The sequence below is a fragment of the Clostridium sp. KNHs214 genome, assembly GCF_000744935.1.
Classification (GTDB): Bacteria; Bacillota; Clostridia; order Clostridiales; family Clostridiaceae; genus Haloimpatiens.
The window spans coordinates 170,858-632,230 of sequence record NZ_JQMW01000013.1 but is presented as its reverse complement, the minus strand read 5'-3'; the positions used below and the strand labels follow the sequence as shown (position 1 = coordinate 632,230).

393 protein-coding genes, 9 pseudogenes, 5 riboswitches and 2 other annotated features (2 of these 409 only partly in view) are annotated in these 461,373 nt (G+C 29.9%); of the genes and pseudogenes, 325 read left to right on the top strand and 77 right to left on the bottom strand.

Going from position 1 to position 461,373, the window contains the following annotated elements:
* The 12 genes from CC89_RS18275 to CC89_RS18215 all read left to right on the top strand — a co-directional run.
* Positions 1 to 299, top strand: the 3' portion of a protein-coding gene (locus tag CC89_RS18275; RefSeq protein ID WP_035294594.1) for a GNAT family N-acetyltransferase. The gene continues 454 nt to the left of window position 1, outside the view; the window shows 299 of its 753 coding nt (coding positions 455-753); its start codon lies off the left edge, out of view; it ends in the stop codon at positions 297 to 299.
* Positions 300 to 366: 67 nt separating this feature from the next.
* The gene (locus tag CC89_RS18270) at positions 367 to 660 is read left to right on the top strand and encodes a hypothetical protein (RefSeq protein WP_051931988.1); all 294 of its coding nucleotides are present in this window, start codon (positions 367 to 369) and stop codon (positions 658 to 660) included.
* A 71-nt stretch (positions 661 to 731) separates the two neighbouring features.
* Positions 732 to 1,316 carry a sugar O-acetyltransferase gene (locus CC89_RS18265; RefSeq protein ID WP_035294592.1) on the top strand — a complete coding sequence of 195 codons (585 nt, stop codon included), beginning with the start codon at positions 732 to 734 and terminating at the stop codon, positions 1,314 to 1,316.
* Between the two features lie 98 nt (positions 1,317 to 1,414).
* Positions 1,415 to 1,987, top strand: coding sequence for a histidine phosphatase family protein (locus tag CC89_RS18260; protein ID WP_035294590.1), 573 nt, complete (start codon positions 1,415 to 1,417; stop codon positions 1,985 to 1,987).
* Between the two features lie 259 nt (positions 1,988 to 2,246).
* Entirely contained in the window at positions 2,247 to 2,996 is a 750-nt protein-coding gene (locus tag CC89_RS18255) for a collagenase (RefSeq protein WP_035294589.1), read from the top strand.
* 328 nt (positions 2,997 to 3,324) lie between these two features.
* Positions 3,325 to 3,606 carry a DUF3781 domain-containing protein gene (locus CC89_RS18250; protein ID WP_035294588.1) on the top strand — a complete coding sequence of 94 codons (282 nt, stop codon included), beginning with the start codon at positions 3,325 to 3,327 and terminating at the stop codon, positions 3,604 to 3,606.
* 77 nt (positions 3,607 to 3,683) lie between these two features.
* Positions 3,684 to 3,947, top strand: coding sequence for a hypothetical protein (locus CC89_RS18245; protein WP_035294587.1), 264 nt, complete (start codon positions 3,684 to 3,686; stop codon positions 3,945 to 3,947).
* Positions 3,948 to 3,975: 28 nt separating this feature from the next.
* A complete protein-coding gene (locus tag CC89_RS18240) occupies positions 3,976 to 4,830 on the top strand; it encodes an N-acetyltransferase (protein ID WP_035294585.1) in 855 nt (284 codons plus the stop codon).
* A 299-nt stretch (positions 4,831 to 5,129) separates the two neighbouring features.
* Positions 5,130 to 6,311, top strand: a complete 1,182-nt coding sequence (locus CC89_RS21295) for a GNAT family N-acetyltransferase (protein ID WP_286161394.1) — start codon at positions 5,130 to 5,132, stop codon at positions 6,309 to 6,311.
* Between the two features lie 337 nt (positions 6,312 to 6,648).
* On the top strand, positions 6,649 to 7,047 hold the full coding sequence (locus CC89_RS18225; protein ID WP_051931987.1) for a tetratricopeptide repeat protein: 399 nt from the start codon (positions 6,649 to 6,651) through the stop codon (positions 7,045 to 7,047).
* A gap of 405 nt (positions 7,048 to 7,452) precedes the next feature.
* Positions 7,453 to 9,015, top strand: coding sequence for an AAA-like domain-containing protein (locus CC89_RS18220; RefSeq protein ID WP_035294583.1), 1,563 nt, complete (start codon positions 7,453 to 7,455; stop codon positions 9,013 to 9,015).
* Positions 9,016 to 9,053: 38 nt separating this feature from the next.
* Positions 9,054 to 9,605 carry a Uma2 family endonuclease gene (locus CC89_RS18215; protein ID WP_035294581.1) on the top strand — a complete coding sequence of 184 codons (552 nt, stop codon included), beginning with the start codon at positions 9,054 to 9,056 and terminating at the stop codon, positions 9,603 to 9,605.
* Between the two features lie 247 nt (positions 9,606 to 9,852).
* Here CC89_RS18215 and CC89_RS18210 read toward each other — a convergent pair whose 3' ends face one another.
* Positions 9,853 to 9,936 carry a putative holin-like toxin gene (locus CC89_RS18210; RefSeq protein WP_185750817.1) on the bottom strand — a complete coding sequence of 28 codons (84 nt, stop codon included), beginning with the start codon at positions 9,934 to 9,936 and terminating at the stop codon, positions 9,853 to 9,855.
* 383 nt (positions 9,937 to 10,319) lie between these two features.
* Here CC89_RS18210 and CC89_RS18205 point away from each other — a divergent pair, with 383 nt between their 5' ends.
* The 21 genes and pseudogenes from CC89_RS18205 to CC89_RS18115 all read left to right on the top strand — a co-directional run bounded on the left by CC89_RS18205 (position 10,320) and on the right by CC89_RS18115 (position 24,326).
* Positions 10,320 to 10,691, top strand: coding sequence for a DUF5412 domain-containing protein (locus CC89_RS18205; RefSeq protein WP_185750812.1), 372 nt, complete (start codon positions 10,320 to 10,322; stop codon positions 10,689 to 10,691).
* Between the two features lie 121 nt (positions 10,692 to 10,812).
* Positions 10,813 to 11,139 (top strand): YjcN family protein, encoded by a 327-nt coding sequence (locus CC89_RS18200; RefSeq protein WP_035294580.1) that lies wholly within the window; start codon positions 10,813 to 10,815, stop codon positions 11,137 to 11,139.
* Positions 11,126 to 11,263 carry a hypothetical protein gene (locus tag CC89_RS20745; protein ID WP_185750811.1) on the top strand — a complete coding sequence of 46 codons (138 nt, stop codon included), beginning with the start codon at positions 11,126 to 11,128 and terminating at the stop codon, positions 11,261 to 11,263. The genes CC89_RS18200 and CC89_RS20745 overlap by 14 nt, the downstream gene beginning before the upstream one ends.
* A 31-nt stretch (positions 11,264 to 11,294) precedes the next feature.
* Positions 11,295 to 11,807, top strand: coding sequence for a GNAT family N-acetyltransferase (locus CC89_RS18195; protein WP_035294577.1), 513 nt, complete (start codon positions 11,295 to 11,297; stop codon positions 11,805 to 11,807).
* Between the two features lie 196 nt (positions 11,808 to 12,003).
* Positions 12,004 to 12,885 carry an aminoglycoside 6-adenylyltransferase gene (locus CC89_RS18190; protein WP_035294576.1) on the top strand — a complete coding sequence of 294 codons (882 nt, stop codon included), beginning with the start codon at positions 12,004 to 12,006 and terminating at the stop codon, positions 12,883 to 12,885.
* Between the two features lie 141 nt (positions 12,886 to 13,026).
* Complete coding sequence (locus CC89_RS18185) at positions 13,027 to 13,653, top strand: CPBP family intramembrane glutamic endopeptidase (RefSeq protein WP_035294573.1); 627 nt, start codon at positions 13,027 to 13,029, stop codon at positions 13,651 to 13,653.
* Positions 13,654 to 14,068: 415 nt separating this feature from the next.
* Entirely contained in the window at positions 14,069 to 14,677 is a 609-nt protein-coding gene (locus CC89_RS18180) for a Type 1 glutamine amidotransferase-like domain-containing protein (RefSeq protein WP_051931985.1), read from the top strand.
* 181 nt (positions 14,678 to 14,858) lie between these two features.
* A pseudogene (locus CC89_RS18175) lies at positions 14,859 to 15,302 on the top strand (LytTR family DNA-binding domain-containing protein).
* A gap of 1 nt (position 15,303) precedes the next feature.
* Positions 15,304 to 16,002, top strand: a complete 699-nt coding sequence (locus tag CC89_RS18170) for a LiaF transmembrane domain-containing protein (RefSeq protein ID WP_035294571.1) — start codon at positions 15,304 to 15,306, stop codon at positions 16,000 to 16,002.
* Positions 16,003 to 16,364: 362 nt separating this feature from the next.
* The gene (locus CC89_RS18165; RefSeq protein WP_035294570.1) at positions 16,365 to 17,345 is read left to right on the top strand and encodes a hypothetical protein; all 981 of its coding nucleotides are present in this window, start codon (positions 16,365 to 16,367) and stop codon (positions 17,343 to 17,345) included.
* 70 nt (positions 17,346 to 17,415) lie between these two features.
* Positions 17,416 to 17,841: a hypothetical protein gene (locus CC89_RS18160; RefSeq protein WP_035294568.1), complete on the top strand. Its 426-nt coding sequence runs from the start codon at positions 17,416 to 17,418 to the stop codon at positions 17,839 to 17,841.
* 104 nt (positions 17,842 to 17,945) lie between these two features.
* Entirely contained in the window at positions 17,946 to 18,392 is a 447-nt protein-coding gene (locus tag CC89_RS18155; protein ID WP_035294567.1) for a GNAT family N-acetyltransferase, read from the top strand.
* A 96-nt stretch (positions 18,393 to 18,488) separates the two neighbouring features.
* Complete coding sequence (locus CC89_RS20740) at positions 18,489 to 18,638, top strand: hypothetical protein (protein ID WP_185750810.1); 150 nt, start codon at positions 18,489 to 18,491, stop codon at positions 18,636 to 18,638.
* Positions 18,639 to 18,689: 51 nt separating this feature from the next.
* Positions 18,690 to 18,872, top strand: a complete 183-nt coding sequence (locus CC89_RS18150) for a hypothetical protein (RefSeq protein ID WP_035294566.1) — start codon at positions 18,690 to 18,692, stop codon at positions 18,870 to 18,872.
* A gap of 250 nt (positions 18,873 to 19,122) precedes the next feature.
* A complete protein-coding gene (locus CC89_RS18145) occupies positions 19,123 to 19,602 on the top strand; it encodes an ASCH domain-containing protein (RefSeq protein ID WP_353601595.1) in 480 nt (159 codons plus the stop codon).
* A gap of 27 nt (positions 19,603 to 19,629) precedes the next feature.
* The gene (locus tag CC89_RS18140; RefSeq protein ID WP_051931983.1) at positions 19,630 to 20,082 is read left to right on the top strand and encodes a GNAT family N-acetyltransferase; all 453 of its coding nucleotides are present in this window, start codon (positions 19,630 to 19,632) and stop codon (positions 20,080 to 20,082) included.
* Between the two features lie 131 nt (positions 20,083 to 20,213).
* The gene (locus CC89_RS18135; RefSeq protein ID WP_035294563.1) at positions 20,214 to 20,765 is read left to right on the top strand and encodes a GNAT family N-acetyltransferase; all 552 of its coding nucleotides are present in this window, start codon (positions 20,214 to 20,216) and stop codon (positions 20,763 to 20,765) included.
* 159 nt (positions 20,766 to 20,924) lie between these two features.
* Positions 20,925 to 21,917 (top strand): alpha/beta hydrolase, encoded by a 993-nt coding sequence (locus CC89_RS18130; RefSeq protein WP_035294561.1) that lies wholly within the window; start codon positions 20,925 to 20,927, stop codon positions 21,915 to 21,917.
* Positions 21,907 to 22,287: a nuclear transport factor 2 family protein gene (locus CC89_RS18125; RefSeq protein ID WP_035294559.1), complete on the top strand. Its 381-nt coding sequence runs from the start codon at positions 21,907 to 21,909 to the stop codon at positions 22,285 to 22,287. The genes CC89_RS18130 and CC89_RS18125 overlap by 11 nt, the downstream gene beginning before the upstream one ends.
* 267 nt (positions 22,288 to 22,554) lie before the next feature.
* A complete protein-coding gene (locus CC89_RS18120; protein WP_035294557.1) occupies positions 22,555 to 23,217 on the top strand; it encodes a Type 1 glutamine amidotransferase-like domain-containing protein in 663 nt (220 codons plus the stop codon).
* Between the two features lie 113 nt (positions 23,218 to 23,330).
* Positions 23,331 to 24,326 (top strand): patatin-like phospholipase family protein, encoded by a 996-nt coding sequence (locus tag CC89_RS18115; RefSeq protein ID WP_051931981.1) that lies wholly within the window; start codon positions 23,331 to 23,333, stop codon positions 24,324 to 24,326.
* A gap of 164 nt (positions 24,327 to 24,490) precedes the next feature.
* On the opposite strand, the gene CC89_RS18110 is transcribed toward CC89_RS18115, so the two are convergent.
* The gene (locus tag CC89_RS18110; RefSeq protein WP_035294555.1) at positions 24,491 to 25,351 is read right to left on the bottom strand and encodes a tetratricopeptide repeat protein; all 861 of its coding nucleotides are present in this window, start codon (positions 25,349 to 25,351) and stop codon (positions 24,491 to 24,493) included.
* A gap of 451 nt (positions 25,352 to 25,802) precedes the next feature.
* Here CC89_RS18110 and CC89_RS18105 point away from each other — a divergent pair, with 451 nt between their 5' ends.
* Positions 25,803 to 27,299 (top strand): cobyric acid synthase, encoded by a 1,497-nt coding sequence (locus tag CC89_RS18105; protein WP_035294553.1) that lies wholly within the window; start codon positions 25,803 to 25,805, stop codon positions 27,297 to 27,299.
* Positions 27,300 to 27,524: 225 nt separating this feature from the next.
* On the opposite strand, the gene CC89_RS18100 is transcribed toward CC89_RS18105, so the two are convergent.
* The 3 genes from CC89_RS18100 to CC89_RS18090 are packed head-to-tail and all read right to left on the bottom strand — an operon-like array spanning position 27,525 to position 31,131.
* Positions 27,525 to 29,018, bottom strand: a complete 1,494-nt coding sequence (locus CC89_RS18100; RefSeq protein ID WP_035294551.1) for a hypothetical protein — start codon at positions 29,016 to 29,018, stop codon at positions 27,525 to 27,527.
* A 33-nt stretch (positions 29,019 to 29,051) separates the two neighbouring features.
* Positions 29,052 to 30,446, bottom strand: coding sequence for a sensor histidine kinase (locus CC89_RS18095; RefSeq protein WP_185750816.1), 1,395 nt, complete (start codon positions 30,444 to 30,446; stop codon positions 29,052 to 29,054).
* On the bottom strand, positions 30,427 to 31,131 hold the full coding sequence (locus tag CC89_RS18090) for a response regulator transcription factor (protein WP_035294548.1): 705 nt from the start codon (positions 31,129 to 31,131) through the stop codon (positions 30,427 to 30,429). Before CC89_RS18090 ends, CC89_RS18095 begins: the two co-directional genes overlap by 20 nt.
* Before the next feature lie 1,150 nt (positions 31,132 to 32,281).
* Here CC89_RS18090 and CC89_RS20735 point away from each other — a divergent pair.
* The 6 genes from CC89_RS20735 (at position 32,282) to CC89_RS18065 (ending at position 44,151) form a co-directional block, all read left to right on the top strand.
* Entirely contained in the window at positions 32,282 to 32,440 is a 159-nt protein-coding gene (locus CC89_RS20735) for a hypothetical protein (RefSeq protein ID WP_185750809.1), read from the top strand.
* A gap of 385 nt (positions 32,441 to 32,825) precedes the next feature.
* Positions 32,826 to 34,067, top strand: coding sequence for an MFS transporter (locus CC89_RS18085; protein WP_035294546.1), 1,242 nt, complete (start codon positions 32,826 to 32,828; stop codon positions 34,065 to 34,067).
* Positions 34,068 to 34,922: 855 nt separating this feature from the next.
* On the top strand, positions 34,923 to 35,483 hold the full coding sequence (locus CC89_RS18080; protein WP_035294544.1) for a sigma-70 family RNA polymerase sigma factor: 561 nt from the start codon (positions 34,923 to 34,925) through the stop codon (positions 35,481 to 35,483).
* Positions 35,484 to 35,485: 2 nt separating this feature from the next.
* A complete protein-coding gene (locus tag CC89_RS18075; protein WP_035294543.1) occupies positions 35,486 to 36,931 on the top strand; it encodes a DUF4179 domain-containing protein in 1,446 nt (481 codons plus the stop codon).
* Between the two features lie 522 nt (positions 36,932 to 37,453).
* Complete coding sequence (gene rsgA / locus CC89_RS18070) at positions 37,454 to 38,527, top strand: ribosome small subunit-dependent GTPase A (RefSeq protein ID WP_035294542.1); 1,074 nt, start codon at positions 37,454 to 37,456, stop codon at positions 38,525 to 38,527.
* A gap of 854 nt (positions 38,528 to 39,381) precedes the next feature.
* Positions 39,382 to 44,151: a S8 family serine peptidase gene (locus CC89_RS18065; protein ID WP_051931979.1), complete on the top strand. Its 4,770-nt coding sequence runs from the start codon at positions 39,382 to 39,384 to the stop codon at positions 44,149 to 44,151.
* A 149-nt stretch (positions 44,152 to 44,300) separates the two neighbouring features.
* Here the strand turns inward: CC89_RS18065 and CC89_RS18060 are convergent, their stop codons facing one another.
* Positions 44,301 to 47,744: a pyruvate carboxylase gene (locus CC89_RS18060; protein WP_035294541.1), complete on the bottom strand. Its 3,444-nt coding sequence runs from the start codon at positions 47,742 to 47,744 to the stop codon at positions 44,301 to 44,303.
* Between the two features lie 326 nt (positions 47,745 to 48,070).
* Between CC89_RS18060 and CC89_RS18055 the strand changes: the two genes are divergently transcribed.
* From CC89_RS18055 to CC89_RS18040, 4 genes are all read left to right on the top strand, one after another.
* Positions 48,071 to 48,637, top strand: a complete 567-nt coding sequence (locus CC89_RS18055) for an amidase domain-containing protein (protein ID WP_035294540.1) — start codon at positions 48,071 to 48,073, stop codon at positions 48,635 to 48,637.
* Between the two features lie 1,304 nt (positions 48,638 to 49,941).
* Positions 49,942 to 51,402 carry a GGDEF domain-containing protein gene (locus CC89_RS18050; protein WP_185750808.1) on the top strand — a complete coding sequence of 487 codons (1,461 nt, stop codon included), beginning with the start codon at positions 49,942 to 49,944 and terminating at the stop codon, positions 51,400 to 51,402.
* A 133-nt stretch (positions 51,403 to 51,535) separates the two neighbouring features.
* Positions 51,536 to 52,474: a dipeptidase gene (locus tag CC89_RS18045; protein WP_035294537.1), complete on the top strand. Its 939-nt coding sequence runs from the start codon at positions 51,536 to 51,538 to the stop codon at positions 52,472 to 52,474.
* 210 nt (positions 52,475 to 52,684) lie between these two features.
* A riboswitch (THF riboswitch) is annotated at positions 52,685 to 52,793 on the top strand.
* 51 nt (positions 52,794 to 52,844) lie between these two features.
* Positions 52,845 to 53,396, top strand: coding sequence for a folate family ECF transporter S component (locus CC89_RS18040; RefSeq protein ID WP_035294536.1), 552 nt, complete (start codon positions 52,845 to 52,847; stop codon positions 53,394 to 53,396).
* Between the two features lie 591 nt (positions 53,397 to 53,987).
* Here the strand turns inward: CC89_RS18040 and CC89_RS18035 are convergent.
* The 3 genes from CC89_RS18035 to CC89_RS18025 all read right to left on the bottom strand — a co-directional run bounded on the left by CC89_RS18035 (position 53,988) and on the right by CC89_RS18025 (position 56,281).
* Complete coding sequence (locus tag CC89_RS18035) at positions 53,988 to 54,710, bottom strand: amino acid ABC transporter ATP-binding protein (protein ID WP_035294533.1); 723 nt, start codon at positions 54,708 to 54,710, stop codon at positions 53,988 to 53,990.
* On the bottom strand, positions 54,703 to 55,383 hold the full coding sequence (locus tag CC89_RS18030) for an amino acid ABC transporter permease (protein ID WP_035294531.1): 681 nt from the start codon (positions 55,381 to 55,383) through the stop codon (positions 54,703 to 54,705). The genes CC89_RS18035 and CC89_RS18030 overlap by 8 nt, the downstream gene beginning before the upstream one ends.
* Before the next feature lie 85 nt (positions 55,384 to 55,468).
* Positions 55,469 to 56,281, bottom strand: a complete 813-nt coding sequence (locus CC89_RS18025; RefSeq protein WP_035294529.1) for an ABC transporter substrate-binding protein — start codon at positions 56,279 to 56,281, stop codon at positions 55,469 to 55,471.
* A 508-nt stretch (positions 56,282 to 56,789) separates the two neighbouring features.
* On the opposite strand from CC89_RS18025, the gene CC89_RS18020 reads away from it, so the two are divergent.
* The 22 genes from CC89_RS18020 (at position 56,790) to CC89_RS17920 (ending at position 89,748) form a co-directional block, all read left to right on the top strand.
* The gene (locus CC89_RS18020) at positions 56,790 to 59,282 is read left to right on the top strand and encodes a DUF8725 domain-containing protein (protein WP_035294527.1); all 2,493 of its coding nucleotides are present in this window, start codon (positions 56,790 to 56,792) and stop codon (positions 59,280 to 59,282) included.
* Entirely contained in the window at positions 59,282 to 60,208 is a 927-nt protein-coding gene (locus tag CC89_RS18015) for an ABC transporter ATP-binding protein (RefSeq protein WP_035294525.1), read from the top strand. The genes CC89_RS18020 and CC89_RS18015 overlap by 1 nt, the downstream gene beginning before the upstream one ends.
* On the top strand, positions 60,208 to 61,065 hold the full coding sequence (locus CC89_RS18010; RefSeq protein ID WP_051931977.1) for an ABC transporter permease: 858 nt from the start codon (positions 60,208 to 60,210) through the stop codon (positions 61,063 to 61,065). The genes CC89_RS18015 and CC89_RS18010 overlap by 1 nt, the downstream gene beginning before the upstream one ends.
* Positions 61,066 to 61,136: 71 nt before the next feature.
* A complete protein-coding gene (locus CC89_RS18005; protein WP_035294523.1) occupies positions 61,137 to 62,780 on the top strand; it encodes a DUF8809 domain-containing protein in 1,644 nt (547 codons plus the stop codon).
* A 197-nt stretch (positions 62,781 to 62,977) separates the two neighbouring features.
* Complete coding sequence (locus tag CC89_RS18000; RefSeq protein ID WP_035294518.1) at positions 62,978 to 63,964, top strand: AAA family ATPase; 987 nt, start codon at positions 62,978 to 62,980, stop codon at positions 63,962 to 63,964.
* Positions 63,965 to 64,021: 57 nt separating this feature from the next.
* Positions 64,022 to 64,900 (top strand): DUF58 domain-containing protein, encoded by an 879-nt coding sequence (locus tag CC89_RS17995; RefSeq protein ID WP_035294516.1) that lies wholly within the window; start codon positions 64,022 to 64,024, stop codon positions 64,898 to 64,900.
* 199 nt (positions 64,901 to 65,099) lie between these two features.
* Positions 65,100 to 66,908 carry a vWA domain-containing protein gene (locus tag CC89_RS17990; RefSeq protein WP_035294515.1) on the top strand — a complete coding sequence of 603 codons (1,809 nt, stop codon included), beginning with the start codon at positions 65,100 to 65,102 and terminating at the stop codon, positions 66,906 to 66,908.
* 495 nt (positions 66,909 to 67,403) lie between these two features.
* The gene (locus CC89_RS17985; RefSeq protein WP_035294513.1) at positions 67,404 to 69,458 is read left to right on the top strand and encodes a methyl-accepting chemotaxis protein; all 2,055 of its coding nucleotides are present in this window, start codon (positions 67,404 to 67,406) and stop codon (positions 69,456 to 69,458) included.
* Positions 69,459 to 69,808: 350 nt separating this feature from the next.
* Positions 69,809 to 70,396, top strand: a complete 588-nt coding sequence (locus tag CC89_RS17980; RefSeq protein ID WP_035294510.1) for a TetR/AcrR family transcriptional regulator — start codon at positions 69,809 to 69,811, stop codon at positions 70,394 to 70,396.
* 163 nt (positions 70,397 to 70,559) lie between these two features.
* Entirely contained in the window at positions 70,560 to 72,335 is a 1,776-nt protein-coding gene (locus CC89_RS17975) for an aminopeptidase P family protein (protein ID WP_035294508.1), read from the top strand.
* 558 nt (positions 72,336 to 72,893) lie between these two features.
* The gene (locus CC89_RS17970; RefSeq protein ID WP_035294507.1) at positions 72,894 to 74,582 is read left to right on the top strand and encodes a peptide ABC transporter substrate-binding protein; all 1,689 of its coding nucleotides are present in this window, start codon (positions 72,894 to 72,896) and stop codon (positions 74,580 to 74,582) included.
* Positions 74,583 to 74,820: 238 nt separating this feature from the next.
* On the top strand, positions 74,821 to 75,882 hold the full coding sequence (locus tag CC89_RS17965; protein ID WP_051931974.1) for an RNA-guided endonuclease TnpB family protein: 1,062 nt from the start codon (positions 74,821 to 74,823) through the stop codon (positions 75,880 to 75,882).
* Positions 75,883 to 75,940: 58 nt separating this feature from the next.
* Entirely contained in the window at positions 75,941 to 76,150 is a 210-nt protein-coding gene (locus CC89_RS17960) for a hypothetical protein (RefSeq protein WP_035294506.1), read from the top strand.
* Between the two features lie 197 nt (positions 76,151 to 76,347).
* Entirely contained in the window at positions 76,348 to 76,473 is a 126-nt protein-coding gene (locus tag CC89_RS21290) for a hypothetical protein (protein WP_286161393.1), read from the top strand.
* 72 nt (positions 76,474 to 76,545) lie between these two features.
* Positions 76,546 to 77,589: a glutamine-hydrolyzing carbamoyl-phosphate synthase small subunit gene (gene carA / locus CC89_RS17955; RefSeq protein WP_035294505.1), complete on the top strand. Its 1,044-nt coding sequence runs from the start codon at positions 76,546 to 76,548 to the stop codon at positions 77,587 to 77,589.
* Between the two features lie 153 nt (positions 77,590 to 77,742).
* Positions 77,743 to 80,946: a carbamoyl-phosphate synthase large subunit gene (carB, locus tag CC89_RS17950; RefSeq protein ID WP_035294504.1), complete on the top strand. Its 3,204-nt coding sequence runs from the start codon at positions 77,743 to 77,745 to the stop codon at positions 80,944 to 80,946.
* A gap of 557 nt (positions 80,947 to 81,503) precedes the next feature.
* Complete coding sequence (locus CC89_RS17945) at positions 81,504 to 82,082, top strand: flavodoxin family protein (protein ID WP_035294503.1); 579 nt, start codon at positions 81,504 to 81,506, stop codon at positions 82,080 to 82,082.
* 335 nt (positions 82,083 to 82,417) lie between these two features.
* Positions 82,418 to 83,266 carry a GGDEF domain-containing protein gene (locus CC89_RS17940; protein WP_035294502.1) on the top strand — a complete coding sequence of 283 codons (849 nt, stop codon included), beginning with the start codon at positions 82,418 to 82,420 and terminating at the stop codon, positions 83,264 to 83,266.
* Positions 83,253 to 84,944 carry a DUF2334 domain-containing protein gene (locus CC89_RS17935; protein ID WP_286161392.1) on the top strand — a complete coding sequence of 564 codons (1,692 nt, stop codon included), beginning with the start codon at positions 83,253 to 83,255 and terminating at the stop codon, positions 84,942 to 84,944. Before CC89_RS17940 ends, CC89_RS17935 begins: the two co-directional genes overlap by 14 nt.
* Before the next feature lie 5 nt (positions 84,945 to 84,949).
* Positions 84,950 to 86,206: a glycosyltransferase family 2 protein gene (locus tag CC89_RS17930; protein WP_035294500.1), complete on the top strand. Its 1,257-nt coding sequence runs from the start codon at positions 84,950 to 84,952 to the stop codon at positions 86,204 to 86,206.
* 209 nt (positions 86,207 to 86,415) lie between these two features.
* Complete coding sequence (locus CC89_RS17925) at positions 86,416 to 88,518, top strand: cellulose biosynthesis cyclic di-GMP-binding regulatory protein BcsB (RefSeq protein ID WP_035294498.1); 2,103 nt, start codon at positions 86,416 to 86,418, stop codon at positions 88,516 to 88,518.
* 126 nt (positions 88,519 to 88,644) lie between these two features.
* The gene (locus tag CC89_RS17920) at positions 88,645 to 89,748 is read left to right on the top strand and encodes a glycoside hydrolase family 113 (protein WP_035294496.1); all 1,104 of its coding nucleotides are present in this window, start codon (positions 88,645 to 88,647) and stop codon (positions 89,746 to 89,748) included.
* Positions 89,749 to 90,056: 308 nt separating this feature from the next.
* Here the strand turns inward: CC89_RS17920 and CC89_RS17915 are convergent, their stop codons facing one another.
* Positions 90,057 to 90,938, bottom strand: coding sequence for a YitT family protein (locus CC89_RS17915; RefSeq protein WP_185750807.1), 882 nt, complete (start codon positions 90,936 to 90,938; stop codon positions 90,057 to 90,059).
* Between the two features lie 509 nt (positions 90,939 to 91,447).
* Between CC89_RS17915 and CC89_RS17910 the strand changes: the two genes are divergently transcribed.
* Complete coding sequence (locus CC89_RS17910; RefSeq protein ID WP_035294492.1) at positions 91,448 to 92,140, top strand: response regulator transcription factor; 693 nt, start codon at positions 91,448 to 91,450, stop codon at positions 92,138 to 92,140.
* On the top strand, positions 92,118 to 94,262 hold the full coding sequence (locus CC89_RS17905) for a histidine kinase dimerization/phospho-acceptor domain-containing protein (RefSeq protein ID WP_035294490.1): 2,145 nt from the start codon (positions 92,118 to 92,120) through the stop codon (positions 94,260 to 94,262). Before CC89_RS17910 ends, CC89_RS17905 begins: the two co-directional genes overlap by 23 nt.
* Before the next feature lie 167 nt (positions 94,263 to 94,429).
* Here the strand turns inward: CC89_RS17905 and CC89_RS17900 are convergent, their stop codons facing one another.
* Positions 94,430 to 95,239, bottom strand: a complete 810-nt coding sequence (locus CC89_RS17900; RefSeq protein ID WP_035294488.1) for a DUF166 domain-containing protein — start codon at positions 95,237 to 95,239, stop codon at positions 94,430 to 94,432.
* 162 nt (positions 95,240 to 95,401) lie between these two features.
* Between CC89_RS17900 and CC89_RS21530 the strand changes: the two are divergent.
* The 3 genes and pseudogenes from CC89_RS21530 to hgcB form a co-directional block, all read left to right on the top strand.
* Positions 95,402 to 95,755, top strand: a pseudogene (locus CC89_RS21530) (mercury methylation corrinoid protein HgcA); the annotation flags it as partial.
* A gap of 3 nt (positions 95,756 to 95,758) precedes the next feature.
* Positions 95,759 to 96,366 (top strand): annotated as a pseudogene (locus CC89_RS21525) (mercury methylation corrinoid protein HgcA); the annotation flags it as partial.
* 165 nt (positions 96,367 to 96,531) lie between these two features.
* Positions 96,532 to 96,810: a mercury methylation ferredoxin HgcB gene (gene hgcB, locus CC89_RS17885; RefSeq protein ID WP_409072336.1), complete on the top strand. Its 279-nt coding sequence runs from the start codon at positions 96,532 to 96,534 to the stop codon at positions 96,808 to 96,810.
* Here hgcB and CC89_RS17880 read toward each other — a convergent pair.
* A complete protein-coding gene (locus CC89_RS17880; protein WP_035294479.1) occupies positions 96,754 to 97,968 on the bottom strand; it encodes an MFS transporter in 1,215 nt (404 codons plus the stop codon). The two genes, hgcB and CC89_RS17880, sit on opposite strands and share 57 nt — an antisense overlap.
* A gap of 3 nt (positions 97,969 to 97,971) precedes the next feature.
* Positions 97,972 to 98,712: a glycerophosphodiester phosphodiesterase gene (locus CC89_RS17875; protein WP_035294478.1), complete on the bottom strand. Its 741-nt coding sequence runs from the start codon at positions 98,710 to 98,712 to the stop codon at positions 97,972 to 97,974.
* Between the two features lie 648 nt (positions 98,713 to 99,360).
* Between CC89_RS17875 and CC89_RS17870 the strand changes: the two genes are divergently transcribed.
* The 24 genes from CC89_RS17870 to CC89_RS17775 all read left to right on the top strand — a co-directional run bounded on the left by CC89_RS17870 (position 99,361) and on the right by CC89_RS17775 (position 126,806).
* Complete coding sequence (locus tag CC89_RS17870; RefSeq protein ID WP_035294476.1) at positions 99,361 to 101,127, top strand: B12-binding domain-containing radical SAM protein; 1,767 nt, start codon at positions 99,361 to 99,363, stop codon at positions 101,125 to 101,127.
* A gap of 19 nt (positions 101,128 to 101,146) precedes the next feature.
* Positions 101,147 to 102,397, top strand: a complete 1,251-nt coding sequence (locus CC89_RS17865; protein WP_035294474.1) for an MFS transporter — start codon at positions 101,147 to 101,149, stop codon at positions 102,395 to 102,397.
* An 18-nt stretch (positions 102,398 to 102,415) separates the two neighbouring features.
* Positions 102,416 to 104,173, top strand: coding sequence for a B12-binding domain-containing radical SAM protein (locus CC89_RS17860; protein WP_035294473.1), 1,758 nt, complete (start codon positions 102,416 to 102,418; stop codon positions 104,171 to 104,173).
* 25 nt (positions 104,174 to 104,198) lie between these two features.
* Positions 104,199 to 105,467, top strand: coding sequence for a M16 family metallopeptidase (locus CC89_RS17855; protein ID WP_035294471.1), 1,269 nt, complete (start codon positions 104,199 to 104,201; stop codon positions 105,465 to 105,467).
* A 17-nt stretch (positions 105,468 to 105,484) separates the two neighbouring features.
* On the top strand, positions 105,485 to 106,036 hold the full coding sequence (locus CC89_RS17850) for a hypothetical protein (RefSeq protein WP_035294469.1): 552 nt from the start codon (positions 105,485 to 105,487) through the stop codon (positions 106,034 to 106,036).
* 67 nt (positions 106,037 to 106,103) lie between these two features.
* Complete coding sequence (locus CC89_RS20730) at positions 106,104 to 106,277, top strand: hypothetical protein (RefSeq protein ID WP_185750805.1); 174 nt, start codon at positions 106,104 to 106,106, stop codon at positions 106,275 to 106,277.
* 88 nt (positions 106,278 to 106,365) lie between these two features.
* Positions 106,366 to 106,539, top strand: coding sequence for a hypothetical protein (locus CC89_RS20725; protein WP_185750805.1), 174 nt, complete (start codon positions 106,366 to 106,368; stop codon positions 106,537 to 106,539).
* Between the two features lie 111 nt (positions 106,540 to 106,650).
* Positions 106,651 to 106,824, top strand: coding sequence for a hypothetical protein (locus CC89_RS20720; RefSeq protein ID WP_185750804.1), 174 nt, complete (start codon positions 106,651 to 106,653; stop codon positions 106,822 to 106,824).
* A gap of 416 nt (positions 106,825 to 107,240) precedes the next feature.
* Entirely contained in the window at positions 107,241 to 107,405 is a 165-nt protein-coding gene (locus CC89_RS20715) for a hypothetical protein (protein WP_185750803.1), read from the top strand.
* Between the two features lie 39 nt (positions 107,406 to 107,444).
* Positions 107,445 to 107,678 (top strand): hypothetical protein, encoded by a 234-nt coding sequence (locus tag CC89_RS17845; RefSeq protein ID WP_185750802.1) that lies wholly within the window; start codon positions 107,445 to 107,447, stop codon positions 107,676 to 107,678.
* 322 nt (positions 107,679 to 108,000) lie between these two features.
* On the top strand, positions 108,001 to 108,525 hold the full coding sequence (locus tag CC89_RS17840) for an FmdE family protein (protein ID WP_035294466.1): 525 nt from the start codon (positions 108,001 to 108,003) through the stop codon (positions 108,523 to 108,525).
* Between the two features lie 108 nt (positions 108,526 to 108,633).
* On the top strand, positions 108,634 to 110,250 hold the full coding sequence (locus tag CC89_RS17835; protein ID WP_035294465.1) for an ABC transporter substrate-binding protein: 1,617 nt from the start codon (positions 108,634 to 108,636) through the stop codon (positions 110,248 to 110,250).
* An 87-nt stretch (positions 110,251 to 110,337) separates the two neighbouring features.
* Complete coding sequence (locus CC89_RS17830; protein WP_081897109.1) at positions 110,338 to 111,324, top strand: ABC transporter permease; 987 nt, start codon at positions 110,338 to 110,340, stop codon at positions 111,322 to 111,324.
* Positions 111,325 to 111,444: 120 nt separating this feature from the next.
* Positions 111,445 to 112,236: an ABC transporter permease gene (locus CC89_RS17825; protein ID WP_035294710.1), complete on the top strand. Its 792-nt coding sequence runs from the start codon at positions 111,445 to 111,447 to the stop codon at positions 112,234 to 112,236.
* Between the two features lie 12 nt (positions 112,237 to 112,248).
* Positions 112,249 to 113,937 carry an ABC transporter ATP-binding protein gene (locus CC89_RS17820; protein ID WP_035294463.1) on the top strand — a complete coding sequence of 563 codons (1,689 nt, stop codon included), beginning with the start codon at positions 112,249 to 112,251 and terminating at the stop codon, positions 113,935 to 113,937.
* Positions 113,938 to 114,452: 515 nt separating this feature from the next.
* Positions 114,453 to 116,003, top strand: a complete 1,551-nt coding sequence (gene abc-f / locus CC89_RS17815) for a ribosomal protection-like ABC-F family protein (RefSeq protein ID WP_035294462.1) — start codon at positions 114,453 to 114,455, stop codon at positions 116,001 to 116,003.
* Between the two features lie 174 nt (positions 116,004 to 116,177).
* Positions 116,178 to 116,714 carry an RNA polymerase sigma factor gene (locus tag CC89_RS17810; protein ID WP_035294460.1) on the top strand — a complete coding sequence of 179 codons (537 nt, stop codon included), beginning with the start codon at positions 116,178 to 116,180 and terminating at the stop codon, positions 116,712 to 116,714.
* 11 nt (positions 116,715 to 116,725) lie between these two features.
* The gene (locus tag CC89_RS17805) at positions 116,726 to 117,013 is read left to right on the top strand and encodes a hypothetical protein (protein ID WP_185750801.1); all 288 of its coding nucleotides are present in this window, start codon (positions 116,726 to 116,728) and stop codon (positions 117,011 to 117,013) included.
* Positions 116,994 to 117,857 (top strand): ABC transporter ATP-binding protein, encoded by an 864-nt coding sequence (locus CC89_RS17800; RefSeq protein ID WP_035294456.1) that lies wholly within the window; start codon positions 116,994 to 116,996, stop codon positions 117,855 to 117,857. Before CC89_RS17805 ends, CC89_RS17800 begins: the two co-directional genes overlap by 20 nt.
* 3 nt (positions 117,858 to 117,860) lie before the next feature.
* A complete protein-coding gene (locus CC89_RS17795; RefSeq protein ID WP_035294455.1) occupies positions 117,861 to 119,030 on the top strand; it encodes an ABC transporter permease in 1,170 nt (389 codons plus the stop codon).
* Between the two features lie 91 nt (positions 119,031 to 119,121).
* Positions 119,122 to 119,673 (top strand): hypothetical protein, encoded by a 552-nt coding sequence (locus tag CC89_RS17790; RefSeq protein ID WP_185750800.1) that lies wholly within the window; start codon positions 119,122 to 119,124, stop codon positions 119,671 to 119,673.
* 332 nt (positions 119,674 to 120,005) lie between these two features.
* A complete protein-coding gene (locus tag CC89_RS17785; RefSeq protein WP_051931968.1) occupies positions 120,006 to 124,595 on the top strand; it encodes a S8 family serine peptidase in 4,590 nt (1,529 codons plus the stop codon).
* Positions 124,596 to 124,661: 66 nt separating this feature from the next.
* Positions 124,662 to 125,273 carry a hypothetical protein gene (locus CC89_RS17780; RefSeq protein ID WP_035294452.1) on the top strand — a complete coding sequence of 204 codons (612 nt, stop codon included), beginning with the start codon at positions 124,662 to 124,664 and terminating at the stop codon, positions 125,271 to 125,273.
* A gap of 56 nt (positions 125,274 to 125,329) precedes the next feature.
* Positions 125,330 to 125,390, top strand: a riboswitch (Fluoride riboswitch).
* 186 nt (positions 125,391 to 125,576) lie between these two features.
* Positions 125,577 to 126,806: a cation:proton antiporter gene (locus CC89_RS17775; RefSeq protein WP_035294450.1), complete on the top strand. Its 1,230-nt coding sequence runs from the start codon at positions 125,577 to 125,579 to the stop codon at positions 126,804 to 126,806.
* 363 nt (positions 126,807 to 127,169) lie between these two features.
* Here CC89_RS17775 and CC89_RS17770 read toward each other — a convergent pair whose 3' ends face one another.
* Positions 127,170 to 127,580 carry a C-GCAxxG-C-C family (seleno)protein gene (locus CC89_RS17770; RefSeq protein ID WP_035294448.1) on the bottom strand — a complete coding sequence of 137 codons (411 nt, stop codon included), beginning with the start codon at positions 127,578 to 127,580 and terminating at the stop codon, positions 127,170 to 127,172.
* 700 nt (positions 127,581 to 128,280) lie between these two features.
* Between CC89_RS17770 and rbsK the strand changes: the two genes are divergently transcribed.
* The 6 genes from rbsK to CC89_RS17740 all read left to right on the top strand — a co-directional run bounded on the left by rbsK (position 128,281) and on the right by CC89_RS17740 (position 134,735).
* A complete protein-coding gene (gene rbsK, locus CC89_RS17765; RefSeq protein WP_035294447.1) occupies positions 128,281 to 129,210 on the top strand; it encodes a ribokinase in 930 nt (309 codons plus the stop codon).
* A 2-nt stretch (positions 129,211 to 129,212) separates the two neighbouring features.
* Positions 129,213 to 129,608: a D-ribose pyranase gene (gene rbsD / locus CC89_RS17760; protein WP_035294445.1), complete on the top strand. Its 396-nt coding sequence runs from the start codon at positions 129,213 to 129,215 to the stop codon at positions 129,606 to 129,608.
* A 32-nt stretch (positions 129,609 to 129,640) separates the two neighbouring features.
* Positions 129,641 to 131,143, top strand: coding sequence for a sugar ABC transporter ATP-binding protein (locus CC89_RS17755; protein ID WP_035294443.1), 1,503 nt, complete (start codon positions 129,641 to 129,643; stop codon positions 131,141 to 131,143).
* A gap of 48 nt (positions 131,144 to 131,191) precedes the next feature.
* Positions 131,192 to 132,136, top strand: coding sequence for an ABC transporter permease subunit (locus CC89_RS17750; protein WP_035294441.1), 945 nt, complete (start codon positions 131,192 to 131,194; stop codon positions 132,134 to 132,136).
* Positions 132,137 to 132,385: 249 nt separating this feature from the next.
* A complete protein-coding gene (rbsB, locus tag CC89_RS17745; RefSeq protein ID WP_035294440.1) occupies positions 132,386 to 133,318 on the top strand; it encodes a ribose ABC transporter substrate-binding protein RbsB in 933 nt (310 codons plus the stop codon).
* A 421-nt stretch (positions 133,319 to 133,739) separates the two neighbouring features.
* Positions 133,740 to 134,735, top strand: coding sequence for a LacI family DNA-binding transcriptional regulator (locus tag CC89_RS17740; protein WP_035294438.1), 996 nt, complete (start codon positions 133,740 to 133,742; stop codon positions 134,733 to 134,735).
* Positions 134,736 to 135,784: 1,049 nt separating this feature from the next.
* On the opposite strand, the gene CC89_RS17735 is transcribed toward CC89_RS17740, so the two are convergent.
* Positions 135,785 to 136,408: a TrkA C-terminal domain-containing protein gene (locus tag CC89_RS17735; RefSeq protein WP_035294435.1), complete on the bottom strand. Its 624-nt coding sequence runs from the start codon at positions 136,406 to 136,408 to the stop codon at positions 135,785 to 135,787.
* Positions 136,409 to 136,607: 199 nt separating this feature from the next.
* Between CC89_RS17735 and CC89_RS17730 the strand changes: the two genes are divergently transcribed.
* The gene (locus tag CC89_RS17730; RefSeq protein WP_035294433.1) at positions 136,608 to 138,128 is read left to right on the top strand and encodes a BCCT family transporter; all 1,521 of its coding nucleotides are present in this window, start codon (positions 136,608 to 136,610) and stop codon (positions 138,126 to 138,128) included.
* 954 nt (positions 138,129 to 139,082) lie between these two features.
* Here CC89_RS17730 and CC89_RS17725 read toward each other — a convergent pair.
* A complete protein-coding gene (locus CC89_RS17725) occupies positions 139,083 to 139,928 on the bottom strand; it encodes a YitT family protein (RefSeq protein ID WP_035294431.1) in 846 nt (281 codons plus the stop codon).
* Between the two features lie 194 nt (positions 139,929 to 140,122).
* Positions 140,123 to 140,300, bottom strand: a riboswitch (cobalamin riboswitch).
* Between the two features lie 305 nt (positions 140,301 to 140,605).
* Between CC89_RS17725 and CC89_RS17720 the strand changes: the two genes are divergently transcribed.
* The 4 genes from CC89_RS17720 (at position 140,606) to CC89_RS17705 (ending at position 144,800) form a co-directional block, all read left to right on the top strand.
* Positions 140,606 to 142,303 carry a M3 family oligoendopeptidase gene (locus CC89_RS17720; RefSeq protein ID WP_035294429.1) on the top strand — a complete coding sequence of 566 codons (1,698 nt, stop codon included), beginning with the start codon at positions 140,606 to 140,608 and terminating at the stop codon, positions 142,301 to 142,303.
* A gap of 118 nt (positions 142,304 to 142,421) precedes the next feature.
* Positions 142,422 to 142,640 carry a hypothetical protein gene (locus CC89_RS17715; protein ID WP_035294427.1) on the top strand — a complete coding sequence of 73 codons (219 nt, stop codon included), beginning with the start codon at positions 142,422 to 142,424 and terminating at the stop codon, positions 142,638 to 142,640.
* A gap of 270 nt (positions 142,641 to 142,910) precedes the next feature.
* Positions 142,911 to 143,450 carry a sigma-70 family RNA polymerase sigma factor gene (locus CC89_RS17710; RefSeq protein ID WP_051931965.1) on the top strand — a complete coding sequence of 180 codons (540 nt, stop codon included), beginning with the start codon at positions 142,911 to 142,913 and terminating at the stop codon, positions 143,448 to 143,450.
* The gene (locus CC89_RS17705) at positions 143,451 to 144,800 is read left to right on the top strand and encodes a DUF4179 domain-containing protein (protein ID WP_035294425.1); all 1,350 of its coding nucleotides are present in this window, start codon (positions 143,451 to 143,453) and stop codon (positions 144,798 to 144,800) included.
* Between the two features lie 132 nt (positions 144,801 to 144,932).
* On the opposite strand, the gene CC89_RS21280 is transcribed toward CC89_RS17705, so the two are convergent.
* The gene (locus CC89_RS21280) at positions 144,933 to 145,832 is read right to left on the bottom strand and encodes a methyl-accepting chemotaxis protein (RefSeq protein WP_286161391.1); all 900 of its coding nucleotides are present in this window, start codon (positions 145,830 to 145,832) and stop codon (positions 144,933 to 144,935) included.
* A 212-nt stretch (positions 145,833 to 146,044) separates the two neighbouring features.
* Positions 146,045 to 146,482, bottom strand: a complete 438-nt coding sequence (locus CC89_RS21275; RefSeq protein WP_286161390.1) for an MCP four helix bundle domain-containing protein — start codon at positions 146,480 to 146,482, stop codon at positions 146,045 to 146,047.
* Positions 146,483 to 146,847: 365 nt separating this feature from the next.
* On the opposite strand from CC89_RS21275, the gene CC89_RS17695 reads away from it, so the two are divergent.
* From CC89_RS17695 to CC89_RS17680, 4 genes are all read left to right on the top strand, one after another.
* Positions 146,848 to 147,342: a DUF2975 domain-containing protein gene (locus tag CC89_RS17695; protein WP_035294423.1), complete on the top strand. Its 495-nt coding sequence runs from the start codon at positions 146,848 to 146,850 to the stop codon at positions 147,340 to 147,342.
* An 11-nt stretch (positions 147,343 to 147,353) separates the two neighbouring features.
* A complete protein-coding gene (locus CC89_RS17690; protein ID WP_035294422.1) occupies positions 147,354 to 147,563 on the top strand; it encodes a helix-turn-helix domain-containing protein in 210 nt (69 codons plus the stop codon).
* 93 nt (positions 147,564 to 147,656) lie between these two features.
* Positions 147,657 to 149,342, top strand: a complete 1,686-nt coding sequence (locus CC89_RS17685) for a DUF4153 domain-containing protein (RefSeq protein WP_035294421.1) — start codon at positions 147,657 to 147,659, stop codon at positions 149,340 to 149,342.
* A gap of 215 nt (positions 149,343 to 149,557) precedes the next feature.
* Positions 149,558 to 150,148, top strand: a complete 591-nt coding sequence (locus CC89_RS17680; RefSeq protein WP_035294419.1) for an NUDIX hydrolase — start codon at positions 149,558 to 149,560, stop codon at positions 150,146 to 150,148.
* A gap of 377 nt (positions 150,149 to 150,525) precedes the next feature.
* Here the strand turns inward: CC89_RS17680 and CC89_RS17675 are convergent, their stop codons facing one another.
* Positions 150,526 to 151,932 carry an alanine/glycine:cation symporter family protein gene (locus CC89_RS17675; RefSeq protein WP_185750815.1) on the bottom strand — a complete coding sequence of 469 codons (1,407 nt, stop codon included), beginning with the start codon at positions 151,930 to 151,932 and terminating at the stop codon, positions 150,526 to 150,528.
* Between the two features lie 554 nt (positions 151,933 to 152,486).
* Between CC89_RS17675 and CC89_RS17670 the strand changes: the two genes are divergently transcribed.
* The 14 genes from CC89_RS17670 to CC89_RS17605 all read left to right on the top strand — a co-directional run bounded on the left by CC89_RS17670 (position 152,487) and on the right by CC89_RS17605 (position 172,877).
* Complete coding sequence (locus tag CC89_RS17670; RefSeq protein WP_035294413.1) at positions 152,487 to 153,059, top strand: helix-turn-helix domain-containing protein; 573 nt, start codon at positions 152,487 to 152,489, stop codon at positions 153,057 to 153,059.
* Between the two features lie 72 nt (positions 153,060 to 153,131).
* Positions 153,132 to 154,031: a trans-4-hydroxy-L-proline dehydratase activase gene (locus tag CC89_RS17665; protein WP_035294411.1), complete on the top strand. Its 900-nt coding sequence runs from the start codon at positions 153,132 to 153,134 to the stop codon at positions 154,029 to 154,031.
* 8 nt (positions 154,032 to 154,039) lie between these two features.
* A complete protein-coding gene (gene hypD, locus CC89_RS17660) occupies positions 154,040 to 156,397 on the top strand; it encodes a trans-4-hydroxy-L-proline dehydratase (protein ID WP_035294410.1) in 2,358 nt (785 codons plus the stop codon).
* Between the two features lie 159 nt (positions 156,398 to 156,556).
* Positions 156,557 to 157,363, top strand: coding sequence for a pyrroline-5-carboxylate reductase (proC, locus tag CC89_RS17655; protein ID WP_035294408.1), 807 nt, complete (start codon positions 156,557 to 156,559; stop codon positions 157,361 to 157,363).
* Between the two features lie 479 nt (positions 157,364 to 157,842).
* Positions 157,843 to 158,922 carry a M24 family metallopeptidase gene (locus CC89_RS17650; RefSeq protein WP_035294407.1) on the top strand — a complete coding sequence of 360 codons (1,080 nt, stop codon included), beginning with the start codon at positions 157,843 to 157,845 and terminating at the stop codon, positions 158,920 to 158,922.
* 716 nt (positions 158,923 to 159,638) lie between these two features.
* Complete coding sequence (locus tag CC89_RS17645) at positions 159,639 to 160,418, top strand: SDR family NAD(P)-dependent oxidoreductase (RefSeq protein WP_035294405.1); 780 nt, start codon at positions 159,639 to 159,641, stop codon at positions 160,416 to 160,418.
* Positions 160,419 to 160,447: 29 nt separating this feature from the next.
* A complete protein-coding gene (gene gcvPA / locus CC89_RS17640; RefSeq protein ID WP_185750799.1) occupies positions 160,448 to 161,848 on the top strand; it encodes an aminomethyl-transferring glycine dehydrogenase subunit GcvPA in 1,401 nt (466 codons plus the stop codon).
* 20 nt (positions 161,849 to 161,868) lie between these two features.
* Complete coding sequence (gene gcvPB, locus CC89_RS17635) at positions 161,869 to 163,440, top strand: aminomethyl-transferring glycine dehydrogenase subunit GcvPB (protein WP_035294404.1); 1,572 nt, start codon at positions 161,869 to 161,871, stop codon at positions 163,438 to 163,440.
* Positions 163,441 to 163,457: 17 nt separating this feature from the next.
* Positions 163,458 to 164,570, top strand: a complete 1,113-nt coding sequence (locus tag CC89_RS17630) for an ATP-NAD kinase family protein (protein ID WP_035294403.1) — start codon at positions 163,458 to 163,460, stop codon at positions 164,568 to 164,570.
* A 122-nt stretch (positions 164,571 to 164,692) separates the two neighbouring features.
* On the top strand, positions 164,693 to 166,258 hold the full coding sequence (locus CC89_RS17625; protein ID WP_035294402.1) for a Na+/H+ antiporter NhaC family protein: 1,566 nt from the start codon (positions 164,693 to 164,695) through the stop codon (positions 166,256 to 166,258).
* Between the two features lie 563 nt (positions 166,259 to 166,821).
* On the top strand, positions 166,822 to 167,739 hold the full coding sequence (locus tag CC89_RS17620; protein ID WP_035294401.1) for a DMT family transporter: 918 nt from the start codon (positions 166,822 to 166,824) through the stop codon (positions 167,737 to 167,739).
* 123 nt (positions 167,740 to 167,862) lie between these two features.
* A complete protein-coding gene (locus tag CC89_RS17615) occupies positions 167,863 to 169,230 on the top strand; it encodes an MATE family efflux transporter (RefSeq protein WP_035294400.1) in 1,368 nt (455 codons plus the stop codon).
* A gap of 388 nt (positions 169,231 to 169,618) precedes the next feature.
* Positions 169,619 to 171,220 (top strand): DEAD/DEAH box helicase, encoded by a 1,602-nt coding sequence (locus tag CC89_RS17610; RefSeq protein ID WP_035294399.1) that lies wholly within the window; start codon positions 169,619 to 169,621, stop codon positions 171,218 to 171,220.
* Between the two features lie 148 nt (positions 171,221 to 171,368).
* Positions 171,369 to 172,877 (top strand): LysM peptidoglycan-binding domain-containing protein, encoded by a 1,509-nt coding sequence (locus CC89_RS17605; protein ID WP_035294398.1) that lies wholly within the window; start codon positions 171,369 to 171,371, stop codon positions 172,875 to 172,877.
* Between the two features lie 1,135 nt (positions 172,878 to 174,012).
* On the opposite strand, the gene CC89_RS17600 is transcribed toward CC89_RS17605, so the two are convergent.
* Entirely contained in the window at positions 174,013 to 175,161 is a 1,149-nt protein-coding gene (locus CC89_RS17600; protein ID WP_035294396.1) for a double-cubane-cluster-containing anaerobic reductase, read from the bottom strand.
* Between the two features lie 475 nt (positions 175,162 to 175,636).
* Here CC89_RS17600 and CC89_RS17595 point away from each other — a divergent pair, with 475 nt between their 5' ends.
* Entirely contained in the window at positions 175,637 to 175,837 is a 201-nt protein-coding gene (locus CC89_RS17595) for a cold-shock protein (RefSeq protein WP_035294394.1), read from the top strand.
* Between the two features lie 367 nt (positions 175,838 to 176,204).
* Positions 176,205 to 179,024 carry a VWA domain-containing protein gene (locus tag CC89_RS17590; RefSeq protein ID WP_035294392.1) on the top strand — a complete coding sequence of 940 codons (2,820 nt, stop codon included), beginning with the start codon at positions 176,205 to 176,207 and terminating at the stop codon, positions 179,022 to 179,024.
* 226 nt (positions 179,025 to 179,250) lie between these two features.
* Here the strand turns inward: CC89_RS17590 and ispF are convergent, their stop codons facing one another.
* Positions 179,251 to 179,718 (bottom strand): 2-C-methyl-D-erythritol 2,4-cyclodiphosphate synthase, encoded by a 468-nt coding sequence (gene ispF / locus CC89_RS17585; RefSeq protein WP_035294391.1) that lies wholly within the window; start codon positions 179,716 to 179,718, stop codon positions 179,251 to 179,253.
* 834 nt (positions 179,719 to 180,552) lie between these two features.
* Here ispF and CC89_RS17580 point away from each other — a divergent pair.
* Positions 180,553 to 181,356 (top strand): polysaccharide deacetylase family protein, encoded by an 804-nt coding sequence (locus CC89_RS17580; protein WP_051931963.1) that lies wholly within the window; start codon positions 180,553 to 180,555, stop codon positions 181,354 to 181,356.
* A 1,198-nt stretch (positions 181,357 to 182,554) separates the two neighbouring features.
* Here CC89_RS17580 and CC89_RS17575 read toward each other — a convergent pair.
* Together CC89_RS17575 and CC89_RS17570 are read right to left on the bottom strand one after the other, a co-directional pair.
* A complete protein-coding gene (locus tag CC89_RS17575) occupies positions 182,555 to 183,856 on the bottom strand; it encodes a sensor histidine kinase (RefSeq protein WP_035294389.1) in 1,302 nt (433 codons plus the stop codon).
* 61 nt (positions 183,857 to 183,917) lie between these two features.
* Positions 183,918 to 184,592, bottom strand: a complete 675-nt coding sequence (locus tag CC89_RS17570) for a response regulator transcription factor (RefSeq protein WP_035294387.1) — start codon at positions 184,590 to 184,592, stop codon at positions 183,918 to 183,920.
* Positions 184,593 to 185,384: 792 nt separating this feature from the next.
* Here CC89_RS17570 and CC89_RS19675 point away from each other — a divergent pair.
* Positions 185,385 to 186,365, top strand: a complete 981-nt coding sequence (locus tag CC89_RS19675) for a LiaI-LiaF-like domain-containing protein (RefSeq protein WP_051931961.1) — start codon at positions 185,385 to 185,387, stop codon at positions 186,363 to 186,365.
* A gap of 5 nt (positions 186,366 to 186,370) precedes the next feature.
* Positions 186,371 to 186,880, top strand: a complete 510-nt coding sequence (locus CC89_RS17560; RefSeq protein ID WP_035294386.1) for a hypothetical protein — start codon at positions 186,371 to 186,373, stop codon at positions 186,878 to 186,880.
* A gap of 6 nt (positions 186,881 to 186,886) precedes the next feature.
* On the opposite strand, the gene CC89_RS17555 is transcribed toward CC89_RS17560, so the two are convergent.
* Positions 186,887 to 187,135 carry a hypothetical protein gene (locus tag CC89_RS17555; RefSeq protein WP_035294384.1) on the bottom strand — a complete coding sequence of 83 codons (249 nt, stop codon included), beginning with the start codon at positions 187,133 to 187,135 and terminating at the stop codon, positions 186,887 to 186,889.
* Positions 187,136 to 187,650: 515 nt separating this feature from the next.
* On the opposite strand from CC89_RS17555, the gene gap reads away from it, so the two are divergent.
* The 18 genes and pseudogenes from gap (at position 187,651) to CC89_RS17470 (ending at position 202,160) form a co-directional block, all read left to right on the top strand.
* Complete coding sequence (gene gap / locus CC89_RS17550; protein ID WP_035294382.1) at positions 187,651 to 188,703, top strand: type I glyceraldehyde-3-phosphate dehydrogenase; 1,053 nt, start codon at positions 187,651 to 187,653, stop codon at positions 188,701 to 188,703.
* Between the two features lie 350 nt (positions 188,704 to 189,053).
* Positions 189,054 to 189,911: an AraC family transcriptional regulator gene (locus tag CC89_RS17545; protein WP_035294380.1), complete on the top strand. Its 858-nt coding sequence runs from the start codon at positions 189,054 to 189,056 to the stop codon at positions 189,909 to 189,911.
* Between the two features lie 578 nt (positions 189,912 to 190,489).
* Positions 190,490 to 190,822 (top strand): divalent cation tolerance protein CutA, encoded by a 333-nt coding sequence (cutA, locus tag CC89_RS17540; protein WP_035294378.1) that lies wholly within the window; start codon positions 190,490 to 190,492, stop codon positions 190,820 to 190,822.
* A 208-nt stretch (positions 190,823 to 191,030) separates the two neighbouring features.
* Positions 191,031 to 191,384, top strand: a complete 354-nt coding sequence (locus CC89_RS17535) for a GNAT family N-acetyltransferase (protein ID WP_081897117.1) — start codon at positions 191,031 to 191,033, stop codon at positions 191,382 to 191,384.
* Between the two features lie 35 nt (positions 191,385 to 191,419).
* A pseudogene (locus CC89_RS20140) lies at positions 191,420 to 191,518 on the top strand (cysteine hydrolase); the annotation flags it as partial.
* The gene (locus CC89_RS17530) at positions 191,508 to 191,828 is read left to right on the top strand and encodes a GNAT family N-acetyltransferase (RefSeq protein ID WP_081897107.1); all 321 of its coding nucleotides are present in this window, start codon (positions 191,508 to 191,510) and stop codon (positions 191,826 to 191,828) included. The pseudogene CC89_RS20140 and the gene CC89_RS17530, both read left to right, overlap by 11 nt.
* A 107-nt stretch (positions 191,829 to 191,935) precedes the next feature.
* The gene (locus tag CC89_RS19670; protein ID WP_051931957.1) at positions 191,936 to 192,385 is read left to right on the top strand and encodes a GNAT family N-acetyltransferase; all 450 of its coding nucleotides are present in this window, start codon (positions 191,936 to 191,938) and stop codon (positions 192,383 to 192,385) included.
* A gap of 67 nt (positions 192,386 to 192,452) precedes the next feature.
* Positions 192,453 to 192,947 carry a GNAT family N-acetyltransferase gene (locus CC89_RS17520; RefSeq protein WP_035294373.1) on the top strand — a complete coding sequence of 165 codons (495 nt, stop codon included), beginning with the start codon at positions 192,453 to 192,455 and terminating at the stop codon, positions 192,945 to 192,947.
* A complete protein-coding gene (locus CC89_RS21470; RefSeq protein ID WP_502685635.1) occupies positions 192,898 to 193,569 on the top strand; it encodes a YdcF family protein in 672 nt (223 codons plus the stop codon). The genes CC89_RS17520 and CC89_RS21470 overlap by 50 nt, the downstream gene beginning before the upstream one ends.
* Before the next feature lie 325 nt (positions 193,570 to 193,894).
* Entirely contained in the window at positions 193,895 to 194,590 is a 696-nt protein-coding gene (locus tag CC89_RS17510; protein ID WP_035294370.1) for a flavodoxin family protein, read from the top strand.
* 604 nt (positions 194,591 to 195,194) lie between these two features.
* Positions 195,195 to 195,467 carry a hypothetical protein gene (locus CC89_RS17505; RefSeq protein ID WP_286161389.1) on the top strand — a complete coding sequence of 91 codons (273 nt, stop codon included), beginning with the start codon at positions 195,195 to 195,197 and terminating at the stop codon, positions 195,465 to 195,467.
* A gap of 2 nt (positions 195,468 to 195,469) precedes the next feature.
* Positions 195,470 to 195,673 (top strand): helix-turn-helix transcriptional regulator, encoded by a 204-nt coding sequence (locus CC89_RS17500; RefSeq protein WP_035294368.1) that lies wholly within the window; start codon positions 195,470 to 195,472, stop codon positions 195,671 to 195,673.
* A gap of 21 nt (positions 195,674 to 195,694) precedes the next feature.
* Entirely contained in the window at positions 195,695 to 196,540 is an 846-nt protein-coding gene (locus CC89_RS17495) for a CPBP family intramembrane glutamic endopeptidase (protein ID WP_035294366.1), read from the top strand.
* A 175-nt stretch (positions 196,541 to 196,715) separates the two neighbouring features.
* Entirely contained in the window at positions 196,716 to 197,222 is a 507-nt protein-coding gene (locus tag CC89_RS17490) for a DUF8052 family protein (RefSeq protein WP_035294364.1), read from the top strand.
* A 20-nt stretch (positions 197,223 to 197,242) separates the two neighbouring features.
* Positions 197,243 to 198,892: a carbon starvation CstA family protein gene (locus CC89_RS17485; RefSeq protein WP_035294361.1), complete on the top strand. Its 1,650-nt coding sequence runs from the start codon at positions 197,243 to 197,245 to the stop codon at positions 198,890 to 198,892.
* Positions 198,893 to 199,259: 367 nt separating this feature from the next.
* Complete coding sequence (locus CC89_RS17480) at positions 199,260 to 199,802, top strand: NADH peroxidase (protein ID WP_035294359.1); 543 nt, start codon at positions 199,260 to 199,262, stop codon at positions 199,800 to 199,802.
* A gap of 191 nt (positions 199,803 to 199,993) precedes the next feature.
* The gene (locus tag CC89_RS17475) at positions 199,994 to 201,130 is read left to right on the top strand and encodes an ISAs1 family transposase (RefSeq protein WP_035289540.1); all 1,137 of its coding nucleotides are present in this window, start codon (positions 199,994 to 199,996) and stop codon (positions 201,128 to 201,130) included.
* 364 nt (positions 201,131 to 201,494) lie between these two features.
* Complete coding sequence (locus CC89_RS17470; RefSeq protein WP_035294357.1) at positions 201,495 to 202,160, top strand: HAD family hydrolase; 666 nt, start codon at positions 201,495 to 201,497, stop codon at positions 202,158 to 202,160.
* Between the two features lie 154 nt (positions 202,161 to 202,314).
* Here the strand turns inward: CC89_RS17470 and CC89_RS17465 are convergent, their stop codons facing one another.
* Positions 202,315 to 202,500 (bottom strand): H-type small acid-soluble spore protein, encoded by a 186-nt coding sequence (locus tag CC89_RS17465; RefSeq protein ID WP_035294355.1) that lies wholly within the window; start codon positions 202,498 to 202,500, stop codon positions 202,315 to 202,317.
* A 200-nt stretch (positions 202,501 to 202,700) separates the two neighbouring features.
* On the opposite strand from CC89_RS17465, the gene CC89_RS17460 reads away from it, so the two are divergent.
* Entirely contained in the window at positions 202,701 to 203,798 is a 1,098-nt protein-coding gene (locus tag CC89_RS17460) for an iron-containing alcohol dehydrogenase family protein (protein ID WP_035294353.1), read from the top strand.
* Between the two features lie 821 nt (positions 203,799 to 204,619).
* Here the strand turns inward: CC89_RS17460 and CC89_RS21270 are convergent.
* Positions 204,620 to 204,895, bottom strand: a complete 276-nt coding sequence (locus CC89_RS21270; protein ID WP_035294351.1) for a hypothetical protein — start codon at positions 204,893 to 204,895, stop codon at positions 204,620 to 204,622.
* A gap of 696 nt (positions 204,896 to 205,591) precedes the next feature.
* The gene (locus CC89_RS17450) at positions 205,592 to 206,248 is read right to left on the bottom strand and encodes a class I SAM-dependent methyltransferase (RefSeq protein ID WP_035294350.1); all 657 of its coding nucleotides are present in this window, start codon (positions 206,246 to 206,248) and stop codon (positions 205,592 to 205,594) included.
* A 704-nt stretch (positions 206,249 to 206,952) separates the two neighbouring features.
* Here CC89_RS17450 and CC89_RS17440 point away from each other — a divergent pair.
* The 5 genes from CC89_RS17440 to CC89_RS17420 all read left to right on the top strand — a co-directional run bounded on the left by CC89_RS17440 (position 206,953) and on the right by CC89_RS17420 (position 211,657).
* Positions 206,953 to 207,528 carry a nucleoside recognition domain-containing protein gene (locus tag CC89_RS17440; protein ID WP_035294347.1) on the top strand — a complete coding sequence of 192 codons (576 nt, stop codon included), beginning with the start codon at positions 206,953 to 206,955 and terminating at the stop codon, positions 207,526 to 207,528.
* 109 nt (positions 207,529 to 207,637) lie between these two features.
* Entirely contained in the window at positions 207,638 to 208,156 is a 519-nt protein-coding gene (locus CC89_RS17435; RefSeq protein ID WP_035294344.1) for a spore maturation protein, read from the top strand.
* A 212-nt stretch (positions 208,157 to 208,368) separates the two neighbouring features.
* Positions 208,369 to 209,094 (top strand): ABC transporter ATP-binding protein, encoded by a 726-nt coding sequence (locus tag CC89_RS17430; RefSeq protein ID WP_035294342.1) that lies wholly within the window; start codon positions 208,369 to 208,371, stop codon positions 209,092 to 209,094.
* Positions 209,087 to 210,763 carry a putative ABC transporter permease subunit gene (locus tag CC89_RS17425; protein WP_035294340.1) on the top strand — a complete coding sequence of 559 codons (1,677 nt, stop codon included), beginning with the start codon at positions 209,087 to 209,089 and terminating at the stop codon, positions 210,761 to 210,763. Before CC89_RS17430 ends, CC89_RS17425 begins: the two co-directional genes overlap by 8 nt.
* Positions 210,764 to 211,009: 246 nt before the next feature.
* Entirely contained in the window at positions 211,010 to 211,657 is a 648-nt protein-coding gene (locus CC89_RS17420) for a lactate utilization protein (protein ID WP_035294338.1), read from the top strand.
* Between the two features lie 1,170 nt (positions 211,658 to 212,827).
* Here CC89_RS17420 and CC89_RS17415 read toward each other — a convergent pair.
* On the bottom strand, positions 212,828 to 214,177 hold the full coding sequence (locus tag CC89_RS17415; protein WP_035294336.1) for an MATE family efflux transporter: 1,350 nt from the start codon (positions 214,175 to 214,177) through the stop codon (positions 212,828 to 212,830).
* Between the two features lie 464 nt (positions 214,178 to 214,641).
* On the opposite strand from CC89_RS17415, the gene CC89_RS17410 reads away from it, so the two are divergent.
* A complete protein-coding gene (locus CC89_RS17410) occupies positions 214,642 to 215,265 on the top strand; it encodes a hypothetical protein (RefSeq protein ID WP_051931952.1) in 624 nt (207 codons plus the stop codon).
* A gap of 157 nt (positions 215,266 to 215,422) precedes the next feature.
* Positions 215,423 to 215,659 (top strand) — a binding site (T-box leader).
* A 91-nt stretch (positions 215,660 to 215,750) separates the two neighbouring features.
* The gene (gene metG / locus CC89_RS17405; protein ID WP_035294334.1) at positions 215,751 to 217,700 is read left to right on the top strand and encodes a methionine--tRNA ligase; all 1,950 of its coding nucleotides are present in this window, start codon (positions 215,751 to 215,753) and stop codon (positions 217,698 to 217,700) included.
* A gap of 356 nt (positions 217,701 to 218,056) precedes the next feature.
* Here the strand turns inward: metG and CC89_RS17400 are convergent, their stop codons facing one another.
* Complete coding sequence (locus CC89_RS17400) at positions 218,057 to 219,211, bottom strand: aminotransferase class V-fold PLP-dependent enzyme (protein ID WP_035294332.1); 1,155 nt, start codon at positions 219,209 to 219,211, stop codon at positions 218,057 to 218,059.
* A gap of 374 nt (positions 219,212 to 219,585) precedes the next feature.
* On the opposite strand from CC89_RS17400, the gene yedE reads away from it, so the two are divergent.
* The 4 genes from yedE to CC89_RS17380 all read left to right on the top strand — a co-directional run bounded on the left by yedE (position 219,586) and on the right by CC89_RS17380 (position 222,923).
* A complete protein-coding gene (yedE, locus tag CC89_RS17395; protein WP_035294330.1) occupies positions 219,586 to 220,674 on the top strand; it encodes a YedE family putative selenium transporter in 1,089 nt (362 codons plus the stop codon).
* Positions 220,664 to 220,867 carry a sulfurtransferase TusA family protein gene (locus CC89_RS17390; protein ID WP_035294328.1) on the top strand — a complete coding sequence of 68 codons (204 nt, stop codon included), beginning with the start codon at positions 220,664 to 220,666 and terminating at the stop codon, positions 220,865 to 220,867. The genes yedE and CC89_RS17390 overlap by 11 nt, the downstream gene beginning before the upstream one ends.
* Positions 220,868 to 220,870: 3 nt before the next feature.
* The gene (locus tag CC89_RS17385) at positions 220,871 to 221,107 is read left to right on the top strand and encodes a putative Se/S carrier protein (RefSeq protein ID WP_035294326.1); all 237 of its coding nucleotides are present in this window, start codon (positions 220,871 to 220,873) and stop codon (positions 221,105 to 221,107) included.
* Between the two features lie 298 nt (positions 221,108 to 221,405).
* A complete protein-coding gene (locus CC89_RS17380) occupies positions 221,406 to 222,923 on the top strand; it encodes a DUF445 family protein (RefSeq protein WP_035294323.1) in 1,518 nt (505 codons plus the stop codon).
* Positions 222,924 to 223,589: 666 nt separating this feature from the next.
* On the opposite strand, the pseudogene CC89_RS21465 reads toward CC89_RS17380, so the two are convergent.
* The 3 genes and pseudogenes from CC89_RS21465 to CC89_RS17365 all read right to left on the bottom strand — a co-directional run bounded on the left by CC89_RS21465 (position 223,590) and on the right by CC89_RS17365 (position 224,949).
* Positions 223,590 to 223,864, bottom strand: a pseudogene (locus tag CC89_RS21465) (GNAT family N-acetyltransferase).
* 96 nt (positions 223,865 to 223,960) lie between these two features.
* Positions 223,961 to 224,377, bottom strand: a complete 417-nt coding sequence (locus CC89_RS17370; RefSeq protein ID WP_035294321.1) for an NUDIX hydrolase — start codon at positions 224,375 to 224,377, stop codon at positions 223,961 to 223,963.
* A gap of 83 nt (positions 224,378 to 224,460) precedes the next feature.
* Complete coding sequence (locus CC89_RS17365; RefSeq protein ID WP_035294319.1) at positions 224,461 to 224,949, bottom strand: hypothetical protein; 489 nt, start codon at positions 224,947 to 224,949, stop codon at positions 224,461 to 224,463.
* A 730-nt stretch (positions 224,950 to 225,679) separates the two neighbouring features.
* Between CC89_RS17365 and CC89_RS17360 the strand changes: the two genes are divergently transcribed.
* From CC89_RS17360 to CC89_RS17295, 14 genes are all read left to right on the top strand, one after another.
* Positions 225,680 to 226,792: a DUF362 domain-containing protein gene (locus tag CC89_RS17360; RefSeq protein WP_035294317.1), complete on the top strand. Its 1,113-nt coding sequence runs from the start codon at positions 225,680 to 225,682 to the stop codon at positions 226,790 to 226,792.
* A gap of 289 nt (positions 226,793 to 227,081) precedes the next feature.
* Entirely contained in the window at positions 227,082 to 227,843 is a 762-nt protein-coding gene (locus CC89_RS17355; protein ID WP_035294316.1) for a TatD family hydrolase, read from the top strand.
* 206 nt (positions 227,844 to 228,049) lie between these two features.
* The gene (locus CC89_RS17350) at positions 228,050 to 229,105 is read left to right on the top strand and encodes a resuscitation-promoting factor (RefSeq protein WP_035294314.1); all 1,056 of its coding nucleotides are present in this window, start codon (positions 228,050 to 228,052) and stop codon (positions 229,103 to 229,105) included.
* Positions 229,106 to 229,207: 102 nt separating this feature from the next.
* A complete protein-coding gene (rnmV, locus tag CC89_RS17345; protein ID WP_035294312.1) occupies positions 229,208 to 229,765 on the top strand; it encodes a ribonuclease M5 in 558 nt (185 codons plus the stop codon).
* A complete protein-coding gene (rsmA, locus tag CC89_RS17340; protein ID WP_035294310.1) occupies positions 229,752 to 230,591 on the top strand; it encodes a 16S rRNA (adenine(1518)-N(6)/adenine(1519)-N(6))-dimethyltransferase RsmA in 840 nt (279 codons plus the stop codon). Before rnmV ends, rsmA begins: the two co-directional genes overlap by 14 nt.
* Positions 230,592 to 230,664: 73 nt before the next feature.
* On the top strand, positions 230,665 to 231,987 hold the full coding sequence (locus CC89_RS17335) for a hypothetical protein (RefSeq protein WP_035294308.1): 1,323 nt from the start codon (positions 230,665 to 230,667) through the stop codon (positions 231,985 to 231,987).
* Between the two features lie 59 nt (positions 231,988 to 232,046).
* Positions 232,047 to 232,655: a hypothetical protein gene (locus CC89_RS17330; RefSeq protein ID WP_051931950.1), complete on the top strand. Its 609-nt coding sequence runs from the start codon at positions 232,047 to 232,049 to the stop codon at positions 232,653 to 232,655.
* 111 nt (positions 232,656 to 232,766) lie between these two features.
* Positions 232,767 to 233,534 (top strand): prolipoprotein diacylglyceryl transferase, encoded by a 768-nt coding sequence (locus CC89_RS17325; protein ID WP_035294307.1) that lies wholly within the window; start codon positions 232,767 to 232,769, stop codon positions 233,532 to 233,534.
* Positions 233,535 to 233,536: 2 nt separating this feature from the next.
* Positions 233,537 to 234,391 (top strand): YhfM domain-containing protein, encoded by an 855-nt coding sequence (locus CC89_RS17320; RefSeq protein WP_035294305.1) that lies wholly within the window; start codon positions 233,537 to 233,539, stop codon positions 234,389 to 234,391.
* Between the two features lie 213 nt (positions 234,392 to 234,604).
* Positions 234,605 to 235,759: an efflux RND transporter periplasmic adaptor subunit gene (locus CC89_RS17315; RefSeq protein WP_035294303.1), complete on the top strand. Its 1,155-nt coding sequence runs from the start codon at positions 234,605 to 234,607 to the stop codon at positions 235,757 to 235,759.
* 10 nt (positions 235,760 to 235,769) lie between these two features.
* The gene (locus tag CC89_RS17310; protein WP_035294302.1) at positions 235,770 to 236,462 is read left to right on the top strand and encodes an ABC transporter ATP-binding protein; all 693 of its coding nucleotides are present in this window, start codon (positions 235,770 to 235,772) and stop codon (positions 236,460 to 236,462) included.
* 64 nt (positions 236,463 to 236,526) lie between these two features.
* Entirely contained in the window at positions 236,527 to 237,717 is a 1,191-nt protein-coding gene (locus CC89_RS17305) for an ABC transporter permease (protein WP_035294697.1), read from the top strand.
* Between the two features lie 280 nt (positions 237,718 to 237,997).
* Entirely contained in the window at positions 237,998 to 238,849 is an 852-nt protein-coding gene (locus CC89_RS17300) for an Mrp/NBP35 family ATP-binding protein (protein ID WP_035294299.1), read from the top strand.
* A 243-nt stretch (positions 238,850 to 239,092) separates the two neighbouring features.
* Complete coding sequence (locus CC89_RS17295; protein WP_051931949.1) at positions 239,093 to 240,469, top strand: chloride channel protein; 1,377 nt, start codon at positions 239,093 to 239,095, stop codon at positions 240,467 to 240,469.
* Between the two features lie 65 nt (positions 240,470 to 240,534).
* Here the strand turns inward: CC89_RS17295 and CC89_RS17290 are convergent, their stop codons facing one another.
* The 3 genes from CC89_RS17290 to CC89_RS17280 form a co-directional block, all read right to left on the bottom strand.
* A complete protein-coding gene (locus CC89_RS17290) occupies positions 240,535 to 240,723 on the bottom strand; it encodes a hypothetical protein (RefSeq protein WP_035294296.1) in 189 nt (62 codons plus the stop codon).
* Between the two features lie 55 nt (positions 240,724 to 240,778).
* Positions 240,779 to 241,621, bottom strand: a complete 843-nt coding sequence (locus CC89_RS17285) for a DegV family protein (protein WP_035294294.1) — start codon at positions 241,619 to 241,621, stop codon at positions 240,779 to 240,781.
* Positions 241,622 to 241,803: 182 nt separating this feature from the next.
* Positions 241,804 to 242,838 carry a DUF3048 domain-containing protein gene (locus CC89_RS17280; protein WP_051931948.1) on the bottom strand — a complete coding sequence of 345 codons (1,035 nt, stop codon included), beginning with the start codon at positions 242,836 to 242,838 and terminating at the stop codon, positions 241,804 to 241,806.
* A gap of 288 nt (positions 242,839 to 243,126) precedes the next feature.
* Here CC89_RS17280 and CC89_RS17275 point away from each other — a divergent pair, with 288 nt between their 5' ends.
* The 6 genes from CC89_RS17275 (at position 243,127) to CC89_RS17255 (ending at position 251,202) form a co-directional block, all read left to right on the top strand.
* On the top strand, positions 243,127 to 245,283 hold the full coding sequence (locus tag CC89_RS17275; protein WP_035294292.1) for an anaerobic ribonucleoside triphosphate reductase: 2,157 nt from the start codon (positions 243,127 to 243,129) through the stop codon (positions 245,281 to 245,283).
* A gap of 71 nt (positions 245,284 to 245,354) precedes the next feature.
* A complete protein-coding gene (gene nrdG, locus CC89_RS17270; protein ID WP_035294691.1) occupies positions 245,355 to 245,861 on the top strand; it encodes an anaerobic ribonucleoside-triphosphate reductase activating protein in 507 nt (168 codons plus the stop codon).
* Positions 245,862 to 246,505: 644 nt separating this feature from the next.
* Positions 246,506 to 246,730 (top strand): hypothetical protein, encoded by a 225-nt coding sequence (locus CC89_RS17265; RefSeq protein ID WP_035294289.1) that lies wholly within the window; start codon positions 246,506 to 246,508, stop codon positions 246,728 to 246,730.
* Between the two features lie 752 nt (positions 246,731 to 247,482).
* Positions 247,483 to 247,668, top strand: coding sequence for a hypothetical protein (locus CC89_RS20710; RefSeq protein WP_185750798.1), 186 nt, complete (start codon positions 247,483 to 247,485; stop codon positions 247,666 to 247,668).
* Positions 247,669 to 248,730: 1,062 nt separating this feature from the next.
* Positions 248,731 to 250,644 carry an OPT family oligopeptide transporter gene (locus tag CC89_RS17260; RefSeq protein WP_051931947.1) on the top strand — a complete coding sequence of 638 codons (1,914 nt, stop codon included), beginning with the start codon at positions 248,731 to 248,733 and terminating at the stop codon, positions 250,642 to 250,644.
* A 216-nt stretch (positions 250,645 to 250,860) separates the two neighbouring features.
* A complete protein-coding gene (locus tag CC89_RS17255) occupies positions 250,861 to 251,202 on the top strand; it encodes a PqqD family protein (protein WP_051931945.1) in 342 nt (113 codons plus the stop codon).
* 320 nt (positions 251,203 to 251,522) lie between these two features.
* On the opposite strand, the gene CC89_RS17245 is transcribed toward CC89_RS17255, so the two are convergent.
* Positions 251,523 to 252,017, bottom strand: a complete 495-nt coding sequence (locus CC89_RS17245) for a spore coat protein (RefSeq protein WP_035294286.1) — start codon at positions 252,015 to 252,017, stop codon at positions 251,523 to 251,525.
* Positions 252,018 to 252,420: 403 nt separating this feature from the next.
* Between CC89_RS17245 and CC89_RS17240 the strand changes: the two genes are divergently transcribed.
* From CC89_RS17240 to CC89_RS17210, 8 genes are all read left to right on the top strand, one after another.
* On the top strand, positions 252,421 to 253,326 hold the full coding sequence (locus CC89_RS17240) for a CPBP family intramembrane glutamic endopeptidase (RefSeq protein ID WP_185750797.1): 906 nt from the start codon (positions 252,421 to 252,423) through the stop codon (positions 253,324 to 253,326).
* A gap of 95 nt (positions 253,327 to 253,421) precedes the next feature.
* Positions 253,422 to 253,677: a binding site (T-box leader), on the top strand.
* Positions 253,678 to 254,027: 350 nt separating this feature from the next.
* Positions 254,028 to 257,141, top strand: coding sequence for an isoleucine--tRNA ligase (gene ileS / locus CC89_RS17235; RefSeq protein WP_035294282.1), 3,114 nt, complete (start codon positions 254,028 to 254,030; stop codon positions 257,139 to 257,141).
* A gap of 107 nt (positions 257,142 to 257,248) precedes the next feature.
* Entirely contained in the window at positions 257,249 to 261,268 is a 4,020-nt protein-coding gene (locus CC89_RS20125; protein ID WP_502685636.1) for an RHS repeat-associated core domain-containing protein, read from the top strand.
* Positions 261,258 to 261,611, top strand: a complete 354-nt coding sequence (locus CC89_RS17225; protein WP_185750796.1) for a hypothetical protein — start codon at positions 261,258 to 261,260, stop codon at positions 261,609 to 261,611. The genes CC89_RS20125 and CC89_RS17225 overlap by 11 nt, the downstream gene beginning before the upstream one ends.
* 251 nt (positions 261,612 to 261,862) lie before the next feature.
* Positions 261,863 to 261,988 carry a hypothetical protein gene (locus CC89_RS21265; RefSeq protein WP_286161388.1) on the top strand — a complete coding sequence of 42 codons (126 nt, stop codon included), beginning with the start codon at positions 261,863 to 261,865 and terminating at the stop codon, positions 261,986 to 261,988.
* A 6-nt stretch (positions 261,989 to 261,994) separates the two neighbouring features.
* The gene (locus tag CC89_RS17220) at positions 261,995 to 262,423 is read left to right on the top strand and encodes a hypothetical protein (protein WP_035294279.1); all 429 of its coding nucleotides are present in this window, start codon (positions 261,995 to 261,997) and stop codon (positions 262,421 to 262,423) included.
* 468 nt (positions 262,424 to 262,891) lie between these two features.
* Entirely contained in the window at positions 262,892 to 263,539 is a 648-nt protein-coding gene (gene uppS, locus CC89_RS17215) for a polyprenyl diphosphate synthase (RefSeq protein WP_035294278.1), read from the top strand.
* Between the two features lie 45 nt (positions 263,540 to 263,584).
* Positions 263,585 to 264,001, top strand: coding sequence for a biotin transporter BioY (locus tag CC89_RS17210; RefSeq protein ID WP_286161387.1), 417 nt, complete (start codon positions 263,585 to 263,587; stop codon positions 263,999 to 264,001).
* Positions 264,002 to 264,558: 557 nt separating this feature from the next.
* On the opposite strand, the gene CC89_RS17205 is transcribed toward CC89_RS17210, so the two are convergent.
* Positions 264,559 to 266,229, bottom strand: coding sequence for an outer membrane protein assembly factor BamB family protein (locus CC89_RS17205; protein ID WP_051931941.1), 1,671 nt, complete (start codon positions 266,227 to 266,229; stop codon positions 264,559 to 264,561).
* Positions 266,230 to 266,665: 436 nt separating this feature from the next.
* On the opposite strand from CC89_RS17205, the gene CC89_RS17200 reads away from it, so the two are divergent.
* The 4 genes from CC89_RS17200 to CC89_RS17190 all read left to right on the top strand — a co-directional run bounded on the left by CC89_RS17200 (position 266,666) and on the right by CC89_RS17190 (position 271,450).
* Complete coding sequence (locus CC89_RS17200; RefSeq protein WP_185750795.1) at positions 266,666 to 267,460, top strand: Cof-type HAD-IIB family hydrolase; 795 nt, start codon at positions 266,666 to 266,668, stop codon at positions 267,458 to 267,460.
* A gap of 1,003 nt (positions 267,461 to 268,463) precedes the next feature.
* A complete protein-coding gene (locus tag CC89_RS20705) occupies positions 268,464 to 268,730 on the top strand; it encodes a hypothetical protein (protein ID WP_185750794.1) in 267 nt (88 codons plus the stop codon).
* Positions 268,731 to 269,170: 440 nt separating this feature from the next.
* Complete coding sequence (locus tag CC89_RS17195) at positions 269,171 to 270,340, top strand: phosphopentomutase (protein ID WP_051931939.1); 1,170 nt, start codon at positions 269,171 to 269,173, stop codon at positions 270,338 to 270,340.
* Positions 270,341 to 270,445: 105 nt separating this feature from the next.
* Entirely contained in the window at positions 270,446 to 271,450 is a 1,005-nt protein-coding gene (locus CC89_RS17190; protein ID WP_035294277.1) for a LacI family DNA-binding transcriptional regulator, read from the top strand.
* 543 nt (positions 271,451 to 271,993) lie between these two features.
* On the opposite strand, the gene CC89_RS17185 is transcribed toward CC89_RS17190, so the two are convergent.
* Both CC89_RS17185 and galE read right to left on the bottom strand, forming a co-directional pair.
* Complete coding sequence (locus CC89_RS17185) at positions 271,994 to 272,923, bottom strand: DUF5107 domain-containing protein (protein WP_035294276.1); 930 nt, start codon at positions 272,921 to 272,923, stop codon at positions 271,994 to 271,996.
* A 280-nt stretch (positions 272,924 to 273,203) separates the two neighbouring features.
* Positions 273,204 to 274,190 (bottom strand): UDP-glucose 4-epimerase GalE, encoded by a 987-nt coding sequence (gene galE / locus CC89_RS17180; RefSeq protein WP_035294275.1) that lies wholly within the window; start codon positions 274,188 to 274,190, stop codon positions 273,204 to 273,206.
* Positions 274,191 to 275,324: 1,134 nt separating this feature from the next.
* On the opposite strand from galE, the gene CC89_RS17175 reads away from it, so the two are divergent.
* The 4 genes from CC89_RS17175 to CC89_RS17160 all read left to right on the top strand — a co-directional run bounded on the left by CC89_RS17175 (position 275,325) and on the right by CC89_RS17160 (position 279,790).
* Positions 275,325 to 276,344, top strand: coding sequence for a LacI family DNA-binding transcriptional regulator (locus tag CC89_RS17175; protein WP_286161386.1), 1,020 nt, complete (start codon positions 275,325 to 275,327; stop codon positions 276,342 to 276,344).
* A gap of 189 nt (positions 276,345 to 276,533) precedes the next feature.
* Positions 276,534 to 277,586, top strand: a complete 1,053-nt coding sequence (gene galT / locus CC89_RS17170; RefSeq protein ID WP_035294273.1) for a galactose-1-phosphate uridylyltransferase — start codon at positions 276,534 to 276,536, stop codon at positions 277,584 to 277,586.
* A 54-nt stretch (positions 277,587 to 277,640) separates the two neighbouring features.
* Positions 277,641 to 278,798 (top strand): galactokinase, encoded by a 1,158-nt coding sequence (locus CC89_RS17165; RefSeq protein WP_035294271.1) that lies wholly within the window; start codon positions 277,641 to 277,643, stop codon positions 278,796 to 278,798.
* A gap of 296 nt (positions 278,799 to 279,094) precedes the next feature.
* The gene (locus tag CC89_RS17160) at positions 279,095 to 279,790 is read left to right on the top strand and encodes a cyclic nucleotide-binding domain-containing protein (protein ID WP_035294269.1); all 696 of its coding nucleotides are present in this window, start codon (positions 279,095 to 279,097) and stop codon (positions 279,788 to 279,790) included.
* A 103-nt stretch (positions 279,791 to 279,893) separates the two neighbouring features.
* On the opposite strand, the gene CC89_RS17155 is transcribed toward CC89_RS17160, so the two are convergent.
* Together CC89_RS17155 and CC89_RS17150 are read right to left on the bottom strand one after the other, a co-directional pair.
* On the bottom strand, positions 279,894 to 281,192 hold the full coding sequence (locus CC89_RS17155) for a metallopeptidase TldD-related protein (RefSeq protein ID WP_035294268.1): 1,299 nt from the start codon (positions 281,190 to 281,192) through the stop codon (positions 279,894 to 279,896).
* Entirely contained in the window at positions 281,192 to 282,619 is a 1,428-nt protein-coding gene (locus CC89_RS17150) for a TldD/PmbA family protein (protein WP_035294267.1), read from the bottom strand. Before CC89_RS17150 ends, CC89_RS17155 begins: the two co-directional genes overlap by 1 nt.
* Positions 282,620 to 283,233: 614 nt before the next feature.
* Here CC89_RS17150 and CC89_RS17145 point away from each other — a divergent pair.
* The 16 genes and pseudogenes from CC89_RS17145 to CC89_RS17075 all read left to right on the top strand — a co-directional run bounded on the left by CC89_RS17145 (position 283,234) and on the right by CC89_RS17075 (position 298,018).
* Positions 283,234 to 284,304: a pyridoxal phosphate-dependent aminotransferase gene (locus tag CC89_RS17145; protein ID WP_035294266.1), complete on the top strand. Its 1,071-nt coding sequence runs from the start codon at positions 283,234 to 283,236 to the stop codon at positions 284,302 to 284,304.
* Between the two features lie 54 nt (positions 284,305 to 284,358).
* Positions 284,359 to 284,543, top strand: a riboswitch (cobalamin riboswitch).
* 615 nt (positions 284,544 to 285,158) lie between these two features.
* The gene (gene cbiB / locus CC89_RS17140) at positions 285,159 to 286,112 is read left to right on the top strand and encodes an adenosylcobinamide-phosphate synthase CbiB (RefSeq protein ID WP_035294264.1); all 954 of its coding nucleotides are present in this window, start codon (positions 285,159 to 285,161) and stop codon (positions 286,110 to 286,112) included.
* 197 nt (positions 286,113 to 286,309) lie between these two features.
* Positions 286,310 to 286,939: a precorrin-8X methylmutase gene (locus tag CC89_RS17135; RefSeq protein ID WP_035294261.1), complete on the top strand. Its 630-nt coding sequence runs from the start codon at positions 286,310 to 286,312 to the stop codon at positions 286,937 to 286,939.
* 29 nt (positions 286,940 to 286,968) lie between these two features.
* A pseudogene (gene cbiD, locus CC89_RS17130) lies at positions 286,969 to 287,976 on the top strand (cobalt-precorrin-5B (C(1))-methyltransferase CbiD); the annotation flags it as partial.
* 295 nt (positions 287,977 to 288,271) lie between these two features.
* Positions 288,272 to 289,015: a precorrin-6y C5,15-methyltransferase (decarboxylating) subunit CbiE gene (gene cbiE / locus CC89_RS17125; RefSeq protein WP_035294257.1), complete on the top strand. Its 744-nt coding sequence runs from the start codon at positions 288,272 to 288,274 to the stop codon at positions 289,013 to 289,015.
* Positions 289,003 to 289,566 carry a precorrin-6Y C5,15-methyltransferase (decarboxylating) subunit CbiT gene (gene cbiT, locus CC89_RS17120; RefSeq protein ID WP_035294255.1) on the top strand — a complete coding sequence of 188 codons (564 nt, stop codon included), beginning with the start codon at positions 289,003 to 289,005 and terminating at the stop codon, positions 289,564 to 289,566. Before cbiE ends, cbiT begins: the two co-directional genes overlap by 13 nt.
* 171 nt (positions 289,567 to 289,737) lie before the next feature.
* Positions 289,738 to 290,403 carry a cobalt-factor II C(20)-methyltransferase gene (locus CC89_RS17115; protein ID WP_035294253.1) on the top strand — a complete coding sequence of 222 codons (666 nt, stop codon included), beginning with the start codon at positions 289,738 to 289,740 and terminating at the stop codon, positions 290,401 to 290,403.
* Positions 290,404 to 290,449: 46 nt separating this feature from the next.
* Positions 290,450 to 291,193, top strand: coding sequence for a precorrin-4 C(11)-methyltransferase (gene cobM / locus CC89_RS17110; protein ID WP_035294250.1), 744 nt, complete (start codon positions 290,450 to 290,452; stop codon positions 291,191 to 291,193).
* A 184-nt stretch (positions 291,194 to 291,377) separates the two neighbouring features.
* Complete coding sequence (cbiG, locus tag CC89_RS17105; protein ID WP_035294248.1) at positions 291,378 to 292,469, top strand: cobalt-precorrin 5A hydrolase; 1,092 nt, start codon at positions 291,378 to 291,380, stop codon at positions 292,467 to 292,469.
* Positions 292,470 to 292,567: 98 nt separating this feature from the next.
* Positions 292,568 to 293,302, top strand: coding sequence for a precorrin-3B C(17)-methyltransferase (gene cobJ, locus CC89_RS17100; RefSeq protein WP_035294246.1), 735 nt, complete (start codon positions 292,568 to 292,570; stop codon positions 293,300 to 293,302).
* A 23-nt stretch (positions 293,303 to 293,325) separates the two neighbouring features.
* Positions 293,326 to 294,108, top strand: coding sequence for a cobalt-precorrin-6A reductase (locus CC89_RS17095; protein WP_035294245.1), 783 nt, complete (start codon positions 293,326 to 293,328; stop codon positions 294,106 to 294,108).
* Positions 294,109 to 294,407: 299 nt separating this feature from the next.
* Complete coding sequence (locus CC89_RS17090) at positions 294,408 to 295,202, top strand: sirohydrochlorin cobaltochelatase (RefSeq protein WP_035294243.1); 795 nt, start codon at positions 294,408 to 294,410, stop codon at positions 295,200 to 295,202.
* A gap of 165 nt (positions 295,203 to 295,367) precedes the next feature.
* The gene (locus CC89_RS17085) at positions 295,368 to 296,720 is read left to right on the top strand and encodes a cobyrinic acid a,c-diamide synthase CobB (RefSeq protein ID WP_035294241.1); all 1,353 of its coding nucleotides are present in this window, start codon (positions 295,368 to 295,370) and stop codon (positions 296,718 to 296,720) included.
* 160 nt (positions 296,721 to 296,880) lie between these two features.
* Complete coding sequence (locus CC89_RS17080; RefSeq protein ID WP_185750793.1) at positions 296,881 to 297,174, top strand: hypothetical protein; 294 nt, start codon at positions 296,881 to 296,883, stop codon at positions 297,172 to 297,174.
* Between the two features lie 135 nt (positions 297,175 to 297,309).
* Positions 297,310 to 297,474 (top strand): DUF1540 domain-containing protein, encoded by a 165-nt coding sequence (locus CC89_RS20120; protein ID WP_081897100.1) that lies wholly within the window; start codon positions 297,310 to 297,312, stop codon positions 297,472 to 297,474.
* A gap of 337 nt (positions 297,475 to 297,811) precedes the next feature.
* Complete coding sequence (locus CC89_RS17075) at positions 297,812 to 298,018, top strand: DUF1540 domain-containing protein (RefSeq protein WP_035294238.1); 207 nt, start codon at positions 297,812 to 297,814, stop codon at positions 298,016 to 298,018.
* 109 nt (positions 298,019 to 298,127) lie between these two features.
* Here the strand turns inward: CC89_RS17075 and CC89_RS17070 are convergent, their stop codons facing one another.
* The 6 genes from CC89_RS17070 to CC89_RS17045 form a co-directional block, all read right to left on the bottom strand.
* Entirely contained in the window at positions 298,128 to 299,063 is a 936-nt protein-coding gene (locus tag CC89_RS17070) for a transposase (RefSeq protein WP_035294235.1), read from the bottom strand.
* Positions 299,064 to 299,279: 216 nt separating this feature from the next.
* Complete coding sequence (locus CC89_RS17065) at positions 299,280 to 299,936, bottom strand: DUF4397 domain-containing protein (RefSeq protein WP_035294232.1); 657 nt, start codon at positions 299,934 to 299,936, stop codon at positions 299,280 to 299,282.
* 185 nt (positions 299,937 to 300,121) lie between these two features.
* A complete protein-coding gene (locus CC89_RS17060) occupies positions 300,122 to 301,360 on the bottom strand; it encodes an MFS transporter (RefSeq protein ID WP_035294231.1) in 1,239 nt (412 codons plus the stop codon).
* Positions 301,361 to 301,559: 199 nt separating this feature from the next.
* Positions 301,560 to 302,312: a SagB/ThcOx family dehydrogenase gene (locus CC89_RS17055; RefSeq protein ID WP_035294228.1), complete on the bottom strand. Its 753-nt coding sequence runs from the start codon at positions 302,310 to 302,312 to the stop codon at positions 301,560 to 301,562.
* Positions 302,313 to 302,488: 176 nt separating this feature from the next.
* On the bottom strand, positions 302,489 to 303,097 hold the full coding sequence (locus CC89_RS17050; protein WP_286161385.1) for a 2'-5' RNA ligase family protein: 609 nt from the start codon (positions 303,095 to 303,097) through the stop codon (positions 302,489 to 302,491).
* A 33-nt stretch (positions 303,098 to 303,130) separates the two neighbouring features.
* Positions 303,131 to 303,676, bottom strand: coding sequence for a 5-formyltetrahydrofolate cyclo-ligase (locus CC89_RS17045; RefSeq protein WP_353601548.1), 546 nt, complete (start codon positions 303,674 to 303,676; stop codon positions 303,131 to 303,133).
* Positions 303,677 to 303,939: 263 nt separating this feature from the next.
* On the opposite strand from CC89_RS17045, the gene CC89_RS17040 reads away from it, so the two are divergent.
* From CC89_RS17040 to CC89_RS17025, 5 genes are all read left to right on the top strand, one after another.
* A complete protein-coding gene (locus CC89_RS17040; protein ID WP_035294223.1) occupies positions 303,940 to 304,734 on the top strand; it encodes a class I SAM-dependent methyltransferase in 795 nt (264 codons plus the stop codon).
* A 431-nt stretch (positions 304,735 to 305,165) separates the two neighbouring features.
* Positions 305,166 to 306,461: a uracil-xanthine permease family protein gene (locus tag CC89_RS17035; protein WP_035294220.1), complete on the top strand. Its 1,296-nt coding sequence runs from the start codon at positions 305,166 to 305,168 to the stop codon at positions 306,459 to 306,461.
* Between the two features lie 486 nt (positions 306,462 to 306,947).
* Positions 306,948 to 307,787: a hypothetical protein gene (locus CC89_RS19665; RefSeq protein ID WP_051931937.1), complete on the top strand. Its 840-nt coding sequence runs from the start codon at positions 306,948 to 306,950 to the stop codon at positions 307,785 to 307,787.
* A 560-nt stretch (positions 307,788 to 308,347) separates the two neighbouring features.
* Complete coding sequence (locus CC89_RS20115; protein ID WP_286161399.1) at positions 308,348 to 308,590, top strand: DUF1904 family protein; 243 nt, start codon at positions 308,348 to 308,350, stop codon at positions 308,588 to 308,590.
* A gap of 248 nt (positions 308,591 to 308,838) precedes the next feature.
* The gene (locus tag CC89_RS17025) at positions 308,839 to 309,972 is read left to right on the top strand and encodes an SEC-C metal-binding domain-containing protein (RefSeq protein WP_035294218.1); all 1,134 of its coding nucleotides are present in this window, start codon (positions 308,839 to 308,841) and stop codon (positions 309,970 to 309,972) included.
* 28 nt (positions 309,973 to 310,000) lie between these two features.
* On the opposite strand, the gene CC89_RS17020 is transcribed toward CC89_RS17025, so the two are convergent.
* Together CC89_RS17020 and CC89_RS17015 are read right to left on the bottom strand one after the other, a co-directional pair.
* A complete protein-coding gene (locus CC89_RS17020; protein WP_035294215.1) occupies positions 310,001 to 310,552 on the bottom strand; it encodes an MEDS domain-containing protein in 552 nt (183 codons plus the stop codon).
* On the bottom strand, positions 310,543 to 310,752 hold the full coding sequence (locus tag CC89_RS17015; RefSeq protein ID WP_035294213.1) for an aspartyl-phosphate phosphatase Spo0E family protein: 210 nt from the start codon (positions 310,750 to 310,752) through the stop codon (positions 310,543 to 310,545). The genes CC89_RS17020 and CC89_RS17015 overlap by 10 nt, the downstream gene beginning before the upstream one ends.
* Positions 310,753 to 311,043: 291 nt before the next feature.
* On the opposite strand from CC89_RS17015, the gene CC89_RS17010 reads away from it, so the two are divergent.
* Positions 311,044 to 312,027 carry a helix-turn-helix transcriptional regulator gene (locus CC89_RS17010; protein WP_035294211.1) on the top strand — a complete coding sequence of 328 codons (984 nt, stop codon included), beginning with the start codon at positions 311,044 to 311,046 and terminating at the stop codon, positions 312,025 to 312,027.
* A gap of 300 nt (positions 312,028 to 312,327) precedes the next feature.
* On the opposite strand, the gene CC89_RS17005 is transcribed toward CC89_RS17010, so the two are convergent.
* A complete protein-coding gene (locus tag CC89_RS17005; protein ID WP_185750792.1) occupies positions 312,328 to 312,867 on the bottom strand; it encodes a biotin transporter BioY in 540 nt (179 codons plus the stop codon).
* 398 nt (positions 312,868 to 313,265) lie between these two features.
* On the opposite strand from CC89_RS17005, the gene CC89_RS17000 reads away from it, so the two are divergent.
* The 6 genes and pseudogenes from CC89_RS17000 to CC89_RS16980 all read left to right on the top strand — a co-directional run bounded on the left by CC89_RS17000 (position 313,266) and on the right by CC89_RS16980 (position 316,707).
* Positions 313,266 to 313,961, top strand: a complete 696-nt coding sequence (locus CC89_RS17000) for a cytochrome c biogenesis CcdA family protein (protein WP_035294207.1) — start codon at positions 313,266 to 313,268, stop codon at positions 313,959 to 313,961.
* A 90-nt stretch (positions 313,962 to 314,051) separates the two neighbouring features.
* Positions 314,052 to 314,248, top strand: a pseudogene (locus tag CC89_RS19660) (MerR family DNA-binding transcriptional regulator); the annotation flags it as partial.
* Positions 314,235 to 315,091 (top strand): annotated as a pseudogene (locus CC89_RS16995) (RNA-guided endonuclease InsQ/TnpB family protein); the annotation flags it as partial. The pseudogenes CC89_RS19660 and CC89_RS16995, both read left to right, overlap by 14 nt.
* Before the next feature lie 128 nt (positions 315,092 to 315,219).
* A pseudogene (locus CC89_RS16990) lies at positions 315,220 to 315,525 on the top strand (RNA-guided endonuclease InsQ/TnpB family protein); the annotation flags it as partial.
* Between the two features lie 186 nt (positions 315,526 to 315,711).
* Positions 315,712 to 316,302, top strand: a complete 591-nt coding sequence (locus CC89_RS16985; RefSeq protein WP_035294679.1) for a peroxiredoxin family protein — start codon at positions 315,712 to 315,714, stop codon at positions 316,300 to 316,302.
* Positions 316,303 to 316,497: 195 nt separating this feature from the next.
* Positions 316,498 to 316,707 carry a heavy-metal-associated domain-containing protein gene (locus tag CC89_RS16980; protein ID WP_035294201.1) on the top strand — a complete coding sequence of 70 codons (210 nt, stop codon included), beginning with the start codon at positions 316,498 to 316,500 and terminating at the stop codon, positions 316,705 to 316,707.
* Between the two features lie 318 nt (positions 316,708 to 317,025).
* Here CC89_RS16980 and CC89_RS16975 read toward each other — a convergent pair whose 3' ends face one another.
* On the bottom strand, positions 317,026 to 317,550 hold the full coding sequence (locus CC89_RS16975) for a GNAT family N-acetyltransferase (protein WP_035294198.1): 525 nt from the start codon (positions 317,548 to 317,550) through the stop codon (positions 317,026 to 317,028).
* A 436-nt stretch (positions 317,551 to 317,986) separates the two neighbouring features.
* A complete protein-coding gene (locus tag CC89_RS16970; RefSeq protein WP_035294195.1) occupies positions 317,987 to 318,193 on the bottom strand; it encodes a hypothetical protein in 207 nt (68 codons plus the stop codon).
* Between the two features lie 368 nt (positions 318,194 to 318,561).
* On the opposite strand from CC89_RS16970, the gene glyA reads away from it, so the two are divergent.
* The 4 genes from glyA to CC89_RS16950 all read left to right on the top strand — a co-directional run bounded on the left by glyA (position 318,562) and on the right by CC89_RS16950 (position 323,280).
* Positions 318,562 to 319,803: a serine hydroxymethyltransferase gene (gene glyA, locus CC89_RS16965; RefSeq protein WP_035294194.1), complete on the top strand. Its 1,242-nt coding sequence runs from the start codon at positions 318,562 to 318,564 to the stop codon at positions 319,801 to 319,803.
* A 611-nt stretch (positions 319,804 to 320,414) separates the two neighbouring features.
* A complete protein-coding gene (locus CC89_RS16960) occupies positions 320,415 to 321,608 on the top strand; it encodes a glycine C-acetyltransferase (protein WP_035294193.1) in 1,194 nt (397 codons plus the stop codon).
* 128 nt (positions 321,609 to 321,736) lie between these two features.
* Positions 321,737 to 322,693, top strand: a complete 957-nt coding sequence (locus CC89_RS16955) for an L-threonine 3-dehydrogenase (RefSeq protein WP_035294192.1) — start codon at positions 321,737 to 321,739, stop codon at positions 322,691 to 322,693.
* A 149-nt stretch (positions 322,694 to 322,842) separates the two neighbouring features.
* Positions 322,843 to 323,280: an ACT domain-containing protein gene (locus CC89_RS16950; protein ID WP_035294190.1), complete on the top strand. Its 438-nt coding sequence runs from the start codon at positions 322,843 to 322,845 to the stop codon at positions 323,278 to 323,280.
* A gap of 193 nt (positions 323,281 to 323,473) precedes the next feature.
* Here the strand turns inward: CC89_RS16950 and CC89_RS16945 are convergent, their stop codons facing one another.
* On the bottom strand, positions 323,474 to 324,034 hold the full coding sequence (locus CC89_RS16945) for a peptidylprolyl isomerase PrsA family protein (protein ID WP_051931935.1): 561 nt from the start codon (positions 324,032 to 324,034) through the stop codon (positions 323,474 to 323,476).
* A 639-nt stretch (positions 324,035 to 324,673) separates the two neighbouring features.
* Between CC89_RS16945 and CC89_RS16940 the strand changes: the two genes are divergently transcribed.
* The 5 genes from CC89_RS16940 (at position 324,674) to CC89_RS16920 (ending at position 331,057) form a co-directional block, all read left to right on the top strand.
* Positions 324,674 to 325,846 carry a MalY/PatB family protein gene (locus CC89_RS16940; protein WP_035294188.1) on the top strand — a complete coding sequence of 391 codons (1,173 nt, stop codon included), beginning with the start codon at positions 324,674 to 324,676 and terminating at the stop codon, positions 325,844 to 325,846.
* A gap of 200 nt (positions 325,847 to 326,046) precedes the next feature.
* Entirely contained in the window at positions 326,047 to 327,063 is a 1,017-nt protein-coding gene (locus CC89_RS16935; RefSeq protein WP_035294186.1) for a LacI family DNA-binding transcriptional regulator, read from the top strand.
* Between the two features lie 46 nt (positions 327,064 to 327,109).
* Positions 327,110 to 328,843: a phospho-sugar mutase gene (locus CC89_RS16930; protein ID WP_035294677.1), complete on the top strand. Its 1,734-nt coding sequence runs from the start codon at positions 327,110 to 327,112 to the stop codon at positions 328,841 to 328,843.
* A 155-nt stretch (positions 328,844 to 328,998) separates the two neighbouring features.
* A complete protein-coding gene (gene deoC / locus CC89_RS16925) occupies positions 328,999 to 329,688 on the top strand; it encodes a deoxyribose-phosphate aldolase (protein WP_035294184.1) in 690 nt (229 codons plus the stop codon).
* A 64-nt stretch (positions 329,689 to 329,752) separates the two neighbouring features.
* The gene (locus CC89_RS16920; RefSeq protein WP_035294182.1) at positions 329,753 to 331,057 is read left to right on the top strand and encodes a pyrimidine-nucleoside phosphorylase; all 1,305 of its coding nucleotides are present in this window, start codon (positions 329,753 to 329,755) and stop codon (positions 331,055 to 331,057) included.
* Between the two features lie 815 nt (positions 331,058 to 331,872).
* On the opposite strand, the gene CC89_RS16915 is transcribed toward CC89_RS16920, so the two are convergent.
* On the bottom strand, positions 331,873 to 332,079 hold the full coding sequence (locus CC89_RS16915) for a hypothetical protein (protein ID WP_035294179.1): 207 nt from the start codon (positions 332,077 to 332,079) through the stop codon (positions 331,873 to 331,875).
* A 776-nt stretch (positions 332,080 to 332,855) separates the two neighbouring features.
* Between CC89_RS16915 and CC89_RS16910 the strand changes: the two genes are divergently transcribed.
* The 3 genes from CC89_RS16910 (at position 332,856) to CC89_RS16900 (ending at position 335,435) form a co-directional block, all read left to right on the top strand.
* Positions 332,856 to 333,122, top strand: a complete 267-nt coding sequence (locus tag CC89_RS16910) for a hypothetical protein (protein WP_035294177.1) — start codon at positions 332,856 to 332,858, stop codon at positions 333,120 to 333,122.
* A gap of 325 nt (positions 333,123 to 333,447) precedes the next feature.
* Positions 333,448 to 334,593, top strand: coding sequence for an amidohydrolase (locus CC89_RS16905; RefSeq protein WP_035294175.1), 1,146 nt, complete (start codon positions 333,448 to 333,450; stop codon positions 334,591 to 334,593).
* A 482-nt stretch (positions 334,594 to 335,075) separates the two neighbouring features.
* Complete coding sequence (locus CC89_RS16900) at positions 335,076 to 335,435, top strand: hypothetical protein (RefSeq protein WP_035294172.1); 360 nt, start codon at positions 335,076 to 335,078, stop codon at positions 335,433 to 335,435.
* Between the two features lie 201 nt (positions 335,436 to 335,636).
* Here CC89_RS16900 and gcvPB (CC89_RS16895) read toward each other — a convergent pair whose 3' ends face one another.
* The 5 genes from gcvPB (CC89_RS16895) to CC89_RS16875 all read right to left on the bottom strand — a co-directional run bounded on the left by gcvPB (CC89_RS16895) (position 335,637) and on the right by CC89_RS16875 (position 342,020).
* The gene (gene gcvPB, locus CC89_RS16895) at positions 335,637 to 337,091 is read right to left on the bottom strand and encodes an aminomethyl-transferring glycine dehydrogenase subunit GcvPB (RefSeq protein ID WP_035294170.1); all 1,455 of its coding nucleotides are present in this window, start codon (positions 337,089 to 337,091) and stop codon (positions 335,637 to 335,639) included.
* 69 nt (positions 337,092 to 337,160) lie between these two features.
* Entirely contained in the window at positions 337,161 to 338,510 is a 1,350-nt protein-coding gene (gene gcvPA / locus CC89_RS16890; RefSeq protein WP_035294169.1) for an aminomethyl-transferring glycine dehydrogenase subunit GcvPA, read from the bottom strand.
* A 2-nt stretch (positions 338,511 to 338,512) separates the two neighbouring features.
* Positions 338,513 to 338,896 (bottom strand): glycine cleavage system protein GcvH, encoded by a 384-nt coding sequence (gene gcvH / locus CC89_RS16885; protein ID WP_035294167.1) that lies wholly within the window; start codon positions 338,894 to 338,896, stop codon positions 338,513 to 338,515.
* 242 nt (positions 338,897 to 339,138) lie between these two features.
* Positions 339,139 to 340,242: a glycine cleavage system aminomethyltransferase GcvT gene (gcvT, locus tag CC89_RS16880; RefSeq protein WP_035294166.1), complete on the bottom strand. Its 1,104-nt coding sequence runs from the start codon at positions 340,240 to 340,242 to the stop codon at positions 339,139 to 339,141.
* Between the two features lie 146 nt (positions 340,243 to 340,388).
* Positions 340,389 to 340,486: riboswitch (glycine riboswitch) on the bottom strand.
* 259 nt (positions 340,487 to 340,745) lie between these two features.
* Entirely contained in the window at positions 340,746 to 342,020 is a 1,275-nt protein-coding gene (locus tag CC89_RS16875) for an MFS transporter (RefSeq protein ID WP_035294165.1), read from the bottom strand.
* 324 nt (positions 342,021 to 342,344) lie between these two features.
* Between CC89_RS16875 and CC89_RS16870 the strand changes: the two genes are divergently transcribed.
* The 4 genes from CC89_RS16870 (at position 342,345) to CC89_RS16855 (ending at position 347,134) form a co-directional block, all read left to right on the top strand.
* A complete protein-coding gene (locus CC89_RS16870; protein ID WP_035294162.1) occupies positions 342,345 to 343,127 on the top strand; it encodes a YdcF family protein in 783 nt (260 codons plus the stop codon).
* A 24-nt stretch (positions 343,128 to 343,151) separates the two neighbouring features.
* Positions 343,152 to 343,799: a response regulator transcription factor gene (locus CC89_RS16865; RefSeq protein ID WP_035294160.1), complete on the top strand. Its 648-nt coding sequence runs from the start codon at positions 343,152 to 343,154 to the stop codon at positions 343,797 to 343,799.
* Between the two features lie 25 nt (positions 343,800 to 343,824).
* Positions 343,825 to 345,222, top strand: a complete 1,398-nt coding sequence (locus CC89_RS16860; protein WP_035294159.1) for a sensor histidine kinase — start codon at positions 343,825 to 343,827, stop codon at positions 345,220 to 345,222.
* A gap of 76 nt (positions 345,223 to 345,298) precedes the next feature.
* On the top strand, positions 345,299 to 347,134 hold the full coding sequence (locus tag CC89_RS16855; RefSeq protein WP_035294158.1) for a beta-propeller domain-containing protein: 1,836 nt from the start codon (positions 345,299 to 345,301) through the stop codon (positions 347,132 to 347,134).
* 146 nt (positions 347,135 to 347,280) lie between these two features.
* On the opposite strand, the gene CC89_RS16850 is transcribed toward CC89_RS16855, so the two are convergent.
* Complete coding sequence (locus CC89_RS16850; protein ID WP_035294157.1) at positions 347,281 to 347,616, bottom strand: HesB-like protein; 336 nt, start codon at positions 347,614 to 347,616, stop codon at positions 347,281 to 347,283.
* A gap of 764 nt (positions 347,617 to 348,380) precedes the next feature.
* Positions 348,381 to 349,316: a 3-hydroxyacyl-CoA dehydrogenase family protein gene (locus CC89_RS16845; RefSeq protein WP_035294156.1), complete on the bottom strand. Its 936-nt coding sequence runs from the start codon at positions 349,314 to 349,316 to the stop codon at positions 348,381 to 348,383.
* Positions 349,317 to 349,696: 380 nt separating this feature from the next.
* On the opposite strand from CC89_RS16845, the gene CC89_RS16840 reads away from it, so the two are divergent.
* Positions 349,697 to 350,332 (top strand): epoxyqueuosine reductase QueH, encoded by a 636-nt coding sequence (locus CC89_RS16840; RefSeq protein WP_286161384.1) that lies wholly within the window; start codon positions 349,697 to 349,699, stop codon positions 350,330 to 350,332.
* A gap of 143 nt (positions 350,333 to 350,475) precedes the next feature.
* On the opposite strand, the gene CC89_RS16835 is transcribed toward CC89_RS16840, so the two are convergent.
* The gene (locus CC89_RS16835) at positions 350,476 to 350,958 is read right to left on the bottom strand and encodes a YhcN/YlaJ family sporulation lipoprotein (RefSeq protein WP_051931934.1); all 483 of its coding nucleotides are present in this window, start codon (positions 350,956 to 350,958) and stop codon (positions 350,476 to 350,478) included.
* Positions 350,959 to 351,255: 297 nt separating this feature from the next.
* Here CC89_RS16835 and CC89_RS16830 point away from each other — a divergent pair, with 297 nt between their 5' ends.
* The 13 genes from CC89_RS16830 to CC89_RS16775 all read left to right on the top strand — a co-directional run bounded on the left by CC89_RS16830 (position 351,256) and on the right by CC89_RS16775 (position 371,085).
* Complete coding sequence (locus tag CC89_RS16830; protein WP_035294155.1) at positions 351,256 to 352,020, top strand: DeoR/GlpR family DNA-binding transcription regulator; 765 nt, start codon at positions 351,256 to 351,258, stop codon at positions 352,018 to 352,020.
* Between the two features lie 262 nt (positions 352,021 to 352,282).
* Positions 352,283 to 353,638, top strand: a complete 1,356-nt coding sequence (locus CC89_RS16825) for an alanine/glycine:cation symporter family protein (protein ID WP_035294154.1) — start codon at positions 352,283 to 352,285, stop codon at positions 353,636 to 353,638.
* A 168-nt stretch (positions 353,639 to 353,806) separates the two neighbouring features.
* On the top strand, positions 353,807 to 355,072 hold the full coding sequence (locus tag CC89_RS16820; RefSeq protein WP_035294153.1) for an MFS transporter: 1,266 nt from the start codon (positions 353,807 to 353,809) through the stop codon (positions 355,070 to 355,072).
* A gap of 566 nt (positions 355,073 to 355,638) precedes the next feature.
* Positions 355,639 to 356,592, top strand: a complete 954-nt coding sequence (locus tag CC89_RS16815) for a sugar phosphate isomerase/epimerase family protein (protein ID WP_035294152.1) — start codon at positions 355,639 to 355,641, stop codon at positions 356,590 to 356,592.
* Between the two features lie 574 nt (positions 356,593 to 357,166).
* Positions 357,167 to 357,763, top strand: a complete 597-nt coding sequence (locus CC89_RS16810) for a DUF1819 family protein (protein ID WP_035294151.1) — start codon at positions 357,167 to 357,169, stop codon at positions 357,761 to 357,763.
* A 58-nt stretch (positions 357,764 to 357,821) separates the two neighbouring features.
* Positions 357,822 to 358,403, top strand: a complete 582-nt coding sequence (locus CC89_RS16805) for a DUF1788 domain-containing protein (RefSeq protein ID WP_035294150.1) — start codon at positions 357,822 to 357,824, stop codon at positions 358,401 to 358,403.
* Between the two features lie 104 nt (positions 358,404 to 358,507).
* Positions 358,508 to 362,155, top strand: coding sequence for a BREX system P-loop protein BrxC (brxC, locus tag CC89_RS16800; RefSeq protein ID WP_035294149.1), 3,648 nt, complete (start codon positions 358,508 to 358,510; stop codon positions 362,153 to 362,155).
* 49 nt (positions 362,156 to 362,204) lie between these two features.
* Positions 362,205 to 365,882 carry a BREX-1 system adenine-specific DNA-methyltransferase PglX gene (pglX, locus tag CC89_RS16795; protein WP_035294148.1) on the top strand — a complete coding sequence of 1,226 codons (3,678 nt, stop codon included), beginning with the start codon at positions 362,205 to 362,207 and terminating at the stop codon, positions 365,880 to 365,882.
* Between the two features lie 77 nt (positions 365,883 to 365,959).
* Positions 365,960 to 366,856 (top strand): HipA domain-containing protein, encoded by an 897-nt coding sequence (locus tag CC89_RS16790; RefSeq protein ID WP_035294146.1) that lies wholly within the window; start codon positions 365,960 to 365,962, stop codon positions 366,854 to 366,856.
* On the top strand, positions 366,856 to 367,548 hold the full coding sequence (locus CC89_RS16785; protein WP_035294144.1) for an HIRAN domain-containing protein: 693 nt from the start codon (positions 366,856 to 366,858) through the stop codon (positions 367,546 to 367,548). The genes CC89_RS16790 and CC89_RS16785 overlap by 1 nt, the downstream gene beginning before the upstream one ends.
* Positions 367,549 to 367,567: 19 nt before the next feature.
* A complete protein-coding gene (pglZ, locus tag CC89_RS16780; RefSeq protein ID WP_035294142.1) occupies positions 367,568 to 370,111 on the top strand; it encodes a BREX-1 system phosphatase PglZ type A in 2,544 nt (847 codons plus the stop codon).
* Between the two features lie 87 nt (positions 370,112 to 370,198).
* The gene (locus CC89_RS20110; protein WP_081897095.1) at positions 370,199 to 370,393 is read left to right on the top strand and encodes an ATP-binding protein; all 195 of its coding nucleotides are present in this window, start codon (positions 370,199 to 370,201) and stop codon (positions 370,391 to 370,393) included.
* A 140-nt stretch (positions 370,394 to 370,533) separates the two neighbouring features.
* Complete coding sequence (locus CC89_RS16775) at positions 370,534 to 371,085, top strand: Uma2 family endonuclease (RefSeq protein ID WP_035294141.1); 552 nt, start codon at positions 370,534 to 370,536, stop codon at positions 371,083 to 371,085.
* 76 nt (positions 371,086 to 371,161) lie between these two features.
* On the opposite strand, the gene CC89_RS16770 is transcribed toward CC89_RS16775, so the two are convergent.
* Together CC89_RS16770 and CC89_RS16765 are read right to left on the bottom strand one after the other, a co-directional pair.
* Entirely contained in the window at positions 371,162 to 371,416 is a 255-nt protein-coding gene (locus CC89_RS16770; RefSeq protein WP_035294139.1) for a hypothetical protein, read from the bottom strand.
* On the bottom strand, positions 371,400 to 371,684 hold the full coding sequence (locus tag CC89_RS16765) for a helix-turn-helix domain-containing protein (RefSeq protein ID WP_035294137.1): 285 nt from the start codon (positions 371,682 to 371,684) through the stop codon (positions 371,400 to 371,402). Before CC89_RS16765 ends, CC89_RS16770 begins: the two co-directional genes overlap by 17 nt.
* Before the next feature lie 653 nt (positions 371,685 to 372,337).
* On the opposite strand from CC89_RS16765, the gene CC89_RS16760 reads away from it, so the two are divergent.
* Positions 372,338 to 372,529 (top strand): hypothetical protein, encoded by a 192-nt coding sequence (locus CC89_RS16760; protein ID WP_035294673.1) that lies wholly within the window; start codon positions 372,338 to 372,340, stop codon positions 372,527 to 372,529.
* An 84-nt stretch (positions 372,530 to 372,613) separates the two neighbouring features.
* Here the strand turns inward: CC89_RS16760 and CC89_RS16755 are convergent, their stop codons facing one another.
* From CC89_RS16755 to CC89_RS16745, 3 genes are all read right to left on the bottom strand, one after another.
* On the bottom strand, positions 372,614 to 373,180 hold the full coding sequence (locus tag CC89_RS16755) for a DcrB-related protein (protein WP_035294134.1): 567 nt from the start codon (positions 373,178 to 373,180) through the stop codon (positions 372,614 to 372,616).
* Between the two features lie 405 nt (positions 373,181 to 373,585).
* Entirely contained in the window at positions 373,586 to 374,314 is a 729-nt protein-coding gene (locus CC89_RS16750) for a class I SAM-dependent methyltransferase (RefSeq protein WP_035294132.1), read from the bottom strand.
* A gap of 2 nt (positions 374,315 to 374,316) precedes the next feature.
* Positions 374,317 to 374,757, bottom strand: coding sequence for a MarR family winged helix-turn-helix transcriptional regulator (locus tag CC89_RS16745; protein WP_035294130.1), 441 nt, complete (start codon positions 374,755 to 374,757; stop codon positions 374,317 to 374,319).
* 462 nt (positions 374,758 to 375,219) lie between these two features.
* Here CC89_RS16745 and CC89_RS16740 point away from each other — a divergent pair, with 462 nt between their 5' ends.
* Both CC89_RS16740 and CC89_RS16735 read left to right on the top strand, forming a co-directional pair.
* Positions 375,220 to 376,698, top strand: coding sequence for a WD40/YVTN/BNR-like repeat-containing protein (locus tag CC89_RS16740; protein ID WP_035294128.1), 1,479 nt, complete (start codon positions 375,220 to 375,222; stop codon positions 376,696 to 376,698).
* Positions 376,699 to 376,762: 64 nt separating this feature from the next.
* Entirely contained in the window at positions 376,763 to 377,830 is a 1,068-nt protein-coding gene (locus tag CC89_RS16735) for a mannose-1-phosphate guanylyltransferase (RefSeq protein WP_035294126.1), read from the top strand.
* 55 nt (positions 377,831 to 377,885) lie between these two features.
* Here CC89_RS16735 and CC89_RS16730 read toward each other — a convergent pair whose 3' ends face one another.
* Positions 377,886 to 378,206 carry a hypothetical protein gene (locus tag CC89_RS16730; RefSeq protein WP_035294124.1) on the bottom strand — a complete coding sequence of 107 codons (321 nt, stop codon included), beginning with the start codon at positions 378,204 to 378,206 and terminating at the stop codon, positions 377,886 to 377,888.
* Between the two features lie 300 nt (positions 378,207 to 378,506).
* Between CC89_RS16730 and CC89_RS16725 the strand changes: the two genes are divergently transcribed.
* Positions 378,507 to 379,115, top strand: a complete 609-nt coding sequence (locus CC89_RS16725) for a class D sortase (protein ID WP_035294122.1) — start codon at positions 378,507 to 378,509, stop codon at positions 379,113 to 379,115.
* Between the two features lie 156 nt (positions 379,116 to 379,271).
* Here the strand turns inward: CC89_RS16725 and CC89_RS16720 are convergent, their stop codons facing one another.
* Complete coding sequence (locus CC89_RS16720; RefSeq protein WP_035294119.1) at positions 379,272 to 383,960, bottom strand: S8 family serine peptidase; 4,689 nt, start codon at positions 383,958 to 383,960, stop codon at positions 379,272 to 379,274.
* A 484-nt stretch (positions 383,961 to 384,444) separates the two neighbouring features.
* Between CC89_RS16720 and CC89_RS16715 the strand changes: the two genes are divergently transcribed.
* Positions 384,445 to 384,612, top strand: coding sequence for a zinc-ribbon domain-containing protein (locus tag CC89_RS16715; protein WP_035294116.1), 168 nt, complete (start codon positions 384,445 to 384,447; stop codon positions 384,610 to 384,612).
* A gap of 53 nt (positions 384,613 to 384,665) precedes the next feature.
* On the opposite strand, the gene CC89_RS16710 is transcribed toward CC89_RS16715, so the two are convergent.
* Entirely contained in the window at positions 384,666 to 385,610 is a 945-nt protein-coding gene (locus tag CC89_RS16710; RefSeq protein ID WP_051931932.1) for a L,D-transpeptidase family protein, read from the bottom strand.
* Positions 385,611 to 386,229: 619 nt separating this feature from the next.
* On the opposite strand from CC89_RS16710, the gene CC89_RS21260 reads away from it, so the two are divergent.
* Entirely contained in the window at positions 386,230 to 386,490 is a 261-nt protein-coding gene (locus CC89_RS21260) for a transporter substrate-binding domain-containing protein (protein WP_051931931.1), read from the top strand.
* Between the two features lie 57 nt (positions 386,491 to 386,547).
* On the top strand, positions 386,548 to 386,670 hold the full coding sequence (locus CC89_RS21520; RefSeq protein ID WP_286161382.1) for a hypothetical protein: 123 nt from the start codon (positions 386,548 to 386,550) through the stop codon (positions 386,668 to 386,670).
* Between the two features lie 324 nt (positions 386,671 to 386,994).
* On the opposite strand, the gene CC89_RS16700 is transcribed toward CC89_RS21520, so the two are convergent.
* Positions 386,995 to 387,321 carry a hypothetical protein gene (locus CC89_RS16700; RefSeq protein WP_035294113.1) on the bottom strand — a complete coding sequence of 109 codons (327 nt, stop codon included), beginning with the start codon at positions 387,319 to 387,321 and terminating at the stop codon, positions 386,995 to 386,997.
* Positions 387,322 to 388,054: 733 nt separating this feature from the next.
* On the opposite strand from CC89_RS16700, the gene CC89_RS16695 reads away from it, so the two are divergent.
* The 12 genes from CC89_RS16695 to CC89_RS16645 all read left to right on the top strand — a co-directional run bounded on the left by CC89_RS16695 (position 388,055) and on the right by CC89_RS16645 (position 405,465).
* A complete protein-coding gene (locus CC89_RS16695) occupies positions 388,055 to 390,259 on the top strand; it encodes a DNA topoisomerase III (RefSeq protein WP_035294111.1) in 2,205 nt (734 codons plus the stop codon).
* A 257-nt stretch (positions 390,260 to 390,516) separates the two neighbouring features.
* Complete coding sequence (gene mntA, locus CC89_RS16690; protein WP_035294108.1) at positions 390,517 to 390,954, top strand: type VII toxin-antitoxin system MntA family adenylyltransferase antitoxin; 438 nt, start codon at positions 390,517 to 390,519, stop codon at positions 390,952 to 390,954.
* Positions 390,955 to 391,389: a type VII toxin-antitoxin system HepT family RNase toxin gene (gene hepT / locus CC89_RS16685; RefSeq protein ID WP_035294106.1), complete on the top strand. Its 435-nt coding sequence runs from the start codon at positions 390,955 to 390,957 to the stop codon at positions 391,387 to 391,389.
* A 152-nt stretch (positions 391,390 to 391,541) separates the two neighbouring features.
* Positions 391,542 to 391,700 carry a hypothetical protein gene (locus CC89_RS20700; RefSeq protein WP_185750791.1) on the top strand — a complete coding sequence of 53 codons (159 nt, stop codon included), beginning with the start codon at positions 391,542 to 391,544 and terminating at the stop codon, positions 391,698 to 391,700.
* Between the two features lie 207 nt (positions 391,701 to 391,907).
* Complete coding sequence (locus CC89_RS16680; RefSeq protein WP_035294104.1) at positions 391,908 to 393,959, top strand: putative cobaltochelatase; 2,052 nt, start codon at positions 391,908 to 391,910, stop codon at positions 393,957 to 393,959.
* A gap of 17 nt (positions 393,960 to 393,976) precedes the next feature.
* On the top strand, positions 393,977 to 395,020 hold the full coding sequence (locus tag CC89_RS16675) for a magnesium chelatase ATPase subunit I (protein ID WP_051931929.1): 1,044 nt from the start codon (positions 393,977 to 393,979) through the stop codon (positions 395,018 to 395,020).
* Positions 395,021 to 395,208: 188 nt separating this feature from the next.
* The gene (cobN, locus tag CC89_RS16670) at positions 395,209 to 399,063 is read left to right on the top strand and encodes a cobaltochelatase subunit CobN (RefSeq protein WP_035294102.1); all 3,855 of its coding nucleotides are present in this window, start codon (positions 395,209 to 395,211) and stop codon (positions 399,061 to 399,063) included.
* Between the two features lie 230 nt (positions 399,064 to 399,293).
* Positions 399,294 to 400,388, top strand: coding sequence for a FecCD family ABC transporter permease (locus CC89_RS16665; RefSeq protein WP_051931927.1), 1,095 nt, complete (start codon positions 399,294 to 399,296; stop codon positions 400,386 to 400,388).
* A gap of 5 nt (positions 400,389 to 400,393) precedes the next feature.
* On the top strand, positions 400,394 to 401,182 hold the full coding sequence (locus tag CC89_RS16660) for an ABC transporter ATP-binding protein (RefSeq protein WP_035294100.1): 789 nt from the start codon (positions 400,394 to 400,396) through the stop codon (positions 401,180 to 401,182).
* A gap of 175 nt (positions 401,183 to 401,357) precedes the next feature.
* Positions 401,358 to 402,359, top strand: coding sequence for an ABC transporter substrate-binding protein (locus tag CC89_RS16655; RefSeq protein WP_051931925.1), 1,002 nt, complete (start codon positions 401,358 to 401,360; stop codon positions 402,357 to 402,359).
* 663 nt (positions 402,360 to 403,022) lie between these two features.
* The gene (locus CC89_RS16650) at positions 403,023 to 403,511 is read left to right on the top strand and encodes a LiaI-LiaF-like domain-containing protein (RefSeq protein WP_035294097.1); all 489 of its coding nucleotides are present in this window, start codon (positions 403,023 to 403,025) and stop codon (positions 403,509 to 403,511) included.
* Positions 403,512 to 404,085: 574 nt separating this feature from the next.
* Positions 404,086 to 405,465, top strand: coding sequence for a radical SAM/SPASM domain-containing protein (locus CC89_RS16645; RefSeq protein WP_035294095.1), 1,380 nt, complete (start codon positions 404,086 to 404,088; stop codon positions 405,463 to 405,465).
* Positions 405,466 to 405,583: 118 nt separating this feature from the next.
* On the opposite strand, the gene CC89_RS16640 is transcribed toward CC89_RS16645, so the two are convergent.
* Positions 405,584 to 406,705 (bottom strand): glycosyltransferase family 4 protein, encoded by a 1,122-nt coding sequence (locus tag CC89_RS16640; RefSeq protein ID WP_035294094.1) that lies wholly within the window; start codon positions 406,703 to 406,705, stop codon positions 405,584 to 405,586.
* Positions 406,706 to 406,850: 145 nt separating this feature from the next.
* Here CC89_RS16640 and CC89_RS16635 point away from each other — a divergent pair, with 145 nt between their 5' ends.
* Genes CC89_RS16635 through CC89_RS16620 form a run of 4 tightly spaced genes read left to right on the top strand, consistent with a single transcriptional unit; the run spans position 406,851 to position 409,894 of the window.
* Entirely contained in the window at positions 406,851 to 407,864 is a 1,014-nt protein-coding gene (locus CC89_RS16635; RefSeq protein ID WP_035294092.1) for a CotS family spore coat protein, read from the top strand.
* A 20-nt stretch (positions 407,865 to 407,884) separates the two neighbouring features.
* Positions 407,885 to 408,082 carry a hypothetical protein gene (locus CC89_RS16630; protein ID WP_035294090.1) on the top strand — a complete coding sequence of 66 codons (198 nt, stop codon included), beginning with the start codon at positions 407,885 to 407,887 and terminating at the stop codon, positions 408,080 to 408,082.
* 12 nt (positions 408,083 to 408,094) lie between these two features.
* On the top strand, positions 408,095 to 408,856 hold the full coding sequence (locus CC89_RS16625) for a hypothetical protein (protein WP_035294088.1): 762 nt from the start codon (positions 408,095 to 408,097) through the stop codon (positions 408,854 to 408,856).
* A gap of 12 nt (positions 408,857 to 408,868) precedes the next feature.
* The gene (locus CC89_RS16620; RefSeq protein ID WP_035294085.1) at positions 408,869 to 409,894 is read left to right on the top strand and encodes a CotS family spore coat protein; all 1,026 of its coding nucleotides are present in this window, start codon (positions 408,869 to 408,871) and stop codon (positions 409,892 to 409,894) included.
* Positions 409,895 to 409,945: 51 nt separating this feature from the next.
* On the opposite strand, the gene CC89_RS16615 is transcribed toward CC89_RS16620, so the two are convergent.
* The gene (locus tag CC89_RS16615; RefSeq protein ID WP_035294082.1) at positions 409,946 to 411,064 is read right to left on the bottom strand and encodes a glycosyltransferase family 4 protein; all 1,119 of its coding nucleotides are present in this window, start codon (positions 411,062 to 411,064) and stop codon (positions 409,946 to 409,948) included.
* Positions 411,065 to 411,188: 124 nt separating this feature from the next.
* Here CC89_RS16615 and CC89_RS16610 point away from each other — a divergent pair, with 124 nt between their 5' ends.
* The 10 genes from CC89_RS16610 to spoIIR all read left to right on the top strand — a co-directional run bounded on the left by CC89_RS16610 (position 411,189) and on the right by spoIIR (position 422,190).
* Positions 411,189 to 412,196, top strand: coding sequence for a CotS family spore coat protein (locus CC89_RS16610; RefSeq protein WP_035294078.1), 1,008 nt, complete (start codon positions 411,189 to 411,191; stop codon positions 412,194 to 412,196).
* A gap of 127 nt (positions 412,197 to 412,323) precedes the next feature.
* Positions 412,324 to 413,196 (top strand): sporulation peptidase YabG, encoded by an 873-nt coding sequence (gene yabG, locus CC89_RS16605; protein WP_035294075.1) that lies wholly within the window; start codon positions 412,324 to 412,326, stop codon positions 413,194 to 413,196.
* Positions 413,197 to 413,435: 239 nt separating this feature from the next.
* Positions 413,436 to 413,672, top strand: coding sequence for a Veg family protein (locus CC89_RS16600; RefSeq protein WP_035294073.1), 237 nt, complete (start codon positions 413,436 to 413,438; stop codon positions 413,670 to 413,672).
* Between the two features lie 295 nt (positions 413,673 to 413,967).
* Positions 413,968 to 415,524, top strand: coding sequence for a DUF3794 and LysM peptidoglycan-binding domain-containing protein (locus tag CC89_RS16595; protein ID WP_035294071.1), 1,557 nt, complete (start codon positions 413,968 to 413,970; stop codon positions 415,522 to 415,524).
* Positions 415,525 to 415,940: 416 nt separating this feature from the next.
* The gene (ispE, locus tag CC89_RS16590; protein WP_035294068.1) at positions 415,941 to 416,783 is read left to right on the top strand and encodes a 4-(cytidine 5'-diphospho)-2-C-methyl-D-erythritol kinase; all 843 of its coding nucleotides are present in this window, start codon (positions 415,941 to 415,943) and stop codon (positions 416,781 to 416,783) included.
* A gap of 518 nt (positions 416,784 to 417,301) precedes the next feature.
* On the top strand, positions 417,302 to 417,508 hold the full coding sequence (locus tag CC89_RS16585; protein WP_035294064.1) for a CLC_0170 family protein: 207 nt from the start codon (positions 417,302 to 417,304) through the stop codon (positions 417,506 to 417,508).
* A 23-nt stretch (positions 417,509 to 417,531) separates the two neighbouring features.
* A complete protein-coding gene (locus CC89_RS16580; protein ID WP_035294062.1) occupies positions 417,532 to 418,995 on the top strand; it encodes a spore germination protein in 1,464 nt (487 codons plus the stop codon).
* A gap of 31 nt (positions 418,996 to 419,026) precedes the next feature.
* Complete coding sequence (locus CC89_RS16575) at positions 419,027 to 420,121, top strand: GerAB/ArcD/ProY family transporter (protein ID WP_035294060.1); 1,095 nt, start codon at positions 419,027 to 419,029, stop codon at positions 420,119 to 420,121.
* Entirely contained in the window at positions 420,118 to 421,293 is a 1,176-nt protein-coding gene (locus CC89_RS16570) for a Ger(x)C family spore germination protein (RefSeq protein ID WP_035294057.1), read from the top strand. The genes CC89_RS16575 and CC89_RS16570 overlap by 4 nt, the downstream gene beginning before the upstream one ends.
* A 282-nt stretch (positions 421,294 to 421,575) precedes the next feature.
* Positions 421,576 to 422,190, top strand: coding sequence for a stage II sporulation protein R (gene spoIIR / locus CC89_RS16565; RefSeq protein ID WP_035294054.1), 615 nt, complete (start codon positions 421,576 to 421,578; stop codon positions 422,188 to 422,190).
* Here the strand turns inward: spoIIR and CC89_RS16560 are convergent.
* Complete coding sequence (locus tag CC89_RS16560) at positions 422,171 to 423,304, bottom strand: MGDG synthase family glycosyltransferase (protein WP_035294052.1); 1,134 nt, start codon at positions 423,302 to 423,304, stop codon at positions 422,171 to 422,173. The two genes, spoIIR and CC89_RS16560, sit on opposite strands and share 20 nt — an antisense overlap.
* A 309-nt stretch (positions 423,305 to 423,613) precedes the next feature.
* Between CC89_RS16560 and ypeB the strand changes: the two genes are divergently transcribed.
* The 10 genes from ypeB to rho all read left to right on the top strand — a co-directional run bounded on the left by ypeB (position 423,614) and on the right by rho (position 433,635).
* Positions 423,614 to 424,981: a germination protein YpeB gene (gene ypeB / locus CC89_RS16555; RefSeq protein ID WP_035294666.1), complete on the top strand. Its 1,368-nt coding sequence runs from the start codon at positions 423,614 to 423,616 to the stop codon at positions 424,979 to 424,981.
* Between the two features lie 359 nt (positions 424,982 to 425,340).
* Positions 425,341 to 426,372 (top strand): D-alanine--D-alanine ligase family protein, encoded by a 1,032-nt coding sequence (locus tag CC89_RS16550; RefSeq protein WP_035294050.1) that lies wholly within the window; start codon positions 425,341 to 425,343, stop codon positions 426,370 to 426,372.
* A 27-nt stretch (positions 426,373 to 426,399) separates the two neighbouring features.
* Positions 426,400 to 427,383: a DUF814 domain-containing protein gene (locus tag CC89_RS16545; RefSeq protein ID WP_035294048.1), complete on the top strand. Its 984-nt coding sequence runs from the start codon at positions 426,400 to 426,402 to the stop codon at positions 427,381 to 427,383.
* Between the two features lie 17 nt (positions 427,384 to 427,400).
* A complete protein-coding gene (locus tag CC89_RS16540; RefSeq protein ID WP_035294046.1) occupies positions 427,401 to 427,817 on the top strand; it encodes a YwiB family protein in 417 nt (138 codons plus the stop codon).
* Positions 427,818 to 427,838: 21 nt separating this feature from the next.
* The gene (locus CC89_RS16535) at positions 427,839 to 429,173 is read left to right on the top strand and encodes a sigma-54 interaction domain-containing protein (RefSeq protein ID WP_035294045.1); all 1,335 of its coding nucleotides are present in this window, start codon (positions 427,839 to 427,841) and stop codon (positions 429,171 to 429,173) included.
* 81 nt (positions 429,174 to 429,254) lie between these two features.
* On the top strand, positions 429,255 to 429,572 hold the full coding sequence (locus tag CC89_RS16530) for a hypothetical protein (RefSeq protein WP_035294043.1): 318 nt from the start codon (positions 429,255 to 429,257) through the stop codon (positions 429,570 to 429,572).
* A 168-nt stretch (positions 429,573 to 429,740) separates the two neighbouring features.
* Positions 429,741 to 431,339 carry a CTP synthase gene (gene pyrG / locus CC89_RS16525; RefSeq protein ID WP_035294041.1) on the top strand — a complete coding sequence of 533 codons (1,599 nt, stop codon included), beginning with the start codon at positions 429,741 to 429,743 and terminating at the stop codon, positions 431,337 to 431,339.
* A 173-nt stretch (positions 431,340 to 431,512) separates the two neighbouring features.
* Positions 431,513 to 431,860, top strand: coding sequence for a hypothetical protein (locus CC89_RS20695; RefSeq protein ID WP_035294038.1), 348 nt, complete (start codon positions 431,513 to 431,515; stop codon positions 431,858 to 431,860).
* A 64-nt stretch (positions 431,861 to 431,924) separates the two neighbouring features.
* Positions 431,925 to 432,113, top strand: a complete 189-nt coding sequence (locus CC89_RS20690; RefSeq protein WP_035294036.1) for a hypothetical protein — start codon at positions 431,925 to 431,927, stop codon at positions 432,111 to 432,113.
* A 79-nt stretch (positions 432,114 to 432,192) separates the two neighbouring features.
* Complete coding sequence (rho, locus tag CC89_RS16510; protein WP_051931923.1) at positions 432,193 to 433,635, top strand: transcription termination factor Rho; 1,443 nt, start codon at positions 432,193 to 432,195, stop codon at positions 433,633 to 433,635.
* Between the two features lie 22 nt (positions 433,636 to 433,657).
* On the opposite strand, the gene rpmE is transcribed toward rho, so the two are convergent.
* A complete protein-coding gene (gene rpmE / locus CC89_RS16505) occupies positions 433,658 to 433,870 on the bottom strand; it encodes a 50S ribosomal protein L31 (RefSeq protein ID WP_035294033.1) in 213 nt (70 codons plus the stop codon).
* A gap of 238 nt (positions 433,871 to 434,108) precedes the next feature.
* Here rpmE and CC89_RS16500 point away from each other — a divergent pair, with 238 nt between their 5' ends.
* The 29 genes from CC89_RS16500 to CC89_RS16360 all read left to right on the top strand — a co-directional run bounded on the left by CC89_RS16500 (position 434,109) and on the right by CC89_RS16360 (position 460,133).
* Entirely contained in the window at positions 434,109 to 434,729 is a 621-nt protein-coding gene (locus CC89_RS16500; protein ID WP_035294031.1) for a thymidine kinase, read from the top strand.
* 21 nt (positions 434,730 to 434,750) lie between these two features.
* Complete coding sequence (locus CC89_RS16495; RefSeq protein ID WP_035294028.1) at positions 434,751 to 435,659, top strand: DUF1385 domain-containing protein; 909 nt, start codon at positions 434,751 to 434,753, stop codon at positions 435,657 to 435,659.
* 242 nt (positions 435,660 to 435,901) lie between these two features.
* Positions 435,902 to 436,750, top strand: a complete 849-nt coding sequence (gene prmC, locus CC89_RS16490; RefSeq protein ID WP_035294026.1) for a peptide chain release factor N(5)-glutamine methyltransferase — start codon at positions 435,902 to 435,904, stop codon at positions 436,748 to 436,750.
* A 68-nt stretch (positions 436,751 to 436,818) separates the two neighbouring features.
* The gene (gene prfA / locus CC89_RS16485; RefSeq protein WP_035294023.1) at positions 436,819 to 437,889 is read left to right on the top strand and encodes a peptide chain release factor 1; all 1,071 of its coding nucleotides are present in this window, start codon (positions 436,819 to 436,821) and stop codon (positions 437,887 to 437,889) included.
* Positions 437,890 to 437,917: 28 nt separating this feature from the next.
* Positions 437,918 to 438,499, top strand: a complete 582-nt coding sequence (locus tag CC89_RS16480; RefSeq protein WP_035294022.1) for a hypothetical protein — start codon at positions 437,918 to 437,920, stop codon at positions 438,497 to 438,499.
* A gap of 45 nt (positions 438,500 to 438,544) precedes the next feature.
* Positions 438,545 to 439,270 carry a ZIP family metal transporter gene (locus tag CC89_RS16475; protein ID WP_035294020.1) on the top strand — a complete coding sequence of 242 codons (726 nt, stop codon included), beginning with the start codon at positions 438,545 to 438,547 and terminating at the stop codon, positions 439,268 to 439,270.
* 205 nt (positions 439,271 to 439,475) lie between these two features.
* A complete protein-coding gene (locus CC89_RS16470) occupies positions 439,476 to 440,519 on the top strand; it encodes an L-threonylcarbamoyladenylate synthase (RefSeq protein ID WP_035294018.1) in 1,044 nt (347 codons plus the stop codon).
* 26 nt (positions 440,520 to 440,545) lie between these two features.
* Positions 440,546 to 441,004 carry a low molecular weight protein arginine phosphatase gene (locus CC89_RS16465; protein WP_035294017.1) on the top strand — a complete coding sequence of 153 codons (459 nt, stop codon included), beginning with the start codon at positions 440,546 to 440,548 and terminating at the stop codon, positions 441,002 to 441,004.
* A 51-nt stretch (positions 441,005 to 441,055) separates the two neighbouring features.
* Positions 441,056 to 441,505 (top strand): ribose 5-phosphate isomerase B, encoded by a 450-nt coding sequence (gene rpiB / locus CC89_RS16460; RefSeq protein ID WP_035294015.1) that lies wholly within the window; start codon positions 441,056 to 441,058, stop codon positions 441,503 to 441,505.
* Between the two features lie 94 nt (positions 441,506 to 441,599).
* Positions 441,600 to 442,229: a uracil phosphoribosyltransferase gene (upp, locus tag CC89_RS16455; RefSeq protein WP_035294014.1), complete on the top strand. Its 630-nt coding sequence runs from the start codon at positions 441,600 to 441,602 to the stop codon at positions 442,227 to 442,229.
* A 403-nt stretch (positions 442,230 to 442,632) separates the two neighbouring features.
* Positions 442,633 to 443,121: a deoxycytidylate deaminase gene (locus tag CC89_RS16450; protein WP_035294012.1), complete on the top strand. Its 489-nt coding sequence runs from the start codon at positions 442,633 to 442,635 to the stop codon at positions 443,119 to 443,121.
* 28 nt (positions 443,122 to 443,149) lie between these two features.
* Entirely contained in the window at positions 443,150 to 444,175 is a 1,026-nt protein-coding gene (locus CC89_RS16445; protein WP_035294010.1) for a glycosyltransferase family 4 protein, read from the top strand.
* 29 nt (positions 444,176 to 444,204) lie between these two features.
* A complete protein-coding gene (gene wecB / locus CC89_RS16440) occupies positions 444,205 to 445,359 on the top strand; it encodes a non-hydrolyzing UDP-N-acetylglucosamine 2-epimerase (protein ID WP_035294009.1) in 1,155 nt (384 codons plus the stop codon).
* A 128-nt stretch (positions 445,360 to 445,487) separates the two neighbouring features.
* Positions 445,488 to 446,663 (top strand): acetyl-CoA C-acetyltransferase, encoded by a 1,176-nt coding sequence (locus tag CC89_RS16435; RefSeq protein WP_035294007.1) that lies wholly within the window; start codon positions 445,488 to 445,490, stop codon positions 446,661 to 446,663.
* 543 nt (positions 446,664 to 447,206) lie between these two features.
* On the top strand, positions 447,207 to 447,560 hold the full coding sequence (locus tag CC89_RS16430) for a hypothetical protein (protein WP_035294005.1): 354 nt from the start codon (positions 447,207 to 447,209) through the stop codon (positions 447,558 to 447,560).
* A 21-nt stretch (positions 447,561 to 447,581) separates the two neighbouring features.
* Positions 447,582 to 448,229, top strand: a complete 648-nt coding sequence (locus tag CC89_RS16425) for a F0F1 ATP synthase subunit A (protein WP_035294003.1) — start codon at positions 447,582 to 447,584, stop codon at positions 448,227 to 448,229.
* Positions 448,230 to 448,301: 72 nt separating this feature from the next.
* Positions 448,302 to 448,544 carry an ATP synthase F0 subunit C gene (atpE, locus tag CC89_RS16420; RefSeq protein ID WP_035294001.1) on the top strand — a complete coding sequence of 81 codons (243 nt, stop codon included), beginning with the start codon at positions 448,302 to 448,304 and terminating at the stop codon, positions 448,542 to 448,544.
* Between the two features lie 46 nt (positions 448,545 to 448,590).
* Complete coding sequence (locus tag CC89_RS16415) at positions 448,591 to 449,076, top strand: F0F1 ATP synthase subunit B (RefSeq protein ID WP_051931920.1); 486 nt, start codon at positions 448,591 to 448,593, stop codon at positions 449,074 to 449,076.
* Between the two features lie 3 nt (positions 449,077 to 449,079).
* The gene (locus tag CC89_RS16410) at positions 449,080 to 449,613 is read left to right on the top strand and encodes a F0F1 ATP synthase subunit delta (protein ID WP_035293999.1); all 534 of its coding nucleotides are present in this window, start codon (positions 449,080 to 449,082) and stop codon (positions 449,611 to 449,613) included.
* A 17-nt stretch (positions 449,614 to 449,630) separates the two neighbouring features.
* Positions 449,631 to 451,145, top strand: coding sequence for a F0F1 ATP synthase subunit alpha (gene atpA, locus CC89_RS16405; protein ID WP_035293997.1), 1,515 nt, complete (start codon positions 449,631 to 449,633; stop codon positions 451,143 to 451,145).
* A gap of 21 nt (positions 451,146 to 451,166) precedes the next feature.
* Positions 451,167 to 452,033 carry an ATP synthase F1 subunit gamma gene (atpG, locus tag CC89_RS16400; protein WP_035293995.1) on the top strand — a complete coding sequence of 289 codons (867 nt, stop codon included), beginning with the start codon at positions 451,167 to 451,169 and terminating at the stop codon, positions 452,031 to 452,033.
* Between the two features lie 20 nt (positions 452,034 to 452,053).
* Complete coding sequence (gene atpD, locus CC89_RS16395; protein WP_035293994.1) at positions 452,054 to 453,451, top strand: F0F1 ATP synthase subunit beta; 1,398 nt, start codon at positions 452,054 to 452,056, stop codon at positions 453,449 to 453,451.
* A gap of 15 nt (positions 453,452 to 453,466) precedes the next feature.
* On the top strand, positions 453,467 to 453,871 hold the full coding sequence (locus CC89_RS16390) for a F0F1 ATP synthase subunit epsilon (RefSeq protein ID WP_035293991.1): 405 nt from the start codon (positions 453,467 to 453,469) through the stop codon (positions 453,869 to 453,871).
* Positions 453,872 to 454,179: 308 nt separating this feature from the next.
* Complete coding sequence (locus CC89_RS16385; RefSeq protein WP_035293989.1) at positions 454,180 to 454,890, top strand: YwmB family TATA-box binding protein; 711 nt, start codon at positions 454,180 to 454,182, stop codon at positions 454,888 to 454,890.
* A 20-nt stretch (positions 454,891 to 454,910) separates the two neighbouring features.
* Positions 454,911 to 456,164: a UDP-N-acetylglucosamine 1-carboxyvinyltransferase gene (gene murA / locus CC89_RS16380; RefSeq protein ID WP_035293987.1), complete on the top strand. Its 1,254-nt coding sequence runs from the start codon at positions 454,911 to 454,913 to the stop codon at positions 456,162 to 456,164.
* 373 nt (positions 456,165 to 456,537) lie between these two features.
* Complete coding sequence (spoIID, locus tag CC89_RS16375) at positions 456,538 to 457,644, top strand: stage II sporulation protein D (RefSeq protein WP_286161381.1); 1,107 nt, start codon at positions 456,538 to 456,540, stop codon at positions 457,642 to 457,644.
* Positions 457,645 to 457,840: 196 nt separating this feature from the next.
* Positions 457,841 to 458,593 (top strand): M23 family metallopeptidase, encoded by a 753-nt coding sequence (locus CC89_RS16370; RefSeq protein ID WP_035293986.1) that lies wholly within the window; start codon positions 457,841 to 457,843, stop codon positions 458,591 to 458,593.
* Positions 458,594 to 458,719: 126 nt separating this feature from the next.
* Positions 458,720 to 458,974 carry a sporulation transcriptional regulator SpoIIID gene (gene spoIIID, locus CC89_RS16365; RefSeq protein ID WP_035294661.1) on the top strand — a complete coding sequence of 85 codons (255 nt, stop codon included), beginning with the start codon at positions 458,720 to 458,722 and terminating at the stop codon, positions 458,972 to 458,974.
* 127 nt (positions 458,975 to 459,101) lie between these two features.
* Positions 459,102 to 460,133, top strand: a complete 1,032-nt coding sequence (locus tag CC89_RS16360) for a rod shape-determining protein (protein ID WP_035293985.1) — start codon at positions 459,102 to 459,104, stop codon at positions 460,131 to 460,133.
* Positions 460,134 to 460,317: 184 nt separating this feature from the next.
* On the opposite strand, the gene yyaC is transcribed toward CC89_RS16360, so the two are convergent.
* A complete protein-coding gene (gene yyaC / locus CC89_RS16355) occupies positions 460,318 to 460,860 on the bottom strand; it encodes a spore protease YyaC (protein WP_035293984.1) in 543 nt (180 codons plus the stop codon).
* Between the two features lie 88 nt (positions 460,861 to 460,948).
* Positions 460,949 to 461,373 carry the 3' portion of a tRNA 2-thiocytidine biosynthesis TtcA family protein gene (locus CC89_RS16350; RefSeq protein ID WP_035293983.1) on the bottom strand. Its footprint extends 292 nt past the window's final position, so the window shows 425 of its 717 coding nt (coding positions 293-717); the start codon falls outside the window, past its right edge — the gene reads right to left on this strand; it ends in the stop codon at positions 460,949 to 460,951.

The following is a 461,373-nucleotide window of genomic DNA, read 5'->3' as shown; positions in this document are numbered from 1 at the left end:
AGGTGAATGAGGGAAGACAATATGTAATTTTAGATGAACATAAAATTATTTCATACTGTAAGGTTTCTAACATAGATTTTGCTGGAGGAAATCTTACGGTTTTTACAAATGAAAAATATAGAAATAAAGGTTATGGGAAATTTGTAACAATTGGATCATTGAAATGGTGTTATGAAAATGATATTATTCCAATTTATTGGGTAGATGCAAAAAATACGTATTCAGTTGCTTTAGCAAAGAGTTTAGGTTTTAAGGTGAAATCTGAAGAAATAGTAGTAGGAACGTATCTTAATGAATAGTTTTAATTTGATAATAGTAAAAAATACTTCATAAGATTAGAATACATATTGCAAGGAGTGGCGTGAAATGAAATTTAATAAGTTGGATTTAATATTATATATAAAGAATGGAAATTTAAATTGGATATTATATTTAATAGCTTCATTAGTCATCTTAATTCCAATAGCTATAGTTTTTATTACTGACAATCCCTTTAGTTCATCTTTTAGTAAAATATCCATAGGCATAGCATTTATTTTTGTCATATTAGGAAAATTATTTGCACTACTTAAAAAGGAAAAAGGCGATAAAAGTATTCCTATAGATATTGGAATTATCATTGGTATTTTAATTGCATTTATATCTCACGTTTTGAAGTAAATACAATGAGATAATTTATAATTAAGCTGGGTAGACAATTCAATAAATAATAACTTGAAAAGGAGATTGTTATGACAGAAAGAGAAAAAATGTTAGCAGGTCAGCTTTATGATTGTGGAGATGTAGAATTGATTACACAATGGCATAAAGCAAAAAACTTGATTAGGGAATACAATAATACTATGTCTGAGGATGCAGATACAAAAAACAATATCCTTGATCAATTGCTTGGCAGTAGAGGAAAAAATCTTTGGATTACTGCGCCTTTTTTTGTTGACTATGGAAATAATATTTATTTTGGGAATAATTGCGAAGTGAATATGAATTGTACTTTTTTAGATGATAATAAAATTATCATCGGAGACAACGCATTGATTGGGCCAAGTGTTCAGATATATACGGCATTTCATCCTCTAAATGCAAGGGAACGTTTTGGTAAGCCTAAAGAAGATGGGTCTTTTGAATTTTGTAAAACGCAAACAGCACCTGTCACTATAGGCAATAATGTTTGGATTGGCGGTGGGGCAATCATAATGCCTGGAGTAAAAATTGGAGATAATGTTGTAATAGGTGCAGGAAGTGTTGTTACAAAAGATATTCCATCTAATAAGATTGCATATGGTAATCCATGCAGAGTGGTTAGAGAAAATATTTAGAAAGACAAATAATTTTATGGATAAAAAATTAGATTGGTGAGGGAGATCCACTATCTATAAATAACATATAGTTCTTTTAAAAGTTAGGAGGATGTATGATGAAGACAGTAGTTTATTTTATTAGGCATGCTGAACCAGATTATTCTGTTCATGATGATGCTATTAGACCTTTAACAGATAAGGGTAAAAAGGATGCTTTAAAGGTTGCAGCTTATCTTAAGGATAAAGGTATAGAAGTTGCATTGTCAAGTCCATATAAAAGAGCAATAGATACAATAAAACCATTTGTTGATACAAATAATATAAATGTTGAATTAGTTGATAATTTTAGAGAAAGAAAAGTTGATAGTTGTTGGATAGAAGATTTTCATGGATTTTCTCAAAAGCAATGGGAGGACTTTAATTACAAACTATCAGATGGAGAATGTTTGCATGAGGTACAAGAACGAAACATAAAAGCATTGGAAAAGGTTTTAAAGAGGTTTTATGGGAAAAATATAGTTATAGGAACACATGGAACTGCACTGAGTACAATTATAAACTATTATGAATCTTCATATGGATATAAAGATTTTGATGAAATAAGGTTACTTACGCCGTGGGTAGTGAAATTTACTTTTGATGAAATGATATGTGTTAAAATTGAGAAGATAGATATATTAAAAGTATAATAATGTATTTTATGTGTGCGACTTCCAATTTTAAAGTTAAGTATTAAAAATGAAGCTCTAAAGTTAGTCCAATAGTGCAAAATCTCAATTTTATCAGTCAGTTAAAGGTAGTTTTTTCAGTTATAGCGTGCTTGCTTCGTAGGCGTAGCCTTTCGTTTAAGCCCTAATTCTCGATTACCGTAAGGTCTAAAAAATAAAAGAATAATTTAAAACATAGGGAATTTTTAAAATTAGATAAGTAAAAGGGGGTAATAACTGTATGTTTAAAAATATTTATGCTGTTGAATCGGAAGAAGAACTTAAAGAGCAAATGAAGATTAAAGAAAAATATATGGTAAAACTTTTGGATTATGTAGAACTTCTCAAAAGAAAATATAGGTTAATTGATTTACCAGAAGCAATTTTATGGACAAAAAATGAGATTGCAACTGAAATTATATCTAATATAAAGTATCCTGCTTATACAAATGATATCCGAATTGTTTTTGATGGTAATCCTAAAATATGGAGTAAAATTTTGTTAGATTGTTTTAAAGATATAGATATTACATTTGTTCAAACTTATTTTAGAAACCTTCCAGAAGATTATGTTTTGAGCATTTTAGGCCATGAAATAACACATCATCTTGATTTATTTGATGGGGATTTTTCAGACGAAGAGTATTCTGAAATATGGTTTGAAGAGGGCATGTGTCATTATTTAAGCCGCAGATACTTGATGAATGAGACAGCTTTTCAGAAATTACTTGAAGTTGATAAGGAGATTTATCTTTTTTATAAAAAAACACATACACTTTCACCTTTATATGAATTTGATATTAATACTTATGAAGATGAAGAAGCAGATATCATTGAACTTTTTTATATAAGAAGCTTCTTAATGATTAATAAATTAGTTGATGATATTGGTGAGGGAGATCCACTATCCGTATTTTCTTTATATAAAAAATGGATTGATGCAGGCAAAAAAGAAACACTATTCTCTTTTCTTGGAAAAGAGGAATACTAAAGTGGAAGAAAAATGCTATTCAGATTGCGAAATAATAGCCATGACTGAAAAAGAAAATATTCCCTCGAAAAATTTGTTACTTAAATTGGGTTTCGTATATGATGGATAGAAAAGTTCCAATCACAAGTTTATGTTTATTCAAAATGAAATGAGTATAGCTTTTGTAAATAAGATTATTATGCTTTTTTCTTTAAGCTGATGATCAAGAAACCCCTAACTTTAAGTGTAATTCGTAATCTTTTCATGTTGCTATACATTAAAGGAAGAATTGTAATACATAAGACGAGGTAAAATAATTCACTAAATAGTAAATTGTGAGGGATAATACATGGTGACAAAAGTAAATTACAATAAATGCGAATTAATACAAAACTTAGATAAGTTGCGCACAACGGAGTTGGGAGTGGGACGAATTAAAAAGAATCTTTCTTTAGATGTGGACGATGTAGTAAAATGGTGTAGTGACAAAATACTAAAATCCAATGCTATAATAACTAGAAGGGGTAAGAACTGGTATATAGACATAGATAATTGTGAAATAACAGTTAATGCATATAGTTATACTATTATTACTGCTCATAAGATAAAAAATAGATTGGAATTCTCATAAAAGATTAAAAAAACAAATTTCAATTTATCAAGTTAATTTCCAAACCGATTATTTATATAGTAAGAGGTAAAAATCTAATGAAAGAAATTCAAGATTTACTTATGTGTCCTGTATGCAAATGTGATTTGTCTGAAAATTTGGAATACAATAAGTGGGGAAATAAATTCTCATATGAACACGGCGTTTTTGATGTTGTTTTTCCAAAATTGTCAAGTAATCAGGAGATATTGTGGCGGATAACTGATGATATGATTGAAAACGATATCGAAGCCACAAAACAGGAAGATAATGATAATGCCTGTATTAAAGATTATAATGCACATAAAAACAAAGAAGTTTAAAATATTAATGATAAATGAGGTGTAAACAATGATAAAAAAAATTTATAGGGTTGAGGAAGTAATGGATTTTGCATGGGAATTGAGTCAGAATGATTTGTATGCCAGTTATCCAAGGAGAAACTCAATAGAGGAGATTAAAAAAGAACTTGAAAGGGCCATTAATTTGGAGGAACGTAATATAATAGCCTATTATCACCAGAATGTACTATGCGGGGTTTGCGCTTATTTTTGGGAGTGTGATGAAAAATATGTACAAACAGTAGTATTCTTAATAAGAGGAGATTATGACCAAATTGCAGATGAATTTATTAGTCATATAAGTAAACAGTTGCCAGGATATGAACTATTCATAGGGGTACCCTTTACTAATAAAAATGCAAATGAATATTTTATGAGAAAGAATGTTGAACTAGTTGAATCCAGCATTGTTGCAGCACTATATAATTTAGAGTCACATGGAAATGAAAGCCATAATAAGGTAGAAAGGATTACAAATAGCAATTTTGAAGAATATGCTGCGTTCCATGATAAATATGCAATGCCATCAGGAATGTACTATAACAGCAAAAATCTTCAAAAGGATATAGATTACTTTCGTATATTTGCTTTCAGACAGGATGAAGAGGTACGTGGAAGTATTTTCACAAAGGCTTCAAAAGATGGAGCAAGTGTTGTTGGTTTATTTGTTGATAAGGAATATAAAAATAAGGGTATTGAGAGCATTTTAATTAATGAAACGCTGATGCAATTGTATAATGAATTTGGCTCATTAAGGGAATTTTTATATTTTATTGATGAGGACTCCCTGGATGAATTAAATGCAGCCTTGAATGCAGGCTTTGAAATTAAAGAAAAGTATAGATGTTATAAATGTATACTTTAGTTCGTTGATTTCTTATATTTTGATACATGAGAAGGGTAAAACAATTCACTAAATAGTAAATTGTTTTTTAAGTAAGAACTAATAGATAAAAAGTAAGAGTTCTTGAAAAAATTCAGCAAGGCTGAATTTTCGCCACAACTATTACTTCTTAGCTATTACCTATTAATTATCTACAAGTTTCCAATTTTAAAGTTAAGTATTAAAAATAGGAATTTGTTGAGGGAAGTATAGTAACTATAAAATGAGCGGAACTATAGTATGCTAAGGCAATAACTATATAGAAAGAGAGGATAAAGACTATGGAATATGAAATTATACATTTACCAAAAGAGAAATGGAAGGGAACTATAATTCCAATAAAGTATAAAACGGATAAATACTATGATGTTATAGTAAATAAAACAGATAAAGGATTTGCTATTGAGATAGAAAAGAAAGACTTTACAGAGCCAGTAACTCATACACCAGAAGAATATGACTTCCCAGATAAGTTATATGAAGATCACTGGGAGAATGCTTATGCCTGGGGAGTGTTAGTTAATGATAAATTAGTTGCTGCAATTGAAACTGATCAAGAATTATGGTCTAATCGTCTAAGAATTACAGAACTTTGGGTATCAGAAAAATATCAAAAGCAAGGAATAGGACATGCATTAATTGAAATAGCAAAGGAGCAAGCAAGAAGAGAACGTCGTCGAGCTATTATACTAGAAACACAATCGTGTAATGTTAATGCAGTGGATTTTTATCAGCATGAGGATTTTACCTTGATTGGTATGGACACTTGTTGCTATAAGAACAATGATTTACAAAGAAAAGAAGTGAGGTTAGAATTTGGATGGTTTCCAGAGGAAAAGAAAAGATTAAATCGTGAAGAAATAGAAATAAGAATGGAAACAAAGGATGATTGGTACAATGTAGAGCTAATGACACAGCATGCATTTTGGAATAAACATCATCTTGGATGTGACGAACATTACCTCGTGCACAAATTACGTCAAGATAAAGACTATCTTCCAGAGCTAAGCAGAATAGCAGTAAAGGATGGAGAGGTAATAGGATGTATAATGTATTCTAAGGCACGAGTTGTTGATGGTACAGATACACATGAAATTATAACCTTTGGACCTCTTTGCGTAGAGCCTAAATGGCAAGGTTGTGGAGTTGGTGAACTGCTATTAAGGGAAACAATGAACTTAGCTGCAAATAAAGGGTATAAAGGTATTGTAATTTTTGGAGAACCAGATTACTATCCTCGAATAGGATTTAAAACATGTGACAACTTTAATATTACCACTGCAGATGGTAAAAACTTTGATGCATTTATGGGAATTGAATTGGCAGAAGATAGTATGAAATGCATAAAAGGAAAATTCTACGAATCTGAAGTTTTCGAAAATCTTCCAAAAGAAGAAGTGGAAAAATGTAATAAAAAGTTTCCACGACTACAAAAATTAAGATTTCCAGGGCAATGGGATTAATTAACTATTAAAAAGAATTTTTTTCTGTAGGCAATTATTATAATAATTTATGTGACTATATAAGATTACAGGAGAAAAATGAGTGTGTTTTAATATGATTTAAAATTAATATTTCATGAAGAATATGAAATAAAATGGAATAAGTTTTGTAATGATTTTTTTAAAGAGAGGAAATAAAAAACTGAAGGTTATATTTGGGTTGAATAGCTTTAAAAAATAAAATATTGATTTTGTAATCCTTTTACTATTGTGATGCATGCAAGATGTGAAATAATTCAGTAAATAGTAATTTTGTAGAGAAGATTATTTATAAACAGAAATTGAGAGGAGAAATAATATGTCACAAAATTATTACAAACCATGTAAAGAATTTGATGAGTGCAATGAACTGATTGAGAAATACTTCTTGACTAAACAGTATGGAAAATGCTTTGAAGGTCATCTGAAAATTGCTGAAAAGGGCTATCCATTGGCTGAATGTCAAGTTGGATATTTCTATTATGATGGACTTGGTGTTGATAAGGACTTAGAAAAATCTTTTTATTGGACAGAACGTGCTGCAAAACACGGAGATAGAGACGCTCAGAATAATCTTGCAGAGTTATTTTATGCGGAAGGCGTTGTTGTGGAAAAGGACACTGCGAAAGCCAAAGAATGGTATAAAAAGGCTGCAATTAATGGACACCCAGAAGCCTTGGAGAAGTGCCGAGCATTAGGGGTTGAAGTAGACATATAAATTTCAGTTTATTAATGAGATTATGAGCATAACACGAAGTTGATAAATTCCCAATTTGTAGGATTAAAGTAACATAATTATAGGTTAATGGATAGCGTATCCTTCTTAAGATATAACATAATATAAGGGTCTCATTGTGAATGCATTTAAATTTTGTGTAAGAAACCAATAGGTAGAAAAGCCAATGATATTAAAAGTATCATTGGCTTATGTTATAATGGGTTAAAGGATAAAATAGATATATAAACTATACTGATCCTAGAACCTAGAAAAAAATTAGCATGGCTACGAAATTTTTTAGGGACTAGAGATTGGGGATTAGGTATTAAAATAAATTTACAGGTATAACTTGAAAATTATGTGTGGAAGTTAAGTAACTAAATTATAGGTGGTGAAAATTCATTTATGAAAAAAAGATTTAATACTACAGGAGTGTGTGTTAGTAGAAAACATTACATGGTTGATATAAGTAGTAAGGTTAAGGAAATAGAAAAATTAATAGAAAATGAATTTTACTTTACTATAAACAGACCAAGACAGTATGGTAAAACCACTACTTTAAATGTAATAGCTAACTATTTAAGAGAAAAATATTTAGTTATAGATATTAGCTTTGAAGGTATTGGAGATTCTGTTTTTGAAGAAGAAAAGATTTTTTGTAATAAATTCTTAAAGTTAATGATTAATTCTTTAAGGTTTAGTGATAAAAAAGAGAGTGATAGATTATCTAATATAACAGGGGAAATTAATGATATTGCAGAACTGTCAGAAGTAATAACGAGCTTCGTAGAAAATGGAGAAAAAGAAGTTATTTTAATTATAGATGAAGTAGATAAAAGCTCGAACAATCAATTGTTTTTAAGTTTTATAGGAATGCTTAGAAATAAATATTTATCAAGGGAAATGGGCAAAGATTATACCTTTAAATCTGTTATATTAGCTGGGGTATACGATGTAAAAAGTTTGAAACTAAAATTGGGATCAGAACAGGAATCTAAATACAATTCTCCTTGGAACATAGCAGCAGATTTTAATGTGGATATGAGCTTTTCACCAGCTGAAATTAGCACAATGCTAAGAGAATATTGTGATGAGAATAATATTTCTATGGATATAAAAGAACTTAGTGAAGAAATATACTTCTTTACAGAAGGCTACCCATTTTTAGTTAGTAGGATATGTCAAATTATAGATGAAAGAATTAATGAATTGGATAAAAAGCCTTGGAGTATATGGGATGTTCAAAAGGCTGTAAAAATAATTTTAGATGAAAAGAATACTTTATTTGATACTATGATAAAGAACTTAGAAAATAACGAAGAACTTTATGATTATATAGAAGATATAATCATAAGAGGAGTGCAGAAGACTTTTAACAAAGATAATCCACTTATAGATTTAGGAATAACTTATGGATATTTTAAAAATAGCCATGGAAAAGTTGCTATAGCTAATAAGATATTTTCAGAAAGAATGTATAATTACATGGTATCAAAGCTTGAAAATATATATAGTAAAATGGATGATTATAATTTTAAAGGTGCATTTATAGAACCAAATGGAGGACTTAATGTAGAAAAAATACTCCAAAGATTTATGCAGTTTATGAAAGAACAATATTCCTCTAAAGATCAAGAATTTATAGAACACCACGGAAGGTTATTATTTTTAGCATTTATTAAGCCAATAATAAATGGAGTTGGATTTGATTTTAAGGAAGTTCAAATTTCCGAAGAAAAGAGATTAGATGTGGTTATAACCTATAATAAGTTTAAATATATCATAGAAATGAAGATATGGAGAGGGCAGAAATATCATCAAGATGGAGTAAATCAGCTTTGTGATTACTTGGACATTAACTCTTTGGATAAGGGATACTTAGTTATATTTAATTTTAATAAAAATAAAGAGTTTAAAGAAGAGAGAATAAGAGTACAAGGGAAAGATATATTTGGGGTTTATGTTTAGAAATAGTTAAAAGCATTAAAGTAAGGGAGTGACGAGGTATGTACGCTAAGAATATACACTACACAGAAGATGATTTTGAAAATATTCAGGCTAATTATAATGGTAAGGCTGAATATAGTAACGGATATATTATATTATCATCTAATACTTCCATTCAACATAATAAAATAATATCAAGATTAAATTTTAAATTAATGACGTTTCTTGATAAAAGTAAATGCGATGTATATACGGAATCTATTGAAGTAATTTTTAGAAATAATGAAGAAGTGTATAAGTATAAACCAGATGTATTTGTAATGTGTGAAAAATTTACTAGGCAAGGTGAAAGTTTCACATCAGCGCCAAGGATTGTGTTTGAAGTTATTTCAAAAAGTACCGCAACTCATGACTATATAACAAAGTTAGATGTTTATCAAAGATTTGGTGTTCTTGAATATAATATAGTTGAACAAGAAGGGTATATAGTACAATATTCATTAATAGATAATCAGTATAAAATAACAAATGTTTTTAAGAATAATGATAACTATATAAGCACGGTTTTTCCAGATATGTCTATAAACCTAGAAGATATATTTAAGTTTTGACATTACCTTAGGTGATTATAGAAGATTATTTTGGAAATGCCTAATTTATTAAGTTGAAAATTAAAAAATAAAAAACATGAGGTTTATTTTTTATAAAAATTTGATATAATATAAATAAGAAATCCAGAAAATAAAAATAGGGTGCTACTAACACCCTATAGTATATAATTCTAGTTGCTTAGGCAACTGGCATCACTATAATATATATAATAAAAAATTAGTAGCTAACCAATTGGACTTGGGGCTACTATTTTTTTGACATTTTATCAATAAGTAACACTATAAATGTTAATAGTGCTAATAAAAATAATCCTGCCTGAAATAGTAACATTAAAGTATCGTTACTTATATGTATCACCTCCTTTCACAAGAAAGGTGAGTGATACCAGTAGCCCACATTCAACTATAAGTGAAACTCTGAATCTCTGATTTGGTGAGTTGAACTTATTCATTCAAACAAATGTGAGGAGAAGTTTTCTTGAATTGTACTTTAGAATTATACCATAATTATGTAGAATATATGCAGAAGAATAAAATGGAAAAACGTATTTCTTAATTTCTAGCTTTTGTGTAAGAGTAAAAGAGGTAGAAAAGCCAATAATATTAAAAATAGTATAAAATAATTAATACTATTTAAGTAAATACATGGAATTATTTTATATATTATAGTATAAATGTTATAATTAATATAAATGTAAAATTATTCATGGGAGGGTGGTTTATGCAACAAAAAATAGGCTTATAAAGATAGGTATCATTATGGCCATTTTGGTTGGTGGAGCAGCTTATGCTATCAATTGGGTATTTTTTGATATTCAGAGAATTAAAGGTCAAGAATATCTTAGTGAATCAACTTCACCTAATGGAACATATACTGTAACCGCTTATTTGAATAATGGTGGAGCCACAACAGGTTTTGCAGTTTTAGGTACATTAAAGAATAATAAAACAAGGAAAACGAAAAATATTTATTGGCAGTACCACTGTGAAAAAGTTCATATGGAAGGGATAAATGATGAGACAATAAAAATAAATGGTGTAGAATTAAGAGTTAAAAATGAAATTTATGATTATAGAAGAGAATAAATGATAGGCAATTTTTTCTCTTTATTCTAAATATGAAAAAGGTGCATTGATAGATACAATTAAAATTACAGTATTTATAGTAGCTGAATAGGTACTGATAAAGTTAGAAAGGAGAAAGAACATGAAATTTTCAAAAAAAATTATAGTAACATTATGTATTTTTACAATAGTTATATGTGGATTTATCATAGCTCATATAAATCCTTCAATGTCCATTAGAGCACATTTATTTATAGATGGACATCCAATAGGGGCATTTAGAGGAAATATAAGAACTATGGATTCTTTATATAAAGCAGATAAAGATATGCTTGATAAGGAAAATGCTATGGTTTACACTATTGAGGGTTATAAGGTATATGATAGATTAACAGGTAATGTGATAAGTAATTATAAGGTTAAAAAAATAGGATTTTTATATTTCACTGAAACATATGGAGAGGGATAAATTATTAAGTTTAATATATTCAATGTTTTTATCTAATTGGCTTGATGAAACAAATCCGTATACACTTAAAGAATGTGAAGACGGTAGATTTGAGTTTTTTGGATATAAGCAGAAAGATGAATAATTTTTGAAAGAATAAATAGGAGGGTACAAGCATGGATATAAAAGTAATATCCTCTCAAAATAGAAAACAAATTAATGGTTTTATTATTTCACATTGGTTTACTACTGATATGGCTGTCAGAGGAGAAATAGTTGATATGACAAAATTGGATGGTTTTGTTGTATATGATAAAGAAACGATTAATGGATTAATTACATATAAAATTAAGGGTAATGAATGTGAAATTATGTCTTTAGACAGTTTAAAGAAAAATCAAGGAATTGGAACTGCTCTTGTAAATAAAGTTATTGAAATAGCAAGAGAGAAGAAGTGTAGGGAAATAAAATTGATTACAACAAATGATAATATCAATTCCATAGGATTTTACCAAAAACGAGGATTTGAGATGTCAAATCTATACTGCAATGCATTGGACATTTCTAGAAAGCTAAAACCATCAATTCCATTAATAGGAGATTTTAATATACCTTTAAAACATGAGATTGAGTTTAAAATGGATTTAGCTAGTACAAGGCTTGAAAATCACCAGATAAAAAGCCTATAGTAATTGTAGTTGCTGCTGTATCTGGTGGTGGAAAAACAACTATTATAAATGAATTAAATAGAATATTACCTTTGTCAAAGTGTATTTATTTTGATGATTATGATTTTGAAGAATGTCCTAAAGACTTTTTTGAATGGGTGCAAAGTGGGGCATAAAAGCATTCATATTTAATAAAGTAATGAAAAGGAGTGTTATTATGAGGAACGAGCAGGAAATGTTCGATTTAATATTAGGTGTTGCAAATAGAGAGGAACGAATAAGAGCTGTTTATATGAATGGTTCTAGGGCAAATTCTAATGTGAAAAAGGATATTTTTCAAGACTATGACATTGTTTATGTAGTTACTGAAACAGAGTCATTTATTCAAGATAAGGATTGGATAAATGTATTTGGGGAGCAGCTTATTTTTCAATTCCCTGATGAACTGGATAGAATGCAAGGAAAAGATATTGATTTTAAGAAGGGTTATACATATTTAATGCAGTTTACAGATGGAAATAGAATTGACTTGCATATTCAGCCTATGGAAGTATTAATAAAAGAATATGGAACGGACAAGCTCACTGTTCCTTTGCTTGATAAAGATAATTGTTTGCCACAAATTCCAGTAGCATCTGATGAAGATTATTGGGTTAAAAAGCCTACATACGGACAATATTTTAGCCGCTGCAATAACTTTTGGTGGGTGGCCCCATATTGTGCAAAGGGACTTTGGAGAGAGGAGATTCTTTTTACAATAGAAGTAATGAATAATTATGTACGACAAGAGTTACTAACCATGTTAGATTGGTACGTTGGTACTGAAACGAAATTTAAGGTAAGTATGGGAAAAGCAAGTAAAAATTTAAAAGAATATCTAGATTTAGACTTGTGGACGAAATTCATGAGTACCTTTAATATGGGGGATTATAATTCTGCGTGGAATGCATTGATTGCAACATGTGAGTTATTTATGGAGGTTGCACCTAAAGTAGGTAAGATGCTTGGGTATGAATATAATTATGATGAAGCCAAAAGAAGCTTTGCATTCATAAAACACATTAAAGAATTGCCAAGGGATGCAACAAAAATTTATTAATTAAAATACAAATTTAGTATTATCTATAGTAATTTATATGAAGGGCAAAGGCTTTCCATAGAAAATGAGATTATGAAATTAGAATTTAGTAAACATAAAACTTTATGTATATAATATGAAAATTAAAGAGGGGATGTATAAATGAGTAAAATAGCTTATTTAATAATAATATTCATAATATTATTTTCGTATAAAGCATTGGAAAAGTTTTTTAAAAAAAAGTTTCCTATGCTAATAAAATATCAACTATGGGATAGCGTATTCTATTACTTTTGGGGATTAATACTATTAGTTGTATATTTAATTGTCAAACCTATTGACTATATAATTAAATATCCTGTAAATAATGAATTTGGAATTAGGTGTATATTGTATATTGCAATAAGCACGGTTTTTGTTTGTATATATAATGAAAATGCTTATTATCCACCAATAAATGGTAAATTAAGATGTTTTCATTATGGAGTAGTACAACCCATATTTGAGGAAGTAGCGTTTCGGGGGTTAATTTTGCCTATAACGGTTTATCTATTAGGGAATCATGCTAATATAATTATATTACTAAATGGAGTTATTTTTATGCTTTTTCATTTAAATTATTGGTCTATTGAAAAGAAAACTCTATTAATGTTTTTTGGTTTTTTAATATTCGGATTGTATTTTACTTATTTGACCCTTGTTACTCAATCTATTATTTATTCAATTTTGTGTCATATCATAGTTAATGGTGGTAATACATTATATAGAAATTGGAAGTACGAAATGTAATCAAATGAGTATAATTCTTATTTCTTATTTAAAATATAAAAGTATTGATTGTGAAAAGAAACATCCTTAGCGTAACAGTTGGAAACTTGGAAATACTTACAGAAATGGGGTGTGACTATATTGGAGTGGATACACTTGAATAGCTTAAAGACAACTTTTTAAAAGTTAAATGTTAATGCAAAAAAACTAAAATCTGATGTTATAGTTTTGTATATAGCGTATAAAAGATTTTTTTAAGGATGGAAAGCCACAGAATCGTATTGCAGGATTTATTATAGTTTTACTGCTCCTTTAATTATCTTAAAAATATTACATTAATGGTGTTTTTGAGGTATAACATTTTTTATTTGTGTAACAACAGTAAAAAATGGCTAATTAAGTACACATAGATAAATTAGTTAAGAGGTGATTGTGCATGTTGATATTATCAGGAGGAGGAGATGCAGAAAAAGTTAAGCCAATTGATAGTTTTTTTGCTAATAAAATAAATAAAGAAAAGGTGTTGATATATATTCCTGTTGCAATGGAGGAAGCATGCTTTACATATGAAGAGTGCTATAATTGGTTTTCAAAAACTTATAGCGAATATGGAATTTATAAAATTGAAATGTGGACTGATTTGCAAGAAAAGAAATTGTCCAATGAATATGCAGGCGTATTTATTGGAGGAGGAAATACTTATCGACTGCTAAAAACATTGAAAGATACTAAGTTTGATAAAGAATGCATTAAATTCTTAAATAATGGTGGTGTTATTTATGGAGGTTCTGCTGGAGCTATCATATTTGGAAAAACAATTGATTCTGCAAAACATGCAGATAAGAATATTGTTAATTTAAAAGACTCAAAAGGTTTAAATTTTTTAAACAATAAAGATGTTTGGTGTCATTATAAAGAAACAGATGATGAACTTATTGATTACTATAATAATGAATTATATATTCTATATGAGGAATCAGGAATTATTATTGATGGGAAAGATGTCAAAGAAATAGGAAAAAAATATAAAATAAAGTTGTTATGATTTTGAACACAATGATGATTGTTTGCTTCGTAATTTTCTTATTATATATATTTTAATACAATATCTGTATAAAAAGTATACCAGTTACAAGCAAAAACTAACCACTTACTGTTGTTATATTTACAAAGGGAAAAATAGTTAATATAATAAAAATATGGAGAGTGGAAATATGAAAATATAAATTGAGGTAGATAATAAAATTGAAGAAAATGAAGTTATTATTAAATGTAGTGAATTAAGCGAAGATGTTAAAAATATTCAAATTATGCTTGACCATATGCTATCATACAAAAAACGCATAACTTTTTACAAAGGTGATACTGAGTATTATATTTCCTTAGAAGAAATTTTATTTTTTGAAACTGAAAGAAATGGGATTTGCGCACATACCATTGATAATATATATAATGTGAAATATAAGCTTTATGAGCTTGAAGAATTTTTACCAGGATATTTTATGAGAGTTTCAAAATCAACTATTCTAAATACAAATCATATTTACTCCATTACACGTAGTATATCATCATAAAGTAAGGTTGAATTTCAAAATACTCATAAACAGGTGTATGTTTCAAGATATTATTATAAACCATTAAAAATTAAATTATTAGAAAAGAGGAAATGATATGAAAAAAGAGAAGATTTTTTGGGGATTTATACTTATATTAGGAGGGATTTTCTTAATTATAAATAAGCTTGGGTACTTTCCTGATGTAAATGTATTTAGCTTATTGTTAACAGTTTTTTTAGTGGTGGTTATTGTTAAAAGTTTATTTACTCTTAATTTTTCAGGTATTTTATTCCCTATTGCATTTATTTGTATAATATATGATAAACAATTAGGGATAACAAAGATTACACCTTGGACTGTATTACTTGCAGCAGCACTTGGTAGTATTGGTCTTTCTATGATTTTTCATAAACATACCAAAATGGTTAATTTCAAATGCGATTGTGAAGATGGCAAGTTTGAGAAAATTGATATAGAAGATGAAAGCTATGTTAGATTTAATAATTCGTTTAGTGGTACTATAAAATATATAAATACAGATAAGTTTGAGCAAGCGGATTTTAAGTGTTCTTTTGGGGCGATGAAGGTGTATTTTGATAACGCAGTCATGAGTAATAATAATGCTATAGTTAGGATTAATGCTTCTTTTTCAGGCGTAGAACTATATATACCTAAAAGTTGGAAGATTGAAAATAAAGCGGATGTATTTTTAGCTTCCATTGAAGAAAAGAATAAAAGAGATGAAATAACAACAAATACTTTAACATTGGTTGGTAATGTTAATTTTTCAGGAGTAGAAATAATTTACATCTAATTATAAACAGAGCTCTTAGCTTAAGATGGAGTTTTTACTCCAACTGAAGGTTAGAGATCGTTATCCAGGGACGTAGCTGCCGTTATCTCCCACTTTGTTAGAAGAGGGAGTGTTACGGCAGGTAGTCATCGGATAAATTATGAAGATGGAAGATTAGATTTTGAAACAGATATAGAGGCATTAGTAAATTGAGCAATGCTATATAATTAATGTATTAAAACTAGTAATACTTTTATATTAAAAAGTATTACTAGTTTTAAACATATTTTATTTGTAAAAACATATAATGAATGAATTTAGTAAAAGGCACAATATAGTAAGAAATTAGGAATGATTAATATACACTTAAGGGGGATATATTTATGGAATCATATACTATACCTTATTATCAAAAGGCAAAATTTAGTGTATTTTTAAATTTCATTTTTATATTTACTTCAATTATGTTTGGTATAGGTGCGGGGTTTTGTCTAATTGTTATGACTAAAGAGCAATTAATAGTAGGTTTACTTGCAGGTTTATTTTTATTGGGGTTAACTATTTTCTTTGGATATATGATTATATTTGTTTTGGTTTTAAAAAAGGGTTATATTGAAATCACATCAGAATATTTGGAAGCCTCAGTTCCTTTTAGGACTTTTAGAGCTTATTGGAAAGAAATTTACGAATTTGGAGTATTTGAATATAACAATAATACTATGTTAGGGATTCTGCTTGAAAAGGATAGATATAAAAAAAGAAAAAGAACCATAGGAAGTAATTTTAATTCACTTAATGGTATTCCAACTTGTTCTTTTCAAATTTCTCTGATGTTTTTTAAAGGTATAAATATTGAAAAGCTGTTATTGACCATGGAAGAACAAATAAATAAATTTCCATTAGATGATAATGTTACACTAGAAGAAATGATTGAAGATAATAAAGAAGTTGAAAATAATATATTTAAGGCAATTCTGGGTTCAGTTATACTCTGCATTTTCATAAGTATTGTTTACGGGTTTTCCATTCATAAACTTAATACAAATTATGTTGTAATTCCTATTTTTAGTTCAATGATTATTATTTCAGTGTTTAATAAGTACTACATAGAAAAAGTCTTTAGCCTAGGTGTAAGATTATTTTTAGGATTTTTATGCTTAGTTCAGATTCCTATCGCAGTAGTAGAACAGGTTATGTTAACAGCAAATATAGAATTTACAAGAAGTAATATATTAGATATTACAGTTGATTATTTTCAATATTTAATTGATTATCCTTCAGAGCAAATTGCTGTAATAATTGCCGCAATTATATGTTTTGGTATGGGATTATTAGCAGGACGTGTAGGTAGAGAAACAAGATAGTTTTAATAAACAAGAAAAGAGATATATAGTTTAAATTTAAAAAGATTATTTTTTATGGTTGAGGTGTAATATGAAAGATGTAAGATTCTATATAAATACAGGTATTATAGCTTTGGTACTAGCAATATTATGGTCTATTGTAGAAAAAAAAATTATTTTATCAAAAAAGATTCTTAAAATACAGTACATAATATTTATGCCCATACTTCTAATTCTTTCAGTAGTAAAGTGGATAAAGACTCATCAATTGTTAGGAGAACAAAATTGTTATTTTCTATTTTTTATGATTAACGTTTTTAATATTTTACTATTTTTTCTAGGCAAATTATCAGATAAATATTTCCTTCCCTACTTAGGATTAGGTAATGAATATATTAATCAAACAAAATATAAACGTGAATGGGCCATTTTAATGAGTAATGTATGTATAGTTTTTTCAGGGATAGCTGCAATTGTTTTTTTTATTAATGATTTTATAGTTAAGCTTAATTTATAAAATGGTAGGAGAAGAGTAGGGATAGTTAAGTAGAATCTATATAAATTTAAGGGGTAAAAATTATTAAATACCTCAAATTTATGTTGAAAATTTTGGAGGATATTATGAATAATTTAATCATTCGAGAATGTGTATATAAAGATTTAGATTATATAATAGCTTTACAACAGCAATGGGCTAAAGAAGATATAACTTATGGATTTGTTGCTGCTGATAAGGATTATTTAGAAAGTAAACTGGGTAAATATTTTCTTGTGGCTGAGTTAAATAAGAAGATTGTAGGATTTGTTTACGGTACAGTTCATAAATCGCGAAATATGGCTGTAATGGATAACGGACAACTTTATATTGAAATAGATGATATTTATGTGTGTATTGATAATAGAGGCTTTAATATAGGTACAATTTTATTAGATAAAATATTAGAAATTGCTAAAGAAAACGGAGTTAAAAGATCCTTAATTTATTCTTCTACAAAAGATATGGAAGGTATTATTAAATTTTATAAAAAACATGATTATAAAACTTGGTGTATTCAGATGTTTAGGTAGAGCAGTCATAATTGTAACGTATAGTGCTGTAATTATGTGCTTACAATAAATGGAGTTTTTAACTAAGCTAAAATAATTATAAAGAGGTAAATAAATATGAGAATCTTAATAGGACAACCAATACATGAAGAAGGAATAGAACAGTTAAAAAATGATATAGAAAACAATAAAGGAATTGATATTGTATTATACCCTGAAGGATATTTATCAAGCGAAGAAGCATTAGAAAGTGCTTGTAAAAATTAGAGACGATTAATTATTTTTAACAAAATACATACAAAGAAGGACGGAGAAAATATGAAAAAATCTAAAATATATAACCTTTTGTTCTGGGTCATTGGAATTATTTTCGCAGAGTTTTGGAGAAAGTTATTAAAAAATGTTCAAATACCAGAATTTTTTAAATGGCTAATGGGTATTGGAATAATAATTCTTGTGTTTTTTGTAATAGATAAGGTGACAGGTTTATTGAGAAAATAATTAGATTATTCAGGAAATTTAAAAGGAAATGAGAGCATGGATAATATTTGAGGGATTTTAGGGGGTTTGTTAACAGCTAAAGAAAGACTATAAAACTATATATTTATATAATCTTTTTATAAAGTTTTATAAGGTTTTGGTAATGGCATAAATTATGAATTTAGTTTATCATGGATCACCAATTGGAGGGGTAAAAGTAATTAAGCACATGTTTCTACAATATTAAATTATAAGATAAAGGGGAGTTTAAATGATGGAACAAGAGCATAAATCAGTGAAAAAAATGTGGGAAGATTATTTGACATCTATAGGGGAGAATATCACCACTACTAATAAAAATTACACTTCATGGTATTTTTGCAATAATGAAAAAAGTGCTAATAATTTAGCTGAATTAGTTAATAAGGGAATAAAAAGAGGAACCTCCTCACTTTATTGTCTTTATGAGTTAGAAAAAGAGGAATTGCCTAAGGAAGGGGAATATAGTGTTATTACTGATTGGAATGGAATAGCAAATTGCATTATAAGAAACAAAAATGTTGTTTTAGTTCCGTTTAGAGATGTAAATGAAGAATTGGCTGAAATAGAAGGTGAGGGAGATAAATCTTTAAAATATTGGCGAAAAGTGCATATAGACTTTTTCACTAAAGAATTAAGTGAGAAAGGAATGAATTTTTCAGAAGACATGTTGATAGTATTTGAAGAATTTCAGGTGGTGTATAAAAATTGATATTAAAATACTATTGGAGGTGAGACTATGGAAATAACCTTTAAAAATGCTACAGAGGAAGATAAAAACAAAATATTTGAGCTAAATAAAAATCTCATTGAAAAGTACGAAACTAATTTAGAGCTTGATTTTCAAAAGATATTTACTTGGATTAAGAAAAAGATACAAAATAATATAGAAAGTTATATGTGTATTTATATTAAGGGTGTTAAGGTAGGATATTTTTACTTGCACACTTATGGAGAAAAGCTTGAACTGGATGATTTATATATTTTTAAAGAATTTCAAGGAAGAGGCATAGGAACGGAAGTTTTGAAATATGTTGATTTAGTTTCAAAAGAGAAAAATAAGGATATATTTCTATATGTATTTGTTAAAAATAAGGGAGCTGTTAATTTGTATCTTAGAAATGGATATAAAATTGTACAGAATATCCATGATAGTAGATATATAATGGAAAAGTTTATAACTATTAAGTAAGTTTAGAACAAAACGAGGAAGAGTAAGAGAATTTAGGATTAAATTATATAAATACAAATGAACTTAAAAAATAAACTAAATAACATTAGATATAAAATAATATTATTTATGTTTAGAAATGGGGTGGAAGTATGTTCAAATATATAGTAGACAATGATATTGAGTTAAAGCTGCCTAATAAACAGGATGCTGAGCGTTTTTATAAATTAATTGATAACAGTAGAGAACATTTAAAAAGGTGGCTGCCTTGGGTGATAGAAACTAAATCAGTAGATGATATAATGTCTTTTATAGAAGAAGCTCAAAGGCAATATGTTTCAGATGAGGGATTTAAAGCAATAATTATTTTTAAAGGGAAGTTTGCAGGATTGATAGGTTACTATAATGTGGACAAGAGTAGAAGGTCTGCATCTATTGGATATTGGCTTGGACAGGAATACCAAGGGAAAGGAATAATGACAAAAGCTTTAAAAGTGTTTATTGACTATGGATTTAAAGAAATGGAATTAAATAAAATTGAAATCACTATTGCAGAAGAAAATTTAAAAAGCAGAGCACTTCCTAAAAAGTACGGTTTTGCAGAAGAAGGGATAATTAGAGATGCTGAATGGCTAAATGATAGATATGTGAACCATATACTATATGGATTATTAAAAAGAGAATGGATAGGAAAGGAGTTTTAAATTATAGTAGACCTTAGTAAAGCATTAAAATTAATAGGTGGTAAGTAAGTATTTGTTAAAAATATAAATGCAAAGCTTTGTTAAAATGTAGATGGTTATAGAATATGACGATATAAATATAATTTATAGTAAGTTTTACTGAGCGGAAAAGAGGAAATAATGAGGAATGTGGTAAAAAGGGTAGGAAAAGGAGCATTAATAATAATAAAAATATTAGTGGTAATTATTTTAATTAGCTTGATTAATCATAAAATCAAGTTGAATAAAGAGTCTAAATTGTTTCAGCCCTTAGGCAAAATGGTTAAAGTTAATAAACATGATATGCATGTTTATACTGAAGGTAAGGGTAAGATTACTTTAGTATTTATGTCAGGAGGCGGGACTTGCTCTCCAACCTTGGATTTTAAAAGCGTATATTCTCGGTTAAACGGTGATTATCGTATTGCAGTTATAGAGAAAGCAGGATATGGTTTTAGTGAAGTTGTGGATGCTCCAAGAGATATAGATACAGTTTTAGAAGAAACAAGAAAAGCATTAACTATAGCTGGAGAAAAAGCTCCATATGTATTAGTGCCGCATTCAATGTCTGGAATAGAGGCATTGTATTGGGCACAAAAGTATCCAGATGAAGTTGTAGCAATTGTGGGCTTAGATCCAGCTGTTCCGGAGGCATATGAAACCTATTCAATGCCAAACAAAGTGTTTTTAAACATGTCCTCATTTGCAGCTAAAATTGGCTTGACACGATTTATTCCATCAATTTGTAATAGCTCAGCAGCAATTAAATATGGAACTTTAACTGATGATGAAAAAGAAATTTATAAAGCAATTTTTTATAGAAGGACAGCTACAAAAACAATGTTACAGGAATTAGGACGTATTCAAGAAAGTGCAAAGAAAGTTAATAATATGGGTACACCAAAAGTTCCTATGCTGTTCTTCATTTCCAACGGCAAAGATACAGGATGGGATAAAAAACAATGGCAAAAATATTTAATGGGATATATTTCAGGAGTTCCTGAAAGCCAATATGTTTTATTAAATTGTGGCCACTATATTCATGATTACGAGTATGAAACAATTATGGTTGAAAGCAAAAAATTTTTAGACAACGTTATACTAGAAGGGAAAACGAAGGCATATGATAAATGATAATGATATGTTAAAACAAGTAATAGACCTTGAGAAAAAATCACTCAAGTCAGAAATACGAGCATCTAGAGAAGAGTTAGATAGATTGATAGCAGATGAATTTATTGAGTTTTGTTCATCAGGTTTTGTATGTGATAAAAAAGATGTTTTAGAAGGTATACCTAATTCAAAACCAATAGAAATAAATGCATATGACTTTAAGGGTAAGATTTTATCCAAGGAGGTTGCTTTAATTACTTATTATACAATTATAGGTACTGGGGATGGAGTGAAGGCCATGAGAAGTTCCATATGGAAACTTCTTGATAACAGGTGGCAGTTGATTTTTCACCAAGGAACAAAAGTTAAAAATAAATATGTTAACTTATAATAAGGTATAATGTGATGGAATTACGAAATTTCTCCTCCATGACTTGAATAAAAGCTCGGAACAATAAATTTAATTTAAACAGCTCCTGTGCTTCTTATGTAAGTCATTCCAGAGAAATTTCATAATCTGGGTAATGTAATGCTTTTTGTGGGATAATCATAAATATAGTTATTTGCAATAATCTTATGATTTTGCAAATATGAATTCAAGGATATGCAAAGGATATAAGGGTATATAATATAGGATTTTACTTAATGGGGGATTAAAATGGTAAATATATTATTAAGTGAGTATAATTTTAATGAAAAATGGGCTAGAGATAAAGTGAGAAAATATATAAAGTGTAATGATAAAGTTACGATTATTCCGTTTTCATTTGGTAAAGGAATAAGTAATGATATGAATTGGCAGAGTATGTACAACAAAAATAATGGTAAGTACTACAGAGAAACAGTCAGGCCTTTTGTAGATTTAGGAATTAGTGAAGAAAATATTATATGGATTAACTATTTTCAGCATACTATTGAGGAGATGAAAAAAATTATAGAAAGTAGTGATATTTTATTTTTAACAGGTGGTGACACTGAAAATGCAGTTGAACGTGTTTTAGAAAAGGACTTACTTCAAAGCATAGAGAAGGGTAAAGTAGTTATCGGATCAAGTGCAGGAGCTTTAATGCAACTTAAAAATTATTATATATCTCCAGATGAGGGTAATCCAGAATTTAAATATTGCGAAGGGCTAGGATTAATAAAAAAGAATTTTTACACTGAAGTACATTATGAAGATAATCATATACAAAACAAGTGCATCGAACTGGTATTAAAAGAAAAAACAGATAGGGTTTATGCTATTAAAAACACTGGAGGAATTGTAGTAGATGAGGATGAAATAACACTAATGGGTGATGTGGTTACGTTTAATAGATAGGGTTAGAGTCTTAAAAATAGTTCGACCAAATTATACCAATTCTATTTGACAGTTTGTACATTTTTACGAAAAGTGATGTATAATATAATAAAAAGCATAGGAGAGGGATTTAGATGAATAGCTTTGTAAAAGCAATGGCTGTTTTTGAAGGTGGAGGTATAAGAGGAATAGGCATCGTAGGAGCTCTTAAGAGCTTTGAGGAATATAACTATATATGGAAAAGGGCAGCAGGAACTTCTGTAGGAGCTATTATAGCAGCACTTGTAATAGCAGGATATAAAGCTGAGGAATTAGAGAAGATACTGTCTGAAATGGATTTTATAAAATTTCTAGATAAGGATTCTGTCAATAGGATTCCAGTATTTGGAATGGCATTAGGAATTTTTAGAGATAAGGGTATATATTCGGGGGATTATTTTGAAAACTGGATAAAAGAGCTTTTAGAGAAAAAAGGTATAGTTAAATTTAAAGATGTTATGGAAAACGGGGAGAGTAAGCTAAAGGTTATAACCTCGGATATAACATTAAAAAGGAAAGTGGTCCTTCCGGATGATTTGGTGGATTATGGAGAAAAACCAGGAGAATTTTCAGTGGCTAAGGCTGTTAGAATGAGCATAAGCATCCCACTTTACTTTAAGCCTGTGGAGTTTAAACATAAAGATGGAATTAGCTATATGGTAGACGGAGGAGTAACTTGTAATTATCCTATAGATATATTTGACACGGATAATATAAAAATACCTATAATAGGATTCAAATTTAAAGCAAAAGAGAAGGATGAAAGTTTGACTTCAAAAGGTAAAAATGATCCTATGTCTTTTTTATTTGATATAGCTAGTACTATGAGTGAATACTCTGTATACAAAGAGCTCAGTAAAAGAGATGCTACTAGAACCGTATTTATTCCTGTAGATGGTGTAAAATCAACAGAGTTCAATATTACTAAAGAAAAAACTGCAGCATTATATAAAGCAGGATATTATGCAGGAAAAGAATTTTTAGAGATTTGGGATTTTAAGGATTATCAGAAAAGGTTTATAATAAAAAATAATTTTAAATCTAATATATATAGTTTTATAAATAATTTATTTAGTAAGAAAAAACAGTAATTTTAACATTAATAAAATAGATTGCACAATAAGAACACCCTAAAAAAGGGTGTATTTTTTACAAGTTCACGAGCTTTAATAAGTCAATTTTGATTAAAATATTATAGATAGCTTATTATATATTTGAAAATTTGTTGATTTATGAATAAATTTATACTTGTCCATTATTTAGTTAGCTTTTGTTCGTGTACTTTATGATTATATGACATTTTGTTTAATCTTCTTTGAATTTTATATGTTATTTTATTATAATCTTTAGAATTAACACCATATTCTTTTGCAGCAAGAGATATAGCGGCTCTATAGTATTCTTTTTGAACTTCATCATAGCCAATAGAATCTAGAGTTTTTCCAATATAAAAATAAGTATTTATAATACTAGCATTGTCACTAAATTTAGATGATATAAGTGATTGCATGGCTTTATCTAGGGTTTTTAAAGCAGCTTCATAATCACCAAGGCGCCTTAAGGATTCTCCTTTAAGAGATAAAAGCATTCCGTATAAAGCGCTGTCATCGTTTTTAAGATTAGATATACCCTGTTCAATAGAAATAAGTGCCTCTTTTGGTTTGTTCATCTTTAGTTCAGCGTCACTTAGGTAATACCACATTATTGGGCTCTTGCTATTATAGGGTTTTTTAAGTTGTGTTTTATAGTAGTTAACTACATTTTGAAAATAGTAAGGATACATAAGAGGATCGTCCACATAATCAGAGTCATTTTTCCTTAAAACCTCTACTTTGTAGGCATCTCTAGTATCATGGTTCCATATAATAAGTTCTTTTTCTCCATCTCTATTTATATCTTCATTTATTGAATAAGAAGAATCTTTTTCACAAGAAGTTTTTTTGTTGTCATTGGAAGGGAAAGATGTATTTAAAAATTGTATTAAGTTTTCTATAGAAATTTTAGTTCCAAATGCATTTGCTGTTTTATAATTAGCAGGTATAAAAAGGCCTCTAATGGATAAAACAAAGCAAAAAGCTAAAGGAAGTGTTAACTTAGCTAATTTTTTACTATACATATGTTAATCACCTCGATAAAGTTTAATCTTAGGTACATGAAAAGAAATAACAATTCAAAGTTTCTAGTGTATTTTGTGTTAGACTAGGAAGCAGGTTCCGCCTTTGGTAGCACTATCGGCGGGTTTTGCTGATGCAGTATGATGCAAAATAGACTAGTATGATGCAAAATAGACTAGTATGATGATTTATTATTTATTTGAATGTGCCTTAATAACTATTTTAAAACAATTTATTAATAAATTCAAATTTTCTACATTAATTATACAATAAATAGCAAATATATGTATTACAAAAGATTTACAAAGTATTGCAATATTAAGGGTAAATTGTTAATATAAAAATTAAGAAGAAGATAGCTTATATGGGCAGTAGAAATGTAATGGTTTGATTAAACCACAAAAAGATACAATGCGATGGAATTATAAATAGACTAATAAAGGGGGAAAAAATATGGCTAAGATAATGATTCAGGGTACAGCATCTTCTGTAGGTAAGAGTATATTAGTGGCAGCTTTATGTAGGATATTTAAGCAAGATGGATATAAGGTATGTCCGTTTAAATCCCAAAACATGTCTTTAAATTCATACATAACATTAGACGGAAAGGAAATGGGTAGAGCACAGGTGCTTCAGGCCTATGCTGCAGGACTTGAGCCAGAGGTATATATGAATCCTATTCTTTTAAAACCTACTTCAGATAAAAAGTGCCAGATAATAGTCAATGGTAAGGTTTATGGAAACAGTACTGCTATGGAATACCATAACATGAAATTAGAATTTAAGGATATGCTAAAAGAGCATTTTGAAAAATTGGAACAAGAATTTGATATAGTGGTAATGGAAGGTGCTGGTAGCCCTGCTGAGATAAATTTAAGGGATAGGGATATAGTTAATATGGGTATGGCAGAGCTTATAGATGCTCCTGTACTTTTAGTAGGAGATATAGATAAAGGGGGAGTTTTTGCTTCTCTAGCAGGAACAATGCTTCTTCTTAATGATGAGGAAAAAAACAGAGTAAAAGGAACTATAATAAATAAATTTAGAGGAGACGTGGAAATATTAAAACCGGGTCTTACTATGTTAGAAGATATAATAAAAATACCATGCTTTGGGGTAGTCCCACATTTTAGATTAGCTCTGGAGGATGAGGATGGAGCTGTAAGTTTTAATAAAGAAATTAAAGGAGATATTGATGTTGCTGTAATTAAGCTTCCACACATATCAAACTTTACGGATCTAGATGCACTTAAAAATGAAGAGGATGTTTCAGTAAGATTTGTTGAGAAGGTAGAGGAATTTGGAAATCCAGATCTTTTAATAATACCAGGAAGTAAGAACACTATAGAAGACTTGATTTCTTTAAGAAAAAGTGGATTAGAAGACGAAATTAAAAGATATAGTGAAAAAGGAATGGTCATTGGAATATGTGGTGGATATCAAATGCTAGGAGCCATACTTAAGGATCCATATGAAGTGGAGACAGCGGTAAAAGAAGTAAAGGGCATAGGACTTTTAAATATGACTACTACTTTTGAGCAGGAGAAGGTTACCACTAGAGTAAATGCAGAGCTTCTACAGGAGTTAGAAGGACATCAAATTAGAGATAAAAAGGTCTATGGTTATGAAATACACATGGGCATAAGTTCCTATGGTGATGGATGCAAACCACTTTTCAAAATAGAGGACAGAAATGGAGAAAAGGTAAATGTATTTGACGGTGCTATAAATGAAAAGGGTAATGTAATGGGTACATACATACACGGAGTCTTTGATGGCTTAAGTTTTAGAGATTATGTAGTAAATACCTTGAGAATAAAAAAAGGATTACAACCCAAGGGAGTTAGCGAATATGAAAGTCTAAGGGAAAGGGAACTAGATAAATTAGCAGATATAGTTAGAGAAAATCTGGATATGGAACAGGTATACAAAATAGTAGGCATAAAATAAGGAAAAACCACACTTTAAGTCCGTAAAAAATTGTAATTGTTGAGTAATTACAATACGTTAAGAGTTTATAAATGTTTTAAGGTTTCAATCTCCTAAAACTTTAACTCGCTTCTTGTGATACTGGAGTAAGAAGGTTTCTTAACGGTATTGGTAGTTTTAGGAATTGGTGGCTGGGTATTAAGAAAGCTAGGGCTATTCCAATAAAGGGAATGCTCTAGCTTCTAATCATTTCTTATTTTTTTCACTTTTTATAAAGTTTTCAAAGCTTTCGGTCCATTTTTCTACGTAATCTCCAGTAGCCCATTCTGCCATAATTATTGATTCATTATCTTTTATAGGAATTTCTTTTAGAGGTTCTGAAGATAGAGTTTTGTTTTCTATAGAGTAAATGTAAAGGTTGTTTCTACAAACCACTAGTGCTATATCACCATTTGGTGAAGTAAATACATCTGTAGCACTAGGAATGTTGTTTTTTACATCACTCCAGGATAAAGACAATTCATCGTAGGTCAAAAGTTTCTTAGGAGGAAAAACATTTAAGTCAAAATCTATATAGTCATTTTGATTTTTAGGAGAATTTAATCTTCCTGCCATAACCCAATGACCATTTCTTCTGGATAATCTGAAGTTTTCTTCATCAACAGTCTGGTCTTGAAAAGCTTGCTTTTTGTCACTGCGTACAGATAAAAAAGAATTTATACTATCTTTTAAAATTCCAGAGCCTATATCTCCCACTAAATCAGATATTTTTAATCCTTTCTTATTTTCTAAGTTGTCTACTGGCAGTACTTGAAGTTTATTTAAAGTATTATCAGATACAGAATCCATTGAATATTCAGTACCGATGTAATCATTACATATAAATAAAATGTTTCTAAATAAGTTTTGTTTAGAACTTTTAAAAAGAGCTCTAACGGGTTTAGAATTTTTATTATCACTGCCATCTACTGGATGAGCTTCTATATTATCTTCCGTAATACCTGCATTTGAAATCCTATTAACATTTATAGACCAAAATCCAGTTTTTCTTGGGAAAAATATTCCTTTGTCTTCTAATGTGCTAACTGCTTTTTTATTTTTTGAGGAAATCCATATTGTCCTATAGGTGGAAGGAGAACTTAATATATCTGAGCTTTCAGAGCGAAGTGCGATGAAAACTCCTGAATTAAGCCGAGAAGCTTCACTAGTATTTTTGTTTTTATAACTAGTGTTATCCTGTATTTTTTCCACATTTTTAGTGTCGTCAGAAATTTTGTCTAGTATAAAAAATGTTTCATCCATATAAAGTAAAAGTTTGTTCTTTTCTATGAGTATAAAATCATAGAAAAGATTCTCATTACAGGTTACAGAAATAACCTCTATTTTATCTTTTTTTATACCTAAATCCTTTGGCACTACCTTATAGTTGTAAAATAAGTAGTCAACTGCGTTTACTACTTTAACCTTATATTTAGGATACTTACAAGCCTCATCCGAAAATATAGCTCCCTTTTGGTTGAACTCCGCTGTTTTGCCAATGATAGATTTATTGGGTTTAGAATTTTTATTAGGAGCTTTATAATCTACAACTTTCCAAGTCCCTTGTATAGGAATAAGTTTATTTCTAGGTGCAGATATTTTTTCCATAGGGTTAATCTCAGGAAATTTGCAGGCTTGTGTGAAAAATGCCAGTAATAATATGATTATTAAAATAGGTATAAATATTTCCTTTTTTTTCATTATATATTATCTCCCTGTGTATTTTTTCGAAAATTAAATTTCTATTGGAATTTTAACAGAAATATTTGTTCCAATATTAAGTTCACTGGTTATGATGAAAAATCCATTATGTAATTTTATTATTTCATCGCATATTGATAATCCTATTCCATTTTTAGATTTGCTGCTTTTACCTTTGTAAAATTTTTCTTTGATTTTTGGAAGGTCATCTTCACTTATGCCACAACCAGTGTCGTCCACATGAAGTATTAGATATTTATTTTGAATTTCTGTCCAAACAGTTACGGTACCACCTTCGGGTGTAAAATTAAAAGCATTATCTACGAGATTTAAGAGTACTTGCTTTATTCTATTAGGATCCATAGCGACAGTTGGGATGTTTTCTGTTTTTTTAACTACAAAATTTATATTATCTCTATTAGCACGAGGACTCAGTTGCTTTCTAATGTACTCTAGTAATATGTTGATGTCTACCATTTCCTTATTTAAAGTAATTTTACCAGATACAAATTTTGAGAAATCTAAAAGTTCTTCTACCATGCCAGTAAGGCGTTCACTTTCTTGTTCTATTATTTGAAGTCCATCTCTTATAAGGTCTTTATCATTTAATTCATCAGTTTTTAAAGTTATAGCCCATCCCTTTATGGAGGTTAATGGGGTTCTCAGTTCGTGGGAAACTGAAGATATAAATTCATTCTTTAGCTGTTCCTTTTTTAGAATTTCATCTGCCATGTAATTCAAGGTATCGGAGAGTTTTCCAACTTCATCATCAAGTGTCTTAGTATTACGTACGTTTAAATCCCCGGCAGCCATTTTCTGTGCTACTGCTGTTAAATTTTTTATAGGACCAACTATTGTATTAGACATAAATATACTTACCACCAGAGCTGTAAACAAAGTGATAAACCCAATAGCTGATAGTATCATCGATATAGCAAAAATTTCTCTGTCTACAGGAGCTAAAGAAGTTATAAATCTAAGGGCACCCACTATTTTATTATTAGATTTTAAAGGATATGTTACAGAGAATACTTTATGTTTAGAATAGGATACATTGCCATGCCATTTTCCTAATTTACCATCCATGGCATTTTTAAAGGAGTCATCTTTAATTATTTCAGAAGGAATTACACCTATAGAATCCATTAGTATATTGCCTTTTTCATCTATTATCTGAACTTGGGCTGAAGTTTGTTTCCAAAAAACATCTACATTTTCTTGGACGTTCTCCTTTAAAGATGAATTTGAAAAATACTTTGTATAAAATTCAGAGGACATTTTTACCTGATTAGTAAGTGAGTCCTCTATATTTTTATAATAATATTGTTTAGTACCACTTATAATAAGGGTTTCAAATATAGCTACAGTTATAAATATTACCGTTAGAAAATTTAAACTCAGACGTTTTTTAATGCTGTTCATTTTTATTCCACCTGTAGCCTGTTCCCCAGACGGTTTCTATATATTTAGGACTTGAGGAACATTCTTCTATTTTTGTTCTAAGACGTCTTATATTTACATCTACTATTTTTGTATCTCCTATAAAATCCAATCCCCAAATTGTGTTTAATAATTCATCTCGACTAAATGCTTTGCCAGGGTTTTCAATAAATATTTTTAGAATCAAGTATTCTTTAGGAGTTAAATCTAGTTCTAATCCATTTTTATACGCCTTTTGAGAATAAGTATCTAATTTAAAAGGATAAAACTCTATTATGGTGTTGTCTTTAACATCCCCATCTTTTTCTTCAATTCTTCTTAAAAGAGCTTTTATTCTTAAAACTAATTCCAATGGATTAAAAGGCTTAACAATATAATCATCAGCACCAAACTCTAGCCCCATTATTTTATCCATATCTTGGCTTTTTGCTGTTAACATTATTATACCCATATGAGGAAATTTTTCTCTAAGTTTTTTGCAAACTTCAAAGCCATTTATTCCAGGAAGCATTACATCTAATAAAGCAACCTGAGGTTTTTCTATAAAGGCTTTTTGTATGCCTTGTTCACCAGTTTCAGCTTCTATAACCTGAAAATTATTTCTCTGTAAATTTATTTTTAGGAATCCTCTTATGGAGCTCTCGTCTTCTACTACTAATATTTTTTCTACCATATAAAACACCTCAAACTTATAATTTCATTTATATATTAATTATATACTCTCATAAAGATATAAGTAACCCCTAATAAGATTTCTGTGTATATTAAAAAGTACCTTATTATAATAATTTAATAAATATAAAGCTCTAATGAGTTACAAAATTATAAAAAAATATTACAAAAAGATTACAATAATTAAGGTAGCAGGAATCGATAGTTATATAAATACCTAATCTTTATTTTGTTTACGCATTTATTATCCAGATAGTGGGCATACCTTGATAAAAGTTTCTAATTTATAAGACCTAAAATATCACATTTTAAATTAGAAACTATATTTCCTTTATTCATCTAACATAGAGCTTGAAATTTATTTGAATGTGCCTTAAGTTAGTAATCAAACAAAGAACTTAAATATAGTGTTTAAGGGTTGAAGGTTAATGATTGGGGATTTATAAAAAATAAGAGATACTATAAAAAAGAGTATAAAAAAAAGGAAGCCCTACGCTCTGGCTTCCTAAGGGGGTTAAATTTCTAATAATTAGAAATTTGAGGGGAATAATTGTTAAGGAAAACAATTTTCAAGGGAAATGCTAAATGGAGAAACTAAACATTTCACACATTTATGAAAATAGCTTTACTGTAATTTAATTATACAAGAAAAATGAATTATTATCAATAGATAAATTCAAAAAATACAAAAAAATCAGGCTCAAAAAGTAAATAAATTATTAACAAAATCTATGTTTGGACTAATGATTATAGAGATTAACAAGATATGAATAATTTAAGTACAAAAAATCACTTTTTTAGACAAATGAAAGAAGTCAGGAATACGTTTTCAATGATATGTACTATATAAGTACATATTATTCCATTACATGGATGATAATGATAATATTTCATATAAGTAAATCGAATTTGAGTACTAGAAGTTAGAAAATAGCTAGGGTACATGAAAATAAATAACAATTCAAATATACTAGCATATTGACTTGTTATTTATTTGAAGGTGCTTAAATAAAGTATTTGAATAAAGTTTTTATTTGGGCCTTGGAGCTTGAAGAGCAGTGAGCGATAAAAAAGCTTTACTAATTTTATTTTAGGGAGTATAATAAATTTTGTAATATTTAAAAGTTTATGAATATCAAGGAGGTGTGAGTATGTTTTTACAATCTTTAGTATATGAAAATGATAATATTATAGAAAACCTTAATTTAAAAGCAAATTTTAATTTTAAGGGGAGAAGTGCGTCAAAAATTAAATATAGTAGTATGCTGAAAGAGAGTAAAGATGTATTTGCTGAAATTCATGATTCATAAATTAATTTGAAATTATATAGTTTATATAAAATATATGAATTTATTACCGCTGACATTTTTGCTTAGCGGTTTTTTATTTTTATAGAATTAGTTTTTTTCTAAATGCTAAGGTAATGAAATTGTATTAGAATTCATTAAGGTTTTATAATATTAGTGTTAATGAGCGTTTAGGAATAAGAAGAATTTTACGATATTAAACCCTTCAGTATAGCAACGTTGTACTGAGGGGTTTTTTATATATTAATATTATTTTAGATTTTGTAATTTATAGAGTTAGAGAGAAGAGGTGGATATCAAAATTTATCATGGGGATAGATTTATTACAATAAAAATTATGACAATTAAGATTATTAAAACTTTATATGCACAAAAGGGGGAATTTATAATGAATTATTTAAAGAAACTTTTAGAACCGTACAGGGGACTGCCCAGCGAGATATATGTAATATTTGCATCTAAAATTATAAATGCTATGGGATGTTTTGTAGGACCATTGATGACACTTATCTTAACTAAGAAGATAGGACTTTCAACAGAAGCAGCAGGTTTTTATATGAGTATATCAGGAATGTTATTTATGCCAACGGGTGTAATTGGGGGAAAACTTGCAGACACCATTGGAAGAAAGAAAATGATAATTATATTTGAAAGTTTAGCTTGTTTTCTATATATAGTATGTGGATTTATGAAACCTAATATATATATGATATATGTGCTTATGATAGCAGGTGCTGTCATGGGATTTGCAGGGCCTGCACATGATTCTATTATAGCAGACTTGACAGAACCAAAGAATAGAAATGCAGCTTATGCTCTTGATTATATGGGATGGAATATTGGATTTGCTGTAGGTCCTGTAATTGGAGGACTTTTGTTTGAAAATCATCTTAAATGGGTATTTATAGGGGACGCTTTAACAGCACTTATTGGTTTAGGACTTATATTTTTCTTTGTTAAGGAAACCATTCATCTTACAAAGGAAGATATAGCTGATGAGAGTAGAAAACTTGAAAAGAAAGAGGAAGGTTCTATATTTAAAGTTTTATGGAATAGAAAAATTTTATTGTATTTTGCTATTATAACATTTGGATACAATTTTGTTTATAACCAATGGGGATTTATGTTTCCTCTTCAAGTTTCACAGACTTATGGAGCCCTAGGATCAAAATATTATGGATACTTAGCCAGTTTTAACGGAATTGTAGTTATGATTATGACGCCATTAATTACAAAGCTTTTAAATAAAACAGAAAACTTAACTAGTATAGTATATGGAGGCATATTTTATACTGTAGGTTTTGGAATGCTTGGGTTGGTAAACAGCATGACATTTTTCTTCATATCTGTTTTTGTGTTTACTGTAGGAGAAATAATTTTATCTATAAGTGTTATGCCATTTATAGCTAATCACACTCCTATTTCTCATAGAGGAAGAATGAGTGGAGTACTTCCACTTATAATGGGCTTAGGATATATAGTAAGTCCTGTGGTTATGGGAAAGGTTTTGATGTATATAAGTGTCCAAAAGTCCTGGTTTATATTGGGGGCAGTGGCTCTTATATCCTCCATGTTTATGAAGGTGCTTAAGAAGTTAGAAGACAACAGTGTGGAAGTGGAAGAGGCATAGAATAAGAAAATTTTGATGTAAGTGCCGTAAGAAAAACCACACTTTAAGTCCGTGAAAAAAATTGTAATTTGGGACTAATCACAATACGCTAAGAACTTCTAAAGCTAGTTTCGTAGTCCCCAATTCCAATTTTTTCACTCCCTTAAAGTATGGTTTTTGGTTCATGCATAAGCTAAAATTATTTCATTCAATGAAATAGTTTTAGCTTTTCTCTTTATCGCTTTAAAAATCTTTTATTGGCGGAAGCCAGCATAAATACGAAGATATGGTTAAGAACTCGGATTTAGCATATGAATTTCAAGAGTTACATTATTTTTTAAATTAAAATTACTACTAATCCATTTGTAGCCCGGTGATTAGAGACTAGGTGCTAAACGAAAGGCTACGCCTAAAAAATATTATGAGCGCTTTCTCATTTATAAATTAAAGATTTTCCATAGCGAAGCGGAGGAAAATAATCCTTTAGTCGGCTACTCTTTCCCTTTGATAGCTTATGCATGAACCGAAAAATATGTCTTTAAGGTAACAATGAATATATTTTTTAGACTATTGAGCTAGCTTTAGAAATTCTTTGTTTTCAAATTTCAATACCCGTTAAGAAGCTTTCATGTTTGAGCGCCGTTAGAAACGAGTTTGAAAGCTTTAGGGTATTGAAATTTAAAAACATTAGAATTTCTTGGCGTATTGCGAATAGTCTAAGAAAATATATTTATTGTGGACTTAAAGACATATTTTTCTTATTGCACTTGCTTTAAAATATATTCTAAGTATTTTAATTTTTTTGATATACTAATGTCAGAAAAGCATAAGTCCCTTCGTATTATGTTATGAGAAGCTTCTCAAGGAGGTACAGACATGATTGTAGATGAGAAAAACTTTATAAAGCAAATGAGAAATAGAAACCCAAAGGCTTTGGATTATGTTGTGGATAATTATAGTAATTTGGCATTCAAGGTTGTGCGTAGTGTTTTGAATTCAAGTTTTCATTCACAATATGTGGAGGAATGCGTGAATGATATATTTTGGTCTATGTGGAGTAATATCCAAAGCTTTGATGAGGAGAAGGGAAATTTTAAGTATTGGATAACAGCTATATCAAAATATAAGGCTATAGACTATAAGAGAAAATTATTTAAGCATAGTATTGTTGAATGTATAGATGATTATTCACTAAGTGATGATGGAAATACAGAGGAAACCATAATATTAAAAGAGGATAAAGAAGAACTTATGAAAGCAATAAATAGTATGAAGAAAGAAGATAAGGAGATATTCATAAGAAGGTACTTTCTTTGTGAGAAAATAGAGGATATAGCAAAAGATTTTGGAGTAAATAGAAATTTAATAGATAAAAGACTTTCAAGAGGACGAAATTTCTTAAAAGAAAAGATTGTATGTTTGGAAGGAGAGGTATAGTTATGGATAAAAATGATTTAATACTACAAGAAAAAGATTTATATAAATTGTTTAATGAAATAGAAATAGACGAAAGTGAGTTTGAGGATAAGTCTGAAGAGGTAGGTACTATTCAAAAGGAGAGAATAAAGAAAAGTCTTCGCAAAAAAATGAGAAATAAAAAGAAAAAATCCATATTAAAGTATGGTTCTGCAGTAGCAGCTATAAGTTTGGTATGTTTAATAGGTGTAGGAAAGGCGGCGCCATCTTTTGCTAAGGATGTACCAATTCTTAATTCTATTATACAAGCACTTAATGCAAATATGGGTGTTTATGAAGAAAATAGTAAATATTCTGAGGTAATAAATAAGAGTATTAAGGATAATGGAGTGACATTTACGTTAAACGATATAATAGCTGATGATTCAAAAATGATATTAAGTTATACTATAAAAAGTGATAAAAAAATTAAAGATTTACATGGAGTTGGTTTGGGAAGATTTTTAGAAATAAATAATAAATATTTCTCATCAAGTGGAAGTAGTGTGGGACAGTATATAGATAATAATACTTATGTTGGTAGGGAAGAGCTTAGTATTAGCCCATTTCAAATTCCTAAAAAATGCAAAATTAATCTTAATATAGATGAAATAGGCGATGTAAAGGGAAAGTGGAATTTAGCTTTTACCACTTCAAAGGATGAAATATATAAAGAAAGTGTTACGTTTAAACCAAATACTAAAGTGGATTTTCCACAGAGTACAGTAAATGTAAATAAGGTTACTGTTTCTCCAATGGGAACTTATATTTCAGTAAATGGAAATTATAAAGATGAAAGTTTTAAAAATCCATTTAATGTTGGGGTGTTTGATTATTTTTATTGGATTGTTTATGATGACAAGGGAGAGCAAATTGTATCAAAGAGTATGGGCGGTGGAAACATTGATATGAATAAGGCAACTTTTGAATCTCAAATGCAATATAATAGATTGAATCATATTCCTAAGTATTTGACTGTTGTACCATGTAAAATTAATCCTTATAAAGGCAGTGTAATAGGTTCTTATAAAAATGGTAAAGAAATTACAAAGATAAATAAGGAGGGGTATGAATTTAAAGAGGTTAGTAGCATTATAGATGGAGCATATCCTAAAGAACTTTCTCAAGGTAAAATGGGAAAAGTTGTAGTGAATAATATAAAGGTAGAAGATGATAAGACTATAGTTAATTTTACAGTAAAGGGAAAAGCACCATATCTTCAATCCTCTGAAGTTTATATAAAGGATCAGCGCGGAGAAAGAGTTGAGGTAAAAATACCTTTAGCAGCAATGAACCCAGAAAAGCCTAATGAATATACTGTAGTATATGAAGCTTTAAAGCCTGAACAAAAATATAGCATTTGTACAAGTGATCTTTCTAATGTGGAAGTGAGAGAAGATTTGAAGTTTAAAATTGAACTTAATAAATAATAAGGGACATGAAAAGAAATAACAGGTCAAAGATGCTGGTATATTTTGTGTCATATAAGGAAACAGGTTCCGCCTTTGGTAGGAATATGGACGTGTTCTGATGGCGCAGTATGACGCAAAACAGACTAGCATACTGACTTGTTATTTATTTGAATGTGCCTAACTATGTAAGGTGATGAAAATCATTTCATGCAATATGATGAAAATGAATTTCATGTTGTTTTTTACTTATATTGGTGATATAATAGATTTGTGATATTTTTATAATTTTTGAAAGGAGTGATGTCTTATGAAAAAAATGAGAGAGTTTTTATTAATGAAAAATTTCATAGGGGCTGCTCCTTGGGTAAATTATGTTTTATCCATTAATGATTAAATTATGTTTGGATTATTAAGAGGTATAAAATCTTATTCAGATAATTCTCATATTATTATTGTGTATATTACCCTGGAGTAGCAGAAGCAAGACTTCAGGGTATTTTTATGCCCAAAATACACTATTTTAATATGGAGGAATGGAATTTGAATAAATTTAATTTAAAAGAATTGGGATTAAAGGATAATACAATAAAAGAATTTAAAAATTTATATGAGGGTATGTATTTAGGTAGAGTGGCTTGTGAGCAAAAAAATTATTATAAAGTCATTACAGAAAAAGGAGTTATAAGTGCTAGAGTTTCAGGTAAAATAATGTATAATGCCTGTAGTATAGCGTCTTATCCAGCAGTAGGAGATTGGGTAGCTATGGATAGAGATGAGGATTCTCAAGGAGAGGCTATAATTCAAGGGATACTCAAAAGATGCAGTAAATTTTCAAGAAAAGTTGCTGGAATTAAATATGAAGAACAGATCATAGCTGTAAATATAGATACTGCATTAATAACTATGTCTCTTAATGATAATTTTAATTTAAGAAGACTTGAAAGATATATAAGTACTGCATGGGATAGTGGCGCAAAGCCCATTGTACTGCTTACAAAGTCTGATTTATGTGAGGATTTAGATGAAAAACTACTAGAGGTTTCAAAGGTAGCAATTGGTGTAGATATATTAGTGGTAAGTAGCTTGACTAATGAAGGTATAGATAAAGTTAAGGAATATATTACTAAGGGGAAAACAGTGGCGTTTATAGGTTCATCTGGTGTTGGAAAGTCTACTCTTATAAATAAACTTCTGGGATATGAAAAGATGAAGGTTTCAGAAATTAGAGAAAGTGATGGAAGGGGAAGACATACCACTACTTATAGGGAATTGATAGTGATTCCTGAGGGAGGAGTAGTTATAGATACTCCTGGTATGAGAGAACTTTCTATTATGGATATAGAGGATGGAATAGAAAGTGCTTTTAAGGATATAGAACAATTAACGATTAATTGTAAGTTTGGAAACTGCACTCATAATGAAGAGCCTGGCTGTGCTGTAAAAGAAGCTATTAGTACAGGGATAATATCTGAAGAGAGATATAAAAGTTATATTAAATTAAAAAAAGAAGCGGAGTTCATGGCTAAAAAGGAAAAGATAAGAAAGCTTAAGGAATCTAAAAAGGGTAGGACAAAGAAAAACAATTATAAAAAGGATTTTGTAGAAATAATATGAGTCAGCAGCTCTTTAGATTTATGGTAATTATCAATATATAATTTGATTAACCCACAATAAGGTAGAATGTAATGGAATTATGAAATTTCTCCTCCATGAGTTGCATAAGAGCTTGGAACAATAAATTTAATTTAAGAAATTCTAATCTTTTAGCCATATAAAATTATCTAACGCTCACATTCAGCGTCCTGCCTCAGGTTCGCTAGCCTGGCGTCCTTTTAAGGGTTACGATAATTTTATCTGTCTAAAAGAAGAATTTCTAAAATTAAATTTAAATAGTTCCTTCGCTTCTTATGCAACTCATTCCAGAGAAATTTCATAATTCAAGCAATGTAATACTTATTGTGGGTTAATCATAATTTAATTAAATAACATGGTAATATGGGGACAGTTAAGTATTTTTGGTTAATAGATAACCAAAAATACTTAACTGTCCCTTATTTATATACTTACTTATATCAATACTCTAAGTTTATTTATCCAATTGACGTTTGATTTTAAATTATTTATTTTAATGTGCCTTAATATTCTATTAAAAGTTGGAATGCTGTAGTAGATGCTTCTATAAATATAAGTTCTAAATTTAATATGTATTGAAAAATTCATATTAAATTTAGAACTTTGCTATGTTTATACAATATTTAACATGTAAATAAAATTAATATTATCTAGGTATTGATAAACTATGTGTTATATGGTAGAATTTACATAGAAATAAATGGAATTGATATAAGTATATGTAATTTTATTCATTTCTATATAGTTCATTGGGGCGTTATTAGAACTATGATTAACTTTTTTAGTAAAGTTAATAAGCTTTATTAAAAATTTTAAAATATAAAAGGGGGGTTATTATGAAAAGAAGGAATCAAAAATTATTGTCATTGTTTGTTACAACAATGATGATAATGTCTTTTGTGTCTGGATTTGGGAGCAAGGAAGTAAAAGCTCAAGAGAATACAAATACAGCACAAATGTCAGCTGACAATACGTTAAGGATTAAGTATTCAGAAAAAGACATTGAAACCTTTCTGAAGGCTAAATACGGAAAAGGCTTTGTTTTAAATGAAAACAAACCACTAAGTATAAAGCCTGAGGAGACAGTTAGAGTTATTGTACAGCTAAAGGACAAGCCTTTATTGGAAAAAGGTAGTAAGGGGCTAAACTTTATACAAAATGCACAAAAGTCTGTAAAGTCAAAAGTTGCAGATTTAGAAGGTGCTAAAATTAGGAATTCTTATACTAAAGTTTTAAATGGCTTTAGCATGATGGTAAAGAAGAGTGAAATTTATAAAATTAAAGCTTTACCAGAAGTAAAAAGTGTAACTTTAGTTAATAAGTATTATCCTGATATGACATCTGCTAAAGTTTTAACTCAAGCTTATGAGGCTCAAAGTTCTTCTTATGGATATAAAGGACAAGGCATGGTAGTATCTATTATAGATACTGGTATAGACTATAGACATAAGGATATGAAACTTTCAGATGCTTCACAGGCAAAAATAAAATCAAAAAATTCACAAGGACCTGGAAAATATTTTACAGATAAAGTACCTTATGGTTACAATTATGCTGAACAAAATTATAACGTAATAGATACTGGAAATATGCATGGAATGCATGTTGCTGGTATAGTAGGTGCTAATGGAAACCAGACAGAAGTAGATAAAAACGAAGCTATACAAGGTGTAGCTCCAGAATGTCAATTACTTGCAATGAAAGTATTTGCTAATGATCCTGAAATAGGCGGGGCATATTCTGATGATATAGTGGCAGCTATTGAAGACTCAGTTAAGCATGGGGCAGACGTTATAAACATGAGTCTTGGTTCTAATTCAGGATTTCAAGAATCAGATGAGCCGGAACAAAAGGCAATAAAAAATGCTACTGAAAGTGGAGTTGCTGTAGTAGTATCTGCAGGAAACTATCAATACAATACAGCTCCATATAAATTTGGTGATTTATATGATACAGGAATAACAGGATCACCAGGTATTGCTAAAGAAGCCATACAAGTAGCTTCTTATGAAAATAGTAACATTATGTTATTTAGTATGGAGTATACTTGCACAAGTGGTAATGGAAGTTGTACCTATGAAGTAAATAATGTAAACCCATCAGAGGTTTTTAAATCAGAGCTTGAATTGGTAGATTGTGGTTCAGGACAAGAATCTGATTTTCAAGGTAAAGATCTCAATGGAAAGATTGCTTTAGTACAAAGAGGTTCGAATACTTTTGGAGAAAAAGAAATTAATGCTCAAAAAGCAGGCGCAAAGGCTATAATTATTTACAACAATAGAGAAGGCTATATTGGAGGTATGTTTGTAGATCCAACAGTTAATATTCCAGTTATAGGCATGACAACAGCTGATGGTTTAGTTCTTAAGGAAAAAGTTTCTTCAGGATTAAAGGTTAAATTTCCTGGAACCTTGACTTCATTAGAAAATACGGATAAAAATGATATGTCTGATTTTACTTCTTGGGGTCCAGCTCCAAATCTAGAATTTAAACCTGAAATATCGGCTCCAGGCGGAAATATATGGTCAACTGTTAATAAGGATAAATATGAGAATATGTCTGGTACATCTATGTCTGCACCTCACACATCAGGAGCTGAAGCTTTAATATTACAAGGAGTAAAGAAAAATTATCCAAGCTTAACAGGAAAGGAATCGGTGGATTTTGCAAAAGCTACATCCATTAATACGGCAAAAACTCTTATGGATAAGTCTCACACTGCAGTGCCTTATTCTCCAAGAAGACAAGGTGCAGGATTAGTTCAAATAGTAGATGCTGTAAACAATGGTGTAACAGTAAAAGACGATAGGGGCAATGCAGCAGTAGCTTTAAAGGAAATAGGGAAAACTAAAACTTTTGCTTTGAATTTAAAGAATTATAAGGATAAACCTATTACTTTTAATTTAAGTGATATGGGTGGAGTTTTAACTGAACAAAAAGTTCCATTTACAAGTAACATGTCTTATGACGTAAAAATAAAGGACGCTAAAGTTACTTTTGATAATTCTACAATAACGGTACCAGCTAATGGAGCTTTAAAAGTAAACGTAACAATTAATTTACCAGATAACTTGCCAGAAGAAAGTTTTGTGGAAGGTTTTATTAAATTAAAATCTAACGAACCTAAAGACAATCCAGATTTAGTAGTACCATATATAGGTTTCTATGGAGATTGGTCTAAACAAGATATAATAGATAAACCTATTTGGGATAAAGATAACTATTTGGGTGGAACAAGAATGTTGACTTTGGGAGAAGATGGCAATACATTATATTATTTAGGAGTTACAGGAAAAGATGAAGAAGGAAATCCAATTATAGAAGAAGATAAAATTGCTATTTCCCCTAATGGTGATAATCAAAATGATAATATATATCCATTCTTAACATTCTTAAGAAATGCTAAGTCTATGGAAATTAAGCTATTAGATAAGGATAAAAAGCTAGTAAGGCAATTGGCAACTTCTAATCATATTAGAAAGAATGTTATTTCAGATCCAAATGACTCAGGATATAGAGAGGACATGGATTGGATGTGGGATGGAAAGATTTATGATCCATCTACAGGTAAAATGGGTGTAGTTAAAGATGGTCAGTACTATATTGACTATGTAACAAAGGTAGATATAGATAATGCCAAAGAAAAACATTTTCAAATTCCATTAAAGATAGACACAGTAGCTCCAACTATAGAAGTGATATCAGCAACAAAATCCAATGATTCTAGTTATAAGTTACAGTGGAAAGTATCTGATGAGTTATCTGGAGATGGAAAATTTGGTTTGGTTTATTTGAATGGAAAGCAACAAGATGTTTCAAAAATAACCATAGATCAAAATGGAGTATATAGTTGCGATTTAATACTACAAGAAAATGCAAATAACTTTATATCTATAGGTGCTATAGATTATGCATCTAATGTTGGGGTTAAAGACGTAACAGTTGTACAAGGTAATCCATCATTTGATCTAAAATTTGATAACTTATCCTCTAGAATGTCTGTAGATTATAAAGATTTAACTATAACTGGTTCTGTAGGATATGTTCCAAAGGTATTTAAGATAAATGATAAGGATGTTAAGATAAACAAAGATTTAACTTTCTCGATGGATGTTACATTTGAGGAGGGAAGAAATTTAGTGAAGATATATGCTGAGGACTTTGATGGTACAGTCCTAAAGGATTTTGCATATAAAGTAGACTGTGATATTACCGCTCCTATTATAGAACTTGAAGCTCCTAAGATTGCAGAGGATGGAAAGGTATATGTTAACAATGACACCGTTAATGTTAAAGGAAAAGTATCTGATAATACTTTTGGATACAAGCTATATGTTAATGGAGAACAAAAACTAAATATATTTGTAGACGGTGAAATGGGTAACGATGTAACAGAAAGGACTTTTGATTATGAAGTTCCTGTTACTAATAACTCTTTCTTAGAAATAAAAGCTGTAGATGTATTTGGTCATGAAACTGTTAAAAATGTTAATGTAGTAGTGGATAAAGAAAAGCCAGTTATTACAGTAGCAGGTGTAGAAGATGGCAAAGTTTATAATAATAATATTACACCAAAGATTACCTCTAATAAAACTGCTGCTATAACTTCTACTCTTGACAAGAAGCCATACAATGGAGAAGAAATTACTGCAGAAGGTGCTCATGAATTAGTAGTAAAAGCTGTGGACTTAGCTGGAAATACTTCAGAGTATAAGGTTAACTTTACAATTGACAAGACAAAACCTGTAATAACAGTTACTGGTGTAGAAAATGGAAAGGCATATAGCAGCAATGTTATAGCAAAAGTGTCTTGTAATGAAAATGCAAAAGTTACTACGGCTCTTGATGGTAAAGCATACAATGGAGAAGAGATTACTGCAGAGGGAATTCACGAATTAGTAGTAACTGCTGTAGATTTAGCAGGAAATACTTCTGAATATAAAGTTAAATTTACAATTGATAAGACAAAACCTGTAATAACAGTAACAGATGTAGAAGAAGGAAAATTATATAATAAAGATGTTATGCCAAAAATAACATCAAGTGAAAAAGCAACAATAACATCAACTCTTGATGGTAAAGCATATAAAGGAGAGAAAATTACTACAGAAGGTATACATCAGTTAGTAGTAAAAGCTGTAGATTTAGCAGGAAATACTTCTGAATACAAGGTTAACTTTATTATAGATAAGACTTTCCCAGTGATAACAGTAACTGGTGTAGAAGACGGCAAGGTTTATAATAATAAAGTAACTCCTGTAATTAAATGTGATGACAACACAGCTAAAGTTACAGTAACACTTAATGGAAAGAATTATGATGGCAAAGAAATAGCTTCAGTAGGAGATTACACTTTAATAGTAACTGCAAAAGATTTAGCAGGAAACACTTCTTCTAAAACTATTAAGTTTAGTTTAAAAGGTACAGCAGCTAGTGGCTCGAACAGTGCTTCAAATAATAATAATGTAAATGGACAAGGTAGTCAAACTTCTAATAATAAATTAGTTCAAACAGGTGGCAGAATGAACGCGCCTCTATTAATAGCTATAGGTGGAGTTTTAATAGCTTGCGGATGCGTATTTATTAGGAGAAGAAAAAGGGCATAGATAAAAATAAAAAGGGGCAGCTAGTTAAATTAGCTGTCCTTTTTTAATAGAGAAATGTATAGTCCATATGATTTTTTTAATGAGATAAATTAAATTTTAAACTATAAAAGTTTAAAAAGCTTTGTGTATATCTTATGAAGATAATTAAGTTAATTTTTAAGTTTTAACTTTATTAGCATTTCACCAGATTTAACTTGTTGGCCTTTAGCCACGTGGATGGATTCCACTATGCCTGAAACAGGGGAGGTAATTATAGTTTCCATTTTCATGGCTTCAATAACTACTAAGTTTCCGTTTTCCTTTATTTCCTCCCCTTCTTTAACAAGTATATCTAAAATAGTTCCAGGTATGCTGGCACCTATTTCGTTTTTGTTTTCTGGGTTAGCCATTAAAATATCAGAAGTTTGCTTTAATTCTGATCTTGTTTTATCCTTTATCTTAATTTCACGTCTATTGCCGTTTACTTCAAATATTAAGGTTCTAAAACCTTCTTTGTTTAGTTTTGTAATTTCTAAGAGTTTTACTACTAATATTTTGCCTTCAGCTAATTTGATTTCACAAGTTTCACCTTCACCTAACCCGTGGAAGTATATATCACTACCTACACTGCTTAAGTCACCATTTTCTTTTATATATTTTACATAGGCTTCAAATACATCTGGATATAAGGCGTAGCTTAGGATATCTTGTTTTGTTGGCTCTAATCCTAATTTTTCCTTAAGGTGTTTTTCTATTTTACTAAAGTCTTCAGGTTGCAAAAGTTCCCCTGGTCTGCAGGTTATAGGTTCTTCTCCTTTTAACACCATCTTTTGAAGTTCCTTTGGAAAACCATGCTCTGGTTGCCCCATCATCCCTTTAAAATAGGATACTGCTGAGTCTGGAAAAGATAAGTTTGAAGCTTTTTCTAAAATATTTTCAGGAGTTAAATTGTTTTGAACCATGAATATAGCAAGATCGCCTACCATTTTAGAGGAAGGAGTTACTTTAACTATATCACCTACCATAGAGTTAACTTTCTTATACATTTCTTTTACTTCTCCAAATCTATGGCCAAGTCCGAAACTTTCTACTTGAGGTTTTAAGTTAGAATATTGTCCACCTGGAATTTCATATTTATATATTTCTGTGGAGCCAGATTTTAGTCCAGATTCAAAAGAAGTATAAACAGGTCTTACAGCAGACCAGTAATTTGATATCTTTTGTATATCACCAAGGTTAATGCCCGTATCTCTCTTAGTGTTTTCAAGGGCAGCCACTATAGAATTTAGAGATGGCTGACTTGTAAGTCCTGCCATGCTATCAAAGGCTGTATCCACTATATCAACGCCCGCCTCTGCTGCTAGTAAGGCTGTAGCTACACCATTTCCAGTAGTGTCATGAGTGTGTAGATGAATAGGAATACTTATTTCCTGTTTAAGGGCTTTTATAAGTTTAAAGGCAGCATAAGGCTTCAATAGGGCAGACATATCCTTTATGCCCAGTATATGAGCTCCCATTTTTTCAATTTCTTTAGCTTTTTTAATGTAGTAGTCTAAAGTGTATTTATTTCTAGAATTGTCAAGTATATCTCCAGTATAGCAGATGCAGCATTCAGCTACCTTACCTTGCTTTAATACTTCATCTAAGGCTACTTCCATACCTTTAAGCCAGTTTAGAGAGTCAAATATTCTAAATACATCTATGCCTGCATTTGCAGATTCTTTTATAAATTCTCTTATAACATTGTCAGGATAGTTTTTGTATCCTACAGCATTGGCTCCCCTTACAAGCATTTGGAAAAGTAAATTAGGGCATTTTTCTCTTAATTTTTTTAGTCTTTCCCAAGGAGATTCTTTTAAAAATCTATAACATACATCGAAGGTAGCGCCTCCCCACATTTCCAGGGAAAATAAATCTTTGCCTAAATAGGAAGTGGCATCAGCTATTTTAACCATGTCTACTGTTCTCATTCTAGTGGCCATAAGTGACTGATGAGCATCTCTCATGGTAGTGTCTGTCAAAAGTAGTTTATCCTGTGCTTTTATCCACTTAACTAATCCTTCAGGACCTTTTTCTAAAAGTATATTTCTTGTGCCTCTTAAATCTTTAACTTCAGGTATTATAGGAACTACAGGTACATCAAAGGATTTTTTTACGCCATGGGTTTCATTAACCACTTTTTCTCCTATGAATTTTAGAAGGTTGTATTCCTCATCAGCTTTAGCGGTAGTTACAAATAAATCAGGATTTTCTCCTATGAAATTAGTAGTACAAAGACCCTTTTGGAAAGTAGGGTGATTTAGTACATTTATTAAAAAGTCCACATTGGTTTTTACTCCAGATATTTTAAGTTCTTTTACAGAACGAAGGGATTTTCTAACAGCATCCTTAAAGGTTCTGGAGAAAGCTGTAGTTTTAACTAGCAAACTATCATAATAGGGACTGATTACTGCTCCTGTAAAGCCATTACCGCCATCCAGCCTTATACCAAAGCCAGAACCGGTTCTGTATACATCAATTTTACCTGTATCTGGGGCAAAGTTGTTGGACGGATCTTCGGTAGTTATTCTGCATTGAATAGCATAGCTGTTAGTTTTTATAGAATCTTGAGAATATAATCCTATTTCTTCAGAAGCTAAAGCATGACCTTGAGCTATAAGTATTTGGCTTTGAACAATATCTACTCCTGTTATTACTTCTGTTACAGTATGCTCCACTTGGATTCTAGGGTTCATTTCTATAAAATAGTGATTTCCCTTGCTATCAAGAAGAAATTCTAGCGTGCCTGCTCCTCTGTAGTTGACACTTCTGGCTATTTTAAGAGCATCATCACAAATTTCTTTTCTCTTTTCTTCTGAAAGAGATAGTGATGGAGCAAATTCTATAACCTTTTGGTGACGTCTTTGAATAGAACAATCTCTTTCAAAAAGGTGAACAATGTTCCCGTATTTGTCTCCGAGAACCTGTACTTCAATATGTTTTGGATTTTCTAGATATTTTTCTATAAATATATCATCTATACCAAAAGCCTTTTTGGCTTCATTTTTGGCACTTTTGAAAGAGGAAACTAAGTCTTTTTCTTCCTTTACGATTCTCATACCTCTTCCTCCACCACCAGCTGCTGCTTTAAGCATAACTGGATATCCGCAGAAACTTGCAAATTCTAGTGCTTGTTCTTCAGTTTCTATAGGCTCTTCAACTCCAGGTATGGTAGGAACTCCAACCTTCTGAGCTACTAGTTTAGATTTTATTTTATCGCCAAGCTGCTCCATCATAGTGGCAGTTGGGCCTATAAACTCAATGCCAGCTTCTTCACACTTTCTAGCGAATTCTGGATTTTCTGAAAGAAATCCATAACCAGGGTGAATGGCATCCACACCTTTTTTTAGAGCTAGATTTATAATTTCATCTATATTTAAATATGCATCAACAGGATTGTTATTTTTACCTATTTGATAAGATTCGTCTGCTTTAGTTCTAAAAAGAGAACACTTATCTTCGTTTGAATAAATAGCTACAGTTCGAATGTTCAATTCATTACATGCTCTGAATATTCGTATAGCAATTTCCCCTCTATTTGCCACAAGAATTCTTTTAAAGTTTTTGATTGACATATTAACACCTCATTCATATATGAAATATTTATGTAATTACAAATTCATTTTTTACGTATGGTATCATTATATGACACATATATGTATAATGCAATGCAATTTATTAAAAAATATAATTCTTTTTAATGAAATTTAATGGATTTAATAGTAAGGACATAATAAAGAGGAAAAAAACAAATAGTGTAGCACATTACAAAAATATAAATATTGACTAAACATTGTAACTTAATTAGAGTATTTTAAATATAAATATAATATAACCAATAATAGGGTGAAAAATTAAACTATAAAATTAAAGAGCCAAATAAAAAAGGAGTGATTATATTATGTTAAGACCGCAATACGATAGATTAGCAGCTAAAAATTATGCAGAAGAATATGCTTTAAGTCCTAATGTTCAAGAATATCCTTATTACAAAAATGACGATTGTGCTAATTTTGTATCTCAGGTGTTAAAAGCTGGTGGAATGGAAGAAATGGGAAATAAATGGGATGATTTAAATTCTTGGTTTTGCAGAACTTCAGAGGAAAAAGCATTGAAAAAAGTTGCTATTACTTGGAGGGCTGCTAGATATTTTATGCGACATTGGGGTAACGAAAATGGTATGGGGGCTAACAGAGCACATAATTTTTATAAAATAACTCCAGAGGAGGCTATAGCAAATTTTTCATTTATTTATAATACACTTCAAGTTGGAGATGTGGTTCAATATGGAAAACCGTTTCCTTATCACACTCAAGTGATTCACAATAAAGTTTTTAATCCATTTATGGGTCAGTACGATCTTTTCATGGCGCAGCACACTGCCAATAGAATTAACGTCTCTCTTTATGGATATATACTAAAACTTTTAGGAAAAGGCAATATTTATATTTATTTATACAAACTATAAGAATATTGTGATGTAAGTGCAATAAGAAAAATCACACTTTAAGTCCGTGAAAAAATTGTAATTTGGGACTAATCACAATACGCTAAGAACTTCTAAATGTTTGCAGATTTCAATCCCCTAAAACCTTAACTCGCTCCTTGCGTCCCTCAAACAGGAAGGTTTCTTAACGGGAATTGAAATCTGCAAACATAAGAAGTTCTAAAGCTAGTTCCATAGTCCCAAATTCCAATTTTTTTCACTTCCTTAAAGTGTGATTTTTCGGTTCATGCATAGGCTATCTGGGGTGGGGAATACGGCTAACTAAAGGATGATTTTCCTCCACTACGCTATGGAAAATCTTTAATTTATAAATAGAAAGGCGCTCATAATATTTTTTAGGCGGAGCCTTTCGAAAAGTTATATGGTACCTATTAAAATAAAATAACAACTAAAATTCAATTCATTTTGCCGTAAGGCAGTTATTTGTATAAATGAAAATTTGTAAGTTAGAACAGGTAAGAGGTAAAAAGTAAGAAGTAAGAGTTAATGATAAAACTCAAGAAGTTTTTTTATGATTAATTTGTGAATAGTAAGAAGTAATAGTTGTGGTGAAAATTCAGATTTGCTGAACTTTTCAAGAACTCTTACTTATTACGTTCTTACCTATTACTTATTTACAAGTTCTTATTTATCCAACAATTAAAGTTATATATTCTTATATATAACTCCTAAACATGCCTACGTATTTACGCGGGCTACCGCCAATAAAGGATTTTCCATAACGTAGTGGAGGAAAATCATCCTTTAGTAGGCCGTCTCCCCAGAAGCAATGTACGCATGAACTGAAAAATCTGTCTTTAAGGTAACAATAAATATATTTTCTTAGACTATTGAGCTAGCCTTAGAAATTCTTTGTTTTCAAATTTCAATACCCGTTAAGAAGCTTTCATGTTTGAGCGCCGTAAGAAGCGAGTTTGAAAGCTTTAGGGTATTGAAATTTGAAAACATTAGAATTTCTTGGCGTATTGCGAACAGTCTAAAAAATATATTTATTGTGAACTTAAAGACAGATTTTTCTTATGGCACTTGCTTCACAATATATTCTTATTGGATTTATAATAAAAACTCTTAGGAACATATTGAGTTATAGTGTATTTAATATGTATAATATCTATGTATGGTGAATTTCATAAAGATATAAAGGGAAGTGGAGAATATTGGCTGGGGGCATAAAAAAAGAGAAATTAATACATATAATGTTTATCTATATATTTCTTTGGATTTTTTATATTTGTACATTTGGAGAGAATAATTTTTACAAAGTATTGGGAAATAACATATTCCTTATAATAGGCGAGTTTGTAGCTTGTAAAGTTATGTTTAATACTTACAAGAAAAGTTTTGGTGTAGAAAAACGATTTTGGCTTTTTATGAATTTGGCTATAATAAGCTATTTCATAGGGGATTTAATTTGGATAGTTATGGAGGTATATCTGGGAAATGTCTTAACTACCTGCTATATATCAGAAATTTTTTATCTAATTCAGTATCCTTTAAGTATAGTAGCAATATTGTATATAGTATATAAAAAGAAAAGCAGGTTTCTTACTTTTCAGATGGTTATGGATATTCTTATAACGGTTACTGCAATTGCATCTATAAGTTGGTTTTACATTATGGAACCTGTTTATTCAGAAATAGGATTAGAAATTTTAAGAAAAGTTGCACTATTGGCAAATCCTATATCGGACTTAGGGGTATTGCTTTCAGGATTATTTATGATACTATTAGCAAGAGATGCCTTTCCTAGTAAGGTGATTTTTCTCATTATGTCAGGATTGCTTTTAGAAAGTTTTGTAGATTTATTATATTGTTACATTACCTTTAACAACATTAATATTTCATTAGAAATTTTAGATCCATTTTGGGTCACAGCTTTATTGTTCATATCTTATTCAGCTATTGTTTATGATGAGATAGCAGAAAATGGGGAGGATGAAATAGAAAGCAGGATTTATAGTAAGGAAATAAATGCATTAAAAAGATTTATTCCCTATATAGGAGTTATAATTTTAGTAATTATAATTGCTCATAAAATTGAAAGATTTAATAGTATTATAATTGGTTTTGGTATTTGTTCATTGCTTATAATCACAAGACAATTCTTTACTTTGATGGAAAATGAAAAATTAATGAATTTGCTTATTAAATCCAATCAGCAACTGGATTATAAAAAGAATCAGCTAGAGATTATTAACGAAGAACTTCATGCATATAATTTGATGAAGGAACGGGAAGCTAAGACGGATTTCCTTACAGGATTATATAACAGGCGATACGTGGATGAAAAGCTAAAATTGCTTCAAAAACAGAAAAATCTAATTGAAAATTATGTTGTGTTAATGATAGATATAGATTATTTTAAAAAGATTAATGATACTTATGGGCATGAAGCTGGAGATAAAATTTTAAAGGAATTTTCCAATATAATGAAAAAATATAGCACAAAAGATGATATATTAGTAAGGTTTGGAGGAGAAGAGTTTATATTTGTTTTATTTAATGCAACTTTGGATAAAGGACAATTAGTGGCTAAAGAAATAATAAAGGAAGTAGAAAACAAAAGATTTGATATTCAAACTTGTGAAGTTACTATAACTATAAGTATTGGTGTAGCTGCTGGTGATGTAGGAAAAAGTGAGAATATCCAAAAAGTTATTGATAATGCAGATAAAGCACTATACAAGGCTAAAAATGATGGGAGAAATTGTGTAAGGGTTTATTAAGAAGTTATTTATAAAATTGTTATCCAAATAAATATGCACCTATTGTAATGTTATGTTTTCATAAAGATGATAGTATTATGGTAGGTAGAATTAGTTACAAGATAAATAAATTATTAGGTAGGGGGAATAACAAATGAATTTAATTGACATGCACTGTGATACTATACTTAAAATGATGGACAAGGATGAAAAATTTAATTTTAAAAACAACAATTATGGAATAGATTTAAGTAAGTTAAAAAGGTCTAATTCTATTGCTGAGTTTTTTGCTTGTTTTGTAGATTTAAAGGGAGACAAAGATCCTTTGGAAAGAGCATTAGATATGGTGGATAAGCTTTATTTAGAAATTAATAAATATAGAGAAACTATTGCTATTGCTAAAAGCTATCAGGATATAATGACAAATCAAAAAGAAGATAAAATATCAGCAATATTAACTATAGAAGGTGGAGAAGCCTTAAAAGGAAAACTTTCAAATTTGAGAAATTTTTATAAGTTAGGGGTAAGGTTAATAACTTTAACCTGGAATTATCAAAATGAAATAGGATGTCCGGGCTGTGTAGAAGAGTTTAGAGATAAAGGACTTACTGAATTTGGAAAGGAACTTATAGTTGAAATGAATAAGCTAGGTATGATAGTAGACGTGTCTCATCTTTCCGATGGTGGATTTTATGATGCTATAAAATATTCTAAAAAGCCAATAGTGGCATCCCATTCTAATGCAAGAGAAGTAAAGCATCATTCAAGGAATTTAACAGATCCTATGATAAAGCTTCTAGGAGAAAATGGGGGAGTTATGGGGCTTAATTTTTGTAATCCATTTTTATCTAAAGAAAAGGTAGCAACAGTTGAAGATATGGTTAGTCATATAAAACATATAGTAAATGTAGGTGGAATAGATGTAGCTGCAATAGGTACTGATTTTGATGGCATTGATAACCCGCCAGAAGTAAAACATATAGGGGAAATGCATAAATTAGTAGATGCACTACATAAGCATGGGTTTTCAGAATTGGATATAGAGAAAATTTTCTATAAGAATACTTTGAGAGTTATAAAGGAAAATCTCTAATTTTTTTATTATAACATACAAAAAGAAAACTACATCATTCACATGTTTCAAGGATATACCTTCTTCTATAAATGAATTTTAGAAATATTAGATATAGATATATTTAAGTTCAAAATGCAAGAAAAAATTCAAAAGTTAATAAAATTTTAAATATTGTATACAATTTTTTAAATAATTGTGTTATAATAATAACAAATAATAAAATATACGGGCAGAGTAGATGTAAGAGCGTCAAGTGCTAGGGGATGGGAGGTTGCCTCTAGACGAAAACCCTTTACCTGTGGTAGAGAGTTACGATTCTTAATTCGCTTCCGCTGTCATAGAAGGTATAACCTCTATGTGGCATGTCCTGTTGTAGGAGGTTTTTTTAATGCAAAAAAAACAAATATTTAACACAAAAACGCTAGTTTATCTAGCAATGTTAGGTGCTATACAAATAGTACTTACAAGATTTCTTTCAATCCAAACACCTATACTTAGAATTGGTTTTGGATTCATACCTTACATGCTTACAGCTATGTTATTTGGACCAATAGTTGGTGGAATCTATGGAGTTGTAACAGACTTTATAGGAGTAATGATAAATCCAGCTGGAGGGGCATATTTTCCAGGGTTTTCATTAAGTGCATTTTTAGGTGCATTTGTCTATGGAATAATCTTATACAAAAAGCCTAAAAACCTTTGGAGAATGGCTACATCAGTAATTATTGTAACTGTATTTGTGGATATGTGCTTAAATACTTTATGGCTAACAATGATAACAGGAAAGGCTGCTTATGCAATATTGGCTCCAAGAGCTGTAAAAAACGCTATAATGGCAGTTATAAAAATAGTCACCATGTTAGCAGTATGGAAATGTGTGGGCAATTATATAGAGCAAACATTTATACGAAAAAATGAAACAAAAATAACTCACGCTTAAAAATTCTATAATAAGGAACATTCAAATAAATAATAAGTCAGTATGCTAGTCTATTTTGCGTCATACTACGTCAGCAGAAGTTGCGATAGTACTACCAAAGGCGGAACCTGCTTCCTTGTATGACACAAAATATACCAGCATCTTTGACTTGTTATTTCTTTTATATATCTAAACTGATTTAAGTACAAGTGTTAAATAAAAAAATTAAAGCAAGCAGAACAAATAAATTAATTAAGGAGCATTCTTACATTCATGATTATCCCACAAAAAGCATTACATTACCTGAATTATGAAATTTCTCTGGAATGACTTGCATAAGAAGCAAAGGAACTATTTAAATTTAATTTTAGAAATTCTTCTTTTAGACAGATAAAATTATCGTAAGCCTGGCAAGGACGCCAGGCTAGGGAACCTGAGGCAGGACGCTGAATGTGAGCGTTAGATAATTTTATATGGCTAAAAGATTAGAATTTCTTAAATTAAATTTATTGTTCCGAGCTCTTATGCAAGTCATGGAGGAGAAATTGCATAATTCTATCACATTATACCTTTTTGTGGTTTAATCACATTCATTATTAAATTTTTCTAAAGTTATAAAACTTTGCTTAAGAAGTCTTTTGTTCTAGGGTTGGTTGGATTTGCAAAGATTTCTTTAGGGGTTCCGTCTTCTAAAATTTTTCCCTCGTCCATAAAGAATAAACGAGTACCCACCTCTTTGGCAAAGCCCATTTCATGTGTCACTACTATCATAGTCATGCCTTCTTTAGCTAAAGATTTCATTACGTTTAAAACCTCTCCCACCATTTCAGGATCTAGGGCAGAGGTGGGCTCATCGAATAGCATCACATCAGGGTTCATGGCTAGAGCACGAGCGATAGCTATTCTTTGTTTTTGTCCTCCAGATAATTTATTAGGATATACGTGAGCTTTGTCTTTAAGTCCTACCTTATTTAATAACTCAAAAGCCTTTTTTTCAGCAGCTTCTTTGGTTAGTTTTTTTACTTTTATTGGGGCTAAAGTTATATTCTCTAAAACAGTCATATTAGGAAAAAGATTAAACTGTTGAAAAACCATTCCCATTTTTTCACGCATTTTATTTATATTAATTTCCTTGGACAATATGGATTTTCCCTCAAATATGATATCACCAGAAGAGGGTACCTCTAGTAAATTAAGGCATCTTAAAAATGTACTTTTTCCAGAGCCAGAAGGACCTATTACCACAACTACTTCGCCCTTTTCTATGTGAGTATTTACCTCTTTTAACACTTCTAGTTTTCCAAAGTTCTTTTTTAGATTATCTACATTAATCACTGGTAGCCATCCTCCTTTCAAAGATTTTTAAAATTTTAGATAGTGTAAATGTAAGTAGGAAGTAAAGAACGGCTGCTACTAACAATGGTGCAAAAGCTTTAAAAGTATTTCCTCTTACAGTGTCAGCATTGTACATAAGTTCTGGAACTCCTATAATTGAAACTATGGAAGATTCCTTTATAACTGTTATAAATTCGTTACCAAGAGATGGTAATATATTTTTGAAGGCTTGGGGAATTATAACATTTTTCATAGCCATAGAATTAGTTAAGCCCAAAGAACGAGCTGCTTCCATTTGACCTTTATTTACAGAATTAATTCCACCTCTTATTATTTCAGCCACATATGCAGTACTGTTTATAGAAAGTGTTATTATACCAGCTAGAATATCAGAAGCCTCACTGCCCATGCCAGGTATTGTAGGAAGAGGAATTCCAATACTAGGAAGACCATAGTAAACTATAAACAGTTGAACCATAATAGGTGTACCTCTTACAAATTCTATATAAGCACCAGAAATTGCTTTGAGTATTTTATTGTTAGATAATCTCATCAAGGCAATAAAAATTCCAAATATGACTCCTAAAAATACAGTGAGAATAGAAATAAGCACTGTATTTTTTACTCCAGTTAGGAAAAAACCATAATATTGAGATAAAAATGATAAATCCAATGTGAAAACCCCCTTTTATAAAATTTTGGTACTATTTACAAAATAAAGGCTAAGGAATATCCTCAGCTTTTATTTTTAATATTAATTAATCTTGAAGTTTATTTGCATCTATAACAAATTGATCTATTTTATTTCCCTTTTGAAGTTTATCTATAGTTGTATTTAAAGCTTTTACAAAATCTGAGGAACCTTTTTTCACAGCTATAGCAGAGCCACCGTCCTTATCTACTACTTTGACATTTGCAAGACTAATGGAATTATCGTGAGCAACATAAGCTCTTGCCACAGGATCCTCCATAACTACTGCATCTACTTTGCCAGTGTTAAGAGCTAGAATAAGATCCGTAACCTTTGGAAGAGATTTAACTTTTGAATTTGGTATTTGAGTTTTAGCTATCTCTTCTTGAAGTGTACCTTTCTGAGCACCTATATTAAGACCTTTAAGAGATTCTAAAGAGTTAAACTTATTGGATTCTTTAGCCTTCACTACTATAGCTTGACTTGCTTTATAGTATATTTTTGAAAAGTCCACGCTTTTAGCTCTTTCAGCTGTAGGCGTCATGCTTGCCACTATAAAATCAATATTCCCAGAAGATAAAGCAGGTAAAAGTCCATCAAATTTCATATCTTTAATTTCTAATTCTACACCTAAATCTTTAGCAACTTCTTTAGCAATTTCTATATCGAAACCCACTATAGTATCTTTTCCATTTACTTCTTTATGAAATTCATAAGGTGGATAATCAGCACAAGTTCCAAGAACTATTTTTTTATTCTTTTTAATTTTATCTAAAGAAGAGTTAGTTTTTTCTGCTGATTTACCACAAGCCACTAGCGAAAAACTTAATAATGCAACAATTGATATTGATAATAATTTCTTTAATTTAAACTTTTTCATTTACAAATTCTCCCTTTAAAGTTATACATGATTCATATTTTCAAACATTTTAAATATTTTTTTAGAGTTTTCTTAATTCATTTGACAAAATAAAGTTTCAATAAAATGGTTTTGATAAAACATAATTTAAACTTCCTTAATAAATATTAATAAATAAACTTTAAATAATTATGTGTATAATTATACATTTATAATTATAATTATGCAATATGTTTTTTGAAATATAAAAAGAAAAATATAAAAATAAAATTCCAGTTAAATAAAAGAATTAACTGTCCCTCATTGAATTAATTGTATGATAATGGTAAAATCTTATTAAGTTACTCGAAAATAGTAATATAAATATCAATATAATATTAATAAAATAGCAAGAAAGCTATCAATTAAGAATACTAATGGAAATACTAAAGAACTATCAATAAGAGTACTAATGAGGATATCTGGAGAAATATTAATAAGAATATTAATTAAAACGAATAGAAATAAGCGGGAATAAGGAGGGGTAATTGTGAATTTTTTAAAGAAATCATTTTGGAGAACTATGCCTATGGCAAAGGTAATGGTGATGTTTCTCATGTTTTTTATGATGTCTACTATGGTTCTTAGTATTACTGGTAATAGTGGTAATACTGTGAGCAAGGGTAAAGTATTCAACAACAGAGTGTATGCAAAAGGAAATTTGAAAGTAGATATGGACGTTGGGTTTGATGGTTACTATAAATTAAATTGTTGGGTCCCATTTAGATTTAAGATAGAAAATAATCTAAAGGATATAAATGGAGAAGTTCAAATAGAAATTATAAATGAAAATAATCAATTAAGAGTATATTCTAAAGAAGTAAATCTTCCTTTGAATTCCACTAAAAATATAGATATATCTGGAGTTGTAGGTAAAGGTTCTAGATATGTAAATGTTAAAATATTAGAGGATAAAAAGGTAGTTTACCAGGAAAATAAAAATATAAAACAAGGAAGCACGGGACAAGAAGCGGTAGTTGGGATTTTAAGCAATGATATACAAAATTTAAACTACATAAAGGCAGTAAAATCTTTAAGCTTAGGTGGTAATTCAGCAATTATAAACTATATAAACTTAACTGAAAGGGATTTAATAGATGAAAATGAGGAGATGGATTTATTTAATATAATAATATTAAATGACTTTGATACTTCAAAACTTTCCAATGAGCAATATAAAGCTTTAAAGGATTGGGTAAAAAGAGGTGGAATTTTAATAATTGGCACAGGATCTTCTTATAATAAAACCTTGTCAATTTTTAAAGATGATTTTTTAACTGGCAGTATAGGAAATGTTAAAAAAATAAATTCTTCAGCGCTTTACAATATTCTTCCCGAAGAAAAGAGAAACGGAAATGCACTAAATATAAATTCATTAGAGCTTAATTTTAAATCTGGGGAAAAATTATTAGAAGAAGGCAAAAACCTGTTGACCATTAACATAAAAAAAGGTGATGGGGCTGTATGTTTGAACTCCTTTGATTTGGGAGAGGAGCCTTTAACTAGTTGGAATATGAGAGAAGATTTTATATCAGCACTTATGCAAGGGGCTATAAAAAATTCTCACTTTGAAAAATTTTATATTTCTCATGGAAATGTAGGAGAAGAATTATATTCCATCAGAAGTGCCCTTACTAATATACCAGAAATGCCTCTTCCAAAGGGCAATAATATATTAATTATAATATGTATATATATAATTTTAGTATCGCCCCTATCTTATATTATATTAAAGAAAAAAGACAAAAGAGAATATATGTGGGCAGTAGTACCGGTTTTAGCTTTAGTTTTTGTATTTATAATATATATTTCAGGTATGGGAACTAGAAATACCAAAAATATAGCAAATATAATAAACGTAATAAGAATAGATAAAAGTGGCCAAGGTGAAATTTTCAGTAATGGAAATATATTTTCTCCAAAAAAAGCAGATATAAAAGTGAAGGGTAATAAGGCACTGAAGATATATCCATATCAAACAGAAATTGTGAATAGAGCGTGGGTAGCTCAAGGTGGTAATCCCAATTTGTCAAAAAATAAAAAGGTTGAAATGAAAATTAACCAAGGACAGAATAATTATGTGGAGTTTTATGATTCACCAGTTTTCTCAAACAATACTATAAAACTTAAAATGCCTAGTATATCATTGGGTAAGATGGAGAGCAATTTAAGTTATTATGATGGAAAATATATAGGAAATATAAAGAATAATACTACATTGAATTTGGAAGATTGCTATATAGTTACTAAAGATAGTTATATAAAAATAGGAAGTTTTAAAAACTCACAGGAAAAGGTTATAAATACTGAAGGAAACATCTACGGTGAGATATACAACTTTGTAGAAGCACAATATCCTACTGGAGATATGTATAATTCTAGAAATAAAAATTCTTCAAAAGAAAATATGAGAAAAAATGCTCAAAAAAGAGATATAATTAGAGCTTATTTTGTGGAAAAAGGGATAAACATAGATGAGCCCGTATTAATTGGATGGAGTAACAGAGAGTTTATTAAGGGATTAGACATAAATGAGAAAAATTTTAAAAAAATTGAAAAGAGTTTAGTAGCTATGCCTATAAATATAAGTTATAAAAAGGGAAATAAAATAGAATACCCATTTGGTTATTTTAAGCCTGAACAAAATGGCAAAGATGGTGGATATAGTGAGAATGAAAAGATTTTTTATGGCAAGGAGTATGAAGCTACATTCCATATAAATGAAAAAGTAGATATTGAAAAAATAACTATGAAGTATACCTTAGATATATTAAAGGGGCAGGAGGAAATTGTAACGCAGTTTGTTTGGAATGTAAAGGATGGAAAGTGGCAACAGGGGGATTTTAGAGATTTTGTAATAGAAAAGAAGGATTTGAATAAATATTTATCTAAAACAGGTGATTTAAAAATAAAATTTCAAATGTCTCAAGAGAGGACAAAAGGAGAAATACCTAAAATTTCAGTGAAAGGGAGTGTTAAATAATGCTTAAGATAGATAATTTATGTAAGAAATTTGGAAGATTCACTGCTGTGGATAATTTAACACTTTATGTACCGAAGGGAGATATATTTGGATTTGTAGGGCCTAATGGAGCAGGAAAAACTACTACTATGAAAATAGTGGCGGGACTTTTAAGGGAAACTTCAGGAAAGGTGTATGTAGATGGGGTGGATGCATTAAGGGATTACAGGAAGGTGAAAGAGCATATAGGGTATATGCCAGATTTTTTTGGAGTATATGATAACTTAAAAGTAAGTGAATACCTGGATTTCTATGCATCTATATATGGTATATATGATGTTGAAAAGGATAAAATATGTGATGATCTTTTAGAATTAGTAGATTTGTCTAATAAGAAGGGGGAGTATGTAGATTCCCTTTCAAGAGGAATGAAGCAAAGACTTTGCCTTGCTAGAAGCTTAATACACAATCCTAAACTTTTAATATTAGATGAACCTGCCTCTGGAATGGATCCTAGAGCTAGATTTGAAATGAAGGAGATTCTAAAATCTTTAAAGGATATGGGAAAAACTGTAATAATAAGTTCGCATATATTGTCGGAGCTTTCAGAGATATGCACCAGTATAGGAATTATAGACAAGGGTAAAATAGTGGCTCAAGGAAAAGTTCAAGACATAATGATGAAGCTTGAAAGCAATAGAACTATTAAAATGACAGTGATAAATAAAGCTGAAGAGGCAGTTGTAATGCTAAAAGAAATACCTCAAGTTATAAGTGTGGTACGAAACGAAAATAATATAGAAATTGCTATTAAGGGTGGAGATGAGGAAATACAAAATGTACTTAAGAAACTTGTAATAAATGATATTCCAGTCATTTCTTTTGGAGAGGAAAATGGAAAATTGGAAGATATATTCATGAAAGTAACTGAAAGGAGCGAAGGGTAATGGAAAAAATAAAGATGAATCCCATACTTAGAAAAGAGGCTAAAGTAAGGATGAGAACTTGGAGAGCTCCTTTTCTCATAGCAATTTATATAGGAATACTAGCCTTTATAGCTGCTTTTGCGCTTTTCAATACTGTATTTGCTCCGTACAATCAGGGATTTAATTCTAATGATATAATAACGTCCTATGCGGTACTAGCTGGAATTCAGTTTTTACTTATAGCCTTTATAGTTCCGGCTTTTACTTCTAGCGCTATTTCCAATGAGAGAGAAAGGCAAACTTTGGATTTGCTGCTTTGTACTAAGTTAAAACCTTCCTCCATAGTAATAGGTAAACTAATAACATCCATAAGTCAAATTTTGATGCTTATAATATCTGCATTACCAGTATTCTCTATAATATTTTTATTTGGAGGAATTTCTATTAAAGAGATGATTCAACTATTTGTTTATTATATAATTCTTGCAGTGACTTTTGGAAGCATAGGAATGTTTTTTTCCACATACATTAAAAAAACCACCACGGCAACAGTGCTTACTTATGGTGCTATATTGTTTTTAATGTTAGGAACTCTTATAATAAGTGCATTTTATATGAGCATAAAGTATAGGTACAGTACAAATCCTATAAGCCAAAGGTTGCCTCTTATGTATTTTAACCCTGGGGCAGGATTTGTATCCTTGGTCATGGACCAGTTTGGAAAAAGCGTAAATATTGGTATACCTGGCATTGTAAAGCTTGGTTCTATTCCATTTTGGGGAGTAAATATGATAATAGACATAGTTATTTCAGGAATAATGCTATCCTTGTCCATATACAAATTAGATCCTATGAAGAAGAAAAGAGCCAATTATTAGAATCTAAATAAAGTGATTAAAAATAGTTTTTTTAGGGTAGTGGTAATAATTAAGGAGGTGTTTTTATTAATTTGAACTCTCTAGATAATTCAATAAGTAAAGAACTTAAAAAGTGGAGAAAGAGGATTTTTTTTAAGAAAGCAATAGATAATTTAATTAATTTCTCATTTTATGCTATTACTGCTGCAATAGGCTTGGTTGTATTGTCTAAATTTATACCAATTTACGCACCTTATATTAAAAGTTTGTGGTTAATATTAAGTGTCAGCGTTATATCTGTGATTTATTCTTTTATAAAATATCCCAAGGAGCAGGAAGCAGCCATGGTAGCAGATACCTTTGGGCTTAAAGAGAGGGTTATAACTGCTTTAGAACTTAGAGAAAAAAAGTCTGAAAGTAGTGAATTAGAGAAAAAATTTCAGGACATTTATGAAATTCAGAAGAGGGATGCTTTAAATTTGCTATGTAAGACAAATCATAAAAAGATAAAACTTAAAGGAAATAAGAAATATATAAAGAGACTTTCTATTATATCATTACTTATGATGAGCACGCTTATACTGCCAGAGCCCCTAAAGGATAAGGCGCAAAATATACATGAAATTAAGGTAGCTAAGAATGCTCAGGTGAAAAAAATAGAAAAGATTAAAAAAGATGTGAATAAAAATTCTGATCTCAAGGAGTGGGAGAAGAAAACTTTAAAACACAATCTTACAAAGCTTCAAGAAGAAATAAAAAAGTCTGAAGGTAAAAAGGAAATAAATAAATCTTTGCAAAAGACTTCAAAGAAACTGGAACTTTTAAGAGAAGAATATGAAAAAAATGATTTGCAAAAAATTGCAGAGGAGTTTATGAAAAATAATATCACTAAGGAACTAGGGCAAGCTTTAAAAAACAAGGATGCCCATGGGATTAAAAAGTTTATTGAGGAAAATACAGAAAAGCTTAAAAAAATTTCTCCAGAGGACAGAAAAAAGTTGGCAGAGTCCTATAAGAAACTAGCTAATGATTTAAAAGATAATCCTAAACTTGCCTCTGCAGTTAAAAAACTAGGAGAATCAATAGCTAAAGGAGATTTTGGAGATTTAACTAGTGAAATGCAGGAGCTAAATGATGTTTTAGGTGATCTGATGGAGGATACAGATTTTCAAAAGGCTGTAAGAGCAGTTGAGAACTCACTGGCATCTAATGCAGTGGCTTTGGGACAAAATGGGGAAAATTCAAGTGGAAACTCACAGGAACAATCTCCTAAAGGAAGCTCCGGCAATGCTGAAAGTGGTAATAGCAATGTTGGAAGTGGTGATGGCGCAAGCAGTGGAGAAAGCTCCAACGTAAATGGTTCTGGTAATGGTGCAGGTAATGGCAGTAGCCAAGGAAAGGAAGAAGAAAGTAATAAAGGTAATGGTCAAGAAGGTACGGGGATAAATAAAAAAGAAAATGGAGCTGAAAATAATGTTAAGGATTATCAAAGAATATTTACAACGAGAACTTTAGGGGGACAAGGAGAGACTTCTAATATAGAAGGAAAGAGAGGAGAAAGAGGAAAGGTAGAAGAAATAAGGACTTCAAATGGCGTTACTCTAAGAGGGCAATCTGTTCCTTACAATGAAGTGGTAGGAGAATATAAAAGCAGAGCTATGGACAATATAAATTCTTATAGCATACCAGATGGAATGAAGGAAATTATCAAAATCTACTTCTCCTCCTTGGAATAACAAACACACTACTAAACTGTGAAAGTTATTAATTTGATTAAACCACAATAAGGTACAATGCAGTGGAATTATGAAATTTCATAATTCAAGCAATGTAATACTTTTGTGGGATAATCATTAATTTAACTTTCACAGTTATGAAATAAAAAAATGAAATTTAGGTGCAAGAATTAGTTACCAACTAAGGGGGAGAAATTGTGGATATAAGTGAAGTTAAGTTAAAGGAAATTGTGGATAAAATAAATAAAGTAAAAGAAGAAATTTCTAAAGGCATAATAGGACAAAATTCCGTTATAGATCAGGTTATAATAGGAATATTAGCTGGGGGAAATATACTTTTAGAAGGGTTACCAGGCCTTGGTAAAACACAATTGGTAAAGACCATATCAAAGGTTATGAATCTTTCTTTTTCAAGAATTCAGTTTACTCCAGATCTTATGCCTAGTGATGTTACAGGAACAGATATTATTATTAAAGACCAAGAAGGCAGTAAGTTTCAATATAAGAAGGGACCTATATTTGCAAATTTAGTTTTGGCAGATGAAATCAATAGGGCTACACCAAAAACTCAGTCAGCATTATTAGAGGCTATGCAAGAGGGTACAGTGACTGTAGGAAGAAACAGTTATGAGTTGCCACAGCCCTTTATGGTTTTAGCTACACAAAACCCAATTGAGATGGAAGGCACGTACCCTTTACCAGAAGCTCAGTTAGATAGATTCCTGTTTAAAACAAATGTAGAGTTTCCAAATTTACAAGAGCTTAGCAGTATAGTTGATATAACTGTTACTAATGAAAAAATACACCTAGAACATGTAATTGATGGTGAGAAGATATTGGAAATAAGAAAGGTTGCAAGAGAAATACCTATAGCGTCGTCAGTTAAGGAATTTGCTTTAAAAATTATTCTTTACACCCATCCAGAAAGAGAAAATTCTCCTGAGGCAACAAGGAAATACATTAGGTACGGTTCAAGTCCTAGAGGAGCCCAAAGTTTAATCTCAACCGCAAAGGTGAGAGCACTAATGCAGGGAAGGTATAATGTAGCTTTTGAGGATATAGAATATGCAAGTTATCCAGCCTTAAGGCATAGAATTCTATTGAATTTTGAGGCTTTATCTGAAGGTGTAACCAGTGAACAAATTATAAAGGAAATTTTACAATATTGCCATAGGGAGATTTAAAAATTGCCATGACAAGGGGCATGCCTTGTAAAAAATATATAGAAAGCAGAGTTTTGTATGTATAGTGATGTATTTAACAGTGATTTTTTAAGAAAACTACAAAATATATCTTTAAAGATAAAAATGTCGGCCCACTCTGGAAACACAGGTATTAGGAAATCTAGAGATGAAGGAGGTTCACAGGAATTCTCGGATTTTAGAGAATATTCGCCTGGGGATGATTTAAGAAAAATCAATTGGAATGCTTATGGTAGATCTGATAGGTTGCTTTTGAAACTTTTTATGGAAGAAAGAGAATCTACAGTGAATATATTTTTAGATACAAGTAAATCTATGGATTTTGGAGAAGAAAAGAAGAGTATAAGGGGACTTCAACTAGCTGCAGCTTTGACTTTTATAAGTTTAAAGGATTCTGACAGAGTATGCATAAATACCTTGGGGGAAAATGGGCTCTATAGCTCTAAGGAATTAAATAGTAAAAATGGCTTTAAGTATTATACAGATTTTCTTCAAGGCATAGAGTTTAAGGGGAAAACAAATATAAATGGATGCATAAAAAAGAAAGATAAACTTTTAGGGGGACTTTCTATAATTATATCGGATTTTTTCACAGCGGACAATTTGGAAGAAAGCCTCAAATATCTAAAATATAAAAAGCAAGATTTTATGCTTATACACATACTATCTCCAGAGGAATTAAATCCTAAATTGAGAGGACATTTAAGGCTTAAAGACAGTGAAACAGAAATATATAGAGATATTACTGTAACTGATAATATTATAAAAAAATACGATAATGCTCTAAAAGAATTTACTATGAATTTAAATAATATTTCTCGAAAATTAGGTGGTAGGTATATAGTTGTTTCCAGTGATGAATCTTTAGAAGAAATTATATTTAAAAAACTTTGGAATTACATAACAGGTAAATTTTAACTAAGAAGCCCCACTTCAGCGTAAGCAAGTGTAAGAACAATTAAAAATTAAAAGTTAAGAAAACTAAATTAGAGGGCTAGAGTGTCAGAATTTAGTATGTAAACTTTTATATTTGTATGAAAGTAGAGAATAGAAATTGAAGTATGTGGACTGAATAGGAGTACAGGTACAAGTTTCTAGTAAGGAAGGATGTGGTGATATGTCCTTTGCATACCCATGGTTTTTCCTATTTTTATCAGTGATACCTATAGTGGTAATCATGTACATGTTAAAGGAAAAGCTCAAGGAAAAACAAGTCTCAAGTACATTTCTTTGGGAAAATGCACTGAAGGATGTGGAAGTAAATAAGCCTTGGCAAAAGCTAAAAAATAATTTTCTTTTGATTATTCAGCTTTTTATTATAACCTTGTTGGTATTGGCAGCAGCTAATCCTATTGTAAAGCTAAAGGGAAAAGCCTTTCAAAACTCAATAATAATAGTAGACAACAGTGGCAGTATGAATGCTTTATACAAGGAAAAAACTAGATTAGAGCAAGGAAAAGAGGAGGCTATAAAACTTATAAAGAAAATGCCCAGCAATGCTAAAATTACTGTAATATCCTCAGCTAAATATGCAAAAGTTCAAGTTAGTTCAGGGAGTAAAAGTGAAGCTATAGATAAAATAAAGAATATACCAGCTACAGATTCTTATGGGAATATGGATGATGCTATAGCTATGACAAAATCTATGGGAAAGGCACTCAAAAATTATATAGCTTATTTTTATACGGATAATCAGGTTGAATTAAAGGATATAAATGGACAAAGTATAAGTCTCAACTCTCAAGTTGATAATGTGAGTTTGGATTATATATGGCAAAAATCCCAAGGGAATTACTTAAAAGTTTTGATAAGAATAAATAATAGGACTGATTCTAAGTTAAGTAGAGAGGTATCTATTTATAGTGGTGAAAAGATACAGGGGGTAAAAACTGTTCAGTTAGAACCTAAAGAAATTAAGACCATATATTTTGAAAATGTAAATAAATTATCAGATTATATATATGCGGAAATAAGTGAAAAGGATGGTTTAGATAGGGATAATGTAATATATGATGTGGTAAAAGAAGAAAAAAAGCGTAAGGTTTTGCTTTTTTCAAAAGGGGATTTATTTATAGAAAAAGCATTGTCTACAGTAAAAGGAATACAAGTTTATAAAACTAGTGATTTAAATGCTTTAGATGAAAATTATGATGCTTATATATTTGCAGGAGAAACGCCAAAGAGATTGCCTAAGAAGGGAAATATTATATTTATAAATCCCACAAATAATGAATTCTTTTCTGTAGGAAAAGAAATAAAAGGGGGAGAAGTCAAAGTACAAAAAAGTCCATTAACTAATTACATGGAGAATTCCAGCTTTGTGATTTCTAAAATAAAGGATATAAATGTGCCTAGTTGGGGAGAAAATATATTTAAAATTGGGGATAAAATAGCGGCTTTTTATGGGGAGGTAAAGGGTAGAAAATTACTTGTATTGGGATTTGCAATGGAAAACAGTGATTTCCCATTGAATGTGGAGTTCCCTATATTTATAAATAATTTAATGAAATATCTTTTTAAGGGGGATATCAATTTAAAAAATGGTTATATATGTGGTGATGACATAGAGATAACGCCATTACCTAATAGCAGAGAAATGTGTATAAAAACTCCTGAAGGAACTAAGGAAAACATATCTGTTAGTTACCCTTTAAGACCTTATAGTAATTCAGTAAAAAGAGGGATTTATAGAATTACTGAGAAGGGGGGAAATGGAGAAAAGAGGGAAAAAACTATAGCAGTTAATTTCCCGGTAAATAATGAGTCTCAGATAAACAAAAATGTTAAAAATACATCCAATAGTTTATTTAATAGAGAACGGACTACTGTTATAAAAAATAGTGGACTTAGCTTTCAGTGGTTATTAGTTTCACTGGTCATATTACTTTTAATATTTGAATGGATTTATTATAAAAAAAATAAATAATAACTATATGATTAAACTACAAAAAGGTACAATGCGATGGAATTATGAAATTTCTCCTCTATGACTTGCATAAGAGCTTGGAACAATAAATTTAAATAGTTCCTTCGCTTCTTATGCAAGTCATTCCAGAGAAATTTCATAATTCAGGTAATGTAATGCTTATTGTAGGTTAATCACTATATTAAATAGCTGTTGCTCATTTCATAAATATATTTAGGTACATGAAAAGAAATAACAAGTCAAAGATGCTGATATATTTTGTGTCAGACAAGGAAGCAGGTTCTGTGGCATGACTAACGGCTGGTTCTGCTGACGTAGTATGATGCAAAATAGACTAACATATACTGACTTGTTATTTATTTGAATGTGACTTAAGTCATATAATCATGTTTAAGAATTTATGAATAAATACGATAATACTACTAATCATGTTTAAGAATTTATGAATAAATACGATAATACTACAGGAAGAAGTTTTTTACAGGGGGAATGGAAATGAGCAACAGCAAAAATAAAAATAGCATAAGGTACAAAATAGTCCCTATTATGGTCTTAGCAATGATAATACCTATAATAATAATGTCAACTGTAAGTTATACTAAGGCTAAAAGGGCACTAAAAGAATCTTTTGACCAAGCTTCAAAGGCTATGGTAAAAGAAGCTAATATGAATTTGGATGAATTTTTAAACAGTATGGAGAGAATGATAAATTCAAATTATGAAAATAAGAATTTTAAGGATTTCACTGATTTAGATGAAAAACTAAAGTCTTCAGCTGATCCAAAAGTTAGAGAGGATCTTGAAAGAACTAAGGTTTATATTAAAAATACTTTAGATAACATAGCTGAAAAAGATCCAGTAATAAAGTTTGCTTACATAGGTACTAGAAATAAAACAATACTTAGTAATTCATCATCTACTGTAGATAACGATAAAAGTTATGATCCTACTAGTAAAGAATGGTATAAAAAAGCAGTAGAACATAGTGAAGATTTAATATATACAGAGCCTTATAAAGATGCTGGAACGGGCAGTCAAGTAATTACTATTGCTAGAGCATTTATAGATGCCAAAGGTACGGTAGCTGGAGTATTTGCTATAGACGTAGACTTAGATGGTTTTGTAAAGAAATATAATGGAATAAATTTAGGTGAAACAGGAAATGTGTTTATAGTAGATGAAAAAGGTAAAGTTATAAGTCATAAAGATGTAAAACGCGTAGGAAAAGATGCCTCTAAAGAAGATTTTTATAAGAAAATGGGCAAGGAAAAGATGGGAAGCTTTGAGTATAAAAAAGACGGAGTTACAAATATAGCTTCTTTTGAAACTAATGGAAAAACAGCATGGAAAGTAATATTAGGGTTCCAAGAAAAAGAAATAGGCAGCTATATAAATTCTATAAGAGGAATAAGCATAATTCTTTCAGTTTTATGTGCTGTATTTGCAGTATTGTTTGCTTTGAGATTAACTGAATATATAATAAAACCTCTTAGAATATTAGAGAATGGCATTAAAAAGGCTGCTTCAGGCGATTTAACAGAAAATATAGATACAAAAGGAAGAAAAGATGAATTTGGATCTATTGGTAATGCATTTAATAAGATGGTAGTTAGTCTTAAGAGTTTATTAGAAAACATAAAGAACTCTTCCGATACTGTAAATGAGGGAGCAAAATCCTTAAATCAAATGTCAGAACAGGTAAGTGCAGCAACAGTAGAAGTAGCTAAAACTATAGATGAAATAGCAAAAACAGCTAATGAACAAGCTAAAGATACAGAGAATGGAGTTTCTAAAGCAGAAATACTATCTAACAGCATAGGAGAGATTTCTGAAAGAATACATGTAGTTACAGATTCTTCTCAGGAGGCGTCTGAACTTAATGAAAAGGGATTAGGTGTAGTATCAGAGCTTATTGATAAAACTAGAGATACTTCAGAAGGTGGAAGAAAACTAAAAATAGCAATAAATAAAATGGATGAGGGTTCAAAAGAGATAGGAAACATAGTGAATACTATATCAGCCATAGCAGAACAAACTAATTTGTTGGCTTTAAATGCATCTATAGAGGCTGCAAGAGCAGGAGAAGCAGGTAGGGGATTTGCAGTAGTAGCAGAGGAAATAAGAAAATTAGCAGAAGGTAGTCAAGAAGCTACAGAACAAATAAAGAATTTAATAATAGACATACAAGATAAGTCTAGCAACGCAGTGAAATCTTTAAATGATACTGAAGAAAATTTAAGTGCTCAAGAACAATCTGTAGGTGAAACAGGAGAAATATTTAAACAAATATCTAATATAATATCTAAACTAAATGATGAGGTAGAAAAAGTAAGAGAATTAAATAAAGATATGATAAGTGAAAAGGAGCAAATAGTAAATTCTATTACAAATATATCAGCAAGTTCAGAGGAAACTTCTGCAGCTACAGAAGAAGTTTCAGCTAGTACAGAGGAAATACTAGCCACTATAGAAGAATTAGCATCTAACACTGAAACTTTTGATGAACTAGCAGGAAAACTTTTAGAAGAAGTTAATAAGTTTAAAATATAAATTTTCAGACTATGCTGTTGAAATAAAAATATAGATTCAATGGTATAGTCTATTATATTTTAATAATTATCTAAGGTACATTTAAATAAATAACAAGTTAGTATGCTAGTCTATTTTGCGTCAGCAGAACCAGCCTATAGTGGTCACTAGTTACGGAAGCTACTTCCTTGTCTGACACAAAATATACTAGCATCTTTAACTTGTTATTTTTTTCATGCACTAAAAATAATTTTTGTTAAAGATTGAAGAATATATACTTTGTAAAAGTATTCCAAAAAAATTTTTCTAATGTATAGATAGTAACTAAAGGGTTGACTAAAATCTTTATATGAATTATAATTCATAAAGGGGTGGTTAAAATTCCAAAAATTATAAAAAACATAGAAGAAAATATATTTAATTCAGCACTAAAGTTATTTGGAGAAAATGGTTATGAAAAAGTTGATATGAAAATGATATCTAGAGAAGTGGGGATAGCTGTAGGAACTTTATATAATTACTACACAAATAAAAAAGATTTGTATAGTAATGTTTTTATAAATAGTTGGAGAAAAACTTTTTTAAAATTAGATTGTATTTTAGAAAATCAATTGAATATAGAGAATAAAACTAAACTTTTTATATGCACCTTATATGATGATATAAGTGAAAGAAAGGGACTTGGAGTAGAACTTTCAAGAGTTATTAAAGATTTTTCTGATGAAGAAATGGTGAAAATTAATGAGGTTAGAGAAGGAATACACAATAGAATCGGATTAATATTGCAAGGATGTAGGGAGAGGGATGATATGTATATAGATAATAATATGAAAGCAAGACTTATAGATTCAATATTAGCTGCAATTACTTCTACTATACGCAATTATCCTGAACAGCGGGATGAAAATATAAAATTTATAAGCAGACTTATGAATTTTAGAGAAGTATTTGAAAAATAATGATATGCAAGTTTATAAAAGTTATAATAAAAAATAATATAAAGTGTTGCTTATTATGTAGAATTTATGGAACAATTGGTATATAATTTTATGTAGATGAAAAAATATTTAAAAATTTTTATCAAAATGAATTTTGGGGATTACTTTGTAGGAGGCGAATAAAATGACGGTTAAAGAAAGAGTTGAAGCGTTGAGAAATCTTATGAAACAAAAGGGAATGGATGCTTACATAGTTCCAAGCTTTGACGCTCATCAAAGTGAATATGTCGCAAATCACTGGAAATCGAGAGAGTGGATATCCGGCTTTACTGGTTCGGCAGGAACAGCAGTTATAACTCATGGACAAAATGGTGTATGGACAGATGGAAGATATTTCATACAAGCAGCTAGACAGTTAGAAGGCTCAGGAATAGATTTATTTAAAATGGGGCAGCCTAATGTGCCTACTTATGAACAATGGCTTTGTGATACCTTACCAGAAGGGGCAGTAGTAGGCTTTGACGGAAGAGTATTTTCTGTGGCAGTTGTTAGAATTATGGAGAAAAAATTTGCTAAAAAAAATATCAAAATAATCTCTGACTATGATTTAATAGGAGAGATTTGGAATGAGAGACCAGAGATACCAAAAGAAGCTATTATATCTCATGCTGTAGAATTTGCAGGAAAATCAAGAGTAGATAAAATTAATGAAGTAAGAAAGCACATGGAAAAGTTAGGTGCTACAACATTTTTATTAACAAGTTTAGATGATATTGCTTGGCTTTTTAACATAAGAGGAAATGATGTTAATAATAATCCAGTGGTAACTTCTTATGCTTTAGTAACAAAAGAAAAAGCTTATATTTTTATAGATAAAGCAAAGGTTTCAAAAGAAATAGAAGAAGAATTAAAAAATGATTTTGTAGAAGTTTTAGAATATGAAGAGATACAAAATTATGTTAAATCGTTTAAAGAGGAAAGAGTTCTTTTTGATGGTAATAGAGTGAACTATTGGATATTCAATTCTATACCAGCAGGATGTAGAGCTATAGAGGAAGATAATATAACATCTATGATGAAGGCTGTTAAAAGCAAAGAGGAAGTAGAAAATTTAAAGAATTGTCATGTAAGAGATGGCGTTGCTATGGTTAAATTTATGCGTTGGCTAAAAGAAAACATAGGAAGAGAAGAAATCACAGAGATATCTGCTTCAGATAAGTTAGAAGGTTTTAGAAAACAACAGAAGTATTTTATGGGCATAAGCTTTGATACTATAGCTGGACATAAAGATCACGCAGCTATGATGCATTACAAAGCTACTCCAGAAATAACATATAAATTAGATACAAAGGGATTTTTACTTGTGGATTCTGGTGGACAATATTTAGATGGAACTACAGATATAACAAGAACTTTTGTACTTGGAGAATTAACTGAAGAAGAAAAAAGAGATTACACACTAGTTTTAAAAGGAAATATAGCATTATCAAGAACTAAGTTCTTATATGGATGTACTGGAACCCATTTAGATGCTATAGCTAGACAGCCAATTTGGGAATATGGCATAGACTATAAGTGTGGAACTGGTCATGGTGTTGGATATTTCTTAAACGTACATGAAGGACCTCACAGAATAAGTCCTGCTTTCAATTCTATAAAACTAGAAGAAGGCATGATAATAACCAACGAGCCAGGAATATATATAGAAGGCAAACATGGAATTAGAACAGAAAATGAACTTTTAGTTGTTAAGGATGAAAGCACTGAATTTGGACAATTTATGAAATTTGAGTCTGTGACTTATTGTCCAATAGATTTAGATGGAGTAGTAGTAGACATGCTTTCAAAAGAAGAAATAGCTTGGTTAAATTCTTATCATAAAATGGTTTTTGAAAAATTATCACCATATTTAGATGAAGAAGAAAAACAATGGTTAGCTAATGAAACAAGAGAAGTGTAATTTAAAATTAATAGTTAATAGGTAAGAATTAAGGATTAAAAATTAGTAGCGAATAATTAAAATATAAAATAATAAAGAGAAAAAATATATTTAGTTAGTGAGAAAAAGTATAGTTGAAAAAGTAGGATTTTTATCTTTTTAAGATAATATTCTACTTTTTTATTTTTATTTTTTAAAACAAAAATAAAAAAATGAATGTTAAAAATGAATAAATTTCATTCAGCAATAATAATGAAGTGAAAAGTAAGCATCGTTTTTACAAGATCTAGTGATAGATTTTTACAAATAGTATAATTGAATACAAAAATAAATATAAAATTAACACAAAATGGTATAAAAAGTAATGTAAAAATGACTAAAAGAACAAAAAAAACTTAAAATTATAAAGAAAAGCACATTTTAAAAATGTAAAAAAATATTTGACAAGTATATATGGATATGGTATATTATTTATAATAAAGAAAATTCTATATTTTAGCAGAATACTTTTGTTTTAATACTTCTACATTTATAAAAAGGATGTTATTAAGATAAAAATATAAAAGGGGGGCTTAAAAAATGAAAAGTAAAAAATTAATTGCAGTGGTATTAGGTTCAACATTGTTGATTACCTCAGGATTAGTAGGCTGTGGAAAGAAAGGTACAGACGATAAGCAAGCTGCAGGTGCAAAATTGGACAAGGAGCAATATTTAAATTTGATTTTAGGTGCTGAACCAAAATCATTAGATGCATCAAAATCAACAGATTTATATTCATCTCAAATACTTGCAGAAATAAATGAGGGACTTACAAGAATTGAACAGGATAAGGATGGAAAAGATGTAATTAAAGCTGCTGGAGCAGAAAAATGGGAGCATAACGAAGATGGTACTGTTTGGACATTCCATTTAAGAGATTATGAGTGGAGCGATGGAAAGAAAGTTACAGCTAAAGATTTTGAATATGGAATAAAAAGAACATTAGCACCAAAGACTGGTTCACAATATGCATTCCTATTATCACCAATTAAAAATGCAGATGAATATAATTCAGGAAAAACTACAGCAGATTCAGTAGGAGTTAAGGCAAAGGATGACAAAACATTAGAGATAACTCTTAAACAGCCATGTGCATACTTTTTGGATTTAACTTATTTTAAGGTAATGTTGCCTCAAAGACAAGATATAGTAGAAAAACATAGTGATAAGTATGGATCAGAGGCAAATACTATGGTATCTTCTGGACCATTTGTGTTAAAGGAATGGGTTCACAATAGTAAGGTTGTTCTTGAAAAGAATGATAAATACTGGGATAAAGATAGTGTTAAATTATCAAAGGTTACAATGAGTATTATTAAAGATGAAAATGCAAGATATAATTCACTATATAATGGTAATATAGACTCTTTAGCAGTTACTAAACCAGAGTGGATAAAGAAATTTGATAGCACAGGTAAATTTGACGTATTGAAGAGTTATGACCCATCAACAAACTACAATTTCTTTAATACTAAAAATAAATTATTTAGCAATGCAAATGTTAGAAAGGCATTTTCTATTGCTACAACTAGAGAAGATATAGCTGACGTAATATTTAAAGGTGTAAACGAAGCTGCTTATGGATGGGCACCACCATCACTACAATTAGGTGGAAAAGACTTTAGAGAGTTAGTTGGAGAAGAACCAATAAAGAAATTAGTTGAAGAAAATAAAGATGCAAAAGCTTTATTAGCTAAGGGATTAAAAGAGCTTGGCATGTCAGAGGATCCAGCTAAATTAGATGTTACAATGTTATTTGCTGGTACAGATCAGTGGTATAGAACATATGCAGAGTATATGCAACAAATGTATAAGAAGAGTTTAGGAGTAAATTTAAAAGCTGAGTATGTTGAATGGCCAGTATTCCAAAAGAGAACTGATGAAATGCAATATCAAGTAGCTGGTATGGCTTGGACAGGCGATTACAATGACCCTAACACATTCTTCGATATGTGGATGACAGATGCAGGTATAGTTCCAACAGGATGGTCAAACAAGAAATACGACGATTTAGTTAAAACTGGTATGAAATCTTTAGATGAAAAGGAAAGATTGGCAGCATATAAAGAAGCAGAAAAAATATTACTTTATGAAGATGCAGTTATAGCTCCAACAGTTTATAGAAAGAGAAATACTTATAGATACAAATATGTTAAGAATTTAATGAGTCCTTTATTTGGTAGTGGTGTAGAACTTAAGTATACGTACACTGAGGGAAGAGATAAATAATAAGTGTTAATGGTTAAATAAATTGAAAAATTAAAATATTTTGTTAAAAAATTAATTTTACTATAGACATACATTTATATTAGTGTTACAATCTAATTGTTAGATAAATTAAATATTTGGTTGAACACGAAGTTTTAACCAAGTGGAATAGTTTCCACATCACCGAATTTAGACCACGAAGGTAGAGATATTTCTCTACCTTTTTTATTATCATTTAGAGCAAGAGGAGGTGTTGTCTGTGAAAAATAGTTCTCTCTTAAACAAAGGTTACAAGTTCAGGATTTATCCAAACATTCATCAAATAGCTAAAATTGAAAAGAATTTTGGTTGTGTTAGGTTTGTATATAATTACTTTTTATCTCAGAGAATAAGAGCCTATGACTCTGCAGGTAAAACTATTGGATATCTGGAACAACAAAATCATCTTCCCTTATTAAAAAAACAGTATCCCTGGCTAAAAGTAGCGGACAGCACTTCTTTGCAAATATCAATTAGGAATTTAGATAAGGCCTTTCAAAATTTTTTTAAAAATAAGGCCTTTGGATTTCCTAATTTTAAAAGTAAAAAAAGTATTAGAAAGTGTTACACTGTAAATTGTGTTAATTCCAATATAGTAATTAAGGATGGAAAAATAAAGTTACCTAAACTTAAATGGGTAGACGCAAAAGTTCATAGAAAAGTTGAAGGAAGAATAATAAGTGCCACAGTTATCAAAAGTTCTAGTGGTAAGTATTACGTATCCGTAATAACAGAACAGAAAAAACGTCAAATTCCTTCTACAGAAGGTAAAAATATAATAAGTCTTCAGATGAAAGATTTTATTACCATAAGCAATGATAAAAGTATTTATTATTTTAAATATATAAAAAAAATAAAAAAATTAGAAAGAAAATTGCTTAGTAAAGAAAAAGAAAGCAATAATAGAAAAAAATTAGAGAAACAAATAGGAAAGCTCTATGAAAAAATTCAAAATAAAAGAGATGATTTTTTACATAAACTTTCAAAGAATATAGTTGATGAAAATCAAATCATATATATTCAGGAATGTAATGTGAAAAAAGGCACAGATTATATAGAAAATTGTGCACATCTAAAAAGTTTTTCTTGGAGCAAGTTCTGTAAGTTTTTAGAGTATAAGAGTTGCTGGTATAATAAAAGTCTTATTTACGTGGAAAATAGTGATAGTTATTTAAATTTAGAGTACAATTATAAATCATTAAATACAAATATTCCGCTTAATTTTGGGGAAAAAATAAATGTAACTCTTATGAAAAAAATTTTGCGCCCACATTCTTTTTAAATATACGGGGATTGTATAATCCCCAGTTCTACCGTAGGACCTACGGGATTTAAAGCCTATGGAGTTTCAAGACTATGAAGTAGGAAAAGTTCTTATGTTCATTATAAGATTTAATAGTCGATATTCTAACATTTGCATAAGCATTGTGTATAAAATAAAGACTACTAAAAATCTTTATGCTCATAAAGATGCCCTTGGAGAAGTAATTTCTACCTTAGGAAGGTCACTTATAGTAAAAATTTATCCATATAAAAAATATTCTATATAGAAATAAAATAGAGTATATGAGTTTTTTAAAACATCAGCATTCAAAAAAACATTTGACATAGTTAAAGTTTTGCATTAAAATAATAAAAAAAATAAATTTAAATACACTAAAATGTATAAACTTTAATTTAGTTATATACTAAACAACAGATGAATTGCTTTAAATTGGTCCTGTGAGGCCAGAAAGGAGGAAGGATTATGTTTTTTTGTGATGCATTTTTAAAAGAGAATACCAACACAATAAATTTAAAATTCATAATTAGTAAATTTCATGAAAAATCAAATAAGGATATGAATAGTAGTAGGATAGTAGGAAAATTTTAATATTTTCTTTACTATCCTTTTTGTTATTTTTTATACCAACTTAAGAAAAACTTACGTATTGGAGGAATGAAATTGAAAGCTAATTTGATTTTAGAAAATGGTGTGGTATTTTCAGGGGAAGCCTTTGGATATTTAGAAGATGCTGTAGGGGAAGTGGTTTTTAACACTGGAATAACAGGATATCAGGAGGTACTTACAGACCCTTCTTATTGGGGGCAGATAGTGACTATGACTTATCCTTTGATCGGAAATTATGGAGTAAATTTAGAGGATTTAGAATCTAAAAGTCCAAAGGTAAAAGGGTTTATAGTTAAAGAATATTGTAAAAATCCTAGTAATTTTAGAGCTGAAATGAATTTAGACAGTTACTTAAAACAGAATAAAGTAATAGGCCTTGAAAATGTAGATACGAGAGCTTTAACGAGAGTTTTAAGAAATAGTGGCACTATGAGAGGTGTAATATCCTTAGGGGAAATTAATAAGGAGGCAGTACAAGAGAAAATTAAAAGTTTTTCAAATGTCAATGCAGTTAGAGAAGTGACTACTAAGGGAAAATACACTATAGATGGAAGTGGTAAGCATATAGCTCTTATGGATTTTGGAGTAAAAGAAAATATAATAAGATGCTTTAAAGAAAGAAATTGTAAAATAACAGTACTTCCAGCTTATACAAAGCCACAAGAAGTGCTTAATTTAAACCCAGATTTAATATTCTTGTCCAATGGGCCTGGAGATCCAGAGGATTTGACAGAGATTATAGAAAATATAAAGGATTTAGTCGGCAAAAAACCTATAGGAGGAATATGCCTTGGTCATCAGCTTTTAGCATTAGCCCTAGGAGGAAGCACAGAAAAGCTGAAGTTTGGACATAGGGGGTGCAATCATCCAGTAAAAGATTTAGAGAGAAATAGAGTTTATATAACTTCTCAAAATCATGGCTATGTGGTGAAAGCAATGCCAGAGAATATGGTGGTTACCCATGTAAGCTTAAATGATGGATCTTTAGAAGGCATGAGAAACACAGAACAACGTATATTCAGTGTACAGTATCATCCAGAAGCAAGTCCTGGACCTATGGAAAATCAGTATTTATTTGATGAATTTTTAAAGTTATAGCTTAAGAAACTATAAATCAAAACTTTATATCTAAAAGTTAATGGTTAATTCAACTTTCGCCGTAATAGGTAGAAATTTAAAATTAATATTCTATATTTTTAATTAAAAGCAGTATACACAAATATGACGATTTTCAATAGGGAGGAATTAAATATGGGTTTAAATAAATATATAAAAAAAGTATTGGTAATAGGTTCAGGTCCAATAGTTATAGGACAAGCAGCAGAATTTGACTATTCAGGAACACAGGCTTGTGAGGCATTGAGAGAAGAAGAAGTAGAAGTGGTTTTGGTAAATAGTAACCCAGCTACCATAATGACAGATAGCCAAGTGGCAGACAAAGTTTATATAGAACCACTTACTGTGGAATTTTTAAAAAAAATTATAGAAAAAGAAAGACCAGATAGCTTATTAGCAGGTATGGGAGGACAAACAGCGTTAAATATGGCTGTAGCTCTTCATGAAGAAGGTATACTAGATAAGTATGGTGTTAAAGTAATAGGTACGTCTGTAAAAGCTATAAAAAGAGGGGAAGATAGGGAAAGCTTCAGAAGCATAATGCAAGAGATAAATGAGCCGGTTATAGAAAGCATCATAGTTAATGAAATGGATGAAGGGATAGAGTTTGCAGCTAAAATAGGATATCCACTAATAGTAAGACCGGCTTATACCTTGGGGGGAACTGGTGGGGGCATTGCGGAAGCTGAAGAAGAGTTAAGGGAAATGCTTAAAATGGGATTGGAATTAAGTCCTGTACACCAAGTGCTATTAGAAAAAAGCGTAAAGGGATGGAAAGAAGTAGAGTACGAGGTAATGAGGGATTCCTTTGGAAACTCTATATGCGTATGCAATATGGAGAATATAGATGCGGTAGGAGTACATACAGGAGACAGCATAGTAGTAGCACCAAGTCAAACACTTTCAGATAAGGAATATCAACTGCTTAGAACATCAGCTTTGAAAATATTAGATGCAGTAGGTATAGAAGGAGGATGTAATGTACAGTTTGCATTAAATCCTAAGAGCTTTCAATATGCAGTTATAGAGATAAATCCTAGAGTAAGTAGGTCTTCAGCGCTAGCTTCAAAAGCCACAGGATATCCTATAGCAAAAGTAGCTGCGAAAATAGCTTTAGGTTATGGACTTCATGAAATAAAAAATGCAGTTACAAAAAAGACCTATGCTTGCTTTGAACCTTCGCTGGATTATGTAGTTGTTAAAATACCAAAATGGCCTTTTGATAAGTTTAAAGATGCAGATAGAATATTGGGCACAAAGATGATGGCTACAGGAGAAATAATGGCTGTAGGTAGAAATTTTCAAGAGGCTTTCCTAAAGGGTATTCGTTCACTAGAAATAGGAGCATATTCACTGGCATACCAAGGAGTTGCTTCAATGAGCTTGAAGGAATTAAGAGAGAGCGTAAAGAATCCAGATGATGAGAGAATTTTTAAGCTTTCAGAAATGTTAAGAAGAGGATACAGTGTGGAAAAGGTCTGTGAAATAACAGGCATAGATAGATATTTTGTGGATAAAATAAAGGATATTGTGGAGGAAGAAGAAAAACTAAAAAATAGCACCATAGATGATTTAAATAAAGAATGGATGTATAGCTTAAAGAAAAAAGGATTTTCCGATAAGGGTATAGGAGATTTATTAAAGGCAAGTCCTAATACTATATTAGAGCTTAGAACTATATGGGGAATAAATCCAGTGTATAAGATGGTGGATACTTGCGCAGCAGAATTTGAAGCATTAACACCATATTATTACTCCACATATGAAATGGAAGATGAGGTAAAGGTAAGTAATAAAAGAAAAGTAGTAGTCATAGGCTCAGGACCTATAAGAATAGGGCAGGGCATAGAATTTGATTATGCATCAGTACACTGCATAAAAGCCTTAAAAAAATTAGGAATAGAGACCATAATAATTAATAATAATCCGGAAACTGTAAGCACAGACTTTGATATATCAGATAAATTGTATTTTGAACCTCTTACAGAGGAAGATGTTTTTAATATAATAGAAAAAGAAAAGCCAGAAGGAGTAGTGTTGCAGTTTGGAGGACAAACAGCTATTAAGCTAGCAGGGTTCCTAAAAGAAAAAAATATTAGGATATTAGGAACTAGTACAGAAAATATAGATTTAGCAGAGGATAGAGAAAAGTTTGATGAGGTATTAGAAAAACTAAACATAAAAAGACCTAAAGGAAAAGCTATATGGAATGTAGATGAGGGAATAGAACATGCAGAAGAAATAGGATATCCAGTGCTAGTAAGACCATCCTATGTGCTTGGAGGACAAGGCATGGAAATAACTCATAATAAAGAGGAGCTAGTACATTATTTAGAAAAGGCCTTTGAGCAGGATAAAAAGAATCCAGTATTAATAGATAGATACCTTATGGGAACAGAGATAGAAGTGGATGCTATATGTGATGGAAAGGATATATTAATACCTGGAATAATGGAGCATTTAGAAAGGGCTGGTGTGCACTCAGGGGATAGCATAACCATGTACCCAGGAAACAGTATAAAAGAAGGAGTAAAGGATAAAATTTTAGATTATACACGTAAGCTTGCCCTAGAAATGAATGTATTGGGTATGATAAATATTCAGTTCATAGAATTTAAAGGAGAGGTTTATGTAATAGAAGTAAATCCTAGAGCAAGTCGTACAGTGCCTTACATAAGCAAAATAAGCAAAATTCCAGTAGTGGAATTAGCTACAAGAGTAATAATGGGTGAAAAGCTAAAGAATTTAGAATATGGCACAGGAATATACAAGGAACCGGATTTAGTAGCAGTAAAAGTACCTGTGTTTTCCACTGAAAAGCTTCATAATGTTGAAGTGAGTTTAGGACCAGAAATGAAGTCCACAGGAGAAGTACTAGGTGTGGGTAAAAACTTTAAGGAAGCTCTATACAAAGGATTTATAGCAGCTAATAGAAATATAATCAAGGATAAAGGTGTAGTACTAGCTACCATAAAAGAGCAGGATAAAGAGGAGTTTCTACACATAGCTAAAAAACTACATAAACTAGGATTTACCTTCATATGTACTGAAGGAACTGCAAACCTTCTCCAAACTAACGGAATAAGTGTAGAGAAGGTAAATAAGATAAGCAGTGGAACTCCAAATATATTAGACTGTATAAGTAGCAAAAAAATAGACTTTGTAGTAAATACTCCAACTAAAGGGAATAACTCAGAGAGAGATGGATTTAGAATAAGAAGAAAAGCTGTAGAAAATTCCATAAAAATATTCACTTCCCTAGATACTTTAGATGCAGCAGTGGAATCTATGGAGAAATTTTCAGAGACAGAAATTGTAGAAGTGTATAATTTAGTTTAAAACAATAAAACAAGAGTTAAGTATAATATTCTTCAATTCGTAATATACAATTTATATACTAAATCTACATAGGTTTTTGGATAAATATTGATTGTAATAACACTCTAAAACCATATTATTTCGTTAAAAAATTTTGGGATGAGTTTCAAATTACGAATTGAAGTATAATATTGAGAGTTATTGAGAAAGAGAAGTAGAATTAAAAAATACAACCCTTATTTCAAAATATAAAGAATAATAATAAGAGATAATATTAAGGCTACTGAGAAACTTAAAAATTTCATAATTCCACCACATTGTACCTTTTGTGATTTAATCATAGAATATGTTATTATAAAATTAGCGAGAATTCATTTAAAATATAACCTAAGGTACATTCAAATAAATAACAAGGCAGTATGCTAATCTATTTTGCGTCATACTGCGTCACCAGAACCCAACGATAGTCCTACCAAAGTCGGAACTGTTTCCTTGTCTGACACAAAATATACCAGCATCTTTGACTTGTTATTTCTTTTCATGTACCTAATAAAAATCATGGCATTGGAGGAAATAAAATGAAGAAGGTTTTATCTATAGTAGGCAGTCCAAGAAAGGGTAAAAATACAGATTTTCTTTTGAATAAGGTTCTAAAAGGCATGGATAAAGAAGAAGTTCATATAGAAAAGATTTATTTGAGAGATTTAGACATTGCACCATGCACTTCATGCTATTATTGTTCAAGTACTGGAAAGTGCTGTATTAATGATGATATGCAAAAACTTTATAAGGCCTTTGATGAAAGTGATTGCACCATAATAGCTTCACCGCTTTATTTCAACACTGTTAGCAGTCTTACTAAAATAATGATAGACAGATGCCAGATGTTTTGGTCCAGTAAATATCAATTAAATAATCCTTCTATAGATAGAGATAAAAAAAGAATAGGAGTATTTCTATGTGTAGGTGGTGCAAAGGAGCACCAGGGACAATTTGATGCTTCCATACCAGTTGCAGATTTATTCTTAAAAGCTGTAAATGCAAAATGTAAATATAGTTTGTTCTGTGCCAATACAGATGAAGTACCTGTGTGGGAAAGACAGGATATATTAGATAAAGCATTTATTATGGGAAAGAATATATTGAAAGAGTTATAAAAGCATAATTATAAAAGATTATTGAAAATCTGCTTTAAGATAGATAAAACTTAAAGCAGATTTTATTTGTGTGTGGAAAACTTACCTTATTTTCAACTAATAATACATGCATATAATTGAAAAAAAACATATGACATTTTTAGTAAGTGTGGTAAAATAGATATGAATAATGATTATTAATAAATATATTAATAAATATAATAATAAGTAGTTATTAATACAAGTTACTAATCATTTCAAGTCATTGATAATTATTGAATATTATCATTGATTTGGTAGATTACAAGAAATATGAAAGGAAAGATAATTAATTATGTATAAAATGGAGGTAAATAATGAATAAGGAAGCTAAGAATATAGACATATTTTTTTTGATGTTGTTTTTAATAGTATTTCTAACTACTAGCTTTTTATATTTTAATTTTGCTAAAAGCACTTTACTGGACTTTATTATGCTAACGTTGATTTTTTTAGTAGTTATTATAGCTTATTTTAAAGGTGTTGTAGGAGGACTTTTATCCAGCATAGTGATTATATTTTTTTATGCTAGTTACATACTTTACAGCAGTATTATTTTAGGAAAAACTGTAGAAATTTTAACTTATTTTTGGATGATATCTATACCTTTAAGTGGATTTATAGCTGGAAAGTTATCGGTTAATATAAATGAGATGCAAAGTATTAATAATAAATTAAGAATGCAATATAAAGAACTTATAACTATAGATAAAAATACTGGATTAAGCAATTTAAAAGCTTTTTATATGGATTTAGATAGGGCTATAAGCAGAGTTAAAAGACATGATACTACTCTATCTTTAATGATTATAAAGGTTAATTATTTTCAACAGCTAAACAGTCTTCTAGGTGAAAGTAAAATGACGGTGCTTATGAAGGAAATAAGTAAGTGTGTAATGGATTCAACTAGAAATGAAGACATAAGATATAAATTATCTAAAGATACTTTAGCCATTTTAATGGAGGACACGGACATAAGAGGAGCAGAGGTTGTAAAAGAAAGAATTAAGGAAAAAGCAAGAGAATTAAATTTACAAGAAAAAGAAAAGAGCAGAAGTATAAATATAGAAGTTAAAATAGGAGCACATCAATATAATAAATCTATAGAAAACTCCTTTCAATTTAAAGAATTAACTGAAAGGGAATTGGAATATGATGTGGATTAGAAAAAATAAGAAAAGTCAAAAGGACACAAGAGTATTATTATTTGTTCTTGTGTTTCTAGAAGTGTTTAATTCCATAAGCTTTAAGGTTAGTGGCATTGAAAAAAGAAAAAAGGCCTTAGTAATATATGATAGATATAATTATTTTAGCTATAGTGATAATGTGGTCAATAGTATTAAAGAACTTTTTGGTGCTTATGATTTAGACGGGGAAGATATAAATGTAGAAAAATATAAATCAGGTTATTTGAATAAATATGATTATGTTTTTGTATTGGGAATTGATGGAGAATTAAATAATAAAGAACTTATAAAAGATTTAAAAGAATATAAAGGAAAAGTATGCTGGATTGGCAAGGGAATAGAGTATTTTGTTCAAAATAATTCAAAATATAATTTAGAATATGCAGGCAGAAAGATGGATATTACAGAGATATATTACGGTAATAGTCAAGAAAAAACCAAGTCTGTAAAAAGTATGGGAAAATTTATAATAGAATCCAAGGAACTATTTACTATACTTAAACCTTTAAATAAGCAGGTAGAGGTGTTAGCTTACATAAGTGATGGAAGGGAATTTTATCCCTATGCATTAAACAGTAGAAATTTATGGTATGTATCTAGAGTAGATGATAATTCAGTACTTTTTTACGTATTTTCAGATTTATTAAATCATATGTTTTCTTTTAAAAGAGATAATAAGGGCAACGTATATGTAAGAATAGAAGATGTACATCCCTTTAGGAACCAAAAAAAGCTTAGAGCCATAGCGGATTATCTTAGTGAAGAAGGAGTACCCTTCATGATAGCCTTAATACCAACTTATGTAGATACTAAAACAGGATATATAAATACTATTTCACATAAGAAGGATTTTGCCGAGACCATAAGGTATATGCAAGAAAGAGGAGGAAGTGTAATACTTCACGGATATACTCATCAAAACTCTAAGGAAGAAGCTTCTGGAGAGGGATTTGAATTTTGGGATGGTCAAAAAGATGAACCATTAAAAGATGATATGGAAAGATATGTATATAATAAAGTTGGAAATGGACTAAAGGAATGTGTGAAAAATGGCATATATCCTTTAGGTTTTGAAGCACCTCACTATGCCATGAATAATAAGGGATATAAGGAAATTAAAAAGTATTTTTCTACTTATGTGGGACAATATCAAAGTAGTAATGAAAAGTTTACTACTACACCTTTTCCATATAAGATTTATAATACAGATGCATTTAATAAATTGATTCCAGAGAATTTAGGATATGTGGAGACGGAAAATCCTCTATCTATCCCTAATATAAAGGAGAATTTTAAACAAGTTTCATTATCAAAGGGTTACACTGCAGGAGTCTTCTTTCATTGTTATTTAGATATTAAATATCTTAAAGAAATAGTCCAATTTTTTAAAAGTGAAAATGTAGATTTTTTGGATTTGAAAAGAGAAGATAATTGGGTTAAATGGGAAGACATAAGCATAAAGTCTACAGGTGGAAGAATTGATATAAATTATCCTAAGGAAAAGTATAAAGACACTAAACAAGAAAAGCCTAAAAAAGTGGGGTATATAGCAAATATAAATTTAGTTTTAACAATTATAGTATCTATATTTTGCATTGTATTCTTAGTTGTTTTTATAGTATTAAAAAAAATTGATAGAAAGAAATTTTTAAGGTGATAAATATGAAGGATTTAACTTTTGTAGATTATTTATTTATATATTCTTTAGTTTCTATATGGATGTTACTTCTTATGAATATTGTGCTATCTCTATCAGGATATAGATATTACAGAAAAAACATAAATAAAGAGCTAGGGGATTTAAAGGATTATCCAATAGTTTCAATACTGGTGCCTGCGCATAATGAAGAAAAGGTTATAGGGAGAACTGTGAAATCTTTGTTGCTTTTAAATTACCCCAAGGATAAAATGGAGCTTATTGTAATAAATGATAATTCCTCTGATAATACAAGAAAATTGATCCAAGAAATAAAAGAAGATTATGGTGAATATAATTTTACAGTTATAAATATAAATGACAAAATTGGTGGTAAAGGTAAGTCTAATGCACTTAATATAGGATTTGCAACATCTAAAGGAGAATATATAGCCGTATATGATGCAGATAATACTCCAGAGAGAAATGCACTTAGATATTTAGTGAATACTATACATAAGGATGAAAGTCTTGGAGCAGTTATAGGTAAATTTAGAACTAGAAATAAAGGCAGAAATTTATTGACGAAATTTATAAATATAGAAACCTTAAGTTTTCAGTGGATGGCTCAAGCGGGGAGATGGCAGCTTTTAAATCTTTGCACTATACCGGGCACTAATTTTATAGTTAGAAGAAGTATAATTGAGGAGCTTTCAGGTTGGGATATAAAGGCAATAGCAGAAGATACAGAGATAAGCTTTAGAATATATAAAATGGGGTACAAAATAAAATTTATGCCCAAGGCAGTAACTTGGGAGCAGGAGCCAGAAAATTTAAAAGTATGGTTTAAACAACGTACTAGATGGGCTAAGGGCAATATTTATGTTTTACTTAAGTACATAAGAGGAATATTTAATAACAATGTAAAAAGCGTTATATTTGATATGTTCTACTTTTTTACAGTGTATTTTTTATTCCTTTCATCTGTAATAATATCTGATAGTATTTTCTTATTAAGCTTATTCACAAAAATAGAAATACACGTTACAGGAAATTTTCTTGTGCTGTGGATTCTTGCATATATTCTTTTCATATTAGAAGTATTTTTAACTTTAAGTATGGAAAAGGGCGAAAGTAATTTAAAAAATTTGATTTTAGTTCCGCTAATGTATTTTACTTATTGTCAGCTTTGGATGGTAGTGGCTATAAAAGGTATAATTCAGTATTTTAAAGATCTTATATTTAAAAGAGAAGTAAAGTGGTATAAAACCGAAAGATTTTAGCAGGAATTAATAAAAATTCCACAAGGTACATGGAAAAAAAACAATGGAAGGAACAATAAATTATAATAAATTTATTAGCAAGGTTATTAAGGAATTATACACAATAGCAATAAATAATGGATTACATTAATTATGTAGTCTATGTATAAAATAAGTAAAATCAATCGATGTGCAAGCAAGTACACTAGATATTTAGGAAAGGAGTATCTATGAAAAAAATATTATGTATTTTATTAGTATTTATTTTAACTTTGTCTTTGATGATTTCTAGTAGTAATTTGGTCAAGGCAGATAATTTAAATAATTCTATAAATAAAAAATCAAAAAACTATAGGTTTGAAAAGGATTGGACGGGCAGTGGTGTTTTGGCCACTAAGGCTTTTTTCTTTGATGTTAGCAACAATTGGACTATTGAAGGTTCGTATATTAATTTAGTATTTACAGAAAGTGAACTACTAGAAAATAAAAATTCTACATTAACAGTTTTAATAAATGATACACCTATTGGCTCCATAAGGTTAGGAGATAAAAAAGAATATAAAAGAACTGTTAAAATACCAATTTCAAAAGATAAAATAAAAGAGGGATTCAATGAAATAAAAATTAAGACTTATAAGAGAATCTCGGAAAAACCATGTATTGATGATGTTAATACAGGAAATTGGATAGTGATACATAAAGAATCATATGTACATATAGATTTTAAAGATATAGAAGATTCTATAGCTTTAAAGGATTTTCCTTTTCCTTATATGAAGGAAAGTGATGAATTACCAGTAAATAGTATAATGGTAGTTCCAGATAACAGTTCTAGCTCAGAAATAACTACAGCTATGATGATTTGTGCCAATTTTGGATCTAAAAGAAAATATGAAAATATAAATACAAAAGTTTATAAGTTTTCTGACGCGGCAGAAAAATCTTCAACTAATATTGTGTTTGTAGGTCAGGAAAAAAAATGTCCTAAGGAAATAATAAATCTTTTAAGTTCAGAGGAACTACAAAATATTAAAAATAGTGCTGTGATTAAGGAAGTTCAGTCACCTTACAATAAAGAAAAGAAGATATTAATAGTGGTTTCTAAGGATGAAAGTAAACTTATAAAAGCGGGGGAACTATTGAGCAGTAAAGATTTAATGAAACAAATAAATGGAAATAGTATAATTGTAGATAAAGATTTAAACGTGAAAGATCCATCAAAAACTGAAGTGGAGAATATAAGCTTTTCAAGGTTAGGGTATAATAATGTGCTTTTACCAGGGGCTTTTAGACAGGAGTCAAATTTTACAGTAACTATCCCTAAAAATAGATTAGTGAATAAAGCAGCTAATATAGTATTAAAAACTAGGTATTCCAAAAATTTAGATTTTGATAGATCATTACTTACGGTATATGTAAATGATACACCTATAGCCAGTAAAAAATTGAGTGCTAATAGTGCTGATAATGATACTTTTCAAGTGAGTATACCTGAGGATGTAAGAAATTCCAGTTATTACGATATTAAAGTAGCTTTTGATTTGCAATTAAAGGATGTGTTCTGCAGCTTTAGGGAGGAGGACAATCCTTGGGCGTACATAAGCTCAGAATCTTATGTGCATTTGCCATATAAAGAAGGGAGAGATTTTATTTTTGAGAATTATCCTAATCCTTTTGTAGCGGAAGGAAAATTCAATGATTTCACTATGATTTTACCAGATAAATTTTCTTCTGAGCAATTAACATGGGCTGGAAGCATTGCAGCTCATATAGGTCATGATGTGGATTTGAATGGTGGAAGTTTTAAAGTTTTAGCAGCAAGTGAAGCATTGAAAAATCCTCCAAAGGGGAATTTATTAGTATTAGGCACTCCTAAAAATAATGAAGTAGTGGAAAAATTTAACAAAAATATGTATGTAAAGTTTAATAAAGATTTTACAGCTTTTCAGTCTAATGAAAAAGTGAATTTACTTCCAAGTTATGCTAGCCAAATAGCTACTATACAACTTATACAATCTCCTTTTAATAGTAATAGTAAAGTTATGCTAATAACTTCTGTAAATGAAAAAGACTTGGGGTTAGCGCAAAGATATCTTAAAGATTTAAATTTAATTAGGAGCTTAAAGGGGAACTCAGTGATAATAGATAGAATGGGAAATTTAAAAAATCTAACCTACGGAGAAAAAGAAGATAATGCAATAAATAAGTTTAGTCTTAGTAGAATTACTAATATAAGTGCTGGAACAAAGTCTCTAATAATATTTTTGGTTGTAGTTATGTTATTCACAGTAACTGCAGCAATAATGTATATAAAGAAATATAAAAAGCAATAAATTGATTAAATCACAAAAAGGTACAATGTGGTAGAATTATGAAATTTCATAATTCAAGCAATGTAATTCTTTTTGTGGGATAATCATAAATTTAATTTTATAAATAGGGGAGTAAAGTTATATAATATGAAGATTAAAAAAAGAAATAAAATAATTATAGGGATAGTAGTAGTTGCTTTTATAGCATATGTTATGCAACTGAACCCATCTATGAAGGGACGTATAAATAATTTAAAAAATAAGCTTTTAGGTAAAACTTTAAATAGAGAATTTAACGTTAAAATTAAATCGGCTAATCTTTCTACAGATTATGATATAGATAAAGTATTAGACGATATAGACAAATTGGGGTTAAACACTGTAAATATACCAGTGGCAATTAATATTGAGTCTTTGACTTCGGATAATATGCATGTAGATAAAAATAGTGAAAAGAAAGCCATTAAGCTTATAAAAAAATTAAGATGGAGAAAGATAAATATAATATTAGAACCCTATCCTTGGATAAAAAATGGAGAACTTTATGAAACTCAGTGGAAGCCAAGGAATATCGATAAATTCTTTTGGAATTGGAAAAACAATGTACTAAAAGTATTGATAGATGATGTGGCGGTGCCTTATCATGTGGATGCTTTGAATGTAGCTTCTAATTTTGTTCAAATGGAGTATGCAGAAGGTTATTGGTGCGATGCGGTAGATTTTGTGAGAAAATATTATAAGGGACTTATAACCTATAGGACTTGCTGGTGGTACACAGCTAGTTGGGATAAAAAAACTCAGGAAGATTATTTAAAGAAATTAAATAACAAAGTATTTTCTAAAGTGGATTTTATAAGTATAGCAGCTTATTTTGAACTTACGGACAAAGATGAAAATACTATTGAAAATTTAAAAAATGCTTTACTTAGCTCTCAAAGATATAACAGAGAGCAAAATATAAAGGATGAAATCCATAGTTTTAACTTAAAATGGAATAAGCCTATTTTTTTCGGCGAACTGGGATTTCCAAAGAGAAATAAGGCTTCTGTGGAACCATGGAATCCAGTGCCGTCTTCCATAGTGAACAATAAGGAACAGGCTAGATGCTTTAAGGCTTACAGAGGTGTTTTTGAAAAAGAAAATTGGTTTTTAGGGTTTTCTGTATTTGCAGTAGGTATGGATGGTGAGCATAAAAATTATTATCCATCAGAAGAAAGCATCAAGGTTATAAATGAATGGTATGAAAAATAATTAATTCCCTTTTAGCAGATGTAAAATTATAATTATATTTGATAGCTGATATTTATTATTTATTTTTCTATAAGTACATAATATGATTATCCCACAAAAAGCATTACATTACCTGAATTATGAAATTTTTCTGGAATGGCTTGCATAAGAAGCAAAGGAACTGTTTAAATTAAATTTATTGTTCCGAGCTCTTATGCAAGTCATGGAGGATAAATTTCATAATTCCACCACATTGTACCTTATTGTGGGTTAATCGTTTATATTAAATATGACACAAAATTTATTTTATATCAGTAAAGTGGTGTAGCTTATTCAATTTCTAAGTTGTCAAATCCATCTCCTTTACCCCAGGCAAATATTACGGGAACAAGATTTATAAATGCGTTCTTATCTATTTTAGCTGCAAAGTTTTTAACTAGCATAGATTCTTTTGTTGAGCAAATTAAAATAACTTTTCGTTTGTTTACATTTGAGTAGGCTCCAGTTATAGTTCCTATGCTAACACTTCTTCCCAGTTCTTTTAATATAAACTCTGCAATATCATCAGTTTTTTCACTTATAACTACCATTTTAACAAGAGAGGAACCAAAACCAAATAATACTGATTCCATGACCTTAGTATAAATCATTTCCATAACTATGGCATAAAGTACCGCGTTCTTACCAAAAACAAAGGCTGATAGTGCAAGAATTAATATGTCAATTATAAGTAAGATTTGGCTTATGCTCATAAAAGGAAGTAGCTTTTTGTTAAGTATTTTAGCTACAGTGTCTGAGCTTCCTTGGGAAAACCCCTTTTTTAATATGAGGCCTGTACCAATTCCTGAAAAAATACCGTAGTAAATACAAGAGAGTAAAATACCATTGCTACTAGATTCAATAAAATTAAAACTTATATTATCAAATAAAATCAATATTAAAGGATAAGTAGTAGATAGAAGCAAAATTTTAAGCACTTCCTTTTTACCAAGTAAAAACCAAGTTAATATTAATACTGATATACAAAGAGTATAGTATATAAATGTATATTTAATATTTACTAATTTTCCAAGGACTAGGGAAACTCCCGTAAATCCACCTACTACTAATCCATTAGGTTTTAGTATGCAGGTAACTGCGAAGGCTTGTATAGCACAGCCTAAGTAAACGGTCAAGTAATCTAAGAAACCTCTTTTAACTTTTTTTTTCAATATAAAAATACCCCCTATATAATAAATTTTTTATACCGTAGACATATATCTTAATATTTTCTTTTTATATTTCATATACAACTCTTCTAACATTTCAATCTTTATAATACAAAGATAGGAGTTGTAATCACTTTAGATAAGTTTTTGTAAATTTCGTTAGAATAGATAAGTTTTAAGCAAATCTTTGATGAAGATTAGAGCGTCTGATTTAAGTGTGAGATAATGGTAAGTATTATTGCAAAATGTAAATATTGAAACAGACTCTTTACTTCATATAATACCAATAACTCTGATAAAATACAAGCAAAACTAATAATGAATACACAATAAAACGATAAAATAACAATAAAGTGCACACAAATACAAAAGCGACCTAGTATATAAAATTTCTTAATAAATTTTTAAGACTTTTATATACTTATTTTTAAAACGAAATTTGTATAATTGAGTTATAGTAAAGGAAGGAAGTGAAAAGGATGGTATAATTTATGTGAAAGGATGGGGTACGGGTGAATAAATATAATGTTTTAATAGTGGATGATGAAGATGAAATAAGAGATGCAATAGAAATATATTTAAAAAACGAAGGCATAACTGTTTTTAAAGCTAAGGATGGGATAGATGCATTGATACTTTTAGAGGAGGAAGAAATTCATTTAATATTAATGGATATTATGATGCCAAGAATGGATGGAATCAAAGCAACCTTTAAAATCAGAGAAAAGAAGAATATCCCTATAATAATGCTTTCTGCTAAATCAGAAGATACAGATAAAATATTAGGACTTAATATGGGGGCAGATGATTATATCACAAAGCCGTTTAACCCACTAGAACTAGTAGCTAGGGTTAAGTCACAACTCAGAAGATATATGAATTTTGGAAATTATAAAAGTACAGGTGATAGATTAGTAGCTAGAGACTTAATTTTAGATAAAAATACTAAGATGGTAATAGTAGATGACAAGGAGGTAAGACTTACACCTACAGAATACAATATATTAGAACTTTTGATGGAAAATAAGGGAACAGTATTTTCTATTGAACAAATATATGAAAAAGCTTGGGGTGAACCGTACTATAATGGAGAAAATACCGTAGCAGTTCACATAAGAAGAATAAGAGAAAAAATCGAAGTTAATCCTAAAGAACCGAGATATTTAAAGGTGGTGTGGGGAATTGGATATAAAATTGAAAAATAGAAGATGTGTAAATATTTTAGCTTTTATATTGGCTTTGTATATGTTGGCTTTTTCAGTTGTATGCATTATTGACTGTGTAAAAAATAGAAGATATTTTGCAAAGAATTATTATTTTAAAAGTGGAATGTTTGCAGGTACTCTTATTAATTACTATACGGATATAATTGGATATCATGAGATATTTAGGGATTATGATAAAAAATCCTTTGATGAAAAGGTTGATAACAGTATGTTAGATGTTCAAATACAGATAAGGAGGAGTGAAATTGAAGAGAAATATAATGGTTTTATTACTGATGTAGAGGGTTCTGGAAACCAAGAAGAGGTAAAAAAATTAAATGAAGAAAAAGATAAAAAGCTTAAAAATTTAGAAAAAGATATTAAGGATAAGAATTCTAAAACACTGCAAGAGTTAAAAAAGATAGTAGTAGATAATAGGGATGAACATTATAATAACTTAAAGAGCTCTTTAGATTCAAAAAGAGAGATGAAATACTATATAAATAATGAGAAAAATGGAGAGATATATACTAATTTACAAGGAGAAAAGGAACTTCAGCTTTATTTAAAAGAGGCATTATTTTCCATAAAATTACCATTGATTAAACCTGATAATGATGCTCAGAAAGAAATGAACAGCTACTTTAAGCAGAAAAATTTAAGTGGATATTTCATAGTTTTAGACGATGGTACAAATAATTCAGAGATTATATCACAATATAATAGAAGTCAAGATACTAGAAATAGAATTATAAAAGAAACAGTTATGTGTAGTATAGCTTTAGTATTGATTTATTTTATATTGAGATATTTAAGGAAAATAAGTTTTTTAAAAGAAAACTTTTTAGGGATTAAGAGACTCTATAAGAAAATATCTTTAGATTTTAAGATATTATTATTTCTGATTTTTTCATTAATATTATATTATGGATATGACAACTATGTATTTTACGACAATAATATGCCAATGATATTAGATCTTTTTTTATTAGTTTTATATATTTTTTATTTGATTATTGCCTTAGGAGAACTAATGATTATTTTGAAAGATAAGAATGAATTAAAAAATCAATGGGAAATAAGCTTTATATATAAAATCTTAAATTCTATAAAAGATAGTTTTATGTTTAAAAATATAGGATTTAAAATGCTCATGATTATTTTTACTACCGTATTTTTGGGTATGATTTTATCAGCAGCAGTGGTAATACCAGCGGTATTTGTAATACCAGCAGCAATATATATGTTCTTTTATACAGTTTTTATAATGTACAATATATTTAAAAGGGTTGGATATTTCAATAAAATATTAAAAGGTACAGAGGAAATGGTATCAGGACATTTAAACTACGCCATAGATAAAAAAGGAACAGATTTTCTTTCTAAATTAGCTAGTAATATAAACAACATTAAAGAGGGATATAAAAAATCTTTAGATGGCAGTATAAAAAGTGAAAGATTAAAGTCAGAGCTTATAACTAATGTATCTCATGATTTGAAAACTCCCCTCACTTCTATAATAAATTATATAGATTTGTTAAAACAACAGGACTTATCTAAAGATGAAATAGAAGGATATGTGGCAGTTTTAGATAGAAAATCTAAAAGGTTAAAAGACTTAATAGAAGACTTATTTGAAGCATCCAAGGTAACTAGTGGAGCAATAGAGCTCAATATAGAAAGGGTAGACATAGTGGCGCTCATGAAACAGGCTCTTGGTGAGTATCATGAAAAAATTACAAATTCATCCTTAGATTTTAAAGTAAATCTTCCTAATAAAAATGTATTTTTAAATTTAGATGGAAAAAAGACCTGGAGAGTTTTTCATAATCTAATAAGTAATGCACTTAAATATTCACAATCAAATACAAGAGTTTATATTGATTTAGCGGAGGAGGAACAAGAAGTTACAGTTACTATAAAGAATATAGCTTGTTACGAAATGAATTTTGATCCAGATGAAATATTTGAAAGGTTCAAAAGAGGGGATGAATCAAGAAGCACAGAAGGTTCAGGATTAGGCCTTGCTATAGCTAAGAGTATTGTAGAACTACAGAATGGAAGTCTTAATATAGTTGTGGACGGAGACCTATTTAAAGCCATAATTAAATTCAATAAATAAAGGGCTGTCGCACTAAGAATAGATCCTACAACATATTGTGTTAATTTAAAATTTGCAAAACAATATATTGTATATAAATTTCTTAATGCGACGTCCCCAGTGTGCTTAGAGGGCTAGCAAAGGATGATTCTCTCTAGATAGCTTATGCATGAACCGAAAAATCACACTTAGTCGGTTCTTATGATTTCAGCATTTTCTAGGGCATTATAGTGGGTGTAGCCAGCGATATGAAGAGGGGTGTCTCCTAACTCTGGATCTATTTTCATTCCACCAAGGCAAGGATAACTGTGCCAGTATTTTGCTACGGCTTTTTTTGCTTCTTCACCAAGTTTTTTACCTACTAAATGTTTAGCTACATTGTAGCCATTGCCACAAGGAGCTGATATGACAGATTCTGCTTTTATAATTATATCTTCATTATTTACATATAATTTAAACTTAGGTTTGCCAAGTTTATACTCATCTATAAATTTATCAATAGTTTCTCCATTACCGTAATTTAGCGTGCAAAATGGCTTAGGAAAGGCATATTGTAAATCATATTTTCTACACTGATTAATGATTTCATCTCTTGTCCATCTTGAAACCCAATCTCCACTCTCACAAGGAATCAAAAGGGCTTTTCCACTGCTTTTTTTAACTAATTTAGGAATTTCCACTAATATATCTTCATGTATGCCTATAGCTATAGTTATATCATGGGTAGCTAATTTTCTTGGTAAATAGCTTAGTGGTTTATCTTCAAATTTTTTATATAAGTCAGGAAGCTTTATTATTTGAACTATATGCTCACTGTAATCTAGGTTGTAAGCAGCTCTGCATCTAAAACATTCCTTTCCGCAAAGGGTACAAACATCTTTTTCATCTTTCAGATTAGGTATAAACTTAAGGTTTGCAAATCTACTATCTAGTTTTATATAAAATTCATTTTCAGGATTTAAATTGCTTTTTTCACAGGAAATTATAACTATTTTCATAAAAACACCTCCAATGGATATCTAGTATGTTATCTTAATTATAAAATGGAAGTTTTAAAAAATCGGTAACTTTTGGTACGGTAGAAAAGACCATACACGATTTTATTTAAGTTTCTGTATATTAATGTGAATGATTAAAAATGATAAGAAGGTGGTGTTAGAATGGTCATGGACTTAAAGGAGTTAGACAAGAAAGCTTGTTGATGTGAAGAAAAAAGGGACTCTAGTTTAGAGTTGAATATATCTGAAAATCATGAAGAGAATGGAAAGGTTTATAGAAATTTAAATGAGGCAATTACAGGATATATAGATACTGAAATAGGATCAATACCGAAAATAAGGACAAAGCTTAATTATAAAGATGCATTAGGATGTATAGGCATAAGATTAGGTATAAATAAGAAAAATTATTGTATAAAGCCAGGTATATATGCTGTACGAAAACCAACCAAGGTATCACCAGTTTTAGTAACCGCTAATTATAAATTTACCTTTGACAAATTAAGAAAAGAATTAGATGTAACAAAAGCTACTGGATTTAGGATAATATATGGACCAATAAGGGCGGAAGATTTAAAGGAATTTATAATAAATAGATTTAAAGCGTCAGAAAAAATGAGAAAAGTTACATTTACTTTTAAAGAGAGGCTGGTACGTACACCCTTAGAAACAATATAAAATATTTGTTTTTAATCTTTCCATTGTTTTTGATCGTGAATTATTTACTTATAATAAGAGGAGATATGATAAATGGATTGGCATACACTAGTATAATTAATCTTTCAGCTTATTTCATTGCAATATTAATAGGTACAGTGATATTTCCAATTTTATTGCCATATTTACCTTTCAGAGCTTTTTCCTTAAAGGGACTTGTGCTTGGAGTGTTTTGGTCCATAGTGGTTATTATTTTTTCAGCTCTATTTATGATTTCACCTAATTTGCTATCATATTTAGGAAATGGGCTTTTACTTACTTCATTAATAGCATATTTAGCATTGAATTTTACAGGCTCTACACCATATACTTGTTTTTCAGGAGTTTTAAAAGAAACTTTATATGCAGTTCCTACAGTAATTATATGTTCACTGTTTGGATGTATACTTTTAATAATACAAGCTATATAAAATGTAATATGAATTATTATATACATTAATGTTAAATGAAAAAAGAAAAAATTACTGATAAAATGACGAGGTTAAGAATTAACATATTCATATTAAATTGAAAAACTAATGAATTTATTGGAACATAGAATGAAAATAATATTTATTTACAAGGAGAAAGATTTTATGCAATACTTGCAGAATGTGGTGTCCTTGAAGTTAAATAAAGAAGAATGTATCGGATGCAAAATGTGTATAAATGTATGTCCTCATGAGGTTTTTACTATAGAAGATAAAAAAGCTGTTATAATGAGAAAAGATAGTTGCATGGAATGTGGTGCTTGTGCACAAAATTGCCCTTCAGGAGCTATAGAAGTAAAAAAAGCAGTAGGATGAGTACTCGCAATTTTAAGGGCATTGTTTATGAGTATTTTGCATACAAACCCATGCAAAAGCGTAGGCTAGGGCTGTAAATAAAAACATGAATTTAAATCCTATTAAATCTATAAGGCCACCTAAAAATAATGGACCAAGTATTGCAGCTAAAGATGATGAAAAATAGTATAATCCTGTATAGGTTCCTATTTTTTCTTCTGTGGTCATCTCCACTACCATAGGATAAGAATTTATATTGATAAGAGCCCAGAAAAATCCACCTATGGCCATTAGAATCAGCATAAATAATTGATTCAATGGAAATAAAGTACCTATAAGTGACAAAAGAATAAATACAATCACGTCTCCAGAAATACCTATAAGTATAGTTTTTCTCTTACCAAGTTTTCCACCTATAAATCCAGCGGGAATAGCAAAAATTAAAAATGAAAGAGCAAAAAATCCAAGTATAAAAGAAGCTTTAGTAACAGGAAGTTTTAAGAATTGAACACAATAATTGCTAAAGGTAGCTTCCACACCTTGATAACCTACAAACCAGAAAAATACTGCAAGTAAAATATAAAGAGTAGTTTTATCCTCGTCTTTGCAAATATCTTTTAGGGAAGAAATTATGCTTATTTTTTCCTCCTTCTCTACCGCAATATTCTTAGGTTCTTTTATGAACTTCATTAGTATAAATAGGGCTAAAAACATTAGAATTGCTGTTCCAAGGAAGGGATAATTTTTGTTAGCTTTATATAAAAATGAGCCACCTATGAGTACAAATACAGAAGCAAGTCCACCCATAAAATTAATTATTCCATTGGCTTCACTTCTTAAATGTGATGGAGTTATATCGGGCATAAGTGCAACGGTGGGTGCTCTATATATGGCCATGGAAAAGTTTAATATGGTAATAATTATCATAAAATTCAGAAAACTTGAGTAATTAGGAAGCAAAATAAACATTAATGAGGAAATAGGAATGCCTAATATAAGATAAGGCATTCTTCTTCCAAATCTTGTGGTGGTTCTGTCGCTTAGGGAACCAATAATGGGTATGAGTGTTACTGCCAGTATGTTATCTAATGTCATAATAGAATTGATAGCAAATTGGCTGTTAAGAAAATCTCTTAAAAATATTGGCACATAAACATTGTAAAGAGGCCACACTAGGCTTATGGCAAAGAAGCCAAAGCCAAGTATGAAGGTCTTTTTATAGTTTAATTTAGAAACCTTATTATCCATTATTTAGCCCTCCCGAATCTCGCTTAATATTTTTTTAGCTTTGTCAGGGTAGTTTGTTATTATGCCGGATATTCTAGCTGCAGCAAGTTGTCGCATTACTTTTTCATCATTTACTGTATAGGTATTTATATCTAAATTATGTGCATATGCCTCCTCTATAAAATGTTTATCTAAAGTTAAATATAAAGGATGAAGGGCATTAACTTTTACAGATTTGGCATATTTCCAAGGTTCATATAATGAAGCACTATATAAAAGTCCAGTTTTTACATTAGGATTCAGTTCCTTTACTCTAACTAGTGAATAATGATCAAAGGAAGAAATTATGCACCTATCTAGCATATTATACTTTTGTAAACAAGCTAAAACTTTTTCCTCTATATTAGGATAGATTCTATAGCCAGCCTTAATTTCTATATTTATAAAAATTTCAGTTTTGAAGATAAATTCTAAAACTTCATGTAAAGTTGGAATTTTTTCACCTTTAAATTCTTTTTCAAACCAAGAGCCTGCATCTAATTTTTTTAATTCCTCTAAGGTATAACTTGCAATTAATCCTTTTCCATTTGAAGTCCTGTTTAAATATTCATCATGCATTACTATAAGATGACCATCTTTTGATAGGTGTACATCTAGCTCTATGCCGTCAGCTTTCATATCTATAGCTTTTTTAAAAGCAGCCATGGTGTTTTCAGGGGCATAGCCAGAGGCACCTCTGTGGGCTTGAATTTTTGTAAAACTCATATTAAAACCTCCTGTTTATATTAGTATAGCTTTTGGCTAAACAAATATATTTTACTATATAAGCTTAATTGAAATTCTACCTAAATATAAATACTGAGTAATTTAAAGTTTTTAAGTATATAAATATGGAAATGTATCTTAGAACTATAAAGTGGATGGATAAAAATACAAGAATATCAATATGTAGGAGAATTACCTTATATAAATAATATACCATAAAATAATGAGAATAAAAGTAATTTTATAAAATAGAGCATAAATTTCATGGTTGTTGACTTAATATTATTATAATAAAAAACTATAACGCTCTATATTAAACTAAAGTTTTATATAAAGTATACAAAGTCTATTGAAAGCTTATAAAATAATTTTAGATTAGTCTTAACAATTTATTTACATTTTGTTGTTTATTTATTTTAATTGTTATGATAATATATATATATCCAAATAGTTACAATAATATATTTTAATTGAAAATTTAAATATATAATACAATAGTAACTATTTAAAAGTATTATATATTTATTCATCATCTTCTATGATTTTATACCAAAAATGAATGATTTTAAATTATATTGCATTTATTTTATTTAAGAAGTTTAATATCTCATATATTAGCAGAAAATATAAAGTATAAGGAGACTTATTATGAAAAAGATAGTATTCATAAACTCTGTAAATGATATAAAGAAAAAAAATAATTTTTCAATTGGTTCATTTAGCTTAGGAACTATATTAAAAAAGCATGGATATTTTGTAAGAATAATTGACTTTGATTATTTAATGCATTCATCAATAATAAAAAGTAATTTTAATAATGCTACACAGAATATTCATATAATGTGTAATTATATATTAAACAATCAACCCAATGTTGTATGCTTTTATACTATGAGCAATTCTTATTATTTAACAATTAAGTTAGCCAAATTATTAAAAAGTAAGAGCCCAAATATAAAGATTGTGTTTGGTGGACCACAAGCAACCTTAACTGCTAGAAAAACATTAGAAATATGTGGTCAATGGATTGATGCAATAGGTCTTGGAGAAGGAGAAAGCAGTATAGTTAATATAATAGATAATTTGATTAATAATACAGAGTTTACAGATGAACTAGGTGTTGCATATTTAAAAAATGGTGAAATTATGCTTAATAAAACAGTATTAATAGATGATTTAGATGATTTAGAAATGATAGATTATTCTTTACTAGAAGGAACTTTTGAAGAAAGTATAGATTTAGACGTAGGTAGAGGGTGCCCCTTTGCATGCAAGTATTGTTCTACAAAAACTTTTTGGAAAAGAAATTTTAGGCTAAAAAGTTCAGAAAGAATTATAAAAGAAATAGAAGAGCTTAATCACCGTTTTAATATAAATAAATTTAATTTTGAACATGATTTATTTACTGCTAATAAGAAAAAAGTATTAGATTTTTGTGACAAGCTAATTAGTTCTAATATAAATATAAATTGGACATGCAGTTCTAGAGCAGACACATTGGATGAAGAATTAATTAGCAAAATGAGGGAAGCTGGATGTGAAGCTGTATTTTTAGGTATAGAAAGTGGATCTACGAAGATGCAAAAAATAATAAATAAGAATTTAAATTTAAATAAAGCTTTAGAAACAACTATTTTATTAAAAAAATATAATATGGAAATAGTTACTTCATTTATATATGGATTTCCTGAAGAAAATGAAAACGATGTCAACGATACAATTGAAATGATTTATAAAATGATAAGAATAGGGGTTCATAGAACCCAACTTCATTTATTTTCATTATTTCCAGGGACTCAATATTATGAGGAATTAAAAAATGACCTATATTTATCAAAGCAAATTCCTGATGGTTCATGCAGTATATACGTGGATAATGACAGTATGCATTTCATTGAAAAAAATAAAGAGGTATTTCCTCAATATTTAGATTTTAAGGTTAGTATTAGAGAAGATTTGAAATTTTTAGATATATATATATTAACTTATTCAAGAGTATTAATGAAATATATGAATACAACATATAAATTTCTAATTAAAAATGTATTTGGAAATCATTTGGAGTTTTTTAAAAAATTTAGAGAAGTAAATATTGAACAACTTAAATTGTATGAAAATCTAATTTATAAAATACAATTAAATCCTAAAAATTGTATAAGGGACTTGGGTAATTTAATTAATTCATGCGATTTTGAAAACAAAGACATTTTATATGAAACATATTTATTTGAATCAGATATTGTTAATTTTATTTATTATAGTCAGAATGATAAATTTTTAAATAGTTATAAATATGATGTATATACAATTAAAAGTTGTAATTTAGATTTAAAATTAGCTAAACATGAAAACACTAACATATGTTTTACACGATTAAATAATAAAAATGATTTAAATATTAAAAAAGTAGTATAAATTTAGGAGAAAAATATTTATGGGTAAAATAAGTAATAAATATAAAGCTTTATTAAAAGAGACTAATTATATTAAAGAAACTACTGCCACTTTAATTTCTAGATTTGGAGATGGTATTGATACCATTGCCTTTTCATGGCTTGTTTATTCAATTACGGGATCTACATTATTAGTTGCTACTTTATTTGCTGTTAATGGTTTTCCTAGTCTTATTTTTGGAATATGCTCAGGTGTAATATGTAAATATATTGCTGAGAAAAAAATAATGGCTATATGCGATTTTGGAAGAGGAATATGTGTAGCAATAATTGCGCTATTAAGTATATTAGGGAAATTGAAGGTTTGGCATCTATATGTAATCACTTTTATGAATTCATCTTTTGAAGCTTTTAGATCTCCAGCATCCACTAGTATATTTCCTGAAATAATAAGCAAGGAAAATATAGACAATGGTATAGCATTATGTACATCTTTAAATAGGATTTCTGAATTGTTAGGATATGCTATAGCTCCAATATTAATAACTACAGTTGGTTTAGGTGGAACAATAATGGTAGATTCAGTAACCTTTATAATATGTGGAATCATTATATTGACGTTAAAAATATCCAATAACATAAAAAAAGATAATAATATTACTATAAAGGGATGTTTTATGGATTTGAAAGAAGGGTTCAAATATATTGTAAAAGATAAATTTATTTTAAATGTGTGTTTATTTTCATGTGTTATAAATGCACTAATAGTACCATATAATGCTCTTTTAGCTCCTTATGCGGTTCAAGTATTGAAAAAAGGTAATGAGGTTATTTCTATAATGAGTATAACATTGGTACTAGGGATGTCTATTGGTTCACTTTTTGTACCAAAATTAAAAGAATTAATTGGAGGACACAAAGTATTTATATTAGGAGGATGGATTATAGGATTAACTTATTGTATTTTGTCCCTTTTGGGAAAAATACCCAGCAACTTAGTATATCTTTCTTCTGGTGCAAATACATTAATTATGGGATTTGGAATTGTATTCTTAAGTTTTGTTCTTCAGATAGCTATGTTTAAAAGAATATCAAAAGAATATCTAGCAAGAGTAGCTTCATTATTTAATGCATTGGCATTATGTGCTGCCCCTATTACATCCTGTATAGTAGGTTTGGTATCTAAAGCGATTACATTAGAGCAGATATTTCTCATATTTGGAATAATTATATTAATAATTTTTACTATACAAATATTTAATAAACACATCAAAGAGTTTAATAAATGTTAATTAGGGGATGATAAGCATATGTCAAAAATTATATTTGTAAAACCACCAGATGATATAAAAAAAACAAATAATTATTCTATTGGGCTATTCAGTTTGGGAACTATATTAAAAAAAAATGGATATTCTATAAGAATAATTGATTTTGATTATATAATAACAGAATCTTTAATTAAATGTTCTAATGATAATAATGAAAACATAGAATTTATGTGTGATTATATTTTAAAAGAAAATCCTGATATAGTTGATTTTTATACTATGGGAAATTCATATTATTTATCAGTGAGTTTAGCTAAAAAGTTAAAAAACAAAAATAAAAATCTAAAAATTATATTTGGAGGTCCCCAAGCTTCCTTAATAGCAGGTGAAACATTAAAAGCATGTCCATGGATTGATGTTATAGGCATTGGCGAAGGAGAACTTAGTATACTTAATATAGTAGATAACTTATTACTAAATAAAAAATTCACAACAGAATTAGGTGTTGCTTATTTACGAAATGGGAAAGTAATATGCAATGAATCCATATTAATAAAGGATTTAGATACTTTACCTAAATTAGATTATTCTTTATTAGAAGGTAACTTGGGCAAAAAGATACAGTTAGAGGTTGGAAGAGGTTGTCCTTTTGGCTGTAAATATTGTTCCACCAAAACATTTTGGAAGAGAAATTTCAGATTAAAAAGTTCAGAAAGAATAATTGATGAAATTAGTGAGCTAAAAAATAAATTTGATATAGATGAATTTGAATTTGAACATGATCTATTCACTGCTAATAGAAATAGAATACTAGATTTTTGTGATAACTTAATAAAAAACAATATAAAGATTACTTGGCGTTGTAGTTCAAGAGCAGATACTTTAGATGAAGAAATGATAAAGAAAATGAGCGAAGCAGGATGTACTTCTATGTATTTAGGAATAGAAAGTGGATCTAAAACCATTCAAAAAATTATAAATAAAAATTTAGATTTGGATAAAGCCTTAAATACTATGAAATTATTAAATAGATACAATATTCATACAACAGCTTCTTTTATTTATGGATTTCCAGAGGAATCAGAAGATGATGTTAATTTAACTATTCAATTAATTTACAAAATGTTTCGCATAGGAGTAAATGCTATTCAACTTCATCTATTTTCGTTATATCCAGGATCAGAATATTGGATGGAATTAAAAGATAAATTATATTTTTCAAATGTATTTTCAGACGGAGCATCTAGTAAATATATAGATTTAAATGCTATAGATTTTATAGAAAAGAACAAAAATATATTTCCAGAATATTTAGACTTTGATATAGGTATTAGAAAAAAATTAGAATTTTTAGATATGTATGTATATATATATTGTGTAACTTTCATGAAATATATGAATAAAACTTATGAACTTTTGGTTTCTACATTTGGAAGTCATTTAGAATTTTTCAAAAGGTTCCGAAAAGCTAATTACCAGGATTTTGAATTGCATAAAAATTTAATATATAAGATGCATATAAATCCACAAAAATCAGTAATTGCCCTTGGAAATCTAATTGATAATATACATTGTCCTAATAAAAATATTATAAGTGAAATGTATAAGTTTGAATCTGATATAGTTAAATTTATTTATTATAGTAACAAAGTGATGATTTTAAATAGATATAAATGCAATGTATATGAAATGAAAATGCATAATTTGGATTTTAAATCAGCTAATTATGTTGAAGATGAAATATGTTTTACTCGATTGAACAATAAAAACGATATAAACATTAAAAAGGTAATTTAAAAATACTCTAAGGAAGGGATAATATATGTATGAGGTATTATCATTTTATTTGAGCAATGGATTAAAAGTTATAGTTCATAAAATATCTAAAATTAAAACAATGTCTTGCGGCATATGGGTAAAGCAAGGGAGTAAGCATGAGGACAACGATATTAATGGTTTTTCTCATTTAATAGAACATTTATTAGTTAGTTCAGTAAACACAGAAAATAAGGCATATAAAGATATAATTGATAAATTATCTCTATATGGAGTGCAATATAATGCGACTACTACTAAGGAATATACAAATTATACTTTTACTGGACTAAATAATATGTTGGATTTAAGTTTAGATGCATTAGCTAATATAGTTATGTTAAATAAAAATATAACCAAAGAAAAGCTTAAAATCGAAAAGAATATAGTAAGGCAGGAATTAATATCTTTCTATTCCTCATTTAATCAAATTGTGGAAAGAACCAGTCAAGCTTTATGGGGAAATCTGGACATAGGTAGGATTATAGTTGGAAATATGAAAAATATTGAAAAATGCAATATGGAGAATATAAGGGAGATAATTGATTTTTCATATACACCAGAGAATTCTGTACTGGTAATAATTGGCGATATAGAGTATGAGGACGTCTTAAATATGGTAAATGAAAAATTTTCAATGTGGCAAGATATAAAGACTCGTGAATATAAAGAAATAGTAAGTTCATTACCAGGTATATATATAAATAATGAGAATAAAGGAAATACGTCTGTTTTATCCATAGGTTTTAGATTGAACTCTGAGTTTATTGAAAAAAACATTCCAGTTGAGATTATATCTACTATATTAGGACATCCAAGTCTAGATTCAAGAATTATGAAAAAGATAAGAGTGGAATGTGGATTAGCATATGAGTTGAGTTCGTTTATATCTAAATATAGCACCAAGGGAAGCTTGGCATTTACAGCTATAACATCCAATGAAAACGTAGAAAAAACTATAAAATTATTAATTGAAGAAATAAAAAAAGCAAAAAATAATTTTTTCACTGAAAATGAAATAAAAAAAGCAAAAAATATATTAGAAACAGAAGCTGTATTAAAAATGAATGATTTAACAAAACATCTTAAATTTTTAGGTAACTCAGCAATTAATAATGAAATATTTTCATTAGAAAATGAGGTTAGAAAGATACAAAATTGTACTAATGAAATGATAATGTCAGCTTTAAATGATATTTTTATTAATGAAAATATGGGGTTAGCAGCTATCGGAAGTTTTGATGCTGATAAAATTATTGGATTAATTAATATTTAAATTAGGGGGGGCTATCTATGGAAAATTTAAAAGAAATACTTGATGATGATTTAATTAACGAAAACAACTACAGTTCTAGTAACTCAAGTAATTCTTATGAAATTAATACAAAGATAATATTAGAATTACTAAATAAGCCTTGTTCTGAACGAATGCTAAGTTTTAATACAGATATTCCTATGCATTTAATTCAATTAAATGTTGATAGATTAATAAAAAAACAAATTATAGGAATCAAAGAAACAAGAATTAACGATGGAAAATTAGAAAATATATATGAGTTGAAATCTAAAGATATCAAATTTTTAGCCAACAATGCTAATTCACTAATAATATCTACTAATAATATTTGTAAGATAGTAAAAGATATTATTACCAACATTGCTACAGAAGATGATAAGCCAAGTAGCGTTAAGGCTGTTTTCATAAAAGTTAATCCTAGCAGAATGAGAGAATTTAAAGAAGACTTAAATAAACTAGTTGAAAAATATGAAAAACTGGAAGATTTAAACGAAAAAGAGGTTTATGGGTTTCTACATGTTTTAGGACCATATAATAATGAAGAATAACCATATTTCATAAAAAGTCCTATAACATATATAATAAAAAAATATAGCTTTAAAAGGAGGTGAAAATATGGACAAGAAAGAAGTGAAGATTTCATCAAAAGACATTCAAGTTGTTAACGGTAAAGTTATAATACAATCTGATAAATTAGCATCTGAAGTAGAGGGCATGAATATAGTTGGAGATTGTATAAATGGAGAAGAAGGATTAAATGCGGATTCAATAACACTTACTCATAGCTAAATAAGTTAGTTGTATTAATTTACGCTTAATTAAATTATTGCAAAAAAGATGTAATAAAAAAAATATAGGTCTAAAAGGAGGTGAAAATATGGACAAGAAAGAAGTAAAGATTTCATCAAAAGACATTCAAGTTGTTAATGGTAAAGTCATAATACAATCTGATAAATTAGCGTCTGAAGTAGAAGGCATGAATATAGTTGGAGATTGTATAAATGGAGAAGAAGGGTTAAATGCGGATTCAATAACACTTACTCATAGCTAACTTGTAATAATTTGTATTGAAATTAATAAATCTCATAATTCTAATAAAGTTAAAAATATAAAGAAATCTAATAATAAAGTTAAGAATATAGATTTCAAAGGAAGTGAAAATGTGGACAAGAAGGAAGTAAAGATTTCATCAGAAGATATTCAAGTTATTAATGGTAAAGTTATAATACAATCTGATAAATTAGCATCTGAAGTAGAAGGTATGAACATAGTTGGAGATTGTATAAATGGAGAAGAAGGATTAAATGCTAATTCAGTTACACTTACTCATAGTTAAATGACTTGTGTTAGGCACACTCAAAAAAATGACAAGTCAGTATGCTAGTCTATTTTGCGTCATATTGCGTCAGCAGAACCCGGTTATAGTCCTACCAAAGGCGGAACCTGCTTTCTTGCCTGACACAAAATATACTAGCATCTTTGACTTTTTATTTTTTTCGCGTACCTTAATTAATATTTTTAAATGTGAAAGGGATTTGTTGATATTTACTAAAAATTAGTTTAGGTCAACAAGTCTTTTTTATTCATTTGTTTTCGAATAACCTAATTTTATATTTGAGATTATGGGGAAGTACATATGTAAAAGACATGATTGAACGAAAAAATAGTATCTATAGATGGTAAAACATTAAGAGGATCATCTTGTAATAGTTCAAATCAAATTAAATCACAGTAATTTGCAAATTAGTTGAATTGTTAAAATTAAAAAATACTATTGTCACAACTTATCATGGCAATGTTGAATTATTTTTTCATTCTAGATTAAGATGCTATATTATAGATGTAGAAGTAGAAAAACCTATTACTGGGGATGACTATAAGACAAATTGCAAAGATATTAATATAATATGCAGTTAACGATTTTATGTAAAGTGTTTATATGGAGCTATTGAACAAATGTTTGGACGGAATTTAAGGGATAAAATTATGATGGTGAGTTTTGTTATAATATTTTTTACAGTATGTGGTGGTGCAGTAGGAGGACCACTTTTATTGGGTATAAGTTGTGTGGTTCTTTTAATATTCTTAATATGTAGTATTTTTAAATATCTACAATTAATTTTAGATGAGGTTAAAGAGTGCAGAAAATGTTTAGAAAGTAAGAAGGAGTTTGAAAATACCCAAGAATAAGTAATAGAAAAAAGTAACATATTATTAAATAAATATTGAAAAAATTCTGGCATATGCTATAATAATATTGTTAATAAATGAACAAGCATATCTACACGAAGTAGAATGCCATTATAAATGAAAAGATACCACGAAGGTAGAACTTAGGACAGTTCTGCCTTTTTTATGCAAACAAATAGATTTTTCTAAGTTAATTAGTGCATACAGTTATATGCTTTACTTATAATTTATAAGTTTTTATTGAATGAAGTTTTATATAAATGTTAATTATTAAGTAACTTAAAAATATAATAAAAAAATATGTTTAGGAGGAATTAAAATTATGGATAAGAAATTATGGGAAAAATCAGTGGAATTTCATGGACATCAATGCCCTGGATTAGCTATAGGATATAAAGCCAGTGAGGCAGCCATGAAAAAATTAGGAGTAAATTTTTCAAAGGATGAAGAAATTGTATGTGTTACGGAAAATGATGCTTGTGGGGTAGATGCGGTACAAGTTATTACAGGTTGTAGTATGGGAAAAGGAAATTTAATATACAGAGGTACTGGTAAAATGGCATTTAGCTTTTTTAATAGAAAAACTGGTGAAAGTATAAGAATGATCTTAAAACCATTTAAAGGAGAAATGGACAGAGAGAAGAGAATGAAGTATATATTAGAGGCTGATGTAGATGATATATTTGATTTTAAAAAACCAAGCTTTCAGTTGCCAATAAAGGCTAGATTATTTTCAAACATAGTATGTGAAAAATGTGGAGAATCAGCACCAGAACATAAAATAAGGATTATGAATGGTCAAAAGGTGTGTATAGATTGTTTCGAGGATTACAATAGAGGATTTTAATAAGAAAATACACAAAGGAAATATCATATGCAATTTGTTATTTAGATTTAGTATAAGTAATTTATGATGAAAATAAACGTCTAAATAATTTGAGGAAGGATGTAGGAGATGAATAAGAAGTTAAAAAGCAAGCTATTGACTTTAATATTATCTGGAACAGTTATCTTTACAGCAGCAGGATGTGGTTCTAATACAGCAAAAAAAGATAGTGGTTCTTCAAATAATACAATAGCTAGTGCAGATAAGGTTCAGGGGAAGAAAGAGGCTGAGGTAATAAAGCTTGAAGGAGGAGATTGGGGAGCACCTAATCCATACAAGCATTATCAAAGGGGACCAGGATCTTTTAAGATGAGATTAGTATTTGATGGTCTTATAGAAAAGGATGAAAAAGGTATAATACCATGGCTTGCTGAAAGCTGGGAAGTAAACAATGAGGGAAAAGAGTATATATTTAAAATAAGAAATGGAGTAAAGTGGCAGGATGGAAAGGAATTAACTCCAGAAGATGTTAAATTTTCCTTTGAATATTTTGAGAAAAATCCACCAGTAAGTTATTCTTTAGGTGGTAGAAAAGGAAAGGAAAAAGGGAAAGGAATAAACATAATAAAGAGTATAGATATAATAGAGGGGGATAGTGTAAAAATACTTGTGAATAAGCCTAATGTAACTCTATTAGAAAAATTAGGTGACGTAAGAATAATACCAAAACATATATGGGAAAATGTTAAAGATCCAAAGAATTTTAATGACAAGGAAGCATTTATAGGATGTGGACCTTACATATGTGAAGAATACAACAAGGAAGCAGGTTCATATAAATTTAAAGCATTTAAAGATTACTGGAGGGGGGAAGCGGTTGTAAAAGAGATTCAATTTGTTCCTGTAAGCGACCCAGTACTGGCATTTGAAAAAGGAGATATAGATATGTTTTCTCCATCTGCAGATGTAGTAAAGAGATATGAAAATAAGAAAGAATATAAAATGTTTAAAGCACCGGCTTTTTGGGGATATAAGTTGTCTTTAAATATGGAAAAGTGCCCAGAGCTAAAAGAAAAAGAAGTTAGACAAGCTATGGGGTATTCTATAGATAAGAAAGAATTAATCCAAAAGGTTGCCAGAGGAGCAGCTGTACCTGCCAGCGCAGGATATTTACCACAGGATCACATATGGTATAACAAAAATGTTAAAAATTATGACTTTAATACAAACAAGGCAAAAGAACTTTTAAAAGATAAAAAACTATCTTTTGAACTATTAATAGGAAATTCAAAACCTGAGATTAGAATAGCTGAACTTATGAAAATAAGTATGGAGAAATCAGGAATAGAGCTGAAGGTTAAAAGTGTAGATGGTAAAACTAGAGACGCAGCGGTTAAAAAAGGTGACTACCAATTATGTCTTATAGGTTATGGTGGTTGGGGAAGCGATGCAGACCAACTTAGAGGGATGTTTGCTTCAGGAAAAACCACGACTTTTTCAGGTATACCAGGATATTCAAATAAAGAAGTAAATGAGTTATGTGAAAAACAAGCAGTGCAATTTGATGAAAAAGAAAGAAAAGAAACTGTATTTAAATTACAAGAATTGATAAGCGAAGAAGTACCAGTTATACCTATATACAACACTACAGGTTATACTGTATACAAGCCAGAAAAATATAATGGATGGATGTGTACATTTGATCACCATTGTCTAAGTCACTGTAAATTATCCTACTTAAAATAGGTGACAGGCACCTACCGACTTTTGTCGAAAAAGGTGCCTGTCACCTGCCGATGTTTGTTGATATTTGCAGGAAAGAGTGAGGTTTTTATGTGGAAAAAATATTGCAATAAAAAAATAATGGGATATATATTTACATTCTTTTGTGTGTTGACCTTTAATTTCATGATCCCTAGGCTTATGCCTGGGGACCCATTCACTTTTTTGTCTTCAGATGAAGGAGATGTAAATATAACTTACACTGAGGAGCAAATAGAGAAATATAAGGCTTATTATGGATTGGATAAACCTTTGTCAGAGCAATATGATAAATATATTAAGGATACTTTTAAAGGAAATTTAGGATACAGCATTTATTATAATGATCAAGTTTTAAATATAATAAAAAGCAGAATAGGATGGACTGTGGGATTAGTTTTAATTTCTACATTTTTAAGTGCAGTTATTGGTTGCGTTTTGGGATGTATATCTGCTTGGTACAAAAATAAAAAGGGAGACGGAATCCTCTATTTTATTATGCTGGGATTTTCAGAAATACCTCCTTTTTTAGTGGGGACGCTTTTTCTTTTTATATTGGCAGCTAAATATGGTCTATTTCCTTTAGCTGGTGCAACAGAAAGTTTCGCTGAGTATTCAAATAAATATGCACAAATTAAGGATATAGTTCATCATGGATTTTTGCCAGTGTTAACTTTAACTATATCAAATCTAGGTGGATTTTATTTGCTATCTAGAAATTCCACTATATCAGTGCTTTCAAAGGATTATATACAAACAGCAAAGGGTAAAGGGCTTAAAAGGAGAACTATAGTTTTCCGACATGCCCTTAGAAATGCTATTTTCCCTATAATAACCAGAATATTTTTAAGTCTTGGAGCAATGATAGGAGGAGCTATTCTTGTGGAAAATGTATTTCAATATCCGGGTTTAGGAAAGCTTATGAAAGAGGCGGTTTTTGTGCGGGATTATCCATTAATTCAAGGAATATTTATATTGGTTACCCTATTGGTACTTATAAGTAATTTTCTTTCAGATATAGTTTGTAAAAAGTTAGACCCAAGAATGAATGTGGATTAGGTGAATAGCATGGAGAGTAATAAATTATCTGTAGTAAAAAGAAAGTGTATGGATATAAAAAGAAAATATATAGATACAAGTGGAAAAGCTTTAGGAATAAGAGGAAGTAAAAGGCTTAATATGTGTACTTCAGGAAAAATATCTTTAGGAATACTTATTTTATTATTAATAATAGGGATATTTGCACCGGTTTTAAGTAAACATCCTTATAATATTCCATCAGGGGCAGCTCTTGAAGCTCCTACCAAGGCACATATTTTGGGAACAGATGATTTGGGGATAGACCTATGGGCTCAAATATGTATTGGAACAAGGATAAGTATTATAGTTGGTTTTGGAACGGCACTATTGGCAGGAGTTGGTGGTGGAATAATAGGAATTGTATGCGGATATTATGGTGGCATAGCTGACAGAGTGCTTATGAGAATAACAGATATTATGATAATTCTTCCGGATCTTCCTTTGATGATAATAATAGGGGCATTTTTTGGCCCAAGTATATTCAATATTATCATAGTGCTTAGTTTATTTTCATGGACAACCCCTGCAAGAATAGTACGAGCTAAGGTTATGTCTATAGCTAAAGAAGACTATATAATTGCTGCTAAAAGTTATGGGGGAGGATTTCTTCATATAACTAAAAAGCACATATTAAGGGATGTATTTCCGGTGCTTATGGTTAGTATAATAAAATTAGTGAATAAAGCCATTATAGCAGAGGCTTCTCTTTCATTTTTAGGGCTAGGAGATCCTAACTCAAAAAGTTGGGGAATAATACTTAATCATGCCATGGGTTTCCAAGGTATATACTTCACTGAGTATTGGAAGTGGTGGATAGTAAGTCCTTTAGTGGCTATAACAGTTACAGTTATGAGCATAGCTTTTTTAGGCAGAGAAATAGAAAAAATTTAAGGTGGGGTTTTTATGGAAAATGTTTTAGAGGTAAAAGATTTATTTGTCACATATCATGGAGGCGTAGAGGCGGTTTCTAAGGTTAGTTTCCAGGTAAAAAAAGGTGAGACTTTGGGGATAATAGGTGAATCCGGTAGTGGCAAAAGTTCTATTGCTTTAGCTGTAATGGGGCTTTTAACGGATAAGGCAGATACTAAAGGTGAAATCTTATATGAAGGCACGGACTTAAATTCATTAAAGGATAGGGAACTTAATTTTTATAGATGGAATAAAGTATCTATGGTATTTCAAAATAGCTTGGATATACTGAATCCCGTTTTAGACATAAACACCCAAATTGCAGAGAGTATTATAGAACATAAAAATATAAGCAAATTAGAAGCCTACAGAAAGTCAGAGGAACTGTTAAAAATGGTTGGACTTCAGCCTCATTGGGGAAAGAAATATCCTCATATGCTTTCAGGAGGTATGCGTCAAAGAGTGCTTATAGCCATGGCCCTTGCTTGTGACCCTGAACTTTTATTAGTAGATGAGCCTACCACAGCTTTAGACCCTGTAAGTAAAAATGAAATAGTTAATTTAATAGGGAAGCTTCAAAAAGAAAAGAGATTTTCTATGATAGTAATATCTCATGATTTATCTGTAATTAACACCTTATGTAGTAAAATAGAGGTTTTGTATAGAGGAAATGTATTAGAAGAGGGAATAGCTAAAGAAATATTAGATGAGCCTGCTCATACCTACACTAGAGGCCTTATATATTCTTCTTTAGAGCTAAACGTCTATCAAGATTTATGGGGTATAAGAGGAGTTTGTGAAGAAGGAAAAGATTCAGCATGTGTATTTTACAGTAGATGTAATCAGAGGAAAGAGCAGTGTTCTAGCTGCAGACCTATTCTAAAAAATATAGGTGAAAATAGAAAAGTAGCTTGTAATAGAGGGGGAATAATAACTTTATTGGAAGCTAAAAATGTGAAGAAAACGTACATTCATAAAGATAATCCTGTAGAAGCTTGCAAAGGTTGTAGTGTTAAGATAAGAAGTGGAGAAATAGTTAGCTTAATAGGTCAGTCGGGTTCAGGTAAAACTACTTTTGGTAAGATATTGTGCGGACTTTTGAAAGGTGATTCAGGAAGTGTAATTTTTGAAGGAGAAGAAGTTAAGGAAAATAATGTAACTTGCAAGAAAAAAGGAATACAAATGGTATTTCAAGACCCGCTGTCTTCAACTAATGGAAAATTAACAGTAGAAGAAGTGATAAGGGAGCCTTTAGACATATTAAAAGATGGAGATAAGGAATATAGAAAGAGAAAAGTTATGGAGTTATTAGAAGAGGTTCAGCTTCCTAAAGAGGAATATTTTTTAAGTAAGAAATGTAATGAATTAAGCGGTGGTCAAAGGCAAAGAATAGCCATAGCTAGAAGCTTAATACTAGAGCCTAAAGTATTAATAGCAGATGAAATAAGTTCCATGCTAGATCCTTCCACCAAAGCTAATATAACAAGATTATTAAAAGAGCTTCAAAATAGAAAAGGATTTTCCATACTTTATATAACCCATGATTTGTATTTAGCTAGGAAAATATCTGATAGAGTACTAGTTATGACAGAGGGAAAAGTAGTGGAGCAGGGTAATGTGGTGAAAGTGTTTCAAAGCCCAAGGGAAGAATATACTAAAAAATTAATAGTAAATGCGTTTTAAAAGTAGTATTGGACATAAAAATCAGGCGTTGTAAATCATATACTATTTATGATAAAGGTTGAAAGTTATTTTGTAAAATGTGATACTGAGAAAATGTGAAGAGCACATAATGTCTATGACAAAAAAACTTAATACAAAATTTCAAGTTATATGAGTAATTACGGTTGACTTATTAAAGTATGTAATGTAGTATAAAATTAGTAAATTATTATTATTTTAATTATTAAGGGAGTTGAGAGTCTAGAATGTGTAATTGTGAAATTTTTGTAAACCGTTTAGCTTAAATACGGGAGAAGTGCGCCCTTTTTTAGCTAAATTAGGTTAATAAAATTTCACGAGACATATTAAAGACTCTTTTTTGGTACCCTTATTTTTTTATACAAAAATTGGTTTTCTATTTTATTATTTAAAGGGAAAGAGGAATTTTAATAGCCTCTTTCCCTTTTTGCATTTAAAAGTAATAAGGTACATTCAAATAATCAAATAATTTACAATATTTTTTAGGAGAGATAGAGATGAGTATATTAAGTATTGAAAATTTAAGTTTTGGCTTTGCAGATAAAATTTTATTTAAAGATATATCTTTAAACATTTTAAATGGAGAGCATGCAGGGTTAGTAGGAATTAATGGAGTTGGTAAAAGTACGCTATTTAATATAATAGTGGGTGAACTTATTCCTGACGAAGGAAGAGTGTATAAATCAGCTTCTACTAAAATAGGTTATTTAGATCAACATTCTGAGCTAGAGGATGGTAAAACCATAAGAGAAGTACTTAAGGAATCCTTTAGTGAATTATATGCTATGGAAGCAAAAATGTTGAAGGTGGGAGATAAGCTTTCAAGGGCTAGTGAAGTGGAAATGGAGAAGCTTCTTAAAGAATTTTCTAGGCTTCAAGATGCTTTAAGTGCTAGTGATTTTTATAATATTGATAGTTATATAGAAAATGTAGCTAATGGACTTGGATTATCCCATTTAGGCATGGAAACGCCTGTAGAAAAGTTAAGTGGAGGTCAGCGTACAAAAGTTAAACTTGCAAAGCTGCTTTTAACAAGTTATGATCTTTTGCTTTTGGATGAGCCTACTAATTATCTAGATAAGGAACATGTGGATTGGCTGGCTGGATATTTACAGAACTATGCTAAAAGTTTTGTGGTTATATCCCATGATACTGCATTTATAAACAATATAACTAATGTAATATATCATTTGCAATTTGCAGCTTTAAAGCGTTACCCAGGAAATTATGAAAAGTTTTTAAAGCTCAGTGAAGATGAAACTCAAAGGTATATGCAAGAGTATCAGAAGCAGCAAAAGGAAATTAAAAAACTTCAAGATTATATTGATAAAAATAAAGTTAGAGCTTCCACTAGTAAAATGGCTTTAAGCAGGCAGAAGAAGCTAGATAAGATAGAAAGAATTGAAAAACCTAAGACACCACCAAAGCCATATTTTTCATTTTTAGAAGCTAGAAAATCAGGAAAGCTTATATTTGAAAGTAATTCTATGGATATAGGTTATAGATATCCTATAATAAAAAATTTGAACTTAAAGCTTACAAGGGGAGAAAAAGTAGCTATTACAGGTTGTAATGGTATAGGAAAATCTACACTCTTAAAAACTTTAATGGGAGTTATATCTCCTTTGCATGGTGATATAAATTTTGGAGTTCATATTTACCCATCTTATTTTGAGCAGGAAGTGAAGCCTAAAGATATCACTCCTATAGATGAGGTGTGGAATGAATATCCTGAAAAAACGCAAGCGGAAATAAGAGAGGCTCTTGGAAAGTGTGGACTTAAGAGAGAGCATATAATGCAAAATATGTGTGCATTGAGTGGAGGAGAACAGGCTAAGGTAAGGCTTTGCAAGCTTATGATGAAGGAAAGCAACTGGCTTGTGTTAGATGAGCCTACCAATCACTTAGATGTAAGTGCCAAGGAAATTTTAAAAGAAGCACTTATAAATTTTGGGGGAACTGTACTTTTGGTTTGTCACGAAAGAGAATTTTACAAAGATTGGGTAACAGCAGAGTGGAATATGGAAGAGTATTGTTTAGGTAAATAATAGATTACTTTAAACATGTATTATACATTATTTGAGGGTTAATAAGAACTTTTAAATAATTAATATTTATGTGTAACTTTATTGAGGTTTATACGAATAAGTAGTGTAAGTATTTTAAATTAGACGTCTATATAAGATATTACGATCCATTGCAAAAGGCAAAGGGGGGAGAGCATGGAGGAAGATTTGCATCTTATGAGAAAATTCAAAGATGGAAACCTGGAGAGCTTTGAGAAAATTGTTATAAAATACAGAAAATCAGCAGTAGCTTTTTCTCAAAGCTATGTTCATGATTATTATATTGCAGAAGATATTGTACAGGAAAGCTTTGGATATATCTATGTTTATAAGGAAAAGTACAACGAGAAATATAAATTTAAAACTTATTTATTTACAATAATAAGAAATAAAAGCATTGATTATATTAGAAAAAAATCTACTGTACCTTTAACTGAGATACACAATGATATTTCTAAAGATGATACGGTTGAAAGTATATTAAATAAAGAAAAAAGAAAAATGCTTAAAGATAAAATCCATGAGCTGAAGGATGAATACAGAAATGTAATTTATTTAATAGATTTTGAGGGGTTTAGTTATAAAGAAGCAGCAGAAATTATGGGTAAAAACTTAATGCAGATAAAAATCTTGATTTATAGGGCAAGGAAAAAGTTAAGGGTGTCTATAGAAAAAGAGAGGTGTGGGTATTGAAAAATATGTCTATGGAAGATGAAAAATTTTTGCAGGGGGTCTTTGCAAAAGCAAGGTATTTAGAATATTTAAAAGCTGAAGAAGAAGCAGTAAAAGAAAACTCTAGAAGGCATAGAATGAAAACTATAAATATGGCTGCAAATTTATTAATGGTTTTAATAATAAGTTTCATTTTAATTAAAGTAACAAATTTCAATATAGCTGTTGAAATTTGTGCATCTTTAGGTATATTTTCGTTTATTAGTTTTTATGAGTATAGGGAGGAAAGAAGGACAATATATGAAAATTGTAATAAATAATTTAAAAAAATCCTATGGAAATAAACAAGTGCTTAAGGGCATTAATTTAGAGATTAATGAAGGAATGTTTGGGCTGTTAGGTCCTAATGGAGCTGGTAAAACTACACTAATGAGAATATTAACTACCCTTATACAGAAAACAGAAGGGGACATAAAAATAAATGATATAGAAATAAATAATAAAAAAAATATAAGAAGTATAGTAGGATATCTTCCACAGGAGTTTTCAATTTACCCTAATATGAATGTATATGAAGCCTTAGATTATTTAGCTATTTTATCAGGTATAAATAATAAAAAGTTTAGGAAGGAGAGAATAGAACAGCTACTTTATAAAGTTAATCTTCAAAATCACATGAAGACTAAGGTTAAAGCTTTATCAGGTGGTATGAAAAGAAGACTAGGTATTGCACAAGCCATACTTCATGAGCCTGAAGTTCTAATTGTGGATGAACCTACTGCAGGATTAGATCCAGAGGAAAGAATAAGATTTCGTAATCTTTTAAGAGACTTTTCTGAAGATAGAATAGTTATATTATCTACTCACATAGTAGAAGATGTTGAGTTTACCTGCGAAAATTTAGCTATATTGAATGAAGGAAGTATACTATATCAAGGTAAAGTTAAAAAATTACTAGAAAATGCTCAAGGATATGTTTGGATATCAAATATAGCAAGGGAAAGCTTAGATGAAGTAAGAAATAAATTTTCTATTATATCTACAGTTTCAGAAGGAGATAGTATAAAGCTTAAAATAATATCAAAGGAAAAGCCTTTTGAAGATGCAAAGAGTGTTAAACCTTCTATAGAAGATGCTTACATGAAGCTTATGAAGGAGGCGTAATATATGTTTTTGAATTTACTAAAAAAAGAATTTAAGTATTTATTTAAAAATATCACCTTTTGTATTTTGATAATAATTATAGGATTTTTCTACTTTAGTGAATTTTCACCTTCAGGTGTTCTAAAAAAATGCTCTAAGCCAAAGACACCAGAAGAATATAAAATAAATGGTATGCGTCCCTATTATGGAAATAAAAATATAACTGATCGCAATAAAGAAATTAAACAGATGTATATTCAAATGTGCAGAGATTATGAAGAGGGAAGTTTTACTAAGGTAAGAGTGATTTTAAATGTTCAAGAAAAATTAAACCTTAAGGAAAAAGAATATTTAAAAAAAGCTATGGAGGAAATAGCCCCAAAAGAATTCTTAGATAGTGAAGATAGCAGCTTAATAAAGGTATCTTATGATGAATATTTAAAAATAGTTAGAGATTTAGATAAAAAATTAGGTGGAAACACATATTACGGTGACAAGATGAGAAGTTATCTCCTATCAGAAGAAAAGACTTACAAAGAGGCTGTTAATGATTTTCAGGATATAATTTATAAGGATAAAATAACTAATGCTGGTGCCAGATATTTCTCTGACTACATGGGCATTACAGCAGGATTGTTTCCAGTATTCTTAGCGGCATTTATACTTATAAAAGATAGAAGAAGTAGAATGGAGGAATTAATTTGCAGCAGAAGTGTTTCAGGCGGTGTTTATATAATTTCTAAATATGCAGCTTTATGCCTTGGAATATTATTAATTTATATTTTGTATGCAAGTCATGCAACCTTTGTTTTTAAAAGTTTTGCTAAAGCAAATAATTATTCTATAGATATAATGGCTTTTTATAAATATACTTTATGTTGGATTTTGCCTACAATACTTTTTACGGTAGCTTTAGGTATGCTATTGTCAGTGATTTTTAACAATGGTATAGTGGCTATTTTTGCACAATTTATTTTATGGATATTATCCATAAGAACATTAGGTGGAGATTATGGATTAAGTAAGTTCATCATAAGATTTAATACATTTGGAGAACATTCACAGTATATAAAATTTCAAAATGCCATATGTGTAAATAGAATTTTTTACATTGTAGTGTCCATTTTATTGATTGTCATTACATCATTTATATGGTCTAAGAAAAGAGGTGCTGTAGGTGAACACATCCACTAAATGTAAGTCTATAAGCACATGTTTAAATATTTTCAAATATAATATTAAGATACTTTTTAGTTTAAATGTAATCATTGCGGGAGTTATGATTTTGTTAACTCCAGTTATATTTAGCCTTAAGCTTTTAGATTATATGAATATAGCAACCATAGGGGAACTATATCTTTCAATAATAGGTATAATACTTATACCCTATATGATAAATATAGAAAGCAAAACCAATATGGTAGAGATAGTATATTCAAAACGCACATCCCAGTGGAAAATTATATTAATTAGAACTTTTATAATGATGATTTTTATGTTTCTATGCATACTAGGTATTATGTGTTTGGCAAAAGTTAAAGGAAGTAGTTTTAATCTTTGGAAAGTTACTTTAGGTATATGGATATCAGCTAATTTTTTGGGAATGATAGGATTCACTGTTGTAAATATTACTAATAACTTATCCATGGGATATTTAGTATCCTTTGCATATTACTTTATAGAGTTTTTCACCAAAGGCAAATACACCAAAAAGTTATACCTTTTTAGTTTAACTAGAGGTGGTTTTGAAAAAGAAAAGTATTTAATATTATTAATTACTTTAATAATATTTATAGTTAATTTAGCTTTTATAAATAAGGCACATTCAAATAAATAACAAGTCAGTATGCTAGTCTATTTTGCGTCAGCAGAATCCATCGATAGTCCTACTAGTGGTGGAACCTTCTTCTTTGTTTGACACAAAGTATACTAGCATCTTTGACTTGTTATTTCTTTTCATCTACCAAAAGGATTGATTAAAGAATGAATTGTGGATTGTAAGGCGATTTATGGTTAAGGGATTTTTAGTAAATATATGTAAAAAATACATTTATTTATTTAATAGGAATAGAATAGAAATATATCCAAAAACATATTTACATTCGATTTATTAAACGGCAATACATGGTATAAGTGCGATGATATTTTAAATAATCAGGGGGCGAAAAAATGAATGGTAGATTAAGAAATGTACTGGCGAAATGCTTAACAGCAACTATGATGTTTGCTACTACACTAGGGGGCCAGTGTAGTAATGTACAGGCTATCGAGGGAGAAAAGACACCGTATAACACTATATCAAAGAAACAAAAGAATAAGCTTTTAGATCAACTACTAAGTAAGATTGATGGCAAGACAAAAAAGAGTAAAGTTTTAAAGAATATTGAGGGAGGAGAAAATCCAGAAAAAGTTGTTAGGGTGTTGGTAGAGCTAGAGCAAAAATCTGCCCTACAGATGGAAAAAAACAATAAGAAACCTACACTAAGAGCATTAAAAACAGTTAAGTTATCGCAAAAAACAGTTAAAGAAAAGGCTAAGAAGCTTGAAGGTGCCGAATTAAGGCATACCTATACTAATGTTCTTAATGGATTTAGTATGGATGTAAAGAAAAAAGAGATAGGTAAGATTCAAAAGATGCCAGGCGTTAAGAGGGTAAAGATAGCTAGAGTATATTATAAGGCAATGAACAATGCTACTAAATTGACACAGGCACAGAAAACATGGGAAAATTACAGTTTAAAGGGTCAAGGAATGGTTGTGTCAGTAGTAGATGGTGGAGTTGCTTACAATCACAAAGATTTCAAGGAACCTGACGTAAAAAATAAAAAATTGAGTAAGGAAGGCATAGAGAAAATAAAGAAGGATGGAGCTTTAAAGGCAGATACTAGTGCAAGTACGTACTTTACTGAAAAAGTTCCTTTTGGGTATAACTATGCAGATAGAAGTAATCAAATAATAGATACTAAGTCAGAAGATTCTCATGGTGCACATGTAGCTGGAATAATGGCAGCGGATGGAGATGAAGAAGAAGTAAAAAATGATTTAGCTATAAAGGGTGTTGCACCAAAGGCACAGGTTTTGGCAATGAAGGTATTTACAAATAACCCTAACATTAGGGGGGCATATTCAGATGATATCGTAGCTGCTATAGACGATTCAGTGGCTTTGGGCGCTGACGTTATAAATTTAAGTCTTGGTAGTGATGCAGGTTTCCAAGATGAGGAGGATCCAGAAGAAATAGCTATAAAAAATGCTGCAGAAAATGGAGTAATGGTGGTGGCAGCAGCAGGTAATGCTTATTACTCAACATATCCGCTATTGCTTCCTAATAAGAATGATTTAGCAACTACAGATTCTCCAGGAGTAGCTAAAGATGCTTTTATGGTTTCTAACTATGAAAATACAGTAATGAGAGCACTAGTAGCAGGATTTAAATTTTCAGATGGTAAGAGTGAAGAATTTAAGATGAGTACACATCAAGTATCTTCAGAGAAAATGCATGGATTAGAGCTTGTAGATTGTGGAATGGGAAAAAACACAGATTTTGAAGGAAAAGATGTAGAAAGTAAAGTAGCTTTTATTAAAAGAGGAGATAATACCTTTGTTGAAAAAATATTAAATGCTCAAAGCAACAATGCAGCGGGAGTTGTAATTTATAATAGTAAAAATGGAGATGATGAGCTTATAAATATGGCAACGGATCCAGAAATAAATATTCCAGCTGTATTTGTAACTCAAACTAGCGGAGAAAAAATATTAGAGCAATTGAAAAAAGGTAAAGTTACCATAGATACGAAGAAAGGTTTCAGAGATTTTGACAATCCATATAAAGATGGATATTCAGAAAGTACTTCTTGGGGACCATCACCAAATCTAGATTTTAAGCCTCAAATAGCAGGACCAGGAGGAAATATATACTCTACAATAAATAATAATAAATATGGTGTAATGACAGGTACTTCAATGGCTTCACCTCATGTAGCTGGTGGAATGACACTTATAATGCAATCTTTAAAAGACAAAGGCTTTAACAAAAGGGAGTTAATAGAACATGCTAAGATAAAAGCTATGAATACTGCTTCTGTAAAAATGAGTAAGGAACAAGATTTTAAAGTACCATATTCACCAAGAAGACAAGGTGCTGGATTAATTCAAATAGAGGATGCTATAAAGACAAATGTAACTGCAACCTATAAGGGAGAAGCAGCTGTAGCGTTAAAGCAAATAAGAGATAAGAAAGCAACCTTTACTGTTGACTTAAAAAATTCAGGGCATAAAGATATAGCATATGATATAGGTCTAATAAGTGGAGTTTTAACCCAAGAGGAAAAGAAAGACAGTTATAATGGGCAAGTAATGCTTAGGGATAGAATTTTACCTAAAGAAGATGCAAATGTTACTCATGTAGATAAGGTTACTATACCAGCTAATGGTAGTAAAACAGTGGAATTCACTTTAAATGTAGGAGACAAGTTACCTACAGAGAAATTCCTAGAAGGATATATTCAGTTTAAATCAAAAGATGAAAATATTCTTAATATAAATATTCCGTTTATGGGTTTCTATGGTGATTGGGGTAAGGAAGCCGTTGTTTCTAATAACATTTGGGATAAAAATAAATCTGAAGTAGTAGGTGTAGGTTTTGAAGGAATATTAGAAAATTTAGCTTTATGTTTAGATGGAAAATATAATGATAAACTTGGAATATTAGGTGACAATAATGATACAGGTGACATAGAAGGTAAACATATTGCTATAAATCCAAACAACGATATTACGCTTCGAAAGAGAAATATTTTTCCAGCAATATTTACACTTAGAAACATTAAGAATATAAATACAGAAATTGTAAATGATAAAAATCAAGTGATAAGAAAATTAGGTTCAAACAAAAATATTAGAAGAAATATATTAGAACTATCACAAAACAACATTCCAAATTTATTAGAAAATTTAATATGGGATGCAAAATCATATAATAAGAAATCTGGAAGTTATGAAAATGTTCCAGAAGGACAATATTACTATAGAATGCATATGAAGGTTGATGTACCTAACGCTTCTGAACAGGTAGTTGATATGCCTATTAAAGTTGACTATACAGAACCAGAAGTTAAGATAACTAAAGCAGAAAAAATAAAAGACGGAGAATACAAAGTTTATTTTGTGGCTAGTGACAATCTTTCAGAGGTAAATTCATCAGATTTAATTGGAATTTTTGTAAATGATGAATTAGATATAGACGCTACCTTATTATCTCCTTTAGTAAAAGAGGGTGTTGGTGAATTTGGAAAAGATCTATATAGCAAGGTTATAAAGAAACTTCCAGAAAATCAATTTAACAGAATAGATATATTGATGTTTGATTATGCTGGTAATGCAGGTGTAGCAACAAGAAATATAAATTGTGGTGTAGCACCAATTAAATTTAATCTAGAAAATCCAGAATTTAAATCATCAAATCAAATTAATACAATGAAAGATAAGTTCACATTCAAAGGAAAAATATCTAGGAAGCCAAATCTATTCACTATAGGTGGAAAAGATGTTAAATTAACTGCTATAGATGAAAAAGACAGTTCAAAAGGATATGGATTTGCTCATGAAGTGGATGTAAAAGAAGGATTGAATACATTTAATGTAAAAGTTGAAGATTTTGATGATATCAGCATTTGGGATTATGGATACAAGATATTTAAAGATACTACTGCACCAGAAATTACTTTTCCAGATGGAAATGTGGACAAAGATAATGTTATTCATATAAATAATAGAAGTAGAGAGATAAAATGTAATGTAAAAGATAATGTTTTTGATTTTGAATTTAGAGTTAATGGCATTATGATAAAAGAAATACAGAATGCTTTGGATGATAAATACGGCGAAAAGAAAAAGGAATTTGTTATAACTGAGGAAATGTTAGGTACTAAAATGGAGAATGATGATATTATAACTTTCACAGCTAAAGATTTACTTGGAAATGAAAGTTCAATAAAGTTAAAATTAGCTATAGAAGAAACCCCATTAGAAGTTAAAATTACAAATGTAGAAAATAATAAGATATATAATACTAATGTAATTCCTAAAATTGAAGTTAATGATGATACTGCAAAAATTCAAGCTACATTAAATAACAATAAATTTAATATGGGCGATACCATTAGTAAAGATGGTAAATATGAATTAAATATAAAAGTTATAACAGAGAATGGAGAGGAAAGAGAATTTAAATTTAATTTCCAAATTGACAAGACATATCCGCAAATTAAAGCTAAAAATCTTGAAGATGGTAAAGAGTATGAAGTTAAATTGTTACCAGAATTTGAAATTGAAGAGGGAGCAGTAGTTACTTACACATTAGATGGTAATGTATGGGATGGAAAAACTATTATAGACAAATTAGGAACCCATACATTAGTAGTAAAAGCTACTGACAAGGCTGGAAATGTATCAGAAAAGAAATTTGAATTTAAAATAGTAGAGCAAAAAGAAAAACCGGAAAAAGAAGAGACAAGTAAGGAGGACACAAACACGGAAAATCCAAGTAAGGAAGAGACAGGCAAGAAGGATACTGGTAAGGATAATAATACAACAAAAGCAAAAGATTCTGATTCAAAGGAAATATTAAAAGACACTAAAGCAACAACTAGTAAAATACCTCAAACAGGATCACCAATTACAATAGTTGGAACATTATCAATTGGAGGAGCAGTTGTATTATCAGGAATAGCTATAAGAAAAAGAAATAAGAAGAAATAGATGATTTTATAAAGAGTTTGAAAGTCTTCTTTCAAACTCTTTTAACAAAATTAAAGGGGGTTACATATGAAAGATAAATTAGGCAATAGAAAAATAATTCTAATAGTGTTGATATCAGTTATTATAATAATTTTTATATTCGTTTATATAAAAAATACTAGAAAAAATTTTAATAAAGCTATAAATACTATTGAAGGAGGAAATAAAATTAATAATATAGGAAATTCAAAAAAATCATCTTTAAAGGTAGATGAAGAGAAAATTCCTGAAAAATATAAATATAAAAAGGTATTAGAAGAAAATTATGTAGTTAAAATAGTTGAAGGAAATAGTACAGAGGTAATTGATATAAGTAAATTAAGTAATTTTATTAAAAACTTTAAAATTAAAAAGAATGATGAGATTTTTATTATTGAATACTTACAAAAGGGTGATATTAGAGTGATAAATTATGTAATAAATATGAAAATACAAGGCGATAAAGTTAAATTTACTAAATATGATGTGGACGAAAAAGGAATTCTTAAAGTTAATGTTCAAAAGAGTTTTGTTGAGATTGTTGAAACAGGAGATAATTATGGAGTAAAGGTAGTTGGAAGAGAAAATAAATTTCAAAAGTTGAAGGAAACTTATACTATATTGAATTATAGTAAGAGCCAAGCCACTGAATGGAAATAATAAAAATATTTTTAATTATATTGCCTTGGTAGTATTTATATGTTATAATCGTGTGGTAATTAATAGGCGATGGAGATCCGCCATAACCGCGATAATGCTGATGACTCCTACACTTTATAAAATTAAGGTGTAGGAGTTTTTATATTTTAATGATAAATTGAGAAACTATAAAGTAAAAGTAGCTTCGATTTATCAAAAATGAAAATCTAAGAATAAGTGAGTATGTTAAAGAAAATTAAAGATTATGCAGGGCGTATGTTATCTTAAAAAACAAATTAAAATCAAATATTAGGGGGAGAGCAAATGGCTCAGAGTATAGCAATTATAGTATTATTAGGTCTTTTAGTAAATTGGATTTTTGAAAAAATAAAATTGCCAGGATTATTAGGAATGATAATTCTAGGTATACTTATGGGACCACATGTATTTAATATTGTATCTCCAGATTTATTAAATATTTCTGGGGATTTAAGAAAAATAGCTTTGATAGTTATTTTACTTAGAGCAGGGCTGGGTATAACTAAAGAAGAACTTAGAAAAATAGGAGTTCCAGCAGCTAAACTAAGTTGTATTCCCGGAATTTTAGAAGGATTCACCATAGCTTTTGTAGCATGGAAATTATTAAAAATACCATTTATAGAGGCAGGAATGTTAGGGTTTATTATTGCAGCAGTTTCACCAGCGGTGGTGGTTCCGCAAATGATAGGTTTCATAGAGAGAAGAAAGGGAATGAAAAAAGGCATTCCAATTCTTATACTGGCAGGAGCCTCCATAGATGATGTATTTGCCATAACTATATTTTCAACCTTTGCAGGATTTTACGGAGGAAAAAGTGTAAATATAGCTTTAAAGATCTTTAAAATACCTGTTTCCATTATACTTGGAATAATTTTAGGAGTAATAACTGGCTTATTTTTATTAAGGTTATTTACAAAAAACAATATTAATCATACTAAAAAAACTCTTATTGTATTGGCATTTTCTATATTGATGGTGTCCCTTGAGGCCATTCTTAAAGGCAAAGTGGAAATAGCATCTCTTCTTGGAGTAATGGCATTGGGGTATATAATTAATAATAAGGACACTAGACTAGGGGATACTTTATCTAGGTGTTTCAGTTTTATATGGATTTTTGCTCAAATTTTATTATTTGTACTAGTTGGGGCAGAAGTAAATATATCTGTGGCTTTAAAAGCTGGTGCTATAGGAATTTTAATAATTGCACTTGGTCTTGTGGCAAGAAGCATGGGTGTTTGGATTTCACTTATGGGAACTGATTTAACTTTAAAGGAGAAGGTATTTTGCATCATATCTTATACACCTAAGGCTACAGTTCAAGCGGCCATGGGAGCAGTTCCTTTATCCATGGGAGTACCTTCAGGAGAGGTGATACTTGCCATAGCAGTTTTATCTATATTGATAACAGCACCTCTAGGAGCCATAGGTATAAAGGCTGCTGGTGAGAGATTTTTAGAGCAGGAAGAAGAAAATATGGGAGATGAAAAAGAGTTGAAAGAAAAAAGGGTTATATAATAAAAATTACATTATTGTATGAAGTTAAAAGATACCTATTATAAAACAAAAACGTATGTATATTATTTAGTAGAAAGGAAATTTAAAATTTAAGAAATAAAAGCTGCGGCAAAAAATTTGAGAATATTAATTTTTTGCCGCAGCTTTTATGGTTATTTATTTTACAAAATGATTATCTACAAAAGGTATTAAATTACTTGAATTATGAAATTTCTCTGTAATGACTTGCATAAGAAGCAAAGGAACCATCTAAATTTATTGTTCCGAGCACTTATGCAAGTCATGGAGGAGGAATTTCACAATTCCACCACATTGTACCTTTTTGAGGTTTAATCACCAAATATGATATGAACATAATTTCTATTATTTTTTCATTTCTCTAGTAACGATTTCATCTAATATATCTGCAGCTTCATACATTATAGAGTTGCAGCCGTCCACTTCTGTTCTATGTAAGGGCTTAAGGTCTACACACATTTTGCTTTTTAGTTTATCTTGAAATTTATCTTGAAACTCAATAACTAATTCTTTTAAATGTTCGCTGTTGTGAGCTACTTTGTCGGTAAATAAAATTCCTAAAACTGCTAGTGAACCAGTAAGAGCACCGCAGGCATTTTCTGTCCACATGCCGCCACTGAAAGGAGCCATAGTTCTTAAAGTTTTTTCATCTAAATTTAAATTGTAAGCTTCATTAGCAGCATAAATCATGGTTTCAGAACAGCTTAAGTCATAATTATTTTTGTCTCTGTACTTTTTCATAATTTCTCTTAACATTTTAATATTCACTCCTTTTGGGAATGCCGTATTAAGTAATTTATATACAATGTATTGTATAAATTATTCTTAGTGCCAAAGTCCCATAAAATATAAATTTAAGAAATTCTCTATGAATTTCAACCTTTTAGTTCTTCCCTCTTCCCTACTCTACAAATTCCTATTTTACATTTTAAATTAAAAACTATATTCGCATTTCCTTTATTCATGTGATGTAGCGCTTAAAATTTATGTGATAAACAGAGCTCTTAGCTTCAGATGGAGTTTTTACTCCAACTGAAGGTTAGAGATCGTTATCCAGGGACGTAGCTGCCGTTAACTCGCACTTTGTTAGAAGTGGGAGTGTTACGGCAGGTAGTCATCGGATAAAATTCAATTATAATATTATTATACATTTATACAAGAGAGTTAACAATTGGATACTCATCTATAATAGATATTTTTTTAACAAAATTTTCAGAAGATTATTATTTAAATGTTTACATTAACTTATTGACAGGTATAAATTTATAGTGTATTATTCAGTTAAACGGTTTACTAAACCGTTTAACTAAATAATACATTGAGTATAGTACAAGCATAAATTGCAAATAATCAAAATATGGAGACTTGAATTATAGATTTTAATTAAAAAATCTTCCACTTCAAAAGGAGCTAGTGGAAGGAAAGTTTGCACTTGGAAATAAAAGGAGGAAAGATTATGAATAAAGTGTGTGTGCTTGGAAGCATGAACATGGATATAGTTTTAAAAGTAAATAATATGCCTAAGGTAGGAGAAACTATATTTGCAAATAACCTTCAAAATGTTCCAGGAGGAAAAGGGGCCAATCAAGCAGTGGCAGCAAAGAGACTGGGATCTGAGGTTTATATGATATCAAAGGTTGGAAGTGACAGTACTGGTGAGGCGCTTACTAAGAGTTTAATACAGGATGATATAAATGTAGATTTTATATTTAAGGATGAAAAAAATCCTACAGGTACAGCAGTGATTTCTGTAGACCAGGAGGCAAATAATTCTATAATAGTTGCAGCCGGAGCAAATATGAGTATAAAAAAAGAAGAAATAGAGAAAGCTGAAAAAGTTATAAAGGAGTGTCAAATATTAATATCACAATTTGAGACACCAGTAGAAGCTACCATAGAGGCTTTTAAAATGGCTAAAGGTGCAGGAAAAGTTACAGTATTAAATCCAGCACCAGCTAAAGAAATTCCAGAGCAGCTTTTAAAATATACAGATATAGTTGTACCTAATGAAACAGAAGCTTATGAACTTACTGGTGTAAATGTGAAGGATTTAGACAGTGCTAAAGAGGCTGCAGAAAAGTTTATGGACAAAGGCGTTAAATATACAATAATAACTCTTGGAGCCAATGGTGCAGCTGTGATTTCAGGGGATAAATCAGAAATTGTAGAGGCTTATAAAGTTAAAGCAGTAGATACCACTGCAGCAGGAGACACATTCATTGGAGGCTTCTCAAGTAAATTAAATGCTGATAATTTATGTTTTGAAGAGATTAAAAGGGCAGTTAAGTTCGGAAATAAATGCTCTAGTATAGCAGTTCAGAGAGAAGGAGCTCAGCCTTCAATTCCATATTTAAAAGAAATAATAGAAGTTTACGGGGAGGACTAGCCATGAGAAAGACAACATTATTAAATAGCTCAATAAGTGAAGAAATATCAAAAATGGGACATACTGATTCCATAGCTATAGGGGATTGTGGACTCCCTATACCAAAGGAAACAAGAAGAATTGATTTAGCTTTAGTAAAGAATTTGCCAAGTTTTATGGATACACTTAAAGCTGTTTTGGCAGAATTAAAAGTAGAAGAAGTGGTAATAGCTAAAGAAACAAAGGAAGTGAGCCCAGAGATATTTGCAGAAATAAAGAAAGAAATAGGCCATGTAAAAATTACATTTGTAACTCATGAAGATTTGAAAAAAGAACTTAAAAATTGCAGGGCTGTAGTGAGAACAGGAGAACAAACGCCTTATGCAAATATAATATTAAAATCAGGAGTGGTTTTTTAGAAAAAGTTGCTAATTTTAAGGAGAGGATAATTATGAAGAGTAAAACACCTATACTCAAAATGGAAAATATATCAAAATCCTTCCCAGGGGTAAAGGCTTTAGATAATGTGCAACTTTCTGCTTATGGAGGAGAGGTTCTTGGACTTTTAGGTGAAAATGGAGCGGGTAAATCAACACTTATGAAGATATTAAGTGGAGTTTACAAAAAAGATGAAGGAAAGATACTTATAGAAGGACAAGAAACCGAAATAACTGGAATAAAAGACGCAGAGAGCAAAGGAATAACTATAATACATCAAGAGCTAAGTGTACTTCCTAACTTAACTGTTTGGGAAAATATATTCTTGGGAAATGAAAAATTCAATAAAGTTTCTAGGAGAATAAGTAAGAAATTATTAAAAGAAAGAAGTTTAGATTTCTTAAATCAAATAGGATGTAATATAGATCCAGATACTTTGGTAAGAGACATAAGCGTTGGAGAAATGCAGATGATAGAGATAGCAAAAGCTCTTACTAAAAATGCCAGCATAATCATAATGGACGAACCTACAACAGCCCTTACAGATGTAGAAACTAAGAATCTATTTACTGTTATAAAAAAACTAAGAGATAAGGGCATAGCTATAATTTATATATCTCACAGAATGGAAGAGATATTTAAGATGTGCGATAGAATTACAGTTTTAAGAGACGGTAAATATGTTGGAGATGCTATGGTAGCAGATGTATCTAATGATGATATTATATCAATGCTTGTAGGAAGAAAATTAGAGGAACAGTTTCCTTATAAAAAGGTAGATACTGGAGAAATACTATTAGAAGTTAAGGATTTAAACTATTCAAATAAGGTGAAAAATGCTTCCCTACAGGTTAAGGCAGGAGAAATATTAGGGATAGCAGGTTTAATGGGTTCTGGAAGAACAGAACTTGCTAAGACTATATTTGGAGAGTACAAAAAAATCAGTGGAGAAATATTTATAGATGGAGAAAAAAGGGAGATAAAATCTCCCAAGGATGCTATACACCATGGAATATGCTATCTATCAGAAGATAGAAAAAAGGAGGGTTTGGTTTTAGGAATGTCTGTTGGAGATAATATGACCCTTGCAAATCTTAAAAAATATGAAAACTCCTTTAAGGTTATAGATAGAAAAAAGGAAAAGAAGGACGTAGATGAATACATTAAAAAACTATCAGTAAAGACACCTAGCTCAGAGCAATTTATAAAGAATTTAAGTGGAGGTAATCAACAAAAGGCAATACTTGCTAAGTGGATTATGTTATCTCCAAAAGTGCTTATAATAGATGAGCCAACTAGAGGTATAGACGTAGGAGCTAAAAAGGAGATATATGATGTTTTAAATGCATTAAAAGAAAGTGGAAAGGCAGTAATAATGATATCTTCTGATATGCCTGAAGTTCTTGGAATAAGCGACAGAATACTTGTAATGCATGAAGGAAATATAACTGGTGAGCTAAATAGAGAAGAGGCAAGCCAAGAGTCTATAATGAAGTGTGCAGTAGGAATTAAATAATTGTAAAAATTGAACTCTATAAATGAAATATGAAAAGAGGAGAGAATTATGAAAAGTAATGTGAAAAATACATTAATTAAATATAAATCACTTGTTGTATTTTTAATATTGTGTGTAGCTATAGCTATAATTGAACCTAGATTTTTATCTGTAAGTAATATAAGAAATGTATTTACTCAAGTTTCAGTTAATGCAATTCTTGCTATAGGTATGACATTTGTAATTTTAACTGGTGGAATAGACTTATCTGTAGGATCCATATTGGCCATAAGTGGTGCTGTAGCGGCAGTAATTATAAAGAGTACTGGAAATGTATTTTTAGCAGTGGTTGCGGCACTAGCATTAGGTGCAGTAGTAGGATTAGTTAACGGAATAATTATTTCAAGAGGAAAAATACAAGCGTTTATAGCAACGCTTGCAACCATGACGATATTTAGAGGGGTAACGTATGTATTTACTAATGGAAAACCTATATCAGGTTTAGGGAAAAGCTTTGGTTTTATAGGTAATGGTAGATTGTTAGATCAAATTCCAGTGCCAGTAATATTTACTATAGTAGTATTTGTAATAGCATTCTATATTTTAAGCCAAACTAGATATGGAAGATATTTATATGCACTAGGTGGCAATGAAGATTCAGCAAGGCTATCAGGAATAAACACAATAAAAATTAAAAATATGGTTTATGTAATATCAGGTATAGCTGCAGCTTTAAGTGGAATTATAGTAACAAGCAGAATAGGTTCAGCTTCACCAAATGCAGGTTCAGGATTTGAATTAGATGCCATAGCAGCAGTAGTACTTGGTGGAACAAGTCTTGCAGGAGGAGAAGGAACAGTAACAGGAACCATAATAGGTGCTTTAATAATAGGAGTATTAAATAACGGATTAAACCTTATGAATGTTTCACCATTTTACCAATCTATTGTAAAGGGTATCGTAATATTATTAGCAGTACTTATGGACAGAAAAGTAAACAGCAGAAAGAAATAATAAGCTGAAATTTTATCCAATAAACATGAACAGACTTTATTTTGAAGTTTTAACGTAACTAGAAGAGGTTTCTATGTTCCATAAGTGAGGCAACTGCGTAAACACAATTTGTAAGATAATTGATTATAAAAAGAAATTAATAAGTATTAGTATGGAAAATCTATAATTTAGATGAATTGTAATTAATATAAAAAGAAGAAAGTAGTGTGAAAAATTTTAAATTAACAAGAAAAATAGGAGGTCTAAGGTATGAAAAGAAAAATGAGAGTTTTATCAATTTTAGCATCATTAGCTTTGACAACTGGGTTAATGGCAGGGTGCGGACAAAAAGCTGGAGAGACTAAGAAGGAAAATAAGAAAATAGGAATGGTGTTATCCACTTTAAATAATCCATTCTTTGTAAGCATGAAAGAAGGAGCAGAAGCCAAAGCTAAAGAATTAGGATATGAGATAGTAGTTTTAAATTCTCAGGATTCAGCTGATACAGAAAGATCAAATGTTGAGGATTTAGTTCAACAAGGGGTTTCTGCTATAATAATAAACCCTACAGATAGTGATGCTGTGGCAAATGCAGTTCAAGCAGCTAATGACCAAAAGATACCTGTTATAACAGTTGACAGAAAATCAAATGGTGGAGAAGTTGCATCTCACATAGAATCTGATAATATTAAAGGTGGAGAAATGGCAGCTAAATTTATAGTAGATAAGTTAAAGGATAAATCAGCAGTTAAAGCAGTAGAACTTGAAGGAATACCAGGAGCTTCAGCTACAAGAGATAGAGGTAAGGGATTCCACAATATAGCTGATAAAGATAATAAAATAAACTTAGTTGCAAAGCAAGCTGCAGATTTTGATAGACAAAAGGGTCTAGCTGTTATGGAAAACATAATTCAAGCTCAACCACAAATAGATGCTATATTTGCTCACAATGATGAAATGGCACTAGGTGCAGTAAAGGCTTTAAAAGCAGCTAAGAAAACAGCTATGGTTGTAGGATTTGATGGAAATCAAGATGCTATAAATTCAGTTAAAACTGGAGAGATGACAGCAACTGTAGCACAACAACCAAAATTAATGGGTTCAATAGCAATAGAAAATGCCGTTAAAGCTTCAAAAGGTGAAGAAGTTAAAAAATTAATACCAGTTGAACTCAAACTAGTAACTAAAGAAAACGCTAAATAATATAGGTAAGGCACATTCAAATAAATAACAAGTCAGTATGCTAGTCTATTTTGCGTCATACTGCGTCAGCAGAACCACCGATAGTTCTACTAGCGGCGGAACCTGTTTTCTTGTCTGACATAAAATATACCAGCATCTTTGACTTGTTATTTATTTTCATGTACCTAATTTAATTTTATAAAATTGGTACTTGCTCATAGGAAACAATATAAGTAAAATATAATTAAGAAATAGTTGCTATTTATGCTACTATAAATTCACAAGCAAAGAAATGTATTTAAAGTCCAGGGTTTATTTAATAAATCCTGGATTATTCATAGAATATCTAGCTGGTCATAGCACTTTGTTTTAGTAGGATGATGCTAGGAAATAGAAAGATCTAAGTAAAAAATATAACACCCTAGGGATTTGAGGAGATATTATGAAAAAAGCAACATTAAAAGATATAGCAGAAGCAGTAGGTGTATCTAAGGCAACTGTATCCATGGTCTTGAATAATAAAGAAATAAATGTATCAGAAAGTACTAGAGAAAAAATATTTAATTCAGCAAAAGAGTTAAATTATATACCTAATTCAGTGGCTAGAAGTTTAAGTACTAAAAAAACAGAAACCATAGGTATAATTCTTCCAGACATAGAGAATCCATTTTTTTCAGAAATAGCTAGAGCCATAGAGGATGTAGCTAATAAATTTAATTATAATGTGATACTTTGCAATACAGATAATAAAAACGATAAGGAAGAACAGTATATAAAGCTTTTAATAAGTAAATTAGTAGATGGCATAATATTTTTAACCGGAGTAGGCAAAGATGAAAGTATAGATATATTAAAAAATAATAATATACCTTTTGTATTAGTGGATAGATACATGGAAAATGTAGAAGAATTTAATGGAGTTTATTGCCTTAATGAAGAGGGAGTAGAACAAGGCGTAGATTATCTCTTACAAAATGGAAAAAAACATATAGCATTTGTAACAGGTCCTATGGAATTAAGTGTGTCAAAAAAAAGGTTAGATGGATATAAAAAATCAATGAATAATAGAAACATATATAAGGACGAGCTTATTTTTGAAGGAGATTTTACCACAGAAGGTGGAATTAAGGTTACACAAAATATATTAAAATCCAAAATAAGTGTAGATGCCATATTCTATGGAAATGATGCCATGGCTTTAGGAGGCATGAAAGTTCTATTAAGAGCAGGATATAGGATACCAGAGGATATTTCTATAATAGGATTTGATAATATAAGAATATCTAGCTTTGTGCAGCCAGAACTCACTACCATAGGTCAACCTATATACCATATGGGAAAGGAAGCATGTAAGCTTTTGATAAATACTATAGAGCATAAGGACGAGAAAAAGCAGATTTATTTTAAGCCAGAGCTGATAATCAGAGACACAGTGTAAAAATATTGTGAAGCAGGTGCAATAAGAAAAATCTGTCTTTAAGTTCACAATAAATATATTTTTTAGACTGTTCGCAATACGCCAAGAAATTCTAATGTTTTCAAATTTCAATACCCTAAAGCTTTCAAACTCGCTTCTTACGGCGCTCAAACATGAAAGCTTCTTAACGGGTATTGAAATTTGAAAACAAAGAATTTCTAAGGCTAGCTCAATAGTCTAAGAAAATATATTTATTGTTACCTTAAAGACAGATTTTTCGGTTCATGCATAAGCTATCAGAGGAGGAATATAGCTGACTAAAGGATAATTTTCCTCCGCTTCGCTATGGAAAATCTTTAATTTATAAATAGGAAGGCGCTCATAATATTTTTTAGGCGGAGCCTTTCGAAAAGTTATATGGTACCTATTAAAATAAAATAATAACTAAAATTCAATTCATTTTGCCGTAAGGCAGTTGTTTGTACAAATCAGAATTTGTAATTTAGACCAGGTAAGAGGTATTACTTCTTATCTATTACCTATTACTTATTACTTATCTACAAGTTCTTATTTATCTAACAATTAAAGTTATATATTTTTATATAAATCCTAATCATGCCTACGTATTTAGGCTGGCTATCGCCAATAAAAAATTTTTAAGCCCTTAAAGAAAAGCTATAACTACTCCATTTAATGAAACAGTTATAGCTTTTTGTTATCCCATTTATTTAATTAAAGATTTTCCGTAACATAGTGGAGGAAAATCATCCTTTAGTAGGCTTCTCTCTCCAACCATAAACATATTAAACTAAAAATCTGATTTTAATGTAGTAATAAATGTGTAATTGGGGACTATTGAACTAGCCTTAGAACTTCTTATGTCTCACAGTTAAAGAACCGTTAAGAAGCTTTCATTGTTTGAGCGCCGTAAGAAGCGAGTTTGAAAGCTTTAGGGGCTTTAACTGTGAGACATTTAGAAGTTCTTGGCGTATTGTGAACAGTCCCAAATTACACATTTATTACGGAATTAAAATCAGATTTTCTTCAATGTATTATGTCTCAATATATGCTTATTCAGTTACTTCAATGTAAGATCTTACTTTATTAATGTTAGCTTCATTACATATAAATTTAATTATGTCTCCTTCTTTAAAAATAAAATATGGGCCAGGAGATACATAGATTTCATTATTTCGTTCTATAGCTATTATAGTGGCATTAGTGTGTTTCCAAAATTCTGTATCACATATGGTTTTATTTATTATATGAGAATTGTTGCAAATTTCTACTTCATAGTGATTAGAGGAATCGGCTTTCTCAAGTTGAATTGAATATTCTAAAAGTAAATCTAGGTTCTTGTTAAGTTCTATTTCTATCTTATCTTTTTTTTCTTTAAGTTCTTTAATCTTTTGTCTTAATTGCTTTAGATTATTTTCATCATTAAATTTTTCAATGAATGAATATGCATTTTCGTAAGATTTTATGTATATTCCACTTTTCTCAGAAACAGTTACTACATTCATATCTTTTAGCAGAGAAATAGCACGTCTTATAGTTTCGGGTGATACACCGTATTTACTGGATAAAGTTGAACGCCCATGCACTTTTTCTCCAACTTTAAATTCTCCTGAATATATTTTGTAGGCTAGATCTAAGGCGATCCTAATATATCGTGGAGAGTCCATATTTGTCATTTAAATTCTCCTCACTTTACAAGGTATTTTGTGTATGAACAATATATATTATCAAGTATACTATATCAAAATTCATATGAAAAATAAAATAAATCGCGTAGATACTATAATTTTACAACTAGAACTTCTTATGATATAATAAAGTTGTCAAATCTAACACATCGATATATTATAGTAAGTTGTCAGAAAGGGGAATGATATGATTAAAAAAATAAAGGATGATAAAGTTTTTTATATTTCTTTAATTAGTTTAGTATGTTTACTGATTTATGCATTTTTTAATATACGGAGATTCGAAAATATTAATAATCATGTATTGGATTTCTTACTAAATAAATTTTCTTGGTTTTATATATTAGTAATGATATCCTTTTTTATATTCTGTATATGGGTTGGGCTTAGTAAATATGGAAAGATTAAATTAGGTAAAGATGAAGATGAACCTAAATATAGTTTAGCTTCTTGGTTTGCTATGTTGTTTAGTGCAGGAATGGGCATAGGCCTGATCTTCTGGGGTGTAGCAGAGCCATTGAATCACTATATTCATCCTCATAACATGCAAGGTTTTACAGAAGAGGCAAAGGTATTTGCTATGTCTAAGTCATTTTTACATTGGGGAATCTCAGCTTGGTCTTGTTATGCAGTTTTAGCTTTGGCATTAACATATATTCAGTTTAGAAAAGGTAAGCCAGCATTAATGAGTAGTTTGCTTATACCATTGATAGGAGAAGAAAAAGCTTCTGGATGGATAGGAAATGTCATTGATATATTTACTATATTTGCAACAGTCGCTGGAGTTATAACTTCTTTAGGGCTTGGTGCTCTTCAAATTAATTCAGGATTAAATTATCTCTTTAATGTGCCAGTGGGTATTAAGACTCAATTAATTATAATATGTATAGTGACAGTTTGCTTTATTATGTCCTCATGTTCAGGTTTAGATAAAGGAATACAAGGTTTGTCTAATTTAAATTTAACATTAGCACTTATACTTGTGTTATTAGTTATAATAATAGGACCTACATCAGAGATGTTTAAAAATTTATTCAAAGGCTTAGGAGTTTATGCAAAAGATCTTTTGATAAGCAATAATAATATATTTGTAAAGGGAGAATGGTATAAAAAGTGGACTATCTTTTACTGGGGTTGGTGGATAGCTTGGGCACCACCAGTAGGTATATTTATTGCTAGAATTTCTAAAGGAAGAACTATAAGAGAATTTTTATTGGGAGTACTTATTGTACCTTCTTTAGTTTGTTTTTTATGGTTTGCTATATTTGGAACTATGGGATTTCAGGTGGATAAAAGTATAGCTTTATCAGCTATAAAAAATGCAGAAACTGCATTTTTCGTTGTCATCAATACCTATCCTTTGGGAAAAATGCTTTCTATTATAGCCATATGTCTTTTAGGTACATTTTTTGTAACTTCAGCGGATTCGGCTACTTTTGTTTTAGGTATGTTAAGCTGTAAAGGAAGTTTAAATCCTAGTAATTTTAAAAAAATCCTTTGGGGAATATTACAAGCTACATTAACTATAGCATTTTTATCGGCTGGTGGACTTGAAATGATACAAACTGCTTCTATAGTAGCAGCCTTTCCATTTGCTTTTGTCATGATAATGTCTATGATATCTTTAAGAAAGAGTTTGTCGGAAGAGGTAATTGAAAGTAAAACTTATAAAAAATCAGTGAAGTCTAAGGCTGAATCACCATTATAAGAACATTGTGATGTAAGTGCAATAAGAAAAATCACACTTTAAGTCCGTGAAAAAATTGTAATTTGGGACTAATCACAGTACGCTAAGAACTTCTAAATGTTTGCAGATTTCAATCCCCTAAAACCTTAACTCGCTCCTTGCGTCCCTCAAACAGGAAGGTTTCTTAACGGGAATTGAAATCTGCAAACATAAGAAGTTCTAAAGCTAGTTCCATAGTCCCAAATTCCAATTTTTTTCACTTCCTTAAAGTGTGATTTTTCTCCGCTACGCTATGGAAAATCTTTTATTGGCGACAGCCAGCCTAAATACGTAGGCATGATTAGGATTTATATAAATCAATGCCACGGCAAAATATATTAGGCCTTATTTAGTGCTTTATTATGACAAGCAATTATTTATCAGTCAGAAGTTTAACACTTAAAAGTTTTTTTGGCGTGAGCCTGTTGATTTATAATGAATGATCGGCATATAGGTTAAGAAACATAAATATGTATTATAATAACAAAGTCTAACATCTAGAAACTAGAACCTAGTACTAAAAAACATTTGATGACTAAGGACTAAACGAAAGGCTCCGCCTAAAAAAATATTATGAGCGCTTTATCATTTATAAATTAAAGATTTTCAGTAGCGTAGCGGAGGAAAATCATCCTTTAGTAGGCCGTCTCCCCCAAAAGCAATGTACACATGAACTGAAAAATCTGTCTTTAAGGTAACAATAAATATAGTTTTTTAGACTATTGAGCTAGCCTTAGAAATTCTTTGTTTTCAAATTTTAATATCCGTTAAGAAGCTTTCATGTTTGAGCGCCGTTAGAAGCGAGTTTGAAAGCTTTAGGGTATTGAAATTTGAAAACATTAGAATTTCTTGGCGTATTGCGAACAGGCTAAAAAATATATTTATTGTGAACTTAAAGACAGATTTTTCTTATGGCACTTGCTTCACAATATATTCTTATAGGGCAGGTTTTAGGAAACCTCTTCCTTTGATTTCTTCTGCTTCTGATATTGATATTAAAGCTTCTTTATCTATTTCATCTACTAATCTTTTTACATTATTTAATTCTTTAGTTGTCAATAGACAATATATGATTTTTTTCTTTTCTCCAGTATAGGCACCTTCACCGTATAGATAAGTTGTACCTCTGCCTATTTGTGTCATAATTTTTTGGGACACTTGTTCTGCTTTAGAAGTAACTATCATGACTATTTTCTTTTGGTCGAAGCCCTCTATGACTTTATCAATTACTAGAGATTTTATATACATTAGGGATACTGTGTATAATGTTAATTTTAAATTTGTAGCAAATATGCCCATAACTACTATAAGACCATTTAGTATAAAATATAATGTAGACATTTTAGTACCATTTTTTTGTCTTATAATTACAGCTATTATATCTGTTCCACCTTGGGAAGCTCTATTTCTAAATATGATTCCCATACCTATTCCACTTAGTACGGCACCAAATACAGTTGACATTACTAGGTCGTCCATTGCCACTAAAGAAGATATATCTTTTGTTAGTACTAAGAAAAGAGACATGGTTAACATTCCTATTAAACTGAAAAATACAAAATCTTTATCTATCTTTTTAAGTCCTAATATAAATACAGGTATATTTAATATGAATACCCAATAGCCTGAGGGAATATTGCTCATGTATTGAGCTAGTAGTGATATACCAGCTATTCCTCCGCTTAATAATTTGTGTGGAGATATAAAAATATTTATAGCTAAAGCATATATTAAACTTCCAAAACTTATCCATATTAATCTTTTAAAATTTTTGATATTCATAAAAATTCCTTCCTTCTTTAATTTTATATGTTCTATTTTGATTAATTGAAAAATAAAAAGACTTCTAAGCGAAGTCATTACAGTAGATAACAGTTAGTTATTTAGGAGCTGATTTTATACAGCATAAAGTATTGCTCTATAAATTGGCTCATAACAGTACCATTATACTTCTGTAATTTTTCCCACCGAAAAATTCTAACAGTAAGTTCTCGGCAGGTATCCTGGCTTTAGCTTCTTCCGTCTCTTGCCTTCCCGGTTTTAACCAGTGGCTGTTAAGAGTTGTCCACTATTACAGTAGCGGGGGCTGCTGTGGTTCTTCACCACATTCCCTTTTAATTTCTCTAAAAGAAAACCAAAAACTTATTATTTAGTTTTATCTTTATTTCATCTTTATTGTACATCCCTACATAAGGGATGACAATGGTCATATTGCCTACATTTTAGGGATATACAGTGATAATAGTTTAGTATCTCCTTATTTATTATTTATTCTTAAAAATTCAGTCCATTTCATGCATTCCATTCAGGTCTTTATGGTTCCAATAAAAGTCCAATATGCGTGAATTGTGAAAATAATATGAATTTAGAAAAAATAACTAAGGATAGAAATTTAAAAAAAGATTTAAGTGTGGTAAAATGATATCATTGTAAAGTTTAATAAAGAGGGGGAATAATTTATGCTAAAATTCAAAGATCACCAATATGTAAGACCAGATATGAAAAAAGTAGAAGAGGATTTTACAAAACTAATTAATAGTTTTAGAGAGGCAGCATCTTTATCGGAGCAAGATAAAATAATGGAAGAAATAAACTCCCTAAGAAGTGAAGTAGAGTCTATGTCTGAATTAGTGGGCATAAGAAACTCTATAAACACAGTAGATGAATTCTATGAAAAAGAAAAAGAGTTTATGGATGAAAATATGCCAGAATATGAAGGATTAATATCTAAGTACTATGAAGCTTTAGTAAATTCAAAATTTAGAAAAGAATTGGAGGAAAAATGGGGAAAGCAACTCTTCACATTGGCAGAAATGCAGTTAAAATCTTTTGATCCAAAGATAATAGAGGATTTAAAAGAAGAAAATAAACTAACTACTGAATATGATAAACTTAAGGCTTCAGCTAAGATAATGTTTGAAGGAGAAGAGAGAAATTTATCCCAGCTTGAACCTTTTATGCAATCAAAAGATAGGGAAATGAGGAAAAGAGCGTATGAAGCTTCTACTAATTTCTATGTGCAAAATGAAAGTAAATTCGATGAAATATATGATAAATTAGTAAAAGTAAGACACAGAATGGCTAAAAAATTAGGTTATACTAATTTTGTGGAACTTGCATATATAAGAATGATGCGATCTGACTATAATGCAGAAATGGTAGCTAATTATAGAAAACAAGTATTAGACTATATAGTTCCTGTAGCAGAAGAATTGAAGGAAAGACAAGCTAAAAGATTAGGATTTAAAGATCTTAAATATTATGATGAGCCATTAAAATTCTTAACAGGTAATGCAGTGCCAAAGGGAGATCCTGATTGGATATTAAATAATGGAAAGCAAATGTACAAAGAATTGTCAGATGAAACTAATGAGTTCTTTACATTCATGGTAGAACATGAGCTTATGGATTTGGTAAGCAAGAAGGGAAAAGCTGGTGGAGGATATTGTACTTTCATAGGTAAATTCAAATCACCATTTATATTTTCTAACTTCAATGGAACTTCTGGAGATGTAGATGTGCTTACTCACGAGGCAGGACACGCATTCCAAGCGTATTCAAGTAGAAATTTTCAGGTGCCAGAATATGCATTTCCAACTTATGAAGCAGCAGAAATACACTCTATGAGTATGGAGTTCTTCACTTGGCCTTGGATGAAATTATTCTTTAAGGAAGATGAGTTAAAATATAAATTCTCTCATTTAGGAAGTGCTTTAACATTTATACCTTATGGGGTTACTGTAGATGAATTCCAACACTTCGTATACGAAAATCCAGAAGCTACTCCAGAGGAGAGAAAGAAAGCTTGGAGAGAAATTGAGAAAAAATACTTGCCAAGTAAAGATTATGAAGATAATGATTTTTTAAATAGAGGAGGATTTTGGTTTAGACAAAGCCATATATTCCAATCACCTTTCTATTATATAGATTATACATTAGCTCAAGTTTGTGCTCTACAATTCTGGGTTAAGGCTAATGAAAATAGAGAAAAGGCTTGGGAAGATTATTTAACATTATGTAAAGCTGGCGGAAGTAAGTCTTTCTTAGAACTTGTAGAACTTGCAAGCTTAAAGAATCCATTCCAAGATGGATGCATCCAAAGCGTTATAGGACCAGTTAAGAAATGGTTAAATAATGTGAATGATAATAATATGTAATATAGGATAATATAATTAAATATTGGCATAATAAATGTCAATAAATATACTAATAAAATAAGCACTATCGAAATTTTTAATATATTTTGGTAGTGCTTTTAGTTTAATTCAGCTTATATTGTGTGCAGAGGTGACAGATGGAGCTATTAAGACAGGGTATCTAGACGCACAAGGATTATTTGTAAGTATAATAGTTGGAATAATGGATTTCTTAGCATTTTCCAGTGTATTAATTGGTAAAACAACAAATCCATTAATTCCTTCAGTTCACATTGCTAAAAAAATACTAGATGATTATATAGAAGCGAATAAAGGATATTTCCCAGAATTAAAATAAATTTTGGGTGCTTTTAATGCATATCTTATAAATTAAAAAGTAAATAAAAAAATCAGCATATTTTTATAAAACATGCTGATTTTTTTATTTATAATTTAGTAATTGTATAAATGTTATAATATATCAGTCAAAAATCAAGCTTATAAAATACAAGATTTAGTATGATTTTTTATAAATTTTTAAATTTAGCGAGAGATGTTACTTTTTTATACGACTTAATTAGTGAAGAGCTTGAAAGTACTTTCAATATATTTAGGAGAGATAAAAATTATGAATGATAAGGAATTGATAAAAAGGCTTAAAAATAGCGACACAAAAGCATTGGATGTTTTAGTAGACAAATATGCTAATTTAATTTTTAAAATAGCGTATTCAGTGCTTAACGAAAGGTCACTAAGTGAAGAATGTACTAATGATGTACTGCTAAAGGTTTGGAATTCTATAGATAAATTTAATAAGAGTGAAGATAAATTTAAGAGCTGGATAATAGTTATATCTAAATATACTGCTGTAGATTTACTTAGAAAAGAGAAAAAGCACGGCCAAAATATTTTATTAGATGAGGAACTTTTAGTAGAAAATTCATTAGTGGAATCAGTTCTAGAGCAAAAGGAAACTAGAGATTTAATTATTGATGAAATTAATAAAATGGATGAAGTGAATAAGAAAATATGTATAAAAAGATTTTTTTTAATGGAGCCCATAAGGGAAATCGGAAAGGCTTTAGGATTAAGTGAAAGTGCTATAAATAATAGACTTTTTAGGGAAAGAAAAAAGCTTAAATGTGCACTTGAAAAGGAGGAATGTTAAATGAATATGGAAGAGAAAATACTAGATATAATTGATTTTGTAGACGTAAAGGAAGAAGATTTTAATAATATTAATGTAGACATAAGCGAAATAGAAAAGGAAAGAATAAAAAAGAATTTAAGAAAAAAAATTCGTAGTAAGAAGAGAAATAAAAGTAAGACTATTGCTGTAGCTGGTATTTTAGCAGCTGTGCTTTTATCGGGAACAATCTTATATAAACCAGCTTTTGCGGAAAGAAATCCTATTTTTGATGCTATTTATGATGGACTAGGGTATTACAAAGATTATAAAGATTATACTCAGTATATAGGAGAATCTAAAAGTAGTAACGGATATAATTTTACAATAGAGAAATTAGTAGGAACGCCAAATAAGATTATTATAGCAGTGAAGATTCACAGTGAAAAACCTTTTGGAAAAATAGAGGATGTGAAATCCATGTTTATGCCTTCATTTAAAATGAATGATATTATGATGTGGGATGGGGCATCTAGCGGATGCACTTTAATAGATAAAAATAATTTAATGATGGTTATAGAGGAGGACAGTATTAAAGGATTTCCTAAAAGAGGTAATATAAAAATGAGTATCCATTCTACTGTAGATGATAAAACTAATGTGGATTTTAGTTTTAAAACAGATTTTTCAAGTTCTTATAAAAAAACCGTTACTAAAAAGTTAAAGGGTACAGTTAAGGAAGGAAATATTAAAGTGGAAAGAATAAATTCATCTATTTTAGGAAGTGTGCTTATGGTAGATAACTATCATATAGACAAAGGAGATCTGCTTCTTAAATTAGATGACAATATATATACTTCAAATGAACGAGGTGCTAAAGATGGCAAGGGTCATATTTTCTTTCCAGCAGCTACTTATGAGAAAGTGAAGTCCGCAAACAAAATTAGCGTGATTCTTGTAAAGAATAATATGAAATTTAGTGATAAGGAACATGAAGATATTAATAAAAAAATACAAAAAAGTTTGGAAAATGAAAGCTTAGATAAAAACATTAAATATAATAAATATTTAACATTTACTGATGGCACTAAAGGAGAGTTTTATAATATAGAAAGAAGTAACAATAAAGTTAAGCTATATTTTAGAAGTGATAAATATGCAAAGGAATTTGCAACACATGTTAGATTACATGAGTATTTTGGAGACACGAGTACAGATAATTATGATGTAAAACAATATTTTTCATGTGCCTATAAAGATTCCAATGATGATAAGGGGTATGTAATAGAATTTGATAATGTGAATACGGATAAACAGTTGGAAGTTAGTTTCTACCTTGAGGAATTAATTCCTGAAAAAAATAAAATTGGTGAAGAGATTAGAGTTCGTTAAGTTTAACTATAAGAGAATAGATTATAGAATTTATGAAACAGGTAGGACCAGTATAGTTACCTAAGGTTAGTTTGGTATAAGTTATGAAAAGGCTCACTGTAGATGGATAAATGCTTACAGTGAGCCTTTTATTTATATTTTAAATTTTAAAATCATTTCATTAAGTTTTTGTGCAAGTTCCGCTTGGCTTTGAGCTGTAGAAGCTACTTGAGTCATAGCTTGAGTAGATTCATTTACACCTTCATGTATTTCATTTAAGTTTTCTGATGAGTTTTGAGCCATTTGTGCCATACTTTGAACTGACTCACTAACTTGATTTATTGTAGCTGTAATTTCTTCTGTCATAGAAGCCAATTCTTCAGATATATCTGTTACAAAGGCTCCATCCTTTTCATATTGTTCCCCGATGTATATAAATTGTTCAAATTCAGGGATAACTGTATCATTCATGAATGTTAATAATCCATTGCTGTTTTGAGATAAACTTTTAAAGGCTGAGTGTACTTTTTCTATTGTAGATTTAACATTTTTTACTGCAATAGAAGATTGTTCAGCAAGTTTTCTTACCTCTTCTGCAACTACTGCAAAGCCTTTTCCTTGTTCTCCTGCTCTTGCAGCTTCACTATTTTCTTTAACTTTAACAGCTCGTTCCTTCATTTGAAGTGCATTGCTACTTCCATCAACAGCCTTAGTTGATAATACAGTCACGCTTGAGTCTACTTCTTGTATAGATGCAGATACTTCTTCTGATGCAGCACTAGTTTCTTGTACTTCAGAATTGATTTGTTTTGTGGTTTCATTTATATTTTCAAATTTAGAAGTCATTTCTTCTACAGTTGCAGATAATTCTTCACTAGAGGCACTTATATCACTAGCATCATCTATAATATTTTTTACAAGAGTACTAACGTTTTCTTGGGCTTTATTTAAAGCAAGGGCTGTTTGTCCAAATTCATCCATACTAGATAAAGTTATAGAAGTTGAAAAATCGTAATTAGATAATCTATTTGCTAAGTCTTTTATTTTATTCAAAGGTGTTTTAATAGCTTTTATTATTAAAAATGCAAATATTGTTGAAAGTAAAAGTGCAAGAGTATTAATAAAAATGGTTAGTTTTAGAGAGCCTACAAATGTAGACTTACTATTTTCTAGGTTATCTTTTGCCCATCTGTTATTTAATTCTACTAAATTATCTATCTTAGTTCTAACATTTTTTCTTATTTCTGTAACATCAGAAAATTTGTTTATTGCTTCATTTTTTTGCCATCCATAATTAATTTAATATAATCTTCTCTAATAATTCTGTATTCTTTTAGGGTTTGTTCAAATTCACCAAAAAGCTTTCGGTCTTCGTCTCTAGTAAAGCTGGATTTGTATAATTCTAGCTTTTTATTATCTAGAGCAGTGAGTTTATTGATTTCATCTTCCATTTTCTTTATTTCATTTTTATCATTTGTGTACAGCATTAGTTTTAAATCTGAATAAATAGTCAATAAATTGTTATCCACGTAACTAATAGATGTAATTGCTATTACATTATCATTGTACAATGAATTTGAAGATTTATTGATTTTGTTCATACTTGCTGCACTTACTATACCAATGCATAGCATTAATATAGATATTATTGCAAAAGTTGATATGAGTTTTACAGATATTTTTAAATCCTTTAAAAATTTCATCAAGGTTCCCTCCTTATATTTATGATATTACCAATTAATTTCCTTATAATTGTTTTTAAACAATATTTTGTATAATAATTATAACAAAAAGTAGAAAAAAGTCAAATTTTATTAATCAATGTTAAAATATAAAGAAAAATGGTAAAAATGCTATAAGTATTGGCTTATTTAATATTTTTATTATGAATATAAATATGAATGTAAATATGTTACCGCATCCTTATAAACAGGAGATAAACAAATATATCTAAAATCAATATATATTTATTGATAATCAATAAATATATATTGATTTTTAAAGAAAATTGGTATATAATCACAATGGGTTTGAATATTATTAAATGTTAATTTAAAGGAGGTATAAAATGAAATATTACGGGAAGGAATCTCTATCAAGCTTTTTAAAAATAATAATAGATGCATTGTTGGTTGTAGGTATAGGTCTTTTTATATGGATATCCATTAACACTCTTGTGAAAGATTCTAATTCAATAGATTTAAGCAAAAAAATAGTTATATACTCTTTATTTTTAATTGGAGCTATTGCGCTTATGACTATTCTATATAATTTGAGAAAAATAATGGATTCAGTTATAAAGGTGGACCCTTTTGTAAGGCAAAATGTAAAAAGTTTGACAATTATATCTATAAGCTCTTTTATAATTGCTTTTTGTTATCTTATTAATTTTTTTATGAATATTAAATATGGTAACTATCATTTTATCTTTATAGATAAAGCAGGTATACACACAGATATGGAATTTTTAATTTTCTTCTTTGCAGGATGTTTTATTTTGGTTTTGGCTAAAGTTTTCCAGAAAGCTGTAGAAGTAAAAGAAGAAAATGATCTTACTATTTAAGGAGGAAGCATATGCCTATTGTTGTTAATTTAGATGTAATGATGGCTAAAAGAAAGATATCTTTGTCAGAGCTTTCAGATAAGGTTGGTATAACTAATGCTAACTTATCTATACTAAAAAATAGCAAAGCAAAGGCCATAAGATTTTCTACACTGGAAGCCATATGTAAGGTTCTTAATTGTCAGCCAGGAGATATTTTGGAATATTTAGAAGAAGATTAATGAGTAAGGACTAATAATTAATAGTTAAGTATATAGAAATAAGAAAAGAATAAAAAAGGGAAAATTAGTAATTGAGGGTTTGGAGGGGCAAGTTTGAGTAATAATATAAATAGCAATTTAGATGAAAATAAAAATAGCAAATGTGAGCAAGAACCATATAGAAACTCAACTAATGAATATGAACAAAATGTAGAGGCAAAGTTCAATATTGATGCTAGGCAAAAGAATGAAGAAAAAACTGAAAAGTCTAAGACGGAAATTTACAGATATTTTAGCGGCTTTGGAGATGAGTTTGATAAAGCTAATATAAAATACAAGGCTATAATTTGGTGCTTAGTGATAGGCGTTTTATATGATTACTTTTTTAAGGATTATTCTATTGGAATCTCTGTGTTCATATATAATATCATATTTTTAATAGCTGGTGTTAGATTATTGTATCCTAATGTTAATTTAAAAAGAAAGTTAAGTTCTGTGTTTTTAATTCCATATATAATGTTATCGTTCAGTTATATTATTTTTAATAATGGCGAAATGGCATTTCTGAATCTTTTTATAATTCCTGTATTAGCAGTTGGATATTTTATTTCTATAAGGTATAGTGAAAGTGATTTGAATGTCATTCTAATAAGCAATATGTTTGACAAGATATTTAAAACGGTTTTTCTATCTATAACGATTTTTTATAGATTTTGTGTAGAAAGTTTAAAAGATATAAATAAAAACGAAAATAGGAAAGACTGTAAAAATTCTAACTTAAAGTATGTTTTCAAAGGAATATTAGTTTCTATACCTATATTGTTTGTCATTATATTTTTATTGTCCTCTGCAGATATGATCTTTGCAGGATATTTTAGTAATATAGAGGATTTATTTTTAGATATAACGTTTAAAAATGCTATAGCTCATCTATGTGTAATAATTTTAATTACCATTTATGCATTTGGATTATTTTTAAGATTAAAATATGAGGAGAAACTTAAAAATGACAATAGTAGAAATAGAAAGATTAATTGGGAGGCCATAACTGTTGTAACTATTATGATAGCTATTAATTTTGTTTACTGCATATTTTCTTTAGTTCAATTTTCTTATTTGTATGCAGGAGGAAGAGGCATATTGCCAAAAGAAATTACTTATTCACAGTATGCTAGAAAGGGTTTTTTTGAATTAATACTTGTAACTCTTATTAATTTAACTATAGTTTTATTGAGTAAAAAATACGTTAAAAATAAAAATAGAAAGATAAGTATTTGTTGCAGTATTCTTTATAGTATATTAATAGCGTTTACTTATAATATGTTATTTTCAGCACATTATAGGATGAATCTTTATGAGGGAGCCTTCGGATATACTAAGCTTAGGGTATTTGTAGAATTGTTTATATTATTGCTTTCTTTAATATTTGCAGTGGTACTTTTAGGTATATGGAAGTGTGGTGTACCTGTACTAAAATACAGTTTTATAATAGCTATAATTATGTACTGTATCATGAATTTTGCTAATTTAGATAGAATGGTAGCTAAGAAAAATATAGAAAGGTATAAAAACACTGGAAAGATAGATGTAGAATATATAACTAGTCTTTCTTATGATGCAGCGCCAGAGATAGAAAGACTTTTAAAGGTAAAGGATACTACCATAAAGAAAGAGGTAAAGGATTACTTTAAGAGGCATAAGGAAGAGGTTAATATAAGAGATGTACACTGGCATCAATATAATTATTATAGAAACAAGGCTAAAAAATATAATATTAGTAAACTTGATATGTTTAACTAAGGCACATTCAAATAAATAACAAGCCAGTATGCTAGTATATTTGACTTGTTATTTTTTTATATATCTAATGAATATATTTGCTATAATAATATATAAGAATATGTGAATAATAATTGGAATAAAATGATTTAAATTTTAAATTAAAAACTATATAGGAAGGAAGTGAACATTTTAGCGACTTTGGTAGGTTAAATTCCTTTTCGCTAAATATAATTATGGCTAAACCAAGAGTAAAAGGTATTAAAATATTAGCAGATACAAAATATTTAAAACTATACGATGCAGAGTATGTAAATAAAAATGGTGATGATAGAAATTGGTCTATTGCATCTAGAAAAGATTTAAATGCAGTGAAAGATAGATTTTTTAATGGAAAAGAGGATAAAATAGATGCGGTAATAATAGTATCTACTCATGTAGAAGAAAATAAACTAGTTGTGATAAAACAATTCAGGATACCTCTTAATGATTATGTATATGAACTTCCTGCTGGACTTGTAGATAGTGGAGAAGGATTTGAGGACACTGTGAGAAGAGAATTAAAGGAAGAAACGGGACTTGATTTAGTTAAAATCGATTATAATAATACAAAGGATAAGGCATATGTATCTACAGGCATGACAGATGAATCTGTAGCAGTGGTTTATTGTACTTGCACAGGAAAAATGTCAAAGGATTATTTAGAAGCAGATGAGGATATAGAAGTTATGCTTTTATCTAAAGAAGAAGCTAAGGAACTTATTAAATCTGATAAAAAAATAGATGTGAAAACCTTACTTTCTATACAAAAGTTTATTAATGATTAATGTAAGATTTTGCGAAGCGATGGTTTGATACGAAAGAAGAATATTAATGTCAATATCAAGTTTACTGAATTTGGGAAGTCTGGTACTTGGACTTACTGCATGGATTGTTCCCATTTTAGCTATCAAACGCCCTATAAAGGGTGCGGTGAAAATATAATGGCTTTAGGCATATGCTACGAAGGCTGCCACCAATAAAATATTTTTAAAGCACTTAAAGAAAAGGGGCTGTTGCGTTAAGAAATTTACATGCAATATATTCTTTTGCAAGTTTAAAGCTAACAAAATATATTGTAGGATTTATTCTTAGTGCGACAGCTCCCTTTATTGTTTTACCTTAATTAAAGATTTTGCGCAACGTAGTGGAGAAAAATCATCCTTTATTCGTCCCAACATTCTACTCCTGTTAATCCTTTAATAGAATCTTTAGTAAACACAGGATCTTTTCCTTGCTTTTTCTGTTTAACATAATCTTTTAATGCTGCGGAAGCAATGCCACCTAGTTGAATTATGGCTATTAAATTTATAAGTGCCATTAAGCCCATAAAAAGATCTGCCATATCCCAAATTACCTGAATTTCTGTTAGTGATCCAAATATAACCATTAAGATTACACATATTCTATATAAAAATAACCAAGTTTTATTAGCTTTTATAAATTCTATATTAGTTTCTCCATAATAGTAATTTCCTATTATGGAACTATAGGCAAATAGTAAAATACATATAGCAATAAAAGTAGTTCCCCAAGAGCCTACCTGAGAAGTTAAGGCATTTTGTGTAAGTTGAATTCCTGTAAGTCCATTAGTATTATATACTCCTGATAGCAATATTATAAAAGCTGTACAGCTGCATATTATTATTGTATCTGTGAATACTCCTAAAGTTTGAATAAAGCCTTGTTTTACGGGATGAGTAACTTCTGCAGTAGCGGCAGCATTTGGTGCACTTCCCATACCAGCTTCATTAGAGAAAAGACCTCTCTTTATTCCCATCATCACAGAAGCACCTATTCCACCTCCAATTAAACCTTTAAAATCAAAAGCGTCGGTTATAATTAGTTTAAACATAGTAGGTATGTGAGCAGCATTTTTAAATAAAACAAATAATGCTACTAAAATATAGCCTATTGCCATGACAGGTACTAATATTTCTACCACTTTTGCTATTCTTTTTACTCCACCGAATATTATTATAGTTGTTATAGCTGCTAAAACTAATCCTACTATAATTTTATTAATACCAAAAGCACCTTCAAAAGCTAGTGAAATTGTGTTAGCTTGAACGGAGTTGAATACAAGGCCAAAGCTAATACATATAAGTATTGAGAAGATTACTCCCATCCATCTTTTGTTTAGGGCTTTCTCCATGTAGTAAGCAGGACCGCCTCTATATCCATCTTTATCCCTTACTTTATAAATTTGAGCCAAGGTGCTTTCTACGAAACTGGATGTGGCTCCTATTAATGCTATTAACCACATCCAAAATACTGCCCCAGGACCTCCCATAGATATGGCTATAGCAACACCCGCAAGATTACCAGTGCCCACTCTTGAAGCAGTGCTTATACAAAAGGCTTGAAATGAAGAAACGCCTTTTTTGTCTTTAGAAGATATAGATTTAGAAGCACCTTCTCCTAGTAATTTAAACATTTCACCTATAAATCTGAATTGAACAAAGTTACATTTAAAACTAAAATAAATTCCAACAGATATAAGTAGTATTATTAGAACGTAAGACCAAAGTATGTTGTTCCCAAAAGAAATAAAATTTTGTAAAGTAGTTATCATATTTATTATATTCTCCTTTCCTGGTTTGGATAATTTCATAAAGCTTATAAAAAACAGTAAAATGAATAAATTGGTAAATAAACATTCAGTAGTTAGAAGGGCAAAGTAAAAAATGTTCTAGAAAAAACTTAAATATGATTAAGATAATATATGAATAGAGTGTATATAATCAAATGTCATAATAATTATGTGAAAAAAATAATTATAATAAATTGTAACAGAAAATTATATTTAAATCAAATGTCAGAATATTCTTAAACAATTCAGGCTATATAGGAGCAATTAAGGTGATGTATATTGTGAATAAGGTATAAAGGGTTGTAGATTATTGAACTAGTAATTAGAAGCTATAAAATGCTACATAAAAATAAGGTGATTAATTATAGTATTTGTTGAGAAGTTAACACTATTTATTTCATCGTACTAAACTTTTTTTATATTTGTGAAAAAATAATAAAATATAGTGGTTATAATTACATTAATATAGTATAATTTAATTATAGATAAGATTAGTATTTCAGAAATGTGAAATATAAAAAGAGGTGGGTAAAATGGCAATTGATATAGGAGGAAAAATAAAGAAACTTAGAGTAAGCAAAAACTTAACTTTAAAAGAGCTAAGTGAAAAAGTGCAGCTCTCTATAGGATTTTTATCTCAATTAGAAAGAGGTCTTACAAATGTAGCAGTAGATTCTCTAGAAAAGATAGCAGAGGCTTTAGAGGTAGACTTGTCTTATTTCTTTTCTATACCAAAAAGCAATAATAAAAGTATTTTAAGAAGTTATGAACAGGAGATTTTTCAAGTTGTTAACTCTCAATTTATAAATTATCATTTGACCAATGATTTGGAAAATAAGGTTATGGTTCCAAGGCTTGTTCAAATACTTCCTAGTAATACAGAGGAAGATGTAACAAATTATAATCATGAGGGAGAGGAATTTGTATATGTGTTAGAGGGAATACTTACCCTTTATCTTGACAATGAAATATACGAACTCTACCCAGGAGATAGCATTCATATAAACTCTACTACTCCTCATAATTGGGCTAATTATACAAATAAGTTAGTAAAATTATTGGCAGTTAATACTCCGAATCATTTTAGAGAAGCTAAACATAAATAGGGCAAATTCAGAAGTAAACTTTAATTACTTGTTAAGGATTTTATTATGCAGTATAGAAAAGAGGGAAATTTGGTGTTTCAGGGGAAAATTATAAATATACAAAAATATTCTATACATGATGGCCCTGGTATAAGAACTACTGTGTTTTTAAAGGGATGTCCATTAAATTGTTGGTGGTGCCACAATCCAGAAAGTCAGTGTATGGAAAAAGAAATTTTGTACTGGGAAAATAAATGCACATCCTGTGGAATGTGTGTAAAGAAATGCTCTAATGGAGCTGTAGAGATAAAGGATGGCAAACTTATTAACCATAGGGAAAAATGTGCATTTTGCGGAAAGTGTATAGATTTTTGTATAAACAATGCTAGGGAGATAAGTGGCAAAGAATATACTGTGGAAGAAGTTATGAAAGAAGTGGAAAAAGACATAGTTTTTTATGATGAATCAAGTGGAGGAGTTACTTTTTCAGGGGGAGAACCTTTTTCACAAATGAATTTTTTAGAGGCTTTAGTGGATGCTAGTAAGAATAAAGGAATTCATGTAACTATTGATACCACTGGATTTACCACAGAGGAGAACCTTAGAAAAATAGCTTCTAAGGCGGACTTGTTTTTATATGATTTAAAATTTATGGATAGTGATGAACATAAAAAATATACAGGAGTTTCTAATGAGAATATAATAGAAAATTTAAAGATGCTTTCAAGCATGCACAAGGAGGTTTATGTTAGGATACCTGTAATACCAGGCATAAACGACGGAGAAAACTTAAGGAAGAGTGCAGAGTTTTTAAGAAATTTAAATATAAGTAAAGTTAATTTACTTCCATATCATAAGTATGGTATGGATAAATATAACAGGCTAGGATTAGAATACAAGCTTAAAGATACTCAGGAACCGACAAAGGATAAAATGGAAAGTATTTTAGAGATGTTTAAATCATATGGATTAAAGGCAAAGATAGGAGGGTAATTATAGACATGGAGGAAAGAGTTAAGAAATTAAGAGAGGAAAGTTTAAAGGCTATTCCATATATAACTATGGAAAGAGCCACCCTTGTAAATGAGGTTTATCAAAAATATCAGGGTAAAGTTTCAAATCCGGTACTTAGGGCTTTAAGTTTTAAAAATATAATGGAGAAAAAGACCCTTTGCATAAATGATGATGAAATTATAGTAGGAGAAAGAGGAGAAAAACCATCAGCTACTCCAACTTATCCAGAGCTTTGCTGTCACAGCTTAGAGGATTTGGACATTATGGATAAACGTGAAAAGATATCTTTTAAAGTAGATAAGAAAACTAGAAAGATACAAGAAGAGGTTATAATACCTTTCTGGGAAGAAAGATCTATGAGACATAAAATTTTTGAAAGAATGACTAAGCAGTGGCAAGATTGTTATAAAGCAGGTATATTCACTGAATTTATGGAGCAAAGGGCACCAGGTCATACAGTAGCAGATGAAAAAATATATCATAAAGGCTTTAGGGATTTCAAAAAAGACATAGAGGAAGCTTTGGATAATATAGATTATGTAAATGATATAGAAGCTATAGACAAAAGAGATGAACTAGAGGCTATGAAGATATGCTGTGATGCCATTATAACTTATGGAAAAAGATATGCTAAATTAGCTAAGGAACTGGCAGATAAAGAAAGTGATTTCAATAGAAAAGAAGAACTTTTAAAAATATCAGAAACTTGTAATTGGGTGCCAGAAAATGCTCCAAGAACATTCCATGAAGCACTACAAATGTATTGGTTTGTTCATCTAGGTGTAATTTCCGAATTAAATACTTGGGATTCTTTTAATCCAGGAAGATTAGACCAACATTTATATCCATTTTACAAAAAAGAATTGGAAGAAGGGACTATAGATAGAGAAAAAGCAAAAGAATTACTTCAACTTTTTTGGGTTAAGTTTAACAACCAACCAGCTCCTCCAAAGGTAGGAATAACTTTGGCTGAGAGTGGAACTTATACTGATTTTGCCAATATAAATAGTGGTGGATTAACTAGAGAAGGTAGAGATGGGGTTAATGATGTAACTTACATGGTATTAGAAGTTATAGACGAAATGAGACTTTTACAACCAAGCTCTAATATTCAATTAAGCAAAAAAAACCCAGACAAGTTCCTAAAGAAAGCTTGTGAAATAATTAGAAAAGGATGGGGACAACCATCTATATTTAATGCAGATGAAGTTATTTCTGAAATGTTAAGAGCAGGAAAAACATTGGAAGATGCCAGATGTGGTGGAACTAGCGGTTGTGTGGAAACAGGGGCCTTTGGTAAAGAGGCATATATATTGACAGGATATTTAAATCTTCCGAAGATATTGGAAGTAACTTTGATGAATGGAAGGGATTATTTAACTGGAGAACAAATAGGTTTGCAAACTGGAGAAGCATCAGAATTTAAGAGTTATGAAGAACTTTTTGAAGCATTTAAAAAGCAACTTCATCATTTTGCAGAAATTAAGATTAGAGGAAATAATGTTATAGAAAAATTGTATATGAAATATATGCCAGCTCCATTTTTATCAATAATAATAGATGATTGTATTAAAAAAGGAAAAGATTATAATGCAGGTGGAGCAAGATATAATACCAGCTATATTCAAGGTGTGGGCATAGGAACTATATCAGATAGTTTAGCAGCTATAAAATATCAAATATATGACAAAGAAAATATAACTATGCAGGAGCTTTTGAAAGCTTTAGAAGACAACTTTGAAGGGCATGAAGTTGTGCACAATTTGCTGTTTAATAAATCTCCTAAGTATGGAAATGATGATGATTATGCGGATGACATAATGAGGGAAATATTCGATGCTTATTATGAAGAGGTTACTGGAAGGAAAAGTATGAAAGGCGGCCACTACAGAATAGATATGCTGCCAACCACTTGTCACGTATACTTTGGTTCTGTTATGGGAGCGTCTGCAGATGGAAGAAAGGCAAGGGAGCCGCTTTCAGAAGGTATATCTCCATCTAAGGGTGCCGACAAATTAGGACCTACAGCTGTTATAAAATCAGCTGCTAAAATGGATCATATTAAGACTGGAGGAACATTATTAAATCAAAAGTTTACTCCTAAAGTTTTAGAGGGTGAAGAGGGAATAAATAGTTTATCAGGTCTTGTAAGAGCTTACTTTAAACTGGATGGCCACCATATTCAATTTAACGTGGTAGATAAGAGTACTTTAGTTGATGCTCAAAAACATCCAGAAAATTATAAGGATCTTATAGTTAGAGTTGCTGGTTATAGTGATTATTTTAATAATTTAAATAAGGACTTGCAGGATGAAATTATAAATAGAACGGAACAAAATATTTAATTATAGAAGAGCTGTGCCGCCTAATTGTAAGTGTAATTGGGTGGCAGTAGGTCTGAAAACTAAGAAATATTTAAAATGTAAATAAACATGAGTAATAAATGATTTTAATTTGCTAAGTTAAAATGATTTTAATTTATAATTTGAAAGGGGATTATTAGGATGAATAAGGTAATTGGATTTATAGGTTGCGGTAATATGGGTGGAGCTATGATGGCAGGCCTTATAAAGGCAGGTATAGCAGCTCCAGAAAATATTATAGTTGGGGATTTGAATGAAAAGAGACTAGAAGAAACTAAAAAAGAGTTTGGAGTTAGGATAACTACAGATAACAGAGAAGTAGCTAAAGAAGCAGACATGCTTATATTATCAATAAAACCAAACATATATAAAATAGTTATAGATGGTTTAAAGGATGTTGTTAAAGAAGACGTAGTTATAATAACTATAGCTGCTGGAAAGGGGATTAGGGAAACAGAAGAACTATTTGGAAGAGAAATTAAAGTTATAAAAGTAATGCCAAATACTCCTGCTCTTGTGGGAGAAGGTATGGCAGCTTTAGCTCCAAACAGTAAGGTTACAAAGGAAGAACTTCAAGAAGCTGTTAGCATGTTTGAAAGTTTTGGTAAGGCAGAAATATTGGATGAAAAATATATGGATGCTGTTACGGCAGTAAGTGGTTCATCACCAGCTTATGTATTTATGTTTATTGAAGCTATGGCAGATGCAGCAGTACTAGAGGGAATTCCAAGAGATAAAGCTTATAAAATGGCAGCTCAAGCAGTATTAGGTTCAGCTAAAATGGTTTTAGAAACAGGAAAACATCCAGCAGCGTTAAAAGATATGGTATGTTCTCCAGGTGGAACAACTATTGAAGCAGTGGCTGCTTTAGAAGAAAGAGGATTTAGAAGTGCAGTTATAGAAGCTATGAGGGTTTGTGCAGATAAATCTAGAGAAATGTCTAAATAGCTGTAACTTATAACCGGGAATTAATAATTGTAATAACAGAATGAAATTTGATATTGTATAAGGCACATTCAAATAAATAATAAGTCAGTATGCTAGTCTATTTTGCGTCATACTGCGTCAGTAGAACCCACCGATAGTCCCCACTAGCGGCGGAATCTGATTCCTTGTCTGACACAAAATATACCAGTATCTTTGACTTATTATTTCTTTTCATGTACCTAATTTATAAATAAGAATGGAGAGTGAAGATTTTGTGATGGTGGCATTAAAAAAATCTTCTTCTCCATTCGATTGTTTTTAGATGAAGTACTAAAAAATTAAATTTAAACGGTTCCTTTGCTTCTTAATATAAGTCATTCCAGAGAAATTTCATAATTCAAGAAATGTAAGGCTTTTGTGTGATAATCATGTATATGTATTAACCAGTAGAAATCAAAATTTAGCAGTGGGAATTGTACTAAAAAGGGGGAATAATCAATATGAAGATATGTAATAGAATAGAAAAACTTTTAACAGAAATGAAAAAACAGCATATAGAAGGACTTTTTTTAATGAGAGAAGCTAATGTTAGATATATAAGCGGATTTACTGATTCTGATTCCTATGTTTTTATAAGTGAAAAAAGGAATTTTTTCATAACAGATGGAAGGTATACGGAACAAGCCCAAAAGCAGTGCCCAGATTATAAAGTTATAAAATGGGGTAAACCTGTGGGAACTTTAGGTGATACTGTTAAACAGATAACTAAAGATTTGGGGTTGAAATCTATAGGATTTGAAAAGGATAAGATGACCTATGCACTTTATGAGGATTTTAAGGAAAAAATAGAGGAGGCAGAGTTAATCCCAACCAGTGGTTTGGTTGAAAGCTTAAGATATGTAAAGGATGAACAGGAAATAGCTAACACAAGAGAAGCTTGTAGAATTGCAGATGTGGCTTTTGAGAAAATATTGAATTTTATAAAGCCTGGTATGACGGAAAGTGATGTGGCACTAGAGTTGGAATATTATATGAGGAAAGAAGGCGCTTCAGGAGTTGGTTTTGACACTATTTTAATATCTGGTAAGAAGACATCACTTCTTCATGGAAAGCCAGATAACAAAGTTATTGAAGATGGAGATTTAATAACCTTAGATTATGGAGCTCTATATAATGGATATATTTCAGATATGACAAGGACTATAGGTGTGGGGCATTTGGATGATAAAAAAATAGAAATTTATAATTTAGTTATGCATGCACAAGAAGAAGGATTAAAGACTATTAAGGCTGGAGTGATTGGAAAAATTCCAGATGATAGAATAAGAGATATAATTAAAGATTATGAAGAGTATTATTATCCAGGTATAGGTCACGGAGTTGGAAGAGAGCTGCATGAGCAGCCTTTCTTGGGCAAGTATTGTAATATGACACTGAAAGAAAATTGTGTTATTACACTAGAACCAGGAATTTATATACCTGAATGGGGAGGTGTAAGAATAGAAGATACTATAGTAGTTAAAAATGATGGATATGAGATACTTACTAACTCTCCGAAAAAATTGATAATAGTAAAATAATAAAAAGGTTATTGCATTTTTATTTGGCAATAACCTTTTTTTATTATTTTATGATTAAACCATAAAAAGGTACAATGTGATGGAATTATGAAATTTATCCTCAATGACTTGCATAAGAGTTCGGAACAATAAATTTAAGTTAAATAGTTCCGTTGCTTTTTATGGAACTTATTCCAGAGAAATTTCATAATTCAAGTAATGTAATACTTTTATGGGATAACCATTTTATAGTTTATATAGAGAGTCTAAAAAAATAAAATACATCTACGAATTAAATTGTTATAAATTAGATTAATAGATGTTATAGAAAAAAACTATAGAAGCCTTAAATTAATTATTATTCAGAAAAATTTTAAAATAATGAAATACGTAATGTATACATTGGGAATACATAAGCCTTGATTTTTCTCTATCGATGTAAAGTAAATAAATATTTAAACAATTAGTAATTTCAATATATAATAATTATTTTTATATATACTTAAATAAATTTGTGATTATAGAAAAAACAAAATGAAGGCAATGAAAATAATACATGCACTAAACTAGAAAACCACGTATAAACGTGATATAATCAAGATAATAAAAGAAATATTTTATTTAAAGATTTCAGTATTCTAAAAATTCAAATTTCAATTGTGAAAAATGTTTACAAATACTTAAATTTCATAATTGGAATTACTTTCGAAAATTAATAAATTGGGGAGGCATGTTTTATGTTAGAAAAAAAAGATTTTTTAAATCTTCAAGGTAAGGTAGCTGTTATATCTGGGGCAGCATCAGGAATAGGTCTTGCAACAGCAGAACTTTTGTCCGCTTATGGTGCTAAGGTGGCTATGCTTGATGTAAGTGAAAAGGGAAATGAAGAAGCTGCAAAGTTATGTACAGCTGGAAGGAAAGCAAAATTTTACAAATGTAATGTTACAGCTATAGAAGATGCAGAAAAGGTAGTAGAACAGATAAAAAGTGACTTCGGTAGAATAGATATATTATTTAACAATGCAGGAGTTACTTTTAGAAAAACTGTAGTAGAGCTTGAAGAAAGAGAATGGGATAAGGTTATTGACGTAGGACTTAAGGGAACATATCTACTATCTAAATTTGCCATTCCGATAATGGCAGCAGGCGGCGGTGGAAGTATAATAAATACCGGTTCTGGCTGGGGATTAAAAGGTGGAGATAAAGCAGCAGCTTACTGTGCAGTAAAGGGTGGAATAGTAAACTTAACACGTGCCATGGCAATAGACCACGGATGTGAAAATATAAGAGTAAATTCAGTTAATCCAGGTGATACAGAAACAAATCTTTTAAAAGAAGAGGGACGTCAACTGGGGTGTGAAGAAAAAGCGTTTTTGAAGGATTCAGCAAAGGGAAGGCCACTTGAAAGATTAGGAATGCCAGAAGATATAGCTAGAGCAGTATTATTCTTAGCTAGTGATTTATCTTCATGGGTAACTGGCACAGCTTTAGTAGTAGATGGTGGGGGAATAGCTTAATATAAAACGTTTTATAAGGGGGAATACCAATGGCAATGAAAGAATTTAAGGCACATCCATACATTCCTAATTCATCTTTAGAAGTTCAGAATGAGATGTTAAGGGAAATAGGTTTAAATAGTCTTGAAGATTTACATGCAGAGGTGCCTGAAGAGATAAAGTTAAATAGAAAAATGAATTTACCAGAGCCTCTACATTCGGAATTTGAATTAAAAAAACATGTGGAAGGGCTTATTAAGAAGAATAAAACCTGTGAGGATAACATAAGTTTTTTAGGTTCAGGATGCTGGCAACACTATGTACCTGCTATTTGTGATGAAATAAATTCAAGAGCAGAATTTTTAACAGCTTATGGTGGAGAACCTTACAATGATCATGGTAGATTTCAAGCGTTGTTTGAATATGAAAGTCTTGTAGCTGAACTTGTGGATATGGATGTTGTAAACGTTCCAACCTTTGACTGGGCACAGGCAGCTGCTACTGGCATAAGGATGGCGTCAAGAATTACAGGAAGAAAAGAAGTCCTTATCGCTAAAACCGTAGATAGAGGAAGACTTTTAGTAATGAAAAATTATTGTAGTCCGGATATAAAGTTTACATTTGTAGAATATGACAAGGAAACTGGAAACTTAGATATAGACGATTTAAAGAAAAAAATTTCAGAAAATATATGTGCAGTTTATTTTGAAAATCCATCTTCTTTAGGATTTATAGAACTACATGGTGAAGAAATCTCTAAAATTGCCCATGAAAAAGGAGTTGTAAGTTTAGTAGGAGTTGACCCTATATCTCTTGGAGTTTTAGAAGCTCCGAGCAATTATGGTGCTGATATAGTTGTGGGGGATCTTCAGCCACTAGGAATTCACATGTACTATGGTGGAGGTCAATCAGGTTTTATAGCTACTAGAAATGAAGAAAAATATGTTATGGAATATCCATCAAGACTTTTTGGTATAGCGCCAACTTCTGTAGAAGGAGAGTATGGTTTTGGTGATGTGGCATATGATAGAACTTCCTTTGGACATTTAAGAGAGAAAGGAAAGGAATTCGTGGGAACTCAAACGGCTCTTTGGGGAATAACCGCAGGAGTTTATCTTGCATTAATGGGACCTGAAGGGATATTTGAAGTAGGTCAAAGCATAATGCAGAAATCTCAATACGCTGTAAAGCAACTTAGCAAAATTAAAGGCGTTAGAGGTTCATTATTTAAATCTCCTTTCTTTAAAGAGTTTGTGGTGGATTTCAATGGTACTGGAAAAACTGTAAAAGAAATCAATGAAGCTCTTTTAGAAAAAAATATATTTGGAGGAAAAGATTTATCCTGTGAGCATCCAGAACTAGGTCAATGTGCTCTTTATTGTGTCACTGAAGTTCATACAAAAGATGCTATTGACGAACTAGTTAGAGCTATAGGTGAGGTTATAAAATAGATATATTTCTAAAGAAAGGGATGGTGAAGGTGAAACTTATAAATAGAGATTGTAAAGTTAGAAAATTTCATCAGGCTAAATGGGATGAGCCCGTTATATTTGAACTTTCCAAAAATGGAGAGAGAGGTGTGTTACCTCCTAAGGCTGAAGAAGATATTGTAAAGATAGTAGGAGATGGAGTATCTGTTTTGCCAGAAGGTATAAAAAGAAAAGAAGCTCCAAAACTTCCAGAAATATCACAACACAGAGTTTTAAGACATTATTTAAGGTTGTCTCAAGAAACTTTAGGAGCGGATTTAAATGTTGAAATTGGACAGGGAACTTGTACTATGAAATATAGTCCTAAAATAAATGAGAAACTTTCTAGAATGCCAGAGATGACTGAATTGCATCCACTTCAACATGAGAGTACTGTTCAAGGAATACTAGAAGTGATTTACAAAACAGACTTATATATGAGAGAAATTTCAGGTATGGATAGATTCACTTTTCAACCTAGTGGAGGTAGTCAAGCAATAATGACTATGGCATCTCTAGTAGAAGCTTATCATAAATACAAGGGAGAAGGAGAAAAGAGAGATGAAATAATTACAACTATATACTCTCATCCTTCAGATGCTGCAGCTCCAGCGGTTAAAGGATACAAGATAATTAAGATATTCCCTGATGAAAATGGTTATCCAGATTTTGAGGCATTTAAAAATGCAGTATCAGATAGAACAGCAGCATTCATAGTGGCTAACCCAGAGGATACGGGAGTATTTAATACTAGAGTAAGAGAATTCACAGATCTTGTGCATAAGTTTGGAGGACTTTGTTGTTATGATCAAGCTAATGCCAATGGATTGTTAGGAGTTACTAGAGCTAAAGAAGCTGGATTTGATATGTGCTTTTTTAATCTACACAAGACTTTCTCAGCACCACACGGATGTGGAGGACCTGCTTCAGGAGCTGTGGGAGTTTTAAAAGAATTAGAACAATTTTTACCAGCACCATTAGTAGATTTTGATGGAAAAAAATATTGTTTAAAATATGAAATTGAAAACAGTATAGGAAAGGTGAGACAATTTGTAGGAGTGCCCCAAGTAATACTTAAAGCTTATGCATGGATAATGAGTTTAGGGGCAGAAGGGTTATATGAGGTAGCTAAAGTAGCGGTTCTTAATAATAACTATATGTTTAAAAAATTGATGCAGCATAAAGGAGTAGATGCAACTTATATAAAGGGAAAGCAAAGAGTTGAACAAGTAAGATATACTCTAGAAAAACTTACTAAGGAAACTGGAATTGGTACAGAAGACATTCAAAGAAGAATGATGGATTTTGGAATGCATTACTGGACTAGCCATCATCCATATTATATACCTGAACCAATGACACTTGAACCAACAGAAACTCCTTCAAAAGATGATATAGATGAATATATGAGAACATTAACGCATGTATTTGACGAAGCTTATGAGGAGCCGGAAAAAATTAAAGCTGCACCTCATGCAAGTACAATTCATAGATTAGATGAATCAAGTTTTGATGAACCTGAAAAATGGGCTATAACTTGGAGAAGTTATTTAAAGAAGGCTGAAAGAAAATAGCATGAAGGAGTGATACTTTGAAAAAAGTTGGACTCATTATAAATCCTATAGCTGGCATGGGTGGCAGAGTGGGACTCAAAGGAACTGATGGAGAAGATACTTTAGAAAAGGCAATAAAGTTAGGTGCATTACCTCAGGCACCTAAAAGAGCATTATCTGCTTTAAAAGAACTATTACTTTTAAAAGAACGCATAGAAATAATTACCTGTTCTGGAGATATGGGAGAAAATCAAGCTAGAGAATTAGGATTTAAAACTAGAGTGCTTTTAGAAGTAGAAAATAAAAATACTCAAAGTTCACATACTATAAAGGCGGCTAAAAGTATATTAAAAGAGTCTGCGGATTTACTTATATTTGCAGGGGGAGATGGAACTGCTAGAGATATATACAATGCCATAGGAGATAAAATGGTTGTAATAGGGATTCCAGCTGGTGTTAAGATACATTCACCAGTGTATGCTATAAATCCTAAAAATGCAGGAAAATTAGCTTTGGAATATGTAATGGGAAGAATTAGTTCTATTAAAGAAGTAGAGGTTATGGATATAGATGAAGAAGCTTTTAGGAAAAATAGAGTGAGCACTAGGCTTTATGGATATCTATATATACCTTTTGAAAAAAACTTACTTCAAGGGAAAAAAGCTCCTACTCCTTTAGGAGAGGAAATAGCGCAGAAGACTATAGGGCTTTATGTAGTAGATAATATGATTGATGATGTGTTTTATATAGTAGGTCCTGGTTCTACCACTAGACCTATTATGGAAACATTAAAGCTTCCTAATACTTTATTTGGTGTTGATATTGTTTATAACAAAAGGCTCATTAAAAAAGATGCTTGTGAAAAAGAAATTTTAAATACTATAGAAGGTAAAACATCTAAGCTTATAATTACTCCAATAGGTGGACAAGGATATTTGTTTGGTAGGGGAAACCAGCAGATAAGCTCGGAGGTAATTAAAAAAGTTGGAAAAGAAAACATAATGGTTGTATCTACAATTCATAAAATACAATCTTTAAATATGAAGCCTTTTTATGTGGATACTGGTACTGAAGAAATGGATAGATTTTTAAAAGGATATGTAAGGGTCATAACTGGATATAATGAAGAAATAATGTATTCAGTAAAATAATATAGGTATAACATAATTAGGTATGTTTATAATGTAAGGCATCCTGAAGGATGCCTTATGCAATAAAGTCATATGACAGAATATTATGTCATATGAAATTTATTAAAGTAGGGGGCTATTATATGAATGGTAATTTTGGATTTTGGGCACTTATACCACCACTAGTGGCAATAATTTTGTGCTTTAAAACTAAGATGGTATTAGTATCTTTGTTTGCAGGTGTATTTACAGGGGGACTTATTATATTTAAAGGAAATCCTATTTCTGCAACAACCTTTTCTATAGAGACTATAGTAAATGAACTTACGGATCCGGGCAACGCTAAGCTTATATTATTTACTATGTTTATGGGGGCAGGAATATCCTTCATATGGAAACTAGGAGGAAGCCGTGCATTATCAAATTGGGCAAGAAAAAAGATAAAAAACAGAAAATATGTAGGCATTGGGGCATGGATTTTAGGTATGCTTATAAGTGTAAATGATTGTTTAATAGCAGCTATAGATGGTAATGTATTTAGGGATATAGCAAAAGAGCAAAATGTATCATCGGAAAAACTTTCATACATACTAGATGCAACAGCGGCTCCAGCAGCTTCATTATTCATATCGGATTGGATTGCCTTCCAAATAGGAATGATAGGTCAAGGACTTAAGGCTGCTGGACTGAATAATGTAAGTCCTATGTATGCTTATATAAGAAGTATTCCTTATAATTTATATAGCATGTTTACATTAATATTTGTTGGAATAATAGTTATATCTGGACTAGATTATGGTCCAATGCTTAAAGCTGAAAAAAGAGCTTTGAAGGAAGGTAAATTCTGTAGAGATGGAGCACAGCCAATGATGGATGTGGGTACAGAATTAGGAGAACCTAAAGATGTAGAACCTAAAATAGGTACATTTATAATTCCATTTATAGCTATGATAGGAGTAACTATTATAGGCTTTGCATGGACAGGAAGAGAAGGAACTACATTTATGCAGATACTTGAAAAATCTGATGCAGTTACAGCATTGCTTTGGGGTTCTTTTGCAATGGCTATGAGTGGATTAGTTTTATCTATGGTTTATAGAATAATGGATCTTAAGGAAGCTATGGACACATTCATGGATGGATTTAAGCTGATGGTTCTTACAGCAGCTATACTTACTATGGCATGGTCACTAAGTACTGTAACTAAGGGAATGGGACTTGCTACTTTCCTTATATCAAATATAGGAGCTAATGTACCATTTGCAGTATTACCAATAATTATATTTGCACTTGGCATGATAGTTTCTTTTGCTACAGGAACATCTTGGGGAACTATGGCTATTATAACACCTATAGCAATTCCTTTGGTTTATTCAGTAACTAAGGATCCAGCTATAGCGATGGCTGTACCAGGTATTGCTATGTCAGGAGCTGTCTTTGGAGACCACTGCTCGCCAATTTCAGATACCACTGTTATGGCATCTATATTTGCAGGTGCAGACCATATAGATCACGTAAAAACCCAAGTACCCTATGGGCTTACAGTGGCTAGCGTAGTATTTTTAATGTTCCTTTTAATAGGAGTATTTAATATAAAACCTTATGTATTTATACCACTTGGGATAATATTAATGTTCTTTATATGCTTTATTTTAAATAAAATTAACAGCAAACAATTAGCTCATATTAATAACAAGGTTAATATGTAGTGCTGGATAGAACTAAAAATTAAACATGAATTTTATAAAAATAGCTCTCGTAATTTATTTTACGTGAGTTATTTTTTTATGAAATATCTTGTAAAATAAAATTATATTATTTATTAACCCACAATAAGGTACAATGTAGTGGAATTATGAAATTTCTCCTCCATGACTTGCAAAGAGCTCAGAACAATAAATTTAAACAGTTCCTTTGCTTCTTATTCAAGTCATTCCAGAGAAATTTCATAATTCAGGTAATGTAATGCTTTTGCAGAATAATTATATTAATGGGTTACTTATTTTAATATATAAGTGTAAAAGGTAAAATTTTATACTTTGAATAAAAAATTACATATAAATATATTAGTGAAAGAAATTACACAATTTTATGATAATTTTAATTGATTTTGCAGTGAGTTATCTGATAAGATTAGTATTGGATTAATAAATATACTATGTGGATGTATAACTATATCTTAGTATAATAAAAGAATACGAGTGATTTTATTTAAGGTTTAGGAAAGGTTTTCTAAGTTATAATTAACAAGAATTATTGGGGAGGGATTGTGATGGAAAATATAAAAAAAAGAAAAAATCTAATTGCAGATTTATCACTTCTTTTAGTGGCAATGTTATGGGGTGGGGGATTTGTAGTTATTAAGGATGCCCTTAACTCAGTAACTCCTTTTTATATAATGGCTATGAGATTTGGATTATCTTTTTTGCTTATGTGCTTAGTATTTTGGAAAAGGGTTAAGAGAATTGATAAAAAAAATATAATAGGTGGAAGTATAATAGGTATATTTTTATTTTTAGCTTTTGCATTTCAAACTATAGGACTTCAATATACTACAGCTGGAAAACAAGCTTTTCTTACAGCAATTTATGTGGTGGAGGTTCCTTTTTTGTGTTGGATTTTTATAAAGAAAAAACCAGATAATTATTCCATAGCTGCAGCTTTTTTAGCTTTTTTGGGAATCGGTATGTTAACTATGCAGGGAAGTATAAAAATTAATTTAGGAGATGCCCTTACGCTTATATGTTCAGTGTTCTTTGCTGCGCAAATAATATCTACAGGTTTTTATGCTGAAAAATTAGATCCGATAGTGCTTACAGTAGTTCAGTTTGGCGTAGCCGCAATTTTATCTTATATTTCTGCATTGATATTCGAACCGAAGTTACCTTATTTAAGTACTAGTGTTATGTTATCTGTAGCTTATTTAAGTGTATTTAGTACTTTGATAGCTTTTCTTGTGCAAAATATTGCTCAAAAGTACACATCTTCAACTCATGCTGCTATAATACTATCTTTAGAGTCATTTTTTGGATGTTTCTTTGCGGTGATATTTCTTGGAGAAAAGCTTACAACTAAGATAATAATAGGATGTGTATTTATATTCCTGTCAATAATAACAGCGGAGACTAAGTGGGATTTTTTAAAGAAAAGGCAAGAAAATGTAGAATTAAAAAAAGCAGCTAATGAATAGTAGGAGACGTTTTTAAACTACTATGATGTTAAAACGATAATCATAAAATGGGAAGCAAATTTATTTTACCGAAGGATTCTATTTTAAAATTTGATTTTATTTATGGAATGGAGGGGTTCAAGAATGGAAATGTGTAGGGAAAAGGAAGAATTAAAAGAAATAAGGAAAAAGATTTTTTATTTAATATTACCTATAACTTTAGAAAGTATATTAGAGATGTCTGTGGGACTTTTTTCTATGGCAATGGTAGGTAGATTGGGGGAGATCGCCATAGGTTCCATAGGTATAGGGTCTAGAATTGCTAATATTGTTTGGGCGATTTTTAAGGGTATAACCATAGGAGCTGGAGTTTTTGTAGCTCAGGCCTATGGGGCGAAAAAAATGGATAAATTGAGAAAAGTAATACAGCAAACGATACTTTCATCATTAATATTAGTTATAATAATACAGCAAATTATATTTTGGAATGCACCTAAGATTTTATCTATATTTAAGCCTGATGCTGTGCTTTTAAGTAATGCAGCACAGTATTTGAGGATAGTTTCTTTTGGGCTACCTTTTTTAGCCATAATGCTCATAGCTATTTCAGTGCTTCAAAGTATGGGAGATGCAAAAACACCATTTTATATGGCTTTAGTTATGAATATAGTTAATATTGGATTTGGATTTCTTTTTATATTTGGAAAACTAGGATTTCCAAAGCTTGGACTTAGAGGTGCAGCAGTAGCTACAGTCCTTGCACAATTTGTAGGATCTTGTATAGCCTTTTATGTGTTTTTTAGAAAAAAAGGAGTGTTAAATCCACTTTTAAATAAGAATTTTTTTCAACTTAATTTACAGGAAGTTAAAAGTATTTATAGAGTTGGAATTCCTTCTTCCATGGAATCATTGTTTTGGCAATTATCAGCTATAATTCTCACTAGGATAATGCTTAAATATGGAAATACTGTATTTGCCGCATATCAATTGGGGCTTCAAGCGGAATCCATATCTTTTATGCCAGCTGCGGGGTTTGGTATAGCAGCTACCACTTTTATAGGGCAGTGTGTAGGAGCTAGAGATGGAGAAAAAGGAAAAAAATATTTAAAAGAGATAATGAAGGGTTCCATGATGATAACTGTAGTAACTACTATTCTCTTAGTATTCTTCCCTCATGGAGTTTTGAGGATGCTTACGGATAAGGAAAATATAATAGTTTTAGGAGTTAAGTATTTAATAATAATGGGTGTAGTACAAATAGCTCAAAATGCTTCAGGAGTTTTAAATGGAGCTTTAAGAGGAGCTGGATATACAAAAGTTCCTATGATTGTATCAGGTATAGGACTTTGGTGCATAAGGATACCGGCTTCACTGTTTTTGGCTTATGCATTAAAGACTAATATAGTTATGGTATGGATAGCCATGGGAATTGATTTAGTAATAAGATTCTTTTTGAGTTTCTATTTATATAAGGCTAAAAATATATATGACACAGAAACAGTTTTAGATTAATACGATGCAGGGCATTAATAGATATTTATAGATTACACATGATGCAGAAACAGTCATAGATTAACATTGACATGATGCTTTCAATATGTTATTTTAAATTAGTATGCATTTAAAGTGAATATATTTGGTTTATTTATGTAAAATAAAAACGATGTTCATTTGAGTATCGTTTTTTAATTTTGTAAATTACAGATTTTTAGTAAATTTACTTAAATAATGGTGATCTTATTGGAGGTTAGTAGAAACGAAAAAGTATTTCCAGAGGCTTTTGAACAATGGAGCGTAGGGTATAGTTTACATCCAATAAGAGTTAATAGTGCTTAATAGCGGTGTTTATAGCTTAACCAAGCTCTAGTGTATGCAAATAAATTTGGAGAGGAAATATAGAATGAAAGAAAATACTAATTTTGAACAATTACAATTATCTAATGAAATGAAGAAAACCATAGAGGAAATGGGGTACAAAGAAGCAACACCTATTCAGTATAGAGCTATTCCATATGTATTAGGAGGAAACGATGTAATAGGTCAGGCACAAACCGGTACAGGAAAGACGGCAGCTATAGGAATTCCTATTATAGAAAAAATAGATGACGAAAGTAAAAAGCTTCAAAGTATAATACTTTGCCCCACTCGTGAGCTTGCAATACAATTTGCAAAGGAAATGAAAAAGCTTTCTGCTCATAAAAAAAGATTAAAAGTAACCCCTATATATGGTGGAGGATCAATAGATGCACAGATAAGAGAACTAAAAAGAGGAACTCAAGTGGTTGTAGGTACTCCAGGAAGAGTTATGGATCACATGAGAAGAGGAACTCTTAAGTTGAATGATATAAATATGGTAGCCTTAGATGAAGCAGATGAAATGCTTAATATGGGATTTGTAGAGGATATAGAGACAATACTTAAGGAAACACCTGAAGAAAGACAAACTTTATTATTCTCAGCTACTATGCCTAAAGCTATTTTAGATATAACTAAAAGATATCAAAGGGAGCCTAAGTTAATCAAAGTAGTAAAAAAACAACTCACAGTTTCTAATATAGAACAAAAGTATTTTGTAGTAAAACAAAAGGATAAATTAGAGCTTTTAAATAGATTAATGATTATATCTAATCCAAAACTTGCAGTTGTATTTTGTAATACTAAGAAAATGGTAGATGAATTAGTAGTTCAACTGCAGTCAAGAGGATTTTTTGCAGATGCCATTCATGGAGATTTAAGCCAAAATCAAAGAGATAAGGTAATGAACAAGTTTAGAAAAGGAATAATACAGATACTGGTAGCTACAGATGTGGTAGCAAGGGGTATAGATGTAGATGATGTGGAAGTAGTATTTAACTATGATTTACCACAATTTGAGGAGTATTATGTTCATAGAACGGGTAGAACTGGACGTGCAGGAAGAGAAGGGAAAGCCTTTAGTTTTGTATCTTCAAGAGAAATAAGAAAGTTAAAAGAAATAGAAAGATATACTAAAATGAAGATAACTGAAGCAAAAGCTCCTAATAAGGAAGAAGTGGAAGAAATAAAAGCTAAGCGTTTTCTTCAAGATGTAAAGGAAGTTGCGGAAGAACAAATTCCAAGCAAATATTACGATTATATTAAACAGCTAATTCAGGATGGTTTTAATGAAACAGTTTTAGCTGCAGGACTTTTAAAAATTTATATGGAGTCCAAAGATAGTAAAAGTGAGGAACTGGAAAACAATATTCAAGCTGAAGTAAAGCATACTGGTGCAGAAGAGGGTATGGTAAGATTATTTGTAAACTTAGGTAGAAAACAAAAGGTTACTACTGGAGATTTTGTAAATAACATAGCTAGAGAAGCTAGAATAAAGGGAAAAGAAATAGGAAAAATTGACATATATGAAAAGTATTCATTTATAGAAGTACCAGAAGAAGTAAGTGAAAAAGTTATTAAAAATGTTAGCGGAATAAAAATAAAAGGAAATAAAGTGAGACTTGAACCATCTAATTCAAGAAAATAACATTGTTTTGTTTCATGATTTATATACTGACAGTAATTTATCATCATAAATTTTTAATAAAATAATATTGTTTTTCTTCGTAACATAACTTATTTTGCAATAAAAGCATAGTATAGTAAGGAGTAATAATTTTTTTAGGAAGGATAACATGCTGCCAGTTATTTATTATGTTAAAACTAGGGATAGCCTTTATTCCATAGCTATAAAATTTAATATTACTCCGAGTAGAATAAGGGAGTACAACAATTTACAAAGTAATTTAATATATGTTGGGCAAAAAATTTATATACCTGCTAGTTTTTATATTGTTCAACCAGGAGATTCTTTATATACCATAGCTAGGACTTTAAATACTACTGTGGAGAGTATTGTAAAATTAAATAATTTAAAAAGTGTAAATCTTTATATTGGCCAATCATTGAAGATACCTTTTTATAGTGAGGTAGTAGTAAAAGTAGACAACGCAAGTATAAGAACAGGGCCAGGTGCCTCATATAGAGAATTACAAAAGATGGCGGTAAGTTCTAAAATGTCTATGGTAGAGTCTAGAGATAATTGGTACAGAGTAAAAATTCATAATGATGAGCTTGGATGGATACTTAAAGGGCAAGTAAATTTTAATGTATATTGGGTAGAAAAGCCTATAAGCACTATACTAGGCTATTACACTAGAGAAGAGGGGCCAGCACTTCCAAGCTCCTATCAATCCTTTGTGGATAATAAAAATAGTATTCCTGAACTGGGGCTATTTTTGTTTAGGATAAATCCTACAGACGCTACTAAGATAGAGAAGTTTGGAGATTTTACAGATGAGTATGTAAATAATATAGTATTAATAGCTCATAAAAGCAACGTTAAGGCATTGGCTACAGTCCATAATTTATTATACAAAGATGGAGAAACTAATTTAGCTAAGGAACTAGTTAGTAGAATGGTTTCAACACCTGAAACAAGAAGGGCCTTTATAGAAAATATATTAGCATTATTAAGAAAGTATAATTTTGATGGGGTTAATATTGATATAGAAGATGTGTATTTAAAGGATAGTGATAAGTTATCATTATTTTATGAGGAGCTTTATAGAAGGCTTAAAGCAGCGGGATTTTATGTGTCTGCAGCGCTTCCTGCTAGAGTAAGTGATGAACCCTTTAATCCTTTTTCAGATCCTTTTAACTATGGAAGAATAGGGAAAGCTTTGGATGAAGCAGTTATAATGCTTTATAATGAACACGGATGGCCAGGAAGCGGTCCAGGACCAGTAGTTTCTATAGGATGGATGGAAAGGGTAATAGGATACACTATAACCAAAATGCCTAGAGAAAATATAGCTGCAGCAGTTTCTGTATTTGGATTTGATTTTAACTTAACTACAGGAAGAAATACTTATGTTACTTATGATATGGCAGTAAATTTAGCTAAAAAATACAATAAGGACATAGTATTTGATGAAAGAACTCAAACTCCAACTTTCGCCTATACAGACGAGAATGGACAAAATCACGAAGTATGGTTTGAAGATACTAGGAGTATCAAGGCTAAAATAGATAAGGCTTATGAAATGGGTATTAAGGGTATCGCCCTTTGGAGATTAGGTATGGAAGACAAAGAAATTTGGAACATGCTAAAAAATCAAGTAGTAGTTAGATTTGGAAGCTAAGAATATTGTGAAGTAAGTACCGTAAGAAAAATCACACTTTAAGTCCGTGAAACAATTGGAATTGGGTACTAATCACAATACGCTAAGAACTTCTACATGTTTGCAGATTTCAATACCCTAAAACCTTAACTCGCTCCTTGCGTCCCTCAAACAACAAGGTTTCTTAACGGGAATTGAAATCTGCAAACATAAAGTTCTAAAGCTAGTTCCATAGTCCCCAATTCCAATTGTTTCACTCCCTTAAAGTGTGATTTTTCGGTTCATGCATAAGCTATCTATGGAGGAATACAGCTAACTATAAGGATGATTTTCCTCCACTACGTTGTGGAAAATCTTTAATTAGCGGCAGCCAGCCTAAATACGTAGGCATGATTAGGATTTATATATAAGAATATATAACTTTAATTGTTGGATAAATAAGAACTTGTAGATAAGTAATAGGTAATAGATAAGAAGTAAGAGCTCTTACCTGGTCTACCCTACAAATTTAAGATTTATATAAATCAATGCCTCACGGCAAAATATATTAGGCCTTATTTAGTGTTTTATTTTGACAAGCAATTATTTATCAGTCAGAAGTTTAACTCTTAAAAGTTTTTTTGGCGTGAGCCTGTTGATTTATAATGAATGATCCGCATATAGGTTAAGAAACATAAATATGTATTATAACAACAAATTCTAACATCTAGAAACTAGAACCTAGTACTAAAAAACATTTGATGACTAAGGACTAAACGAAAGGCTCCGCCTAAAAAAATATTATGAGCGCTTTCTCATTTATAAATTAAAGATTTTCAGTAGCGCAGCGGAGGAAAATCATCATTTAGTAGGCCGTCTCCCTCAGAAACAATGTATGCATGAACTGAAAAATCTGTCTTTAAGGTAACAATAAATATATTTTCTTAGACTATTGAGCTAGCCTTAGAAATTCTTTGTTTTCAAATTTTAATACTCGTTAAGAAGCTTTCATGTTTGAGCGCCGTAAGAAGCGAGTTTGAAAGCTTTAGGGTATTGGAATTTGAAAACATTAGAATTTCTTGGCGTATTGCGAGCAGTCTAAAAAATATATTTATTGTGAACTTAAAGACAGATTTTTCTTATGACACTTACTTCACAATATATTTTTTTAGTATTGTTAAAGCATTTCAATAAATGCTGATATCCTGGTTTTAAGTTGTCCGATATCAGATTGAGAATAATCTGTTTCTATATTTGTATAAGGGATGTCTTTTTCTTTTGTTACAAAATCTTTTATACGCTTAGTTTCTACGTTGTAAGTATGACATGCCTGTAAAATCATGTCTACCACCCCATCTATTTTATACTCATCTATTAAATTAGAAAGCAAATCTATTCTGTTGTCATTAGGGGCTATGCAGGAACAACCTATATTTAGATATCTTTCTGCTAAAGCATCATATACATCTTTTTCCTCATCTACAAGAGAGTATTTTGATTTTATGCCACTGCAGTTTTCAAAGCAAACCACAACTCCGCCACTTTCTTCAATTATTTTTATTATTTTTTCTGTAGCTCCACCCATAGGACATCCTGTTATAAGTATTCTAGGAGCTTTCTCTGATACTTTTCTGTCTCCCTTATTGTATTTATTTTTAATTTCTTCTATTAAAGCTTTTATGTCATTGTTTTGCTTATGTTTGTCCGTGCTAAAATCTGTTCCATATAGCACTTGTAGCATTTCAAGTCCAGTCATAGGTGGTGGACAAAGTTTTCCTAATTCGTAGAACTCTCGTAGAATTTTTCTTTCTTCATTTTTTAGTTTTATACTTTCTTTAATTCTTTCCTCAGGAATTTCTAAATTAAATTGATTTTCTAAGGCCTTTTTTAGGGCTACCATTTCTCCACGCCAAAGCTCCATAGATCTTTCATGATCTAAAGTTTGAGGAAGCTGCATTACGTGCATAGGCTTTATTTTACTTAAGTATTCATACATTTTCTTTTTGCCATCGCAAGTAGTTTCGCCAACTATGATATCCGAAAAATAAAAGTAAGGACATTTTTGTGTTATGGCAAAACCATAACTAGATTTTATTAAAGGACATAAATTCCTAGGTAAATCTCTTTCTGCATCAGAAACAGGTTCTTCACTCATTCCACAAAGAGAAATAGGAATGGCATCTGCAGCCATCATAATTTCACAAGGAGTAAAAGCACAAAAGGTGCCTACTATTTTTTTGCCTTCTTCTTTCAAGTTCTTAATCTTTATAAACCCTTCTCTTCTTGCTTCGCTAAATTCATTAAACATTTCAGGTAAATCGTTCATATATATGTACACTCCTTTCTTTAATAATTGTATTTGATTTTTTGAATTTAAGTTATCAATATATACAAAATCTATAAATGTAATAAAATATATTGCTTTTTTAAATATTGTTTTCAAAAGTGTATAACGCTAATAAAAATTTTATTTATTTGCTATTTCTTTTCATGTACCTAAATGAAAAAAATGATATTATTTCATAGAAATAAAGAAAGAAAGACTAAATAAATTAAAAAAACTAAGAATTTTATTTTTTTACTTGAAATTTCTTTTCTAAAGGTGTAGAATTAATAAGAACAAATTTATAGATGAAGATTAAGAAATTAGTTCCTATTTAGTATTTAATGGATATGTTTTCTATAATATTAAATTGACTCAGTTTCTCCATATGGCATTAATTCAGTATTAAGGTTATATGTGAAACACCCTTTATCTATAAAATTATTTAATTTATTTAAGGAATATGGAGGAATTTAAAATGAAAAAAGGTACAGTAAAATGGTTTAACAAAGAAAAAGGATTCGGATTTTTATCTGTAGAAGGAGAAAATGACGTATTTGTACATTTCTCAGCTATCCAAGGAGACGGATTCAAATCTTTAGAAGAAGGTCAAGAAGTTGAATTCGAAGTAGTTGAAGGACAAAAAGGACCTCAAGCTTCTAACGTAGTTAAACTATAGTAGATAGCAAATTAACGATAAGTTGATATATAAGGCGATATGATTTTAATCATATCGCTTTTTATATTTGTCTATAAATAAAGTCACCTGATATTCAGGTGGCTTTATTTATTATACGCTAAAGTACAGTTACTTACTTGTGAGTGAATCCTATAGAGTTATAGGATAGTTGTGCTAGCTTGTTACTGTAAGACAAGGGTGTTTACCGTAAAGTGGAATCATAAGAAAAATAATTATTTTCCTCCTACTGGATATTTAAATATATTTTATTATATGAAATATTCATTAAAGATTTATTATTCTTTACAAAAAAATGTTTTTCTGCCAAAATAGATATAAAGACTAGAGAAAAAAAGGGGGGCTAAGTTTGAAATTTCATTTTGAAAAACAGTTTATATTAGTTTTATTGCCTGTGCTATTGATATTTTTTTGGTATACAGGTAGAAAATTAGAAATGAATGGAATGAAAAAGAAACTATTGTTTTTAGTTAGAAGTTTGCTTATTATAGTTCTAGTTTTTTCTTTGAGTGGATTAAGCTTAGTGTGGAAGGCTAAAGATACAAGTACTATATTTTTAGTTGATTCTTCAGATAGTACTAGCAATAACAAAGAAAAAATAGAGGATTTCATAAAAGAGTCCATAGAAAATAAAGATAGAGATGATTTAATAGGTATAATGACTTTTGGACAAAATGCTATTATAGAAAATTTCGTTTCTAAAAAAACTATTTTTTCAGGAATTCAAACGGAGCCAATAAAAAGTTATACTAATATAGAAAATGCTGTAGTAAATGCTCTTTTAAATATTGGAGAAGGAAATAAAAAAAGAATTGTTCTTATAACCGATGGAAAAGAAAATCAAGGTAAAAGCTCTAAATTAATATCTACATTAAAAGAGCAAAAGGTGGATTTTAAGGTTTATAAAATAGGAAATGATGAAAAAAAGGATGTGGCAATACATAAGGTTGAAGTGCCAGAAAGCGTTAGAGTTGGAGAAGAATTTAATGTTGTAGTTAATATAAAAAGTAATATAAATACCAATTGCCAAGTTAATTTCTTTAGTGATAATGCTAAAAAAGGTGAATCTACAGTTAAGATAACCAAAGGTGACAATAGATTTATTTTTAAGGATAAAGCTGAGGAAGGAGGCTTTAAAACTTATAAAGTAGTCATAGAGCCAGAAGGTGATCAGGAGTTAAGAAATAATGAAGCAGCGGCTTTCACTAATATAAGGGATAAGGCTAAAGTTTTAGTAATTGAAGATGATAAAAAAGATTCGGGGGAAATGATTAATATATTAAAAGCATCTAATGTGGATTTTAAATTGGTAAAAGCAGGAGCAGAACCTTCGGATATAAAAACTCTTTCTAGATATAAAAGTGTAATAACTTGCAATGTATCCTCTGAAAATTTAAGCAGTGGTTTTTTAAGTTCATTGAACACATATGTAAGGGATTTAGGTGGCGGTGTTATAGCAGTAGGAGGGGATAATTCCTTTGCTCTAGGTGGATATGCTAAAACTCCACTAGAGGATGTTTTACCGGTATATATGGATATGAGGGGAAAAAAGGAAATACCCTCCATAGCTATGATACTTGTAATAGACAGATCTGGCAGCATGAGTGGGGAAAAAATGGAACTTGCTAAGGAAGCTGCGGCTAGAACTTCGGAATTTTTAAGGGACAAAGATGAAATTGGAGTAGTTGCCTTTGATGACGCACAATACTGGGTGGTTAAAAGGCAAAATGTAAAGGATAGAAAGGCCATAAGAGAATCTATAGGAACTATAAGGTCTGGTGGGGGAACTAGTATATTACCAGCGTTATATGAGGGATACAATTCATTAAAACACAGTAAGGCTGAAATAAAACATATGATTTTGTTAACTGATGGTCAAGCTGAGAGAGAAGGATATGATACTTTAATAGGAGATTTTAAAAATAAAAATATAACTGTATCTACAGTAGCTGTAGGTTCAGATTCTGATAGAATATTACTAGAAAGTATAGCAAAAGGTGCAAAAGGAAGATTTTATTATACAGATAATTCAGGCAGTATACCAAGAATATTTGCAAAAGAAACCTTTATGGCTGCTAGGAACTATTTGAATAATAAGAAATTTACTCCTGTAGTTCAATTTCCTCATACTGTAATTTCAGGAGTATACGAGAATGGTCTTCCAGATCTTTTAGGGTATATAGGAGCCACACCTAAAAAAGCTTCCAAAGTAGTACTTAAGACACCTGAGGATGACCCCATACTTACAATATGGCAATATGGACTAGGTAAGACTGTAGCTTGGAATTCAGATATGAATGGAAAATGGAGTAAAGAGTATATTTCATGGGATAAAAACTTAAAGCTTTGGCAGAACTTAGTGAATTGGAGTATAGAAAATTATAACAGTGAGTTTTTACAGCTAAGCACTAATGTAGACGGGCAGAAGGGTATTATAGAAGTTCAGGGAGAAAACCTAAATTCATCTTCTGTGGTTGAAGCTCAAATAATAACACCATCTATGAAAAATAAAAAAGTAAAATTATATCCAAAAGAAATAAATAAATTTTCTGGTGAATTTACAGTGGATGAAAAGGGTGTATACATTGTAAAAGTTAAAGATATAAAGAATGGGCAAATAGTAAATTCATCAATGGGAGGAATGAGTATAGATTATTCTCCAGAATACAGAATTGATGAGGAAAAAAGTTCTTTAGAGGAGCTGGTTAAAGAGGCAGAAGGAAGATATATAAAAAGTCCTAAAGAAGTTTTTCAAGGTAAATTAGATGATATATATACAAAGAGGGAACTTTCAAATTTTTTTATTGCCTTAGCCATAATACTATTTGTATTAGATATAGCCATAAGAAAATTAGAATTTCCTTATGAAAAATTAGAAAATAAAGTTAATGACATTTTATCTTGTGTAAGTTTATTCTTAAAACTTAATAAAAAAATAGCTCAAGAAAAAAACAATGGAGAAAGGGTAAAAGAAAGATTCAGTGAAAAAACTAAGGAAGAAAAGCTAGGAGAAGATTCTATTGAAGAAACTAAAGAAATATTAATAGATAAAAATAATACTTCTACAGAGAAAGAAAATAATAGATTATCAAAGGAAGACATTGAAGAAAAGGAGTCGTTAAATACATCAGAACTTTTAAAAATTAAAAAAAATAAGTATAAATTATAGTGGGATTTTTAGTGAAGATTAAAGAAATAAAGAATAAACAATCGGCAGGTTCTGCTGATAAAGTATGACGCAAAATAGACTAGAATACTGACTTGTTATTTATTTGAATGCGCTTAAGAATGTTAAGAATTGAGAATGGATAGTTAATAGCCTATAGGTTACAAACTATCCATTCTTAATTTTAAACTGACAAAAGGTTACAAATACTGGTTAACACTTTTCTCATTTACTGTATTAAACATATGCTCTGTGATGATATGCCTTCTTGGCGTCCAGTGAACCCAAGGCCCTCTTCTGTGGTAGCTTTTACATTTATTTGATCTATGGATATTTCTAGAGCATTGGAGATATTTATTCTCATAGATTCTATATGAGGAGCCATTTTAGGCTTCTGAGCTATTATAGTAGCATCTATATTTAATATGGTGTATCCTTTATGTTTTATAAGTTCACCAACTTTTTGTAGCAATAATATACTTGATATATCTTTAAAAGATTTATCAGTATCTGGAAAATGTTTTCCTATATCACCTAGTGCAGCAGCACCAAGCAAACTATCCATTATGGCGTGAAGTAGTACATCTGCGTCAGAGTGACCTAGTAAACCTTTTTCGTGAGGAATTTCCACCCCCCCCAATATAAGTTTTCTATTTTCAACTAGTTTATGCACATCATAACCTATACCTATTCTCATAATTATATAAAAGGGAAGAAGTCCCTTTTCCTCCTCTCTTGGAAAAAAGTAATATTTAACTATTATATTTTAGCATAAATAATAATGTAAACAAGAGTTGTATAGATATATGCAAAAAAATATAAACTCCCTTAACAGGGAGCAAGTGTTAATTTGAAAAAAGGAGATTAGCTGTTAATTTATATTTGTTATTTTTTTAGGGTAAGTATAATCACCTTTTTTATTGAACAACTTATCGAAATGTTTTTTTAAATTTCTAAAAAAGAAAAGTATGCGTTTTTTTCTTTTATAACGATTCTTATTCTTAAAATTTACAAAGATAACATTATTGTTTTGCATAAGCAACCCAACCTTTCATAGATAAATACCCCTTTTATATATTATAGCACATAATTATTGAAATATTAAGAAAATTTCAACTAATTTTTATTGAAATTTACATATAATTAAATGTAATGTAGAGTAAGTTGTAAGTAGATAATATAAAGGTTTTAATTTATTAACATGAAATTAACAACTTATCCACAAGACAAATGTGGATAATGTTAATAACTTTATGAATTTAAGCCTTTATATTAATTTTATGTATTTAAATGAAGAGTAATTAATAACAATTTATCAACATATATATAGTTTAGAACTGTGGATAAAGAAAGTTAGAAATTGTAATCAAGGAGCGTAGCTGCCGTTAATTTCTACTTTGATAAAAGATGCGAGACAGCTATGGGATATAAATAAAGTCATTAGTTTTAAATCTTTAAGTGTAATTTAATATGTTATAATATATTATATGCTTGTCTAAAAATAAATACATAAATACTAGGAGTAAATATTATGAAATTTAAAAATAAAAGTTTTGTATTTAAAACAACAGTAGTCATTTTACTGTTTATTCTATTTTTAAACGGAAGAATCGCGGAACCTTTTTTAAAAATAATAGGTAAGACAAGTAGAAGAAAGGGGGATGAAGCTTGTAAGTATTCAATACCTATATTAATGTATCATTCAATATCTGATAATAAAAATGGATTTTTTAAAGTAGACAAGAATAAATTTAGAAAACAAATGCAATACATAAAAGATAATGGTTATGAAACTTTAACATTGGATCAAGTGTACTATTATATTTCTAAAGATAAACAGTTTCCAGATAAGGCAGTAGTTATAACTTTTGATGATGGTTATAAGGACAATTACACTAATGCATACCCTATATTAAAGGAATTAGATTTAAAGGCTACTATATTTGTTGTGGCTGATTATATAACTGAAGGTAGTAGTACAATTTATTCTAGTTTGAAGGAACTTAGAGAGATGCGGGAAAATGGAATAGATATTCAATCTCATACATCTAAACATAGAAAGCTAGACAAGCTATCTTACGATGAACAATTGCAGGATTTAAGTTTATCTAAGGCAAAGATAGAAAAACTTATTAATAGTAATGTAAAATTTTTAACTTATCCTTATGGAAGATATAATAATGATACAATAAAGATAGCTAAAAAGTGTGGATATGAAATGGCTGTTACTACCCATATGGGTTATTGTAATATAGATAATGAAAGTTTTAAAGTCAGAAGGATTTGTGTCCCAGGTTTTACTAGTATGAATATTTTTAAGAGAATGATATATTAAAATTCATAAGATAAGAATATTGTGAAGCAAGTGCCGTAAGAAAAATCACACTTTAAGTCCGTGAAATAATTGTAATTTGGGACTAATCACAATACGCTAAGAACTTCTACATGTTTGCAGATTTCAATTCCCTAAAACCTTAACTCGCTCCTTGCGTCCCTCAAACAAGAAGGTTTCTTAACGGGAATTGAAATCTGCAAACATAAGAAGTTCTAAAGCTAGTTCCATAGTCCCCAATTCCAATTTTTTCACTCCCTTAAAGTGTGATTTTTCGGTTCATGCATAAGCTATCTATGGGGAAATACAGCTAACTAAAGGATGATTTTCCTCCACTACGTTACGGAAAATCTTTAATTTATAAAAAAGAAAGCACTCAGAATATTTTTTAGGCGTAGCCATTCGGTTACTTTTCAATCCTAGTTACTAGCCAATAAACAATTATTAAAATAAAATATTGGATAAAATTTATAAGGACATCATGAAACAAGTTGCTAAAAGCAGTATTCCAATACGACCTGATAGACAAAATGTACGTGTCAAAATAATTACAAGAGGAAAGTATAGAAAAAAATAAAAAACGTAGCTTATAAATCCTAAAATCAGGACTATATTTTTGATGTTGACACTATAAAAATCTTTTCAGATTTGTAGTGTCTATTTCTTGTGCAAAAAAATACAAATAACTAGCTTTACATTTATAAATTATTAATGTCATAATTAATTATCCATATTATTGAATATTAAATTGATGACATTGGGCTATCGCCAATAAAAGATTGTTAAGCCCTTAAAGAAAAGCTATAACTATTCTATTTAATGAAATTGTTATAGCTTTTTTTGCTATTCCATTTATTTAATTAAAGATTTTCCGTAACATAGTGGAGGAAAATCTTCCTTTAGTAGGCTTTCTCCCCCCATAAGTAATGTACGTATGAACCGAAAAATCTGTCTTTAAGGTAACAATAAATATATTTTTTTAGACTATTGAGCTAGCTTTAGAAATTCTTTGTTTTCAAATTTCAATATCCGTTAAGAAGCTTTCATGTTTGAGCGCCGTTAGAAGCGAGTTTGAAAGCTTTAGGGGATTGAAATTTGAAAACATTAGAATTCCTTGGCGTATTGCGAACAGTCTAATAAAATATATTTATTGTGGACTTAAAGACAGATTTTTCTTATGGCACTTGCTTCACAATATATTCTAGTTAGGGATTATGAAATAAAAGTTAGTGCCTTCATTTTCTTTACTTTCAACACCATACTTAAAGTTATGATGATCTAGTATTTCTTTGCATATGGGTAGTCCTAAGCCTATGCCGCCGCTTTTAGAATCTTTATAATATCTATACCAAATATCATTTATTATATTTTGAGGTATGCCAATGCCATGATCCTTTACGGAAACTTTAACACCTTCGATTATTTTTACAGAAGAAATTTCTATTACTGAATTTTTATTTGAAAACTTAATGGCGTTGTTTATAAAATTATACATTACTCGATACATATATTTTTCATCCATTAATACTTCTATAGGATAAGAAGTTAAAATAAGGTTTATGTTTTTTTCTTTACTTATAGCTGCAAAACTTTCTATGCATTGTTTTAAGAAAATGCTAATATCTATTTTATTTAAGGTTAATTTAAGTTTGCCTTCTTGGAGCTTAGATATTTCTAATAAATCTATTACCATAGCATTTAATTTATCTACTTCATTTATGATTTCTTTTGAATAGATGGCAGTTTCATCTTCTGAGAGTATTCCGTCAGAAATAGCCTCACTATAATTTCTTATTATGCTCAGAGGCGTTCTAAAATCATGTGAAATATTTGCTATAAACTTTTTTTGAAAGGAGTGCTTTTCTTTTAGGCTATTAGACATATTACTAATACTAGAATATAAGTCTTCTATTTCATCACCAGTATTTATGGTTTCCATTATTTCAAAATTACCTTTTGAAATTTCATTAGAGGTATTTTTCAATTGCAGTATGGGTTCTGTGAATTTTCTTCCCAAGAAATAAAAAATTGGTATGGAAATTATAATAGCTATAATAAATACTGAAATAAGTACTATATATATTATTTTTAAAAATTCTGCATAAGGTGCAGCGTTTTGAAATGTTATTATATGGCCTAGGGGTGTTTCTAATTTATACATTAAAAAAGATTCACCATTTTTGGTATTAAGTATGCCTTCCTCATGGAGAGTTTTAATATCTATGGATTTAATCATATTTACTACACCCATTTTAGATTTAGTAAGGGGAACAATTGAAGAGTTAGTAATTAGAACAGCATTATTTTGAAGCTCTTCAATAGGAGTATTGTTTTTTAAACTTTCATATATTTCTTCTCCGCTGGCCTTTAAGCTTTTGTATTGTTGTTTTCTATAGAGTTTTGATATAAAAGAGCTACTGATCAAAAAGCATATAAATATTACTAAGGTTATAGTAAACAAAAAATATTTTATTAATTTTTTAGTTATTTTACTATTTTTCATTTTTCATAATAGAAACTAAAATATTTCTATATATTCTCCTTTCATAAAATATGATTATAAACTATAAATCTAATTTATAACCTACACCCCAAACGGTTTTTAATTTTTCATCACAAAATATTAATTTTTCTCTTAATTTTTTAACGTGTGTATCTACAGTTCTTGTATCACCCATAAAATCATATCCCCATACTTTATCTAAAAGTTGTTCTCTTTTAAATACTTGATTTGGATTATTTATTAAAAATAAGAGAAGATCAAATTCCTTAGGTGTTAAAGTTATTACTTCATTATTTTGATATACAGTTCTATTTTCTACCTCTACTAGTAAATTATCTAAAGTTATTGTGGATAAGTTTGATGAATAGTTCTTAGGAGATTTTATTCTAAGATTTACTCTAAGTACAAGTTCTCGCATACTTAGCGGTTTTACCATGTAGTCATCAGCTCCTAGCTCAAAGCCAAATATTCTATCTTCTTCTTCCCCTCTGGCAGTAGTTAATATAACTGAAGGAGGATTTTCTTTGCCTTTAGCTTTTCTCAGTAGAGACCACCCATCTTTTTTTGGCATCATTATATCTAATATTATTAAATTGTAGTTTCCCTCTTGAATTTTTATTTCTCCCTCATGTCCATCATAAGCAAAATCTACTGAATAACCTTCCTTTTGAAGATATAGTCCCATTATATCTGATAACTTTTTTTCATCTTCTATTATAAGAATTTTATTATCCATAAAAAAATCTCCTTGCTATTAATTTGAACCATGTCTAGTAGCTCTAACATACCATTTTATATAAGCTGGAGGATAAGAGCAGACACGACTTTTGATAAAAGTTCTTCTAAGTTTCAGGTATATTGTACGATATTCTTTTTAAGTAAAAGTTAGCTGAAGCTAAGAAGACGTTTATTAATCTTTGTTACTTATAATTTTAGTATTTATATTAGTATTTATCAATAAAAGTTTTATTGTATACTCAATTAGTGTAATAATTAGAGTATTATAACTATGTTAAATGCCATATGATATTTACATCTCCGCTTAATATGTGTTAAACTAGTATTGCTCATTTTGGACAATATTTCCTTTGATTTTAGATTGCATGATGAAAGTATATGTATTTTATAAGGTATATGAAAATAAATAACAAGTCAAATATACCAGCATACTTACTTATTATTTATTTGAATGTGCCTAAATTAGGAGTATTTTTTTATAACGCTTAAGTTTTCCTGAACATACTAATATAGCGGGTGGTTTTAGTTATAGACAATAAAAAAAGGATAATTAGTGGGGGCTAATTATCCTTAAAATATAATGGGGGCATTTGGTTTAAATTTTGACTTCATAGGTAGTATTGACACATTTATTTATAATTATTCATTTTAGAGGAAAAAAGTTAATAATATAGAATAATAATATGAAATGCACGTTAAAAATAATAAGCTTCAGAATTTAGCATATTAATATTAATAGATATTAATATAAAATTGTTCTGATAAATATTTAAAGTGGAGGTAAGAATTAATGAGAAGGACAGGGACACTAACTATTGCACTAGCACTTATATTTTATGGTGTATGGCTAGCTATAAGTAATGTGAACTATGACCTAGCCATGCAGATATTTAAATGGTGGCCGCTATTATTCATACTATTAGGATTAGAAGTACTGTATGTAGGGAGAAAAGAAGTCAAAGACAATAAAAGAGCAGGATTTAACTATTTAATAATACCTATAATAATACTTTTTATAGCTACAAATGGTTTTAATTATATAAGGTATGGTAGTGGAAGTATTGGTCAAAGATTTAAGGAATATTTTAAAAATGATATAGGTATAAATGTAAATAGATTTAATATGGATAAAGATAAGTATAAAAGAATTAAGGTAAATAAATCTTTAGCAGACTATGGCAAAGAATTAAAGCTTGATTTACCTAACTCTAAACTTAAGATTAAAAATTCTAAGGCAAAGGAAGTGCTTTTAGATTTAGAGGTGTATGTAGATAAGTATAAGTCTATTAAAAAGTATGACATACATGCTGATAAAGAGAGTGAAGGATATAAGGTAAACTTTCCAGAGGCATTTGTAAATGAAGTGGAAGGAACCATATATGTGCCAGAAGGCATGTATGTAAAAGTAAATGGAACTAATTTAGACATTGAAGGCGATGACTTTAACGGGGATATTGATATAGATGGCTCAAACTGTGACATAAACTTAGAGGGAGATATTAAAAGAAGTGTGATTGATATTTCTAATGGAAAGGTAAATTTACAAAATAAAAAGTGTAATAATATAAAGATAGATGCATCTAATGCAACGGTTACAGTAAAAACAGAGGATAAAAACTTTAAAACGGATATGAATATAAATAATGGAGTTTGTAAATTTAATGATGAAAAGAAAGTGAACTCAGGTGTATCCAAGGTGTTAGGAAATGGTGAGGGAATTTTAAAGATTGATATAAATAATGGAATAATAAATGTTAAGAGTGAGGAGTGATATAAGTGGAGAGAAAGAATGATTTAGTGACCTTTATATGTGCATTAATACCTGGAGTTGGGTATATGTATTTAGGTTTAATGGAAAAAGGTATTGAAGCATTAGCTATATTTTTATTAATAGAACCAGTATTTAGATTTGTAGGGATGGGATCTTTAGCAGGTATAGTAAAGGTTATATTTTGGATATATACCTTTAGTGATACCTATAAAATTGCAAGTAAAATAAATAAGGGTGAGCCTATTCAGGATGGGTTTGTGTTCAGCAAAGGATTTAAAGAAAGTGCTTTTAATATGAATAATGAAAGCTATAATAATGAAACCACAGCAGCAGTTAGAAAAAATAAATTTAATATATTAGGATGGCTGCTTATAGTATTTGGAACCATAGCTGTATTAAATAAAGCTTTTGAAGGAACAGAAGTACATTATCTAATAAAATCCGCCGTGAGTGCGTATTTTTTACCAGCTGTTTTAATAGTAATTGGTGTGTATATATTAATAAAGAAAAATTAGCAACTATTAATTCATATCTCTTTTAAATGCATTTAAATTTTCTTCATCTGAAAAAGCAAAAGATGAGGAGAATTTAAATGTTTTTTTATGTCCACAATCTTCGCATACACATTGGCAAACATCAAAAGGAAAAGAATTTATTATATTTAATCCAATGGAATCTGCAATGAAATTTCCACCACATATTTCACAAGGAGTTGAGTTTATTATTTGATATTCGCTTTCAATATACTTCATCATTTCTCTTATAGTCATAATGAACCTCCAATTCGATTTCATAGCATAATATAAACAAAGTTTTTAGTTTTAGATATTTAGATAGTGCTTTTTATTTCAATTAAAATTTAAAAATCTATATCTAAAGGCTCAGCTAACGATGGTTCTTATTTTCATAAGAAACTAGAGCTGGAGTATTACATAGATATTTGCAGGATAAATGCACAAAAATAATAATAACACTATATAGATTTACTTGCAATAAATAAGAAGAAAGAAACTTAATAATACTATAATGTGATACTCTAATGATTATATATGATGGATATATAGACATTAATTTTAAATAGTATACAATTTTTATAGTAAAGAGAAGATAGAAAGATATAGATGCATGTAAATCAATTAGAGAAGGATATATATATAAATATAATCATTGACAAATAATTAGAAAATTAATATAAATAATATATAACATTTAGTTAAAAGTATACAACATTTAGAGCGTAAAGGAATATTGTATATTACATATAAAAGTATGGGGGGACATATAAATGAAAATAAGAGTAGGTATTAACGGATTTGGAAGAATAGGAAGAACAGTGCTTAGAATTGCAGAAGAGAAATTAAGTAATGACATAGAAATAGTAGCTGTAAATGCCAGAGCTAATACAGAAACTTTAGCTCACTTATTTAAATATGATTCATGCTTTGGAAGATTTAATGGAGACGTAGAGGTAAAAGAAAATTCAATAATAATAAACGGAAGAGAAATTAAGATATTACATGAAAATGAACCAAAGGACTTACCATGGAAAGAGTTAGATGTAGATATAGTTATAGAGTCTACTGGAAAGTTTAAAACAAGAGAACAACTTAATGGACATATAGAAGCGGGTGCTAAAAAAGTTATATTAACAGCACCAGCTAAGGACGGAGCAGAAGATGTAACTATAGTAATGGGAGTTAATGAAAAATCTTATGAAAATGATTCACACCATATAATATCTAATGCTTCTTGTACAACTAACTGCTTAGCACCAGTAGCAAAAATACTTGATGAAAAGTTCGGTATTGTAAAGGGTTTAATGACAACTATACATTCATATACTAACGATCAAAGAATATTAGATAAAACTCATAAAGATTTAAGACGGGCTAGAGCAGCGTCAGAATCTATTATACCTACAACTACAGGAGCAGCAAAAGCTGTAGCAAAAGTTTTACCACAATTAAAAGGTAAATTAAATGGTTTTGCTTTGAGAGTACCAACTCCAACAGTTTCAATTACAGATTTAGTTTGTGAAATTAAGAAAAATGCAACAGCTGAGGAGATAAATGCAGCATTTAAAGAAGCTTCTCAAAAAGAATTAAAAGGAATTCTTGGTTTCTCAGACGAGCCACTTGTTTCAGTTGACTATAAAGGCGATGACAGATCTACTATAGTAGATGCTCTATCCACTATGGTGATCGGAGAGAACATGGTAAAGGTAGCAGCATGGTATGACAATGAATGGGGATATTCAGCAAGAGTAGTTGATTTAACAAACTATGTTGCAAATGAAATTAAAAAGTCAGAAGCAAAAAATGAACAAATGGCAGGATAATATTAGTCTATATTGAATTAATATAGAGAAAGAACTTTTAATTGCAACTTTTTTTATTTGAGGTTATCTTGATGCATCCCTTGTGGTGTGCCCTGTGCGTGATACGCATGGGGATTTTTTTTAGGGAAAAGAAAATAAAAATATATCGTTTTTCCACCATTCTTCCACCATTTTTCCACCGAAAATTTAAATAGGTTAGAATTAATTTATTTTTACCTATTACTTACCATATTGGATCACTTTAAAAGGTTATTTAATAATCTTTCATACAAGACAAAATATAACACAAAAAGTCGGGAATAGCCGCATCAAAAAAGATAATATATATGTACAGACAGGGGGTAATGATTATGGGATGGATTGAAGGAATCCGTGAAGCTGTAAGCTATATTGAGGAGAATATAACTGAGGAAATCGTAATAGAGGACATTGCAAAAAAAATATTTATATCTCCCTTTTATTTCCAAAAAGGTTTTGCAATGCTCTGTGGTTTTACAGTGGGAGAGTATATAAGACAACGCAGGCTTACTCTTGCCGGCAGTGAGCTTGTTTCCACTGATGAAAAAATCATTGATATTGCAATGAAATATGGCTATGCATCACCGGATAGTTTTACAAAAGCTTTTACTCGATTCCATGGTGTCACACCTACTGCTGTTCGAAAGGATGGAGCAATGATTAAATCCTTTGCTCCGCTGAAAATCAAATTTTCATTGGAAGGTGGTTATATTATGGATTACAAAATTGTTAAGAAAGATTCATTTACTGTCATGGGTGTATCAAAGGTGTTTAAATATGATAGTGCAACTACAGAAGTTCCACAGTTTTGGAGAGAGCATTATGAAGCTGGAAAGGATAAATTTGTATGCGGAATGTATGGAGTAAATATAGATGAGAGCATGGGCTTAGATAAATTTGAATATTTAATTGCAGATAATTATAATCCAGCTATAGAAATACCTGATGGTTTTGTTACAAAGATTATTCCTAAACACATGTGGGCTGTTTTTGCCTGTAAGGGCGGAATGGCGAATTCCATGCAAGATACGAACAGAAAAATATTCTCAGAATGGCTACCTAATTGCAAGGAGTATGAAATTGCAGCAGGTTACAATATTGAAATGTACACAGATCCTGCTGATTATCCTAAGGGTAATCAAGATGAGAACTACTACAGCGAAATTTGGATTCCTGTTAAGAAAAAATAATTACGTAAGAGAGCATAATTAAGAGTTCATTAGATTAAAGTTTATAGGGTTGAGATAACAGAATTATAGCTTAGTGGAGAGCATATCCTCCTTAAGCTATAACAATTAATTTAAAGTAAAAGGGTCTCATACGGAGACTCTTTTGCTTTAGATTAATATTAATAGGAAGTCATTTATATTTCAATAAACTCAAATGTATATTACTAGCAATCTATAATACTTATTAATAAATCTATACCTACCACAATATTAAAGTATTCTAATCTATACATAAATATCCTCAAAGAATCCTATGAAATTTGTTGAAGGAACCAAATATTATGCAAATTTGGAAGAGATAAATATAATAGAAATGATTAAGAGGAGTATAAGTTAAGAATTTTTTTATCTACTGCATTTTATATTAGAGTTTCTTCAAAATGGCTCTCTCAATATTTCAGTTGGTTTATATAGGTTAGACTGTGTTAATAATGTTTGAAATATGTACAGTTATAGGAAATAATGGTATTATATTTATAAAAAGTACTACTTAGCAGTATAAAAATGTAAAAGAATAAAAGAAAAAGTGAGGGTATAGTATGGAATTTGAGGAAGTAAAAATTGAAATATATGTTCCTGAAGAATATATAATAAAATTACGAGATGAGCTCAATAAAATTAATGCATGTAAAATTGGAGATTATGATAATGTTATTTCAATAACAAATGTCAGAGGCTATTGGAGGCCTTTAGAAGGTTCGGATCCATTTAATGGTCAAATAGGTAAGGTGTGCGAAGGCATGGAATGCAAGATGGAGATAAGATGTAAAAGGGAATATGTTAAGAATGCAATGAAGGTTATTAGAGAAATTCATCCCTACGAAGAGCCATTAATAAATATTATTCCAATTGTAAATGAATTATTCCAATAAAAAGTTAGATGCTTTGCAGTTTTTATATATCATGGCATATGAGAGACGCAAAACAATTTGATAAATAGTAAATTTGTACTTAGACTAATTAAAGTGTTAAACAATTGTAATTTATTGTGACTTATAGATGATAATTTTGTAGTGAGGATTATATATTGATGAAGACTATCCACAAAGTCATGCTTTGTATGCACAGGCATTTCATGAAATGCGTATTAAAGTAGGAGATTTTCCAGATTCTATGGTTGAACAGCCAAGTGAAAAAAATCGGGAAGCTTGGAATGCAGATGCAGCTAATCGTTTTACATACGAAGAAAATGATGAAATTGCTGGACATGGACATTTAGAAGGAAATGAGATTGGCAGCGTATCAATAAGAACAGATTTGCAAGGGTATGGTATAGGAAAAAAATTTGTGATGTATTTATGTAACGAAATATATAATCGCGGATATAAAGAAGTAGTGTTATGGTGTGTTATTGGAAATAATGCCAGGAAATTATATGATAGTTTAGGTTTTAGAGAGCTGTATATAGCAGAATTTGATTACAAAAACATCTAGCACCAAAAGAACATGAATATCTAATATCAAAACTAGTATTGGAATATTTGGTAAATAACGGTGAAAAAGATATAATCATTGTAGGGTTTCAAATGGATTATTGCATTGATGCTACTATAAAATGTGGACTTGAAGAATGAATTACCTATAGGATGGGTTGGAATAAATGGATTACAGTCAAAAGATAGAAGTGCCTGGCTTAAAATGATAGCAATATTTCCAGAACACTGGGGGAAAGGCTATGGAAGCAGTACAATAAAAAAAATTAAGGATATTCTTAAAGAAATGGGATATAAGAAAGTTTTTCTTTGGACAGATGAATGTAATATAAGAGCACAACTATGTTATAAGGCTAATAATTTCAAGGTAATAAGTAAAAAGAAAGATACAGTTGGAAGTATAGGAATTATTAAAGATAGACTATTAATGGAGAGCTGTTTATAAAAGGTTATAACAAAATTGTATTTTTTACTTAGAGATTTTATTATATTATGATATATGAGAGGCGTAAAACAATTTGGTAAATAGTAAATTGGAAGGGGAAATAATTTATGGAAATAGTTAAGTTTAATTTAAAAGATAAAAATGAATTATTAGAGTTAGATAAAGAATGTTTTGGAGTAAATCACTGGGATAATGAATTATGGCAAGAAATTTTAGGTGATTTAGAACATAATATTATTTATTTGGTGAAACAAAATAATGAATTAATTGCATATTTAATGATATTCAATTGGGGAAAAGAAGAAAATTATGTTAAAATTACTAATATAGGAACTAAAAGTTGTTTTAGAGGACAAAAATTAGCTCATAAATTATTTGAAATAATGATAAATGAGATGAAAAAAGAAGGAATGAAAGATTTTAGAGGAGAGACAAGAGTTACAAACTACCCAATGCAAAAAGTATTTAGTGATTTTGGTTTCAGAAATGTAGAAACTTTTAAAGGGTATTATGATAACCCTACTGAAGATGCATTGAGATATCATTTAAATATATAAAAATGTAGATAGATTCCAATTTGTAGAGCTGTTTTACAGGAAGATTTTATTTAATGGAGGAAATAAAATGATAATACAAACTGAACGCTTGGAGATTATCCCTCTAACTCCTAATCAATTAAAACTATGGATTGAAGATATTCCTGAACTTGAAAAAGAATTGGACTGTTCCTATAAGGCAGAGCCAATGGAAGGATTTTTTCTTGAAATAGTAAAGGGACAATATGAAATAACTCAAAAAGACCCTAACAATTATTTATGGCATAGCTTTTTTTTCTTAATTCGCAAGGAGGATAGAGTTGTAGTTGGTTCAGCAGATTTTAAAGATATTCCTAATAAAAATGGTGAAGTTGAGATTGGTTATGGTCTAGGTAAGGAGTTTGAGCACAACGGATATATGACAGAAGCTACAAAAGCAATGTGTGAGTGGGCATTAAAACGAAATGGTGTTACAAGTGTAATTGCTGAAACTGATTTAGAAGGTTTGGCCTCCCAAAAGATTTTAGAGCGTTGTGGATTCAGAAAATATAAACGTGGAGAAACTCTTTGGTGGAGATTATAATGGAGTACAAAAGGAAATGGATGTTATTATTTTATTAAAATATATGGCAATAAGTGTTTTAATTTTTATTATTATAATCCTTGTATTAATCAACGTATATCCTCTTTTGTTTTATAAATCTCCTGCAACAAAATTAAAAAAGGATAGATTTGATGTGATAATTATTTTAGGATTTCCTGCATTACAGAATGGGAAGCCTTCTCCGATAATGAGGGAAAGAGTTATAAAGGCAGTTGAATTATTTAATAATGGATACGCTAATAACGTTATATGTTCGGGTGGAGGAGTCTATAATAAATATATAGAAGCAGATATTATGGCTAATTTCGCAGAATCATTAGGTATTCCAAATAGTTGTTTGATTAAAGAGAATAAATCAAGAAATACATATCAAAATATTCAAAATTCAATAAAGATAATGGTAGACAAAAATTGGTCATCAGCAATGGTAGTAACTTCTCCCTGGCATTTAAGACGTTCTAACTATTTTTTATCAAAATTTAACGTTACATATAAAATGGAGAAATCTAACTATCCAAGAGAATTCTCTTATCTTTATATTATTGCTATATATATGTGGGAGAATTATATAATGACCAAAACTAAAATAAAAAGACACTAATACTATACTGTTTCGTAATTTTAGTATACTATCATATAAAGAAGTACTAGCTAGCGGTCAATGTCATCAAGCCTATAATTAATATCGATAATCTTATCCATATTACAATATTCAAGATTCTAATCCAATATAAATATTTCAAAAGAATCTATCTCCAATATTCCAGTTGGATTATATGTACTTTATTGGGTAAGTTATGTTAGTGGTGCTTAAGATATGTACATTTAGGGTAAATTACGGTACTATGCTTATGAAGAGTACCATAAGATAGTAAAGATTGGTTATATAACATTATGATAAATTATATTTTAAGGAAGTTAATAATATGAAGATTCTTGTGATAAATGGAACAGAAATAAAAGGTTGTACCTATAATATAAAAGAAAGTTTTTTAGATAATTTGCGTGATGGAAATGAAATAACAGAATTTTATTTACCAAAGGATTTACCTCATTTTTGCTGCGGATGTAAAAATTGTTTTTTTAAAGGCGAGCAGTTTTGCCCTCATGCAGAGTATGTTATGCCTATTTGGAAGGCTATTTTAAATGCTGATTTGCTTATATTTGCTTCTCCTGTTTATGCCCTAAGAACTACTTCGCAGATGAAAGCTTTACTTGATCATTTGTGTGTGCATTGGATGGTACATAGACCTGATGAACGAATGTTTAAGAAAAGAGCTGTGATTTTGACAAATGCTATAGGTATATTTAATGGTGGAGCACAAAAAGACATTTCAACAAGTCTATCTTGGCTTGGAGTCTCTCACATTAAAAAGTTAGGTATAGGATTGCTTGAGGGTGTTATTTGGGATGAACTATCCAATAAGCGCAAAAGTATTATTATGAGAAAAACCAAAAACATTGCCCGAAAATATAAAAGAATGCATCCAGCACATAAAGGAATAAAAGTAAGTGTTAAATTCGCCATAACTAAAATGATGCATCAGGCTGTTGCCAAAAAAGAAAAGATATTATCTGTTGATAATCAGCACTGGGTTGATAAAGGATGGATAAAAGTATAAACGATCATTTTTAGATTGATTGTGAGCAAATCTGTTCTGGTGAAATTTGTAAAGCTATAGTAGCATAATATTAGTCTAGGGAATGTATTTTCTTTAAAATATAAGATGATTATCCCACAATAAGGTACAATGTAGTGGAATTATGAAATTTCTCCTCCATGACTTTCATAAGAGCTAGGAACAATAAATTTAATTTAAGAAATTCTAATCTTTTAGCCATATAAAATTATCTAACGCTCACATTCAGCGTCCTGCCTCAGGTTCGCTAGCCTGGCGTCATTGCCAGGCTTACGATAATTTTATCTGTCTAAAAGAAGAATTTCTAAAATTAAATTTAAACAGTTCCTTTGCTTCTTATGCAAGTCATTCCAGAGAAATTTCATAATTCAGGTAATATAATGCTTTTGTGGGATAATCATAAGATAATATTAATATAAAGCAAAAAGGTCTTATAACGAGACCTCTTAAGTTTTTATAATAGTATATTTTTTTAGATGTTTTATGGATTAAGCTGTTAGCAATTCTTGAAATATGCACAGTTATAGGAAATAACGGTATTGTATTCATGAAGAGTTTTACATAATAGCGTTTTAGAGCGAAATATTTGCAATATGCTATATTAGCATGTATGTTTGTAAGTTTGCATATAGTAAAAAGAAATCGAGATATATTTGATGAATATGCAAAAGAAATTCTTAGTAAAACAGATACTATCTGCTTTAAATTATCTTATGTTATTTTTGGTATTTTACTTTTGCCTTGCGTAATGATTAACACAAATTCAATAATTATAGGATATGGAATAGTTGGTGGTTTGTGTATACTTACTGTATTACGCAGTGTTATATTTTGTGTGCTTGATTCAAAGGGGATGTAATAATGTCCAAATTAGTAACTAAAGTTAAAGAATACAGAGAAAATGCAGGAATGAAACAAAGCGAATTATCTGAATTAATAGGAGTAAGGCGGGAAACCATTGTTCACTTGGAAAATGGTAGATATAATCCATCACCTAAAATGGCTATGGATATTGCAAAAGTATTTAATGTATCAGTAGAAAAATTATTTGAATTTAAAGATTGATATTAAAGGGAGTATATAAAAATGAAAGATAAGATTGACTTTTTAAAAGAAAAACACACATTAGTATTGTGTATATTGATACCTGCTATTTACCTAACTATACTTAAATGTACAAACTGGATAATTCCATTTTCAACAAAGTTTAAAGGCTATGGACTACAATTAATGGCAGAATGTATTGGAATAATTTTATCATTAATAATTATGCACTTAGTAGGAAAACAATATATTCTTAAAGAAAAAGGTACAGGTATATTGAAAGGGCTTTTTGTAGGAGGATTTCTAGTTGTTATATGTTTCTTAGGAACTATTTTTACATTGATGAATGTTATAGAAAATGGAGACGCTAATAAATTATTGCCTTTATCACAAATTGCAATATTTATTGCTACTATGATTGGAATAGGGATATCTGAAGAATTTATATTTAGAGGAACTATATTGAATTTGCTCTTAGATAAGTTTAATAAGACACCAAGGGGAATTTATGCTTCAATTATTATATCTAGTGTAATATTTGGTGCTGCACATATGACAAATGTTTTTTCTGGAGTTTCTATTAAAAGTTCATTCATACAAGCAGTGGGAGCTGCAGTTCTTGGAGCATTAATTGCTACTATTTACTTAAGAACAAGAAATATATGGGTAGTGGTTATTCTTCATGCTTTTATGGATTTCAGTTCTTTGATAGGATCTGGATTATTTGGAACTAATTCAGTTATCAATCAAATAAACAGTTACAGCTACGTAAATTTTATTAGTTATATTATATATTTAATACCAATATTGGTTTTGTTAAGAAAGGAAAAGTTATTAGAAATAATAGAGAATGAAAAACTGAATGAATATCATAAGAAAAATTCTTAGACAAATACGTCTAACTATTAGTGATAAGTTTTTATAGCTATACCTGTGTGTAAAACATGGGTATTTTTTATTTACGTTTCTTTATATGGTGGTAAACAAATATTATATTGAAATAAAATGTAATAATGGTATAATAATGTAAAATGGATTATGAATGTTTGAGAGGTATTAAGTTATGAAAGATATAGAATATATGAGGGAAATTTCAGAGAAGTTTAAAGCTTATTATGATATGAGTTTTAATATTAGAATGTTTAATAAGGATTTTGAAATGTTTGCAAAGTTCAATAATAGAACCGTTAAATACCTATTAACGAGAAAAAATGAAATTGATGCTTTTGAAAATAATGAGTATATATTTTATAAAAACATAAAATCGTTAAGTAGTGAATATATACATGGTATTAGAGAGTTTATAAATGAAAATGTAGAGGATATAGTGAATGTAAGTAATGAGCATATGAGTAGCATTATTACTTTTGTATTGTGTGGAGATATTCAATTAGATGAAGGTACAAAAAAGGCTATTAAGAAATTTAAATATTATAAAAGTTTTTTTTTAGGACTAAAAGGCTGGGTTAATGTGAAAATGGTATTCATAAACCCTATGACCCGGGAAATATACACTAATAAATTTGGAAAGGAGGATAGTAAAAGATTTATGCTAGAAAGTAAAAATTGAATAAAAAGGGGGCTTTATTAATGAATTCAGCTTTATTAATATTAGTGGCAATTATTCTTTTCTTAATAGCTTATACAGCTTATGGTGGATGGCTTGTGAAAAAATGGGGAATAGATGTAAATAAGCCTACACCAGCTCATACGCGAAATGATGGAATAGACTATGTTCCTACTAAAACTCCGGTGCTTCTAGGGCATCATTTTGCATCTATAGCAGGAGCAGGACCTATAGTAGGACCTATTGCAGCAGCTATATTTGGTTGGGTTCCAGTATTTTTATGGATAATTATAGGTAGTGTATTTTTTGGTGGAGTTCATGATATGGGATCACTATTTGCATCCGTAAGATATGATAGTAAATCTGTAGGTGAAGTTATAGAAAATAATATGGGAAGAAGAGGAAAAAGATTATTCTCAATATTTGCATGGCTTACTTTACTATTAGTTGTAGCAGCTTTTACAAATATATGCGCTAATACATTTGTAGCAGTTCCATCAGCAGCAACCTCTTCTTTATTATTTATGATTTTGGCAGTTGTATTTGGTGTTTGTGTTTATAGAAAAGGTTTTGGACTTGGTATAAGTACTGTTATAGGTGTAGTTTTGTTGTTTTTATGCATATGGCTTGGAATGAGATTTCCTCTTAGTCTATCCAAATCTACGTGGCTTATAATATTATTAGCATATATATTTATAGCATCTGTAACACCAGTTTGGATATTGTTACAGCCTAGAGATTATTTAAACTCTTTCTTATTATATGCTATGATGATTGGTGGATTTATTGGAATTATAGTGATGCATCCAGCTATTAAATTAGAGCCTGTAACATCTTTTAATGTAGGAGGACAATATTTATTTCCTATGTTGTTTGTAACTGTTGCATGTGGTGCTATTTCTGGCTTCCATTCATTAGTAGGTTCTGGAACATCATCTAAACAATTAGACAATGAAAAGGATATAAAACCAATAGGATATGGTGCAATGCTTATTGAAGGAGTTTTGGCTGTAGTAGCTATTATAACAGCAGCATATCTTACAAAAGGACAGCTTGGATCACTTCTTAAAGATGGAGGGCCAGTAAATGTATTTTCCACAGGACTTGGAACTTTTATGGATAGCTTTGGAATACCATTTAAAGTTGGAAAGAGTTTCACAGCTCTTGCAATTTCAGCTTTTGCACTAACTAGTTTAGATACGGCTACAAGAATTGGAAGATTTATATTCCAAGAGTTCTTTGAATCCTATAAGACTTCTGATAAAAAAGGTAATATATTAACTAATAGATTTGTTTCCACAGCTATAACAGTAGCTTTTGGAGGAATATTGACATTTAAGGGCTGGGAATTAATATGGCCATTATTTGGGGCAGCAAATCAATTATTGGCAGCACTAGCTTTGTTATCACTAGCTGTATGGCTAAAGAAATGTGGTAAAGAGCATAAAATGGCTACTATACCAATGATATTTATGTTTGCCGTAACTTTAGCTGCATTAGGATTGATGATAAAAGATAATATGAAGTTGGTAATAGGTGGTGAATTCAGCAAGTATGGTGTTTTGTTAATATTGTCAGTGTTATTAGCTATTTTATCAATAGTATTAATAGTAGAGGCTATAAAATCTTTGAAGAATAAAACTATAACGGCAGGAGAGAATTACAAGGCTTAGTAACAAATAAATATAAAATATAAAGCTAGTGCTTAGGCGCTAGCTTTATATTTGTGATTTTTTAGTATATTATGATTAACCCACAGTAACTCCCCGATAGTCCTACCAAAGGCGGAACCTTCTTCTTTGTTTGACACAAAATATATTAGCATAGCATCTTTGACTTGTTATTTCTTCTCATGTACCTAAGTAGAGGTAAAAACACATTGAATAATTGTTATTAATAAATATTAAAAAGTAGTTGACAAATAATATTTAACAATATATAATAGAGCCATAAGGTTGATTACAAGTTAAGAAAAAATTAAAACCTAACTGATTATTAAAATAATAATATTAAATGGAATTTGATAGGAGGAATTTTGTTATGAAAAAATTTGTTTGTACAGTATGTGGATATGTTTATGAAGGAGAAGAAGCTCCAGAAAAATGCCCTATATGTGGAGCACCAAAAGATAAATTTGTAGAGAAAAAGGATGAAATGTCTTGGGCAGATGAACATGTAATAGGAGTAGCTAAAGATGTAGATCCAGAAGTTATAGAAGGATTGAGAGCAAACTTTACTGGAGAATGTACAGAAGTTGGTATGTACCTTGCGATGAGTAGACAAGCTGATAGAGAAGGTTTCCCAGAAATAGCAGAAGCATATAAGAGAATAGCTTTTGAAGAAGCTGAACATGCTGCTAAATTTGCTGAATTACTTGGAGAAGTTGTAACAAATAGTACTAAGAAAAACTTACAAATGAGAGTAGATGCAGAGCATGGAGCATGTCAAGGTAAGAAAGATTTAGCAACACTTGCTAAAAAGTTAAACTACGATGCAATACATGATACAGTTCATGAAATGTGCAAAGATGAAGCTCGTCACGGTTGTGCATTCAAAGGTTTATTAAACAGATATTTCAAATAATAGTAATCCCCAAAATTAATATATAAGAACACATCCCAATAATCTTCCTCAATTTTTTAATAAAAGAGCTGGCCTTTAGGCCAGGGCAAACGCATATGATTTTTTGGCGCTAGCCCTTTTATTTTGTTGAAATAATGCTTATAATTTAAATTGTACAAAAGATAGAAAGGAAGATTATTATTAAACCAAACATGTTTGATATTGAAAGTATAATATTTGATGCATTTAATGAGGTCGAAGACCCACGAGGCGATAACAAGAGACATAAATTTATAGATATAATCGGTATAGCACTATGTGCTGTAACCAGTGGAATGGAATCTTATAATGAAATTGAAGAATTTGGAGAGTCAAGTGAAGAGTGGCTAAAGCAATATTTTGAGTTACCTAATGGAATTCCTTCACATGATACATTCAATAGGGTATTTTCCCAAATAAATCCTAAACAATTTCAAAAATGTTTTAATGAATTAATGAAGAATTTAGCTGAATTAGTAAATGGAGAAGTAGTATCTATAGATGGTAAAACAGTGAGAGGATCATCTTGTAATAGTTCAAATCAAAAATCAATTCATATGGTTAGTGCTTGGGCAAATCAGAATCAGGTAGTTTTAGGGCAAATCAAAACAGATGATAAATCAAATGAAATCACAGCAATTCCAAAATTAATTGAACTATTAGAATTAAAAGATACTATTGTTACAATTGATGCTATGGGAACTCAAAAGAAAATAGCAGAAGTTATTATAGAAAAAGAGGCTGACTATGTGTTGGCATTAAAAGAAAATCAGAAAACTCTTCATGACAATGTTGAATTATTTTTTGACTCTATATTGAGATATAAAAGTACAGATATAAAAGTACAAACCCATACTACTCATGATAAAGATCATGGGAGAATTGAAGCACGAAAATACTTTTTAGTTAATGAAATTTCATGGCTAGATAATAAAGAAGACTGGAGAAACATTCAATCTATAGGTATGGTTGAAAGAAAACGAATTGTAGGAGATAAAGAAACTTTTGAGCGAAGCTACTATATAACAAGTTTAGAGTCTATAGAGTTATTCTCAAATGCAGTTAGGCAACATTGGGGTATAGAAAATAAGCTCCATTGGGTTTTAGACGTATCTTTTAATGAGGATAAATGTAGAGCTAGAAAAGATAATTCAGCTGAAAATTTGGCTGTCTTACGACATTTAGCCTTAAATCTACTTAGACAAGAAAAAACTTTAAAGAAAAGTTTAAATATAAAAAAAGTTAAATGTGCATTAGATAAAAAATATCTAGAAAAAGTTATTTTCGACCCTCTACGAGGTAAAGAATAAAGAATATTAAAATACCACTAGGGAAAGTCTATGAATAGTTTTTTCAATATTCACTTTATTTATAGTAGCTCATTTATTTTACATATTTTATAAAAACGCATCTTTATATTGAAAGAAATACAATATAAAGATGCGTTTGCCCTGGCCTTTAGGCCGGCTTTTTTGTTGGGTAAATTTATGGTGTAATGCATATAGATGTACTATAATCATTAATAAACACAGGATTAAAATAATATACTCAACTTTCTCACATAATTCTTAAGTTCTTCATTAGATGAATAAAGGAAATATAATTTTATAAATGGGTAAGTTGAATAATATATTAATGTACTTGAGAAGAATAGTTAAATAAGGGGGTATCTTTTTGCTTAAATTAGTTATATGGGATATGGATGGAGTTGTAATAGACAGTGAACCTATACATAATAAAATATCTTTAGCTGCATACAAAAAATATGGAATAAATTTAACTGATGAAGAGGCTATGGATTTAATTGGAAAAAGTAATAAGGATATTTGGAGTGATTTTAAAGAGAAATATAGTTTAAAAGAAACAGTGGAAGATTTAACTAAAGAAGAATTGCTGCAAAACATAAAATATTATAATAAAAATCATGCAGAACCTATAAAGGGAGTAGTGGATTTATTAAAAGAATTAAAAGAAACTGGAATAAAAGTAGCATTAGCGTCTTCCTCACCAATGAGTTTTATAAATTTAATTTTAGATAAGCTACAAATTAAAGAATATTTTGGCTTGGTATTAAGTGGTGAGAACTTTACTAAGAGTAAGCCAGATCCACAATTATTTCTAGCAGCTTTAGATTATTTTAAGGTAAAACCAGAGGAAGCTGTTATTATAGAGGACTCAAATAAGGGAGTTATAGCAGCTAAAAGGGCAAATATAAATTGTGTGGGTTTTATAAATAAAAATTCTGGAAATCAAGATTTGAGTTTAGCAGATGTACAAGTAGAGGATTTACACAGTTTATGTCTTAAAGATTTAGAAGATATTTGTGCTAAAAGAGACTAGCATACTGATTTGTTATTTATTTGAATGTGCTTTAATATATAAAAAAGGTATTGAGAATTTTAAATCTCAATACCTTTTTTAATTTAGGAAATGTTATATATTAATATTATAGAAACATAGAGAAAAATTAACCCTACATCTCTGGAAGGACAAATTACTTTAAATTTAATTCGTTTAGAGTCTTTATAGGAACTACCATGTAATTATCTGTATTTAAATTTTTAACTTCTGCTGTGCCTTTATCTTTATCTAATTCCTCTATCCATATAGGTGTATTTTTATAATATACAGGTATATTGTTCCTAGTATCTATAATTTGTTTTGCTCTAGAGTAGTCCAAATCTTCCACCTCCCATGTTACTTCAATACTATTTTTAACGAAAATAATTATTTTATACCTATATTTTAAAAATTAATTACAAATGTTATAAAATATTTATAATCGAGACTGTAAAATCTTTTATCTTTGTGGCAGGTAATGTTTACAAATGTTATAATTTTCATACAGATTAAATTAATTATTACGAGGGGGTTAAAATGATGGAAGATTTTAATTATTCAATGCCTACAAAGATTTTTTATGGAGAAAATATAGTAGAAAAAAAGAAGGATATCTTTAAGGAGTTTGGTAAAAAAGCTCTTATTGTTACAGGAAAAAATTCTGCAAAGAAAAATGGCTCTTTAGATGATTTAACAAAGGTATTAAAAGAAGAAAATATAGAATACTCCATTTTTGATAAGATAGAAGAAAATCCACCTATGGAATTAGCTGAAGAAGGAGCAAAAATAGGAAAAGAGGAAAAGGTAGATTTTATAATAGGGATAGGAGGGGGATCTCCACTAGATTCAGCTAAGGGGATAGGAGTTTTAATAAACAATCCACAAGCTAAAAAGGAAGACTTGTACTCAAAAACACTAATGGAATCCATTCCCGTAATAGCTATACCAACTACTGCTGGGACAGGTTCAGAAGTTACTCAATATGCTATTTTTACAAATCACAAAGAAAAAACTAAGAAGGGCTTTTCGCACAAGGTGTTCCCTAAAATTGCTCTTTTAGACGCTAAGTATCTTATGGCAACCCCAGATAATGTAACTATAAATACTGGAATAGATGCTTTATCTCATATTATAGAAGGATATTTATCTGCTAATGCCAATATAATAAGCGATGCTTTAGCAAAACAGGGGCTTACATTATTTAAAGCTTGCAAAGATGCATTGTATAAAAAAGAGTTTGCCTATGAAATAAGAGAAAAACTTATGTTAATGTCTACTTTAGGCGGAATGGTTATAGCTCAATCAGGTACTTCTCTTCCTCATGGCATGGGATATGCACTTACATATTTCCACAAGATACCTCATGGTATGGCTAATGGACTTTTACTTAAAGAATATTTAGGTTTTTGTGAAGATAAAGAAAAAGTTGACACTATACTTAATTTAATGGGTATGAGAGATTTAAATGAATTGGGAGATTATTTAAGAACTCTTTTACCTTGTGAAATTTCTATAAGTAATGAGGAAATAAATAATTATACAGAGAGTATGATAAGTAATAAAGCTAAGCTTAAAAATCATCCTTATGAAGTTAAGAGAGAAGACGTATATAATATTTATAAAAATAGTCTTATATAGAATATATTGTGAAGCAAGTGCCATAAGAAAAATATGTCTTTAAGTCCACAATAAATATATTTTATTAGACTGTTCGCAATACGCCAAGGAATTCTAATGTTTTCAAATTTCAATCCCCTAAAGCTTTCAAACTCGCTTCTAACGGCGCTCAAACATGAAAGCTTCTTAACGGGTATTGAAATTTGAAAACAAAGAATTTCTAAAGCTAGCTCAATAGTCTAAGAAAATATATTTATTGTTACCTTAAAGACAGATTTTTCAGTTCATGCGTACATTGCTTCTAGGGGATATGGCCTACTAAAGGAAGATTTTCCTCCACTATGTTACGGAAAATCTTTAATTAAATAAATGGGATAACAAAAAGCTATAACTGTTTCATTAAATGGAGTAGTTATAGCTTTTCTTTAAAGGCTTAAAAATTTTTTTATTGGCGATAGCCAGGCTAAATAAACTCCGCCTGAGAATTAAGAACTGCCACTAAATCATTTTGGGACTAATATAAATCCTTAGTCATCAAATGTTTTTTAGTACTAGGACTAGTTTCTAGTTTCTAGATGTTAGAATTTGTTGTTATAATACATATATATGTTTCTTAACATATATGCCGATCATTCATTATAAATCAACAGGCTCACGCCCAATGTCATCAATTTAATATTCAATAATATGGATAATTAATTATGACATTAATAATTTATAAATGTAAAGCTAGTTATTTGTATTTTTTTGCACAAGAAATAGACACTACAAATCTGAAAAGATTTTTATAGTGTCAACATCAAAAATATAGTCCTGATTTTAGGATTTATAAGCTACGTTTTTTATTTTTTTCTATACTTTCCTCTTGTAATTATTTTGACACGTACATTTTGTCTATCAGGTCGTATTGGAATACTGCTTTTAGCAACTTGTTTCATGATGTCCTTATAAATTTTATTTCTTTTTCTTGGACTTGGTTCCAAAAGCATTATTATTAATTTGTCTTTTAAGCTGCCTATTAAAACATTTAAATTAGTTTTATATTCATGCTTATTAGCTTTATTTTTTCTTTCACTTTTTATAATATCATCACTATCTTTGCGAGCTAGCTCAATCATATTCGATAGATAAATTGATGCGTAAAAATCCTGCTCAATTGTTATTTTGGTTGTTCCTTAAAAATTCTCTATTTCAAGTCGATTTTTCAATTCATCATATTTTATTTCAACTCCCCATCTTTTGAAATATAGTTCCTTAAAATCTTGTATTTTCAGTTTAGCTTGATGACATTGGGCTCACGCCAAAATATATTAAATTTTATCCAATATTTTATTTTAATAATTGTTTATTGGCTAGTAACTAGGATTGAAAAGTAACCCAATGGCTACGCCTAAAAAATATTCTGAGTGCTTTCTTTTTTATAAATTAAAGATTTTCCGTAACGTAGTGGAGGAAAATCATCCTTTAGTTAGCTGCATTCCCCCATAGATAGCTTATGCATGAACCGAAAAATCACACTTTAAGGGAGTGAAACAATTGGAATTGGGGACTATGGAACTAGCTTTAGAACTTCTTATGTTTGCAGATTTCAATTCTCGTTAAGAAACCTTCTTGTTTGAGGGACGCAAGGAGCGAGTTAAGGTTTTAGGGAATTGAAATCTGCAAACATGTAGAAGTTCTTAGCGTATTGTGATTAGTCCCAAATTACAATTATTTCACGGACTTAAAGTGTGATTTTTCTTACGGCACTTGCTTCACAATATTTTTAAAGTGAGTACTAACTTAAAGGCTGATTTAATGTAACTAATTACTCACTATTTTTTACGTCCATTTATATAGTAATACTTGCAATCTATTTTTTCATGATTTAGGTAGCAATAATCTATATGACGTATCCTTTCTATATCAAAATTATGAAATATGCTTAAAATATCCTCACAATTAGCATAAAAATGTGGAACATCATTCTCAGGACCATCTTCTTTATTTAACACTGTATTTTCATCTATTTTAGGAAATCCAGACTTGCTAAAATCCCAAGATTCCTTAGAGCACATTGATGTATATATTTCTCCACCTTGCTTTAGAACTCGTTCTATTTCGTATATAACTTTCTTTATTCCTTCTATATCTGCATGTGAAATAGCATGATAAGCAAATACACAGTCAAAATAATTGTTCTCATATGGTAATGAAACCATATCCCCAAGTTTAGCGTCAATATCTAAACTTTCTTTTTTAGCCCATTCTTTTAAATGATTTACTCCGTAATCTGATATGTCTATAGCTGATACATCAAAACCTTGTTGCGCAAAAAATATTGAATGTCGTCCTAATCCGGCACCCAAATCTAAAACTTTTTTAAATCCTAACTCTGACCATTTGTTAGCAAGATAATAAACATCATCAGTTGGCTTTAACCACGGTGACTGGTTTGCTTTTTCCCATTCCCATCCTTTTGACTCTACCATTTAAATCTCCTCCAATTGAAATTAATAAAATAAGTGGCCATATAGTACGGTTCTCCGTAATTACTGCAAGTGAAGTTTCCCTAATTAATACCACTATATTTATTCTACATAATTATGGTATAATATCCAAGTTGCAATATGAAAATTCCGTAATAGGATGGCTACGGGGGTTTTGAATGTTTTATCCTCCTTATGGGCTATTGGTGAATTATTTCACTGTAGCTTATGAGGTGGTATTGGATATGTTTGATACTTTTATAAAGTGTATATCAGTTGTTTATGTGATTAGATTAATTCTGAAACATAATCTTTTTATACATCATTTAAAAATTAAGATTAAGTTTCTTGGTCTTGATATAGAAGTTAAAAGCAAAGCAAAAAGTGCCCCATCCTCATAAGATTAGCACCTTTTCTTAATTATCATTATATTAATTTCATCCAATAGCCCTAAAACAAAATAAATGTTCTAAGGATTAGCTTAGCGTTGGTAGCACTAAGCTTTTCTTATTTATATTATATCAAATTTTTATAAAAAATAAACCTATATAATTTTTCTCTTTTAAAATTTTAATTGTAATAATACAAATTAAGATTTACACAAACAACTGCCTTCTGGCAAAATAAAAACTATTTAATTTCAATTCTCAAATCATAGGAACTGGAATATACATTATTATGTAAAGAATATACAGGGAGTGTAAGTTTTGATAAATATAATTTGGTTTATTATTTTAGTTTCTAGTATAGTGTTTGGAATAGTCACAGGAAATGGGGAAGTTATATCAAAATCCATTGTAAAAACTACATATTCCACAGTAGAGCTTATGATTAAACTAGTAGGTATGATGTGCCTTTGGTGTGGAGTTATGAGGATAGCTCAAGAAAGCGGGCTTACGGATAAGCTGGCAAAGGGGTTAAGGCCTATACTTAAAAAATTATTTAAAAGTGCAGGGAGAGATGAAAAGGCTTTAGGAAATATAATTATGAATTTAACTGCAAATATGATGGGACTTTCAAATGCAGCTACTCCCTTTGGAATCAAAGCTATGGAAGATATGCAGAGGTTAAATCCAGATAAAAATAGAGCTAGTGATGATATGGCTCTATTTTTAGTATTAAATGCAGCCTGCATTCAAATAGTTCCCACCTCTGTAATATCCATAAGAGCTGCAGCTAACTCTCAAAATCCTGCTAGCATAATGATACCAGCCATAATAGCTACAGGCACTGCCGCAGTGGTGGGGTGTATTTGCTGCAAAGTACTTCAAAGATATTTTTAGAAATTTAAAATTTGGAATGTAAAATGAGGGACTAGGGTGTTAATTATAGAGGAGAGGGAGCAATACTAGCCTTCTAGCCCCCTAGCCCCCTATATTTGGGGGTGTTAAAGTGGATTATGTTATAAAATCAATAATTCCTATAGTTATAGGTTTTATAGTTATATATGGTATGAAAAATGGGGTTAAGGTTTATGAATGCTTTGTAGAAGGTGCTAAAGATGGTATAGGCATATGTGTGAAGATATTTCCATATTTATTGGCAATGCTAATAGCAGTGGGGGTTTTTACAGATTCAAGACTTTTAGATGCATTCATTAATCTTGTAAGACCCGTAGTTAAAATAATAGGTCTTCCCCCAGAGGTGGTACCACTGGTAATGGTGAAGCCTCTTTCGGGTAGTGGAGCTTTAGGAGTATTTACAGATATTTTAAAGAGATATGGAGCAGATAGTTATATAGGGCTAGTAGCTTCCATAGTTATGGGGTCTACGGAAACCATATTTTATACACTTACAGTTTATTATGGTGCAGTAAAAATAAAAAAAATAAGGCATACACTATGGGCAGCTATCTTTGCTGATTTAACAGCAATAATTATGGCAGTAACTTTAGCAAGATTTATGTTTTGATAGACGCTATAGATTTAATAGAATTTTTAAATGCAATAGAGTTGTGGAGGAAAATGGAGAAATCATTAGATAGAATAATGCCAAAGAAATAAAAGGTATTGAATAACTCTTTTGAACGTAAAACGCACTTGATTTTGTTCCAATTTTTTAATATAATGTTTATAAATTCTTAACAAAGTAATAATTTAAATAGAAGGAGGCGTTTGAATAAAATGATAGAATTAATGGGGGTAAGTAAAACTTATAATGGCAGCGCTTATGCTGTACAGGACTTGAATTTGAATATAAGAGATGGTGAGATATTTGGATTTTTAGGACCTAATGGTGCAGGAAAAACAACCACAATAAAGATGATAACAGGGGTACTGTCAGCTACTGATGGAAACATAAAAATAAACGGACTAGATATAGCAAAGGAACCATTGAAAGCTAAAAAAATATTTGGTTTTGTTCCTGATAGTCCAGATATGTTCTTGAGATTAAAAGGAATAGAATATCTTAATTTTATGGCTGATGCTTATGATGTTTCTGCAGAGGATAGAAAAGCGAGAATAGAAAGCTTAAGTAAAAGGTTCCAAATGGAAGCGGCCTTAAATGATCAAATTCAAAGTTATTCCCATGGTATGAGACAAAAAATAGTAATAATGGGTGTTCTAGTACATAATCCTGAAGTATGGATATTAGACGAGCCTATGACAGGATTAGACCCAAAATCTTCTTATTTGTTAAAAGAGATGATGAGAGAACATGCTAATTCAGGTAAAACAGTGTTTTTCTCTACCCACGTTTTAGAGGTGGCAGAAAAAATCTGTGATAGAGTAGCTATAATAAACAAAGGTAAAATCTTATTCTGCGGCACTTTAGATGAAATGAGGGAGCATTTTAAAGAAAATGAATCTCTTGAAAAAATGTTCTTGGAGATGACTGAAAATGAGTAAATGTTGGCTTTTAATAAAGCTATTTTTAAAAACTAATAAAGAAGGATTTCAGCAGAATAAGAAAAAAAGCAAATTTAAACTTAATGAAAAACTTATGTATTTAATTCTGGTAATAGCATTTTTACCTCTAGCATTTATGATAGGAGATATGGTATCAAATTTCTATGAGGGACTTGAGATGATAAATCAGCAAGGCATTATACTAGGGGTAGGTTTTGCTATATCCAGTTTATTAATATTTTTCTTTGGAATATTTTATTGTATAAACACTATGTATTTTGCTAGGGATGTAGAGAATATTTTGCCACTACCTTTTAAACCCTGGGAAATTGTAACAGCTAAGTTTGTAACAATTCTAATATATGAGTATTTAACAGAAGCTATATTTATGCTTCCAATAATAGTAGTATATGGAGTAAAAAGTGGAGCATCGGTTTTATACTACTTATATAGTGCAATTGTATTTTTAACATTGCCTATAGTACCATTAGTTATTTCATCAATAATAGTAATGTTAATTATGAGTTTTACTGGTTTAGCAAAAAATAAGGATAGGTTTAGAAAGATTGGTGGTATTGTAGGTTTAATCTTAATATTGTTTATGAATTCATATATGCAAAAGATTAGCCAAAATTCATTAGATCCTAAAAAGTTAAGTAAGATGGTAATGGAAAGAAATAATGGATTTGTAAATATAGTAACTAAGATATTTCCTTCTACTAAATTTGCAGCTTTTAGTGCTATAAATAGTGATAATATAAGCGGGCTTTTAAATTTACTTATATTTCTTTCTATAAGCATACTTTCAATGTTTATATTTAATATTATAGCGGAGAAATTATACTTTAAGGGAGCTATAGGTATTTCAGAAACCTCTTCAAAGAGAAAGAAATTAAGCTCTAAGGAGTTTAGTAAAACCACCATAAAACAATCTATTTTATTATCCTATACTAAAAAAGAGTTGAAATTATTATTTAGAACTCCAATATATTTTTATAATTGTATATTGATGAATTTTTTATGGCCAGTGTTTTTTATAATTCCAATGGCAGTAAATTCAAATAATGGATTAGATCAATTGACAGGTTTAGGCGAACATCTTAAAGATCCATCTATAGGTGGATTAGTAATAGCAATAGCCTTTGCAATAGTAATTTTTGTTGCAGGAACCAATGGTATAACATCCACAGCTATATCTAGGGAAGGAAAGGATATATATGTTTGTAAGTACATTCCAGTACCTTTTAAAACTCAAATAATGGCTAAAATTTTATCAGGAGCTATTATGGGTCTTGTAGCAGAACTTATGATGCTTATAATTGCAGGAGCTATAATCAGAGTACCTATAAAACTAGTTATAATAATACTAATTTTATCACTTTTAGCTATAGCTTATGTAAATATGCTTGGTATATTAATTGATTTATACCATCCTAAATTGAGTTGGGCTAATGAACAGCAAGCGGTAAAGCAAAATTTAAATGCATTATTTGAAATGATAATTTCCTGGGTAAGTATAGGAGCCTTGATGTTTTTAGTAATAAAATTCGAATTAGATTTATTATATACTATATTACTTATAGTAGGGCTTTTCGGTATAATAGATTTAATTCTATATGTTATAATAAGTTCAAAGGGTGTAAAGAGATTTGCCAAATTAGGTGAATAATTTATTAAAAATTGTATATAGTATCTGCTACTGAATTGTTTTAAAATTATTTCAGTAGCAGTTCTTTATATTGTAGTGTAATTTATATAAAGCTTAAGTTTTATATTACATTTTAAATTTAGAATTTAAAATGTAGGTTGAAATTCCTAGGGAATCTCTTAAATTATAAATTTTCAAATTCTATTTTATAACTGTCAAAGTTGAATTTAATATTTTATAGCATATAAATTGTAGGAGGTAGATATTGTGGATAAAAATGTAAAATGGTTTATGGAGCAAAGGGTGGCGAAGACAATAGAAAACCTAGAAAAAAACAATATGGAAGGCTATTTTGTTCAAGATGAAAAAGAACTTATACAAAAGGTAAAAGAAATTGTAAATGAGGGTTCCAAAGTATCAGTAGGTGGTTCTATGACATTATTTGAAACAGGGATTATAGATTTTTTAAGGAATGGAAAATATAAATTTTTAGATAGGTATGAAGAAGGATTAAAGGGTGAAGATATAAAGAAAATTTATAGAGAAAGTTTTTTTGCAGATGCATATTTTTCATCTACTAATGCTTTAACTGAATCAGGAGAATTATTTAATATAGATGGTAATGGAAACAGAGTAGCTGCTATGATTTATGGACCAGATCAGGTAATAGTTATAGTAGGTATAAACAAAATAGTTAAGGATTTAAGGGAAGCTGAAGATAGAGTTAAAAACTATGCCGCTCCTATAAATGCTAAAAGACTTAATAAGAATAACCCATGTACAAAGGTTGGATATTGTGTAGACTGTAGCGCACCAGGAAGAATCTGCAGTCACTATGTAGTTATGGGAAAACAGAATCTTGGAAATAAAGGAAGAGTTAAAGTTATTATTGTAAACAAAGAACTAGGATATTAAGAATAAATTGTGAAATAATACATTGAAGAAAAATCTGATTTTAATTCCGTAATAAATGTGTAATTGGGGACTGTTCACAATACGCCAAGAACTTCTAAATGTCTCACAGTTAAAGCCCCTAAAGCTTTCAAACTCACTCGTTCCTCGTTGAAACATGAAAGCTTCTTAACGGGTCTTTAACTGTGAGACATAAGAAGTTCTACGGCTAGTTCAATAGTCCCCAATCCCACATTTATTACTACATTAAAATCAGATTTTTAGTTTAATATGTTTATGGTTGGAAAGGGAAGCCTACTAAAGGAGGATTTTCCTCCACTATGTTACGGAAAATCTTTAATTAAATAAATGGGATAGCAAAAAGCTATAACTGTTTCATTAAATGGAGTAGTTATAGCTTTTCTTTAAAGGCTTAAAAATTTTTTATTGGCGATAGCCAGCCTAAATAAACTCCGCCTGAGAATTAAGAACTGCCACTAAATCATTTTGGGACTAATATAAATCCTTAGTCATCAAATGTTTTTTAGTACTAGGTTTTAGTTTCTAGATGTTGGAATTTGTTGTTATAATGCATATATATGTTTCTTAACATATATGTCGATCATTCATTATAAATCAACAAGCTCACGCCAAAAAAACTTTATAAAGCACTAAATAAGGCCTAATATATTTTGCCGTGACGCATTGATTTATATAAATCTTAAATTTGTAGTGTAGACCAGGTAAGAGCTCTTACTTCTTATCTACAAGTTCTTATTTATCCAACAATTAAAGTTATATATTCTTATATATAAATCCTAATTATGCCTACGTATTTACGCTGGCTGCCGCCAATAAAAGATTTTCCATAGCGAAACGGAGGAAAATTATCCTTTAGTCAGCTGTGTTCCTCCTCTGATAGCCTATGCATGAACTGAAAAATCTGTCTTTAAGGTAACAATAAATATATTTTCTAAGACTATTGAGCTAGTCTTAGAAATTCTTTGTTTTCAAATTTTAATGCCCGTTAAGAAGCTTTCATGTTTGAGCGCCGCCAGAAGCGAGTTTGAAAGCTTTAGGGTATTGAAATTTGAAAACATTAGAATTTCTTGGCGTATTGCGAGTAGTCTAAGAAAATATATTTATTGTGGACTTAAAGACAGATTTTTTTATTGCACTTGCTTCACAACATTCTTATATTGTGTTTTTGAATTTCCTTCTAAATAAGATTATTATAAGAATTCCGTCAAAAGTCCACTGTACGGCTGTAATCCACCATACGTATGTTACAGGTAATTTTAAAACATAAACTATGTAGTACATTAGGGGAAGTCTTATAAACCAGCTGGATATAAAGGCTATTATAAACGGAGTTTTGGTATCGCCCATACCCTTTAGGGCTCCACCGTAAATCATAGAAAAGGCCATTAAAGGTTGTTCTACTGAGGCTATCATTAAGCAGATAGAACCTAAATTTATAACATCTTTAGCACTGGATTGAATGAAGAGAGATATTAAGAATTTAGGGAATAATAAAAAAGTCAAGCCACATAAACCCATTATTATAGAACCTAATATAGCACAGGTATCAGCATAAGTTTTGGCTTCTTTGTAGTTTTTTTCTCCTACTTTATGTCCAACTAAAGTAGTTGCAGCTACGGCAAAACCCCAGCCAGGCATAAATGAAAGAGATTCTATGGTGGTGGTTATTTGATTTGCAGCAAAGGGAATACTTCCTAAGTGCATTATCATAAAAGTACTTATTAATCTTGAAATATCAAATGCGCCTTCTTGAAGAGAAGAAGGTATAGATAATTTTATTAAGTTTTTTAAGCTAGAAAAATTAATGTTTTTTATGTACTTAAGGTGCAGTTTTATTTTGGATTTTTTAATATTATATATAAAGGCATATGCAAATCCAAATACTTGTGCTATAAGTGTAGCTAGCGCAGCACCTTTTACACCTAGCTCAGGGAAAGGTTTTACTCCAAATATCATCATATAGTCTAATACTAAATTTACTATATTTATTAGAGCAGAAATAAAAAGTGGCGTTTTAGTATTGCCGTATCCACGAAGTATTCCATTTAAAAGGCTAAGTAACATATTGAAAAATAGTGCTATAGAAGCTATTTTCATATAATCAATACCTAGTTTTAAAATTTCTCCTTTAGCTCCGGCTATAATTAATATATTTTTACAAAATGTAAAGCAAAGTATTAATATTAATAATGCTATAATGGAACCTATGAAAAATCCTAAGGAGGCGTATTCCTCAGCTGCCTTAAGATCTTTTGCTCCGTATTTTCTAGCTATTAAAGAAGTTACACCTACAGATATACCTACAGCAATAAATATGTTTACAAAGGTATAGAGTATCTCAGAACTTAATCCTACAGAACTTACGCCTACGTCCCCACCATACCAACCTACCATCATGGTGTCTAATACCCAGATCATCATATAAAGTGTCATTTCTCCCACAGCAGGCAAGGCTAGTTTTAAAACATCTTTTATTGTTTTTTTATTTAGTGATTTAAAAATAAAAATTCCCCCTTTTAATATAGCAATTTATTTACAGTATAATTGCAAAATTATTTAATGATTAACCCACAATAAGGTACAATGTAATGGAATTATGAAATTTCTCCTCCATGACTTGCATAAGAGCTTGGAACAATAAATTTAAATAGTTCCTTCGCTTCTTATGCAACTCATTCCAGAGAAATTTCATAATTCAAGCAATGTAATGCTTTTTGTGGGATAATCATTTAATATCTTTTTATTAAGAGCACAGTATCATGTTAATATATTTTTTATAATAAAACAATATTTATTAATTTACTGAACTTTCATTGATAATTGATCATTAAAATTTATGTGAGAAAGCTGAGTTATTAATAAATTAAATAAGAAAAAAAGGGAAATACTATATAAATGTATAATAGAAATAGAAGATATGATAGATGAATTAAGCAATGTATAAGCGTAATTTTATGTTTTAAAGTTTGGAAGGGGCGAATGGTCTGGATATAAAGAGGTTTTATAAGAAGACAAACTATCTGAGTAAAATATATGAAGTTGATGCTACAACAAAAAATTATATTATAGAAATTTCTCTTGATAAATATACTGACGTTTTTAACGATTGGGATCATGCATCTTTTAAAAAAAGAGATATAGACCCAGATTTAGTATTTTTTCTGGAGAGTTGTTCTGAAGATATACCTTTAAAATATGGTATAGATATATGTTTTTATCTTCCAAAGGAGATACAAGATAAAGATAGGGAGAGGATAATAGTATCTGGACTAAAAACTTACTATTCTTTTTATTATCATACAGAAAGAAGAACTTTAAAAGAATCTTACAAAAAATATCTTGGATATATAATAGTGGCGTTTATATTTTTAGCCCTTTCATATATTATGGCTAATTTTGCTAAAAACGAAATTGTATATGTAACGTTATCACAGGGAATTAATATTGGAGGATGGGTTTTTCTTTGGGAAGCTATATCTTTTGTATTTTTTAAGAGAAGAAAAATAGTTTATGATATAAAGACTTATGAAAGGTTAGCCGGGGCAAGTGTATACTTTAAATATGATAATGTAAAGCGACGAATAGATTAAAAATTTAAAATAGTAATCCAAATTAATAGTTGAAGAAATTAAGGATATAGTATTGACATAAGATTTACTATATTATATCATTAAGTTAAATTTAATTTTGCATATGTTATAATATGTGCAAAAGTTATTAATAATTATAGATGTTATATATGGTTATTTAAATGTTATGACGGGAAGAGTAATAAGTAGAAGTATTTAAAGAGAGCTGGATTAGGTGAAAGCCAGTAATATAGAAACTTATGAACATGGCCCCTGAACAGACTGCTTGAATTTTTAGTAGGGCAGTACGTAAGCAGACGTTATACTGCAAGATGATGATGGTCATCTGTTTGAGGTCACTTTTATAAAATTAGTGATGAATTAGAGTGGTACCGCGTATATTTACGCCTCTATGTGGAGATAAAAATTCATATAGAGGCGTTTTTTATTTTGTATTTTAATATGTATATTTAAAAAATAGTAATATTACTAAGGGAGGTAGAAAAATGGAAAATAAGAAGACTTTTTATATAACTACACCAATTTATTATCCATCAGCAAAATTACATATAGGAAACACATACACAACTGTTGCTGCAGATGCAGTGGCTAGATTCAAAAGGCTTACAGGATATGATGTAATGTTTTTGACAGGTTCTGATGAGCATGGACAAAAGATTCAAAGAATAGCAGAAGAAAAAGGGGTTAGGCCTAAAGCTTATGTAGATGAAATAGTAGAAACTATAAAACATCTTTGGAGTATAATGAATATAAGCTATGATGATTATATAAGAACTACTGATGACTACCATATTGAAACAGTTAAAAAAATATTCAATAAGTTATATGAGCAAGGGGATATATACAAAGACAGTTATGAAGGATGGTATTGTACTCCATGCGAATCCTTTTGGACAGAAACTCAACTTGTAGATGGAAAGTGCCCAGATTGTGGAAGACCAGTAGAAAAAGCTAAAGAAGAAGCCTACTTTTTTAAGATGTCTAAATATGCAGATAAACTTATAGACTATATAGAAACTCATCCACACTTTATACAACCAGAGTCAAGAAAAAATGAAATGCTAAATAACTTTTTACGACCAGGACTTCAAGATCTTTGTGTATCAAGAACTTCATTTAACTGGGGAATACCTGTGGAATTTGATAAAGGACATGTGGTATATGTTTGGATAGACGCACTTTCAAATTATATATCTATTCTTGGATATCAAAATTCAAGAAAAGATCTAATGGAAAAATACTGGCCTGCAGATGTACATCTTGTAGGAAAGGATATCATAAGATTCCATACAATTTATTGGCCAATTATGTTAATGGCTTTAGACTTACCACTACCTAAGCAAGTATTTGGACATGGATGGCTTTTAGTTGATGGCGGAAAGATGTCAAAATCAAAAGGAAATGTAGTGGATCCAGAAATTCTTGTAAATGAATTTGGAACAGATGCAGTTAGATATTACCTGCTTCATGAAATACCGTTTGGATCTGATGGAATATTTACAAATGAAAAATTCATAAATAAGACTAATTCAGATTTGGCAAATGATCTTGGAAATTTAGTTTCAAGAACTGTGGCTATGATTCAGAAATATTTCAACTCAGTAATACCTGCACCAACAGCTAAAGAGCATATAGATAATGAAATAATCTCTTTAGCATTAGCTACTCCAAAGAAAGTAGACGAGGCTGTGGATAGTTACAAATTACCAGAAGCATTAGATCACATTTGGAATCTTATAAAGAGAGCTAATAAATATATAGATGAGACAATGCCTTGGGCTCTTGCAAAAGAAGAGGACAAAAAGGAGAGATTGGGAACTGTACTTTATAATTTATCAGAAACTATAAGATTTGTATCAGTACTTGTATCTTCTTTCTTACCAGAAACTAGCGAAAAAATAAATGAAAAATTAAATGTTGAACTTACTTCTTGGGATACACTAGCATCTTTTGACGGGACTAAAGCTGGTACAAAGGTAGATAAGGGACAAAACTTATTCCCAAGGATTGATGTGGAAAAGAAATTAGAAGAGTTAGAGAAAATAAGACAAGAACAACTTTCAAAGGCAGAGGCGCAAAAAGTACAGCCTATGCAGCCATTAAAACCGGAAATAACTATAGATGATTTTGATAAGATTGATTTAAGAGTGGTTAAGGTTTTAGAGTGTGAACCAGTGAAAAAAGCTAACAAACTTTTAAAATTAAAAGTTGATTTAGATGGAGAAGAAAGACAGGTGGTATCTGGCATAGCTAAATACTATAAACCAGAAGATTTAGTAGGGAAATATGTAGTATTAGTTGCTAACTTAAAACCTGTTAAATTAAGGGGAGAGATTTCACAAGGAATGATACTTGCGGCATCCACTGACGATGACAGCAAATTATTTACTGTAAGTATTCCAGGTGATTTACCAACAGGAAGCCAGGTGAGATAATTATTAGAGTGCTAGGGTTTCAGAGGGCTAGAGTGCTAGAAGTTAGTGGGATAGTTGGCTAGTGTGTCAGTGTTATAGTTATTTAGAGAAATTAACTTCGTTTGTAGAATTATTGAAAGAGTTAAATAAAATAAAAATTAAATGAAAATAATGGGCTGTCGCACTAAGAATAAATTCTACAACATATTGTGTTAATTTTAAACTTGCAAAACAATATATTGTATATAAATTCCTTAATGCGACAGCCCCTTTCTATAATGTTTTGAATTTTTTTCAATGAAATAAATAAAAAATATCATCTTACAAACATACAAATGTTTTGCCGTTGATTAAGTTAATAATTAATCACTACTTTTCTATTGTCGTTTAATCAAATTATAAATAGAATCAACAGCGTATTTAATTTCTTCAAATGTATTAAAATGGCTAAAACTAAAGCGTACAGTACCTCTTGGAAAAGTGCCTAGAGTTTTGTGGGCAGATGGAGCACAGTGAAGTCCGCATCTAGTCATAATATTAAAATCGCTGTTTAAAATGTGAGAAACTTCACCATTATCTAAATTAGTAAAATCTAAAGAGACCACTGCAGTTCTTCCCTCTATGTTTTGTTTTCCTATTAAGTTTATTCCATTTATATTTTTAATTTCATTTATAAATTTTTTTGTGAGTTCCAGCTCTTTTTCTTTTATAGATTTTATTCCTGTATTTTCTATATATTTAAGTGCAGCATTTAGGCCAAAAATCCCAGGTAAATTCATAGTACCGCTTTCAAATTTATCTGGCATATAATCTGGTTGAGATTCGGATTCGGATAGACTTCCAGTACCGCCTTCTATAAGGGGTGCAGTTATAGCATTAAGTCTATCATTTATTAAAAAACCACCTATTCCTTGAGGACCCATAAGTCCTTTGTGTCCAGTGAAAGCTATGGCATCAGCATTCAACTTTTTAAAGTCCACATCTAAAAATCCTGCAGTTTGAGCAGAATCTATAATAAAAAATAAATTATGTTTCTTGCAAAGCTTACCTACCATTTCCAAAGGAAGAATAGTACCACAAACGTTAGAAGCATGAGTCATTATTACCGCTTTGGTATTGGGTGTAATTAAATTTTCTATTTCATTTAATCTTAAATTTCCCTCATTATCGCAGGGAATCCTAGAAAAACTAACACCTAATTTGCAAAGAGAAGTGATAGGTCGCATTACAGCATTGTGTTCCATAGAAGAAACTATTATGTGATCACCAGGTTTAATAAAGCCTTTTATTAGTACATTTAAACTCTCAGTTATATTTTTAGTAAATATAACGTTTTCTTCAATAGAAAAATTAAATAATTTACATATAAGTTCTCTGGTTTCAAATAGAGTATTTTCAGCGGTATAAGCAGTAGAATAAGCGCCTCTATTTACATTACATCCGATATTAAGTATGTAATTATATATGCTGTCAGCTACTTGTTTTGGTTTTGGAAATGAAGTAGCAGCATTATCTAAGTATAAATTATTCATTTGAAATCCTCCTAATAAAATCTTTTGTCAATGCTTAAAATGATTATCTCACAAAGAGTATTACATTACTTGAATTATGAAATTTCTTAAATCCACCGCATTGTACCTTTTGTGGTTTAATCTTAAAATATATATTTGTAAAAATATAAATATTATATGACAAAAATAAAAGTATATATTAAGTTTAACATAAAGTAGCATTTAAAATTATTATACAAATTAATTTTATAATAATTGTTCAATAGAAAATCACAATAGATAGTCTTAAATACATAGAAATAAACTATTTAACTTATGTTTATAGAATTGTTACAATCAAGATGGCAATGATTATGTAATTAATATGATAATTTAAAAAATTAAGGAGGGATAACATGTCAGGTAAAAAAGGCATAATATTTGCTGGAGCAGTAGTGGGAATACTTTCAGCAATATTAGTAAAGTTCGGAAACCCTGGTAATATGGGAGTGTGTATAGCTTGTTTCATAAGAGACATAGCAGGAGCTGTAGGACTACATAGAGCACCGGTAGTTCAGTATATAAGGCCAGAAGTTATAGGTATTGTACTAGGTGCTTTTTTAATGGCTATGGGAAGTAAGGAGTTTAGTACTAGAGGGGGCTCTTCTCCATTTATAAGATTTGTTTTGGGATTTATAGTAATGGTAGGAGCTTTAATGTTTTTAGGATGCCCTTTAAGAATGGTGTTAAGACTTGCTGGAGGAGATTTAAATGCTATATTTGGAATAGCAGGATTTGCTGTTGGTATAGCAGTTGGTATATTCTTCTTAAATAAAGGGTTTACTCTAAAGAGAAATTATAAATTATCAAATTTTGAAGGATATTTATTTCCAGTGGTAAATGTAGCATTATTAGGTTTATTATTTACAGCACCAGCAGTTATATTCTTCAGTAAGAAAGCACCAGGTTCGTTACATGCACCAATATGGTTAGCTTTAGGGGCTGGATTAATTGTAGGAATTTTGGCTCAAAAAACAAGACTTTGTATGGTTGGCGGTATAAGAGATTTAATAATGTTTAAAGATAGTTATTTATTAACAGGATTCCTATCTATATTTGTATTTACTTTAATAGGAAACTTAATATTTGGACAAGTTAAATTTGGATTTTTAAAACAACCAGTAGCACATAATGACGCTTTATGGAACTTTTTAGGAATGGTATTAGCAGGATGGGGTTCAGTACTTTTAGGAGGATGTCCTTTAAGACAGTTGATTTTATCTGCTGAAGGAAATATAGATTCAGTAATGGCAGTATTAGGAATGTTGGTTGGAGCGGCTTTCTGCCATAACTTCTCATTGGCTTCAAGTGGAAAGGGACCTACTCCAAATGGTAAAATTGCAGTAATCATAGGATTTGTAGTAGTTCTTGCAGTGTCTTATTTTAATATGGAAAAATCCATGAATTTTAAGGCAAAAGGAGATGTGAGTGTAAATGCAGATTGATGCTAGAGGAATGTCATGTCCACAACCAGTTTTAATGGCTAAAAAAGGAATAGAACAAAGCCCTAAAGGAATAGAAATAATTGTGGATAACAATACAGCTAAGGGAAACGTTGAAAGATTCCTAAAAAATGCTGGATATAATGTTGATGTAAAAGAAAAGCAAGATGATTTTGTAATTACAGCGAGGAAATAATTTATGAAATATATTGCAGTATTTTTTACTCATTCGGGAGCAGTAAAATACAATAGATTTTTAGTTAAAAGTGGAATGTGTAGTGAAATGATGCCTGTACCAAGAAAGTTAAGTTCTAACTGTGGCATAGGTGTAAAGTTTAGTTATGAAGGGGATATAAGTTCTATAGTAACTGAAGAAATAGAAAAGATATTTTTAATGGAAGATAATACTCATAAAGAAATATATTCTTGTGAATAACTTCAATGTAATATTAAATTGAAGTAAAAAAATTAAATTTTGCTTTTCACTTTATAAAAATAAATAATAAATTGAGGATAAGTTAAATATGAACTTATCCTTAATTTATTTTATCTTAAATTTATTTACAAAGATGGCTAGAAAGTTATGCTTAATTTATGTTAGTAATAATATTATTATTTAAGCCATTTACTAAAGTGACTATATGTAATAAAATTATTTGTTGTAGTGAAAACTTAAAAAGCTACAAAATAAGAAACATAAGAAATATACAGAAGTAAGGGGAGAAATTAAAATTATGAAGGTTTTAATAACTACATTAACAGGAGCTATAATAGGGTATATTACTAACTGGTTAGCAATAAAAATGCTTTTTAGGCCTTATGAAGAAAAGAAATTTTTAGGATTTAAAATACCTTTTACTCCGGGATTAATACCTAAGGAAAAAAGCAGAATAGCTAAAAGTGTAGGGCAAGCTATAGGAAATCACTTGCTTACAAAGGAAACCATGGTTAAATCTTTATGCAGTGAAAAAATCAATAAAAAATTAGAAAAATGGGTATTTAATAAAGTAGAAAGCTTAAAAGACTCAGAAAATACATTAGGTGAATTAGTTGAAGAGTTTTCAGATGGAAAGCTGCAGGAAATATGTAATTATTTAAGTGTGAGTTTAAATCAATATATATTAAATAGTATAAGAAATGAAAAATCTAAAAATGCTATGGTTAAATATATAGGAGATTACATAGAAGAAAATTTAAATAAAAGTACAGAGGTTTTAACGGAAAGTAGCATTTATAATAGAATAAGTGAAAAAATATTATCTGCAGCTTTGGAATATAAAAACAATGATAAAATAGGGGAAAAATTAAACAATGTACTAATGGAAGAATTGAAAAACTTAGAAGGTGGCTCTAAAAAGATAAAAGATATTATTCCTCAAAGTGCAATAAATAATTTAAAAGTATATTTGTATAATAGAAAAGATAATATTAGTGATTCAATAGGAGAAATATTAAATAGCGAAAAAGCTCAAATAAAAATAAAAGAGATAATTGAAGAGGCTATAAGTAAAAATTTAAATCCTATGATAGCTATGTTTTTAAATAAGGAATCGCTACATGAAAAGGCTATGGTTATTTTAAATGATTTTATGGAAAAGGAAGAGAATAAGCAAGAAGTTATAGTGCTTTTAGGAGAGATAGTAGATAAAATATTAGAAAAGGATGTAAGTGATATACTTGTAAATTCTTCTGAGGAAGGGAAAGAGGAGACTGTAAGAGTTATAGGAAGTTTAATTTGTGATAAATTTGTAACAGAAGAAAATATAAGGTCTTTAGAGAAGACATTTAAAGATAAAATTAACGGTAATAATAATATAAGAAATATAGTTATTAAATTGAATAAAGAATATAGTGAACATTTGAACAAATTTATCCACAAAAAAATAGAAGAATTTCTATCTGGAAAGGTTTTCTGTGGAAAACTTCAGAATATTGTTGAAAATTTTATAAAGTCTATTTTCCATAAAGCATTGAAGGATATATTCAAGGGCCATGAGGATACTATTACACAATATTCTTATCATATGACAAAAAATCTTTATAACAAATTTATTGAAAAAGAAGCAGAATCAGTTATAGAAGCATTAGATATAGCTGCCATAACTGAAGAAAGGATAAACTCCTTTGATGTGGCATTTGCAGAAAAGATAATTTTGGAAATAGCTAACAAAGAACTTAGTGCAATTACTTGGCTAGGAGGACTTTTAGGAGGAATTATGGGATTAGTTTCATCACTAATTGCATCACTGTAAGAATATATTGTGAAGCAAGTGCCATAAGAAAAATCGGTCTTTAAGTTCACAATAAATATATTTTTTAGACTGTTCGCAATACGCCAAGAAATTCTAATGTTTTCAAATTTCAATACCCTAAAGCTTTCAAACTCGCTTCTAACGGCGCTCAAACATGAAAGCTTCTTAACGGATATTGAAATTTGAAAACAAAGAATTTCTAAGGCTAGCTCAATAGTCTAAAAAACTATATTTATTGTTACCTTAAAGACAGATTTTTCAGTTCATGCGTACATTGCTTCTGGGGGAGACGGCCTACTAAAGGATGATTTTCCTCCGCTGCGCTACTGAAAATCTTTAATTTATAAATGATAAAGCGCTCATAATATTTTTTTAGGCGGAGCCTTTCGTTTAGTCCTTAGTCATCAAATGTTTTTTAATACTAGGTTATAGTTTCTAGATGTTAAAATTTGTTGTTATAATACATATTTATGTTTCTTAACCTATATGCCGATCATTCATTATAAATCAACAGGCTCACGCCAAAAAAACTTTTAAGTGTTAAACTTCTGACTGATAAATAATTGCTTGTCAAAATAAAGCACTAAATAAGGCCTAATATATTTTGCCGTGGCATTGATTTATATATAAGAAGATTGTGTACTTATAAACTTTAATAATTCTTTTTTATACTTCTTTAAAACCAAACTTTTTATACAAATTATAGGCTGGTTTATTATCAATATCCACATCTAAAATTATTTCCTTTATATTATTAAAGTACATATCATTTATGCACTTAGATAATAGCGCTGAGCAACTTCTTTACTCTGATAGTTTGGAGATACATGTAAAGAGTAAATGTGTAATAACCACTCATCCTTTACTATGCCTATTAAAATACCTATTGCCTCATTTTGGTCATGTGCAATTATGATATATCTTCTTGAGAAATCACCCAAAAGCCCCTTTTAAATATACTATTAATTACCATTGCGTCGCAAAAAAGAAAATTGTGAACTATCAACTATAGGTTGTACTTGCTTTATTTTTTGAATCTATTTTAAAAGTATCTCTTTATATAAAAATATATGTTTCATTATATGCCCAATATCGCCTTCTCCAGCAAATTTTGAAATGTCAAAGAAGTTCTGATTTATTTCTATCCATTCTAAATCATTTTCATCTCCATATACAGAAACTTCTTTATTTACACGCCCAACATATACTTCGACCTTAATACTGGGTAAATAATATGTAAAATCCATCAAGTGTGTTAGTGTAATATCATTTTGGGAAATGCCAGTTTCTTCTTCTAATTCACGATAAGCCGCACTTAATCCATCCTCTCCACTTTTAATCTTTCCTCCGACTAAATTGTACAGGCCTTTATATGGGTTCTTTCTTCTTTTACACATAAGAATATTTCTGCACATACTATCAAATGTAGCGATTACATTAAATTCTATATCCATTAATTATCCTCCGTCATTTGAATTAAATTTACTTTGCCTTAATTTACAGTTATGACACTATAAAAGAAAATTACAAACTAATTCTATTTTATCTTGGTTACAAATATATTGTTATTTTTAAAGTATATTAGTATGGTTGAACCAGAAGCAAAAAGGATTTCATGAGATAAAGTCTGTTCATCTACTGGCAAAAATTCATCATAACCCCAATCATCAAATCCTCTTCTAGCTGCCCAACCTTCTATTTCTTCATAATTTACGCAAAACTGTTTAATACACTTATAGGTTATTTTAAATGTATTTACACTATCCGTAACATATATATCTAATGATATAGGATTTTTAAACCCATACTCCTTATGTGTTAATACTATATTCTTTATTTGAAAGTCATGAAAACCATGATTACTCAAATATGTTCTTAAAAACTTTTGGGAAAGCCTAACCTTAATTAAATCAAATATTTCAGAGTATGCTTTGTTATTCTTATCCCATTCAAAGTCTGCTTCATCACGTTCCTTTTGAGAATCACTATTTATCTTTGACCATAATTCATTAGTAAAATATCTCACACAATTAAACCTCCCAAATTCGTAGTTTTTACAATTATTAATTAACTTATTTTACAATTATATCATACTTTTAGGCGAAATTATCATAAAAGCGTTTACTGCTTTATTGTTTACTCTACGCTTAAAGTTGAATTCTATACTTTGTTTTTCACGAGTCTTTTATTGGGCGATAGCCGTATTAAATACTAAAGCTAAGATTTATACAAATAACTGCCTTACGGTAAAATGAATTAAATTTTAGTTACTATTTTATTTTGGCAAGTATCATATAACTTTTCGAAAGGCTACGCCTAAAAAATATTATGAGCGCTTTTCTATTTATAAATTAAAGGTTTTCTAAATAAAATGAAGAAAAATTATCCTTTAGTAGGCTATTCTTTCCCCGTGACGATATATGCATGCTCTGAAAAATCTGCTTTTAATGGAGTTATAAAATTGAAATTTGGGACTATTGAACTAGCTTTAGAACTTCTTTGTTTTGAAATTTAAAGCCCCGTTAAGAAGCCTTCATTGCTTGAGCGAGGAACGAGTGAGTTTGAAGGCTTTAGGGGATTTAAATTTCAAAACATTTAGGAGTTCTCAGCGTACTGTTCACAATCCAAAATTTCAATTTTATCACGGAATTAAAAGCAGATTTTTCCTAGGGAATTCCATCACAATATTCCTATTTTGAAATAGCTGTAAAGTAGTGTATAATTGTATTAATATTTAAAGGGTGAGGGTGATAAGTGTGGAAAAGTCAAAGGTTTACTTTATGGATTTGAGGACAAAGTCTGGGAGAAATTTAATAGACAAGTTTAACAGTTTATTAATACAGGCAGGTATAAAGGATATAGATTTTAAGGATAAATTTACAGCTATTAAGATACATTTTGGGGAGCCAGGAAACTTAGCCTATATAAGACCTAATTATGCTGCTGAAGTAGTTAAATTAATAAAGGAACTAGGTGGAAAACCTTTTTTAACAGATTCAAATACACTTTATACTGGTAAAAGGGCAAATGCATTAGATCATTTAGAAACTGCTTATACACATGGATTTAATCCTTTAACTGTAGGATGTCATATTATAATAGCAGACGGTATAAAGGGAAGTAGTTATAGAGAAGTAGAAATAAACGGAAAACATTGCAAGACTGCAAAGATAGGAACGGCTATAGCGGATTCAGATATAGTTATTTCTATGAATCACTTTAAAGGACATGATATGACAGGATTTGGAGGGGCTCTTAAGAATCTTGGAATGGGTTCTGGTTCAAGGGGGGGTAAAATGGAAATGCATTCAGCCTCCAAACCATGGATTAAGAAAGAGGAGTGTGTTGCTTGTAGGTCATGTATAAAACATTGTCCAGTTGTGGCAATAACTCTTGATGATAATAAGAGTGCAGATATAAATTATGATAAATGTATAGGCTGTGGTCAATGTGTTGCAGTATGTAAATTTGATGCAGCATTAGTAAAATGGGATGAGGCTGCAGATATTGCTAATGAAAAGATAGCGGAATATGCATTGGCTGTGGTTAAAGATAAACCTAATTTTCATATAAATTTTATAATGAATGTGTCACCAAATTGTGATTGTTGGGCGCATAATGATGTGCCAATAGTGCCGGATATAGGTATTGCAGCTTCTTTTGATCCTGTAGCTTTAGATATGGCTTCTGTGGATATGGTAAATAATTCTCCAGTGGCAAAGGGAAGTGAATTGGAGGAAAAACATATACATGAAGGTGAAGATAAGTTTAATGGATTATATGTAAATACTGATTGGAAATGTAGTGTAGAACATGGTGAAGATATAGGGTTGGGAAATAGAAATTATGAGTTAATAGTAATTAATTAAAATTAAAATTAATATAATTAAAGTGTAAAACTATAAAAATTCCACTTGTACTATAAAAAATTATATTAATTTAAACGTCTTTAATTTTGTTATGCATTATATATGCTTAAATCAATACTAAAATTTATTTACGTTGAAATTAATTAATTTAATATAATTTCATGGCACAGGTTGTAAAAATTCATAATTATGATAAAAAAATCATAATATGATTTTGTAAACATAAGGAAAGAAACTTTTTTATGTATAGTTAATAGAATAAATATTAGATAAACTGAGGAGGAAAGTAATGATCTTTGATTCACATGCCCATTATGATGACGAATCTTTTGATGAAGATAGAGAACAAGTTATAAGGGAACTTGAAAAAAATAATATTATTGGTGTTTTAAATTGTGGAGCATCTATACAAGGGGCTAGGGATTCAGTTAAATTAGCTGATAAATATGACTTTTTTTACGCTGCTGTAGGAATCCATCCAGAATATGCAGATAAATTGAATGAAAATATTTTAGATGAATTGAGAGAGCTAGCTAAGAATCCTAAAGTAAAAGCTATAGGAGAAATAGGATTAGATTATTACTATGAAGAAAATCCTGAAAAGCAAGTCCAAAAAGATGCTTTTATAAAGCAGATGAAATTAGCTAAGGAATTGGAATTGCCTGTAGTTATACATGATAGGGACGCTCATAGGGATACACTAGAAATAATTAGAAAATTTCCAGAAGTGAGGGGAGTTGTACACTGTTTTTCAGGAAGTCCAGAGTTTGCAGAAGAATGCTTAAAGTTAGGATACTATATAGGATGTACTGGTGTAGTGACTTTTAAGAACGCTAAAAAAATCATAGAGGTATTAAAAACCGTTCCTATGGATAGAATATTAGTTGAGACTGATTGCCCATATATGGCTCCTGTTCCTTATAGAGGGAAAAGAAATAGATCTGATTATATTAAATTTGTAATAGAAAAGATATCTGAGATTAAGGATATATCAACAGAAGATATAGAACAAGTTACAATAAAAAATACAAAAAGCTTGTTTAAAATATAAATTTAGTGTAAAATATATTTAATATTATCTATATGGAATAAAAAGGTAACTATTTTTCATGCTTTAGCTATTATTATTTTAATAATTTTATATATATTTTATGCATGGGATGCATTGGTTAATATGACAAAAGGCATAGGAATTTGACAAAATATGCGAAAACCTATATAATAAATTTTGTCTATGCCAAAGGGAGGTAGTTTACTATGAAACAGAAAGCAAGGGACCTATCTAATAAAAGCTTTGCTAAGGGTCCAGTAGCTGTACTAGTAGTAATCCTGTTATTTATAGGAGTGACGTTAGGGATTGCTACCATAAAAAAGACAGTTTCAGTAGTAATTGACGGAAAAGAGCAAAAAATAGTTACCTATAGAAGTGACTTAAAGCGAATTCTAGCAGACAATAATATACGGATAGAGAATAAAGACAAAATCAATGTAAGTTTAGGCAGTGAAGTAAAAGACGGAGATAAGATACAAATAAAGAAGGCAGTAAAAGTTAAGGTTGATGTAGATGGAAAGACTTTATCTATAGTAACAGCTGAAGATACTGTTGAGGATATGCTAGATGAAGAAGGCATTAAGGTAAAAAAAGAAGATGCCGTAAAACCATCTATGGATGACAAAATTACTAATGGAATGAATATTTCTATCACAAGAGTTACTTCTAAACTTGTTAAAGAAAATCAGGCATTGGATTTTACTACAGTGGTAAAAAAAGACAATAACCTAGAAGAAGGAAAAAAGAAAGTTATTCAGGCAGGACAAAAAGGTGAAAAAATTATAGCCACAAGAGTAGTATATGAAGATGGAAAGGAAGTTTCTCGCAGGGTAGTAAGTGAGAGTGTAACTAAAAAACCAGTTCAACAAATGGTTGCAGTAGGAACCATGGGGGTTGTAAGACCATCACGTGGAGGTGGAAGTTCAAATTCAAGTTTGAATTTCAGAAAAGTTATCAGAATGAAGGCTACTGCGTACACTGCTAGCGAAGCCTGTACTGGGAAAGGTTCAGGTGACCCATATCAAGGAATAACAGCTACAGGAACAAGAGCAATAAGAAATCCTAGTGGTTATAGTACTATAGCCGTAGATCCAAGAGTTATACCTTTAGGAACAAAGGTTTATGTAGAGGGTTATGGTCTTGCCATAGCTGAGGACGTAGGCGGTGCTATAAAAGGAAATATAATAGATGTATTTTTAAATACAAATTCCCAAGCAAACAGCTGGGGGGTAAGATGGGTCAATGTATACATTCTAAAATAGTTAAAAAGGAGCTATATAGCTCCTTTTTTTCATTGACACATTGACATATGTAATAAAAAGAAAGAAAATATTATTTGAAAAGAATTTTTTGGAGGAGTTATTATGATTAAAGAAGTTATTGTGGTGGAAGGAAGAGATGATATTACTGCAGTAAAAATGGCTGTGGATGCAGAAGTTATAGCTGTAGGAGGCTTTGGTATAAATAAAAGAGTAATAGATAAAATAAAAGAAGCACAGAAGAGACAAGGCGTTATAGTTTTTACAGACCCAGATTTTGCAGGAGAAAAAATTAGAAAAATAATATCTAAGAGGGTACCAGGTATAAAGCATGCATACATATCAAAAATAGATGGAACTAAAGACGGGGACATAGGTGTTGAAAATGCATGTCCAGAAATCATAAGAAAAGCCTTAGAACAGGCTAAATGTGAACAAAAAGAAAAAATACAGGAGTTCACTATAGAAGATATGCTTTATTTTAAATTAAGTGGATATAATAATTCAAAGGATAGAAGAGAGAGGTTAGGAAGAGAATTAGGCATAGGTTATGGCAATGCTAACCAATTTTTATCAAGATTAAATAACTATGGTATATCTAAAGAAGAATTTGTAAAAGCCATAGAAAGAATTGATGAGGAGACTAAGGATGGAAAACTTTAAGACTAAAAATATAGTAGATAAATATGGATTTAAGTTTAGTAAAAGCTTAGGGCAAAATTTTTTAATTGATGATACTGTTCTTTATGATATAGTTAACGGAGCAGAAGTAGGAGAGAATGATTTAGTAATAGAAATAGGACCAGGAGTGGGAACATTAACAAGGGTTTTATTAGAGAAAGCTAAAAAAGTATGCTCTGTAGAATTAGATTCCAGGCTTATACCTATACTTTCAGAGGAGCTAAAAGAATATTCAAATTTTCAACTGATACATGAAGATGCTCTAAAGGTTGATTTTAATAAAATAATTGGAGAAGAAAAGAGTGTAAAGGTTGTAGCAAATTTGCCTTATTATGTGACTACTCCAATAATATCTAATTTAATTATGGGAGGATATAATTTTAAGTCACTAACTATAATGATACAAAAGGAAGTAGCAGAGAGATTGGATGCAAAGCCTGGATGTAAGGAGTATGGAGCTCTTACATTATTAGTTCAGTATTTTTGTAATACTAAGATTTTACGAAAGGTATCCCCAGGATGTTTTATACCGAGCCCTAAAGTGGATTCTATGGTAATAAGACTAGATAGAACAGAAACCCCTAAAGTTTATGTGGAGGATGAAAAGTTATTTTTTAGAGTAGTTAGGGATGCTTTTAGTATGAGAAGGAAAACCTTGTGGAATGGACTTAAAAATATGGGTTTAGATAAGGAAAAGTTGCAAAATGCTTTTGATAAAGCAAACATAGATCCAAAAAGAAGAGGGGAAACTTTAAGTATAGAGGAATTTGCCAATTTAGCTAATGAAATATATAAGTTAAGTAAATAATTTAATAAGTAGGTTCACTTTTCGAAAAGTCTCACATATATTATAATGAATAATATCAATGGGGGGACTAATTTTGGCTTCTAAAAAAAGTTATAGTAGATATTTTATCATACTCCAAGAAGATGAAAGAGGCTTTGGATTATCTTCAGGTAAAACTCCTACAGGATACGCTAAAATAGAAATAAAGAATTCAAAGTGCAAAATATCCTATTACGTTCAAAATCTAAAGCCTGATGATAAGTACTCTATGCTGCTTATATGTGGTAAAAGGGGATGTAGGAACTTAATAAATATAGGCAATATAAATTTAGACGAACAGGGTAGAGCTGATGTGAGTTATGAGTATGATGAAGAGAATATAGGAGGAAGTAACACATCAGTAGACAAGGTTATAGGGGCTTCCATAGCTAGAATAATGGATAATAACGTTATATCTCTTATGAGTGGATTTATTACTACAGATATACCCAAGGACTGGAAAACTTATAGCATTATAAATATAAACGATAAAAGGGATTTAGGTAACATATTTGAAAGCTACGAAGAAGAAATTGAGAAAAACAAGCAAACAGTAAAGGATGATGTTAAAGAATCTAAGGTTGTATCTAGCTCAGATAAAGAAGAGAAAAATATATCTGTAAATAAGGTTCTAGAAGAATTAGGGAAAAAAGAAAATACTAAAGACACTATAAATAGAGATGAAACTAAAGAAGATAAAGTTAGCAAAGATAGTAAGAAAAAGGAGCAATATGATAAAGAAAAATTAGAGGTTAATAAAGAAGAATTAAAAATTAATAAGGAAAAATTAGAAATTAATAAGGAAGAAAGAAATACAGAGCACATGGAAGAAAAATCTGAGAAGATTAAAGATACAGAAGAAATTAAAGAAGAAAATAAAAAAGAAATGAATGAAGATAGAGAAGAAAATATAGATGAATACAAAGAAGAATTCAGAAAAAATAAATGTCATATGGATTCTATGGAAATGTTTTTTGAAAATTTAGGTGAAGGTTTCGAAAAGTATGTGGACATTTTCCCTAAAATACAAAAAAGCGTTTGGTATAAAATAGATGTAGAAGATATAAACAATATGTGTGATATGTCCGACTACCAAAAGTATGTAGTTATGCATTATCCTATGATAAATTACTATCCTTATATAAAAGAATATAAACATTATTTAGTTGGGTATAAGTATGATGAAAATTGTAAGATTAAATATATAATGTATGCAATACCAGGAAATAAATCTCCAAATTGCCAGCCATTCAAGGGGAAAACAGGCTTTGTAACTTGGATGAAGAGTTGTAACTTAGATAAAAATCAAGGATACTGGATAATGTTTTATGATTTTAAAAACTATAACATATTGATACCTATAAAGAAAAATAAGTAATATAGAAAAAAATATGCGCATATAGTACTATTGTATGAATTATATGCGGGGGTAAGTTAATGATAAAGGTCATAAAGGTAAATAGAAAAAGAGTTGGAATATCTTTAATTTTAATAGGGCTTATGTTTATTTTAGTGGTTTTTCAAAAAAATTTATATGGGAAACTTAAGTTTACAGCATTAATTCATAATGATATAAAAGCATTGAAAGAATACTATATGCTTGATAATACGTATCTTTATAAACTTCCTGAAAATTGGAATACCAGAATAAGAAAATTTACTGGTAATGAGATAATATATCATAATGAATTTGTTTCAGAGGATAACGTTATACGGGGAGTAGTTCAAGCTTGGAATATAAATATGAATTTAGAGAAATTTTTAAAAAGTAGCGAGCAAATATCATCAAAGCAAAATATCATAGAGAACTATAAGATGCAACCTATAGATTTAGGTGGTAATAAAGGATACGAAGTAACATATTCTATAGTGGATAAAGAAAAGAATATATATAAGTCCTTTGAATATTTTATTCCTAAGAAAGATGGATTTGTGAGATTTTCTTTCTTTGTAAATGAAGCTAATTTTAAAGAGAGTATGCTTCAGGTTTTTAGAACAATAGTGAATACTTTTCAGAGCGTAGATATGCATAAAACATTTGATTAAATTTAAGTAAAGTATTATAATTTATATAATAGAAAAAAGAGAAGCTTAAACTTCTCTAAAATTAGAGAAGTTTAAGCTTCTCTTTATTTTATTTAATAGGAGGGTGACAATATGAAACCTGTATTATTTGAGGTGTTTGGCATAAAAGTATATGGCTATGGCACCATGATAGCTATAGGAATATTAGCAGCAATTATACTATTGAATTATAGAGTTAAAAAAAGAGGATATAATGAAGATAAGATAAGTAATATGGCTATTATAGCAATAATATCAGGTGTATTAGGTGGAAAAATATTGTTTATAATTACTGAATTTAAGAATATTTTAGAAGATCCATCTATACTTAAGGATTTACAGTATGGCTTTGTTATATACGGTGCAATATTAGGGGGAGCCTTAGGTGTTTATCTTTATAGTAGAAAAAATAAATGGAGAATATTAGACGTATTTGATTTAGTAATACCAACTATACCATTAGCCCAAGGTTTTGGAAGAATAGGATGTTTTTTAGCAGGCTGTTGCTATGGAAAAGTTACAAATAGTTGCCTCGGTGTGGAATTTAAGAATTCGGATTTTGCACCAATAGGAGTACATTTACATCCAACTCAAATATACTCTTCAATTTTCGATTTTGCCCTTTGTGCTTTTTTATTATGGTATGATAAGAAAAATGAAAAAGAAGGAAGAGTTTTTTCCATGTATTTTATATTATATGGAATTGGTAGATTTTTAGTGGAATTCTTAAGAGATGATCCTAGGGGAACAGTGGGATTGCTTTCCACATCACAATTTATTAGTATAGTTATGATTATAGCTGCAATTTTAGTTTTTAATATAGATAAGTTATTTAATAAATATAGTAGCAGGAGGAAATAACAGTGGTTAAATTTTGCAGAAAGTTTTTAGTAGCCATTATAGTATTAGCATTGCCTTTTGTTTTTATTGGATGTAATAAGATAGATAAGCTAAAAGTAAAAATGGGATTAATGAATGAAGATTTTCAATATATAAAGGATGGAAGAATTAATAAAATAGTAATTCAAAGTACTAGAGATAAGGGATTTAGATTTATGGTTGAAGATAAGAAGGCCATAAGTGATATGTATGATATTTTATCTTCAGCAAAGAAGGTAAATACTAAAACCACATTGAATCCAGATTACATATTTGAAATGTATGAAAATGATGAAAGTGTGCATCAATTTAAATATATAGTAGGTGTAGATAAAAAAAGTGGTGGTGGAAATCTATATGACGAGGAAAATAATATATATATAGTTTCTGGAAGACTTGATAATGATATAATAAAGAATTTTTGGAATATAAGGGTTCCAGAAAAGTTTTCTGAGGTATACTATGGTTCATTAATTCAAGTAATGAAAAAGTACACTGGAAGTTATAGTCCTAACTCAACTATTGGGATAAAGCTAAATGATGATGTGGAGGCTAGAAAGTTTTTATTATCTTCAGATATAGAGCAATTTAAAGAAGATATAAAAAAACAAAAAATAAATGCGGAAATAATAGAAGATAAAAACAAAAAATACGATATAGTTATGAATATAAGTACTGAAGGTTATAAGGCTTTTCTTTACAAGGGAATAGTAGAATTTGTGGATAATACTAAAAACCAAAATAAAAAGTACTATATATGGAATGAATATGATAAAGGCAATTGGGAAATAAGGATTTTCCCAGATAAGGCACCAGTAATAAAGGATAAACAGTTTTAAACCAGATGAAAATCTGGTTTTTTGCTTTTTGAGGAAATAAAATGTGGTATATATGGTTTAAAAGGGACTTTATAAATTTATTAAGATGTGCATTAATTGATATAAATATTAAATTTATTTGAAGAGAACTTTATAAGTATATGGGCAAATAAGTTTATATTCAAGTTATTTTATGCTAAAATGATTAAAATAGTGTTTTATGGGAGGAATAGTATGAGCAAGAAAAAGAAAGTTATTCTATGGCTTATACCTGTTGTAATTATAGGTGTTTTAATTTACATAGGAACTGTTAATAAGAACAGAAATAAGCATAACAAGGTTAAAACAGCAAAAGTAAGTACAGGAAATTTGGAGGCATACTTATCTACTAGTGGAAAAATAAGATCCAAAAGTTTAAAGGAGTATTTTGGAGTTCAAGGAAAGGTTAAGGGGGTTAATGTAAAAGTAGGGCAAAAGGTTAAAAAAGGAGATGTACTTATAACCTACGATGTTCCAGATTTGAATTCAGCTGTGAGGCAGGCAGAAATTCAATATGATAATGCGGTTCTTCAAAGAAAAGATTTAATAGCGCAAAGAGATGAAAATAAAAGGACTAAATTAGATATTGATAATGAAATAGCTAAGTTAGAGGAAAGCAACAATCTTCAAAATATGAAAACTATTGAAGAGTTGAAGAGTGCCAAAAGCAAAATTCAAGATATTTCAGATGAAAAAGTTAAGCAGGCAGAAAATGCAGTTGAACTTGCTAAATTAGGTCTAGATGGTGCAAAAGAAAATAAAAGTAAAAGTAAAGGTAGTATAGTGTGTGAGAAGGATGGCATAGTTACAGCTTTAAATGTAAAAGAGGGAGCTATGGATAGTGGAGCACAGCCAGTGGTAGTGGTTCAAGATGTTACAGATTTAGAAGTGGTTATGTCTTTAAATAAGTATGACTCCTCTAGGGTAAAATCTGGACAAGAAGCTTTAATAATAAGTGGAGGGAATAAGTACAAAGGCAAAATATCATCTATTGATCCAGTGGCAAAAGAGGAGGTATCTGCTGCGGGAAAAGAAACTTCTCTTGGAGTCTATTTAGACATATTAGATAAAAGTGATAATTTAAAAGTGGGATTTGATGTAGATGTTGATATATTGGTGGAAAAGGCACAGGGAGTTTTAAAGGTACCAGCAGAAGCTATAAAACTAGACAAAAAAGGAACTAGCTACGTATATGTGATAAAAGATGGAAAGGCGGAAGAAAGAAAAGTTAAAGTAGGTATTCAATCTGATACACAAACAGAGATTTTAAGTGGATTAAGCAAGGAAGAAAAAGTCATATTGAATCCTAATGAATCTATTAAAAATGGTGTTTTGGTAGAGGAAGCTTAGGAGGGATACTATGTTAGAGGTAAAAAATATAGTTAAAACATATGTTACAGGTGAATTAGAGTTTACAGCTTTAAAAAGTATAAACTTAAAAATCCAAAAGGGAGAATTCACTTCTATTATGGGCCCTTCAGGCTCTGGAAAATCCACGTTTATGAATATACTTGGATGTCTAGATAATCAATATGAAGGTGAATATATATTAAATGGAAAGGATATATCAGACTTAAAAGATGATGATTTAGCTCATATAAGAAATAAGGATATAGGCTTTGTTTTTCAAGCATTTAATCTGCTTCCTAGAATGACATTGCTAGAAAATGTAGAACTGCCTATGATATATGCAGGAATACCTCTTAAGGAGCGAAAAAGAAAAGCAATAGAGGCACTGGAAAGGGTAGGATTAGGAGATAGAATTAAACACAAATCTAATGAAATATCAGGTGGGCAAAAACAAAGAGTAGCCATAGCAAGGGCTATAGTAAATAATCCTAAAGTAATAATGGCAGATGAACCTACTGGGAACTTAGATACTAAGTCTTCTGTAGAAATAATGAAGATATTTCAGGATTTAAATGAAGAAGGTGCTACAGTTGTGATGGTTACCCATGAAGAAGATATTGCAAGATATACTAAAAGAATTGTTAAATTTACAGATGGAGAAATAATTTTAGATAAACCAGTGGAAAATAGGATGATTTTATAAAGAAATTCATGGTAGAGAATGGAGGTATTTTCTGGTGAATTTTAATTTATATGAGAACTTAAAGATGGCTATAGAAAGTATAAAAGCTAATAAGTTACGATCCTTTCTTACAATGTTAGGAATAATAATAGGAATAAGCTCCGTTATAACAATTATTTCTCTAGGAGACGGGGCTAGAGACAGCATAACAGTGGAATTTGAAAAGATAGGAGCATCTATAGTAAATATTAAAGTGGATAGCTCTAAGGCGGATAGAAGTGATTACATAGAATTAAAGGATGTAAAAGTATTAAAGGATAGAATAGATTCTATAAAATATGTAACTCCAGTAGTACAAAAGAGGGGAAATGCTGCTTCGGATAAAAAGAGTAGATTCTCTATCATTACAGGTGGCAGTCCTGATTTGGCGTATATTCAAAATGTAGAGGTTTTGTATGGAAGGTTTTTTAATGAAAGAGAGTATGCTCAAGGGGAACCGGTGGTAGTTATAGATAAAATGTCTGCAAGGGCATTGTTTGGATATGAAGATGTAGTGGGGCAAAGCATAAAGATAGGAGAGAAGACTTCTATGAAAAAAGTTAAAATAGTAGGTGTAATAAAAGGGTTTGAAAGTCCATTTGTAGGTGAAGAACAAGAAGAAGAAATGACATTATTTATGTATACCCCAATAACTTTTATTCAAACTATGTATTCTAATGATTTTTATATAGATAGTTTATTTATAATGGCAAATTCAAAGGAGACAAGTGAATACGCTGGAAACGCTGCGATGAACATATTATATAGTAGACATGGCAATAGAAGTAAAAATGTATATAGTGCAGAAAATGTATTAAAACAACTAGAGCAGGTAAATAAAGTTTTAGGTATATTTACAGCATTTATAGGAGCTGTAGCAGCTATATCTTTGTTAGTTGGTGGTATAGGAGTTATGAATATAATGCTTGTTTCAGTTACGGAAAGAACAAGGGAAATTGGTATAAGAAAAGCAATAGGAGCCACAACGAATGCAATATTAATGCAGTTCTTAACAGAATCTGTGATAATATCCCTTATGGGTGGAATAATAGGAATGTTAGTAGGAATTACTGGAGCACAATTAATAGGAATGGTAGCTAAGATTTCTCCTAACATATCCTTAAAAGTAATAATGGGAACAATATTGTTTTCCTCTGCCGTTGGAATTTTCTTTGGCATATATCCTGCTAAAAAGGCTGCCAAATTAAATCCTATAGATGCACTTAGATATGAATAAGATACATGAAAAGAAACAAGTCAAAGTGTTGGTATATTTTATGTCAGACAAGGAAGCAGGTTCCGCTTTTGGTAGGACTATCAGCAGGTTCTGATGACTAAGTATGACGCAAAATAGACTAGCATACTGACTTGTTATTTATTTGAATGTGCCTAAATACACACTAAATATATACTGGAAAATTTAGTGCCTATAGTGTTATAATTTTAAATATACGGAAGGTGTACAAATCGACATTTTTCGTGAGGTGCCTGACACCAATTAAAAGGAGGCGTAAGTCATGAGTACGTGTGATACATGTCCAAGTAAGGGAAATTGTAATACTAAGAATAAATGTGAAGAAACTAAGTTGTTACCTAAGTACGGTAAAATAAAGAATGTTATAGGGGTTATAAGCGGAAAAGGTGGTGTTGGTAAATCTACAGTAACAGGAATACTTGCTACAAAGCTTGCTAAAAAAGGTTATAAAGTAGGAGTATTAGATGCAGATATTACTGGTCCATCTATGCCAAGATTTTTTGGAATAAATAATAAGAGAGCAGCTATGTATCCTGCAGGTGATGGAAATGAGGTTAAGTTTGAGCCTGTTACCACAAAGTTAGGTATAAAGGTTATTTCTTTAAACTTATTAACAGAACAAGAAGATGAACCTGTTATATGGCGAGGACCTGTAATTACTGGTGTGCTAAATCAAATGTATGCGGATACTATGTGGGATGAATTAGACTATCTACTAATTGACATGCCGCCAGGCACAGGTGATGTGGCTTTAACTGTAATGCAGACTATGCCTGTAACTGGAATGGTAATAGTATCTACTCCACAAAATATGGTATCTATGATAGTTAAAAAAGTTGTAACTATGGCCGAAAAACTTAACATAAACCTTTTAGGAGTAGTTGAAAATATGGCTTATGTAGTTTGCGGAAGTTGTGGAGAAAAGATGAGGATATTTAGCAAGAAATCAGGAGAAGAACACGCAAATTATTTAAATATACCACTACTTGCAGAAATGCCTGTGGATTTAGAGTTAGTAGAAAATATGGAAAATGGAAATGCAGAGGAATATATAAGTAATCATAAATGTTATGATGAATTAATAGAAAATATGCTGAAGCAATATAATAAGTAGTAGGAATAGGTAATAAGTAATAAGTAATAAGTAATAGATAATAAGTGAAAAATAATAAAGCAATAAATAAAAAATAGTAGATGTATAAAAGAGTTGCGAAAAATGCGGCTCTTTTTTATTTGTAAAAAAAATATTGAAAAAATTTTCTTACAATATTCACAATGGTAGAAAAAGAGGTTTATAATAAATAAGGGAAATTTAATGATGAAAATAGTAAATAAATGTAGTATAAGGGGGAATAAAATGAAAAAACTATTTGAAAAAGATATAGTTGAAGAATCCATAATGATTGGAAGTACTATAAAATGGATTTTGTTATCCATATTTGTAGGATTAACAGTGGGATTTGCTATTGGTATTTTTGTAAAATTTGTGGAAGCAGGGGAAGTTATTGTACAAAATGGTATTAAATATTACTATATACTATTGCCTATTATATTTTTTATATGCAGTTTAATAGTTTTGAAATTAGCACCAGATGCAGAAGGTCATGGTACTGAAAAAGCTATAGAGTCCATACATAAGCGAGCTGGAAAAATGGACGTAAAAGCTATGCCAGTAAAACTATTTACTACATTTCTAACTATAATATTTGGAGGATCTGTAGGTGAGGAAGGACCAGCCACTCAAATAGGTGCAGGTATAGCATCGTTTTTCTCTAAATTTTTAAATATGAATGATATAGATAGAAAAAGATTTGTTATATGTGGAATTAGTGCAGGATTTGTGGGGGTGTTTGGATCACCTGTAGGCGCTGCGGTTTTTGCTGCAGAGGTTTTGTATATAGGCAGATTTTCTTATTTATCTCTTTTGCCAGCTTTAATTTCATCTTATGTAAGTTATTTCGTGGGAAGATTTTTAGGGACTAAACCTCTTTTAATATATTTAGTTGACTTTAAAAGATCTAATCCAGCCATGATGTTTATAAAAATGGTTGCCTTTGGAATATTTATTGGTATATTAGCCAATATATTTATAATTATAGTGAATTTAATAGAAGAAGCATTTAAAAAAATAAACATATATAAGCCTATAAAAGGTATTATAGGAGGATTAATATTAATAGCTATTGTTCTTATGAGTGGAAGTACAGATTGTATTGGCATGGGTGAAGGAATAATAAATAAAGCAGTAACAGGAGGTAGCGTTGGGAGATTTGCATTTATAGGTAAGATGCTTACATCTTCTGTAACCTTGGCATCAGGAGGAAATGGCGGAATACTAACTCCTATGGCATATATAGGAGCTACAGCAGGTAGTACTTGGGCTTCTTTAATACATGGACATGCTTCTTTTTATGCTGCTATGGGAATGGTATGTTTTTTAGCAACCTGTTCCAATACCCCTTTAGCAGGTATAATAATGAGTATGGAATTATTTGGAGCTGAAGTTGGTACTTACTCTGCTATAGTGTGTGTTATAAGCTATTTAATAGTAGGGCATAAGAGCATTTATCCAACACAAGTGTTAAAGATATCTAAAACGCCATCTATTTGCATGAAAGAGGATTGTGAAGTTGGAACCGGTGGAAGATTTAAAATAAATAAATCTCGTAAGAATATTTTAGGTAAAGTTATTGAAACAGGAAAATTAGAATTTACCGATTCAGGATATGAATAAAAACCAGTGGCTATATTTTAGTATAAGTAATTGTACTAAAATATAGCCACTGGTTTATTTTAAAATTATATAAAAAAATCTATTACCTTATTTGAAGTTGAAGAAGATGATAGGGAACTGTTCATAGCGATGTCTACAGTGTCACCTATCTTTGAGTTTTTAGGTAATCTGGTAACAGAAATATCCATAGTAGTTCCATCTTGAAAATTTATAAAGGCATCAGTTTTATTCATATCTATTATTTTACCTATCATAAAATATCACCTTTCCGAAATATATTTAATGATATTTTATGTAGTTTATATTTTTTTATTCCTCAAATAGCATTACACCTAATAAACCAGGTCCAGTATGCACGCCAGCGGCAGGGCTTATATGCCCTGTATTTAATGAGATTATATTAGAAAACTTAGAAATAACATCCATTAATTTTCTACATTCCTCTTCTGCACCTCCATGCATTACATACACTTTACATTTGCACTTTTCTAGTATTTCTTGAACCATTGATAGTAATTTAGTTATAGCTTGTTTTTTACCTCTAGCTTTTGTAACTGTGTAATACGTACCTTCATCGTCTATGGAGATTATTGGTTTTATATTAAGAAGTTGGCCGATTGTTCCAGCAACCTTACCTATTCGTCCACCTTTTTTTAAATATTCAAGGGTATCTAATAAAAAATATAAATGTACTTTGTTTTTTATACTAGGTAAAAGATCCACTATTCTTTGGAAAGGTTCACCATTGCTTATAAGTTTAGCACATTGTTCTACCATTATTCCTTCACCAACACTTATAGACTTTGAATCGAATACATGAGTTTTTATTTTTGGATGATCATAACTTATTAATTTTATAGCATTAAAAGTACCAGATAAATTAGAGGATACTGGTATTGCTATAGCATGAGTATAACCTTCCTTTTCTAGCTCAATATAAAGCTCATTTATCTCATCCATTGAAGGTAAGGAGGTAGTTGGAATTTCTTCTGGCATTCTATCATAAACATCCTTAGGAGTTATATTTATTCTATCTAAATATTCTTTATCTTTATATATTATTTTTAATGGTAAGACCTTTATATTGTATTTATCAACAAATTTCTCATTTATATCAGAAATGCTATCTGTTATTAAAGCTATTTTATTCAAAACATATTCCTCCTAATCTGCTAATGCTTTAATTATAAAATTAATTTACATTATTAGCAATACCTTATTGGAATAAATGAACAAGGTACACATAGTAGTAAAAAATAAAAGTATAATTTTAATTAAATGTAAATCATTTTTTAAAGCTATCTAATTAAAATTATACCATGTATAGTTAAAAATCATTTTAAATTTATAGAGGTATTAGTACTAACAATATGCCACCAGGTTTTCCCTGGATATAAAGGAATAGGATTTTCATTTTCATCTAGTATAGCTGTCACAGAATTTTTATCTTTTTTTACCCATTTGATTTTTTTAAATTTACCATTAGAAATTAAGTAACCTTTTCCCTGACCTGTAAGTCTTATATTTAAGTGTAGGGCATCATTTTGTAGTGAAATATCCGTAAATTGAATAACTATATTGCTACAGTATAGAGGTTCTTTTGTAATTGCATCCACAGATACATTGTTATCCATGTATTTAATATATTTATTATTTTTAAAATAGTAACTAGTAGTATAATATTTGTTTAAATTTATATTAACCTCTTTTGTAGATGGAAGGTTAGAATCTTCCCAGTATTTTTTATCGAAATTAAGTTTAATAGGAGAATTTGATTTATAGTCCACATTTTTTATATAGGTTTTTATTTTATTACTATCAGTATATAAATTATGAGGAGGTTTTCGAGTTTTGTCTCTAAAAAAGTATGATGAGTTTGAAATTTCATTAATGCTTTTTTCTTTATTTTTCAAAATTCTATTTAAAGCTTCTGCACTTCCACCGCAGTGTGCAAAGGGAAGGTTATATTCATTAGCTATATCAATAAAATAATTTCTAGCACTTCTTACAGGACCAATTTTTTTACAATCATTTTTTTGAAATAAAGCTATGAATCTAGGAATACCACCTTCTGCTACAGTTTCATATATTATGTCTGATGAATTTAAACCATATTGAGGTCTAGAATCCTTAGAATTTTCTATTATAACCATAAATGGAGTATTGGCAAAGGAGTTTTTACTTACCTCTTCACCTGTAAATTTGGAAATATATTTTTCTTCTTTTTCAATAGGTATTTCATTTTTTGTAATTGTATTATTTGAAGTAGGTGAATCAATTTTCTTTTTACCAAAATTAAATGGAAAATTACAACCTGTAAAAAAACATATGCACACAATTATACATAATAAAGTTTTTTTATTAAACATAATATCCTCCTTTATATAGTAAATATAGAAATATTTTATCACAAAAATTAATTATAGCAACTATTAAAAATATATGTTTAAAATAATATGGTACCCCTTAAAAATCAGTAAGTAACATGCTATTATATATTTTCAATCGTTAAATAAGTACAAGAAACAGTATAAAAATTAGCTATGGAGTTCTAAATTAACTTTATATATTTTTTACGTTAATTTTAAAATTGATATAAATTCAGAAGTGAAGTATAATAGCACAGTACAATATATAGTGGTCGGAGGGGTTGAATAATGCTACATGTTGTTAAGAGAGATGGAAGAACTGTTGACTTTGATGCGTCTAAGATAGCTGGGGCTATAAGAGGAGCGGCAGATGAAATAGGTTCTAAGCTTAAAGAAAGTGAAATAATAGAGATTACACAAAAGTGTATAGAAAGGGTAGAACAGTTAAAAAATCAAAAGATAAGTGTGGAGGAAATTCAGGATTTAGTAGAAGATACTTTAATAGTACAAGGATATAAAGATATAGGAACAGCATATTTTAGTTACAGAAGAGAAAGAACAAAGGTTAGAGATATAAAGTCTGATTTGATGAGGGCTATAGAACAAATAGGGGTAGAAACTGATAGAGATAACGCCAACGTAGGTAATAATTTCTCATCTAAGCTTTTAAGAATAGCTTCAGAATCTAACAAATGGCACAATCTAGCAATGATGCCTAAGAAATTAGCCAAAGCTCATGAAAATGGAGATTTATACTATCATGATTTGGATAGTTATAATCTAACTACTAATTGCCTTAATATAGAAACAGGTAAAGTATTAAAGAGAGGATTTAACACAGGATACGGTACTATAAATCCACCTAGAAGAATAGAAACTGCAGCAGAACTTTCTTGTATACTTCTTCAAAGCACTCAAAATGATATGTTTGGTGGGCAAGCTCATGTAAATTTCGATAATGATATGGCCGATTTTATACCTAGTACAAGATCAGAAGTTATAGAAGAAGTATTAGATGTGCTTAGAGATGTACCAGAGTATGAGAATGTAAAAGAAGAAAATATAGATACAAATCCTCTTTTAAAGGAATTAGTGGATAAAAAGCTAGAAAAAAGAGTTCATCAAGCAATGCAAGGGATAGTTTACAATTTAAATACAATGCACTCTAGAGCAGGTTCACAAGTTCCATTTTCATCTATAAATATTGGAATTCCTAAAAATGATGATGCAGCACTTATATGTAAAGTTTTTCTAGAAGAATATGAAAAAGGACTAGGAAAAGGAGAACAACCTATATTTCCTAATATAATCTTTAGAGTAAAAGAAGGAGTAAATAGAGAAGAAAATGACCCATATTATTATTTATATAAGTTAGCTTGCAGAGTTGCAGCTAAGAGAATGAATCCTATGTTTATGAATATAGATGCTGACTTTAATAAATCCTATTATGATAGAGGGATTATGCCAGCAACTATGGGGTGTAGAACTTATGTATGTTCTAACATAAATGGAGAAGAAGGCCCTCAAGGGAGAGGAAATATAGCACCAGTAACAATGAACTTACCTAGAATTGCAATATTATCTAAAGGGGATTTAAATAAGTTTTTTGATATTTTAAGTTCAAGATTAGAGATGGCAAGAGAAGCTTTATTACACAGATATGGTGTGCTTAAAAGCTTAAAGGTTAAAGATCTTCCTTTTGTAGCAGGACAGCATTTAATGAAAGGATCAGAAGGATTAGGTGACAATGACTTTATTGAACCAATTTTGAGACAAGGAACTTGGGGAATAGGATTTATAGGTCTTACTGAAACATTAACTTCTTTATTGGGAAAACATCACGGAGAAAGTAAGGAAGCTCAAGAATTAGGTATAAAAATTATAAGTACAATAAGGGAATTTTGCGATAAGTATAAAGAAATAGACAGGTTAAATTATTCTTGTTATGCAACTCCAGCAGAAGGATTATCAGGTAAGTTTATACTTCAAGATAAGGCTGTATTTGGAGAAATACCTGGAGTTACAGATAAGGATTATTATACTAATAGTTACCATGTACCTGTATATTTCCCTATATCTATAAAAGAAAAGATAGATATAGAGGCACCTTATCATAAAATATGCAATGGTGGACATATAACCTACATAGAGCTAGATGATTATCCACAACCAGAAGATGTTAAGAGTATAATAGATTATGCGTATAAGAACACTAATATAAGTTATATGGGCATAAATTTCCATATTAAATATTGCAGAGATTGTGGTACTTATTTAAATAATGGAGAGCATAAATGCACTAAATGCGGAAGTTTAAATATACAAGGTATATCAAGGGTTACAGGATACTTAAGTCTTGATGAAAGATTTGGCAGCGGTAAAATAGCTGAGAGAGCTGATAGAACTTCTCATACAGAAAATCATAGAGCATTTTATAACGTATAGTGTATAAAACTCAAGGAGATTTTTCTAATTAGAGATAAATCTCCTTTGACTATATGAAAAGGATTGATAATATGGATATTAGAGTGGCAGGTTTTTTAGATAATTCATTAGTTAATGGTGAAGGTATAAGAAGTGTTTTATTTGTATCTGGCTGTAATCATAAGTGTGTTGGATGTCATAATGAATCTATGCAGGATTTTAATTATGGAGAAGATGTAAGCAAAGAAGAGATATTAAGCCGTATAAAGAATAATGTGCCTATAATAAAAGGTGTTACCTTTTCAGGAGGAGAACCTTTTGAAAAGGCTAAGAAATTAACAGAATTAGCAAGAGACGTTAAAAACCTAGGGTTAAATATATGGTGTTATACAGGATATACTTTTGAGGAAATACTTGCAGGTAAGGATGAAGATAAAATAAATTTATTAAAATCAATTGATGTATTAATAGATGGAAAATTTGATATGAACCTTACAGAAAAGGCTCCTAAATATGCAGGATCTAGGAATCAAAGGATTATAGATGTTAAATCTAGCATAATGCAGGAGAAAGTAATAACTAAGCAAAATGTAAAATAATATATGTAATGAAATTGTAATTTGGTAAAAAACCACATAATGTTAATTATTTAATTATAAGCATAGATATTGTTGAATATTGAACAATATCTATGCTTTTTTAGATAATTAGATGAAAAAAAGGATCTGTAGAATATTCTTTGTGCTTGTAATATTACTTCTTTTATATCAAGTATTTATTAGAAAACCAGCTTCAAATAAAGCATAGGTGAAGTAGGATATCTTGGAGTTTGGGATTCTATATTTATGGGATAAATATTAAAATGTTAATATATTAAGAATTAAGGGCATTTTATACCTTAATTCTTTTTAAATATATTATAAACTTAACTTTCACAGTTATAAATTATAATTTAAAATTAAAAGCTAAATTTATATTTTATTTATTCACCTAAGGTAATAAGAATAGAATTAGACCAGATAGGAACTTTCGTATGGGAAAATTGTGATTGAATTAAAAACATAAATGATATATCTAAACAAATGAAAAGTCATTTTGGACAAAAAATAGAACCCGTTTTAGAGAGACTTATTACATATGTCAGAACTTTAAAAAATAGTAATTTTATAGAAATACAATAATAAATTTATGTATCACTGCATAATATTAAATTAACAATTATAAAATATGAGGGGGAGCTTCTATGAGGTATTTTATATATTTTATTTGTATTGTATTAATAACAATGATTATGGTGTACATAGGAACCATAAAAGAAAGGGATCTAGCAGCAGGACTTACCAATAAGCTTTGTACAAAGTGTTCAGAAAAAGTTCTTAAATATTTAAATAAAAATGAATATGCTAGTTTAAATGATGTACAAAATTTAATAAGAGGAGTATCTACTTCTGTATTTTGGAGCAACTAATAGTTGTATAAAATATAAACATATGTAGACAATCATAGTTAAATGTATATATTTTATTAAAAAGCTCCCTACATTCGTAAAGAGTGTAGAGTGATGTTAAAAAAGCATCCAAAACTCCTTTAATTGCTGGAAGTCCCTAAAGCTACATTAACCACAACGTAAGAATGAAATAAGTCTAAGCGTGAAGGTGACGAAAGTAGAAAAAATAATGTAGATAGTGCAAGGTTAAATCCTAAACACGGTGACAATGGGTAATCAGCAACCAAGTTCCGAAAAGGAAAAGGCTCAACGACTAGAGAGTAATCTCGTACCTTCAAGTGAGGGGAAATGGGGAGGATCCTAAATAATTAGGATTGTGATATAGTCTGTGCTTATATGAAAGTATAAGAAGTTCATAAAAGAACTGCATAAGAGTAACGACCTTATGTGAACACTCTAAAAATATTACAAATGTGCATTAGATAATTTATTAAAACAACCGTATTTTAAAATTTTATAATATAACGAATAAAAGATTTCAAAGGGGGTATACTTATAGTATAAAGGAATATTTAATCACAAATGTATGTACCCTATGAAAATAGAGCATATATTTTATCAGAAATGAGGGTTAAATAATTCTTTGATTGTAAAATTTTAAAATACGGTTGTAGGAGATTTATTTAATGCAAATTACTTTGTATTAAATAAATGTACTGGTATATCCAAGACTTTAAGCCACCATAAGGTGTGATAAGTGCGAATTATCTAATATGAGTACATTTGTACATTTTTTTAGAACCAGCAGAAAGAGAGTTCAAGTACAAAACCCATCACAGTTTTCTAGAATAGTAACGGACAAGTTATACAAGGAAGGAAAGATTTCCATACAAATGAGAAAGAATGAACAAGTTTTTACCCTAAAACAAAATCCACAGAAAGCATATATTGAGACATAATACATTGAAGAAAATCTGATTTTAATTCTGTAATAAATGTGTAATTTGGGACTGTTCACAATACGCCAAGAACTTCTAAATGTCTCACAGTTAAAGCCCCTAAAGCTTTCAAACTCGCTTCTTACATTGCTCAAACAATGAAAGCTTCTTAACGGGTCTTTAACTGTGAGACATAAGAAGTTCTAAGGCTAGTTCAATAGTCCCCAATTACACATTTATTACTACATTAAAATCAGATTTTTAGTTTAATATGTTTATGGTTGGAGAGAGAAGCCTACTAAAGGATGATTTTCCTCCGCTGCGCTACTGAAAATCTTTAATTTATAAATGATAAAGCGCTCATAATATTTTTTTAGGCGGAGCCTTTCGTTTAGTCCTTAGTCATCAAATGTTTTTTAGTACTAGGTTCTAGTTTCTAGATGTTAGACTTTGTTATTATAATACATATTTATGTTTCTTAACCTATATGCCGATCATTCATTATAAATCAACAGGCTCACGCCAAAAAAACTTTTAAGTGTTAAACTTCTGACTGATAAATAATTGCTTGTCAAAATAAAGCACTAAATAAGGCCTAATATATTTTGCCGTGGCATTGATTTATATAAATCCTAATCATGCCTACGTATTTAGGCTGGCTGCCGCCAATAAAAGATTTTCCATAGCGCAGCGGAGAAAAATCATCCTTTAGTTAGCCGTATTCCCCACCCCAGATAGCCTATGCATGAACCGAAAAATCACACTTTAAGGAAGTGAAAAAAATTGTAATTTGGGACTATGGAACTAGCTTTAGAACTTCTTATGTTTGCAGATTTCAATTCCCGTTAAGAAACCTTCCTGTTTGAGGGACGCAAGGAGCGAGTTAAGGTTTTAGGGGATTGAAATCTGCAAACATTTAGAAGTTCTTAGCGTATTGTGATTAGTCCCAAATTACAATTTTTTCACGGACTTAAAGTGTGATTTTTCTTATTGCATTTACATCACAATATTCTTATTTTAGGTATTTTTATAAATATAATTGAATATATTTGAGTATAAGCAAAAATAAAAGGGAGGATTTGTATGAGTAAAAGGGGTTTGCCTGACGGGGCTTATGGCTTAAAGGAAGGGCAAGAATATATTCCTTATGTACCAAGCGATAAGGTGATGCCTGAATTCACTGTTTTTTCTATCATATTAGGTATCATTCTTTCAATTATATTTGGTGCAGCAAATGCTTATTTAGGACTTAAAGTTGGTATGACTGTATCTGCATCAATTCCTGCAGCAGTTATATCTATGGCTATCGTAAGGGGAATTTTAAAAAGAAAGTCAATATTAGAGAACAATATGGTTCAGACGGTAGCTTCTGCTGGAGAATCTTTAGCGGCAGGGGCAATATTCACACTTCCAGCCTTATTCTTGTGGGGAGAAAGTCCAAAGGCATTGGAAATGGGATTAATAACTTTAATTGGTGGTGTACTTGGAATATTATTCATGATTCCTATAAGAAGATATTTAATAGTTCAAGAACACGGAAAACTTCCATATCCAGAGGGAACAGCTTGTGCTGAGGTATTAGTTGCTGGAGAAGAGGGAGGAGCTAGTGCAAAGGTAGTGTTTGCTGGTGGATTAGTAGGACTTGTATATAAATTTATAGGTGATGGTGTAAAATTATTCCCAACAAGCATTAGTTATGGTTTTAAGGGTAGCTTAAAAGGAGCAGGCATAGGCATGGATGTATATCCAGCATTACTTGGTGTAGGATTTATAATTGGACCTAGAATTTCAGCTTATATGCTTGCAGGAGCTATTTTAGGATGGTTCTGTTTTATGCCACTTATAGCTTTAATAGGTGGTTCCAATGTAATAGCACCAGCTACGGTAGCTATTGCAAAAATGGATTACTGGGCAATATGGAAAAACTATATTAAATATATAGGCGCTGGTGCAGTGGCAGCAGGTGGAATAATAAGTCTTATAAAGTCACTTCCAGCTATAATTTCTTCATTTAAACAAGCAATGCAGGGTTATAAAAACAAATCAACTGCAGCTAACTTTAGAACTGAAAAGGATATGAGTCCAAAATCTATTATAATTACTATAATAGTACTTATAATACTTATGGTGCTTCTTCCACAAATTAAAGTAAGGTGGCTTGGAGCTATTCTTGTAGTTATATTTGGTTTCTTCTTTGTAACCGTATCTTCAAGAATGGTAGGACTTGTAGGAAGTTCATCAAACCCTGTTTCAGGTATGACTATTGCAGCCACTTTATTTACAGCATTATTGATGAAGGCAGCTGGTTGGAGTGGTAAGGAAGGCATGATAGCAGCACTATGTGTTGGAGCTATTATATGTACAGCTTCTGCAGTAGCTGGAGATATCTCTCAGGATTTAAAGACAGGTTATTTAGTTGGAGCTACTCCAAAGAAACAACAAATAGGTGAAATTATAGGTGTAATAGCTGCAGCAGCAGTTATAGGATTTATAATAATAGCTTTAAATAAAGCATACACATTTGGATCTGAAAAATTGGGAGCACCTCAAGCTACACTTATGAAAATGATTATAGAAGGAATAATGGCAGGAAACTTACCATGGAATTTAGTTCTTATAGGTGTGTTCACAGCTATAACGGTAGAATTATTTGGATTGCCATCATTGCCAGTAGCTATAGGATTGTATCTTCCAATAGGCCTTTCTACACCAATAATGGTCGGTGGAGCTATAAAAGGTATATTAGACAAGAAGGTTAAAGATGAATCAGTATTAAAGGAAAAGACAGAAACTGGAATATTGTATTCATCAGGGCTTATAGCTGGAGAAGGATTGATGGGAGTTATAATAGCTGGAATAGTTGCATTTAATGAAAATTTTGGTCCAGAAGAACCTATATGTGCTCAATGGGTTTCTATAATATTCTTTATAATAGTAATGCTTACACTTTTATATGAAGTATTTTGGAAGAAAAGAAAAGTAGCAGTAAATAAATAGAATGTTTTAAGAAGTTGTATAAATAGGAGGATGGGGAACGAGAATAGAATCTTTAGTACCCAACTCTAAATTTATAATATTTAAGAAATTATTGATATCATTTAAGAAATTATTATTTATGGGCGTAGCTTAAGTACATTTTATTTTCATAGAAGAAGGAGCATTATGCTAGTAGTCATGGGGTAAACAAAATAATGGACAAGGAGGGTATGAGGGGTGAAGAGAAAAGTAGAAAAAAAGAATGCAGTTCTAATGACTCCATATAAAAACCCTGAAATACAGTGGGAAAGAAAAGAAAATTTAATAACATTAGTTATTAATAGAAATAAAGCTTTTGATAAAGTTATGCAGAAAATATTTAAATCACCTAAGTCAGTAAATATTGAATTGGATGAATTAGGATCTTTTGTTTGGGAAAAATGTGATGGAGTGAGTAATATTAAAGATATATGTGAATCGCTAGAGAAAAGATTTGGTAAAGAAGCAGACCCAGCTATGGAAAGGCTACTTACGTACATAAAAATACTTATTAATAATAATCTAATAAAAATGACGTAGGTAGTATTGAATTTAAAATTTAAAATTATGGGGCTGTGGCACTAAGAATAAATCCTACGATATATTGTGTTAAATTTAAACTTGCAAAACAATATATTGCATGTGAATTCCTTGATGCCACAGCTTCTTTAAACTTTAAGGACATGAAAATAAATAACAAGCCAAAGATGCTAGTATATTTTGTGTCAGACAAGGAAGCAGGTTCCGCCGATAATAAGACTATCAGGGTGTTCTGCTGACGTAGTATGACACAAAATAGTAGCATACTGACTTATTATTTATTTGAATGTGCCTAAGTATATTAAATAACATGGTGAAAATTATTGACCGCTATATAGACCTTTAGAGTTCATATAATTAAATATATCTTCTCCATGCTTTTGTTCTTCCTTTTGAATGTGGTTCAATACTTCTCTGGCATGTGAATCTTTGAATTCAAAAATTGTAGTGTCATAAGTGTTGGATACATATTTTTCTGTCATTAGCAAGTCTTCACATAATTTACCGTCAGCAACATTATCCATGCCTGCAGCTGCAGTTGAATTATTTGAAGGAGTACTGTTATTTTGCATAGAACTATTAGTGGAATTCTGTGTACCTCCAGTACTTTGTTGATTTAGGTTAGGTACTTGACCATTTAGCATTTGATTTATTGTGTTTAAGTGCTCTTGTTCTTGAGAAGCATGATTTAAAAACATTTGCTTTAAATTTGAATCGGTGGCCCTATTAGCGTAATTTGTATATTTTTCAATACACAATTGTTCATGAGATTTTTGGTCTTGTAAAAGCATTGTTTCTTTTTGAGATAAATTCATGAGAATTCTCCTTTCCACAAATGTATATTTTTGATTACCCCACAATAAGCATTACATTACCTGAATTATGAAGTTTCATAATTCCATCGCATTGTACCTTTTTGTGGGTTAATCATATTTTCATATATTCATTAATATTTTGTGTAAAAAACATTTTTTTATACCAGCTCTCATTTCAATATTTACAGTGGACTAAAAGGTAATTTGAATTAATACCAAATATGTATTATAATGAGAAATAAAAAGTTGAATAAGTAAAATATACAAGGTAGGGGTGATTAGTGTGGGGAATAGGGTTCATAAAGGAAATTCGTTTATAATGTGTTTAGTAATTCTAAATATATCCTTTTCGATTTTAGCTGCGCCGTTAAATAAAGTGTTTAAGCTTAGTAATTATTCATTAATGTTTATAGCTAACTTAGTATTTTTAGCCATACCGTTAACGGTATACTTTATAGTAAATAGGGAATCTGCTAAAGATGTATTAAGGATAAAGGTTTTAGGTGGTAAGGACTTGTTAATGATAATTTTAATATCTATGCTGGTTCAGCCTTTGCTTAATTGTTTATCTGGTATAGTTGCTTTAATACTTCCTAATAATGTAGCAAATTTGCTTTCAGGAAGTATCGATGTGCCTATATGGATTAGGCTTTTAGTTATAGCTGTTATGCCGGCTGTTCTAGAAGAATTATGTGTAAGAGGAGTGGTTTTATCTAATTATAAACATTTAGGACTTAAGAAATCCGCAATACTTACAGGGCTATTATTTGCTATTTTACACATGAATATTCAAATGTTCTTATATACTTTTGTTATGGGAATTTTATTTGCTTATTTAGTCCATATAACGGGCTCAATATTTTCTTCAATGTTAAGTCATTTTATAGTTAATGGAACCCAAATTATCATGTCAGATATATCTGTAAAAAAGGCTATGCAAGCTGGAGAAAGCATATCAACTTCAGCATCGGATATACTTAATGGATCTTTGGCTACAAAAATAGGTTTTGTTTTAGGACTAGGTATAGTTGCTATTATATCATTTATAATAGTAAATGCACTTATGAAAAAGTTAGCAAAAAATCATGGTATGGATTTAAAAAATATTGACGATATTGGGGTCAATAACAATGAATTTATTAATGAAGGGGTTATAAAAAATAAAATTTATAAAGAAGCTATATGGTCAGAGGAAGAGATAAGTTCTTCAACGGAAAATAAAGAAAAAATAATGGATGTGCCCCTTATAATTACTATTGCTATATATATTGTAGTCAATTCAATAAATGTATATAATATATTTAGTTAGATACATGAAAAGAAATTTGAAAATTTTAAAAGTTTTATTGACAATAAATTTTTGATATACTATAATAGTAGGAAGTTGAATTCTATATATTGTATTAAAAAGCTGTGATTAGGAAGAGTACTACACTTAATGCCTTAAAGAGAGTCGGGAAAGGTGGAAGCCTGGCAGGTAAGAGTTTAGGAAAATCACCTATGAGCTGAAGGCCGAATTTTATAAAGTAAGCTTATCCGTAATTCTGCGTTAAAGAATAGAGTAATCACTGGTGCAAAAGTGTTTTGTTTTGTGCAAAGAGTGCTTGAAGTGTATATTAACCATTAGGTGGTATAGCGAAGTTATGACTTCGTCCTATTGAGGACGGAGTCTTTTGTTATTTTTAAAGTAATTTATTAAAATATTATAATATTTAACAGAAAGGTTAGATGAACTTTATAGCGTGGGGAAACTGTATGGTTAGATATATTCATAATGAAGTTGTTATTTTGTATAAGTGGTGATAGTTTACACTAAAGTTTCAAAAACTAAAGTTATGATTAAACCACAAAAAGGTATAATGCGATGGAATTATGAAATTTCTTCTCAATGCCTTGCATAAGAGCTTGGAACAATAAATTTCATAATTCAGGTAATGTAATGCTTATTGTGGGTTAATCAAGTTATAAAGTTAAGGAATATTTAGTATATAAAGGAAAGGAGTTTGTATAATGTATAAAAAAGTAGACACTTCTAGAAGTTTTACTGATATGGAAAAAGACATATTAAAACTTTGGGAAGACAGAGATATAGTTAAAAAGAATTTTGATTTAAATAAAGATGGAGAGTATTTTACATTTTATGATGGTCCTCCAACAGCTAATGGAAAACCTCACGTAGGACACGTTTTAACAAGAGTTATGAAGGATTTAATCCCAAGATATAAGGTAATGAAGGGATATAAGGTTTTAAGAAAAGCTGGATGGGATACTCATGGACTTCCAGTAGAGCTTGAAATAGAAAAGTCTCTAGGAATTTCAGGAAAAGACCAAATAGAATCTTACGGTGTTGAAAAATTTATAAAACAGTGTAAGGAAAGCGTATTTAAGTATACAGACATGTGGAAGAAAATGTCTGAAGAAATGGGATATTGGGTTGATATGGATGAACCATATGTAACATATCACGATAATTATATAGAGTCTGTATGGTGGGCATTAAAACAAATGTGGGATAAAGATTTGTTATATAAAGGACACAAAGTACTTCCATACTGCCCAAGATGTGGAACAGGTCTTTCTTCTCATGAAGTTGCTCAAGGATATAAGGATGTTAAGGATTCAACAGCGATAGTTAAGTTTAAGGTAAAGGGAGAAGAAAACAAGTACATACTTGCTTGGACAACAACTCCATGGACACTACCATCTAATATGGCTTTAACTGTAAATAAGAAATATGATTATATAGAGGCTAAGGTTGGAGATGAAGTATTCGTATTAGCTAAAGAATTAGCTCCAGTTGTATTAAAGGATATGGAGTATGAAATAGTTAAGGAATTTAAAGGAGAAGAGCTTCTAGGACTAGAGTATGAACAATTATTTAAGTTCCAAGCTCCAGTGGGAAAGGCTCATTACGTTATACATGGAGATTTTGTAACTTTATCTGATGGTACAGGAATAGTTCATACTGCTCCAGCTTATGGTGAAGATGATAGCATTGTATGTAAGGCTAATAACATACCTTTAATGAATCTAGTAGATGCAGAAGGTAAGTTCGTAGAATGTGTAACTCCATGGGCAGGAATGTTTGTTAAAAAGGCAGACCCTAAAATAATAGAGTATATGGCAGAGAATAATATGCTATTTAAAACTGAAAAATATACTCACTCATACCCACATTGCTGGAGATGTGACACACCACTTCTATATTATCCAAAGGATAGCTGGTTTGTAAGAATGACATCTCTTAGAGATAAACTTTTAGAAAACAACAACAAGATAAATTGGTATCCAGATAACATTAGAACAGGAAGATTTGGAAAATTCCTTGAAAATGTCATTGACTGGGGTATATCAAGAGATAGATACTGGGGTACTCCACTTCCAATATGGGAATGTGAATGTGGTCACAGAGAATGTATAGGAAGCAGAAAAGAATTAGAAGAAAAGGGCATAAATGTTCCAGAAAATGTAGAACTTCACAAGCCGTATATAGATGAGGTTAAACTTACTTGCCCACATTGTGGAAAGGAAATGAAGAGAACTGCAGAAGTTATAGACTGCTGGTTTGATTCAGGTTCAATGCCATTTGCACAACATCACTATCCATTTGAAAATAAAGAAGTGTTTGAGAAGAACTTCCCAGCACAATTTATTTCTGAAGCAGTGGATCAAACTAGAGGATGGTTTTATACATTACTTGCTATATCTACTGGAATATTTCACACTAATCCATTTGAAAATTGTGTGGTATTAGGTCATGTACTTGATAAACATGGAATTAAGATGTCAAAACACAAGGGAAATGTAGTAGATCCATTTGATGTTATAGAAACTCAGGGAGCAGATGCTACAAGATGGCACTTCTATACAGCTAGTGCACCATGGCTTCCAACTAGATTCTCTAAGGATGATGTGGCAGAGGTTCAAAGAAAATTCTTAAGTACCTTCTGGAATGTATATTCATTCTATGTATTATACGCAGAGTTAGATGGTTTTAATCCTCTAGAGTACAAGAACTTTGTTTCAGAAAATGTAATGGATAAGTGGATAATGTCAAGACTTAATACATTAGTTAAAACTGTAGATGAAGACCTTGATAATTATAAGATAACTAAGGCAGCTCTTACTATAGAGGAATTTGTAGATGAACTTTCTAACTGGTATGTAAGAAGAAATAGATCTAGATATTGGACTACAGATTTAACAGAGGACAAAATAGGAGCATATGTAACATTATATAGAGTTTTAGTTACTTTATCTAAAGTGTCATCACCATTTATACCATTTATAGCTGAAGAAATATATCAAAATCTAGTGGTTAACTTAGATAAACAGGCTCCAGAAAGTATTCATTTATGTAAGTGGCCAGAATACAATGTAGAGCTTGTAAATGAAGAACTTGAAAGAGAAATGGATATAGCTTATAAGATAGTTAAGCTTGGAAGAAGCGCTAGAAATGGAGCTAACATAAAGAACAGACAGCCACTTTCTAAGATGCTTGTTTCTACAAAGACTCTTCCGGAGTACTATGGAGATATAGTTAAAGATGAGCTTAATATAAAAGAAATAGCCTTTGGTGCAGACTTATCAGAGTATGTTAATTTTGAAATAAAACCTAACCTACCTGTACTAGGTAAAAGCTATGGTAAGTTAATACCAAAAATAAGAAAAGCATTAAGCCAAATGAATCAAATGAATTTAGCTCAAACTGTTCAAAATGGTGGAGTTGTTAAGGCTGACGTAGAAGGAACAGAAATAGAATTCAACAGTGAAAACTTACTTGTTACAATGCAAGGTCTTGAAGGATATGCTTTTGCTGGTGAGGGAGATTTAGGTGTAGTTTTAGATACTAATATAACTGAAGAGTTAAGAGAAGAAGGACACCTAAGAGAAGTATTAAGTAAAATCCAAAACATGAGAAAAGACAGCGGTTTTGAAGTAGCAGACAAGATAAAACTTTATGTTAGCGGCAATGCTGCCCTAGAAGCTGTAGTTAAGAAGTTTGAAGACTCTATAAAGAAAGAAACTCTTGCAGTAGAAGTTTTATACAATGCTGAAGCTGAATACACTGATATGAAGATCAATGGCGAAGAATTTAAAATGTCAATGAAAGTTGTAAAATAAATTACTAGTAGCGTTAAGTTTTCTAGTAAAATAATGAGGGAGCACCTATGAGGGTGCTTCTTTTTTTATTACAATAGGAAGAGCAGGTTAAAGCCAATTCTGTTAGAATTAGATATCCAAGATATTTTGCATTAGATGTAGGATTTCAAAAGAGTGATGGTGGTTATGAATGGCATGTTATATCTTTTAATGAAGATTCAAGTCAGTGGCAGTATGCATGTGATAGAATAAAGGCAAATAATGATTATAAGAATGTAATAGTATATTGTCTATACTATCAAAATGAAAATTATGCATATTTTGATGGAATACAATTTTATAAAGAAGAGTTTGGTGAAAGCTACCAATATGACGAAAAGGGTAATGTAATATCCACCAGTGATCTTGCAGAAAAGAAGTCAAAGTTTGAATATGACGGCAATAATGATTTGATAAAATCTGTAAGTCCAAAGGGTAGCGAGTTTAAATATAAATATGATTCAAAACACAATTTATTAAATGCTACTTCTGGGGAAAATGTAGTGTATTCTTTCGAGTATGATAGCAGTGGAAATGCTAAAAAAGCTAAAATTGGAAGTAACACATTATTTATGCAGTCTAAAGCAGAGTATACCTCTGATGGAAACTATTTAAAATCAATGACTGATTCATCAGGAAATACTGTACAATATAATTACGATACAAAAAAGGGAACACTTAAATCAGCTACAGATGCTAAAGGAAACAGTATTAGTTATGAATATGATAATCTAGATAGACTTGTAAAGACAAAGGGAAAAGCTAACTCTTCTACTGAGGCAGTTAATAGTTATAGCTATAGTAATGATAAGCTTAAAAATATAGGACATAATGATTTTAACTATTCCTTTGACTATGATGCCTTTGGAAGAAATTCAAAGGTAAATATAAGTAACGGAAATGGAACAAAAAATTTAATAGAAAATATATATGAGCAAGTTACAGGAATGCTTAAAACCTCAAAGTATGGTAATGGACATGTGATAAATTATAAATATGACAATTCAGATAGAGTAAGTGAAATAAGCTATTCTGGTGGCTCCACATCACAGGGTTCGTTTTCATATGAATACGATGCTAGTGGAAATTTAGCAAATCATTATGATAAAGTCAATAATGTAAATTATAGATACATTTATGATGCGGCAGATAGATTAGTAAAAATTAAAGATTCAAAAGGTGACACATTAAAGTATGGCTATGATGAAGACAATAATGTAAGCAGCATAAATGAAAAAATAAATAATAATTCCTATGTAACAAAATATGAATACGATAATGACAATAAGCTCTCTAAGGTTCATTATAATACAAAAGGGCAGAGTAGTGAAAAAACAGAAACATTCCCATTAAATAATAGTTTAAAAAGTCTAAGTGGAATAGAGCCATATAGCCAAAATACTATATTTGAAAAGGATGAGACAACAGGAAGAAATGTACTAGGAGCCTATGAAGGAAGTAAAAATTTAATACCTAATTCATCCTTTGAAGATGGAACAAAGTCATGGCGTATATCTGATTGGAATAGATTCAGTGGAAATTGTAGAATAGTAGACGATGGGGTAAAGGGCAGTAAGTGCATAGAATCCTATGATACTAAAGGTAGTAGTGGAACTAGCAATACAAATTCAGTAGCCTATCAGGAAATTACATTTCCTTCTCCATTATCTACAGCTAAAGAATATACATTAAGTGCATATGCTAAAAGAATAGGTGCTTCTCAGCCGAAATTATCTGTGGAATGCACGGATTCATCTGGTAAACAATTATATTATATTGTAGATACAAAAGAAATACCAGAAAGACAATGGAAAAGGATTAGTCATACATTTACACTACCAGCAAAGACCAAAATGTGTAGAGTAATAATAAGAACAGGGGTTAAAAATACAGATGTAGTGCGTTTTGATGGAGTGCAATTTGAAGAAAAAGGTTTCGTAACACCATATACCTCTTCAAGTTCTAATGCTACAAAGATTTTATATAATCTAAATGTGAACAAAAATGCTGGTACTATGGGAACTTGGTTTAAGACAAGACAAACAGGAACTGTAAGGCATATAATATCCAATGAAGGTAAGAATAGTGAAATATTAAACACATATATTGATAAAAATAACAAATTAAATATTGCAATAAAAAAAGGGGATGGATCATTCACCAATTTAGTAACTTCTAAAGAAACTATAGATAAGGATAAATGGTATTTCACCGCAATAACTTGGCAATTTAAAGAAAATAAGCTTACAGTTAAATTTTACCTAAATGACAAACTAGTAGGACAAGGGATTACAGAAAGCTTTAAAGATTTTAGCAAAGGTTCAACAGCTTTGGGAAGCAGTATTAAAGGAACTGAACAATTAAATGGAAACTTAGAACAATTTACCTATAGTTCACAAACTTTAAGTGAAGAACAAATATCAAACTTATATAAAAACACATTAACTTCAAACAGTACATTAAGTTTAAACTATGACAGTTTAGGCAGAATGATATCAAAAAAACTAAGCACAGGATTAAAAGACTATATAACTAAATACGAATTTGAAGCAGGGAAAGAAGCAAATACCGCCACGTCCATAGTAAAATCAATAGATAATGGTGGAGAGAAGATATGCTACACCTATGATAAGAATGGAAATATAGAAACTATAGTTCAAAACAAAGGCACAGAAAAAGAAAAGACAATAAAATACCACTATGACGGTTTAAATCAAATTACAAGAGAAGATAATGGTATTTTGGGAAAAACTATAACTTACAGTTACGATAGAGGAGGAAATTTAACCAGTAAGAAAGAATATAAATATACAACAGCAGAATCACTAGGTAACTGTACAAAAGCTTACAACTATAATTACGGTGATTCTATCTGGAAAGACAAGCTAACAAATTTTGATGGAAAAGAAATAACTTATGATAACATAGGAAATCCATTAACCTATAACGGATACACCTTCACCTGGGAAAGAGGAAGAATGTTATCCTCAATAAAAGGTAATGGCAAGGATATAAAATTTAAATATAATGACCAAGGCATAAGAACAGAAAAAACAGTAAATGGTGTCACCACAAAATATCACCTAGTGGGCGGCAGTGTAACCTATGAAGATAATGGAAAAGACAAAATACACTACACTTACGACAGTTCAGGCAAACTTATAAGCATGAACCTAAACGGAGCAGAATACTATTATGTAAGAAATGCTCAGGGTGACATTATAGGATTAATAAATGCTCAAGGGGAAAAGGTTGTATCTTACACCTATGATTCCTGGGGAAAACTTATCTCTATAGAAGGAAGTTTAAAGGATACAGTAGGAGAGAAAAATCCTTATAGGTATAGAGGATATAGGTATGACAGTGAGACAGGACTATATTACTTGCAGAATAGATACTATAATCCAGAGTGGGCAAGATTTATAAATGCAGATGAGATTATAGGTGAAACGGGAGAATTATTAGGCCATAATTTGTTTGCTTACAGCAAGAATAACTGTGCAAATATGAGTGACTACAGTGGCTTTAGACCGGTATATACTTTAGGTGAAGAAACAGAGGCAATGAGGGCAGCGTCTTATGCGGTGATGAATAGAACTAGAGCCAATAGAACAAATGTAGTAAGTAGAACTAGAAGAAGTTCTAATACTGCAAAGAGCAGTTTTAATTATGCGAAAAGCACATTAAAGTCTATGGCATCAGGAGCAGCAGATTATGTAAGCGGAAAAGTGGCTGTAAATGCAATAAGAGGACGTTTGGTTTGGAAGCCTCATAGCACCTTGGCTATGGGGAGATATGTTTCAAATTTAGGTAGAGGTGCTAAATTTGCTAAGAAATCATTAGGAATAGCAGGAACTATAGGATTTTGCACTTGGGATGTACACCAAAGCTTACGTAGTGGTGAAAAAGTAGGAGCTTTAATTGACGTATTATCGGCAGCTGCAGGGGTAGCAGCAGGAGTGGTGATATCTGGTGTAGTAGCAGCAGCGGTAAGTGTAGGTGCACCAGCATTACTAGTAGGGGCTGTTGGCTTTGGAGTAAATGTTCTTATTGGTGTTAAGATGGATAAGTATGTAACTAGAAAAAAAGATGAATACTATGGGAGATGATAAGATGAAAAATGCTATAAAATCTAATATGTTTTGGATATGTATGAGTGGAATAATTGTAGGACGTATTGCTAGTAGAATATTAACAAATTATTTTGGATTGAAGGGCCATGATATAGTTGCCAATGTAGCTTTAGGTATTGTATTTTGTTCAATTATATGGTTGCTTATAACACGACAATATTTATGGGCTCTAGTATGTGTGTTAATGAGTGCACCTATAATCATAGCAGGAATAGGGATGGATTTAGATAACACATATATAATAATTATAGGTATATTATCAGGGGTTGTGATATATCCAATATTGATGAAGATATTCCTAAGATTAAAAAAAGGATAAATACGAAGAATATTATAAGTATTTATAATAATTTTTCAAGCAGTAGAAAAGTGTTAAGTTATCTGGAAGTAGCCTGAAGTTAATTACTTTAGGCTACTTATTAATATGAATTATAGAGTTTAAAATTTTAGCCCAATAAGGGCCTTTTTTATTGAATTAAAAATGATTTTTAGGATGAATGTAGAATTACATATAAAGGAATAAATTAAAAGATTTTAATAGTTATAGAATTAAAACATAATTACTATTAAATGGAGATAAAAATAGTAATAGGAATGACTGTATGTATTGGAGGTGCACTTGCTATAGATTATTATATAGGTAAAAAAATAGGCGGTATGCAGGAAAGAATATATAAAAAATTTGGAATGGAGTAGTTAATTATGATTTATAGAACTAAGAAGACTTCACTAATTTTCCCCTTTTTTGTTTTAATTGGTATATTATATTTTGTTTATAATGTTAATGATATTATATGGAAAATATGGGGAGGATGTAGTGGAATTTGGGCGTTAGTTATATATGTATTTGCAATATTTAAATACTACAAAGTAGAAGATACAAAGATTATTTATAATTCAGGAATAAAAAAGCATGAAATCCCATGGAAAGATATATGTAGAGTATACATAACAGGCGAAGGTGTTTTTGCAGCAATAAGAGTTGATTACGGTTTATTTGGAGAGAACGATATGATTATAGGTAGAGATATAAAAGGACAGAAAGAACTAGTAGAAATAATACTTGAAAAGACCGAAAACAACCCTAATATATCTATAGACAGAAGATTAGATGATTTTTTAGATAGCTAGGTATTTGTGAGTAGCCTAAGGGTAAGTACTTTAGGCTACTTAAATTAATATTAATTATAGAGTTTAAAATTTTAGCCCAAGAAGGGCTTTTTTTATTAAATTAAAAATGATTTTTAGGATGAATGTAGACTTATATATAGATGTAGATTTAACTTAAAGGTAAGGAAAAACGTTAGAAGTAAAGAATATAAATAAACTATAAGTTAGATTTAGATATTTAGGAAAAATAAAAAATTATTGTATGAATAACAAAATGTCAGCAGATTGTAGTAATTGTTGACGTTTATTTTTGTCTATAAATAAAACAAGCTGCTATGCAAGTGTGGTCAGAAAAGCCTAAGCGTTGAGAAAAAGTACTACATTTTTGTTTAAAAATGCTTAAAGTAGGATATATTAAACAATACATAAACTTTGTAGTAATATGATAATAAATTTACCTGCAATAGTATTTACTTTAGGAGGTTTAAGATGGAATTTAAAAGAGTGCCTAAGCATATAGGTATAATTCCAGATGGAAATAGAAGATGGGCTCAAGCTAGGGGACTTGATAAAAAAGATGGATATAGATTTGGTATAGAGCCGGGCTTTCAGCTTTATGAAATGTGCTTGGAGTTAGGGATAGAAGAAATAACTTTTTATGGATTTACTAAAGATAATACAAAAAGGCCCAGCGAACAAACAAAAGAATTTAGAAAAGCATGTGTGGAGTCAGTAATGGGTTTGGCTGAGAAAGATGGAGAGTTATTGATTGTAGGTGATACAGAATCTAAGTTGTTTCCAGAAGAATTAAAACCATTTACCAAAAGAACTAAGTTTGGAAAAGGTGACATAAAAATAAATTTTTTGGTGAACTATGGATGGGAATGGGATATATGTAAGGGGTGTAAAGAAGGAGATAGCAGTAAAATGCAGAAACATATACATTCTTCAGATATATCTAGAATAGATTTAATCGTACGCTGGGGCGGAAGACGCAGATTAAGTGGATTTTTACCCGTGCAATCTGTATATGCTGATTTTTATGTTATAGATGATTTATGGCCAGATTTTAATAAAGAACAGTTTTATGATGCATTAAAATGGTATGAACATCAGGATATTACTTTAGGTGGTTAATGTATAAAGCTAGGGTATTCGTTTAAAAGAAATGCTCTAGTTTTTTTGAGTTCACAAATTTTATATGTAGTGGTGGGGCTCATGGGAGTGCCAGTATTTACTGAAGGGGGAGGACCTGGTTATATATTAAAGCCTACCTTTGGGTATTTAATAGGATTTATAGTTGGAGCATATGTTATAGGAAAGTTAGTGGAGCGTATTTATGCTAAAAAGCAACACCTGTCCCTGGGAAAAACTTCGATGATTATACTTTCTGGGTTATTTTTTGTTTATTTGTTTGGAGTTATATATCTTTATTTAATTTACAATTTATATTTGGGAATAGGTAAAAGTTTTTATTGGGCTTTATTTTATGGATGCATAGTTTGTTCTGCAGGAGATATAGTTTTAAGTATAATTACTGCTTTTTTAAGTGTAAGAATAGTTAATATAATGAAGAAAACTGGAATGTCACTAGTTTAATATAACATAGAAATAAGTAAATGTAGATAAGTAATAGGTAATAGATAAGAAGTAATAGCTCTTACCTGGTCTAAATTACAAATTCTCATTTGCACAAACAACTGCCTTACGGCAAAATGAATTGAATTTTAGTTATTATTTTATTTTAATAGGTACCATATAACTTTTCGAAAGGCTCCGCCTAAAAAATATTATGAGCGCCTTTCTATTTATAAATTAAAGATTTTCCATAGCGAAGCGGAGGAAAATTATCCTTTAGTCAGCTGTATTCCTCCCCTGATAGCTTATGCATGAACCGAAAAATCTGTCTTTAAGGTAACAATAAATATATTTTCTTAGACTATTGAGCTAGCCTTAGAAATTTTTTGTTTTCAAATTTCAATACCCGTTAAGAAGCTTTCATGTTTGAGCGCCGCCAGAAGCGAGTTTGAAAGCTTTAGGGTATTGAAATTTGAAAACATTAGAATTTCTTGGCGTATTGCGAGTAGTCTAAGAAAATATATTTATTGTGGACTTAAAGACAGATTTTCCTTCCAATGTATTGCTTCACAATATTCCTATTTTATGGTGATTGCAAAGAATTTTCCCCATCTTGTAGCGAGGATAATAGTGTTTTCATATATGGCTGGAGAGCTTTCTATATTGCTTCCTAATTTTATAGAGTGAAGCACTTTGCCAGTGATACCTTCTATTAAAAATAGGTTTCCAGCAGAATCACCTTGGACAATATAGCTCTTGCCTTTAGAGTCGTAAACGGCAGCAGGTGAAGACCAACAGTAATTATCCATTTCTAGCTTCCATACTTCTTTACCAGTTTTTTTATCCAAAGCTAATAAAATTCCACCATTGAAATTTTTGTATCTAGCTATATTAAATATAACTAGATTTTTTATGTCATTTTTGCCTATAATATTTGTGGCCAAGGCACCGCCATTTACAGGACTTTTACCAAGAAGAGACATGGCTTCAAAGGATTTTTCAAACATAACTTTCCCTGTTAAGCCATCTAGTTTTCTTAAGTTACATATGCCCTTAGCACCCTGTTTATCTACTTCATTAGCTGTGTATATGCATGGAGTACCATTTTCTTCTTCTATGGTTATGGTAGCATCTGTATCGTCTGTGTTATCAAAGGTCCATAGGGGCTTCATATTTTGAAGATTTATGCACTGTATGTTTCCGGAATTATCTCCAAAGTAAACTAGATTTTTATATACTGCTGGAGAATTTTCCATGCCCTGTTCTGGGATTTTTTTCGTAGTATATCTATATTTAATAACTTCAGGTTTTATGGAGATTTTCTTATGAGTCATGTTAAAATTTGTGTTTAGTTTTATATTGTAAAACAGTCCATTCTCACCGCATAATATAAGGGAGTCATTGTTTCTATTTATAAGTGGAGAGCTATCAAAGGCGCCCCAGTTTCGTAGAGCTAAACTATCCCTTCCATCTATAAAGTATAAAAGAGAACTATCTATTAAGTTAAATATTCTATAGCCAATAGCACCCTTTTCAGGAATACCTTGTCCTACATAAAGTAATGGATACCCTCTTGGATCTATAGAAACACTTCCCTTTATTGGATTATTTATATTTATTGGATTTCTGGTTTCCTCGCCAGTTTCTAAATCCATAAAATATATGTGACCATCTAGTGAAGCATATATAACTTCTATAAAGTTATCATTACTTTTAAACTTATCTTTAATATTCATTATTTTAAGTACATCTTTAGGCCATTTAACAATGGCAGGTTGACCAGTCCAGCCAGCACCTCCACCCCAAGTACCGGAACGGGTATTGAAATGCCACTTTTCTTGTAGTTTTTTTTCTTTTATATTGCATATACCGAAAGAAGGGTTATTCCTTAGATTGTCTCCCCTAAAAGTAAGTATTCCATCCATAGTTGAATATTTTTTTGGGAAAATAGTATTTTCATTATTTGCATAAGTATTTATGAGCTTATTATTTAAAAATAAATCATAGTTTATATTAGGCAAAGTTCCATTATCTAAGTAGAGAAGTTTTTTATCATTTTTTACACTTTCATTAGAATTTAAAATTCCATGACTAAGAGTAGGTAAGGTTTCATTAGAGTCTACTGAATATAGATGTTTTCTTTTTTTTTGAAACTTATTTTTTTTATTTGGTGATTTAGTATAGCAGCTGCAACAAGTAGCCAGAATAGTAATACATAATAGTATTAATAGGGTTTTTCTTTTTATCATTTATTTTTTATCCTTTCTAAAATGTAAATTTGTAAATTGATAGTATACAATATGATCCCTATTATGGAATTATTACCAAATGCCTAAATAGTATTCTATGATTACCCACAAAAAGCATTACATTACTTGAATTATGAAATTTATCTGTAATGACTTGCATAAGAATCGAAGGAACTGTTTAAATTTATTGTTCCGAGCTCTTATGCAAGTCATGGAGGGGAAAGTTCATAATTCCACCGCATTGTATATTTTTGTGGTTTAAGCATTCTATTTGCTTATCAAATGTTCAGAAAATGGAGCAAGATTGAATGAAAACGTTGTGAAAACGGCATTAATAGAGGCATTTTAAGTGTGTAAATTGGATAGAAATTAAATTTTGTATTAATATATAAATGGGATACTATTTTAGTAGAATTATTAGATGGAGGTATGGCTAATGAATGGTATGAAGTATAAATTATTGGCGTTAGATATGGATGGAACATTACTCAATTCAGAATCAAGATTAGAAAAGGAGAATGTAGAGGCAATTAAAAAATGCTTAGACAAGGGAGTAAAGGTTGTACTTGCATCTGGAAGGGAATTTAATGCAATTAAAAAATATATAGATAGTTTAAATATTACTGGAGAATTAGCAACTATAAATGGAGCAGTAATAGTTAAAGCGGAAAATAAGCAAATAGTTAAAATGCATACATTAGATAAAAACATATATAAAGAGATAATTTCTAAGCTTAGAGAAGAAAACATAAATTACATTGTATTTGATCAAGAAAATTCATATGTAGATAAGGAAAATCCAGAGTTTGAATATTTAAGAGAAAAAAGTATATGTGTATGCTTAAATATAAAGGATTGCATGGAAATAGAACATGTGACAAAAATAGTAGGTGTCTGCTTCACAGAGGAGGAAAAAAATAAATTCAATAAAATTATAAAGCCATATAATATGCCTGTAATGCAAACAGGGCCGTACTATTTTGAAATAGGAAATGAAGATATAAGCAAGAAATATGCTATAGAATACATTGCTAAAATTAACAACATAAAGAGAGAAGAAGTAATAGCTGTAGGTGACAGCGAAAATGATATAGAGATGATAAAATATGCAGGATTAGGAGTTGCCATGGGCAATGCATATGATAATGTTAAAAAGGTAAGTGATTATGTAACAGATACTAACGATAATCATGGTGTAAGCAAGGTTATAGAGAAATTCATATTAGCGTAGAGTAAGAAAATTGTGATGTAAGTGCAATAAGAAAAATCACACTTTAAGTCCGTGAAAAAATTGTAATTTGGGACTAATCACAGTACGCTAAGAACTTCTAAATGTTTGCAGATTTCAATCCCCTAAAACCTTAACTCGCTCCTTGCGTCCCTCAAACAGGAAGGTTTCTTAACGGGAATTGAAATCTGCAAACATAAGAAGTTCTAAAGCTAGTTCCATAGTCCCAAATTCCAATTTTTTTCACTTCCTTAAAGTGTGATTTTTCGGTTCATGCATAGGCTATCTGGGGTGGGGAATACGGCTAACTAAAGGATGATTTTTCTCCGCTGCGCTATGGAAAATCTTTAATTAAATAAAAAAAGTAAAATGAAAAAGGAAAAAGGCTAAAATTATTTCATTAAATGAAATAGTTTTAGCTTTTCTCTTTAGCACTTTAAAAAATCTTTTATTGGCGGCAGCCAGCCTAAATACGTAGGCATGATTAGGATTTATATAAATCAATGCCACGGCAAAATATATTAGGTCTTATTTAGTGCTTTATTTTGACAAGCAATTATTTATCAGTCAGAAGTTTAACACTTAAAAGTTTTTTTGGCGTGAGCCTGTTGATTTATAATGAATGATCGGCATATAGGTTAAGAAACATAAATATGTATTATAATAACAAAGTCTAACATCTAGAAACTAGAACCTAGTACTAAAAAACATTTGATGACTAAGGACTAAACGAAAGGCTCCGCCTAAAAAAATATTATGAGCGCTTTATCATTTATAAATTAAAGATTTTCAGTAGCGCAGCGGAGGAAAATCATCCTTTAGTAGGCCGTCTCCCACAAAAGCAATGTACACATGAACTGAAAAATCTGTCTTTAAGGTAACAATAAATATATTTTCTTAGACTATTGAGCTAGCCTTAGAAATTCTTTGTTTTCAAATTTCAATACCCGTTAAGAAGCTTTCATGTTTAAGCGCCGTTAGAAGCGAGTTTGAAAGCTTTAGGGTATTGAAATTTGAAAACATTAGAATTTCTTGGCGTATTGCGAACAGTCTAAAAAATATATTTATTGTGGACTTAAAGACAGATTTTTCTTATGGCACTTGCTTCACAATATATGCATTTGATGATGCAAGGGCCTGTGATATATTTGTAAAATATGATAATTACAAAAATGAGCGTAATCTGCAACCCAATAGGGTTGGGGCGAATTATTTTTGGTTGGTTGATGATGAGAAAGACTTCTTTATAGGCGTTAAAATCTTATTTATCTAACAATTAAAGTTATATAGTCTTATATATAAATCCTAATCATCCTTTAGTAGGCTTCTCTTCTCAAAACAGATACATATTAAACTAAAAATCTAATTTTAATGTAGTAATAAATGTGGAATTTGGGACTATTGAACTAGCCTTAGAACTTCTTATGTGTCACAATTAAAGACCCGTTAAGAAGCTTTCATGTTTGAACGAGGAACCAGTGAGTTTGAAAGCTTTAGGGGCTTTAACTGTGACACATTTAGAAGTTCTTGGCGTATTGTGAACAGTCTAAAATTACACATTTATTACGGAATTAAAATCAGATTTTTCTTCAATGTATTGCTATGATATAATGTACATGGAAGTAGGCTGTATATTAAGTTTAAGCAGAGTTAGCATAGGGATAAATTATATGTAAATTAAGTCTCAATTGATTTGAGGATAAGGTGTTGAAGATGGGAAGATTTATAGTCTTAGTTATAGATGGATTAGGTATTGGAGCAATGGAGGATGTACAGATTAATAGAAAAGAGGATATAGGAGCTAATACTTTAAAACATGTATTGTGTAAGGTTAGCTCTTTGCAACTTCCCAATTTGGAGAAGCTAGGAATAATGAATGCTTTAGATTATGAAACGGAGTATATGAAAAAGAGTTTAAATTGTACTTATGGTAAATGTGCTCTAAATCACCCTGGAGCAGATTCATTTTTAGGACATCAAGAGATTATGGGAAGAAAAGATTTTAATAGGAATATGCAAGTGTTTTCTGAAAAAGCCCATGAAATAGGAAAGTTACTTGAGCATCAGGGATATAAAATAGAATATATAGTAAAAGAAAAAAACTTTAAATTACTATGTATAGGAGATTATATTATAATTGGTGATAGTTTGGAAGGGGATATAGGACAAATATATAGTGTTACAGCTGACCTGAACAAAATAGGATACGAAGAAATCTTTAAAATAGCTAATATTGTTAGAGAAGCTTCAGAAGTTTCAAGGGTTACAGTTAACGGAGCTTTTGTACCAGTAGATAAGTTAAAGTCTTTTATAGAAAAAAAGGAAAGTGGAGCTATAGGTATAAATCTAGTAAAAGCAGGGATTTATGAAGATAGGGGATATATAAATGCTAATTTGCCCTTCTATCATAAGGATAATAAACAAATTCAATATTTGTTAGGAGATAAAAACATTCCAGTAATTTTGATAGGAAAAGCAGGGGATATAATACATAATCCTTATGGAAAAAATTTAATACAAAAAGATACGAAAAATATATTAAATTTAACTTTAAGGGAGATAATAAACACTAAAGAAGCATTTATTTTGAGCAATGTGCAGGGAACGGACATAGCAGGGCATCTTCAAGATGCTTATAAATATGCTATGGAACTTAAAATAATAGACGAATATATAGGTAAAATACTTAGTGTAATGAATGAGCAGGATATATTAATAGTTACAGGAGATCATGGAAATGACCCAACTATAGGGCATAGTAAGCATACTAGAGAGTACGTGCCTATATTGATTTATGGGCAATGTAATTTAAATGGATTTATAGGTGAAATTCCAACCTTATCTTATATAAGTAGTATGGTTAAAGAATATTTTTTAATGTAATTATAAAATAACCTTTAAAATAGTAAAATAAAATATATTTTAGCTTGTAAGTGACAGTTTTTTTAGGGTATAATAATTAGAATAATATGTATAGGAGTTGATAATATGGCGGCTTCAATTAAAGACGTAGCGAGAGAAGCAGGCGTATCAATTGCAACGGTATCAAGAGTTTTGAATAATATAAATGTGGTAAATGAAGAAACAAAGAAAAAGGTATTAGAGGCAATTGATAAGTTACAATACAGACCGAATATTGTAGCTAGAAGTTTAAAAACACAAAGAACCAGTACTATAGGAATGATAATTCCTGATATATCTAGCCAATTTTATCCAGAGATAGTAAGAGGCGCTGAGGACGTTGCTAATATATATGACTATAACATAATGCTTTGCAATACGGACTTGGATTTAGAAAAAGAAATAAACTACTTAAGAGTTCTTAGGGAAAAGATGGTAGATGGAATACTTTATATGAGTAGTTCCCTGCAGCCTAAAATATTAGACTTTATAAAGGAATTGGGAATTCCAATGGTTCTAATAGAGAATACAGATAAGGAAAAGAATTTTCCAAGCGTTTCCATAGATAATGAAGGTGCAGCTTATGATGCAGTAAATTACTTAATTAAAAATGGAAATAGAAAAATAGCTTACATAGGAAATAAAGATGATGAAAATAACATAACATCTATGAGATATGTAGGATATAGAAAAGCTATTGAAGAAAATGAACTAAAATCTGAAAAATCTCTTATTTACTCTGGTGGATTAAAGGTAGAAGATGGGTATAAGGGAATGATAAAGATATTAGAAAATGAAAATGTGGATGCAGTATTTTGTGGTAGTGATGAATGTGCTATAGGAGCTATAAATGCTTTGAGAGAAAAGGGTATAAAAGTGCCAGAAGATATAGATGTAATGGGATTTAACGACATATATGAAGCATCAGTATTTTATCCTAAGCTAACTACCGTAGCACAACCAATGTATGATATGGGCTCTGTCGGTATGAGAATGTTAATTAAAATTATTAATAAACAGAAGATGGAAGAAAAAAATTATGTACTGCCTTATCAGCTAATAGAAAGAGAATCGTGTAAAAAGCAAAAATAAAAGAGAAGCTAATGCTTCTCTTTAAAATTTTATATTTTAACCATATTTTAACCATATTGAAACTATTTATATATATAATTATATATACAGTGTATAATTAAAATAGAAATTTAGGCACATTCAAATAAATAATAAGTCAGTATGCTAGTCTATCTTGCGTCATACTGCGTCAACAGAACCCCCGATAGTTCTACCAAAGGCGGAACCTGCTTCATCGTCTGACACAAAATGTACCGTTATTTTTGACTTGTTATTTCTTTTCATGTACCTTAGTGTTTAATTTTTATTAAATTTTATTAGAATAAAAAGAAAAAATGCTAGTATAAATAAAATAAGTTAAAAATAGAATTTATATAATTTTAGTTACGAGAAGGATGTGGACAATCCATGAAACGAAGAAAAAGTTTTTTTATATATCTTATAGATGTAATTTGGTTAATTACCTTAGCTGCAATACTGTTAGTGATTACTTATTTTAAGAGAATATTATGTAAGCCAATAGATATTTTTAAAACAATGCTAAATATTTAAATAATACTTATTTTAAAAAAGTTCTATGGTTATTTTAAAATTTAAATCCTCTTCTTTTTTAAGATAAAATAGCTTATTGTTTTCCTTCGCAATAGGAATAGTATCATAAAATCCGTTAGTAGGCTCTAAGGCACAATTGTAATCACCTCTAAAACCGCCTTCAGTGACCCAAAAACCTAAATAAGGAAGGGCATCTTTGTTGAAATTTATTTTGTATGTTATGTCTTTATTAGGGTAATAAACAGAGCAAATCCCTTCTTTTAGAATACTATAAGCATAGTATTTTTCTGTATTATTTAAATTTTTTCTACCTACTTTATTTAAATTATAAATCTCTCCTTTTGGAGTTGTTGTTTTAGGATAAGGATGAATAGAGTTTAAATCACCTAAATTAACACTTTTATGCACGTTTATTATTTCTTTTGTTCCCTTTGGAAAGTTGATTTTCATTTCTTCTTCGCAGTTTATTAAACAGTGCATAGCCCATATGCATGGTATAGGTAAATTACCGGTATTTTTAATATTGTAATCTATTGTTAAAACTCCTTCTTCTAAATAAAGAGTTTTCATATATTTATAAGGTAATATGGTACTGTTAAAACTTAAGAAAACTCTATTATTTTCTATTTTATAATCAAAGGATGAGCTCCAAACTTCACCATGATCAGGATATAAGATTTCTTTGTTTCCATATACAACTCTACAAGGATCTATTGTGGGAAAAGCGTCATCAAAACCAGAGGCATCAAATTTTTCAAAGGCAGAATTTAATGCAGCTTTTTCATAGCTTTTAAATTTATTTTGAAATAAAAGTTCAAATTCTTTTTTCTTATGATATAGGGAAGCTATTTTCCCACCTATTTCAGGTAGAACAACCACTCTCAAATCATCATCTTCCAAATATATACCTTTGGTGTTCATGAATTTTTCAATATGAATCATATAGCACCGCTGCTAATAATACATAAAAATTTATATAGGAAAAACCTATAATTTTACAGCAGCGTTCACCTCCTATTTGTATATTGTAATATATGATTATCCTACAAAAAATATTAAATTACTTTAATTATGAAATTTATCTGGAATGATTTGCATAAGAAGCAAGGAAAATATTTAAATTTATTGTTCAGAGCTCTTATGCAAGTCATGGAGGAGAAATTTCATAATTCCACCGCATTATACCTTTTTGTGCTTTAATCAATATATCAATTGAGTTATTTTATTTTGCATATCCATTTGGATGAGTTTTATGCCATTGCCAAGCAGTATCTATTATAGTTTCTAAGGAATTATATTTAGGATTCCAATTTAACTCTTCCATAGCCTTTTTTGAAGAAGCTATTAAGGTTGCAGGGTCTCCAGCTCGCCTTTTAGTTATTTCAGATTTTATTTTAACTCCCGTTACTCTTTTGCAAGTTTCTATAACTTCCTTTACGGAAAAACCTTCTCCATTTCCTAAATTGTAAATTTTACTTTCCCCTGTACGTTTAAGTCTTTCTAAAGCTAGAAGGTGTGCAGATGCTAAATCGCTTACATGTATGTAATCTCTTACACAAGTGCCGTCTTTTGTTGCATAGTCATCTCCAAAAATACTTACTTTTTCTCTTGTACCTAAAGCAGCTTGAAGAACTATAGGAATTAGATGACTTTCAGGATTATGATCTTCTCCAATTTTGCCATTAATATGGGCACCAGCGGCATTAAAATACCTAAGAGCTGTGTATTTAATACCATAAGCATTATCACACCATTTTAAAATTTTCTCTACAGCTAACTTAGACTCTCCATAAGGATTAGTAGGATAAGTCCTATCATTTTCTAATATAGGAATATTCTCTGGCTCACCGTAGGTAGCAGCAGTGGAAGAAAATACAATGTATTTAACTCCAAAATTTTTCATAGCAGTTAATAGGTTTATGGTGGAATACACGTTATTATTAAAATATTTTAGTGGATCTTTAACACTTTCTCCAACTAGTGAATCAGCTGCAAAATCAATAACGCCTTCTATAGAGTTTTCCTTAAAAACTTTATCAAGAAATTCAGAATCTCTTAAATCTCCAATGTATAATTTACCACCCAATAAGGACTCCTTATGTCCTTTTTGTAGATTATCTACAATAATTACTTCTTTATTATTTTCTAAAAGGTGAGCAACCATATGGCTGCCTATATATCCTGCACCGCCACAAACTAAAATAGACATTAATATCCCTCCATTTCATTTAAGAAAACCTTTTCTATAACTATATTATCATAAAAATCACTATTTTATCAACTTTTATTGAAGTTCACAGAAAGAATATATTGAGACATAATACATTGAAGAAAATCTGATTTTAATTCCGTAATAAATGTGTAATTTGGGACTGTTCACAATACGCCAAGAACTTCTAAATGTCTCACAGTTAAAGCCCCTAAAGCTTTCAAACTCGCTTTTTACATTGCTCAAATAATGAAAGCTTCTTAACGGGTCTTTAACTGTGAGACATAAGAAGTTCTAAGGCTAGTTCAATAGTCCCCAATTACACATTTATTACTACATTAAAATCAGATTTTTAGTTTAATAGGAAAAAGCTATAACTGTTTCATTAAATGGAGTAGTTATAGCTTTTCTTTAAGGGCTTAAAATTTTTTTATTGGCGATAGCCAGCCTAAATACGTAGGCATGATTAGGATTTATATAAAAATATATAACTTTAATTGTTAGATAAATAAGAACTTGTAGATAAGTAATAAGTAATAGGTAATAGATAAGAAGTAATACCTCTTACCTGGTCTAAATTACAAATTCTGATTTGTACAAACAACTGCCTTACGGCAAAATGAATTGAATTTTAGTTATTATTTTATTTTAATAGGTACCATATAACTTTTCGAAAGGCTCCGCCTAAAAAATATTATGAACGCCTTTCTATTTATAAATTAAAGATTTTCCATAGCGAAGCGGAGGAAAATCATCCTTTAGTCAGCTGTGTTCCTCCTCTGATAGCTTATGCATGAACCGAAAAATCTGTCTTTAAGGTAACAATAAATATATTTTCTTAGGCTATTGAGCTAGCTTTAGAAATTCTTTGTTTTCAAATTTCAATGCCCGTTAAGAAACTTTCATGTTTGAGCGTCGTCAGAAGCGAGTTTGAAAGCTTTAGGGTATTGAAATTTGAAAACATTAGAATTTCTTGGCGTATTGCGAACAGTCTAGAAAATATATTTATTGTGGACTTAAAGACAGATTTTTCTTATTGCACTTTCTTCACAATCTTCTTATGCTATGGCATATTGAAAAATACAATATATATGTGATAATATAGTATTATATTGAAAAGGTTTTCCCGAGGGAGTGATTAAAGCGATTACTATAGAAGATGTAGCTAAAGAGGCAGGAGTTTCTATAACTACTGTGTCTAGAGTGATAAATAATAATTATCCGGTTAAAAAAGAAACCCGTGAAAGGGTAGAAAAAGCCATAGAAAAACTCAATTTTGTACCAAATCACATGGCAAGAAGTTTGATAACCAAAAAAACTTATACAGTGGGAGTAGTGGTTCCTGGTATAACAAACTTATTTTTCCCAACCATAGTTGAAAATATAGAAAATATAATAAAAGATCAAGGGTATAGTATATCTTTGTGTAATACCGGTGGAGATTATAAGGAAGAAAAGAAACTTGTAAATAATCTAGTACAAAGAAAGGTAGATGGAATTATAGTAATAGATCCTTCAATTAAAAATTTAAAAAATAAATTTTATAAGGAAATTTCATCTAGCATACCTTTATTAATTATAAATGCATTAGGTGAAGATTATAAATTGAATTATGTAAGTTATGATGAAGAAATAGGTATAAAACAAGCATTAGAATATCTATATAATTTTAATCATAGAAAAATACTTTTTATAAGAGGTGAACAAAGCTCTTCCTATGATTTAAGAGAAAAAATTTACATGGAATTTCTAAAGGATAAAAACATTGAGTATAGTAAGGTAATTACTGTTGAAAATGGGAATAGCATGTATGCTTCTGAAAATGTTCAAAAGGCTATTGAAAAGGTTCTATTGATGAAAGATAGGCCTACAGCTATATTTGCTTGTAATGATATAATGGCTGTAGGGGCTATGAATTGTTGTAGGAATTTAGAAATAAAAATTCCAGAGGAGATATCTATAATCGGTTGTGATAATACTTTTATTTCAAATATAACAAGTCCTAAACTTACTTCTATTGATTTGGGAATAATGTCTGTAGGACAAATTGCGTCAAATGAAATGTTAAATATGATGAAGAATGACAGCAATGTAAGAAGAAAAATCATATTGGACACAAAATTAGTTATTAGGGAAAGTTGCAAACAAATATAAAGCTTGTTAACTAGGGATGCCACCACTGTTATTTTTACATATAGGAGATTCAGTCTTGGTGTTTCTAAACATGGTATAATGTTATGCTTTAGCAAAGGATCAATTAAGTCTAGCTTTGAAAGGTGTGATTTTGAAGTTAGACTTTAAAAATAATAAAACAGAAAAGGTTTTCTAAAGGGGGAATTTTATATGGCAGAATTAAGATGGAATCCATTGTTAAAAGATTGGGTAATGGTGGCTTCACATAGACAAAATAGACCTCAAATGCCAAAGGATTGGTGTCCATTTTGTCCAGGTTCAGGAAAGGTTCCAGAGGAATATGAAGTTTTAAAATATGATAATGATTTTCCAGCACTTATGGAAAATCCACCAGAGCCAGATAAAGTAGGATCAAACGTTAACCAAGAAAACTTAGGGACAGGTATAGAAAAACTGGGAGCAGGTGTAGAAAACTCAGGGACAGGTATATATAAAACAAATAGGGCTTATGGAAAATGTGAGGTAATATTATATTCTCCAAAGCATACAGTAACTCTTCCAGAATTATCAGTAGAACATATAAGAAAGTTAGTGGATTTATGGTGTGAAAGATATACTGAATTAAGTAAAGATAAAAAAATAAAATATATATTTAAATTTGAAAATAGAGGAGAAGAAGTAGGTGTAACTATGCCTCATCCTCATGGACAAATATACGCTTATTCAAAGATGCCTTTGAAGATAAAGACTGAATTAGAATCTTGCAGAGAATATTATGAAAAAAACAATGAATGTTTAATATGTAGAATGAACAAAGAGGAAGAAGAATTTAAGAAAAGAATAATAGTTGAGAATAGCAGTTTTGTAGCATACCTACCATTTTTTACTGATTATCCTTATGGCATGTTTATTGTGAGCAAAAACCACAAAAGTGCTATGATTCACTTTACGGATGAAGAAAAGAATGATTTTGCAGATATATTGAAAAAAGTTACAGGTACTTTTGATGCATTATTTAATAAAAAATTTCCATATATGATGTGTATACATCAAGCACCAGTAAACTCACCTGAATATGGAAATTATAATGATTATTATCATTTCCATGTGGAATTTTATACTCCTCTAAGGTCTGAAAATAAAATAAAGTATTATGCATCATCAGAAATGGGAGCATGGGCAGCATGTAATCCAAGAGCTGTGGAGGAATGTGCAGAGGAACTTAGAGAAGCTTATAAAAGATATTTAAAGAATTGCAAATAAAATTTAAAAGAGTTTTTAAATAACAGGATGATTTAGCATTAAGGGGTGAGTTAAATGGAGTTAAGAGAATTAAAGAAAAAGTTTCAAAATATTTATGGTGCTGGAGAAATGAGAGTTTTCCATTCTCCAGGAAGGGTGAATTTAATAGGTGAGCATATAGATTACAATGGCGGCTATGTATTTCCTTGTGCCATTGAGCTTGGAACTTATGGTATTGTTAGGGAGAGATGCGATAATAAGATAAATTTTGTATCCACTAATTTTAAGCTTAAGGTTGAGACAAATGTAGATGAGTTAGGGTATAGAAAAGAAGATGATTGGGCTAATTATCCCAAAGGTGTTATCAGTATAATGAAGAATAAGGGATATAAAGTAGGCGGCATGGATATTTTAATAAGCGGAAATATACCTAATGGGTCAGGATTATCATCTTCAGCATCCTTAGAACTTTTAATAGGCGAAATGATTAATAGATTATTTAATGAGGGAGAAATTTCTAAAATAGATTTAGTAAAAATAGCGCAGGAAGCTGAAAATAAGTTTGTAGGAGTAAACTGTGGTATAATGGATCAATTTGCAGTGGGCATGGGTAGGGCTAGTAAAGGTATTTTATTAAATTGTAATACACTGGAGTATAAGTATGCTCCAGTAGATTTAAAAGATTATACATTAGTTATAATGAATACAAAAAAGAGAAGAGAACTAAATGAATCAAAATATAATAAAAGAAGAGAAGAATGTGAAAAGGCTCTGGAGATAATTAAAACTAAAAAAAATATAAAATACCTATGTGAATTAACACCTGAAGAATTTACAAAAGTTAAAGAAATTATAGAGGATGAGGATACAAGAAAAAGAGCAGAACATGCAGTATTTGAAAATTACAGAGTAAAGGATGCTTTTAGAAAGTTATCAGAGGGGAATTTGCAGGAATTTGGGAAGCTTTTGGTAGAGTCTCACAATTCGCTTAAGAATTTATATGAAGTTACAGGAAAAGAGCTAGATACCATAGTATATGAAGCATTAAAAATAGAAGGATGTATTGGCGCACGAATGACAGGAGCTGGTTTTGGAGGTTGTGCAATAGCTATAGTTCATAAGGATGATATTACTAAATTCATGGAAAAATTGAAAGAAAACTACTTCTGTATAATAGGGTACTATCCTGAATTTTATGTTACAGGAATTGGAGAAGGAAGTAGAGAAATTTAATTTATATAGAAAATAAAAAGTATGAGATTTAGTTGAAATTTAAAGAAGTTGATAATAGAAAGTAATAAGGTACATGAAAATAAATAACAAGTCAAAGATGCAGGTATATTTTGTGTCAGACAAGGAAACAGGTTCCGCCGCTAGTAGAAATATCGGTGGGCTCCGCTGACGCAGTGTGACGCAAAATAGACTAGCATACTGACTTGTTATTTATTTGAATGTGTCTAAATAGGACTTATGTCCTATTTTATTTTTTTTATAGCAGTTATACTAGAATTTATAGAGGTGATAATTTTATGAAATTACTTAATGATAAAAATTTAATGAAACATTATATAGATAAATTTCAACTAGATACTATATTTGATAAGGATATGTTTTCGTATATGAAACTTTTTCTTTGTGAAAAAGGAGAGATGATTTGTAAAATTGGTGATGAATTAGAGTGGATATACTTTTTGGTTAAAGGAAAGCTTAAAGTATTTAATTTACTTTTAAATGGCAAGTCTACATTGTTAAGATTTAGTACTCCGTTATCAATAGTGGGTGATTTAGAGTTATTTAAAAAATATAAAATTAAAAATAATGTAGAGGCCTTAAATGAAGCTATTATAATAGGGATTAAGGCAGATGATGTAAAAAAATATGCTAGCGAAGACAGCCTTTTTCTAAGATTTGTAATTGAAAATTTAAGCCACAAACTCTATACATTTTCAAATTTATCAGCTTTAAATCAAGCTTATCCTTTTATAAATAGGTTTGCCAGTTATTTAATAGCCATAACATCTGATGAAAATAACAATAAATTAATTGATGAAATAAAAACTAATAATTTAACTGAGCTAGCGAATTTTTTTGGAGTTAGTTATAGACATTTAAATAGGGTGATTAAGGATTTATGTGACAGTGGAATTATAAAGAAAAATAATAAAGAAATAGTAATATTAGATTATGAGAGATTGAAAGATATGTCTGGGGGGCATTACGAATAGGTATTAGATATTATTATTATAAGTTGACCCAAGTAATAGTAGGGAATATCCATAAAGCTGTTTATACAAATTTATGGATGTTCCCTATTTATAGAGGTGTTTTTTATATTCCTGCTACACTTAAATCAAACATTTGAACAGTTTTGGGACCTATAAAGCCATTAAATTGCTGAAGTTCTTTAGATAAATACATTTCCTTATGAACTTCATTTATATTTCCAGATAGGGAGCCACCGGTTATAGAAATAGTTTTTTCTCCATCGAAATACCAACCTAGTCTAATTTCTCCTCCGAAATCTCCAGTTAGAGGATTAAGCTGGAAATCAGAGAAAGATACTAGTTCAATGTAAGGTGATTTTTTTAAGTCTTCTATTGTTTTAGAACCTCCTAAAAATTCCATATTATTAATAGAACCTGTGGTAGGTTGGTTTAAATAGTAGCTGTATCTACTGCTTCCGTGGTACTTGTTTAATACTCCATTTTCTAGTATGGTAACTTTGTCTAAAGCTACACCATCTTGATCATAAGGTACGGAAAAGATTGAGTTTTTCATTTTAGGATCTAAAACCATATTAATAGTGTCACCCTTAATATTTTCTCCCTGTATCTTTTGGTTTATTTTCCACTGAGATATTTGGTCGTATACAGCAGAAACATTAGATCTAGCAAAATAGTAGCTGAATAGTTCTTTTACTGGAGAACCGGTTAATAATACTGTATATTTTCCGGATTTAACAGTAGTTGTTGCCAGGGCTTTTTCTCTTGCTAATTCCAACATTTCTTTAATATTTCCAGATATAAATTCTTCATCAAAATCAGAGAATTTAATAAATTTGTAAAGTTCAATTTCTTCTCCTGATTCTTTCCAATTAACTATGAATTCTAACTCACCTTTGTATTGTTCATAATTTATGTCTATTCCTTCTGAATTAACTATTCTGTTGTATATTTTATTTAAGAATAATTCACAGGAATTTATGCAGCCTTTTTCATGATTGTCATATTTAAATATTGCGTCTGTAAGTTTAGGAATCCAATAGGAGAGTTCGTGAGAAGCAAAACTCGAAATCATCATATTAGAAATTTTACCTGATGCTTTTGGAAGAGGATAAAATTCATTTTTGATAAGACTTGCAGAATAAGCAGCATCTTGGAGTATATGCCCTATTTCCTCTTCTGTCATAGTAGGATATATATTACAGGTAGAAGAACCTGTAAACTTTTTACCATCTTCATCAAAGTTTTTATATACTGTTACATTAAAATAGTGGATTTTTTTGCTTCTATCCATATGAAGTTCTTTTTTTATAAAGAACAACTCTACAGATTCTGTAACACTTTCTATTATTTTATATCCACTTATATCTTTATCCGATAAGATATTTTTTATAGTATTAATCATTATCCTAACCTCACTTTCGCCTTAATATATGGTCCTCCACAGGATACTTTTACGTATTCTTTATAACCTTTACCGCAAGCTCCAGACCCCTCTAATTCCACATTTTTTGAAACCATAGAAATAGATTTTAAAAGGTCTGGAACATAACCTGTCAATATAACAGGAGATACTAATCTTCCTGTTAACTTACCATCTTTTATTTCTCTTCCCAAGGTAACCATGCATTGAATACCCCAGTTTTTAGGATCTTCCATTCCACTGCTCGGACATTCTAATAAAAATCCATATTTTATAGATGATATCATGTCTTCTAAATTATCATTTCCGCTCTCGAAAAATGTATTTGTCATTCTTGCATAAGCTTTTCTTTCAAAAGATTCCCTTTTACCGTTTCCACTAGATTTAATATTTAATTTTAAAGCAGATAGGGTGTCAGAAAAACCACTTTTAAGTATTCCTTTATCTATAACTATAGTGTCACCGCCTAAAACTCCTTCATCATCAAAAAGATAGGAAGAAACCTGGTCACAGCTTCGAGAACCATCGTGCATGGTCACAAGTGAGGACGCTACTTCTTTATTCATGTATTCCTTTGCTTTTGCTCTATTTTTAACGAACATATCCATTTCTACTCCATGTCCAAAAGCTTCATGAGCTATAATTCCTGAAACTGAAGGAGCACATATTACCTCATATTCACCAGGTTTCACAGGATTAGAATTTAATAGTTCTACAGAGGTATCAACTACAAGTTTAACTGCAGCTTTCATTTCATCTAAAATTTCAAGTCCCTTAAGACCTGAGAAGACTTTGTAATAAAATTTTGTCTTTGAATCTTTTCTAGCAATGCTAGCAAGAGTAGCTTCGCTCCATATATAGGATTGTTCAAGATCTTTATCCGAAGATATGAATATTTTAGATACCTTTACAGATTGAAAGCTTACTATAAAGTCTAAGATAAATTCTGAAAGAACTAGAGCTTCATCTTTTATAGAACTCATTTTTTCTAGTATTTCTCTATTACTCATAGAAGAAAAATCCAAATTTACATTTCCATTAAAAGTTTTTGTTAACTTCTCTTCTTTAATTATTGGGTAAGGAGAAATTTTTGTTTTTAAATTTTTTAAATTATTTAATTGATTATCTAGTGTTTTTATCATGGACTTTGCCATGTGTTCCACATTATTATCTATTTGATTAAATGATAGTTCTGAGTAATTTATTCCATTGTGTACTCTTAACACAAAACCTCTTTCATTCCAAAAAGAGTCATTTAAATTTGTACTAGTTCTTCTTATATTAAAGGCTTTTCCAGAGGTATCTGAACCTAAAATAGATACATATTTATAATGTTTTGAAAGAATTGATACTAGTTGTTTTATTGTTGGTTTACTTTTAGTTAAAAAATTTGATAATTGAACTTTCATTAAGCCCCCTCCTTTATTTTGATATTTGTAATAGGTACTCATAAGACCATTGTATTACTGGTAAATATGAAATACAACAAATATATGTAAAGTTAACAAAAAACTATAAAATTTTTAAATATTGTATTTATGGACTGAAGTAATGTACGTAAAGGTGAATATTACTTCAGATATTTAGAATAAGGGCTATTTTATATAGTTGCACTATGATGAATATCAACAAATTACTTATATTCTATAATTGTATGATAAAATATAATAAATGATTATTCCACAATAAGTATTACATTGCTTGAATTATGAAATTTCTCTGGAATGACTTGCATAAGAAGCGAAGGAACTATTTAAATTTAATTTTAGAAATTCTTCTTTTAGACAGATAAAATTATCGTAACCCTTAAAAGGACGCCAGGCTAGCGAACCTGAGGCAGGACGCTGAATGTGAGCGTTAGATAATTTTATATGGCTAAAAGATTAGAATTTCTTAAATTAAATTTATTGTTCCTAGCTCTTATGCAAGTCATGGAGGAGAAATTTCATAATTCCATTACATTCTACCTTATTGTGGGTTAATCAATAAATATATTAACTACATAATGATCGGTGGTGCTATTTTGATACATGGTGGAGATATTTATACAAATGGAGTATTAAAAGGAGTGGAGCTTATAGATTTTAGCTCTAATATAAATCCTTTGGGAATACCAGAAAGTTTTATAAATAATATAAATGAGGCTTTAAATAATTGTACAAGGTATCCAGATATAAAATATAGGGAGATTTTAAAAAGCTTAAGTGATTATACAGGTGTAAATGAAGAAAATTTTCTTCTTGGAAATGGGGCTGCAGAAATAATAGATTTATGTATAGCTTGTTTTAAAAGTATATTGATAGTTGTGCCTTCATTTGCAGAATATGAGATTGACGGGAAAAAGCATGGGTGTAAAGTAGAGCATTCTTATTTAAAGAAAGATGATATGAGCTACGACTATGATGATATACTAAAAAAAATTCCATATGTAGAGGCTTTAGTAATTGGAAATCCTAATAATCCTAATGGAGGAATAATTAATAAAGATAAATTTAAAAGCATATTAGATTTCTGTGAAAGAGAAGATAAAACCATAATTATAGACGAAGCTTTTATAGAATTTGTAGGAGATAATGAAAAAAGTTTTATAAAAGAATTAGAGAGTTATAAATGTATATTTATTATAAGAGCTCTTACAAAATTTTTTGGTATGCCTGGTATTAGGTTTGGGTATGGTATAAGTAAAAACAAAGATTTACTTGAAAATATAAGTGAAAAGCAAAATCCTTGGAATATAAATTGTTTTGCAGAAACTGCTGTTAAATATGTTTTAAAGGATACAAAATATATAATGAATTCTTTAATGTGGATAAATAGTCAAAAAAAGTTTCTTACAGAGCAGTTAAAAACTATAGAATTTATAGATAAAGTATTTACAACTAATGCTAATTTTTTATTAGTTAAGCTTAAGGGAATTCATTGTAATAAGCTTTACGATTATTGTTTAGAGAAAGGGCTTTTAATACGTAAATGCTCTAATTATAAGGGATTAAATGAATATTATGTTAGGTTTGCAATAAAAGATAAGAGTAGAAATGATATATTAATTAGTATATTAAAAAATTTTTATACAGATATTTTATTAAATTTATAAATAACTATTAAAGTTTTCAGATTTGTATTATAATTAACATGGTGAAAAAAATTTAATAAATTAATAAGTTTAGGTGCCAAGATAAAAATTGGTTAAAAGGGAATGTGGTTAAATTCCACAACAGCCCCCGCTACTGTAATAGTGGACAAATCTCTAAAATCCACCGGTCATACGGCTAGGGAAGGAAGAGAGGAGGACGATGCTAGAGTCAGGAAACCTGCCTAAATTAATAAACAAGGCTTTCGGAGGGAAGGTACTTTTGAAGTTTAAGATGGTAATTTCAACAGTAGTTTTCTTGGAACTACTGTTTTTTTATTTATACAAAAATTCTTATATTATACCTAAGAAACATGGTTTGAGTTTTTTAAACTATTGATTTTAGTACTGTATAGAATATAGTTAAAAAATAAAATCCCAGCTTTAGTAAAAGCAGGGAAACAAAAATAAATGAAGGGAAATTAAATTTTTATTATATTTAAATCGATAAAAATGTTAATTCTAATACTATTATTGATATGAATACGATGCCTATGAATGGAACTATGTTAAAGGATTTTTTTATAGAGGATTTTTTCATGCGAATCACTTCCTATAAATTACTTGTTAATTTAATTATATTATAAGTAATATAATTAAAAGTTAAAAAACAGTTACAATCACACAAAATATACCAGTATCTTTGACTTGTTATTTATTTTCATGTACCTTAATGATATTTAAAATAATCTGTTACAATACTCAATTATCAATAAAGGTGAAATTAATTTTAAATTTAGAGCTTTAGGTCTAAGATACTATTAATTATTTAGGCATTTGCTAATTTTTTCGATTATGAACATGGGGGAAGATATATTATGTATTTTAATTTTTTAGATGTACTAATAGCTGTAGCTATAGATTGGCTAATAGGGGATCCCTATGGCTTTCCACATCCAGTTATATACATAGGTAAGTTTATAAGATTTTTAGAAAAGGGATTTAGAAAAATTTCTAAAAAGCCTGGGCAGTTAAAGTTTTTTGGTGGAATTATTGTTATATTAGTAGCAGGAACAAGTTTTGCTATTCCTTATTTCATTTTAAAGTTTACGGAAAAGATGCCATTAATTCATCATGGATTAAGTATATTAATATTATGGACAACCATTGCATGTAAATGTTTGAAGGAGGAAGCAATGAAGGTTTATAAGGCATTAAAGAATAAGGATATTGAAGACGCCAGATTAAAGCTTTCATATATAGTGGGAAGAGAGACTAAACATCTTTCTGAAGATGAAGTTATTAGGGCAGATGTGGAAACAGTAGCTGAAAATACTGCTGATGGGGTTATAGCTCCTTTGATTTTTGCTATGATAGGTGGAGCTCCTTTGGCTATGATGTATAAGGGTATAAATACTATGGATTCTATGCTTGGATATCTGACCAAGGAATACAAGGATATTGGTTATTTCCCAGCTAAGGTAGATGATGTATTTAATTTAATTCCTGCAAGGGTTACAGGAATTTTGATGTGTATTGTTTCTCCTTTAGTAGGAGGTAACATAATAAAGTCTTTCAAAATAATGATAAGAGATAGAGAAAATCACAAAAGCCCTAACTGTGCATACCCAGAAGCAGCTGCTGCAGGTGCTATGAGAGTTCAACTTGGAGGGACAAATACATATTTTGGTGAAGTTATATATAAACCAACTATTGGTGATAAAATAATAGATTTAACTAAAGAACACATAGTTGAGGTTATAAAACTTATGTATTTTTCTGAGATACTTTTATTAATAATTTATGTTGTAGTAGGGGTGGTATTTAGATAGATTTAGCTAGACCTGTCCCTAGGGTTTAACCGGCATTTAGTTAGCGGCTTAGCCAGATCTGGTTCCTGAGGAGTTCAGAAATTTAACTAAATTTAACTATACCTGTCCCTGACTATTTTTAAATTTATTAATATAGTATTGCCGATAGGAATGTTTTTTTACAAAATCAATAGTTCTAAAACATAGGAGGTTTAATTATGAAAGATTATATAAAAATTCCAATGGATATAGAAAAAAGAAGTTTTGAAATAATAGGGGAAGAGATGGGAGCTCATAATTTTAATGAAAGAGAGATTCAGATAATAAAAAGAGTTATACATACTACAGCAGATTTTGATTATAAAGATTTAGTTTATATAAGACCTGGAGCTATAGATGAAGCGTTAAAACTTTTAGAAAAAGGTATTACTATTTATACAGATACAAAGATGGCGGCTTCAGGAATTAATAAGAGGGCTTTAGAAAAATTGAATTGTAAAGTTATTAGTTATGTAAGTAAAGATGGAATGAGTGAAATAGCTAAAAAAAGAGGTATTACTAGGTCTATGGCAGCAGTGGAGAAGGCTGTGGAGGATGGAGTAGAATTCTTTGTATTTGGAAATGCACCAACAGCACTATTTAGGTTGAAGGAAATGATTTTAGAGGGAAAATCTAAGGCTAAGTTTATAGTAGGTTGTCCTATAGGATTTGTTGGTGCAGCAGAGTCTAAGGAAGAAGCAGAAAAATTAGATGTGCCTATGATTACTGTTAGAGGAAGAAAAGGAGGCAGTACAGTGGCAGCTTCTATAGTAAATGCTTTAATGTACATGCTTATAGAAAGAGAATAATAAGAAAGCAAGAAATAAGGTGTGTAACTATGTTGGATTTATATGTTAATAGTGAAGGAAAAAAATTAAGGTGCGGATATACTACGGGTTCTTGTGCAACAGCGGCAGCTAAGGCGGCAACTATGATGCTTTTTAATAATGAGGTTTTGGATAATGTAAGAATAGATACTCCAAAGGGAATTGAACTTTATTTAGAAATTAAAAAAATTGAAAGAGGGAGAAACTTTGTTCAATGTTGTGTCATTAAGGATGCGGGAGATGATCCGGATATAACTGATGGGTTGGAGATATGGGCCAGAGCTGCGATTAGAGAAAGTGGTTATATTCTAAAAGGCGGTAAGGGTGTAGGTATAGTTAAGAGCCCTGGACTCTATGTACCTGAAGGAGAATATGCTATTAATCCAGTGCCAAGAAAGATGATAGAAAAAGAAGTTAGAGATGTACTGCCTCCGGAAAAGGGAGTAGAAATAACTATATTTGTACCTAAGGGAGAAGAAATAGCGAAGAAAACATTTAACCCTAGACTTAATATAGTTGGGGGGATATCCATACTTGGAACCACTGGAATTGTTACTCCTATGTCAGAGGAAGCCCTTAAGGAATCTATTGCCTTGGAAATAAGTCAAAAGGTTAAAAGTGGACAAAAAGATTTAATCCTTTTGTTTGGAAATATGGGCGAAGATATGGCTAAAAAACTCAAACTTAATGAGGAAGCTATGGTTATAATGTCTAATTATGTTGGATTTGCATTAGATAGCTGTGTTCAACAGGGGGTTAAAAATATTACAGTAGTTGGCCATGTAGGGAAATTAGGAAAAGTATCTGCTGGTTGCTTTAACACCCATAGCAGAGTTAGTGATGTAAGGTTAGAAGTGTTAGCATTAGAAATTGCATTAATGGGAGCACCAGTTGAACTTGTGAGAGAAGTTTATAGCCAAAAAACCACAGAAGGAGCCGTAAATCTTTTGTGGGAAAGAAGTAGAATGTACAAGGAAGTCAGGGACAGGTGTGATGAAACTGTTGAGAAAGTTAGGGACAGGTATAGTGAGGCTGTAACTGAAACTAGAGAAAAGCATAATGAATTAGCAAGTAATGGTAAAACTCCTGGGGATGATTCTTGGAATTTTACTGAGTTGTTCCAGAATATCTGTAACAAGATAGTGCATAGAATTAAAACTTATACTCACGATAAAATTTCTCCAGAGGTAATATTATACTCCATGGATATTGGTATATTATATGATACAAGAAGGGGTAAAAACAATAAAATTGAAAGAAGGATAAAGGGGAAGGAATAATAAATACATAGTTCAATTCTATAAGGAGGACTTTATGATTTACATAGTAGGTATAGGGCCAGGTCATAAGAATTATATAATTCCTAAGGCTATAGATGTGATGGAAAAAGCTAATATTGTGTTAGGATTTAAAAGGGCTATAGAAAGTCTATATTTTATAGAAAACAAAAAGGTCGTAGTAACAACTTTAAAGGAAATAATTGAATACATAAATAATAATTGTGATGAAGATATAGCAGTAGCGGCTTCAGGAGATCCCTGTTATTATGGGATAACTAATTATATTAAAAATAATTATAGAGGTAAGATAGAGATAATACCTGGAATAAGCTCTTTTCAATATATGATGAGCAAAATAGCAGTTCCTTGGAATGAAGCTTTTACTGGAAGTATGCATGGTAGGGAAGAGGAATTTGTGGATGTGGTAAGAAGTCATAAAATATCTATTTGGCTTACAGATAAAACAAACGCACCCAATGTTCTTTGTGAGAGATTATTAAAGGCGAGATTAAATTTAATAGAAGAAAGTGAGAAAGCATCAGAAACAGCAGGGACAGGTATAATAAAATACACAGAAGCAAGTAAAACAGTGGGGACAGGTGTAATGAAATATACCCAATCAGGTAAAACAGCAGAGAAAGGTTTAGAAATTAAGATTTACGTTGGAGAAAATTTATCTTATGAGAATGAAAAAATTTCTTCGGGAACTCTTTCAGAAATGGCAAGGAAGAGTTACAGTGATTTATGTGTGGTGGTGATTGAAAAATGCATTTTATAAAAGATGAAGAGTTTATAAGAGGAAATCCTCCTATGACAAAAGAGGAAGTTAGAATTTTAAGTATTTGCAAAATGAGCTTACAAGAAAATTACAAAGTTTTAGATATAGGAGCTGGAACGGGAAGTATAAGCATTCAGTGCAGTAAAATTTGCAGTGAGGGAAAAGTTGTAGCTATAGAAAAAGAGGAAGAAGCTATAGAAGTTATGGAGCAAAATAAGAAAAAATTTAACTGCACAAATTTACAGCTCATTAAAGGTGAGGCTTTAGGTGTTATAAATAATATAAAAGATGTGTTTGATGCTATATTTATTGGAGGCAGCGGTGGAAACATTGAATGTATCATAAGTAGATATAGCAGTAAATTAAAAGAGAATGGAGTTATGGTTTTAAACTTTATAACAATAAGTAATTTATATAAGGCGATGGAGTTTTTAAACAAAATTGGGTACAAGACAGAATGTACTCAAGTAGCTATAAGTAAGGTTAAAGGCAAGAGTGGTATGATTATAGCTAACAATCCAATTTTTATGCTCGTAGCTAATAAAAGGTAATCAAATTAGAAAAATAATAAGGTTTAAAAGATATAGTTCAAGAATTAGTAAAAAATGTACGAGCTTTATAGTAATATTAAAGCAATAGGGACAGGTATTGCAAAAAAATTAAAAATACATTTTAAAAAGTTCAATAATTAAAGTTCATTAATAGAAAGTGAGGATTTTAATATGGCAAAATTATATGGCATAGGTGTTGGTCCAGGAGATACGGAACTTTTAACTTTAAAAGCTGCTAGAATAATACAAAATTCAGACATTATTGTGGTGCCAAGTGCCAAAAATGGTGGAAAAAGTATAGCATATGAGACTGTTAAGGAATTTATAAAAAAGGATGCTGAGGTTTTAGTTATGCATTTCCCAATGGGAGGACCAGAGCAGAAAATAAAAATTAGAGAAAATGCTAAAGAAGTTGAAAAAAAATTGAGTATGGGCCAAGATGTTGTGTTTTTAACCATAGGAGATCCATTTATATTTAGTACTTATACTTATCTTCTACAGAATTTAAAAGATGATGGATTTGAAGTGGAGACTGTTCCAGGAATAACTTCATTTTGCGCTTGTGCTAGTGTTGCAAATGAATATTTAGTAATAGGCGATGAACCTTTATTAGTACTTCCAGCTACTAGATTAGATACTGTTAAAGGTCAAAAGAATTTAGCAATAATGAAGGTATATAAGATAGAGGAAAAGGTATTAGATTTCTTGGAAAGCAATGCTTATGATTATGTTTACATTAAAAAGACTGGAAGAGAAGGACAAGAAATTATAAGAAATAGAGAAAGAATTTTAAATAACAGGGAGTATATGAGCTTGATAATAGCACATAAAAAATAATAATTGTTAAAGAGACAAGTTTTCGTAAATGAATGGAGGAGTTAAAATGGTATATTTTATAGGTGCAGGACCAGGAGATGTGGACTTAATAACAGTTAAGGGAAGAGATATTTTAACTAAGGCAGATGTGGTAATATATGCGGGCTCATTAGTAAACAATAAGCATTTGGAATTTTGTAAAGAGAGTACAGAAATATATAATTCCGCTTCTATGAATTTGGATGAAGTTATTGATGTTATAAAGAAAGCTGAAGAAGAAAATAAGTTGGTTGTAAGATTACATACTGGAGAGCCTTCAATATATGGAGCAATCAAGGAGCAAATGGATGAGATGGATAAATTTAATATAACATATAAAGTTATTCCGGGGGTTAGTTCTTTTGCAGCAGCAGCATCAGCTATAAAAAAAGAATTTACACTTCCTAATGTTTCACAAACAGTTATTCTCACTAGAGTAGAGGGAAGAACTCCTGTACCAGAGAAAGAAGATTTGGAGAATTTAGCTAAAATAGGAGCATCTATGGCTATATTCTTATCTGTAAGCATGATAGAAAAAGTAGTAGAGAAATTGAAAAAAGGTTATGGTAGGAATGTACCTATAGCAGTAATAGAAAAAGCTAGCTGGCCGGATGAAAGAATAGTTGTGGGTACATTAGATGATATAGCTACTAAAGTAAAAGAAGCAAATATTACTAGATGTGCTCAAATACTAGTAGGAGATTTTATTGATTGCGAATATGACAAGAGTAAATTATATGATAAAAACTTCTCACATATGTTTAGAAAATAGCAGAATTATTATAGAAAATCAAGGGACAGGTGTTGAAAATATTCAGAAAAGAAATATTCAGGGACAGGTCTAATATTATAAAGAAAAATTTAGCGAGAAAAACGGGCATACATGTTAGATAAGATTTTGTGAAAGTAAAGGGATTTTATAAATGTCTTAAAGGTATTAAAAAGGGGTACTAAATATGAAAAGTGTTATAGTGAGTGTTACTAAGACTGGAGATGATATTGCAAAAACTATATCTTCTACTATGGAATGTTATGTTTATACTAGAGAAATGGTTGTAAAGGAAGGAATAAATAATATAGCTAGAAGCATAATGGGAGAGTTTCAAAATATCATATTCATATCTTCTACGGGAATAGCTATTAGATCCATTGCACCTTATATTAAATCTAAGGACAAAGATCCAGCAGTAATAGTAATTGATAGTAGTTCTAAATATGTAATAAGTCTTTTAAGCGGACATATAGGAGGAGCTAATGATTTAACAATAAAAGTTGCAGATATTATTAAGGCTCAACCGATAATAACTACGGCCACAGACAACTTAGGCATTTTAGCACCAGATATTATTGCTAAAAAATATAATTTAGTCATTGAAGATTTGAAGAAAGCAAAGGATGTATCTGCAAAATTGGTGCATGGTGAAAAAGTCATATTTTTAGATGAGGAAGGCTTCATAAAAACCCCTAGTGGATATTTAAACTTAGAGGAAGTTTCTTCTCTAAACAATAAAAAAGTAGATAAAAATGATAAAGATGATAATGAAGTATTTTTTCAGCTGAGTAAATTAGGATTTCATGATTTCCTTAAGAAAAATAATATATCAGGAGTAGTTGCAGTTACTAATAAAAGCAATTTTATGGATCTAGTAGATATACCAGTATTGAAGCTTATAAGGAAAAATATTGTTGTGGGCATAGGATGTAGGAAAAACTATGACAAAGAAAAAATGTTAAGTATAGTTCGTGATGAATTAGAAAAATTAAATATAGATTTAAGAGCTATAAATTCAGTTGCTACTGTGGAAGTAAAAAGAAATGAAACTGCTATAAGAAACCTATCAGAAATACTAAATGCAAAATTAAAGATATTTTCAATTCAGGATATAAGAAAGGTTCAGCATAAATATCGAGGGAGCGATTTTGTTGAAAAAACCATAGGGGCAAGATGTGTTTGTGAGCCATGTGTAGAGTTGGCTGGAGGAGAAACTTTTTTGATGAATAAATTAAGTAAGGATGGCATGACTTGTGCCATAGGAAAAAGGGCTTAAAATGTGGTAAGAAATATAAGCAGTACAAAAATACGGGGCTAATAGAAAAATTAAAAGGGACAGGTCTTTAATATTATATATAACGAGAGGAGAAAAACATGGGAAAGCTTTATGTAATTGGAATGGGACCAGGTGGAATTGAACATATGACTATAAAAGCTAGGAAAGCTATAGATGAAAGTGATGTTATAATAGGATACACTAAATATATTGATTTAATATCTCCATTGATACAGGATAAAGAGGTCTTTTCTACAGGAATGAAGGGGGAAATTCCTAGATGTAAAAAGGCTTTAGAATTAAGTAGAGAGAAAAAGGTTGCAATAATAAGCACCGGTGATGCTGGTATATACGGAATGGCAGGTCTTATACTTCAGATGAGAAGTGATGAAGTTGTTGAAATTATACCAGGAGTTACGGCCTCATCAGCAGCGGCATCTATTGTTGGAGCACCTCTTATGCATGACAACTGTAACATAAGTTTAAGTGACTTATTAACGCCATATAATCTTATAAAAAAGAGAGTGGAATTAGCTGCACAAGGAGATTTTATAATATCTTTGTATAATCCTAAAAGTAAATCTAGACCAAATAATTTGGCAGAGGTATTAAATATTGTTAGAAAGTATAGAAATGGAAAAACTCCAGTGGCTGTGGTAAAAAATGCTTTAAGAGATGGCCAGAAAACATATATTTTCACATTAGATAATTTTGATGATAGTGTGGTTGATATGCTTTCAATAGTTATAATAGGAAACAGTCAAAGTTATGTTAAAGATAATATTTTTATAACTCCTAGAGGATATGAAAATAAAGAAGAGTATAAGTTATAATAACATGAATGTAGGTGAAATAAATGATAGGGCTTATAGTTGGAACATCAGAAGGTAAAAAAATAGTATCTATGCTAAACGGGTTCACAGAAGATTTGTTTATTTCTACTGCTACTAAATATGGTGGGGAGCTTTTAGAAAATTATAAATATAAGGTTTTGAATTCATCACCATTGAATTTACAACAAATTATTGAAGTTATAAAGCTTAATAATATTAATATTTTTATAGATGCATCACATCCATATGCCCTAGAGGTTACAAAAAATGTGGTAAAAGCATGTGATGTATGTAAAATACCATACATAAGGTATGAGCGTCCATCAGTAGTAGAAAAATATGAAAGCTATGAGAAATTGATGCAAGTAGATACATATGAAGAGATATATGATTGTCTAAAAAATGTTAGAGGAAATGTATTAAACACTAGCGGAAGTAGAAATATGGATAAAATACTGAGGTTGGGGTTAGAAAATAGAATAATACATAGGGTTTTGCCATCTTTAAAGGTCATGGAAGAATGTTTTAATTTAGGTGTTAAGGTAGACGACTTAATAGCTATAAAGGGGCCTATAAGTTATGATTTAAATTTAAATTTTATAAAAGAATATAATGCCAAAGCCATTATTATGAAGGATAGTGGAGTAGAAGGCGGAACAGGGGAGAAGTTAGAGGCAGCCATTTGTGCAGGTATTTATGCCATTGTGATTAAGAGAAGTAATAAGAAATTAGATAAGGTATTTAGTAGCATTGAAGAGATGATAGTGTATATTAGGAACATTCAAATAAATAATAAGTCAGTATGATAGTATGTTTTGCGACATACTGCGTCAGCAAAACCCGCCAATAGTCCTAACTAGCTTCCTTGTCCGATAAAAAAATATACCAGCATCTTTGAATTGTTATTTATTCCCACGTACTTTAAAATATTTATAGTGAAAATAAGTAATTAAGAAAGTAATTGATAAATTATTAAATAAACTTTTTTAATTATAAAATTACTACTTTAAATTGAAAATTAAGGAAAAAGTTGCTTTGATAGCTTTTAATGAAATGTAGAAAGTTTGAAAAAATTCCTTAAATTAAGTAGCAGGAGGATATCAGTATGAGCAGAGTTAACAATGGTAAAAAAGGAATTCTTGTGGTGAGTTTCGGCACTAGCTATGAAGAAACAAGAAAGCTAACTATAGAAGCTATAGAAAATAAGATTAAAAATAGCTTTCAGGGATATGAGATTAGAAGAGCATTTACTTCTGGAATTATAAGAAAAAAGATTAAAATAAATGAAAATAGTTATATCGATAGTACTAAGGAAGCTTTAGATAAGATGAAAGCTGATGGATTTAATGAAGTTATAGTTCAACCATTGCATATAATTCCTGGTATAGAATATGACGCAGTAAAAGAAACTATTTATGGGTATAAAAATTTGTTTAAAAAAATAATAATTGGAACCCCGTTACTTTATGAAGAAAAAGAATATGAAGAAGCAGTAAGTGCTTTAAAAAATCAAATGCCAACTATGAAAAAAAATAAGGGCGTTGTTTTAATGGGGCATGGAACCACACACTATTCTAATGCTTGTTATGCATTGTTGCAGTACATATTAGAAGAAAGTGGACTTGAAAATGTATTTGTAGGTACTGTGGAAGGATACCCTACTTTAGATAATGTAATAAGAAGACTTAAGAAGAATAAAATAGATAATGTAGTACTAATGCCATTTATGTTAGTGGCTGGAGAACATGCAAATAATGACATGTCTGGGGATGGAGAAGATTCATGGAAAAGCATATTAAAAAACAACGGAATTCAATCCACTGTTTATCTTCATGGGTTGGGTGAAAATTTATCTATACAAGATATATATATAGAAAAAATTAGAGATTTAATTTTATAGAGCTTTAGAAATTACAAGACCTGTCCCCAGATATCTAGGGACAGATCCCAACGAATTAGCGAAAATTTACCAGGAATTTATCAGGGACAGGTCTGAGTTATTTGTGAGTTATTTGTAAGGTATTTGGAGTATTTAAAATATATTGTGACCATTGGGGGGAGATTAGTGAAAGGAATAGTTATAGGTTCAAATAAAAGTGGTGGTGGAAAGACCACTTTTACTTTAGGATTGATGAGAGCGCTAATGAATAAAGGATTTCAAGTACAAGGATATAAAGTAGGGCCAGATTATATAGATTCAGCGTTCCACTCCACAATTACAGGCAAAGCCTCTAGAAATTTAGATATTTTTCTCATGGGAGAAGAAGGTGTTAAGGCAAGTTTTTCTAGAGGTAATGCAGATATTGCTGTAGTAGAAGGAGTTATGGGTTTATATGATGGTAAAGGAATAAATTCTGAATATTCCACTTCACATGTAGCAAAGTTATTAGATTTACCAGTGGTTTTAGTATTATCTCCTAGTGCACAAATGGCAACTTTATGTGCGGAAATAAATGGCATATTAAATTTCGATAATGTAAAAGTATGTGGAATAATTTTGAATAATGTAAGTGAATCCTATTATAGAATATTAAAAATTGCAATAGAAAGTAATTGTAAAACTAATGTGTTTGGATATATACCTAAGGATGATAGATTAAGTATAAAAAGTAGACATCTCGGGTTAATACAGAGTAGTGAAATAAGTGATATTAACAGGAAAATAGATATTTGTGCTGAATTAATACATAAGTATGTGGATTTAAAAGCTCTTATAGAAAATATGAATGATTGTAAAAAGTATCAAGACAATTTTCACGTAAAAAATAAAAATATGAGAACAGCTGTAGCTTATGATAGAGCTTTTAGTTTTTATTATAAAGAGAATTTAGAGATGTTAGAGGAAATGGGAGAGGTTACTTTTTTTAGTCCCATTGCTGATAAGAAGATTCCTGAAAATATAGATTTTCTATATATAGGTGGTGGATATCCAGAAGTTTTTATTGATGAACTTTCTCAAAATACATTCATGCTAAATAGTATTTATGATAAATTAAATAGTGGACTTAAGTGTTTTGCAGAGTGCGGGGGATTAATGTATTTAACTAAGGGACTAACTAATGAATATAAAGAAGATGAGCTTAATAAGTATATGTTTAATAATTATAGCGGGATAAATATTAAGGAAACTGTTGGATTTTTCAATGGAGTAAGTTATATGACAAAGAGGCTCCAAAATTTTGGATATGCACAAATTGAAGTAAATGAGGAAAATAGTATAGTTGCTAAGAAGAGTAAGATAAATTGTCATGAGTTCCATAGATCTAAAGTAAATTGTAGTGAAAAAAAAATTTATAAGTTGCAAAAAGAAACAATTACAGGAGAAATAAAGCAGTGGGAATGTGGATATGTTAAGAATAATACATTGGGAGCGTATGCGCATATACACTTTTTTGGAAATAAGAACTTTTTTAAGTAATATTTTTATAAAGAGTTTTTTTCCTTTTATAATTTGTAGAAATTACTTTTTTGTTGTATAATTTTTTGGAAATAAAATTTAAAGTGAAAATTTTATATTTTAACTAAGAAGTCCACTTTGGTTTAAACAAGTAGAGGGAGAGTTGAATTATGCAAATTATATGAAATTAGGTGGTAAAATGAATTATGTTTTTATTAGTTTAGAAGAGAAAGGCAATGCTATAGCGGAAAAATTAAATATGTTTATTGGTAGTGATGTTTATTACCATTATGAATTAAAAGATTTTAATATGATTAAAAAATTAGAAGAATTATTAGAAAAAAATCGTAAAGTTACCATTATAACTTCCTGTGAAACTTCAATTTTATTAGAAAGGTTCAAAGAAGTAGAAAATAGAAAGTTGATATTTATATATGATTATAAAAAAGATATAATGAGACCTATGGTAGGATAACAATACCTGTCCCTAACTTGTGAAAGTTAGGGACAGGTATTGTTATTTATTAAAGAAAGAGCTTAATGTGTATGAATATAAAAATTTTTTTTGAAGATAATAATAAGGAATTAATTTATAAGGAGGGAGTTAAATATGTTTGATAAACGTAATGATAGTATAGAATGTACAGTTGATGAGTGTAGATATCATTGTAAAGATGATGATTATTGTACACTAAATAAGATAAAAGTAGTAAAAAATGATATTATGGCCGAGAATCAAGAAGCTACTGACTGTGGAAGTTTTGAAATGAAATAATATGAATTTAAATATAAACTCTAATTTAAAATTGGAGTTTATATTTTTTACTATTATTTAAAAGTGTGAAGTTAAAATATAAACTTTTAATTTAATGCATATTTATTTTTATTACATAGCATTTATTAAAGAATTAAATAGTATTTATTTAGTAAGGACACTTAAATCATAAAATATAAATAATAATAGAATAATGAAAGGTAGGTGAAAAAACTGCTTTGTAGTAGATAAAAGAAATTTGTAAGTAACAGCTAAAAATATGGTTTACAATACTACCACTTTATATAGATTATAAGGTGCAAAATCTAGTGTTAAGATTTTTGATAGCAGAAATAAAATGAATAATAGAACTATGGGCTTTAATATCGCGGAGTATAATGAAAATATAAAATGTAGTGTTAGAGAATGTAAGCACCATGCTAAAGCAGGAAATTATTGTACGCTAACAAATATAATTATAGATAAAGAATGTTCTAATGGTAAAGAGAACTATACTAAATGTGCTAATTTTCAAAAAAAAAATCAATTGAATACTTATTATTGATATCTTTGTATCAGAATAGGAATATATGAATATTAGCAGCAAACGTTTAAATTTAATATTAGTAACTTTTGAGCACTTAAGGTATTATATCTATTAATATTTTAAGTGTTTATTTTGCAGATTGTAAGAATCTTTCCACTATGTCATTATGTTTTGTCTGAATTAAAAAAACTCCGTTATTACACAATTTATAACAATCATAAACGTTAATAATATTTAGACGTTTACCTATTTCATTATAAGTTAGGTCACACAAGCATTTTAATAGAACTGTACAGAGAGATTTAAAATTTCTATATGAATTTTTGTTTAACATATTTATTTTTCCGGAGTATATGTTTTTTTTAACAAAGTTTATTATCTTATCAGAGGTATAATCCCTAGGTATAAAATTCCTTTTGCCCATACAATTACAATTTATATCTGTAGTGCAATCGGAAGAGGAGTTATTTTCTTTTAGTGATAAAGTAAAGCTAGAAGAAAGTTTAATATTTTTAGTATTTTTTAAAAAGTTTACATATAAAATCCTAGATTTTATTAAATCTTTGCTAAATAAGCTTAGAATAAATCTGGTATTTATTAAATCGTATTTATCTTTTAGTTTTCCAAGATATATACCTAAACTGGAATAACTATAATTTTCAACACTTCCCTTATATTTCTTTATATCTTTTGGATTATTATGAATATACGTACTACAGTTTAATAAATATACTTCATCCATTATCAACTTACTTTTAAATCGATCACTAAAAACATGTCCGCTTCTATTATATTTTTTATTGTAATATAGCGCGTAGCTTAAGTTCACTCCATGCATAAATTTACTTATATCGGCACCTTTGCAATATACCAAAATATGAACATGATTATCCATTAAGCAATAAGCATATATTTCAACTTTATATATAGTCTTATATTTATTTAGAATTTGAAGAAATTTATCTTTATCCTTAGAACTTCTAAATAGATAAATTTCTGATATACTCTTTAACATTATATGATAAGTTCCTAAAATGTTTTTTACCCTAGCGAATCTGGCCATTTTTAATTCCTCCTTTAAGGTACAGCATATATTATATCTATTCCCAAAATTACTTTATTTAAACATTAATACATTTATATATAAAATATGTTTGAAGTTGGAGATTGACTAGTTAAAAGATTTAAAAATATGTTCACTATATTTTTAGGCTAATAAGAATTAAAAAGAAAACTCACAACTCAGTATTAATTGAGCGGTGAGAAGATTTGATATACATTAGAATTTTAAATAAGTATTTCCGTCTAATGGAATTAAAAACTGTAAAGGTGGATTGCCATTGGAAAGACCTATGCCATATATTGAATAAAAGCGATTTGGTTTTAGATGTATTTTAGGCACAGTTAAAATAACTTTATCAGTATCTGATAAGCGAGCTTGTAATGTATACAGAGCAGGATCTACAGTAATGTAGTCAGCTACTTCTTTATATTCTACGTCTTCGAATAATTTCGTGCCATTTGGAAGTGTAATATCTACGGGAGGGCTACTAGGTGAAAGATGAATGAATCGCACTAGCGTCTTATTGCTTGGAATTTCTTTTATTGGTTCAGAAATAAGGTCTATGGATATATTATTTAGACTTCCAATAACTGCTGCGGTAAATATCTTTTTTTCAGAAATGAAAATATTGGTATTTGTAATAGGTGTTTTTTTATTACTTGCCGGAAATACCATTAAATTATGCAAGCCTGTAGGTATAGATAAATATTCTGTGAAATTTTTGTAAGATAAGTTCTTTGCAATCAGAGCATTATCTAAGTATATATCTACAGCAGGGGTATCAGGAGAAGCATGAAGAATTCTTACATATGAAAAAAATGGGGTCTGTCTATTAAATTCATTGTAGTTATAAAAATATGGATCAAAAAACATATAAAATATCCTTTCATTATAATGCTACAATATAATTATATGAGTTGGAAGGAATTATGTTACAAACCCCATACCTGTCCCTATAAATACCGTAAAAAATTCATAACCCCATACCTGTCCCTGTAAATACCGTAAAAAATTCATTCTTAAATATTGGAGATAGAGCTTTTAAGAATAGTATAGGTTTATTTGAATGTTTTTACATTTTTAAAATTGAAAGAAGTTACTAGCAGGATTAGTGATAAGCAAATTGTGATAATTCCATTTGTCATAAAGGTTATAGAAACTCCAAAATTATTACTTATATATCCAGTTATAAGGCTTCCTATAGGAGTTGAACCTGCAAAAACTAAAGAATATATGCTCATTACTCTTCCACGATATTCATCATTACAATTTAATTGAACCCTTGAATTAGCAGTGGTTGAAAATAGTATGTTAAATATTCCTGCTAAGAATAGTAAAAATCCTGTAAGTATAAAGCTTTTAGAAAAACCAATTAAAATTAATGAGAATGATACTGATAAAGCGCTAAAATACAAAAGATTTCTTTTAGAACCTGATTTATTAGAGGCTGCTACCAATATTGCAGATATTAATGAACCAGCACCCATATAAGACATTAAGTATCCATATCCTTTTGAACTTTCATTTAAAACGATTTTTGCTTGAAGAGGTATCAAAACATTATAATTCATAATGAAGGTTCCAACTACGCCTATAAGTATAATTGTTCTATATATTTTTGGATTTTTGGATATATATATTAGCCCTTCTTTAACTTCCTTAAATAAATTTTTATTCAAGTTTCTTTTAGAATTAGTATTTTTTATTTTCATATTATATATACCATATATTAAAGGTATGAAACTAAGTCCATTTAAAAAAAAGCACCATGTAAAACCAAGTATATGTATCATAAGACCAGAGATAGCAGGACCTATAAGTCGTGCAGCATTAAAAACAGATGAATTTAAAGCTATAGCATTTAAAAGGTTATCTTTTCCTACTAATTCTATCATAAAAGATTGTCTAGTGGGCATATCTAAAGTATTAGCGCAGCCAAGTAATGTAGCAAGAATTAATATATGCCAATATTGCACCTTGTTTGTAAATACTAGTAAAGCAAGAATCAATGCTAATATCATCATTGCACTTTGAGTAAAAACAAGAATCTTCTTTTTAGGAAGTTTGTCTATGACTGCACCAGCAAATAGTGAAAATAAAAGAACAGGAGTAAACTGTAGTGCATTTACCAAGCTTAATTTAAAGGGTGAATTAGTAAGGGTAAGAACTAGCCAAGATTGACCAGTATTTTGCATCCATGTTCCTATTAATGAAACTATGGAACCAAGCCAAAAATATCTGAAATTTTTATGTGTTAGAGCTGGAAAATAATCTCTTAATTTGTTTTTAATATTCATATTTAATCACACTCTCTATACATTAAAATAGTAAGCACAAGTCCCTTTAAAGTTGTATAAAGTTGCAGGGACAGGTCTAAATATATCAGGGACAGGTCTTGATAATGTTTGCTTTAAATTAATGGAGGCAGTATTAATAATATTTTATTATTTTATATAATAATATAGGTATGCTCAAAATGAGCATACCACAAAACAACTAAAGTTGTTTACCTACTGGAGCTATATATACGGTAAATTCATCTTCACCATCTACATTTATTAATTTATCTATTTTTTCTTGATCATATGCAGCTAAAGCACAAGTTCCACAATTTATAGCTTCTGCTGATAAATATAGATTTTCAAAGGCGTGCCCTGCATCTATTGCTACAAGTTTATAGGAAGCTATATCATATCTCCACTCCATTCTGTAAGGTATAGCTGTAAGTATAAAAGTGACAGCACTTTGAGAAACAAATTTCTGATTTAAGCAGCATTCAGATAATTTAACATTTAGATTTTCAATGTAACCTAAAAATACTAGTTTGTGCTCAAGTGGTAAGTATCTGTAAATGCCTTTATCTAAAGAATCTACATTCATTATTGCTAAATAAGTTTCAAAAGAGTGCCGAGCACCAGCGGAAGGAACAGTTCTTAATGTAGCATAGCCTTTGTTTACTATTTTCTTTACTCCCTGCATACTCCAAATCAAAAAAGATAGTTCTTTTAAAGTTAGAGGATAATCAGAATAAACTCTCCTAGATTTTCTATGTTTTAATACATCCATTATAGACATTGTGCCACAATCAAAGAGCTCAGGAGAAACTAAATCAATTATTTTAGCATTAGGAGAACAATTTTTTTGAACCGGCGGTTGCGGTAATTCCTTCTCTTGATCAGTTTCTAAAGAGTATAATTCTTTGAAAACATTTGATTTTAAATATTCTCTCATTACATTTTTATTATACATACGGTTACCACTACCTTTCAAAAAAAAGTAATTATATAAACTATTATATCATTTTAAATTATTAAATTAAAATACTAGTAAGTAAAAATGTAATAATTAAATAGAAAATTTGGTATTTTCACTCGATTTCAAATACTAAATGGAAAATGCCATATTAAAATATATGTTATTTAATTTTAAATATTAAATTTGAATTCTCTATAAGTTTCCCAGTAATTGTTTTTCCAATATAATATTGATATATTATCAAAATATAATTTAAAATTAGGGCAGGAATTACTTACAAAATCCCAAATAGTATGGAATTTATATTGTTGAAATTTAGTTGCTACAGTACAATGAAAAACTTTTTCTTTAGACTCATTACTTTTCCAGTCTAACCAAGAAAGTTTTTTTAATTTCTCAATGAACTCTTTATACGTATTTAACGCTTTTATTGATGGATTTATGCCCATATATATAACTCGATTTCCAAAATGGTTAAATCCGTTAATATTTATTTCAGATTTAGAATGGGTTAAACAAAATTCATTTATTAAGTTTTGTAATTCACTTATATTATTCAAATCATCAGTTTCAAAAGGAGCCTTTATTGTAAAATGAGCGGGCAATTTTTGGGGATTAACTCCAAATTTTAATTTTATAGTATTTATAAGATTTTCATGAAACTTGAGAGCATCACCTTCAATTAAACATACAATTACAAATCTATATTTTTTCATATATGCCTTAGTCATAAGTTTTAACTTCTTACGATAATGAGGCTTTTCACCTTCCTTTCTCATATTTATATGAAGTTTTCTTGTTTGGTTTTCATACTAATTTGTTATTAGTCCATCTATTTTAATATCATGTTCACTCATAGGAACTTGTTTTATTATCTGAAAGTTGTAACAAATGCCTATTTTAGGGCAATTAGCCGATAGGGTTTTTAAAAAACGATCGTAATATCCGCCACCATAACCCATTCTTCCACCATTTAAATCAAAAGCTAAGCCTGGAATTAAAGCTAAGTTTATATTGCTAGAAGAAATTTCTTTACAGTGATTTTTAGGTTCTAGAATACCATAATTACCAGGCTCTAAATCATCAAAAGAATTAATTTCTATAACTATCATATGCCCATTTTTTGAAATAACCTTGGGTACAACTATTCTCTTGTTATTTTCTAGAGCGTGCTTTATTAATCTGTGAGTATCTAATTCGTCATTGTAGCTAACAAATACGAAAATAACCTTTGATAATTTATAGTAGTCACTGTTAATTATTTTTAAAAAAATATCATTATCAAATTCATTCCTAGCAGCTTCAGTTATTGAATTTCTTTTTTCTTTCATTAATTTGCGTAGATTTTTTTTATCCATAATACTCCCCCCAATGATAAAAATTATTAATATATAATATATTTTAGCATAAGTTCCACGAATTTATCATTAGAGTTAGTGTAAAGGTATGCAAAAAACAATCATAAAAAAATTAAATAAGCACATGTAATAATTTAAGTATAGTAGTATGTTATAATTTTATAGATAATACATAAAATATATTACTTATTTTAAAATAACTAAATTTGAAGTAAATATTAAAAATAGTATAAAGTAACTATAGTTTAAAGGAGTTGTGGAAAGTGAGAAGTAAATTAACAACAGATCCCTTTAAATCTACTTCAAAATATTACTCTCAATATAGAATAGGATATCCAAGGGAAGTTATAAATATTTTTTTTAAAGAAGCTAATATTAAAAGTTATGAAAAATTATTGGATATAGGATGTGGCACCGGTAAATTAACATTTGCTTTAAGTGATAAATTTAAAGAAGTTATCGGTGCAGATATAAGCCGAGAAATGTTAGAAGAGGCAGAAAGACAAAGAAAAACGTTGGATTTACAAAATATATCTTGGCTTAATTGTTCAGCAGAAAAGATAAATCCTAATTTGGGAGAGTTTAATTTAATAACCTGTGGAGAGGCCTTTCACTGGATGAATAGAGATAAAGTGGCCAGGTTAAATTATAGGTTACTAAATAAAGAGGGGGTTTTTGCTATTTTTGGAAGTAATACTGGAAGTGTTTGGTCATTAAGTGAACCGTGGCATAAACCAGTTCTAGATGTTATACAATTTTGGCTTGGAGATAAAAGGAAAAATTCTTATTGGCTACGTAAAATGCATATAAAACATGAGGATGTATTGAGAAAATGTAGATTTAAAAACATAAAAAAAGGGATATACCAGTTTAATTACACTTGGACTATAGAATCCATTATAGGAAATCTTTATTCTACGTCATTTTGTAATATCGAATTGTTAGGGGATAATTTAAAAAATTTTGAGAAGGATTTGGTTAGAGCTCTTAAAAATTTTAATTATAAGGGAGAATATAAGGAATTAGTACAGGTATATTATATAATCGCAAGGAAATAATATATTTATAAAAAATATGGACAAGTATGAGGTTCTCAAAATTTGGGGACAGGTGATGCGGAAGCAAGAACACGGAATCTCAAAATTCCAAAATTCAGGGACAGGTGTTGGATATTTTGTTGGATATTTTGGATATTTCCAGGGACAGGTGTTGGACATTTTATTGGATATTTTAATATTTTTCATAATTATTTTTGTATAAGTATTGAAATATTATATGATACGTGATATCATATATTGAAAAATAAAATAAATCTTTAAGTGAGCCCTGTGAGGCTAGCAAGAATAGTAAAATATATTTTGTACATGTGCATATAAGTGCGTGTATGTTTAAAGTGAAATGTTAAACCTTCTTGCTAGTTTTGCGAGAAGGTTTTTATAATATAATAACTTTTAATTCAATCCAGAGAGATTGAGAAGGAGGATAAACGATGTCAGAAAATGTAATTAAAACAAAGGTTAGTTCATCAAAAGAGCAAGAAAATTCAAGTAGTTCATTAAAAGAAAACTTAATGAAATTAATATTGGCACTTCAGCATTTAATAGCTATGTTTGGAGCAACTGTATTAGTACCAATAGTAACAGGATTTGATCCGTCTATAGCTCTTATATCAGCAGGCCTTGGAACATTAACATTTCATATGGTAACCAAGAAAAAGGTTCCAGTTTTTTTAGGTTCATCCTTCGCGTTCATACCAGTAATTTTATCTGTTAAACAAATGTACAATGGGGATTTATCCTATGCACAGGGTGGAATAATAGTGGCAGGTTTGATTTATGTAGTAGTATCACTATTCATAAAGAAAATAGGTGTAAAAAGAATAGAAAAATATCTTCCAGCTCAGGTTATAGGACCTATGATTATAGTAATAGGATTAAACTTAATACCAACAGCTTATGGAATGGCATCAAATAATTTTATAGTAGCAGCCATAACACTTGGAACGGCACTAATAATAAATTTCGCAGCAAAAGGTTTTTTAAAACAGTTATCAATACTAATAGCAGTAACAGTAGGTTATATAGTATCACTTAGGCTAGGAATAGTAGACACTAAATTAATAACAGATGCATCTCTAGTGGCAATGCCAGCATTTAATTTGCCTAAGTTTTCAATACAAGCTATAGCAACTATATCTCCAGTAGTTTTAGCAGTTTTTATGGAGCACGTAGGTGATATAACTACTAATGGAAAAGTAGTAGGAAAAAACTTTATAGAAGATCCAGGTTTAAATAGAACATTATTAGGAGATGGACTTGCAACAATGCTTGCAGGATTTATAGGTGGACCAGCTAATACCACTTATGGAGAAAACACAGGTGTACTTGCTATAACTAAAAATTATAATCCAGCTATATTAAGATTAACAGCAGTATGTGCAGTAGCTCTAGGATTCATAAGTAAAGTAGGATCAGTATTAAAAAGTATACCAGTACCAGTAATGGGCGGAATAAGTTTAATGTTATTCAGTATGATATCTTTAATAGGAGTAAAAACTATAAAAAACAGTAAGGTAAAAATGAATGTAAAAAATATAGTGGTAATGGCAATAATATTAGTATTAGGATTTGGAAGTGGAATAATAGAAAAACATTTCGGAATAACTATAGGAATACCAATAACAGAAACAGTTAAAATATCAGGATTAAGCTTTGCAGCTATAGTAGGAGTTATACTAAATGCAGTATTAAATGCTTTTAATAAGAAAGCTACAGAAAATGCCTAGTACTTAATAAGTTAATAAAATAGTTGATTAGATGAGTTCATCAAATAATATAGTACATGGTCAAAATAAAAAAATATAAATAAAAAGTATAAATTATAATAGAAAAATAAAAAATACTGGCAAGTAATTTTTGTCAGTGTTTTTTTGTATATATTAGAATATAAATTTATTAATAAACTGAATTTTAAAATTATAAAAAAATACAGTTTAAGTTAATTCTCGAATACAATATCAAAAAGTGCACAGTAAAATTGTATTGTTTACAAAATGTTAAATAAAATTAACTAATTTAATTGCTATTTATAGTTTTAATATAGATGCGATTGAATTATAATATTAATGTAAAACGTATTAGTTAAACAATGTATGATTTAGTTTAGAGGTAATATTTGTAGTGTATTCCATTAAAATTTATAAGCATAGAAAATATATATGCAAAACTTTATGATATAATATTTAAGTAAATAAAATTCGAGGAGTGTAATCATGAGCAAAGACAAATTTGATGTTTTAGAAAAACTTCATAAAGATAAAATAAAGAAGATGACCCAAAAAGGTGATGTACAAATAGAGGAATGTGAAAAGTATATTAAAGAAATGCAAGAAATGGAACTTAAAAGAGAGCTAAAGTACAATACAGCTATAACAGTTATAATAGGTGCATTTTTAACTGTATTTCTTGTATTATGTATAAGCTCAATATCATATAGTAGACATGCTAATAAAACTAAAGTTGTACAAAAGCAAAAACAAGAACAAAATTTAGCTATTAAAAATGCAAAAACACAAGACAAGGCAGAAGTAAAAAATGACAAAAACAATACTGCTACAAATAAAAATGAAAAGCCAAAGGTAAAAGAAGTAAAGCAAGAAGAAAAAACATATTATGAGAAAATAGGCAGTTCTTTAGATAAGGAAGAAGATAGAAAAAACATATTAAAATCCGCTCTTTCATTAACAGGTGGAAAATATGAAGGAATTAACATAAAATACATGGTATCTATATTGAAAGCCAATGGTATAAATATACCTACTAGCGTATCTAGAACAGATACATTGGTAAAAGAATTAGAAAAACTAGGATGGAAGAAAAGTACTAATGCTAATGATTTAAGGAAAGGTGATATAGTATTTGCTATTGATACGGTAGGTATAGCAGGTGTTCCAAGTCATACATACATATTTATGGGATGGGAAAATTCAAAGAAAGAGAATGGATATGTAGTAGATGCTCTATCTGCAAAAGATAATGTAACTTATCATAAAAGACCTATTACGGTACAATCAGAGACTACAGATAAAATGCAATTCTTTATGAGAAAGTAGTTTATTTATTAAAATAATAATTAAAATTTAGTACATTTTATTGCACAGCAATGTTTTCATATATATATGCCTTAGCTATAATATTTAGATTGACTATGGCCAATAAAAGATTTGGAAGAACTAGAGAAGAACTAGAATAGAGGATGTAATTTTACAATATGAAATTACATCCTCTATTTTTTATATTTTAAAATTTTTCATAATGTAATAAACAAAAACTATCTTTTCCTAGCCCCCTGATCTCCTAGCCGCTAGCCCCCTAGTCACGTAGTTCTCTAATTATTGGTTCACTGGACTACTGAAAATTATGACTCCGTCACCATTGTTCCATTAAGTGTGCCTGAATTTCTTGTAAAAAGGTAATACGATTTTAGTATACTTTAAAATTTTTAGTGGCACTCCTATGCTTTTATATGTTAAAATAATTTTTGTTGCCGTTATACATTGTTATTATAGAAAGAAAGGATTGGTATACCATGCCACAAATAAGAACTAAAAATATTAAAAAAGCTCATTTGCAATTAATATGCAAGAATATGATAGATTAACTTCAAGAATTAATTGGTTGTCCCAGAAATTATTTTACAGTAGAATGCTTAAAGGCAGAGTTTATAACTGATGGAGAAATTCCTTCAAATTACCCTTTTATAGAGGTAAGTTGGTTTGATAGAGGTCAAGACATAAAGGATAAGACAGCTAAGATAATAACTAAATATGTTCATGAAGCTGGGTACAAGGATGTAGATATTATATTTAAGAGTTTAAATACAGAAGATTACTATGAAAATGGAGAACATTTTTAGGTTGTACAAAAACAATGAAAGATGTAATCGAAAAAATATAATTATAAATTAAAGCCATAAATTAAAGCCATAAATTAGAATAATAAATCAAATCAAGAATACAATTAAAAATTAAGGTAATAAATCAAATGGAAATACAATTATAAATTAGGATGATAAATCAAATTAAGAATACAATTATAAATTATAATAATAAATTAAAGCAAAAATACAATTATAAATTAAAGAAATGAAAAGGATGAGGAATTATGAATAAGGATGCTACCTTAGATTCATATAGCAAACTAGAAAATAAACTTTTTAATAAGATACAAGAAGATTATAATTTAAAAGATTTTTTAACAAGTATGACTAAGGAAGAGCTTAATGAAATAAGGAAAAATCTTGGTCTTAAAGGCATAAGTAATTTAAAAAAACAAGAATTAATTATAGAGTTAGAAAAGGGAATACTAGATAATTTAGATAAGAAAATAAATGAACTTAATAATAATGAAAAGGAAATATTAAAAGATCTAGTGAAAAACAAAGGGGTTCATCTATATAACGAAGAAATGATAGATATACTTATAAAATATAGATATAATGGAATAGCGTTTTCAGGAACTGTAAATAGCACAGAAAAGGTCATGGCAATACCACAGGATTTAATACTACCTATAAGAGAAATCATTTTAGATTCATCAGTTGTTAAGGAATCCAAATGTAATAAATTATGGATTAATATAATAAGAGGCTTGCTATATTATTATGGTGTTTTAGATATAGAATATGCACATAGGTTAACTATAAATTTATGTTGCGAAAAAATTGATTTTTATGATTATCTAATAGAAGCTGTTAGTGTGGAGAATTCATTTTATAAATATAATAGTGAAGAGAGAATTATATATTTAAAAGAAGTAGAAAAGCCTTTTTATATAATTCATCAACAAAGTAAAATTAAAAGTGATTATTTGCCAGTAACCATGGATATGGTGTATGAAGTATGTAATGATGTATTATTTGGAAGTGAAAAAGAAATATATAATTTGTTATTAGAGAATAAGGAAATTAGCGAGGAAGAAGCAAGAAGAATTACTAAAAAACTTACTATAGAAATAAGAAATGGATGGCCTTTAAAAGATTCTTTAAAAAATTTATTTGAATTTATTAATTTTAAAAATCTAAATGAAATCAATAGATTTATAAGTTCTGTTAGTAAGATTTATAATAAGATAATAATGTGGAACTTAAAAGGATACACTCCTTCTGAGATAAATAAAATACAGAGTAATAAAGGAACTACAATAATAAAACATAATAGAATAGGAAGAAATGACCCTTGTATTTGCGGAAGTGGAAAAAAATACAAGAAGTGTTGCGGAGCAAAAAAGACCATATGATGCTTAAAAAGCATTATATGGTTTTTTTTCATACTTCATAAAGTTTAAAGTTTTTTAAAAGATGTGAATGTGAGTGGATAGAATTAGTTATAATTTCTTTGCTTATAATGTGATTTTCATTAGAATCTTGAATGTATTCGTATACATCATAGGTGCATAATAAAGAGATTTTATTACTTTTAATTAAATTAGTAAGATTCCTTTCCAACTCTAAGAAAAATTCCTTTGATGTAATACTGATTATATGTGAACAATCTTCGATAAATCTTATGCCTGAAAAACCTTTAAGGGTAGCTGAATTTAATATGTCACGCATGCTATTTCTAATATCATCCATGTTTAGGTCAGCGGTAATATCATTAAAGCTTCTGTCTGTGAAGAAAAGAATGCTATCCATAGGAACGTTTTGCGCAACAAAAAAAGATGAAAGTTCTTTAAATTTATTTTCGTTCATTAAGATGTAAACAAGCTCCTTATTATCTAAAGCATTTTTTATATATTGCAATAGATTAATAAACAAATGTTCTTTGCTGTAGTAGTAAAAGGCTGAATGAGAACCAAAAACACCATTTAACGACATAATACTTTATTATCCCCCCTATTATTAGATGATTTTTTTAAATAAATTACTATTAATTCATCTAGTGTTTGGCTAAGCTCTATTACATCTGCATCTATGGGATTCTTTAAAGGATCTTCTAGAAGCTCATAGAGTTTTAAGCGAGTGCTTTCAATGTTCTGTCTTATACATTGCATATCATTAGTTGAATTGAGAAACATAAAATAATACCTCTCATTAATATAATTTTAAGATAAATGAAAATCTCAAGTGTATATTTCCAATTTTATACTAAAATATGTTAATTTTCAAGGGAATTTTCTAAAAAAACAACCTAAATTAGTTAAAATTATATTTAAATGTAAAGTTATTAAAAATTCAACTATTAAATACTGAATCATTAAATATTAGATTAGTGTTTATGCCACAGTTATGGAAATAACAAGACAAACTATGATATAATTTATTTAAGTGTTAAGTTTTGTAAGATTTCTATGACAGGAGTGATTCATGTGCTTCCGTATTCTGAGTACAGCAAATCAAGAAAATTATTAGAAATGTTTAGATTGATTAAATCAGGAGAGGCAGCTTCCCAAGAAGAACTTTCAAATATATTTGAGGTATCAACTAAGACTATTGGAAATTATAAGAGGGAATTAGAAAGAGAATGGGATGCAGAAATAACATACAATAAGAGTGAATCTAGGTATATGATAGAAAGAGAGGGGACATTAGGATTATTAAAGTCTACACAAACTATTACTGCTGATGATGTAAATCTAATATTAGCCACATTAGTGGAATCTCAAAATTTTATGGAAACAAAGATGAATATAATAAAAAATGGGTTATTGGGTCTGCTTCCAGAAGAGGAATCAAAGAAGTTAAGTAAAATGCTTCATACTGAGAAGAATGATAAATGTAATGATCAACCTATAGTTTTTAATTTAAATAAAATTAGAAGAGCTATAACAAACGAAAGAAAGATAGAATTCACCTATAGATCTGCTGTAGGCAATCATAAAACTCATAAAATAGTTCCTTATAGCTTTGCATGTGAATTTGGCAAGTACTATATAATAGGAAAACCAGAGGATAAGGAAAAACTTGTACACTTTAGACTAGATAGAATAGGAAAAGTAGATATTTTGGAAGAGTCAGGTGTAAAAAGTGATGAGTTCAATGTGTACAATTATTTAAAAAGAACTTGGTATATGTATGGTGGAGAAGAGACAACAGTAAAAGTTAAATTTAGTCAAGAATTCTACAATGTAGTAACAGAGAAAAATATGATTGAAGGCAGTTTGCTTGAACATAATGAGGATTATTTTGTATATGAATTTGTAGCTAATGGAACCTTAGGAATAAAATTATGGTTATTAGGATTTGGAGCAGGTGCTGAAGTGTTAGAGCCTAAGGAATTGAGAGAAGAATTTAAAAACATATCTAAAGATATGATGAAGCTGTACAAAATAGATAAAGCTGTTCATGAATAAAATTCGCAAAAAAAGATAAGTATGTTCATAAACTAAGTTGACAAAAATCTTATAGATGCATATAGGAGATGAAATTGACAAATTAGTATATTTTTAATGTGATAATTAGTTAACTACCACTGAGACAAGCGATGGTGGTTTTCACAAATTTTTTATAAAACGCTACAGCTAAAGTATAGGAATGGAGAATTCTTTGCCTTAACAGTAGCGTTTTTTATGTTAAATTAAAGGTTTAATTGCTAAATATTATAAAATAATACCAGGTAAATAGTGTTGTGTAAATAAAGTGTTGTGTGGAAGTTATAATTTTTTTATAGCAGGTAGAGTTTTTTTAGCTATAATTGCTGCTATACCACTTAAAAGAATATCTTTTATTATAAAAGGTGCTACACAGATTTTTATAACCTTCATTATTCCTATAGGGTTTTTCATATAGAAATTCATTATAAAGTAGAAATAAATTGTTCCAAACATATACATAATAATAAGACCTATAATTATACTTATAGATAAATTTTTATAAGTGGTTTTTCTTTTTTCTAGCAATTTACCTATTATGTAAGCACCTACCATGAAGCCTAATATATATCCAAAGGTTGGATGGACTATTGTAGTTGGTCCTGCTTTTCCTCCTTGAAAAACGGGAAGTCCAATAAGACCTAATAAAATATACACTATTTGTGATAAAACACCTAATTTAGCACCCAACAGAGCACCGGATAAACAGGCAAAGAATGCTTGGAAAGTTATTGGAACAAAGGGAGTGGGTATAGATAAATATGCACCTATTACCATAAGTGATGCAAATAAGGCTACTAAAGTAATATCTCTTGTTTTCAAAAAACATCTCTCCATTCTAATTTAGGTTATGATTATCCCACAAAAAGCATTACATTACTGGAATTATGAAATTTCATAATTCCACCACATTGTACCTTATTGTAGGTTAATCAGTTTATAAATACATTGTAAACCTAATAATTAAATAATGTTTACAAATAAAATATATATCAGCATATGATTTTTGTCAATATAAATGAGCTAGTGCATTTTGTTAATTTAATTTGGGCACATAAATTTCATAATTTCAACACATTGCACCTTTTTGTGGTTTAATCATAATATTGTAAAGGAAAAATGAATCTTTATATTGTATATTGCAAAACTTTAATTTAAAATATATAATAGAATTACCCCGTATACTACGTGGGGGTAATTTACAAAAGGAGAGGTAAAACATGAAGGATGTAAATATATTGTTAGCTTTTTCTGCAGGAGTACTTTCTTTTTTATCTCCGTGCATTTTACCACTCATTCCAGCCTATATAACATACTTAACGGGAATGAGTATAGAAGAGATAAATGAAGGAAAAGATAAAATAACTGTAATAAAAAAATCTCTTGGATTTATTTTAGGATTCTCAATAATATTTATATTAATGGGGGTATCCATAAGTAGTATAGGAAAAGCTCTTTCAAATAATAGAGATATTTTTAGAAAAGCAGGAGGAGTATTAATTATAGTATTTGGGCTACATATGATGGGAATATTAAAAATAAAAACACTATATAGGGAAAGAAGAGCTTTAAATTTAAGAAAGGTTCAAGGTACCTTTGGATCCATAATATTAGGTATGGCTTTTGCAACGGGTTGGACACCATGTATAGGCCCAATACTGTCTTCTATATTGATTTATGCAGGAAGTACAAATAGTGTAAGTAAAGGTGTACTGTTGTTAGTATTTTATTCTTTGGGTATGGCTATACCATTTTTCCTTACGGCTTTATTAATACAAAAGCTAAGCGTGTATTTAAAGAAAATATATAAGTATTTTCCTATAATAAGTTTTGTAAGTGGCGCGGTTCTTATTTTCATGGGAACAATGATATTTACTAATAAACTAATAATTTTAAACAACTATTTAAATTTTTAAAATAGAAGGGAGGATACCTTTAGTTATTTAAAATATAGATAAAAGTAATTAAATATTGTAAATGTACTTATGAAAAAGAAGTGAGTACATTTGAAGAATAATATCTATAAACCAAATGAATTTGCAGAATTAATTAATGTATCAGTTAGAACATTGCAAAGATGGGATAACGAAGGAATATTAAAAGCATTTAGAACACCAACAAATAGGAGATATTATACTTATGAGCAATACAAAGAAAATATAAGAAAAAGATAAAGGAAGATGAAGAAGTTGAAAAAAGCATACAAAATAGAAATTAAACCAACAGAAGAACAGATAACTAAAATTCATCAAACTATTGGTGTAAGTAGGTTCATATACAATTTTTATATTGCTCATAATAAAGAAGTGTATGAAAAAGAGAAAAAATTTATTAGTGGTATGGATTTTTCTAAATGGCTTAATAACAAATATATTCCTAATCATCCTGATAAAGCTTGGATTAAAGAAGTGTCTTCCAAAGCTACTAAACAAGCCATTATGAATGGAGAAAAAGCATTTAAGAAATTCTTTAAAGGGGAAAGCGGCTTTCCTAAATTTAAGAAAAAGAAAAATCAAGATGTTAAAGCTTACTTTCCAAAGAATAATAAAACAGATTGGACTATTGAAAGACATAGGGTTAAAGTTCCGACTTTAGGCTGGATTAGATTAAAAGAATTTGGTTACATTCCAGTTAACGCTATAGTTAAAAGTGGTACAGTAAGTCAAAAAGCAGATAGATATTTTGTTTCAATTTTAGTTGAAGAAGCTATTAAAGTAGATAATAAACCTTACTCAGAAGGAGTAGGCGTAGACCTTGGACTAAAAGATTTTGCAATTTGTAATAATGGCTTAACTAAAAAGAATATTAACAAAACTAAAACAGTTAAAAAAGAAGAAAAGAAACTAAAACGTGAGCAAAGAAAGCTTTCAAGGAAATATGAAAGTTTAAAATTAAGAAATAAAAAAGAGAAAGGAGAAGCTACTCGTCAAAATATCCAAAAACAAATAGTCAAGGTACAAAAGCTTCATCAAAGACTTACAGATATAAGAACTGATTACATAAATAAAACAGTGAATGAGTTAATAAAACAAAAACCAAGTTTTATCTGATGACTACCTGCCGTAACACTCCCACTTCTAACAAAGTGGGAGATAACGGCAGCTACGTCCCTGGATAACGATCTCTAACCTTCAGATGGAGTAAAAACTCCATCTGAAGCTAAGAGTTCTGTTTATAACTATTGAAGATTTAAATGTAAGTGGAATGATGAAGAATAGACATTTAGCTAAAGCGGTTGCTGGGCAAAAGTTTTATGAATTTAGAACTAAGCTTATTTTAAAGGCCAAACAAAATAATATTGAAGTAAGAATAGTTGATAGATTCTATCCAAGTAGTAAAATGTGTAGCTGTTGTGGAGCATATAAGAAAGATTTAAAACTATCTGATAGAGTTTATAAATGCAGTTGTGGACTTTCTATTGATAGAGATTTAAATGCTTCAATAAATTTAGCCAATGCTAAAGAATATAAGATAGCTTAATTAAACAAGCACTTATATGTGTACCCAAGGCTATTTGGGGAATTAACGACTGTGGAGTGCTATACAAACTGTAGTAGCTTAGGCAAGGCAGAGTACGTTGAAGCAGTAAGAATCTCAATATGGATACATTTGACCATATTTTGAGTAGCAGGATGCAAGGACTTAATAAGTATCTTGTGGGATGAAATGAAAAAAAAGTATATTTTAACCACCATACTAGTGATAGCGATAATTTCAGCGGTTTACGGAATGAAAGTTTATACTAATTCCTACAAAAATGCAAATAATATAGTACAGAATAAACAAAAGGAAAAAGGAAAATCGCAAAACACATCAGTTAAGGAACAAAAAGATAATAAAGCTAAAGAAACTACAGATTATTATAAATCCACAGATTTTACTTTAAAGGACATTGAGGGTAAAACTGTAAAACTAAGCGATTTTAAAGGTAAAAAGGTATTTTTGAATTTCTGGGCTACTTGGTGTGGACCATGTAAAAGTGAAATACCAGACATGATAAAGTTACAAAAGGAAATTAAAGATTCTAATATAGTTATATTGGCTGTAAATATAGGGGAAAGTAAAAGCAAAGTAGCAGATTTTGTAAATAAAAATAATATAAATTTTACTGTTTTATTAGATGAAAAACAAGAAGTGGCTTCAAAATATAGTGTTTCAGGCATACCAACTACTTACTTAATTGATGAAAATGGTAAGCTTATAAAATGGACTACAGGAGCTATGGAAATATATATGATGAAGGATTTTATAAAGTAAAATAGATTAAATTTTCCACATAATTTTCAAGTACTATATTAGGTTAATAAAATAAATACAAATATAATTTTTAATTTAAAATTGTGATTTTATAATTCAGCTCGTAAAACCTCGTATCCTTGTGGGTGGGGTAGTTCACAAAATATATATACTAAGTTTAGCAATAAAAAATAAAAATTTTGGAGGGATGTAAATATGAAAAAAACATTAAAAGTAGAAGGCATGAGCTGCATGCACTGTGTAAAACATGTAAAAGATGCTTTGGAAGAGTTAGAAGGGGTAAAAAACGCAGAGGTAGATTTACAGTTAAAGACAGTAAAAGTAGAAATGGAAAAGAATATAGAAGATAATATTCTAAAAAATGCAGTAGAAGATGCAGGATATGAAGTAATAGAAATTTCTTAAATAAAATTATGGATTTAGAAATTTCAAATATGAAACTTAATTTTTATTGACAATAAAATTAATAACAGTTTGTTTTGAATTTTTAAAACATATATAATTAATCTATTCTTATACTATCAATAGAATTCACAATAGTTTGGTTTGAATTCTAAACAATTGGGACAACACTATTTAGAGCTAGTAGGTTGTTGAACTTTAAAAAATATTGTGAATTCTATTGTATGATTATCCCACAAAAAGCATTATATTACCTGAATTATGAAATTTCTCTGGAATGATTTGCATAAGAAGCAAAGGAACTGTTTAAATCTATTGTTACTAGCTCTTATGCAAGTCATGGAGGAGAACTTTCTCAAAGCATATAAATGGTTTAGTTTTTCCATTATTAAAAAATACTTGTCCTACTTTTTTGTAACCTAATTTTTTAAACATAGATTGCATTTTTATATTTTCTATATAGGTATCAGTTCTAATGGAAGTAAATTTGTTATTTCGTGCAAATTTTTCTGAAAAAGATATTAACTCTTTTGCCACACCTTTTCTTTGCCAGTTTATATCTACAGCCATTCTATGAATAACAATTATTTTACCATGGGAATCAGTCCAATTAATTTCATTGTATTCTTTTGATTCAATATGATTTAATACCACTATTCCTATAATTTTATTATTAAATTTAGCAACAAATAAATATCCAGCGTCAATATCTTCTTTAATTATTTCTTTATTAGGATAAGATTGATCCCATTGATTAGAACCTTCTTCATTCATTTTCTTAACGCAAAGTTCAATTAAATGCATAATTTCTTTTAAATCATCTATGGATGCTTGTATTATTTTCATAACAAATCCTCCCTGCTGCCAATATGAGTTATATTAATCTTAGACACATTCAAATAAATAATAAGTTAGTATGTTAGTCTATTTTGGGTCATATTGCTTCAAAAGAACCCGTCGATAGTCTTACTAGTGATGGAGAACTGTTTTCTTGTTTGACACAAAATATACTAACATTTTTGACTTGGTGTCTTTTCATATGCCTTGTAAAAAAATTATGATTCATATGATTTACATGATTCATATGAAATAAAAAAACTATTTAAAATAATTTTAACATAAGAGGTATAAGTTTTCTAATGTATTATTAGTACTCTAAGGCAGAGGAGACGGGCAAAGTGCTCTTGCCCGTAAAAAAATAAGGCTATATATTATCTTTGAATAAGGAAATCGGAAAGTGAACTTTTTATGAATAAGTTACTATTTGCGTTTAAATGCCAGTTCACTGCATATCTTCTTCAAGATATTTAAATACAACCTTTTCTACTTCATCTGCTTGGTTATCGGTAATATTAAGTCTTTCTATGTATCCGTCTAGGGCTTTAAGTTCAATAACGCCATATTCTTCATTGGTTATTAAGTCTACATTTCTTTTGAACTCTAAAATTTTATACCCTTCTTTAATCATTTGTGAAATTTTATTATTCAACAGCACCGCCTCCAGAAATATTATGTATAATTTTCATTTAATACTATTATTTACTTGTAGACGTATAAATATACCTTAATATATAATCTTAATAATTAATATAAATATGAATTATTTGCATGTGAATCTTAAAAATACTAAAAAATATACGATTTTTATGCAGCAAAATATTGCATTAAAAGAAGGTATCAAATGAAAAAAGGAGAAAAATAAGGTTATATATATAAAATATCGTGGTAGTTAAGAGAAATGTAAAAATACAAACAATTTTCTTAAAATTCAGCAAAGAATAAATTTTAAGAACGTAGTATAATTTTAATTGTAGAAATTTAATTTATTTTTATATTATTTTAGGGGAGGGAACCATAATGATAGATAAGCTAATATATGAACAAGATAATGAATTAGCACTATTAATGGAGAAAGAATTAGAAAGACAAAAGGGAAATATTGAACTTATAGCTTCAGAAAATATTGCAAGTCCAGCAGTTATAGAAGCTATGGGAAACCACCTAACAAACAAGTATGCAGAAGGTTATCCAGGAAAGAGATATTATGGTGGATGTGAATTCGTAGATGAAATAGAAGACCTTGCAAGAGAAAGACTTAAGAAAATATTTGGAGCAGAACATGTAAATGTTCAGCCACACTCTGGAGCAAGTGCTAATATTGCTGCATATTTTGCTATTATTAAACCAGGAGATACAATCTTAGGAATGAATTTATCTCATGGTGGACACTTGACTCATGGAAGTCCAGTTAACATATCAGGAAGTTATTTTAATGTAGTATCTTATGGAGTAGATCCAGATGACCAAAGAATAGATTATGAAGAAGTTAGAAGACTAGCTGTAGAAAATAAACCAAAGGTTATTGTAGCAGGAGCTAGTGCTTACCCAAGAATAATAGATTTTGCTAAATTTAGAGAAATTGCAGATGAAGTTGGAGCATATTTAATGGTAGATATGGCTCATATAGCTGGTCTTGTAGCAGCTGGACTTCATCCAAATCCAGTAGAATATGCTGACATAGTAACTTCTACTACTCATAAAACATTAAGAGGACCAAGAGGAGGGGTAATCCTTTGCAAGAAAGAACTTGCTAAGGCTATAGATAAAGCTATATTCCCAGGAACTCAAGGTGGCCCATTAATGCACATAATAGCTGCAAAAGCAGTATGCTTCAAAGAAGCTTTATCAGATGAATTTAAGGAATATCAAAAACAAGTAGTGAAGAATGCTAAAGCTTTGGCAGAAGCTCTTGTAGATAGAGGATTTAACTTAGTTTCAGGTGGTACAGATAATCATCTAGTACTTGTAGACTTAAGAAATAAGAACATAACAGGAAAAGAAGCTCAAATATTATTAGACAAGATTCATATAACAGCAAACAAAAATTCAGTTCCTTTTGAAACTGAAAGTCCATTTGTAACTAGTGGAATAAGATTAGGCTCACCAGCTGTTACTACAAGAGGTATGAAAGAAGAAGATATGGTAGAAATAGCTGACATAATTGCTAAAGCAATAGAAAACAGAGAAGATTTAGAGCCACTAAATAAGAGAGTAGCAGCTCTATGCGAAAAATATCCATTGTATGAGGGATTAAAATAATACTAGTTTTGCAACAATATCAACAATAGCAAAAATAACATATAACATATAGAAATTTAAGGAATAGAGGTTTATATATTAGAGCTCTATTCCTTTTTTTACGATATATAAGGAAGTAATAAAAACATTATTCATTTTACATGCTAAATTTTAAATTAAAAACCTTTATTCATCTAATGTAGAGCTTGAATTTTATGTGCGAAAGTTGAGTATTTAAATAATAAGTGGTGATTGGGAATTATGAATTGGAGATTTAGAATTGAAAATTCATAAAAGTAGTAAAAAAATATATTATAATCAAGTTTTAAAAAGATATAATACTAAAATTTATGAATTTTAATAAAAATTCTATTTGATTTATATAAAATGTTTGGTAAAATAAATTTAAGAAAACAAAATATAATATGTGTCTTTTAAAGAAAAACAATATATATTTTTTTAAGATATAGAAAACGTTTTATTGCTTTGTATTTTATGACTAAGATTTATTTCAACATAATAGGTGAATAGGCATACATTTATAAGGTTAAATTATACAAGCAGAGTTATGTGTTTAAGCGCTAATAATGGATAGACTTAATTATATATTAAATTTGAGGAGGTATAGTATTATGGGAAGTAAGTGTCTAGAAAGTTTTTTAAAGGAAGGATTGGAGGATTTAAGAGGTAAAGGATTGTATAACCAAATAGAATCACTAGAAAGTCCAAATGGATCAATAATAAAAATAAATGGTAACGACCTTATAAATTTATCCTCTAACAACTATTTAGGATTTGCTACAAACAAAAGAATGATGGAAGCTGCAAAAAAAGCTGTAGATAAATATGGAGTAGGTGCAGGTGCAGTTAGAACAATAAACGGTACTTTAGATATACATGATGAATTAGAAAGAAAAATTGCAGAACTTAAAGATGCAGAAGCCGCTATAGCTTTCCAATCAGGATTTAACTGCAATGCTGGTGCAATTCAAGCTATTATGGATAAACATGATGCTATATTATCAGATGAATTAAACCATGCTTCTATAATAGATGGATGCAGACTTTCTAAAGCTAAAATAATAAGAGTTAACCACTCAGACATGGATGATTTAAGAAAGAAGGCTAAGGAAGCTAAGGAAAGTGGATTATACAATAAGATAATGGTTATAACAGATGGAGTATTCTCTATGGATGGAGACATAGCTAAGCTTCCAGAAATAGTGAAAATAGCAGAAGAATTTGATTTAATAACTTATGTTGATGATGCTCACGGTGAAGGCGTACTTGGAAAAGGTAAAGGTATAGTAAGTCATTTTGGACTTGAAGGAAAAGTAGATTTGGAAATAGGAACTTTATCAAAAGCATTAGGAGTTGTAGGAGGATGTGTAACAGGAAGCAAGGATTTAATTGACTGGTTAAAAGTAAGAGCAAGACCATTTTTATTCTCAACTTCATTGACTCCAGGAGCTGCAGCTGCTGTAATAGAAGCTATCAATATATTAATGGAAAGTTCAGAAGCTGTTGATAGAGTATGGAAAAATGGAGATTACTTAAAGAAGGGGTTAAAAGAATTAGGATTTAATATAGGAAACAGTGAAACTCCAATAACTCCATGTATAATTGGAGATGAAAAGACAGCACAAAAATTCAGTGCTAGATTAAGAGAAGAGGGAGTTTATGCTAAATCAATAGTATTCCCAACAGTACCTCTTGGAACAGCTAGAGTTAGAAATATGCCAACAGCAGACCATACAAAAGAAATGCTTGACAAAGCACTAGAAGTATATGCAAAGGTTGGTAAAGAGCTTGGGGTTATAAAATAATAATTGAGAATTAAGAATTGAGAATTAAGAATTGAAGGATAAAATTCCTTTGGAATTTGAACCTACATTCTAAATATTACATTAAATATTACATTTTAAATATTAAAATAAGTAAGGGGAGAACTCTAATGAAAAAAATATTAGTTACAGGATGCTTGGGACAAATAGGCTCAGAGCTTACAATGAAATTAAGAAATACTTATGGAAATGATAACGTTGTAGCTACAGACATAAGAAAACTTGAAGGAAATGAAGTAATAGAATCAGGTCCATTTGAAATATTAGATGTTAATGATGGAAAAGCTATGGGAGAAATTGCAAAAAAATATAATGTTGACTCAATTATACACTTAGCAGCATTATTATCAGCAGTAGCAGAAGCAAAACCAGTACTTGCATGGAATATAAACATGGGTGGATTATTTAATGCACTAGAAGTTGCTAGAGAATTAAATTGTTCATTCTTTACACCAAGTTCAATTGGTGCTTTTGGACCATCAACACCAAAAGATAAAACACCACAAGACACGATACAAAGACCACAAACTATGTATGGCGTAACAAAGGTTTCAGGAGAACTTTTATGTGACTACTACTTTAAGAGATTTGGTGTAGACACAAGAGGAGTTCGTTTCCCAGGATTAATATCATACAAGACATTACCAGGTGGCGGAACTACAGACTATGCAGTAGATATATACTACAAAGCTCTACAAGATAAAAAATATGCTTCATTTATAGGAGAAGGAACATATATGGATATGATGTATATACCAGATGCTCTTGATGCTATAGTTAAATTAATGGAAGCAGATGGAGCAAAATTAAAGCATAGAAATGCATTTAACATAACAGCTATGAGCTTTGCACCAGAACATGTAGCAGCAGAAATTAAAAAACACATTCCAGAATTCCAAATGACTTACGATGTAGATCCTATTAGACAAGCAATAGCTAATTCATGGCCAAATTCCATAGATGATTCCGCAGCTCGTGAAGAATGGGGATTTAATCCAAAATATGATTTAGCTTCTATGACAACAGATATGTTAGAAAAATTAAAAGTTAAATTAAACATTAAATAATGAAAAATTTTAATTAAGTTACAAAAAAGTACATTGCAGGATGAAAATCCATCAGCAATGTACTTTTTATTAACTTTATAAAATGCTATAATAGTAAAATATAGATTTTTTAATGTCATTATGGTTATTTTATGAAGGGAGAGATTTAGTTGGGAAGTAAGTATTTTATAATAGATGAAAAAGTTCTTCCAGAAGTATTTGCAAAAGTTGTTGAACTTAAAGAGCTATTATATATAGGAAAGGTAAAGGATATATCAGAGGGAGTAAAGGTAGTTGGCATAAGTAGAAGTACCTATTATAAGTATAAAGATTTTGTTTTCTCCTTATCTGAAAGTGTAAAAGGACAAAAGGTTACTATTGGACTTTTACTTGAAAACCAAAAGGGAACTCTTTCAGGAATACTTGATGAGATAGCAAGGCACAATGGAAATATACTAACTATAAATCAAGATATACCTATAAATAATGCTGCTAATGTAACTGTAACTTTTAACATATCTGATATGGACGTGGAAATGAATAAACTTTTAGAAGGAATAAATAATTTGAAGAATGTATTAAAAGTAAGTTTGATAGCTATGGAGTAAATAAAACATATAGAGCAAAAACGTTATGCAATATGTGGTAATTCCAAAATGGTTGGAAACAAGTATATATAGTGAAAATAGGGACTGTTGCACTAAGAAGAAATACTATGATATATTGTGTTAACTTTAAACTTGCAAAACAATATATATTGTATGTGAATTCTTCAATGCAACAGCCCCTTGTGATTACTCTTTAAATTTGGGAATTACTATTATATCCATTGGTACATTGACTTCTGCCTTGCCCCATTCCGCCATTACCTCGTCTTCCACCTTGTCTTTGGGAAGAATTTTTTCTGCTGTTTCTATTTTCTAATGTACAGTTTTTAGAGTTTTCTTTAATTTTGTTCTTAATATTTTCTCCTTCCTCCTTACTCAAATCACCTTTAGCTACGCTTTCATCAATTGCTTTTGATTTGCTGTCTACTAAGGTTTTTTTGAGATCCTCTTCTGATAATCCTTTCTCTTTAGCAAAACCTACTAATGTTTTTCCTTCAGCTAAAGCTTTATTTATTTCTTCATCACTTACTTTTAATTTATCTTTAATTACAGATGTGATGAAGTCGTATCCTCTTTTGCCTGTTATTCTGCGCAAACCTAGTCCAGTTTCATTATATGATTTTTGTGAGTTATTATTTTCAACTGCTGCAGGTTTTGAAGTATTTAAGTTATTTGCACTAGTGGCATATACTGTACTTCCTAAAGCTAACATGGTACACATAGATAGTGTTAATAATAAGTTTTTTCTTTTCATATTTAAAACCTCCTGTTTTTTAGTTTATATATATATATTAAAGTGTATCTGTGGTTAAAGTATGGGGTAATTGTGATAAAATTGTGAAAAGAATAAAAGATTTAAAGGAATATATGTTAAAATAAATAGTAGATAGTTATAGTCAATTTTCTTGCAATTTGCATATGAGTAATAGAATTCTTATTTTACATTCTATATTTTAAATTAAAAAACAATGTATAACTTGATTAACCCACAATAAGGTAGAATGTAATGGAATTATGAAATTTCTCCTCCATGAGTTGCATAAGAACTTGGAACAATAAATTTAATTTAAGAAATTCTAATCTTTTAGCCATATAAAATTATCTAACGCTCACATTCAGCGTCCTGCCTCAGGTTCGCTAGCCTGGCGTCCTTTTAAGGGTTACGATAATTTTATCTGTCTAAAAGAAGAATTTCTAAAATTAAATTTAAATAGTTCCTTCGCTTCTTATGCAACTCATTCCAGAGAAATTTCATAATTCAAGCAATGTAATACTTATTGTGGGTTAATCATAACTTTAAATTATGCACGAAAGTTGAGTAGATAATAAATAATAGATAAGTTAACAGCAGTGTTTTGAATGTTATAAATTTATTAGATGAGGGGTGTTATAAATGTCATATGATTTTAATAAAATAGTGGACAGGCTTCATACAAAAAGTGTTAAGTGGGATCTTCTAGAAGAAATGTACGGGGATAAAGACGTTATACCTATGTGGGTAGCAGACATGGATTTTGAAGTTCCTGAGGAGATAACAAAGGCTATAAAAGAAAGATTGAATCATGAAATATTTGGATACAGCTTTAGAGGTAAGGAATATAATGAGGCAGTAATTAATTGGATGAAACGACGTCATGAATGGGATATAAAGAGTGAATGGATAAAGTTTACTCCAGGCGTAGTACCAGCTTTGAATTTCATATTAAGGGCATTTACAAAGCCTGGAGATCATGTAATCATACAAACACCTGTATATCATCCTTTTGCTAGATCCATAAAGAACACTGGGTGTACAGTTGTAAAAAATCCTTTAAAATACGAGAACTTTACATATAAAATGGATTTACAAGATTTAGAAAAGAAGATAACTAATAGAACTAAAATACTGATTTTATGCAATCCTCACAATCCTGTGGGAAGAGTATGGAGTAAGAAGGAATTAACAGCTTTAGGAGAAATCTGCTTAAAACATGGAGTATTAGTGGTGTCTGATGAAATACATTTTGATCTTATATATAAAGAAAATAAGCACACAGTATTTGCATCTATAAGTGAGGAATTTGCTCAAAATTCTATAACTTGCACAGCACCAAGTAAAACATTTAATATAGCTGGATTCCAAACATCTAATATAATAATACCTAATGATAAGCTTAGAAATTTATTTAGTATAGAATTAGAGAATTTAGCCATAAATGATCCTAATATTTTTGGTTGTGAAGCATTAATAGCTGCATATAATTCAGGTGCACAGTGGCTTGATGACCTTATAGATTATTTAAAAGGAAATTTAGATTTTCTAATTAGTTTTATAGAAAAAAGAATACCTAAAATTAAGGTTGTTAAGCCAGAGGGCACATATTTAGTTTGGGTTGATTGTTCAGGATTAAACATGAATGGTGAAGAAATGAGAGAATTCTTTGTTAAAAAAGTAAAACTAGGTCTAGACGATGGAATAATGTTTGGAGAAGAAGGAGAAAAGTTCCAGAGGGTAAATATAGCTTGCCCTAGAATCATATTAAAAGAAGCCTTAGAAAGAATAGAAAAAGAAGCTAATAAACTTTAAATTTTACATTCTACATTTTGCATTTAAAAAATATTTATTTTTATCAATTATCAATGTTCAGCGATGCTTGATCATTGATAATTGATATTTTATGTTAGATTATCAAGTTGAAAAATTACATAAAAATATGCTTGAAATTATAAAAAAATTGACGTATACTGAAATTATGAAAGCGGTAACATATTAAGGGGGAATTTAAAATGGCAGTTACAATAAAGCATATAGCAGATAAGGCGGGAGTATCTTTAGCAACAGTTTCTAGAGTTTTAAATGATTCAGGTTATGTTAAAGAAGAAACTAGGAAAAAAGTAGTACAGGCAATAAAAGAACTTAATTACACACCTAGTGCTATAGCTAGAAGCTTAACAAAAAAGAAGACTAATGTAATAGGTGTTGTAGTACCAGATATTAACAACCCACACTTCGGAGAATTAATAAAGGGAATATCAAAAGTAGTGGATGCTGCCAATTTAAACATGATACTATGTGACACAGATGAAAGCCCAGATAAAGAATTGAAGGCTTTACAGTTATTAAGAGAACAAAGAATAGAGGGAATAATCGTTTCACCTACGTCTAATGAAAATGATTTCAATAGCGAGTGCTTAAATACCCTAGAAAACCTAGGAATACCTATTGTGCTTTTAGATGGAGATGTTAAATACTCAAATTTTAGTGGTGTATTTGTAGATAACATAAAGGGTGCCTATGAAGGTACTGCGGCTCTTATAAAAGAAGGGCATAATAGAATAGCTATAATAACAGGTAGAATTAATTCTAAGCCTGCAAAAGATAGACTTATTGGATATAAAAAAGCTTTAGCTGCAAATAATATAGATATAAGGGAAGAATACATTTTCTATGGTGATTACAAAGAAGAAAGTGGATATAAATTGACCAAAGAAATTCTTAATATGAAAGAGAGACCTACAGCCATTTTCTCTAGCAATAATATGATGACATTGGGTTGTATAAAAGCACTTAATGAGCATGGTATTAGTATACCTAAAGATATGGCTATGGTGGCTTTTGATGAGCTAAAAGTTTTAAATATTCTTGGAATGAATATAAGTTTTATTTCAACGCCTACAGAAGAAATGGGTAGAACAGCTATGGAATTACTTTTGGAAAATTTAAAGGATAAAGAAAAAACTCAAGTTAATAGAATAACCTTGCATCCAAAGCTTTTACTAAAAGGATCAGAAAGGTTTAAATAATGGTTAAAAGGCAATTTTATAGTTGATAAGAGGAGGAGTGTCTATGTTGAGTTATAAAGAACTATATGATCAATGGCTTAATAGCGATTATTTTGACGATAAAATAAAACTGGAGTTAAAGAATATAGCTGAAGATGAAGAAGAGATACAAGACAGATTTTATAAGGATTTAGAATTTGGTACAGCAGGCTTAAGAGGAAAAATAGGCGCAGGCACTAATAGAATGAACAAATATATAATAAAAAGAACTACTCAAGGACTTGCAAACTACATAAGTAAAATGGGTAAGAAATATAAAGATAGAGGAGTTGCCATTGCTTATGATTGCAGACTCTTTTCAAAAGAATTTGCAAAATACACTGCACTAGTTTTAGCTGGGAATGGTATAAAGGCATATTTATTTGAGGATTTAAGGCCTACTCCAGAGCTTTCCTTTGCAGTAAAAAGATTGAACACTGCCATGGGTATAGTTATAACTGCTAGTCATAATCCAAAGGATTATAACGGATACAAGGTATATGGAGAAAATGGAGCGCAGATACTTACAAATGCAGCAGAAAGCATAACAGAGGAAATTTCTAAAATAGAAAACTTCTCTTGTATAAATGAAATGGAAGAAACAGAAGCTATAGAAAAAGGCTTATTAAATATAATAGGAAGAGAAATAGATGATGAGTATATAAATAAGGTTAAAGAATTGTCTATAAGGGCTTCAGAAGAGGAAATAGACAAAGGCATAGTAGTGGTTTATACACCACTAAATGGAGCTGGAAACATACCCGTAAGAAGAGTTTTGAGGGAAAGAGGATTTAGAAACATAAATGTAGTTAAAGAACAGGAGATGCCTGATGGAACCTTTCCTACTATTGAATATCCAAATCCAGAGGATATAAAAGCTTTTGAATACTCTATATCTCTTGGAAAAAAAGTAGGGGCAGACTTATTAATTGCTACAGATCCAGATTGTGATAGAGTGGCTACCATGATAAAAAATATAGATGGTGAATATTTGGCCTTAAGCGGAAATCAAACCGGAGCACTTTTAATTAAATATATATTAGAAGGAATGAAGGCAAAAGGAACATTGCCAGACAATGGTGTTATTGTTAAATCAGTAGTTACTGGTGATTTGGGCATGGCTATTGCTGAAAAGTATGGAGTGAAAACATTCCAGTGTCTAACTGGATTTAAAAATATATGTGGGTTAGGTGAAAAGTTAGAAAAGGAACAAAATTACAAATTTTTATTTGGATATGAAGAAAGTATAGGTTATACCACTGGAAGATTTGTAATGGATAAAGATGGAGTTATAACTTCAATGCTTTTGTGTGAAGCAGCAGCATATTATAAAAAACAAGGAAAAACACTAATAGATATATTAAATGATGTTTATGAAGAATTTGGATATTATAGAGAATTTTCCACTTCCATAGTTTTAGAAGGTATAGAAGGAAGTAAGAGAATTGGAAGAATGATGGAGGAATATAGAAAGAGTTACCCTAATGAAATAAGTGGAGAAAAACTCGTTAAATATATAGATTTTAAAATAGGAGAAGAAAAGAATTTAGTAACTGAAGAGATTTTTAAGGTAGATATACCTACATCAGATGTTTTAAAATTTACATTTGAAGATGATTCTTGGTATGCATTAAGACCTTCAGGTACAGAACCAAAGATAAAATTATATATATATGTTAAAAAAGACTCTTTAAAAGCGGCTGAAGAAGCTTTAAAAGGCATGTCTGAACACATATTAAATAAACTTTATTCTATAGAGTAAATAAAATTCTAAGTTTTATATGGAATTTTATTTCAGATAAAATTTAGAAGGTGTTATCCAATGGTGAAGTTGTCGTTATCTTCCACGTCTTTAAATGGTGTAAACATTGCGGTAGTGAGCTATGGGATAAAATTTTAAAATAAGGAGAGATAGTTATGAAAATACAGCAATACATTGACCACACATTATTAAAACCAGAGGCTACAGAGGAGCAAGTTATTAAAGTATGTAAAGAGGCTAGAGAATATAAGTTTGCATCAGTATGTGTAAACCCTTACTATGCTTCATTAGTAACTAAAGAATTAGAAGGAACAGAAGTGAAAACTTGTGTTGTAATAGGTTTTCCTTTAGGAACTAACACTAAAGAAGTTAAAGCTTTTGAAACAGAGAAGGCTATAAAAGATGGTGCTAAAGAAGTAGATATGGTTATAAATGTAGGAGCTCTAAAAGATAAGAAATATGATGTAGTAAAAGAAGACATAAAATCTGTAGTAGAAGCCGCAAAAGGCAAAGCACTTGTAAAAGTTATAATAGAAACTTGCCTTTTAACCGAAGAAGAAAAAGTAAAATCATGTGAGCTCTCAAAAGAAGCAGGAGCAGATTTTGTAAAAACCTCTACAGGATTTTCAACAGGTGGGGCTAATAAAGAAGATATAGCTTTAATGAGAAAAGTAGTAGGAAAAGAATTAGGAGTAAAGGCATCTGGAGGAATAAGAGACTATAAAGCTTGCATGGATATGATTAATGCTGGAGCTAGCAGAATAGGAGCTAGTGCAGGTATAAAGATAGTGCAGCAGGCAGAAAGTGAGGACATGGAAGAAACTAAGGGAGCGGGTCTTTACTAATAAATATAAATAAGTGCACAAAATTAATTGATAAATAGTGTTTTGTGAAGGGAGCTGAAGAAATATGAGAATGTATGATTTGATAATTAAAAAAAGAAATGGTGAAGAACTTACAACTGAAGAAATAAACTTTTTTATAGATAATTATACTAAAGGAAATATTCCAGATTACCAAGTAGCATCTCTTTTAATGGCTATATTTTTTCAAAAGATGAACGCTAGAGAGACAGCAGATTTAACTATGGCTATGGTACACTCAGGAGATATGCTTGATTTGTCTAAAATAGAAGGTATAAAGGTAGATAAACACAGTACAGGAGGAGTTGGAGACACTACCACTTTAGTGTTAACTCCAATGGTTGCAGCACTTGGAATTCCAGTGGCTAAAATGTCTGGTAGAGGATTAGGTCACACTGGTGGAACTATTGATAAACTAGAATCTTTTGATGGTTTCTCAGTGGAGATAAGCGAGGAGCAATTCATAAATAATGTAAATACCATAAAAATAGCAGTTAATGGTCAAACCCCAGACTTAGCCCCAGCAGATAAAAAATTATATGCGCTAAGAGATGTAACAGGAACAGTAGATAATTTATCACTTATATCTTCAAGCATAATGAGTAAAAAGATAGCTTCTGGAGCTGATGCTATTGTTTTAGACGTTAAAGTTGGAGAGGGGGCTTTCATGAAGACTTTTGGAGATGCTAAAGCACTTGGAACAGCTATGGTTAATATAGGTAAGAATGTTAGTAAAAACACTGTAGCTGTAATATCTGATATGGATCAACCACTAGGATTTGCCATAGGAAATGCCTTAGAAGTTAAGGAAGCTATAGATACATTGAAAGGAAATGGTCCAGAAGACTTATTAGAACTTTGTTTAACTTTAGGAAGCAATATGGTGCTTTTAGCTAAAAAAGCTGTAACTATAAAGGAAGCTAAAGAAATGCTTTTAGGAACAATAAAAGATGGATCAGCTTTAGCTAAATTTAAAGAATTCATAAAAGCTCAAGGTGGAAATGCGGAGCAAGTGGAAGATACTGATAAACTTCCAAAGGCTAAATACGTAGTTCCAGTAAAAAGTCCAAAAGCAGGTTATGTAAGCAAGATACACGCTGAAAACATAGGAGTGATTGCTATGGAATTAGGAGCAGGCAGAGCTACTAAAGAAGATGTAATCGACTTAGCAGTAGGCATAGTATTAGCTAAGAAAAGAGGAGAAAAGGTAGCTGAGGGAGATATAATAGCTTATGTTCATGCTAACCATGAGAAGAAAGCAGAAAAAGCAGTGAAAGATATCATAAATAACTATGAAATAAAAGAGCAATATAGCAATAAAGTACCACTTGTTTATGATGTTATAAGATGATTAACCCACAATAAGGTAGAATGTAATGGAATTATGAAATTTGTCCTCCATGACTTGCATAAGAGCTTGGAACAATAAATTTAATTTAAGAAATTCTAATCTTTTAGCCATATAAAATTATCTAACGCTCACATTCAGCGTCCTGCCTCAGGTTCGCTAGCCTGGCGTCCTTTTAAGGGTTACGATAATTTTATCTGTCTAAAAGAAGAATTTCTAAAATTAAATTTAAATAGTTCCTTCGCTTCTTATGCAACTCATTCCAGAGAAATTTCATAATTCAAGCAATGTAATACTTATTGTGGGATAATCATAAGATAGCATATATTGGGTGGAGATGCCGTAATAAAAATCTGCTTTTAATTCCGTGATAAATGTGAAATTTTGGACTGTGAACAGTACGCCAAGAACTTCTAAATAATTGTCCATTTAAATAACCTAAAGTTTTCAAACTCACTCGTACCTCGCTCAGACAATGAAAACTTCTTAACGGTTCTTTAAATGGACAAATAAAGAAGTTCTAAGGCTAGTTCAATAGTCCTAAATTTCACATTTATCACTCCATTAAAAGCAGATTTTTAAGTTCATACGTACATTACTTGTGGAGGGAGACGGGCTACTAAAGGATGATTTTCCTCCATTATGTTACGGAAAATCTTCAATTAAATAAAAGGTATAGCAAGAAAATCTATAACTATTTCATTAATGGGATAGTTATAGATTTTTTTTATTTAAGTGCTTTGAAAATTTTTTTGGCGATAGCCAGTTTAATATATGGATTTAGCTAAGAGCTCAATTTTACTATTTCGTATAAACCTCTATTTTGTTTTATCAATTTTGGAGTATCCTTTGTAAATAAGAAATCCTGAAAAACTTAATTCAAGTAGAACTATAATCTTTATTAATGGATGAATATTTTCAAATGTGTAGTTTATCCCAACACCAGGTAATGATTGAATAAATAAGATTGCAATAATTAATTGAGTAAAAGTAATAAATAGCAAATAGCTTCCCAATTTAAACATTTCTAATTTCCACCCCTTTTAATTTGTTATATTTTACAATTGTTTAATAAATTATAATTATTCTATGTTCTATTATAATATTAATTTCAATATATGGTTTTTCATTTAAGTACCTTGGAAATTTTTATTGGAGGTAGACCGTTGATTTATAATGAATGATCAGGGACTAATGACTAAAATGAAAGACTCCACCTAAAAAGATTATTACCCTTTTCCTATTTATAAATTAAAGATTTCCCATAGCTAAACGGAGGAAAATCATTCTTTGGTCAGCTGTGTTCCTCCTCTGATAGCTTATGTATGAACTAAAAAATCTGTCTTTAAGGTAACAATAAATATATTTTCTTAGACTATTGAGCTAGCCTTAGAAATTCTTTGTTTTCAAATTTCAATACCCGTTAAGAAGTTTTCATGTTTGAGCGCCGTCAGAAGCGAGTTTGAAAGCTTTAGGGTATTGAAATTTGAAAACATTAGAATTTCTTGGCGTATTGTGAACGGTCTAAGAAAATATATTTATTGTGGACTTAAAGATAGATTTTTCTTATTGTACTTGCTTCTAAAAATGATTTAATGTCAACACTAACATTTAGCATAGCAAAATTTACAAATAATGTAGTATAATAAAATAAGGGATAAAGAAGAAGTTAATTATGTGGAATTAACAAATTATTAATACTTTATTATAGGTTAAAATATAACTTATAATAAAGTTTTGTGTTATAATACATATAAATAATAAATGTAAATAATAATAAATATAGTGAGGGGAGAATAATATGAATTCTAATAAATTTAGTGATTTAATAAAATCTATATTATACATTTTAATCTTTCTTATGATATTGGCTTTGACTATAAAACTTGCTATAGGAATATTCAAGATAGGAGCTATTATTCTTTTAGCATGGCTTGCATATAGGGGAATTATGAATTTGGTAAGTTATTTTAAGAACAAGAAAAAAGATTTAGAACATAAGAAAAAGGGGTACACTGTTAACGATGATGGAATAGTTGATGTGGACTATGAGGATGTGGAAAAGTAGGCGAGTTTAATGTGCTAGTGTGCCAATTTGATAGTTGCCTAGTGGGAATTTAATTTTACATTTTTATTTTATAACTGTGAAAGTTGAATTAAATATGTATAGCTTTGGAAATTTATTTAATGTATGTGCTATAATAAGGTTAGGCACATTCAAATAAATAACAAGTCAGTATGCTAGTCTATTTTGCGTGATCTGCGTCAGCAGAACCCGCCGATAGTCATACCAAAGGCGTAAATTGCTTTCTTGTCGGACACAAGATATACTAACGTCTTTGAATTGTTATTTCTCTTCATGTACCTTAATGAAAATGTTTGGGGGGATTAAAATGACATTAATTAAAAATGGAAAAATTTTAACTATGGCTGGTGAGGTTATAGAGAATGGGGAAATATTAATACAAGATAATAAAATTGTAAAAGTAGGTAAAAATATTAATATACCTGAAAATTGTAATGTAGTAGATGCAGAAGGTGGATATGTGACTCCAGGATTTATTGATGCTCATTGCCATATAGGTTTGTTTGAACAGGATATGGGTTTTGAAGGTGAGGATGGTAATGAAATTACAGATCCAACTACACCACAGTTAAGAGCTATTGATGCTATAAATCCTATGGATTCAGCTTTTAAGGAAGCTTATGAAAATGGGGTTACTTGTGTTTGTACAGGTCCAGGTAGTGCCAATGTATTAGGTGGAACTTTTGCGATAATTAAGACTAAGGGAATTAGAATAGATAATATGATAGTAAAGGAAAATGCAGCTATGAAATGTGCTTTTGGAGAAAATCCAAAGAGATGCTATGATGCTAAAAAGCAATCTCCATCTACTAGAATGGCTACGGCTTCCATATTAAGAGAAAGTCTTATGAAAGCCAAGGATTATTTAGACAAAAAAGAAAATGGTGAAAATAAGCCAGCTTTTGATATGAAAATGGAAGCATTAATACCTGTGCTTAAAAAAGAAATTCCATTAAAGGCACATGCACACAGAGCAGATGATATATTCACTGCTATAAGAATAGCTAAGGAGTTTGATGTAAATTTAACATTAGATCACTGCACTGAAGGACATTTAATAGCAGATGAACTAGCTAAGGAAAATTTCAATGCCATAGTTGGACCTACTTTTGGATTTAGAACTAAGATAGAAGTTAAAAATAAAACTTTTGAGACATTAAAGGTTTTAAAAGATGCAGGAGTTAAGTTTGCAATTATGACAGATCACCCTGTTATACCACTTGAAAATTTACCACTTTGTGCAGCATTAGGAGTTAAAGCTGGATTAGATGAAGAAACTGCATTAAAAGCCATTACTATAAATGCAGCAGAGATACTAGGCATACAAGATAGAGTTGGTTCCATAGAAGAGGGTAAAGATGCAGACATAGCTATATTCGATAAGCATCCTTTTGATTTGCAGGCATCTACTAAATATGTATTTATAGATGGAGAAATGGTATACGGAAAATAATAGTTATGATTAACCCACAATAAGGTATAATTCAGGTAATGTAATGCGTTTTGTGGGAGAATCATATTTATGATTAACCCACAATAAGTATTACATTGCTTGAATTATGAAATTTCTCTGGAATGAGTTGCATAAGAAGCGAAGGAACTATTTAAATTTAATTTTAGAAATTCTTCTTTTAGACAGATAAAATTATCGTAAGCCTGGCAAGGACGCCAGGCTAGCGAACCTGAGGCAGGACGCTGAATGTGAGCGTTAGATAATTTTATATGGCTAAAAGATTAGAATTTCTTAAATTAAATTTATTGTTCCTAGCTCTTATGCAAGTCATGGAGGAGAAATTGCATAATTCTATCACATTATACCTTTTTGTGGTTTAATCATAGTTATATAAATGAAATAGATGGATATGGGCAGTAGTAAAGGTATAGGGATTACAAAAACAACTATGGTATAAATAAAATATTTACCGGAGTGATATTATGAAGATAGGTAGAATACTAAAGGGTACCGGGAGAGTTTTAGGTACAGTGGTGGAATATAATATAAAAATAACTGGAGAAGTGGTTGGCGCAATAGCAGATATTGCGGATAAACCTAATTTTGCCAAGGGGAGCAGGAATTTTACCAGAGCATTAGGAAACATAGTAGGAGAGACTTCTAGAAAAGCTTCGGATATTACAGGTGATGCACTAGATAGAGCTATAGACATAGGCGCTAGTGCTATTAAAAGAATTGAGGGCGTTGTAGTAAAAGAAAATATAATAGAAATAAATGAAAAAGGTCAAATTAGAAATATAAAATATGTAAATGATGTGGATTATGAGGTTATTAAAGAATAGGACTTTAAATCTTACATTAAAAAAGTACCAATCTAAATTATGAATTGTAGATAATACAGGTAGCCTATAGAATAAAAATATAAAAATAAACCCCATCTAGTATAGTTTGATATATAGATGGGGTTTTATTTAAATTGAATATTTAATTTAAATTCCTATAGTTAATAATACTGTAAGTAATTAATTCGATACACAAAAGATTTATTTATCTTCCCATTTTAAAATTAAACTTCTAGCAGCTTTGACTTCATCTAATCTCTTTAAAGGGGTAGTTAAAGGTGCGGAATGAAGGATTTCAGCATCTTTTTTTGCCTCCTCACTTATGCTAATCATGGAATCAGCAAAGCCATCTAGAGTTTCCAAACTTTCTGATTCAGTAGGTTCAATCATTATTGCAGAATCTACTATAAGAGGGAAGTATATAGTTGGTGGATGATATCCGTAGTCTAAAAGACGTTTTGCCACATCTAAAGTACCAACGCCATTAGGTTCTTTTAATCCACCTAGAACAAATTCATGTTTGCAAATGCCATCATAAGGCAGATTGTAATGATCCTTAAGTTTCTTTTGTAAATAGTTAGCATTAAGTACTGCAGTTTCGCTAGATTTTCTTAAGCCTTCTGCACCCATAGTTAAAATATATGCATAGGATTTTACCATAACTCCGAAATTGCCATAGAAGCTTTTTACTTTTCCTATAGAATCCTCTTTATCATAGTTTAGAACAAAGCTATTTTCAGTTTTTTCTACTACTGGAACTGGCACAAAAGGAATTAGATGTTTCTTAACGCCTACAGGACCGCTTCCAGGGCCTCCACCACCATGGGGAGCTGCAAAGGTTTTGTGTAGATTTAAGTGAACCACATCAAAGCCCATATCTCCAGGCCTAGATTTACCCATGACAGCATTTAAATTTGCTCCATCGTAGTATACAAGTCCACCAGCTTCATGTACTAGTGAAGAAATTAATTTTATATTAGGATCAAATATACCCAAAGTATTTGGGTTTGTAAGCATTAAACCTGCTATCTCATCATTTAATACAGATTTTAAGCTTTCAATATCTACTCCGCCATTTTCATTGGATTTTACTTCTACTATTTCAAAACCAGCTACATTGGCGCTAGCGGGATTAGTTCCATGAGCAGAATCTGGAACTATTATTTTAGTTCTCTTTTTATCTTCTCTTTTGTCATGATAGGCTTTTATTATCATAAGACCTGTAAGTTCACCATGAGCACCGGCAGCAGGTTGAAGGGATACATAATCCATACCAGTAATCTCACTTAATTTGCAATTCAAATCATACATTATTTCTAAAGCACCTTGAACTGTCTCTTCCTCTTGATATGGATGAATATTTTGAAGGGTATTTAATGCAGCCATATCCTCATTTATTTTAGGATTATATTTCATAGTACAGGAACCTAGAGGGTAAAAGCCTGAATCTACTCCAAAGTTTTTATTGCTTAAAAGAGTGAAGTGTCTTACTACTTCATTTTCACTAACTTCAGGTAGTAGAGCGTCTTCTTCTCTTAAAAGTTCTTTAGGGATTATAGTGTCTATAGATACATCTTCTACATCGCATTTAGGTAGAGAATAACCAATTCTTCCTTTTTTAGAAACTTCGAAAATTAATTTATCATAACTTAACATTTTATGCCCGTTGCTAAAAACTTATAGAATTCCATATAATGCATATTTTTATAGAATTTATCAAAGTTTTTACAACAGTTCACCTCCCTCTATAATCTTTGCCAAATAATCAATTTCTTCTTTAGTTCGTTTCTCTGTTACGCAAAAAAGAATTTGATTTTTGCAAAGAGGGTAGGATTTTTCTAGAGAATATCCTCCGGTAATTCCGTATTTAATCAATTCCGTATTTAATAGAGCTATATCCATATCTGTCTCTAATACAAATTCTCTAAAGAAAGGCTTATTCCATACAGGTCTAAACTTTCCAGTGGATATTAATTTATTATAAGCATAGTAAGCTTTTTTAGCACATTGATTTGCCACTTCTTTTATACCTTGTTTACCTAAGGTAGAAAGGTATATAGTAGCAGTTAAAGCATTAAGAGCTTGGTTTGAGCAGATGTTTGATGTAGCCTTTTCTCTTCTTATGTGTTGTTCTCTTGCTTGAAGGGTGAGTACGAAAGCTCTCTTTCCATCCAGATCTTCAGTTTGTCCTACAATTCTTCCAGGCATCTTACGCATAAGCTTTTTAGTAACAGCCATGAATCCAAGGTAAGGACCACCAAAACTTAAAGGGTTTCCAAGAACTTGCCCCTCGCCTACAGCTATATCTGCTCCGTATTCTTTTGGAGTTTTTAATATGCCAAGGGAAATTGGGTCTACATTCATTATAAACAATGCTTTATTATCATGAGCTATTTTAGAAACTTCACTGTAGTCTTCTACTACTCCAAAGAAGTTAGGATTTTGAACTATTACTCCGAGGGTATCCTTATTTACCTTAGATTTAAGAAGCTCCATATCTGTGCAGCCATCCTTAAAATCTATTTCTATAACGTCAACATTTTTAAACCTCATATAAGTTTTTACTACTCTTCTTACCTCTGGGTGAACAGTTTTAGAAATAACTATTGAATTTCCTTTACAGTTGTCTAAAGCCATATTACATGCTTCGGCAGTGGCAGAAGCACCGTCGTACATAGAAGCATTAGAAACATCCATACCTGTAAGATTGCATATCATAGTTTGATATTCAAAAATTGCCTGTAAGGTTCCTTGACTTATTTCTGGTTGATATGGTGTATAAGCAGTGTAAAACTCGCTTCTTGAAGTAATGTGGTGTATAATAGAAGGTATAAAATGGTCGTAAGCTCCAGCTCCAAGGAAGCATATGCTGTCTTCTGTGGAGATGTTTTTATTTGCTGTGTGTGTGATTTTGGTGCTTACTTCCATTTCACTTAAAGGTTCATTAATATTTAGTCTGTCCTTTAGTCTTAAATCTTCAGGAATGTCGCTAAATAAATCATCTACTTTATTTAATCCTAAATAATCTAATATTTTCTTTTCATCTTCCTCTGTGTTTGGAATGTATGGAAACATTTTTATGCCTCCTTAGAACAGAATTCTTGGTACTCTTCAGCACTCATTAAATCCTTTATTTGATCTTTGTTTAAAATTTCAACTTTTGCAATCCAGCTATTGTAAGGGTCATTATTAACTAACTCTACGTCGTCATCTAGAGCTTCATTTACTTCTATAACTTTGCCATCTATAGGCATATAGACATCAGATGCAGCCTTAACTGACTCTACAACACTTAGAGCATCTCCTTCAAGGATTTCATCATCTATTTCTGGAAGTTCTACATAAACTATATCTCCAAGGGCATCTTGAGCATAGTCTGTGATTCCTATGTAAGCAGTATCTCCATCTAATTTTACCCATTCGTGTTCTTTAGAATAATATAAGCCTTCTATAACTTTCATATTTAAAAACCTCCTAAGTTTTATTTTAAAATTTATTTTAGCTATAATTTATTATTTTGTTATAAATATTAACTTAAAGTTATTAATTACAATTTCAACTTTTGCACGTAAATTTTACAATTTCATTTTATAACTGTGAAAGTTGAGTTAAAATGCTATTTTCAATAAGTTTAATTTTGAAATTGTAACTATTTTATAATTTTTTGTAGTCCATTTCCATAAAGTGCTTTTATAAATTACTTTTATTTTTTGTAATTTCTCTTGTAGAAACTCTTTTTTATTATTCTAGCAGGTTTTACATTTTTTCTTATTTTTATTCCTATTTCGGAATCAAGAGCTGAATATTCAGCATCTATAAGAGCTAATCCTATAGTTTTCTTTAAACTTGGTGAAGAATAACCTGTTGTAACAAAGCCTATTTTAGTATCATCCTTGTACACTTCATATCCATGTCTTGGAATACCTTTTTCCATTTGAAAAGCTACTATTTTTTTCCTTAGTCCTTCTGATTTTTGTTTAACTAAAGCATCTTTTCCTATGAAATGGTTTTTATCTAGTTTAACAAAGAAACCTAAACCAGCTTCAAGAGGAGTTATTTCATCTGAAAGTTCATTGCCATACAGCGGTAAATTAGCTTCGAATCTTAAAGTGTCTCTGGCACCTAAGGCAGCAGGCTGTAGACCTTTATCTTTTCCATATGATAAAAGACTGTTCCAAACTTTTTCTATTTCTTCTGCAGAGGAGAAAATCTCAAAACCATCTTCACCAGTGTATCCTGTTCTTGAAACTAAGCATTTCACACCATCAATAATCACGTCTCTATTACAGTAAAAGAATTTAATAGAATCCAAATCTGTGTCTGTCAAAGCTGCAAGTATTTCTTGAGCTTTTGGACCCTGTAGAGCAACTTGTCCTATTTTATTTGATATATTATCTATAGTTACATTGAAATTTTTAGAATTATCCATTAGCCACTTTACATCTTTATCAGTATTAGCTGCATTTATTACTAAGAAGAAATGCTCATCATTGAATTTATAAACTAAAATATCATCTACTACACCTCCATTTGGATGGCACATAAGAGTGTATAGAGCTTGGTTTTTTTCAAGTTTAGAAGCATCATTTGTAATTATATGCTGAATAAAGTTAAGAGCATCTTGGCCTTTTACATCCACCTCTCCCATGTGTGAAACATCGAATAAACCAGCAGCAGTTCTTACTGCCTCATGTTCCTGAATAATTCCTTCGTATTGAATAGGTAATTCCCAACCAGCAAAATCCACCAATTTCCCACCTAACTTAGTATGAGCCTGAAAAAGAGGTGTTCTTTTTAAATTTTCCATAATTGTCCTCCTTCCATGATATAATTAAATAGTAATTTCCGAGAAATATTAAATTAGTAATTATTTTAAAATTAACTATATAACTATAATTAAATTTTTATAAAAAAATAACAGAGGAATATAAGGGCATAGTGGTTCCTTATGCCTTTATATCCTCTGTACTTTTACCTGAGAATTTTTATATGGATGTTAAACCATAGTAGTTCCTTCGGTGCCTTTAAAAGGTCTCTCCAGAGATCTATCCAATAGCATTATATTTGCCTGAAAGTTTCTACATAAATTTAGGCTGTTTATGTATTGCTCCTTCGGCTACCCAAGGGTATCTCATGCTATCGTCATCTAGAATATTAAATAATTTACTTATAAAACTTAATTAATCAATTGTACATTTTTAAATTTATCACTTTTTATGATTTTTTTCAAGATAAAAATTATTCAAAATATTTATAATACCTATGGAGGCTATTGAATTTACAAATACATGGTTGTTTTTAGTTTTAAATTTAACAACACATGGAGGAAGTATTAACATTCTTTTTTATATATTTTTTCCTTATGTAAAAAGCAATGCTTCCAATAAGTCTGAAGAAACCTGATGCGCATAGAGCAATATATATATTGGTATGAGAGAGTACGAGGTTTCCTACCATAGGTGCTATAGACAAGGTTAGGTTTGTAAAAGTAGCATGTATTCCCACATATAGAAGTCTATTTTCTTCAGGACAAACTTCCAATAAAGAGCTTAAAATAACTGTCAGTGTGCCAGAAGTAAAAAAACCAGTTATTAAACCTGTCAAAGTTAATATATATAAATTATAGGAAAGTGCATAAAAAATAGGTGTTATAGCCATGCCGAAAGTGGCAAACATTATTACAAAAGCATTGCCCTTTTTTTGTATAAGCTTGTTCCAATAACTATAGCAAAAAAACATAACTACATTAGAAGAAACGTTTATAATAGTAAGCCACAATTCATTAGCGTGTAGATATTTTATCTGATAAATACTAAATAGGGGCCATCCCATTTGCCATCCAAAGTGGAATATTAAGGAACAGAATAAAAAGCCACTAAAATTCTTGTTTTTTAAAATTTTAGGTATTTGAATTTTTAAATCCTTGAGGGATTCTTCTTTCATTTGGATAGTGTTTACTTCTTTTAATTTCATAAAAGTGGAAATTTCTATAAGTCCTATTATAAATGATAGTACAAATAAAATTTGGTATAGTATTACAGCTTGTTCATTGTTATGGGCTACTATGTTAAATATTTCACCTAAAATAAATAGAAAAATAACATTAAAAAGTGTTGAAAATTTATTTCTCAACGATATAGCTGTAGAACGATCTTCTTCAGGAAATATATCTCCTGAAAAACTCTGTAGTGACATTACAGATAGGGATTCAGGAAGACTCATAAGGGTAAATAGCATTATAAATATAGTAGGTCTATATTTAATTGGAAAAAAAGGAACAAATGCAAAAGAGAAAATTGTAAATCTGCTCATAAGAAAGAACTTAGACATAGTTTTTTTCTTATTTTTTGTTTTGCTTATGAGAATTATTCCGGGAAACATAAAAAAAGCGCCTATTAATCCAGGCAAAGCATTATATAAGGAAAGGTGAAAAGATCCTCCTCCTAGTCTGGTTATAAATTTATCTGCAAAGGATTTATATAATGAAGTCATAATGGTAAAAAGTATTCCATTTAAAATGTAGTATTTCATATTGTTATTTATTACAGTATTTTTTTTACCCTTAACATTCCATAATTTTTTCATTGAATACAACCTTTCTTTTAGAAATTTTAGAAGATTCACAGTTAAATATATTTTACTACCAGTGAGAAAGAAAGGCAATATTGTCGATAATCAATTATAATTTTAAATCATCAATGAAGATGAAATTTGATTTTAATTTTACATTTAAAAGGTGAACTTAATGGCTATGTTGTGGTAAAATAATACATAGTGGTACTTGCTATTTAGGTACATAGTTATCATTAAATTTTGTATTGACAATATAGAGGCATGCGTGGGGTGGTTATTGATAGATATAATTAATATTAAAATTATAAATTCAATTTTCAATAATTGGAGGCTGGAATGAGTAGAAATAATAAGAAAATAAGCACTATATTAATAATTTTGGGAGCTTTATCTTTAGTGTATTATATTGTATTGCTTTGTTTTAATTTTAAAATAAGTTTTTCACGATTTTGGCTATTTATTGGTATAATATTTATTATAAGTGGAATTTTGAAGAGAAATAATATAGAAATTCTAAAGAAATTTGTGGGTGTGAGAAAAATAGTAAAAACCATGATTTGTGTATTTGTAATTATGTTTATAATAATAGAAATTCCTATATTATATTATGGAAATAAGAATTACACAGGTGATTCGGATTATATAATAGTATTAGGAGCTGGTTTACAAGGAAAAAACATGTCACTTACTCTTTATCAAAGGGTGGAGAAGGCATGGGAGTATGTAAAAGATCATCCTAAGACTAAAATAGTAGTATCAGGAGGAAAGGGACTTAATGAGGAAATAACTGAAGCTGAAGCTATGGAAAAGTATTTTTTGAATAAGGGTATAGAAAGGAATAGAATTATAAAGGAGGATAAATCAAGAAATACCTATGAAAATTTACTTTTTTCCAGAGAAAAACTTATGAAGATTGAAAATAAAAATTTTGAAGAAATTATGAAATTAAAAATAGCAGTTGTAACAAGTAATTTTCATATTTTTAGAGCTAAAATGCTAGGAGAAAGAGTTGGTATAGAATTACAAGGAATACCTGCAAAGGTCATGACTACTCTTCAGCTTAATTTTTATGTGAGAGAAGCTTTAGCTGTAGTAAAATCTATGATTTTTGATAGATAGTATAGTAAGAGGGAGAGATAATTAATGAAAACTATATTAATAGTAGAAGATGAAGAACCTATAAGAGAACTAATAAAACTTAATTTGTCAATGGTTGGATTTGATACATTAGAAGCAGAAGATGGAGAAAGGGCCTTGGAAATTATAAAGACAAAGGCTTTAGATTTAGTGGTACTAGATATAATGATCCCTAAAATAAACGGATATGAGTTATTACCTCATATAATTGAAAGGGATGTACCAGTTATATTATTAACTGCCATGGATAGTTTAAAGGATAAGGTTAAAGGTTTGAACCTAGGAGCAGATGACTATATAACTAAACCTTTTGAAGGCATGGAATTAATAGCAAGAATAAATGCTTTATTTAGAAGAAGTGATAAAGAAGATAATATTAAGAAATTTGATAATATAGAAATACATGAGGATAAGAGAAGAGTCTTTAAGGATGGAGAAGAGGTGGAGTTGACACCTAAAGAATTTGAACTATTAAAGTTATTAGTAGATAACAAAGGCATAGCATTATCCAGAGAAAAAATATTGGAGTTAATATGGAATTATGAATATGAAGGAAATACTAGAACAGTAGATATGCATATACAAAGACTTAGGCATAAATTAGATACTGAAAGAATAAAGACCGTATACAAGATAGGATATAGACTAGAGTAGTTTAACTAAGGTGGAGGTCGTAAAGTTGAAATTTAGATGGAAGATTTTCTTTTTGTGCATAAGTATATATTTTTTCACATTAACTATTACAGGCATTGTAGTTACAGAAAAGACCTATAATGATTTATTAAGTAAGGAAATAAACAGATGTCTTAAAGAACAAAACAATGTATTTAGAAACTCTGTTTTGTATTTGATGGTAAATCAAAAGCAAATGGATGAAAAAATCGATTTGGATAGTTACAGTCAAAGAATAGTAAATATGTTTGAAGATGAAAATAGTTATATAGAGATATATAAGGAAAATGGAGAAATTATTGCTCCTAAAGAAAGCATATTTAGTTTTAATAGAGGTGAAGAATTAAAATCTGCATTAAACGGCAAACGAAATTATATACTTAGGAAAGAAAAAAATAAACATTATATTTTTACAAATCAAAGTTTTGAGGCAGAAAATAAGAAGTTTATTTTGAGTTATATAAAGGATATTACAGAGATAGACAAGCAGAAAACTGGTCAATATGTTTTCTTTTTTGAGGTTGGTATAATAGGTCTTATGATTATAACAGCAATAACTGGGACAATAAGCAAGATGATGATAAAACCTATAGAAAATTTAACAGATGTAACGTATAACATAAGTAAAGGAGATTACAAGGATAGAGTTAATGTAAAAAACAGAGATGAGATCGGTATACTTGCAGGAAGATTTAATACTATGGCAGACGAGATAGAAAGTAAAATAACTCAATTGGAAATAGAAAGCCAAAAGAAGCAGAGATTTATTGATAATTTAGCTCATGAATTAAGGACACCACTTACATCTATCATAGGTTATGCGGAACTTCTTATGAAGATAAAATATGATGAGGAAACCTTTCATAAAGGTTTAAACTATATATATTTTGAAGGAAGTAGAATGCTAAAATTAATAAACACTTTAATGAAGATGATAATAGCTAGAGAAGATCCGCTTTGTATATCTGAGCAAAGTGTAATGCCTATATTAACAGATATACGTGAAATTATGAAAATTAAGTGCGGGGAAAAAAACATAGCTTTAGAAGTAGTAGGTGAAGATATAAAGTTACCTTTAGACAAAGATATGATAAAGGGTGTTTTTATAAACTTAGTAGATAACGCTATAAAGGCATCTAATGAAAATTCAAAAATAATACTGGGAACAGGTAAAAATCATGAAGGAAATTATATATATGTGAAGGATTTTGGAAAAGGTATGGTAGAAGAAGAAATAGAAAAAGTAATAGAGCCTTTCTATAGAGTGGACAAATCTCGTTCTAGAAAAGAAGGTGGAGTAGGATTGGGATTAGCACTAAGCAGTGAAATAATAAGAAGACATAATGCTAAGCTTAAAATAGAAAGTAAGATAAAGGTGGGAACTACCGTTAAAGTAATATTCTGAAATTTACAACTATTTTACGGAGAAGATGAAGTTTCAATAAATTTACGTGATATATTAGAAACACAGGAGGGATATTGTGAAAAAGAAGATTTTTAACAATAAACCTAATAAGAATGTAATTCTTCCTATTATGGGGTTAGTGCTTATAGGAATTTTTTATGGTTGTTCCACTATGGAGACTAGAGACAATAAATTATATGAAGTTTATCAGGATAAGAATCAAAATGAAATAAGAAAAATTGATGGACAAGTAATTACTAAAGGAATAAATCCTTTTAGAAATACTAATTTTGACCAAGAATTTAACAATACTCTTATTGCTGTTTCTCCAGATAATAAATATATATTTTATATGTCTGAGTCTAAAGAAGTTGGAAATAACAAAAATATAATAAGTGGTGAAGTTTCTTCTAAATTTTATTTAATGCTTTACGATGTACAGGAGAAGAATAGTACTGTTCTTAAAAGTGATATAGATTTAGTGACTTTATCAAAATGGAATAAACAGGGGAACATAATAGCATTTTTGTCAGGAGAAAAATTATATATATATAGCATTGATAAGAAGAGATTTATGTTTCAAGATGAGACAAAGGGTGATTTTGTAACTTATTTTGGTTGGTCGCCTGATGGAAAGAGACTTTATACAGAACATGCTAATCTGGTGAATAACACCATATACTATATGGATTCTAAAGAAAAAATAGAGTCCTATAGCAGCAATGAAAGTAAATATTACAAGGGTGTTTTAGATAGAGAGCACTATTATGTTACTACCAATGAAATAACAAAATCTACTTTAAATAAAGTATCTACTTTTATAGTAGATGACAAAGGTAATAAGATAAAGAAAGTATATAATGGTAAATTTAGAGATTCATATAAAACATCTGCCTTATTAGTGGGAGAAAATGACTTTAGATTATATTATATAAATAATATAAATGATTCTTATAAGGCTACGGTGATAGATAAAAAATGCATATATGATGCTAAATTTATTTATAATGGTGATTTTGCATATACTATAAAGAACAAAGTTGAAGAGGAAAGTAAATTCACTTTAATTTTAATGGATAAAAATGGCAAGGAGAGGAAAAGATATCCGGTATCAGGAGGAAAATTTTCTATATCTCCAGATGGTAAAAAGGCTCAAATAGCTGGTGAAAACAAAGAGCAAATAGACTTTGAGACTAGTTCAGTACAATTTTCCACAGGAGCTGTAGATAAGCAAACACAAGAAATATTTAAGGCTATAAGGGGTGCATCAGAGGTTGTAGCTGAATATATGTGCAGCGGAGTATATGATATGGATGAAACTAAAAAGTATTTTTCTAACAATGATGCATTAAATCAATATGCTTTATTAGATATGGAATATATATATAAAGATAAAAATGATATAGTTGCTACTATTCCTTCTAGCGAGTATGATTTAAAACTTCAAGCTGCTAATTATAAAGTTATTGATAATACTAATGCCTATGTTGAGGTATTAGGAGTGATGAAAAATTCTGGTGGAAGTATTATAAATGTAGACGTAGAAGTAGCTCTTACCTATAATGCTAAGGAAAGCAAATGGTACGTAACTGGGTTAAGTACTTTTAATTATGCAGAAGAATATCAAAAGGTAAAAAAGCTATGCATGGACTACTTAGTTAAGGGAAAAGAAGGAAAAATGTTTATGGGAATATTTAAAGACAAGGAATTGAGTTTAGTTCAAATTCAGTTTTGGGATATAGCTAAACCAGGTTTGGCAGCTAACATATATAATGGAAACTACTGCAAGGTTTACATTAAACTTAAGGAAAAGCCTAAAGATACTATATATAAAATAATACTTCATAAGGATGCAAAAGGAAATTGGGAACTGACAGATTTGAAAAATGAAAGGCTTAGTTACTTATATTAATTTGAAAAGGTTATTGAGCTTTAATAAAAAATCCCTTAGTTAAAATTTAGCTAAGGGATTCTTATATTAATAAAGAAAGTTTTATATTAATTAATAATTGTATTTTGTATTAATAAAAGTATTTAATATGCATTTGTGTTTATATTTTAGTGCCCACAGTTTCCACCACAAGCGGCGCAGCCATTGAATTCTCCTATTTCAAAAGGTTCTATGGTGAAACTATCCAAATCATTTTCTTCAGGACATTTTATTTCAAAGCCTTTGAATTCTTCAAAGAGATTTCCAGCCACTAGGAAAGTTAAATCTCCAATTTGCTCAGATACATCTCCAATATTTTTCTCACTTAAAGCCAGATTAAATTGAGGACCACTACACCCAACTCCAGCTAAAAATATTCTTATGGTATTATTAGTTACATTATTATCATCTAAAAAACTTTTAAATTCCTTATAAGCGGTGTCGCTCATTTTTATAGCTGACATTTTAGCCACCTCCTAAAAATTATAACCATTATTAAATAATAGTATTTATAACATAATCATAATACAAAATGTAACAAAATTCAACGTATATATAATATGTTGTTGTGAAAATATTAAATAAGATAATTAAAAAAATGTCGGTATATGGAGTAATATTTGAAAATATTTGTACTATTTAGAAATATGATGTTGAAAAGTGATATTCATTTATATATGTGTATTATATCAATATAAATATAATGAATATAGTTTGTATTTAGTGTGTCTTAATAAAAAAAATGAAATGCATATATAAAAACATTGCATTTATTTGAAAATAGTGATAACATATATATAATGTAAGTTAATTATGTATATCGTATGTTTAATTTGGGGTATTTAAATATATTGATACATTTTAGAGAATAAAAATTTAAGGTTTGGTTTTTATTAATTATTCAGATGAAATTAGAGGGGGCTGATTATCCTTGAGGGCTTTTGATTTCATCTGTGATTAATTTAATATAAACATTATTTTGCAGTTGATGAATTTTTATAATGCTTGATTTAAGCATTTATAAAAATTCCCCCTTTATTTAAATTATTTTAGGTTGATTAAGCTTTTTATAAGCTTAATTTTTTTGCTTAAAAGGCATTGTCTCAAAATAGAAAGTTGTAGCTTGATTTTCTATTTTGAGACAATTACATTTTTATAGAAAATTTATGAAAACCACTGTTGTTTATCTCGGTTATAGTTCACATTGGATTATAATCTATTATATACCTTATTTTTTATCTAAATCCAAAAAGTACATTAATAATTCTTGACGTTTTTTCTGAATACTATTTATTTCTTCCTCCGTCCAGTTATATATGCCAGCACCTTTTTTTGTTCCTAATTTGCCCTCAGACACTCTTTCGCTTAATAGTTTAGAAGGCTCTGTTTGACTACATAAGTCTTTGAATAAATAAGAAGCTATATTATAAAAAATATCTAGTCCACCTAAATCGGCACTTTTTAGTGGACCTGTTAAAGGAACACGTCTTCCAAAACTATACTCTACAGCTTTATCTACTTCTTCAGGATCTGCATAGCCCTGTTCCACAATGTATAATGCCTCTCTTAAAAGAGCTAATTGAAGTCTGTTTCCTATAAAGCCTGGACACTCTTTATTCATTTTAACTGGCTGCTTACCTATGTTTTTTACCCACTGAACAGTTTTATCAACTACTTCAGCAGAAGTTTTACATCCAGGTACTACTTCTACTAAAGGTATAAGTTGAGGTGGATTCCAAAAGTGTGCTACCACAACCCTCTCTGGATTTTTAGTCTCTTTTGCTATGTCGCTAGGATTTAAGCCAGAGGTACTAGATGTTAATATTACTTCTTTAGAACATAAAGAATCCAATTGATTAAAAATATCTCTTTTTAGTTCTATTTTTTCTGCTAAACACTCTACTATTAATTGCACCCCATCACAAACTTCTTTTAAAGTTTTAACTCCCTTTATTTTGGAAAAGACTCTTTCGCTTTCTTCTTTGGTTATTTTATTATTTGAAACCATTATAGAAAGATCCTTTTTTATATTTGTAAAACCTCTATTTAAGCTTTCATCGGATCTTCCATACATATTAACTTCAAAGCCTGCTTGTGCACAAAGCTGAGCTACACCATGCCCCATAGTCCCTGTACCAAGTACTCCAATTTTTTTTATAACCATAGCATATCCCCCTTGATTTTATATATAATTATTTGTAAAGTGAATTAGGTACATGAAAAGAAATAGCAAGTCAAAGATGCTAGTATATTTTGTGCCAGACAAGGAAGCAGGTTCCGCCTTTGGTAGGACTATCTGGCGGACTCCGCTGACACAGTATGACGCAAAATAGAATAATATGCTGACTTATTATTTATTTGAATGTGCCTTAGTTGTTTAAATCTAATATTCTATAAAACAATTAACTTATCCTTTTATTATTATAAATATGTTAAAATTAGTACAGATTATAGTAATAAATAAAGACTGTTATTGTTTTACTGAACTTTCACACATAAATTTTAAGCGATGCACTAGATATATAGGAAAGGAAGTTAAAATAAATGAATATGGAGAAGAATAATCCACAAAAAATAAAAGTAAATTATCAAAAAATATTAGAGGAAGAGATTAAAAATATTACTAAAGAAAATAAATTGCCAAAGTTATTGATACATAGCTGTTGTGCTCCCTGTAGCAGTTATGTTATAGAATATCTTTCAAAGTATTTTGAAATAACTATATTTTATTATAATCCTAATATTCATCCAGAGGAAGAATATATAAGGAGGGTTCAAGAGCAAAAAGATTTTATAAATGAATTTAAATGTGAAAATAAAGTTGAATTTTTAAAGGGAAAGTATGACATAGATAAATTTTTCAATATGGCTAAAGGAATGGAAGATTTAGAAGAAGGGGGAGAAAGATGTTTTAATTGCTACAGAATGAGGTTAGAGGAAACAGCTAAGTTAGCTAAGGAAAGGGGATTTGATTATTTTACTACTACCCTTTCTATAAGTCCTTATAAAAATGCTGAAAAATTAAATAGTATAGGTAGAGAACTAGAAGAAAAATATAGAGTAAGATATCTATATTCAGACTTCAAAAAGAAAAATGGATATAAAAGATCCATTGAACTTTCTAATGAGTATGGCCTTTACAGACAGGATTACTGTGGGTGCGTGTATTCGAAAAGGTAGTGAAGAAATAAGAAATAGCTAAGAGTTAAGAATTAAGAAAGAGATAATAGCTAAGAACTAAGAATGAAGAATTGAGAAGCAGTTAAAATCTAAGGTTTTTATGGGATTTTAACTGCTTGTAGTTTGGGTAAAACTAAGTAATTTTATCTTGGAATTATTCTGTTCAGAATTTCCTTTATTTCTGTTCCTAATCCTGAAAGTGGTTTTCCAGCTCTTATGTCTGAACCTAAGTTTTTAATTCTTTCAGTTAGGTCGGCATCAGCAGTTAAAGCTACTGTGTCTATTTCTTTATCTGTATTTTTAACAGCGTCTTCTACTTTTTTTCTAAGATCATCTGTTATTTTGCCCTCGTAGTCCTTGTTAATATCTACTCCTACTAAAGCGTTCCTATTAGAAATAGCCACATAGGAACTATTTACTCCCTCTACCTTATTTACTGCATCTGCTATTTTTGTAGCTCTAGTATCCAATGTTTTATTTTCTGTGACAGTTTTTTCTTCTTGAACATTTATATTTGCATTGTCTTTTTTCTCTTCTGCAGGTTTTTTAGCAGTTGCGCAAGCGGTTAAAGATATGCACATAAGTGCTGTTATTAAAAATGTTGCTAATGAATAATTTTTTTTCATAAAAAACACCTCCATATAGATAATATTTCCTAAATATATGGATAATATGTAATAAAACTTGTGAATTGTTATTAAAGATTAGTTAATGTTAAATTGAATTTTTACATATTGCAGGAAGTCACCTTAAATTGTCTAGATGAAGTTTGGATAAACTAGATGAATCAGAATTTGAGCATGGTGGTTAAATTTCATAGAGGTTATTACTGTGGATTTTTATGTAATGTTGTTGAAAGTAATAATTATATGATATATAATTTTATATAGAAAAATATAGAATGGTATTAGGGGGAAATGATAATGTTGGCTCAAGAGAGATATGATGAAATTTTAGATATACTAAATAGGGAGGGAACGGTTAAAGTTTCAAGGCTTACAAAACTTTTTGACGTTTCTATTGAAACTGTAAGAAGGGATTTAGAATATCTTGAAAAAGAAGGTCAATTAAAAAGGGTATATGGAGGAGCTGTATTAAACAAAAAGGGAGAAGTGCAGTTAAAGTTTGAAAAAAGAGAGAAAGAATTTTTAGAAGAAAAAAAGCAAATTGCTGAAATAGCCACTAGGTTTATAGTGGAGGGGCAATCTATAGCTATGGATGCTAGCACTACAAATTTAGAAATAGCAAAGGGTTTAAAAACTAAATTTCAAAAGTTAACTATATTAACTAATTCATTAGCTATAGCTAATGAACTTATGTACATGGATAACTATACAGTTATACTTACAGGAGGAATACTTAAAAGCGATGAATTTTCATTAGTAGGAGATATAACTGAAAATTATATAAGTCATTTTAATATAGACACAGCATTTATAAGTGCCAGCGGAGTTTCATTAAAAGAAGGAATTACAGATTATATATTTGATCACCTTCAGATTCAAAAGAAATTTATTGATATATCTCAAAATATAATTATATTGGCAGATAGCAGTAAGTTTGACTCTGTTTCTTTATTAAAAATATGTGATCTAGAAGAAGTAAATGTGATAGTTACTGATAGCAATTTAAAAGAAAATGTACTTCAAAAATATTTAAACAGAGGGATAGAAGTTGTAAATAAGTAAAGAAAGTTCTTATGTAACTGTAATTTGTAATATTAAACCATGTTAATAGAAATATCCAACAAGGATAAGCTATTTAATATGGTTTTTATTTTGTGTTTACAAATTGTAAAATAGTATATGAATTTTTGTGGTATTATGATAAAATCTAGGTGATAAGTAAAATAAAACAGATACAAACACAACAAAAACAAAAACATTACACGATTTATATTTATGTATATTAAAAAACATACTATTACTATAGTTGGGAAGGTGGTATTAGATGAAGTTATTAGAAGAATTTTTTAAAAATTTTGCCGATTTAATATGGGGTAATTGGCTTATTGTAACTTTAATAGGGGTTGGACTTTATTATACGGTAATGACTAAATTTATTCAGTTTAGAAAGATGCCGTATATATTCAATGAAACCCTTATCAAACCCTTTTTAAAGAAAAATAATGCTAAAGGAGAAGGAACTCTTACACCCTTTCAAGCTCTATGTACAGCATTAGCTAGCTGCGTGGGCAATGGTAATATAGTTGGAGTTGCCACTGCATTAGTAAGTGGGGGGCCAGGAGCTATATTTTGGATGTGGATGGCTGCGCTTTTAGGTATGGCTACAAAGTTTGGAGAGATTGTTATTGGCATTGCCTATAGGGTGAAAGCAGATGATGGAACTTATGTAGGTGGACCTATGTACTATATTTCTAAAGGCTTAAAACTTCCATGGCTGGCATCTATATATGCATTTTTGCTTATTTTACAAAACTGTGGAGGTAATTTAATACAATCTAATGCAGTGGCAGGAATAGTTCAAAATCTTACAGGAATTTCACCCTTAATAACATCTATAATTCTTGTTGCAGCTGTTGGGCTTGTTATAATTGGTGGTGTAAAAAGACTTGGTGCTTTTGCAGAAAAGCTAGTACCATTTATGTCTAGTTTGTATATATTATGCGGAATCATAGTTATAGTTGTTAATTTTAGAAACGTGCCTTTAGTATTTGCAAGTATATTTGAAAGTGCCTTTAATTTAAAAGCTGGAGTAGCAGGTGCTGTGGGATATTCTATTAGAGAAGCTATGAGATTTGGAGTAGCAAGGGGTCTTTATTCTAATGAAGCAGGAGAAGGCACTGCGCCAGTACTACATGCCTCAGCTATAACAGATCATCCAGTAAGACAAGCGCTTTACGGTGTTACAGAGGTAACCATAGATACTATATTCATTTGTACTATAACAGCCGTAGCTATTTTAAGCACTGGAGTTATTAGTACAGGAAAGCCTGCATCTGTATTAACTAGTATAGCTTTTGGGCAAGTTCATCCAACATTTCAATACATAGTGGGTATAAGCATGATATTGTTTGCATATTCCACAATACCGGCAGAGTGGTATTTTGGAACTATAGGTTTAACTTATTTAGTTGGAGCTAAGAAAGCGGCATTTTTTAAATACATATTTGTATGCTTTACATTCTTGGGGTGTATAAGTAGACTTCCATTGGTTTGGTACATACAGGATTGTATTTTAGGATTGCTGATTATACCTAACTTAATAGCTATGTTATACCTAAGTCCTAAGGTGTTTAAACTTACTAAAGAATTTTTTGATCCTAAAAATGGTTATTTAGATTAAAAAAATAGAAATACACAAGAAACCACAATAAAATAATAAAAATCAAAATAAATGCTTGTAATTCCACAAAAAGTGTTATATACTTAAGTTGTTCCCGAAACAGTGAAATTCAAAAAAATTTAAAAAACGATTTATACGTTTTCAAATTATTTAGGGGAGGGTTTTCCATTGAGCAAAAAAGATAATAAAATGAAATGGATTAAACTTATTGTATTAATTTTAGGTGGAGGAACAATATTTAAATTATCATCTTTAAAAGATGCATTTTATGTTCCAATGCAGCAGTATTTACATTTAACACATACTCAAATAGGTATGGCTATGTCTGTTTATGGAATGGTTCAGACTTTTGGTAATTTTGCTTCAATCTATATAGCAGATAGATTTTCTAAGAAAAAGCTAATACCTCTTTCCTTAATAGGAGTTGGACTTGTAGGTTTATATTTATCAACATTCCCAGGTTACTTTGGAATATTAATTATTTGGGGACTATTCTCATTATTTGCAGAAGTAATTTACTGGCCAGTTCTATTGAAGGCTGTAAGATTACTAGGAAATGAAGATGAGCAAGGAAGAATGTTTGGATTCTTAGAAGCTGGTAGAGGTGTAGTTGATACTATAGTAGCATTTTCAGCTCTTGGAATATTTGCATTATTAGGAAAAGGTGCAGCAGCACTTAGAGGCTCAATCATATTCTATTCAGCAGTGCCAATAGTAATTGGAGTTATTTCATACTTTATGCTTGAAGATGACGTGATAAAAGATGTAGACGAAGATGGAAATAAAATAAGTAAGAATAAAGTTGCATTACAAGGTGTTGCAAAAGCAATAAAAACACCAGAAATATGGGTAGTATCATTATCAATATTCTCAATTTATTCAGTATACTGTGGTTTAACTTACTTTATACCATTCTTAAAAGATATATATGCAATGCCTGTAACTTTAGTAGGAGCTTACGGCATCATAAATCAATATGGATTAAAAATGGTTGGAGGTCCTGTAGGCGGATTCTTAGTGGACAAGAAGGTTAAATCTGCAACTAAATATTTAAGAGGTGCACTATTAGTGTCAGCAATAGCAATGGGCGGATTTATAATGCTTCCTCACCAAAATATGAACATATATGTAGGAATGGCCTTAACACTTGGATTTGGAGCTATAATATTCTCCATGAGAGCTGTATTCTTTGCTCCAGTAGAAGAAATAAAAGTTCCAAGAGAAATAAGTGGAGCAGCTATGTCCATAGCTTGTGTACTTGGATATTCACCATCTATGTTCGCATATACAATCTATGGAAGCATGTTAGACAGAGCACCTGGAATACAAGGATACAGACATGTATTCATGACTATGATAGGTTTCTCACTTTTAGGATTTGTAATAACTAGCATATTACTTAAAATGATAAAGAAGAAAAATGCAGCAGCATAAAATAATTAACTTAAAATTATTTATATGATTATCCCACAAAAAGCATTACATTACCTGAATTATGAAATTTCTCTGGAATGACTTGCATAAGAAGCGAAGGAACTGTTTAAATTTAATTTTAGAAATTCTTCTTTTAGACAGATAAAATTATCGTAAGCCTGGCAAGGACGCCAGGCTAGCGAACCTGAGGCAGGACGCTGAATGTGAGCGTTAGATAATTTTATATGGCTAAAAGATTAGAATTTCTTAAATTAAATTTATTGTTCCGAGCTCTTATGCAAGTCATGGAGGAGAAATTTCATAATTTCATCACATTATACCTTATTGTGGTTTAATCATTTATATAAAAATCTTTATTTTAAAATAATTAATTTACATATCTAAGTGCCACTAAGTTTTACAAAATAAAATTTAGTGGCTCTAAATTTTAATAAACTATCAGTGTATAATAATCAGTGATTAATTTGAAAAAATTTCAATTAAGTTTTTAAAAGTATAATTAAAAATTGTTGTGAAATTTACATATACATTGATAATTTAATATTTGCATTGTTAGGAGGAAAAAAATGAAAATTGGTTTAGAGACAGAAAGTTATCATTTACATTTTCAAAATGGTCGTATGGATATATTTGATTTCATAAGAAGAACTGCAGAACTAGGGTTAGATGGAGTACAAATAAATATAATAAAGGATAAAAATTTAGACCCAGAATGGGGAACATTGGGTTCAGATGATCCTGAGCATCTATTAAAAGTTAGAAAAGAAATAGAAAAATATGGATTATACGTTGAAATAGATGCTAGAGGAACAGAACCTAAAAAGTTTAAGAAAATTATAGAAGCAGCACATATACTAGGAGCGGATATAATAAGAACCTATGTAAGCTGCGGTGGAAATTTAGAAGAAGAAATGACAATGGCTCCTAAGGACATAGAAGAAGTACTTCCACTGCTTAAAAAATACAGAATTAAACTTGCTATAGAAAATCATGAATACGAAACTGCAGAGGAAATGATAGAATTAATAAAGACAATAAATAGCCCATGGGTTGGTATTACCTGTGATATAGGAAATGGAATGATGGTGTGGGAAGAACCAATAGATACAGTTAAAAAGCTGGCACCATATACTTTTACTACTCACTTTAAGGATCATGTAATTGTAAAAGAGGATGAGGAAGATTTTAGAGTTTGCGGCATTGCTATAGGTGATGGAAACATAGACACAGATGAATGCTTTAAAATATTAGTGGAAGACACTACACTACAAAGAATAAATATAGAAATGTGTCACCCATACACTGCTACCTTCAAAAAGGAAAAAGGAGCTGGTGGAGTTTTTGAATTGGGAAAAGGTGCATTTAAAGTTGAAAACCCACCAGCACCAGCAGACATAAAACCAAGTCAATACTATTATCCACCAGAAGAGCATTTAGAAGCCATGATCAAATACCAAGATAAAGAAGTAAGAAAGTCAGCAAAATACATGTTAGCTTTGAGGGATAAATATTGTAGATAATAATGCAGGTTAGATTTAAGGGATAAATATTGTAAATAGAAATACATGTTAGCTATAAGAGATAAATATTATAGATAATAATAAGGCCATAAGAAAGTAATGATATTACTTTTCTTATGGTCTTTTCTTAATATATGATCCTATAGAAATGCCAAAACAAAGCAGTGTCATCCATATGTAAAGAGGATAGCAATTTTAAGTTGTTGTTTATCAAATACTATTAGAAAGACTTTAAAAAGTTAAAGGATCTGGAAGATAAATATGAAAAAATAACAGTAGATAGAATCATTGAAATATGTAACACTGTTTACAATGATGCATGGAGTATAAGGATGAAAAGGGCTAGGGGGAATACGGAGAGGATTAGGGGAATGATCAATAATCAATGCTCGATGAACAATGATCAATGAACAGTGAGTAATGAATAATGAAAAATGATTAATATATAGGGAAAATTGTAAATTTATAATTTAGAATCGGTAAATGATAATGAGTGATTTTTAATCATGTATATTTACTTTGTAATATGTTACAATTATTACTGTAAAACTGGACCACGGAGGTGAATTTTGTTATGGAATATAAATCTACTATTAAGTCTAGACCATATTTATACAAAGAAACTAAAAAGGCTGCAGTCCTTATAAATACAGGGATATCAATAGATGAAATAAAAAATAAATCGGTAAAAGATAATATTTTCCAGCTTGAAAGTGAAGCTAGAAAGAAGGAAGTTGCATCAATTATAGTGACAAGACTTAAAGATTTAGATAATTTTATAATAAATAAAATATCAGAAGGAAATATAGAGACATCAAAAATTCTTGTTTTGTATTCAATTATTAAAACAGATAGATTATTTTTTGAGTTTATGAATGAAGTTTATAAGGAAAAAATATTATTAAGAGATTTATTATTAAGAGACAAAGATTTTAATTTATTTTTTCAAAGTAAGAAAGAGCAAAGTGAAAAAGTGGCTTCGTGGACGGAGTACACATTGAAAAAGTTAAAACAGGTTTATGTAAGAATTATTTTTGAGTGTGGACTTATTGAAAATCAAAAGGGTGATAGAAAGATAAAGATTCCTATTTTGGATAGAGAAGTTAAAGAACATTTATATAAAATAGGAGATAAAATGTATATAAACGCTATAATAGGAGATAGGGAGTAGCAAGAAGGCGTAACACATTATAATTGTTGTGTGTTTTTTAGAATATGGGAGGGTATAAATGAAAGATATATATCAAAGAATTGATGAGATAATACCTAGGATAACAGAGCCTAACTTTAGAAAAAATAAAGGGCTTGGTAATGAAATTGGATTCTATGTTTTTGACTATGAGCCCGAATATGAACTTTTAGTTAGGGATAAAGTGAAATTTATAAAAGAAAAAATTAAGAGTACATATGGATTAAATATAATAGAATTTGATCTTTATGAAATTATATTAGAGATTTTAGAATTAAAGGGATATCTTAAAAAAAATTTTCAAATGGAAGAGAAAAAGGGTAGTCAATATGTACTAAATGCAACTAAGAAAACTTTAAGATTAACTTTAGAAAATGATTTAGTAGTTAAGTATATAACAGAACGGCTGGAGGATACTGATATAGTATTCTTAACGGGCGTAGGAAAGTCATGGCCCATAATAAGGTCGCATACTATTTTAAATAACCTACATAGAATTGTGGAAAAGCAGCCTTTAGTAATGTTTTTTCCAGGAAACTATGATGGTGGAACACTTATGTTGTTTAACAGTTTAAAAGATGATAATTATTATAGAGCATTTCCACTTGTGGATAGGGTATAACTAACTTTGTAATTTAACGAAGTTTAACCAATAATTATAAAAATAAGAGTTTTATCGGTGATTAGTCATGGGATAAATATTAAAAGTGTTGGGGGGAAAATCAAATGGAATTTAAGCTGAAAGAAATGTTTTATAAGAAAATTGATAGAGATATAAAAGGTGTTATAAAAGTAGGTCAGGCAGATGATGAAAATATTAAGCAAGAGTTAGAAGAGTATGTGGTAACAGGTGAATTAAGAAAACATATTGATAGGTTTTTTAAAGCTTACAAAACAAGTATTGTAGGAAATACAGATAAAAATGGAGTTTGGATTTCTGGTTTCTTTGGTAGTGGTAAATCTCACTTTTTAAAGATACTTTCTTATCTTTTAGAAAACAGAGAAATTGAAGGAAAAAAGGCTATAAATTACTTTGATGATAAAGATTTAGATAATTTTGTTTTAGACAATATGAAACAAGCAGGTGATGTATTAGCCGATGTTATCCTTTTTAATATAGATTCAAAATCGGATTCAAATTCTAAAGCTAATAAGGATGCTATAGTTAATGTATTTAATAAGGTGTTTAATGAAATGCAAGGTCTATGCGGTTCTATGCCATGGATAGCAGATTTAGAAAGGCAATTGGTTAAAGATGAAGTTTATGGAAACTTTAAAGAAACCTTTGAAGAAATAGCAGGTAATTCATGGGTAGAAGCAAGAGAAGATTTTTACTATGAAGAAGATTCAATTGTAGAGGCATTGTCAAAAACCACCAAGATGAGTGAAGAGGCAGCGAGGAATTGGTACAATAAATGTGAAGAAAACTATTCATTAAGTATAGATAAATTTGCCTCTAGAGTTAAAGAATATAGTGAATCAAAAGGGAAAAATCATCATGTTGTATTCTTAGTAGATGAGATAGGTCAATACATAGGAGATAATACACAACTTATGCTAAATCTTCAAACTGTTGTAGAGGATTTAGGAACTAAGTGTGGTGGTAAGTGCTGGGTTATAGTTACATCACAAGAAGGATTAGATGAATTTACAAAAGTTAAGGGAAATGACTTTTCCAAAATACAAGGTAGGTTTAATACTAGATTGTCTTTATCTTCTGCAAATGTTGATGAAGTAATTAAGAAACGTATACTTAGGAAAAATGCTGGTGCTACAAGTCACCTAAAAGCATTATATGAGCAAAAGGAATCTATAATAAAGAATCTCTTAACATTTACATCGGATACTGCTGAAATGAAATTATATAAAAATGGAGATGAGTTTGCAGAGGTTTACCCATTTATACCTTATCAATTTAATTTACTTCAAGCAGCATTTAATGGTGTTAGAGAGCATGGAGCATCTGGAAAGAGTTTATCTAAGGGAGAAAGAAGTTTACTTGGAGCATATCAACAAGTGGCTATAGAGTATATGAATGAGGATACTGATATATTTATACCATTTTCAGCATTTTATAAAACTATTGAAACCTTTTTAGATTCATCTGTAAGAACAGTTATTATTCATGCAGAAAAAAATGAACATTTAAATAAATTTGATGTGGAAGTTTTAAAATTATTATTTTTAGTTAAATATGTAAAGGAAGTAAAGGCGAATATAGAGAATATTTCTACATTACTAGTAAACGAAATAAATGCAGATAAGTTAGAAATAAAGAAAAAAGTTCAGGAGTCTTTAAATAGATTAATAAGAGAAACGTTAGTACAAAAAAATGGTGATGAATATGTATTTCTAACCAATGATGAACAAGATGTAAATAAAGAAATCAAGAATATGCCAGTTGATAATGGAGAAGTAACTCAAAAGGTTGGAGAAATAATTTTTGATGATATATATGGAGACACTAAATTTTCATATTCAAGAAAATATCAATTTACATTTAATAAAATTGTAGATGACAGAACAAGAGGACCTCAAATCAGCGAAATAGGAGTTAAAATAATAACTGCAAACTTTGATTTAGTAGGTATTTCAAGTGAAAGTGAATTGAAATTATTATCCGCTAGAGAAAATAATGTGATTATAAACATATCAAATAATGTTAACTATTTAGAAGAAATAGAAAATGTATTAAAGATAGATGCTTATCTAAGGGTTAAGGGTGGAACAAAATCTAGTACTGCTATAGAGGATATTAAGGTAAAGAAAAGTAGAGAAAGGGAAGATAGAGCAAGAAGAGCAAAATTTTTAATAGAAGATACTTTAAGAACGGCTCAGGTTTATGTAAATGGTAGCTTTTTAGATATAAAGGAAAAAGGTGGGGTAGATAGAATAAATACAGGGTTAAAGGCTTTAGTAGATTCTAAATATAACAAAATAAACTATGTGAAAGAGTTTAGAGAAAATGCTAAAGAGCTCTATGACATAATAGATGCTAGATTCAATCAAATGGAATTAGTCGATACAAATCCAAATAGATTAGCTATATATGAAGTTAATAATCATATACAAACTAGTTCTTCAAGAAACCTTCAAGTTACAGTTAAGAGCATATTAACTAAGTTTTCAAATGCTCCTTATGGATGGAAAGACATAGATATACAAGCTATGATAGTAACTTTATTTAAAAAACAAGAGATCAAGGTTATATTAAATGGTGAAGTATTAACCCCTAATAATAGAGAAGTTGTAAACTATGTAACTAAGAGAGAATATGTTGAAAGAGTTATATTAAAAACTAGAGAAAAAGTAAATCAAAAATATATAGAAGTGATTAAAGATTTAAATCAAGATTTATTTGGTTTTTCATCATTACCAACGGATGAGGATGGAATGATGAGCATATTTAAGGATGAATGCAGGGAAGAGCTTTTAAAAATAAATGAAATGCTTATTAACTTTAAATTTCAAGCAGCTTATCCAGGAGAAAAGATTTTAAAAGATGGAAAAAGATTATTTGCAGAGGTAATAGCGATTTCAGATACAATGGATTTTTTTAAAAAAATATATGATTTAGAAGATGACTTTTTAGACTATGCAGATAATATTGATGAAATAAAGGGATTCTTCTATAAGAAAGAGAATGGAAGAATAGATTTTTCATCCAAAGGAGAACAAAGAAGTATATTTGATGATGCAATAGATAAGTTAGAAAACTTTAAAGAAAATAAGGAATATATAGTTAATGATGATATAGAGAGAATTGTAGAAGAAATAAAAGAAATAATAAGAATGCCTAAACCTTATGTCAAGATACCTACAATACCTCTTTTAATAGAAAGGTATAGTAATAGGATAGTTTCATTATTAGAAGAGGAAAGTATCCCTGTAAAAGGCTTCATAGAAAAGTGCAGAAACGAGGTCTTTGAAACTTTAGATGCATATGAGTTTAAGGGGAAATTTGAAGATAAAATAATTGAAGAATTTGATAATCTTTATAATAGAGCTTTAAGTGCAAGTAGTTTTGCTGTACTTTCATCAATGTCAGATCTTGCGGAAAAGATTAAGTTAAAGTGGATTAAGGAAATAGTAACAGAAGATGAGATTCAAAAGAGAATAAAGGCAAAAGAAATAAAAGAGGCAAGTAGAGTAGCAGAAAAAGTGGGAAAAGGTGAAAATAAAACCCCTACATCAGAGTATAAAGTAGAACCTATACCAGAGGTAGTTATTAAAACTAAAACCCTTAGCATGAGGGAATTAGTTAAAGGTCAAAAAACCATAAAGAATAATGAAGATATAGATGAAGTGATAGAAGTTCTAAGAAAAAAATTAAGAGAAGAATTAGAAAAAGATACAATAATTAGTTTGGTATAAAACCTAAGGGGAGGAAACTCCCCTATAAAGTTATGATGGAGGAGTACAAATGGATAAGAACAAAATAAAATCTTTTGCGGCATGGGCTAGAAGAAAACTTATAAGTTCAGTTAGTGAACGAGCCAATAGAATAGGTGTTGCTGAAAATAAAATTCAAGATGCAGTAGCAGTTCAAGGTGGATTTAAATTAGAAGGTAATAATGAGATATTTAAACTTTCTAAAGATAATAGAGATAAATTGGTGAGAGAAGTTAATGAAAAAGGTTTTGAACAAGTAATGGAAGAAGTAGCTTATACTTGGTTCAATAGATTTATGGGGCTTAGATATATGGAAGTTAATGAATATCTTCCAACAGGTATAAGAGTGCTTTCATCACAGTTAGATGGAAAAACTGAACCTGATGCATTGTCAAAGGTGTATAACATTATAGAAGAATTATCATTAGACATTAAAAAAGTTGATAATTTAATATCAGATACAGATGAAAATGGAAATGAAAAAACATCCAAACAAAAACAAAATGATATAAGAGAATTGTATAAATATATATTAGTAAGACAGTGTAACGAATTAGGTAATATAATACCTCAAATGTTTGAAAAGATAAGTGATTATACGGAATTATTGCTACCAGACAACCTTTTAGAGGAGGGTTCTGTAATAAGAAAAATGGTAGAAGATATAGAGGAAGAGGACTGGAAAGAAGAAGTAGAAATAATAGGTTGGATGTATCAATACTACATATCAGAAAAGAAAGATGAAGTATTTGCAGCATTAAAGAAGAATGTAAAAATAACAAAAGAAAACATTCCAGCAGCAACACAATTATTTACTCCAAAATGGATAGTTAAATATATGGTAGAAAATTCACTAGGTAGACTATGGTTAGAAGGGCATCCAAATGAGGAACTTCAAAAACAGTGGAAATACTACCTAGAAGAAGCCGAGCAAGAGCCAGAAGTAGAAGAGGAATTAAAGAAAATAAGAGAAGAACATAGTAAATTAAAACCAGAAGATATAAAGGTATTAGATCCATGTATGGGATCAGGACATATTTTAGTTTATGCCTTTGATGTATTATATAAAATCTATGAAACAGCAGGGTATTCCGAAAGAGAAATACCTAGATTAATATTACAAAATAATCTATATGGATTAGATATAGATGATAGAGCAGCACAATTAGCATCATTTGCTTTAATAATGAAGGCTAGGCATTATAATAGAAGATTGTTTAGGGAGATAGAAAGAGAGCATTTCGAGTTGAATTTATGTTCAATACAAGAGAGTAATAATTTAACTACAAAATCAGGCAAGGAAGCTATAAAGTATTTTGTAAGCGAAAATCAACAATTAAGAAAAGATGTTGAATATTTAGTTGAAACATTTAATGATGCCAAGGAGTATGGTTCTATACTTGAAGTTGAAAAAGTTAACTTTGAAATGATGAAGCAAAGATTAAAAGAAATTGAAAAAGAGAAAAACTTTATATTTGGTGACTATAGAAAAATGCTTTTAGATAAACTTCCTATGATAATTAAGCAGGCAGAGATAATGAGTAGGAAGTATGAGGTTTGTATAAGTAATCCACCTTATATGGGAAGTAGTAATATGAGTTTAAAACTAAAGAAATTTATAGATAAGAATTATATTTCAAATAAAAGAGATTTAGCAGTATCATTTATAGATAGAAGTTTTAAGTATACATCTAATAAAAAATTTTGTGCAATGATAACACAACAATCATGGCTTTTTAATAATAGTTATGATAAATTTAGAAACAAAATAATAGAGAGTAAAAATTTAACGAATCTTTTGCATTTAGGGTCTAAGGCATTTGAAGAAATTTCAGGTGAGGTTGTTCAAACTACAGCATTTACGTTAAGAAATATGAAAATGAAAATGCATTATAAAACTAAGTTTAAAAAATTAGATATATATAGTTATATGCAAAAAGAAGAACAATTTTTTGAAAAAACAAATAATTTTAATAAAGAAATTAATAGTTTCAAATTATTATTAGGGGCTTCATTTTCATATTGGATAAGTGATGAAATAATTAATATATTTAAGTCTAATGAGAATATATCTAATTATGCAAATGGTAAAGTAGGATTACAAACAGGAAACAATGATTTGTTACTTAGATATTGGTCAGAGGTAGACATAAATAAATGCTCTACAGAAAACAACAATTATAAAAATACAGGGTGGATACCCTATAATAAAGGAGGTACTTTTAGACGTTGGTATGGAAATAAGGATCTTCTTATAAATTGGGAACAAAATGGTGCTAAAGTAAAAAAACAAAATGGATCAGTAATAAGAAATGAACAATTTTATTTTAAAGAAGGATGTACTTGGAGTGATGTTGCAACTGGAAATTTTGCAGTAAGATATACTGATTTAGGATGTATATTTGATACTGCAGGACCTACATTATTTACAAATAATAATGATGATTTGAGTTTATTTATGGGATATATGAATTCAAATGTTTTCCAAACGTTTGTTAATATGTTTTGCAGTGGGTTACATTATAGTAACGGTATAATAAGCAATTTACCTATAAGATATAATTGTATTAATAAAAGACGAGATCGTATTAATGGTTTGGTGAATAATAATATAATAATTTCTAGAAATGATTGGGATTCATTTGAAACCTCATGGGATTTTAAAATTCACCCATTATTAAAATTACTAGATAAAGGACAAAAATATAAATTAAGTGCAGTATTTAATATATGGGAGACTGAATGTGAAGAGAATTTTAAGCAGTTAAAGCATAATGAAGAAGAATTAAATAGGATATTCATTAATATTTACGGTTTACAATATGAATTAACTCCAGAGGTTCAGGATAAGGACATAACTATTAGAAAAGCGGATAGAGAAAGAGATATTAAATCCTTTATTTCTTATGCTGTTGGGTGCATGTTAGGTAGATATTCTATTGATTCAGAAGGGCTTATTTATGCTGGTGGAGAGTTTAAGGATAAGTGGGATTTAGAAGAAAAGAAAGTTAGAAAAATAGAAAAAAATGATGATGGTAATGTTATATCAGATTCATGGGTTGATGCTACTTTTATGCCTGATGCTGATAATGTCCTTCCTATCACAGAGGACGAATATTTTGAGGATGATATAGTTTCAAGATTTATTGATTTTGTTAGAACTGTATATAGTGAGGAAACTTTAGAAGAAAACTTAGATTTCATTGCTGATTCCATTGGGAGAAAATCATCTGAAACTGCTAGACAGGCAATCAGAAGATACTTTATTAAAGATTTTTATAAAGATCATTTAAAGGTTTATAAAAAGAGACCTATTTACTGGATGTTTGAGTCTGGTAAGAATAATGGGTTTAAAGCATTGATTTATATGCATAGATACAATGAACAAACAGTTGCAAGGGTTAGAACGGATTATATTCATACATTGCAAAGAAAATATGAAGCAGAAATACAAAGACAGCAATTAATAGTAGATTCGGAAGAGTATACTGCAAAAGATAGAAGAGACGCTAAAAAGAAGATAGATAGAATAGTAAAACAAATAGAAGAGTGTAGAGAGTATGATCAAGTAGTGGCACATTTAGCTAATGAAAGAATATCTATTGATTTAGATGATGGTGTTAAAGTTAATTATGCTAAATTTCAAGGAGTTAAGGTAATTAATTCTAAAGGTAAAGAAGTTAAGATGGATTTATTAGCAAAGATATAATAAAGTTTATACAGGGTATGTAGAGTGCATATCCTGTATCTTATGAAAAGAAAGGTATAAGGTAGGTGTATATATTAGTGTTAATCAATTTCGATAAATGGGAAGTGGATGAAGATTCTCCATTCGGTAGCGGAGCCAGTGAGAAAAAATGGCTTATTAATCCTGAAACAAAGCAAAAAGGGATATTTAAGTTTCCTAAAGGTTCAGATATAGGAAGACCTACGGGTGAATATTGGGCTGAAAAACTTGCATCACAATTGGCAGAAGTTTTAGAGATAGAATGCGCTAAAGTAGATATAGGAATATTTAATGGTAGAATAGGTTCTATGAGCTATATGATATTAGATAAAGACGAGGAATTAATAGAAGGTATTCAATACATTACTAATATATATAATGAATATAATCAGGATAAGTTTATTGACTGTAAAACACAAGAACCTTATTCTATAAATATGATACTCAAATCAATTAAGGAAACAGGATTAGGAAAAGATTTTTTAACTATTCCTATATTTGATGCATTAATAGGAAATAGTGATAGGCATCACAGTAATTGGGGTATAGTAAGGAATAAAATAAATGGAAATATAAGAATATCACCATTATATGATAATGGATCATCATTATGTTGTCTTATTAATCCCAAAGATGTTAAGAATTTTTTAAAAGATAAGATGAGATTTGAATCTTTAATTTTTGGCAAATCGAAATCAATGATAAGGTGGAAAAAAATTAATAGAATAAGACATTTTGAATTAGTTGAACATATTAAAGAAGAATACTATGAAGAAACAGTTACTATAATAAATAAAATAAATGATAAGTTAAGCGAAGATAAAATTAAAGAGATAGTATATAGTTATGAGGATGATATAATTCATCCATATATAAAAGAATTGCTATATGTTTTTCTAAAGGAAAGAAGAAAAAGAATTATAGATATATATTATGGTGAAAAGGAGGAAGAGTAGTGAGTAGAATTAGTAATAGAGATTATATTTATTTAATTTGGAAAGATTATAAGACTAGACAGAGATATGTAATTGGAGAATTATCAAAGAATGGCAAATACCAATTTAATTATAGAATTGAAGATGTAAATAAGGCAATTGAAAATGGATTTGAACCATTAGTAGCATTTCCAGATATAAATGATGTTTATGAGAGTCATGACATGTTTCCTGCATTTTCAAGCAGATTACCGGATAAGAGAAGAAAAGATGTAAAAGAAATATTAGCAAAGTATCAGTTAGAGAAGTATGATACATTTGAACTCTTAAAAAAAAGTGGTGGAAAACTGCCGACAGACAGCTTAGAATTTATAGATCCGATATTTTTAGATGAGAATAATATTGAAAGAGATTTTTATATAGCAGGAGTTAGACATTATGATTATTGTGATAAAAAAATTAAACATGAAAGGTTTATATTAGAAATTAATGAGAAACTTATATTAGAAAGAGAATGTAATAATAGCCATGATAAATATGCAGTAAAAGTTATGAATAAAGAAAATAAAGTTATTGGTTATATACCAGTTTTTTTTAGTAAAGAAATAAGTGAAGCAATTAAAAATAATAGAAAAATTAGTTGTGTTGTAATTAATAAAGAATGTAGTGATACTTGTGAAGAGTGTATAAAGGTTAGAATAATTATTGTTTAATGGTATAAGAGGTGGATGGATGAACTTACAAGAAATAAGAAATTTTCTAAAAGGACTATTTTCTAAGCCATTAAGTGATGGCAGGAAGCGTCATATTGTATTTTGGTATGATAGTAATGAAGATTTCACGCAAGATATAGATGACTTTGATGTAGAAAATGTTAAGGTTATTAAATTAACCAATAATAACGCATTTTGGGCGAAATATTATATAGAAAAGGAAGATACAACAAGTAATATACTTGTGTATTCAAATATGGAAAAGCCAAGAACTTCTGAAGATTGGCTTTACGATATTTTTTGTTATAGTGAGGAATTTTCTACTGATAGAGCAACTGTAATTATGAGGGAATTAAATGTTAGTGATGGTTTATTAAAACAAGAGTTTAAACTTTATAATACTTTCTTTAAAAATAAAGAAAGAATATCAGCCTTTAAAAATTTAAATATACAAGATTATACTAAAGAAAAAGTTCACATAGGTATCCTTGCGGTTTTAACTAAGGTTAAAATTATTGATATAGAGGAAATATTAAAGGCTATATTAAAGGAGTATTTAGATGGTGGTAATAAAATATATGAGGACATAAGGAAATTTGGTGATTTAGATTCATTATGGGAGTTAATAGTTAAGTATTATGGCTATGGATTTGAAGAAAAGAGTTTAGAAAGATTTATGGCTATGCTTTTAATTACTAATATGAATGAAACAATTAAGTTTCAGTTACCAAAGCAATATACTCCGTATATATCCACTAAAACAACTAATTGCATAGTGTTTATAAACCACTTTATGAATAATAGTAGAGATGGAGAATATTATGACAAAATGCAAGAAGTTATAGGAGATAAGTTAAAGATAGATAATTTGTTGGAAAAAAATGATTCAGATACATTTATTAACTGTGATATTTTTGAGGAAATGGATAAGGTAGTTCTTAAAAGAATCACTTCTCTATTAAAAGATGAAGTGGAGGAGTATAGTAAGTATTTAAGTCTTATTAATATAAGAAGAACTATGTATTTTTATAGAAAGTATGAAAATGAATATAAAGGGATAAAATGGGCTATAAATTTATTAAGTAAGAAGAAAGATTTAGGTTCTAAAATTAAAACAGAAGTCTCTTATGATATGTTTAAGTCTTATGTGAAGGAGTATTATTTTATAGATAAAGCTTACAGAAAGTTTTATTATTACTATGATAATTGTATAGAAAAAGATGAATTAAATGATTTAAAAGAAAGAATAGAAAATGTATATAATAATTGGTATTTACAAGAGTTATCTATTAAGTGGTTTAATTCATTAGAAAAAGGAATTAATTGGAGAATTGATGGATTGAAATATCAAGATAATTTCTATAGGGAATTTATTAAGTATGGAAAAGAAAGAGTTTTTGTAATAATATCTGATGGATTAAGGTATGAGAGCGCTGAAGAACTTGCAAGTAAGCTTACTAATGAAAGAAAAGGTAAGGTGGAAATTAAATCTATACAAGGAGTAGTGCCTTCATATACAAAACTGGGTATGGCATCATTACTTCCAAATAATAGTATAGATATTAATGATAAATATGGTGTATTGGTAAATGGAATTAGTACAAATGGAACTGAAAATAGAAATACTATTTTAAAGATGGAAAATCCTAATTCCTTAGCAATTACTTATGATAAGGTTATAGATATGAAAGATGCTGAAATCAGAAAAGCATTTGCAGGACTTGAGGTAGTTTATATATATCATAATACTATAGATGCTAGGGGAGACCATGCATCTACAGAAAGAGAAGTATTTGCAGCGACGGAACTTGCATTTAATGAAATTATTGCCCTGGTAAATAAATTAGTAAATAGAGTAAGTGCAGCAAGTATAATTATTACAACAGATCATGGATATCTGTATAAGAGAAGCAGCATAGAAGAAAGTAATAAGATATATGGAGTTAAGTTCGATGATGGAGAAGATAGCAGAAGGTTTATATTGACCACTAATGATAATAAAGTAGAGGGTACTGTATCTTTTAGTATGGATTATTTATTAGGAGAAGGTTCTAATAAAAAAGTTATTACACCAAGAGGAACTTCTAGATTTAAAGTACAAGGGGCAGGTGCTAACTATGTTCATGGTGGAGCAATGCTTCAAGAGATTGTAGTACCAGTAATTAAGTTTAAAAATGATAGAAGTACATCATCAGCAAATGATATAAGAAAGGCTAATATATCATTAACAAGTGTAACAAGAAAGGTAACTAATATAATAACTTATCTTGAATTCTTCCAAGAAGAAAAGATTCAAGATAAGGTTATAGCACAAAGAATTAAATGTTATTTTGAAGATGAATCAGGAAATAGAATATCCAATGAGAATATTATAATTGGAGATTCAAGGTCAGAAAATCCATTAGAAAGAACTTATAGAGAGAAATTTGTTTTAAAAAGTATGGAATATGATAAGACAAAGCAGTATTTTTTAGTTATCAAGGATGATGAAAATGACAATGGTATGTATGAAAGAATATCATTTATCATTGATATTTCGATAGTTGATGAATTTGGATTTTAAATAGTTATCAACAAAAAAAATCTTCCACTACGCTACAGCCTTTTTCTGGCAGTAACCTAGGTGTCGTGACATAAAAAGTTAGAAAAAATAGATCTACTCATCATTGATGAATTAGGCCATTTTAAAATGGACAAAGAAAAAGAGAGTATATTTTTTCAAGTCATTCGCCAACGCTATGAAAAAAACTCTCTAATAATAACCACCAATATACCGTTAGGTAATTGGGATCAAATATTAAGCCTTTTTCTGGCACTACCCCATAGGTGTAAATTTTGCCAATAATTCAATCTATTTCAAAACCCCTTCATACTCATAACAGGCATTCCCTAACAATTAAATTGATTAGGTATATTTACATTATATAGTGTATAATTGTAAATAATATATTAGTTAGTGTTTTGTATGATAAGGAGGCTGCCTAAATGAATATTGATTATGTTCATCTTTATACAGAAGAGGAATTTGAAGAAATTCAAGCAAAATATGATGGAAAGGCTGAATATGATAATGGACTAATATACTTAAATTCAAATACATCTATACGCCATAATCAAATAATTACTAACATAAACATGTATTTATCCATGTATTTAAAAAATAGTAAATGTAGAGCTTATAGTGAGCAAATAGAGGTAATTTTTAAAGCTGATAATGACATAAGAAAATATAAGCCGGATCTATTTGTTATGTGTGATGATGCAACTAGAAATGGAGAAAGCTTTGTATCACCTCCTAAGCTAATCTTTGAAGTAATATCTAAAAGCACTTCTAGCCACGATTATATTACTAAGCTTGCAGTATACCAAAAGTATGGAGTGCTTGAATATAACATAGTTGAACAAAGTGGTAAGATCATTCAATACTCTCTTGAGGATGGCAACTATGTAATAGCAGATGTATACAAAAATCATGATGAATACAGAAGCACTGCTTTCCCAGATTTAAGAATTAACTTAAAAGACATATTTGAATAACAATTATAAGCAATACAAACTAACGGAGTGGTGGGTGGCAATATCCCAGAGGTGTAAATTTTACCAATAATTCAATCTATTTCAAAAGACTCTCATACTCAGAACAGGCATTCCCTAACAATGCCTGTTCTAGCTTATTAAAATCGTATGTTCTTTGAGTATAGTCGTTGAAGGTATTGGATTTATAGCTTCTTTTGTAGTTTTTATGGTTTTTATATTTATAGTTATCATTGCTAGTGTTGGTTTTATTAGAATCAGCACTTTTTTTAGTTTTCAATGCAGCACTAAAAGCGTTACATTTTTCTTGTATTTTTTCAGCAGTTTCTTGCACCTTTTTTATTAAGCTTCTTTGGCAATATGTATAGATTACTAGTAGAGCCACGTCTTTTTATTATAACAAGGCCTAGATCTTTTAGAGTTTTTAGGTATCTTTGTATTGTTCTTATGCTTTTATGCATTCTAGCAGCTAGAGTATTTTGAGATGGAAAACAATCATTTTTATCTCCATAGCAGTAGCTTTCTAGTAGACAGTATAGTTTTAAAGCCTGTCCATCTATATTAGTATTTAAGATTTGAGAATCAATTGATATAAAGTTCATATTCAGTACCTCCAGTTATTTTATTAAAGCTTAAGTGGCATGCCACATGATGTAGGTTACACTTTTTAGAGTTTTAAATGTTTCATAACAGGGGTTAAACCCTAGGGACACTAAGTGTAAGTTTGTGGCTTGTCCTTCTAATAACTAGATATGCACTTTTAAATAAATTTTCACTTAAATTTTAAAAATTCTTATATTTTTACTTCCTAGGGTGAATTGTTATATTTGATTTCCCTAGTGGTAGTTAATTGTAGTAGTAATTATTTAAAAATTAGTGATTAGAAATTAGTATAAATATATTTAAATTTTTATTTATTCATTTGTATTTATTATGGAGAACACAGATGTCGTATTGTATAAGACGAGGAATGTCGTATTAGATGCGACAAAAATAGAATACCATGAGATTACGTCCAGCTAATCTAAGATATTCCTAAATTAGCAAGCAGAAAAAGTATTTCGTTTCACTACAACCTTTTTCTAGAACGATTCCTGGGGTTGTTACATATAAGCCCACTCATGATGATATAGTATTTTGGCTTGAAGATAGAGTTGTACCTAAAGAAAGAGCAAATATAGATGAAATATTAAGAGCCATAGAATTAATTGATTATGATTATTGGGAAATATGTAGAAGAACTAGAGCTATGTGTATGGAAGATTATTTTTGGCTAAGTAAAGGTGAAAAATATGAAGATGTTCATATGAGATATTTGGCAGAGCATAATACGATATATGAAACACCAATTCCTTTTGAGGCAATCCCATATCCTAGTGAATATAAGATTGTAGATAATAAAATTGTGAAAAATACTGGTGGAACCACACATGAGGTAATGACATAAATTGAAAGTTTATGTTTGCTAATGGTTTAAATACCTTTAAAAATACCAATATCCATGATAGATATTGGTATTTCTATTTATGTATTAAAGTTCTTTGAAAGTATTAATGATTTTGTGGTAATCATCTTTATATTCATCAAAGTATTTTCCCATTGTCCATGTAATAATTTGATGAAAATTTTTCTTTGTCTGAACTACAGTTATAATGTATCCAGCTTTGACCTTATTAACTTCACCTGTAAGTTCCAATTGTTTTGCCTTTTGACCATTTATAGTTAAGTCTTTAACAGAACTTAACTTGCTATTAACAACAGATTTAGATAAATTTTGAGAAACTATTTTAGTGTATTCGTCTAGAGTCATTGAATCAGAAAAATTATCTTTAGATTCTGATATAGTTATTAAATATTTTTCTTTTGACATATTAGCTACTTGAATGTTAGCTACGTCATTAAGATTAGTTGCTGTTTTCCATGAATCAGGTACAGTAACTTGGCAAATATTATCTTTGCTTTTGATTTTCTTACTAGCTTCAGCTTTTTTTGTTGTAGTGTTTGATTGTTTAGTACTTTTGTTACATCCTACAAGCAAACAAAGACTACTTGAAAGCAATAGCGTGCAACATAAAAATTTAAGAATAATTTTTTTCACAATAATACCTCCTAAAATTTAATAAAAATAAGCATAACAAAGTAAGCCTCTATAAATAAGAGGTTAGAATGATATTTAGTTAGATATATCCAATGAATAATACATTTATAGGATTCATATAAAATACAAAATGTGAAATATAATCACATATTTACATTATTGTACGGTATATTATCGTAGCACATATGAAATTCTTTAAGAATATTTTTAATAATAATATTCCTAAATGTTTTATTTTGGTGTTTTTCTATAAAGTGAATTCCATTTATGCAAAATATACGAATGAAGTGATAATATATAGTGATAAATATATAGGACATAAATTTAAAGTTTATGTTTACTAAAATTATTAAATTCACATAGCGGTAAATGTTAAGATGATGAATAACATATTACCGCTACATATTATTTTACTGCACTTATGTAATAAGAAGGTATCTCCATTCCTTGAGATTTTTTTACACTTTCATTAAGTACAGCTGTTATGTCTTCCATAGCTTTAACGTAAGTTTTATTTTCAAATCTTTTAAGATATTTGTTCAGCCTTAGATTGAAAAAATCAAGACAATTTTCTCCAGAGAATTTGGAGACACTATTTTTGTATTTTATATTCTTAAATCCTAGAATAATTAATATATTCTTTAAAACCTCAGGATCCATTTCGTTATAAACACCTTCTCCAAGAAGGCTTGTACAACTTTTTAATACCTTCCATTTTTTAGACCAGATTTCCTGCATTTCATTTTCAATATGATTAATAGGAAATTCTTCTTCAATGTGAAGTTCACCACCAGTTTTTAAAACACTTTTAAATTTATTTAAAGCTAAAACTTCGCAGCCAGGATTTGAATTTATGGCACATAAGGTATAATTGCATACTAAATAATCAATAGATTCCTCTTTAATACCTTCAAGGCAGCATGCATTTGTTTTTATAAAGTCTATATTTACGTTGCAGTCCTTAAACTCATCTTTTAGCTCACTGAAATGGTCATCAACTATATCTGTTGTAATCAAACGACAATTTTCAAATTTTGATAAAAGCAAAACTAGCTCTCTTGTGGTACCACCTCTTCCCGTGCCGATTTCCAGAATGGTTTTGTTATCAAGACATTGTCCAAAAATGTTTTCCATGTTTATTCCTCCTTCAAATTTTTAATTAAGTCTTCGAGACATAAAATTAATGTTTGGAGCTTTTGTTCCTCCATTTTTGATATTGCATCTTTAACAAAGCAATTTTCAGCTTCATAGCATATAGTGTCAATAAGTTTTTTCCCTTGAATTGACAAGGAGATTTTAGAAACCCTTTTATCATTAGGGTCTTTTATTTTTTTAATAAATTTTTTTTCTTGAAGTCTTGATAATTTTTCAGACATAGTGTTTTGGGCATTGTTAAAGGAATTAGCTATTTCATTAACTGTTGGCGGAGTAGATTTCATGCTAAGATGCAGAAGTAGGTGAAATTGTTCTAAAGTAAGATTATATTTTTGGGCTAGATCATGGTGTTTGTTGTGAATAATATTTTGTATTTCATCAAGATATCCAATTACCTTTTCAGATTTATAATTATTAATCAAAAATATCACCTCTTAAATATATATCGTGTGACGATGCATTTAATATATAATTATCATATTACTTTGGGGTATACAAGTCAAGGAATATGTTTTTATGGTATATAAAAAGTATTTCTATGATTCGTTTAGTAACCTAGTACATTATCAAAAGGGCTCTCTTCTTGTATTTCTGTTTAAAAGTGTTATATAGTAATTCAGTGTTGTTACTTTATATATAGTTTATAATTATATGTTATAATTAATTTGTAATTGGGAATTTATATAGTTGAAGGATTTTGTGATGTCTATAAAAATAGAATACTTTTTTAAATGTTAATATATTTTTGAGTATAATATATAAATTAGATTGAGGTAAAGTTATGAGAAATATCTAGTCCTTGATGAAAGAGATAATAAAGGATATTGATATACAATTATATATAAATTAATATAAGCAAGAAAAAGTAATGGTGGTGATGGGGAATGTTTAAAAAAACTATAAAAAGACTATTTATATCATTAATAACCAATCCTATATTGATAATTGCATACTGGCTTTTTTGTTATGAATTATCTTTACTATGTAAATTTGGAAGAATGAATCGAAATACTTCTATTATATTAGCATGTGTAGTGTTTTTTATATTTGTAATTGTAGTTACTGCAATAAGAATTGTAAAAAAGGTAAAAAATGAAGAGGAGCCTGAAGGCTTAGCTTACAAAAGAACATGGAGGTATATTTCCATTATAACTATCGTGGCCATAACATTAGTTTATGGGGCAAAGATTTATAATAGTGCAATAAATTATAATGGCAAGCTTTCATGGGTTATAGATGATTTGAAAAACAAAAGGTCAGTGAAATTTGAACATAATAATATATATAAAGATGGAGTTGAAGGTATTTTTAATGATATTAGCGAAAAATATACCTTACCAAAAAAATTATACATATCCAATGGTTTTAAGCTTAATTTTGATTCAGATGGAACAATTACATCCTTTGAAACATTTGTTTATGGAAAAAATGATAAGGGCAAAGAAAAGACTTATTTAATTTATTATGATAAGAATAAATCTAAAGATATTAAAGTGGAGTTAAACAGAATAGTAAATGCTGATTATAGTGAGGATAAGCTTTTAGAACCATTAATTAGTACTGTTAAGGTTATTTCCATTGAGGATACAGTAAGTAAGTGGAATGAAAATAAGTACGGAATAGTTTATTATGGAAAAAGAAGCTGGGGATTTAATACAGATGGAATTGTTAATGTTGATACAGAGGGAGAAAAGAAGCCATTAACCCATGCTGATTCTGAAATAATAGGATATACTGTGTCTGTGTTTGTACCAGGAAAAGAGCAGAGCTACGCTCCTGTTAGGTATAATTTAAAATCTAATGCAGAGTGGAGTAAGTCAACAACGCCTCCTAAAGGTAAAAAAAATGAAAACAGTTCACAAAAGTCAAAAAACAATGATCAACAATTTTATTTATCCAAGGAAGCTGGTTATCGCTTAGATATTACAGGAGCAGCCTTAGGCAGCAGATTTTATTCCTTAAGCAGTACCGTTGATGGGGGAAAAACTTGGACAGTAATAAATGGTGATCCCTTTAGTGGCATGAGCGGTGGAGCAGCAGGAATAACTTTTATAGATGATAAGCTTGGATTTTTAGGTTTGTCACATAGTGGAGGCTCTAATGCGGATTTATACCGAACAGAGGATGGAGGTAAATCCTATAAAAGGATAACAATTCCAGAACATGAAGTGATATTAGACAATGGCGCAAAGATAAAGCCCTTTGATTTTCCAGCTATGCCTTATAAGCAGGATGGAGTACTTAATATGCTAGTTGGACAAGGAGCAGATGGGGATTATAATGCTAATTGCAAAGCTTTGTATCAATCCAAAAATCAAGGAATAACATGGGAGTTTATAAAAGAAGTAAAAAAAGAAAACTAGTATAATCACATATATAACCAGCTTTTCATATTATAAAGCATAGCAATTGTTGGAGAGAAGAATTGTGCTATACGCATTAATTATGGCAGGTGGAAAAGGAACACGACTATACCCTTTATCAAGAAGTAACAATCCAAAGCAGTTTTTGAAAGTAATAAATAATAAAAGTTTTTTAAGGAATACTGTGGATAGAATTAAACCATTGGTTAGTAAGGAAAATATATATGTGGTGACAAATAGAGATTACTATGAAAGCATATGTAGCGAGCTACCTGAGATAGATAAAACAAATATATTTGTAGAACCTAGTAACAAAGAGACCGCCACATGCATAGGTCTTTCAGCCGTGAAGCTTTTAAAAAAAGATCAAGATGCAACTATGATTGTTTTGCCATCGGATCATTATATAGAGGGCAATGATGAATTTATAGATACTATAAATCAAGCAGTGGAAATAGTTCAGAGGAGAAGGGGACTTGTAACTATAGGAATAAATCCTACAAGACCTGAAACTGGATATGGTTATATAAGAGCTGGAGAAAGAATAGTCAGTAGAATACCTTCATATAAGGTTGAGAGATTTTTGGAAAAACCAAATCTTGAAGTGGCCAAGGATTTAATATTGGATGGAAATTATATGTGGAACAGTGGAATGTTCATATGGAGGGCAGATGTATTTCTTAGGGAAATGGAAAAATATTTACCTAAAATGTATGAAAGGCTTATGAATATATATAAAGCTTTAGATACCGAGGATGAGGAAAAAGTTATAGGGGGTGAATATCAGTTAATAGATGGGATATCTGTAGACTTTGGAATAATGCAAAAGACCAGAAAGGCCTACGTGATAAAGAGCAATTTTATATGGGATGATATTGGTAGTTTTGAATCTCTTAGTAGATTTTTATCAGAGTACCGGGGAAATAATATATCAGGCAATGCCTATATGGAGGAGAGTGAAAATTGTTCCATATTTGGAGGAAATAAGCTCATAATAGGGTTTGGGATAAAAGATTTGGTAATAGTAGATTCTGGAGATGTTATACTTATTATGGATAAAAATAAGGATCAAGAGATGAAACATTTAGTAAACAAAATGAAGGATGACAAGGATTTAAGTGGATATTTGTAATTGTAACTTTAAAATAATTTTAGATATAAAGGCAGGATAAACCTGCCTTTAATTATTATTTGCTAGCTTTTCCTTTATTAGCAACTGATTGAGCATTTAGTCTTTTAGTTTCTTCAATAGTGTTATCAAAGTTATTAGTAGACATAGCACTGTTAGACATAGCATTGTTAGTCATTGAACTATTGGACATAGAACCAGCCATGCCTTTATTAGCTACAGATTCAGCGTTTAATCTTTTAGTTTCTTCAATAGTGTTTGTAAAATTATTAGCAGACATGCTATTAGTCATTGAACTGTTGGACATAGAACTAGCCTTTCCCTTATTAGCAACTGATTGAGCGTTTAATTTTTTGGTTTCCCCTAAATTATTATTCATGAGTATTACTCCTTTCTTTTTATAGAGTTTATTTTTTCGTACATTATTATTTTGTCTATTTAACAGAAGTATATAAGTATGTAAAGGTGGGAGTTAAGGAAATTTTTTTAAAAAAATAATATAAGATTTATAGAAGGTTTCTAATATCTCAATTGCTTGTACGAATGAATTTAATTAGTTAGTATAATAATAGTAAATTTAAAGAATTAAATGTCCCAAATTTTTCTTTTTTCTGTTATAATTTTTTTATAAGGAAATATTGTCAGGTTAAATATTATTGGGTTTATTATAGGGGGATGTATGAGAAGAAAAATATTAAATGTAATAAGTATTTTATTAATAATTTTAGGAATAGGCATTATAGGCGGTACTCTTTATTTAAGGTATAAAGCGGAAAATAAAAATAAGAATATGGTAAAGCAGTTTGAAGAGAGGGTAAAGGAAAGTAGAAATAAAAATAGTAAAGATAATAACAAAGTAGATTCCAAGGATATGAAAAAGAAAGAGGTTTCATTGTCAGAAGGGACTATAGGTATTATTCAAATACCAAAAATCGATTTAACAGTGGCCATAGGAGAGGGAGTTCAAAAGGAACTTTTAAGGTATGCAGTAGGTCATTTTCCTGAAACTGTTATGCCAGGTGAAAAGGGAAATTGTGCATTTGCAGGACACAGCAGCTATGTGTATAATGAATTTTTTAATGGACTAGAAGAAAATATAGCAAATGGAGATGAAATTTTAATAAAAACTATGCAAGGAGATTTTGTGTATAAGGTTTATGATAAATTTGTAGTAGAACCTGAAAGAGTAGAGGTTTTAGATCCTAGTGAGGAGAGTATTCTTACGTTAGTGACTTGTACTGAGAAGGGTAAAAGAAGATTGATAGTAAAGGCTAAATTAAAAGTATAAAAGATAGACTGTTGTAAAAGGGAGACTTATGGGGCTTTATAAATAGAAACTATGTGTGTAAAGGGTATATTGGGAACATCAATACATTTGTGTAAACAAATCTACAGGTGTTCCCAATATATTTTCCAATTCCTTTATAGTTTTTATTTACGGTTTTTATTTATGATTTTTTCTTATATTAATTATTTTTAAACCATTCTTTCTTTTAAGTAGTAGAGTTCCAGAACCTATAAGCAGTAATGCTGCTACTAAAGAAGTAGCCAAGTTTATTGGAGAACCTGATTTTGGAAGTATTCCTTTTTTATTTGAAATCTTGCTATTTTTGTTGGAACTATTATTAGCTGTAGTATTATTTTTAGATTTATTAGAAGTATTGTCTTTTCCAGTATTGTCGTTATTGGTTAATTTCTTTTCAGTAATTTGGAAGCTTACTGATTTAACTGTAACATTGCCAGCTAAGTCTACAGCTTTTACTTCTAGTTTGTATAATCCAGGTTTTGAAATGGATTCTCCCTTGTATGGAACACCATTAAGCTGCATTTGAACAGACGCTGTTTTATCATCAACTTTAATGCTAGGAATAACAGCTTTGTCGTAAGTTTTATCATTTTCTATATTCCCTATAGAAATAACAGGAGCTATCTTGTCTACAACTACTTTAAAGTTTTTATCTAAGGCATTTCCAAATTCGTCTTCGATATTTAGTGCTATAGTATCTCCGTTTTTAACATCAAGAGTATGCTCAAAAGTTCTTTCAGTAATCTTATTTCCAGAGTTAGCTAAACTTGAAATACGTAATATGGAACTTCCGTTTACTTTTAATGTATATCCTACAATATTATCAGATGCTGTTCCTTTTATGGTTATTTGATCTTTATTTGTGTAGACTTTTCCGTCAACACTTTCTATTGGATCTGATATAGATAGAGTAGGTTTTATTGAGTCATACCAAATACTGTATGCATAGTTATAGTATATTTTACCGTTTTTATATTTTGCTACTACGTTAAGTTTATTACAAGCCTGATTTAATTTGATTTTATGATTAAAACTTAAATCTTCATTTAATTTAACTTCCTCTCCTGCAATTGTAAAGCTAGTTATTTTTTTATTTACTCTTCCTTTTATAGTGTATATATCATTTTTAACATCCACATCCTTAGGAGAAATAAAATTTAAACTTGAAAGATTAGAAAAGTAAACTTTGAAATCTTCATTGGGATTTTCATAAACTACTTTTATAGTTTGAGAAGTTTCATTTCCTGCCTCATCTCTTGCCTTAACCTTAATTTCTCTATCCCAAGGTATTTTTATTTCAGATTCAAAAGTGCCGTCAGCATTTACTTTTCCTAAAATGTAACCTACATTTACACTGCATTTTTCAGGTTTTGAGGTTTCATCTTTTATTTTACCTTTGATTATGACTTTATCGCTGTCAGACTTTATAAGGTTATTCTCACCAAGTACAGGAGAAGTGATTTCTAATGACGGAGCTTTAGAATCTAAATAAAGTTTTAATAAAGTTTCATTGTTTATTATAGTTCCAGTAGCATCTTTAGCTACAGCATTTATATTGTTTTCTCCTTCATTTAAAGGTATATTTACCTCAAAGTCTTCAGAGGATATATTTACTTCTACATTATTAATTTTTAGTTCTTTAACTGCAGGGCTTATACGACCTAATATTGTGAAGGTTCCATCTTCATTTAATTTAGATTTATTTATTAAATCTCCATTTTTAACTTTGTGAATTGCAATGTTATTGTCTAAAATTCTTGTTTGAGTTCCAGTGTTAAAGCCTCTATCTAGAGCACCTACAGTTACCCAATTTCTCAAACTGTCATTTTTAGTTTGGAATACACATTTAAATGTATTATCACTTACTTTTTCTATTGGAAAATCATTGTCAACAATTTCATCATTTAATAGTATGTGTCTGTTATCATCGTCCACACCTGAGAAGGCATCCTTTTCAGACCAAATTATTTCGTATTTATTAGATTCTAATTTTTTTAAGCTCTTAATATTTATTTCAGGTTTTTTAGTATCTACTTTTATAGGCATGTATATATACTGTGGTTTTTGATTTTTTGAATATAAGGTTGCACCTATCCTAATATAATATTGTCCATCTTCTATATTTTTAAAGTTTCCTGTAGAAGCATCGTAAACTTGTCCATCCCATGTGCCACTAAAAATAGGATTTAACTCATTTATTTCAGTAGCTAATGGTTTTGATACATTATTTTCAGTGGATATTCTTCTGAGCAGTTTTTCTTTTCCATCATTTCTATCTACCAAATCTAATGTTAAAGTTTTTACATTTCTTTTGAGAGCTATCATAGGTATAGCTCTATCAAAGTGTGTGTCATCATTTGGTGATATTACTGCATTTTCAGGATTGACAACTTCTTCAAATTTATATTTGTCAAATGTTCCTCCTAAATAGCTTCCGCTTCCCCACATTAATCCAGTTTTCTTATAATAGGAAGTGCTTTCCCAAATAGGCATATCTATAGCACTTTCTTCAGACCAGTCTCCATAGAAGCCTACATATGGTACGTTAAGTTTAGGATTTTTACCAGTGGTGTCTCTAAAAGTTACATATCCTTCAACAAAAATATTTTTCTTTAAGTTCTCTGGTAATTTTACTGTAAAGCTGACTTTTGCGGTGCTGCCAGCTGGAATTTTTATTTCTTTTATATTTGGTGTAATGGTTGCATTTTCTATTGCTGCATCAGCAATATTTTTATTTTCATTCATAATTTTTTCTGTTAAAACTTTTGTAGTCTCTATAGTATAATTTACTGGTTCCTTACCATAATTCTTTAAATTAAGATTAAAAGTTGTTTCTTTTCCTATTTCTTTTAAAGTAGCTAATGGATTGTTTCTATCATCTAAAACTACAACTTTATTATCTATAGCATTTTTTATTTGTATTAAACCAGAACCTTGTCTTCTTGGAGAATAAGGAATTTCTCCATTACCAAAGTTCTTATCATTTAGGTAAGTTGCAGTATTGGTTATGCTGTGTTTGGCGGTTTCAACAAGAGCTCTTCCGGATAAGCTTGTATTCTTTTTTAGAGCTTGAATTATTAATGCTTCTGCACCTGAAACGTAAGGAGTTGCCATGGAAGTACCACTCATATTTTCGTAGTTGTTATTATTTATAGTGGAATATATATTTCCACCAGGAGCGGATACTTCAGGTTTTAATTCTAAATCTGGGGTTGGTCCCCAAGATGTAAATGGTGACATATCACCTGAACTTGGATTTTCTTCTAATGTCATATCATTTCCAAATTTTATTTTTCCATTGTTTTTTATTCCTTCTTTAATTGCTAAACCAAATACACGTCCACAGGCTATTGATGGGAAAGATTCTCCATCTAATCCACCCATGGTGAAAACTGAATCTCCACCAGATTCACTATTGTATATTGCAACTGCTACAGCTCCAGTTTGTTTTGCATTGGCTACTTTTTCTGAAAATAGAATATCTCCTCTTTCAATTAATGCTATTTTTCCATTTAGGTTTTTATTTTTAAAATCTTCATCTTTACCTAATCCGCAGTCTACAAATTCATAAGAATCCTTTAGATTCGATAAACTACCACTGCCCATAATGTAATGAATATCTTTAGTTGAGCTGTTTGCAGTATATTTAGCTAAACTAACAGTTTTGTTTGTATTTTCAAAGGAAGCTACAGCTAAGCAATCTTTTGCTGTAGAGGGTGAACCTACTGAAGCAGAATCTTTTAATTCCATATCATTTTTTGGAGGAATAGACCAATCATTACTAGTTGAAGATAAAGCTGCATTACCAGCAGCTACAACAACTAATACCCCTTTATTGGTAGCATTTCTTATAGCTACTTGCTGAGGATCATTTTCATCTTGGAAGCCATTGTCAGAACCTAAACTCATGTTTATAACATCAGCTCCATGCAGAACAGAATCCTCAATAGCAGCGATTATATCATCATCGTAGCATCCTTTAATTTCTGGGTTGTTAGAAAATACTTTCATAGCTAAGAGTTGAGCTTCAGGAGCAATACCTTTTATGGCTTTGTATGTGTCAACTTCAGAATCTATTCCATTGGCTCCTACAATCCCAGCCACGTGCATGCCATGCATAGATTTTGTATCTGCATCTTTTACGTTATCGTTATTATCTGCAAAATTCCTTCCGTAAGGTACTTTTGTTGTAAAGGTTGTTTCCTTACTGTTTTTAATTTCTTTTATTTTTGCTTTTGAAGCATCAGAAAGGCGCATATCCTTATGATTTACATCTATACCTGTATCTATTATAGATACCACCATTCCTTCACCCTTATAGCCATAATCATTCCAAACGCTTAAAACTTGAGTTAGCTGTTTGGCAGCAGACATAGCAGGGTAATATCTTCTAACTTCTGTTACAGATTTTACACCAGGCATATCCATAATTTTATCTATATCTGCTCTTTTTACATTGGCACTAAAACCATTTACCAAATATCCATAGGTTTGTCTAAGTTCAGCACCTTGTAATTTTTCTATTTGATTTTTTATTTCTTCTTGAGAATTTTTTATTGATGAAATGCTTTTTCCAGATTCGATGGAAGGTTTTTGTTTCATTTGAACAATTACTCTTATTTTTTCATCTGGATTTTTAGTTTTGTTTTTAGTTTTGGTGGATTTCATTTTTTCTTTTGCATGTTTAATGAAAATTTCTTTGATTTGCTTTTCTCTGTCATTGTTTTCAATGGCTTTTGCCTTTGTAAAACTAGGAGAAATAAAGGTAGATGTTAAAAATGCAAAGGATAAAAAAGTAGATAAAGTTTTTTTCGTAAATTTTTTCATCTGCTTGCCCCCTAAAATATAAATTTATAAAATCGCTATTAGTATAGCGGTTTTAAACTTAGATACTTAAATATGAGCTGTATCATGTTTTATAGATAAATATAGACTATTATCTAAATTAATCTATAAGCCCCTAAAAAAATAAAACTTAGTAATATTATACTTTTAATACATTACAATAATGTTACAAAAAGTTTACAAAAAAATGATTTTATTTGGGTGACTGTCACCTCCCGAAAAAAGTAGAAATGTGAGAGCTTGTCTTGAATAAATGTAGTTTAATTTTTGGTATTTTGTAGATAATTGCATATCGAAAATAATAAAAAATATATTGCATAATAAATATAATTATGCTATTATTAACTATGTTGTAGTTAATAAATTATAACAGAAAAGATTTAATAACGATTAAAACATTCCCTTTTTAGGTTATCGAGTAGATCCGTTTTAAATCTTGATGTAAATTAAAAGGAGGAATGTTTAAATGGCAGATAAGAATTTAACATGTAAAGACTGCGGAAAAGAATTTGTATTCACTGAGGGAGAACAAGAATTCTACAAAGAAAAAGGTTTCGAAAACGAACCTCAAAGATGCCCTGAGTGCAGAAAAGCTAGAAAGCAAGAAAGAAACAACAGAGGATTCAGAAGATAATATCAACTGATATAGAGACCTATAGGAATTTATTCCTATAGGTTTTTTGTTGTTTATTTTATATAAATTGTAGTTCCTATTGGTACAACGTCGTAAATATATTTTGCATTTTCTGTAGATAGTCTTATGCAGCCGTGAGAAAGACTATATCCAAGTCTGCTGTCAATAATTCTGCCATTGAAATCATATAAGATGGAGTGGAATAAATAGTTACCTTGTATCTGGGAGTAGTATTTTACTACGCAATAGTCTAATTTCAGCTCTCTACCTTTTGAAGTAAGCTTATAGGTACCTTTTATAGTTGGAGTAGAAGGAGCACCGGTGGTGCAGGTAAAAGATTTTGAAATTTTCCAGTTTTTACATTCTCCTGTGAATATATTAACTTTGTGAGATTTAAGGTCTACATATATAAAATAAGATGTAGTAGAGCAAAAACATTGATTATTAACATCAATAATATTATTTTTATTAGTTGATTTTTTAGAGGTTTTCTTTGGAATTTTTTTTCTGGAAGAGTTGTTAGTATTAATTTCTGGTTTATGATATTTTAATTTATTGTCCTTTGCATTTTTAAGCTTTTCTAAAGTATCATTGCCCACTATCCCATCTACTGTTAATCCAGCCTTAAATTGAAATTCCATTATATACTTAACGGTTTCTTCACCATATTGTCCATCAACAATTATAGGATAGTCTAATCTTTTTAAATGATTTTGGATAAATTCTACTGTAGGTCCCGTATCTCCAGATTTTGTTACAAAATTTTTCTCGCGTTTTGTCCTTGCAGAGTTTATGACTTCTAAATGATGATTTAAGTAGTTTTCTGAATAATATGGATTTGGAATAATTTCATCTTTGGAAGGTGAAGTATTTATTGTGTGATTTGAACTAGTTACGTTATGATTTTTGTCTTTAGAACTTACGTTATAGGCCACTATTGAAAGGACTATTGCTATTGATGAAGCTATAATTCTATTTTTTTTACCTATTTTTATCATCTCCTTACCACATAATACATTATATGAAGAACAATTTTAAATTTTACTGAATTTTTTTATTATAAAAATAAAAAAACATGTTGCATAATTATAAATAGTAATATATAATCTTTTACAATGAATAAATAAATTAAATATTATAAATAAACAAGGGAGATACTCCACTATAGAATTGAAATTAATTATTTAATGCAGTATGTTGCTATAGATTGAATACTATGCAACCAGTATAAGATGCGATGGAGAAACGATTATTTGAATTTAGTTTTAGTTTATACTTAATACGAAGTCTACACTAATATTAAAAATTGAACTAAAGGGTATATTTACTGATAAATTATACATATAAATTTATTTATATGTATAATTTATTAATCTTAATGCATAAATATTAATATGTATGAATAAAAATACATAAGGCAAAAATGCATAGTAGAAAATGTTTAAAATTAAATAAGTAAAATGGAATAAATAAAATAGTACTTAGAATTAGAATTTCATATGACTAAAAATAAAAAACAAAAATAAAAATGAAGAAATAAAAAGGGAGGAAACATATTATGAAAAAAATTTTATCTATTATTGTAACAGTATTAGTGTTAAGCAGTTTACTAGTAGCATGTGGACAAAAAAGAGTACAGGCAATGCTCTACAAAATGTAAAAATTACAGGAAAGTTAACTATAGGATTAGATGATTCTTATCCACCAATGAAATTTAGAGATTCGAAAAATAACTTAGTAGGATTTGATATAGATTTAGGTAATGAGATAGCTAATAAGCTTGGTGTTAAGGCAGAATTTGTAACTTCTGATTTTAATGGAATATTACTAGCTCTTAATGTTTCAAAATTTAATGAAAGGATTACCTTTAGCATATAATAAAGATATGCAGGAAGATAAAGAACCTTCCTTTGATGCAAGTGATACCTTACTGAAATGTATAATAATAATGAGTTAGATGTTAGAGAGTTTAAAAATAAAAAAAGAGAAGAGGATATATACGAATTTATTGATTACAAAAGCACCTTAAATAAAGGTTCAAAGAAGAATTTACTATAATAAATTTACTGTGTTAAAATTAGACCATTGCTAATATTAAAGCACTGGGTATGTTGAAATAATTTGCATAATAAGGCATATTCAAATAAATAATAAGTCAGTATGCTAATCTATTTTGCATCACACTGAGCAGCAGAACCCGCCGATATTTCTACCAAAGGCGAAACCTGCTTCCTTGTCTGACGCAAAATATACCAGCATCTTTGACTTGTTATTTATTTTCATGTACCTAATATAATAAAAATCTGTCTTTAAGAAAGTAATAAATGTGATTTTGAGAACATTCATAAAACATATTTACTACCAAATCAAAGGCAGATTTTATTATTTTAGTTTTCCTATTTTACCTTTAAGTGCTTTAATACGACCGCTTACATAGTTGAAAAGTTCATCTTTATCATCTTTAATATTAGCAGGGGCATTGGAAACTATATATATAATGTCAAACATATTAGCTTTTATTTTTTCTGAGATTTCATAAGCTAGCCATTTGTTTTTTACCTTCCAATAGGTAGAATTAAATTCATCCGCTTGCTTTTTAGTGTAGTAGCCTTTTTCGATACCAAATTGAAATAAATCTGCTGCAGCTTCAAGCTCTTCCATGTCTTCAGCTTGAAAAGTTTCATCAATAAGAGTTTCAAAATTTTTCATAGTAACACTCCTTTTCGGTGACATATTAATAGTTTAAGCCTATAGCATATTAGGTATACTGGAATATGGTGGTACAAAATATGCAAGGTTTTTTATTTTAATATCCAACGGATTTATATTATATCATAGTGCATAGTAAAATCCTTAAAAATTGAAAATTCTGTATTTTTATATTGGAAATAATATAAGGTATAATATTAGTGATTCCGCTTTTAATAGCTAATTTAATGTATAATTAAAGGGTAAATACTATTTAGTTTTTTACATAGTGAAATATTATAATTAAGATTATCCCACAAAAAGCATTACATTACCTGAATTATGAAATTTCTCTGGAATGACTTGCATAAGAAGCGAAGGAACTGTTTAAATTTAATTTTAGAAATTCTTCTTTTAGACAGATAAAATTATCGTAAGCCTGGCAAGGACGCCAGGCTAGCGAACCTGAGGCAGGACGCTGAATGTGAGCGTTAGATAATTTTATATGGCTAAAAGATTAGAATTTCTTAAATTAAATTTATTGTTCCGAGCTCTTATGCAAGTCATGGAGGAGAAATTTCATAATTCTACCACATTACACCATTTTGTGGTTTAATCATAAAAATCATGCACTGTATATGATTAAAATATATGTAATTCACGTATTGTAATAGTTATGAACTAGTATGGAAAGAAAGGAAGTGAGTATTTAGTGATTTTGTGTGTTTAATACACTCTTTCACTAAGAAAATATATGAGTAAAATATTGGTATTAGCGGAAAAACCCTCTGTTGCACGTGAATTGGCTAGGGTTTTAAAATGTAATAAAAAAGGTAATGGGTATTTAGAAGGAGATAAATATATAGTCACTTGGGCATTGGGACATTTAGTTACTTTAGCAGATCCAGAAGCTTATGACGCTAAATACAAGTCTTGGAATATGGAACAGTTGCCAATGATGCCATCCTATTTAAAGCTTGTAGTAATAAAGCAAAGCGCTAAGCAATTTAATGCGGTAAAAAATCAACTTCATAGGGATGATGTAAAGGAAATTGTTATAGCCACAGATGCAGGAAGAGAAGGGGAATTGGTGGCAAGATGGATAATAGAAAAGGCAAAAGTTAATAAGCCAATGAAGCGTCTTTGGATTTCTTCTCAAACAGATAAGGCTATTAAGGAAGGATTTAATAATTTAAAGCCTTCTAGGGAGTATGAAAATCTATATAAATCAGCTGTATGCAGAGCAGAGGCAGATTGGTTTGTAGGTCTTAATGTTACTAGGGCTTTAACTTGTAAATACAATGCTCAGCTTTCAGCAGGAAGAGTTCAAACACCTACACTAGCTATGATAGTAGAAAGGGAAGAGGAAATTAAAAACTTTCTTCCTAAAGATTATTATTCTGTAAACGCAAAAGCAAATGGATTTACCCTTCAGTGGCAAGATAACAAAGGAGGGCAAACTAGAACCTTTAATAAAAGCAAAGGTGAGAATATTGTAACTAAGGTGAATGGCAAAGATGGAGAAATTATAGAAGTAAATAAATCTTATAAGAAAAAGTTTTCACCAGCTTTATATGATTTAACAGAGCTTCAAAGGGATGCCAATAGAAGATTTGGGTACTCTGCAAAACAGACGTTATCAATTATGCAGAGATTGTATGAAAATCATAAATTGCTTACTTATCCAAGAACAGATTCCAGGTATATAACTACAGATGTGGTGGGAACTTTACCGGAGAGAATTAAAAGCATAGCCATAGGACCATATGCTAAATCTGCTCAAATTCTTTTAAGAGGAAAAGTTACAGGAAATAAAAGCTTTGTGGATAATAGTAAAGTAAGTGATCACCATGCTATTATTCCTACAGAGGAAAGGGTTAGTTTATCACGTCTTAGTAGTGAAGAAATAAATATCTATGATTTGGTTATAAGAAGATTCTTAGCGGTTTTATATCCGCCTTTTGAATATGAACAGACTACAGTTAAAGCCTTAGTAGAGGGAGAAATATTTTTTGCTAAGGGTAAAATAGTAAAATCTAAAGGCTGGAAAACTGTGTATGATAGGGAAGAATTTTTAGATGATGACTACAATGATGATAAGGAAGAAATCATAAAAGATCAAGCTCTTCCTGAGATTAATAAAGGAGATAAAATAAAGTTAAGAGAAGTTAAATTAGTAAAGGGACAGACGAAGCCACCATCAAGATTTAATGAAGGCACATTGCTTTCAGCTATGGAAAATCCTCAAAAGTATATGCAAACAAATAATAAAGAACTAATGAAAACTATAGGCGAAACAGGTGGACTGGGAACTGTTGCTACAAGGGCAGATATAATTGAAAAACTTTTCAATACTTTCTATGTAGAAAAGAAAGGAAAAGAGATTCATCCAACTTCAAAGGGCAAGCAGGTAGTGGAACTTGTACCATCAGATTTAAAATCTCCAATACTTACAGCAAAGTGGGAGCAGCAACTAGCTGAAATAAGTAAGGGTAAGTTAAATAGCAAAAAATTTATTGAGGATATGAAAACTTATGCTTCAAAGCTTGTATCTGATGTAAAAGGCAGCACAGAAAAATATATTCATGATAATATGACTAGAGCAAAATGTCCAGAGTGTGGAAAGTATCTTCTTGAAGTTAGTGGTAAAAAGGGAAAAATGTTAGTATGTCAAGATAGGGAATGTGGATATAGAAAAAATCTTTCTAAGGTAACCAATGCCAGATGTCCTCAATGCCACAAAAAGTTAGAAATGAGAGGCGAAGGGGAAGGGAAAATATTTGTATGTCCTAATTGCAGTTATAGAGAAAAACTTTCTGCATTCAATAAGAGAAAGAAGGCAGAAGGAGATAAGGTAAATAAAAAAGATGTAGCTAAATATATGAAAAAAATTAAAAAGGAAAATGATGCACCAGTAAATTCTGCATTAGCAGATGCACTAGCTAAGTTGAAACTTTAAATAGTGATTATAGGGGGATGGCGCGCTAAAAATAAATACTACAATATGTTGTGTTAAGGTTAAACTTGCAAAACAGTATATTGTATGTAAATTTCTTAATGCGATAGCTCCTTATTTTAAAAAGTTATGATAATTATTAACTTTATTTGGTATAATATAGGTAACAATAGTAATTAACATTTTAAAAAGGTTAGTTGTATTAATATTTTAATTTAAATAAGAAAAATTACCAAATTTTAATTAATAGGTGATGATAAATGATTCAAAAGGATTTGAAAGAAGTTATAAGTATTTTAGAAGAGAATTTAGAGAAATTGGTTAAAAATTATAACATTAGATTATTATATATTTTTGGATCTTATGCTAAAGGTAAAAATGTATCTAGTAGTGATTTAGATATAGGAATTTTATTAAAAAAAGATTACAATCCGATGGAAAAACTAAATTTACTAGGAGAATTAATGGACATATTTAAGAGAGATGATATAGATTTAGCTATATTAAATTCTTCTAATTCTGTATTGAAGCACCAGATTATAAAATATGGAAAACTTGTGTATATGGAAAGTGAAGAATTGAAAGTAGATTTCGAAGTTAAAGTTCTTAAGGAATATATGGATATGGAGTATTTTAGAAAAACACAAATGAAATACATTAGTGAATGGATTGAAAACAATATAGGTGGTGAGAGGTAAATGACTAGAAATATATTGGATACAATTAACGTTAAAGTTAAGGAACTTCAAAAAAATTTAATTCTCTTAAAATCTGTTTCAATGAATATAACTGAAGAAAATTTAAAAGAAGATATGATAAGATATTGGGGAATAGAAAGAGGGATTCAAATATCTATTGAGTGTGTAATAGATATATCTAATATTATAATATCAGCATTAAATATGGAAAAACCTGATACTTACAGGGAATGTATTTTATCTTTAGCTGATGAATACATATTGCCTAAAAAGTTTGCAAAGGATATAGCTAATATGGTATCTTTCAGAAATATATTAGTTCATGATTATATGAGGATAGATGAAAAAATAATGATAGATATAATAAAAAATCATCTTAATGACTTTATTAAATTCATGAATTATGTGGATAAATGGGTTAAAAGTAATTTTTGAATTAAAAGGAATTTTGCGTTAAAGATGTAATGCAAATTACTAATCTCAGCTGTATTATAATTAACCATTAATATAAGTTTAAATATATAAGAATTAATTATCAAAAAACAATTCATACTATAATAAGAGAAAATTTTAAAGGAGATGATGGTATGAATAGCAGAAAAAACAAAAGAGAATGGACTAAGGAAAATTATTTAGCTAATGGAAACAAGACACAAAACCAATGGGCAAAAAATAAATTAAATACCACTGTAGAGGAACCAGGAATTAACGAAAGTGGAAGGGAAGCTAAGAGAAAGGGATTTTAAGTTTGTATTGACAAAATATTGTTTAAAATGCTATAATAAGACTTGTATGACCACGAAGGTTTATGAAAAAGCAAAATTATAGTAAAAATTATATTTAGATTATTGTATAGATTATGAAATTCAAGCCACGAAGGTTTGCTAGTGAAGCAACCTTAGTGGCTTTTTTGTTGTAAAAATGTGGTTTTCGAATGCGAAAGGAGCATTTTTGTGGGGAAGTTTGGTAGTGTTGTGTATCCTTTTACGGCTATTGTGGCACAAGAAAAAATGAAAAAGGGACTTGTATGGAATGCAGTTAATCCATCTATTGGAGGAATTTTAATTAGAGGAGAAAAGGGGACTGCTAAATCAACAGCAGTTAGAGCTTTAGCAGAGGTACTTCCATGTATAAAAGTAGTAGAAGATTGTGTTTTTAATTGTAATCCTGATGCAGAGATAAAGCTTTGTGATAGGTGTAAGGAAAAAATAAAAAATGGGGAAGAGATTAAAGTAGTACATAAAAAGGTTCCAGTGGTGGAGTTACCAGTAGCTGCTACGGAGGATAAGGTAGTGGGAACCTTGGATTTGGAGTATGCAATTAAAAGTGGGAAGTGTAAATTCGAACCAGGTATAATAGCAAAGGCCAACAGAGGAATTGTTTATATAGATGAAGTTAACTTGCTAAATGATCATATTGTAGATGTAATGTTGGATTCAGCATCTATGGGAATAAATGTGGTAGAAAGAGAAAGTATGTCTTATGCCCATCCAGCAGAATTTATCTTAGTTGGAACTATGAATCCAGAAGAGGGGGATTTAAGACCTCAGCTTATGGATAGATTTGGACTTTGCGTTGAAGTAGAAGGTGTAGGCGAGCCTGATGAAAGAGTAAAAATAATAAAGAGAAGAGAAGAATTTGATAAAAATCCAGTGGAGTTCAAAAATAAATGGTGTTTTGAGGAAAAGAAACTAAGGGAGAAAATAGAAAAAGCTAGAGAAATTCTTCCTAAAGTAAATATATCTGAAAATATGTTAGAGCTAATTGCTGATTTATGCATAAGGGCTTTTGTGTCAGGGCATAGAGCTGATCTTGTTATGGAAGCAGCGGCTCGTACTGTAGCAGCGTTAAATGGACGATACGAGGTTATTAAGGACGATGTTTATGAGGCTGCGGAACTTGTACTTTTTCATAGAAAGAATCCACAACCAGAGTCACCTGAAAATGAAGAGCAACAAAAAAACCAAGATAATGAGGAAGAACATAAAGATCAAAATCATATGAATGAAGATGAAGAGAAAGATAGAAATAACAATGAAAAAAAACATGGTAAAGATGAAGAAAAAAATGAGAATAATCAGGAAAATAATAGTGAAGAAGAGCAGGAAAATGATGATACTTCAGATGAAAAACAACAGAATAGAGCTTCAAAAATAATAGATAAGGTATTTTCTATAGGTAAGCCATTCCAAGTAAAAAAAATAACTTATGAAAAAGATAGAGTGCTTAGAAAGGGTTCAGGGAGACGTTCCAGTACCAAAACTCCTTCTAGGGCAGGCAGGTACATAAGGAGTACTATGGAAAGAAACAATAATGATTTTGCATTAGATGCAACACTTAGGGCAGCGGCACCTTACCAGAAAAGCAGATGTCATAAAGGAGTAGCTATAGCTATAGAGTCTAGTGATATACGAAATAAGGTACGTGAAAAGAAAATTGGAAACTTTCTTATTTTTGTAGTTGATGCTAGTGGATCCATGGGAGCACAACAGCGTATGGTAGAAACCAAGGGAGCAATTTTATCTCTTTTATTAGATGCTTATCAAAAGAGGGATAAAATAGCGATGATTGCCTTTAAGGGTGAAACAGCAGAAGCTATATTACCACCTACTAATAGTGTTGAGTTAGCTCATAAACTTTTAGAGCAAATGCCAACAGGTGGAAGGACACCATTGTCAGCGGGAATGGAAAAGGCTTATGAAATGGCAAAAACTGAACTTTTTAAAGAGCCAAATATTTCTCCAATGATGATAATAATATCTGATGGAAAAGGAAATGTTAGTGTTACTAGGGAAAAGCCCTTAAAGGAGGCAGAAAAGATAGCAGAAAACATAAGAGAGGAAGAGAGAATAAAGACATTAGTTATTGATGTAGAGAAGAAAAATTTAATAAGCTTCCATTTGGCAAAGGAATTGGCTAAAAATTTAGGAGCTCAATATTATAAAATAGATGATTTAAAATCAGATACTTTGGTACAAGCTGTAAGAAATAATATGGGAAATTAATACGAGGGGGATTAAAAATGGGAGATGGTAAAAAAATATATCCTTTTTCAGCTATTGTAGGACAAGAGGAAATGAAAAAAGGATTAATTCTTAATGCAATAAATCCTAAACTTTCAGGTATATTAATTCGCGGTGAAAAAGGTACTGCAAAATCCACAGCTGTAAGAGCATTAGCGGCACTTTTGCCAGAGATAGATGTAGTAGCAGATTGTCCATATAATTGTGATCCAAATAATGAAGTTACCATGTGTAGTAATTGTAGGGAAAGATTAGCTAAAGGAGAAAAATTGCCAAGGGCAAAACGTAGGATGAAGGTAGTAGATTTGCCTGTTTCAGCTACAGAGGATAGAGTAGTGGGAACACTTGATATAGAAAATGCTATAAAAAAGGGAGAGAAGCGTTTTGAACCAGGACTACTTGCTAAAGCAAATAGAGCAATTCTCTATGTGGATGAAGTTAATTTACTAGATGATCATATAGTAGATGTACTTTTAGATTCAGCTGCTATGGGAGTAAATACTGTAGAACGTGAAGGGGTTTCTTTTACTCACCCAGCAAATTTTATTTTAGTTGGAACCATGAATCCAGAAGAGGGAGAATTAAGACCACAGCTTTTAGATAGATTTGGTTTTTGTGTAAATATTACAGGAATAAATGATGTTAAAAAAAGAGTGGAGGTTATAAAGAGAAGAGCGGAATTTGATGATGAATCAGAGTTTTTTTATAAAAAATGGGAAAAAGAACAAAATAAAATTACTCAAAAGATAATAGAGGCAAAGGAGATACTACCTAAGGTAGAATTGTCTGATGAAATGCTTTATTTAATTGCAAATATATCTATAAAATTAGGGGTAGATGGCCATAGAGCAGATTTAATAATGATGAAGTCAGCGAAAACTATGGCTGCATTTAATAAAAGATATGTAGTTTGTGAGGAAGATGTAATAGATTCTATTAAACTTACAATGCTACATCGTATGAGAAGGAAGCCATTTCAAGATTTGGGAGTAGAAGAGGATAAGTTACAGGATATATTTAAGAAATTTAACACAACAGTATAATAGATGTAAAAACTTTATGCTCTAAATTAAAAACATATTTGTAATTCCTTTATATTTCTAATGTAGACCTTAAAATTATATATTCAATTAAGTTATATAATAATTTTTTTATTTGTTGTTTTATAGTTAGTATTTGTTATTAAAATACCCACTAGTGTAATAAACAGTAGTATTTCGGAGGAAAAATTATGAAAAAAATTACGGCGATAATGTGGCATACTTATGCCAATATAATGAGGCAAGCAAAAGAAAATGTTAAAGATGATTTAGAAGTAAAAGTATATTCAGCTCGCTTTTTAGATGAGGGAAAAGAAGAATTGGATGATGCACTTAAAGATATAGAAAGTTCAGATTTGGTTTTTTTGTATAGATCCAATGCTGATGCAGTTTGGACTGATATAGAAGCAGCCTTAAAAAACAAAAATAAGATTGTAATTTGTCTTGCGCAGGATCCAATATTATGGGGATTGTCAACTATAAATTTGGAAATGGTAGCAAAATGCAGACCTTATATATTATATGGTGGAGTAGATAATTTTACTGAGATACTTAAGTATATAGGTTCTGAGGTTTTAAATTTAGATTTAAAATACAAAGAACCACTAGATTTGCCTTGGGAAGGAATATATCATCCAAGGGCACCTAAACATTTTTCTAGTATAGAAGATTATTGTAGGTGGTATAAGTTAAAAGATGCCCCAACAGTAGGAATTCTCATGTCTAGGGGAAATTGGGTTAATAAAAATATAGAGCCTGAGAATAAAATTATTAATCTTCTAGAGAATAAAGGTTATAATGTTATCCCTGTTTTTGCATATTCTTTGAAAGATGAGGAATTGGGAACAAGAAGTGCAGCAGAAGTAGTGGAGGATTATTTTTTTGATTATAAGGGTTCACCACGTATTGATGGGCTTGTGAAATTAACTTGTTTTTTTCTAAATTCTAGGGCTAGAAGTAATGACTTTATAGATAAGAATATAGCAGCTAATGGAGTTAATTTGTTAGAGAGATTAAATGTTCCTGTTTTTCAGCCTATAACTTCTTTTTACAGCACTGTGGAGGAATGGGAAGAAGATCCTCAGGGACTTAATAAAGATATTTCATGGACTGTGGCAATGCCGGAATTTGAAGGGGTTATTGAACCAGTAATGATTTCCGGTGCAAAACGAGAAGAATATTTAGAAACAAGAATGGCTATAGATGAAAGATGCTCGCGCCTAGTAGATAAAATACACAAGTGGATTAAATTGGCCAAAAGGCCTTTAAAGGATAGGAAAGTTGCATTTATACTTCATAATAATCCTTGTGCATCGGTGGAGGCTACAGTTGGCGGAGGGGCAAATTTAGACACGCTGGAAAGTGTAGCTAGAATAATGAAAAGCATGAAAGAAGTGGGATACAGTGTAAATCCCCCTGAAAGTGGCAAGGAATTAATAAGTAATATTATGGATAGAAAGGCTATTTCAGAATTTAGATGGACTACTGCTGATGAAATAGTTAAAAAAGGAGGAGTTTTAAAAGCGCTTTCTGTAGATGATTATAAAAAGTGGTTTTATACTTGGTCACCTAAGGTACAAGAAGAGATTATAAAAGCTTGGGGAAATCCTCCAGGAGAAGAAATGGATGGTGTACCAGCTTCTATGGTTTATGAGGGGGAAATTTTAATAACAGGAGTGTCTTATGAAAATGCAGTAGTTTGCGTACAACCTAAGAGGGGATGTGCTGGTACAAGATGTGATGGAAAGGTTTGCAAGATATTACATGATCCAGATATACCACCGACTCATCAATATTTAGCAACTTATAATTATTTAGAAAAAGAATTTGCTGCAGATGTTTTGGTGCATGTGGGTACTCATGGAAATCTAGAATTTTTACCAGGTAAGGGGGTTGGGTTATCTAAAAATTGTTATCCTGATATAGCCATAGCAGATATACCTCATTTATATATATACAATGCAGATAATCCTCCAGAGGGAACTATTGCAAAGCGTAGAAGCTATGCCGTTTTAGTGGATCATATGCAGACTTTATTTGTAGAAGGAGGTCTATATGATGAGCTTGCTGAACTGGAAAGGTATTTGGAGGATTATGAAAAGGCTAAAGTAGCGGATCCTAATCGGGCACATACTTTAAAACATATGATCAAGGAAGAAATTGAAAAAACAAATTTAGATAAGCAAATAGCCTTAGATGGAAGTTTGTCTTTTGAAGAAATTGTTGAAAAGGCCCATGGAATTCTTTCGCTTGTTAAAAACACTGGAATTCAGGATGGACAACATATTTTTGGAGAAATACCAGAGGGAGAAAAGAAAATACAATTTATAAATTCTATATTAAAATTTGATAGTACCGAAAAAATTTCTCTTCGAGGCCAAGTGGCTAAGAGTATGGGATTAGAAATTAAAGATTTAATAGCTAATGGTGAAAAATTCTCGAGTAAGTTTGGGAAATCTTATGGTGCTATTTTAGAGTACATTAGTAATGTATGCGTTATTTTAATAAGAGAACTTTTAGAGAAGGAAGAAATTACAGAGGTATTTTTTAAAGAATTATTAGGAGAAAAACTTGCCAATATAAAAACATTAAAAGAAATAAATGATTTGTTTCCTAGAATACAAGATTTAAATAAAAGAATAGAAGAATCAAAAGAAATAGAAGCTTTGCTAAGAGGATTTAATGGAGAATATATTTCAGCAGGTCCATCAGGTTTAGTTACCAGAGGCAGGGATGATGTGCTTCCTACAGGAAGAAACTTTTATTCTATAGATCCATATAGAGTGCCTACTAAGGCATCATGGAGAGTTGGACAAATGCTTGCTAATGAGGTTCTAAAAAAGCATATGGAGGAAGAAAGTAGGTATCCTGAAAACGTAGCTATTCAATGGATGTGTAATGATGTTATGTGGTCAGATGGAGAGGGACTAGCTCAAATGTTATATTTAATAGGAGCAATACCTAAATGGGCTGGCAATGGTCGAGTATGTGGCTTTGAAGTTATTTCATTAGAAGAATTAGGACGTCCAAGAATAGATTTAACTGTACGTGTATCTGGAATTTTAAGGGATAATTTCCCGAATTCTATGGATTTATTAGATGAAGCAGTTCAAAAAATAGCTTCTTTAGATGAGCCGATTGAGATGAATTTTGTAAGAAAACATACTTTGGAAAAATTAGATGGAGATAAAAGTGAGGAAGCTTTTAGAGATGCAACTTTTCGTATATTTGCATCTAAGCCTGGTACTTATGGGTCAGGTGTTAATTTGGCGGTTTACGCTTCAGCGTGGAAAGATGAAAAGGATTTGGCAGATATATTTGTATATTGGAATGGATATGCTTATGGAAAAGGTGTAGCTGGAAAGGAAGCCTTTAAAGAACTTCAATGGAATTTAAAAACTGTAGATATAACATATAATAAGGTAGTTTCTGATGAGCACGATTTATTTGGATGTTGCTGCTACTTTGGAACTCAGGGGGGAATGACTGCTGCAGCAAAGGCTGCATCTGGAAGAGATGTAAAGACTTATTATGGAGACACTAGAGAGCCAGAGGTTGTGAGAGTTCGTACTTTAGCAGATGAAGTGAGAAGAGTTGTAAGGACTAAGCTTTTAAATCCTAAGTGGATAGAAGGACAAAAGAGACATGGATATAAAGGTGCCAGTGAAATATCTAAGCGTATAGGAAGAGTTTATGGCTGGGAAGCTACCACAGGACAGGTAGATGATTGGATATTTGATGATATAACAAAGAGCTTTGTATGTAATGAAGAAAATAGACAATTCTTCGAGGAAAACAATCCTTGGGCTTTGGAGGAAATAGCTAGAAGACTATTGGAAGCAGAACAAAGGGGACTTTGGAATACAGAGCCTGATCTTTTACAAGAGCTAAAGGAAAATTATATAGAAATAGAAGGGTGTATAGAAGAAAAAATGGGCGATGTGGAAGGAGAATTTCAAGGAGGAAGCATAGATATTTTTACAGCTGCAGAAGTACAGGATTGGAAAGTTAAAATGAAGGAAATTAAGGATAAGCTTAAGGATTAGGAATATAGGTTGTATGTGAACATTCCTAAAACAGCGAATTGCATACAAAAGCGTTAAGGTGACATTAATATTAAACCCTAAATTCTAGCTTTAATCTAAAAGTAAGTTTTAGATATTTTAAAATATTTTGCTTACATCCATAGAGGTAAACAACAGTGGTTTTCACAAATTTTCTATAAATATAGAGTTATGTAGTACAGTACATTAAATATTATGAAAGGAATTTTATTATGAAGATATCAGTGATAGATACGGAAGAGTTTTGTAATGCAAAAGATGAATTTTACGCCAAATTTACAAAGAGAAAAATGACAATAGTTACAGGGCTTTTCATATTACTTATTTTTATAGCTATAGTATCTATTTGTGTTGGAACTGTTTCACTAAGTTTTAAAGAAACGGTAAATATTATAATTTCTAATATCTTTAATCTTAAGGGAGTAGATGCCAATGCTCTTAACAATACAGTGGTTATGAAAATAAGATTTCCAAGGGTTTTGGCAGCTATAATTATTGGATCAAGTTTAGCAGCTACAGGAGCTGTAATGCAGGGAATTTTAAGAAATCCTTTGGTGAGTCCTTACACTCTGGGGCTTTCTTCAGGCTCTGCTTTTGGAGCAGCTTTAGCTATAGTATTAGGTACTAGTATTTTTGGAAGTAGTTTTATTGGATTTCAAAGGTGTTTTGTGGTAATAAGTGCTTTTGTGTTTGGGCTTATAACTATGCTTTTGGTGTATTTTATTGCCAGAGTTAAGGGGTTGGAACCAGGAACTTTGATACTGTCAGGAGTGGCCATTGGATATGTGTTTTCAGCATTGGTTTCTATACTTAAATATGTATCTAATAATGAACAATTAGGTGACATTGTATTTTGGACTATGGGAGGACTTTGGCAGTCTAAATGGAGTACGCTTTCAATAATTTTCCCTATAACGTTAGTTTGTAATTTATTAATGATTAAATATGCTTGGGATTTAAATGCCCTTGGTTCAGGAGATGAAGTGGCAGTAAGCTTAGGCATAAATGTTAATAAAGTAAGGATAATTTGTCTTGTATTATGTGCTTTATCAGCTTCTAGTTGTGTTGCCTTTGCAGGAACCATTGGATTCATTGGGCTTGTGGCTCCACATATATCTAGAATAATAATTGGCAGCGATTATAGATTTTTAATTCCATGTTCTTCTTTAATGGGAGCTTTAATTTTACTCTTTTCGGACACTTTGGCTAGAACTGTTATAAGTCCTACTGAAATACCTGTAGGTATTATTACTTCACTTTTAGGTGCTCCATTCTTTATATATTTACTTATAAAAAAAAGGAGGTAAATAATGTGAAACTATCAGTTGATAATATGGTATTTAGTTATGGAAGTAATAAGGTATTAAAAGGTATAAGTTTTCGTATGGATGAAGGGGAAATTGTAAGTGTAATAGGCCCTAATGGCTCGGGAAAAAGTACTCTTATAAAATGTATAGAAGGTATATTAAAACCTGAAGTTGGAAGTGTGTATGTAGGGGATAAAGAAGCAAAGCAAATGGGTTCTAGAGAGCTTGCTAAGATAATAGGTTATGTGCCTCAAGATTGTTCAAGTGTTTTTTCTCAAAGAGTTTTTGAAACAGTTCTTATGGGTAGAAGACCTCATTTGACTTGGGGTGTTAGAAAAAAAGATGTGAATATTGTAGAAAAAATACTTGATTATATGGAAATAAGTCATTTAGCATCACGATATTTAGATGAATTAAGTGGTGGACAAAGACAAAGAGTTATCATTGCTAGAGCTTTGGCACAGGAGCCAAAAATACTTTTATTGGACGAGCCTACGAGTAATTTAGATATAAGACATCAATTGGAGGTTCTGGAAATAGTAAAAAAAATAAGCAGAGAAAGCAAAAGTTCTGTATTAATGGTTATTCATGATTTGAATTTAGCAGCTAGATTTTCAGATAAATTAATAATGTTAAAGGATGGTAATGTTTTATATATAGGAAATCCCAAAAAGATTCTTACAGTTGAAAATATAAATGAAGTTTATGAAGTGGAATCAACGTTGGCAGACACTGATTATGGTCAATTTATACTTCCTGTGAGACCCTCTAGGGGAGATATGGTAAATTTTTGAAAAAAAGTTAAATAATTCAATAAATTATATATGACATGCAGTTATATGTAGTATATGTATGAAATAAAATTAACTTGTGTATATATACACTAAGTATTTAGGGGGAAAGAACTATGAAAAAATTAACATCTTTTATTCTAGCTATAGCAATGGTAATGTCACTCTTTGTAGCTGGATGTGGAGAAAAAAAGCAACAGATAACAAGGATGCATCACAAAATGCATTAACAGAAAAGAAAGAAATAGAAATAACAGATTCGTTAGGAAATAAAGTTAAGCTGCCTTCAGCTCCTAAAAAAATGGTGGTAGTTAATAATGCGGTTTCAGAAATAATTTGTGCTTTAGGAGCGGAAGATAGAATTGCTGGTGTGTCAAATGAAACTAAATTTCCAGAAAGCCTAAAAAAGAAAGAAAAAGTGGGAAAATGGAATACTCCCAATATAGAAAAAATATTAGAGATTAAACCTGATTTAGTTATAGGATATGGAAGCTTTATGAAAAATGGTACAGTAGATAAGCTTAAAGAGGCTGGAATACCATTCGCAACTATTGAATGTAGTAAACTAGGAAAATTAAATGAAAGTGTAGAGCTTATTGGAAAATTAATAGGAGAGGAGAAGAAAGCAGAGGAGTATCTAGGATTTGTTAATAAACATCTTAAATATGTAAAAGATAGAGTAGAAAAAATAGATAAAGATAAAAGAGTTAAGGTATATTGGGAAGGATATTCTGATTTCAGCAGTGTTTCAAAAGGAGCAGGTGGAGATGAAGTGGTATCTGCAGCTGGTGGATTAAATATTGCTGGTGAGGAGCCAGTAGCATTTCCAAAAGTAAGTAATGAATTTATTATTAAAAAAAATCCAAATGTAGTTGTAAAAACAGCTAAAACAGTAATTCCATTTGGATACGGTGTTACAAATATTGATAAAATAAGGGAATTTAGGCAAAATTTGATGAAAAGAACAGGATGGAAGGATATTAAAGCTATTAAAAATGATAAGGTTTATGTAATGTCTAGCGAAATAAGTACATCAGTACGTGGAGTAGTAGGAATTTGCTATTTAGCAAAATGGTGTTATCCAGATGAATTTAAGGACTTAAATCCAGAAGCTATACATAAAGAGATGTTTGAAAAATTTTACAACATGGAATATAAGGGTACTTGGGTTTGCCCATAGAGAAAATGAGCCTGTGAAAAAAAGTCTGTAAATCACAAATTATAGTAGCTTTCTATGATAAAATAAAAATATCATAGAAGGCTGTTTTATTATGAGAAAAAAGGAGAATCCTAGTATGCCAAGATAAAGAATGTGGATAAAGAAAAAATATTTTTGTGGCTTTTTACTTATAATAATAACTATTGTTCTTTTGTAAGTTATGGTAATATATATATATAATCATTAACCCACAAAAAGCATTATATTACTTGAATTATGAAATTTCTCTGGAATGACTTGCATAAGAAGCGAAGGAACTGTTTAAATTTAATTTTAGAAATTCTTCTTTTAGACAGATAAAATTATCGTAAGCCTGGCAAGGACGCCAGGCTAGCGAACCTGAGGCAGGACGCTGAATGTGAGCGTTAGATAATTTTATCTGGCTAAAAGATTAGAATTTCTTAAATTAAATTTATTGTTCCTAGCTTTTATGCAAGTCATGGAGGAGAAATTTCATAATTCCACTACATTGTACCTTATTGTGGGTTAATCATATAATTAGTAATTTGAATTAATGACGTTATCCCCAAAAACTATGTAATCTAATACACACATTTTGTGGAAGGTAGAATAAAATGATATTAATAATCATGGGAATAATTATTGTTAAATAAGGAGGGCAAGATGAAAAATTCAAAGATATTTTTAGGTATAATATTTATTTTAATTGGTGTTTTATTGCTAACTGATAAGTTTTTCCCCATAAATTTATTTAATATAAATTATTTGTGGCCATTGTTTATTCTTATACCAGGGGTTTCAATGGAGATGGGGTATTTCTCTAGTAAAAGAAATCCTGGCATTTTAGTGCCAGGTGGTATACTTACAACTATAGGATTACTATTTTATTTTGAAATATTTACAGATTGGCGTTTTGCTGAATATACATGGCCTATATATATACTTGCAGTAGCTATAGGTTTATTTCAATTGTACTTAGCAACAGGTAGGAGAACGGGTTTATTAATACCAATATTAATATTGACTACCACTGCAGTTATATCTTTTTTATCTATGTTATTTAATAATATTTTTACTTGGGTAAATGGAGATTTAGTCCTACCAATAATATTTATTATATTAGGTATTTATATAGTAGTTAAGAAAAAATAATATGTATATATTGATTAACTCACAATAAGGTACAATGTGGTGGAATTATGAATTTTGTCCTCTATGACTTGCATAAGAGCTGGGAATAATAAATTTAAACAGCTCCTTTGCTTCTTATGCAAGTCATTCAAGAGAAATTTCATAATTGAACTTTCACAGTTATAAAATAAAAATTCAAAATTTATACACAGTAAAGCAATAGGGATATAGGATATATAGTTTATATTTATCAATAGTGAATTTAAAACTTTTTTAATTTACTATTGATAATAATATGACTATTTATTCTATATCTTTTTTATATGGAATACTTTTTTAGTAGCTGAATAAATATTAATTATAGATATTAATAAATGTTTGTATACTGATTTATATGAAAGTAGGTACCATAGGAAATATATTATGAAATAATTAAATATGTTTATCAATAATTATTAACTGTTTGTAAATTAATAATTAAATGCCTTGACATTAGGATAGCGAGGAATATAATGGAATTAAATTATACTGTTAAGTATAAATTATCATTCATTTTGCAATTATGTTTTTTATAATTTATTTGGGAGGAATTATTATGAATATCAAGAATACCATTGAAAAAAGTGCTAAGGCTAAGGTCATAGACACTGTAGCAGGATACTTAGAAAAAAACCCAGAAAAGAATATCGAAAAAATATTTTCTGCTATAAAGAAACTAACTAAAGACGAGCACCAAATAGAACAAATTGAATTTGTAGAGGATTATTACAAAAACAACCCAGCCACAAATAAATACATTAACAACATATTAACTAAGACAGATTCAAAGTGTTTAAAAAAATTCTTTGTTAACTTTTTTGCTAATGCTAACTGGTATGCAGGATCAAAGAGAGCTAAATTTATGGAAGAAGAAAATACAAAAATACCATTTGTTATGCTTATGAGTCCTTCTATGAGATGTCCACTACACTGCGTAGGATGTTATGCATCAAGTTATAGCAAGGAAGATGATATACCACCAGAAGAAGTAGAAAGGTTAATAAAAGAAGCAAGAGATTTAGGAATATATTGGATAATAGTTTTAGGCGGAGAGCCATTTGTAAACAGTTATTTATTGGACTTATATGAAAAATATGATGATATGATGTTTACGCCTTTTACTAGTGGTGTGTTTATAAATGAAGAAGTTGCAGATAGACTTAAAAAATCAGGTAATGTATTCCCAATGCTTTCAGCAGAAGGTTTTGAACAAGATACAGATGCAAGAAGAGGTGAGGGAGCATTTAAAAAAGTTATGCATGCTATGGATTTACTTAATGAAAGAGGAATTTTATTTGGTGTGTCCACAGCAGTAACTAGAACAAATATAAATGATGTATTATCAGATGAATTTACAGATATGTTAATAGAAAAAGGTTCTAAAATGAGTTGGTATTTCTTGTTCATGCCAGTAGGTGCTAAACCAGAGTTTGATTTAACACTTACAGCAGAGCAAAGGGTTTTCCTAGGAAAGAGATCAAGAGAAATAAGAAAAAGTAAACCATATTTTACAATAGACTTCTTCAATGATGCTCCATTTGTTGGAGGTTGTATAGCTGGTAAGTACTATTTCCATGTTAACTCTAAAGAAGATGTAGAGCCTTGTATATTCTCTCACTTCTCTACTGTGAATTTAAAAGGAAGACCACTTTTAGATGCATTTAGGGATCCTTTCTTTAAGGAATTGAGAAGCAGACAACCATATAATGAAAATATGTTAAGGCCATGTATGATGATAGATAACACAAATGTAATAAGAGAGGTTTGTGATGTTACAGGGGCTAAGCCAACAGATGCAGGTGCAGAAGCAATGCTTCATGATGAAAAGTTCCATGAAAAATTGAATGAAATGGCAGATGCATTTGCTCCATTAGCAGAAAAAGAATGGGAAGAAGTTTTCGATAAAAAGGGTAATGATAAATTTGCAAGAGGCTAGAATAGCAAAGTCCAAAGCACAGAGCTATGTCTATAGCACTAGACTATAATGAGTTAATTATTTATATGCTAGGATGTGAGAACCAAGAAGTTAATATTGACTTCTTGGTTCTTTTTTATTAAAAATCATTTACTATTTTATTGTATGCTTCTAGTGTTAATTGAGCTGTTTTGCGCCAAGAAAAATTTTTAGCTCTGTTTAATCCCTTGACTTTAAGTTCTTCTCTAATGCATTTATTATTTAAAACGTTACATAGAGCGGCAGAAATTTCATCTAAGTTTAAAGGATCTATTAAAACAGCGCTATCACCTACTACCTCAGGTATAGATGTGGTATTAGAGGTTATAACAGGGGTACCACAACTCATAGCTTCTAAAGTTGGAAGTCCAAAACCCTCATAAAGTGATGGATATACAAAAACGTCACAGGCATTATAAAATACTGGCAGAAATCTATCCTCGATAAAACCTGTAAATATTACTTTTTCTTCAATATTCAAATCCTTACACAGCTTAACTAATGGCTTTCCCTCTTCTTTATAGGAGCCTAAAATAACTAAATTGTAATCTTGGTTTAAATTTTTATATGTTTTTGCAAAGGATATTAGAAGTGATTTGATATTTTTCCTTTGACTAAAACCTCCAAGATATAGAATGAAAGGCTTTTGTATATGATATCGTCTTTTTATAAGGGATTTACATCTATCTTTTCTGTAAGGTCTATATCTAAAGTTAGCAGCTAAGGGAGTTATAAATATTTTTTGGGGGTTAATAGGAAAGTACTTCAATATATCTTTTTTGGAAAATTCTGATACAGTTATTAGCCCATTACAATTATTAATTATATAAGGCATTTCTTTTAAAAATTTAATTAAATATCCCTTGCCTACGGTATGTGGCATAGTGTAGGGAATTAAATCATGTATGGTAGCTACTGTTTTGCAGCTTATATCAGGAGTAAATCCTATGCCATTTTGAGGAATGTGGTATAAATCTACATGGTTTTTCTGAAGATTGCAAGGAAAATAATTATGTTCAAAAAATCTTTTGTGTTTTTCGGACGTCATTAGGATTTTTGTATTGTGTTTTTGAAGAGAATTGTAATTATCTCCAGACCAGTATATATTATAAAAATTACTATTATCTATTTGTACCAGTTCTTTTAATAAATTTTCTGTATAGGTGCCTATGCCTGTTCCACTGTACCAGGTAGCACCTCTTCCATCAATTGAAATTTTCATTTAATCCTCTCCTTTTCATAGAACAAAATGTTCTTAATTTAATAATATTTTAATTTGAGCAATTATATGATATAGAGAAGAGAATTTTAACATATTTAAACCCACTCACATATAATACTTATAGAATACTGCCTTGGAGGAAAAATTGTTAGAGAATGAGATTGTAAGTATCATAGAAGAATATTACGGAATCTTTCCTGAGTCTATAGAAAAGATTAAAAACGTTTATAAAATTATATGTAATGGTAACAGTTATTGTTTTAAAATTATAAAATATAGTTTTGGGCACTTTCTATTTATAATAGGTGCTATGATGCACCTGAAAGAAAATGGATTCGGAAATATTCCTGAGATTATACCTACCAGTACAGGGGAATACTATGTGAAAGTTAAAGAGGCACATGGATATTTAACCCCATGGATAGAATCAAGACAATGCTACTATGAATGTGAAGAAGATATAAAAATAGCCACTGTTAAATTAGCAGAACTTCATTTGAAAAGTAGAGGATTTAAGGTTAGTTATAATATGAAACCTAGAATTGGCTGGCTTAGATGGATTAAAATATATAGTACTCGTAGGGATGAAATACTTGATTTTAAAAGGAGAATATTCCAAAAGGAAAATAAAACAGAATTTGATGTGATGTATTTACAAATAATGAATGAAGAATTAAAAAGAGCGGAGAAGGCTATAAAAAATTTAAGAAACAGTGGATATTCCCAAGTAATGAAGGAACATATGAAGAAAAGAGAATTTTGTCATCATGATTTTGCCCATCATAATGTACTTATAACAGAGGATAAAAAGGTATATATCATTGATTTTGACTATTGTATTTTAGACACTCATTTGCATGATCTTTCTAGCATAATGATAAGGGTTATGAAAAATGGTAAATGGTCCTTGGAGAGAGCTGGGTTTATATTAGATTGTTATAATTCTATAAATAGGTTAGAAGAAAGAGACATACCTATAATGGCTGCATTTATGGAATACCCACAGGCTTATTGGCAACTTGGTATACAGTATTATTGGGAAAAGCAACCGTGGGGGGAAGAATTTTTTATAAACAAATTGCAGAATATCAGTGAAGATAGAAAAAAAAGAGAAGAATTTATAGAGAATTTTAGAAACAATAATATTATTTGTAACTGAAATTTGGAGGAGGGATAATTATGGGCAAAAAAGAAAGAGAAAAAGAAGACATAATTATTGATAAAGATAATGAAAATATTCAGGAATACGATAAGATGCTAAATACATTGAAAAATGACGTAGATAAATTAAAGTCTATAAAAAGAAGAAAAAAGAAGATTAGAAAATTGCAAAGAGAAAAAAAAGAGATAATGAAAAAGATAAATAAAAATAATTAATGAGGTGTGCCTATGCAAGGAAGATTTTATAGAGGTGTAAAAGAATATATTGAAGAGAAGGGCATAGAAATAGTAGAGAAAGCAGATTTTCATAAAAAAAGGCTTAGTGCAATTGATGAAGAAGATGTGGAAAAACAGTTGAAATTAATTAGTAGTTTTCACAGTAAGATGAAAAAGTGTGATGAATATATATTGGAGCGCATAGGTAACGAAACTGGAAAGTTAGTGGAAAGTTTTAAAATAGAGTTGAACAATGCAAAAAAAGTAATAGAAGATGTGCAAGAAATTGAATGTAGAAGTAATATTGAAAACATAATTATAAATCAAGGTTATCACATGATAAATATGGGAGAAAAATGCATACAGAATATATATTCTAATGGCTATATAGATACCATTGTTAGAAGTATGGATCAGGTAGAATTTTGTTTAGGAGATATATATTTTGATAATTTAAGCGAGAAAGATGGAAAACTGCAAATAAAAAACATAAAAAAAATAAGTTATAACACTGTGGAAATGGATGCTTTTAATTTACTTAGCAAACTTAAGAGAAAGGGCTTAATTATGGATTGGAGAAGTTTAATAGTATCTTTTTGCTATTTTGAAAATTTGAATTCTAACAGCGGTGAAATCATTCGTTGGCTTATGAATTATCCTTATGATTTTGTAAAGTACTGTAATTTATATAGAAAGCCAAAGAAAAAATGGAATGAGGAAAAATATAGAAAGAAGTTAATAGCTGCTATTGAACAGGCAGAAAATATGGTGTAAGGAGGTGGGGGTATGCTTAATAGCAAATATGACAGTCGTGAAGAGTTATGTGAATACGATTTAGATGTAAATTTATTTAAAAAGTTTGGGCTTTCCGTGTATGAAGTGGTACCTGTAAGAAAAGCTTTTATATTATGTACCAACAGGGGAAATAAAATTTTAAAAAAGGTAAATTATTCTTTAGAAGAACTAAAATTTATATACAATTCTTTAAATTATATAAATAAAAGCTTTAATAGAACTATAAATTTTGTAACAACATTAGATGGGAACATATATACTTTATGGAATAATGAAGTATATTTTATAATGGATTTAGTTAAAGGGCGTGAAAGTGAATTTAGCAATCCTGTAGATTTAAATATCACATCTAAAAGTTTAGCTGAATTTCATAAAGCTGGAGAAGGAATAAACTCTTATGTTAGTTTTAAAAGTAGAAACAATTGTGGAAATTTTATAGGTGTTTTAAAAAGGAAAAAGGAAGAGATGATTTTTTTTAAAAGCATATCTAATCTTTATGAAGAGAAAAATGAATTTGATGAAGTGTTTTTAAAAAATGTAGACTCTAATATATATCAGGCAGAAAAAAGTATAGACATACTGGAAAACTCAAAATACTATAAACTGTGTGGTGAAGAAAATAAGGTGGTCTTATGTCATCATGATTTGGCTCACCACAATGTAATAATAAGAGGGGATAAGGGATATTTTATAGATTTTGATTACTCCATAATAGATTTAAAAGTACATGATTTATGTAATTATATAACTAAAGCTGTAAAGAACTCTGGATATCATATAGAAAAGGCTAAAGATATACTAAACCAATATGTAAAGATTAATTCCATAGATAAAAATGAGATGAAAGTTTTATACGGAATGCTTGCTTTCCCTGAGGATTTTTATTCTATATCAAGAGACTATTATACTAAGAGAAAGGATTGGACATTAGAAACATTTATAAACAGAATAGAGAAGAAGACATATATAAATGAGGATAAAAACCAATTTATTATTGAATTTGAAAAATTAATCTAAAAAAAGGGGAGTACCCCTTTTTTTAGTTAGTTCCTAATTGTGGGTTAATCATTAGAATTGGTTTTTAATTATTTTATATATGTCTAATGTTTTTTTTGCGGTAGATTCCCAGTTTAAACTTTTACTTTTTGCGTATCCTCTAAGGATTAATTCTTTTCTTAAAATTTCGTTTTCTAAAACTTCTTCCATAGAGCTACAGAGAACATCTATATCTTCAGGATTTATTAAATATGCGGCATCACCCAAAATTTCGGGTATAGATGTTCTGTTTGAGGCTATAACAGGAGTGCCACAAGCCATAGCTTCTATAGGGGGAAGACCGAAACCTTCGTAAAGTGATGGGTACACAAATAATTTTGCGGCATTATAAAATATAGGAAGATGTTCTATGGGAATGAAACCAGTAAATATCACCTTATTTTCTATGTGAAGATCTATAGCTTTTTGTTTGTACAAGCTATATGACTTTCCTTTTTTTCCTCCTATAATTAATTTTAAATTGTTTCTATATTTTAATTTGCTAAAGGCTTCTATAAGACCGCATATGTTTTTTCTTGGACTAAAACCTCCTATATAAAGAATAAAATCTTCTTCTACTCCATAAGAGTTTTTTATGAACTTTTTAGAATAAATTTTATTTAAAGGTCTATATACATTATCACTGGCAAGGTAGGTTACATGTATTTTTTCTTCTGGGTAATTTAAATTTTCTACTATATCCTTTTTAGAGTAATTGGAAACTGTTATTATAGAATCACAGTGATTTATAATTTCCTTAATTTTTTCAAAAAAGATAGTTAAATATTGCTCGCTAACAGTACTGGGCATCTTACAAGGTATAATATCATGTAAGGTAATTACAAAAGGACAGTTTTTCTTTTTAGGAAGTCCTATGCCATTTTGAGGTACATGATATATACATAAATTATCCTCGTATATTTCATTTGGGGTATTAACATCATCCCAAAAGTTTTCTTTTTTATCATCACATATATTCTTTATAATAAAATTTTTATTAAAGTGTATGTAGTTATTATCTTTCGGCATATATAATGTATAGTTATTATCCCTATCAAAGTCGTTTAAAGAGCTTATAAGTTCGTAAGTATAAGTTCCGATACCTGTACCTCTATACCATTTTGCAGCTCTAGAATCAATGCCTATATTCAAAACACTCTCCCCTTGTGAAAATATGCTATATTTAATTTTATTAACATGTATACCATATTTATGATAAAAATTGGAGTATAAAATAAAAATCTCTCTCATATAGATTAAATGGGGGTGATAAACAATGATGAGAGAATTTGAAATTGAAAGACAGTTTGATATTAAGATTCAAAGCATTAAACCAAATAAGGGAGTATATTATTTAAAAACAGATAAAGGGAATAGGTGTTTAAAGAAAATTAATTATGGTATACAGAAATTATATTTTGTTTATGGAGCTAAAGAACATCTTCTTAAAAACGGATTTGATAATATAGATAGGTATTGTTTAAATACAGAAGGAGAACCATATGCCTTGGTAAATGAGGATATATATACTCTTTCACAGTGGATTGAAGGAAGAGAATGTAATTTTCATGATTTAGATGATGTGTCCAAGGCTGCCGCTAATTTAGCGAAAATGCATATTTCCAGTACGGGCTATGAACCACCAGAAAATAGTAAATTAAAAACAGATTTAGGAAGATGGCCATATCTTATGGAAAAAAGAGTTAAGAGTTTTGATAAAATGAGAAGTATAGTAAGAAAGAAAAAAAGTAAAAAAGGTGAGTTTGATTTAGCTTATATAAAAAATATGGAGTTTTACAAGGAAATAGGTAGAAGAGCTATGAAGGTTATGGAGGATTCTGAGTATATTAATCTATGTGCTATAGCAGAGGAGAAAAAAACTTTTTGTCATCATGATTATACTTATCATAATATAATAATAGATACAAATGAAAACTATAATATAATAGATTTTGATTATTGTAAAAGAGAACTAAGGACATATGACATTGCAAATTTTATAACTAAGGTTTTAAAGAGAAATGAATGGAACATAGATTATGCAAAAAATATAATTGATAACTATAATTCTGTTAATCCACTAAGAGAAGAGGAATACAGAGTACTTTTTGCATTTTTATTGTTTCCTCAAAGATTTTGGAGACTTTGTAATAGATATTATTACAATGAAATAAATTGGATACAAAATACTTTCTCAACAAAAATGACTAAACTAGAGGCAGAAAAAGAAGATTATATGAAATTTATAGAAGAGTTTAAAAAGGAGTACGAGCAAAAGGAGTAGTTTGTTGAAAATATTAACTTTTATATAAGCAAAAACGCTATAAAATATGGCGTTTTTGTTTTTTAACACCAAAATGTACTCTAGTGCATATAAATATAGAGTACCCATATATTGAGGAGGTTTATATATGGACATTGGTGATATAGTAGTAAGAAAATCCTATGACAAGGATATAACTTTTAAAGTCATTGATATAAGGGAAGAAAAGGGAAAAAAAATTTATATATTAAAGGGAATTAATATTAGAATTATTGCAGATTCACCAGAGGAAGATCTAGAAAGAACGGATTCGGAAGAAGCGGGGAAAAAAGATGAAGTTTTTAATAGAAAGGTTAAAGAATCTATAAAGAATATACTGACTACTAGGTCAGATGCGGTAGAAGTTATGAGCGGACTTACACTTAAAAATAAGGAGTTAAAGAATAAAGATCTGTATTTTGGGAGACCGGGTAAGGTACTGCATATAGATGGGGATTCTCAGTATTTAGAGATATGCATGAAGACTTATAAGCGAGTAGGTATAGATGTGGTAGGAAAAGTCATTTCAGAGAAGGAGCAGCCTTTAAAAGTGGTAGATTTAGTTAAGGAGTTTAAACCAGATATAGTAGTTATAACAGGGCATGATGGAATGCTAAAAGATACTAAAGATTATATGGATTTAAATAATTATAAGAACTCTAAGTATTTTGTTGAAAGTGTTAGTGAGCTTAGAAATTATGAAAGGGGATATGATGAACTTGTTATATTTGCAGGAGCCTGCCAGTCTTGCTATGAAGCTATATTAGGGGCAGGGGCTAACTTTGCCAGCTCTCCTAATAGAGTCTTAATCCACTGTCTTGATCCGGTTTTTGTATGTGAAAAGGTGTCTTATACTAATATAGAAAAAATAGTTTCCATAGAAGAAGTAATAGAAAATACCATTACAGGTACAAAAGGTATAGGAGGACTTCAAACTAGAGGAAAGTACAGGGAGGGGTTTCCTAAATCACCATATGTATAAAAATAAAATCTATTTGTAGAATATAAAATATGTATTATGCTAATAATATAGAAGGAATATGCAAAAGATAGTAAATTTCCTATGTAAATGCTATTATAGCAAGTGTTAACTAAAGAGAAATAAAAAATTAATAAAATTTTAATATTGACAAGTCTTTTACATTGATGATAAAATAATAAGTTATTTGACAAAAGTTTAAAAGTATACTATAATTTATAATAGAGAAAGAGGGTGTTGATATGCAGGGGAGAGATGTATTAGCTTCTATCAAAAATGAGATTGATAAGCATATAGGAGAAAAAGTGACACTAAAGGCTAACGGTGGAAGAAAAAAAGTGTTCATAAAAAATGGAATCATAGAAGAAACATATCCTAGTATATTCATCGTTAGATTAGAAAATGACACCCAAAGGAGAGTATCATATAGTTATTCAGATGTTTTGACGAAAACAGTACAATTAAATTTTGTAGGGTAATATATTTTATAAAAAGTACTTAAATCAGTACTTTTTATTTTTTTGCAAAAAAGAGAAAGATGGAGGGTGCCATCTTTCAACTATGGTATAAAAGGGTATTGAGAATTTATGAGAGGTTATATGGTCAACAACCATTTAATATAATACGTCAAAAAAAGATGTTTGTCAACAAAAAAATATTATAATAAATGTTTTTTTGTCAATTATGGTTTAAAAAAAATTACGATAGTTTATCATACTTTATCTCTTTTTTTTATATAAATTAATAGTAGGTAGTAAAGGGAGGTAAAGGATAATGGAACTTTTAAGGGAAAACATAGAATACGAACAGCTGCTAGGTGAAAACACTGTGGACACAGTAGTAAGACAAGAATTTATAATACCAGACACTCATCCTGATGTAGAAGAAATACTTATGGTTGAAGCTAATCCTTTAGTAATTAGTAGGGAAATTATGCAAGATAAGATTTATATTGAAGGTCAGGTTGAATATAATGTAATGTATTTAGCAAAAGGAGAAAGAGGGAATGAAGCTTTTAATGTTAGCTACGTTGGTAAATTCTCTAATGCTATTGAGCTTCAGGGTGCTGAAAGGGATATGATGTGTGACGTGGAAAGCTACGTAGAACATATGGAATGTTCCATAGCAAATGAAAGAAAGGTATCTATAGAAGGAATAATTCAGTTAAAAGCAGCGGTTTATAAAAATTATAGCTTTAATATAGTAAAAGATATAAGTGGAGACGAAAAAGTACAGTTGCTTAAAAATCCAGCATCTGTAGATAAAATAGTTTCTGTTATACCTTGTGAGGTTATAGGAAAATGTCGTATGCAAATTCCTATGGATAACCCAGAAATAAGTGATGTTATTAAATGTGATGTAAATATTCATAAAGAAGAAGTAAAGCTTTATGACGGAAAAATTAAAGTAGAAGCAATGGCACGCATAGAAGTTCTATATAAAAGTAAGGATAGTAGAGAAATAAATTATATGGAAGAGGATATTTTCCTAAGCAAGGAAGAAGAAAATGAAAATATAAGAGTTGATATGCGGGATTATACAGATTATAAATTAGATGCTATAAATGTAGAGATAAAGGAAGATGATTTAGGAGAAAAAAGAGTTATTGATGTAGAAATTTTGGTAAAAACAAATACTAAACTTATGTATAAAGAAGAAATAGATATGATAGAAGATGCATATTCTCCAGAATTAATGCTTGATATTGAGAAAAAAAATTACTTATTAAATGTTATACATGGCCAAACTTGGTGTGGAACTGTAGTAAAGGGTGACATAGCAGTAGAAGAAAATATGCCTAATCCTAATAAGGTTATAATGAGCTCTGGAGAAGTTTGTATAACAGATAAGAAATTGGTAGAGGATAAAGTAGTAGTGGAGGGCGTTGTAGATGTAAAGGTTCTTTATAAGTCTGATGACGAAAATAAGTATATTTATAGTATGAAGGATGCAATACCATTTACATGTACTGCTGAAGTTCCAGGAACTAAGATAGATATGAATTGTATAGCTAAAGCTAAATTGGAAAGCATAGAGGCTAATGTGGAGCCAGGAAATATAGCAGTTAAAGCATTAGTAAATGTGTATGTTAGAGTTAATTATACTACTAATAAAGATTTTATAGTGGATATAAAGGTTGAAGAAAATCAAATTCCTCAAAAGAAAGCTAGTATTACTATTTATGTGGTGCAAAATGGAGATACTTTATGGAAGATAGCTAAGAAATATAATTGCAGAATGGAAGACTTAGCTAATATAAATACCATAGATGATGTGAATATGATAAAGGTTGGAGATAAACTTATAATACCGGGAAGAGCGGTGATTTAGTGTGCCAGTTTGCTAGTGGGTTAGAGTGCCAGTGTGTTAGTAGGACAGAGTTAGGGTTCTGGTGAGCTGAGTGCTAGAGGATCTGGATCAGTTGGCTAGTTTGCCAGAGTACTGGTGTGCTAGGGGCTAGTGGTGATAAGTATAATATGTGAAATATGGGGTATAAGAGGAATATATATTTTTCTATTAAGAACCAGAGTTTGGAAATTTTAATTAAGGAAAAGCTCTGGTTTTTTTCTTTTGTAGGTAGAAATGACATGTATGCTGTGCAATTATAATGCAATAAATATCAGTATATAAATGTTTAAATCCATCCGCCATAAATTATAATTTTGTGCTATAATTTATCCCGTAACTATTGATTATAAAAATTTATTATATTTAAATTTTATGATTAAGGATTTGGAGGATTAAAGATGTTAATAAAGGCTTATGCCAAAATAAATATTTCACTAGATGTAGTTGGGAAGAGAGAAGATGGATATCACTTACTTAAGATGATAATGCAGAATATAGATTTATATGATGTTATAAGTGTAGAAAAAAGAAGTGATGGTATAATTATAGGATGTGATAAGACTTATGTGCCTTTAGATGAGAGGAATATAGCATATAGAGCGGCTAGATTGTTTTTAGATACCTATAGTATAGATGGAGGTGTGGAGATCTATATTAATAAGAATATACCGGTTTCTGCAGGGTTAGCAGGGGGAAGTACTGATGCAGCTTCGGTTTTAAAGTGTATGAGAGATATATATGAAGTTAATGCTTCTGATAAAGAACTAATGGATTTGGGAGTAAGAATAGGTGCTGATGTGCCTTATTGTATATTAGGAGGTACTGCTCTTTGTGAGGGTATTGGTGAGGTGATAACTCCATTAAAACCTTTTAAGAACAAAATACTAGTACTTGTAAAACCTAATTTCGGAGTATCTACAAAAGAAGTTTATAAGGCTTTAAATATAGAAAAGATATATAAGCATCCGGAAACAGAAAAATTAATTAAATATATGGAAAATGAAGACTTGATTTCTTTAAATAGAAGCATGAAAAATGTACTTGAAAATGTAACTATAAAAAATAACCCTACCATAAAGAAAATAAAAACTAAAATGATAAATTTAAATGCATTAGGTAGCTTAATGAGTGGAAGTGGACCAAGTGTATTTGGTTTTTTTGATGATATGCTCACTGCTCAGAGATGTTATGAGGGGTTGAAGGAGGATTATAGTGAGGTTTTTATAACTAGAACTATATAAATGTATAATATGATTATCCCACAAAAATCATTACATTACCTGAATTATGAAATTTCTCTGGAATGACTTGCATAAGAAGCGAAGGAACTATTTAAATTTAATTTTAGAAATTCTTCTTTTAGACAGATAAAATTATCGTAAGCCGGGTAAGGACGCGGTATAAATGAACAATGTACCAATGACTAATTGAGGAGAAAGCTTCAAATTGATATGATAAAATTGAATAAACAATAAATAAGGAACATTCTCAGTTTCAGCTGAAAATGTTCCTTATTTTATAACTGAGAAAGTTGAATTATTTACCTTTAATTATCTAATACCATCTAGTACTTGAACCATATTGGATTTTACAAACTAGTAGCTAATTCATAATTCCACTACATTGTACCTTTTGTGGTTGAATCATAGTTATATTAATTAAAAAATAAGTATATTTTGGTTTAAATGTGAAAAGATAAGATATATGATTGAATATAAATTGGTTTAAAAGCGAACATATGGAATATGGTGGTGATATTATGAAAAAACTTTTTGTAGTTCTGGATTTATTTAATGCTTATTTTTTAATGCTTATTTTGATACAGTCAGGTGTTTTGATATTTTATGATTATAATTCTTTTAAAGCACTTAATAAATTTTCCTTGGCTAAAAAAAGTAGATATTTAGGATATACAGTGATGATTATTGGAATTGCATTATTTATAGTTAGAAAGGTTGTGCTCTAGAAAAGGTAGTGGAGGGGAGTCATTTGAAAGAAGAGATTAGAGAAAAAATATCCATAAATTCTCAAGATAATATTAAATATATAAAAGAGTTATTAAAGGATAATTCAGATATAGTATATAGGGAGTTTTTTATTTGTAAAAACCTAAGAGGTGCTTTAGTTTACATAGATGGTATGGCAGATAAATTATTATTAGATGACTATGTATTAGAAAGTCTCATGTTAGAGGAAGATGAGGTAATAGATGCACAAGAAATAAAGGAGAAAATATTATCTGTTTCTGATTTAAGAGAAGTGGATAAGTTAAGTGAAGGTGTAAATGCATTTTTATCTGGAGATACGCTTTTATTTATAGATAATTTAGACGAAGCATATGTATTGGCGACTAGATCTTGGCCAACTAGGGGAGTAAGTGAACCTTCGGGAGAAACGGTAGTAAGAGGCTCTAGAGAAGGGTTTACAGAAACTATTAGATTTAACACTGCTTTGGTTAGAAGGAGAATAAGAGATACTAGATTTAGAATAAAGGCAGTTACCCTAGGGGTTAGGTCTAAAACTGATACAGCAATTATGTATATAGATGACATAGTTAAAGATGGACTAGTAGAAGAAGTAGAAAATAGAATAAGCAAAATAAATATAGATGCAGTATTGGATAGTGGATATGTAGAGCAACTTATAGAGGATAACAAAAGATCCATATTTCCACAAATACAAAGTACAGAAAGGCCAGATGTGGTGGCAGCAGCTTTGTATGAGGGAAGAGTAGCTATAATGGTGGATAATTCTCCTTTTGTATTAATAGTACCAGCTACTTTGCCTAATTTGTTTCAATCTCCTGATGATTACTATCAAAGATGGATAAGTTCATCTGTGGTTAGAGTAATAAGAGTATTAGGAATTATTCTATCACTTATAATGCCAGCTTTATATGTGGCAGTAACATCTTTTCATACAGATATTATACCCACAAAACTAGCATATTCTATAGCTGCAACAAGAGAAGGAGTACCTTTCCCAGCATTCATTGAAGCTATAATAATGGAAATAAGTTTGGCGTTTTTAATGGAATCCATAGTGAGACTTCCTAAACCAATGGGAGCCACTATAGGAATTGTAGGTGGCCTTATTATAGGGCAGGCAGCAGTAAGTGCAGGTATTGTAAGTCCTATAATGATAATAATAGTTGCAATTACGGTTATTACAAGTTTTATGACACCCAATTACGAAGTATCTTCAGCATTTAGAATAGTTAGGTTTCTTCTTATAATAGCAGCTTCTGTTGTGGGATTATATGGAATAGTTTTGGGATTGGTGATATTATTAGTACATTTAGTAAAATTAAAAAGCTTTGGTGTAGCGTACTTATCACCAGCTGTAAATACTAACACTAGAGATTTAAAAGATTTTATTATCAGATTTCCAACAGATAAAATGAAAAAAAGACCTAGATATATGAGAACTAAGGATAAAATAAGGCAGGAATAGATGAAAGAAGGTGAACCTTGCTGGGAATATTATGAGTAAAAAAGATAATTTTATTAGTGAGTATCAACTTTTTGCTACTATAGTTGTTACTATAATAGGAGTGGGCATTTTTTCCTATCCATCAAGTATAGCTAATTCAGTAGGTAATGATGGATGGATTGTAACTATAATTTCAGGAGCTATAGTATATTTTTTACTTTATGCTATTTATAAAGTTCAAAAGATTAATGGTTTTAGAGAGTTTATATATATAATTAAAGATAATTTTGGACCTTATATAGGTAAAATAGTGGGGATTGTGTTTGTTTTCTTTAACATCGCTATTGTGTCTATGGGAATGAGAATATTTTCAGAAGTTATAAAAATGTACTTAATGGAAAAAACCCCAACGGAATTTATCATTTTAATAATGATATTAATTGGAACTATAATAATAAGGGGTGGCTTTAAAAATCTAATTAAACTAAATGAATTACTTTTGCCAATAATATTTTTACCAATGACTTTTGTTATTATTATACTAGCGGCGCAAGGGGATTATACTAATATACTTCCAGTATTTCAAAACACTCCTTTTCAGTACATAAAATCAATAGCACTTACTACTTTTGCCTTTGAAGGATTTGAAATATGTTACTTAGCTATGCCACATGTGGAAAGAAAGAGTAAGATACCCAAAGTTATATTTTGGAGTGTTTTATATATAACACTTGCTTATGCAATTATTTCTATAGTATCAATTGCTGTTTTAGGAGTGGAGCAGACTAAGTTGCTAATATGGCCTACTATTACTATGATTAAATCCATAAACATTCCAGGATATTTTATTGAACAATGGGAAGGCGTTGTAATGATATTTTGGATACTTCTCTATATAAGTACATTTGTTAACTTATATTTATTTTCTTCTGTAGTAGTAAAAAGTGTATTTAATTTAGAGGATATAAAATTATCACCTATACTTATTACACCTTTTATATATGTTTTTGCTATGTATCCAGAAAACTTGGCTCAATTATATAGTCTGTACGAAAATATATCAATTTCAGCGCCTATTTTTACTGTAGTAATATTAATATTATTACTAGGAATTATTTCTATGATAAAAAGAAGGGGTAGAAGATGAAGAAAAGAAAAACAATTATTATTATAATTATAACCCTGTGTTGTACTTTAATGAGTGGTTGCTGGGATAAAGTTGAAATAGATAGAAAGATATTTGTAGTTGGCATTGGAATAGATGAGGGGAAAGATATAAAAAAAGAAACGAAAATGAAATCAGCAGAACTACAATTTCCAACTCCAGAGGAAGAAATGGAAAGATTAAGAGTTACATATTCTTTCCCAGATTTAAAAAAGATAAAGGAAGCTACAGCTGAAACAGAAACTATAACGGTTGATGCATATTCCTTATCTGCGGCTAAAAATAAAGTAACGAGTAAAAGTAGTAGAGCACTTTACAAGGGGCACGTAAAACTTTTGATGTTAGGTAATGATATTTTTCAGTATAAAGATACCGTTAAAGAAATAATAGATTATATAGAAAGAGATCCTTCTTTTAGTAGAAATATTTATGTTTTAGTATGTGATGGAAGAGCGGAAAATTACATAAAATTTAAGCCTCCTATAGAAAAAAATATAGAGACTTATATAACGGGATTAATTGACAATAATCAGAAGAATAATGTTATACAAGGGCTAACTTTAAATGAATTCTTATTATCTTTAAGTGAAAATGGCAGTGCTATGATTCCTACAATAAGTATGGATAAAAATAAAAAAGAAATAAAAATGGATAAGTCTGCTATAGTGAAAGATTATGTTATTATAGGAGAACTAAATGAAGAAGATATGTGCACTATGCAAATATTAAAAGGAAAAATGAAAGGAGGTAAGAAGGTAGTTATTTACAAAAAACATCCTATAGATTATATCATAGATGGTGGCGAAAGAAGAATAAGGTTTGATAGAAAAAATGGAAAGATGGTATTTAATATAGATATAAAGTTGGAAGGAAGAATGAACGGTCATGGAATAAATATGAATTTATTATCAAAACAAGAAATGAACAATATAGAAAAAGGGTTTGATAAAACCATAAAAGATCAGAGTGAGAGGTTTATACAGATTTCAAAAGAAAAATATAAAAGTGACTTTATTGGATTGAAAGAATATGTTAAAAAATATCATCCTAAAGTGTTTAAGGATATAGGAGAGAATTGGGATGAAGAATTTGTAAACTCTATAATTAATGTGAATATAGAAAGTGATATAAGAAGAATAGGTATAATCAAATAATAATTCAACTTCTTCAGTTATAAAATTACAATTTAAACTATATTTATATTTCATTTATTCATCAAAGTGTGTCAAGTAACCACGCTTGCTTGTCTGAGTGGTTACTTGACACTTGATAATAGGCAAAATCATTACTTACCCCTTCCTTTTGATTTAGAACTTAAAAATTATGTGCGAAATGAAGAAAATAATTAAAATATAATATGTATATAAATGTAAAATATGGACATAATGTTTAATAGTAATTATAAGAGTGAATACAATATTCATGGGGGGTATAGTATGAAAAAACTAATTACAGTATTATGCATTTTTATATTTATATTTGGAGCTGCCAATATAAAAGCTAAAGGGATAGAGTCAAAGGATATATCCAATAAATTAATAAGGTTTCATGTTATAGCAAATAGTGATAATGAAGTGGATCAGAAACTGAAATTGAAAGTAAAAGATGAAGTTATAAAATATATACAGCCTAAACTTAAAAATTCTAAAAGTATTGAAGAATCTAGAAGTATAATAAAAGAAAATGATAAAAATATAATTAAAGTGGCAAAGGAAATTGTAAAGAAAGAAGGATATGATTATAAAGTTAGTAGTACTTTTGGAAAAGAAAACTTTCCTATTAAAACTTATGGAAATATAACATTACCTTCAGGAAATTATGAAGCCTATAGAATACTTATAGGTAAGGGTGAAGGAAAAAATTGGTGGTGCGTCATGTTTCCACCACTATGTTTTGTAGATATAACAAAAGGTGAGGTTTCGTATAAAGACACAGAAAAAGAAATGAAAAAGGTGTTATCTAAAGATGAGTATAAATCCATAGATAACACATGTAATGAAAAAATCATATTAAAATTTAAAATTTTAGAACTTATAAAGTCATTGCGTTAGCAATGATTTTTTTCATTAAATTATATATATCATTACCGCAGTTTTTATTATAGAATTTACTGCAATTATTTTTTATTATAGAAAGCTTATCTTCTGAATTAAAAAGAGTTTGAAATCCCTCTTTATAGCTATTAAAATCTTCTAGATTTATGGCTAAACCATTGTTAACTAAAAAATTGGTATTTCTCTCTTCTTGCCCAGGTATAGGAGAAAATAATGCCATAGGAGTTCCGCAAGCTAATGCTTCGGTTATAGTTATTCCACCAGGTTTTGTTATTAGAAGATCACAACACTGCATATAGTTATTTACTTTGTCAGTGTATCCTATAATTCTTGTGATTTTTTGAGCGTTTTCGCTTAATTCAGATAGTTCTTTGTATAATTTCTTATTGCTGCCGGTTATTACTATAATTTGAAAAGCACTTTCAATGCTGCATAATTCTGAATATAGGTCATATATTTTTCCAATGCCTAAACTTCCACCCATAACTAAAACAGTGGTTTTATCTGTATCCAATCCCAATTCTCCAAAAATAATCTCTTTTTTACAAGGTTCTAAGAACTTTGGAAGTACGGGTATTCCATAATTAAAAATTGTATTTCTATTTATACCATTTAAAATCATTTCATTTATCATCTCTTTATTTGAGATTATATAAGCATCTATACCTGAATATACCCAAAAACTATGACAAGCATAGTCTGTGATTATAGACAGAGTAGGTATTTTTAATTTTGAATTAGAATTTAAAATAGAAAGCATTTCATTAGGAAAAGGATGTGTGGATACAATTATATCTGGCTCAAAATCTTCTATTAAAGGTAATAATCTATAAGCCATTATTTCATTTATTTTATTACTAACAGAGGCTAATGTATTATCCATTTGATAGTAATTATAGTTATATAGTTTACCATATAACGAAGGAGATTTTTTTATTGCCTTAATATACCCACCTATTACTAATTTGTCTAAAATTGGATTTATATATTTTAAAGTATCTAGAATTTCTACCTTTGAATTTTTCTCATTTAAAAGTATGTAGCTTTTTATGGCTTCAGCGGCTTTTATATGACCCCCACCAGCAGAAACAGCTAGTATTAATACGTTCATTTTAATTCACCTTCTATGTACAATTATTTCAATATATTTTTATATATTGAATCAGTAGTCTTATTTGCTTTAACTAACCTAATATTATATTTTATGGACAATTAATACTGAAATTAGTATACCCTTTTTTTTGTTTTTTTACAAGGAAAAGAAGAATTGCATCAATAAAAGTAGTGAAAAAATTGCGAAAGTACTTATTTGAAATACTAGAATATATGTATAATGGAGGACTTTTTGAGAGAAAATAATTTTAAATGGAAAAATCCTTGCAATAAACAGGACAATTACAGAAGGGAGAAAAGAAAATTCATGAAAAGTACTAAAAAAAGAATAGTATATACTATAGTAAGTACATTTATAGTTGTTTTTTCAACAACCTTTGCTATATTAATGACCCTTGAAAGAACAGATTATAGAAACTATCTTCAAGGAGAATATAGCAAAAATATGTATCAGTTAATAAGTTCTGTACAAAATATAAGAACAAACTTAGGGAAGAGTAGTATAGTAGGCTCTAAAGAGCAGAGTATGGTGGTTTTTGGAGAGATTTTTAGACATACATCTATAGCTAATGATAAAATACATTCTATGCCAATACAACAGCAGGATATAGAAACAACCAGCAAATTTCTATCACAAGTAGGAGATTTTTGTTATACTTTAACTAAGAATATTTCTGAAGGTAAGGAATTGACAGATAAGGATTATGAAACTATTGATTTGTTAGAAGTTCAATCCTATGAATTAGAGCAGCGATTATCAAGGGTTTCGGATGAAATAAACGAAGGAAAAGTTAAATGGGGCGAGATAAGAAAAAAGACCAGTGGAGTTTTAGCAAAGTCAGATGGAGAAAAAGCTGTTACTGCTAAATTTAGTAATATACAAAAACAGATAGTACAATATCCTGCACTTATTTATGATGGACCTTTTTCTGATAACTTAATGGAAATAAAGCCTAAGGTATATAAAGATCCTAAGGTTTCAGCAGATAAAGCTAAGAGTAATATTACAAACATTATAGGCAAGGATAAAATACAAAATATAAATTTAAAAGGTGAAGAAAGCAAATCAAGGATAGATTCATATAGATTTGAAGCCGATATTAAAGGAGATAAAAATAGAAATATTATATGTGAAGTAGCCAAAAATGGTGGTAAGATAGTCTATTTATTAGATAATAAAAATGTTGGAAAGCAAAAAATAGACATGGATAAGGCAGTAGGATATGGTAAAACATTTTTAGAAAAATTAGGATATAAAAATATGGAACCTAGTTATATATTAAAATATGACAGTACAGCGTTAATTAATTATGTTTATAAATTGGGAGATGTGGCAGTATATCCTGATCAGATAAAATTAAAAATAGCTCTAGACAATGGGGAGATAATAGGAATAGAGTCAGAAAAATATCTAATATCTCATGAAGAAAGTAGAAAAGTTCCTAAAGCAAATATAAGTGTAGAAGAAGCTAGAAAAAAAGTAGGTAAAAGGCTAAATGTGGATTCTACAAGACTTGCAATTATACCAACTGAGACAAATAAAGAGGTGCTATGTTATGAGTTTAAGGGAAAATATAGAGAGAAGCAGTTTATAGTTTATATTGATGCTTCAACAGGATATGAAAGAAGAATAATGCAAATAATTGATACACCAAATGGGAAACTCACAATATAGAATAAGGTACATGAAAAGAAATAACAAGTTAAAGATGCTGGTATATTTTGTGTCAGACAAGGAAGCAGGTTCCGCCGCTAGTATGACTATCGGTGGGTTCTGATGACGCAGTATGACGCAAAATAGACTAGCATACTGACTTGTTATTTCTTTGAATGTGCCTAAAGTGTTACACTATGATTTTTCTGTATATCATAGTGTAACACTTCTTTTATTTATAATAAAATCTACCTTAAAAATGTTTTTTTATTAAAAAAATGTTGATAAAGTAGTGAAAAATAACTAAACTATTATTTAGTAACATTATTAAAATAGAAATAATTTAAAATATTAATATGATACAATAAGGAGAGAGAAGTATGAAAACAAGAGTTGCAGTTCTATTCGGTGGAAAATCTACGGAACATGAGGTTTCTAGAGTTTCGGCTACATCTGTTTTAAAGAATATAGATAGAGATAAATTTGAGGTATGTGTCATAGGGATAACAAAACGTGGGCAATGGTTTAGGTATACAGGAGATATAGATAAAATTCCTGAAGGACAATGGGAAATGGATGAAAAAAATAAAGAGGCAGAAGGCTACAAAGTTTTATTTAACAAAGAAGTAGATGTGGTATTTCCTGTACTTCATGGATTATATGGAGAGGATGGAACTATACAGGGAATGTGTAAACTTGCGGGTATACCATGTGTTGGACCTGGAGTTATGTCCTCAGCAGTGTGCATGGATAAAGTATATACAAAATACGTGCTGGAGAATTTCGGCATTAAACAAGCAGATTATGTAGTAGTAAATAAAGGTGAATTTACTAAGAAAAGAGAATGTATAATAGAAGAAATAAAAAATAAATTGAACTTTCCTGTATTTATAAAACCTTCTAATAGTGGTTCATCAGTAGGTATTACAAAGGCATATAATGAAAAGGAAACAGAAAAAGGTTTAGAAGAGGCATTGAAATATGATAGAAAGATATTAGTTGAAAAGACTATAAACGCTAGGGAAGTGGAGGTAGCTGTTTTAGGAAATGAAAATCCTGTAGCTGCCACTCCAGGGGAAGTAGTGCCAGATAGAGATTTTTATGATTATGATTCTAAATATAAAAGTGCTAGCTCTAAGCTATTGATACCTGCTAATTTCAATGCAGAAGAATTAGAAAAAATTAAAAATACAGCTGTGGATATATATAAAATGTTAGATTGTGCTGGAATGGCTAGAGTAGATTTCTTAGTAGATAAGGAAACAGATGAAGTATATCTTAATGAAGTTAATACTATTCCAGGATTTACCAATATAAGTATGTATCCTAAAATGTGGGAAAATGACGGAAGAAAATATAGAAATTTGATAACTGATCTTATAGAATTAGCTATAGAAAGGAATAATAATTAGAAAATAAAGAATTGTGAGGTTGATTTTATGACAAGAGCGCTTGCCTTAATATCAGGAGGATTAGATAGTATATTAGCTGCTAAATTAGTTAAGGAGCAGGGAATAGAGGTAATAGGAATATGTTTCAAATCACACTTTTTTAATGAAGAAAATGCTGTGAGAATGACTAAACAGATAGATATTCCTTTGAAGGTAGTAGATTTCTCAAAGGTACATTTTGAAATAGTTAAAAATCCTAAACACGGACATGGCAAAAATATGAATCCTTGTATTGATTGTCATGCTTTGATGATGAATTATGCAGGAAAAATGTTAGACGAATTGAAAGGTGACTTTATAATAACGGGAGAAGTTTTAAACCAAAGACCTATGTCCCAAAATAAATCTTCTTTGAATATAGTAAAAAAAGAATCAGGATTTGCGGATAAAATATTGAGACCACTTTCAGCTAAAATATTGCCTCCAACCCAGATGGAATTAGATGGTTTAGTAGATAGAGAAAGGCTTTTAGGTATAAGTGGCAGAGGAAGAAAAGAACAAATGGAACTTGCTGAAAAGTGGGGTATAGAGGATTATCCATCACCAGCAGGAGGATGTAAATTAACAGAACCTAATTATTCTATAAGATTAAAGGATCTTTTAAAAGAGAATCAAGAGCTAAGTAATAGAGAATTAGAATTATTAAAAATAGGAAGACATTTTAGAGTAACTCCTAATGCTAAGATAATTTCTACTAGAACCGCAGAAGAAGGAGAAATGCTTAAGAAGCTATTAATAGAAGAAGATATGGTATTTTTAGCTAAGGATTTCAAAGGGTCTATGGTAGTTTTAGTAGGAGAAGCTGTGGAGGAAGATATTATCTTTGCAGCGAAGGTTACAGCTAGGTATTCTAAGGGAAAAGACGAGAAAAAGTTAGTAATAAGATATGGCAAATATAAACATCCATCTAATAATTTTGTAGAGGTTGCTTCTGCTACGGAGGAGGAACTGGAAAAATATATGATAAAGTAAGAAATGAGAGTGATTATATGAACAAGAAGGCCATTATTTCAGTTACTAGTAAAATAAAAGGGGAAGAGCAAGATAAAATAGAAGTTGTTACTCCAGGAAAGTTTTATCAAAAAGGGGATTCATTTTATGCGGTTTATGATGAAACAGAAATATCCGGTATGGAGGGGACTACCACTACATTGAAAATTTCTCCTGAAAAGGTATCACTTATAAGAATGGGAACAACTAGTACTAAGATGAGTTTTAAAAATAAATTAAAAGATACTATTTTATACAATACTCCATATGGTATGCTTCAGTTGGAATTAGAAACTAATAAGTTAGATATAGATATGAATGAAGATGGTGGGCATGTATTAGTGGATTATAATTTAGGAACCTTAGGAGATGCTATTCAAAATACCTTATTAGAAATAAAAATAAACGCTCAGTAGTTGAGTAAAGGGTTGAAGAATATGTTAGATAAATCTTTATTTATGTTTTTGGATGGGCTTAAAGAAGGAATTATAATAGTAGATAATAATTCAAAAGTACTTTTTATAAATTCTTCTTTAGAAAAAAATCATAATATAAGTAAAAATTATGAAGGTAAAAGTATACTTCAGGTTTATCCCAATTTAATAAGAAAATCTTCAGGACTTATTGAGTCTTTAAAGGAGAAAACACAATTTTTATATAGAAAAGATGAATATGTTAATTATAAAGGAGAAGAATTCATTAATGTGAATTCTTCTTATCCTATATTTAGTAATAAAAAAATACAAGGAACTATAAATATAATATACTTCCATTATGGGGAAGAAAATATAAAATTTAAAAAAGAAAAAAAAACAAGATTATTTACAGAAAAAAATAAAGGTGGTATGTATGATTTTATAGATATAGTGGGTACCAGTAAGGAAATATTAACACAAAAGAATAAAGCTTATAAAGCATCTTTATCTTCATCACCAGTGCTTATATACGGTGAAACAGGTGTTGGAAAGGAACTTTTCGTACAAGCTATTCATAATGGATCCAAAAGAAAAAAAGGACCTTTTATAGCAGAAAATTGTGCTGCTATACCAGAGAATTTGTTTGAGAGTACTATGTTTGGAACAGTTAAGGGAAGTTTTACAGGAGCCCAAAATCAAAAGGGAATTTTGGAGTTAGCTCATAAGGGTACATTATATTTGGATGAGTTAAATTCTATGCCAATAGAATTTCAAAGTAAGCTTTTGAGATTTATTCAAGAAGGAGTTATAAGAAAAGTTGGGGGACAAGAAGAAATAACTTTAGATGTTAGAATAATAGCTTCTTTAAATGAAAGGCCGGAGAAAATAATAAAAGAGGGTAAGCTTAGAGAGGATTTATATTATAGATTAAATGTTATAAGATTAAATATACCCCCTTTGAGGAAACGAAGAGAAGATATAAAATTACTTATATATCATTTCATAAGTAAGTATAATGATATGTTTAACAAAGATATAAATGGAATAAAAGAGGACGCTTTAAATTGTATGATTAATTTAGAGTGGGCTGGAAATGTTAGAGAACTACAATATTTAGTGGAGGAGCTTTTTAACTACAAAGACAGTGGTTATATAGAATACAAGGATTTAGAACTATGTAGTAAAAATCTAAAATCACCAAAAACCCTTAAAGAAAAACTAGAATCCATGGAGAAAGAATTTATAGAAAGTCAATTAATTGTGGATGATTTCAACATATCTAAAGCTTCTAGAACCCTAGGAATGCCTAGACAAACTTTGCAGTACAAGATTAAAAAATTTAAAATAGAAAAATAAATTTTTATAAGGAATTCCTCTGTGTTTAAATATATGAGATTTTGTCTATAATCATATATAAAAGAATATGGAGGAATTTTTATGGATATAAAAGAAAAATATGAAATAATAATAAAATCTATTTGTGAAGTAATCGGAGTAGAAAAAAATGATATAGTGAGCATATTAAAAGACAATAACTGCAAATATCTATTGTTTTTAACAATGAAAAAATATAAATGCAACTATATGGATGAAGTGAAAAAGAAATTAAATATAAATAATGAAAGAAGTATAAATACGAATTTAAAAAAGGCTAAAGAAAAATTTTTGATAAACAGGGAGTTTAGAGAAGTTTATTTTCAGGTAAGTGATTTAGTTGAAAATAATATTAAAAATCATGGAAGAAAAATTTCTTGAATAAAATACAAAAAAATATAGCATCAATAATGAAAGTATGATATTATAGTGAATGTATTTTTAAATACAAATACCCCATTATATTTATAGGGTAATTTCTATTATAATGTTTATAAACGTTTATGTCAATACTAAATTTGAATATATTTTGATAAAGGGGGAGTTTGAATGAAAACCAAATATGTATTTGTAACCGGTGGTGTTGTGTCTTCACTAGGAAAAGGAATAACTGCGGCTTCACTTGGCAGATTACTTAAAAATAGAGGAATGAATGTATCAATTCAAAAATTTGATCCATACTTAAATGTGGATCCTGGAACTATGAGCCCATACCAACATGGAGAGGTATTTGTTACAGATGATGGAGCAGAAACAGATTTAGATTTAGGGCATTATGAGAGATTTATAGATGAAAACTTAAGTAAAAATAGTAATGTAACTACAGGGAAAATATATTGGTCTGTTATATCTAAAGAAAGAAGAGGAGATTATTTAGGTGGAACTGTTCAGGTTATACCTCACATTACTAATGAAATAAAAAATAGAGTATATAGAGTGGCTAAAGAAAGAGATGTAGATGTTGTAATAACAGAAATAGGTGGTACTGTGGGAGATATAGAATCATTGCCATTTTTGGAGGCTATAAGACAGATAAAATATGAAGTAGGAAGAGAAAATGTTTGTTTTATACATGTTACATTAGTACCTTATCTAGGAAAAGCAGGTGAGTTAAAAACTAAACCAACTCAACACTCAGTTAAGGAATTAAGAAGCATAGGCATTCAACCTGATATAATAGTTTGCCGTTCAGAAAAACCTCTTTCAAGTGAAATGAAAGATAAAATAGGGTTATTTTGCAATATAGATGGAGAGTCTGTAATTCAAAATTTAGATGCGGATAATTTATATGAAGTGCCTCTTCTACTACATAATGAAGGTTTGGATGATTTAGTGTGTAAAAAACTTAATATGAGTTGCAGTGATGTGAAGTTGGAAGAATGGACACAAATGGTAAGTAAAATGAAAAATTTAAGCAAGAATGTAACTATAGGGCTAGTAGGAAAATATGTTGAATTACATGATGCTTACATATCAGTAGTAGAGGCGTTAAGTCATGGAGGACTTAGCAATGATGCTAATGTAAATATTAAGTGGATAAATGCAGAATTAATAACGGAAGATAATGTAGAAGAATTTCTAAAAAATGTAGATGGAATATTAGTGCCAGGTGGCTTTGGTGATAGAGGGGTAGAAGGAAAAATTAAAGCTATAAAATATGCTAGAGAAAACAAGGTACCGTTTTTAGGAATATGTTTAGGTATGCAATGTGCTGTTATCGAATTTGCTAGAAATGTAGCTGGATTTAAAGGAGCTCATAGTTCAGAAATAGAACCTAAAACTCAATATCCAGTTATAGACTTAATGCCTGAGCAAAAAGATGTAGATGAAATGGGTGGAACTATGAGACTTGGTATATATCCTTGTAAATTAGAAAAAGATACAAAATCTTTTGAAGCTTATAGTAGTGAAATTGTTTATGAAAGACATAGACATAGATATGAATTTAATAATGAATTTAGAAAAATATTGATGGAAAAGGGAATGGAGATAGTTGGGGCAAGTCCTGATGGAAGATTAGTTGAAATAGTTGAAATAAAAAACCATCCTTGGTTTGTAGCTGTGCAATTTCATCCTGAGTTAAAATCAAGACCAAATAGACCCCATTCGCTATTTGTAAGCTTTATAAATGCAGCATTAAATAAATAGAAATTTTAAATAATAGCCTTCAACTTCCATGATGATAATTATTGTTAAAGTACTTTAATAATTTTGGAATTGAAGGTTTTATATATTAAATTTTATTTTAGTAAACAAAATAAATGGAGGATTTTAATTTTAAGTATAGAACTCTTATATAAATAGAAGGGGGGTGTATTTATATGCTTTTAAATACAAATATAGTTATTGCGTTAAAAGATGCTTTTAATAAATATACTATAGAAAAAACAAATATTTTTAAAATAAAACAAATTAATAATAAAATCACCCCTTTCGAAATTTCTATTAAAAATAGAGAGTTAATATTAAAAGTTGATTGTCCTTTGTGCAGTAGAGTGCATGTCTATAAATATAAATTAAATTCACTTGTAAATAGGGAAATGCTTATAGGTGGCTGTGAAACTTTAAATACACCATTGTTTTTTATAGGTGAAGAAAATTCTGTTATGAAGAGAATAAATAAATATGAACAAGTAAATGAACAATTAAGCATGATAACTATAAAATAGTAAAAGCATAATAAAGAATAAAAGCATAATAAAGAATAAAAGTATAATAAAGAATAAAAGTATAATGAAGAATAAAAATATAATGAAGAATAAAAATATAATGAAGAATAAAAATATAATGAAGAATGAAAATGTAGTAAAGAATAAAAATATAATAAAAAATAAAGTAATAGAAATAAATTTTATAAAACAACAGATAATAAAAAAATATGTTACATTTTTTTATAGATTTTATCTATTATATAAGTTATAATAGATAAGCATTGCATTTCATGAAAGTTCTTCTATAAATCCCAAAAGGCTTAGTACAATTTATATAAGGAGATGGTTTTTTGTCAGGGATAGATTTTGAAAATATGACTTTAGCCCAATTGAAAGAAGTGGCTAAAGAAGTGGGTGTGAAAAGTATTTCTAAGTACAAAAAGGCGGAGCTTATTCAAGAAATAAATAAGATATCCCCAGTAAGTATAAATAAGAATGGAAAAGTGTTAGTAGAAAAAATTACACCTAAAGAATCTGTGGTTTTAGATAATGAAAAAAGTATAGATAGAGAAAAAAATAAAATTAGCAAGGAAAATTCAGATGGTAATAAGGTAAAAAGCCAAGGCGTGGAAGAAAATTCTGTTAATGAAAAGATTAAAATGATAAGGGAATCTGATACAGCTAAAGGTGTATTAGAAATAAATGAGAATAATAGTTATGGATTTTTAAGAGGAAAAAATTATTTAACTAGTTCGGAGGATGTTTATGTATCTCCATCTCAAATAAGAAAGTTTAATTTGAAAACTGGTGATGAAGTAATTGGAAAGGTTAGAACGCCTAAAGAAGGAGAAAAATTTAAAGCTCTTCTATATGTTCAACAAATCAATGGTGAAAATCCCCAAAAGGCTATTAATAGAAAGAAGTTTGAGACTTTAGTTCCTATTTATCCTAGAGAAAGATTAAAATTAGAAACAAATCAAAATGACTTATCTTCTAGAATGATGGATGTAATCTCCCCTATTGGAAAAGGACAAAGAGGTATAATTGTGGCTCCCCCTAAAGCAGGAAAAACAACTCTTTTAAAGAAAATTGCACACAGCATAGAAATGAATCACCCAGAAGTAAAGTTGATAGTGGTGTTAATTGATGAAAGACCTGAAGAAGTTACAGATATGCAGAGATCAATTAACGGAGAAGTTATATATTCTACTTTCGATGAGGAGCCAGAGCATCATACAAAGGTAGCTTATATGGTTTTGGAAAGAGCTAAAAGAATGGTAGAGCAAGGTCAGGATGTGGTGATACTTTTAGATAGTATAACTAGGCTTGCGAGGGCATATAATCTTACTATAAATCCAACAGGAAGAACATTATCAGGTGGATTAGATCCAGGAGCACTATTAATGCCTAAAAAATTCTTTGGAGCAGCTAGAAATATTGAAGAAGGTGGAAGTCTTACTATATTAGCTACAGCTTTAGTTGAAACCGGAAGTAGAATGGATGATATGATTTATGAAGAGTTTAAGGGAACTGGAAACATGGAAGTTCACTTAGATAGAAAGCTTCAAGAAAGAAGAATTTTCCCTGCTATAGATATCTATAAATCAGGAACTAGAAGGGAAGATTTATTATTATCCAAGGAAGAACAAGAGGTTGCATTTAATATAAGGAAATTTATGTACAAAGCTGGCAATGGAGATGCTGTTACTGAAGATTTGATAAATGTAATGTCTAAAACTAAAAGTAATAATGAATTTATAAATGTTTTTAATAAAGTAAAATGGGAAAGATAATTAATTATCTTTCCCATTGATTTTACTCTTCTAATTTCATGTTGAATTTCTTTAAGAATTTGTCAACTCTTCCACCAGTATCCACCATTTTTTGTTTACCGGTGAAGAAAGGATGACATTTTGAACAAATTTCAACCTTTAACTCTTCTTTAACTGAACCAGTTGTAAAGGTATTACCACATGCGCATTTAACAACTGCATCATGATGATATGTTGGTTGTAAATCTTTTTTCATTCTTCTCACCTCTCTCAAACTACAACTGCATAACGGCATTTTCAACTACTAGATTATATCATTAATTTTTATAATAGTCAACATAACAAAAGCGGTTATAACTAGATTATTTTAATATATTTTTTATAGGAAAATCTTTAAATATTTCCAGGTTTCTTATTTAAATATATTTTGATTATAAAATAGTTTTGAAATATAATAATAAAGTATTGACCAAAGAAAAGTGGGGGGATAAAATATGAGTAAATTATATTTCAGATATGGAGCCATGAACTGTGGTAAATCTACTAACTTACTTCAAGTGGCTCATAATTATGAAGAAAGAGGAATGAACATAATTATAGTTAAACCTAAAACAGATACAAAAGGTGGAGAAAATATAGTGTCAAGATTAGGCATAACTAGGAAAGTGGATATGCTGGTTGGCAGAGATGAAGATGTGTATAAATTAGTAGAGTTTTGGAATAAAAAAAATGGTAAAATTCATTGTATATTGGTAGATGAAGTTCAATTTTTAAAAAAAGAACAAATAGATCAGTTATTTAATATAGCAGTAAAGATGGATATACCAACTATATGTTATGGACTTAGAACAGATTTTCTTATGAATGGTTTTGAAGGAAGTGAAAGACTTCTGCTCATTGCTCATAGCATAGAAGAATTAAAAACTATCTGTGCTTGTGGAAAGAAAGCTTTAGTAAATGGAAGAAAAATAAATGGTAAGTTTGTTTTTGAAGGTAAGCAAGTGGCAATAGATAAAGAAGATAGCGTAGAGTATGAGTCACTTTGTCCAAAATGTTATATTAAGTATAAAGAATTGTATTTAAAAAATAAAGAAGCTGCATGTACTAGGGAGTAATTAAAAAAAGGATGTGTAAATATGTCTAAGGGAAAAAATATGGTTGGAGGTCAAGCTGTAATAGAAGGAGTTATGATGCGGGGAAAAGACTGTATAGCTACTTCTGTTAGAAAAAGCAATGGTGACATTGAAACAAATAAAAAATATATAATTCCTTTTACGAAAAGATTTAAAATATTATCTATTCCAATAATTAGAGGATTTGTAGTTCTTATAGAATCCATGGTTATAGGAATCCAAACATTAAATTATTCAGCTTCTTTTTTTGAAGAAGAGGAAAGCAAACCTTCTAAATTTGAGTGTTTTATGAAAAAGGTTTTTAAGGAAAAAGCTGAAGACGTGTTTATGGGTTTTTCACTTATAGTGTCATTTATATTTGCTATGGGTTTATTCTTGGCGTTGCCAACTATAGGAGCTAATTTTTTTAAAAAGAGGATTAACAGTAGTATAGCTTTAAATATAGTAGAAGGAGCTATAAGGGTAGCTATTTTTATTATATATATATATTTAATTGGGAAGATGAAGGACATAAATAGAGTGTATCAATATCATGGGGCTGAACATAAAAGTATTTTTTGCTACGAAAGTGGAATGGAACTAACTCCAGAGAATGCTAAAAAATTTAGTAGGTTTCATCCAAGGTGCGGAACTAATTTTTTATTTTTGGTTATGATAGTAAGCATATTGATTTTTTCACTTACAGGGTGGAATTCAATAATAGAGAGAATGGTTTATAGAATCATACTACTTCCTCTTATATCAGGTATAACCTATGAAATTATAAGATGGCTAGGTAAAAGTTCCAATAAAGTATCTAAAATACTAGCATATCCAGGGTTGCAGCTTCAAAGACTTACCACCAGGGAACCAGATTTAGAACAACTAGAGGTGGCTATAACTGCTCTTAAAGCAGCAGAAGGCCTCAAATAGGGTGCTAGAGGGCTAGATGGCCAGTGGGCTAGGAGAGCAGAGTTGATTTGGTAGTTGTCAGAGTGCCAGTGACCAGTCAGTTAGTAGATAGTGCGCCAGCGGGATAGGAAAGCGAAGTTAGTTTGGTGGCTGTCAGAGTGATAGTGTTCCAGAGAAACGGTATATAAGAGGATGGTGCGTTATGGGGTTAGGGTGCTAGTGTAACAGTTGCTTAGTGGAGAATAAAAAGGGTTGGTGATTTAGTGAGGATAAAGGAAATCTTATCTAGTGCATATGATATTTTAAAAGAGGAACAAATAGATACATATATGTTGGATGCTCAACTTTTATTATGCAAGGTGCTTAACAAAGATAAGTTATTTTTAATAATGAATAGAGACTTAGACGTGAACTCTAATGAGGAAAAAGAATTTTTTAAATATATAAATATGAGAAAGAAAAAGATGCCAGTAAAATATATATTGGGCGAATGTGAATTCATGGGGATGAACTTCTTTGTTAAAGAAGGAGTTTTGATACCTAGACCAGCTACGGAAATTCTTGTGGAGAAGGCTCTAGAAATAATAAATGAAAATAAATTTAAAAATGTATTGGATATTTGTTGCGGCAGTGGTGCTATAGGGGTATCCATAGCAAATATAGCTAAAGACACACAGGTTGTATGCTCTGATATTTCAGAAATAGCTAAAGAGGTTACAACTGAAAATATTAAAAGATTTAGATTGGAAAATAGAGTGGATTTTATACAAAGTGATCTTTTTCACTTTATAAAGAAAAAGAATTATAAATTTAATATTATAGTTTCTAACCCACCTTATATTGAAGAACATGTAATCCCTACGTTAATGGAAGATGTTAAGGATTATGAACCTTACATAGCTTTATGTGGTGGTAGGGATGGATTGGATTTCTATAGAAAGATAGTAGAAGAAGGTAAGAAGCTATTAACTGAGCAGGGAGTAATTGCTTTTGAAATAGGATACAATCAAAGGAAAGCGGTAAAAGAAATTTTTAAAACCAATGGCTTTGAAAAAGTGTTATGTTTTCAAGACTTATCAGGGTTAGACAGAGTGGTTATAGGGAAAATTTAATTTGTTAAGTTAAAAAAAATATGTTATAATAACTAATTGTGAAAATATAAGTACACGGAGTGATAATAATGCTTAATAAACTTGATTTTATAGAAAATAAATATGATGAATTATCCATAAAAATAAGTGACCCAACAATTATAGCAGATCAAAAGGAATGGCAAAAATTATGTAAAGAACATTCGGATTTAGAAATTATAGTTAATAAGTATAGAAAATATAAGGAAATACTTTCTACAATTGAATCTGATAAAGAGATGATAGGAGAAGAAAGTGATAAAGAATTAAAGGATATGCTTCAGGAAGAAATAAAAGAATACGAAATTAAAAAGGAAGATATGGAGAAGGAATTAAGAATAGCACTACTTCCAAAAAACCCCAATGACCATAAGAATGTTTTTGTAGAAATAAGAGGCGGTGCTGGGGGAGAAGAAGCTGCATTATTTGCATCAAATCTTTTTAGAATGTATACAAGATATGCAGAACGTCAAGGCTGGAAAACAGAAATTATGAGTTTAAATGAAACAGACATAGGTGGATTTAAAGAAGTTGTATTTATGATAAAAGGACATGGAGCATATAGTAAGTTAAAGTATGAAAGTGGAGTTCATAGAGTTCAAAGGGTTCCAGACACAGAATCCAGTGGAAGAATACACACATCAACATCTACAGTGGCTGTTTTGCCAGAAGTGGATGACGTAGAAATAGAAATAAATGCAAATGATTTAAAAGTAGATGTATTTAGAGCATCTGGAAATGGTGGACAGTGCGTAAATACTACTGACTCTGCGGTTAGAATGACTCATATACCAACAGGAATTGTAGTATCTTGCCAAGATGAAAAATCTCAGCTAAAAAATAGAGAAAAAGCTCTTAAGGTATTAAAAGCAAGAATATATGAAAAGGCTGAAGCTGAAAGAAGTGCTCAAATTTCTGAAGATAGAAAGAGTCAAGTAGGAACAGGAGATAGAAGTGAGAGGATAAGGACTTATAACTATCCACAAGGTAGAGTTACTGATCACAGAATAGGTCTAACTCTATATAAACTAGAAAGCTTCCTCGATGGTGATATGGATGAGGTTATTGATGCATTGATTACTACTGAGCAGGCTGAAAAAATGAAAGCTATGGGTGTTTAATAAATAATAAGGAAAGAGTGGAGAGTTTATGAATATAGATAAAGGAATTAGAAAACAACATAAATCTATTAAACGATTTTTGTTTTCTGGTTGCTTTATTTTTTTTGGTACATTAATTATACTTATTTCTCTCCCAAAGCTATACACGGCTTTAAAAATAAGTTTAATATTTATTCAAATGATTACAATAATAATCGTAGTAAGTAAAGTAGAAAATAACTATTTAAGATATGTTGTAAATTACGATAAGATATTGGTTAAAACAGGTATAATAGATCTTACAACAGTTATGCGAAAAAACAAAGTTTTAATGGTGCACACTATAAATGAAGGTAGAGATTTGAATATAATAATTATCATATCATCAAAAGTTAAGAAAAGAAATTTTAAAGAAGTGAATAAGAAATTTTTAGGTGAAAATGAAGATATATACATAAATATTCATAAAATGAAAGAAAAAAAATCCTCAGAAAAGTATTATTATACAGTGTTAACTGGTGGAGGTTTTTATAAATATAAACTTCTTAATGATATATATGTTAATTGTGAAAATGCTTTTTTTTCAGATGAGGCAATAGAAAACGTAAAATTATATAGAAACATAGAATAAACACCTTATCCTATAAATAAAAATATATAGGATGGAGGTGTTAATTTGAGTGGGTATAATTATCTTATTTTATTAATTGGGGTTATATCTTTGGCAGGAACTATGATAGGAGCTTTATTAGGTATTATAGTTAAAAATCCTTCAAGTAAATTTTTAAGTGTAATAATGGGTTTAGCTGGTGGAGTTATGCTATCTATAGTAATACTAGATTTAGTCCCCGAGGCTTTAAATAAGTTGAAATTTTTTTATTTTATATTATACTTTTTTATAGGTGTAATAGTGGTCATTATAATAAATAACTTTATAATAGTAAAGAATAATTCTATTAATAACTACAAAAGAGTTGCTATTTTAGTTATACTTGCTTTATCAATTCATAATTTTCCAGAGGGTCTTATAATGGGATGTGGTGTAGGTGTGGGAAGCACTTTAGGTTTAAAAATGAGTGTAATAATAGCTATGCACGATATACCTGAGGGTATAGCATCGGCAGCGCCCCTTATGGCAGCTGGGGAAAAAAAGTATAGGATCATATTCTATTCCTTTTTATCTGCGCTTCCTACTCTTATAGGTGGACTTATAGGGCTATTTTTAGGTATTGTTTCTAAGGAAACGTTGGGAGTACTTTTTGCATTTGTATCTGGTATAATGAGCTATATAGTTTGTGGAGAAATGATACCAGAAGCTTGCAGTTTGCATAATGCACAAAGCTGTTTTAAGGGTGTTTTAATAGGGATTATTTTAGGAATTACTATAACAAATGTACTTTAAGCAAAGAGCAATAACTTAACTTTTGCAGTTATAAAATCACAATTTAAATTCAAAAAATTTCTAAGAATTTCAACATTTATTTTAAATTTTAAATTATAAATTTAAAATTTAAAACTATGCTTGTATTCCTTTATTCATAATAATGTAGAGTTTGAAAATTATGTACGAAAGTTGAGTTAATGGCTAAAGAGAAAGGGATGTTAAGTTGAAAACTAAAGTCATCATATTAAAAGAAAACTATCAAGAAGGAATAGAAGAATCTGGACAAATAATAAGGAAGGGAGGAGTAGTGGCCTTTCCTACAGAAACGGTATATGGACTTGGAGCGGATGCTTTAAACAGCAATGCAGTAGAAAAGATTTTTAAAGCCAAGGGAAGACCACAGGATAATCCTCTCATAGTGCATATAGCAGATTTAAAAGATATAGAACCATTAGTTAAGCATATCCCTGATATAGCCAATAAACTTATGGAAAGATTTTGGCCAGGTCCTTTAACTTTAATATTGGAAAAGAGCAGTATTATACCTGATGTAACCAGTGCAGGATTAAAAACCATAGGTATAAGAATGCCTTCAAACCAAGTGGCTAGGGATTTCATACGAGAGTCTAAAAGGCCTATAGCGGCTCCATCTGCTAATATATCTGGAAGACCAAGTCCAACCACTGTAGATGGTTGTATAGAAGATTTAAAGGGAAAGGTAGAATGCGTAATAGGAGGAGAAAACAGTGAAGTTGGAGTAGAATCAACCATTGTGGATTGTACAGTGTATCCTCCTTGTATATTAAGACCAGGTGGAATAACTTTAGAAATGTTAAGAGATGTGCATAAGGAAATTTATATAGATTCAGCCATAATGGAAAAACCTAAAAAGCATTTTAAACCTAAGGCACCAGGCATGAAATATAGGCATTATGCACCAAAAGCACCTTTAAAAATAATAGATGGAGATTTACAAAAAACTATTGAAAAAATCAATGAAATAGTGCAAAATTATATAGATGATAAAAAAGTAGGTATAATGGCTACAGAAGAAACTAAAAATTATTACAAAAGAGGGTTAGTTGTTTCTTTAGGAAGTAGAAAAAATCCGGAAGAAATAGCTAGAAATCTTTTTAAAGTTTTAAGAAGCTTTGATGATACGGATGTAGAAGTTATATATGCGGAAGCTTTTGAAGAAAAAGAGATTGGTGTTGCTATAATGAATAGATTGAAAAAAGCAGCAGGATTTAATATAGAAAGAGTTTAGTATATTTACATAAGGGAGGTATTGCTATGAAAGTTTTATTTGTTTGCACAGGAAATACTTGCAGAAGTGTTATGGCAGAAGCTATTTTTAATAATTATTGTAAAGAAAAAGATATATGTGCATTCTCAGCGGGATTATCGATTATTCCCAATAGTGAAGCCTCTCAAAATGCAATAGAAGTTATACAAAAAAATTTAAATGTCAATATAAATAATAGAAAAGCTGTTCAGATAAATGAAAAAATTATAGAAAATTCAGATTTGATATTAGTGATGACAGCTTATATAAAGGATATGATAAAACAACATTTTCCGAAATATTCAGATAAAGTATTTGTTATAAATGATTATATTGGTGTTTCGGGAGATATAAGTGATCCATTTGGTGGAAATATAGAAGTTTATCAAAATACTTTTTTTGAATTAAAGAATAAAATATTTTTATTAATAGGCAAAATAAAAGAAGATAAGGGTATTTTTAAATAATACTAGTATCTTCTTTTTTTTGAAATATATAGATTGAAGGAGTGTTAACTTATGAGAATAGCAATAGGAAGTGACCATGGTGGCTTCAACTTAAAAAATGATGTAATAAAGCATTTAAAAGGTAAAGGAATAGAAGTAAAAGATTTTGGAACAAATTCTACAGAATCTTGTGATTATCCTGAATTTGCTGAGAAGGTAGCTACTGAAGTTGTAGCTAAAAACTTTGATCTAGGTATATTGATTTGTGGAACTGGTATAGGAATAGGCATAGCTGCTAATAAAGTTCCAGGAGTGAGAGCTGCATTATGTTCAGATACATTTAGTGCTCATGCTTGTAGAGAACATAATAATGCAAATATACTAACTATGGGAGAAAGAGTTGTAGGAAAAGGATTAGCTTTAGATATAGTAGATGCATTTATAAGTACTGATTTTCAAGGTGGAAGACATGAAAGAAGAGTAGCACAAATTAGTGATCTAGAAAAAAAATATTGTAAGTAGCCAATTATTTATATTATAAGAGTATGCATAAGAAAAGAATATAGGAAAAACGATATTATAAGTGACCAAATTAATTATATTAGGAGGAATAAAAATGGGAAAAGTAACTCAAATATCACATCCATTGATATTACACAAATTAGCTTTAATAAGAGATAAAAATACAGGATCTAAAGATTTTAGAGAGTTGGTAGGAGAAGTTGCCATGTTGATGGCTTATGAAGTTACCCGTGATATGCAGTTAGAGACAGTGGAAATAGAAACACCAATATGCAAGACAAAATGCAAAATGTTAGCTGGAAAGAAAGTAGCTATAGTTCCAATTTTAAGAGCAGGACTTGGAATGGTAGATGGTATGCTTAAACTTATACCAGCAGCTAAGGTTGGACATATAGGAATGTATAGAGATGAGGAAACTCTCCAACCAGTAGAATATTTCTGTAAATTGCCTCAAGATATTCATGAAAGAGATATAATAGTTACAGACCCTATGCTTGCTACAGGTGGATCTGCTGTAGATGCTATAAATGCACTTAAAAAGAGAGGTGCAAAATATATAAGATTAATGTGCTTAATAGGTGCTCCAGAAGGTGTGAGAGCGGTTCAAGAAGCTCATCCAGATGTAGATATATATTTTGCACAAGTAGATGAAAGACTAAATGAAAAGGGATATATAGTTCCTGGACTTGGAGATGCTGGAGACAGATTGTTTGGAACAAAATAAGTAGAGATTAAAAAACAATGTTAGATGTAAACAAAAAGGATTGTCCAAGGACAATCCTTTTGTTTTAGAAAATTTTAATGAAGATTATGCTAAAGACGTATTAATTAAGTTGCATATGGATTATAATTGAAAGTGTTTAGACAAATTTAATTTTAAATAATACAATTATCATATATAATGATAGTATATGCATTTATTAAGATTTATATATTACTAATTCAACTTTCTCAGCTATAAAATAAAAGTTGAAAATTTAAATTAGAAACATTTATTCATCTAATGTAGCTTGAAGTTTATGTGTGAAAGTTGAGTATTCAAATAATAGTAAAAATATAAAGTTTAAAATTATGATTAAATAGATATTCTATTAACAATAATGATATTATGACAAGGAGGAAATTTAGTGGAGAGAATAGATAAAAATAATTATTATCTAGATATATGTGAGACTATGCTGGAAAGAGGAACTTGCCTTAGAAGAAACTTTGCAGCTATAATTGTAAAAAATGATGAAATTATATCTACGGGGTATACTGGAGCACCTAGAGGGAGAAAAAATTGTTCTGATTTAGGTTATTGTAGAAGAGAACAATTAAATATTCCAAGAGGAACAAGATATGAGCTTTGTAGATCAGTTCATGCAGAACAAAATGCAATAATATCAGCAAGAAGACAGGATATGATAGGAGCAATTATGTATTTAGTTGGAAAGGAGATGGGAACAGAAGAACTAGTTAAAAACGCTTCTCCTTGTGCACTATGCAAAAGATTTATAATAAATTCTGGAATATCTAAAGTAGTTATAAGGGATACAAAGACGAATTTTAGAGTTATAGATGTAAATCAGTGGGTAGAAGATGATGACTCCCTTTATGGAGATGGAGGATACTAAAATATAAGACAGAATAAGGAAGGTTAATATGGAAAAACTAATTTTATTTATTATTTCTGTAGTTATCTCTTTTGCAATAACACCTCTAGTTAAGAAGTTTGCAAAAAAGGTTGGAGCTATTGATATACCTAAAGATGAAAGAAAAATTCATAAAAAACCAATTCCGCTTTTAGGAGGACTTTCAATTTATACTGCATTTGTATTAGTTTTGATTCTAAAAAAAGAAGCTTTAACCACAGAAGAAATAGGAATATTAATAAGCGCGTCAGTAATTGTATTGGGGGGGGTTATTGATGATTTAAAAGAATTAAAGCCATATGTGAAATTGATATTTCAAGTGGTAGCAGCTTTAATATTAATTAAATTTGGAACAAGTATAAAGATTATAACTAATCCTTTTAGTGCTTCAAATTTATACTTGAATTTAAAATTTCTCTCTGTACCTCTTACTATAATGTGGGTAGTTGGCATTACTAATGCATTTAATTTAATTGATGGGTTAGATGGATTAGCAGCAGGAGTAGCATTTATATCTTCTATTACCATATTTATTATAGCTATAATAAATAATAGAGCAGATGCAGCAATATTAACTATTATACTTAGTGGAGCTATACTAGGATTTTTACCTTATAATTTTAATCCAGCATCTATATTTATGGGGGATACTGGTTCTCAATTATTAGGATTTTTATTGGCTGCCATATCAATAACTGGGGCAATTAAGTCTGCAGCAGCCTTTGCCATATCGGTACCAATACTAGCTTTAGGACTCCCAATATATGATACATTATTTGCTGTGATAAGACGTAAGATAAACGGAAAACCTATAATGAAAGCAGACAGAGGCCATTTACACCATAGGCTTTTAGATATGGGATTAAGTCAGAAAAAGGCTGTGTTAATCATGTATATTATTAGTGCTATACTAGGTGGAATCTCAATAATAGCTATGGAAATAAGTAATCAAAGAGCATATTTTTTAGTTACAGCTGTAATAATTATAATAGTGCTTATAGCTTGGAAAGTTGGATTTTTTGAACATAGAGAATAAAATACATTGCAACATTGGAGGAGTTTATTGTGGATAAAATAAAAGTAATAAGTATTTTTGGAACAAGACCGGAAGGTATAAAGATGGCACCGTTAGTAAAAAAACTTGAAGAAAATCCGAATATTATATCTAAGGTTTGTGTTACAGCACAGCACAGACAAATGCTGGATCAGGTATTAGAACTTTTTAATATCATTCCAGATTATGATTTGAATATAATGAAAAGTAAACAGAGTTTAACTACTATAACTACTAGTGTATTAGAAGGGTTAGAAGAGGTTTTTGAAAAAGAAAATCCAGATATTATATTGGTACATGGTGATACTACTACTACTTTTGCAGGAGGATTGGCAGCTTTTTATAAACAAATCAAAGTAGGGCATGTAGAAGCTGGGCTTAGAACTTTTGATAAATACTTTCCATATCCAGAGGAAATGAATAGAAAGCTTACAGGTGCTATAGCTGATTTACATTTTGCTCCAACAACTGCCTCAAGAAAAAATCTTTTAAATGAAGGAGTAAATCCAAAAGATATATTTGTAACAGGAAATACAGTAGTAGATGCTATGGAATATACTGTAGAGGAGAATTATGTTTTTGAAAATGAGGAATTAAATAGAATAGATTATAAAGGTAAAAAAGTTATAATGGTCACTGCCCATAGAAGAGAAAACTGGGATGGCGGTATAGAAAATATTTGCAAAGCTCTAAAGAAAATAGTAGAAGAAAATAAAGATGTGGAATTAGTATATTTAGTCCACTTAAATCCTATAGTTAAGGATGTAGTTTATAAGGAACTTAATGGAGTGGATAGAATTCACTTATTATCGCCACTAGATACAAAGGAAACTCATAATTTAATGAATAAATCCTTTATGATTATGACAGATTCTGGTGGACTACAGGAGGAAGCGCCTCATCTTGGAAAACCAGTTCTAGTGCTTAGGGATGTAACAGAAAGACCTGAGGCAGTGGAAGCTGGTACTGTAAAATTAGTTGGAACGGATATTAATAATATTATCCAAAATGCTAATGAGCTTATCAATGACGAAACAGTATATAACACTATGAGTAGAGCTATAAATCCATATGGGGATGGAGAAGCGGCAGAAAGAATATGTCATTCTATATTGTATTACTTTGGATTAAAAGATAAAAGATGTCAAGAGTTTAAAATAAAGTAGACATAAAGATTGTTTAAATCTTAACATAAAATGTAAACGTTGATAAAAAATATAAGAATGTGTATAATGTTAACATGAGGGGTTTAAACCTCATTTTATAGATGTTAATGATATTGGGGGGTATTAATATGAAGGAAGTAGTTATTGTAAGCGCTGTTAGAACTGCAATTGGAAAATATGGTGGAACGCTAAAGGATGTTTCAGCTGTAGATTTAGGATCAATTGTAATAAAAGAAGCTTTAAACCGAGCAGGAATTAAGCCTGAGTTAGTTAATGAAGTAATAATGGGGAATGTAATTCAGGCAGGTCTTGGTCAGAGTCCAGCAAGGCAAGCTGCAGTAAAGGCTGGACTTCCGGTGGAAATACCATCATTTACTATTAATAAAGTTTGTGGTTCTGGTTTAAGAGCAGTAAGCTTAGCGGCTCAAATGATTAAAGCAGGAGATGCAGATGTAATAGTCGCAGGTGGCATGGAAAACATGTCTGCAGCACCATACATATTGCCAAACAATAGATGGGGTCAAAGAATGGGCGATGGCAAAGTAGTAGATACCATGATAAAGGATGGATTATGGGATGCATTCAATGACTATCATATGGGTATAACTGCTGAAAACATAGCTGAAAAATGGAATTTTACAAGGGAAGAGCAGGATGCTTTTTCTGCAGCTTCACAGCAAAAAGCTGAAAAAGCTATAGAGGAAGGAAGATTTAAGGATGAAATAGTTCCTGTGGTTATAAAGAATAGAAAGGGAGAAATAGTATTTGATAAGGATGAGTTTCCAAGATACGGTACAACAGTTGAAAAATTATCTAAATTAAAACCAGCATTTAAAAAAGATGGGACTGTCACTGCTGGTAATGCATCAGGTATAAATGATGGTGCAGCGGCTTTGGTTGTTATGAGCGCTGAGAAGGCTAAAGAATTGGGATTAAAACCTCTTGCCAAAATAGTATCCTATGGTTCAAGGGGAGTAGATCCATCTATTATGGGATATGGTCCAGTAGCATCTACAAAAGCGGCTCTTGATGTAGCAGGATTAAAAGTAGAGGATTTAGATCTTATAGAAGCAAACGAAGCATTTGCAGCTCAAAGCTTGGCTGTAGCTAAGGATTTAAAATTTCCTATGGAAAAGGTCAACGTAAATGGTGGAGCTATAGCTCTTGGACACCCAGTTGGATGTTCAGGTGCAAGAATACTTGTAACTTTATTATATGAAATGAATAAAAGAAATGCTAAAAGAGGTTTAGCAACTCTTTGTATAGGTGGGGGAATGGGAACAGCTATCATAGTTGAAAGATAATTAAAGTTAAATTTAAATATTGTTTTATTTAAGAGTGTTTATTTGCACTCTTTTTTTTATTTCAATGAAAAGCTATACAGTAAGAGTTTTATAAATATTTATACCACACATTGCTAATAATATATTAAATAAATAAAAAAAATTTAAGAAATCTTGAATAAATGGGTATATTTTTAGTCAATTTTAAAAACAAACTTAATTTTTAATAGAATAAGTGAATAATTAATTATTGGAACGTATTTATAAATATTTATTAATAAATTTAAATGTATTTATAAATTATTTTAAATATAAAATAAATAAGAAAAATTATTACATAAATCAGAACATTTTATATTGTCTTAAAAAAGAAGGAATTTAAAATTGAAATTTTAAAATGTAGTATTCGGAAGAATTAAATAGTCATGAAAAGAAAAAAACGCTATTTATAAACAAATCAGCTATTAAATGATAAAAATCGTGCAAAATGAGGTTAAATTAAGTTTTGTTTATAAAAAACACAGTAATATAATGTACTCTATACGAAATGTGGAGGCAAGGAATATGCAAGAGACTGTCAAGGCATTTAGGAAGATTGTCATTATTAATTTAATACTAGGAATACTTATAGGAAGTTTTGTTTTTATATTCTTTAGGCAATATACCAATTCATTTCTTATGGGCTTATTTATTAACATAATTAGTTTTTCTATAAATGCTTTTTCAACTAATTTTGCTCTTAATATAGGAGCAAAGTCACAAAAAAACATTAGTGTTATTAGTTTGGTACTAAGGGCCATATTAGTTTGTGTTATTGCATTGATTACAATAAAAGAAAATACATTTTATATATTTTCTTTTATGTTAGGATATACTTGCAATTTTATATCGTTAATAGTATATGCATTTTTAATTTGATAAGTTGAAGGGAGTGACTATATGACAATAGGGAATATTATAAACGCAGGACTTGTTGCTCAATGGGTAATAATGGCTATTCTTATTATTCTTTCAATAGTATTAACTAGAAACTTTAAAGAAATACCAGAAGGAAAACAAAATGTTGCAGAAGCTTTTGTAGAATTTATAGCAGGCTTAGTAGAAGATAATATGGGAAAAGAGTACATTGGATTTGTACCTTTTATAGGGACTTTATTTTTATTTTTGCTTTGTTTAAATTTAGCAGGTTTGTTTGGCATAAAGCCACCTACAGCTGATTATAGTGTGGCATTAGGTTTGGGATTAGTGAGCTTTATAGTTATTCAAGGATATACTATAAAAAAGGTTGGAATTAAGCACTATTTTTTAGGATTTGCTCAGCCTTATGTGTTTTTACTTCCGGTAAATATCATGGAAAGAATATCTTTTCCAATATCTCTTAGTTTAAGACTTTTTGGAAATATGTTTGCAGCTACAATAATAATGGATTTACTTTATGAGGCACTGCATCATTTGGGAGTTGTAGCTCAGTTTGGAATACCAATACCACTGCATGCTTATTTTGATGTTTTTGATGGTTCGCTTCAAATGGTCATATTTATTATGCTTACCATGATAAACATTAAGCTTATAGCAGAGCATGAATAATTAAGTTTAAAATTTATTTTATATATTGAATTTATAAAATTTATTAATTAAAAATTGAAGGGAGATTTTACAATGAATAATTCATTTGCATTAGGTATGACTGCTTTAGCAGCAGGACTTGCTGCTTTATCATGTATAGGAGGAGCTTTAGGAACAGGAAATGCTACAGGCAAAGCTGTAGAAAGTATAGCTAGACAACCAGAGGCTAGTGATAAAATAACAAAAGCATTAATCGTTGGTGGAGCATTATCAGAAGCTACTGCTATATACGGATTACTTGTGGCTCTATTATTAATATTTGTAGGAATAAAATAAGGAATGTCTCCAAATTATATCTTGGTAGATGGAAAGGAGGCTTTTCATGGAAATGACCATAGAACCTAGTAAAATCATATTTGCTATGATTAACTTCCTTGTTTTGTTTCTTATTTTAAAACATTTTTTATTCCAATCAGTTACTGAATTCATGAAAAACAGAAGAGATAAAATAGAAAATGATATATATAGTGCAAAAAAAGATAAGGAAGATGCGTTTAGGTTAAAAGAAGAAAATCAAAAGTTATTAATAAATTCTGCTCAAGAAGGTAAAGAAATAGTTGGAAAATATAAAGAAAAAGCAGAAAAAGTTTACGATGAAATATTAAATAACGCTAATACAGAAGCAAAAAGAATAATAAAGCGTGCAGAAGTAGATATTCAAAGGGAAAAGGAAAAGGCTCAGCAAGAAGTTAAAGAGCAAGTTATAGACCTATCTATAGTTTTATCAGAAAAAGTTTTAGAAAAAGCCATTGATGAAAAAGAACACAGAAAAATAATAGAAGATTTTATTGCTAAGGTAGGTATATAGCTTATGTATGAATATTTAGATAGGAGATATGCTTTAGCTCTTTATGAAGTTGCGGAGAATAAAGGTAAGATAGATGAATATATGAATGATCTGCAGGAAATAGTGGATTTAATTAAAAATAATCAGGAATTTTTGCAGGTTATAAAGCATCCAGAAATAACTACATCAAAAAAGAAAAAAATTTTTATAAATGTATTTAAAGGTAAAATCGATGAGGATTTACTATCATTTTTGCTTATATTGATAGAAAAAGATAGAATACTTTATCTAGAAGAAAAGCTTAAAGAAATGAAAAAAATACATCTAGAAAGAAATAATATTCTTTTGGCAGAAATAACCACTGCAATACCTCTAAATGATTATGAAAGAGATAAACTAATAGAAAAATTAAAAACAACGTATGGCAAGGAAATTCTTTTAGAGGAGATAATAGATAAAAAAATAATTGGCGGTGTTTATGTAAAAGTAGGCGATGATGTAATTGATGGAACTATAAAAACTAAAATAAATGAAATAAGAAGACGTGTGCTTAAGTAAGGAAGAGAGGTGATACCATGAATGTTAAGCCAGAAGAAATAACATCAATAATAAAAAGAGAAATAGAGAGATACGAGAAAAAGATACATACAGAGGATTCGGGAACTATAGTTCAAATAGGTGATGGTGTATCTAGAGTATATGGATTAGATGATTGTATGGAAGGTGAATTATTAGAATTCCCAAATGACATTTATGGAATGGCGTTAAATCTAGAGCAAGATAACGTAGGTTGTGTGCTATTGGGCTCGGAAAAAGGAATAAAAGAGGGAGATATAGTTAAGAGAACAGGCAGAGTTGTGCAGGTCCCAGTGGGAGAGGCTATGGTTGGTAGAGTAGTAAATCCTTTAGGTAAACCTATTGATGGTAAAGGTCCTATAAAGGAATCTGAGTATAGACCAGTAGAGCATCAAGCAGCAGGAGTTATTGAAAGACAATCTGTTAAGAAACCTCTGCAAACAGGAATAAAAGCTATAGATTCTATGGTACCAATAGGAAAAGGTCAGAGAGAACTTATAATAGGTGATAGACAAACAGGTAAAACTGCTGTAGCCATAGATGCTATATTAAATCAAAAAGGGCAAGATGTTATTTGTATATACGTAGCTATTGGACAAAAGCAATCAACAGTAGCACATATAGTAAATACTTTAAGTGAGATGGGAGCTATGGATTATACTATAGTTGTATCTTCTACAGCTTCAGATTCAGCACCTCTTCAATATTTGGCACCTTTTTCTGGTTGTAGTATGGGAGAATATTTTATGGATAAAGGCAAGGATGTATTGATAGTTTACGATGATTTATCAAAACATGCGGTTGCTTATAGAACCATGGCGCTATTACTTCGTAGGGCACCAGGAAGAGAAGCTTATCCTGGAGATGTTTTCTATTTGCACTCAAGACTTCTAGAAAGAGCTGCAAAACTTAGCGATAAACTTGGAGGAGGATCTATAACAGCCTTACCAATAATAGAGACTCTTGCGGGAGATGTTACTGCATATATACCAACCAATGTAATATCTATAACTGATGGACAAATATTTTTGGAATCAGAATTATTCCACTCAGGTCAAAAGCCAGCTATAAATGCAGGCATATCAGTTTCGAGAGTTGGTGGTAATGCACAGATAAAAGCTATGAAGCAGGTATCTGGTACTTTAAGACTAGAGTTAGCTCAATATAGAGAACTTGCAGCCTTTGCTCAATTTGGTTCGGATCTTGATAAGGAAACTAAAAAGAGATTAGAAAAAGGAAAAAGATTAATAGAAATATTAAAGCAAGAACAATACAAGCCTATGGCAGTGGATAAGCAAATTATGATAATTTTTGCAGCGGTAAATGACCATTTAATGGATGTGCCTGTAATGGATATTAGAAAGTTTGAAAAGGAATTTTTTGACTATGTAGATACTCATTACAGACATTTAGGCAAGAATATATTAGATAAAAAAGAGCTAACAGATGATATTAAAGATGAATTGTCAAAGGCCATTGAAGAGTTTAAAAAAGTATTTTTAGCAGGGAGGTAGTTTCCCTGCAGGAGGTGAACTATGGCTGGAGCAGGACTTATTGCAATAAAAAGAAGAATAAAATCTATAACTAATACAAGAAAAATAACTAGAGCTATGAATGTGGTTGCTACTTCAAAGTTAAAAAAGTGCAGAGATAAATTAGGATTTAATGATAAGTATTATGAATACTTAGAGGAAGTAATGAGTAAATTGGTATTTGCTGATGCAAGTACCAATATATATAAGGATGGAAATCACAACCAAAATAAGTTATATATAATGCTTACTTCTGATGCAGGTCTTTGTGGTGGTTTTAATGCTGAAGTGGTAAATCATACCATTGGACTTATTAAAGATAATAAGGATAAATCTTTAATTATTGTTGTGGGACAAAAGGGAAGAAGCTATTTAAAGAGAACTAATATTGAAACAGTAGCTGAATATGTAGATATACCGGATGTACCTACTGCCAAAGAGGGGAATACATTAGCTAAGCATGCTTTAGATATGTATGAGAAGGGCGAAGTAGGAGAAATAAATATAGTTTATAGCGAATTTATTAGCACTATGAAGCGTTCTATAAAGGTAAAAAAACTTCTTCCTTTAGAAAATAAATCTGAAAAGATAGAAAATGGAGATAATATTAATGATTATTTTGAGTTTGAACCTTCTTCAGAAGATATTTTAAAGGAAAGAATGAAAGGCTACATAACAGGAATGATACTTAATTGCCTGATAAGTTCTAAGTGCAGTGAGCAAGCTTCTAGGGTAGAAGCTATGAGTAATGCAACTAGAAATGCAAATGATCTTTTAGAAAAATTAAATATTAAATACAATAGAATAAGACAAAGCGTCATAACACAAGAAATTTCTGAAATTGTGGGCGGTGCTGAAGCTCAAAAATAAAACCTTTTGGAGGTGAGTATATGCCAGGAACTATAGGAAAGGTTGTTCAAATAATAGGACCAGTTATAGATATAAAATTTGATTCGGATTATCTTCCGAATTTATATAATGCCATTGAAATTAATGCTGGGGAAAGAATAGTAGTAGCGGAAGTTGAGCAACACGTAGGTGATGACATAGTAAGAACTATTGCTATGGAGGGCACAGAAGGCTTGAAAAGAGGCATGGAGGCTTTAGATACAGGAAATCCTATATCCGTGCCTGTTGGAGAACAGTCTTTAGGAAGACTTTTTAATGTGTTAGGCAAGCCAATAGACAATGGTGAAGATATAAAATGTGATAAATATTATCCAATACATAGACCGGCGCCAAGCTTTGAAGAACAGTCTGTAGAACCAGAAATGTTTGAAACAGGCATAAAGGTAATAGACTTGTTAGCACCATATCAAAAGGGTGGTAAAATAGGATTGTTTGGTGGTGCAGGTGTAGGTAAAACAGTTTTAATTCAGGAACTTATAAATAATATAGCAAGACAACATGGGGGACTTTCAGTATTTACAGGTGTAGGTGAGAGAACTAGGGAAGGTAATGATTTATACCATGAAATGAAAGACTCTAGAGTTATAGAAAAAACTGCTTTGGTATTTGGACAAATGAATGAACCGCCTGGAGCAAGAATGAGAGTAGCACTTACAGGACTTACTATGGCTGAATACTTTAGAGATCAAGGACAGAATGTACTTTTATTTATAGATAATATATTTAGATTTACACAAGCTGGTTCAGAGGTTTCAGCTTTACTTGGAAGAATACCAAGTGCCGTTGGATATCAGCCAACACTTGCTACAGAAATGGGAGCTTTACAGGAGAGAATAACTTCTACAAAGCATGGTTCCATAACATCTGTTCAAGCAGTTTACGTTCCAGCAGACGATTTAACTGACCCAGCGCCAGCTACAACCTTTAGTCATCTAGATGCTACAACAGTTTTATCAAGATCTATAGCAGAACTTGGAATATATCCAGCAGTAGATCCACTAGATTCTACTTCAAGAATACTAGAGCCTAGAATAGTTGGAGAAGAGCATTATGATGTAGCTCAAAGAGTTAAGCACTTACTAGAAAGATATAAAGAATTGCAAGACATCATAGCTATATTAGGTATAGATGAACTTTCAGAGGAAGATAAGCTAGTAGTGGCTAGAGCTAGAAAGGTACAAAGATTCCTATCACAACCATTTAGTGTTGCAGAACAGTTTACAGGAATGGAAGGTAAATATGTTCCGATAAAAGAAACCATAAGAGGTTTTAAAGAAATACTAGAAGGTAAACATGATGATCTTCCAGAATCAGCCTTTTTGTTTGTGGGAAGTATTGAAGAAGCAAAAGAAAAAGCTCAAAAGATAATGGAAGCCTAGATAGGAGTGAGTTAAATGGAAGGTGTTTTAAATCTACTTATAATTACTCCTGAGAAGGAGTTTTATAATGGAAATGTAAAAGAAATATATATAGAAACTTTAAGTGGACATATGGGAATACTTCCAGGGCGTTTACCTATAATAGCTCTTTTAAAACCTACAATTACTGTTTTTAAAGATGAAAAAGGTAAAGAATTTAGGACATTTACATCTAGTGGCATGTTGGAAGTGGAGAACAATAAAGTGAAGATGCTATGTGATGCTTGTGAGTGGCCTAAAAATATAGATTTTAATAGGGCTGAAGCGGCAAAAAAGAGAGCTGAGGAAAGACTTTCTAAAAAAGAGGAAAATGTAGATATTAAAAGAGCCCAAATGGCTTTGGCAAGAGCATTGGCAAGATTAAAATTAAAGGACATATAAATAAAAAACTTCTGTGCATTAGACACAGAAGTTTTTTATTGTATAAATTTAAGATAGCTTTCTACAGAATTATAAATGCAATTAAGCACACTTTAAGGGGTTAATATATATATTATTAATATATTCCTAAAGCCAAGAGTGAACTCCCATGCCTATTTACACTGAAGAACAAAATTATTGTTATGAGTAGTCTGCTTGGAGAATTCCATTAATTTGCTTTAAAATAAGGAAATAATAAATCTTTTAAGACTAATGAATAATTTTTTTGTTTTTTGTCAATAATTTCAAAAGAGAGGTAGGGGGTTAAAATGAAAAATAAAAAAAATATTATAAGAATTAACATGCTATTTTTTCTAACAATTATTTTAGCTTTAGGTATGGTTAATACACATTTTTGTGAAAGTAAAAGTAATCCAGATTTGTTTAATGAAATTATATATAAAACAAATGCCCAGGTTCAGGAGTATGGATTAATAACGTCATTTACAACTAAAAAAAATCCTAAGGAAGTTTGCAAAACTATATTAAAAAGTATAGAACCTAAAGTAAGTTATAATGAAATAGTTGGTAAAGGATTATATTGTTTAGAGTTTAATGATAAGAGTATTGAAGGATATGTTCAGAGTAGAAATTATGATGGACAACAAATAATAACTATAAACACTATATGTAAGAGTAAAGAAAATAATTGTGAGAGCCTAAAGAATAAAGTACAGAATTCAATAAAAGAAGTGGAATTTCAGGCTAAAAATAAATTATTCTGCTATATAAAGGCAGAAATATATAATGAAAATTTCCCCTTGGTTAATGAACAAGTAAATAAAATAGTTAAAGAATATAATGCTAGCAATTTGAAAACTATAAAAATAAATAATGGCTATAGCACTTGCTGCTACACTGGAAAATATGATCCTATTTTAGTCAATGGAAGTTTAGTGGATTTTAATTATTCAGTTTGTAAATATGGTTTTAGGAATTATTTAATTATAGGAACTCCGCAAATAATATTGGATTATTAGGAAAAGAAATGGGGGATAATATGGAAAAGATAATAGTTTATGGTGGTAGTAAATTAAATGGTGAAGTTAATATAAGTTCTGCTAAGAATGCTATTCTTCCAATAATAGCAGGGAGTATATTATGTAGTGAAAAATGCATTATAGAAAATGCACCAATGTTAGAAGACGTATTTGTTATTTGTGAAGTATTAAAAGGCTTAAATTCATCTATAGAAGTAAATCAAGAAGAAAATATTATAAATATTGATAATTCTAATTTGAAATTATCCCAGCCATCTTCAGAATTAGTTAGAAAGATGCGAGCTTCTTTTTTAGTTATGGGACCTATGGTAGCAAGATTTGGTGAATTTAAAATATCACTTCCTGGCGGATGCAATATAGGAACAAGACCTATTGATTTGCATTTAAAAGGATTAACTGCATTAGGAGCTGAAATATACGTAGGCCATGGCTATGTACAGGCGAAGGCTAAAAAGCTAAAAGGTAGCAATATATATTTAGATTTTCCATCTGTAGGTGCTACTGAAAATCTAATGATGGCAGCAGCACTAGCAGAAGGAGAAACTATAATAGAAAATGCTGCAGAAGAACCAGAAATAGTTGATTTAGCTAATTTTTTAAACAGTATGGGTGCAAACATAATAGGTGCTGGTACAGACAAACTTAGAATAATAGGGGTAAAAGAACTTAAAAAAACAAAATATAAGCCCATTTATGATAGGATAGAAGCGGGAACCTTCATGGTGGCTGCAGCTATAACAAGAAGTAAATTAAAGATAAATAACGTAAATCATGAGCATGTAAAACCTATAATTGCAAAATTGAGAGAGATGAATGTAGGCATAGAATTATTAGAAGAAAGTGTAATTGTAAATGGAAATAAAATTTTAAAGCCTGTAGATATAAAAACTATGCCATATCCTGGGTTTCCAACAGACATGCAGGCACAAATGATGGCTTTATTATCTACAGTTAAGGGAACTAGTATTATAACAGAAACTATATTTGAAAATAGATTTATGCACGCATCTGAATTGAAAAGGATGGGCGCAAACATAAAGTTGGATGGTAGATCAGCAGTGATAGAAGGTGTGGAAAGGTTAACGGGAGCAGAAGTTAAAGCTACAGATTTAAGGGCTGGTGCTTCTTTAATATTAGCAGCATTAGTAGCAGATGGCTGTACTTTAATAGGGGATATTTATCACATAGATAGGGGATATGTAAATATACAAGAGAAATTTAAAAAAATAGGTGCAAATATAGCGAGAATATAATTATATAAAGATACAAAAAAATGGGGCTGTTGCATTAAAGAATTTACATACAATATATTGTACTAAAAATTTAAATCTAGCACAATGTATTGTAGTATTTATTCTTGATGCGACAGCACCATTTTTTTATTATTATCTAATTTACCTAACTTTTGTACCCAATTTTTAAACCCCATATTAAATTAATAATTTCCTTTATTCATCTAATGTAGAGCGCGAAAGTTGAGTAATAAAATATACAGCTTTTTAATATATTATTAATGATAGAGTCTCATAAACAATTTTTTTAGCTTCAAATGAAACTTCGAAAATATTTGGATTAATGTGATTAACAAAAGCTAATAGTTTGAGTTTAACGAAGGGAGTGCTTAATGTGAAAATAGGGGGAAACATAAAAAATAGTGTTATTAAGAAGAGTTATAGAGGGATAAAGTCTTATTTTAAAGCTATGTCCTCAATAATAATTATAGGGATGCTTTCTACAATCTTATTTTCAATAATTTTTGTTGGGATTAATCATGAAAATAATAATGCTAATGCAGGGAAAAGTATAAAGGATTTTAAAGATGATCCTACATCAGTGATTAAGTATAAATTTAATGGAAAGGAAGAAAAGGTTAAGGTATATATAACTAGTGAGAACAAAGTAAAAGAAATAGAATTAGAGGAGTATGTATTAGGAGTTGTTTCTGGAGAAATGCCGGCTAGTTTTCAGATAGAAGCTTTAAAGGCACAAGCGGTAGCAGCTAGAACATATACTATATCTCATATGAAGAAGTTCGGTGGTGGTGGATGTAAAAATGGAAAGGGAGCTGATCTATGTGATACTGTACATTGCCAAGTTTATAAGTCTAAAGAAAGTAGAATAAGTTCTTGGCCGGAAAAGCAAAGAAATGAGCTTTGGAAAAAAATAGTACAGGCAGTTAATGAAACTTCAGGAGAAGTTATTACTTATAATGGAAAATTAATAGCATCTCCATTTTATTTTTCCACCAGCAGTGGAAAAACTGAAAATTCACAGGAGGTTTTTTCAAATAGCTTACCATATTTAAAAAGTGTTTCTAGCCCTGGAGAAGAGGTTGCTCCTAAATATAAATCTTCTAAAGATATTAATTATAATAATTTTGTAAATGCCATCAATAGTAATTTTCCAAAGGCAAAAGTATCTTCTTCCAGTGTAAAAACTCAAGTGAAAGTAATTGAAAGAACTGAAGGGGGAAGTGTTAAAGCAATAAAAGTTGGTAATGAAAATGTAACGGGTCCACAATTTAGAATGGCTTTAAATTTGAATTCTGCAAATTTCAACATAAGTTTTTTCCCTCAATATGTGAAGATAGATTGCACGGGATATGGTCATGGGGTAGGTATGAGTCAATGGGGTGCTAATGTTATGGCAAAAAATAATAAAAAATATAAGGATATATTAAAACATTATTATAAAAATACTGAAATAGAAAAGCTAGAACAAGTTGTACGATGATTGTAATACTACCTGAAAAAGTCCAATTTTTAATTGGAAATTTAGATAAAGTGTAATATTCTAAAAGCTTTCATTTATTATGGAAACAATTTAAGAATATTGCACTTTATTTATTTTTTGAAATTAAATAAAAAAATATAAAAATACATGTATTTTTTTCTATATACTGGACAAACTAGAAAATGGAGGTGGGAATATGTTGAATGACAAAAATAATGGAAAATCATCAAAAAAACTAAGAAAGGAGGCATTATATGTAATATTGTTTGTTTGCCTATGTGTTGTTGCTACAGTAGCAGCTGTAAGTTCTAGAAATAATAAAGTAGCAAAAAAACAGCAAATGGAAAATGCTAAAATACAGTCACAAAAGCCAACAGACAACGCAAAAAATCCTGAAATTACATTAATAGATGATTCATTAAGAGAACAAAAAGAGTACGAGAATTCCTTAGAAGTAAAAAATAATAAACATCAAGGTAAGGAAGTAAAAAATGAAAAAAAACAAGAAGTAAAAGTATCTGGTAATATAGCAAATAGTAAAATGGTAAAACCAGTAGAGGGTGTTATCGGAAGAGAATACTCAGAGGTTCCTGTTTATTGGGAGTCATTAGGAACATACAGACCTAATTTTGGTATGGATATAAAGGCTGAGTTAGGTAAAAAGGTAGTTGCCGTTACTGATGGTGTTGTAGTAGAAGTTGGAGATAACAAAGATAGTTATGGAAAACAAGTAGTTATAGATCATCAAAATGGTTTGAAGTCAGTTTATGCAAATTTATCAGAGAATATTTCTGTTAAAAAAGGTCAAAAAGTAAAACAAGGTGAAAAAATAGGTGAAGTTGGAAATACAAGTTTGATTTCTTTTAATGAAAAGTATAAAAGTAATCTTCACTTTGAAATTTTAAAAGGAAATGACAAAGTAAATCCAGCTAAATATGTAAAGTACTAATTTTGTAACATCCAGCCGGAAATTATTTCCTGCTGGATGTTAGATAAATAAAGGCTATAAGGTAATTAATCTAGGAAATAATGCATATTTATTAATATATAAGGAATAAGGAGGTTGCAGTTGGGTTTGAAAGATTATATTGAGGAAAGAGTAATGGAAGTGGCGGAATATATCATTAGTTCAAAATCCACTATACGCAAAACGGCTAAAGCTTTTGGAGTTAGTAAAAGTACTATACACAAGGATATGACAGAAAGATTGCCAAAACTAAATCCTCAAATTGCAAGGGAAGCTAAAAATATATTAGATTTAAATAAAGCTGAAAGGCATATAAGAGGTGGAAAAGCTACTAAGATGAAATACAAGGCAATAGGAAGTTAAATATTAAAATCTTTTAATATTTAAACATTCCTTATAATAATTGAAGGATTTTAACATATAATGTAGAATATATCTATGTTAAATGTTAAATAGTATACAAAAGTGCAGAAGTGGAGTGAAATAAGGAATGTTTTTTAGTATAGGTACGGATTTAGGTATAGATTTAGGTACTGCAACAGTACTTGTTTATATTAAGGGTAAAGGAGTAATATTAAAAGAACCATCAGTAGTGGCAATTGACAGAGTAAATAATAGAGTTTTAGCTGTAGGTGAAGAGGCTAGACAAATGATTGGAAGAACTCCAGGAAATATTGTAGCTATACGTCCGTTAAAAGATGGAGTTATATCAGATTATGATATAACAGAAAAAATGTTAAAGCATTTTATTAAAAAGGCTTGTGGTCGTAAAAAAATGGCTGCACCTAGGGTGGTAGTGTGTGTACCATGTCAAGCTACGGAAGTAGAAAAAAGGGCTGTTAGAGATGCGGCCATGAATGCCCGTGCAAAAAAAGTATTTTTAATAGAAGAACCACTAGCAGCAGCTATAGGAGCAGGGTTAGACATTACTAAAGCTAGTGGGAATATGGTAATAGACATAGGTGGAGGAACTACTGACATAGCTGTTATTTCTTTAGGTGGAATGGTAGTTAGATCATCTATAAAAGTAGCTGGAGATACCTTTGATGAGGCAATAATTAAATATATAAGGAAAAAGCATAAGCTTATGATAGGCGAAAGAACTGCTGAGGATTTAAAAATTAATATTGGCAGTGCTTATGAAAGAGAAGAAGTATGTTGCATGGAAATAAGAGGAAGAGATTTAATAACAGGTCTTCCTAAAAATATAAATGTATCTTCAAATGAAATGAGAGAAGCTTTAACTGAAGCTGTAAGTGCTATAGCAGAATGTGCTCATTCAGTTTTAGAAAAAACTCCGCCAGAGTTAGCAGCTGATATAGCGGATAAAGGCATAGTTATGACAGGTGGAGGGGCTTTACTTAATGGGTTAGACAAGCTAATTGAAAGTATGACTAAAGTCCCAGTGTATATTGCTGATGAGGCTGTATCTTGTGTAGCTATAGGTACTGGTAAAATGTTGGATTATTTAGATAAGTTAGATGCTACTTATCATAGTACAGATATAACATTAGTAGATTAGAAATGTTTAAGGGGCTGTGGCACTAAGAATAAATTCTATAATACATTGTGTTTGCTATTAAATTTCAAACCAATATATTGTATATGAATTTCTTAATGCGACGGCCCCTTCGTATTTTTATAATAAATTTACATTTAAATATTTTTATAATTAGTCCATTGCATATAGAATATTGAAATTTACTTTAACTATTATGAGAAAAATCTTCAAGATAAAGATAATAACCATGTATTAGTGCATTTTTGATTATTTTGGCCATATTCATTACAAGATTAAATCGAATGTTTCTATTGGTAAAAATCTCATTAGAAGAGTTTGTGTCTACTATGCCTATGATAGATATGTTTCCGACCTCGGGAAGATTTTTACCTACTCCTTTACCAGGATGTATGGGGTAGTCGCGAATTTGTAATTCTCCAATGCAATTATTTTCTCCAAGGCAGGCATCTATACCTATAATATTTGCATTTGGATGTAAATATTTTATTTTATTCAAATTATCCTGTAAATTTAATGCATGTATAGGGTTTGAGACCGTACCATATACAGGAAGAGGAAAGTTGGTTTCTTGTAGATAGGTACCTACTAATGGTCCCAAACAATCACCGATACATCTGTCAGTACCTATACAAACGATTAAAGAATCATCATTGATATAATCTTTTAAAAAGCAAGCAATTTTATGATAGGCTAATTTATCATTATAATGAACCTTCACTTTTTTCAATGCAAGCACCCCCTTTATACTTAATTTATATGTGTATAAAAGTTAAAATATTAAAAATAAACTATTAAAAGGGGGTAATAAATTAAGGTTACTTTTCCTTATGCCATATGCTAAGTTGTTTTTCGTTAGTTAAACAGCCTAAAAGCCTGTCTTTTACTGAAGGAATATCTCTTTCTAAATCTTTTATTAAGTTTTTCATATATTCACGTTTAGTATAACCATTAGCAGGGCATGGATTCTTAACTATAGGAAGTTCATAGCGTGCAGCTAAACTTTTAATTTCTTCTTCATTTATATAAAGCATTGGCCTTATTAGAGTTATATCCATTCTACTTAAGTAAGTTTTAGGAGCGAAGCAATGAACTCTTCCTTCATATAACATTGACATAAGAAGAGTTTCTATAGCGTCATTTTCATTATGACCTAAAGCTACTTTGTTACATCCAAGAATTTTTGCATTGTCATTTAAAGAGCCATGTCTTAGCTTAGAACATAGGGAACAGGGATTTTTTT

Excerpts from the sequence above, each read along its gene's own strand:
- CC89_RS18270 (WP_051931988.1), top strand. The coding sequence starts at position 367 with ATGAAATTTAATAAGTTGGATTTAATATTATATATAAAGAATGGAAAT.
- CC89_RS18265 (WP_035294592.1), top strand. The coding sequence starts at position 732 with ATGACAGAAAGAGAAAAAATGTTAGCAGGTCAGCTTTATGATTGTGGA.
- CC89_RS18260 (WP_035294590.1), top strand. The coding sequence starts at position 1,415 with ATGAAGACAGTAGTTTATTTTATTAGGCATGCTGAACCAGATTATTCT.
- CC89_RS18255 (WP_035294589.1), top strand. The coding sequence starts at position 2,247 with ATGTTTAAAAATATTTATGCTGTTGAATCGGAAGAAGAACTTAAAGAG.
- CC89_RS18250 (WP_035294588.1), top strand. The coding sequence starts at position 3,325 with ATGGTGACAAAAGTAAATTACAATAAATGCGAATTAATACAAAACTTA.
- CC89_RS18245 (WP_035294587.1), top strand. The coding sequence starts at position 3,684 with ATGAAAGAAATTCAAGATTTACTTATGTGTCCTGTATGCAAATGTGAT.
- CC89_RS18240 (WP_035294585.1), top strand. The coding sequence starts at position 3,976 with ATGATAAAAAAAATTTATAGGGTTGAGGAAGTAATGGATTTTGCATGG.
- CC89_RS21295 (WP_286161394.1), top strand. The coding sequence starts at position 5,130 with ATGGAATATGAAATTATACATTTACCAAAAGAGAAATGGAAGGGAACT.
- CC89_RS18225 (WP_051931987.1), top strand. The coding sequence starts at position 6,649 with ATGTCACAAAATTATTACAAACCATGTAAAGAATTTGATGAGTGCAAT.
- CC89_RS18220 (WP_035294583.1), top strand. The coding sequence starts at position 7,453 with ATGAAAAAAAGATTTAATACTACAGGAGTGTGTGTTAGTAGAAAACAT.
- CC89_RS18215 (WP_035294581.1), top strand. The coding sequence starts at position 9,054 with ATGTACGCTAAGAATATACACTACACAGAAGATGATTTTGAAAATATT.
- CC89_RS18210 (WP_185750817.1), bottom strand. The coding sequence starts at position 9,936 with ATGTTACTATTTCAGGCAGGATTATTTTTATTAGCACTATTAACATTT.
- CC89_RS18200 (WP_035294580.1), top strand. The coding sequence starts at position 10,813 with ATGAAATTTTCAAAAAAAATTATAGTAACATTATGTATTTTTACAATA.
- CC89_RS20745 (WP_185750811.1), top strand. The coding sequence starts at position 11,126 with ATGGAGAGGGATAAATTATTAAGTTTAATATATTCAATGTTTTTATCT.
- CC89_RS18195 (WP_035294577.1), top strand. The coding sequence starts at position 11,295 with ATGGATATAAAAGTAATATCCTCTCAAAATAGAAAACAAATTAATGGT.
- CC89_RS18190 (WP_035294576.1), top strand. The coding sequence starts at position 12,004 with ATGAGGAACGAGCAGGAAATGTTCGATTTAATATTAGGTGTTGCAAAT.
- CC89_RS18185 (WP_035294573.1), top strand. The coding sequence starts at position 13,027 with ATGAGTAAAATAGCTTATTTAATAATAATATTCATAATATTATTTTCG.
- CC89_RS18180 (WP_051931985.1), top strand. The coding sequence starts at position 14,069 with ATGTTGATATTATCAGGAGGAGGAGATGCAGAAAAAGTTAAGCCAATT.
- CC89_RS18170 (WP_035294571.1), top strand. The coding sequence starts at position 15,304 with ATGAAAAAAGAGAAGATTTTTTGGGGATTTATACTTATATTAGGAGGG.
- CC89_RS18165 (WP_035294570.1), top strand. The coding sequence starts at position 16,365 with ATGGAATCATATACTATACCTTATTATCAAAAGGCAAAATTTAGTGTA.
- CC89_RS18160 (WP_035294568.1), top strand. The coding sequence starts at position 17,416 with ATGAAAGATGTAAGATTCTATATAAATACAGGTATTATAGCTTTGGTA.
- CC89_RS18155 (WP_035294567.1), top strand. The coding sequence starts at position 17,946 with ATGAATAATTTAATCATTCGAGAATGTGTATATAAAGATTTAGATTAT.
- CC89_RS20740 (WP_185750810.1), top strand. The coding sequence starts at position 18,489 with ATGAGAATCTTAATAGGACAACCAATACATGAAGAAGGAATAGAACAG.
- CC89_RS18150 (WP_035294566.1), top strand. The coding sequence starts at position 18,690 with ATGAAAAAATCTAAAATATATAACCTTTTGTTCTGGGTCATTGGAATT.
- CC89_RS18145 (WP_353601595.1), top strand. The coding sequence starts at position 19,123 with ATGATGGAACAAGAGCATAAATCAGTGAAAAAAATGTGGGAAGATTAT.
- CC89_RS18140 (WP_051931983.1), top strand. The coding sequence starts at position 19,630 with ATGGAAATAACCTTTAAAAATGCTACAGAGGAAGATAAAAACAAAATA.
- CC89_RS18135 (WP_035294563.1), top strand. The coding sequence starts at position 20,214 with ATGTTCAAATATATAGTAGACAATGATATTGAGTTAAAGCTGCCTAAT.
- CC89_RS18130 (WP_035294561.1), top strand. The coding sequence starts at position 20,925 with ATGAGGAATGTGGTAAAAAGGGTAGGAAAAGGAGCATTAATAATAATA.
- CC89_RS18125 (WP_035294559.1), top strand. The coding sequence starts at position 21,907 with ATGATAAATGATAATGATATGTTAAAACAAGTAATAGACCTTGAGAAA.
- CC89_RS18120 (WP_035294557.1), top strand. The coding sequence starts at position 22,555 with ATGGTAAATATATTATTAAGTGAGTATAATTTTAATGAAAAATGGGCT.
- CC89_RS18115 (WP_051931981.1), top strand. The coding sequence starts at position 23,331 with ATGAATAGCTTTGTAAAAGCAATGGCTGTTTTTGAAGGTGGAGGTATA.
- CC89_RS18110 (WP_035294555.1), bottom strand. The coding sequence starts at position 25,351 with ATGTATAGTAAAAAATTAGCTAAGTTAACACTTCCTTTAGCTTTTTGC.
- CC89_RS18105 (WP_035294553.1), top strand. The coding sequence starts at position 25,803 with ATGGCTAAGATAATGATTCAGGGTACAGCATCTTCTGTAGGTAAGAGT.
- CC89_RS18100 (WP_035294551.1), bottom strand. The coding sequence starts at position 29,018 with ATGAAAAAAAAGGAAATATTTATACCTATTTTAATAATCATATTATTA.
- CC89_RS18090 (WP_035294548.1), bottom strand. The coding sequence starts at position 31,131 with ATGGTAGAAAAAATATTAGTAGTAGAAGACGAGAGCTCCATAAGAGGA.
- CC89_RS20735 (WP_185750809.1), top strand. The coding sequence starts at position 32,282 with ATGTTTTTACAATCTTTAGTATATGAAAATGATAATATTATAGAAAAC.
- CC89_RS18085 (WP_035294546.1), top strand. The coding sequence starts at position 32,826 with ATGAATTATTTAAAGAAACTTTTAGAACCGTACAGGGGACTGCCCAGC.
- CC89_RS18080 (WP_035294544.1), top strand. The coding sequence starts at position 34,923 with ATGATTGTAGATGAGAAAAACTTTATAAAGCAAATGAGAAATAGAAAC.
- CC89_RS18075 (WP_035294543.1), top strand. The coding sequence starts at position 35,486 with ATGGATAAAAATGATTTAATACTACAAGAAAAAGATTTATATAAATTG.
- CC89_RS18065 (WP_051931979.1), top strand. The coding sequence starts at position 39,382 with ATGAAAAGAAGGAATCAAAAATTATTGTCATTGTTTGTTACAACAATG.
- CC89_RS18060 (WP_035294541.1), bottom strand. The coding sequence starts at position 47,744 with ATGTCAATCAAAAACTTTAAAAGAATTCTTGTGGCAAATAGAGGGGAA.
- CC89_RS18055 (WP_035294540.1), top strand. The coding sequence starts at position 48,071 with ATGTTAAGACCGCAATACGATAGATTAGCAGCTAAAAATTATGCAGAA.
- CC89_RS18045 (WP_035294537.1), top strand. The coding sequence starts at position 51,536 with ATGAATTTAATTGACATGCACTGTGATACTATACTTAAAATGATGGAC.
- CC89_RS18040 (WP_035294536.1), top strand. The coding sequence starts at position 52,845 with ATGCAAAAAAAACAAATATTTAACACAAAAACGCTAGTTTATCTAGCA.
- CC89_RS18025 (WP_035294529.1), bottom strand. The coding sequence starts at position 56,281 with ATGAAAAAGTTTAAATTAAAGAAATTATTATCAATATCAATTGTTGCA.
- CC89_RS18015 (WP_035294525.1), top strand. The coding sequence starts at position 59,282 with ATGCTTAAGATAGATAATTTATGTAAGAAATTTGGAAGATTCACTGCT.
- CC89_RS18010 (WP_051931977.1), top strand. The coding sequence starts at position 60,208 with ATGGAAAAAATAAAGATGAATCCCATACTTAGAAAAGAGGCTAAAGTA.
- CC89_RS17995 (WP_035294516.1), top strand. The coding sequence starts at position 64,022 with ATGTATAGTGATGTATTTAACAGTGATTTTTTAAGAAAACTACAAAAT.
- CC89_RS17990 (WP_035294515.1), top strand. The coding sequence starts at position 65,100 with ATGTCCTTTGCATACCCATGGTTTTTCCTATTTTTATCAGTGATACCT.
- CC89_RS17985 (WP_035294513.1), top strand. The coding sequence starts at position 67,404 with ATGAGCAACAGCAAAAATAAAAATAGCATAAGGTACAAAATAGTCCCT.
- CC89_RS17975 (WP_035294508.1), top strand. The coding sequence starts at position 70,560 with ATGACGGTTAAAGAAAGAGTTGAAGCGTTGAGAAATCTTATGAAACAA.
- CC89_RS17970 (WP_035294507.1), top strand. The coding sequence starts at position 72,894 with ATGAAAAGTAAAAAATTAATTGCAGTGGTATTAGGTTCAACATTGTTG.
- CC89_RS17960 (WP_035294506.1), top strand. The coding sequence starts at position 75,941 with ATGGAGTTTCAAGACTATGAAGTAGGAAAAGTTCTTATGTTCATTATA.
- CC89_RS21290 (WP_286161393.1), top strand. The coding sequence starts at position 76,348 with ATGTTTTTTTGTGATGCATTTTTAAAAGAGAATACCAACACAATAAAT.
- carB (WP_035294504.1), top strand. The coding sequence starts at position 77,743 with ATGGGTTTAAATAAATATATAAAAAAAGTATTGGTAATAGGTTCAGGT.
- CC89_RS17945 (WP_035294503.1), top strand. The coding sequence starts at position 81,504 with ATGAAGAAGGTTTTATCTATAGTAGGCAGTCCAAGAAAGGGTAAAAAT.
- CC89_RS17940 (WP_035294502.1), top strand. The coding sequence starts at position 82,418 with ATGAATAAGGAAGCTAAGAATATAGACATATTTTTTTTGATGTTGTTT.
- CC89_RS17935 (WP_286161392.1), top strand. The coding sequence starts at position 83,253 with ATGATGTGGATTAGAAAAAATAAGAAAAGTCAAAAGGACACAAGAGTA.
- CC89_RS17930 (WP_035294500.1), top strand. The coding sequence starts at position 84,950 with ATGAAGGATTTAACTTTTGTAGATTATTTATTTATATATTCTTTAGTT.
- CC89_RS17925 (WP_035294498.1), top strand. The coding sequence starts at position 86,416 with ATGAAAAAAATATTATGTATTTTATTAGTATTTATTTTAACTTTGTCT.
- CC89_RS17920 (WP_035294496.1), top strand. The coding sequence starts at position 88,645 with ATGAAGATTAAAAAAAGAAATAAAATAATTATAGGGATAGTAGTAGTT.
- CC89_RS17900 (WP_035294488.1), bottom strand. The coding sequence starts at position 95,239 with ATGAAAATAGTTATAATTTCCTGTGAAAAAAGCAATTTAAATCCTGAA.
- CC89_RS17880 (WP_035294479.1), bottom strand. The coding sequence starts at position 97,968 with ATGGATAATAAGGTTTCTAAATTAAACTATAAAAAGACCTTCATACTT.
- CC89_RS17875 (WP_035294478.1), bottom strand. The coding sequence starts at position 98,712 with ATGAGTTTTACAAAAATTCAAGCCCACAGAGGTGCCTCTGGCTATGCC.
- CC89_RS17870 (WP_035294476.1), top strand. The coding sequence starts at position 99,361 with ATGAAAAAGATAGTATTCATAAACTCTGTAAATGATATAAAGAAAAAA.
- CC89_RS17865 (WP_035294474.1), top strand. The coding sequence starts at position 101,147 with ATGGGTAAAATAAGTAATAAATATAAAGCTTTATTAAAAGAGACTAAT.
- CC89_RS17860 (WP_035294473.1), top strand. The coding sequence starts at position 102,416 with ATGTCAAAAATTATATTTGTAAAACCACCAGATGATATAAAAAAAACA.
- CC89_RS17855 (WP_035294471.1), top strand. The coding sequence starts at position 104,199 with ATGTATGAGGTATTATCATTTTATTTGAGCAATGGATTAAAAGTTATA.
- CC89_RS17850 (WP_035294469.1), top strand. The coding sequence starts at position 105,485 with ATGGAAAATTTAAAAGAAATACTTGATGATGATTTAATTAACGAAAAC.
- CC89_RS20730 (WP_185750805.1), top strand. The coding sequence starts at position 106,104 with ATGGACAAGAAAGAAGTGAAGATTTCATCAAAAGACATTCAAGTTGTT.
- CC89_RS20725 (WP_185750805.1), top strand. The coding sequence starts at position 106,366 with ATGGACAAGAAAGAAGTAAAGATTTCATCAAAAGACATTCAAGTTGTT.
- CC89_RS17845 (WP_185750802.1), top strand. The coding sequence starts at position 107,445 with ATGTTTGGACGGAATTTAAGGGATAAAATTATGATGGTGAGTTTTGTT.
- CC89_RS17840 (WP_035294466.1), top strand. The coding sequence starts at position 108,001 with ATGGATAAGAAATTATGGGAAAAATCAGTGGAATTTCATGGACATCAA.
- CC89_RS17835 (WP_035294465.1), top strand. The coding sequence starts at position 108,634 with ATGAATAAGAAGTTAAAAAGCAAGCTATTGACTTTAATATTATCTGGA.
- CC89_RS17830 (WP_081897109.1), top strand. The coding sequence starts at position 110,338 with ATGTGGAAAAAATATTGCAATAAAAAAATAATGGGATATATATTTACA.
- CC89_RS17825 (WP_035294710.1), top strand. The coding sequence starts at position 111,445 with ATGTGTACTTCAGGAAAAATATCTTTAGGAATACTTATTTTATTATTA.
- CC89_RS17820 (WP_035294463.1), top strand. The coding sequence starts at position 112,249 with ATGGAAAATGTTTTAGAGGTAAAAGATTTATTTGTCACATATCATGGA.
- abc-f (WP_035294462.1), top strand. The coding sequence starts at position 114,453 with ATGAGTATATTAAGTATTGAAAATTTAAGTTTTGGCTTTGCAGATAAA.
- CC89_RS17810 (WP_035294460.1), top strand. The coding sequence starts at position 116,178 with ATGGAGGAAGATTTGCATCTTATGAGAAAATTCAAAGATGGAAACCTG.
- CC89_RS17805 (WP_185750801.1), top strand. The coding sequence starts at position 116,726 with ATGGAAGATGAAAAATTTTTGCAGGGGGTCTTTGCAAAAGCAAGGTAT.
- CC89_RS17800 (WP_035294456.1), top strand. The coding sequence starts at position 116,994 with ATGAAAATTGTAATAAATAATTTAAAAAAATCCTATGGAAATAAACAA.
- CC89_RS17795 (WP_035294455.1), top strand. The coding sequence starts at position 117,861 with ATGTTTTTGAATTTACTAAAAAAAGAATTTAAGTATTTATTTAAAAAT.
- CC89_RS17785 (WP_051931968.1), top strand. The coding sequence starts at position 120,006 with ATGAATGGTAGATTAAGAAATGTACTGGCGAAATGCTTAACAGCAACT.
- CC89_RS17780 (WP_035294452.1), top strand. The coding sequence starts at position 124,662 with ATGAAAGATAAATTAGGCAATAGAAAAATAATTCTAATAGTGTTGATA.
- CC89_RS17775 (WP_035294450.1), top strand. The coding sequence starts at position 125,577 with ATGGCTCAGAGTATAGCAATTATAGTATTATTAGGTCTTTTAGTAAAT.
- CC89_RS17770 (WP_035294448.1), bottom strand. The coding sequence starts at position 127,580 with ATGTTAAGAGAAATTATGAAAAAGTACAGAGACAAAAATAATTATGAC.
- rbsK (WP_035294447.1), top strand. The coding sequence starts at position 128,281 with ATGAATAAAGTGTGTGTGCTTGGAAGCATGAACATGGATATAGTTTTA.
- rbsD (WP_035294445.1), top strand. The coding sequence starts at position 129,213 with ATGAGAAAGACAACATTATTAAATAGCTCAATAAGTGAAGAAATATCA.
- CC89_RS17755 (WP_035294443.1), top strand. The coding sequence starts at position 129,641 with ATGAAGAGTAAAACACCTATACTCAAAATGGAAAATATATCAAAATCC.
- CC89_RS17750 (WP_035294441.1), top strand. The coding sequence starts at position 131,192 with ATGAAAAGTAATGTGAAAAATACATTAATTAAATATAAATCACTTGTT.
- rbsB (WP_035294440.1), top strand. The coding sequence starts at position 132,386 with ATGAAAAGAAAAATGAGAGTTTTATCAATTTTAGCATCATTAGCTTTG.
- CC89_RS17740 (WP_035294438.1), top strand. The coding sequence starts at position 133,740 with ATGAAAAAAGCAACATTAAAAGATATAGCAGAAGCAGTAGGTGTATCT.
- CC89_RS17735 (WP_035294435.1), bottom strand. The coding sequence starts at position 136,408 with ATGACAAATATGGACTCTCCACGATATATTAGGATCGCCTTAGATCTA.
- CC89_RS17730 (WP_035294433.1), top strand. The coding sequence starts at position 136,608 with ATGATTAAAAAAATAAAGGATGATAAAGTTTTTTATATTTCTTTAATT.
- CC89_RS17725 (WP_035294431.1), bottom strand. The coding sequence starts at position 139,928 with ATGAATATCAAAAATTTTAAAAGATTAATATGGATAAGTTTTGGAAGT.
- CC89_RS17720 (WP_035294429.1), top strand. The coding sequence starts at position 140,606 with ATGCTAAAATTCAAAGATCACCAATATGTAAGACCAGATATGAAAAAA.
- CC89_RS17710 (WP_051931965.1), top strand. The coding sequence starts at position 142,911 with ATGAATGATAAGGAATTGATAAAAAGGCTTAAAAATAGCGACACAAAA.
- CC89_RS17705 (WP_035294425.1), top strand. The coding sequence starts at position 143,451 with ATGAATATGGAAGAGAAAATACTAGATATAATTGATTTTGTAGACGTA.
- CC89_RS21275 (WP_286161390.1), bottom strand. The coding sequence starts at position 146,482 with ATGAAATTTTTAAAGGATTTAAAAATATCTGTAAAACTCATATCAACT.
- CC89_RS17695 (WP_035294423.1), top strand. The coding sequence starts at position 146,848 with ATGAAATATTACGGGAAGGAATCTCTATCAAGCTTTTTAAAAATAATA.
- CC89_RS17690 (WP_035294422.1), top strand. The coding sequence starts at position 147,354 with ATGCCTATTGTTGTTAATTTAGATGTAATGATGGCTAAAAGAAAGATA.
- CC89_RS17680 (WP_035294419.1), top strand. The coding sequence starts at position 149,558 with ATGGCTAAACCAAGAGTAAAAGGTATTAAAATATTAGCAGATACAAAA.
- CC89_RS17670 (WP_035294413.1), top strand. The coding sequence starts at position 152,487 with ATGGCAATTGATATAGGAGGAAAAATAAAGAAACTTAGAGTAAGCAAA.
- hypD (WP_035294410.1), top strand. The coding sequence starts at position 154,040 with ATGGAGGAAAGAGTTAAGAAATTAAGAGAGGAAAGTTTAAAGGCTATT.
- proC (WP_035294408.1), top strand. The coding sequence starts at position 156,557 with ATGAATAAGGTAATTGGATTTATAGGTTGCGGTAATATGGGTGGAGCT.
- CC89_RS17650 (WP_035294407.1), top strand. The coding sequence starts at position 157,843 with ATGAAGATATGTAATAGAATAGAAAAACTTTTAACAGAAATGAAAAAA.
- CC89_RS17645 (WP_035294405.1), top strand. The coding sequence starts at position 159,639 with ATGTTAGAAAAAAAAGATTTTTTAAATCTTCAAGGTAAGGTAGCTGTT.
- gcvPA (WP_185750799.1), top strand. The coding sequence starts at position 160,448 with ATGGCAATGAAAGAATTTAAGGCACATCCATACATTCCTAATTCATCT.
- gcvPB (WP_035294404.1), top strand. The coding sequence starts at position 161,869 with ATGGTGAAGGTGAAACTTATAAATAGAGATTGTAAAGTTAGAAAATTT.
- CC89_RS17625 (WP_035294402.1), top strand. The coding sequence starts at position 164,693 with ATGAATGGTAATTTTGGATTTTGGGCACTTATACCACCACTAGTGGCA.
- CC89_RS17620 (WP_035294401.1), top strand. The coding sequence starts at position 166,822 with ATGGAAAATATAAAAAAAAGAAAAAATCTAATTGCAGATTTATCACTT.
- CC89_RS17615 (WP_035294400.1), top strand. The coding sequence starts at position 167,863 with ATGGAAATGTGTAGGGAAAAGGAAGAATTAAAAGAAATAAGGAAAAAG.
- CC89_RS17610 (WP_035294399.1), top strand. The coding sequence starts at position 169,619 with ATGAAAGAAAATACTAATTTTGAACAATTACAATTATCTAATGAAATG.
- CC89_RS17605 (WP_035294398.1), top strand. The coding sequence starts at position 171,369 with ATGCTGCCAGTTATTTATTATGTTAAAACTAGGGATAGCCTTTATTCC.
- CC89_RS17600 (WP_035294396.1), bottom strand. The coding sequence starts at position 175,161 with ATGAACGATTTACCTGAAATGTTTAATGAATTTAGCGAAGCAAGAAGA.
- CC89_RS17595 (WP_035294394.1), top strand. The coding sequence starts at position 175,637 with ATGAAAAAAGGTACAGTAAAATGGTTTAACAAAGAAAAAGGATTCGGA.
- ispF (WP_035294391.1), bottom strand. The coding sequence starts at position 179,718 with ATGAGAATAGGTATAGGTTATGATGTGCATAAACTAGTTGAAAATAGA.
- CC89_RS17580 (WP_051931963.1), top strand. The coding sequence starts at position 180,553 with ATGAAATTTAAAAATAAAAGTTTTGTATTTAAAACAACAGTAGTCATT.
- CC89_RS17575 (WP_035294389.1), bottom strand. The coding sequence starts at position 183,856 with ATGAAAAATAGTAAAATAACTAAAAAATTAATAAAATATTTTTTGTTT.
- CC89_RS17570 (WP_035294387.1), bottom strand. The coding sequence starts at position 184,592 with ATGGATAATAAAATTCTTATAATAGAAGATGAAAAAAAGTTATCAGAT.
- CC89_RS19675 (WP_051931961.1), top strand. The coding sequence starts at position 185,385 with ATGAGAAGGACAGGGACACTAACTATTGCACTAGCACTTATATTTTAT.
- CC89_RS17555 (WP_035294384.1), bottom strand. The coding sequence starts at position 187,135 with ATGACTATAAGAGAAATGATGAAGTATATTGAAAGCGAATATCAAATA.
- gap (WP_035294382.1), top strand. The coding sequence starts at position 187,651 with ATGAAAATAAGAGTAGGTATTAACGGATTTGGAAGAATAGGAAGAACA.
- CC89_RS17545 (WP_035294380.1), top strand. The coding sequence starts at position 189,054 with ATGGGATGGATTGAAGGAATCCGTGAAGCTGTAAGCTATATTGAGGAG.
- cutA (WP_035294378.1), top strand. The coding sequence starts at position 190,490 with ATGGAATTTGAGGAAGTAAAAATTGAAATATATGTTCCTGAAGAATAT.
- CC89_RS17535 (WP_081897117.1), top strand. The coding sequence starts at position 191,031 with ATGCGTATTAAAGTAGGAGATTTTCCAGATTCTATGGTTGAACAGCCA.
- CC89_RS19670 (WP_051931957.1), top strand. The coding sequence starts at position 191,936 with ATGGAAATAGTTAAGTTTAATTTAAAAGATAAAAATGAATTATTAGAG.
- CC89_RS17520 (WP_035294373.1), top strand. The coding sequence starts at position 192,453 with ATGATAATACAAACTGAACGCTTGGAGATTATCCCTCTAACTCCTAAT.
- CC89_RS17510 (WP_035294370.1), top strand. The coding sequence starts at position 193,895 with ATGAAGATTCTTGTGATAAATGGAACAGAAATAAAAGGTTGTACCTAT.
- CC89_RS17500 (WP_035294368.1), top strand. The coding sequence starts at position 195,470 with ATGTCCAAATTAGTAACTAAAGTTAAAGAATACAGAGAAAATGCAGGA.
- CC89_RS17495 (WP_035294366.1), top strand. The coding sequence starts at position 195,695 with ATGAAAGATAAGATTGACTTTTTAAAAGAAAAACACACATTAGTATTG.
- CC89_RS17490 (WP_035294364.1), top strand. The coding sequence starts at position 196,716 with ATGAAAGATATAGAATATATGAGGGAAATTTCAGAGAAGTTTAAAGCT.
- CC89_RS17485 (WP_035294361.1), top strand. The coding sequence starts at position 197,243 with ATGAATTCAGCTTTATTAATATTAGTGGCAATTATTCTTTTCTTAATA.
- CC89_RS17480 (WP_035294359.1), top strand. The coding sequence starts at position 199,260 with ATGAAAAAATTTGTTTGTACAGTATGTGGATATGTTTATGAAGGAGAA.
- CC89_RS17475 (WP_035289540.1), top strand. The coding sequence starts at position 199,994 with ATGTTTGATATTGAAAGTATAATATTTGATGCATTTAATGAGGTCGAA.
- CC89_RS17460 (WP_035294353.1), top strand. The coding sequence starts at position 202,701 with ATGGAAGATTTTAATTATTCAATGCCTACAAAGATTTTTTATGGAGAA.
- CC89_RS21270 (WP_035294351.1), bottom strand. The coding sequence starts at position 204,895 with ATGATTGAGCTAGCTCGCAAAGATAGTGATGATATTATAAAAAGTGAA.
- CC89_RS17450 (WP_035294350.1), bottom strand. The coding sequence starts at position 206,248 with ATGGTAGAGTCAAAAGGATGGGAATGGGAAAAAGCAAACCAGTCACCG.
- CC89_RS17430 (WP_035294342.1), top strand. The coding sequence starts at position 208,369 with ATGATAGAATTAATGGGGGTAAGTAAAACTTATAATGGCAGCGCTTAT.
- CC89_RS17425 (WP_035294340.1), top strand. The coding sequence starts at position 209,087 with ATGAGTAAATGTTGGCTTTTAATAAAGCTATTTTTAAAAACTAATAAA.
- metG (WP_035294334.1), top strand. The coding sequence starts at position 215,751 with ATGGAAAATAAGAAGACTTTTTATATAACTACACCAATTTATTATCCA.
- CC89_RS17400 (WP_035294332.1), bottom strand. The coding sequence starts at position 219,211 with ATGAATAATTTATACTTAGATAATGCTGCTACTTCATTTCCAAAACCA.
- yedE (WP_035294330.1), top strand. The coding sequence starts at position 219,586 with ATGTCAGGTAAAAAAGGCATAATATTTGCTGGAGCAGTAGTGGGAATA.
- CC89_RS17390 (WP_035294328.1), top strand. The coding sequence starts at position 220,664 with ATGCAGATTGATGCTAGAGGAATGTCATGTCCACAACCAGTTTTAATG.
- CC89_RS17385 (WP_035294326.1), top strand. The coding sequence starts at position 220,871 with ATGAAATATATTGCAGTATTTTTTACTCATTCGGGAGCAGTAAAATAC.
- CC89_RS17380 (WP_035294323.1), top strand. The coding sequence starts at position 221,406 with ATGAAGGTTTTAATAACTACATTAACAGGAGCTATAATAGGGTATATT.
- CC89_RS17370 (WP_035294321.1), bottom strand. The coding sequence starts at position 224,377 with ATGGATATAGAATTTAATGTAATCGCTACATTTGATAGTATGTGCAGA.
- CC89_RS17355 (WP_035294316.1), top strand. The coding sequence starts at position 227,082 with ATGATCTTTGATTCACATGCCCATTATGATGACGAATCTTTTGATGAA.
- CC89_RS17350 (WP_035294314.1), top strand. The coding sequence starts at position 228,050 with ATGAAACAGAAAGCAAGGGACCTATCTAATAAAAGCTTTGCTAAGGGT.
- rnmV (WP_035294312.1), top strand. The coding sequence starts at position 229,208 with ATGATTAAAGAAGTTATTGTGGTGGAAGGAAGAGATGATATTACTGCA.
- rsmA (WP_035294310.1), top strand. The coding sequence starts at position 229,752 with ATGGAAAACTTTAAGACTAAAAATATAGTAGATAAATATGGATTTAAG.
- CC89_RS17330 (WP_051931950.1), top strand. The coding sequence starts at position 232,047 with ATGATAAAGGTCATAAAGGTAAATAGAAAAAGAGTTGGAATATCTTTA.
- CC89_RS17325 (WP_035294307.1), top strand. The coding sequence starts at position 232,767 with ATGAAACCTGTATTATTTGAGGTGTTTGGCATAAAAGTATATGGCTAT.
- CC89_RS17315 (WP_035294303.1), top strand. The coding sequence starts at position 234,605 with ATGAGCAAGAAAAAGAAAGTTATTCTATGGCTTATACCTGTTGTAATT.
- CC89_RS17310 (WP_035294302.1), top strand. The coding sequence starts at position 235,770 with ATGTTAGAGGTAAAAAATATAGTTAAAACATATGTTACAGGTGAATTA.
- CC89_RS17305 (WP_035294697.1), top strand. The coding sequence starts at position 236,527 with ATGGCTATAGAAAGTATAAAAGCTAATAAGTTACGATCCTTTCTTACA.
- CC89_RS17300 (WP_035294299.1), top strand. The coding sequence starts at position 237,998 with ATGAGTACGTGTGATACATGTCCAAGTAAGGGAAATTGTAATACTAAG.
- CC89_RS17295 (WP_051931949.1), top strand. The coding sequence starts at position 239,093 with ATGAAAAAACTATTTGAAAAAGATATAGTTGAAGAATCCATAATGATT.
- CC89_RS17290 (WP_035294296.1), bottom strand. The coding sequence starts at position 240,723 with ATGATAGGTAAAATAATAGATATGAATAAAACTGATGCCTTTATAAAT.
- CC89_RS17280 (WP_051931948.1), bottom strand. The coding sequence starts at position 242,838 with ATGTTTAATAAAAAAACTTTATTATGTATAATTGTGTGCATATGTTTT.
- CC89_RS17275 (WP_035294292.1), top strand. The coding sequence starts at position 243,127 with ATGCTACATGTTGTTAAGAGAGATGGAAGAACTGTTGACTTTGATGCG.
- nrdG (WP_035294691.1), top strand. The coding sequence starts at position 245,355 with ATGGATATTAGAGTGGCAGGTTTTTTAGATAATTCATTAGTTAATGGT.
- CC89_RS17265 (WP_035294289.1), top strand. The coding sequence starts at position 246,506 with ATGAGGTATTTTATATATTTTATTTGTATTGTATTAATAACAATGATT.
- CC89_RS20710 (WP_185750798.1), top strand. The coding sequence starts at position 247,483 with ATGAGTACATTTGTACATTTTTTTAGAACCAGCAGAAAGAGAGTTCAA.
- CC89_RS17260 (WP_051931947.1), top strand. The coding sequence starts at position 248,731 with ATGAGTAAAAGGGGTTTGCCTGACGGGGCTTATGGCTTAAAGGAAGGG.
- CC89_RS17245 (WP_035294286.1), bottom strand. The coding sequence starts at position 252,017 with ATGAATTTATCTCAAAAAGAAACAATGCTTTTACAAGACCAAAAATCT.
- CC89_RS17240 (WP_185750797.1), top strand. The coding sequence starts at position 252,421 with ATGTTTATAGCTAACTTAGTATTTTTAGCCATACCGTTAACGGTATAC.
- ileS (WP_035294282.1), top strand. The coding sequence starts at position 254,028 with ATGTATAAAAAAGTAGACACTTCTAGAAGTTTTACTGATATGGAAAAA.
- CC89_RS17225 (WP_185750796.1), top strand. The coding sequence starts at position 261,258 with ATGGGAGATGATAAGATGAAAAATGCTATAAAATCTAATATGTTTTGG.
- CC89_RS21265 (WP_286161388.1), top strand. The coding sequence starts at position 261,863 with ATGGAGATAAAAATAGTAATAGGAATGACTGTATGTATTGGAGGTGCA.
- CC89_RS17220 (WP_035294279.1), top strand. The coding sequence starts at position 261,995 with ATGATTTATAGAACTAAGAAGACTTCACTAATTTTCCCCTTTTTTGTT.
- uppS (WP_035294278.1), top strand. The coding sequence starts at position 262,892 with ATGGAATTTAAAAGAGTGCCTAAGCATATAGGTATAATTCCAGATGGA.
- CC89_RS17205 (WP_051931941.1), bottom strand. The coding sequence starts at position 266,229 with ATGATAAAAAGAAAAACCCTATTAATACTATTATGTATTACTATTCTG.
- CC89_RS17200 (WP_185750795.1), top strand. The coding sequence starts at position 266,666 with ATGAATGGTATGAAGTATAAATTATTGGCGTTAGATATGGATGGAACA.
- CC89_RS17195 (WP_051931939.1), top strand. The coding sequence starts at position 269,171 with ATGGGAAGATTTATAGTCTTAGTTATAGATGGATTAGGTATTGGAGCA.
- CC89_RS17190 (WP_035294277.1), top strand. The coding sequence starts at position 270,446 with ATGGCGGCTTCAATTAAAGACGTAGCGAGAGAAGCAGGCGTATCAATT.
- CC89_RS17185 (WP_035294276.1), bottom strand. The coding sequence starts at position 272,923 with ATGATTCATATTGAAAAATTCATGAACACCAAAGGTATATATTTGGAA.
- galE (WP_035294275.1), bottom strand. The coding sequence starts at position 274,190 with ATGTCTATTTTAGTTTGTGGCGGTGCAGGATATATAGGCAGCCATATG.
- galT (WP_035294273.1), top strand. The coding sequence starts at position 276,534 with ATGGCAGAATTAAGATGGAATCCATTGTTAAAAGATTGGGTAATGGTG.
- CC89_RS17165 (WP_035294271.1), top strand. The coding sequence starts at position 277,641 with ATGGAGTTAAGAGAATTAAAGAAAAAGTTTCAAAATATTTATGGTGCT.
- CC89_RS17160 (WP_035294269.1), top strand. The coding sequence starts at position 279,095 with ATGAAATTACTTAATGATAAAAATTTAATGAAACATTATATAGATAAA.
- CC89_RS17155 (WP_035294268.1), bottom strand. The coding sequence starts at position 281,192 with ATGATTAATACTATAAAAAATATCTTATCGGATAAAGATATAAGTGGA.
- CC89_RS17150 (WP_035294267.1), bottom strand. The coding sequence starts at position 282,619 with ATGAAAGTTCAATTATCAAATTTTTTAACTAAAAGTAAACCAACAATA.
- cbiB (WP_035294264.1), top strand. The coding sequence starts at position 285,159 with ATGTATTTTAATTTTTTAGATGTACTAATAGCTGTAGCTATAGATTGG.
- CC89_RS17135 (WP_035294261.1), top strand. The coding sequence starts at position 286,310 with ATGAAAGATTATATAAAAATTCCAATGGATATAGAAAAAAGAAGTTTT.
- cbiE (WP_035294257.1), top strand. The coding sequence starts at position 288,272 with ATGATTTACATAGTAGGTATAGGGCCAGGTCATAAGAATTATATAATT.
- cbiT (WP_035294255.1), top strand. The coding sequence starts at position 289,003 with ATGCATTTTATAAAAGATGAAGAGTTTATAAGAGGAAATCCTCCTATG.
- CC89_RS17115 (WP_035294253.1), top strand. The coding sequence starts at position 289,738 with ATGGCAAAATTATATGGCATAGGTGTTGGTCCAGGAGATACGGAACTT.
- cobM (WP_035294250.1), top strand. The coding sequence starts at position 290,450 with ATGGTATATTTTATAGGTGCAGGACCAGGAGATGTGGACTTAATAACA.
- cbiG (WP_035294248.1), top strand. The coding sequence starts at position 291,378 with ATGAAAAGTGTTATAGTGAGTGTTACTAAGACTGGAGATGATATTGCA.
- cobJ (WP_035294246.1), top strand. The coding sequence starts at position 292,568 with ATGGGAAAGCTTTATGTAATTGGAATGGGACCAGGTGGAATTGAACAT.
- CC89_RS17095 (WP_035294245.1), top strand. The coding sequence starts at position 293,326 with ATGATAGGGCTTATAGTTGGAACATCAGAAGGTAAAAAAATAGTATCT.
- CC89_RS17090 (WP_035294243.1), top strand. The coding sequence starts at position 294,408 with ATGAGCAGAGTTAACAATGGTAAAAAAGGAATTCTTGTGGTGAGTTTC.
- CC89_RS17080 (WP_185750793.1), top strand. The coding sequence starts at position 296,881 with ATGAAATTAGGTGGTAAAATGAATTATGTTTTTATTAGTTTAGAAGAG.
- CC89_RS20120 (WP_081897100.1), top strand. The coding sequence starts at position 297,310 with ATGTTTGATAAACGTAATGATAGTATAGAATGTACAGTTGATGAGTGT.
- CC89_RS17075 (WP_035294238.1), top strand. The coding sequence starts at position 297,812 with ATGAATAATAGAACTATGGGCTTTAATATCGCGGAGTATAATGAAAAT.
- CC89_RS17070 (WP_035294235.1), bottom strand. The coding sequence starts at position 299,063 with ATGGCCAGATTCGCTAGGGTAAAAAACATTTTAGGAACTTATCATATA.
- CC89_RS17065 (WP_035294232.1), bottom strand. The coding sequence starts at position 299,936 with ATGTTTTTTGATCCATATTTTTATAACTACAATGAATTTAATAGACAG.
- CC89_RS17060 (WP_035294231.1), bottom strand. The coding sequence starts at position 301,360 with ATGAATATTAAAAACAAATTAAGAGATTATTTTCCAGCTCTAACACAT.
- CC89_RS17055 (WP_035294228.1), bottom strand. The coding sequence starts at position 302,312 with ATGTATAATAAAAATGTAATGAGAGAATATTTAAAATCAAATGTTTTC.
- CC89_RS17050 (WP_286161385.1), bottom strand. The coding sequence starts at position 303,097 with ATGAGAAAGGAAGGTGAAAAGCCTCATTATCGTAAGAAGTTAAAACTT.
- CC89_RS17045 (WP_353601548.1), bottom strand. The coding sequence starts at position 303,676 with ATGGATAAAAAAAATCTACGCAAATTAATGAAAGAAAAAAGAAATTCA.
- CC89_RS17035 (WP_035294220.1), top strand. The coding sequence starts at position 305,166 with ATGTCAGAAAATGTAATTAAAACAAAGGTTAGTTCATCAAAAGAGCAA.
- CC89_RS19665 (WP_051931937.1), top strand. The coding sequence starts at position 306,948 with ATGAGCAAAGACAAATTTGATGTTTTAGAAAAACTTCATAAAGATAAA.
- CC89_RS17025 (WP_035294218.1), top strand. The coding sequence starts at position 308,839 with ATGAATAAGGATGCTACCTTAGATTCATATAGCAAACTAGAAAATAAA.
- CC89_RS17020 (WP_035294215.1), bottom strand. The coding sequence starts at position 310,552 with ATGTCGTTAAATGGTGTTTTTGGTTCTCATTCAGCCTTTTACTACTAC.
- CC89_RS17015 (WP_035294213.1), bottom strand. The coding sequence starts at position 310,752 with ATGTTTCTCAATTCAACTAATGATATGCAATGTATAAGACAGAACATT.
- CC89_RS17000 (WP_035294207.1), top strand. The coding sequence starts at position 313,266 with ATGAAGGATGTAAATATATTGTTAGCTTTTTCTGCAGGAGTACTTTCT.
- CC89_RS16985 (WP_035294679.1), top strand. The coding sequence starts at position 315,712 with ATGAAAAAAAAGTATATTTTAACCACCATACTAGTGATAGCGATAATT.
- CC89_RS16980 (WP_035294201.1), top strand. The coding sequence starts at position 316,498 with ATGAAAAAAACATTAAAAGTAGAAGGCATGAGCTGCATGCACTGTGTA.
- CC89_RS16975 (WP_035294198.1), bottom strand. The coding sequence starts at position 317,550 with ATGAAAATAATACAAGCATCCATAGATGATTTAAAAGAAATTATGCAT.
- glyA (WP_035294194.1), top strand. The coding sequence starts at position 318,562 with ATGATAGATAAGCTAATATATGAACAAGATAATGAATTAGCACTATTA.
- CC89_RS16960 (WP_035294193.1), top strand. The coding sequence starts at position 320,415 with ATGGGAAGTAAGTGTCTAGAAAGTTTTTTAAAGGAAGGATTGGAGGAT.
- CC89_RS16955 (WP_035294192.1), top strand. The coding sequence starts at position 321,737 with ATGAAAAAAATATTAGTTACAGGATGCTTGGGACAAATAGGCTCAGAG.
- CC89_RS16945 (WP_051931935.1), bottom strand. The coding sequence starts at position 324,034 with ATGAAAAGAAAAAACTTATTATTAACACTATCTATGTGTACCATGTTA.
- CC89_RS16940 (WP_035294188.1), top strand. The coding sequence starts at position 324,674 with ATGTCATATGATTTTAATAAAATAGTGGACAGGCTTCATACAAAAAGT.
- CC89_RS16935 (WP_035294186.1), top strand. The coding sequence starts at position 326,047 with ATGGCAGTTACAATAAAGCATATAGCAGATAAGGCGGGAGTATCTTTA.
- deoC (WP_035294184.1), top strand. The coding sequence starts at position 328,999 with ATGAAAATACAGCAATACATTGACCACACATTATTAAAACCAGAGGCT.
- CC89_RS16920 (WP_035294182.1), top strand. The coding sequence starts at position 329,753 with ATGAGAATGTATGATTTGATAATTAAAAAAAGAAATGGTGAAGAACTT.
- CC89_RS16915 (WP_035294179.1), bottom strand. The coding sequence starts at position 332,079 with ATGTTTAAATTGGGAAGCTATTTGCTATTTATTACTTTTACTCAATTA.
- CC89_RS16910 (WP_035294177.1), top strand. The coding sequence starts at position 332,856 with ATGAATTCTAATAAATTTAGTGATTTAATAAAATCTATATTATACATT.
- CC89_RS16905 (WP_035294175.1), top strand. The coding sequence starts at position 333,448 with ATGACATTAATTAAAAATGGAAAAATTTTAACTATGGCTGGTGAGGTT.
- CC89_RS16900 (WP_035294172.1), top strand. The coding sequence starts at position 335,076 with ATGAAGATAGGTAGAATACTAAAGGGTACCGGGAGAGTTTTAGGTACA.
- gcvPB (WP_035294170.1), bottom strand. The coding sequence starts at position 337,091 with ATGTTAAGTTATGATAAATTAATTTTCGAAGTTTCTAAAAAAGGAAGA.
- gcvPA (WP_035294169.1), bottom strand. The coding sequence starts at position 338,510 with ATGTTTCCATACATTCCAAACACAGAGGAAGATGAAAAGAAAATATTA.
- gcvH (WP_035294167.1), bottom strand. The coding sequence starts at position 338,896 with ATGAAAGTTATAGAAGGCTTATATTATTCTAAAGAACACGAATGGGTA.
- gcvT (WP_035294166.1), bottom strand. The coding sequence starts at position 340,242 with ATGGAAAATTTAAAAAGAACACCTCTTTTTCAGGCTCATACTAAGTTA.
- CC89_RS16875 (WP_035294165.1), bottom strand. The coding sequence starts at position 342,020 with ATGAAAAAATTATGGAATGTTAAGGGTAAAAAAAATACTGTAATAAAT.
- CC89_RS16870 (WP_035294162.1), top strand. The coding sequence starts at position 342,345 with ATGAGTAGAAATAATAAGAAAATAAGCACTATATTAATAATTTTGGGA.
- CC89_RS16865 (WP_035294160.1), top strand. The coding sequence starts at position 343,152 with ATGAAAACTATATTAATAGTAGAAGATGAAGAACCTATAAGAGAACTA.
- CC89_RS16850 (WP_035294157.1), bottom strand. The coding sequence starts at position 347,616 with ATGTCAGCTATAAAAATGAGCGACACCGCTTATAAGGAATTTAAAAGT.
- CC89_RS16845 (WP_035294156.1), bottom strand. The coding sequence starts at position 349,316 with ATGGTTATAAAAAAAATTGGAGTACTTGGTACAGGGACTATGGGGCAT.
- CC89_RS16840 (WP_286161384.1), top strand. The coding sequence starts at position 349,697 with ATGAATATGGAGAAGAATAATCCACAAAAAATAAAAGTAAATTATCAA.
- CC89_RS16835 (WP_051931934.1), bottom strand. The coding sequence starts at position 350,958 with ATGAAAAAAAATTATTCATTAGCAACATTTTTAATAACAGCACTTATG.
- CC89_RS16830 (WP_035294155.1), top strand. The coding sequence starts at position 351,256 with ATGTTGGCTCAAGAGAGATATGATGAAATTTTAGATATACTAAATAGG.
- CC89_RS16825 (WP_035294154.1), top strand. The coding sequence starts at position 352,283 with ATGAAGTTATTAGAAGAATTTTTTAAAAATTTTGCCGATTTAATATGG.
- CC89_RS16815 (WP_035294152.1), top strand. The coding sequence starts at position 355,639 with ATGAAAATTGGTTTAGAGACAGAAAGTTATCATTTACATTTTCAAAAT.
- CC89_RS16810 (WP_035294151.1), top strand. The coding sequence starts at position 357,167 with ATGGAATATAAATCTACTATTAAGTCTAGACCATATTTATACAAAGAA.
- CC89_RS16805 (WP_035294150.1), top strand. The coding sequence starts at position 357,822 with ATGAAAGATATATATCAAAGAATTGATGAGATAATACCTAGGATAACA.
- brxC (WP_035294149.1), top strand. The coding sequence starts at position 358,508 with ATGGAATTTAAGCTGAAAGAAATGTTTTATAAGAAAATTGATAGAGAT.
- pglX (WP_035294148.1), top strand. The coding sequence starts at position 362,205 with ATGGATAAGAACAAAATAAAATCTTTTGCGGCATGGGCTAGAAGAAAA.
- pglZ (WP_035294142.1), top strand. The coding sequence starts at position 367,568 with ATGAACTTACAAGAAATAAGAAATTTTCTAAAAGGACTATTTTCTAAG.
- CC89_RS16775 (WP_035294141.1), top strand. The coding sequence starts at position 370,534 with ATGAATATTGATTATGTTCATCTTTATACAGAAGAGGAATTTGAAGAA.
- CC89_RS16765 (WP_035294137.1), bottom strand. The coding sequence starts at position 371,684 with ATGAACTTTATATCAATTGATTCTCAAATCTTAAATACTAATATAGAT.
- CC89_RS16760 (WP_035294673.1), top strand. The coding sequence starts at position 372,338 with ATGGAAGATTATTTTTGGCTAAGTAAAGGTGAAAAATATGAAGATGTT.
- CC89_RS16750 (WP_035294132.1), bottom strand. The coding sequence starts at position 374,314 with ATGGAAAACATTTTTGGACAATGTCTTGATAACAAAACCATTCTGGAA.
- CC89_RS16740 (WP_035294128.1), top strand. The coding sequence starts at position 375,220 with ATGTTTAAAAAAACTATAAAAAGACTATTTATATCATTAATAACCAAT.
- CC89_RS16730 (WP_035294124.1), bottom strand. The coding sequence starts at position 378,206 with ATGAATAATAATTTAGGGGAAACCAAAAAATTAAACGCTCAATCAGTT.
- CC89_RS16725 (WP_035294122.1), top strand. The coding sequence starts at position 378,507 with ATGAGAAGAAAAATATTAAATGTAATAAGTATTTTATTAATAATTTTA.
- CC89_RS16720 (WP_035294119.1), bottom strand. The coding sequence starts at position 383,960 with ATGAAAAAATTTACGAAAAAAACTTTATCTACTTTTTTATCCTTTGCA.
- CC89_RS16715 (WP_035294116.1), top strand. The coding sequence starts at position 384,445 with ATGGCAGATAAGAATTTAACATGTAAAGACTGCGGAAAAGAATTTGTA.
- CC89_RS16710 (WP_051931932.1), bottom strand. The coding sequence starts at position 385,610 with ATGATAAAAATAGGTAAAAAAAATAGAATTATAGCTTCATCAATAGCA.
- CC89_RS21260 (WP_051931931.1), top strand. The coding sequence starts at position 386,230 with ATGTGGACAAAAAAGAGTACAGGCAATGCTCTACAAAATGTAAAAATT.
- CC89_RS21520 (WP_286161382.1), top strand. The coding sequence starts at position 386,548 with ATGTATAATAATAATGAGTTAGATGTTAGAGAGTTTAAAAATAAAAAA.
- CC89_RS16700 (WP_035294113.1), bottom strand. The coding sequence starts at position 387,321 with ATGAAAAATTTTGAAACTCTTATTGATGAAACTTTTCAAGCTGAAGAC.
- CC89_RS16695 (WP_035294111.1), top strand. The coding sequence starts at position 388,055 with ATGAGTAAAATATTGGTATTAGCGGAAAAACCCTCTGTTGCACGTGAA.
- mntA (WP_035294108.1), top strand. The coding sequence starts at position 390,517 with ATGATTCAAAAGGATTTGAAAGAAGTTATAAGTATTTTAGAAGAGAAT.
- hepT (WP_035294106.1), top strand. The coding sequence starts at position 390,955 with ATGACTAGAAATATATTGGATACAATTAACGTTAAAGTTAAGGAACTT.
- CC89_RS20700 (WP_185750791.1), top strand. The coding sequence starts at position 391,542 with ATGAATAGCAGAAAAAACAAAAGAGAATGGACTAAGGAAAATTATTTA.
- CC89_RS16675 (WP_051931929.1), top strand. The coding sequence starts at position 393,977 with ATGGGAGATGGTAAAAAAATATATCCTTTTTCAGCTATTGTAGGACAA.
- cobN (WP_035294102.1), top strand. The coding sequence starts at position 395,209 with ATGAAAAAAATTACGGCGATAATGTGGCATACTTATGCCAATATAATG.
- CC89_RS16665 (WP_051931927.1), top strand. The coding sequence starts at position 399,294 with ATGAAGATATCAGTGATAGATACGGAAGAGTTTTGTAATGCAAAAGAT.
- CC89_RS16655 (WP_051931925.1), top strand. The coding sequence starts at position 401,358 with ATGTGGAGAAAAAAAGCAACAGATAACAAGGATGCATCACAAAATGCA.
- CC89_RS16650 (WP_035294097.1), top strand. The coding sequence starts at position 403,023 with ATGAAAAATTCAAAGATATTTTTAGGTATAATATTTATTTTAATTGGT.
- CC89_RS16645 (WP_035294095.1), top strand. The coding sequence starts at position 404,086 with ATGAATATCAAGAATACCATTGAAAAAAGTGCTAAGGCTAAGGTCATA.
- CC89_RS16640 (WP_035294094.1), bottom strand. The coding sequence starts at position 406,705 with ATGAAAATTTCAATTGATGGAAGAGGTGCTACCTGGTACAGTGGAACA.
- CC89_RS16630 (WP_035294090.1), top strand. The coding sequence starts at position 407,885 with ATGGGCAAAAAAGAAAGAGAAAAAGAAGACATAATTATTGATAAAGAT.
- CC89_RS16625 (WP_035294088.1), top strand. The coding sequence starts at position 408,095 with ATGCAAGGAAGATTTTATAGAGGTGTAAAAGAATATATTGAAGAGAAG.
- CC89_RS16620 (WP_035294085.1), top strand. The coding sequence starts at position 408,869 with ATGCTTAATAGCAAATATGACAGTCGTGAAGAGTTATGTGAATACGAT.
- CC89_RS16610 (WP_035294078.1), top strand. The coding sequence starts at position 411,189 with ATGATGAGAGAATTTGAAATTGAAAGACAGTTTGATATTAAGATTCAA.
- yabG (WP_035294075.1), top strand. The coding sequence starts at position 412,324 with ATGGACATTGGTGATATAGTAGTAAGAAAATCCTATGACAAGGATATA.
- CC89_RS16600 (WP_035294073.1), top strand. The coding sequence starts at position 413,436 with ATGCAGGGGAGAGATGTATTAGCTTCTATCAAAAATGAGATTGATAAG.
- CC89_RS16595 (WP_035294071.1), top strand. The coding sequence starts at position 413,968 with ATGGAACTTTTAAGGGAAAACATAGAATACGAACAGCTGCTAGGTGAA.
- ispE (WP_035294068.1), top strand. The coding sequence starts at position 415,941 with ATGTTAATAAAGGCTTATGCCAAAATAAATATTTCACTAGATGTAGTT.
- CC89_RS16585 (WP_035294064.1), top strand. The coding sequence starts at position 417,302 with ATGAAAAAACTTTTTGTAGTTCTGGATTTATTTAATGCTTATTTTTTA.
- CC89_RS16575 (WP_035294060.1), top strand. The coding sequence starts at position 419,027 with ATGAGTAAAAAAGATAATTTTATTAGTGAGTATCAACTTTTTGCTACT.
- CC89_RS16570 (WP_035294057.1), top strand. The coding sequence starts at position 420,118 with ATGAAGAAAAGAAAAACAATTATTATTATAATTATAACCCTGTGTTGT.
- spoIIR (WP_035294054.1), top strand. The coding sequence starts at position 421,576 with ATGAAAAAACTAATTACAGTATTATGCATTTTTATATTTATATTTGGA.
- CC89_RS16560 (WP_035294052.1), bottom strand. The coding sequence starts at position 423,304 with ATGAACGTATTAATACTAGCTGTTTCTGCTGGTGGGGGTCATATAAAA.
- ypeB (WP_035294666.1), top strand. The coding sequence starts at position 423,614 with ATGAAAAGTACTAAAAAAAGAATAGTATATACTATAGTAAGTACATTT.
- CC89_RS16550 (WP_035294050.1), top strand. The coding sequence starts at position 425,341 with ATGAAAACAAGAGTTGCAGTTCTATTCGGTGGAAAATCTACGGAACAT.
- CC89_RS16545 (WP_035294048.1), top strand. The coding sequence starts at position 426,400 with ATGACAAGAGCGCTTGCCTTAATATCAGGAGGATTAGATAGTATATTA.
- CC89_RS16540 (WP_035294046.1), top strand. The coding sequence starts at position 427,401 with ATGAACAAGAAGGCCATTATTTCAGTTACTAGTAAAATAAAAGGGGAA.
- CC89_RS16535 (WP_035294045.1), top strand. The coding sequence starts at position 427,839 with ATGTTAGATAAATCTTTATTTATGTTTTTGGATGGGCTTAAAGAAGGA.
- CC89_RS16530 (WP_035294043.1), top strand. The coding sequence starts at position 429,255 with ATGGATATAAAAGAAAAATATGAAATAATAATAAAATCTATTTGTGAA.
- pyrG (WP_035294041.1), top strand. The coding sequence starts at position 429,741 with ATGAAAACCAAATATGTATTTGTAACCGGTGGTGTTGTGTCTTCACTA.
- CC89_RS20695 (WP_035294038.1), top strand. The coding sequence starts at position 431,513 with ATGCTTTTAAATACAAATATAGTTATTGCGTTAAAAGATGCTTTTAAT.
- CC89_RS20690 (WP_035294036.1), top strand. The coding sequence starts at position 431,925 with ATGAAGAATAAAAATATAATGAAGAATAAAAATATAATGAAGAATAAA.
- rpmE (WP_035294033.1), bottom strand. The coding sequence starts at position 433,870 with ATGAAAAAAGATTTACAACCAACATATCATCATGATGCAGTTGTTAAA.
- CC89_RS16500 (WP_035294031.1), top strand. The coding sequence starts at position 434,109 with ATGAGTAAATTATATTTCAGATATGGAGCCATGAACTGTGGTAAATCT.
- CC89_RS16495 (WP_035294028.1), top strand. The coding sequence starts at position 434,751 with ATGTCTAAGGGAAAAAATATGGTTGGAGGTCAAGCTGTAATAGAAGGA.
- prfA (WP_035294023.1), top strand. The coding sequence starts at position 436,819 with ATGCTTAATAAACTTGATTTTATAGAAAATAAATATGATGAATTATCC.
- CC89_RS16480 (WP_035294022.1), top strand. The coding sequence starts at position 437,918 with ATGAATATAGATAAAGGAATTAGAAAACAACATAAATCTATTAAACGA.
- CC89_RS16465 (WP_035294017.1), top strand. The coding sequence starts at position 440,546 with ATGAAAGTTTTATTTGTTTGCACAGGAAATACTTGCAGAAGTGTTATG.
- rpiB (WP_035294015.1), top strand. The coding sequence starts at position 441,056 with ATGAGAATAGCAATAGGAAGTGACCATGGTGGCTTCAACTTAAAAAAT.
- upp (WP_035294014.1), top strand. The coding sequence starts at position 441,600 with ATGGGAAAAGTAACTCAAATATCACATCCATTGATATTACACAAATTA.
- CC89_RS16445 (WP_035294010.1), top strand. The coding sequence starts at position 443,150 with ATGGAAAAACTAATTTTATTTATTATTTCTGTAGTTATCTCTTTTGCA.
- CC89_RS16435 (WP_035294007.1), top strand. The coding sequence starts at position 445,488 with ATGAAGGAAGTAGTTATTGTAAGCGCTGTTAGAACTGCAATTGGAAAA.
- CC89_RS16430 (WP_035294005.1), top strand. The coding sequence starts at position 447,207 with ATGCAAGAGACTGTCAAGGCATTTAGGAAGATTGTCATTATTAATTTA.
- CC89_RS16425 (WP_035294003.1), top strand. The coding sequence starts at position 447,582 with ATGACAATAGGGAATATTATAAACGCAGGACTTGTTGCTCAATGGGTA.
- atpE (WP_035294001.1), top strand. The coding sequence starts at position 448,302 with ATGAATAATTCATTTGCATTAGGTATGACTGCTTTAGCAGCAGGACTT.
- CC89_RS16415 (WP_051931920.1), top strand. The coding sequence starts at position 448,591 with ATGGAAATGACCATAGAACCTAGTAAAATCATATTTGCTATGATTAAC.
- CC89_RS16410 (WP_035293999.1), top strand. The coding sequence starts at position 449,080 with ATGTATGAATATTTAGATAGGAGATATGCTTTAGCTCTTTATGAAGTT.
- atpA (WP_035293997.1), top strand. The coding sequence starts at position 449,631 with ATGAATGTTAAGCCAGAAGAAATAACATCAATAATAAAAAGAGAAATA.
- atpG (WP_035293995.1), top strand. The coding sequence starts at position 451,167 with ATGGCTGGAGCAGGACTTATTGCAATAAAAAGAAGAATAAAATCTATA.
- atpD (WP_035293994.1), top strand. The coding sequence starts at position 452,054 with ATGCCAGGAACTATAGGAAAGGTTGTTCAAATAATAGGACCAGTTATA.
- CC89_RS16390 (WP_035293991.1), top strand. The coding sequence starts at position 453,467 with ATGGAAGGTGTTTTAAATCTACTTATAATTACTCCTGAGAAGGAGTTT.
- CC89_RS16385 (WP_035293989.1), top strand. The coding sequence starts at position 454,180 with ATGAAAAATAAAAAAAATATTATAAGAATTAACATGCTATTTTTTCTA.
- murA (WP_035293987.1), top strand. The coding sequence starts at position 454,911 with ATGGAAAAGATAATAGTTTATGGTGGTAGTAAATTAAATGGTGAAGTT.
- CC89_RS16370 (WP_035293986.1), top strand. The coding sequence starts at position 457,841 with ATGTTGAATGACAAAAATAATGGAAAATCATCAAAAAAACTAAGAAAG.
- CC89_RS16360 (WP_035293985.1), top strand. The coding sequence starts at position 459,102 with ATGTTTTTTAGTATAGGTACGGATTTAGGTATAGATTTAGGTACTGCA.